The sequence below is a fragment of the Candidatus Nomurabacteria bacterium genome (genome assembly GCA_020632075.1).
In the GTDB taxonomy this organism is placed as follows: Bacteria; Patescibacteriota; Minisyncoccia; order Phycocordibacterales; family UBA918; genus OLB19.
Genome location: JACKGH010000001.1, coordinates 571,297 through 1,004,653, shown reverse-complemented (window position 1 = coordinate 1,004,653; position 433,357 = coordinate 571,297). Strand labels below are relative to the sequence as shown.

Here is a 433,357-nt window from a genome sequence, read left to right as displayed (position 1 = left end):
GACGAGAGGTCCTTGATTCCCGCGGCAATCCTACCGTCGAAGTAATCATCACCCTCGAAAGCGGCACAGTTGCTTCTGCTATGGTGCCATCTGGTGCCTCGACTGGCGCTCACGAAGCAGTCGAACTACGCGACGGTGACAAAAGTCGCTACCTGGGCAAAGGCGTACAAAAGGCTGTTGAGCACGTAAATACCGTGTTGGCAGAAACGGTGATTGGCATGGATGCCAGCGAACAAGCTGCCATCGATCAAAAAATGATCAATGCTGACGGTACAGAAAATAAAGGACGACTCGGCGCCAACGCGATCCTTGGTGTGTCACTTGCCGTCGCTCGCGCGCATGCGCTCGATACTAACATCTCGCTCTACCAGCACATCAACACCCTCCTTGGCACCAAGCAAAAAGTTGCCCTTCCAGTGCCGATGTTCAATGTCCTCAATGGTGGAGTCCATAGCGATTCTGGCTTGTCGTGCCAAGAATTCATGCTCGTCCCACACGGCATCGCTGAGTACAAGGAGCAGCTTCGCGCTGGCGCAGAGATCTTCCATACTCTTAAAGGACTCCTCGCCAAAGCCGACCTTTCGACTAGCGTCGGCGACGAAGGTGGTTTTGCGCCGCGTGTAAAAGACCACGACGAAGCGTTTTCATACCTGCTCCAAGCCATTGAAGCTGCTGGCTACAAGCCAGGCATCGAAGTCTCCATTGCACTCGACACTGCCGCGAGTGAATTCTTCAACAAGGAAACTGGTCTCTACGACCTCAGTCCTGAAGGTCAGTCGCTGAAGGCCGAAGAGCTCGTTAAGCACTATGAATCATGGCAGGAAAAGTATCACGTGATCTCGATCGAAGACGGACTCCATGAAGATGACTGGGCTGAGTGGACCAAGATGGTCGAGGTGCTGCCGAAAGCAAAGCAATTCACCATCGCGTCACATCCTGCCAAGCTTGAGTCAGACCTGATGCTCGTTGGTGACGATCTGCTCGTGACCAACCCAAAGCGCCTAAAGCGCGCGATTGAAGAAAAGGCTTGTACTGCCATTTTGATCAAGGTTAATCAGATCGGCACCTTGAGCGAAACGCTTGAATGTATCCGCATGGCACAGGAGAATGGTATCCGCGTGATCGTCTCACACCGCTCGGGTGAGACGACCGATGACTTCATCGCTGATCTCGCCGTCGGTACGGGCGCTGAATGCATCAAGACTGGCTCCCTCTCTCGTGGTGAGCGACTCGCGAAGTACAATCGTCTGCTCGCGATTGGCGAAGAGTTGTAGAAATGGAAGTATGTAAAAGAGAAAACGCGGGGCCCTTCGGGGCCCGCGTTTTCTCTTTTAGAAGTCTATCTCAGCTTCCGAGTTTGCCTCTGGAGCAATCGCATTCACCCCAAGGTAATCCCGCAAGCGCTGGGTGAGAAAAAGTGACGCGCGTTCTTCTCCCATCGTCACAAAAACCTGCTTCGGTTGGTAGTCTTGGGTGCCGGCGTATACCAAGTCGATGAGTTGGTTACGGTCTGCGTGACCAGAGTATCCACGGATAGTTGCGATCTGCGCCTTCACACGCACCTGCATACCATCAATCCAAACTTGGTTGGCGCCATCTTGGAGTAAACGCCCAATACTCCCCACCGTCTGATACCCCACCAATAGCAATGTGGTATTGGGGTCACCCAAGAACTGCTTCTCATGCTCGCGAATACGACCACCATGGCTCATCCCTGAGCCGGCGATGATGATCTTCGGCCCGCCAAAGCGTGCGATCTCTGCAGACTCTTTCACTGTCTCGGTGAATGATAACCCCTCAAACGAGAAGATATCATCGCCGGCTTCGATCTGTTCTTGTACTTCGGGTCGAAAATGATCGGCAGCATGCTTGTACACGTCAGTGACCCGGATCGCCAGTGGTGAATCTAGATAGGTCTTGATCGGGTCGATCTCACCAGACTCCACCATGTTGTTTATCTCAAAGAGTATGCCTTGGGTGCGTTCTAGCGAAAATGCAGGAATGATGAGTGTTCCCTCTTTGCGAATCGTCTCTTGAATGTAGTGTTTGAGGATCGCCGTACGTTCTTCCACTTCTTCGTGCACCCGGTCACCATACACACTCTCCATCACCATGTAATCATATTTCTCAGGCACCTCGGGTCGATCCATCAGTGGCTGCGGCACATTGCCGACATCACCCGTGAACACGACTTTTTTACCAAACCGAGTGAACTGCACCATTGCAGAACCAAGGATATGTCCAGCATTGGTGAGTGTGGCGGTGACATCATCCTTTAACACAACCTCTTCGTGATAGTCAGCAGTTTTCCAGAGCAACAACGCTGTATCGATATCAGTCTGACTATAGATCGGCTGACGCTTATCTCTCTTCGCTTCGTACTCCATGATGTGAAGGGCATCATCAAACATGATCGTTGCCAGCTCCTTGGTCGGCAAAGTTGAATAGATCGCTCCTCGAAATCCCTCTCGTACCAACTTCGGGATACGTCCAATATGATCAGCGTGCGCGTGAGTCACAAAAAGTGCATCGACGTGCGTTGGGTCATAGACAAACGCTTCTGCGTTGCGCTCATCCGCAAACTTATCACCTTGTTCTAAACCACAGTCTACCAAGACCGCGAGCTTGCCTGTATCAAGCATGAAATTAGCGCCAGTCACACTGCCGACGCCACCATAAAAACCAATTGTCGCACTCATAGTTAGTTTATTGTATAGCGACGCAAAACCGCATATGCGAGTAATCCCCCACTAAAACCGATCACGATGTCTTGGACCGTATCGACCAGATAGGTCGCTGGTTGCCACAAACCTGCAGCCAACTCAAATGCCTCCCACGACAGCGTTACCACAAGGAGTGTGGCCAAAAGAAGCGGTAACGTCGGCTTAAAATGAAGCCGGGAAAAGGTCGACAACGAAAATAGTCCGAGCGCGATCAATGTGCCACCCCAGAAGTGCATCACCACATCAAACCACCAGTAGTACCAATAGAGAGATGCGAAGACCGCTGCAGCGTGTGCCGCCGCAAAAGCAGTCGCTAAGACCAAAAACAGAATTACGATACCGTGAACCATGTAAGTATAGTAACAAGAAATCGCTCATGCAGATAGGAAAAAACACCCTGGAGGGGGTGTCTTTTCCATGCAACCACGCGTATGCTCCTGATGCAAAACACCAGGTGGGCGCCTGCTCTGGTCAGATTATTCGAAATCTCTTACGAGTTCTCGGCACCGGCCACGACTTTGGGCAGCCCGATACATATGTAATCAGAACATACGTATATGGTTGCATCTATTATGGTAGTCCCGTTGCAAAAGTTTGTCAAAGCACAACCCACGCAGTCACTAAGAAAGCGCCGGGGACACTTTTTAAAAGTGTCCCCGGCGCTTTCAACTACTTCTACTCCGCCTTCCCATCAAGGTTCACATCGTAGAGGATGCGTTCCTGCGCAGTGGTGTACTCCATGATCTCTTCCGGCTTGAACCAGATCTTGATCTCGCGCTCTGCTTCTTCTGGAGATTCTGACTGGTGTACGAGATTTCGTACGGCACGGTTTTCGTAGGTCGCGTGTGCAAATGAATCGAGGGTGTAGTCACCACGGATCGTACCAACATCTGAAGTGGTTGGTTCGGTTGTACCAACGATCTTAGTCACCACCGCAGTTGCCATGTTTCCTTCAAGTACCATTGCTACCACTGGACTTGCCTGCATGTAGTGCACAATCGTACGAATGATGTCCTTGCCGTACTCGATCGGCTCCTTTTCAACTTCACGACCCTGCGCCTTGAGGTCTTCTACAATACCCTTACCCTTCTTCTCATACCATGCATCGTCCTTGTTGTAGTGCTCAAGGAGCTGTGCTTCGGTTGCATTAAGCATCTTCATTGCGCTGATCTTGAGACCGGTCTGCTCGAAGCGCTTGATGATCTCACCGACCAAACTACGCTGCACTGCGTCGGTCTTAAGGAGGACCAGTGATCGCTCCTGCTGTGGTTTCTTTGACATAATATTTCTATTGAAATTAGTGGCCGCAGTATAGCAAAAACTGTAGAAAACGCACCTCTTTTAACGACAAACTGCCTTATGATTCCCAAACGCCGATGTCCAGCAGTCTTCAACCTGCCAGCCAGCTTCCATAAGAAGTGACGTAAATTCTACTTCGGTATAGAGACAAATTGGTTCGGTAATACCAAACATATCTTGTCCGAGGTCTGTCACTTTCCCGAATCGACTCTCTAGCGGCTCATCTCGAAGCGGGTATGAATCTCCAACCATCGAATCAAGACCGGTGACAGAGATGAATAATGACCCAGACGTCAGCGCGCGGAGTTCGCTGAGTAACTGCAGTGCCTCTTGATAAGAAAGATAGTGAATGACGCGCTGCATAATGATAGCGTCAAATGATATGCCCTTGAACAGCTGTGGCGCATGACGCATGTCAGCCGAGATAAACCGGAGTCTTGCTGCGTCGATGTTTTTTATAGATCGCTTTGCCTGATAGTCACTCGTGAAGTCGTGCACATCAAGCGCCACGACGCACGCGCCTGCTGCTACCATGCGCACTGCCTGTCCACCGGATCCACTACCAAGCTCAAACACATACGGATCGTCCTTTTCTGCCAAATACGCCAAGGATCGACGATCGAGATCGTCGGCGCGATTTTCGGCAATATCCATGCCGCGACCAGAGTAGCTTTGGTAGTTTTTCATGGTGAGTTTGGTGTTGAGTGAAAAAGCGGCGGGCCCCTTTGGGGCCCGCCGCTTTTTCTATTCCTTAGTCAAAATGAGCGGACCATCCTCAGTGATCGCTACCGTATGTTCAAAGTGTGCGCTCCAGCTACCGTCAGTCGTATATACACTGTAGCCATCACCTTCATCATCAAATACCACATCGGGCTTGCCGATATTTACAATTGGTTCGATCGCATACACATGCCCCACTTCGATAAGCGGACCAGTTCCAGCCTTGCCGTAGTTTGGGATCGTCGGATCTTCATGCACGGCATACCCAACCCCATGACCACAGAGCACCTGCACGACCGAGAAACCACGCGACTCCACATGCTTCTGGATCGCGGCACTGATATCACCAATGTGATTACCCGGCTTTGCTTCCTTGATACCGATCGCTCGCGCCTCCTCAGTGACAGCTAGTAGTTTGCGCGCCTCATCACTGATCTCCCCCACTCCGACAGTGAGTCCTGAGTCAACGATCATGTCCTTATGTGCGATCGACATGTCGATGTTCACCACATCGCCCTCTTCGAGCACGAAATCTTCAGACGGAATACCATGCTGGACACAGTTGTTCACCGACACACAAATCGCTGCTGGATACGGACGATCCGCAAATCCGGGATGATAGCCGAGGAGTACCGGCTCAACCCCGTACTCTTCAGCCAAATCCATCGCACGATCATCTAGCGACAAGGTAGTTACACCTGGTTTGATCTCGGCAGCCACACCCTTGAGGATCTTAGCAAGAATAGATCCCGCTTCCTTAAGGGTCTCGATCTCTTCTGGAGTTTTCTTGGTAATCATATGTTTTAGGTTAACTTGAGCGCAGTCAAGATCTGTGCGTGCACACCTTCAATTGTGTCAGTCCCTTCGAGATCATGCACTTCAGTGTCTGGCCGCACCCGGTAGTAGTCAAGCACCGGCAACGTCTCTTCACGATACCACCGCAGGCGCTCTTCGATCGATTCATCAGTGTCATCTGCTCGCGCCCGTTCGTACATGCGCTTCCGTACGACTTCTTCCGGCGTGTCGAGATTGATCACATGAAGCATATCACGCTCAAAAAACGCAAGCGCGTCATCAAGCACTTCTGCTTGTGGCACCGTGCGTGGAAAACCATCAATAAGCAAGTGACTCTTTGCGTCCAACTGATCGAGCATCGCCTGTCCCCAAAGTACGTGCGTTAAAAAGTCTGGCTGAAGCACTCCAGAGTCGAGCGTCGCATTGATCTTTCGTTCAGCAAAGGTCTCATGCTTTGCAGCTAGTGCACGAAACCGGCGACCGGTTTGGATATCTACCACTCGACGAGCCGGGTCTTTCTCGGTCATCACTTTATACAAAAGCTCGATCTGAGTCCCCTTTCCACTTCCCTGTGGACCAATAAAAATAACGGTTGTTGGTTGCATATATTATCGCTACTGCTGCAAATGATTAAAAATGTGTTGCTTCACTTCTTCCGGAGATAGTGTTCCATCAATGTCGATCAAGGTGCCTTGTTCACGGAAGAACTCGATCGACTTCGTGGTGTACGTGCGGTATTCATCAAGTCGCTTCTCGATCTTTTCGGCGGAATCCACCACGTCACGCGCACGACTCAAGCTTCGTTCTCGCACAACATCATCAGGCACATCTAGGTTGAATACAATATATGGTCGCTCTACCCACTCATGGATCTCATGGAAGAGCTCTGCTTCGTTTGGCTTGCGCGCCACTGCTTCAAAGATCACCCGTTCGTTCTCATACTGAGATACGAGCGCATGTGTCATCCAATACGAAGCTACCCACTCTGGCATAAGATAGCCTTCCTCGTACATATCTTTCATCTTGCGGCCAAACGGTGTTGGGTGTTGGATGACCTCGCGCAACTTGTTCCCGTTTGAGTACACGACACCACCAAATTCGTGCGCAATTTCAGAGGCCTGTGTCCCCTTACCCGACGCGATCTTTCCCATCAAGACCACACTCAGATACTTCGTATTATGTTCCATAGATGTAGGGAGAGTACCAACTTTTGCGAGTGAATGCAATTTATTTTATTGGTTATTTTACTCTAAACATGGAACGCGCTGTGGTGTAAAACCACAGCGCGTGCATCATTGGACTCATCGTCCCATTTCTGCTGCCGCTTCGGCAGGTGTCAGTCCTCGACGGTAGGCATCCTGCGACTTGGTGTCGCGGAGTGCGTCCCAGGGCCAGACGATACCTTTCTTCGCTTCACTCCACGGCGTCTTGATTCCTGACGTGGAACCAGAACCAGAGAAGGTTTTGCTGATACCAGACTTGACGCTGTTAAAACCAGCCTTAGTCTTGTCCCAGCCTTTTTCCGCAGTGGCGCAGCCACCGAGGCCGAGCAGCGAAGCTGCGAACAGAGCAACGATCAGTTTCTTGGCCAGAGCCATGATATACCTCCAAGATCATCAAAGTAGTGAGTGTACAGATGGGCCGACTGGCCACTGAAAATAGTAAACACGCATTTCTATAATCTGTCAATAGTTGTATGATCAGGTTTCGTTCATGGTATGCTTATACTCTGCATGGAAAAGAAACACATCATCACGATCTCTGGCAAGCCTGGTAGCGGTAAGTCCTCTACTGCCGACCGTGTGGCAGAACTACTTGGCTACACACGACACTCTTCCGGTGACTTCGTTCGACAGATCCTCACCAAGAAAAAAATGACTCTTGAGGAGTACAATAAGCGCGCAGTTGAGAACCATGAAATGGACCATCAGGTCGACGAGTCCCTTCGCAAACTTCGCGAAAAGGACGATATCATCGTGGACTCACGTCTTGGCTTCTACTGGATCCCTGAATCATTCAAAGTGTACCTCGACCTCGATATCGAACTCGCCACCGCGCGCATCTTCAAAGACGCCGTGACCAACGCCAGCCGCTCGGCGGTCGGTACAAGCAGCACCTCTCTCGGCACCGTATCACGACAAGTACGAGAACGAATGCTCACCGAACAAAATCGTTTTAAACGACTCTATGGTGTCGATCCGTACGACACCAATCACTTTGACTTCGTGCTCGATACTTCACGTCAAAATGTCCAGTCGGTAGCGATCGCTATCTTTGATGCCTATAAGGAATGGCTTGATGCAGAAGTGTGGGAACCGCGACGACACGAGGTACCACTCGGATATTCTTTAAAGAATCAATATTAAAATGGGCCGGCTCCATATGGGCCGGCTTTTTACTTGTCTCTTGGTTCTACAACGACTTCGATATGAACACCTCGGTGCAGTATGGGCTCAAGTAGCCTCCTGAACCGTTTGAAGTGCCTCTTGCCACCAGCGATCGTGAAACATCCCTCGCTCCGAGCAGGACCATGATGGATCAACAGATTCCTACGCACCACCACACCAGCACCAAGCAATGTCTGATCTGGCTGATCAAACAACTTGATCGCGAACGGAATGTTCGCTGATCGATGCAGCACGCCAGTGTATGGAAGGTCAATTCGATTCGGCGGACATTCACCTCCTACTCCGAAATGCTGCCGCAAACCACCAAAGACTATATCGGACACATCACGCGTGAACATGAACGAGTGTTGTGTGCCATCCGGCATACTTACGATCGCCTCATACGCGCGCACTCGCTTCCGACGACCAGACCGGCCAAGACGCTCATACAAGAGGGCGTGACCGGCTGGTTTTGCAGTGATTATAATTTTGTACACAGCGGTACTCTCCACACTGAAACTACTATTTCCGTAGATAGAAAACCACAAATAAGGTGGTTTGTCCATGACTAAAACTGGCCGGGCCCCTTCGGGGCCCGGCCAGTTTTAGTTCCACTTATTCTCCCTCTCTCTTTTCCTCACCAGCTTGTATAGCCGGCCGCTTAGCAACCAACGTGAAGAGTAGCAACAGCACTAACCCTGCAAATCCGATACCGACCCACGGCACCCACGGATTTGCTTCGGTAAAGCGACTCTCTTCCTCATCACACACATCTCCGATACCATCATGATCTTCATCTCGCTGATCTCGGTTTGGCTCATTCACGCAGTTATCTGCACTGTTCAGACGACCATCTCGGTCCCAATCATCACACACATCTCCGCGGCCATTACCATCGATATCAACCTGATCTTCATTCGACATCTGTACACAGTTATCAAATGTATCACGCACCCCATCACCATCACTGTCAGCTGGTACATACAGCTGATTAGCCCGAGGTGAGCCGCCATACACCAAGAGCACCTCCTTATCGTTGTACAAGTTACCAACCTCACTCGTTGATACTCGTACTGAGCGATCGGCATCGTAGTAAATATCATAGTCCTCCCCCGGCTGCAGCAGGAAGCGTAGTCGTTGTTCTTCTGTAACAGCTGCATTCTTCTGATCGAACGATAGTTCAGTAATGCGCAGTGGCTGACCGTAGGTAAAGGTAACGACAAATCGAGTTGCAGTTACTTCGGGAAAGGTCACGGTCGTACCAGTCATACGTGTGGTTGCAACTGCCGTCTGCAGGGTATCCTCACCAGGACGTTGGTATTGCACCTGCACCGTAAGTGGTAGAGCTACATACTGTGCCAGTCGTAATCGTAACTGTGATGACGTGATCGGGCTGTTTGCACTAAGTGTAAGTGACACCTGTCCCACCCCTTCGGCTGGCAGATCAAAGTCAGTAAAGGTATCCAACTTGCCATCATTTAGCCGGTTCACTGAAGTTACATTTGGCACACTACTGACTGACACTGGCGTGAGACCAACTGCTGTTTTCGACGACAAGTATGAACCAATATATCGCCCGGTTGCTCGCTCTTTGACTAAGAAAGTCTCATCATCCCAGACCCGCTCGCCGATCGGCACTTCGACGACAGTCGGCACTACCACATCAACAGCTGGCACCGGGATCATTTTCATAAAGGCGGTTTCGGGTGCTTCCTCCATCTCTGCAATCTGTGGTGTCCGCGCTTCTGCGGTACAAAGTCCAAGACCAAGTACGACAAACAGGAGTGATCCTGTGATGACAATATTTTTCTGAAACATAGTGATCATACTTACTCGCTCACAATTACGTCATCTGTCTGCTTCCGATTCTTATGTAAGAATGCAGTCGAGATCAGCAGCACACCGATGATCAAGAAGGTGATGATACGTCCTTCAAGATTCATATCCCACACCTCAACAAACAACAACCGCAACACCACAAAGCCGATCAGGATACTCCCCACCAATCGCTGCCAATCAATCGATCGTGCGGTACCTGCCACGAACAGTCCAATACCCACCACGGTGTAGATAATGAGCGACAGCATAGTTGCCAGATCATCAGAGGCAACAGCAGCATGCAATATCAACCAAACGAGTGCTGTGGCGTAGAGCCCAGACACGGCCAAGTGACCTTGTGCAGTGATCAAAGCAACTTCGTCTTCGGCTTCAGCACTCTTGGCATGGAGCAATAATCCGATAGTACCAAGCACAAACATCGTGAGGCCAAGCACTACAAAATCTTCATGAAAAACACCCTGTCGCCACGCTGATGAACCAAAGCTCTCAAGCGATAAGAGCACTGGCACCGTCAGCAAGAGACTCATACGAGACAGGGTCCGAGCCCGAAGACCGAGTCGTCCAGCAGCCAGAAGAAGCACGCAGATCTCGAAGAGGTACGCGAGCGTCAGGACTGGCCCATCGAGCTCAGCCGCGGTCGCTACCCCAATGAGAGCTGCTGCTGTCGCACCATAGAGGTAAAAAGCTGGTTTGTTGGCAGTGAACGAATACACAATGTACGTACCGACCGCAAAGATCATTGCCCAAGCAACATACAGAATACTCTTCCACTCAGCATCCACTGCCACCTCGATCCAGGTAAAGAGGAAGATGGCCGTACCGAGCGCGACAAGGGTGTGAGTGAGCATATGTTTCACTCCTTCGACATGTCGACGAACCAAGCTGACCATGTTGGCAGCAAAGTACATACTGACAAAGATAAATGAGAATAGCAGGACAACGTCGCGATCGGCTCGGAATCCATCGATCATAAATGCAACACTGTAGAAGTACGTGACCACGAGCGATACAAGAATAAGTCGTGTCCAACCCGTATTCCAGACCACCCACAAGCTACCAAGGGCCACGATGAGTAAGTACATGAAATGTGTCGGCGCGTCAGCAAGCACACCAGTAAAGAGTGGTGCTGCACTACCCAGTAGCAGGCCAGCGTGTGCCAACTTCTCACTCTGATACCGCACACTCACAAACGCAACAAACACGACTGCCATGAACATCACAAAGAGTGCCGACGCTGGCGTGAACATGTCATAGATCTCACGAGCTGCAAACAAAGTAAAGAGTACGATCGAAGCGCCAAGCACCGTGAAGATCCCTCCCTGGTGTCGGTATGACTCGATGCGCCACACACCCAGACCAAGAAAGAATACTCCGGCCAGCAAACCAAGTGCGATCTGCCCTGCTGGACCGATCCACTCTTCCATGATCGCGTAACTCACAAACCAGCCGAACGCAAGGAGTAGGAGAAATGCCCCCAACTTCACCATGAAGTCTTTCTTGACCCAGTCAATAAAACGGCTGATCGCAGAAGGACCACTTGGCTCATACATCGTTGGGCCATATTCACTGATCTCCTCTTCTGAAAGGCGGCGAGTAAATGCAGTTTCTGCCGTCGGCATCGGACGCGGTACTGGCACCTGCTCAGTGGGAGCATTACCACGCTGGCGCAAGAGCATTTCGAGGCGCTCGATGCGTCGGTCGAATTTGATCCAAACGACCACCAGCGCGATCAAAAGAATAAATGAAAACATGGATGTATTGCGTTAGAAATAACTCCCTAAAGTGTAGCATGTGATCCGGGCTAAAAACCGGCCGGGTCCCCGAAGGGGACCCGGCCGGTAAAACAAAAAGACCCTCGAAAGGGTCTTTTTGAAACTTTACATTTAAGTTTAGTACTCCCGCATCGATACCTGTGCGTCGAGTCGACGGATCAGGTCAAGCACCACCGATACCACAATGAGTACCGCAGTACCACCGATCGCGAGCTGTGGCTTACCGGTAGCGATCTGCATACCCACTGGGAGTACCGCGATCGCACCAAGAAAGAGCGCACCCACCAAGGTAAGTCGGGTAACGAGATTACCAAGGTATTCTGCTGTGTGTCCGCCTGGACGAATACCAGGAATGAATCCACCGCTTCGCTGCAAGTTCTTTGCCACAGAATCTGGGTCAAAGGTGACTGCAGTGTAGAAGAAGGTGAAGAGGAACACGAGCACAAAGTAGACGCCTCCGTATGCCCACTGATTAGCCATAAAGTTGTTCACCATCAGCGTTGCAGTCTCTACCCATGGCTCACCAGTCATTATCGCTGACAAGATATTGAGCACCATCTGCGGGAAGAGAATGATCGAGAGGGCGAAAATGATCGGAATCACACCAGCCTGATTGAGACGCATTGGCAGGTATGACTGACTCTTTCCATAGGTCGCTCCCCCACGACTCTGCTTCGCATAGGTGATCGGCACTGGTCGCTCTGCTTCAGTCATGACCACGACAGCGTAGATGATCGCAAGAGCGACAACACCAAAGCCAACATAGAACGGCAGCTCTGTAGCCTGATATCCGAATAAGAGTTGACTCGCTGTCGATGGCAGAGTTGCCACGATACCAGCGAAGATAATGATGGACACACCATTACCAACACCGTACTCAGTTACCAACTCACCGATCCACATGAGGAGCATTGAACCAGCTACGATCAGTATGATGTTTGTTGCCATCTGGAACTGAGTCAGGTCTGTGATCACTCCCTGACTCTGCAAAAGAGTAAGGAAACCGAAGCCTTGCAAGATCGCAAGTGGCAAAGTGAGCATACGGCTGTACTGTGTAAAGCGTGCACGCCCCGCCTCTCCTTCTTCAGTGTAGAGGCTCTTGAGCTTTGGCGACATTACCGTCAAAAGCTGCATGATGATCGATGCCGTAATAAACGGACCAACACCAAGCATCACGATCGACAGGTTAGTGAGTCCACCACCTGAAAAGATGTTCAACAGACCAAAGAATTGGTTGTTGTTAAAAAACTCTTGGAGCACTGCCTGATTGATGCCCGGGATCGGGATCGAAGCAAGTGCACGGAAGACTACCAACGCACCAAGCACAAAGAGTACACGGTTACGGATAGCTGGTTCAGTGAAGATTACTTTGAGTTTGTGAAGGAATGTTTGCATAAGCTGTATCTTATCGCTTATTTCACACTCCCGCCAGCCGCTTCAATCTTCTCTTTGGCAGAACCTGAAACCTGACAATCTTCTACAACTAGTTTCTTCTTAAGTTCACCGTTACCAAGGATCTTCACTGCTGGAGCACATCGTGCCTTGGTAGTGATCACACCAGCAGACACGAGTGTCTTTGGCGTAACAGTTGCACCAGCTTCAAAGGCTGTTTCGAGCGCAGCAAGATTTACTACCATTGGTCGCACCTTTTCTGCATTCACAGTACGAGCACGGTTCTTACCATGACCACGGAGCTTTGGCAGCTTCTTGATGATGTCACGCATTTCTGGGCGCATGCTGTTACCAGCTCGTGCCTTCTGTCCCTTGTGACCCTTTCCTGAGGTCTTGCCTCGCTTTCCACCACGACCGATGCGCTTTGCGCTCTTTCGCGGGGTGCTTGGCTGAAGTTCATGAAGTTGCATAGACTAGCCTTTCTTAAGTTGCTTGAGCGCTTCGACAGCAGCGCGAGCATTGTTAAGCTTGTTCTTTGAACGAGAGAAGATCTTTGCAGTTACATCCTTTACTCCAGCGAGTTCAAGTACAGTACGTACTGACGAACCAGCGACGAGTCCACGACCTGGTGCTGGCATGATCATCACTTCTGATGATGCATACTTCACGTGTACATCGTGTGGGATGCGTGCATCCTTGTCCATTGGTACCACGATCATATTCTTCTTTGCGTCGCGTACTGCCTTTTCGATCGCAAGCTGTGTGTCACCGGCCTTACCGATACCAACACCAACCTTACCCTTCTTGTCTCCGATCACCATTGATACTGAGAATGAGAAGCGGCGGCCACCAGCCATCACACGAGTAACTCGACGGATACTGACGATCTTCTGATCAAATTCTGGACGCACTCGCTCGGGACGACCACCGCGACGTGGACGACGTCCACCTCGGCGATCATTTCCACCGCGGCGACCACCTGGACCACGGCGACGTGGACCACGCTGATCACCTTCGGCAGCCGGTGCATCGGTAGCTCCCTTTTCAGTTGGAGCAGCTGCTGTAGTAGCAGCATCTGACTTCACGTCAGTTGTAGCTTCCTGCTGTTCTTTTTCTGACATTTTGCAATGTTTAGATTTTAGTAATATTCCGCACTATCTAGAAGCGGAGTCCTCCTTCACGAGCAGCGTCTGCGAGTGCAGCGACAATTCCAGCGTACTGGAAGCCACCGCGGTCGAAGACTACTGTTTCGATCTTTGCGTCTTTTGCCTTCTTTGCGATCTCAGTACCAACTGCCTTTGCTTTCTCTACTGCGGTGCCTTTTGCACCCTTGCGAGAATCTGCAGACGCAATGGTCTTTCCTGCTGTGTCATCAATAAGCTGTGCGTACACAAACTTATTGCTACGAAATACAGCCAAGCGAGGGCGTGCAGCTGTACCAGATACCTTGTGACGCAAACGATTGTGTCGCTTGGCACGCATCTGTGTTTTGTATTGTGACTTTTCCATATATGAGTAGCCTATACAGCCTTCTTACCTTGCTTGCGAATAATGAATTCTCCCTGGTAGCGAATACCCTTACCCTTGTATGGCTCAGGCTTCTTCACCTTACGCACGTTGGCAGCGAACTGTCCGAGTGCATCTTTGTCTGATCCAGTGAGCTTGATCTCGTTCTTCACTACCTCTGCAGAAATTCCTTCTGGAATAGTGAGTGGTACTGGGTGTGAGAATCCTACGTTGAGGACGATCTCGTTACCCTTTACCTCAGCGCGGTACCCCACACCTTCGATCTGAAGGATCTTTTCGTATCCTTCAGTAACACCAGTGATCATGTTGCGCACGTGCGCAGCATAGGTCCCCCACATTGCTGGAGCTGCTTCGGTCTTGGTTGGTTCAAGCGTGATGGTGTTTCCTTCAATCGTGAAAGTCACATCCTGCTCACGCACTGGTCGTGAAAGTGTCGCCTTTGGACCTTTCACTGTCAGTACACCATTCTCAAGCTTGATCTCAACCCCGCTTGGGATGGCCACTGGTTGTTTTCCTAGTCGTGACATACGCTTACCAAATAATGAAAAGCTGCTCACCACCCACCTTCTTCTCCTTGGCTTCCTCATTGGTGAGGATACCTGCTGGAGTTGAGAGGATCATGTGCCCCTTTCCAAACTTAACCGGATGAAGATCCGTCACCTTCGTGTAGAGACGTCGACCTGGCTTTGAGATACGCTTCACGCCGCTGATGCGTGGTGAACCATTCTCGTAGCGAAGTGTCACTTCGAGGGTTTTTTCTTGTACCTGCTTGCCCTTTTCAGTTACTGACTCAATGTAGCCAGCATCTGCAAGCTTTGTGAGAACTGCTAAACGGAGCTTTGAATACGGAGCTGAAACAGTATCCTTATTCACTGCACCGGCGTTCTTCAGGCGAATGATGAGATCGCCAATAGTATCGCCTACCATGATGATTTCCTTACGCCTGGTATATGTCCTTCGTGTGCCTGTTCACGGAAGCAAATACGACACATGCCGAAGTCACGAAGGTAGCCGTGTGGACGTCCACAAAGTGTACAGCGTCGTACGACACGTGACTTGAACTTAGGCGCTCGTTGCGCCTTGATGATCATTGACTTTTTAGCCATGTACCAAGTATTAAATTGTGAGCAGTATCGCCTAGAATCGACGACTTACTCGTGAATAAATCCGGCTTACACGCATGCGTGTTCACCTTCAACGTCGGGTCACTCATATATATGAGAACAATGACCGTTCGTCTTGCGGGCAAGAATACCAGAATATGTATAAAAAGCAATAGAAAAAGCGCGCTCGGCTAAAGCCTCGCGCGCCACACCTAACATTGACAAGGTGCCTTACATACAGTAAAAATTGCGCAGGTCGTCACCACCTTTTTGGTGACATTTAGCTCCCCCGTTCCTATACAAGGAGAAATACGTGAAAAGAATCCTACTCGCAAGCTTTTTTGCATTGATGCTTCTGTTGGTCGTAGGGATCACAACGGCACTGATCGGTGGTCTGTACGCCAAACAAAAGGGCCTTTCGGTTCAAGATACCATCAACTTGGCGCAGACGAAAACCGCCGAACTGACTCAACCTGCCCGCAACCAGTGGGAGCGCGCGACCGAAGTGGTCACTGCTCACCCTGGCACAACGATCATCCTCGGTAGCCTGGTCGTGTGTATCTCAGTGGTTAGCCTGATCGCTGTCGCAGTGTCGAGCAGCCGAATCGAAAAGGCGCTCAACGAGCGACTCTATCAGCAAGCTGAGGAGATGGACAAGAATGAACGAGACTCAGATGAGCGAATCGCAAATCTCATTGAAGAGCGTCAAAAGTTGAACGCCTCCAACGAATCGCTTCACTTCCAACTGTCGAAGGCAATCGACCGGAACAAACAGCTGGAAGACGAGATGAGGAACTGGAACGAAGAGACGAAGGCGCTTATGACCGAACGTCTCGAAGCAGCCCTCGCAGCGCTCAAGCTCCCCAAGGGAGACGCCAGCTTCAAGCCGATCCCGGTCGATCAGATCATCGAGTCGATCGTATCCCGCATTCCGCAACCGGCAGCAGCCCCGACCGAACTTCCGTTTGGCGAAGCTGCCATCGCGCAATTGTCCACCGTGCTCGAAGCACAGCTCGGTGCCATGCTGCCCCGTATGGTCAACGCGGCCCACGGCCTCGTAGACCAGGAGCAGGTCACGACGGAAGGGGGTGTTGGCGAACAGGCCTACAAGACAACCTACCGCACCACTGTTCCATCGCGCATGCTGCCGGCAGACGCCAAGAATCTGCTTCTGCAGATCGCGCACCCAGGCGACAAAGAGAACGATGGTGAAGTGCGACTTGGTGATCGTGCGTTTCGCAAGCGTCCAACGGTAACCGTGTTCTCGCTCGAGGGAGATCTGCTCTCGATCCAAGTCGACGAACACTGGTACGTCTATCAGGCAAGGATCGATGCCGAAAAGCTCGGACGAATCACTGCCGATCGCGATCGTATCCTGGCGGCCCTTCGTGGCAGCCTGTCTCTGATCACCAAGCACAAGCCGCCAATCATGGAAGTACAGCTGCAGCCCGCCGAACCGGCCAAGTCTTCGGTAGCACGGCAAGCCTGATCAGTTCACATTTCTCCAACCACCAAGGGCGCATGCATCCGCATGCGCCCTTTTTACATGTTTATAAATAAAAAATCGCCTCGGGTTACCCCAAGGCGATCGAATACATCGTTACTGTTTTTGTGCTTCCAGAAGCCGCTCCATAGTTTCGCGCAGCTTGCGTGTCTCATCGAGCTGTTCGACTTTGATCTGCATTTTTTCTGCTTCACGTTCAGCGTTGAACTGCCGCCACTCGGCAAACGCTTCAGTTGCATGACCGGCTGCTGATTTACCCAAGGCGACAACTGCCGGACCAAGGATCAAACCCACGAATCCGAACAAGCCGAGGCCAAAGATCGTCGAGAAGACGATCAGTGAAACCGGGATCTTTACCTGTGAACCCACGAACCAGCCACGGATGATCCCGTCGACGGTAGAGAAGATCGCAATGACCACCACACCGACAATGCCGGGGATGAATGCGCCCGAGTAGAACAGCATTCCCACCGCGATTGCCATTCCGGCAGTGGCGACCACCGGAATAATGGTGCCTGCGATCATGATGACTGCGATCCACACACCGAGGTTCGGAATGTCCACGAACAGCGAGATGCCAAACAGCGTCAGACTATACGCCGAAGCTTGAATAAACTGCACCAGTACTGATCCAAGGACAATGCCCTTGATCAGACCAGCCACCTCGGTGAACATATCATCGCCACGCTCGCGCAGATACAGCTTCTCGTTCATCCACTTCAGGAATGCAGGTCCATCGGTGTGTACGAAGAAAAACAACAAGAGCGAGAACGCGAGTGTCCCCACCGCACCGAGCACACTGACCGAAGCCGAAGAGATGAAACCAAAGGCGGCTCCACCCATCTTGCCACTGAACAGCGCACCGACGGTAGCAAACTCGCCGAGACGTTCTTGCACCGTTGGCACCACCTCTTCAGGCAGCATTGAAACCAGATTGCTGATCTGTGTTTGCAGGAAGGCATTGATCGACTCATGCTCGAGCAGGAAGTCACCAATAAACTCGCGAATCGTACCGATACCGCTTACGAGTGCGTAATTACCAAGGAAGAACCCTGGCAGGATTACCACACTCGTCGTCAGCAGCCAGATAATGAAGGCTGCGGCAGCAGGCGAATACGGTTTCAGCCAGCGCGATCTGGCAAGCAGGTCACGCAACCGCGTGAACGCTCCCCAGGTCAGAATACCCATCGTAGCCGCAACGACCACCGGGGTCAGATACGGCGCGAAGATCTTCAGACTGATCGATAGAAAGATTACCGCTACCACCGTCAGCGAAATTGCCGTGTTGGCTGGGTTTGAATCTGTTCGCATATTTCACACTCCTTACACAGTGATGTCTATGAACAGGTGTACTTTTTGTCTTAAATAGCGACAAACGCTGCAGAAAAATTACTATAAAAATCAATTTTGTCAATATAAAAGCCCCGACCATGTGGTCGGGGCTTCGTCGAACAGTCGACAAACGAACTTACGGCAATTGCGGCAGTGCGCCAGTGATCGGTGGCTGAAGTTGAAACATGTTCACCTGACCACTCGAGTCGATCAGCGTACCCACCAGCTGAAATACCTTGTCGTACTTCTCGTCTCGGAGAGCGCCACGATCTGGCGCATTCCTTGGCGGTTCGATATCGACGATTACCCGCAACGTGATCACGCCAGGATATTCTTGCTGAAACCAGCACCGCTGCGGCTTGCACTCCGAGTCTTGAGCAATATGCGTGAGCACACTGCTACGAAGTTCACTGAGAGCGGCCGGTGGCACCTGAGCACTGACATAGAACGTGAACGTATCACGCCAGCGCTTACGCTTGCTCAGATTGCGGAATTCACTTTTCTCCACTATGGAGTTTGGTATGACCACCTCAACTCCTTCCGCGTCCTCAAGGACTAAACCACGCAACGTGCTCCACTTAAGCTTTGCGACGACGTCGCCGATCTTCACCCACTCACCCACTTCCATCTTGCGGTCATTGGAGAGCGCGAGACTTTGCACCAACGCTTGCAAGAACGGCAAGAATACCAGTGCCGATGCCGTCGCTGTTACCCAGTCAGGCAGACCAAGATCGACCAGATCCTGGATGTTGTAGCTAAGCACACTGAGTGCCAAATACACCCCAAACGATATCACCGCATACGTGGCGAGCATGCCGACCTTTCGCAAGTGATCATTCGTTTGCGTATCCCAGATCAACTTAGCTGCCTTGAGCAGCGGACCACGGATCATACCGTTGATCCACCGCACCAAGACAATGATGCCGAGTAGATAGGTGGGGATCTCGATCACATCGATCGCATTCTTGAGGTAGTACGCAGCAGCGTACGATGTTACCAAGATGATCCCGAGCGACACCCAGCCAGCCTTCCCCTGCATCAAGCGGATCGTCTTGCCCTCGTCACCGTTTCGTTTGCGCAGGTATGCGCGCACCGGCTCAGACAAGATAAACAGGAAGAGTGTGAGCAGAAAGCAGATCAGTATCTTGGAGCCATCAGTGCCCCAAAAATCAAACGCGAACGTCTCCTTCACAACTTGCACCGCTTCCAATACTTGATTGTCCACAGTAGGTAGTGATTCTTTCAAGATTGCCTCCTTCAGCAAATACCGTAAAATCTAGGTAAGATCAAACTACATAAAGTATGTTTTGTAAAGTATCAGTATGCCAAATACTTGATTTTTGTAAATATGTTATATAGTAATCAACGGCACTTCGCCCAAATCTACTGGAGTGCTACGCTCTTGAACAAGATCATCATTGCAGCTGCAATTCTCATCCTCGCACCGCTCACCTCCCTGGCCGATTTGTCGGGAGAGCTTTCCCTTGGTGGGAAGAGCAAGTACGTCTACAACGGCTACGAGGTGCGTGACAACCCGCTCGGAGAAGCCAACGCATACGTCGAACACGACAGCGGCTTCTATCTCAACGGCTGGTTCGCTCTCAACGACGTCATCGACTTCGAGGAGATCGACGGTACCGTCGGGAAGATCATCGAGATCGACGAAGGAACCTCGCTCGACCTGTCGGTCAGCTGGTTCAACATCCCGGACATGAACAACACGACCGGCGATGCGATCGTCGCTGCAGCGCGGATCGATCATGACTTCATGGACATGTCCGGCTTCGTCGGTGTCGAGTACTGGAAGATCATCGACGACAGCGCCAGCAACGGCTTCATCTTCCACGGTGGGGTCAGCAAGGACTTTTCGCTCGATACCGTGACTCTGACACCCAGCATTCGTGCCGGGTACGACACCACGTACGAAGAGGAGGTCTGGTTCGGAGAACTCTCCCTGGCACCGAGCATCGCGCTCGGCGACACCACGCTGACATTCCTTGAGACTACGTACACGATGCGCGAGCGTGAGGATTCGCACTGGGTCGTCGGAATGAGCATCAGCACACCGATTTTCTGACCCTCGCGGTTCAAGCAACCAAAGCTCTCAGCCACACGGCTGGGAGCTTTTTAATTGAAATAATTGCGGTGTAACTCTTACATAAATCTTTGACAAAAGTGTTATTTATGTTATTATTTACACAGGATTCTTTCAAACAACCATCACCGAGGAGGTGAAGCATGGTCGACGAGACCACTCAGGACACTACTTCTGCCGTCGAAGCAACTGTCGTCGAGAAGAAGCTGTACTACGGCCTCACCAAGTGTCAGGTCATTCTGGCTGGAACTGCGGCATTCGTGGCACTTCTGATTTTCGCGTTTGGCCTGAAAGGCTTACTGGCCTTCTTTCTGCTGCTCTTGAGCAAATCGTTCTGGCCAATGTTCTACGGCTCTGTCAAAATTTTCGGCCTTGCCATTCTGGCAGTACTCGCGCCTGTGAAGACAATCAACATCTGGGAGAACCGTAGCAAAGACAACTTCGCAGACGCGATGGTCGCACTCGGCAAAGTCACCGATGAACAACGTGCTGCACTCATCGCGGCACAGCAGCCGTTCCATGACATCGTGACAGACAAGGACAAGTTCCTGTCCCGCGAAGAAGCGCGTCAGATCTTGATCGACAAGATCAAGCACACCTTCCAAAGCATCAAAGAGACTGCATCGAAGCTGATCGACAAGATCTGCTGAACACAGCTTCGCCTCACCAGCACCTTCAGTGGCCAAGAGCAACGCTCTTGGCCACTTTCTATTTTTCATACAAAAACAAAAAGCCCGCGGTGTTCCCCACCGCGGGCTGCTTCTTCACAATACTTTCTCTCTCGTTTACGTTGAGTGTTACTTCGAGACCGAGCTGTTCTCCGCTTCTCTATGTGCAGGCATGTCAGGTGACAGTTCTACAACATCTTCTTTGGTGGACGATTCGCCCTTGATCCGTGCCAGCAGATTTTCTCGCTGCTTTGACAGGAAGTTGCGAAGCCGTTCGCTCTTGCGAGCCTTCAAGACCGGCTGTTTCATGAGCACGATCGCCAGCTTCTTCAAGACGAAGAGCCTTGCGACCTGCCACAGCCAGATGACCATAGCAACAACCAGCACTGCCGGACCAGACATAGCGATCAAAGCCCCTTGCACCAGCCGAGGCTGGCGACGGAGGAACGTCACGATGCCACCCTTACTCTTCTTAAAGAGCTCCTTGACTTGATTGAACGTCCGATGCACCCAGTTACGGAAAGACTCACTTTTGCTGTAAAGCCGTTCCGCACCAATGAGGATCATCAGGTGCAAGAAGATGTTGATCGTGAAGTCGAAGATAATCAGGCCGATAAAAGCACTGATTGTTGTCGCTACCACCTTGAGCAGGTTCCAGGTCTCGCCAAATAGGTCGAGAATATGACCACTGCCGATCGCCAAGACCGCACCGCCGATACCCGAGAGCGTGCCTGAAACGAACTCCGACAGGAGATCGTAGAACTTCAGGACATGATCCCAGTGGTAGTCAGCTGCCCAGATAGTACCAGGCACAATGACACCGAGAACGATCACATACGAAAGCACGTTGGCCCACGTAGACTGATCGCCCTGTTGCTCTGGCATCAGCGTGTCGTACATTTCCTTCGTTGTATTCCATGCATCACTGCGAAGGAATGACTTGGCGTCTGCCGGCGAACCGAACAACACCTCCTCAACTGATTTCCTAGAGGCCAGCTTGTTGGCTAGCCCTATCGGGAACGGTTTGTACGCAATCGCGATCAACACGAGTTTCCAGAACTGCCCCTGGAGGGTAGCAACCCACCCGAGCAGCTTCCGACCGCCAAGCAGAAGCAAGAGCGGCAGGAACCAGAAGCCATAGACAGAGACGAGCAGTAGGGTGACCGTGCTCACGATGAGCTTGTACACCCATTTATCGATAGCCATCGACATCGGATCACCAGCGTCGATGCGAGACATCAGCCCCATGAGGAGCAGCGTGATCAGTCCGACCGGACCAAAATAGTACGTTGCCACACCAGTGAGAGTTGCCACCAATGCCACGTACGCCTTCGCAACCCAGCCGACACTCTTCGTCTCTTCGACGGCTTCAGTCAGCAGGCCTGCCTCTTCGGAGGACTTTTCTGTCTCCGACTCGACTACATTTGTGTTTTGAGTTTCCAAAACAACCCCCTATGTCAATTTGACGATGGTAAAAAAGATAGTGAATTTACAAAGAATCCTACCTTACAGAGTAACATTTATTTAGTATTTGTCAATGTTTTGTGACGTTTTCTTTTCGTGAGAGGGCGGCGGGCTTCGCCCGCCGCCCAGTTACCCCCCCAACCACAAACCCCTCCTAAGGGGTTGACATTTTTTTAAAGTATGATAGTGTTCTCCGCAGCTTTGGGTTCTCTAGTACATTTCAATCTATTGGACTCAAGCTATTTCGTGAAATAGCAAAGACTTTCTGTAAACCGCAAAACGGAGGAATATCCATGCGGAATCACCTGAAGCAACTCGCGATTGCTGCCGGCATCGCACTCTATATGGCGACCAGCTCGGCCGCTGCTGCCGTGACCGTCAAGCTTGGTGTGGGAGGTAACAACAAAACCAGTGCCTACACCAATACCTACGGTGCAGCCATCAAGAAGCGCGCTGCCGAGGTCGGCATCAATATCGAGCTGGTCTACGGCAACAGCGGCAAGAACCTGGACGGACTCTATAACGGCGAGATCGATGTCGGCCTGGCTCAGGGCGACGTACACGTGGCCAAGTCCATGGCTGATGACGAATTCGGCGAGGTTGTCGCCTCGCTCGGCGTCGTTGGATCCGAGGCGCTGCTCTGTGCCTACAACACAACTGGTCGCCTGAAGGAATGGGGCGAGGTCGAAGACACCGAAGCTCCCGACAAGGCCTACAAGATCAGTGCTGACACGGCCAGTTCAGGGACACGTTTCTCTGTCAACACGATCCGAAACAACATTCCCGCGATCACTGCCTCCACCGAGATCTACATGCCGGAGGAAAAAGGTCGTGAGTACGGCGTCGCTCGTGAACTGAGTCGCCTGCGAAGCGGCAAGCGTGACCTGGTCTGCATGGTGCTGACCCCCGATCCCCTGGCTACCGAAGGCTTCATCGCCCTGGTTAACCAGGACAAGCAACTGAGCTGGCTGACCATCGATTCGTCTGCTGTCGAAGGCATCAAGGACAAAAAGGGGAATCAGGCCTACACCAGCGCGGATGCGACCATCGGCGGCAATCGACTGATGGTGTGGATCGGTAAAGGTGACCTGGTGCGTGTGCCGCATACGCCGGTATCCGTGTACGTCAACCTGGAAAGCAAGGTTATGACCGATGAGGTGATGTCGAAGCTCACCAAAATCGTGCAGGACCCTGACCTGCTGCCCGCCGACACCCCGGCTGCACTGGCTGCCCGTGCATACCGGTCGGCAATGAAAACTGCCGAAAGCATCGTCGCCAGGTAAACATCCTGAGTCCAACGTGGGGCGTGAGCCTCACACTTCTCACGACGGCCCTTGCTCTATATGAGCTTGGGTCGTTTTTTTATTTTCAAAATATTTACAAACGTAGTTTTTTAGGTATTATTTTGCCCAGTTGTAACTACAGCATTTGCTGTACACACTGTTCCACCCACCCAGAAGGAGAACGCCATGTTGGCAAAATTTCTGAGAAATTTCGGCTTGCTCGTTATTCTCGGTGCTATCGCTACCGCTATCGGCTTGCACTTCGGCTTGGTGTCGATCGCTGGTATCCGTGAGAAGTTCAATGCCGTGACCGGCGCCATGTCGACCTACTACGCTGATCCGTTCGGTTGGCTGGCCGCCCACCCATGGGCAACCATCACCATCCTGGCAGTACCGGCAGCACTCGCAGTGCTCGTCATCGTGCGCTACTGGCTGCGTGACCTGGTCGACGATGAGCTCGACAAACTCCGGATGATCAATCTGGAGAACGAGAACATGAGCCTTAAGGCAGACCTGCAAGCAGCAAGCGATGGGCAGAAGCAACGTCAAGCAGACGCTATCGCAGTGGCGCGAGATGTACTGAAGCAATACACTGACCAGGCCGAGAGACTCAACCAGGCGCTGTATCGGGACCTGCTCTCGACCGACGATCCTGACGACTCGCTTATTTTGCAGGTTCGCGACGCGGTCTTGGAAGCATTGCTGGACACCAGCGGCAAACTGCCTGAAGGCCTGCAGGAATTCGCAAGCACGCTCGCAGAGATGGACGAAGAAGCCGACAAACCCGGCGACACTGGTGCAGTCGTTACTCCAAAAACGAAGATCCCTGTAACGTTCAGGAGTCGTCGTGGAGGAATAAGAGAAAGAATCTAGCATATCCACCCGCTGGTAGACACACGTCTGCCAGCGATTTTTTGTTTTAAACTGAAAGTTGAGACAAGAAAAAACCCGTCATTTAGACGGGCTTGGCACTTCCTTGTGCCAGGTTGTTACTCCTTACCGGTTACCGGCGATCGTCGTCATCGTCATCGCGATCCAGCAGCTGCTGGTCAACGATGTCGCCATCTTCGAGCAGCTGCTGGTCGTCGTGATCATGACCGATGCTACCCAGATCGAACGGCTCATCGTGGGTATGATGATCGTGACCTGCATGCAAGTCCTGCTCAGCATCACGACCGAAGTCCTGGATAGTGACACCGCCACTCGACGAACTGATGGTCCGTTGACCAGTCGCTGCCAGTTCGAACTTCTTGGCACGAAAGCCAGCAGTCAGCCAGAGCACGAGCACGATCTGTACATACACCGAGATATTTTCACGACTCGGCTCGAACCACCAGTCTGCAAGGATGGGCATGGATGGGGCGGCTACGAAAATCAGCATGCCGACCAAGCCACCGATCATTACGGTGGCAAAATGACCCCAATCGAGGCCATTGATCGCGATACCGACCATCCAGGCACCAAAACCAGTGAGACCGATGATGAGGATACCGACGACCGTCAACAAGAAGACGTCATACCACTCACCCTGAATGATCCCCTTACTCCAGGCGTAGATGATCAGCATGATAGCCACCGACATGGCAAACAGTGCGCCACGAATCGCTTTCATATGCTGCTCTCTGCGCACCTGATAGACTACGAACCAGATGGAGAGTCCGAGCACGACGCCCAGAATCCCCATCATGGTCATGATCTCTCCAGCATGAGCCGAGAAGATCGTCGACCAGTCGGCCGACTCATTCATCTGGTAAATGCTGATGAGAATCTCCTTGAACGCATGTGTGAGCGAGAAGCTCCACCGGTTCCAGATACCGAACGCAACCAGCGTACTGACGAAAAGCCAGAAGTACTTGTTGTTGATCCAGGGAGTTCTCACAAAGCGAGAAATCGCTCCCGGACCCTGGCGACGTGCCTGCGGCTGTGCTGCCGCTGCTTGCTGAGCTGTTGCCATGCTACCTCCTACGGTTTTTGAGCAACGTTAAAGAACCTGAAGTATTATTACATATTTTGTAAAAAAGTCAATGTTTCAGTCATCTATTCTGCTATCTTCATATCATTGATTTTACTCACTTTTGTGCTATAATATTTCCGGTTCTTTCACATCGTTCCTATAAGGAGGCTGCATGCGCAAAGCTATCGCTGCCCTCCTTGAGGGCATCGCAGCATGGGCAATCTCACTCCATGGCATTATCTGGGTCACGGTCTTCCTGACCGCAGTCGGTGTCGCCATGGCATTTTGGCACATTCTTTTCACCCCGGTATTTTTCACCTCGGTGAAAGCCTTTGCTACCAAGACCTTCCCACAGTGGATCAAGCTCACGATCAAGTCGAGCTTACCGCTCATACCACGAGCACTCGCCTCGAAGTATTTGCGAGCATTTCTGGCCTTTGTCATACTGAGCTATCTCAGTCGCGAAGAAAAGCGACAGATCTTGGCCAGCAAGGACAGAGCGATCAGAGCAGCACACAAGTACACGATCAGACGGCCGCAGCTTTGGTGGCGCCGGAAGTCACCGCGCACCCGCACGATTATCGTGTCGACACTGACCCTGGCGACACTTACCGTCTTGGCTATCAGTCCATACTTTTCAAAGACTGAAGCTGTCCTCTATGCGATATTTTTCTTCTGGCGCTCCATCGCAGGCGTTATCCTCTGGATCATTCAGCAATTTGCTCCGGCGTTTACGTCAGCAGCAATCACTGGCTTTGTCCACGATAGAGTCGCGCCCTTTTTGAGCAACCTTGTTCCAAACTGGGTCAAACACTCAAGGTGTATTCACTTCTTAGCCACCCATCATTTCGTCACAACCGAAAAGATCAAAGGTTGGCTCGACAAGAAGAGTCTTGTCGTTCGTACACACATTCGCGCCTGGCGCGATAAGCAGACCGCCGCAAAAGCAGCTAAAGCCCTCAAACAGGAAACTGTTGAAGAGACAGACTAACACCCGAGCAATGATGCTCGGGTGTCTTTTATTGATTTTTTCTATTTTTATGCTATAATATAAACATAGTTCTTCACAGTCTCTTTAGGAGGAATCATGTTGCGACTACTCGCTTCCCTCCTTGAGGGAATTATCGTCTGGCTCTTGCGGCCTCGCATCATTCTGTTGATCATCGTCTTTTTGATCATCGGTGGAGTGGCATGGATGCTCTATGACGTCCCCACCATCGGAGTGGCACTGAAGAAATTCGTGCTCAAAACACTACCTAAGTGGTGGCAGGCTGGTGTAAAGCTGGCGGTCAAATTCGCCCCGAAAGCTGCAGTAGCCATCTCAAACGCTGCCAAGAAAAAGTCGGTTAGGCTGCTCGCAGTCTACCTCGGCTTACACTTCCTCGCGAAGGAGTACAAGCTGCGGTTCCGTCATCGGAAACGACACGTCTTTGCACGAGCAAAGTACCACCTGATTGAACGTCCTGTTCTTTGGTGGAAAAGTCTCACCCTAACCGGAAAGATATTGGTGGCAGCAGGCATTGGTGCGATCATCATATCGATACCGAGCCTGCACTTCTTGGGCTTGCTGCTCATCCCCCTGGCAATTCTGAAGCAAATGCTGGTCGGCGCGTTCAGGTTCGTGGTGCCGAGGATCGGTGCCGGAGCGCTAGTCGACCGCATCGAGCGAGGCTTTGCCAATGTCCGCAATCGCTTCACCGCTCCTGAAGAGCGAGTCAAACGTAAATGGAAAAATCTGCGCGCGATGCTGCTGCGCCAGAGAAAGATTCACGCCAAAGCAGCAGAACTAAAACTGAACACCGCAAAAAATCTGGATGATCGTGTCCGACTCATGGAGATCCTTCATCAAAAAATAGATGAAGTGCTAGAGATCGAGATCATGATCACCCTCAAAGACTAACGCCCGAGCATGGACTGCTCGGGCGCTTTTTTATTGATTTTCTAGCAAAATGTGACATAATCATAATAGTTCTTCACAAACACTCTCGAGGAGAGAGACGCATGATACAGATACTACGCGAGCTCCTCCTGCGAGGAGTCACCTGGTTGTTTTTGCCGCGAACACTACTTGTATTGAGTGTCGTTGGCGCAGTCTCATTTGCAGTGCATCACTACTGGGACGTCTTTACGGCGCCAGCCTTCTTTCGTGCATTCGTGCTCGATACCCTACCTGAATGGGGTGCTGCACTCGCCCGAGTCGCACCTTCGCTCATGGCCAGAGCCTTTGCGATCCGGTGGCTACGCTGGCTGCTATTCATTCCTACGCGTTGGCTGCTCGACCCAGACGAAAAAGAAGCGATCAAGCACGGCAAGGAAGAGGCAACTGCAGCAGCGACGGCAGCATTTCGAAAGTACACTTTTGAACGCCCGGCTGCATGGTGGCGAGGCAAAACCGAACACCAGCAGATCATGTTCGTGGTCGGTGTACTCGCGACGATCCTGATCATCGCCAGCATACTCATCTTTGATGCGTTTGATGTGTACGATGCGATCGTTGCAGTGCTGGTCTTTGTGGCGGTGCCAGTCTTCCGAGCTGTGTGGCGACTCTTGTCGATGCTTGATGATATCGAACTCAAGCTGGTTTTCGGAAAGATCGCAGATTGGTTTAACAATCGAGCTCTACCCACGCTGTGGGAGCGAGTACCGATGCGTGTCAAACGCTTTCGAGCACTGCGACTCCCACAGACAGAATGGCATCTGTTCAAACGAGGTGTACACCGCCGAGCACTCGTACACCGAGAAAAGTGGCGGAGACCGATCGTTGCCTTTAAGGAGTGGTGGCGCAAGCGGCACACGACCATACCTCGCTGAAGAAGTTCCCTTTCTGCAACACAACGCAGACTAATGCCCGAGCTAAAAAGCTCGGGCATTTTATTGACTTTTTGTTAAAAAGTTGTATTATATTACAAGCAAAATTCTGTACTATCGCAACTTTTGGCTTTGCCAAGGAGACGAACATGACTCGACAAGAGCACATGAATAAGATTTTCACCACTTTGGGTGTTGCCTTAACGGTGGTATTCATTCTCGGCGTCCTGCTCATAGTGGCAGGTGTCGATAGGGATTCTCTGGCGAACCTACCGACAAACGCAGAGCTCGACGCAGCTCGTCGGGCTCGGCTCGTACAAGTGCTTGAGCAGGTACAACCTGGTATCGTGCTCGGACTCGAAAAGATCGACGGCACATCGCGCTGGATCACCATCACCCGCAACGATACAAAAGCGCAGGAGTTCCACGGCATGCAGTCTCGCAAAGATGAAGCCGGGGTTGAGGTGACCATCACCTACCAGGAACTAATCGATGATCCTGTCGAGCAGATCATCTTTTCCGAAACGCTCTACGAGCTCGGGCAAGGGATGATGATGACTATCAAACCTCACGCAAAGTGAGAGAGTTGAACATAGCCGGCGCTTGCGCGCCGGCTTTTTTATACAAAAAAACACCGCTAGGGAGTACCTAGCGGCGTTGTGCGTTGCGCACAGATGAAGACGCGAGCTTCGCCGTCTTCTGCATTGCGTCGACCGGTCTGACTGATCGACTTCTTGAGCCGCACCTGAAGCGGCACCAACGCACTGCTGACACCCATTTCCGGTATCAGGAACGTCGTCGCCTCCTTCAGATAGAAAAACCGACCGCCGCCTCCCTTTTGAACTTCGTCATCATGCGAATCGCCCGGGAATTGGTCGCCGGCGTCGATCACGTTTTTTTCGGGATTCCCCATGCTCATCTCCTTTTGTTGGTTGAGCGTTGCTGTGTATTGCTGGCATATCCAGCTTACTTCTAAAACTAATTTATACTAAATTTTTTGCATAAGTCAATAGTATTTCTGTATCTCCATAAACTTATGCCAAAGCATTGATTAATTAAGAAAACATAGTATTGTTTTGCCAGTTTGCTCTTTTGAGCACCTTACGCAACCACCAAAAGGAGAATCGTGTGTACACACTCACCAAGACCTTGGCCTGGGCTTTTCTGGCGATCGGACTCTACAGCATCGCTATGGTCGTTCTGATCGCTCTCGACACATACGCGGTCGACCCCCCGTTTCTGACGGGCAACTACTACGATATGCTCGGCGGCTGGCTGCCGCAAAGCATGGGAGTCGATCTGACCGACCAGCCGAGCGATATGCTCGTCTGGGTCGGCGTGAGTCTCCTTAGCTTTCTGATCACAGTCGTCGGAGCTCTCGCAACCGCACTTTTTCGGCGGCAAGTCGATCGATACGAGCTTGGCGAGCAAGTGATCGACCGGTACTTTTCCTTCGACGCAGCTCGTACCCTAAACGATCATCTGAAGCTGTTGAACGAGCAGCGGCCGAAGTTGCGTATGGAGAAAGACGGGGTCTACGCTGTACTGAGCGATCTGACCGATGTGCTCGAAGGATCTCGCACTTCGTTCCGGACACTCGGAAACGCTGAAGAAAATGTCGCCAAAGTCCGTGGACTGATCGCTGAAAGGTATCTCGCTTACACGGAAGAACTGGCACGTGTATGGCAGCTCGAAGTAGATGTGAGTGCTGCGGTAAAAGATGCAGAAGAACTCATCAGTCTGTCTACCCTATACCGCGATCTACGCGATAAGCTGAATGATCTGCAAGCAAAGCTCGATGAGCTGAGTGTGCTCGAGGAGAATGTGATAGAGACACTGCACCAAACAGGCGACCCGGCCACAGTTGTGGCACGCGTTGAAAAGGTGCAGCAGGATCTACAGTCCCTCGAAACAATGATCGAAACGCTTCGGCATCCGACTAATGGTGATCATATCGAAGACGTGATCACCGAGGCTCGTACTCAGCTTGAAGACAATGATCCGTCAGATCTGTCTGGATACTGGAAAGACCTCACCAAGGTTGATGATGAACTACAGCAAGCCTTCGCAGCTGTAGCAGAGATCGGCACCCTCGCACAAACGCGAATCAGGCTGACCGAACAAGCAGAATCTTAACCTTCACAACCCCGGCAATACTTGCCGGGGTTTTTGTATCATTGCGGAATGGATCAAAAAATGTTTTAAATACCTACGGACGATCAACACAACTATGGAGAATAGAATCGATGTCTGAAGACACGACCAAAGAGATCCCCAACCTGTTTGACCAGCTCGGCATGAGAGTGACAACGAGCCGTTACCTGTCGGCAGACGGTACGCCCGCTGTCGAGCGGATAACCCAAATTTCAGAGGCAAACAATCGGGAATTCGTCCCCGTTAAAAACGCGTTGCCGCCAGATCAGATCACCGAGACATCGACCGCAGGCATCACGCCAGAGATCCAGGATTGCTGCCGTGAAGCTGGCCTGATACCACTTCCGGCCATTCAGTACTGGCTCACGTGGGGCAACCAACCTCGCCTGAACCCCGGAGAAGAACAGTGGGATTATCCGACAGCCGAGGCACTGCTCGCCTACTTGCACACGACGCTGCGCTCGTACGAGAACGACCATGCTGGCACCGTGACTGACCGCCAGCAACCTGAAGACATCAACACCGTCACTTGCGACGACTACCGCGCATTCCTTGATGGCTGCGCTGAACGTGGCCGTGAGTCACTCATGCATGCCCTCGACCGGTTTGTCGGACAGCACCTTTCCTAGAGAACCTGTCAGGTTCTCACTCCCCCAGTTTGGGGGAGTTTTTGTATGTATAGAAAAGAAACGGCCGGCCCCTTCGGGGCCGGCCGTTTCTTTTCCAAAGCAATTATTTTGCTTCGTCTGCCTTCTGGAGTGGCATTCCTACATGACGTAGAAGCGCTTCTGCTTCTGGCTTGGTCTTGGCAGTGGTCACGATCGTGATCGACATACCAAAGACATCCTTAAGTTCTTCATCGTGAGTTTCAGGGAAGATCGTGTGTTCCTTGATACCCAGTGTGTAGTTACCCATTTCATCGATCGATGAGGTCTTGAGACCGCGGAAGTCACGAGTCTGTGGCAATGCGATGTGGATGAGCTTGTTGAGGAAGTCATTCATGCGTGCACCACGAAGGGTTACCTGGTAGCCGATCGTATCACCCTCGCGAAGCTTGAATGATGCGATTGACTGACGAGCTGCTCGAGGAGCGGCCTTCTGTCCAGTGATCTGTGCAAGACGGTCCTGGATAAGCGCGATCTTCTGCTTGTCGTCTACACGACCAGTTCCTACAGACACCACTACCTTTTCGATCGTTGGTGCCTGATGAACGTTTGCGTATCCGAATTCTCCCTTGAGAGAATCGAATACTGTCTTCAATTGAGTCTGTACTGTTTCCATACCCATTTTGGGAGCTGTCTGCCAGCGAATTTTAAGGTGAATTGCGTAGCAAGAGAAAATACCCTGGGGTACTTTCTCGCGGTGGCTGCGTCCTCGGTCATCGTACGAACTGTACGTTTCTCTCGTCCGCAGCCACCGCTTCGCGAAATTCACTCAGCATTCAGGCTCCAAAATTAAATGTTAATTTAAATTTTCTTTCCACTTGGTCGTGCAACACGAACCTTCTTTCGCTTCTCGCCTTCTCCTTCAAAGGTGTACCCAACACGTACGGTCTTGTCACCTTCCATGAGCGCAACGTTTGAAACGTGGATCGGCATGCTCTTTTCAACGATCTGTCCCTGTGAACGCATACGGCGGTTCTTCTGGTGACGCTTCACTTCGTGCACACCTTCAATGACTACCTGTTCGGTCTCCTTGATGGTCATCAGCACGGTTCCGGTCTTTCCTTTGTCCTTACCAGCGATTACTTTGACAGTATCTCCTTTTCGAATCTTCATAGGATTATCTTAGATTATTCGTTACACCACCTCTGGGGCAAGTGAGACGATCTTCTGATAACCTGCTTCGGCGAGCTCACGTGGGATTGGACCAAACACGCGGTTTGCCTTTGGTTCTTTCTTCTCCTTGTCGACAAGCACTACGGCGTTGTCATCGAAGCTTACATATGAACCATCCTTACGACGGAATGGCTTGCGCTGACGCACAATTACTCCGTACACGACATCCTTCTTCTTTACCTGCTTGCGTGGTTCTGCAGTCTGGACCGCAAGTACCACCATCTCGCCGAGTTCAGCATAGCGCTTCTTTGAACCGCCAAGTACCTTAAAGACTCGGCCCATCTTACCACCTGAGTTGTCGGTGATCTTCACGAGTGTCTGTGGCTGAATCATACTACTTGCTGGTTACGAGCTTAAAGCTTTTACGCTTTGAGATCGGCTTAACTTCTACAATTTCGACCTTGTCGCCTACCTTGGCGGTGTTCCCAGCGTCATGCACTAAGTACTTCTTCGTGCGACGCATGAACTTTTTGTACTTTGGGTGCTTCACGTATCGCTCTACTGCGACAGTACAGGTGTCAGTCATCTTAGATGCAACTACTGTACCGCGGAGCACACGACCGTTACTTTTTGTTTCGGTACTCATACGCTATTTAGTTTGTGGGTTACGTCGGCGAGCAGATAGCTCAGTGAGGGCGCGAGCGATCTCGAGCTTGTTGCCCTGGATCACACTAGCCTTGCGACTGAACTTATCCTTAAAACGTTCCTGACGCACGGTCTCTCGAGCAGACTGAACCAATTCGGTCAATTCTGCATCAGACTTTTTCTTGATGTCTTCCATCTTTGTCATAATCATTTTTGAATTAGACCCGATACAAGAGTGTCTTTACACTCTTGTATCTTCGCGACGCACGAACTTAGCTTGTAATGGGAGCTTCGCAGTTGCCTTACGGAAGGCTTCGCGAGCAATGTCTTCAGGTACACCCTCGATCTCGAAGAGAATTCGGCCTGGGCGTACTTCGAATACGAAGTGATCTGGATCACCCTTACCCTTACCCATCGGTACTTCAGCAGCCTTTTTGGTTACTGGACGATCTGGGAAGATACGGATCCATGACTTACCAGTCTTACCCATCGTACGAGAAATCACACGACGAGCAGCTTCGATCTGGTTTGATTTCACACGTGACGCAGTAGTAGCCTTGAGCCCGTATGAACCGTATGACACGGTGATACCACGGGTATCTGGTCGATTGAGCTTTTCTTCGTTCTTTCGACCGATCTGCCACTTGCGGTGCTTAACTTTCTTTGGGAATAACATACGCAGTGATTATCGATTACGATTCTGGCGTGCTTCCTGTGCTTCCTGACCTGCCTTACGATCTGCGAATACTTCTCCACGGTAGATCCATACCTTGATACCGATCACACCATATGGGAGATTTGCTTCAACTCGAGCGAAGTCAATGTCAGCGCGGAGTGTCTGCAGTGGAATACGTCCTTTCTTAAGCTCCTCCTTGCGCGCCATGTCAGCACCACCGAGTCGACCAGAAAGGATGATACGTACACCCTCAACGTCACGGTTAGCCATTACCTTTTCAACGGTCTGCTTCATCACACGACGGAATGTCATGCGCTTTTCAAGACCTTCAGCGATCATCTGGCCCACGATGCGAGCTGATGATTCTGGTGAACGGATCTCTTCGATATCGATCTTGAGTTCAGGCTTGTCGGTCATCTTCTGCTTGCGCAAGAACAGATCGATCTCCTTCTTCAGGTTTGAGATACCTTCACCGCTTCGTCCGATGATAAGACCAGGACGTGAAGTCTTGATAATAATACGAATATCTTTTTCGCTGCGTTCGATTTCAACCGCATCAACTGACATACCCTTGAGGCGTGTCTTGAGCATCTTGCGGAGCGCAGCATCAACGCGGAGGTATTCGCGGAACTTCTCCGGACTTGTTGTGAACCAACGACTCTTCCAGTCACGGTTTACACCAATGCGTTGAATATATGGATGTGCTACGTGTGTCATATCCTTATTTCTTTACGCCCAGCTCAACTGAGATGTGGCTGTTACGCTTGTTAATTCGTGATGCAGAACCACGAGCTCGTGGCATGAAGCGCTTGAAAGTAGGAGCCTTATTGACCTGTACAGCCTTGATAAAGAGCTCTTCTTCCTTTGCGCCATGCTGCTTGGCATTTGCAATCGCTGATGAGATCACCTTTGCAAATGGACCAGATGCTCGCTTGTCTACAAAACGGAGTGTGGTAAGTGCGTCAGTTGCTTTTTTACCGCGTACAAGATCTGCGAGAAGACGAACCTTGCGTGGAGACTGACGATAGTTTTTGAGAATTGCTTTCATATATCAGTCTTATTACGCAGCCTTAGCAGCCTTAGCAGCTGCAATTTCAGCTTCCTTCTTCTTCTGATCAAGTTCCTTCTGCATCTTACCTCCGTGGCGCCAGAACTTCTTCGTTGGTGAAAATTCACCGAACTTGTGGCCCACCATTTCTTCTGCAACCAGTACTTCAATGTGATCGCGGCCGTTGTGTACACCAAAGGTGAATCCTACCATTTCTGGAGAGATCACTGAGCCTCGAGCCCAAGTCTTGATGACACCGCCTTCTCCGGGCTTCTTCCCGGCGATCTTCTTGAGGAGACGTTCGTCTACGTACGGTCCCTTATATAATGATCGTGACATTAAGTGATGAAAGGAGCGTAGCGACTATTCAGAACTTAGTTCCGAATCGGCGGCTTTAGCCCGCCGCCGATTCCTGGAACCATAAATCCAAAAACCACCACGATCCAAATTAATGTAAAGCTGCACTACAGCAAAAAATGCTTGTGTAGCTTTGTTGTTAGTAAATACCGCTTGTAGCTAGTGCATTCGCACCGTCAGTGGCGGCTTGTGAGATTCCCGAGAATCCTGGTAACGGCCAGATTTCTCTTGTGGTCACCTACTTCGTTCGTATTTCATGCGTTTCCTGCCAGGGAAACGACTTGAGGTTGGAACGGCATGAGAATACCGGAAATACGCTGGAAAGTCAAACCATCTACACCGAATAACATTGACATGTAGTATATTATACGATATAAATTTTAAAGGCACGTAACTAAAGGGGTACGTCATGACCAATGACGAATTGATTAAACACCACCTCACCGGGAAGAATATCTGGCTTTGGGTGAACGCCCTGAGTGAACTTTTCTCGCTGGGGTTACTGGGCGGCGGTGCGGTCGCGCTACTCGCTCTATTCACTAAAAATGCTCTAGAGCCAAGCAATCTCATCGCGTGCGTCGTGATGATTAGCATCGGCCTCAGTCTACAACTCCTGGTCAAAAAGTCTAAGGGACAAATCGAAGAACATCGCAATGAGTTTGTGAGACTCAGTCGAGAGCTTGAGTCCTCAGGAAACTAACCAAAATCCGGAAACGCGTTCGCGCGCTTCCGGCTTTTTTAAATGAACAAACAAGCGCAGCGACTATTGTGAATTTATGTCAGAATTTAGCCCTTTCCTAGGCAAAATTCCTGGACCTTTTTTATAAATTAGTGCTACCCTACCCCATATGCCCCGATCCCGCGGACGAGAACACAGCACCCTTACCGAAACTGCGACATTTGTCGTGCGTGAGCTTGAGAAAATTCCTGGAATCAAAATGATCGCCCCCGGCGAGATCCGTACCAATGCGCGTGGCGCCAGCGGACGGTTTGTGACCTGTGTATACACAAACGCTGGCTTTGAACTCATTATTAGTGGACAGAGTGCGCAGAAAGTTGCCGTACATACGACAAAGCGATCAGAAGCCATCTTCGCGACACTCAAAGCCAGCAAGAAATTACGTGAGTTTACCTTTAAAGAGCGCGAACGAAAACCGGGGACTTAAGTGTTCACTTGAAATTTTCGTAACAGGAAGCTGGTGTACAGAGCTGTTATCACAAACGAACCAGCAATGTAAACCAAACTTGATACTGTAAAAAAGGCGAACACATTCATGGAACCAAGCGTGATCGGTAACACCATTAAAAAAGCAAGCTGCACACACAGAAAACCAAATGCAATGTACAGCCCAAAACCCTTCGGCAAAGCGTGGGTGTATAAGAGTTTTGTTTCTGCTGCCAGATAAAACGCAACGGTGAGTGAGAACAACCAAGCCAACAACTCAGCAAACATAGTTGCGTATCGAAGTGGTGCAGCGGTACTTACACCAGCCACATGTGTAAGCAGCCACGAAGCAAGCAGCGAAATAACAGACGTTACCAGTATGACACCAAACAGAAAAAGAAATGGAAGTAGCCGTTGCATGTATTTTTAGTGTAGCACGCAAATACTGTCAAAACAGGCCGGTCCCTTCGGGACCGGCCTGTTTTGACTACTCCTCCGTCAAGGTTTCCAAAAATGCCTTTGATCGCACCGAGATACCATAACCACTAAGCGCATTGGCTGACAATTCCGCAGCTTCCAATAAGTTGTCACTTTTTAGTGTGCGTGCCTTCTGTGAGAAATCTTCAAGCTCTGCTGCGACGATCTGATTTGACGCAGCCAATGCAATCAACGCTTCACCCGTCTCAATAAAATTACCCACAAACTCACGATGTGTACCAAACAGTTTCTGCAGTAACTTTTTCATGTGGCTGTATGGTAGCATGCATAAAAATAACCGGTGACCCTTCAAACCATACTGAAACTCTACAATTCAGCTACGATCCTTAGTAGATCACGTGCGCTTTGAGCAAACTGCAATTTATCCATTGCGTCTGAACCAAACAGATCATTAATGAAATTGAGCATACTAGGATCGTCTGCCATGAGTGCATGTAATAGTTCTTTCTGCACTTCCTTTTCATCTTTGAACCTTACTCCACCATCTCGCTCTACCACTTTTTTCAGCAACATTTGCAAGGCATCTCGCTCTAATTGATACCCGAACTCAATTGATCGCAACTGACCAACATCATCAACATATGCATAGTATGTTTCTTCCGAATAGAGAGGATCACCATATTCGTTTAGAGCATCTTCATGCTGCCACATTACTGCATTAGCATTCTTCCTATCGCGGTCAATCGTAGCATTACGCTGATTCCTAACCATCTCGATAGTAGTTGCCTCAACTAACGCCTCAGTTAACATGATTGGCAGTAAATAATTGTTGACATTGGCGTGTAACGATTCGTGTGTTGCTAGAGCATAAAAAACAATGTTTGCTGGCGTCTCTCTTATCCCAATACCTTTGAGACGAGGATTATAAATCGCCTTTTCATTTAAGACCCAATGTTCTTGTTTAATCACATGCACTGCACGTTCCGGAACAATAAATTCTGACAGGCCATATTCAGTCCTCAGTCGATTTATATCTTCATTCGTCTGCTTGAGCAGCGCCAACTCTTCTCCTGTCTTGTCTCGGTCTTTACCCTTTAGTTCCTCAAACTCCTGCTCTCCAAATCCATCATCTCCCCCCTCAGATCGCTCATCTATTTCTGTTTCAAAATTTTTACTTAGAATAACGTGTTCGATCACTGTTTCAAATTGATCGTCCAAATACTCATCAGTCATCTTAATCGACATCGTCCAGTCTTTAGCGGTGCCTCCAGTACGATGCGAAAAACGAAGTACCAAACTTTCTGTCACCTCACCATTATCTAGTTTGACTTCTGCATCATAATAAGAAACATCGTACAGATACCCGTGAGCGTCAATATATGATTGCGCCTGATCACATGCACGTTCATACCACATACGGGTCACGTCTAGACTTTCCTGACGCTCAATTTCCGCAGCCTTCTCTAGATTAGTATTATCTTGATCATACGATACTTCTCTACTCACTTCATCTGGTTCATCTCTTTCTAGCTCCGCATCTACATGTTTACCCTCCCCCGCCTGTACTTCCTGGAGATCATTCTGATCAAATTTTGCAGAAGTGTCTGGTCCACCTTCGATCCTTGGTGTCTGGCTATTATTCATTTCTTCCATAACTATACAGATATACTATCACGCATTAAAAACCGGCGGCCCGAAGGGCCGCCGGTTTTTTACCACTTAGAGCTCATCAAGTGCATCCTCGATCGCCTTGAGCGCATCGTCGACGAGATCCATTACTTCATCATAGTCCTCATCTTCCATTGCATCTTCTGCGTCATTGAGTGCATCCTTGGCGTCACCGAGGTAATCCCACGCGTCACCAACATCTTCATCATCGTCTTCCGCGTTGTACAGTTCATCTCGCGCATCCTTGTATTCTTTCCATGCATCGTCAAGCGCCTCTTCTGCATCACTCTCGTCTCCCTTTGAACCACCGATCGCATCAAGCGCTTCATCAATGAGATCCTCTGCCTCTTCAGCTTCGTCGATCGCATCTTCAAACTCTTCCTCATCGACAGCTATATCTGCTCGCTTTAACGCTCGTTTCGCATCATCGAGTAAGTCGAGTGAATCATCAACATCTTCTCCATCAGCATCTGCATCATCGATCTCTTCTTCAGCATCATCGTACATATCCCAGATGTCTTCAACATACTTTTCTGCATCTTTGTCGGAAACGAGATCGATCTCATCTTCTGCATCCTCAAGAAGCTCCTGCGCATCAAGTGCATCACTGATCGCTTGTCGATACACCTTGTCCTTAAACGCTTCCTGCGCATCATCAAGGAGATCAGCAGCTTCGTCGATCAAATCTTCTGCATCGCCAGTATCTTCATCTTTATCTTCGGCTTCTTCAAAGAGATCTACCACGTCGTCATAGAGATCTTCTACGTCGTCAAGCAGATCCTCGGCTTCAGTCGCATCAGATTCGCCACCAGCATCTTCAAAGGCACTTGTTGCGTCGTCAAGTGCACTATCAGCGTCTTCTTCGGCCGAAGAGTAGTCTTCATCAAAGTAACTTTCAAGCGAGTCAAAGAGCGTTTCGATCGCGTCGCGTACGTCTTCGTCAATGTCAGACGCTTCGTCTGGATCATCTTCTCGGAGATCATCAACTTCACCAAACGCGTCAAGGATCATCTCGACCGCATCCATGATGCGCTTCTCAGCTCCCTTCTGCGCTTCGCTTTTCGCGTAGGTTGAAGCTCCTGCCACTTGTGGAGTTGGCGTAGTCACCGTTGCTGGAACAGTTGGCTGTGGTGTAGCCGCGTCAAGCTGCGCCTGGAGGCCACTAACAATGCTCAGCAGGTGATCGACTTCACTTTCGTTTTGAGCTACCGGAGCGGCAGCACTAACCTCTTTGTACTTTGCTTGTGAGCCAGGTCCAAAGTTTCCATTTGCTCCTGCTACACCATTTGCCTGTTGCCAGGCTAGCACAGCCGCTTCGGTGAGACTTCCATACGAAGTCGTCTCGTTTCCTGGCGAGCCAACACCAGCCGCCGCGATCTTGTGATCAGTCGTATTCAAATACTTCTGAAGACAGAGCACATCCTCACCCTCATCACCAAGCGATAGTGTACGAGTGAAAGTACAGGTCGTTTGAGCATGCGACACAAACGGTACTAAGAAAGTAGCAATGACTGCCACACTGATAAAAACAAGAAGTGATCGAAAAGATACTGACGCGTTCATAAAAAACTAATTACTTTGTAGTTAGTACTATTGTATCAGATTATTCAGATACCACTCACTCCCCGCTTCAGATGATATTGACGGCAGCGTTTTGTGTATCGCACTCAATGTTTATAGTGGTTATCAACGGTGATTTGATTACGATTTAAACAACCTCTTGTTACTCTATATACCTCCCACTTACCAGATCGGTCCCACACCATGATCACCTTGTCGCATGAAATCACTTATTCGCATTCTTTTTCTGTTATTACTGTTTACCGTGTTCGGACTCGCAAAGGGACTAAATGGCGCCCTGACTGAATTTGTCGCCACACACAGCTGTACTGCAGTAGATTCAGTGCAATTCTCCCACTTACAGCCATATCATTTACCGCAAACACCACCTGAGCCTTGCTTAGTTGATCAGATAGAACACTTGGCAGCGAACGAGCACAAAACAGCCGCGGGCCCTATGGGCCCGCGGCTGTTTTGTATAGAATCTCTAACGACTACTTGTTACATCACAAGTTCTCAGAAAATATACTCCTTCGTCGTTATTTTCTGGACTCGCGATCCGTGAAAAGTGACTCAATGTCACTTTTCACCGCTCGTCGTACTCGCTTCGCTTCGTCCGACATAGCTCCGGCCGGGAAATAAGTACGCACCTGAAACAGTTCAGGTGCTAAAACTAAAAAACACCCTAGATGGGTGTTTTTTAGTTTTACTTATTTCCCCGCATCAAGCGACCTGGCTTGCGGCGAGAAACAATAAGCTTGTTTGAGTACTTCTTTGGTGAACGAGTCTTCTGACCCTTTCCGGTTGGACGACCCTGCTTGGTTCGCTGTCGGCGATGACCACGCGGTGAGCGTCCTTCACCACCTCCGTGTGGGTGGTCTACGGCGTTACGAGCCGCACCACGGTTCTTCGGACGAAGACCCATGTGACGTGCGCGTCCTGCCTTACCAATACTCACGAGACGGTATTCCTCGTTTGACACCTCACCGATTGAAGCCCATGCAGTGTTTAGCACCTTACGGATTTCAGTTGATGGCATCTTGAGGGTGGTGTGCTTGCTGTCCTGTGCAACGACTTCAATCGCGTTACCAGCAGAACGGCCAAGCTTTGCACCTGCTCCTGGGTTGATCTCCACGTTGTATACGAAGGTACCAACTGGGATAGCTGCAAGTGGCAAACGGTTACCTGTCTTGACCTTTGCCTTTTCTGAGACAATGATCTCATCACCTACCTCGAGGTTGCGAGGTGCAAGAATGTACCTGCGTTCACCGTCGGCGTAACATACGAGCGCAATGAAACCTGAACGGTTTGGATCGTACTCGATAGTCTCTACCTTAGCAGGAACATCCTTCTTGTTGTACTTGAAGTCGATCTCGCGGAAGGTTCGCTTGTTACCTGCCCCACGGTAGTGAGTAGTAATGCGACCAGCGCTGTTACGACCACCAGTACTTCGCTTACCCTTGGTGAGCGACTTGAGCGGATTGCTCTTGGTAGAAGAAAGCTTCTTCTTGTACTCGATCACCGAGCCGTCACGACGACCCGCTGATGTTGGTTTATATTTTTTCATAACTGAATGGTTAGAAAATAGTGGTGGCCTGGGCGGTGGCGAAGCCGCCGCCCCTACCTCCTTATCTTCCTAACTGGTAATTAGAGATTAGACAAGGTTGATCGTGTCACCCTTCTTGAGGTACACGTACGCCTTCTTTACTCCCTTTACATGCTTTGCGCGATTGCGGCTTCCCACCATGCGCTTGGCTGGCTTTTTGTTCACGATGTTTACCTTCATCGGCGTCACGTTGTAGAGGGCCTTCACTGCATCGCGTACATCAAACTTAGTTGCATCACGGCGAACCGTAAAAGTGTACACATTGTTGTCACCCATCATCACTGACTTCTCAGTGATGCGAGGACCAACGATCACAGTCGCGAGGTCTCGGTCAGTTGCAAGTGCTTTTGGAGCAGTTGCCTTTGGAGCCTCAACAGACGCCTCTTCCTTGGTTTCTTTTTTCTTTCCAAAGAGAGCCATACTACTTTGACTTAGTAGTTGGTGCGATACGTCCAGCGAGTACTTCGACTGCAGCTGGTGCATCTGCGACCACTACGTACTTGTAAGTGAGGAGGTCAACTGGGTTAACATCCTTTGCCTGGATGACTTCGATGTTGCCGAAGTTTCGGAAACTTTTTTCAGTTGCAAGATTGCGCTCCGCGAGCACTACCACTGCAGCGTTCTTGCGCTTTCGCGCCATTGCTTCGTTACCTGAACCAGTTGCAATTGCAGTGAATACTGCCTTTGCATCCTTGGTCTTTGGCTCATCCATCTTGAGTGAATCAACGAAGATCACTTCAGCATCAGCCAACTTCTTGGTGAGGACAGACGCAAGCGCCTTGGCCTTTACCTTCTTGTTGATCTTCACTGAATGATCCTTTTCGTTACGTGGTCCAAAAGTCACACCACCACCAGTCCAGATCGGAGATCGACGTGAACCGTGACGAGCACGACCGGTACCCTTCTGACGCCATGGCTTCTTACCACCACCGCGTACTTCAGAACGATCCTTTGTGTGTGCGTTGCCTTCGCGGGCATTTGCCTGCATACCAACAACTACTTCGTGTACGAGATCTGGATTCCAAGCAACCCCGAACACTGCTTCTGGAAGGGTCACCTTACCAGTTTCTTTTCCATCTTTAGAAAATACTTTTGCGTCCATATTCTATTTGTTACTTAGGCCCCGTAGACCTCTACTAATGTTCCCTTTCGACCTGGTACAGCACCTGACACCACGAGGGTATTTTCGGCTGCATTAACTTGAAGGACCTTAAGTCCCTTCACGGTAACAGTATCGCTACCCATGCGTCCGGCCATGCGTGTTCCCTTGAGAACGCGATTGTTACCGGTTGCTCCGATTGAACCTGGTTCACGCTCAGAATGCTTCTGACCGTGTGATCGGCGACCACCAGCAAAGCCATGACGCTTCACGACACCCTGGAATCCCTTACCCTTTGAGGTAGCAGAGACTGAGATGTCATCACCTGGTTCGAACACAGTCACATCGAGCGTTGCGCCCTTTTCGACACCGTCGATCGTCTCGCCGTACACTTCACGTGGACGAAACTCGACAGCACCAGCAACTGACGCGCCGAAGTGACCTTTTGTTGCTTTGTTGACACGGTGGTCCTTCTGCTCACCAAAGGCAAGCTGGACTGCAGCGTAGCCATCCTTTTCTTCAGTCTTCACCTGTGACACAGTCGCTGGTGTAACCTTGAGAACGGTTGCTGCACGACACACACCTTCTGCATCGAAGACTTGTGTCATACCGGTCTTAGTTCCTACAATAAATTTCATTATTTATATGTATGAGTGAATAAAGTAGCTTTAGACCCATACGACAAACCGCGCGAAATTTTTTGGCGCGAGCACAGCTCGCACTAAAAAATTTCGCGCGGTTTGTGCCCATTGGTCCGGAGCATGCTCCGTACATAGGTCTTAAAAAGCTGCGCACAGTATACTGATTTTTCACCTTTTGGCAAGCAAAACGGCCGCCCCTTCGGGGCGGCCGTTTTCATCGTCTCAATCTCCTCTAGATCTCTTGGACATTTGGCACCACTTCGATTCGCATACTCGCCTGTCGATTCACTGTCGGGTACAAAGTGTGATGACATTCGAAAGTGACCACTTGTGCATTTCGGAGCACTCGAGTTGTTAAAGTATGTACGACTGGGCCTGCCGACGCTGCGTGCACAAATCCTTGCGGAACACCATCATCCATCGTACAGGTTGTTGGGTAATTGGCTGTGATCTCTGCCTCAATCTCAAACTGCGAGCCACTTCGGATCACACTATCGATAGGCAGACTGATATCAGGACGCGGCCAACAACGACCGCCCGCCCACACAGAGTCTGGCAAACATTCAGCCAATGGATTTCGTTCCAGGAAGAATGCACTTCCAGTATCTTCCAATCTCACCGTGTGACTCGATGGATTTACTGGTATAGGCATTGTATCAGTCACCGCATTTGAAAACTCGATAGCTCCTTGCAACAATGAGGGTGCACCAAGAAAATTATTTGCAATCCAAAACACCGTACTATCACACGAAGTGTCAAAATCTGCTACTACACAGTCAGTTGCAGTGAGTATGCCAGACGGCATTAATACTTGCTCTGTTGCAGGAGTAACACCTCCTGGCCCAGTACAGGTCAAAGTATAATTAGTTGTTAGGAGTGGTGAAACATTTTGGTTATCGTCAACCGGTGGTGTAAGACCCATAAAACCTGTAGGAGTAGTTTCTGCTTTTGAACAGCTAGTAGCTCCCCAAACCGTCCAGTTGAGATTTGAAACCATACCAGGCCCAATATGATCCGGCACCGCATTCAATGTCACCACTGGTGAACGCACATCTACTACCACTGATCGTGAAACGGAACCTCCTGGACCAGTACAGGTCAGGGTATAGGTACTGTCTCCCGGCGGGATAAACCATGGACTTGAGTGCGCACCGTCTGCAGCTGCTTGTGCACCAGCCCAGCCGTTGCTAGCGTTACAGGTAGCTGCGTTTGTGACTGTCCAATTCAACTGAATGTCATCGAACGGATCAGCAGTGATGTTTGGTCCACTCACCACACCGTCTGTACCAGTGAAGACAAGTGTTGGCGCCGGGTATCCTGGGACAAACTGGCTACATAGTACTGTCATATCTGCACGACGAGCTCTAAAAGTCGCACCTCCAGGCGGAATTGCAATTAACTGGTTACCATTAGGTATTTTAGGACCTAAATTACCAGCACCGGTCATCCATAGATTAAACGAGCCGGCTACTCCCACATTCCATGTGATAGTACGGTTGCAAGCCGCTCCAATACACGGATCAGAATACCCAATACTGCAAGCACAATCACCTGGGAAGTGATTGACTGCATCGGAACTTTCACAACTCGCTGGCACAAGCGAGCCTTCAACATTATCATCGCTTGAGTACTCAATGAAGGCAAGCTCAGCTGCGTATGGATCGGTAGCATGAGTTGCAAAATATGCTGCGGTGAGAGCTGCAAACAAAAGCAGTACCGCGATAGGCGTCAGTACCACCAGTGAGAGCAGTGGCTTTGTAGATAGTGAACGAAATGGATTGATCATGTTGTAATAGATGACTCGGCTTAATAGCCAGTAGTAAAATTTGCCGGATATACTTCCTTACAAAAAGCATACCATGTGATTTTGTCAGGTTCAGCAATAACTGTGTAATACCTATTTCAATCCTTCGAGCAGTGCTAGGTTGGCCGCGATCGATCTACGCATCGCCGAAAGACCCGTTCCGTAAATACGTGGGTCATTGCCTGGATATGCACTACCCCACTCTTCCTCTGTCATGGCTGCTGCTTCACGTTCGGCGATCAGGAACGCTTCCTTTGCTTTGTCGTACTCACCCTGATTCAGAAGAATGGTACCGTACGTATTTTGTACCCAAGGGTTGTGTACGGTTGCAACTGGCTCTATGTAGTATCGTGCCCCCGCAATATCTCCTGACTGGAAAAGGATCCACGCGATATCATTGCGTGCCGCCCAAGAATTCGGATACGCTTCAATAAACTGCATGAAAGAAAGCACCGCTTCCTGTCGCAACTCTAGATATCCGTAGGTAAGGCCCAGGATGTAGTAGGTTCGTTTATTGTCAGGATACAGCTCAAGCTCCTTCTTCGCCTCCTTCACTGCCGCAATGAGCTGCCCCCTAATAAAGTAGGTGCGCGAAAGCTGATAGTGTGCAAATTCAGGTGCTGTACCAATTGGTGGATACGCAGCATAGGAAAATAGATAGTGTGCCAACTCGACATTGTAAAACTCCGGCACATCACCAAACACCACCTTTCCGAGCTTATAGTACGTAGCAGGTGCGGTGAGCACGTACGCAACAGCCACAAGAAAGCTTATAGCGATAATTTGCTTAACAATAAGAATGCGACCGCCAGTAAGAAGCATGCTGTACATGATACTACAATTCGTCTCGCTTCAAGCAAAAGATCTCGTTTGCAAACGTCGGCAACAACAATCTTTTGCCGTCCGAACTTACGGTTGCCGCGTTGGTGATCCGCTCGGTCGCTTGGAATACCGCGGTGTTGTTGCCTGACACAGGATCTAGCTCATACAATCGAGCATCATTCGAGCCAATGTAGATGTGCCCACGCCACTCAAAAGGGGAAGCGAAGATTCGACCACTGGTCAGAAACTCCCATGAGATCTCTAGAGTATTCAGATCAATACAATACAACTTTTTGTCGAGAGCCCCAACATACACACGATCGCCGTACACTAACGGGGTCGAATAGATCGCAAATTCAGTCTTGATCTTCTTAACCAACTCACCCGTCTTCACTTTCAGTATGTATATGTATGAATCATGGGAGGCAAATACTACGTACTTTTTCTTATCATAGAATGCAAAGGAGGCCTTCACTTCACCTTCAGTCTGAAATTTCCAAACCACTTTGCCCGTCTTAGCATGCAAAGCATATGTAGCATTATTATTCGAACCGCAAACTACCAGAGCACTCTTTGTGTCATACGCGGGAGAAGAATGTACATAGTCCGGTGTTGTGTACTCCCACACTTTTTCTCCCGTATCGACACGAAGCGCCACGATTCCGCCCTTCTTTTTCCAAAACCCAAACTCAAGCCCCACAAACACCAACCCTAGCTTAGGCGCAATTGCCGGCGAAGAACCAATCCAGTCGGCCTCCATAAATATCCATTTTGGCTTTCCTGTTGCAGTATCGAGGGCGTAGAAATTACCATCGTACGCACCAAAATACACTACCCCTTTATGTACGACCGGTGACGAGAAGATATTTTTCCCTTTTGCATGTAGGCCAACTTTGAATTTCCAGGTAACTGAACCATCACGCTGGTTCAATGCCCAGAAATTACCTGAGTCGCTGCCGAAGTATAATTTTGTATCATCGACTGCAGGGGCAGATTTAGGTACCACGTAAAAATAATTTGGGTTCTCGCTCTTGAAGTACCACTCCACCGTAAACGGCGTCGACACTCGCTTTTCTTCTCTGATACCTAGGTTGTGTAAACCGAGAGAATCGGAAAAATCATCCAACGTGAACAAAGACTCGACGGCAATTCCCTTTTCAAGAAAATAACTATAGAAGCTTTCATCACGAAACTGCAATATCGTAAAAATTGTATCAACTTTTTTTCCGAGTGACTCAAGCACTTCTACTTGACGCATGAAGCTCTTGCCAGAGTTGATAATGTCATCGACCAATATGATTTTGGTGTCATCAATCTCTCCTTCGATCATGTTAAGTAATCCATGCTTCTTTCGTGATTTACGAATGAAAAATGCATTCACCGGATGCTCTAACGCATGCAGACGGCAAGCAATCCCAGTCACCATTGGAATCCCAGCCACTTCAAGACAACCGAGCTGAAGTGGAAACTTGCTATTGTACCGTTCCCAAAACACATCTCCCAACAATTCCAAAACTTCCCCGCGCATGAGAATACGACGAAAATCAAACAGCCAGTTTGATTCGGTACCCTGAGCTGACACGATTCGCTGCCGTTCTTTAGTCACGAAGACCTCAGCTTCAATCAATTGTTTCAAACGGGCTGTCTTTTTGTCTAACATCTGTCCTATAATACCCGTATATGGACAGAGAACAAACAAGCAGTAGTGACTCCAACATCACCCCTTTACGAGATCAAATTTTTACCCACAAAATTGAGCAACGTTTCTTGTGTTGGTATCGATCTTTTTTCTCAATTTTTGAAATTGAAAGAAGCGGCACACTTCAATGGTCTTTTGGCGCTCTTTTGCTTACCTATGTAATCAGTTTTGCTTTCTACGCAGAATCCCACTATACCACCGTGGAGGCTTATCTGAACAACGCATATTTATGCTGGCCATATTTTCAAAATTGTGGTGAATATTTTTTTCTTTCTAACTTACCTTATGGTCACACCCAGCCCTTACTCTATGTCTTCTTTTTGGGGATAATGGGCGTCATCACGTATCTTATGTGGCGGAAAGATTGGGTCCTTGCACACATGCTTTTAAGTGTGCTTTTTATCTGGAAATTTGTACTCACCTTCTTTCTCACCGCTAGCTTTGGCGGAAACTACGATTATTTTGACCTTATCTTTTCTATCATTCTGCTGGCACTGCCGTATAAGATCTTCTTCTTAAGACTAGGCTTTGTCTTCCTGTACTTTTTAGCTGCAACCATAAAATTGGATGAGGGTTGGGTGTTGGGAACATACTTCTCGTCGCTTCAAACCGGATTACCGATTTTCCCTGACATCGCCACACCATTTATTACTAATTTTGTGATCTTCATGCAGATCATTGGCACCTGGTTTCTTCTCAGTTCAAACAAGCTACTACAACGTGGCGCGGTGGTCTACTTTTTAACATTTCACTTGTATTCAGGACTAATTGTGCACTACCGCTATTTATTATCAACCATTCCACTCTTGATGATCTTGTTCGGACCAGCCTTCAGGCCATCACCAGTCCCTCGTGACAGGCGATCGATAGTGGCATGGTTCTTTTTCCTACTACTTCTCTGTTGGCAACTCTTTCCATACACTATTGAAGGTGACCATCGCATGACGCAGGAAGGCAACCGTATTGGCCTCTTTATGTTTGAGGCAAACCACCAATGTCTCTCTCAAGCTCAAGTGCACTATAAAAACGGCAGTATTGCCGATCTCCGAAGAGAAACCGTATCATCACGAAGTCGATGCGACCTATACAAAAGCTGGTTTCGTATCAACCAACTCTGCAAGCGAAATGACCAGATTGAATCAGTTGCCTGGCAATTTGACCACTCAATTAACGGGGGACCATTTTACCGAATTGTAGACATTAACAATGCGTGCGAGATTCAGTATCAACCTTTCTCCCATAATGAGTGGATCAAATTACCAAAAGACACACCTGAGATAATCGCTTATCCTGTTAAAAACCTTTACTTCTAAACACCTTAATTATGGACGAAAAAATATACTATATCCCGGATATGCTCGCTGGTAACGACCCGGTTTCACTCCTTCCTACTCAGACCTGGCTTGCACCATACGTAGATATTCTTATTGTTCTCTGGTGGACAGTGTGGCTTACGGTCATTGTGATTCTCGCGACCTACTATATAATTATCCCTACATTGCGAGACCTTAAAAAAACTAATCAGCATTATGGACGTAAACCTTAAAAAAGTTATCCGAGTAGCAGTCTATGGCTTTATTGTAGTTGTTGGAGCACTGATCGCTTTAATTCCATTCCTTAAAAAAAAGGAATTCTCAACAGAACTATCAACTGATTTCTCACCCGAAGTACGAGACGTGTCTGCTGACGCATTCGTTGACTTATGGGGTACCAGTGATGGTGACGATGATGGTGGAGGCATCTAACTTTACAAGTACATAAACATCGATCTATGAATCAAATCATAAAATATACCCTAGCGCTTCTCGTGGTAGTTATTTTGGCCATACTCTTTCTATTTGTCTACGAATACACACAGCGTGAGACCGCACTAGAACAGGAGGTTGCTGAAGTTGGCTACATCATCGGCAGTGACGGCTTACCAAGCAACGCAAACTACTGGACATTGCCGACAGAAGAAGTCGCGAAACTCGCAGCTCAAACAACAGACCCAGAGCATAAAGCTAATCATTTACTGCGCATCGTAGACCTCGCAAAGCGTGTTGACCCATACGATCTCGAAGGACTTGTATCAGCATATCGGAATATCTACAACAACTCAGATCTCAACGACCAAGAGAGAGCTCTCGCACTCTTCAAGATCTCCCAGCAGGCAAACGGGTACAATCGTTTTGATCTACTTGATGAATTCTTACCACCGGAAGCAAGTACACTGGAACCTGGTGCAAAAAACTATCTCATGAATCAAAAGATCTATGACCTGTACCCAATGGGTATTGTCTACATGGACCTTCGACTACATGAGATTCTCCGTGGCGATGAGTTCAACCGTCACGCTATCTACATGGACACCTATGAGAAACTTGATGCTGATGTTGAGGAGTACATGAAGCATCCACATCTCGCAAACCTGACCCCAGACCTCTACATGCATGCTGGTAATTTGATCTCCCTCATCGATAATGTCAGCATCCCAGTGAGTGTCGTAGTACCTGAGAATGTACTTAGTCTCTACGATCAAGGCGAGAGTATGTGTGACGCATCAGTGTATATTTCACCACGCTGTACCACGCGAGATTTTATCAAGATTGCTCGAATCGACTACCTGCTCAAGATCGGTGAAACTGAACAAGCTGAAGAGGCAATTGACGAATTCCTTGCCAGTGACCTTCGTCCTATGATCCGCGCATACATCACCGAGTACGAAGGTCTCTCACTCGGCCGATACAAGTACTTGGAAGCTCGACCTGACCTAGTGCAGAAACTCATCACAACCATCCCTACTCTTCCGCCGCCTACTCAAGGATAAACATTATGCACGAAAGTCCGAGTACAACTCGGGCTTTTTTGATCTGACAATTGTCGTGTCGTACAAAAAAGCCGAACCTGTTCGGTCCGGCTTTGATTAGTTGATAAGATGACTAGGCAGCGAAGATCGGTGCCATATGTAGATATGCGAGTACGCCGACTGCGGCAAGACTCAAACACTGTACCATCCAGGCATTTTCGCTCTGGAAGGTCATCTTATTTGGTGCTAAATCATTCATACTTAGCTTAAAGTTAAAAGAACTGTAGAAGTTACCTAAACTCTCACCATGAGTCTACGTTGTACGTTTCTCTGGTGTTTACTTTGTTTTATCTCACCGAGTTTAGATTCTACGGTGAGAACTTAGGCAACTTCTTTCTAAAAGAACAATTTACTAATACCTGCTGTATTCCCGAGGGGGAGTGGAGCAAGCACAGGAGGCGAATCGCGTCGACGATAACGACGAGAAAGGCGAATCGCTTGCGCGATTCGCCTCCTGTTAATTACATTATGAACCCTTCATCAAATCATGCAAGGGGCACCTGTGGATAACAGTCGATCCGCCACTTCAGCCTACACCAAACAGCGGTAACGTCGTACTAGAGCTTGTCGCTTCCACGATTTACCAAGCCCCAAGAATTCACTCGGCACGGTGACAAAGAGACCAAGCATGATGACGGCATTGATGATGTGTTCGTCGATGAACGGGTTGTGTTCAGGGGGTATAAATCCCGCCGTATAGAATGATAGGTACAGGGCCATACCAGCCAATGCACCCAGCTTTACCATAATACCGAGCAGTAACGTAACACCAACAAACAACAAGCCGAGCATAAACAACCATTCCACCACGACGCTGCCAGACAGTGATTGGTAAAATTCAGCGAATGGGCCCTTGGTCGCAAACTGCAGAAAGCCATACGTCGGTGACCCGCCGTCGATCCAGCCCTTCCCTGGCTCAGTCGCGAAGCCGAGACCAAACACCTTGTCGGTAAACGCCCACAAAAAAGTCCACCCGAACAACAGTCGAAGCACTGCCCATATTTTTTCTACGTGTTTCATGTGATCTATTATACCCACGCTCGTTACGACATCACGTTACTATCACCGTACTCGATGCAGGAGTGGTGGCAGTATACGCAGAAGCAAGAGACCAGCCCCCGCCCAGTACAGAAACATCCATACTGGCAGCAATCCACCTACATGCACACTGGTTGCGACACCGGGGTATACCCAGAGACCACGCGCCGTACCCACTACCTCAATGGCGACACACAGTACTACGAAAACAGTGATGTACTGCCAGTCTGACTTTGTGTGAAACAAAGCCACAATGAGCGCCACCGCGACCAGTAGCGCAGGTAAAATGCTCTGCTGTGAGCCGGCGCAGAGTACGAATGCCCCAAGTAGCGACCCTACAGCCAAGACATACTTCCACCAAGCAGCCCACGTAAACCGAGTACCCACTAACCGAAATACAAATAGTACATAGAACCCCCACATCACCGTCTCATACAGCGGTATGTTGCCAAGCGTTTCTTGCGTAAAATAGAATATTGTTGGCACCGGCGTCAGAATCTGTGCGCCGGCCATAACCACCGAAGCAGCCGCAAAAAGCGCTCCTTCAAACCTCGTAATCGGCCGAAAGGTCACAAACCAAAACACCAGCAGCACACCAAGCGCAACCGCATCATTCGGAGCAAACCACAGTATCAGTAGCGTACCGAGTAGCTGGATAAGTGCGGCGACGTATGGGTTTTTCTTGGAAAAAGACTTAGACATCAGATTGTTGCAACGGGGCATATCGTCCCGGTGAGATTGTTTGTTGTGGATCGAGTGCCTGCTGAATGGCGGCAACAATATCCCAAAAGTGATCATCTGAATCTGCGACGGCACGCATCGAATGTACTCCAAGCCGATACACGTACGAACCATTTTTAAGGCATTCGGATGCCAGCTCTGCGTAACAATCACGCACCCGCTGCAGTCCATCAGGATCGTCTTTGCTGTACAAGAGTGGCACACTACTATCAAACAGCACGGTAGAAATGGTAGTGAGTGTGATAAGTGGCTCAATGCCGTGTTTCTTGCACACCCGATCCACAATTTCTACGTACGCCCGAGCCGCCGCTGGCTTAATTGGCAAGAGCGGGGTAAACCAAGCCAGTCCACTACCATCCTCGGCTGGATCAAGCGGTAGGTCGAACCGGGTAGGTTTATACGTATTCTTCAGGTACGCCAGCGGCATCGCCACCTGACTCGGCTGCCCTTGAAACATCTGCATACTTAATCGGGTCGAAGCGACGAGATTACGAAATTCACGCACAAGCTGCACATTCGGGAGCACCGCGAGCCCAGCCGCCGCAAGCCGCAGCATACCAGGAGTGACAAACACGAGCCGTTTGGCGTGCGGCTTCAAATGCTTCTTGACAATCTTCTTGGCCGCGCGCACCATCTCAGCACTCCCGTAGAGCGCCCCGACCCCAGACCACTCGGTCAGCTGCTTAGAGCGCAGCATAGCTGCGACCTCTTCATCAGGCACCACTACAGGACCGAGGGTCGACCCAAGCCGTTCATCGATCATCGAAAGCACCCGACGACCATTCATGAAATTAACCCCGCTCACCACCCCTTCTAGTTCAGCCAGCATATTCTGTACCGCAGCCACGGCTGACTCAAAGGTATCATCGGTCACGTTAAACAAAAACTCAATGGTCTTTTCAGGCTTTCGTTTCAATAAGAAGGTCGCTTCGGTCACTATCCCGAACGCCCCTTGGGAAAAGATACCGTCGAGGTACGGACCCAGACCCCACTTATGCAGCTTGGCGACCTGGTGCGCTCCCATATCGGCCAGCGCATTTTGGTACAGAGTACCATCTGGCAAGACAGCTTTGAGATACGTCAGAGCTCCCCAGTGATCGGCGTACGGCGTGATGCCATACCCACGCTCCAACGCATTGCCGATCAGGCTGCAATGTGGCCCAGCACCAGACACCGGTACGAGGTAAGGAGCCTGCTGTGCTTCTAGATATTCCGACAATTGCTGTTGTGTCACCCCTGGCTCTACAGTAACTACTCCAAGATCAGCATCGAAGGAAATATTCTGTAGCTTACTTAGATCAACGATCACCGTATAGTCGGTGTCGGGAAGCGAATCGGAATACCCCCAATTATTGCCCGTGCTCACTGGATACAGCGAGACTCCATGTCGACGGGCAATGACAACCAGCTCTGAAATAACCTCGCACGTGTTGGGCACCAGCACCGCTGGCACCTCACGTTCCTCTGAAACTGTTGAGCAGCGATACATGCTCATCGCTGGTGCGTCGGTGAGCACCGCCTCAGAACCCAAGAGCTGCGTCCATTCTTGTATGGCGTTTTCAATATGCATAAAGATAGTCGCGACTTGTACACAATATACCACACTAACACAAACCTCGAGCCACACCTGTACACCAACCAAAAAGCCCCGCAGGGGCTTTTTAGTGAGGCTCTAAATGATAGTCTGTGACTATTATTACGCCATCATCTTCACATCAATGTTCACGCCGCTCGGGAGTGAGAGGTTCGTGAGAGCTTCCACTACCTTCGGACCCGGATTGAGGATGTCGATCACACGCTTGTGGGTTCGCATCTCGAATTGTTCTCGCGCGTCCTTGTGCACGAACGTTGAACGGTTCACCGTGTACTTCTTGATCTCCGTAGGAAGCGGGATCGGACCAACTACAGTAGCGTCGAAACGCTGTGCAGTGTCAATGATCTGCTTCACTGATGCATCGAGGATCTTGTGCTCGTAGGCACGAACTCGAATGCGGAGTTTATTGATAGCACCGGCTTTTTCAGCTGTAGTGTCTGCCATGGTAATAAGTTACATGTTTCTACTTCACCAACGAATTGATGAAGTGCTAGCAAGTATCGCTTACGCGATGATCTTGGTTACCACACCAGCACCAACAGTCTTACCACCCTCACGGATAGCAAAGTTCTGCTGCTCTTCGAGCGCAACTGGCTGTACGAGCTTTACCTTGAAGGTTGCAGTGTCGCCTGGCATAACCATCTCAGTTCCTTCTGCGAGAGTTACGTCGCCAGTTACGTCAGTTGTACGTACGTAGAACTGTGGCTTATAACCTGAGAAGAATGGAGTGTGACGTCCACCTTCATCCTTTGAAAGGACGTATACTTCAGCTTCGAACTCAGTGTGTGGGGTTACAGAACCCTTTGCAGCGAGTACCTGACCTCGGTGTACATCTTCCTTCTTAGTACCGCGAAGAAGAATACCAGCGTTGTCACCAGCCTGTGCAGCGTCGAGCTGCTTGTTGAACATTTCAACACCAGTAACAGTTGTAGTTGCAGTGTCCTTGATACCAACGATCTCTACTTCTTCACCTACCTTTACCTTACCTCGTTCTACACGACCAGTTACTACTGTACCGCGTCCTTCAATTGAGAAGATGTCCTCAATTGGCATAAGGAATGGCTTGTCGAGTTCACGTTCTGGTGTTGGGAAGTATTCATCCATCGCGTCAACGAGTTCGATGATCTTCGCCTGGTAGTCAGCATCACCTTCGAGTGCCTTAAGCGCAGAACCCTGGATGATCGGTGCATTTTCACCATCATACCCACCTGAAGTAAGCATTTCGCGGAGCTCCTCTTCCACAAGCATGATCATTTCCTCATCGTCGACCATGTCGCACTTGTTGAGGAATACGATCATCTTTGGTACACCAACCTGCTTTGCAAGCAGTACGTGCTCACGTGTCTGTGGCATCGCACCATCTGTAGCAGCTACTACGAGTACCGCACCGTCCATCTGTGCAGCACCAGTAATCATGTTCTTGATGTAGTCAGCGTGACCTGGCGCGTCGATGTGCGCGTAGTGACGCTTTGGGGTCTCGTACTCAGAGTGAGAAAGTGAGATAGTAATACCTCGAGCCTTTTCTTCTGGGGCCTTGTCGATATCCTCAACAGCCTTTACGTTTGCTCCGTACCCATTAGCTTCATTAGCCTTAAGGGTAGTAAGAATAGCAGCAGTCAAAGTAGTCTTACCGTGGTCTACGTGACCAATGGTACCTACGTTGATGTGCGGCTTTGAACGATCAAAATCTGCCATGTTAGTAGATTAGTTAATCTTAAATAAATAATTAATTTGTACCGCACACACCACGTTAGAAAAAGCCTGCACTACTTTTGTAGCAACAGGCTCTTTCGCAACGTTTTGATCCCGTGTGCAAATGAGACGGCGCGAGAACGGCGCGTCTCGCTTGTACGCGAGCACGTGTGGAAAGAGCCAAATATTACCTTCCTTTCGTAAATCTACATACATAGACTAACGAGCGGTGCGAGAATAGTACCAAAGACGGGATATTTTGCAAGGAAAACCGGCCGGCCCCGAAGGGGCCGGCCGGTTTTCTTACCTAAGCTTTGTGTGTCACTCACTCACTTTTTACACCACGCGCTTTCTTGATCTCCTCAGCTACGTTTGGTGGTACCACCTCATAGTGATCAAATTCCATAGTCATGCTCGCGCGACCCTGGGTCATTGAGCGGAGGGTGTTGGTGTATCCGAAGAGTTCTGAGAGTGGTACCTTCGCGTGAACGATAGTCTTGCCTCCCATCTCTTCCGTACCTTCTACCTGACCACGCTTTGAAGAAATGTTTCCGTTGATGTCTCCCATGTATTCTTCTGGCGTACGCACTTCTACCTTCATGATCGGTTCAAGGATCACCGCACCAGCCTTCGCTGCTGCATCCTTGAACGCATTGATACCAGCAAGCTTGAAGGCAATTTCTGAAGAGTCTACATCGTGATATGAACCATCGAAGAGCTCGACTGAGACGTCTTCCATGCGGTAGCCCGCAACGAAACCACGACCCATTGCTTCCTTCGCACCCTTCATCACCGCTGGAATGTATTCCTGAGGAACTACACCTCCCTTGATATTGTTGATGAATTCGAAATGCTCTTCACGAGTGATGTTCTTGGCCACCTTTGCTGGTTCACCAGTTTCTGGATCGATCGCAAGTGGCTCAAGTGGCTTGATGCGAATCTTCACATGACCGTACTGACCACGACCACCAGACTGCTTGATGTACTTGTGTTCCGCCTCAGCTTCACGCTGTATGGTTTCACGATACGCTACCTGCGGAGCACCGATGTTGGCTTCAACCCCGAACTCACGCTTCATACGATCAACGATGATCTCAAGGTGGAGTTCACCCATACCGGCGATGATCGTTTCGAGAGTTTCTTCGTCGGTTGATACGGTGAAGGTTGGATCTTCGTCCGCAAGTCGCTTGAGCGCCACACCCATCTTCTCCTGGTCATTTTTGGTCTTTGGTTCTACCCGCACTGCTACCACTGGAGCTGGGAAGGTGATCTGCTCAAGGATGATCGGCTTGTCTACATCACAAAGTGTGTGTGATGTCTTCACTTCCTTAAGACCCACCATCGCTGCAATTTCTCCAGAAAATACTTCTTCGACTTCAGTGCGCTTGTCAGCCATGAGTCGTACAATACGACCAACGCGCTCCTTATTGCCAGTTGATGAGTTCACAATATATGAACCAGCCTTCACAGTACCTGAGTACACACGGAAGAACGCGAGCTGCCCCACAAACTTGTCGTCCTGGAGCTTAAAGGCAAGCGCCGCAAAGGGCTCATCATCAGATGGCTTTCGCTCGAGTTCTGTTTCCTCATCTTTTGGATCAACACCATGTACTGGTGGCAGATCAAGCGGTGATGGGAGGTAGTCTACCACCGCGTCGAGTACGAGCTGTACGCCGATGTTCTTGAGCGCTGTACCAGTCATAATTGGGAAGATTTCGTTCGCGATCACCGCCTTGCGGAGCACTCGCTTGAGGTCTTCCACTGCCGGCTCTTCCCCACCGAAGTATGCTTCCATGAGTGCATCATCGTGCTCAACCACTTTTTCAATGAGTTCTGCACGCCACTTCTGAGCTGCTTCCACCATATCTGCCGGAATCTCTTCTTCAGTCACATCCATACCCATGGTGCCACCGAAGCGGTACGCCTTCATGGTGATGAGATCTACCACACCTGACATATTGTCTTCAGCACCGATCGGAAGCTGGATACGAACTGCCTTTGGTGAAAGACGCTCGTGAATTGACTTCACTGATGCATCAAAGTCAGCACCAAGCTTATCCATCTTATTGATGAAACAGATACGTGGTACGTTCGCCTCGTCAGCATAACCCCAGTTAGTTTCGGTCTGTGGTTCTACACCGGCAGCACCGTCGAACACTACCACCGCACCGTCGAGCACACGCATTGAGCGCTTTACCTCAGCGGTAAAGTCAATGTGACCTGGTGTATCGATGATGTTAAAGGTATGCTTCAGTTCTTTAGAGGTTCGATCTGCCTCCATGGTTTTGGTCCAGTTACAAGAGATCGCAGCTGCGGTGATGGTGATACCACGCTCGCGCTCCTGCTCCATCCAGTCAGTCACGGTTGCACCATCGTGCACCTCACCGATCTTGTGAGACATACCGGTGTAGAAAAGTACGCGCTCAGACGTAGTAGTCTTCCCCGCGTCTACGTGGGCTACGATACCAAAGTTTCGTAGTTTTTCGAGTGGAAATTCTCGTGCCATACAATATATAGATAATAACTAATGTAATAATTTGCCTCCTAGTGCAGTTACCTCCCGCAATAGAAAAATAGGCCAATTGGCCAGACGCGCACACTATACTCCATCTATACTAAAACGGCAATGGTTATGAAAGAAAAATTTACGAAGTATCGTATGTAAAGTTGACTTAACAATATGCTACTATGAAAAAGTAGACCGTTAAGTTACACTGGCAATCGCATGAAACAATCACCGTTACAAAATAACGTACACTCTTTCCGCACCAAGAATGATCTCACGCAGGTCGATCTGGCCGATGTTGTTGGCGTAACCAGGCAAACTATAATCTCGATCGAAAAAGGCAACTACGAGCCATCGGTCAGGCTGGCCCTAAAGCTTGCGTACGCACTTGGAGTGTCGGTTGAAGAATTATTTTATGAACGCTAATTGATCAGTATGTCAAAACTACATTTACTACTCCCTATCATCGTCGCACTCTTGGCACTAGCGTTTCTTGACCCCTTTGACTGGCTGATGCCGGGCATGCGAACCGAATTCATCCTCGGACTACTTGCGCTCGCGACCATTGCGTATGGTGCACTTCTGTTTAAGGAGCAGGTGCGCGATGAACGCGACGTGCAGGTGCGAGCATTTGCGCACCGTGCATCATACATTGTGAGCGTCTCAGGCCTGGTCGCGATCATCGCGCACCAGATCCTCACGATGGGTATGGTCTATCCAGAGATCGTGTACGTGCTCGTGCTCGTCGTCGCCACCAAGACACTGTGCCACTGGTATGGAGATACTAATTTTTAGACAGTGTCAGGGAGAATGGTGAGTACTTAACTACACCTTTTTCTTGTACGTGGCAGTACACTATCTCGGAGTATGGCTAGATCTATGGGTCTGAATTGACTTATAGTATACTTCGTGTTATTATAAAAATAACAAGATCTTTACCTTTTGAAAAACGCACGGGGGTGCACATGGTCACGTCAAAGAAAAGTGAAGAATCACTGCGCCCTGAGATGATGATCCAGGGAGCAGTTGGGATTGTCTTCATTGCCCTGCTCATTTACCTGAACATGAGCTTATGGGAATACGTAGCGCTGGCAGTCGGTGTAGCTACACTGTTTGTAAAAGGGAAAGAGGCAGAAAGTGCCTCCGACAAATACATCAGTGCAGCGTTCACCGTTCTACTCGCCTTGCTCTACTTCGGTTGTATGATCTGGCTGTATGTCCAACATGGACTGCTTGGAGTCATCTCCGCTATCGCGCTGGCGTTTCTCTACATGAACTACCAATCGATCAAATCAGCTTCGTGAGCAAGCAACGTGACGCAAAAGCCCGGAACAGATCCGGGCTTTTTTTATTGGCGTTGCACTAGTCGATCTCCAGATCAAGAGTCGACCCAAGCTCAGCAGAAGTCAGTCCGGTACGCAGCGCTACTTCAGCGATCAATGCAGCCTTTGTGGTGTACACCGTGTCATACTCCAACTTCTTGTTACCATACTCGACTCGCACTTCTGCCGTACTGCCTTCAACTCGAACCTCGAATTTCTTTACCGCCACTCCTTCATCTTCGTCCCGATCATCACTATCGTCATCAAAGTCATCGTTGTCTTCCCATTCGTCATCGTCGTCACTCCCACGACCGCTATGATGATCATCCTCGTCTTCCCATTCGTCTTCACCCTCCCATTCATCATCATCCGAATCATCTGATCGACTGTTCCGGTCTTCGATCTCAAAATCAAGTACTGCGTCGACCGCAGCTCGGTCGACATCATATCGACTCACGATTTCATCAATCACTTCAGAGCGAGTATCTGCAGTCGTTTCAAATGTACTCTTTCGATCATTAATTTCAATCTCTACAATCGTCGTGTCAAAGAAAACGTCTGCTTCAGCTTCAAACTGTAATGAATTCGATGATCGAAACTCATCTTCACTATCGTCATCTGAGTCATCGTCGTCATCGCTGCCTCGACCACGTGAATCATCATCGCTATCGTCACCTACTCGTAGACGCACTTCCCCATCACCGTCAATTCGCAAACGGAAGCCATCATCGCGTACCTCAATACGGTCATCCTTGATCTGCACGCGCGCGCCGTCTTCGGTTTTTACGTTCACTGTACTGTCACTGCGGCCGGCAATTTTCACGTGATCAATATCTGTCTGCAGTTTAGTAAGCACCTCTACACGTGCATCAGCATCTTCGTATCCCTCGAGTGAATCTAGCACTGCGGTGATCGCCCTTGCGATCCGCTCTTCGCCACTTTCGCGTACCGTCACTGAAGCTGAAGTCGACGCACTTGAAGAGGCAGTTGTTTCGACTTCGGTTGATTCGGTTTCTTCTTCAATAATTTCGCGCAGTTCGGCCAAGCGCTCAGCAGAGAACTGCGCGCGAAGCTCCGCTTCGCGCGCCTCCCCAGCAAAGGCAAGCTGCACACGTTCGGTTGCACGCTCGATCGGGAATAAGAGATCTCCTGGTTTCGCGTCATTTGAGGCAGCGACCGTCCCCGTCGTGCCGACTATCAATACTAATGCTACAAGTACTCCCGTCATAGTTTTTGTTTGTAAATAAAGAAAGACAGAATACGGTGACAGTGTTGGCGCAACTACTTTTGCTTCAATCGCACGCAGCATCGCAGCCTTCTCATCAGCAGTGAGTGTCGGTCGTTCCTGTTCTATTCGGTTGTCTAGATTATCGTTCGACATAGTTATGCGTTAAGAATAGAAGCAAGTGCCGCGCGTGCCCGATGATGACGCACTCGTACTGCCGATTCTGTCATGTTAATAATGGTTCCTATTTCAGCAAAGGTATACCGCGACCAGTGGTGCAACACAACGATCTCGCGCGAAACCTCATCGAGCGTTTCGAGTGCCTGCGCGACCGAGCAATTTTGTTCTACCGGAGAATCAGTTCTACCATGCACTTCTTCTGTGAGCTCGGTTGTTTCATGTTTCTTGGTCTTCGCGTAGTACGAGGCTAGTTGCCGGCGTACGATCGTAAAGAGAAACGCGTAGAACGCTGCGTCGGACTGATATGTAAATCGTGACAGGGACTTGTAGAGCTCTACGAACACGTCCTGGGTAACCTCGCTCGCGTCTTCATGATTGTTCGTGCGAAACGCTACAAAAGAGAAGACACGATCGACAGTGTGTTCATAGAGCGCAGCAAACCCCTGACTGGTATCAGCCACTGCGTGATCTATCAATGCTTTTATTTCGACTGACTCCATGGTGTCATTCACCTATACAATGTGACAGGTTTTACAAAACGTTACAAGACGCCAAAGATTGACAAATGTACAAGTACTTGTATTGTAGTACCAATCTAGTTCCCTGTTCTTACATATTTTAATCTGCAACACAGGAGATCGCGATGCCGATCGACATCAACATTAAAGGCCGACCGGCACGCATCATTGTTCCCAAAGAAAGAATCGGTGATCTCACCAAAAAACACTTTCGTGGGCGCGATTGCGCTTGTGCCGGCAATTTTTGCCACCCTGATTTTACCCACCCGTACAAGGTCATCCAGCATTTTCTGCCAGAGCTTATGGAGACGATCGAAGATCTGTTCCTCCGCTATGGCGAAGGTACGTTCAGCGAGACCTTCTTTGACCTTGATGAAGTCTATGGCTGGAGCGCAACGATTCCCGTTGACCCTGAACTGCGCGCCCAGACCGAACCGTTCATGTTGAATGCGCACGCGATCGCGTGGCGCTTCAGGTACAACAGCGACGTCCTCGCGCCACTGACCAACGAAGTAACCTTGGTGTTCAGTATTCGTGAACAGAAAAACAAACTGATCATCTTGGTCCATACGATGTATCCCGGCGCTGACGTCGGCGAACTCGATGGTGACGTGACCGATCGCGAAAACGTACACTTCTTCGACTGGGATCACCCGGGCGAAATGTTGCCGGAATAAATAAGAGCGTTTGCTGTACAGCAAACGCTCTTTTAAATTCGCAACTCGATCGTGCACGAGACTCGCTCTCCCGCCTGGATAGCCTCCGCCTTTCGCACCGCAGCTTTGACGGGAAGAATGTATGAACCAGATGTCTTCTCGGGAAAGATGGAAGTTTGCCAGGTCGTCTTTCCAACAGTAGCTACGACCGGCAACGAACCAAAGCCTTTTGCATACTTGCCGTACTTCTCTTTGATATCAATACCGACCTTTTTCGGAATCGGAAAGAAGTGCCACGCGGCATCACCGGGATAGATGAATACCTTTTCTTGTAGTTTGTAGACTGCAGATTTCACGTTACTGATCTGATGCATCATCACACGCACCTTCTGTATATGAGACCACACGATCATTTGCACAGGCGTAACAGCTATTGCTGAACGTCTCCGAAACTGGGTCACACGGCGTAGTAATACACTCTACCTGCACCTGCCCACAGACGGGAGCATACAGATCGATACACGCAATTTCTTCTCCCTTCGGACGATCAGGACAATACGTAACTTCATCATTGACAGACTCAGGACACGCAGCAAATTCACAATTCGGTCCGACACGACCAACAAATGAGCCGTCAGGACACATCTTGGCGTCCATCGTACACGCCACTACTGGCGGTGACGCTGGCTCTGGTTCAAGCAGTGGCGGTTGCGTCAAGACGCCATACTCTGCATCCTTGAGCCACTCCATCATGGTCTCAACATCTCCGTTTGGATAATATGACAAAAAACGTCCGGTTACATTTTGGAATAATTGATCGAAACCGGCTTCGGAAATACTGGGCCCAGCACTATGCATTGGTTCATTCATTGGCGCAACGTAACGCACCTCATCATGCGATGCATCATAAAAGTAATTTCCGATCACCGCGTCTACCTCATTGAAATCTGCTGCGACCAATCCCGGAAACACTTGCATCAGCATCGCTGGCTCATACCCTTCGATCGGCGCTCCGATCTCGATACGAACCGCCTCTTCAACCTCAAATTTGAAGGCAGCACTTGGTGCTGTTGCAGGCTCACTAGGCGAAGGAACTGGCTGCGGCACCACTGGCTCTGGAACTGGCGGGGTTGTAACTACGCGCATAAAGACATAGCCAATAAAGATAAGAATGATGAATCCGGAGAAGAGTTCGAATTTGTTTTTCATAGTACCTCTATGATGCCTGTCGATGGCGGGCGGCGCAAGCCGTCCGCCTGTGTAACCACCAACACCCGCTACCCAACAAGCTCGATCTTCTCCTTGCGTGAAAGTTTTTTTATCGCTGCTTCACGCTGCATAGCCTCAGAGCGAGTCGGGAAGGATTCAGAGTAGACCAACGTGACCGGACGGCGGGCGCGCGTGTAACGCGCGCCCGCCGTCCGCGCGGTCTTCGTCTGCCCTTCTCCATTATGCTCAGCCACTCGTTTCTCGAGATCAGTAGCATAGCCAGTGTACAAACTACCGTCCGCGCAGCGCAATATGTAGACAAAATGCTCTTTACTCTTCATCACGATCTCGACCCCACTGCCACTTCAGTGGCTCACCAGTCTTCCAGGTAATAACCAGCAACAAAACCGTCGCAGCCACTACGAGTGTAATGAATTTGGTTGGATCAGTTTCAACTCCACCAGAGTACTCTGTGTACAACACCGCAATAAGAATAAACAATAAATACCCACAGAGTACCGCCCAACCAGCTGGTGTCGCTGGTGTCCAACCGTAGCCATAAAGCTTGCGTTTGAACCAATACCCCTCAGGATTATCCTTGATATACACCAGGTAATCATTCCACAGCTTCATATATGTAAGTATGTACCTACCCTGCGTGAGTGTAAAGCCTATAACCCACTTGCATTATTTTTTTCTTTGTGTATACTTGACACTAAGTTAGTACTTTGCTAACCTACAGACAGTTACAAAAGACTAAAGGTTGCCACAAAGGCAGCCTCACATCTTCCCGTAACTTAGTGTACTTTATACGTTAATAAGTCATCTGATGCCGGTCTCAAGCGAGACCATACTTTATCAGAATACTTAGTGTAAGTAATACACTTCTTGTGAGCTGGCGCGCTTGGGGTTTTTCACCCAAGGCGCTCCACCTCACCGGAAGGGTGAGGCTGTTCTTTGAAAATCACATACCGCATACAACACTTCCCTAACGAGGCTGTAGCCTCACTACTTCTCAAATGGAGAACGATAATGAAAGTACACCTGCTGGTCATTGACCCCCAGAACGATTTCATGGATCAACCGAACGCCGCACTGCCGGTTACCGGGGCCATGAATGACATGAAGCGGTTGGCCGCCATGGTCGACCGCGTCGGCGCGAAGCTGCAGAAGATCCACGTGACCCTCGACAGCCACCACCTGGTGGACATCGCTCACCCGGCCTTCTGGCGCGACGGAAATGGTGTGTCACCGAATCCGTTGACCATCATCTCGTCTGACGCCATCAAGGACGGCACCTGGGTACCGCGTCGCCCGGAACTGCGCGACTACGCTATCGGCTATGCCGAAGATCTGGAACGCGGCGGAAAATATCAGTTGATGGTGTGGCCGCCCCACTGCCTCATTGGCAGCTGGGGCCACAACATTCAGGCTGACCTCTCCGCCGCACTGGATCGCTGGAGCGAGGCTCGTGTTCGCAACATCGACTACGTCACCAAGGGTACCAATGTGCTCACGGAGCACTACGGCGCACTCATGGCTGAAGTGCCAATTCCGAACGATCCTTCGACACAACTCAACGGCCGCTTCCTGCAGATGCTGCAAGAAGCGGATGTTATCGCCGTCGCTGGCGAGGCATCAAGCCACTGCGTGAAAGCGACCGTCGAACAGGTTGCCGATAACATCGGCGCGGAACATATCAAAAAGTTCCACCTGCTGACGGACGCCATGTCACCGGTCGGCGCCGTGACCGCACCAGATGGTTCGATCATTGTCGACTTCCCTGCCATCGCTGACAAGTTCCTCAAGGACATGGCCAGCCGCGGCATGAAGCTGTCGAGCACGGTCGACTTTCTGGCCTGAAACTGAAGTGGGCGGCGAGCTAACGCTCGCCGCCCACACAACCACTTCCGATCAAGAGGAACCTACCATGAACGATTCAATGAATGACTTTTCCTTTGGCAGTGGCTTCCAGTTCTCTGGCGCCACCATCGATAACCTCGAAGCCTCCGAGTACACCCTGGTCACCATCGCCCTCGATGAGAGCGGCTCGATCAGTGGATTCGAATCGCAGATCGAGGACATGCTGAAGGCCGCCGTTGGCGCATGCTTCAGTTCACCATACTCGAACAACCTGCTCATTCGTGTGATCCGTTTCGGCTCACAGTACAGCCGTCAGAATGGCAACGGCGTCGACGAGATCCACGGCTTCAAGCCGCTCTCGGAGATCGACGTGAACGCCTACCCCAATCTGCGTGGCGGTGGTGCAACACCGCTCAATGACGGTGTCTACTCATCGGTTGGCGCTATGAACCAGTACGCTGAAAGCCTGGTCGATCTCGACTTTGCCGTTAACGGCATCACCTTCGTCATTAGCGACGGCGGCGAAAACGCCTCGGTCGCAACGGCGAAGATGGTCAAGGACGAACTGAAGAAATCGGTGACCGGCGAAGTGATGGAGTCACATCTGTCGATCCTCATCGGGATCGACACTGGATACAGCGGGGATAAACAAAACCTCGCCAACTTCCAGCGTGATGCAGGTATGAGCCAGTTCATCTGGGCCGGCGAAGCGACCAAGAGCAAACTCGCGAAACTGGCAGAGTTTGTTTCGCAGTCGATCTCGTCTACCTCCCAGGCACTGGGAACCGGCGGACCGAGCCAAAACATCTCGGCCACCATCTGAGGTAGCCTTCGGCTACATGTTCTTTTACCGGAGGCGCTTCGCGCCTCCTTTTATTGTACAAAGTACACGAAGGAGAAACCTATGAAACTCTCTACCGACCACAGCTTCCACATTGGGGAGCAACACTTACGCCAAGGCAAACCTTGCCAAGACTATGCCCTTTCGGGCAACCTCGGGCGTGAAACTGCCTACGCGATCGTCAGTGACGGCTGTTCCTCAGGCGGCATGACCGACATTGGTTCGCGGCTGGTAGCACTCGCTACCCTGCGTTCGCTTGAAGAAGGTGCACTGTTCAACATGTACCACGACCTGGTCAACGCACCATCGCGTGACGCGTACCTCGAGTCATACCGCACTTCACTGAAACTCGAGACTGCCGACCTCCTTGCCACCAGCATGTGGGCAGTGGTGAACGAACGAAGCGCAGCAGTGCATGTCACTGGTGATGGTGTCGTTGCTCTAGAGTACGAACACGCACTCTGTGTAACCACACTCAACTGGAACAACAATCAGCCGTACTATCCGGCCTACCGACTCGGCAAATTGGATCAGCAATTCCAAATGGCACACGCTCTTTCGCAAGAGCCCTTCACACGTACCGATGACATCATCCATGCTGACAACACAGTCACATCAAAGTCTGGCAGCTTCATCGTGGAACGAGGCATGGAAGGCATGCGTGTGTATGGCGCCTTGGAGCATCCCGAGTATGGAAAGCTTCGCACCGTCGCACTCTTCTCTGATGGTGTCGAGCAGATCGATCAAGTCGAAACCATACCGGCAATCAAGGCACTCCTGTCCTTCAAGAGTGTCAGCGGGCAATTCGCGGTCCGGCGAATGAACCGGTTCATGCAAGACGCCAAGAAACGCGGCCGCGGACCGATAGACGATATCGCGTACGCCGTCATTCACCTAGACAATGAGGAGGCAGATCATGCCAGCGATCAAACGACCGACGAAAGTAACGCTTGAAGGTCATGGTGACCTCACCTTGCGGACAGCTGACTATGTCACTGAAGGTGGCGAAGGAGCGATCTACCGCAAAGGAAACCATATCATCAAGCTCTATCATGACCCACAGAAAATGCAGCAAGACAACATGCCCGAGAAGGTTCGTCTCCTGGGATCGTCGCTGACACATCCGTCGATCGTCACGCCGAAAGGATTGGTGATCGGCAGCAAAGGAGCCATCGGATACTACATGCCCTACGTGACTGGCGAGGCGTATCCAAGGCTTTTCACCAACGACTTCCGCAACCAAAACGGCATCGACACACCCGGTGTGACCCACCTGGCTACGAAGATGCACGAGGTCGTGGGATACGCGCACGGGCAAGGAGCCCTCTTGGTCGATGCCAACGAGCTCAATTGGCTGGCGGACATCAAAGATGTCCGCCAGCCAACTCCCTACGTCATCGACGTAGACTCCTGGCAGATCGACCGCTTCAAAGCTTCCGTTATCATGCCATCCATTCGAGATTGGCACGGAAGTATCAGCGAGGCTTCAGATTGGTTCTCCTGGGGTATCGTCACGTTCCTCTTGTACACCGGGATCCACCCGTACAAAGGCAAACTTGACGGCTACAAACCGGGTGAACTGGAGCAGCGCATGAAAGACAACGCGTCGGTCTTTGTACCAGGCGTTCGTCTCAACAAGGCAGTTCGCGACTTTGGGATCATCCCAGGTCCACTCCTTGATTGGTACCAAGCGACGTTCACGCAAGGTGAACGGACGCTGCCACCCTCGCCGCAAGCGACCGGCAAAGCCAATACCAACCTCGGTCAGATCATGCGCGTCGTCACCACGCAAAGTGGTGGACTCATCTTCGAGCGATTGCTCGAGGTACATGGCGAACAGGTCGTATCGATCTGGCCGTGTGGCGTAGTCCGTACCAATGCTGGCACACTGGTCGATGTCGCTACCAAGCGCACCATCAGACAAACCAGCAGCGGACGCGTCGCGGTGGTAAGTCGTGACAACGGCTGGGTCATCGTGGAAGAGCATAATGGCAACTGGCTATGGCGCTTCGTCTCTCGGCAAGGCACCGAAAGCATGCTTTCGGTGCCACTTACGGCAACCACCGTACTCCGCAGTGGTGAACGACTCTTCGCAGTCACCGAGTCCGAACTCATCGAACTCACCCTGCAAGCGTTCAGCAAGCCAGTACTCACACTGGGAAATCGGTGGCAAATACTCGGGAAGAGTACGCGTTGGTTTAGTGAGGTTGGAATAAGCGACGTCCTTGGTGCCATGCACTTGATTGCGCCATATGGTGCTGATGCCGTCGCTATGGTGCGCACCGCTGAACTCGACGGACTCACTGTCGTGAACGCCAAGGCTGGCACACGGTTTGTTGTCGTCGTGACGGTAAACCAAAACGGTGAGTACGAAGAGCACCGCTTTGCATTCGATAAAAACTGGAAGCAATACCAGTACGATCGCGAGCTGGTGGATGGACCCGAACTCAACCTCACCATCCTCCCAAAAGGCGTGACTGCCTCAATCAAGGATGACGGTGAGCTCATCATCGCGGTGCCATTTCAGGGCGATAAGAAGGTGGTGTCTGATAAGGACATCGGTACCAACCTACGCCTCGCACATATTGGAGACAAGGTGGTCTATCGCAAAGATGGTGCCTTGTGGCAGTTGCGGATGCGGTAAGTAAGATGGATCTTGTTCTTTTGCCGGGCGCTTCGCGCCCGGCTTTGTTCTTGACTTTCATTCCTCTCGCACGTACTGTGCCAGAAGACAAAATGCCGACAGGAGGCAATCATGATCGATCTCATAGACAGATACCGTGGCGCACTGGTTGGTGTGCATGTCGGTGATTCACTTGGGGCGCCAGACGAAACATTGAACGCGAAACAGGTTGCTGACGCAATTACATGTAGAAGGGGCCTGCGGATGATCAGTTTTCGAAGCCCCTGGGACAAAAAACCTGACAGCCGACTCTACCCCGCTGGCTTCCCGACCGATGATTCCGACCAAACCGCAGATCTCGCTGCCAGCCTGATCGAATGCGGAGGCTTGGATACAGACCACCTGCGCATAGCACTGCAGCGTAGTGCGGTGCAAAAGATCAGTCGCCTGCACACTCTCGAAGCGATGGGAGTCGATTCAAAGACCACTCTCTGGAAAGCGCTGAGCGACGACCCCATGATACAGGCAATGGCTACCAGTAACGAGATCGGCACCAACGGCAGCCTGATGCGCTCCGCACCGATGGCGTTGTGGTTTGGACCCGGCATGCGCAGCAAGTTACCAAGTACCCGACACTACGATCTAGTACGCAGCATGTCAGCAGTGACACATGTGCATCCGCACAGCATCGAAACCTGTTGGGTATACACAAACGTACTTGGAATGCTATTGAACGACGATCCGTTTCCACTCGATGCGCTGGTCGGGCATGAGCCGGTCACTGTCCGTATTCGATCTAGACTCGAGGATTCGTATGACTTCCCCTACGACCCGGGGGGTTGGCCAGCTCGCGGCACGGCCGAGTTCTCACTCTATGTGGCACTCTATTCCCTCAAGCATGCCAAGAGTTTTGCCGAAGGGATCGAGATGGCGATCAGGGTCGGCGGCGACACCGACACCTACGCCGCCATCGCAGGTGGACTCCTCGGTGCCAAGTTCGGCTATGAGAGTATTCCCGAAGAATGGCGCAACACCATTCTCGGGCATGATCAGATGGTCACCTATGCAGAGCAGCTCTACGAGAGGCGGCGGAATAAGTGATCTGTTCTTTCTTCAACAACCAGGCCCGGTGCGCAAGCGCACCGGGCCTTTACAAACAACAAGACAGATATTGACTTTTTTACGAAATATGTTACCGTTTCCGGCGAATTGTTCGCAATTCGTAGTTTGTTTCTTCATTCCATCTTATAGGAGTTCGCAATGAGCGAAACCGCAGAATACGTATCACTGAAAAACAATGCCGACCTCGCCGCCTACGTGGCTGCCCGCACGAGCCCGTACCGCAAAAAAGCGGTGACACTCGGCCGGCTGGTCCGCCCCGAGGAGGTGGGCCAGGAGCTGGTCACCTACGTGCCCGACAAGGAAACCGGTGGGATTCGAAAGGAGACGTCCAACGTCATGAGTGAAGATCAAATCGTCAGCCGCAATCCCGACACGATCGGCACCGACGGAGACCACGACGTCTACAACGAGTGGCTCCAAGGCAAGGCAACCTGGCTCAAGAACTATGGTGAACTCCCGCCGAGCAGTAACGGATTCACCCCGTTCAAGAAACTGGCCCTGATCGAAGCAGCACCGGTCGACGAGACCATCCTCGAGATGCTCGGCAGCACTGACGGCAAAACTGCCCTTCTCGGTGTCAGCTGGGGGGAAGGCTTCATGGAAGTCTACCTCGGTGGTTACATCGCCACCGCCGGCTACGGTATTTCGCCGGCTGACATGAACAGTACATACGAACCTGCGTAAGCAAACGACGACAAACATCTAAAAACTCCCTATTGCTGGGAGTAGAGCGAAGCTTAGGCTTTGCCACGTGAATCGTCATGACATCGCCACCTTGCCTGAATAGGCTTGGTGGCGATTTTTCTTATGTGACCTTTTGGTTTATGCTTGGGGTATCCTAAGCTATACATTCTATGAACGAACGCCCCCCTTCTCTACCGAATGATCCTGAATCGATCTCGCTAGAGTCTGCGATCAAACGACTGCAGCAGCTACGACAACGTGAAAGTAAGGGTGCCGACCCGGCTGAACGTAGTGAATACCTACGAGAACTGATCGCGAGCGGTGCGCTTGCTGCCTGGAAGCAGGACGAAACCGTCGACACCAAGATCACTATTGATAGTATCGGCTTGAGTATTCATATAGACGCACCAGACTCACGAGGATTTCATACCCACCTCCCGATCGAAGAGCTCACCAGTGAACAAGTGGCGCGGATCGCAGAGCAAAAGCTCCTCTTTAAACCAGAAAGAGGACACTACGATCCAAGCACGATGGAGTACGATAAACCGATCTCCTCTTCACAATGTGAACTGGCGCTGCGAGTTGCCGAACATGAAGGTGACGAAGAAACCATGGCGCAAATGGAAGCATTGCTATTGCACGAATGTAGTGAGGCGATCCAGATTCACCCACTGTATGGTGACATCTATGACTACGGCACTCGAAGCCCACTCACCTACAGACGAGACAGAGAACGCACTCCGCCATCAGATTACAACTTCGTGAAAGACGTCATGCGGAGAGATGCTGATGTGATGACTCGATATGCAATCGCATCCTCACACTTGCCTCACACCTTTGTACGCCGTGAACTTTTAGCAGCAAAAGAAAGCCAACCGAAATGGCTCGGGGACTTTGTGCGCACACTTGTTAATACTGCAGAAAACCTGAATCGTAGCATGTCAGAAAGTGACAAACTTAATTCAGTCCGTCGAAAGTATGCATGGAAAAACATCAAAAATAGTCATCAAGGAGCTGCGGTAGCTAAGGATGTCTTCAATGCAAGAAATAAAGAGGATCAATACTCACGTCAAAATTATGAAGCGGCAAAGATCATAGACTCGCTACTCTCAGTCTTTTCTGTCGAAGAACTTGAAGAACTTGGATACGACATTGACCGTAGCGAACATGGCAAAGGAGCTTCATTCCTAACATTTCGTAATCATGAGATCGAACAGCTTCGCGGTGAAGATACGCCATATTTAACATACAACCGCATCTTGCTTAAACCAGATAAACAACTGCGTACAGAGCACGCTCGTGAAACGTTTACACAAGTCAAAACCGTAGCGCGAAAAGATTTTGAAGATTATGAAGCGCTCCTACTCCCCCACTTAGTATTTCGAAGTTTAGCTTTTGATGTGGCCAGTGACGCTAGACGGTTGGGCAACTACATCGACTGGGACTACAAAAGTGATCCCGACGGAGAAACAGCTGAGGAAGAGATGCTCGACCATGTGAAAGGAATACTCGCTATTGCCATCACTGAATTTCCAGAGGATGAGTATGACCAGATCGCTCTGCAAGCAAAAAAACTTACCACCCGATCACCTGAAGAACTGCAAGCATTTGCTACATTAGTGGTGAACCTGGTATTTAAATACGACAAGACTTTCGTCGGTCCGATGACTGATGTCGTGCACGAGAAACTCCCAGAGATCAAACGTACACCTATTACCTTTGGTCCTGAGTACGCTACATCGCTCGAGCAAGTGTTTGGCGATTCACCTGAATCATTCGACAGGACAACCGCTGAACTTGCAACTTCGATCAACATCATTGAGACCGGAGGCAAACAGTTGCCGTATGCTGCAGAGGGTCGCGCGCTTCGTGCACTAGGCCTGCAACAACGGCCAGGGATCGTGGTCACTGGTGGCGCAAAGAACCTATCGATCGACAATCCTGATCATGCCACGCAAGCAGAGCACATGGCAGATGAGATCCTGCAAGCAGCCATCGAAACCAAAGCCAACGTGCTGATCCCTGGCACAATGGTAGGCATCGGCGCGGTGCTAGCTAAGAAGTATCAAGCGTACATACAAGGTCTGACTGAAGATGAACGCAAAGACGCACCGCACTTCTTTGCTATTGAACCGGGCAAAAACCTGTACTATCCAGGTAATGAGGATATTGATTGGGAGTCTGGCAGTATCTTCCCTGTCACCGGTGTCGACACCATCGCAACTCCATTTCATGCAGGCTGGAGTAAGAGCGAAGACGCTGAGACCGAACAACGCCGGCACAACCACTATCGCCAAGCGATCATGAATCGCATCAGTGCTGGACACGGCATGGTAAGCGTCGTTGCCAACGGTGGCAGATGGACCCTACTTGAAAATACTGAAGCTGCGAAGGAAGGCTTCCCGATCATCTCACTCGGCGACAGTGGACGCGTAGGATCCTTACTTGACCACCTTGCCACCGACAGTGCGATCTTTGACATGAAAGCTGATGAGGAAACGGCACTTGAGTATGTACTGACATACGCGTCTGCTCTCCCTGATCATGACGAGTACGCACAAACACTGACGTTACTTCAAGAAAATAAGGCGTTCCGAGATGACTTCTATACACTGATACAAAATCTCAAGCCAGGACAGCTTCACAGCAGCACAGTCAACACTCTAAATGAATCGATCAAGTCTGCCTTGCTAGCGCAGCAAGCAACCAATGAGAGTAACAAATAAGGATTAATTCATGATCAAAAATGCCCGGTGCGCTTGCGCACCGGGCTGTTTGTTTCCTCCTGTATCAAAACACCATCACATAGCTACCTCGAGCATCGAATCAGGCTCTTGCAGCTGCTCCGCAAGCTCGTGATACCGCTGTGTTTTCACCCACGGCAGGACGCTTTCCCGGAAGTCCCAGCCAAAGCTCCGCTTGTCGACCAAAGGACCGGGCACGCTCTGCACCCGCTTGAAGATGGCGTTGTGAAAGAGGGTGAAGCAACGCTCCAGATCCTCGAGCCATACCTGATCACTCGGGAACAATGCACGCAGCGTACCAGGCGGCAGTTGCAGTTCTGACTCGAGCGTACCGTCGAGGTACTGCTCCACGAACCACTCTGCCGGCCGTCTGAACGCGACTATCGCTCGAACCATCTGGTCATGGTATCCGTTTTCTGTGACGGTACCGTAAGCAAACGGATCACCACGCTCACCAACACCCGGTGCCGTGAGTTCGTCCATGGGCGGACGATCGATGATCGACTGAGGGATCACTTCCCTGTCGAAGACCTCACGATTGAGGTAGTCTGCGAGCCGATAGACATCCTGCTTGAGACAGTTCATCCACGGTGCAAACGTACCGCGCAGATCACCGTTGAGGGTTCCATACCCGAAAGCGATCTCGGTCCAGTTGGCATTGCTGGTGAAAAATCCACCGACCTGACCGGCGATTTCAGACAGTACTTCCATGCGTTCCTTGGCCTGACTGGTCTTATGTTGACTGCTGCCTGGCACAATGCCGACCAAGCTGCACCGAGCATCGACCATCGCATCGATCGGCACTACTCGATACTCTACTCCGAGCCGGCGACACAACTCTGCCGCATCGTCTTTGGTCTCCTTGGAGTTGAAGTTTCCGTACGGCATGTTGACCGCGATGACTCTTCCCTGACCCATCAGGTACGTGAAGAACGCGACCGACAATGCCGAGTCCATGCCACCACTGACACCAATGACCACCTTCTGCTTCGCTCCATCCGGCAGCGTATCAAGGAAACCACGCGTGGCTACCTCGATCGCCTCAAAGAGCTCAGCCACATCCGGCTGCATTGAACGCTGTTTAGGAGAAAGGTCTGCACCGAAGTCGACCACAATAGTCTCCTCGACGTACCGTGTCGCAAGCGACACGATCTCACCAGCAGCATTGTAGGCAGTCGAAGCACCGTCGAAGGTGATAAAGTTCTTGCCGTTGTTCTGGACACCAACATTGTTGACGTACACAAACGGCAACCGAGTCTGCCTGCAGATGTCTGCCACTACCTGGTCACGCTTCTGATTTTTCCGCCAGCTCCAATTGGACGCAGACAGATTGATCAGAATATCGGCGCCGTTGTCTTTGAGGATCCGGGACGGCTTGACCTGGTAGTCGAGATCCCACATATCCTCGCAGAGCATGACTCCGAGCTGGTACTCTTTGCCATCTATGCGTACAGAGACCGGCTGGACCAAGTCGTCGACCACCAAGTCGAGCTCCTCGGCCAATTTACGAGCATCGAAGAAATGACGCGCGTCATCGAAGATGCGGTAGTTTGGAAGCAGCGTCTTGACCACAAACGGCAGGCCAGTAACGCTTTCGATCAGTTGACCGTTTTGCGCCACGAACGCAGCGTTGTATTTACGAAAGCGTCCGTCCTCACCCACCCGCTTAGGGTCTGGATCAAGTCCGATGCCGCCGTAGATCAGGACTGCGTTGATCGATCTGGAAGCTGCTGCGATGTACTTCGCAGCCGCCCACATTTCGTCGACAAAACCCTCGTCTTCGTACCGATCACCAGCAAGATAGTGGCTTAGCATCATCTCTGAACCAACCACGATGTTGGCGCCCTGTGCGACTGCTCGTTTGGCTTCCATCAAGAAACGACGAGCATTTTCAAACGGACTGTTGGCAATGGTTATTTGCACCATTGCGACTTTCAAATTGCGTACTTTTGCCTTCATTGGAATAGTCTCCTCTATCTCAGTTTTGATACTTATTTGTAAAGAACAATTCATCTCTTTAAACAGCCAAAGTATTTAGCTGCTTAAAAGATGGGCGGAGGGAAGAATTTCCCTCCGCCATATTGAGCCTGTTTAGCTACTCGTCATTATCTTGCGAGAAACTAAAGAACCAGGTCACTGGCCAACTCGGCGCCTCGCGACGCCATGAAGTAGAGACCCATGTAATCTGTCACGTCACGTGGATGTGCAGCGACTGATGGCAGACCGATCTCCTCTGCCACACCACGCGGCAGATCATAGGTCGCAGTACCCGGCACATCGACAATGATACGCTGCAGTGTCGGCATGTAGCCACCACCTGCCTCAAGCGTACGACCATGATTGCGAGCCGACAGCATACTCAGCACGAAGTCCATGTCACAGATGTCGGTACAGATACCTTCCACCACCACGGCAGTCAGGCCATTTGCGTTGACCCAGTCGACCACCATGTTGGCATTGGTTTCAATATTGATACCACCGACGAAACCGTTGATACAGTCTTTCGGCATGATGGTTACACCATCAGCGTCCATCAGCCACTGCAGTGCCGGTACCAGCTCATCTTCACCAGTACCTTGCTCGCAGTGCGGCGGATACGGATGTTCGGGAACCCCCGGAACGTGACTGTCCAGGAAAACCAATACCGGCCATCCTTTTGCCAGAAAAGCCTTGGCTGTATTGCAGGTGCGATCGATCATACTGTCGATGTCGTCGTCTTGCGCCACAGGAGCCAGGTTACCAGCCCCGACGGTACAAAAGCCGTTGTTCTCATCGACAATGACCAGACCTGGTTTTTCGCCAGAGATGTCAGCTACCGAAGTAGCGATCGGCACTGCCACCCGCAACTGACTCATCAAACTTTCATTCATGACTCTCTCCTTATTTTAAAGAACAATCATCTCTTTAAGCAGCCAAAGTATTTAGCTGCTTAAAAGATGGACGGAGGGAAGAATTTCCCTCCGCCTTTACAATCAACCACTCGACCGACTACCGATCAGTACACCACGTCTTCTCGGAACGTATTGGTATACCCGAACACTTCCTTGTAGTACTCGATTTCTTTCGGGTCTCCGACCGCCTTGGCCAGGTTGTTGGAGAACTTCACCGCCGGATTACCAGCTGCCTCTTGGATCTTCATCACCAGAGAAAGCGGCTTGATGAGGCCGACGTCAAACGTGAAGTTCGTACCCATGCCAAACGCCACACCAATCCGACCAGCGAAATGCTGATACAGATCAACTGCACGCTGCGGATTGAGTCCGTCGCTGAAGATGATCAACTTGTTACGTGGATCGATGCGCGCCTTTTCATACAGCGCGATTGTATCCTCACCATACTGGATCGGATCACCTGAATCGTGCCTGAAGCCACGGAAGCTTTCGAGATACTTCCTCGGTAATTCAGCCCGGAAAACATCTGATCCATACGCATCGTCCAGAATGATCAGAGCTTTGTGTCCATACAACTCTTGCCACTGCTGCAGAATGGTGTACAGCGTGTCACACATTGCATTTGGACCGATGTGTCGAGCCAGTGCGACCAGAGCCATGACCAATTCGTGTGCATTGGTACCCTGTGCTTCCACACCATACTTGTTGGCCAGGTACATGTTCGACACGCCCGTTATTACCTGCGGCACTTCATCAAGGAGACGTGCAGTAACATGCTCTTCACCCGGACCGCTGACGCGACGACGCAAACCAAACTGCATAATTCGCAGATACAGATTACGCTTGAACAGATCGATCTTTTCACTCAGACGACGATCCATCTCGTTGAACAAATCCAACTCAGAGATGTCGTGCTCCGCAGCATACCCACGAGCATACAACTCTGAAACGATCGGCAGGATTTGTGTCTCCCACGGCGTCGTCGAAAGCCAGTTACCTTCCGCTTCGATCCGAAGTGTATCTCCGTTTTTCTCGATGAGCGGCATGTCCATCCGCAGTTCCTTGAGTGCGCTGAGAAACTCAGGCTTAAAAAGACCCCAGGATTGATAGATGGCGATGATATCATCCGTGAAACGCATCGCTGCCACTGCCTCACACTGTTCGCGTATCTCATCGACGCGCACGTACTTGCTGAGTGGCACCGCGGTTGTGCGATTGGTGAAGCCGAATTTTACCTTCAGATTGGGATAGTACGTCCAGATGAAATACATCATCATGATCTTGTAGACGTCGTTTTCATCGATGCGACGAATGATCGGCGCGTCTTTCTGCCAAAGCAGACCATCTGCACGAGCTGCCATGTTACACCTCTCTTGTTGATTGGTTGATTGAATGTAAAGAACAATTCTAGAGTTCCTCGGGAACTCTCATAGGGGCCGGAAAATCGCGGAGCGATTTTCCGGCCATTTCTGAGAATTTCAGAAGTTCGATATCTGCCCCAGCTTCCGCTGTCGATCACGGTACCGGAGCAAGTACTCAAGCAAGACATGATGCTCTGGTGTCAGACGATCCTTGAGATCTGCATTCAGATCACACCATTCGTACTCACCTTCGCCCATGTCGTCTGCGAGGCACACCTCGCCAGATACATACTCAAACCCGCAAAGCGTCGTACTCTTACTGAGTTCTGTACCTCGAATGCGCGGATCATCTACCGGGATCAAGGCACCGATGATCACTGGATTGCGCACCTGCAGGTTTCCACCGGCTTCTTCTCGAAGCTCACGAAGCGCTGCGTCGATCGCATCTGCATCTCGCTTGTCGAGATAGCCACCGAAGAATCGCAGTGGCAAACCAGCATCGCGCCGAGCCAACAAGACTTTCGACATATCGTGGTTGTACACCACCGCATCGACCGTCGGATCAATGATGCCAAAGTCACCGCCGACAGAAGCAACACCAGCCAACAGACCGTGCAGAAACACACGCAAACCTTCCGGATCAGCCGGCACAGGATCTTGCAGCAACTGCTGTCGGATCGAGGTTGCAGAATAGTCACCATATGGCTCGTATTCTCGGGTCGGCAGAACGCCTGTATACGAGCCGCGAAACGAATCACGCGAGCCGCACAAGGTGATCTCAGCATCAGGGAATAGATCCAGGAGAAACGCATCGAGTCTCTCTGACCATTCCCGGTTCGATATGCCGCTATCCTGAAACGGAAACACTTCGGCTTCTGGTACATGCACCCCAAGTACCATTTTCAGATACTTGTACGGCAACCAGTTACGTTCATGGGGGCGATAGTTGCTCTGACCAGCCAAGACAATAAACCGATCAAAATCATCACCTGCTCGCCACATCAGACTCATGTGTCCAGGATGCGGCTCAGGCAACTGTAGTCGTGCGATCACGACCCCAATTCTTTCTCGCGTACTCATAATGGACTACTCCAATGTATTTTGAGCGTAAAACAAACTTGGCAAAAAGTAACATTTAATCGCTTTTTGTCAATGTATTGTCGATCAAGGTGGGTAATTAAAAAAGAACTACTTTGTGTTATTCTTACACTATCTTATACAAATGCTAATTTATTGTCAAGTGTACACTAAGTGTAGCGTTGTGCTTCATAGAAAAAGCGGGCCCGAAGGGCCCGCTGTAAGGATCACTGCACCAAGTTCATCTTCCCCTTAAGCGCCTCGACATACTGTCGATGTCCAAAGGTGGCAAACAAAAGTGGCTGAGGATGTCGACTGATGGTCAAGGATTCTCCTACTCGTGGACCTTCAGCGATCTGGAGTGAATCCGCAGCGATCGTGAGCGGCTGATCATGCTTGCTCGCTATCACTTGCAGCGTGACCGTCCCACCAGCAGCCAGCTTCTCGGTGACCACTGGTCGCATATTGAACATCGGAGGATTGAGCGCATTGATCACCACATTAGAACTCTCTGGTGTGATGATCGGCCCGCCCGCAGACGCGTTGTATGCGGTCGATCCGGTCGCAGTTGCGACCAGCACTCCGTCACCAGACAGTCGGTCAAACAACGGTTCCCCATCGATCAGTACAGCAAAGGTCGCGATCCCTCTCGTCGGATGCCACAAGGACACCTCGTTTGCAAACGGACCATACTGCTCCCCTTTCCAGAAGAACCGCAGCGACAGTCGTCGTTCGACCGAGAATTCACCACGTATGATCCGCTCCACCACCTGATCAAGTTCGCTTGATTCTGCAGAGGTAAGGAATCCTACCCCGCCGGCATTGATGCCGAGCGTCGGTACTCCCCTGCCTGAGAAACGAGAAACCGTTTTCATCATGGTGCCATCACCGCCAAGCGAAACAGCCAGATCGACTCGTTCATCCCGGAGATCATCAGCCAGAAACACTTCACAACCTGCGACCTCGAGCTTGGAACGTACTGCCTCTAACAGCGGTGCAACGTGTCCATACTGATCACCAGCAGCGGCAGTGATCGCGACGATCTTCACACTCGACATGTCGCGCACGATCGAATAGTAGTTGGAATCAAAGAGGCGTACTTCGCCGCCAATGATCTTGAGCCACTCTTTCTCGTGCACTCCTTCAAACGTGAAGCCAGCTTTTTCAAGCAAACCGCGCGTCTTGTGGTTTTCGGTGTAGTGGTACGCAAAGATGCGCACCAAACCAAGCGTCTCAAATCCAAACTGTACAAGCAGTTTAAGTGCCTGGATCGCCAAACCACGACGCCAGTAGGCCGGCGCGACCCACACACTCACTTGCGCCTTGTGTCGATCGATATTGATGAACGCCACTGAACCAGCGACTTCTCCATCAACATCAATGACATAATCAACTCTCGTAGACTGCGGCGAGACCGTGTCTGCTGTCAGCCTAACCCACGCTCTCGCGTGTTCCATGGTGTACGGAAACGGAATGTTTGAGACATCGCGCGCCACTCGTGTATCATTGATATTTCGCTGCAATGATTCAGCATCATCCTCACGATACGCGCGTAAATGAAACCCTTCTCCCGGCAAAACCGGCAAGGGTATTGCACTAGTGATATGTAACATGTTCACATCTCCTCTTTTCGAAGGACTTAGTGTTAATCTGACGCTATCATATGTATTCCTGACCTAATGTCAAGCAAATGGCCGGCCATTTTGCCACCTCGATCTATCCGATCAATTCAAGCTCCTGTAGTTTCTTCGAGGTGAATTCATAGAGCGCAGCAGGACGATTCTTCACCCCTTCCTGCACTGTACCAGTATCCTTTACCACATCGAGTGCCAAGATCTTCTTGCGGAAATTTCGCTTATCAAATTCCTTTCCTAAAATAAGCTCATACGCACCTTGCAGTTCAGACAAAGTAAAGTGCCGCGGTAACAAAAACTGCGCGATGGTCGTATACGAAAGCTTTCCCTGCAGACGCTTCAGTGCCATCTGAAGCATGTCATCGTGATCATAGGCCAACTGCTTCAGCTTCTTCACCGGCATAAACATCGCGCCCTCATGCGCATAGCTCGCAGCAGTATCTGGCCGCACCAGCCCAAGATAGGCTACCGACACCACGCGGTTACGTTTATCTCGATTGACCGCGCTGAAGGTATATAGCTGTTCAAGATACACTTGCTTGAGACCACCCTTCTCGTGCAACACTCGATCACACGCTTCTTCAGCAGTTTCCTTAGCATCTACCAAACCACCTAGGAAGCCGAGAATATTCACGTAGTGTGGCGGACGATTCACTGGCGATACGAGCGCGCACAGTTCACCATCGACGATACCAAACACCACCGCGTCGATCGCCATGGCAGCAAAACGTAATTTTTCTGGGGCTTTTTTCATACTTGTTAAGTCTACACTAACTCAAATAAAAATGACAACGATTACGACTTCTCAGTTCGCTCGAGTCGTTTGTACAAAGTGAGGAAAATACTCTTCTGAAAATCAGTAATGGCTTTGTTCTGGATGATCGTAGCCGTGAGCGTATTGAAATCAAGTAGCGAGATCTTGTCGCCATAGATGAACTGGATGACATTGTGTTCAAAGAGCTCATCGCTTTCATCGAAGTACCGAATTGAGCGCTCGAGTCGTTTCTTCTTTTGCTCCCCCACATACGCACTGGTGATGACTTTTCGCTCCAGCTGCTTGCTGTCACGGATCGGTCGGTATTCAGCTGGTACGAGAGAATCGACGTACTGCTGATCGCTGGCAGAGCTGTACCGATAGAAAATATCTCCCTTCTTAAGATGTAGAACTACATCAAGAAAGCATGCGCTAAGCCCTTCCTCGCCAGTCAAAGTTTTGATCGTGCTGACCGCCCGCTTCTTTGGCTGCTTCTGCATCAGTTCGGGCAAGATCGCTTGCGCGTCAGCCAGTGCTGCTTTGGCTCGCTCGACCACCACATGTGGCGGCGCGGCGCTGTACACCTTTCGACGGCCGTGTAGCTCATGTGTGACCAGACGCTTTTCCTCCAGGCTCACCAAGAGTTCCATAATGCGCGGCCGATGGTATTCGGTCTCTCCGACCAAGTCCACGATCTGCTGCTCGGGAGATTGTAGAAGTAGTAAATACAGCTCTATTTCCGCTTTGGTGAGCGCGAGCTGAGAAAGTGTTTGTGTGATATCTGCCATAATGTACTAATTATAGTACATATATTTCTATATAAATCAATATTTTTAAATATAAAATAAGAACATTCGTTACACATTTCCTTATATGGACTGTACTTAATAAAAGAATTTAGTATTGTGCTACTCGGATAGTTCATTGACACACGGAGCAGACACATGAGTCGAACAGTTAAAAAAGTGAAGTTGCGGTCAACAGCCAAAGACGGGATCGTCTTTGTGCACACCGATGGCATGAAGCCAATGGCAAAAAAGGCACGGCAACACTTGAAGGAGCTCGGGGTTCCGAACATCACCTTATGTGAATTGGAGCTTCGCCGATTTGAAAGCAGTGAGGTCAAGCCGAAAGTACTCGGCAACGTACGGGGCGGGCGAGTCTACTTGTTCTACGATTTTCGCCCGGGTACCCCCAACGACGACATCATGAATTTGTACCTGATCCTTGACGCACTGCATCTTGCAGACGCAAGCGATATTACATTGGTTGTCCCCTACCTGCCGTATCTGCGGCAAGATCGGAAAGATGAATCGCGCACACCCATTTCTGCGAAGCGTATTCTGAAGGGTCTCGAGAGCACTTCGTCACTCAAGCGCATTATCACGTTTGACATGCACGCAGACCAGCTACAATCGGTCTTCGATATCCCGTCTGACCATTTGCCTGGACGCATCGTGGTCGCACCATGGATCAAGCAGTGTTTCGGTGACCAGATGGATGATGTTGTGTTCGTTTCGCCAGACTCTGGTAGCGTTAAGCGCGTTGGGAAACTGGCAGAGATGTTCGGTTTCGACGAAGAAGACACGGCGTACATTGGTAAGAAGCGAGGTCGGGCGGGAGTGAAAATGCTCTCCCTCTCGGGTGCAGACGTGAATGGCAAAACCTGCATTATCAATGACGACATGATCGACACCGGCGGAACCATCATTAAGGCATCGAAGATCTTGTTTGAACGTGGTGCAAAACGAGTGATCTTAAGCGCCACGCACGCAGTATTCAGTCCATCAAAAGATGACGAGAAGGACGGTGAGGTAACCAGCGCATACGAGAAATTCGCCCGCGCTGGTGTAGAGGTGGTTGTCACCGATTCGCGCCAAACCGAAAAGCACCCCTGGCTGACTGTTTTGCCCTTGGCAAAATTTGTAGCCTATACCATCTTGCAACAAGTTGCCCGCGACGGCAGCGTTAGTAAACTCATTGAGGAGGGACTACCCCATGACTGACCAACTACTGCAACGAGCAGCTGATCTACTACGACTGGTACCGGATTATCCGAAACCAGGGATTCTCTTCTGGGACATCGCGCCGCTTCTGCGTGAACCCGACGTACGCAAGCACGTCGAATCACTCATGGCGGCCCGGTGGAGCAACGAGCGGATAGATGTGGTCGCCGGCTTTGACGCCCGCGGCTTCATCTTCGGGAAAGGAATCGCTGATCTCCTTAATCTGCCGTTTGAGCAGATCCGGAAGAAAGGCAAACTCCCGGGCAAGACGCGAGCACAAAAGTATGAGCTTGAGTATGGCAGCGCCGTGCAGGAAGTCATCGATGATGGGTTCCTTGCCGGCAAGCGCGTACTCTTGGTCGACGACCTCCTCGCTACCGGTGGCACGGCGCTCTGCGGCGCCAAGCTGGTCGAGGAGCTCGGCGGTGAAGTAGTGGGGATCTCGGTCCTCACTGAGCTCCCCGAACTTGGCGGCCACGGAATCCTCGCGGAGTACAAGGTACACTCGCTCGTGACTGCTGTCGGTACCGAGAAAGTGATCGATGCTAAGTACTGTGTCGACATGGTCGTACATGACATGCACACCGGCGAAGTGGTACTGGTCGAGCGACTTAACTACCCACAAGGGCCGGCTACGCCAGGAGGCCATATCGAGGACGAAAGCGCGATCGAGGCTGCGACTCGTGAACTCAGAGAAGAGATCGGCTGTACACCTCAGAGTGTGCTATACCACAGCACACTCGCAGACCTCGATCGCGATCCACGCGGTCCAAAGATCTCGCTCGTCATGAGCTGCCTGGTCGACGCATCGACGACGATCGACGAACCAGGCAAGACCAAAGTGTTCAAGGTTCCTTCTCTGGAGCAACTCCCACCTGACGAGGACTTCGTCCTCAAGCATGGACCTAGCATCCGGAGTGTGTGGGCAGAGAAACACCTCGTCTGAGTTTTGTTCTTCAAGCGTTTGCCGGCGAATTCCCTACGGGAATTCGCCGGTTTTTCATATCATTGACAATCATCACTACTTACAGGTACCGTACAGAGTAGATACATCCTATGCGGGAGAAACACGATGAAGGCTATGTATGCGGCAAGCTTTGACCCGATCACTTTTGGTCATCTCAACATCATTGAACGTATCACTCCACTTTATGATGAGGTGATCCTGGTCGTTGCAAACCAAAGCAAGAAGACGTACACCTTTAGCGCTGAAGAACGCGCTCAAATGGTGTCCGACTCAGTCAAACGCTTTGAAAACATCTCGGTTCTTGTGTGTACTGACCGGTATGTGGTGAAGCTGGCTGAGTCGATCGGCGCAAGCGTAGTGGTGCGAGGACTACGCAACTCAAGCGATCTGCAAGATGAACAGGCGCTCGCAGAGGCTAATCGTAGGATCGCACCACTTATCGAAACGATCTTCCTACCCTGTCGTACAGAATTCATGCACTTGAGTTCCAGTCTAGTGAAATCACACGTGAATACTGATCCTGCCTGGGTCGAGCAGGTGGCGCAACTCGTGCCGCCAGCAGTGCTCAGAAAACTAAGAGAGAAGTATTCCTAATAGCTACCGGCGAATTCCCTACGGGAATTCGCCGGTTTTTTAATTCTTTTTTGGTTTGAGTTTATTCAGATCTAAAACTTGGTCAATATGGATCTTCTCCACAAAGTCGGGTACGTGTGAGACTAGGATCATTGCACCCTTGTAGTCATGAAGTGCTTTTGCGATGACCGGAATGTGCCGGAAGTTGATGTGGTTGGTCGGCTCGTCGAGAATAAGAAGTCCTGGCTCTTCCATCTTTAGTTTTGCAAATGCGACCAATCCCTTCTGTCCTTCTGAGAGATCGCCGACTTTGCTTCGCATCACATCACCAAAGAGCAAAAAGCCAGCAGCGATACTGCGCATTTCTTCTTCGAGCTTGCGCTTCATGCTGGCCATGAGTGTTTCAAAGACAGTCTTATCAAAATCAAGGTTTGAAAAATCCTGACGGTAGTAGCCGATCTTCACGCCAGGTGCGATATGCTCGCCCGTGGCGTGGCCACCCGCCAGACTCTCAAGCAGTGTCGTCTTCCCGATGCCGTTTGGCCCAACGATCTGCAAGTGCTCGCCGCGCTTCAGGACGATGTCACACTCAGCCTGCTTTGGCTCGTGGTTTTTGATCACCGTTACTTCAGTAAGTTTCAATACTTCAAGTGGAATATCCTGGTGCGGGTCGATCGTGAATTCACGAATCGTCTTATCTTCCTTGCGCACATCGACTTTGCTCTCTTCTGCTTCTTCAACATCAGCCCGCATTTTCTTGGCGATGAGACGCATCTTGCCACCCTTGGCGGCGAAGTAGTTGATCTTGTCTTTGTCAGCCTGGATCTGCTTGGCCATCTGGGCATTCTGGCGCTTTTCTTTTTCTACCCGAGCGGCGATCTCGGCAAGCACCTTGTGATAGTTACCCTGGTACTGTTCCACCTGGCGATTCTGCACATTGAGGTACAGCACACCGTGCGTAAAGGCGTTGAGGAAGTCTGCATCGTGAGAGATCACGATCACGGTTTTGTTGTACGCCTTGAGAAACTCAGTAAGATGCTCAATTCCTGCCACGTCGAGGTTGTTGGTCGGTTCGTCGAGCAGGAGCACGTCAGGATTTTGGATCAGGGCTGACGCCAGAAGCAGTCGCGCTTGTTGGCCACCAGAAAAACTACCGACGATACGATCTTTAAAGGTATCTTTCATCTTCTCAGTCGGGGTGAGATTTACCACTTCCAAGACTGCGTCGATCTTTGGGTCGATGTCGTATACCTTTTCAAGGAAACACTTCTCAAAGAAGGCGCGTACGGTGAGCTCAAGCTCATCGCGCGGAATGATCTGACGCGAGATCGCGATCGTCGTGCGCGGCTGCAAATTGATATCACCCTCGTCGGGGCGAAGCTTACCGGTAATGAGAGAAAAGATCGTTGACTTGCCGGCGCCGTTTTGCCCCATAAGGGTAAGCTTCGCCCCGCGACGAATCACAAAGCTCGCCTCCCGCAAGATCGGCTTGGTTGCGTCGTGCTCAAACGACACGTCTTTAAAAACTATCAGTCCATCATTTCGTGACATGGGCTATACCATACACGAGAGTTCACTGTGAAACAAATACTGTTCTTCAAAAGAATTGAAATGAATCCACCGTCTGTACGCAACAACTTTGTGTATTCATTGTTACCGTACAAGCCAAAACTGAACTCAATTACATTATTATTCTAGACTGTCGTTTACTCCCCCAGCCGGAAACTCGTAATCAGAATTTTGGTGTTGATTCTGAAAATCTTCAATCATCTTAGCCATGTAAAACATCTGGTGACTTGCATTGCGACTATCTGCATACAATTTAGCAGCAGCCGGTGATTGCATTTCACGAACTTGTTCGGCTAACTTATCAAAGACATAACCTACCCCAATAGTAGTATGCATAGCAAAAGCACCGGGCACAGTCATAAAACCTTTTGCCACCCAGCTATCAACCAATGTGGACAAGAGAGCTGTAGTACCAACACCAGCTGCAATCACAGTTAGTCTATTTGAAATAAAATCTGCCAGCTTTTGCAGCACTGCACTTGCTAGAGACTCATCTGCATTTTCATGCGCTGTTTTGAACTCGGCGACAATTTCATTAAGTTCTCTTGAATAAGCATTAACGTCTTCAGGTGTAAGTGTTGACAGGTATTCATTGAATGCTGTTCGAGTATTCTTGTTGTGCTGCAAAGATTCTGCTAGAGGCACGGCTGTACCAGTTGCGATTGCTTCGTGAGTTTCTAGATTCAACTCAACGTATTGCTTTGGACGTAAGTGTTTATCAAACAAATTAGCTCTAAAAGCTCTCAGTGCTGAACGCATGCGACCCTCTCTCGCATATCCAGGCACGGGCACCGCAGTTCCCTTCGATACTGCTTCATACGTTTGCTGGGCTATCTGGCTTCTAAAGTAGTCATCGAGAGCGGCTGGTGCACCTTCCAAGTGCATCCACGATGAAATATTACCCACTTCTCCTTTTCTAACTGAATCAAGTGTTTCACGTTCCTTTTGTTCAGTCGATTCGAGTGACTTAGACTGCCCGTTTGACATGCGTTCGATTGACATAATTGTGTATTAGTTATGATTCATGCACTAGTTATCCTACCATACACACGACGAGAGATAGAAAATCGCGTAGCAAGCTAAGTAAACAGCCGGTGATTCCCGAAGGGAATCACCGGCTGTTTGCATCTCTTCACTACCCCATAAATAATTTCGCTAGCGCGGCGAGTGCCGCCACAGCGAGGAAGAAATAGATCGCGTAATTTAGATATTTCATACGTGTAGTATAGCAACATTACTGGCAACGAGTACTCCTTCCAATCGCTGTTGGAATTTCACCCGCATACCCATTTGAATCAACACACCAAAACGAACCAACGTTGAGCACAGCCGAGATCGCATATTCGGTAGACGAATCATTGCAAGCATACTGACCAGGATCAAGCGGCTTTTTAGGTAAAAGCCACTGTAGCACAGGCCCTCGACAGAGATTTTTGTTGGTATGAATATTTTCCGCTGCAGCCAAACCAAGCAGCTGAATGGTCTCATCCCGACACACACCACTGTATGACCCCTCATTTTTGTTCCAATATAATTCTGCTTGCGACCGGCTGTTGCCAAGAGACTGCTTGATCGATGCGTCTGGACCAGAGCGTCTTGCATAACTTTGAGAACTTAAGAAGACCATACTAACTAAAACCGAAAGAACACACAGCAACACAATAAATGTAGTCGAACGAGTATGCGCAAACAACTTGTCAGCACTTATCCAGGCAAGCGCGATCGCAGCGATACTACCAGCCACATACCACACATCATTCCAACATAGCCAAAACAGTCGGATGAAAAAAATTACAGCAATGCTGGCAAGCGGTAGCAGTAGAATCGCATGTAAGATCTTACGATATGGGTCTTTCATGAAAAAATTGTAACACACAGAAACTGGGCGGCTCCCTTTGGGAGCCGCCCGCGTTTCACCTCATTCTTTCGCTTACTTTTTATCCAATTCTTTCACCTTCTGCAGCGCCACTACATACATACTCTCGGCCCAGCCAAGCGGCGTGTTGTCATTCGGTCGGTCGGTGTGTGAGTAGTATAGCTCTGGCACATCACCTTCTGGAGTCACTGCATTCTTTGCACGACGCAACCAGTAGTACGCCTTTTCTTTTTCTCCTCGTTCAGCATAAATAATTGCGAGCCAAGAGAGGCCAAAGCACCACTCTGCTTCTTCACTGTAGCCATCTTGGTTGTTGTTGTAGTAGCGATCAAACTTGTACCGGATCACGCCTTTATCTCGCACCAAGTGATACTCGACGTTCTTGAGGATCTCTTGAGTTTCTTCCTCGGTCGTGACCTGAAATGGATAAATCAAAGTCAGGAGAGCTAAGTCAACAAACTTAGTTGCTGACTCTCGCGGCAAAAGGGCGCGCAGCGCTTGCTCACCTTGCTCAATCGCATGTGCTGGCACAGAAAGCCATTCGATATCACTCGCTTTCTTGAGCGCCGCTACCACCGAGCCGATCGACGAAGCGTGCACTTCCATGTTCTCCTCCCAAATACCGTTGTCGTCATCTTGCCAGTACTCGAGATTCACCAGGTAGTCGATGATCTTCTGCACCATCTCACGTTCTTCGTCGGTCTCAACCACGCTCGCTCCAAGCTGTTCGAGCGTGACGATCAGATTAAGTACTTCACCTACCGCATCATTCTGACTATTTCCCCACTCTTCCCAGTACTCTTCGAATGTCTCCGGGTGAAACCGTGCATGAATGTACTGCCACGCATAGCTCGGCTTGTTGTCGATCGCCCAGTTGATCTTGTCTTTGTGTTTTACAAATACCGTGAGGAGTGCCTTAGCTGCATGTTGCACTGTTTTGATGTCACCGGTCTCAAGAAAGCCAAGTACGATGAAATAGATATCACGCAGCCACGCTTTGTTGTAGAATGTGTCGTCTGAAGACGCGGTGAACACGCCCGGCTGGCGCTCCAAGCCCCGGATCACATCGAGGTGTTGTTTTATTTCTGCATCAAAATCAAAGGTCATAAGGAACAAAGCTCTAGTTGTAAATATTTTGAAAGACTACGCTCTCACATCTAGTCGAGTACCGAAGGAATCAAGCAAGGCGGTACTGTCCTGGATCTGCTGATATGCAGCTAACATCTGTGCAACTTTATCCAACTCCCTACAAATAAATTTATTCTTGTTCTTTTCTAGTATCTCCCCCTCATTTTTAGGAGACAACTCATCAGCAACCCCGTGTAACGATGAGATCTGCTCTTGATACGTCATTGCACCAAACCCATCGATCTCTCCGATCTTGTTGAGTGTCTCCGGGCTTAAGTTCATGTTTGCTAGAAGCTCCCATACCCCCTCAGCATTTTCCTGTAGGTCGATAACCTCTTTTTTTGGACCACCCTCCATAGTATGTGCTTAGTAAATAATACTGATTGTACCACGCTCGCTGCCCGACCACACATTTCCTACGCGGTTGTATCAGTATTGTCCTCAAAAGCCACCCCACTGATCTGCATCAATACCTGTGGATCGTCTGGGCGTGGCACAAAGATTGACGGATTCGAATCTTTGATCTCTTTTTCATGCTCCAGAAAATCTCCAAGGTCTGGATGCTGGAGCAGTGATTCTTCAAGGGTTGAACGGAATCTATTGAGCGGACTGGTCCAGCTCGGTTGCCCGTACTCAGACGGACTGATCATAAGCCAAGGTAACGGTACTTTTCGTGTGGCCAGCTCAGCGGCGACATTCTGAATGAAGTCATTCATGTTGCAAGCTGAAAAGACCAGTGCAATATTCAACTGCTCTGCTGGCGATAGTTTGCTCCGATGATATCGTCGTTCGAGCGCACTCGCCATCTCGGTGACACTGATGTTCACTTCAGGCTCTTTCACTGTTGGCGCAGGCTTTCCAGGCTTTGGCATCTGCCCGCTAGAAAAGGCGAAAAAGCCAGGATTACCATGACCACTGAGAAGAACCGATAATGCTGCTGGTATCTCCTTAGGATCCATATCATCTCCCGAAATGACCGCAAGTACCGAGGTTTTCACTGCTTCAGCCTGCTCTTTACTGATCACTCCATTCTCCTTCCCAGGCCGCTCAAACTGTAGATAGGTATGCTGACCAGCGACCAATGCTGTGGCAGCATGCATCATATTATCAGGTACGAAAAGTGGACTCTCGTCGACTGCTGTCTCTCCGTGCGCAGCAATGAGTAGATCATTAGCAAAGAGACTCTTGCCAGCCAATCCTTCTTGGGCAGCTTGCACTGCTTCCACTTCAGCTTGCACATGCTCACGTGTGACTGGCAACCCTTGTGCTTGGAGATTGCGCGCCACGATCAGGGCAGCATTTTCAACCATGGTGACATCACGGTCGATTCCCGACCGACGATAATGTGCCAGGACTTTCTTCACCTGTTCCTTGGCGACCGGTGTTAATTGACCATACATCAGCTCATCAGGCAGCTTTTGCCAGTACTCTATGCCAACCTCATCAGCCATCGGTGCCACATCCGCACGATCGATGAGCATTGCACCTGTCCACGCACCATCAGCTCGGATCGCTTCGTATTTTGGTTCTAAGTTACGCCCCAAGACCATAAGCTCAGACACCATGCGCGGTATAGATAACCGTTCTCGAATGAGTGTTGAGGGATTCTGTTCTAGCTTCCCCCAGAGATCCATGAGTGCAGGAGCACTCGCTCGCGGAAGTGCATCAGCGACGATCTGCTCCATTGCTTCTTGCTTCTCACTATCATGGAGACCATAGTACGCAAGCGCCGCATCAGCGCCTTTGGTCGTAAAGCTTGTTGAGATGATCGACCACTCATCAAATGCAAGTGGCAAGAGGGGCTCCAGCACATCCCGGCTTACAAAATACGAACCAGGGTGTTCATGAAATGCTCGAAATACAAACTGTTCCATCCAAGCTTCTCCTTTGAAGTGCTGCAAAACAGTGACTGCTGCATCAGTGAATAGCGCAGATGACTTTAATTTTGAAAACAAGTGTTCGTAGACTTCATTTGCACCAGGTTCCCTGGCCCATTCATCGACCCGATCGACCATCACTTCTGGGATCCACAAGAAGCCAGTTCGTGTGCCATCACCATTCTCTGGCTCGACCTCCAGAGCCTTGATCATCGCCAGATACAAAGAAACCTGCTCTGCAATCGGCAGGCTCTCAAACTCATCTGTCCCAAGCAATGTATGAAAGAAAGCATCCTTGGCGTACTCTCGCTTGCGGTAGAGCCCAATCAAGTGCCGCACCGACTCCTCAGTAGTAGGTATCTCAGACTGTTCCGTTTGTTGTGATCGATCGATCGTTCCCACATCGAGATTCTGCAGATCCTTTGATTCATTCGAGACCTCTTGCTCAACCTTCTCACCAGGTTGCAGATCGTAGACATCAGACGAAGCTTCCTGCGCATGATATTTCACTGCGCCAAATCCGACCAGGCTTGATAGCGCAGCCACTTTTACCATTTTCTTTACCCGACCACTTCCGGTGGGCTTGGGGGCATCTGGTAGTTTCTCCATACAAGCTGAATATACGCAGATTGTATCACGCAGGTGGCTGCGGACGACCACCAGAGAACATGCTACTATGCAGCTATGAAAAAGGTCATTGCTGGCTTGATACTACTTATCATTGTGCTCGTGGCCGTCTTTCGTGAAGGCCTCGCTGCCACGTTCACATTTTATGATTTTCTGAACGATCACCCTGAAGTAGCCGCGCGCGCCGATATCAATTGGCGAGAAATGAGCTTCACCAGTACCGCAAAAAGTGGCACTACCAACCCACCTCTGACGATCGGCAATATGACCTTGCCAGTCCCGTTCGCCGCGACCTATGAGACCGGCGGCAATTTTACGCATGCTCACAACGGCGCACTTTCCATGACCCTCTTTGCACCAGAACGACCAGACTTTTTCACTACGTATGCTGATGACTTCACCACCGCCGAAGAAAATATTGCCTGCACACTCCTCAAGAAAAGCACTGGCGTAGTAGCTTGTCGTGACGCCCGTACCTTCTATGAAGCCTTACTGAAATTCAAGAGTACTGATATTAACCTTTTTTCCAGCAAGGCTGATAAGGATATCGCACTGAAGTTACTCATCATCAAATCAAAGGACCAACTCTCAAACGGCGCATCAAAGTTTGAAACTGAGCACGGCACCGGCTTTCTCTACTACGTCGGCACCGATAGCTACTCGATCTACTTCTTCACTGACCCCGACACCCGCTATGCGATCAACCTCAAAGGTCTTTCCAAGGCCGATACCGCGTACGTGCTCAGCAACATGCTGGTTGGGAACTAAAAAAGCCTAGCGAAATGCTAGGCTTTTGTCTTTTGTTGTCGGCAACCTACTTGTCGATGCCGGACGGAATACCGATCCGAACGACGTTGACCAGCCAGTCGACGAAACGTCCGAGGTACCGCAGCACCGTCCGAACGACCGTCTCAAGGAAATCACCGAAGAAACGGATGATGTAATGGAACGGCCAAAGGAACACGTAACTGGAAGCAGTGTCGAGGTTATTGCGCAACGCAAAAGCGTCTTGCTTCAGCCCGAACTCTTCGTAACGGTAGAGACGCCAGTTCTCCTGCAGAAACTCGGGAATCGCACCCCCGACCCGGTACTGCTGACACGCAGCGATCTGCTCTTCGGAAAGATCTAGGGTCTCCTGACTCCGATGCGCGTGCGGATTGCGCCACAGCTGTCTTGCCTTAGCGCGCTGCTGCACATACTCGTACAGATGCGTGCGGAGCTCAACGAGCTCCTTACGTACATGCCAAAGCCACAGTGGGATAGCGGCGACCAGGCCGATGAGGAGATACTGAGCCATCCCCACAAGGATCGTCTTCACCACCTCCCAGAGCGATTGGTACCAAGCGAGACCCTCGGGTGTCTCGACATGGAAGAAGGTGAACACCACGATCGCTGCCATGAGCAGGAAGAAACCTCTCAGGTCTCTGTCGTTGTAGATGTATGCACCAACGCCAGTCAGCCAGATAACCGCCAGGATCCACGACCACCAAGTGAGACTGGCTGCCAGCACACCAAACAGAACGAATGGACTGGCAATCAGATCAGTAAGAAACTCCATGAATTATTCCTCCAAACATGGATAACAAAACAAAAGCTGCATATGCAGCTTTTGACCCTCGTGGATAATACGTCCAGTTCAGATTTTGTCAATCAGCGCAATCGAACCTAGCTCAACTTACTACTCCACCACTACCCAAGTATTGGTCTGTGGGTTGATCTCTAGATACACACTCTTCCCGATTGAAGGTGGCGTGGTCATTGGTTCTCCAGGAGCACGGTCTGCAAAATTGAAGACCACCACCTGCGGCTGCGCTGAATTGGGACTAGCAGTTGTCGGCTGTGGCGCGATCCGATCACCAAGATAGTAGGCGTCTGAACCAACATACCCTTCCGGTGTCTGCAGGGCAGCGGCGGCGTAATAGAAAGTACCAGTACCGCCAGATTCTTGAGTGATGATAAGTGCGACATCATCGTCGCCGTCGCCGTCGAGATCGGTCAGGAGTTCATTTCCAAAATACCGAGTGATGATCTTGATGGCTGAGTCTGGTGCGACAGCACTTTCAGCATAGCCATTTTGTAGCTGCAGCTGCTGGCCCTCGATCGTGTATGCTAAGTTCTTTGCATTGCTCACGTAGCCCACAATTTCGCTGGCTCGCTCGTCTATATCGGTACCTGGACTAATGTCAGTTTGGATCACTGGCGACACTTCAGTTTGGTCTTTGATCAATGAAAAACTGATCACAATGATAAAAACGAAGGCGCCGATCGCAATAAGAAGCTTTTTGTTCATGATCGTAGTATATACCTTTTGAAGAGACTGATGAATGTATCAAAATTTTTACACTACCTTTCCCTCTGTTTTATCCATGGCGTCTGATGAGACTCGGTCACCGGCTCAACTTCCGTGCCAACAATCACCACCTCGTCCAAAACGCTCGCATCTTTTAAGCTCTCCTCAATTATCACGCCAGTGAAGTTCATAGTTTTACTATAATAAAACAGCTGGTAAAGTGAGTATATTCCATATGAAAAAGCCACGTATCTACACCATGCCTTTCGCCGGAGTGTATCCGGCCTATGTCGCGAAGGCCGAGAAGAAAGGTCGCACCAAGGCCGAGGTCGACGAAGTCATCTGCTGGCTGACTGGCCACACCAAAGCCTCACTCGCCAAGCTCCTTGCGACCGACACAGACATCGAGACCTTTTTCAAAACCGCACCGAAGCTCAATCCCAAGCGCAAGCAGATCACCGGCGTGGTCTGCGGCGTGCGCGTCGAAGACGTCCCCGAAAAAACCATGCGCGAGATCCGCTATCTCGACAAGCTCATTGATGAGCTGGCGAAGGGTAAGGAGATGGAAAAGATTTTGCGGTCATAAAACCACCCAACCCAAAAGTCGTACAAAGGAGATAAAAACCTTATCATGAATTTCACTGCTCACATAACTTTACAACCAGCCGAGATGCGTGCATTTGTAGTTGAGAGAAACAACTTGGTTTATTCTTTCTCATCCATTTCATTTAACAGCTTCTGGTAGTTCCTTTTAGTATTTTTTAGATTGGGGTTATCGTCTGGAAAGATATTTTCCAACATTGTTATAGCAGTCTCATACATCGTTTTAGACTTTTTCAGTTCACCCATTTCCCTATAAAGACCGGCAAGATTATTGAGACTCTGTGCAATATCCGGATGATCTTTTGACAATAGTTTTCGTCTTATATCTAAGGACTCAAGGTACTTCTTTTCAGCCTCAGCAAAAAGCCCTTGGTTGTGACAAAGAAGACCTGAGTTGTTAAGCATGTTTGCATATTCCACTGGATGACTTTCAACATGATATTTCATCTCCTCTAAAGCCCTTTGCATATGCCACTCTGCTTTAGCGTAATCATGTTTTAACCGATAAAGCATGGCTAGGGTATTTTGAACACTTGCTGGCTCTAAATAATCTTTAGCGTTTAGACCTGACATTATTATGTGCTGTGTTTTTTCAAGTAGCTGAAGGGCTTTATCATATTGGTGCATTTCCTTATACACCATAGCCAGTTTGTTTTTACCCATTGCAACAAAGACACTGTTTGTGCCCGTAAGGCCTTCGAGGATCTGTATTGATTCTTGGAAAGCTGCTTCTGCTTGTGTGTACAAACCAGCTCGCAGATACATGCCGCCCGCATTATCTAAAGCTGTCGCACGAGACATCTCATCAATATTTTTGTGATAACCCGCTTCCTCTTCAAGCAGAGCCGCAGCCTTGTCGAAGGTAAGCTGTATCGCAGACAGGTTTGCAAGTTCTCTAGTAACCTGTGCAGCAAAGGAAAAATCGTGAGGAGTCGCTCCGGATTGTTTCGTGTCTTTAATCGCTTTTTCTTTAAGGCCATTTAGAGTTATTCCTGCTTGTTTTAGATCGCCTTCCTCTATTTCACGCCGTACTGTATGTAGTAACATGTGAACCTCTGACTCGTCCATGACAACTGGTGCTTGCGTCACACTGCTCGATCCCGCACTAGAACTAAATTCCTCGTGTGTCGAAATACTTTCTTTCAACTGATTTATTTCTGTGGCCATCTCCTGCAACCTACTATCGAGTTCGTGTCTTGGGATGTTGTGTCCATCTAATATTGAAAGAATTGCCTTGAGTTCCGCTTCTGTGACTGCGTGATCTGCGGCGAGTTTTGTATAGTCCTCGTGAGGTATGCCCAAGTAGACCCGAGCATCAACATTATTTCCTTTGCCACTAACTTTTGTACGAAAAGTTAGTGATCCTTGACCACCTCGATTTTTGTAGAATTTATATAACGCCCAGCCAGCCAAAACGATGGTTACTATTAATGTCCCAATGACCTTTACCACATCTAACAAAAAGCTTAGAGCAGGCTCGTGTTTTTCAAGCAAAGAGAAATAGGTTTCCACTGTGGACGTTGCTTTTAACAAGACTGTTGTAGTTGAGTCATTCACACTAAGACACCTTATAGCAATTATGGTAACACGGTCAAATACTTCATCCCGAACCAACAAAAAGGTATGAACTTAGATGGATCACGCGGAGTACAAGAAAAAAGACCCTCTCGGGTCTTTTTTCTTGTCGGTGATTTCAGAATTGGATGCTGCGCGAGGCGCGAGCAGAAAATTTTCTGAATGGGGCTTGTGCCCAGTGAAGAAAATTTTCCGTGAAGCAACGAAGCGCAGCGCCAATTGTGGAATTACCAAGCGAAGTGGGCAAACGCACGGTTGGCTTCTGCCATCTTATGCATATCCTCCTTCTTCTTGATCGCTTCTCCTTCTTCCTTAGCTGCCATCATGATCTCCTTGGCGAGCGCTTTATGCATTGGGACTCCCTTCTGCTTGCGCGCAGCACCGATGAGCCACCTAAGTGCTAATGAGAGGCGGCGCTCAGGGCGCACCTCACGTGGTACCTGGTAGTTTGCTCCACCAACACGGCGTGAGCGAACTTCCATAAGTGGACCAGCGTTGCGGAGGGCGGTGTTGAAGACCTCTACTGGGTCATCACCGGTCTCCTTGTCGTTCTTGATGATCTCGAACGCTCCGTACACGATCTTGCGGGCAGTTTCTTTCTGACCACGAAGCATCACGTAGTTGATGAGTCGTTCGACATCTACCTGACCAAACTTGATGTCCGGAGACACCACTGGTCGTTTTTTGATTGGTCGTCGCATTGTAATTTTTCTTAGTAAGTAACTAAGAATGAGATGTTATGAAAACAATCTTCATTCTTCGCATAATGGTCTCTCCTTGCGGATCACCACTCTATGATCTGTAGCGAATATAAACTATTTGTAATTGTGCAGGATTCGCCTCCTGCGATTGCTAAGCAAGATTACTCTCCCTTAGGCTTCTTAGCTCCGTAGCGTGAGCGACCCATGCGGCGTTCATCTACACCAGTCGCATCGTACTTACCACGTACGATGGTGTAGTTCACACCGATGTCCTTCACACGACCTCCGCGGACCAATACCACTGAGTGTTCCTGCAGTGAGTGCTTGATACCTGGGATGTATGCAGTAATTTCCTGACCGTTTGAAAGTCGGACACGAGCAATCTTTCGGATAGCTGAGTTCGGCTTACGTGGGGTCTTAGTGGTCACACGAGTACATACACCGCGCTTGAACGGAGAGAAGTAGGTGTTCGGCTGGTTCTTGATCTTGTTGAATCCAGATTCCAAAGCCGCACGCTTACTCTTTCGTGCTTTGTCGGTTCGCTTCTTACGGGTTAATTGTTGAATTGTTGCCATAAATTAGCCCCAGTAATGTACTACATATAGGTAAATTTGCAAGATGATGAGGACGCTTGCGTCAGATTTTGTCTAAAGCGAAACTTAGTACAGCTCGCTACCGCCAGATTTCCCTTCGGGAAAAAGAAGGTAAATCTGGCGAAGCGCCTGTATAAGCAAAATTTAGTCGTCGCTTTGCTCCTCGTGATTTTGCTTAAAAAAACCGCCCTGGGGAGAGGGGGCGGGTTCGCAAAGGGGGTTGGGAGCTTTGCACAGCTTTTCCCGGTAGACGACTGGCAATGTTCCAGGGCGTTATGGGGAGCCGATCGCCTACCTTATCCGTCGCTGGAACATTTCTTTGCTACTTCGATACTACCACAATTATAGCTTTTGCCTAGTATTAAAATGGCACCGATCCTCGCGAAAGAATCGGTGCCGCGTACCGCAATGAGGAGACCCCGTTGCCTGGAGTGTACCTGTAGACACTCATCCGGTACATGACATCCTGTCGTCTACAGGCGTCGAATACAGCTAGCGCAACAATACCACAAATTACCAACCAATCAAGAGGTTCGCGAGCTTCACGGTCATGAGATAGAGCGGCTGTCCAAGCACGAAGACAAAGACCACAATGATCAAAATAAATGACATCGCGACATTTCGCTCCATCACCATGCGGAGTCCTTCATACTTATAGGCCAATGTGCGAGGCAAAATACGCGCCAAGATCTTTGAGCCATCAAGTGGCGGGATCGGGAGCAGATTGAAAAAGGCCAAGAAAATATTGAGCAAGATGATCTTGAACGCCAAGAGCACAAAAACCTCGCCAAAGCCAAGTACGTCTGCATTGCGGATAAGGAGGGCAAAGACGATCGCAATGACGATGTTCATCGCTGGACCGGCTGCGGCCACGATCGCTTCCCCCCAGCGCTGATTGCGAAGATTGTATGGGTTGTATGGCACTGGCTTGGCTGCACCAAATATGAGCCCTGAACCGCTCAAGATCAAAAGACCTGGCAAAATGACCGACATAAGCGGGTCGAGGTGCGGGATCGGGTTGGCCGTGAGACGGCCAGCGAGACGCGCGGTCGGATCACCAAGCCAGTTAGCGGCGTAGCCGTGTGCCATCTCATGCATCACGACTGACATGATGAGGGCGAATATAAGTGCAATATCGATCATTTCCATAGTTGGTACATAGTAGCGTAGATACTAAGAACGATAAAGGCCCCTCGAGTGAGGGACCTTGGATTGTATTTCGGACTCAGCTTAGGAAGCCAGAGCACCGAGTGCCAGACCGAATCCGCTGGCGCCGCCGAAGAACAGCATAGCTACCCAAGCGATTGCGATCAGCAGTGTCAGCACCGCAGTAATGAGCGTCTTCATGAATTCCATGCCACTCAGGACCGCCGTGACCTGTCCGGGCGCGACAGTGATGTCGGTCAGGACAGACGCCGCCAGCTTTTCCTTGCCGCTGTGATCAAGCGAATAGATCGGCGATGACTGCAAGAATGACACAACCAGACCTTCGAGGAACTGCTTCGTCTCGGACTTGTACTTCACGATCAGTCGCTCAACTTCGGCGGAGTTGACCTCGACCACCTTGTCAGTGGCGAACTCAGCCGCGACCGAGCGCCACCTGCTGAGAATACCCTTCTTGGGTTCTTCAGCCAGGACTTCGTCACGCTTCTTCATGAGTTTTTTCGAGCCAGCTTGGACCAGTTCGACCATCGCCTCATGCGGCGGCAGGTCGTTGACCATCATGTCTGTCACCTCGAAGTCGCTGGCTCTGAAGTAAATATGTTTGCCGTTTTTCTCCGGCAAGCCGTCGGCGTAGAGATGGGCCGATATCGTTTGCTTCAGAACGGGACCAACACCCTGCGCATCGAGCGTCATAGTACCGTCACCGAACTTGAGGATGAGCGGACCGATCTGAGTGTCAGGGGACTTCTCGTTGAATTCCGCAAGTTTGGTATCGAGCATGGCCTGTGCCTGCGCTTCGGTGATCGTCACCGGTACCTGCACAAACGAAATCGCGATACCAATACCGATCACTGCTCCAAGCAACCAGAGCCAGAAGTATTTTTTGAAAACAGAACGCGTGTCTTTCATTTGGTTCTCCTTGTTGAACCGCTAGAAACCTGCGTGGATACTATAATTAAAATAGTTTTTGTCAATGGATCTTAGGCTGATCTACCAGATATCTGTTGCATTATCAAATAAACATGGTAGGATGTCGCCACTAAATACTTTTATTTGTATGGCAAAGCAATGCGACATCACCGGCAAGAAGACCCAGATCGGAGGCCGATACAGCAACCGCACTCGTGCGACGCAGTTTAATCCTGGCGGCAAGACCAAGCGTCAGGTAAACCTGCAAAAGAAGCGCATCTACGTCCCTGAACTCGACAAGACAGTGACAGTGAACGTTTCTGCAGCAGCACTGCGCACTATCGCTAAGAACGGTGCGTACGCGACACTGAAGAAAGCTGGACTTATCTAGCATTGGTGAAAACGGGCGGTCCCTTTAGGGACCGCCCGTTTTGTTATAGAAAAAACGCGACTGGGTGGGTCGCGTCTGAATGATCATCGCTCTTCGGTCATTAGGGACAGGCGTCCCAGCCGTAGACCACCGGGCCTTCTCGCATTACCCAAATGGTAGCGAGACTAGCGATAGCCAGGAAAATTCCTGACACGATCAGGTGTACGGTCGACAGTGCTGCCAGTGCGGAAAGGCCGGCGCTGACCCCCAGTAGTGGGTAACTACCGAACGACCATTCGCTCACTACGTACGCCCCTCCTTCGACGCGAGCTCGAAACAGGAATCCAACCGTGATCGCGGGGACGAGAAAGGTTGCGATGTGTGCAAGTACTCCTGTTGGCGTAGCACTGAAATACGCCACACTGAGAAACGGCACAGCGATTATGATCACAAAGAACAAATACGGCATGGGTATGACCCTCCAGATGAATTCAGGGACAACATACCAAAGTATGAAAAAAATTCCAGCTATTCTATTAACCACACAGTACTTCCATCCGAATGAAAGGTGATGGTTCCTCGCTCGGCAGTACTGACGATCTCTGTGCCCATTCCGCGAGCACGAGACAAGACCTCTCCCTTTGGGTGCCCATACCGATTATCTTTGCCAGCCGACACGACTGCATACTGTGGTTGTACTGCTTCTAAAAATACTTCGCTCGAAGAGGTATCTGAGCCGTGATGACCAAGCTTGAGCACTTGGCTTTTGAGGCCGGCGCCGTAGGCGCCGGCCAAATACTCCTCGATACTGCTTGGAGCATCACCAGTCAACATAAATGCCACTTCCCCATACTGCACCTGCACAATGACCGACGCAACATTACTCCGCCAGTTGGTCGCATCGCCGTGTGGCGAAAGAATGCGTACTGTGGTCGATGCGCCAAGCTGGACGACTTGACCTGCTTGCGCTGTGATGATGCGCGCGCCTTCGGCGCGCGCTGCATTTCCATACGCCACTGCTGCTGGCGCATCGTGTTCTGCAGCGGTCTCAATCAACATCCCGACCTCATATCTCTCAAGCACATCCACCAATCCAGCCACATGATCAGTGTCGGGGTGCGTCGCCACCATCACATCAATGTAATGATCGAAAAAGGACCGGTCTACTGCCAACTGGCGTAGCACCACCGCCGAAGGACCACCGTCAATGAGTAACTCATACCCATCCGGCGTAATGATATGGATCGCATCTCCTTGTCCTACATCTAAAAAACGTACGGTGAGATACTCATTCGCAGGGCCGGCCGCTATCGCGGCCGGCCACCACACCACCAACACAGCAAGAAACAGCAAACCGAGCGTAGCTATCCGAATCTGTACAAACCGTTCTGACACGACACCATGATACAATGCGTATGAAAGAGTATTAGCCGTTAATCTCCACTTGTTATGAAATACGAACCACTAAGCTTTGATATCCCTGAACTCGAAGGTATTTCAAACGACACCATCGAAAACCACATTGGCCTGTATCACGGCTATGTAAAACACGTGAATCTTATCCGCGATAAGATCGAAGCGTACAGCAACGACCCTGAGAACAACGCGTTTGCGATCTCTGAAATGCAGCGTCGCCTCGGTTTTGAATTCGGTGGCATGCGCAACCACGAATACTATTTTGCACAACTTGAAGGTGGTGCAAAGGAATTGCCAGACAGCACTCTCAAGAGCAAGCTCATGGAACAGTGGGGTTCTGTCGATATGTGGCTCACCCGCTTCAAGGAGATCGCCAAGACACGCGGAGTTGGCTGGGCAATGCTCTACCATGACCCGCACACTGATCAGCTCGTTCAGACTTGGGTCGACGAACAGCACATGGGACAACTCGCCGATCTCGATATCGTCCTTGCACTCGACATGTGGGAACACTCATACATGCGTGACTACGTCTCCGCCGATAAAGGCAAATACATCGACGCCTTCTTCAAGAATCTCAACTGGGAAGTAGTGTCAGGACGGTTGGTGTAAAACTAAAAGAAAACCGGGCGGCTCCCAAAGGGAGCCGCCCGGTTTTCTTTAGTTACAATCTAACCAATTATGAGAATATTGGTTTTGTGGTCTGGCCACAGTCTTTACTGCGCCACCTGGTACAACATCCCTACCTCTGTAGCTGAAAGCTCTCGATCGTAGACCCTCACATCATCGATCTCTCCACTAAACAATCCCGCTGAGGGCGGTCCAGCGAGCGTGACGACACTGGCAGTATTGCTCATCCCGGTGTAAGACCCTGAAGTCAGATCAGTATCATCGACTCGCTGTCCATTGATGTATAATTTTACACCGGCCGAGGTCTCCGAGCCGCTATAAGTTGCCATAACATGTGTCCACTCACCAGTATACGGTGACATGCCACTGAAATCTTGGCGTCCAATGCGTGTTAGACAGCTCGGAGCATGACACAAAAACATTGAGAGCCTTGAACTACTGATCGCAAATGCCCATTCTGAACTCGGTGAAAATTTTGTGATAATGGACTGATTCGCACCTCCATCAGGCTTGATCCACGCACTGATACTAAATGGTTTATCTGTGCCTGCACCATCGGTGAAAGAAAAGATGTCATCATCAGCGAATTCAATATAGTCATATGCCCCATCAAAGGTCAGTGCCTGTCCAAACAGGCCTCGAACTGGAGACGCACCCGGACTCATGGTAGTAGTAGCATTACCGTCATTAGCATTCGCAGTCGCATCCTTGATCTCACTGCTCGTATCCTGCCAACGAACATCCGGGCCATCAAACGTCCAGTGGCCGACGAGGCCGGTTTCGAGAGGTGAATTAGCTGATTTCACTGTGGTACTAATTTTTGTCCCCTCACCCATGCTATACAGCTGCTGAACCTCGTCGGCGGTGAGAGCGCGGTTGTAGATGCGGACATCGTCAATGTCACCGTCTAAATAAACTCCCGGGGTAGGTCCGCTCCTTGATCCGATGCGTGTTGCGTACGAGTTACTCAGAGAACCAACGGCTGTGATCGTGCCCGAACGGGAAGCAACATCAACTTCTCCATTTATGTATAAAAGGGTGTTATCGGCATCATCTTGATCCCAGACACATACAATATGCCGCCAGGTATCGACAGCTGTGGTATAAGTTCCATTGACAACATACTCATCACTGCCGCCAGCAGTACCATCCTGGTAAGCACACCGGGGCCGATACGTACTACCACTCCTCTCAAAATACATATCGTATCCAGGACTACTCCCCGCAAATGAAATCAGATCACTGATGATATTCTGGTCAGATGTAACATTTGTCGACCGCACCCAGGCAGATATTGTAAGATCATCACTATCATCAAAATCAAGTGGGTTATCAACTAAATCAATGTAGTCGCTGGCTAATTTATCCATATTCAATGCTTGTCCAACAGGACCAATTACCGGGGAGTCTACACCCACACTGCCTTGCGCATTACCGTCATTCCCATTACCACTACTATCTTTTATCTCCGTACTCGTATCTCCCCAGTCAATATCATTCCCATCAAACGTCCAGTGGCCGACGAGGCCGGTGGTGAGGGTGCCTTCTGAGGGGGTGGTGGCGACTTTTACACCTTCGCCCATTTTGTAGAGACGTTTAACCTCGTCGGCTGTGAGAGTGCGATTATAGATACGGACGTCATCAAGATCACCGGCGAGGAAATCGGTCTTGGAACTGTCGGTGCCGATATGTACATCAGTACCACTGTAGTCAACAATATTTTGTGTAATGGAGGGTGAGGCGACTTCCACTCCGTTATCGTAGAAGACAACCTCTGAATTTGCGTAGTCAAAGACGGCAGTGAGATTGTGCCATTCGGTATCGGGAATGAGATAATTACTCCGAATATGCCGCCAATTTGATGCGGCGTAGTATGAGAAGTACAGCTCACCTTTGTCGTACGTGGAGCCATCATCAACCAATAAACGGTAATTGGCAGTCGCGGTGGTACCTGATCGTTTGGAAACAATGAACTGTTTGGTGTTTGGTGTGTTGTCATCGAGCTTCACCCACGCGGAGATCGCCATTGCGTCGGTAATACCGAGTTCAGTATCGTCTGCTATCTGCACATAATCAGTTGTGCCATTGAAGTTCATGGCTTGGCCGAGAACACCAAGTGTTGTTGAATTTTGAGCGATATCACCACGAGCGTTACCGTCATTGCTGTATCCACTCACATCTTTGACCTCGGTTGAAGTGTCAGCCCAGTTGATATCATCACCGTCGAAGGTCCAGTGCGCAACAAGTCCATCCTCAAGAGATGAGACACTACTTGAAACCGTCTCAGCGATCTGCAGATTCGCGGACACAAAACTCTGGAGCGGACCAAAGAGGAGCCAGGCAAGACCAGCTAGGGCAAAGAGTATGAGCACATAGCGGAAGTATGGTAGATCGACTGACTCAGGTTCAGACATGGTGATTGTATTGTAGCAAATGTGGCCGGCGCCCCGAAGGGGCGCCGGAGTGTTAGCGAAAGAAAATGGGTAGGTCGTGAGCTGGCGCGGAGCCGGAACGAAGTTCCGGCTCCGCGCCAGCAACCACCTCCTCATCTTCGATCACCCAGTCCGGTAGACCTTCAGATCTCCCCTTTCGTTTCTGGTACCACACTAAGATAAAAAACATAACACCATACATCAGCAATACTCCCCACCACGCGAAACCCGGCACTACGATCGTCGCAAACGGAATGTTTGCAAACCACTCTGCGACCAGCAAGATGTACGCCAAGCTAAGGTACGCAATATACCCGAAGGCACTTGCCAGAGTGACCGAAACGAGCGCCACCACACCTGTCGCGAAAGTGAGCAACATCGCAAACGGAACCATTGGCAACACCAGCACATTGACCACGAGTGCAATGAGCGACACCTCACCAATGTGATACATGAGAAGCGGCAAAACTGCGATCTGCGTTGCGAGTGTCGAGAGGAAAAATTCTCGCACGCCGATACTTTTTCCTTTTTCAATCACTGTTGATTCAAAGTGCGGTAAAAGCAGCACCAACCCAAGCGTCGCCATAAAGGAAAGTTGAAAGCCGATGTCGTACAAGAGTAAGTAGGGATTTAGAAGGAGCATCACCACCCCAGCAAATAACAGTGCGCGAAGTACGTGATACCGCCGACCGAGAAACTGTGCCAAAAGTACCAAACCAGCCATGACACTCGCGCGCACCACTGTCGCCGAGAGTCCTACCACGAGGGCAAAGACTGCCACCGCAACAACCCCTGCCACCAAACGCCAACGCAGCGGCAGCAGGAACGATAAGCAGAACAATATAAATGCCACCACCAGCATGACGTTGTATCCAGAGAGCACCACAATATGAATGATGCCGGTGCGGCGAAAATCTTCTTCAATATCGTCACCAAGGGCAGACTTCACTCCAAGCAAAAGACCGGTACCAAGTCCAGAGGCTGGCTCTGGGATGACTTGCTGCAATGCAGCAATGAAGCGTGCTTTGGCAGACAGGAGTGCTGCAATGACTGGATTGCCCTGCCGAGTAGAAAGCACTTCGATAGTGGCAAAAGAGATCGTGTACTGTACGCCACGCGCCAAAAGATATCCTGGGTAGTTGAAGGTCCGACCGAGCTCGGTGGTAAATGACTCCGGAGTCGATAACTTCCCTTCGATCGATACCTGATCACCGTATGAGACTTGGGCAAGTCGATCGGTAGTGACGAGGATCTTATCTGTGTCTGTTTGCACATACAGGTGAACCGTTCGTTCACGATAGTCTGGTTCGGTCACCACCACACCAGTGAGCGATACCTCTTCTCCAACCGCCGCTTGAAGTGGTGACTCAGCAAACTGAGCAGCAACATGCTGTGTTCGCACCATGCCAAGCGCCATGGCGGTGAGGGCAAGGGTGATGAAAAGGAGTAGCGGCGAAAAAGCTTTGCTTTTTCGCCGCCCTACCAACCCCACCCCAACCGCCAACACCAGCAACCACGCGGCAACTTCAATCGACCACTTGAAAACTGTCTCAAGCCCAATACCGACCACTACCGCCAACAGACCTCCGTACACCAAACCAGCATGCATGCCGTATTCTACCAGTGACAAAATAAAAAACTGCCCATTAAGGCAGTGGATGTGGGGCGAAGTCGTACACGACTTCGCCCCTGACCTTACGCAATACTCACTTGTTTCTGCAGTTCAGCGATCTGCAACCACAGCGTCCGACGCTGATGGTTAATCGCGCGCTTTTGTTCGGCAGTCAAATGACGTGCCATGGTCTGATCTTGTACTTGCACGTTCAGCACTTCCAGTTTGGTTTGCAGAAACACGATAGACTGCGCAGGGTTTGCGGTTGATGCACTCATGTGCGGTTGATCTCCAGTACTAGAAAGAACAAAATTTGTGCCTACACTTTATCTAATTCACACCGTTCGTCAAGATAGAAAACAACCACCTAGTAACACACTAGATGGCTGTATGTTTGGCCGGCCGCGTTACTACGCGCCGGTACTGTACCGAACGAACTCGGGCGGTCGCTTGGGATTCCCCGGCACCGCTGGCGGCGCATCGGCCCGCATCTGCACGACAGTCGCCTGGCCACCATCGGACACCTCAGACTCAACCGCTTTCGACGAGGCAGATCCGTCTACCAAAAGCTGGTTGATGTGCCGCTGTGCCATCGCGGCCAGTGTCTTGAAGAAGCACTTGCGCGACTTCGCTTCCTTGATCTCCTGATCAGTGCAGCCGTCTGCTTCACGGCGTTTGAGCTCATCGCGCCATTCGCGGTGCTTGTTCTGATACCGTTCCAGGCGGGACTGCAGTCCTTCTAGGGAGTTGTCTTCTTTTGCCATGCGGCCGTCTCCTATACTCGCTGTTGGTGGGTGGAATAAGAACTGACGCAGTACTTCATGCGCCCCTAAATAAAGACGGTACCGTGCTTATGATCAGACGTCAAGTAGTGTATTTACTAGATGATCAACGGCAACGTTTCGTTTTCGTCGTACGTGCGTGATGATCAAACGCGGAAAGTGCGCCACCCGCAAGTTATGAATTTCAATAAAAAATGGTACAAGCCCAGGATTGGTGATCACCTCCTCGTTGTTCAATTGCATTTTGACTGACTGGTCAGTCAGCCGCAGTTCAACGATGATATCACTCTGATCAGGAAAGAGTTCTTGTGCAGCCTGCAGTGCCTTGATGACCGCAAAGTATTCGGCATACGTATCAGTAGCGTTACCGATAGCTTCAGAAAGCTCGTACATAACAGCGCCTGTTTCATCAGTTATATGCGCTGCAATAGCAGCAGGACCGGGATTACCTTTAGAGAGCCCACGCGTGAATATCTCTACTCGTTTCATACTGCCAACCTACCATACAGGCTATGAAAAGCCAGCCCACAAGGTCTTTGTTACGAAAAATCAGCAATGATCTCCTGTTCTTCGGCAGCTGAGAGCGCTTTCTTGAACCGCACTCCAGACTTACCTTTCACGCGATCTTCACACTCTTTCCACGTCTTGTGTGTCTCTACCACTCCATCAACCGCGCTTACATATGAATAGGCTTTTTGAGCACTTCGCTTTCGTGCTTCGCTGCGCTCGGCCGCTTTGACTTCATCATACGAGACGTCATCGATATCATGCCCATACTCCGACTTCGGTCCATTGTACAAACTCACTGCTTTGTTGGCACCAAAGTCAGATGCGATCTTGTCGGCTCGTTCATTGCCAATGATTCCCACGTGGCCTGGTACTTTGTGCCATTCTACTTGCACTTTCCGAAGCAATGACGCAAGGGTCTGCCACACTTCTTTGTGGAGCACATCGGTACCTGCCTTGGTCTGCCAACCATTTTTCATCCAGCCAAAGATCCAGCCGGTTGCACCCTCAACCACGTACTTTGAGTCGGTATAGATCGCAGCAGTCGTAACTTCTTCCGGGAGACTTTGCAATGCTTTCACTACCGCCCGGAGCTCCATCTCATTATTGGTCGTTAGCTCTTTCCGGTCGCCGATCTCGATCACCGTATCGCCAATCGATATGACCGCACCATAGCCACCTGCTCCTGGATTGCCCTTCGCTGCGCCGTCAGTGAAAATTGTTACTGTCTCCATAGTGGTACCAGACTACCATAGTTACGAAGCAACAAAAAAGGCGGCTGCACTGCAGCGCGCCTCCCCACCGAGGTGGGTCATTGATCAGGAACATTCGTTGAGGATGATGCCAATGATGCGATCGACCACTGCCGCATACTTCGCGTCAGTCTCGCTCGAACCAAAGAGTTCGATCGCTACCGTTTTTCGCTTCCACTGCCAGTCCGGCTTACCGTACTGATTGACAGTTTCGTAGATCAGAAACTCCATATGCACCAGGGGTGTACGGTTGTCCTCGGCTTTGTCGACCTCGACCAGTAACGCTCGCTGATCGGCTTCATCGGCGATCGTGACCACAGCGACCATTGGTGGTTGACTCTCATCAGCCGAGAATGCGCCGGTGACGCAGGCATGAATCTGCTCGGGTTCGCTTTTTTCATACCCAAGCCAGGTCGGCAGCCGCATTGCTTCTTCGGCTTTATGCCAGTTGTCTGCTGCCCACGCAACCGACATGGACCGAGGCAAGTGATCGATCTTCGCTTTACTGACCGCTTCGTACAAGCGAGCAAAGCGCTGCTGACGATCGACTTTCGCGACGTATTCAGCATCGACTTTCTGGAGCACTTGGTGATGCTCATACGAAAGTGTGGCACCCCACCAGAGACCAGCACCGGCCAATCCCAGCATGATAACTGACAGAGCGCTTTTGGCCGGCAGCGACAGCACTTGCTCACCGGCAGCTTTGCGTTGCAACATGCCGTGGATGAAGTTGTATATCATCACGACAATGACCAACCCGGATACCGCTCCAAAGACCAGTATCCAGAACCATTCGTTCTCATTCAACCAAGTCATAGAATCTTGGATCGTTTTTTCGATCTGCATTGACGTCCTCCAATTGTGACGATCATTTTACTGGTTGTGATAATAAATTAAATATTACTTATGTCAATAGTTCGTCCTGATGCGACACTACGTTACAATGGTTTTATGAAACAGGTAGAAACAGCGATCAAACAATACCTTGAAGAGCGTAGCTGGAATGACTTGCGCCCATCAGATATCGCCAAGTCGATCAGTATTGAAGCAGCCGAGCTGCTTGAACTCTTTCAGTGGAGCGACAAGACTATCGCGCAGGTGAAAAGTGACGAAGCACTACTTGAGGAACTAAAAAAGGAACTCGCAGACGTGCTTATTTATGCCCTTGATATGGCAGTTCTACTCGATCTTGATACAGAAAGAATCATTCTCGATAAGCTCGCTGCGGTACGAGAAAAATATCCGGCGGAAGCCATGAAGGCTAGCCGCAAACAAAACAACCCAGACGATGCTGGCGGGACACTCTATCTACAGATCAAAAAGCAGCACCGTGAAGGTCGCTAGAGTACGTCGATAACGCGTAGCCGGATCTGTCGGCGGCCCATAAAAAATGACTGTTCAGCGTGCGCAATGACTGTACAGGGCACATCGGGCTTTGGTTCTGCGGTAAATTGCTCCGGGGTTTTGAAAAAGGTGATTGCTTCGAGACGACCGCTTTCAGTCGAGAAGGTGAGCTTCGTATGTTCCTTGGTCTTTCCAAACAGTTCGACAGTGCTTGGCGTGACAGCGCGAAACGCAAAAAGAGGCTTGTGATTACCGCAGCCGAAAGGGGCAAGCTTAGCGAGGTCGTTCATCAAGAGCTGGTTGACGTCGTCGAGGCGGAGCTCGGCGTCGACGATGGTTGGTTCATCTACCGAGGCTGCAGCGCCGAGCTCCGCCATCGCTTGGTTCAGCCGCTCGCCAAAGGTAAAGATATGTTCTTCCTTCACCGAGAATCCACCCGACGCATGGTGACCACCCGCTTCGATAAACACCTCTGGCGCTGCCTGCATGAGCTTCACCACACTCACTGTGCCGCCCGAACGACATGAACCTTTGTATACACCGTTGCCATCGACTCCCCAAAGAAACGCCGGCCGGCCATACTCTTCAGCCAGCTTGTTGGCAGCGAGCCCCACGAGCGATGGTCGCCAATCGTTGTGCCCCATCACAAGTACACCTGGAATTTCTTCCATGTTTTTCAGCCGCTTATGGAGATCTTTGGTCATAAGCGCGACTTGTGATTTTCGTTCGGTATTGAGTTTCTCCAGGTGCTCCACTCGCTCACCAGCTTTTACAATATCTGTTTCAGACAACATATGAAACGCGTCTTCGGGCGTATCCATACGCGAGGCAGCATTGATTCGTGGACCGATCGTGAAACCAACATCTTCTTCCGTAAGATACAGCTGATTGAGTCGATTCTTTTTGAGTAGTTGTTGGAGGCCTGGGCGACGCGACTTCCTGAGTACCTGCAGGCCATAGTGTGCCAGTACACGATTCTCACCACGCAGTGGCACCATGTCGGCGATCGTCGCCACCCCCACCATATCGAGCCACCATTTCTCCCAGCCTGGGGTAAGGTCGTGTTCTACTTCCGCCAGCACTGCCTGCGCCAACTTAAAAGCTACCGCCGCGCCGCAGAGATCTGGAAAGGGATACTCACCAAGCTTTGGGTTCACCACCGCCACTGCTTCTGGCAGTGTCTCTTCTGGTTCGTGATGATCGGTAATGATAATGTCGAGACCAACTTTGTTCGCATGGGCGACTTCTTCGATATTAGAAGTACCACAATCGATCGTGATCGCGAGCGACACGCCGTCTGCAACGAGCTTGTCGATCGCTTCAGTGCTGAGACCAAATCCTTCGTAATGTCGGTGCGGGATGTAGTTGGTGAAGTTTTCGTACTTGAGCGCCTTAAAAAGGTCGTGCAGCACCACCGCACCCGGGATACCATCGCAGTCGTAGTCACTGAAGATCGCAATGCGCTCATTCTTTTCCATCGCAGTCTTAATGCGCGCCACTGCTTTATCGATACCGTGGAGGAGTGCCGGATCGTGGAGCTGAGAATTGTAGTCTGGCGCGAGGAATTCCGCAGCCTCTTCAGTATCGAGAATTCCTCGCGCCGCCAAAAGCTGGTTCACCAACGACGACACTCCATCGGCAATGGTTGGAATTTCTTTAGAATTATCAGGGAAAACGTAAGAAGACATGTAATTAATCATAACGGTTGAGAAGCATTTGTGCTGCACTCTCAGCGAGATAGCGACTATGCGCGGGAGGGTTTGGCTGGGGCGCGCAAGGAGCAAGCGAGTCGAGAGTGTAGTCAAATGATTCTAAGATGTCACATTTGAATTACCATGGTACCATCTTCAGCATATGAGCACTATTTTCACCAAAATTATCAATCGTGAGATCCCATCTCAGTTTGTGTACGAAGACGATGTTTGCGTCGTGGTAATGGATAAATTCCCGGCTATTTCAGGCCAAACGTTGGTCATCCCAAAGGTTGAAGTTGATTATGCCTTTGACCTCGACGATGAAACGTACGCACACATCTTTGCGGTAGCGAAGAAAATAACCAAAGCCTCTGATAAGGCATTCAGCACCTTTCGCACTTGCTTGGTAGTTGAGGGATTTGAGGTACCACACGTACACATTAAGCTCTATCCAATGACCGAAAAACAAAGCCTTGGCGCTGCTATTTCAGGCACACCAGAACCGGCTGATGATGCTGTTCTAGCTGAGCAGGCTGAGCAGATCAAAACTGCATTGTAAAGAAAACGGCCGGCGCCTTCGGGGCCGGCCAGTTTTACTCCTTACTCCAAAAACAAATCAACCACCGAGGTGCTCCCATGCTCCAAAAAAGCTAACATCGCACCACCAGCGATCGACACAAATCCAAAACACTCATTGATCTGCAATTTCTCTACCGCAGCCACAGTGTCCCCACCACCAATGACTGAATACCCTTCTGCCCCAGCAATGTGTCGCGCTGTTATCTCTGTCGCCTGTGTGTATCCAAGCTCGTACGCTCCAAGCGGTCCATTCCAGAGTATCGTTTCTGCTTTTTCGATGTACGTAGCCAACATGTCGATCGTCATTGGTCCCACATCCAAGATCTTTTCTTCTTTCGTGACCTGATCAGGTCGCTTCACTGCTCGACCCTCAGAACCATCCACCACCACGTCGATCGGCGCCAACAATTTCTTATTGGTCACAATCGGTGAATCGACGAGTGACACCTCAGATACCATAGACTGCCCTACTTCATGACCTTGTGCTTTCAAAATGTCGTTCGCCAGCGCCCCGCCAATAAATACATGCTCATAGATATCGAGAAACTTCTCAACCAGTGGCATTTTGGTATCAAACTTTGCACCACCAAGAATGAAAAGGGCTGGCGCAGCTGGATCAAGCACCTTTCGCAAGTGATCGACTTCTTCCACAAAAGTCAGTCCTGCATACGCTGGCAATTTTAAAGCAACACCGTAGGTCGATGCGTGCTCACGATGTGCCGCTGCAAACGCGTCATTTACGTAGATGTCTGCCAAAGCAGCAAGCTGCTCAACAAACGCTGCATCGTTTTCTGTCTCACCCTCATGTTGGCGGATGTTCTCTGCCAGCAAGATATCTCCCTCTGCCATCAACTCGCGCCGCTCTTTAAATTCATCACCGAGCACATCACCGCCCCAATGCACGGACTGATACCGTTGCATTTCATCAAAGACTGGCTTGAGCGTTTCCTCCGGGTCACGTCCGATGTGAGCTATCATAATTGTCTTCGCTCCATGCTCTTTGAGATACCGCATAGTTGGCAGTGCGCGCTCAAGGCGTACGTGATTCTGTACCTTACCGTCCTTCAGAGGAATATTGAGTGATGAACGAAGCAGTACATACTTCCCGCGGAGATCGCCTGCCTTTGTGATGTCTTTCATGTGTTTTAACTTACTGCTGTAATAATCGCTGCAAAATCAGCCGCCTTGAGACTCGCGCCGCCAACCAAGAAACCTTGCATGTCACCTACCTTGTGGAGCTCAGCTGCATTCTGCGGCTTTACTGAGCCACCATAGAGCAAACGTACTTTCTTTGCTGTTGGGCGGTCGTACAGTTTTGTCAAAACACTTTCAATAAAAAGCTGCATTTCTTTTACATCATCTGGAGTAGCGGTATTACCGGTGCCGATCGCCCAGATCGGCTCGTATGCGATCACTACCTTTTTAATCTGTACTGATGTAAGCACGCTCGCCAAGCTCCGGAGCTGCGACTCTACAAAGGTAAAGAAGTGACCATGTTCATCACGCTCACGTTCACCGATACACACAATCGGCGTAAGTTGATGCTTCAAAACTGCAAGGACTTTTTTGGCGACTTGTTCATCAGTTTCTCCCAGGGCGCGGCGTTCTGAGTGACCAATGATCACAAAAGCAACATCAAGATCCTTAAGTTGCGGAACTGACACCTCCCCCGTAAACGGTCCAACTGGTTCGTAGAACACATCCTGTGCTGCTAGCGCTACAGTACTCTTCTTGATCTTCTTCCCAACTTCAGCGAGATATGGAAACGACGGCGCAACCGCAACATACGGTTCCGGAATTGCCTTGCGTGATTTTGCCACAGCTTGTCCTAAAGCAGCTGCATCGGTCAGCGTTACTGGATTGAGTTTCCAGTTACCGACGATCAAGGGGGTGGTTTTTTTCATACGTGATGATTGTACCACGCAGAAAACGGCGGGGTCACTTCGTGACCCCGCCGTTTTCAATCATTTATCCTTCTTGTCGCCAATCTGTAAAATCGTACACGTCAGATATCTCTGGAGTGAGAGGAGGAGGATCGTCAACTTGATCAGTATCAAACGATGTATACCGATTATCAAATCCTGAGACCCACACTCCTCCGCTTGTCCACTTTGTACCAACTCGACCATTTGAGACCACACTACCGAAACGAGTTAAAGTGTCTCGCTTCACGTATGGATCAAGGGAGCCACTAAGATTCGAGGTGCTGTAATGATTGCGACCAAAACGACCATTTTGTGCAACATATATACCATCCACTCGCATGTTATCTGGCACAATGAGGCCGATATCTATGTCGTCCTCAGCGATAGCGATGAGGCCAGCTTGAGTACCTGGCACATATTCAACGTCACTATTGATCACAATATTTGTCTGCGCACCCAAAGAGAGATTAGCAGCAGCAAGCGCCACCTTCATGCCAATGTCACCTTCTATCCAAACCTTATCCTCAAAATACAAAAGTGGACAACTGGCATTGATCGCCACTGTACCCAACAAAGTCGTATTGCTGATCACATTTCGTTCAGACGTATGCCATCCCTCAGTGTCTGAATAAGCCCAATACGTACTTGTGTTGTTAACACGTCGTATCGTAACTGTATCATTGCTATTAAAAGTAACTCTATATCCATATCCTCCTGAAGGTCCATAGTAAATCCCTCCACTATTTTGTGCGCGGTCTTTCATGTCGCTTAAATCCAGTGTGATACCAGCAAAATCAACCGGCGAAATAGGGAAGGAAAATAACCCTGGAGTGGCATTGCCACTAGTGGTATACACCCCGTCTACAGTCTGGTCTGGACTACAGCCAAATGAACTAGTACAAGTCCAATCTGGAATCCCACTACCAACGAAAGAGTTGTGTGATCCGTCCATTCTAATACCCTGATTTGAATGTACCGGCCCAGTGATCACTCGATCACTACCATACCAGACAGCACTGTTGGTAATAAATGAATACTCGGCAACTGTTGGCTTTGCATATCGCGCACTAACCACACTCACCGCAGTTGGATCGTCGTATGTATGACCTGCCGACTCAACAGTGATTGCCGAAACACTACCACAATAAGTACTACTTGAGACAGATAAGGAGAATTCACCGACCACTCCCCCTTCTGGGTCATTATAAACATGTACATACGGTCCAGGTAATCCAGTTCCATCTGTCACATCATCTGGATAATGTGCTAAAAACCATTTGTAGTAATTCAATCCTGCCTCAGCAATCTCAGTAGCTCGCGCTTGATCATACCGAAACTTCACCACTTGATTCTGCGTGATCACATACCCAACAAAAGACGAGATCAGCACCAAAAAAACTGCCCCAAAGACCAATACTAATACTAGCAGATACCCAGGTGATTGATGTGAGGAGCGATAGTGTTCCATATGTCTATAGATTATCCTTTAGATTACGAGGTGCAATACTTGACCTGAGCATAAACTGACCTGGAGTACGATTCGGATCAATATTAATAATGAATTGCGCTTTGATGTACCGCACGTCAATTATTGGCGACGTAGAACTCAACTGGTTGCCAACATTATCATAGTAGAAGAACGTTGAGGTGCCCTGATTAATATTTTGAACATACAATGAAAGGATCTCCGTTGAATCAGGAGTCGTAAGGTCATACGTCGCCGGAGACCCGGTAGGGTCGTAGGTATACTTTCGCAACGTTGTCGTTGCCAGGATGTATTCAACATACTCAACCGTACTGTCTAGGTCTGTGTCGCTATAGTACCCGAAGTGGTGTTCGTCAATGATCGCAACAGGAAAAGTACCATCTTCTGCGTTCGTCATTTCTTTAACATCCTGAGACCACTCAGTCATACCGCGCCGTGCTTGCTCAACCTCACCTGACTGCGCCAGTGCTACTGAGTTGCTACGATACAAATTCACAATACTGTTTGTGATAACAAGCAGTAGAATTGACGCAATACTGATAACCACGATCATCTCAACAAATGTCATTCCTGCTTGCCTGTTGATTTGGAAACACATCATAGTTACTCTGTAAGTATTACCTTTGTGACTGCGTCACCAGCGACTTCAAATGGATCGACATTTTCCGTGATATACCCAACTGCATTTACATTGATCTTGTAGTCTGCAAACGCACCGACTCCACCGGTGAAAAATGTCTGGCCGCAACTATCCGTCGATTGTGTCACATCGTAACCAGTCCGTATGAGCTGCACAGAAGCTCCTGGAATTGATCGGTCTAAAGAATCCACGACATGTACCCGGAGAGTATTAGCGGCATTTCCAACTAAAACAAAATTTACTTCACCGTCTACTCCTGCTTCATGAACAAACGGATGGGTTGCGCAACCAGAGGCAATGTCAAATCCATCACCAGTAAAATCAAAAGTGTATGTATCAAACTCAAGGTCTGACACCGTACGCATACCAGCACCATTGGTAGTGGTCGTAGTACTGAGTTTGTAAATTGGAGCGAGCAGTGCATCTGTTCCAATCACCTTGAGTCCGTGCCAATTGGCTGTGGCGTTTGCGAGGGCTGTCTCAGACTGACGATAAAATACAGCGACTTCCTCCACTTCTGGTGTCACTGTTGTGTTCGCTGTACTTAATGCAATACCAACAAACACTGAGGGGTACGTCACCACGTCGAGTACAGAAATATCCGTTATTGAACCCACAAACCCCGTGCTATTACCAGGAAGATCGGCATTTGGGATCAGTGTATACGGACCTGCACCAGCACCAGTAAAGAACTGTATCTTATAACTTGTATTCACTGGCGTGTCAGCAGACACCCGCAGTGTCTGCCACTCTAAAACCGGCACAGGAGTAATTGGTCCTAAAAAGACATATCCACTCGTTTCATAGACACCCGCAGTATCAAACAACTCTAAGTCACCATTTCCGACCACACCAGAACTAGAAGCGACCGCCAGAAGATCATCAAAGGTTTCATTGAACTGCCCTTCAGTAACGTCAGAATAGGTCTTGATCGTAAGATCACTTAATTCACCGATTTGGAATGTCAGTGTTGAAACATCTGATTCAAGTACGGTAAACGGAGCAACTACTGGATTTGGATTACTTGTAGTCGCTTCATATGTTGCATCGGTTGAATATTGCTCACCGAATAAATTAGCGGTCACCTCAACCTGATATCCACTATCAGCTGGTACGTTAAACAAAGCCGCCCCAGAAGCATCTGTAAACTGTGTCACATCATACGGAAAGGTAGAGCTAGAACCATACAAGCGGACGCTTGCGCCTGGAAGCAAACCCGCATCTGCATCAATTACATTGATACGTGCTGTACCTCCTCCAGCGGTCGTCTCAACTGACCGCGGCACAATGTTACTTATAAACTGTATACTGCTAGTTGCTCCAGCGATATTCCACGTATATTCAAGCCGCACTCGTTTATAATCCAAAATAATACCGTTACTATCAGACGCAGCTGTGCCATCTGCTGGATCGTCAATGTAATCAACACGTACACGTTCAACAAACTCAATACCGTTCATTGTCGTCGTGCCGTTTTGCGGAATGATACCAGCTGGATACCCTGCAACAACACCCACTTCATCATATGGCAACGAACGAAAGTACTCCATTCGATCCTGAGCAACTGACATGGCACTCAATCTCGCTTGCGCATGATTCAAGACTCGCAGTGAATACTGATACGAGGCGAACATTGCACCGAACACGATCACTGTCAACGCCGATACAATAATAACCTCTACGAGCGAGAATCCTCCTGTGTTTACTTTTTGTCTACACAAAAGCATACCTTACTTATCCAATACCTTCTGAGATCGAGTAAATTGGCGCGATCAAAGCCAGAGCAAAGAAACCAACACCACCACCGATGACCACCATAAGCAGTGGTTCTATGATCGTTGAAAGGTCTTTCGTCTTTCGCTCTACTTCAGTCTCGTAAAAGATCGCCAATTCACCAAGCATACCCGCGATCTGACCAGTCTCCTCACCAACCAGTATCATTTCCCCTACCAATACAGGGTAAAGATCTTGTCTTTCAATAAAAGTCTCCGAAAGAGCAGTACCTTTTTCAACCCGCTTTGCAGCATCACGCAAGACAGCTTTGTAATAGACATTTTGTAACACCTCCTCAGTTATCTCAACTGACTGGATCATGTCTACACCTGACTCAAGCAAAGAGGAGAGAGTACGTGCCGTTCTGGCTGCATTAGCTTCTTTAGCCAACTTTCCAATGACTGGTAATCGAACCACCAGCCAAGACGATGCTATCTTCCCCCACTTTGTACGGAGAAAGTATATGAATCCAAAGATAATACCGATCATACTCCCAATCGCCACTACCGTATACTCTACAAGAAAATTGCTGGTCGCAATGAGAAATTCTGTGGTAGCAGGCAATTCTTTATCCATACCTTCAAACACACCAGTGATCTGTGGCATTACGTAGATCATCATCAAAATACCGATCACCACCATAACAATGATGACGATCGATGGATAGATCATGGCACCTTTGATCTTTTTCTTAAGATTGTTAGCACGTTCCATCTGGATCGCAAGTGTCTGCAGTGATTCAGCCAACTTACCACTCTCCTCACCTGCTCGTATCATAGAAACGTACAGATCACTGAACGTTTTAGGGAATTCTCTAAGTGCATCATGAAACGGATCTCCTTGGTTAATACGCTCAACCAAACGTTTCATGGTGCCCTTGAGACGCGGATTTTTGCTTTGTCGTTCTATCACCGACAACGCTCGAGGTACTGTCAAACCAGCTACGAGCATTGAACCGAGATTACGGGTCGACATGATCAGCTCGTCATCACTTACCCGATTCAAGTAAAAATTTATTTTATCAATATTTAGGAACCGACCAAATCCAGCACCATGTTTCTCTTTAATAGAAGCAACTGTATGACCCTGCGAGCGAGCAATAGCATACACTGCAAAGCGATCTTCAGCCTCGACCGTATTAGAGACCTTGGTTCCACTCGTATCTTCACCTGTGTATGTAAACTGTGTCATAGCTACTTATTCATTGATAACTCGCAACACTTCTTCAATACTTGTTAATCCCTGCGCCGCCTTGAAGATGCCGTCCTCAATCATTGTCAGCATTCCCTCCTTTTCTGCTTGTGCTTGAATAGCATCTCCTGTCTTGCCTTCCATGACCATATCTTTGAGTGTCGGAGACATTTCAAGGACTTCATGAATTCCCATTCTCCCCTTGTACCCATCTTCGGTCGCACCTTTTTCTTTGGGGTGATAGAACTGCACATCGTTCCAAGTTGCTTCGTTTTTTACTACCCCTTCTTCTTTGAGGCACTTTAGCACCTTATCGAGATCCACCTTGGTGCCCAATTCATCACGCTCTGCCTTCGTGAGTATGTATGGTAGCTTGTCATCTGCCAATCTACGAACGAGACGTTGTCCAACCGCAACCCGCAGGGTAGACACAAGCAAGAACGACTCAGCCCCCATATCAACCAACCGGTCGAGTGTACCTACTGCTGAGTTGGTGTGGAGCGTCGCAAGTACCAAGTGGCCAGTAAGCGCCGCGTTGATCGCCAAGCTCGCTGTCTCTTCGTCACGGATCTCACCGACCATGATGATGTCTGGGTCCTGACGCATGAGTGAACGAAGGCCAGCCGCAAAGGTAAACCCAATATCAGGCTTCACCTGTGACTGGTTTACTCGCGGCATTTGGTACTCGATCGGGTCTTCAATGGTAGAAATATTCACCTCTGGTGTATTCAAAATATCAAGCACTGTATAGAGCGTGGTCGACTTTCCAGAACCAGTCGGACCAGTCACGAGAATGATACCCGTAGTCGCACGCGTCGCGCGATGCACTCGATCGAGGGTGCTGCCATGGAATCCGATACCTTCGAGTGAAAAGCCACTACGATTCTCACGCAAGAGACGCATCACCACTTTTTCACCATAGAAGATCGGCAGAATAGAAACACGAAATGCGACTTTCTGACCATCCATTTCCATCTTGAAACGACCGTCTTGTGGTAGACGCTTCTGATCGAGCTTGAGATTAGAAAGCACCTTGAGTCGCGCCACGATACTATCGGCAGCGATCTTAGGCAGCTTCATTGCGTCATGCAAAATACCGTCAGTACGATACCGCACCAACACTTCAGCTTCCATTGGTTCAATATGAATATCGGACGCACCCTGAATGATCGCGTGACGCAGGAGCGTATCGACAATACGCACCACCGGCAAATCCTCAGCCATTTGCTTGAGGTCTTTCTCACTGATCTCTTCCCCATCTTCATTGACCACCTTCAGCTCAGACGCATCCTTCATGATGAGGTCGCCGAATTCATCTTTGAGCGTCTTCTGGTACTGCCGCAGCGCGGCTCGCATTGATTCAGTGTCGGTCAAACGAGGCTGAATTCGCAATCCTACTTTCTTCTTAATGAAGTCGATCGCTGGAAGGTCAGCCGTATCAAGCATCGCCACCTCAAGCGTATCTTCACTCTTTTTGTACGCAATAATATTGTGTGTACGAGCGACTGGCTCTGGAATGAGGGTAAGGGTCTCGAAATCGATCTTTTGTTCTTTAAGTGACACGAATGGAATACCAAGCACATACGCCTCGATCCGGCGCATGTCGTCTTCGGTCATGTGGCCATGTGCAATGAGCGCCTCGCTCAGCGTTCGCTCTTCCTCTTTCGCGATCTTTTCAGCAGCCGAGAGATCGGACTTGGTAATAAGCCCTGCATCGAGAATGAATCGCTTGAGTTGTTCGTCTTGGATTCGCACAGTTAAAATAAATGAAGAAAGGAACGTAGTGATTACTCTGAATTTAGTTCCGAATTTGCGCCGTTCCTAGCGCAAATTCCTGGAACACTCAGTACGAATGCATACAGACAAAAAACGAACCCTTACCTCCGGTACTTGTTACGCACATTATAGCATCGCGAAAAAATGAAACGTGTAGATGTGCACGGATTGCCACTCAATTTTGAATACACTCTGTCAACGTCCGACTCTTCACATAAAAAGCTGCGCCGAAGCGCAGCTTAAGAATACGTTGTGGATGCGACCCAACCTTAGAACAGTCTCGGGACCCGCGGGTCCCGGATACGCACTGTCCGATCGGGCTGTAACGACTGTCCAGATTGGGAGGCTGGAGCAGTACTCCGCGGCCAGCGATGCGGGCAAGAGCTGATGTACCAGCTCTGGCACTCATTGCAGTATGACCTTTCCTCGATACCGTTCATTCGCACACTGACGATTCGACACATGATCTCTCCTCCATAGGGTGATCGATTAAGAGCGGTGTACTCATAAACAATACATATATAAATACATATTGTCAATAGTACGGCCACAATGGCCATGCCTTTGCTTCACGCCGCACACGATAGCTGTTGTTGTTTCAAGCGATCATATTCACCTGCTCGTAGACCAACATGGTCTACAACAACTGCAAGCAGTTCCAATAGAGCTGCTAGCTCGCCGCAACCAAGCCCTTCCCGGCGAAACTGCCGCAGCCAGAAACGAGCGCGCAAAATATGAGCCTTTTTGACCAATCGCTCGACCTCACCGACCGCGATACCAAGCTCATCACGACTCGCGCCAGCTGCATATGCCAGTTTGAGCATAACTTCTACCTGACGCTCCGTTTGCATGATCTCTGCAAACGGGATCTTCGGCGTCATCCGATCAGGAAACTGACCGATCCGCTCGCGCAGCAACTGCAGCATGTGCAGTGCTGCTGCTTTGTCATTTAATCTTTGCTGTGCCATGGAACACCTCTCTCTTGCGTATGTAAATGTACTTACTTAGTGTAGTGTATACACTATTAGTAAATAGTCAAACACAAAAAAAGCCCGACCGCTGGATGCGATCGGGCATGTTCTTATAGCGATGTGTTACGTTACCACCGCAAGATACGCTTGTTGGTAAGCACGAACACCAACGAGGTTCTGCAGCCGATTCTGTGAAGCCGGCTCGCCATCTTCATCGACGGCACCCGGTTCCATTAGCTCGCTGAGACGTTTGCTGATCCGAGTAATTTCGGACTGAAAATAATCGGCCGGAGAACCGATACTCACTCCCTGCGAAAATTCTATCGCCAGTATGTGATTGAGCGCATCCTGAGTAGTGACCGTCTTAAGGCTTATGCCTTGAACCCGAACCACTTTCATCGGTAGTGCTTCCATGTTTCTTTCTCCTCTATTAGAGACAGGTTTGGTTGTACAAAGTTACCTTTTTAAAATAGCATAAAAATTCATATTGTCAATACATACGCTGTCTTTTGACTTTTTCAAGCAGCCAGGTATACTCTCGATATCTGATGAATGACTGCTCGGCCTTCGGCCGAGCAGCTTTCGTAGGAAGGCGGCGGTTTTGCTGGGCAGAGCCCGCAAAACCGCCGCCACACATAACAATTTAATAAACTAGTGTGGTATTGCATGGCACAAGTCATGATGCGACACGTAATAAACAATACAATGTTTGACCTTAAAGTAATTAACTCAGTCCTCGGAGAAATGGAAGAAGAGCGTGGAATTCCACGCGCACGCATGATCGACGCGATCGAGCAATCACTGGCGACTGCATACAAGAAAGAATTTGGAAAGCGTGGACAGATCATCACGTGTAAATTTGACATGGAAACAGGCGCAACTGTCTTCAACCAGATCAAGATCGTGGTTGATGAGAGCATGCTGAAGCCTGAACCAGAACTCGATGAAGATGGCAATCCGATCGAAGTAGAGGAGGAGGAACCGGTAGAAGGCGAAGAAGAGGATACACGAGTACGTTTCGACGAAGAGAAGCACATCATGATCAACACTGCAAAGATGATCAAGAAGGATGTTGAACTTGGCGAAGAACTCGTGTTCCCGCTTGAAAGTAAGGATGATTTTGGTCGTATCGCAGCTCAGACCGCGAAGCAGGTGATCATGCAAAAGATCCGTGAGGCAGAAAAAGAATCAGCCCTCGCAGAATTCGGTCAGAAAGCTGGCGATATCGTGATCGGCCACGTGCAGCGCTTTGAACGCGGTAATCTGTACGTCGATCTTGGTCGTGTCACTGCGATCATGCCGTACGAAGAGCAAATTCCCGGTGAACGATTCAAACCAGGAGAAAGACTACGTGCTATCTTGCTAGCGGTTGAAGAGACTCCACGAGGTATCTTCCTTAAGCTATCACGTTCACACCCAGACTTCTTGGTGGCCCTCTTTACTGTTGAAGCTCCAGAGCTTCAGACCGGGGCCGTGGAAGTGAAGGCAGTCGCCCGCGAAGCTGGTGCTCGCAGCAAGATCGCTGTATACGCACATGATGATCACATCGACCCAGTTGGTTCTCTTGTGGGACAACGCGGCGTTCGTGTATCGACTGTCATGAGCGAACTCGGTGGTGAAAAGATCGATATTATTGAATGGTCACCAGAGATCGACGAATTCATTGAGGATGCGCTTTCACCAGCCCAAGTGCTTGGTATCACCATCGAATCTGAACCAAATGAAGAGGAACACGAACGTGGACACGCGGTCGCTGAAGTGGCTCCAGACCAGCAATCACTTGCGATCGGCCGTGGTGGACAAAACGTTCGCCTCGCTGCCAAGCTTACTGGCTGGAAGATCGATATCGTTTCGGCTGCTACCGGAGAAGATCTCGCTGAAGCAGATGCAGACGGTGAGGTAGATCTTGAAGCACCGATCGACACCGCGGCTGGTAGTGACGATGATGCACTTGAGAACGAAGACGCTACTACCACCAAGCCAGACATTGAGGAAGTCCTCGAGGAAGTAGACGAGACCAGCGACCGCGATGATACTGGTGCTGATGAAGAAGACGAGATTGATACTCCAGAAGAAGCAGAGGAAGAGTTAGCTCCAGCGGTAGATGAAGAAATTGTAGAGGAAATTGAGAAGGCAGAAGAAGAAAAGAAGGATTAAATAATACAACATACAAAAAGTGCCGGCCCTTCGGGGCCGGCCTTTTATATATAAAAAAACAGCGGCTGTGCCGCTGTTTGTTCATTTTGAACTCCGCTTGACCCCAAACTGCAACCGAAGCTCTTTTGGTAGATCAAACTTTCTTTCCTCAAATCGCTTACGTTGTTTGCTGGTCAAGCTGACTTGATGATGCGTCAAAAACTCCATCAAAGCACGTTTAGCAAATGGACCAAGTTTTTTCTTGCCCTTTGGACCGAGTGCCTTCAGTGCCCACCGAATCACACGGGATTCATCATCATCTGCGCAGGTCTCGAGAATATCGTTGACCTGACTCACATCTGAATCCGACGAAGCTCCCTTCGTGAGTTCATAAACCTTTTTCCCAAGTTTTGTACACTTCTTACCCATCAGCTTTTCCTCGCTTTGCAGAGTTGTACGACTACCTGCAGGATGCCTGAATTTGGCTGATTTTTCAAGGTAAAAGCGGCGGGGTCACGAAGTGACCCCGCCGCTTTTACTCTACTTAAGTGAGACTACTGCTCACCAAACCGCTTAATACAATCCTCGATCACCGCTACTGCTTCCTTTGCGTCACCGTAGCCGAGCACTTTAGTCGTACCTGGCTTCTTAAGGTCTTTGTAGGTATTGAAGTGGTACTCCACCTTGCGCTTCCACTGTTCTGGGAGGTCTTCAAGCGATTGGATCGCATTGCCGCTATCGCGCTCGTCAGCTGGAACACAGATAACCTTGTGGTCCATCTCGCCATCATCTTCGAAGTTGAGAACACCAATGATTCGCGCCTCTACCACCACGCCGAGTGGAATTTCTTCTGGACACACGAGCAATGTATCGAGCTCATCACCATCTTCGTCGAGAGTACCTGGAATGAAGCCATAGTTGGTTGGCTTGGCGAAGATCTCAGGCTCTACTCGGTCAAGCTCAAAGGTGCACTTCTCACGGTTGTACTCAACTTTTAGCATCGACCCTTTTGGAATCTCTACTACCGTATTGATAAGGCCATTTTCGAGATCTCCTGGAGTATAGAGTTTGTTGTAATCTGTCATGATATTTATGGGTTTTATGCAGCGGATTATAGCATGCAAACAGTATTTTTGAAGTAAAACAAGGGTTTTTGGGCGAGGTGTGTATAGCGCCGCTCGGGCATCCGCCCGAGCGGCGCTATACTTTAAGAATACAAGTAGGGATGCCTGTTCATGGGCATATTTATGAAGGTTTGTTATATATGAAAGCAATTACACATATTATTGTGACGCACGTGGTCTTTCTCGCTCTGTTTGCAGGCGCTGCACTAGCACTTGCGCAAGAGAACACTAGTGACACGGATTACACTGGGCCAGAAGATAACCCACCGGCACTCAACTCACCTGCTGCAGAACGTCGTGCTCAGTTTGAGGCAAACATGGAGGATCGACGTGAGGAATTCCAAGAGAATATGGAAGAGCGCAAAGCTGAAATGGAAGAACGTCGCGAGGAACTTGCCAGCACTACCGAAGCTCGCAAAGAACAGCTGCAAGAAAAGCGTGAGGAAGTGCAGCAAAATATGGAGGAACGTCGGGCTCAGCTCCAAGAGCGAGTACAAGAACGAGTGACCAACCTCGCTGCCAACATGAGTAACCGGATCGACGCAGCGATCGCGCGCATCCAGAACATCATTGATCGACTCGCCTCACGCATTGAGAAGCTCGATGAACTTGGAGTCGATACGAGCGAAGCAGAAGCTGCCCTCGCTTCAGCCCAACTCTCAGTTGATGCTGCTGCTGACGCGATCGCCGGTATCGACGAAGCAGTCGCAGAGGCGGTTGGTTCAGAGGATGTCCGCGTTGCCTGGGAGACCGTCCGCGAGATCATCACTACCGTTCGAGACCACCTCAAGACCGCTCAGACGGAACTCCGCGCTACCGTGGCAGCCTTAAAGGAAGCAGCCGCGGCCGCTGAGCTCGGACAAGGCGTCAGCAATGCAGTACGTGCCAACGCTGGCTCTAGTACACCTGATTCAGAAGAAGCTGAGTAGCAACATAACAAATCAACACCATGAATGAAGAACAAAACGACATCCAAACTCCACACTACGAAGGCGAAGTCATGAAGATGCCTGAAAACACTGACGCGACTGAGGTAGGACAAGCTGCTGAAAAGAGCATGGTCACCGGACCGATCCTCGCTATGCTGGTGGCGCTACTCATTGTGATCCTCGGTGGTATGTACTACTGGCTCAGCACTATGAACCAGCCAGCTCCAGCGCCAGTTGCACCAGTAGTAGAACGCCCAACTCCAGAAGAAAACAACGAACCAGAAAGCACGACCGCAGAAGCACAAACTGAAGTTCTCACAACTGTTAGCACTTCAGACGAGATCAGCGCGATCGAAGCAGATCTCGAATCGACCGATCTAGACAGTCTTGATGCTGAACTTGATGCTATCGATGCCGAACTAGATGCGGCACTCGAAGGACAATAGAAGATGTGAGGTGTATGAAGGCCGGCCCCTTCGGGGCCGGCCTTTTACGTCCTCCACCGGTTGCAATTTCGTCAAAGTTACGTACACTGGCGGACACTATGTCACAATCACATTCTCATACCCACGAGGTCGATTTTAAAAAAGCATTTACCGTCGAAGAACTCGACGGTTCAATGGTGAAGATCACTGGCGAACTCCCATACGCTGAGCTTCTAAGTGAACGCAAAGCAGCACTCGTTGCACTCGGGAAGAACGTAGAGCTCGACGGTTTCCGCAAGGGCCATGTTCCTACCCCAGTACTCGAAAAGCACCTTGGTGAAATGACCATTCTCGGCGAGATGGCAGAACGCGCAATCTCACACGCGTACCCACACATCGTAGAAGAGCACAAACTTGAAGTGATCGGTCACCCGCAGATCGAAGTAACCAAGATCGCTCCAGAGAATCCACTCAGCTTCACTGTCACCGTGGCAGTCATTCCAAAATTTGATCTTCCTGAATATGAAAAGATCGCCAAGGATCTCAATAAGAATCGTCCGACTGACGAAGTGGCTGACGAAGAAGTTACTGAGAAGATCAAGGAGATCCAGAAGCAGAAGCGTGCCTACGAACGCATGCAGGAACTGGCGCAGAAGCAGCAAGATGAAAATGCGGAACCAGAAGCGGAAAAGAAAGACGAAGGAGATGCGCCACTGCCAGAACTCACCGACGAATACGTAAAAACCCTTGGGCAGCCTGGTCAATTTGAAACGGTTGACGATTTCAAGACAAAGCTTCGTGAGCACCTTGAGATCGAGAAGAAGCAACAGAACGCTACCAAGCACCGCGGCGACCTCACCGACGCGATCATCGACAAGACCGAGATCATTCTCCCGCAGATCCTTATTGATTCAGAGATCAATCAAATGTTTGCGCAGATGGAAGAAGACATCAAACGCGCTGACCTCAAGATGGAAGACTACCTTGCCCACATTAAGAAGACTCGTGACGACCTCAAGAAAGAATGGACCCCAGCCGCAGAAAAGCGAGCAAAACTGCAGCTCGTTCTAAATGAGATCGCTAAGAAAGAAGAGATCGTGCCTGATATTGAGAAAGTGAACGAACAGACCAAGGAGCTCATGGAACGCTTCAAGGATGCTGATGAACACCGCGTACGACTCTATGTCGCATCAGTTCTCCTCAATGAAGATGTGATGAAGAGTTTGGAGGAGAAGTAGGTCAGTAAAAACCAGCCGCCGAGTGTTTTGAGGACATTGCGGAAGGCGTATCCTAAACGCCTGAGCATAGGACTTGATCCGTGTCTGAAGAACACTCGGCGGCTGGTTTTACTTTTACTCAATTTTTCAGTACGATTGCGAAGTACTAACACATTGAAACCCGAAATTTTATGAACAACGAAAAAGAAACCAACCTTCCGGCAGCACAACTGGTACCGATGGTGATCGAGAAGACCGTCGGTGGTGAACGAGCGTTCGATATCTTCTCTCGCCTCCTCAAGGAGCGCATTATCTTTGTGACTGGCCCTATCGAAGACCACATGGCTGGATTGATCACCGCTCAGCTGCTCTTCCTTGAAAGTGAAGACCCAAAGAAAGACATCTACCTCTACGTAAACTCACCAGGAGGGAGCGTGACCGCTGGCCTCTCGATCGTCGACACCATGAACCACATCAAGCCAGACGTGGCGACCGTGTGTGTTGGTATGGCGGCATCAATGGGATCAATCATCCTCTCACAAGGCCAGAAGGGTAAGCGATTCATCCTGCCAAACGCCGAAGTGATGATCCACCAGCCATGGGGTGGCGCACAAGGACAAGCGTCAGACATTGAGATCACTGCCAAGCACATCATCAAGACAAAGAACCGTCTCAATACGATGCTTGCAAAAGCGACTGGACAGAAGCTGGCTCAGGTGGAGAAAGACACCGACCGTGACTTCTTCATGGACGCTGACGAAGCAATGAAGTACGGTATTGTCGATAAGGTGTACAAATAAATCCTTACGACACTTCAAGAAAAGCGGGCGGACCCCTAAAGGGGCCCGCCCGCTTTTCTTGACTTTCTCCCCGACAAAAACTATCTTTCACCTAGACACACAGCACACCAAAGGAGAAGCAGATGCGTCAGTCACACATGCCCTACATCGGCATCACTGATTTCACCAGTCCCGAGCAAGTACGGGATATGCTCGGATTTATGGACGATCTCACTTTTTCTGACCCTTTATTTGATCGCGTCCTGCATGTCGGTGTTATGATGAGCCGCAAGACGCTGATGGGGATTGAAACCAAGTGGGCAAAAGCCTTCCCGCCCAAGGAAAACATTGCCAGAATCTTCAGCTACCCTGAAGCCTACAATTGCCTCCACTACGCCAACTTCGACTACAGCACCGGAATCGAGGACGAGCTGGTCCGCGCACTTTCCTACGGCGGAGAGAACCTTCGCGCAATTCAGCTCGACATGACCTGGCCTGACCCCGACAATGTCCACAAGGCCATGCACCGGACTGGGAAAAATATCGAGGTGATCATGCAGATCGGAAAGAAGGCTCAAGCGATGTGCGGTGATGATCCAAAGCGGGTTGCTGAGTACCTCGATCGCTACACAGGCGTCGTTGATCGTGTCCTGCTTGATAAGAGCATGGGCATGGGACTTGGCATGGATGCAATGGCCATGTTGCCATTCTTGCGCGAGATCAGCGAGCGTATACCACAGCTGCAACTTGTCGTGGCTGGCGGACTTGGTCCAACCTCACTACACCTGCTTGATCCCGTTCTGGCAGAGTTCCCACGCATCAGCTTCGATGCTCAGGGCAAATTGCGGCCAAGCGGCGACGCACTCAACGAGCCACTTGATTGGCACTATGTACGCAGCTATCTGTATCAAGCCATCGCCAAGATCTACTACTATCAAGGGCTGGCAGCATAGCAAAAGCGCGACCGTTCCGGTCGCGCTTTTTTTGTGACACCAGCGATGATGGTCACGCCGATCGCTGTTCTTTGGCAGAGCGATACAGTACGTACGCCAACAGCACAAAGAAACCGATCGCCCCACCCGCAAGCACCAATAAAGATCCGAACTGGAGAATTGTCTGCATAGCTAGTTCACTCCTCTGTTGCCTTTGGTACGCTAGCACTTTACCCTCCAATTTACAAACCGCCATTTCTCCTGTACAGTGCAATCGTACAGACACGAGCTTTTTGAAGCATTTATTGAAATAAGAAGAAAACATGCCGCCGCCACTTGTATTTGCAGCGTTGCTGGTTGGGGCTTTGTTTCTTGGGATTATTGCCGGATACGTTGTGCGGTATCTACACGCACAGTCAAAGACGAATTCGATCGAGCTACGAATAAAAGAACGAGAGATCACTGCCGAAAAGAAAGCGTTCGTGATCGTTGAAGAAGCCGAAAAGAAAGCCGAAAAGATCGAGAACGAAGCCAAAGCTGAACGAAAGCACTTAGAGGAGAAGTTGGAACAAAAAGAAACTCGCCTTGATAAACGCGAGGAAGTTCTTGATGAGCGCCAGATCGAACTGGACTCACAAAAAGAAGATGTCCGCGGGAAGATCGAACAGGTCAAGACGATCAAGACACAACTTGATGAGCGAAAGCTGGAAATCGATCAAAAGATCGAAGAAGTAGCAGGACTCTCAAAAGACGAAGCATACGAACGATTGATCGCAAAGATCGAGAACGAACGCGAGGAAGATCTTCGTGGCCGGCTCGAAAAGATCGATCGACTCGGCGAAGAGCAATACGAAGCTAAAGCGCAGAATATCCTACTCGCTGCCATTCATCGCCTCGGCAACACCATGGCGCCAAACCTCATGACGGCGCACGTAGAGATCCCGAGCGATGACCTCAAAGGTAAAGTGATCGGAAAAGAAGGACGAAATGTGCGTGCCTTTGAGCGTGCAACTGGTGTTGATGTGCTCATCGATGAGTCACCTGGCTACATCGTGCTTTCTAGCTTTGACCCGATCCGTCGTGAGATCGCGCGAGTTGCCCTTGAAGCACTCCTCAAAGACGGACGTATCCAGCCAGCCAAGATCGAGGAAACGGTAGAAAAAGCTCGCAGTGAAGTAGCAAAGACTGTGAAAGCAATGGGGGAAAAGGCGTGCTATGAAGCAAATGTACCAAACCTCCACCCAGACCTCGTGACCATTCTTGGTCGTCTTCATTTCCGCACGAGCTATGGACAAAACGTGCTCTGGCACTCAGTTGAGATGGCGCATATCGCAGGCATCATTGCAGAAGAAGTTGGCGCCAATCCTGCGATCGCCCGAGCGGGCGCACTTCTTCACGACATTGGTAAGACCGTGAGTCACGAGGTGGCTGGTACTCACGTCGAGATCGGCATTCGCATTCTTGAGAAGTACGGCGTTGATGAGCAAGTTATCTTGGCAATGCGAGCACATCATGAAGAGTACCCATACGAAACACCTGAGAGCATCATTGTCCAAGTGGCCGACGCGATCTCTGGTGGTCGTCCAGGTGCACGCCGTGATTCACTCGAAAATTACATCAAGCGACTCTCAGATCTCGAACACATCGCAACCAGTCTCAGTGGCGTTGAAAAAGCCTTTGCGATCGCTGCTGGACGCGAGATCCGCGTACTAGTGAATCCGACCACACTGAACGATATTGAGACCAATACCCTTGCTCGCACCATCGCCACCAACATCGAAGCGCAGCTGCGCTACCCTGGTGAGATCAAGGTGCACGTCATTCGCGAGACACGAGTAGTGAGTTACGCTCGATAGAACTTTGATCAAAAATAAAACCAGGCGGCACCCTTCGGGTGCCGCCTGGTTTTATTTTACTTAGACGTCAACGTTTTTGAAATGCTCCAGAAATAGTCAAATTGATTTTTAAAAGTCTTTGTTAATTCTTTACTATCAATTACAAAGCCATAATGTTCCTGTTCAGATGACAAAAAAGCAACTTTCGTGCCATAGATACCGTACCCCGTTGTCTGATCAATTTCCTTTGGCAGTATTCGCACTCTACGCATAAAGTTTTTTTCGTTCGGACTACCCTCCATAAAAGAATACTGCTCCTGCTCTACCCGTTTTGCATCTGGCCAAAGCACGTTTAGCCAAATACCACGCTTCATACGCTCTTGGTGAAATTCATTTAGAACATCAACTGGAATAGAACGTACCATCTCACTAATCGGCCAAAGCCAGTATGTTTCTTTCTCTTTGGCACGCAAGACATCCCATAAAATCTGAGAAGCTGCATTGGACTGATCATATACGTAAAACTTAGGAGAATAATACGAATTTATTTTTGTATATGACTCCATCTCAACGACAAATTTTTCTCTTTCAGATTTCAATTCATTGATTCTCCTGTCATATAGATCAGTGATTGTCGTTGGCGATTCTGCGTAAAAAACTGTTCGACCATCTTGCAAACCTTTTTTTACCAACGCTGCCTTAAGCAGCGTCTCCAAGTGACCATACAGTGTTGCTCGGGGGACATTAACCATTCGACTGAGCTCTAAAACGCTCATTCCCCCTGACTGTGAAAGGAGTGCGACGTACGTATTTGCCTCAGCCTCTGAAAGGCCAATATTTTCAATGTTTGTCTTGATAGACGTATTCATAAATTGCATGCAGGATATGACGTCGTATGCCGACGACAGATTTACATTACAGTAAATTATCTGTATAGTCAACACAGATTCTCATCCACATATACAAGGAGAAGACCAATGAGACAATCGCTAATTAACATTGCCCTACAGATTTCCTGGTCCACCGAAAAACTCATCAGACGCAGATTCTTAAGCGATCTTTTATCTACAAAGCTATTTTGGCTAATGGCCACGATAGTGTCGGTAGTTTTGTTCTACGCATTCATGCAGTATGCGATACCCGATATTGAGGTTACTACTGCAACTTGGAAGGATCTTTTGATCTTCAAAGGAGTGCCCTTACTCCTAGTAACGATCATTGGAACTCTAATTTGTCTTAGCCTAGCAGTAGTATTCGTCACGCCGTTGCTGCTTATACGGAGGGTCATCACACTCTTCTACAAGTTGTGTTTATACGAACTACTCGTATTCGATAATCAAGGGTCGGTGGTAAAAATATTTCCCGCTGAATCTACAGTCTCACACAAGGAACTGCGGTCATTAGGCGGAGTTGCACTTGATCTAAAACCTAATAAGCAGTCGTACAGGCTCTGGTACATAAATGGCGTCTATGTTGAACGATCACATGGTGATGAACTACCAGACAGCCGTAGCATTGTAGGGAAAATGAATGTTCGTGTTGATTGTGCTTGGGGAGATACTGCTAAATCAGTGTGGTTGATTCACCACAGTCAAAGAAGTGAACGTGATATCAACGAGTTGATAAAACGGGCGGCTATTGATTCACTAGCTGAATTACTAGCAAGTATGCACTGCTCAAAAAAACACAATATGGAGACCAGCTTTCGACAGCTCTTTGAGAAAAGAGTGGGCGCTGCTGGGGTCACTGTTACAAAAGTAGAGATCACGAATTGATCAGAGTGCAGCTTAGCATGACACCAGCTGGTGTCATGCTTTTTTTATTACAACACAAAATTATCCCTTGTGTAGTCGTTGCAGGCATATAGTGTTGCTATATAATGATTTGCAAGCCAATACGGCACCGTGCTTGAGTTATCGCTCACCACAACTTTACACACTAGAAAAAATAATTTTCTGATCTATGAACAAAGCAGACATCATCAGCAAAGTGCACGAAGTACTCGACACCACTAAAGCTGACGCAGAGCGCGCAGTTGACGCTGTGTTTGACAGCATCGTAGCTGCAATGAAGGATGGCAACCAGGTTTCTGTTGCTGGCTTCGGTATCTTTGAAGCTAAGATGCGTGCTGCTCGCGAAGCACGAAACCCACGCACCGGCGAGACTGTAAAGGTACCAGCAATGCGCGTACCAAAGTTCCGAGCTGCTAAGGCACTCAAGGACTCAGTTAAGTAGTATTTCTCCACTAGTACAGAAACGGGCGGGCCCTTCGGGCCCGCCCGTTTTCTGTCATCTTTCAGATACAGAAAAGCCGGGCATGGAATGCCCGGCCACAATTTATTCAGAACCTTCAGTCATTTTCTTCCTGTATTGCAACTCGCGAAAAACTGCTTCGCCTTGATACACATCCAATCTACCAAGCATAACCTCCCTAGCAGCATCTATGATCCTATCGATCCACTGAGTTTTACTGGACGGCTCGTACTCACCATACGTTTTTTGAGCATGATCGTACCTGAGTTGCACCCACTCACGCTGAACTTCAGTTATTTCAGCCCCTTTTGATTCCATTGCACGAGCAAGCAGCTCCACCGCTCGCTTCTTCATGCTGACATACTCATCTTGAGCACCATCTTCGAGTCGCTTACGCGACTCTTCACGCCTCTGAGCAATTTCCTCTAGCAGAGCTTCACCTTGTATAGCATCCAAGCGATCAAGGAGAACTTCTTTAATCAATGCCAACCCGCCTCGTATTTGCTCTAGCCCAGGCGACACGACTCCTGCCTGCAGCCAGTCTTCTGCCAGTCTGATACGTAAAGCTAAAAGTTCGCCCATAACTTCTGCGATATCAGCGTAAGTGGCGTTCTTCGCTTTTTCAAGCAAAGATAAAATATCCTCTTTCACACCTTTCTCCTTTTACAGACCTATACTGAAGCAAAAATACTACGGCCACCATATTTGTAAATATGTTGTCAAAAGTTGACAAATATGCGAGGATTCGAACATGACTATCGCTGATACGCTCGCACAACTCGGCTGCTCACCAGCTGAGACAAAAACATTTCTTGCGCTCGCGAAGGAAGGTCAAGGCCGCGGCGTACTTGCCCTCAGCCGGATCATGAATATCCCCCGCCCGACCATCTACGTGCATCTGAAGTCTCTTATGGAAAAGGGGCTTGTACGCCGCGGTCTGGATGAAGGCGGTTCGATCTTTTACGCAGAAAACTACCACACTATTGCTGCGCTTTTTGAAGAAAAAGCTAAAGCGGTCCGCCTTTCAGGGAAGCAGTTCCAAGAACTCTGGGAACAGCGCGATATTCCTGAGCAGTATCAATCAAAGTTTTTCGTACACACTTCTCCCAAAGCTGCTGAAAACATCTTTCGTGACGTCCTGCATTCTCGTGACAAAGAGTCGCTCTGGGTGTGGCCGATTGTAGAGATGATGAAAGTCGTCTCCGACACTGCTTTCTCTCACTTCTACAATGAGCGTGTGGCCAGAAAACTGAAGGCCCGTATTATCTGGCCACAAAAGCGTACGATGAACGTACGAGAAATCGAGGATGTTTTTGGGTCACTCGATCCCAAAGAATCCCTTCGCACCATTCGCATTGCCCCAAACGATATTGATACGACTCTCGGGTACGCGGTGTATGGGAATAAAGTCGCGTTTATATCATCTAAGCGAGAAAACTACGGCTTTGTCATTGATAGTAAGGAGCTGGCTGACATGCATCGGTCGCAGTTTGAGCACCTCTGGAAAGAATCAAAACCGTTTTCAAAATCAAACGGAAAAAGGTAGCGCACTCAAAAATTATGCTATAATAATCACGTAGCGGAGGTAATACGCTATGTTCGGAGAAGCAAAGACCTTTGCTATTTCCCATCACATTTACAAAACACCCCAGCCAGGGTGTTTTGTATTTTGTACGCTTGCAGAATTGTACGGACCTGCTACCATGCAACCATGATTCACACACCAGCCATCACCATGATGATGATGGAAAGCGCTTGAGCGGGTGTGTTTGTCTGTATCTAATTACAATCAGTAACACCCCGCACAGGGGATTTTTTATTCTTTATGTTTGCAACTATTATCAATGACTGCCGCGACACTAACGCACGCGCACGCCAGACCAGCCGACTCGCCTCACTCCTTGGGGTAAATGTGTCGTTTGTTGGGGTCGAATCAGACCTTGAAGCTGGAGTCCAATTGATCGATATTCTCGATGCTACCGAAGGACGTCCAGGCGTTATCTTGGTCAATGTCGCACCACGCGGCGGCCACACGACTAAATGGGAGAATGGTACGCCGTTTGCGTACTTCCACTACCACGACACGCTTGTACTCACGACGGTAGACGGCTTTGCGCTTTCGGCCGTGAAAAGCCTCGGCCTCGCTACTGAAGTAAACCTACTCGACACCCACACCGCTGCAGACGCGATGCTCGCCGCTGGCTTTATCGATGAAGACGCTGCGTCGCGGATCCCGATCACCCAGTTCCGTAGCTTCGACTTCACCCCACGAGTCGCAGCGTTTCTCTTCACTGGCCACGAAGTACCACACACCTCATACTCCCTTAGCGAAGTACCTGACCTGCCGCCAGCCGTCTGGCACATCGACAACTTCGGCAACTGCAAAACTACCCTGACCGAGAAAGATCTGAGTGACTCTACCGAACTTACCACCCGTTTCGGCACACTGCCATACATTACCCAGCTGCGTGATGTCCCAGACTCCAAAGATGCAGTGATCACCGGTAGTTCTGGCATCAAGACCCACCGCTGGCTTGAGCTGGTGTGTCAGCGCAGTCCGTTTGCCACATCGCACCAAGTCTCGATCGGTGACGATATCTTTGAGGACAAATCCTACCAAACAACCGCGACCAGCTTGGAGAACGACTAAACAAAAGCCCCTCATCGGGGCTTTTGTTTAGGTAAGATCAGAAAATGGATTGTATGCTACTTCCCAGAGATGTCCGTCTGGATCAGCAAAGTAGCCTGAGTATCCACCCCAAAAAACCTTCTCTGGTGCTTTCACGATCTCTACCCCCTGTGCTCGCAGCTCCGCAAAGACCGCGTCGACTGCCGCCTCACTCGGCTCATTGTGCGCCAGCGTCACGCCTCGAAAGCCCTTTCCCTCGGCTGATACTGTTGCATCTTTGGCTAGCTCTTCCCTATTAAACAATCCGAGCCGCGCACCACCCATATCATAGAAGACAATTCCCTCGTCCTCAGAAACTGGTGTAAAGCCGAGTTTCTCTTCATAAAATGCCCGTGACACTGCTAGGTCAGCTACTCCGAGCGTCACAATAGAAAGTTTTTGTTTCATTGGTACAGTGTAGCAGAATTGGTTGTATTATCGGCCTGCTGTGCTAGAATCGTTGGACTTCAAGGAGTTTCTTGGGGTGCGGGTGTATCTTTGATACAATCGCTCATTCGTCCAAACTGTTTGGATGTGCATGCAAACACTGCTTGCATCAAAAGAAGTGGCGGGAGTGCTTGCGAGCAAGCTCGCGCCCACTCCCGCCACTTCTTTTGACCATCACTTCCAAACGCTTTGCAGACTCAATACGCGGGTGTAGTTTAGTGGTAAAACATCTGCCTTCCAAGCAGAGGTCGGGAGTTCGATTCTTCTCACCCGCACATATACTAGAAAGCCGGTTTTATACCGGCTTTCTAGTATTAGAATGATTGGTGATATACTTTTTTCATGAAAATATCATTTGTCCTGATCGCACTACCTATTGCATTCATCATTGGAATTACTTTTGCTTACCTCACCAACACACAGGAACCTGCCTCGCAACGGCCAGCACAAAAACAAGCTCCTGAAGAAATTACTGAAGGAGAAAGAGGGCCTCAAAGCACAAACAACGAAGTACCTTTGGAGAAAACTATGCAACTCAAGCAGGAAAATACACAATCACCCGAACCGATAGTAAAACCAGAAATACCTGCAGAGACAACAGCAAAAATTAATTCCACCACTGAGACAGTCAGGGCTACAACAGTCCAAAATTCTATTAACGAACTAGTTGCGACAGAGAGACAAATTGGGCCAGACATAACTGTTGGGTACATATGGAGATCATTTGAAGGTAGCCCGAAATTCAAGAGCTTACGGATTCCGATTTGGGATTTCAGTGCGATGGAAAATGAATACCAGGTTGATGTCTGGAATGGTAATTCTTTCGTTTTCTACAAAAACGCAAAGCCTCTGGCTGATGAAATAATTTTTCCAGAAGGTGGGGTTAGTCAGTTTAGAGTCACCGGAATTGATCCAGAATACGGAATATGTCCAGGAGAACGATCGCGTTTTACATGGATGGTTACTTTTGCCACGGATGGAACATTTAACGGGGAACGTGTTCCTATAACAATTGATGGTTCTGCAGACGGATTAAGTTGTAAAGTTGTACGATAAATAAATTAAATCATCGTTGAATAGCATACTCACAATTCACGCACCTCATTTGGCGCTTCAATCTTTCGATAATTTGCTACAATCGAAAGATGCGAATAATTGTGATCGGTCAAATGGGCAGTGGCAAAAGTACACTGACAAGAAAGATCGCTCAAAAATGTAGTGTCCCTAGGCTTGAACTAGATCGATTGTGGTTTGAGAACGGTGGCCACGACTGCTTAGTTAATGGCTGCACTGAAGAGAAAAAACAACAAATCAAAGAAAGGACACGTAAGGCGGTCTCTGATTTTCTCTCAGAAAATGAGGAGTGGGTCGTGGATGGTACTCATTCAAAAATTCAGCCATTGATAGCAGAAAAAGCTGATGCAGTAGTACTGATTCAGCGACCAATCCTGAAACGCCTGCTTAGTCATGTTGTGCGGGTGTTCAAAGGCAAAGATAGGCATCCAGAAGTAAGTTGGTGGAAAGACCTGTTACATACTAAGGTGATTTTTGATAGATGGCGGCAGAACAGACACGACACGCAAATGGATGCCGCAGCGGCATATCAGGACAAATTAGTTGTTCTAAGTAGTTTTAAAGAGATCGATCACTATTTCAATTCACTTGGATAAGATCAAGCTGGGCAACGCTGTAATTCATTAAATTCCCAACCTGCTATACTCAATCAATGCACAATCAAACTATCATCGACCAAACTGCTAAGTACGTACAAGAAACCCTCGCCGAAGCCGAGGGCGGACATGACTGGTGGCATATTTACAGGGTTTGGAAGAACGCACAGCACATTGCCAAGGAAGAGTCTGATGTAGACACGCTCGTCGTAGAACTCGGTGCCCTGCTCCACGATATCGCCGACTCAAAGTTCCATGGTGGTGACGAGGAGATCGGACCAAAGACCGCTCGCGCATTCTTGAGCAGTCTCGAACTCTCCGAGGAAGTGATCACGCACGTCGAGAACATCGTCCGACACATTTCATTTAAAGGCTCACTTGAAGGACAAAAATGGACCTCGCCGGAGCTAGAGGTCGTCCAGGACGCGGACCGACTCGATGCGATCGGTGCCATTGGTATCGCGCGCACCTTCAACTACGGTGGCCACAAAGGCCGCGCGCTGTATGACCCAACCATCAAGCCAAACTTACACATGTCCAAGGAAGAGTACAAAACGAGCACCGCTCCGACTCTCAACCACTTCTATGAAAAACTCTTGCTGCTCAAAGACCTCATGAACACCAAAACCGGCAAAGCGATCGCAGCCAAGCGACATGAGTACATGGAAGAATATCTCGCGCAATTCCTTGGTGAATGGGATGGAGAGCGGTGAAACTTGCCCTCTATTTCATTTCCGGTACACTAGGCAGAATACTGAGCCGGAGACAACGCGTACTTGGCACTATTATTCATTCACAATAGTAATACTATGAGCGAATTAAAAAGTGGCTACTACCGCGTTAGCGTGAAGGCCTTAATTCTTAACGAAACAAAGGATAAATTTCTTATCTGCGAGGAGAAGAACGGCGTCTGGGAACTCCCCGGCGGTGGACTCGACTGGGGAAAAACACCCCAAGAAGACTTGCCACGGGAAATTGGTGAGGAAATGGGCCTATCAGTTACTTCCGTTTCTGAGAACCCAAGTTACTTCATTACTGATCAAAATATTGACCAAACCCTATGGGTCGCGAATGCAGTCTACGAAACAACTGTTGAGCATTTAAACTTTACACCATCCGATGAATGCATGAGTGTAAAATTTGTCGACTACGATGACATAAAGAATATGAACGTCTTTCCAACTGTTAAAAAACTAGCCGAAATATTTGACCCGTCTAACCACTCATAACCTATGCAAATTGAATACGAAGCAACGTTTGCCAATGTCGATGTAGATGACATGCGCAGCAAGCTCAAGGCTGCCAATGCAACACTACAGCGACCAGAATTCACCCAGCGCCGGTCGGTTTTCCATCTACCAGAAGGTAATCATATCGCTGGCGGCTGGATGCGAGTGCGCGACGAAGGCGATAAGATCACTATGAGTGTAAAGGTGGTCGATGGTGAGAATATCGAAGACCAGAAAGAATCATGTCTCACGGTCGATAGCTACGAAGAAGCGGAAACCTTCCTCGGTACTATCGGCTGCCAGCGCAAAGCCTACCAAGAAACGAAGCGTGAACTTTGGCTACTTGATGAAGTCGAGGTCACTATCGACACCTGGCCGTTTCTCCCGCCATTTGTCGAAGTAGAAGGCGCATCAGAAGAGGCAGTGCGAGCAGTGTCAGAGAAACTCGGCTTTGATTGGACAGACGCCAAGTTCTGCTCGGTTGCCACGCTCTACAGTGAGAAATATGACGTACCCGAGGACGTGATCAATAACGAAACCCCACTGATCACCTTCGATATGGAAAATCCGTTTATCACGTAGTCTGCTATACTCACGACATGGAACAGATCCCCCGAATTGGTGTCGGCGTACTAATCCTAAAAGATAGCAAGGTACTCCTCGGCAAACGGAAGAACGCACACGGTCCAGGCAGCTGGTGTCCGCCCGGTGGCCACTTGGAATTCATGGAAACGATTGAGGATTGTGCCAAGCGCGAGACCTTGGAAGAAACTGGCGTAACCATTACCAACATCCGTAAACCCGCGTACACTGAAGACTTCTTCACTGAAGAAAATAAACACTATCTCACTTTTCTTCTCACTGCCGGCTGGGAATCAGGCCAACCAGAGATCCTTGAGCCAGAAAAATGTGAAGCGTGGGAATGGTTTGACTGGAACAAGCTGCCGAGCCCCCTCTTCTTGCCGTTACAGAATCATATCGAACGAGGATACGATCCGTTTGCAACATAAAAACGCCCGAGGGCGTATATGATCGAGGCGCCGCTTGGAAAGACGGCGCCTTTTCGGTTACTTCAACTGTGCTGATTGATGAGCGCAGCAGCGCGATAGCTGGTCCAGAACATCATCCCGAGACCCCAGGCCATCAAAGTTGCCTGGTACACATCGACTGGCGTTACCAGCACAAGTCTTTTCTCACTTTCGCTCCAGATGTACATGTCTACCTCCCCATAAGAACTACGTTGTAGACGTAAATATTATACAACTATATTTTTATTTGTCTATACTTTCTAATCTTATTCTACCTCTGTCTGTAAGAAACTGAACTTACTCCATTCAAGACTATCAACGAAGTCTGATTCTGTAAGCATGAAAGCTTCCTTAGTGTCTTCACTGCTACCAATGAAGTACACAAAGCGCAGCTCCTGTTCTTCGGTATTTCGCTCAGCCACGTACTTAGTCGCAATATCTAACGGTGAAACGATCGGTCGACCATTTACCAACGATGTCTCCATATGCAGCCCATTCTTTTCTGGCAAACGCTCGTAGTATGCGTCATAGACTAGCTCTGAACAGACGAGTGCGTCTCGGGTGTTGAAATCAAAGTTAAAATCGTACGGCTTGCCAGCGTTTGCAAACGCCTTCATAAGCGCCAGCATTTTGTCTTGTTTGGCAAGCTCAGGGCGCAACACTACTACAAAGTCGGCATCGGCAGACTTCACGATCGTCTGCGCGACCACACCAGGCTCGATCGCTTCGATCACGCTTGGCGACTCACCCGCCGCAGCAACCTCTGTGAATGCAGCATACGCAACTGGCGTTTCAGCTGCCATGTAGGCAGACATACTTTCATATCCCTCGTACGGAAACTCTGAAGCAAAGTACTCATCCATCTCTTCAAGCGTGCCGGTGTAGAGCGCTGAGTGCGTCCAGAAGCCAGGGATACCGACATTACTCACGTGCCAATTACGCCGTTGCAACATAATATCGCCCGGCAACATCTGCTCACTCATTGCGATCGCCTGCTCTGGCGTGATCAATCCTTCTTTTCCGCGGGTAGAAAGGATCGCCCGACCCATTGCGGTCGCCACTCCCTTCTGCACCGGGAACCACGCTTCAAACATACGTCGTTCAGCGTTGTCAGTCAGCACCTCAGGCGCATGCAGGACTGATGAAAAGGCATTGCTACGGAGATAGTCAAAACTTCCCGCCGCCTTATCTCGAAGAAGCATGTATGCCAAGTCAGCATTGCTGCGATCGGTGACAAACAGCTGCTGATACAAATACCCTCCAACCAGACGCACTCGGGTCTTTGGTTCAAAGTAACGAACCACCATTTCGTTGTAGATATTTGCTCGATCGAAGGCTGGTACGTACTGATTGAGTGCGGTCTTTTTGAAGTCACTCCCCGATACCGAGATCATAATGCGCTGGATCAATTCGTACTTCTTTGCGTAGAGACTGTTGGCGATCAAGAAGGATTCAACTCGTGTTCCCCATTCTGCATACGGAATACCGGCAAAGTACCGATGAGTTTCGGTAAGTGATTCGGAGTATGCGACCGCGTCTAGAAAAGTGGCAAAGGCCAGGTCAATGTCTTCGGTTTGATTGCTGTCTGCATCATTGCGAGCGAGTACTTCCAACAGCTCATTACCACTTGTCTCAAGGTAGTCCATGGCGGTTACGGAACGATAGAGATCGTCTTCCACCAGCGCCACGATCTGCTCATTTGTCATACCATCAAATGGCTGCTTATCGACCGGACGAAGCCAGAAGAAAATCGCAATAGCAATGAAAATAAGTACCGCAAACACAAAACGTCGGCGCTCCTTCTTTACAAAATTCTTAGTGAGCTTGTAGGCGTGATACTTGCGCCAGGTATCACGGCTGAGATATACACGGCGAATAAATGGCACAAAAGAGATGATGTATAAGCCGATGCCAAGAAAAAGATGAAATGGATAGAACAGCTGCAGGCCAACGATCCCAAGACTGGCGAAGGTCAGCGCCGCCGACAACAATGACATGCGGATAAGCTGTCGGCGGCGCTTCTGAAACTCCTGATACACCGTCGCACTTGCTTCGACCGTGCCGGCTACATACTTGTGCTTTTGTAACTTTTTCCACCACATAACTCTACTGGTCTTTGTTTACACCAGTAATCTGCAAGCGCATATCCGCACTGTAGGTCGGAGAACTTTCATCCAACTCGTCATTATTGAGCAAGCTGTGTCGCTTCACATCCACAAATGAGGCTGATGTATCGATCAGCTCCATTTCGTACAATATCTCATCAAAGTACCCAGGTAACACCGTCTTCCACGTGATCGGAAAATCAACCTCTGAGATCCGTTCCACTGGTCGAGTGAGTTCATTGGTACAGTTATGTGTGAGCGTGTTGTACATACGCGGCTGCACATACACATCGTCTATGTCTGCCGCCAGTTCATTGAACAGATCACGCGCCTGCTCTGGGGTCGCCTTGGTCGGATACAAATACACCCGCTCACCACGGTGGCCTGTACGCACACCAGCAATGTCTGCTTCCGAGCCAACCACGTAGATGATCTCAAACTGTCGCAAAATACCCAGAAGCGGCGAGAATGACTCATCAAACTCCCGGCGTGTCTCAAGCGAGACCACCACCGGCTCGCTATCAGCAAATCCAAAACTCAAGAAAATGTGCGCCAACCCTTCAAAATCATCAAAGTGCGAGATGAACACATCAACGCCAGTGATCTGATCTAGGTCAAACGTACGCGTTTCGTACCGCACCGCAGCCGCCATGACATCAGTCCATTCAAAATTGCGGTAGTTTTCAATGGTCACGAGCGAGCTAGTCGCACTGTAGATGATATGCGGCAGCTGCTCATGCCCGAGCTCCCAATCACGATCATGCGATGGTCGAAAGACGATCACCAAAATCACATACACTACCAACCACGCGGCCAAGACATAGAAAAGCCACTTCCCCATTCGCTTCCATATCATCTGTTCATTGTACTCAATATGTAGAGTAGAATTCTCGCTTCTGCACAGACAAGTCCATTGAGTATTGGTTTATTTCACGTACTATGAGCAAGATCAAAGCTACCCTTCTCTCAGTCCAAGGACAGTTTAAAAATGTATTCAGCGGTATACTTACGTTCCTGCTTGGTCTTACGATCGAACAAACGTCATATCAATACGCTTTTTTCGCAATTAGTGCTCTGTTCTTACTCAGCACCATTCCGTTTTACATCTATATTCTCCGCTCGAAATAAGAAAAAGCCCGATCTCGTAAGAGACGGGCTTTATTTGGAGGAAGGGAGGCTCAACACGTAGGGGTGAAAATTTCACACGGATACGCCGTGCACTCGACCGCGCTCTTGAAGATGTTCCACATCTTCTGATCGCAGGAGGCGTCGGACGTAAACTACGCGGGCGGTACCCAAAAATGGGTCGCTGAGCTGAGCACTCTACCTTCCAAACCGATGGGGTGCAGCTATTGACGAATTCGACAGCGCAAGCGCAGGGTCGATTCCGGAGCAAGTTAGTTCTCTAACTCGTCTTCTAAGCGCACTCCCAGAAACTGGAATGAACTAACTGTGCAATATTATACACACTTCAAAATATTTGTCAAGTTTTTTTGAGGCAAAATTATTGCCGGCAAACGTTGGGTGCGCTTGCCGGCTAGTAGATCATCTGCCCGTATCAGTTATCGCTGGGCACATTCGGGTCCTCGTCGGTGATATCACCATAGTCAACCGCGAACTGGGACGCCTGGACACAGGTGATGTGATCTTTCGGCACCCCCTGTTGCTGCTGGAACTGATGGCGGCGACTCTCGAAATCCCTTTGGTGTACCGTGGCCCCCATTTGGGCACTGTTTTCTTCCGAAGACATTTTCTTCTCCCCATTACTACATTTCAAAAATGAACACTGCCGGTCAAGTGGCTGGCATTACCGTGACTATAGCGCAAACCAGCTTTGTTTTTCAACCTGTTTCTGCACTTTTTTGCCACTCATGAGACATTAAACTACTAAAAATATTTTTGTCAATACTTTCCCCAATTCTTTCACGTTTTGGTCTGCACTGAAAACGCTAAGTGCTATACTGAAATCACCATGCACTTTCTCACCGATGTACTCGTAACCATCCTGGCTGGCTACATGACCATTACGAACGCTCTCGCTGTTGCGGTCGAGTCATGGTTTGTCACCCCAGAAGAGACCGTGATCGTATCAACTCCAGCCGAAGTGCCCACTGGGCTTGCCTCTCTTCCAAGCCGGATCGGACAGCTGATCCCTGATATCTTGCTCCAAAGCGCTGACTATCAGCAAGCTGCCCTTGGTGCGGCAGCCAGCCTTTCTGGTGCCACGACCCGCGAGCCACTTGAAGCAATCGTAAATATATTTTGTACCTTCACGACCGACACATACATTCGCACTACTACGGGAACAGGTTTTTTCATTGATCCAGACGGTGTCATTATGACCAATGCTCATGTTGCTCAATTCTTGTTGATGGAACAAACAGAAGAAACAGGTACCACTGATTGTGTGATCCGCAACGGCAATCCAGCCGCCCCACGCTACACCGCAGAACTACTCTATCTACCACCAGCCTGGGTGCAAGAAAATGCCTCTGTCGTGAATGACAACGTGCCGATGGGAACTGGCGAGCGAGATTACGCGCTACTCTACGTGAACGACACTATTGATAATAGCCCGCTGCCAGCACGCTTCCCTGCACTCGATTTCGACAGCAACCTGCTTTCTCTCGCCATGCGTGAGCAACCCGTGCTGGCAGCGGGCTACCCTGCCCACGACCTGATCGAACGTGGTGCGAGTGTCGATCTTATTCCGAAGCGCGCCACCACCACTATTTCTGAACTCTATACGTTTGGCTCTAACTACGCTGATGTGATCGCTATCCGTGGTAGCGAGGTCGGCGCAGAAGGCGCATCTGGCGGCCCAGTGCTCAATGCAGACGGCGCGGTGATCGGTATCATCGTAACTCGTGGCAACGATAAAGCTGATGGGGCTGGCAGCTTACGAGCTATCACGCTCTCACATATTGAACGCACCATTCAGCAAGAAACCGGCTTTAGTCTAGCGCAGAACCTCGGCGGCAACCTCAGCTACCGCGCAGAGATCTTTGCTGAAACCTTGTCGCCATTTCTACTGACTTTGTTGCAGCAGGCAGCAAGGTAACAAAAAAGCGCCCGAACTACACTCGACTCATTACGCTCCTTGCGCGCCCCAGCCAAACCCTCCCGTGCATAGTCGCTAATTCCCTGAGTGTAGTTCGGGCGCTTCACACAATTCCTCTACCCAACCGCCTTGGTGTAGATCGTCTGTGTTGGATACGCAAAGTCGATACCAAGTTCCGCAAAACGCTCCATCAAGTCAAAATTAAACGCCTGCTGAATATCCATGAATTCAGTGTAGTCAGACGATTCTACGTAATACACCAGCTCAAAGATCAGCGCTGAGTCGCCGAAGCTCGCAAAATGTACCCGATCCAGTCGCGCCTTCGGCTGTGCCTCGAAGATACGCTGCACAATCCCCGGTACTTCCTTCACGCGTTCCTGCGGTGTTTCATAGGTGATCCCAAACTGCGTTGAAATGCGTCGCTCTTGCATCTTCTTGAAATTCTGTACCCGAGCAGTCGTCAGCTCCGCATTTGAAACCACTAACTCTTCACCTTGTAAGGTGCGAATACGAGTACTTTTAATACCGATCTTTTCTACCGTTCCCTTGTCAGTACCGATCACAATAAAGTCGCCGATCCGGAATGGCTTATCGAAATAGAGCGAGAACGATGCAAACAGGTCACTCAGTACGCCCTGGAGCGCAAACGCCACCGCGATGCCACCGATCCCAAGTCCAGCGAGAAGGGATGTCACTTCGATTCCGAGGTTTGAGAGCACAAACAAGATGCCAAGTGCCCAAAGCACGATGCGAGCAATGAGCGTTACCATATGCGAAGCTGTGGCTGCGTTTGGATCTACCACTCCATCACCATCTTCATCTTTTTCAAGAAACGTGGAAACAAAGTACTCAAGAAACACCATGGCAGCTTCGATTGCCTGCCAAACAAGCGCAAAAATGAACACGCCCATGAAGACCTTGTCGAGCATTTCTGGCAACGTGAAGTACTGCAAAGCGGCGTAGAGCGCTACTAGCGTGTACACCCATGCCCGAATACCCTCTACTGCGCGCACGATCGTGTCGTCAAACGAACCCGTTGTCTTTTGCGCTAAATGCTTCGCTCGCACCAACACCACCTGCCTGATCACCCAAAACAGTACCGTTAGTGTTACAAAAGTCAGCCCTGACGCTACAAATAAACGAATATCAGTCTCCCCAAAGTACGGGAGGTCATACATCATTTCTGGCAAAAAGGATGTAATGGCGGTAGCCGAAAGTTGATCAAACATGCCTAAAATCTTTACATTAGTATGTTCCTACCCTACCAAACTCTGACATTTGAGCAAATATTGCACTATTCACAGCCCTTCACTTTTCAAGCCACCAGAAGAGCCGTATGATGTTCGTTCCCTCGGCAGCAAAATACTGACATGTCTTGTCGGGGTGGAAACGTTCTTTTATGGATTAATGCATTATTCCCAAATTCTGTTGGGGAGAGCCGCTCGGGTGGGACCGAAGCGGCTTTTCTCTTTGCATAAAAAAGGACGCGAGCAAAGCTCGCGTCCACTGGTCAGATGCCCCAGCACCATCCCCTATTCAACTCTCGAGAGATTGATTCACGTGCGTCGAGACACAACTGGCGGCAAAACCGCGCCCACTTCTCGATCTCAGGCACCGATGGTGTACTTCCAAACGACCGAAACTCGATCGTACCGTAGATAGTGATTCGCATCTCCGACCACCAATCACGTGGGTTTTGAGCAAACCCACGCTCAAGCGCAAGTTTGTACAGTCCACGTTCTCCTGCAACCAACGGCGGATCGAACTGTGGCGCCACGACTTCATAGAGACGCAACCGAGCGCCATTTGAGTGATCTCCGAGCTCACGAAGCTGCCTCACTCGATCACGAATATGATTGTAAATCATGATCGCGGTAGCCAGATTAGGCATACCGACATGCACATGCGTCCCCGCGACACGGCAGGCCGCACTGAGCACTTCAGTCGGCAGCGTGTCCACGATCTTCAGATACCGCGAGTTCGGATACACCGTCAGTGGCATGGTTTCTTCTGCCACCTCAGTGAAATCCCCGTATAGGCCGATCTCTGCCAGCTGCTGTTGAAGCGTTGCTTCAAGCAGTTCCAGCTGCTCACCGAGATCACTGATCGCCAGTGGATCCGTCTTATACTCGTACTGACAAGCCGACAGTTCGGGACTAAAGTGCCTTGCATATGGACTTGCCTCCATGAGCGCATGCACAGCCGCTGCCTGATCCTGGATGATCCCAGACCCGACCTGACGCAAGAAGCACTCGCGCTCTACGCCAACCATAAATGCCCGCTCTGGCTTGAAGGTGAACTTGGCCAGAAACTCTTTGTATGACACCATTTGTATTCTCCTTGAGAATGGATGTAGAAAGAACAAACCCCGCTGTGCATTTACACAGCGGGGTTTACTAAACGATACATATGACATCACCAAGCAAAACTCGCTGTGCAAACAGCTTTGTTTTGCCACCACCAGATGTTACGTGCGGATGTCATGGTTATGCGTTATGAAGCCACTGGCTCCGTTACTGGTCCTTCTACTTGCAGAGCCACAAACTTACCGAAGTTCTGCAAGATCTTATTTGAATTTGGATCATCCTTGAATACCTCTTCCGCCAACACCCCTTCCGGCAAGTAGCCCGGTGAATTCTTGATCCGTTCTGCCATGTCCTCAAACGTAAGTTCTGGATGAAACTGCGTGGTGTAGATATTATTCTTATACTTCAGGGCTGAAACCTTACACTCATCGCCACCATTCATTAAGAGCACCGCTCCTTCCGGCACACGATCCAGCGCATCCTTGTGGCCGTAGTGTGCCTGGAATGAATCTGGCAAGTCCGAGAACAAGAAATAGTCGTGCTTATTGATCATCAATTTGATCTCATGCGAGCAGCTTTTCTTCTGTGTCTCATCGTACTTCACTTGCGCACCAGCAAATGCACCAAGCAACTGATGCCCGTAGCAAATACCTAAAGTCGGCAGATCATGTTCAAAAAGAAAGGCAAACAGCGGTCGCAAACGTTCAAGAAAATCATATGAAGTGGTCCGAGCCGGGTCATCAGCAGCGCGATTGCCATCAAAATCGAATTCTCCAGAACCGCCTAAAATAAGGCCTTGATATGGGATCATCAGTGTCGCTGGATCATTCCAGTTGATTGACTCATCAAGTGCACTTATAAAGTCGATCTCAGCATACACTCCAGCTTCACGCTGAATAGACGCTTGCTCTTGGGCAACCGATGCGGGATTAACCCGAAACTGGATCGTTAGTATCTTTGCTCTCATAAGTATTGATTATAAATGTATTGTTCAGATCTCAGCCGAGAAACACGTGCAAAACTAGTTTCCAGACTAAGGACTGAAGACAGGCGAACCTGTCTTGGTAAAAACTCTAGGGGAGAAGTGGTGAATACGGGCGGGCCACTTGTGGCCCGCCCATCATTAGGCAAACGACACCCGTGCAATCGGAGCAGTCGCAGTCTGTTTTGCGTCAGCGAGCAGCTTAATGACTCCTTCCTGCGTTGGAGCTAAGGCGGCCCCTTGGTATTCACCAAGCGGAATCGGGCCAGGGTTGAAGACGATTATCCCCTTCCCTTGCGTCTTGGAATACCAGAGGCTTGGATGAAGGGCGTCAACGATAGTGTTCCCTTGGACACCCTTGACCGTTGCGACACCAAAGCGTGCTACACCGTGCTTCCGAGCCAAGATCCAGCCGTAGACCGGAGCAGTCACGCGAGCATTGCACTCGATGACCCAAACCCGACCAGTCCTGCGATCGACCATCAAGTCAAAGCCGAAGAAGCCTTTCATCCCGCGATCAAGTGCGTCTCGTGCCATCACGTCGGTGATCGCGCGAGCGGCGTGCTCGTAGGTGTAGTCTTCGATGTTACCGACATGCTTCGAGTCTTCGATCTGCTGCAGGGTGGTAAACAAGCAGTAGAGCTTGCCTGCTCCATCAATGTAATAGTTCACACTGATCTCTACTTGCCCAACATCGCGTTGGATGACAAAGTCGACATCTTGCCAAGCCAGATCCTTGAGTAGCTTCTTCAGCTGCGACAAAGCCCTAAACTTTGGCTGTTGGTCGCCGGAAGCACCGTAGGCCAGCTTGAGCCGACCAGGACGTTTTCCTAGGTATTCCCAGACAGCAGACGCGTCTAGCGCAGCCTCTTTGCGAGACTGACCGTAGACCGCTACCGATGGTGGTGTAAATCCCTGTCCTTGCCATAAGTCAGCCAAGCGGCCCTTATGCTCGTACAGCGATACTACTTCCAACCACCGAGGATCATCCCGAATGACTCGCATCTTCGGAGTGAACTGGAACGGACAAAGATCGAGTCCTGGATGTTGTGCAAACACCGCCCCGACCTCGTCGCTCCAGACAATATGATCTGCTCCAGCAACTGGCGTACCAGTTGCCGCAAAGTGTGCAATGAGATCATGGTAGATCGCACGCACCAGCGGACTAAGACGATTGTAGTCAACCGGCCGCGACAGCACGTGCGTGCGAAGCGGATAGTACTGCAGCCCGGTCACATTGCTGAGACCAGGATACATATCGAACACTGTTTCTAGACCACGAGCCGGACCAGCATCGAAAACCACATAGGCCTCATCAGCCGTACCGATGTATTCCATGAGTTTCTCCCATGAGTTGTGAATGAACAAATGCAGGCTTCCAGCGTGGCCCTGCAGCGAATGATGTTCCGGTCCGTATGGGCCGGTGAGAACATTGAAGGACTTCAATATTCTCACCGGCCAACACCCCTAAACAAAAGCGGCCCGCTCTTCGAGCGGGCCGCTAGTCTGGAGAATGATTTTATAACACAGTCCAACTAACCCCGCCGAGTGCGAGCATAAAGAAGAAAAACCATGACTGATTTTCAACTCGGAGGACTGCTGTCTGTGTTGTCATAAAAGTAAATATACGCGATTACACTTCAGTGTCAACTGTCGTCTCTTCGCTGCTGATCGCGGTACCAGTCGCTGTTTCTTCAACCACCACAGGCTCTGTACCAGTTGCGATCTCTTCTTCAATAATCACTTTTTCAGTAGAACTTGCTACCTCATCAGTGGTAGTAGCCTTGTCTTCTTCAAGCGGAGGCAGTTCGATTGAGCCAAGTTCACGCTCAAGAAGAGCAATAGTATCAGCTCCAAGAGCCAATGCTTCAGTAGCATAGCGCTTGAATGAACTATATTCCTCGGTTGAAGAAGCCATCTGCTCAGATAGCTCACCGAGTGTCGAAGATGCCACCGCAACTTTCTCAAGGACTGCTTCAGTAGTGACCAGCTCTGCCAGAGTATCAATCTCTACCTGTAAAGCAGCAACCTCAACTGTCCAAGCCTCGATCTGAGCTACTTCTTCCTCCTCAGTCAACACCACCGGTACCAATGTTTCGATATCGACTGTTTCTACTACTTCGATCTCAGTCATGTACACGATCAACTTCTGAGTACGCTGCAATGCATCTACTAAGTGTTCACGAGCGACAGTCTCGTCATTTTCACGTTCGATTGTAGCTGCTTTGATAGTACGTTCAAGGTCTTCAATCCGGCGCACAACATCAGTAAGTTGCTCCTCAGGCGCTACTTCACGCAGTGAGGAAAGGAGTTCATACACGCGAGTAGTATTGATCTCCACGCGAGCCATCAGCTTATCGTAAGCCGGTAGCGATGAAGATGCGGCCGGCGCGGTGCGTGATTCATCGAGCGCAGCTGCGATCAAGTTCACCGGCTTTGCAATAGCCTCATCTGCGCCGGCCGCGTCTTCCTCTCCCTTATACGCAGTCGACTGTGCTTCAAGTGTTGTATCAAGCGCAATGGTAGCCAAAGTAGCCTCGTCAGCATCCTCGGTTGAAAGCTCTGCGATCTCACGCTTGGCATTTTCAGAGTGAGTGCGCACTGCTTCAGCCACTTCAGCTTCTACTTCTTCGGTCAAACGACCTTCACTCGCCAAGAGACGTGCTTCTGCAATACGACGATTGAGCCGCTCGGTTTCCCACTCGACTTTCTGGTAGCCATCAAACGTCAGCGTGCTGCGTAGTTCTTCAGTCTGCACTTTAATTGCGTACAATGTGTCACCAGGCACTGCTTTCTCAGCCATCATCGGCACCACAACCAGCAAAACAACTGCAGCAAAAGCTGAAGATTTAAAAATAGCACTAAACGGTATTGAAAATGTTGCAAACGCTTCGGTCTTGAGACTTTCCGGCATTATTTGCTTTTGCTTTGAAGCCTTCATTGCTGCTGGCAATGGATGATACTCCATATAGGAAACCAACCGCTCTCGCAGCTCATCACGCTCAGCAGCCTGCAGCTTTACAGACTTTTGTGCTTCTTTATGTAGTTGTTCGCTGAATCGTTTCATTTGGTTTGGTTTCGTTTTGCCGCAGCTTTGCGACGTTCTTCGGCGTATTCATCGCCCGCTTCGATCATTTGTCGGAGCAACTTCAGTCCTCGATGGAGTCGAACCGAGATCACGTTTTCCGTTTCTTCGATCAACTCACTGATCTCCTTTGGCCCTAGCTGATCGACGAAGCGATATATGATCACTTCTTTATACTGATCAGGTAGTTCTTCAAGGAGTTCAAAGGCCTTGCGCCCGTCGATGGTAGCCGCGAGTACCTCTACCGAACTTTCTGTCAGTTCGTCAAACGTGCCCTCATCTACTCCTTCCTTCTCAAGCATCGCATCAAGAGAAGCTTCTTTCTTCCGGCGGTACTCATCAACGATCTTGTTGTTGAGCACTTTGTATAAAAACGGCCGAAATGATTCGATCTCATAACCGTCGCGAATGTACGACCAGACCTTGGTGTACGTATCGTGAACGAGATCGATCGCTTTCTCACGATTACTCACTCGCATATACGCATGGCGAAAGAGTGCGTCATGATACTCATCGAAAGCTTTCAAAAAACGTGCTTCCTGGTCTTTTACGTTGTCAGTCGGTTTCTTCCCTGCCATGTATGGACCATTATATACGTAGACGGAGCAAACAGCACTTTCTTTCAGGGATATATGTCGCACAGCAACACCGACACCAATTTCTCACACGCTCCGATGTTCACAGAGCAACTTAGGCACTGATCCCCCGCGGACGCTCGAAATCGGTGCCGGTGTTTAAGCACTGAAATAGTTAGTTATGCGGGGATTTTCCTCCGGAAAATCCCCGCTGTTGCCCCACCCTACGCAAAGTACAGCCAAAATTGACTTTTCGCCTTTTTCTAGCCCAATTCCTTAATCTTCACCAAAAGTTCCGGAAACTCCTCAATCAAAAAGTGGTTTTTGTCTTCAAACGTAATAAATTCAGCGTCTGGGAGCGCCGCCGCAAACTTTTCCGAGTGTCGATATGGCACAATCGGATCGTCTTTAGAGTGAAAGAGGTATATTTTAGGCGCTTGTTTAGACAAGTTCCCGGCCAAGCTAGTATCGAAGGCAAAATCTCCCCCATCATCACCATCACCTTCAGCCGCTTCGTTCTCAAACAAGGGTGCTAATAGAAATAGCGCCTTGATCCTAAACGGTGTTTCATTCTCAGCCAGGTACTTGGCGAAAAAGTACCCACCGAGCGACCACCCCACCAAGATCACATCATCGCGCAGATATTCAAAGTGTCGCTCGAACCAGATCTTCCACTCTTCATACTTGGCGTTGAGCTTATTTGGCATACTTGGCGCAAACACCTCATAGCCCTCAGCGGTCAATTCCTCCCAGATTGTCTTGCTCCAAAACGGCTTTGATTCTACTCCCGGCAGGTCGCGCACTGGTATATCACGCAAGAACTGCAGAAAATCATCGTAGTTTGTAAACGCGTCACCCCCGTGAATATAGAAAATTTGCTGCTTCATATCAGAACCACTCATGTTTCTTAAAGTACCACACTCCCCCAGCCACCAATACTGCCACGACGAGCAGCACCACTTCAAACGCATACGGCTGTTCTGCAAGTGGCAACGGCACGTTCATCCCAAAGAGTGACGAGACGATCGTCGGTACCGTGAGCAAGATAGTCAATACTGTGAGTGTCTTAATGCGGTTGTTCAAATTGTTGGTCAGAATTGCCTCAGAAGCTGAGCGGACATTCTGCAGGGTCTTTAGAAGTGTTCGAGCCGAATCAACTGCCTGCACATTGTCGATACGGAGGTCGTCCATTAACTCTTTATCTTCCTCACGAATCGTAAAATACTGTCCGTGCATCACTTGCTGCAAGGCCACGTTGGTCGGCAAAAGCGCGGCTACCATATCGTTGAGCCGATGCTCATAGTTTACAAATCGCACGATCTCTTTGTTACCGATCGCACGGAGTTCTGCCCGATCCTTATGCACTGCTCGACGTAGTGAAATAAGCTGCCGCTCAAACGAAAGCGTGATAACTTCCATAAGCTGAATGAATAACTTGGTCTTCTGGGTCGTATGCACTTCGATTTTACCCTTTAAAATAGCATCAAACTGCGGAACTGGCCGCAGCGTGATCGTCAGCACAAACGTCTCCCCCATCACGATAAGCAGCGGGGCCGTATCGATATCTTCAGTTGGTTCGTTATACGGATAGCGAGTAAAGAAGTACGTAACGCCGTGTGAGCGCTCGAGGCGCGGGACTTCGAAGAAGTCCCGCGCATCCTCCAAGATGGCCACATCGAGCTCTAATCGTTTCGCCAAATCTAGCAGTTCTGCTTCAGAGGGACTTTCCGCATGTATCCATACTCCATTGCGGAGTTCGCTGATTTCCTTAAATTCAGCATCCTTTAACGTGCGAAAAAAGTACGTGATCATAGACAGTATCCTAACACAAACGGCCGGCGCCTTCGGCGCCGGCCGTACGTGATCATAGACAGTATGTCGGGGAGCCGGGAATCGAACCCGGGCCACACGGTCCCAAACCGTGTACACTACCATTATGCTACACCCCGAGTGAGCAGGTAAATAAAAGTTTACTTTTATTTAAGCTGCGAACGAGGGGTGAAAACTTCTGTTTACACCCTCGCGACTCTGCACTAACACAAGACGCGAATCACTCGACTTAATCACAAACGTGATCAAAGTTCGCAAAATATATCATTCTTTCTCAAAAAATGCGAGTGTGCTACTGCGTGATATCCTCATTGATCAGCAGAGAGATTCGATGTGCTAGATCAAGATCAAGCTGAGTCACTCTATCTCCCACCCCATGCGTGGATAATGAGAAAAGCAAACGATTATACACATTGGTCATAAGTGGATGATGGTCCATTTCACGTGAAACTGCTGCTACTTTGTTCACAAGCTCAATTGCAGTGTCAAAATCCGGCAGTGTAAACTCTGCCATAAGCTTACCGTCTTCGAGGCGCCAGTCAGACAAATTGGTCAATGCTTCAGTGATCACTGATTCTGAAAGAATTAGTACTTGTTTCATACAGACAATATTCTAGCATGCAGTCAAAATACGTTTCACGTGGAACACTCGTACAGTGTTTCATGTGAAATGCCCAAGCAGCACGCACGCTGCAAAAAATTATAGCTAGTGATCACGCGTTACACATGAAACGCAACTACAAAATAATGTTTGGAATGTATTTTATAGTACCGTATTTTTCACGTGGAACAATTCGAACCGAAATAACGTCGATTTCCCAGTCGCCACCATACTCATGTTCCATGACCCAACTCTCAATCGCTCGATTTATGCGCTGAATCTTCCTAGGATGCACATTTTCTTCCGGACGCCACGTTCCACGTGAAATAGCTGCCTGTAGTGCAGACATTGTTTCATATGAAACTGTTTTTACCTCAACAAACCTTACAGTCATACCATTTTCACCAGTTTCACGTGCAACAATATCAATTTCACCCCATTTTTTAAGATAATTTGTATCCAAAATAGCAAAGCCTCTTTTTAAAAGGTAATTCTCAGCGAGTTTCTCTCCATATGCACCGATCTGATTCCTTGCTCCTCGCTTATCTCCTTGTTTCATGTGTAACTATGTCAAACTGTTTCACGTGAAACGTAGTAAACACATTTCACATACTTGTATGGCTTTAATTATAACAGTCTTTAATAAAAGACATTAGGAAGATAGACCTGTGGATTGTCCTTTATCCCCATATCCACTCATTTATCCACAGTTACCCACATGTGAAAAGCACCTGCGATGCAGGTGCTTTTCACATAGAACAATTATGGTGCGGCCAGGGAGAATCGAACTCCCGACTTAGCCTTGGCAAGGCCACGTTATACCACTTAACCATGGCCGCATCGTTATTTTATCAGTTCTTTTTCTGCAAGCTTTACCCACTCAGTGAGCTTACGCTTTAAAACTGTGCTGCCGATTATAGTATTTCCAACGCCATAATGCAATGTTTTCTTAGAGGCAGTGGAGTTAATAACCTGATTTTTATAAAACTGACTGTAGGGAAGCGTGGTGACAGTACGCCACTTCTTCATGCACACCTCTTCACTTTGACCATGATAGAGCTGTAGCCAGATGTGGACCCTACTCTTTTCTATACCTAAATATTCTCTAGCAAACCGTACGAACACAGCATGTGCTGGCATTCTCGCACTCGAGAGACGAATGGACCGCTGATCCTTCGTATCTCCGATAGATAGGTACACCGTTAGTCCAGCCATGAAAAGTGGATCCTTTTTGTAGTGCTTATACTCGACTGCAGCGGAACGCGCAGCTTCGGCGTAGCGAGCCTTGCGTTCTCCACCACGAGCTTTGTTCACTAATTGTAGTCGCTTGGCATTATCAGCACCGGCGCGTTTCCTATTTTGCTTAGTAACATGATCCGAAAAAGCCTTATTTTGCAACCATTTTGAGGCAGTAGACTTAGAGATATCGCAGTACTTTGCTATCTCTTGTAGAGTAAAACCGCGCTTACGTAATTGCAGCGCTTGATCGTATTTCTCCTGATTTCGAACCATAATGTATGTATATTATATACTATATTCATATGTTCGATTTGTACAATTCACAAATCTCCGTGGTATCATTTTCGTACTATGCAAAGCACCCCATCACTTTTCAATTTACGGGAAATTAACCCCGTCATCAGGCTGTTTATTGTTTCTGACTTCTTCATTATTGGCGGTCTCGGCTTGATCACACCTATATTTGCGTTGTTTATCACAGATTTCATTCAGGGGGCGACAATTGAAACAGTTGGTGTTGCGACAGCTGTCTACCTTGTTACTCGTAGTGTTGGACAATTACCGATCGGCATCTTGATCGATCGATGGAAAGGGCAGAAGGATGACATGATCATTCTACTCATTGCCACGTTTGGCTTTGCAATTATTGCGCTTCTCTACAGCATGATCGATACAGTACTCGAGCTTTACGCTGTCCAATTCATTTTTGGTCTTCTATCTGCAGCATCGTACCCAACCTGGTATGCAGTATTCACAAGGTCAATTGATGAGGGGAAAGAGGGTTTTGAGTGGAGCGCGTACCAGACCATTGCCGATTTCAGCGCAGCGATCACCGCAGCAGTTGGCAGCTACATTGCAGCGGTCTTTAGTTTTGATGCTGTATTTTACGTCATGGCTTCTTTCTCTGTTATTGGCGCTGCCTCACTGGTCTGGGCAAGTAAGATTCTGCTGCGACGGTGATTACTGCGATAAAACCATTGCCAAATAGTCATATCCACCGTATGATAGTGCCACTCAGCGATACAACCGCTGTGCCACACACGCACCTGTGGTGAAATGGATATCACAACTGACTTCGGATCAGTCGTTCTGGGTTCGAGTCCTGGCAGGTGCACATTGGTAAATGAAAATCAGCACCAGGGTGCTGATTTTCATTTAGAAAGTGACCTGCGTCACTTTCGTGCCAATGTGCAAGGCGTAGACATGCATTTTGCTTAGATCTTAAAGCAAAATGCCGTCGAGCCGGGGTCGCAAACACTTAGTAGATTCAACACGAAGTGTTTGAATATACTTAGTGATTTGTGACCACAATCTTGCTAAAATACAAAAGCACATGATCACCCCACAAAATATTCCAATTGAAGTGAGACAAGTCGCAAAAACCCTGGAAGACAAGGGTTTTGAAGCATATGTGGTCGGCGGCTGCACTCGCGACCTCTTACTCGGCAAAATCCCAAAGGATTGGGACCTGACCACCAACGCTACCCCTGAAGAGATTCAAGCACTATTTCCAGAACATTATGCTAATAATGATTACGGTACCGTCGGTATAAAAACAGAATCTGAACATGATTCTCTAAAGGTTATCGAAGTAACTCCGTATAGAACTGAGAGTGGCTACAGTGACGCAAGACGACCCGATGAAGTGACATTTGGAGTATCACTTGAAGAAGACTTACAGCGACGTGATTTTACCGTGAACGCCTTGGCGTACCGTATTTCTACTGATGAGCTGGTTGATAACTACGATGGTTTGGAGGATTTGGCCGCGAGACGGCTCAAGGCAGTCGGTGACGCGAATGAACGCTTCTCAGAAGACGCGCTCCGCATGATGCGTGCCGTGCGTCTCGCGGCCGAACTTGATTTCATGATCGAAGCCGAAACCATGGCAGCAATCACCCGACATAGCCAGCAATTAAGTCGTATTTCTATCGAACGTATTGCGAGCGAATTCTTACGTACTGTTAACTCTCCGACCCCGATGCAGGGGATCATCTTTATGGAGAAGCTCGGCCTACTGGAGCAGTTCTTACCGGAACTACGACTTGGTATAGGGATAGAACAGGGTGGAGCGCATGCATATGACGTATATGAACACCTTTTACGCACCATGCAGGCTGCCGCAGACAAGGACTACTCACTAGCCATGCGACTGGCAGCACTCTTTCATGACATAGCCAAGCCGCAAACCCGACGTGAAGGAGGCAAGAACAAGCAGTATACCTTCTTTGGACATGAAGTAGTTGGAGCCAGAATGACTAGTAAAATCATGGATCGTTTACGATTACCACGAGAACTTTCTGAGGAGGTAATCAACCTAGTACGCTGGCATATGTTCTTTGCTGATCCTGACGAGATCACTTTAGCTGCCGTACGCCGGACGATCACCCGAATTGGTGAAGATCACATTGAAGATCTCCTTAGTTTACGTGTTTGTGACCGCATTGGCATGGGTCGACCAAAGGAACAGCCATTCCGATTCCGAAAATACAAAGCGATGGTAGACGAAGCACTGCGTGATCCGATCTCAGTCAAAATGTTGAAGATCAATGGCGACCGCATCATGGAACTCTCGGGCGAGAAGCCAGGACGGCGACTTGGCTATATTTTGCACGCTCTTTTGGAGGAAGCCTTAGATGACGCAAGTAAAAACACAGAGGAATTCATGGAAAAACGTGCCCTTGAGTTGCTTGAAATGCCAGAAGAAACGCTTGTTGAACTGGCGGAAGCCGGGAAGCGCAGGCAGGCAGAAGAGGAGGAAGCTGCTCTAAAGGACATTGCTCGGGAGCACCACGTGGGGTAGGGTAATTATAAAGGACAAAATTGAGAAAACGGCTCTGTTGAGCCGTTTTTTTATCAGAAACACCGCCGAAGCCTTGCTACATAAGTAGCTATACCATTATGAGTGAGGTAAAAACAATCTCCTTTCCTGCTAAGAACACCTGCTTTCTCCATAAAGCGTAGAGTCCTGTGGTGCATGACACCGGGAACTTGCTGGTTACTGAGCGCCCGCTGGACTTCGTTGCTCTCAAAAGCAATCGTTAGAGCATCTGCGGAACCAAGAGTGCCGTCTTTCTGTAATGCAGATCGCCACAGCTGCTTATAGAGCTCAAAGGAGTCTACTGCCTGAGGGAGTCTTAGAATATTTGACATGTAACCCTCCAAACAAAAAGATCGATTACGCTAGAAAGTTACCACGACTTCTGGTGTCACACAATATAAACAAAAGAAAAGACCTGAAGGTATCGGGAGCCAATCGTGGTGGTGATCAGCTGCCGGTGCCTTCAGGCCTTGTAAAAAATTGAGCTTATATTTGGAGGATTATGGTAATCCTAGTTGGCGATCATTTTGATCTAACCTATTCCGAAGCTCTTACGTTGTGTGAAAGATGAACATTTGGTGATAGTCGCATTGTAGAGGTGCTTCTATCTGTTCTCTTTCGGGGTGGGATGTTATGAACGTTTTTGAGTAAAGAATCTTTCGATTCTTGGAGGTAATACTCTTGTTGTTATTTTGGAAGATCTCTTTACGGTTTACCCCCAGGGAGATGGACGGAAGATTTTCTTCAGTGCAACTCTCTGGAAGTAACTGCGCGCCCTCTCTGGGCCTGCCAATAATATACTCCCTGTAAAGGACAAGGTAAAGGACACGCTTGTGCATAAGTGGGGATAACTGTCTTTTACAATTAATCATTGACAAATTTGTGTTTCGTGTGATTGCCTTTTCGAAATACATTTACTTTTTGTGCCCTAATATGCTTATTTATCAACGTAAAAGAGCGCTATGTAATTGTAGTGAAGCATCCGCAGCAATAATTCTCATTGCGAGGACGCTGAGTCACAATTACACAGCGCTCTTAAAGTTTGCCTGGAGACTAGAGTTCAATCCCCAGCTCTACTGATACTGGACAGTGATCACTTCCCAGCACATCAGGATGGATCTTAGCATTCTTAAGGAGGGGAGTAAGTGCTTCTGAGAGCATCACGTAGTCGATACGCCAACCGACATTACGTTCACGAGCACCACCGAAGTGCGACCACCAGGTGTAAAGTTCTGGAGTGTTAGGGTGGAAGTGGCGAAGGGTGTCGACGAAACCTTTTTCGATCATCGCATCGAAGCCTGCTCGTTCTTCGAGTGTGAATCCTTTTTTGCCCTCGTTTGGTTTCGGCCTTGCGAGGTCGATCGGCTGATGTGCAACATTGAAATCACCACAGAAAATCACTGGCTTGTCTTGCTGCAACCGATCCATGTACTCAAGATACGCTGGGTCCCACTCTTGACGCATTGGAATACGAGAAAGGTCATCTTTAGCATTCGGAGTATAGACCGTACTGACATAGAACGGCTCAAATTCAGCAGTGACAACACGACCTTCTTTAGTAGTGTCGCCATAACTGTCCTCAAGCTTGTACTTGCTCAAGATATCCTCGGGAAGACCATTTACAACGTCAATTGGGGTGTATTTGGTGAAAATTGCCGTGCCTGAGTAGCCTTTTCGCTCCGCTGAACACCAATATTCTTCAAATTGTGGCCAATCGAGATCAACTTGCTCATGGTTTGCCTTAGTTTCTTGTAAACACAGGATATCTGGGTCGTGTTTTTCTAAAAATGGCTCAAATAAACCCTTTTTATTGACGGCTCGAATGCCGTTAACGTTCCATGAGTAGATTTTCATGTCCTCAGTCTACCGTATTACTGAAAAACTGCTATACATTTGCACTATTCGGGTACCAAGCTATACTTTTTACATATGATCGAAAGTGGGCCTCAGGCACCAGAACGAGTACTCGGAGCTGCAGTGCAATACAATGGAGAGATATTCAGGGGCATTACACACGCGCATGCATTCGAGCAGTTACGAGAACAGTTGCACGTAACAAACCCAGAACTAACGGAAGGTACAGATGGTGACATCAAGCTATTCATTACTCGTCTGCAGGCGGCCAATCCTGACCTAGTGCTTGATGGTTTTGCGACAAGTGTTGGACGATTTGTCTCAAGAGCCGAGGCACTACAGATCGCAGAGCAAGCTGAGCAGGTTAGAAACGACGCAACCCCAAACGGCGAACTACACTCAGAAGATCTGGCAGCCTAAACATTTGTTATTCAGTACACACTATTGACTAAAACAATAGTGTGTTTTATTATTTACAACTAGACAAGACCAAAGAGAGGGTAGGCAGATGCAAGAAAAAAACCTGACACTATTGTGTCACTGCGTGCGTCAGTTGTTCAGCAAGCTTCGAGACCTCGCCCCTTACCAAATCGTCGGCAAAAAAAGTCGTCCCTTGGTAGAGGCAGAATCAGATGCCCCTTGCGCGGCACTCGGCTACAGAATGACGAGACCGCTCGATCGGCTCACCCCGGAAGAAGCTGGCGTAGGCAGGGTGATGGAAGACATCGTCCTGAACCCCGACCACTGACTCCGCACCAAAACATGGACCCGCACATCGTAGCGGGTTCTTTTTGTTATACTGCGCTCATGACTATCACTAAATACGGGCATTGTTGCTTACTCATTGAACTGGCAGGGAAGCGCATACTAACTGATCCGGGTGCTTTTAGTAGCGGATTTACTGAGCTAACTGGTATCGATCTCATTCTGATCACTCATGAACACGGGGACCACCTGCACACACAATCACTACAAGCTGTTCTTGCATTGAATCCGCGGGCGGCGGTCGTGACCAATACCGGGGTGGGAAAGATCCTTGGTGAGCTTGGCATTTCATACACCACACTCACCGACCGCGAAACGACGACCGCCGCCGGGATTTCGATCAAGCCCTATGATGGAAAACATGAAGAGATATATGAGAACTTCGGACAAGTGGAAAACACTGGCTTTCTCCTTGAAGATGGGGAATTCTTTTACCCAGGTGATTCATATATTGTGCCTGACGAACAAGTAAATATTCTCGCCGCGCCCGTAGCTGGACCATGGCTTAAGGTGAATGAAGCAATTCGGTACGTCCTGGCAGTGAATCCAAAGCAAGTCATCCCGGTTCATGAAGCAGTACTTTCAGAAGTGGGAAAACGAGTGACATATCCGCATTTTGAGCGGGAACTAACCAAACAAAATATTACGTTTACCGTTCTTGAGCCAGAAAAAACTGTTATTATGTAATCATGAGTATCGAAAATAGTGCCTTTAAAACGCCAGGCCACGAACAACAAGAGCAAATCAATGATTTAAATAAACGCCTCCAAACGGAGATCGTGCCGGAAGTGAGTACTTGGGAAGTAACAACTGCAAAGGAATTTGTGGACAGTGCACAGGCGCTTGCAGCCAGCTACGACATACCACTGGGCGATGCCTGGCAGATCGTGCGAGCCCACGCGCAAGTCAACCTCAACTTTTTGCAAGAACATCAACTAAAGCAGGACCTGAAGGCGTTTCAGGCAGCAGGATATTTTGAGTAACAAGTAAACGGGCGCCGGCTTCGCCGGCGCCCGTTTGCGTTTACTTCACTGGGATGCTGGCAACCAGTCCGACACGGATGGCCCGATACTTTGCGTTGGGTCGAACGACGACTCCTCATCTAACATCTCGACCGAGCACCTGCTCGGTCGTTTTCTTTGTATTTAGACTATTCTGTGATTTAATTTCAGCCACATCATTCAAATGCTGGAGTGGTGAAATTGGTAGACACGTACGCTTCAGGTGCGTATGTCGCAAGACGTGGAGGTTCAAGTCCTCTCTCCAGCACTAGGCGCAAGCTCTAAAAGTGAATACTTTTAGAGCTTTTTGCGACTAGCAGCTGGGAGGGGGCTTGAAAGCCGGAGGCCGCAAAGCCGGCTTCGTAACGAAGTGGAGAAGACGAGGCCGAGGCGGGGTCGCGAGCGCGACCGGAGAGAGTGACTTGTGACCAAGTCCTCTCTCTAGCACACCAAAGCCCTGCGTCTGCAGGGCTTACTAGTTATCGTACTGGTTAGAACACTGTCTCTCCATAGTTCTTGAGTGTCACATACGTGGGGATCAAGCCTGTACTGCGCAATTTTCTTTGCACAAATTTAGAGTTAGGACCAGCCACTCGAGCTTTCTCCACCTCCTGGCCTTCTACAGTCACATACAGCACACCCTCCTTGCCACTAGAGCCACTATGATCCTTCCCAGCTTTAGACTTTGTCTTTGCTTTGATAACAACTCGGCGACCCAGCTTTGTGGGATCATTCATCTTTCACACCTCTTTATGCAAAAGTAATTCACCAACAAACATACCACCACAAGCACCAATAGCAAGTGTTCCAAATCGCCCAAACCCCTTGCACTTTTACCCCCCTATGCTTTAATGCTTCTAACGAAACCGCTCCTCTTGAAGTCTCATTGAAGAAGTTAAGGAAGTGACGTTTTGTAGTTAGAAAAATAAACTATATATAAATATGAAGGGAACAGTAGTACGCAAGCGCGATGAAGGTTACGGATTCATCAAGCCAGAAGAAGGAGATAAGGATGTATTTTTCCACGCATCAGCTGTGGTAGACATCACTTTCGATGATCTTAAGGAAGGTGACGCAGTCACTTTCGACGTTGAGGAAGGACCAAAGGGTCCTGCAGCTGCTAACGTAACAAAGGTTGGCAATGCTGCTCCAGCAGAAGCTGCAAACGACGACAACTTCGATCAGGCTGAGGCTGCGTAAGCACTCAATTACTAATACTAAAATCGGTGCAGACCTTGTGGCCTGCACCGATTTTAATTTAAAAAGCAGCCAAAAGGCTGCTTTTTGTGAAGTGATGCATAGGTTTTTTACTGTAGGGTAGTACTGACTCGGTACATTTCCTGATCACGTGGATCTATTACGTTCAGTAATGATTCCATATCGTCCAATATTGTATCGGGTTCAACCAGATGTTTCATACCGATCATATCTTGCCATATCACCAACACATTTAACTCGCGAGCTATGATGTGTGCAGCGATTTGATGTACACGATCTGAATAGTGCAATTCGCCGCGCAGTGTCAAACAGCGATTCTCTGCACGAAAATGAAATACTCTGTTATCCAGTTCATGAACGATCAGTGTCCCTACAATTCTGATACCAGTTAGCATGTGTATTCACCTCCAGACTGCCTTATTGCGGTATACACAGAAACGACAAAATCCCACAACAACTCAACGCAGCTTCTTCCACAACAACTTAAACAACTTCTGATGAAAACGCGCTATCTTAGCCGACTCAATGATAAACGAGGTCTTTGAACCATAATCAATGTATGCCGCCTTATCACCATAGAGCACGAGGGAAATGTTGTCTTCAAACAGATCAAATTCTTTTGGTATAGAGCGAACCGTTCGCTCAAGCTTTGGCTCTTTAACGGCAGCTTTTTCTTCACTAGTGATCACCAAGCGTTCGATCTTTCGCTTATCCCGTTCACGCGCGTACAGCGTGTTATCAAAATCCTGCGTCTTTTGGTTTATACGTGATGAGTAACGATAAAACTCTCCACCAACCGGCAACGTATGAATGATGTCGTTAAACGCAAAGCGGATACCTTTATCTCCTTCAAAATACTTCACCACTGGTCGCTTTGCACTATGATGTTCAAATTGCTCTGCCAAGCTGGTAAGCCCATCGATCTGATACTCTGTTTGCTCCTGATACTGCTCAAGGAGTCGTTTGGGTGATTCAGCGACATACTGATGACGATTTTTACATCGCACCTTACTCACAAGACCGCGTCGCTCGAGTGCAGGCAGGACCTGATACAAGGCTGGACGATTTATCTGTGTACGACGATGTAGGTCTGACAGTGATTGCTGACCATATTCTAAAAGGGCAGTGTAAACTGACGCTTCTTTTTTTGGCAAACCTGCCTGGTGTACAAGCTCGAACGTGTCCATTTGTAAGAAATAATTACAATTTAAATACCTTTATTTTATAGCATTAAAATGCTTTTTCTGCAGCTAGACTTACAAAAAGTATAAATTGCAATAACAAAAGATAATTACTAGCATACACTGCAAACGGTCGTTCATTACAACCAAAGGAGCCTCTTCATGACCAACGTTATGTATGACAATTGCCTTGACTGCCCCTATCACCAAGTGATCAGTGACCCTGATCCAGACGACTGGTTCTGCGACGATGACCAAGCGGTCGTGTGCACCCAAGCAGCGAACCCCAAGCGGCAACTATCTTCTCGCTACGCTGCAGATCTCTCACCGTACCGAGTCGTCATGCCAGCAATACGACCCTACAATTTGCGCAAAGAAGCAGTGACACCAAGCTGGTGTCCGCTGCAACAACCCAAACAACTTGAAGGAGGGTGATATGGCACTCTACATCCCCAACCAAAACAACCGCATCAACCATGCGATCCAATTCGCCACCATCGCACACGGAAACCAGGTCCGGAAGGGAAACGAGTTCGTGCCATACATCTTTCACCCGATCGATGTTGCAAACGAGATCGCCTTTCACTCTGGTCTGACAGGATCCGAGATGGATCAGGCACTGGTCGACGCGATCTTACATGACGTGATCGAGGACACTGCGGTGACCTACGAAAACGTGCGCGATCAATTTGGTCAGATCACAGCCGATGATGTACAGGTGACATCTAAAAACAGCCGACTGCAGAAAGGGGAGCAATTTGTAGATATGCTCCAGCGTGCGAAAGCAGCTCCGGCTCGTGTGCAGTGCGTCAAACTCGCCGATCGGCTCTCAAACCTCAAGACCTTTCCGAGCTTCTGGGATCGAGACAAGATCGCACAGTATCTCGACGAGGCGGTCGTGATCGCTGAAACGCTCGGTGGTGCTTCAGTTGAACTGAAAGCGAAGCTGTTGACCCAAGTGGCCGACATGCGGAAGGTCCTGTCGCTACGTAGTTGAGACAAACAGTCACTCACGACAACAGAGGAGGTGCGTCATGTTGCATGATCCAACCGACGTGTAGACGTCAGTAAGCGCAGCATCCACTTGTGGATGCTGCGCTTTTCCTTTGCGCATATGTCATAATAGAGACACCATGCTCTTTCTTTCGATAGTGCACCACTATTTGTTATGGCACTACTCTCGCGCCTTTTTAGAGATATTTAACGTCTGGTTGAATCTCATCTGGTTCATCATCCACTTCTTCTCCTTGCCACAACTATTCCGCACTTGGTTTTCACCGTGGAAGCGGATCATTGAGGACCGAGGTGACAAGTGGAACTTTGAGGACTTAGCTGCCTACCTCATTATCGGGCTTATTTCGCGCATCATTGGTTTCATCATGCGTACTTTTATCATCGCTGCCGGATTGATCGCTCTCGCACTTATTATAGTTGCTGGCTTTGCCACCTACTTGTTTTGGATAGTCGCACCGCTAGCTATTGTTGCGTTACTCATACTCGGTGTCTCACTGTTGTTCGCATAATCAATTTCATCTTATGAATACTCTTGGCAACAGCATCAAAGATTACCAACCAGCAATTCGACTCACCGCGATCATGAGTCGCTCACTACTCTCAGTACTTCGAAAGATCAGCTTTGTGATCGCGGTCGTCACTGGAGGAGCAGCCGTAGCAACCTATTTCTTTATGGGCGAAGCATACACCACCCAACTCCTCGGTGTCTCACTGATCAGCACCGCGATCTGGCTTGAGCAAATCCTAAGCTATGCGTACCACAACAGTTACTACTTCCGCGGACTCAACTCACTCATCGGTATCGAAGAAAAAGATGTGGAAGTGGCCACCTACGATGTAGCTGCAGCCACCCTCAAGTACCCAAACGATGTCAGTATGGCCTTTTGTGTTTCGACTTTTGGCGCTACCGCGCTACTACGGAGCGGCCTAAGCAGTGATGCAGTTGACGCATACCTCCAAGGGGCCCGCCAGAAGATCACCGCTGATATGGTCATGCTTCCAGAAGATGAGATCTTCAGTCTGATCGGACTCGGTAAATACCTCCTCATTCACGACACAGCCTTCAAAGCACTGTTCAAAAATGCTGGCATTCGCGAAGAGATATTCCTCGGCTCACTACGGTGGGTAGTAGGTAGCTACCATCAAGAAAAGCGTCGCCAACGTTGGTGGAGTAAGGACAATCTTTCTCGCACTACCGGCATCGGACGTGAGTGGGCCTATGGAACCGCCTACATCTTGCAACGGTTCTCTCGCGATATTCGCACCAGCGCTGTCTTCTCGACTCTCGGCGCAGACAGTTCGTTTGCAGATGAAAAAGTGCGTGAGATCGAATCAACTCTCGTCCGCGCGAAAGCTTCCAATGTATTGATCATCGGTGAAGCAGGTGTCGGAAAGATGGACCTGGTCATGGAGGTGAACCGTCGAATGCAGACTGGCAAGTCACTTGATGCGATCGCCGGTCGACACATGATCGTACTTGATACCAATCGTCTTTTCGCAGTACACCGCGATAAGCAAGCGCTTGAACTGACGCTCCTTGAACTCTTCACTGAAGCGACCAACGCAGGCAACACGATCATTGTGATCGAAAACCTCAGTACGTTCGTACGAGAAGCTGAAGCCATGGGCGTATTTATTCCTGAACTCCTCGATGAGTTCCTGGCTCTTCCACAATTACAACTCATCGCTACTGACACCCCGGGAGCATACCACACCTACCTCGAGACACTCGGCGCATTTACCCGCCGCTTCGCCGAAGTATTGATCGACACCCCAGACCTCACTGCAACTACTCGTGTACTTCAAGACATTGCACTCCAACACGAGATGAAATTCAACATTCTCTTTACTTACGCTGGCCTTAACGCGATCACCACTGCTGCTGACCGCTACGTAGTCGAAGGGGTGATGCCCGACAAAGCGATCGAGCTTTTGATCGACATTGCAACTAAGGCCAGTCAGCAGGGAGTCAGTGTGATCACTGAAGACTTCGTGTATCAATCGGTGAGCGATATGACCGGAGTACCCGCTGGCCCGATTAAGGACGAGGAACGTGACCTCCTACTCAACCTCGGAGATAAGCTTCACCAGCAAGTGATCGGGCAGCAGCGTGCGATCGACGCAATTGCCCGCACCATGCGGCGCGCTCGCGCTGGCATCCAATCTACTGATAAGCCAATGGGTTCATTCCTCTTCCTTGGGCCAACTGGTGTGGGTAAGACCGAAACCGCCAAAGCTCTCGCCAATATATTTTTCGGTGGCGAAGACAAAATGCAGCGTATTGATATGTCTGAATATAGCGGTGAGGACGCCCTTGAACGCCTTATCGGAGACGGGGAACAACCAGGCGTACTTCCGACCATCCTTCGCGAACACCCATACTGCGTACTACTGCTCGACGAGTTTGAGAAAGCGACCCAGCCAGTTCATGACGTGTTCCTCCAGGTACTCGACGAAGGGATCTTCACTGACGCTCGTGGCGGTAAGGTAAACGCTCGAAACACGATCATCATTGCAACTTCAAACGCCGGTAGCCAGCTCATCTTGCGTACAGTCCAGCAACGCAAAGAACTCTCGCATCTTACCCAAGAGATCATCGATCACATAGTAAAAGAGGGTACCTATCGACCAGAGCTCATCAACCGTTTTGATAACACCATTATCTTTGAGCCACTCAATATCGAAGAGCAGACTGAGGTGGCCGGCCTCATGCTTGGTGGACTGTACGAACGCGTGAAGGAGAAGGGATATGAGATCACAGTCAGTCGCGATCTGCTCGATATCTTGGTAGAGAAGGGGTACAACCCAGAATTCGGTGCCCGCCCAATGCAGCGTGTGCTGCAAGATATCGTCGAAGAGAAGATCGCCCAAAAAATTATTGCCGGTGCGGTGCAAAAAGGCGATACCATACCACTCACTCGTGCAGATTTCACTGATGCAGAACTTGATGTAAAGATGTAAGAACGTAAAAACCGGCCGGCCCCTTCGGGGCCGGCCGGTTTTTGTTCAGCATCTACTTACGCATTACTCTGCATCATCAACTGTTGCTGCTGGAGCAACTGGATGAGAAGCATCATGAGTTCACGAAGCTGTGCTTGGAGTTCGTCACGATCAGTCGTTAGGCCGTAATCTCGGTACTTATCCATCGAACGATCCTGGAAGCGTACTACCTTCTTTTCCATTTTGTCATTTACTTGCCAGTCGTCTTCTTCAACACACTTCTTAGCAACACCCCAACCAGCAGCTTGGCTGGTACGGTCACAATAATCACTGTCGTCAGAATCATCCTCGTCATCATCCATTGACTCATCTTCGTCGTCCTGACCATCTTCATCCATATCATCAGAGTCATCTTCATCATCCATCTCGTCTTCATCCTCGTCATCTTCCTCAGTCACACTGGTGACCGCATCTTCAACTTCAGCCACCGTGATACCAAGATCATCGGCAAGATCCTCATATGCAGTATCAAGATCTGTAGTCTCGTATGTATAATCCTCTTCTACCACAGAACCATCTTCCTCATACTGTACTTCGATCTCGATCCGATCAGCGAACACATCAACTTCGATCTCTAGCTCATCGTAGGCGAGAGCAGTGAACGCAGCACCAAAGGCGACTGCAATTGCTGCCAAAGTGACAGCAAATTTATTGGTAAGTGTTTGTTGCATACACAATTACGTTAATTTTAATATTGTACTTACTATATGCCGTGTAGTTTACGTTTCGTTACAAAACGCAAAAAGACCCACGAGGGCCCCCAAAACTTTAACGCGACAACTATGGTGCAGGATATCCTGCGATGCTGAACAAGGCGAACGCCAGTTCACTCCCAAGTGTACTCTCCTCTAGTGTACCTGCAACTGACTTTTCCCCAGCTGACAGAGCCTTTACTTAAGCCAGATTGGCCAATCTACTTGAGCTGACATACAATAGTAAGCATATGCAAGCAAAAAACGTTGTAATCGCCGTATTGGCACTGGCGCTCATTGGCGCAGTTGGATACTTACTAATGAATGATGGAGACACCATCACGATCGTTGAAGACAACGAGAATGTAACCCCGGTTGAAGAACGACTTCCAGTCGAACCAGATGGAGGTATTGGAGACGGTGCTGAACCACTACAAGTAGAAGAGGCAGCTCGGCCAGCAGAAGAAGTGATCGGCAGCTCAGTTGAAGGTACCGAGATCAAAGCGTACCACTTCGGAACTGGTGCAAAGGAAATTCTACTTGTTGGCGGCGTACATGGTAGCTACTCACCAAACACAAGCGCACTTACTGATGAACTCGTGGCCTACTTCAAAGGAAACGAAGCGGCGATCCCAGCTAACTTGACAGTAACTGTCATCCCAACACTAAACCCTGACGGAGTAGCTACCGGAGGGACAGCAGGTCGCTTCAATGCTCATGACGTAGACCTTAACCGTAACTTTGATTGTGAATGGAGCGCAACTGCTGTATGGCAGAGTAAAGAAGTAAGCGGTGGTAGCGCGGCCTTCTCAGAACCTGAGGCGGTGGCACTGCGAGACTATGTACTCAAGTACGACCCAGTAGCTGCAGTGGTATGGTTCAGCGCAGAAGGAAAAGTGTACCCATCTGCTTGTGCAGGCACTCCAAGCAATGCGTCTGTCACACTTGCAGCCACCTTCGCAACCGCAGCCGGCTATCCGTCTGAAGCTGAGTTTGATGCGTACGCTATCACTGGCGACATGGTGAACTGGATGGCAAAGCAGGGTATCCCAGCTATTAGCGTCCTCCTGTCAGACTACCAGAACACCGAACGCAGCAAGAACCTTGCAGGTGTCGAAGCAGTTCTTAACGCCTACGCTGAGTAATGAGTCAAAATAGTAAACTGATCATTGGCATATTGTTGGTACTGATCGGCGTAGCGATCTTCTTGGTGATACTGACCAAACCCGCTCCCGAAACACCTGCGCCAATAGTCGATGAGATCGAAGAACCGATCGCACCAGTCGCACCAACCACCACTCATCAGATCATTGGTAGTTCGGTGGAAGGCCGAAAGATCGAAAGTTTCACCTTTGGTACCGGAGAAACCAACATCCTCTTTGTTGGTGGTATCCATGGTGGCTACGAATGGAACAGCACTCTTTTGGCCTACGACATGATCGACCACCTGACGACTGATCCGTCGATGATCCCCTCGAATGTAACGGTACATATCATTCCGAACCTCAACCCAGACGGACTCTTCCTGGCTACTGGTCTGGAGGGAAGATTCACCAGTGCAGATATCACCGACTACAGTATGCACACTGCCGGGACCGGCCGCATGAACGCCAATGGAGTTGATCTCAATCGTAACTTCGATTGTAACTGGTCACCTGAGAGCACCTGGCGCAGTCAACCAGTGAGCGGGGGAGTAACTGTCTTCTCAGAACCTGAGGCGGTAGCACTGCGAGACTATGTCGCGGCCCATCCACCTGCAGCAGCGATCTTCTGGCACAGCATGGCCGACAATGTCTACGGCAGTAGTTGTGACGGCAATCTCACCCCGGAAGCTCGCACACTCGTAGATACCTACGCCAACGCCAGCGGCTATGGCGCCGTGCCGCTCTTCACTGCGTACGCCGTAACCGGCGCCGCTGAAGACTGGCTTGCTTCACTCGGCGTTCCATCGGTAACCGTTGAGCTTGGCTCACGCACCAGTCCTGAGTGGACCAAGAATCTTGCCGGCACCGCAGCAGTGCTGCAGTTGTACGGGAAGTAGAAAATAAAGATGAAACCGGCCGGCCCCTTCGGGGCCGGCCGGTTTCTATTTTCGATGCTACAATAAAACTCAATTACTCATTACAAAACTTTAGTATGCCTTTCTTTCAAAATCGCTACGTAAAAATTATCGGCTTCGGACTACTTGGAGTTGCCGGACTCTTTGTACTCCTCCTACTCTGGGGAATCATGAACCTCATGGTGGGAAGCACTGATCTTGGTGGTAACACGGTTGGCGTCTCAGCTCCACGCGCACCAATGTTTGATGGCTACATGGAAGCTGATGGTGACTATAGCTACAATAAAGTAGCTGAAATGGAATCCGTAGTTTCAAGTGCACCAGCTCCTACGTATATTCCCGAACCAATGCCTAGTTCGTATACCGACAATCTCGAAACCTACGAGACAACGAGTTATGCCGTCTCAGGTGTTACCAAGCAATTTGATGAGCTCTGTGATCTGGTCACCAGTCTAAAAGCTGACACCGAGGTCCACTTCCAGTCGATCAACACCGGCACCAACTACTGCCGCGCCAGCTTCTATGTCACTGAAGCCAAAGCCGAGTCGGTGGTTACATCACTATCTGAGTTCAAGAATGTCTCGATCACTCGTGACACTCATTCAGTCACAAGACACAAACAGCAGCTTGAGAGTCAGACCGCGATCTTGCAGCAACAACTGGTTCGTATTGAGTCTTCACTCACTGCGGCTCAAGCCCAGCTCGATCGACTCAATACGATCTTCTATTCAAGTAACGATGTGACTGATCTCTCAAATCAGGTGACCAACAGCCTTCGCTACATTGATCAGCTTACGAGTCGGAAGATCAGCCTGATCTCGCAACTTGATAACATCTACCAACAAGCAGCAGATCTCAATGCTCGCCTGGAAGTGGTCGAATTTTCTGTAAGTGTCTCAAGGAAGAATCCGATCGTCGAAGACAAGTACGAGAACCTCTGGAAGAATGCATGGGACGATCTCAAGGATAACTTCGTAACCACCTTGATCAACCTTACCACCACCTTCGGTATCTTCCTTCTTTGGGTACTCCAAGCGATCGTGTACATTGCTGTACTGATCGTCGTGCTCCGTGGTTTCTGGAAGTTCGTGAAGCTCTTGTGGAGTAAGTGGTAAACCTGCTTACTGAAAAAGCGGCGACCCTTCGGGCCGCCGCTTTTTCATTGACACCTCCAACCGACGCGAGTAGTATGCCGACAGTTCCACAAAGCGAGGTACTCGCATGATCACTGTCAAAGCCTGGTGGGCTGGCCATCGACTGAAGCAGCTGTCGATCGAGGAATCTTCGCTTGAAGAAACCATCGAAGTGCTGCAGCAAGAACTCAACAGCGGGGTCCTTACGATCACTACCTGCGGTGTCATCATGACACCAAGCACACTCTGCGTTGATGTGATCGACGTAGACAAGTTGGTGCAGCAGTTCAATCTCAATCGACGCTAACACAAAGGCGCGCATCCTATCGGATGCGCGCCCTTTCAAACTCCACTACACCACCTGCACGTACTGTCGATGCAGACTATCTCGCTTCCACATAATACTTTCCATGTAGTAGTGGATCAGCGCGATCGACATAACGACCATATATAAAATCTTCGGATCAGAGATCGAGTTGCGCACGACTGCGCCACCAAAGATCGCGAAGAGGGGAATAACGATCACGAGTGACACCGGCAAGAGTGGTAACCATTTGTACAACTTATTCTTGATCGTCTCTGCATTGCGATTCATCTCATGCGTGATGTAAAACATAAACGCCGTCACCTCATGCACAAACCGTACCACCAACACTGCCAAAAACGCATACTGCAATTGCACGAAGAGGAAGCTGGTGAGCACCATCGCTAATGTCGCCACTACATACCAAACACCCAACCTACTCTTCGTCTCTTTGATCAGACCCACTCCTGCAATAAACCCGATCGCCAAGATACTTGTCCCGACTGGCCACAGCCACGCGAGTGCCTGATCGATCCGTGACTCCACCAGTTGCATAAAGAGTAGCGCACCACCAATAACGATCGACCAACTCCACACACTATGCCAACGACCCTTCGGCACTCCAAACATATGTGCGATACCAGTCTGTTGTCTGATCACATGATAGATAGTTATCGCGAGGTATAGTCCAATTGCAAAGAGGTAGTAGTGCCACGCGAACACTCCAAATAAAAGCAGCATGACCGGCAGTCCAATGAGTAAGTGCTTTCGATAATGCCTGGCATATTCTCCATCCGCAAACCCAGCGAAGCTCGCTAAGATATGCGGCAACTCAAAAAAGAGCAGGTAGAGCGGCAAGAGTAACGAGTACAAACTAAAGTACGGCTGCCAAGCCTGATCATTCAAAAAATAATCGTAGAGTCCGACCGCGAGCACCAAGGGAATGATGATGAAGACCCCTAAGATCCACTTTCGCTGAATTGGGTAGGCAAGGTTTTTATTTTCCATGAAATTTTTTATGTACTTCTCGTAAATGTTTGTCGGTCACGTGCGTGTAGACTTGCGTGGTGTTGATACTCGCATGACCAAGGAGCGCCTGCACGCTACGGATGTCTGCACCATTCTGCAAGAGGTCGGTGGCGAAGCTGTGACGGATCACGTGCGGCGTAACCTTGCGCGTGATGCCGGCAGCGGCAGCGTACTTTTTGATCAGTCGCTGCACTGCACGCGGGGAGATACGTAAGTCACCACCATCATTTTGCTTTCGTCCGTATCGTACAAACATCGCGTCGTCCATGTCTTTGCGATGCTTCAAATATTCTTGAAGCGCTTTTCGCGCGGTGTCAGAAAGAAATACCACCCGCACTTTGTCACCCTTTCCACGAACTGAGAATTCATCACGCGAAAGATCAACATCATCGATCGAAAGGGAACAGAGTTCAGAGATACGCAAGCCAGTCGAGAAGAGCAGCTCAAGGATCGCGCTGTCACGCTTGCCTTCGAGCGTCTTCGTGTCGGGAGCTTTCATCAGTCGCTTGAGCTCCGCACCAGAGATGAGATCGAGCGACCGCTCCGGCACTTTCGCAAGCTCGATCCGCTCGGGCGAAAGCGCTTCGATGTCGCGCTTGCGGAGGTACTTGAGGAATGCTCGCAGTGCAATGAGGTAATAATTTTGCGTACGACGTTTCATGGGTTCGCGCCGCCCGCCAACTTTCGTTCCCGGCTGCCGATTGAGGTGTAAGCGAAACTCACGCACCTGTTCCTCAGTGAGATCGCTCGGTTTCTTCACCTCAGCAAAATCAAAGAAGCGATCGAGGTATCGATCATAGTTTTCAACCGTCTTCACTGACCTACCCCGCTCGATCTCGAGGTACTCCAAAAACTGGGTTTTCAGTTTCACTAGGTCTGGCATGGTTTTGATTATATCAAGTTGCAGAACGTGTTACACGGAAGAGAAGAACTCTTGACTTTTTTAACTATTACAGTACAGTTAAACAACTGATTCCTTACCCCAAACAAGGAGATCCGTGAATGAAACCATCACCCAATATGATGGATGTGAGAACTGCTCTTTTGTACATCTTTGCGTTGAGTCATGCTGTGCGCAATCACACCAGAATGAAGCCTGGCCTTCCACTCGCCACAGCTGAACTGCTCGGTAGTGTGGCCACACTGATCCTCCTCGCACTGCTGGCAATGCTTCAACTACTTCCATCTCCTCTGCTATCAACGGTAGAGTGGGTCATGGGACTACCGCTACTCGCAACAAATCTGATCAGTGCCGCGCTGCTTTTCATCAGCGGAATGAGCAGAGTCACACGTGAGCTTTGGCGAATGACATAAAGTCTCTCGACGAGGCAAATAGTTCAACCACCCGACTTTCAAAGTCGGGTTTGTTTTACACCACTGCGAAACAACTCAACCATGCGGTGGTACATTCTTCAGACACGGATCAAGTCCTATGCTCAGGCGTTTAGGATACGCCTTCCGCAATGTCTTCAGAACACACCACCGCATGGTTTCGCACAGCGTGGAACTAGTTGCACCTTGGCGCGAGCATCCGCAGGCGCTGAGCCAGTCTTTCATTCCTTTAAAATTAAACTGAATGAAAGTCAGCGCCGAGGACGGAGTGAGATTCTGCTGAGAATCTCACGGTCGAGATAAGGTGAGGCTGGTTTCATGCGAGACTCAAAACCACTTGATTTTTGCTCAAAATATGCTATTATCGTCCGAACCTTAACAGGTTATTTATTCCGGACTGACGGTGCCACCGATGATGCGAAACATCATATGCGTGGAAACACACTGTCCGTTTCGTAACAGAAAATACACTATGCTATCAAAGCGAGTAAAAGAAAATGAGGTAAAGAAGGTACAGCGCCACGACGCTGACACTGGTTCGCCAGAAGCTCAAGTGGCACTCCTTACCCGCAAGATCGAGGAACTCTCTTCACACCTGCGCAAGCACAAGAAGGACTTCCACTCTCGTCGCGGACTTCTTCAGATGGTAGCGGATCGCCGCAAGCATCTGAAGTACCTCATGAAGAAAGATGAGAAAGCATATAGCGCTCTCATCAAGAAGCTTGGCCTCAAGGGCTAACTGAACAAAAACTCGCTTCACATCTGGAGCGAGTTTTTGTTTTACGGTATAGTGTTGAAGCTATTGAGGTTCGCTTATGGCGCTACCATTTGTGAGACTCAACGGCTTCGCTCCGAGTATTGTCGTGCGCCCCTTTGACGAAGTCATTGGAAGTACTCTTGGGGTGCAGATGTTTCGCTACACAAATGGTAGCGCCATAAGCTAATGCAACACTCAGAAAGCAGCAGTTGTAACTATGTAGGGAAGCATCCGCAGCAGCAATGTCAGCTGCGAGGACCATGCTGAGTCTCATAGTTATAACTGCGGCGAAATTTTCATAATAGAAAACTTACAAAAATAATTTCCAAATTTTATGGGAGTAATCCGACACCCCGACCAACGCGTCGCGGTAATCATTGATACGCAAAATCTGTATCACAGTGCAAAAAATTTATACAAGTCTAAAGTGAACTTCGCTGAAGTCGTGAAGGCGGCCGTGCAAAATCGCAAACTCATTCGCGCCACTTCATACGTGGTAAACACCGAAGGCGGGGAAGAGAGTGCGTTCTTCGAAGCGCTCGAAAAAGTCGGGATCGAGATCAAAACGAAGGACCTCCAGATCTTCTACGGCGGCGCAAAGAAAGCTGACTGGGATATTGGTATGGCAGTCGACGCGATCAAGATGGCACCAAAGATGGACGCGATCATTTTCGCGACCGGCGACGGTGACTTCATCCCGGCAGTTGAGTACATCAAGAGTCTTGGCTGCCAGGTAGAGGCGATCACCTTTGGACGATCAGCTTCGTCTGGTCTCCGTCATGCAGTCGACGATTTCATTGATCTCGACGACGATCCAAAAAAATATCTCATCGGCTTTAGGCCAACGCGGAAGGGAAACACGCGCAAACGAACACCAAGCAAGAAAACTGGCACAAAAAATGACAGCAAGAATACTGAGCCAAAGACTGTCGGCTCTGATACTGATTACTTATAAAAAATTTCCCCTGGTATAGACCAGGGGATTTTTGAACATACGATCATCTTCTTTGAGAAGCATCAAACACACGAACACTGACTACCGTGCCGAGAGTTTTGAAACGGATGCGATTTGCTGCACCAAGCTCGGCAAATATGACCACCCGTCCTGAAGCAACGTTCGGTTCAAGCACCGCACTCATCACTGAATCAAGTTCGGATGAACTGGCTGCAACTGTGCTCAGCTTTTCACCCATACTAAGCACTCCGATCTGCTTCGCACTCTCGTCCGCTGTTTCCTTTTGCGCTTTTTCTTGCGCTTCACGAAGATCATGCACCGTGTACGATCCGATGATCACAAAACTCTCTACCCGGTCATACGCATCTGCTTGATCGTAGTAGAAACCTCGCGCGCCATCTGAACCAGAAGCTGGTATGACGAGCTCCTTCCGGATACCTGGTGGTAGCGGACTCTTCACTCCAAAACTCTTTTTTACCAATGGCCTGGTGAACCAATGCCCTTTATCGAGCAAGTATTCACGATACTCTTCAGTGGTATTAGGCGTACGGACGATGATCCCAAGACCATTGAGGTTTTGCACATCGTAGGTATCCTTGCCAGACTGTTTGGTCAACAACTCACCAAATCGCACCCCAAGACTCGCCGCGGCCGACCGTTGCCATTGCAACAACAGTGACTCCCGGAGCGATTCGATCTCGGCTGTTTGTTGCTCAACAACTGCCTCAAGACCGACCATTTCTTTCTCTTGCTTGGTAGTGCGTGCTTTAGCCGACACTTCCGCAATACATTTCTGCGGGTCAGCTTCGACCGCCCGTGCCGCTTCCTGCAGTGCTGTGAGATCGATACTGGCTGGCGGAGCAGCTCCTTGGTTCTTGTCCGGATGATACCTGCCAGCAAGCGTGCGATAGATACTCTTGGCAACCATCACGACCGCCTCAGTCGGCAGCTTATTTGCCAAAGCTGGCGAGATACCAAGCACCGTAAGCGCTGGTGTTTTTCGCTTAGTCGCCATTCAACATATCCTCCACATCATCAGAATGATAGTCAGAATCTGCCTTTTGTGTGATCCGTCGTACCATCTCTTCATTAAGTTCGTGCATACACCGGCAGATCGAACCGCCATTTTCCTCTTCGATAACATTGAGTGCATCGATAACGATCTCAACGACCGTAGACCACGTATACGTACGCGGACACGCATCAGCAAACTGACTGACCAAATCGACCAGTTCGTTTAGGTGGTCATCCTCCAGATCTTCGATGTTAGGACAGGTTCGCCGCAAGAGCAGCAGTGCCTTTTGGATCGAGAGACCGAAGCTGTAAACAAGACCGCCGTCACTGCGGTCTGGATCATTCAAGGCACCAAGCTCTTCGCGCAGTTTGTATGCCGCCACAATCGATGGAAAATCGAAACCATCGTCCATCAATTTGCTCATGTACGAGATACTCGCTTGGTGTGCAACACGCAGTTCGAGTACCGCTGCCGGTTCCAGGTCGTGATTTGCGACAATAGTCATGAAGGTACTGATTGTCATTTCGCCCAGTATTTCCTCAAGCTCTTGCCCACGAACAAACATAGGGAGATACTTATCCTGCTCGGACATATTTCTTCTCCTAGAAAATTCTCAAAAAACAACAGGTAATTACCTACTTAAAACTATCTGAACTATACCTTTGATATAGTATATGTCAATTACAACAGCTTGCTTTTTGTGTCTTCTGTTGTATTGTGCTAGCAGTACATTGTTCAACAACATAACCGTAGGAGGAGACATGCCCCTCTATATAATCAATCCTGATCGAAAACAATCTTTGTCTCGAGCAGTAACAAAACACCTAACCTCGTTTATCGAGGGGGCTGCTCCGGATGCGATGAGCAAGAAGATCGACGTTCGGGTAGACCGTGATCTGTTACGGCGATCTGGCGACAAAGTCGAGGTCAAACCCGACCCTACCGCAGGCAGCGGTGTCCGAGTTTACGTTCCTATACCTTCACTCCGAAGGGGTGAAGTAGCGACCTGCGGCGTCTACCCGCCTGAAGGTATCTCATTGATCGAGTGGCACGAGCGTCTCAGCGCACACGCTGCCGACCTGGCGACCGATCGACCAACGACTGAACCATCACCAAGTCCCGAACGAGGAGACAATGACGTGACTGAAATAACTGAAGGCCAAAAGATCGCCAGTGCACTGCAGCGACTCAACACCAACCTGGTTGCAGATAAGCCGAAGGCCGCACCGCAGGTGATCATCGCTGCGTACGAGGCCAAGGGCCAAGAACTCACCATTGCAGGTGGCCAGTTCAAACTGAAGAAATTTATCGAAGACGGACTGGTTGTATACAGTGGCAAAAAAGTTGGGCGCGTAAAGTTGCACAAACTCACCAAAAAAGGTGTGAAACTGGTTGAGCTGGAGCTGAATCACAACATCACCGTACATACTGCCGATGAACGAAAGGACGCAGTGACGGATACACCAGCATATCCCGACCTCGATGACATGACGCCAACAGAACTCCAGGCAGAACTGGCAACGGTTGTCGGGTCAATCACTGAGCTGGCGCAGGCGCTGCACACCGGCAGCAAGAATGACCGCGAGGTGGTGAATCAGTTGGATGGAGAGATTGCACAACTCGAGAAGCAACTCGGCGATCTCAGAGCAAGACGAGCCAAGGCCGAAGAGAAGATCAACGACGCTGCACGCTCTGCTCGTGAACAAATGGTTGATCAACAAGCCCGGCAAAACGCCATCATCACGCGCATAACCAGCACTAAAAAATAGACTGGTTACCACACTACAGTTAACACGACGCCAGCCTTGCTGGCGTTTTTTGTTGCAGAGACTTTAGTTTTCTAAACACTTTGCTACACTACTCACTATATGAGTGAGCTGGGAACGAGTGGATATTTGCACCGAATATGCTGGTCAAATGTCTTATCGTCTTCAGCTCGTTAATTTTTTACAATGCAAACACAATCTTTTTCTTTAGACCTTGCAGGCAAAACACTCACTGCAGAATTTTCAGACCTCACCGCACAAGCCAATGGCTCAGTCCTTCTCAAGTACGGCGAGACCGCGATCTTGGTAACTGCAGTGATGGGGGAGAAAGAAGTACCAATGAATTACTTCCCACTTTCAGTCGAGTTCGAAGAGAAATTCTATGCCGCTGGCGCAATCCTCGGAAGCCGCTTCCAGCGACGGGAAGGTAGGCCAAGTGATGAAGCAGTACTCTCGGCTCGCATCGTTGACCGAACTATTCGTCCACTCTTCAATCAACACATCCGTAAAGAAGTGCAGGTGGTCGTGACCGTGCTTGCAATTGGTGAAGATGATCCTGATGTACTTGGCGTGATCGGTGCCTCACTCGCACTCGCGGTCTCTGACATTCCATGGCGCGGACCAGTTGGTGCAGTTCGTATCGGACGCAACAAAGAAACGAGGGAAGTGATCATCAACCCAACCTACAATGAGCGGAAGGAGGGACTGCTCGATTTTGAGGTGCTCGCTTGTGGTAAAGACAACACGATCAACATGATCGAAACAGCAGCACACGAGGTCAGCGAAACTGATGTAGTGGCAATCCTTGAAGCAGCTACAAGCGTACACCAACAACTGGAACAGTGGCAAAAAGAAATTGTAGCGGCCCTCGGAAAAGACAAACAAGCTGAACCGGTACGTGAGATACCTGAAGCTCTCGTTGATCTATTCACCACAACCTTCAAGCAAAAGTTATCTGATACACTCTTTTCAAACAAAGCTGGAAAGTCTCACATCTACGAGCTAAAGGGTGAGTTCATGACAGCAGTTGACGAACGTGAGATCGATGCTGTTGTAGCAGGTGACTATTTTGAAGATAAGGTCGACGAAGAGCTGCACCGCGGCGCACTCGAAGACGGTAAGCGGGCCGACGGTCGTGGTATGGATGAAGTGCGCGAGCTATTTGCGAAAGCTGGTGGAGTTTCACCAGTGCTCCACGGCTCAGGCATTTTCTACCGAGGGGGTACACACATCTTTTCTGCGCTGACACTTGGCGGACCAGAAGCAGCTCAAGCAATCGACACCATCGAAAGCCAAGATATGAAGAAGCGTTTCATGCACCACTACAACTTTCCGCCATTTTCAGTTGGCGAAACCGGCCGAGTTGGCGGATTCAATCGTCGTATGATCGGCCATGGCGCCCTCGCTGAGAAAGCACTCGTACCAGTCCTTCCATCGCAGGAAGAATTTCCATACACTATTCGACTTGTATCGGAAACACTTTCGAGTAACGGATCTAGTTCGATGGGTTCCGTGTGTGGTTCAACTCTTGCCCTCATGGACGGGGGCGTACCGATCAAACGACCAGTGGCAGGCATTGCTTCAGGCGTCATGATCGGTGGTGATCAACATGTCCTTCTCACTGACATTCAAGGACCAGAAGATGAGTTTGGTGATATGGACTTCAAGGTGGCTGGAACCACTGAGGGAGTTACCGCGATCCAAATGGATGTGAAGGTGGATGGTGTGCCACTACATATATTAGAAGGCGCTCTTGAGAAAGCACGACAAGCCCGACTACAGATCCTTGACGTGATCACGGCTGAGATCGCTGTACCACGGGAAAACATTTCGCCACGTGCTCCAGAGATCATTGTACTGAAGATCATGCCAGAACAGATCGGACTCGTCATCGGAAGCGGTGGCAAGACCATCAACAGTATTAAGGATGATTCGGGGGTAGAAGAGATCGGCATTGAAGAGGACGGCACCGTGTACATCACTGGTAAAAACGGGACGGCTCAAGCTGCCGCCGATCGCATTCGAGCTCTGACCAGGGTCTACGAAGTGGGGGAGCGAGCCGAAGCAACCGTTACTCGCATTGCCACCTTTGGTGCCTTTGCAAAACTAGACGCATTCAACGAAGGTCTGATACACATCTCCGAAGTAGCACCGTTCCGGATCGAAACAGTCGAGGGAATACTCAATATTGGAGATGTCGTGCCAGTAGTGATCTCAAAGGTAGAAGACGGTAAGATCGGACTATCGATCAAGCAAGCTGATCCAGAATGGGGCAAAAACCACGGTCTCACACCACAAGCACGACCCGAAAAGAAACAAGAGTAGTTGAAAAACTCTCCTTTTAGGACCGAATCCGTGCGATACTAGAAACAATGAGTGACGAACCACACAAGGTCATTTCTAAATTCCGCACATTTGCGAGCGATATCGAAGCTGTCAAAGTACAGCGTGGTGAGGCTACGCCAAAGAAAGAGGAAAAAGAACCAGAGCCGCCAGTGCCGAAGAAAGACACCGGGGAACATAAAGCCGTTGCTCCGAAGCATCATCCTGTTCAAGCGCACATACAGGAACACCTCGACAAGATGGATGACGAAGTCGCTCCAACACTCAAGTCAGAACTACAAAGCAAAAAAACTGGAGACGACCATGTTGCAATGCCAATAAGCACTCCAACGAAAGCCGTTCCCCCAAAACCACCAACTAAGATCCCTTCCTTCCATGAGCTCCAGAAGCAGAATAAAACAGTTAAAACACATATCGTTGCTGACGAGGAGGATGCGATAAAATCAAAATCACACAGCAAGAAAAGTAAAAAGAACAAACATTCCGCACGGCCAAATATTGGTTTTGACGCCACAGTGATTACAGACACCAAGAGTCATCGATTCAACTTTTTCGGATCAGTTGGCGCTTCAATTTCAAACTGGTTCAAGAACTTAGCTAAAAGTCATAAGCGCAAAAAAACACCGAAATATGTCGTACCTGAAACGGAACGTCGCAAGGGTGTTATTCAGCGAGCCACCTCAAAGACCGGCACGATCTTTACCGCTGACAATGAAACACTGAAGGAACATATCCGACGTCGACGACTGCAAGAACAAGAAGATGAGGATAGCGAGACATCTTGGTCTCCATACACCGAAACCGGATACAATCTGCTTGAAGCCCCAGAAGGAGAGGTGGGAGCTCCTGATTCGACCATCAATGTACAGGTGGCGTTCAAGAAAAAACACCACCCCGCTACTCCTGAGATCACGTTCACCGAACCGACCAGACCAGTGATCCCTGAACCAACAAAAGCACCTGTAGAAGAGCCAAAACCTGACCCAAGCATCGTTGAATCACGTTGGGAAATTGATGAGGATAAAAAACCTGAACCTGAAGCTGAATCAGAAGTGATCCCTGAGCCAAAGATCATTGAACCATCTACTGACTACGAACCACTACCTGAACCGATCGAAGAACCCTCAGAAGACTTGTCACTTGAAGAATTGCCTGAGGAGGCATTCGAAACAGAAGAAGAGGAAGCCGTCTTCGAAAGACGAGCTCCAGAACAAACCGGACTACTCAACCGATTTGACACAAATACTCTCACCTTGTTACTCCTCCTTAGTGTCGTTGGACTTCTCATTATCATTTTCGTTGGTCGCATTATATACGTGCAGCTTACAAACCTTGCGAACGACACTGTTCCTGAACGAGTTACGGAATCTCTCGTTGACACTGCCACCCTGACCCCCGTCACGATCCAAGCGAGCAGTGCATTACAACTTACCGAAGTTCTCAATGATGCTGTTGCTACTGGACCAGCTGGCTTAGTCGAGCTTCCAATTGTCTCTCCAATGGGTGACGAGCTTTCCGCTGACTATCTGTTTGATGTACTTGATTTCCGTACACTACCAAACCTCAATCAATCAATCACTGCCGTTCGATTTGTGTCACTGAACCACGCAAAGCCAGCTATCGTCTTCCAGTTCGTTGACGAAGACACTGTTATGGGTGGCTTGCTACAGTGGGAAGAGACCATGACTGAAGATCTACAGCCACTCTACGGTACTCCAGCCTCTACTGACACTTCGTTTGTCGACGAGACTGTTTCTGGAATTGATGTGCGAACACTGCGAGTTGAAGGTAAAACCATTCTCATCTACGGTATAGTCGGCAGCAACACTGTAGTGATCGCTAATAGCCTCACCGACTTTACCCAGATCTTAGAACGTGGATTTGGACAGTAGGGTATACTGCTCTATATGTCACACGAAGCATTGAAGACTCGCCTAGAGACTGAACTTGATCAGGTTATTACTGAGCTCAACACCATCGCTGCCCAAAACCCAGACACTGGCGACTGGGTAGCCAGGATCGACCCGGTAGAGATTGGAAACGCTGACGAAAATGTAGTCGCCGACACCACTGAAGACTGGGACACCAATCGCGCACTCCTCACTCAACTCGAAACGCGCTATCGCAATATCACCCGAGCATTAGAAAAATTTGCTACTGACACGTATGGTATTTGTGAGATCAGCGGGGAACCGATCGAAGAAGCAAGACTCAATGCCAACCCAGCAGCGCGTACCAACATTGCCAATATTGACCGAGAATCTGAGTTGCCGATCTAACCATGGCCATTGCACAAGTGCACACCGTGCAGCCAGACGTGCTGCGAGGGACGGTTGTAACCATTGAAGCTGATATCTCCCGCGGTCTTCATTCTTTTTCTATCGTTGGCCTGGCTGGCAAAGCGATCGATGAGGCAAAGGACCGAGTAGGAAGTGCTATCAAACATTCAGACTACCCATCACCCAAGACGAAGAATCAGAAGATCGTGATCTCACTTTCGCCCGCAGACCTTAAGAAAGAGGGTCCACTGTTTGACTTGCCGATCGCCATTGCATATCTATTGGCTGCTGAGGAAATAACTGAAGACTGTGTGCGGCGGGCGTATGTGGGAGAGCTTGGACTTGACGGCACCTTGCGTCGAGTGCGCGGTGTACTCAATGCCGTTGCTGCCGCACGCGATGCTGGCTTTGCAGAGATCATCGTACCGACTGAGAACGCAACGGAAGCTGCGCTCATTGATGGGATCGTTGTGCGACCGGCACACAACCTGCGAGAAGTAATAGAACATATTGCTCCGACTGAACAATTTGATTTCAACTTACCGACCCAACCAGAGACCATGATCGAGGATGGTTGGTACGAGAGCAGTGTGAGTTTAGAAGATATTAAAGGGCAAGAGAGTGCCAAGCGAGCACTCACTATCGCGGCGGCAGGGCGACATAATGTCATGCTAGTCGGACCGCCTGGCACCGGAAAGACGATGCTCGCTCGGGCACTCCGCTCACTCCTGCCGCCGCTCTCACGCGAAGAAGCGCTCGCAGTGACCGCGATCCATTCGATCGCCACAAATGACTTCACGATCAGTACCAGGCCACCTTTTCGCTCACCACATCACACCGCGAGCCACACCAGCCTGGTCGGTGGTGGAGCACACCCAAAACCAGGTGAGATCACCTTGGCTCATCATGGCGTTCTTTTCATGGATGAATTCCCTGAGTTTGACCGCCGCTCACTTGATGCGCTACGGCAACCACTTGAAGACCGAGTGGTAAGTATCTCACGTGTGCAAGGGAGTGCAGAATTTCCAGCTGACTTCATACTTATTGCTGCACTCAATCCATACCGCGGGAGCGAAGACGGCACCACTGACCTCGCGCGCGCGATGAGTGAGACCTACAAAAACAAAGTCTCTGGCCCGATTCTCGATCGTATCGACCTCTGGGTGGAGGTGCCACACGTCCCCTACGAGACATTGACCACACTTAAGAAAAACGAGGGCGAGACAGACCGAGCAAGGGAACAGATCATGACCGCCCGGCAGTCTCAGACCGGTCGCTTTGTACAAACCAAGACCAATACCAACTCCGGCATGACTGCGAGAGATATCGAAAACTACATTACTCTTACCGAAGAGGTGACCGATCTCCTCAAGCTCTCAAGTGAGAAACTCAATCTCTCCCCGCGCAGCTACCACCGACTTATTAAAGTCGCACGTACCATTGCCGATCTAGACCAAAAGGAAGAGATCGAAGTACCGCATGTGCTTGAGGCGTTGCAGTATCGGGTGAGTTTGTAACAGAAAAAGGCGGGCGCTTCGCGCCCGCCTTTTCTTTATTATCACTAGAATGGGTTACTTGCGCCACGAACCTCGAAGTGAAGGTGGGTCCCGGTAGACTTTCCAGTCGACCCCATACCACCGATCACCTCACCTTGTGAAACCCACGCACCAACCCCTACATCATTACGCATCATGTGAGCGTAGAGTGTTTGTGCACCATTAGCATGACGGATCACCACATACTGACCATATCCACCATTCCAGCCTGAACTCTTTGAAACGATCACCTCACCAGCTGCCGCAGCACGGATCGGTGTACCGTATCCAGCTGCCAGGTCGACAGCGTTATATCCGTGAATACCCTGCGTTTTTACTGCTCCCGGTACTGGGTGAGAGAAGCCAGCAGAAGATGCGGAACCGCCGCCAGAGACACGCACTGGAGAAGCCGCTGACGCGCGTACTGGTGCAGCATGCATCGCACCGCCCGGAATAATGAGGGTATCTCCAACAGATAGCTCTTCAGCCGACGCAAGTTGGTTGTATGAAAGGATCTCATCGACATCTCCTTCGTATTTCTTCGCAATAGAACCGATCGTATCACCACTCTTCACAACGTGTCGCACACCAACGATCGGCAAGATTACCAGCGTGTCACCAGGCTGAATTGAGCTGGCTTTAGAAATATCATTGGCCCACATGATGGTATTAGTGGTCACTCCGAACATCTCCGCGATCTGTGAGAGTGAATCCCCCTCACGCACGGTGTACACACGGATCTCGCCCATGCCGTTCTTCTGTTCTGCAATCTCATCTTCTCCAACCGGACCAGTTGAAACGAGCACATTCTCATCAACCAAGATCTCAGCACCACCACGCGCCCCAAGGGGGTTGGGGTTTTGCAGGGCAGCAAGCAACGGAACATCAGAAGCCGACACCGTAGGTGCAGTCACTGCTGGAGCTGCTTCTGCAGGTTCACCGAATAATTTAGAGAAAAAGCCAGCTTGTACCGAGAGGGGTACAGCGATCACGAGGCTTAGAAACACGACTTCACTCAATACCCGAGCTGGGGTAGAGAACTTCTTTCCAAAGATGGTCTGCTTTGCGGATATACCAGCTGTATCATCCGATTCTGTTGTGTGGGATTTAATATGCGTTTACTTATGGACTCGCCGCCGTTTCGATCGCTACATCCGTGCTTGGAACATCGATACATAATTATTATGTACGCTCTGTATCGATGAAGTTGTACGAGGGATATTCTACTAAAGCCTATTAACATCGCAATTGACGAAATACACTTTTTCAGCAGACTACCACATCCGCCGTCACAGCTAGTAAATAGGCCGTACTTTTGATATTGACATTTTTTTTGAAGGTGGTAAAGTTTTTCCAATGCAAACAAATGCACACATTGTGAAGACACGTATCGCTGCCAAGCAGTGGCTTTTTGCTACCGCTGCCAAGCGACAGAACCCAGAAATGTCTGGGCTCTCATACGTGTCTCTACTTTGTAGGCAATCTGGTTTGATGACGTAACTCCACCCAAGGAATTATTTCCTCTAAGCAGCTTGCCTAGGTGCAAGCCGCGAATTTCTTTTGTAGGTACAACACCTACAAGTTCTTTCACAACCACAAATAGGGAGATCTCAATGAGACCATTGCTCACCAAGATGAAAACGAGCAGGGAGGTCTTGCTCGATTCCATCGATACGATTCGGTGGATCTGGCTCGAACTACTCAGCCCTTCTGGTCGCAGTCGATCTGTTCGGTCGGTTGGACTGTTGCTCATCTCAACCCTGGTCATGCTGGCCGGGGCCTACGCCACTAAAGAAGCAGTTGATGCGCTCGCCGCTGGCGACCGCATCGCTGCACTGTGGTGGGTACTCATCGGAGTAGGAGGGCTACACTATGTGTCCCGATTTCTGATCGCTTGGCAAGCCTACGAACGAGAGCTCGCCTGGAACGACAATCACTTCCATGTACGAAGTCGACTAAACCGGCTGTTCTTTGAACGGACCACTGCCGAACTCAACTCAGAGGACAGTGACATCGGACCAGAGCAGATCGAAGCGGCCCAAAACCGCATCGACAGTCTGCTGCACTTGCTGCTCTTCAACTTTGCCCCGTCGGTCGTCACTATCGTCATTAGTATCGTACTCATGATACTGATCGATAGTATCGCGGCGCTACTCATGTTGCTCTTACTCAGTTTCAACATCGTCTGGTTTTTGTATCACAACGAAACCATCGATATGAAAATGAAGCCGGTTGACAAAGGGTTCCGACAGGTCAGCAACCGCATGGCTGAGTACTGGACACAATTCCAGACCACCAAAACAGCGGGAGTTGAAGACCGTGTCTGCGACCACGTCGACACCGACTTGCGAGCCGTACTCGATGCAGACCGTGCCGTTTGGGCCGACTGGTTCATCTGGCTCGATGTCAGACGAAGCTTGGTGAACATCACCAGCTTTGTGCTGATATTCGTCTACGGTGTCGTGATAGCTGCGTGGAGCCCTGGCGACTTTGCTGCGATGGGTGTCTGGACCGCTATGGTCGGGGAACGATTCAGTGTGATCGGCACGATCATGCGCCACCTCACTGAATACACAACTCGTATCAAAGCGATCCGCACCGCACTCACCAAACCGCCTGGCTTCGATCGAAACAAAGGTATTATCTACCAACCAACTATCGGAGGTGCACATGCACATGAGGTTGAATAATGTCACGCTTGCTCATAATGGAGCAGTGATATTGAAGAATGTCTCGATCGACCTACCACCTGGTTGTCGATTGGGACTGGTCGGCAGTAGTGGTGCAGGGAAAAGCACCATTATTAGTCTGCTCCGTCGCGACCTCGACCCCACAGCGGGCGAGGTGTTACTCGACGGACAAGACCTACGCGGGTTCAGCCTACGTAGTGTACTACCGTACATCGGTGGCATTCCGCAGACGACACAGGTCCTGACGGGGACTGTGCGAGAGAATATCTTGCACGGCCTGTCGCGGATCGATGGCGTCACTGACGACGCGGTCTGGGACGTGCTCGACGCGGTCAGTCCAAGCTTCCGCACTTTATTTAGGGAAGACGGACTCGACACCCGCGTCGGCAAGCAGGGCTTGCGGCTCTCAGGTGGTGAACGCCAGCGACTCTGTGTCGCCCGTTCACTGATCGAGCACCCGCAGTTTCAGAAGAGACTCTATTTGATCGATGAGGCCACGTCCGCTCTCGACTCCGAAACGGAGATCATTGTGCAACGCGGCATCGACCAAGCCTTGGACAAAGGAATGTCTGCGGTGGTGGTCACTCATCGACTTTCTACTCTGCGCGGTTGTAACCGATTCGCGTACCTACGCAAAGCGAGCGACTGCGACAACAATACTCCGCAGGTAGCTGCAGTCTGTGATTCACTTGGTGAGCTCTATGAGTACTTACCCGAATTCAGACCTATGGCTGACCTGCAGGGTATCTCGTTGTAGAAAGTGGTAGTAAGGCGCGGTCCATTTCATGGACCGCGCCTTTTCTTATTCATTGGCCAAAAACCACCTCAATGCTACAGTACATACGGTACAGTTCACGATACGGAGATGGTCATGGAACAATTCCTAGTGTCATATCTTTCGCTCATAACTTCCTGGTGGTGGATCAGCGCCGCATTGATCGCGTTTACATACCTGCACACTTCCGTCCTGAGGGAAGCTGACGGAAGACTAGGTTTCTTCAAAGCACTGCAGTTGACCTTCGTCGGCTGGGTAGGGATGGTCCCGATCGTTGCCAAAGCAGTTCCATCGAAACTGCAACTCGACTTCATCACTCGCTGGATCCTGCTCGACCTCGGTCCATTCTGGCAATTCACAGCCGTCATGCTTCTGTTCTGTATCGGACTTGGTCCGATCGCAGCGATCATCGTCTTTGGTGCAAGAGCTGTCGGCGTGTACTTTGACTCCGCATTTGCTCACGACGTGAGTCACTACGGACTCAAGAAAACGATCCGACTCTGGATCACACATACAGCCCCTTAAAATCACAATCGACAGACCCTAACTCGTTTTGAAGGGTCTGTTTTTGTATCTGAAGTGCTCACGGTAGTCTGTGTTATCATGTCCCGACATGTCTGAAAATCTTCCTTATACCGAAGGTCTTAACGACCCCCAAAAAGAAGCTGTTTTACATATCGACGGTCCGTTGATGGTCCTGGCCGGAGCTGGTTCGGGCAAAACACGGGTGATCACTCACCGCATCGTCCACATCATTCACCAAGGCGTCGCACCGCACAACATCCTCGCAGTAACCTTCACCAACAAAGCTGCCAAGGAAATGCGCGAGCGCGTGGTGGACCTCACCAAGAAATATTTCCCTTCCGATCGAGCGGTCATCGATAGCTATCCGGTCGTTACCACGTTTCACTCACTCGGCGTGCGCTTGTTACGCGAATTTCATGAAAGCCTTAATTTACGTCGTCATTTCACCATCTATGATCGGAGCGACAGCCAGAAAGCCGTGAAGCAAGCGCTGGAAAAGGCTGGCTACAACCCAAAGGAGTTCGAACCACGCAAAATGCTCTCGATCATTTCCCGTGCCAAGGGAGACGCGAAGACTGTGCTGGAATTCAAAGACGCGGCAAACTCATACCCTGAGCAAGTGGCCGGGGAAGTATGGGAGAACTACGAAGAGATCCTCCGCGCCGAACACGCACTTGATTTTGATGATCTCTTAGCAAAAACACTTAAGCTGTTAAAGGAAAACAAGAACGTGCGCGAAACCCTCCAGCAGCGCTACAAATATATTCATATTGATGAGTTTCAGGACACCAACAAAGTGCAGATGCAGATCGCAGAGCTCTTGGTGGGCGAAGCAGAAAACATCTGCGTGGTAGGGGACATCGACCAAAATATCTATAGCTGGCGTGGTGCCGACATCAAGAATGTGCTGCAATTCGAGCGCCACTTCCCGCGCGTCCACACTATTCTTCTAGAAGAAAATTACCGCAGTACGCAGACCATCATCGCGGCCAGTAACGACATCATTAAGAAAAACCAAAACCGCGTCGACAAAAACGTCTTTACCAACAATCACGAAGGAGAGAAGATCACCCTCTACGCCGGCATGACCGGTAGCTGCGAAGCAGACTATGTTGCCCAGACTGCCAAAGAACTCATCGCTGACGGTGCTGATCCAGCTTCAATTGCCGTGCTGTACCGCACCAACTTCCAGTCGCGTTCACTTGAAGAAGCATTCATTAATAATGACGTGCCATATCAGCTTTTAGGCACCAAGTTCTTCGAGCGAAAAGAAGTGAAGGATGTACTGTCGTACCTCCGCCTTGCACTGAATCCTGGCAGCAACGCCGACCTCACCCGCATCATAAATGAACCAGCCCGCGGTATCGGCAAGGTAACCATGCTGAAGGTGGTAGAGGGGAAGCGGGGTGAGCTGAACGCCGGCGCAGCCGCAAAGGTAAAGATATTTGACGACATCATGATGGATATCGCCAAGTGCGCCACTGAAAAAACCTTATCTGAAACCATTAAATTCATCATGAAGCGAAGTGGAATCGAAGACCACTACCGTGAGGAGGGAACCGAAGAAGCACTCGAACGCATCGAAAACCTCCGCGAACTTGTGACCCTCGCGAGCCGCTTTGATGACCTCGCACCGGAAGACGCAGTGGAGCAATTCATCGAAAACGCTGCGCTCCAGAGTGATCAAGACGAGATGAAAGAGAAGGAAGAGCAAAATGCCGTGCGTCTCATGACCATTCATGCCTCAAAGGGACTCGAATTCCCGTACGTGTTTATCACCGGCCTCGAGCAAGGCCTCTTCCCGCACGAGCGCCTCGATGATGGACGAATCGACAATGAAGAAGAACGCCGACTGTTCTATGTCGCCCTCACGCGCGCTGAGAAAAAAGTCTATCTCACCTACGCCCACATGCGCACCATCTTCGGCAGCCAACGCGTCAATGTGCCGTCAGAATTCCTCAACGACATTTCAACCGAACACGTCGAGCAAGCTGAGCCCGAGGGAAGGGGACACAATTCAGGGTACGAGACAACGGTGTATTTGGACTAAAGCAACAGACACTCAAGCAAGTCTGTTACAATTTATCTGCATGAAACCTTTTCTCGAAAAAGCACTCATTAGAAACAGCTCAAAAACATACCTACGTACGAATGAGTTTTTAGGCATTGTCACCATCATTTCAGTTTTATCGATCGCACTTGAAACTGTCTCCTCTCTCACTGAATACCAAACACTATTTACCATCATTGAGTACGTAGCAGTGGCTATCTTCACTATTGAATTTATTGCAAGACTGTACGCAAAGGATGAAAAGAAGGAATATTTACTGAGTTTTTACGGGATCTTAGACATAGTATCTATAGTTCCTACATATTTCGGCGTAGCCAACTTAACATTCTTAAAAACCGCCAGAATCAGTCGACTTCTCAAATTCCTCAAGCTCTCTCGTGTCGCAAAACTCTCACGAATCAGTAAGTACGCAAACAAAAATAGTAAGAAGGTCCAAGAAGTGCGGGTTATTTCTATGGAAATTTACCTTATAGCACTAGCTATTGCGGTTATGATCTTTGCTAGTTTGCTGTATCTTTTTGAAGGTGAAAGAAATGTATTGTTTGCAGACATACCCTCCGCAGTACTTTGGGTAACCACCGTATTGCTTGGCAGTGGCGTGAATCATGCTGATTTTTCAACCATCACAAAACTTCTTGTGGTTGGGCTACAGTTTACCAGCTTGCTGCTTTTCGGATTACTGATCGCAATTGTCGGTAACATGGTTGAACGTCGCCTTCTTGGATCTTCGAGCGTCGACTAAGTCACCTTGCTTGATTCGTACCTAAAGAAAGGTATGCTGTTGTTTGTGACCAATAACTTTCAACATAAAAAGTCCCTCGGGCAGCATTTTTTGAATAGTGACTACGTGCCGAAGCAGATGTGTGATGCGGCAGGGGACATAGCAGGCAAGACCGTGCTTGAGATCGGTCCGGGAACGGGGATTTTGACGCGGGAGATTTTGACGCGTGGCGCGAGGGTCGTGGCCGTGGAGGCGGATCAGCGGGCGATTTCGTCGCTTGAAGAAACCTTTCCTGACGAAATCGCCCGCGGTCAGCTCACCATCCACCACCACGACGCTCGTACCCTCGACCCAAGTCAATTTGGCCTTGAAAAACATAGCTATATCGTCATTTCGAACATCCCATACTACCTCTCCGGCAGCCTCTTCCGCAGCCTGCTCGATACCAACTGTCAGCCCTCAGACCTTGTCTTTCTTGTACAAAAAGAGGTCGCAGAGCGCATCGCGCGCGACCCGAAAGAGTCACTCCTCTCACTCTCGGTGAAAGTCTTCGGTGATCCTTCATATATATGTACCGTCAAGCGCGGGCATTTTACACCACCACCAAAAGTCGATTCTGCCATCGTCGCAGTTCACAACATATCTCACGACAAAATACCTGCCGAAAGCTACACAGCATTCTTTTCAATCCTTCATCTCGGCTTTGCGCAGAAACGAAAGCAACTACTCGGTAATCTATCAGCAGAATACGACCGGGGTCTTCTTGAAACGATCTTTACTGAATTACAGATCAGTCACACGGTGCGTGGGGAAGACCTGCCGCTCGCTGTTTGGCTGTCACTTTTATCCAAACTCCATCCTCAGCTACACCCAACCTCCACCAACAACTAATCCACTGTTTATACACAGTTTTGTGTTTTCTGTGTGAAAATAATTCAAACTGACCGATTTGTACTGTTATACTAATTGGTATATGCAGGGGCAGATTAACCCAAAGATAGTTGGCGCGACCGTCATCGGTTTTGCGCTTATCTTAGGCGCCTACACACTTAGTAGCCTAATGGAACCAAAAGCAATCCCATCTCAGACTGCTGCTGCCGTTGTCGCCTCAACCGAACGTATTGCGATCGAGGTGGTTGACACCGATAACAACGGCATTGAAGACTGGAGAGATGACTTCGTGACTACCGAGCCGGTCTTTCTAGATCAATCTGCTTCTACGTCCTACATTCCGCCAGATACACTCACCGGGGAAATGAGTATCAATTTTATGGAAGGAATTGTCCTATCTCGTGAGTACGGACCGTTTGGTAGTTCACAGGAAGAAGTTATCTCACACACCATTAATGTGTTGAGCCAACAAACAGAAGCAAAGATCTACGACACTCCTGATATCAGCATCATGAAGCAATGGGATGATCAAGATATCGTTAATTATGCCAATACTATGGCAGCTACCATAATCCGCCACAACGTACCTGATTTAGAGGGCGAGTTGTATGTGTTACAAGACATCGTTGTGGGGCAACAAATTGATAGAATGGATGAACTTAAGGGCCTCTCTGGTGTGTACAAGAACTACCGAGATGACGCTTTGCTCATACCAGTACCTGAGTTTCTTGTTAAGGAACATCTTGATCTTATTAATACATTCAACGCTATCCATCAAGATATCGAGGCAATGACCATGGTTATGGAAGACCCAGCTCAGACCATGTTGCGACTTAAGCGTTACGAAGATGACGCGACCGGATTAGCATACGCAGCCCAGAACATGTACCTAGCTGTTGAGCCGTACGCCAACCTGTTTACGACCGAAGACCCAGCATCACTGTTTGTTATTTTTAGCCCTGATTATCAAATGTAATTAATTTCTTATGGACACCCTTTTTGCACTCTTGAAGAAAACGATGGTCGCAACCATATTCATGGTCTTTGCGTTTGTGGCGACCTACGTACCACATCAGTGGAACAAGGTGGAGCATACTGAAGCTGCATTTGGACTTGAAGTGACACAGCTGGTCAACGTGGCGAAAAACTCAATTTCAGCCATTAAAAATACCATCACCGCAGCAAAGACCACTGTTATTGCCTGGGCCACATCGGCACTCCAATCGAAAGAGTGGGTACTAGACGGAATTGCTTGGGCTGTCGCGAAGCAGATCGTCAGATCAATGGTTAATAGCTTGGTAAACTGGATAAACTCAGGCTTCGAGGGCAGACCAATGTTTGTTACGAATTTAAAACGACACCTACTAGAAGCAGCTGACCAAGCAATTGGCGAGTATATCGCCCAGGAGATCAGTAGTTTTGTATGTTCACCTTTCCAGCTACAAGTGCGAATGGCGATCGATCTCCAATACCAAAACACTCGCATCAACCAACCAGCTCCAACTTGTACCCTGACCGGTATTATCGACAACATCACCTCATTCACTGATGGAGCACAGGGCAGCTTCAATGCTGGTGGATGGAATGACTGGTTTGATATCACTTCTTCTCCAGAGCAATACACTCCATACGGTGCAGCGCTCGCTGCACAGACTGGTGCAGAGATACGCATTTTAAATGCTCGCGGTGAAGAAGCGACAAAGATCGGTTGGGGAGACGGATTCCTCTCTGGCGAAATCTGTCGCATGGTCAGTGGTCCAAATGGTGCAACAGAAGATTGTTTCATCTCAAAGCCAGGCAAGATCATTGAAGAAGCACTCTCCTTCAATCTTGACTCTGGTCGCGAAGCACTCATCACTGCTGATGAGATCAATGAAATCATTGCAGCACTCCTTGGGCAACTTGCCAATAAGGCATTGACTGGAGCAGCCGGACTTCTTGGTCTCTCAGGTGGTACCGGTTACACGTACGCTGGATATGCTGGCGGTTCATACCTCAACGCGATGAGTCTACCAATTTCTAATGTCCCAAGTGCAGAAAATATCCTACAACTGGCTCAATCTGCTGTTTCGTTTGAAACTACATTCCAAGGTATCCTGGTAGACTATCAAAAGAAGTTTGCCGCTATCATTGCTGACCCAACCGCACCAGCTGCTCAAAAAATTGAAGCAAATACAGAACTCATTAAAATAGCTGGCCTAATTGGCGCTACTGGAAACAATGTAATTGTTCTAAACAACATCATCGGAGATCTAGAAGCAAATCCAGGTAACGTAGCAGTAGCAAATGCGTCTGTCGCTACCTACAGTGGCCTGACTCTCCACACATCAGATGAACTAACCGAGCTTATTGCTGAGTGGGAAGAAGTAATTCGAGAAGATCTAACCACACCATGAAAAAACTACGACACTACCTACCAGCACTCCTTTTGTTGACACCTGTTGTTGTGCTGTTATTTCCAAATGTAACATTCGCAGCAGACCCTGATGCTATACATGAGGTATTATGGGGTGTTGTAGTATCTTTCTTCGGACATGTTCTGGCTGGTACTGGCGGCCTTCTCTTGAATTACGGCGTGAACGACTTTGTGATCGGATTCGGCCACTACTTTAATAGTGGGGGCGTCGGAGTCGCGGTCAACCAACTCTGGGCGAGTGTCCGAGATCTCTTCAATATCACCTTCATCTTTGGTCTGGTATATCTTGGCTTCCGCATGATCCTCAACAGCGACGATTCTAGTACTCGCCGCGCTTTGGTGTACCTTATCCTCGCAGCCCTTCTCGTGAACTTCAGTCTCTTTATCACGAAGTTTGTGGTTGATTTCAGCAATGTGCTTGCGACTCAAATTGTGACCAATGGTTTCCCATTAGGAAGCACTATCCCAGGTGCAAAAATGGGTGACTGGTGGTATGACAAATACGATATCTCTGGATCATTCATGAATGATCTTGGTATTACTACGCTATTCGGTCAAGAGTCTCTAAAAACTGCTGTCAGTAACAAGGGGGGGTTGAGCAGCGGGGGATACTATGGCTTTATATTTGGCGCCATGATCCTCTTCATCATCATGGCCTTTGTCTTTGCTGCTGGTGGTATTTTGTTGATCATACGCTTTGCTGCTCTCTGTCTCTATATGGTGCTTTCACCACTCATGTTCCTTGGGTGGGTATTTCCGCAGCTCCAGAGCGTCACTTCCAAGTACTGGCGAGGCTTCCTTGGACGTGCGTTCTTTGCGCCTCTGTATCTACTTCTCGTATATTTTGCTGGTAAAATTATCTATCAATTCTACGGCAGTAAGGTTAACGGTGAACCTAATTTCGCAGCCATCTTTGGTCGTGACGGCGCTTCAATCCAGGCCAACTTCGGTGGCACCATTCCGCCATTTGTGCTTAGCTGTGTATTCTTGATTGCTGCTATTGTGGTGGCCAACAAAATGAGTGCTGACGGTTCAGCTGCTGCTATCCGTATCGGACAAAATCTCAAGAATCGCGCACAGCGCCGACTACAACGTACTGCTCAAGCTGTGCCTGGAGCTGCTTGGCGAGGCACAAAGTGGGGAGTGGCACACTCTGGCGCTGGTGCATACGCACGTTCAAAGACCAGTCAGCTTGGTACTGGCCTTGATCGTAAGATCACTCAGTGGCAAGCATCCGACAGTAAGCTACGTCGTATGGTAGCTGGAACTGTGGTGGCAGACACCATTGGTCGTTCTACTGCAAGCAAGATGCAGAACTCTAAGTTTGGACTTAAAGACACCCAAGCTGAACACGACAAGAAGGTTAAGACTATCGAATCTCGCCGAAGCAACCGTACAGATGTTCGAGACGGTGCTAACGCTCGCAATGAAGAAGCTCGCTACGATCGCAGCACCCACGCGATCGATCCTGACACCAACAAGGTAGTCACCCGTGAATCACTACAAAATGATCCTGATAAGATGCAGAGAGTTACTGACGCTGAAAAAGCTCGTGACGAATCGATTCAGAAAATGCGCGACATTGCATCTCGAGCGTCTGTTAAAGATCTGGAAGAAATGTTCCAGACTCAACCAGAGACATTCGAACAATTGGTTAGCGAGCTTAAGCCAGGTCAGATTGAGGGTCTTATGAAGAGTGACAACCTCACTGGTGATGTGAAGGGTAAGATCGCCAAAGTTCGAGATGATGCATTCAATAACGCGATCTCATCAGGCGGCAAGATCATGACCGATCAGCTCGCTAAGCTCTCTGCAAAGCAGATTGAAAACCTCGGCGCCGCCTGGATCCGTGAGAATGCACACCTCCTTACTTCGCAACAAATGGACGGGCTTGATAAGAGTGACGGTTTCAACGATCAGCAGAAATCTATGTTCAAAGCATCACGTAAGGCAGGCTTGATCAGTACCTTTAGTAATGCAAGTCCAGAAGTGCGCAAAGGAGTCTTCCATGACACGACTCGAGGTGTTGAAACCTACGACACAAGCACCCAGCAGCCAATTCAGACCACAACTTATGCTTCACGCGCAAAGAAACCTTCAGAAATTGCAAAACTTCCACCTGACATTCTCCTTTCAAACAATGCGCTCGAATACATCAATGCTGGTGTACTAGAAGAGATCTATAAACAAAAGACGCTTGATGCTACTCAGCGTGATCAACTACGCGACGCGGTACTGAGTAATGGAAACGAAGAAGCGAAGAAATACCTCACTAGTAAGGTTGGCGCTCGCGACTGGAACACTCCTGATGAATACTTGAACCAATCAGGCAGTAACTCAAATTCAAGCAATTCCGGATCAGGGAATTCTGCACAAAACCAATCAACAACTACTCAGTCTGAATCAGACGGAAACGGCAACTCACCGATCGCACTAGATTCAAACGTAGGCAACGCCCTTAGAGATCAAAATCGTAGCTAATACCTATGAAGAACATAACCAATGAACTAAGAGATCAAGCCTACGCTGCTGCCACCGACGAACAGTCACGCTTATATACCGCCGAGGAGACCTTCGTGGCTGTAAATACAATGATAACCAAGCATGGCATCACTGGTAGTGAACAGGGAAGTTTATTCTCCACTATTGTGGGCGATGTAATCCTAGGTCTTCGCAATCAATCTGAACTACCGCAAATACTCACTGAAGAGCTCAGCATTCCTACCGAGAAAGCTGTTGCGATCACTGGTGATGTCATTGATCTCATCTCAAAAGGAGCAGCACCAACACCTACTCCAAACCAAACACTAAAAGACGCGTCCCATATCCGCACCATGCAGCAAGATATGAGTCAGCACAACATCCCCGATGAGATCATATACACCTCTACCCAAGATGCGATCTTGCAAGAGGGGAGACTAGGCAATCAATCAAACCCACAAACATTACCGACCAACCCAGCAATACAACCGTAGTGGGGATAGCCTCGCTACACACATACTCTTATCGTACACCACCATGTATAATGGTGGTGTATGCATTTTGAGGTACCACAGTTCATTGAGGTTGAAGATAAGATCTTTGGCCCATTCACCTGGAGACAGTTCTTGTATCTAGGTGGTGGTATCGGCATGGCAGTGGTTATTCTCCTTACAACGAACTTTTTTGTTTTTATCTTGATCGGCTTGCCCCTCGGCATTCTTGCTGGCGCACTTGCATTTTATCCTGTCAACAACCGGCCATTCTCTTTTTTTCTTGAAGCCATCTTTAATTACGCTAGCAAACAACGTTTGTACTTGTGGCGACAAAAGACTGAAGTGGTCCACAAAAGCGAACCAACTGCACCTCAGAACACTGGTTTCACTGCCGTAAGTGTGCCGCCGCCATCAACCCAACAAGAAAAGAAAGACATCAGCTCACTTGCGCGTAAACTAGAATTACAAGCTATGCAAAAATCCGAATAATATGCCAAGTACTCAAGCCGCTACACAAGATTTTGTTTCAATTCGCGACATTAAAGAGAATGTTGTGATCCAAAAGAATGGACAGATGTGCATGGTCATTTTGGCATCATCGGTCAACTTTGCACTCAAGTCAGCTGATGAACAAGAGGCGATCTTGTTGCAGTTCCAACAATTCTTAAACACACTTGATTTCTCACTCCAGATCTACGTCCAATCACGTCAACTTAACATCAAGCCCTATCTAGAACGCTTACATAGCCTAGAGTCTAAGCAAGATAACGACCTCATGCGGATCCAACTTCGTGAATACATTGAATTTATTCAATCATTCACCAACAATGTCGATGTGATGAGTAAGAACTTCTTTGTCGTCGTTCCGTATAGCCCAGCGAAGCTTAATATTGCAAAGGGTATCACCAATCTTTTCACTCCCGGACAAACACGGGGCGTCTTACCTACCGACGCTCTGTTTGAGGAACACCGCATCCAGCTTGAGCAGCGCACCGCTATGGTGATTGAAGGACTAGCTCGTGTTGGAGTCCGCACTATCACTCTCCAGAAAGACGATCTGGTTGAATTTTATTACCATCTTTACAACCCAGGCGACCCGACTGGATCTGCGCCATTAGTTGAAAACGCATAAACATATATGGGAATCTTTGATGCACTACAACCAAAAGCAAGTACCACTCCAGAAGGGAACACCACCCCTTCAATTGGTGATCAATTACTAACGCTGACTGATGTTATTGCTCCATCTGCGATCAAGATCACACCAAATAGTATTAATATCAGTGGGGTGAATGCGCGAGTGTACTACGCGGTTTCATACCCACGTATTCTAAACGACGGCTGGATCGAACCGATCCTTAACTTAGCCAGCGAACTTGATGTTACCTTGTTTATTCATCCGATCGACACTGCCGAAACACTCAAGAAATTCCAGAAAAAAGTAGCCGAGGTACAGAGTCAGATCAACATCAAAGCCGAGAAAGGGGAGGTGCGTGATCCACAACTTGAAGCTGCGTATCGCAACCTGGAAGACCTTCGCGACAAGCTCCAACAAGCAGAAGAAAAACTCTTTAATGTTGGATTCTACATTGCGATCTATGGTGCAGATGATTCGGAACTAAACCAGATCGAAAACGATGTGCGCGGTATCCTTGATGCTCGTATGGTGGCCATGAAACCAGCCCTCTTTCAACAAGAACCTGGTATTAAAAGCATCTTACCCCTCGCCTCAGACGAACTCTTAGTGCACAGCAAATTCAACTCAGCACCACTCTCAAGCTTTTTCCCGTTCACTTCATTTGACCTCACATCTGACACCGGGATCCTGTACGGCATCAACCGTCACAACTCATCACTTGTCCTTTTTGATCGCTACAGCCTCACCAACTACAACTCAGTAACCTTCGCCACCTCAGGAGCAGGGAAGTCATACACCCTTAAACTTGAGATCCTGCGCTCACTTATGTTTGGTACTGAGGTTATCGTCATTGACCCAGAACGAGAGTACGAATACCTGGCTGACGCCACTGGCGGCCGTTTCTTCAACATCTCACTTTCTTCCGATCACCACGTCAACCCCTTTGACCTACCCAAGCCCGCTGAGGATGAAGATCCACGTGACGTACTTCGCACCCACATCATCGAGCTGGTCGGACTTTTCCGACTCATGCTCGGTGGCTTGACACCAGAAGAGGAAACACTGATCGACCTAGCAATCCAAGAAACGTATGCACTCAAGGACATTACCGGTGATACTCAGTATGCCGACATGGAGCCACCACTCCTTTCAGACTTCGAAATGGTTCTTGCGGGCATGGATGGCAGCGCTTCACTCATCACCCGTCTACAGAAATACACTTCCGGTACCTGGGCAGGCTTTATGAACGAACCAACCAACGTTGATATCAACCAGAAGTTTGTAGTGTTTTCACTCCGCGATATGGAAGACGAGCTCAAGACCATCGCGATGTATATCATCACCAACTTCATTTGGGGTTCGATCCGTCGTCGTCTTGCGAAGCGACTGATGGTGATCGACGAGGCGTGGTGGATGCTTAAGAGCGAAGACACTGCATCATTCCTCTTCAGCCTCGCCAAGCGCGGTCGTAAGTACTATCTCGGCATCGCGACAATTACCCAGGATGTAGATGACTTCCTTCGCTCACCTTATGGCGTCCCGATGATCACCAACTCTTCGATCCAGCTACTCATGAAGCAGTCTCAGACCGCGATCGATAACATTCAGAAAACCTTCAATCTCACCCAGCATGAACGACTACACCTTCTAGAGTCAAACGTGGGGGAGGGGATCTTCTTTGTAGGACTAAAGCACGTCGCCATCAAGATCATCGCTTCATACACCGAAGATCAGATCATCACCTCAGACCCATCCCAATTACTCCAGATCAAACGCGCACGCGAAGAACTGCAGGCATCACGCATGTAGTATACTTTTAGGGTATGGCGGAGCCAGCTCGAAACATTAACCCCAACGACCGCACCAGACATGTGCGGCGTAGTGGTCGTCTAGAAGGTAATGAGTCAGTATATAGCTATGACCCTAACCGCCGTTTTCGTGGCCCCCGGACCAGAAAGGTAGAGACTACTACTCCCACAGTTACCCAAGCCGGTTCTGCACCAACCATTTCTGAACGGTTCACTCAGGAACAATATGTAGACGCAGGAATCCAAGCAAAAGGTCTTGTAGGTCCTGATGTCCAGGCTCCCAACCAACAAACCATTGATTCTACTCGCGGCGCAGCAGTGGAATACTACCCTGAACCAGAATATGAAGAAGACTTCGTTCCCGCCCAGTCGATCAAATTAAAGAAGAAGGGTCCTTCTGCTGCAAAAGTTGCTTTAGGAAGAACAAGAGCATTCGCTGTTAATACTGGCATTTACGCCTGGGCATTCCCACTCTGGTTAACATTTCAAGTACCTTTAGCTATGATGAGCCTGATTTTCTTGGGAATGGCCATTACTATAAGAACTTTTTTCTCAAAAAATGTTTCTGAGAACACTGAGGGTGGATTTTTGGTCCAAATTACAGACCTATTTTCTAAGGTAGTCAAAACACTATTTGAAGGACTTAATGTTGTAAGTAAAGCGATTTTTCACATTGACCTAACGATACTCGACCCATTGAACTTTTACTTTATCCTACAAACAGTCCTGTGGGGTTATGGCGTTATCCTGCTACTTACTATTTACTTGATTTACAAGTTTGCCTTCTTAAATCCCTTATCTGGAAATAAATCAAGTGCGAAATGGGGTTGGCTTGCACTAGCAGTCATTGGATATGCCGTACCTCTTGTTAGTTTATTCCCATGCTTTTTTGCATGGACCATTGCAGTATTTAAAGATCCAAAGTAAAAATACCCCAAAGGTTACTTTGGGATATTTTGTTGCGACTATTTCCGTCCACATCACAGCTTCATTTTCATCATACCCGGCTGTAACTTACGATTCGCATCTTTCTCAGTCCACCCATTCTCCTTCATGATGCGGTTGGGATTGTACATTCCCGTCAGACCCTGACGAAGAGTACCTGACTTTGTTATCACAAAGTCTTCACAATCCGCGGGGTCTGCTTTACAAGCAGGAGAGATACGCGGTAGCACATCTTCGTTCGCATGGGCAACTTGTGCACCACCAACCATGAGCACAGTCCCTGCAAGGACCATTGCCATTTTACTAGCCATGACGGCCTCCATATAAAAAGGGAACTGTGTCCCGTGAACAATGTGATATTGACAGAATTACAATTATCACGCCTATAATTCTTAATATCATAGTATTTAACACCTTGCAAGACATGATTAGCAACTATATACACAGATATGAACAAGTTTATCCTCAGATATATCCACAATTCCTCTAAATGTACATTTCCCCGATATCAACTAACGTGATCATTTTTACCAACCCCTATCTGGTATGATTACTGATATGAGGACATTTAGTATACTTTTTCTCTTCTTACTGTTCGGTGTTGTCGCACCGACACATGCACAATTTAATACCAACGAATTCGGTGCGCCTGCATCAGGAATTGATCTCCAACCGACCCACCCCCGACCTGGGGAGGAGGTGACAGCCACTTTAAATGACTACCAAAGTAGCCTGAATACTTCCATTACTTGGCTATTTGACGGAAAGGTAATTGAAGAGGCAGCTAATAAGCGACAGACATCATTTATCGCTGGAGAAAATGGTTCTCAGCAGATCATTCAAGTGGTATTGACTGATGGAATTGGTGGAAAACGCACCATAAACAGTGTTATAACACCAATGTACCTTGATATTATCCTCGAGCCACAAACACACGTGCCAGATTTTTACCTTGGTCGAGCTCTACCAAGCTATGGCAGTATTGTAAACGCAACTGCACTTGTGAGTGAGGCCACATCACAGAACAACAACTATATTTACACCTGGCAGTTTGGTAACCAGGTCTTGGAAGGAGGTCCGATTCGCGGCCGTAATCAAGTTTCATTTACTATTCCAAGAGACCCTAAAACAATACTTTCAGTTCAGGTTAGTCGACCAGACGGTACAGTTGTTGCCAATCGATCGATTTTTGTTGTTCAGCAAGAACCTGAATTGTACTTTTATGAGGTGAGTAGTTTGTTTGGCGTAAAGACAACCGCATCAATCAATTCATACGCCTTGATTGGCCCAAGTGCGGTACTGCGTGCTGAGCCGTACTTCTTAGATTCTCGTGTATACAACAACCCTGGCATCAGTGAGTGGGAAGTTGATGGTAGAGCAACCAGTGGGCTGTCAGGAAATCCGTATGAAGCCACTATTCAACGAACACGTCCGACAGGCCAAGCTAGCCTAAACTTCCATGTTCGCAGCCTGGAACAAGTCTTACAAGGAGTAGAAGATGGCATCACCATTAACTTTTAGCTAACCTATGAAACGACCAATTCTCATTATCATCGGTGCCATCCTTGTATTCATTTTATTGGCAGTATGGGTGTACATACTCTTTTTCGGCAAGCCTTCAGGTGGGGATGATACATTCAACAATCTTAACTTTGGCGACACCACTGACACCACTGTAGTAACACCGCAACCAACCACTGAAACGCCTGTAGTTGATGTGACCGGACCCGAACGTCTACGTCAACTCACTACTGAACCGACCGCAGGATTCCAAATAGTGCAACAAGACGCCAGTTCGACTCCTATGGTGTATTACATTGAAGCGGGTACCGGGCACATCTTTACCATTTCTCTTGCTGATGGGGAAGAAGAGCGTATCTCAGGCACCACAATCCCAGGCGCACGCACTGCAGCAATGACCCCTAACGGAAAGCATGTGATCGTACAGTCAGGTACAACTGGGGAAGTGATTATTGGCTCTTTCAGCACCAGTAGTAATGGTCTACAAAATGTTGGGCTGGAGGGAATGGTAACTAGCTTTGCTGCTACTATTAACAACACTTTCTTGTATGCAACTAAGGTGTCATCTGGAGTACAGACATACGAATATGACCCAATATCACACACCTCAGCACAGCTGTTTACAATTCCATTCAGAGAGGCTGCTATCAAGTGGGGTGAAACAGCCGACTCAGTCCATTATGTGTACCCTAAAGCCAGCTCACAACTTGAGGGATTAGTGTATGAAGTAAGAAATGGAAAAGTGACACGCTTACCAATTGATGGATATGGTTTGACTGCTTACGGTAATGGCTCAGCTGTCATTGTAAGTAAACTATTCGGTGGGAAAACTTACCAATCATATTTATACACCCCACAAACTGGCTTAAAAAATCTTCCTATTACTACGCTGACTGAGAAGTGTACCTCATATCACACACACTCATCTTTTGTATGTGCTGCAGGTACCACACAACTTGACGCAACCTTACCTGACAATTGGTACAAAGGGGTAACAACTTTTGCTGACGATCTCTGGAAGATCACACCTTCTCTCAACTCTGCCGAACGCATTTCCAGTATACGTTCTGAGAGTGGTAGGGAACTAGATATTACAACACTTGTTGTTTCCATGTCTGACGACATCTTATTGTTCCTAAATAAAAAAGACCAAACACTTTGGCTGTTCGAGTTACCTGAAAATGTCTCGTTTGAGACTACATTACCTGAGTCATTACCAACTAATTAGTGTGTTATGAAATTTGCCATCACCTTACTATTTGTTGCGCTACCGAGCATTCTGCTTGCGGCTGCACCAACCTATGAACCATTAGTTGGTATACCAGGAGTTCCCGCAAATTCTGATCTCAACACCTACATAAATGCATTGTATGCATTATCAATCATAGTTGCTGCATTACTAGCGGTGATAAAGATCATTATTGCTGGAGTAAAGTGGATGATGACAGATATTGTTACTTCAAAGAGCGAAGCTAAGAAGGATATTCAAGGCGCACTACTTGGGCTTTTGATCGTACTAGGGGCAGTGATCATTCTTACGGTTATCAATCCAGATATTGTAAAAGTTAATCTGAATATGGACAGATTGACCACAAAGACCACCTTAACCAAAGATACTAAAGTTGCTCTAGACGCCTCAAAAGTACAGACCGTAAATATACCAGGTGCCGCCGGTGCCACTATGGAGGTTATGCCTGAATCAGCTGGAGTCGATCAAAAGATTGCTTTACAGGAGTCATGTCCAAGCACAGCCGGAACTACTGGTGGCGTTGGACAAGCACAACAATCTTTCCTGATCAATAACGAAAGTCGTTGTTTTACGTTTGATTCCGCTCAATACACATCAGTGTATCAAGTTCCAAGATGTCAAACTGAGGCGTGTGATGTAGTATTCACTAGAGCAGAAGATTCATGTAAAGCTAATGGTGTCTTACAACTAGATCCAACCTACCCAAACGTTGCTTGGTGTTTGCTGAAAAAGTAAAGATAACTACCGATGCTTGCGGATGAAGTACTCTTGTCCGATCGTGACTAAGTTACTTACCACAAAGTATAGTGCGATCGTCGCGGAGAGGGAGTAGGCGACAAAGAAAATCAGTACTGGCATCACGTATTTCATCTGCGTTTGCATATTGCGCATAAAATCCTCCTTCATATCCGGCTCCGCTCCCTCCTCTTTAGGAGGGAGTTTTGGCATGGTGAGATTCACATGAATGAACTGGGTCACACCAGCCCCTAATGCTAACAAGAGACTACGCTGTGTAATATCAAAATGACCCAAGAAGTTCATTGTCACTTCTAGTGGTGCAGCGACAAATGAATACAAAATATCTAGATTGATGTCAGGCAACGCCACGCCGCCACCGCTGTACACCGAAAAGTAGAGTGAGATGATGATCGGAATTTGGATGAACATCAAAAAGATACTCGCAAGTGGGTTCATTCCAGCATCCTGGTACACCTTCATCATTTCTTGCGCCTGGAGCTGCCGATCATCTTTGTACTTTTCTTTAATTTCCTTGATCTTAGGATTGATCTCTTGCATCACCTTCTGTGTCTTCACTGCCTTGATAGAGATCGGTAGCAAAACAGTCTTTACAAGCAAAATAGTCGCAATGATCGCCAACCCAACATCACCACCTGGTATTACATCAATAAAAAAGACCAGTGCATTATAGACTGGGTCAAAGAAAAATGTGTGCCAAATCCAACTAAACATAATATGCCTATTCTACGCACTTTTTATCACTTGGGCAATTATTGATCGAAACTCTTCGGCTGCTTGTTTTCGTGACAAGGTTGCAAACGCAGGCTTAACGATCACCAACAACACACCTTTATAGTTACTTGAAGATAGTTCATTATGGAGCACCGCAAATACTCTCCGTTTGATCAGGTTTCGCTTTACCGCACTTTTCACCACCTTCTTACTCACCACTACCGCCACCTTACGTTTTGGGAAGGGAAGTGTGATGATCGAACAAAGTGGGAAATGATGTCGTTTCCCAGTGGCAAAGAAATCAGTAAATTCTCTTTTGGTAACACGTTCACTTTTTTTGAACATACTTACAACACTACAGTACTAGCTTCTGACCAGCAACGAATCTATATACTTTTACCCTTATCCATTTAAAAAAGCTCATTACTGAGCTTTTTTAACGGTAAGTTGCGCGCGACCCTTCCGGCGACGAGCCTGGATGATCTTTCGGCCAGAGGCTGTTGCAGATCGGACGAGGAAGCCGTGGGTGGTTGCTCGCTTACGCTTACTTGGTTGATACGTTCGTTTTGCCATACCTGATAGATTTAGTACCAGGGAACTATACAGGAATATCAAAAAAGTTCAATAGGGAGGGGACGTCTTTCGACTTGTGCACAGTTTATACACAGTTGCATTTTTTTAAGAAAATTTTGGGTAGAAAAATCAATTGATTTTTCTAAAAAGTTTACAGTTTTCCACAGGCGAGTATAATTCTGATTACGAAAAGATTTTGATGCACCATGAATCCTATCTCACACTCAGCAACAACCAATAGTATCGTTCACACCGAACAAGTTGATGTAAAACAGTTGTGGGATGATGCACTTGTTAAGATCGAACTCTCTATTACTACCGCAAATTTCAAGACTTGGTTCCGTGATACTCATATTGTGTCACTGGAAGACGGCACTGCCACTATTGGTGTACCAAGTGTGTTTGTAAAAGATTGGCTGCAAGACAAGTTCCAGACCATGATCCTGAAGACCTTGCGAGACCTCACGCCGCATGTTCGCAGTGTTGAGTATACTGTCGCGCAACGTAACGAGCGTAAGCAAGAGTCAACCAAGAATCAGACAGTTAATGCCGCTCTCCCACTTGAAGACTACTACATCAATAAGAGCGATAACTTAAATCCTAAGTACTCTTTTGACACATTTGTGGTCGGACCTTACAACGCACTCGCACACGCTGCTGCTAAAACAGTGAGTGAGAAGCCAGGTATCACCTACAATCCACTCTTCATATACGGTAAGACTGGTCACGGTAAGACACACCTTATCCAGGCGGTAGGAAACTACATTAAAAAGACCGGGAAAAAGGTGTTCTATGTTACCTCTGAACGATTTGCAGTTGATTACTTCAACGCGCTCCAGAGTGGTAGCGCCAACAACTTCAAGGATCGGTACCGTCAGTACGACGTACTGATCATGGATGACGTGCAATTTCTAGCCTCAAAGGAGAAAACTCAGGAAGAACTCTTCCACCTTTTCAATGCACTACATGACAACAATAAGCAGATCGTCTTTTCGAGCGATCAGCATCCAGCTCTTCTAAACGGCATGGAAGAACGACTCCAGTCTCGCTTTGCCCAAGGTATGATCGTTGACCTTCCAGCACCTGATCTCGAGTCACGAGCAGCGATCTTGCGCGCAAAAGCAGCCCAGAACAGCATCACACTCAATGATGATGTAGTTGACCACCTCGCACAGAGCATTGAAGGGAATGTGCGTGAACTTGAAGGTGCTCTCAATACCATCATGTGTCAGTCACAATTACTCGGACGTGCGCTTTCCATAGATGAAGTGCGCACCATCATTAAAAACAGCTCTCGACCTCGAAAAACTCTCGCTATTACTGATGTGGTGGAGAAGGTAGCACGCTACTACGATATCGATCAGGCGAGTATCTATGAAAAAACACGTCGAAAAGAGGTAGTAAAGCCGCGTCAGATCATTATGTACATCCTTCGTGAAGACTTCCAGGTCTCGTATCCAGCGATCGGTAAGAAACTAGGAGGCCGAGACCACACCACCGTCATTCACTCCTGTGAGAAGATCAAGGAGGAACTGAAGAGCAACACGGAGCTTGAAGAAGAGATCACACAAGTACGATTACTCCTTAAATAACACCTAAAACTGCCGGATCAATCCGGCAGTTTTAGGTGTTCTACACAACAACTGTGAGTAACTTGGGAATTGGTGTACATAAGAACCATATAAACCTGTAGATAGCGACTATGAGTAAGCTGGATAAGTAGAGAACAACACGCACTTTTACCCACAATTATCGTGAATTATTAATCCTTAAAACACCTATCCACATCACTATCCTCAACAACCCCAAACTCGCCCACATAGTTACCAAAAACAATCACCACGAATGAGCCTTAGAGCACACCATAGATTAGACTTTTGCACACTTCCACACCCCTAATAATAAAGAGTAGAATGAGTTAAAATAAAAATATGGAGATAACTATTCCACACAAACAACTCACGGAAGCACTTGAGCTAGTAGGACGAATAAGTACAAAACATGTCACACTACCAGTACTCCAGTGTGTTCGCATGGAAGCAAAGGATGGAGTCATCACCTTGCAGGCAACCAATTTAGAGATCAGTATTGAGATTCCACTCGATGGAGAAGTTGTTGAAGAGGGGGTGGTGGCTGTGCCGAGTCAGATCTTTCTGCAGAGTATCCAGTTCATTTCACAAAAGGATATTACGCTCCGTACTGAAGAGCAGGTGCTGCAGCTTGAGACAGCAACCACAAACACCTCGATTAAGACATTCGCTGTAGATGAGTTTCCGACGCAGCATCAGCTGCAAGGAGAGGAGCTTAAGGTACAGGGTGCAACTTTTGCATATGGTATCAAGAGCGTAGCGTTTGCGGCCTCTCAGACATCAATTAAACCAGAACTTGGCAGTGTGTTTATTCAGCAGAAGAAAGAGCATTCACTAACTTTTGTGGCAACCGACTCGTTCCGCTTGATGGAGAAGACAGTATCTCAAAAAGGGCTTGTATTTGAACAATCGATCATGGTGCCGCAAAAGAACGCGCTTGAGTTGGCACGGGTGTGTGAAGTAGTGCATGAGGATCCAGTATTTATTACAAATGAAAACCAGTGTGCGCTTCGGTTCCCGAGTGGGGTGTATATTTCTTCACGACTCGTAACAGGTAGTTTCCCAGATTATGTACAGATTATTCCAAAGGAGTTTGTGACACATGTGACTGTTCTGAAGGATGATCTACAGCGATCGTTTAAGAAGACAAATATCTTCCTTAATAAATTCCGTCAGGTATCACTGATGATCACTGATGCAAACCTGACTATTTCGTCACAAAATAACGAGGTAGGTCACACAACTGACACGGTGCGTGCGCAGGTAGAAGGGGAGGAGTTGTCGCTTAATTTCAACCAGCAGTACATTATGGATCCACTACATCATATTAACGATGATTCGGTTAAAATGAGTTTTGCCGGTCTTGGTCGAGCAATGATCATGACTGGAGTGACTGATCAAAGTCTCCGATATTTAGTGATGCCAATGAATAAGTAAGTGTGTAAATAAAAGGCCGGCGGAAGCGAAGCTTCCGCCGGCCTTTTACGTACCATAAGACGAGTATATACTACTACCATGGAAAACTACTCCACTCCAAAAGCAATGAAGCAGATGAGTGATCTGTTTGAGAAGTATAAGAATCACTTCAAGCCACCACAGGCTTCGGTAGAGAAGGTGGTGGTTGAGGCTATAGAGGCCATAGCGGGCTTTGAGGTGTCCATAGAGCAAGTGACGTACACTGTTTCGACTAAGACAGTCTCGTTGGCGATTCCGAGTATTCTAAAGACGGAATTGCGGATGCGGCAAAAAGATATCTTGGAGTACTTGCAACGCTCGCTAGGGAAAAATAACGCTCCCGTAGCAATCCTCTAATTACGCCTGCGGCGAGTAGTATCTTCGGATGCTGGTTCTTCATCTTCAGTCGCATCAACGTTTTGTGCTTCAAGAAGCAGGCCAAATGTCTCCTCGTTCCATTTTTGGACCCCGTACTCCCAGTTGTCATATTGTGGATCATTGTTTGGATTAGCAGGGTATCCGCCTTGTGGGTTGTCTTTATCAACAAAGTGCAAGATAGAATGAATATTTCCGTACACAGTTGCGATGTCAATTTTTGGCCCTTCATCGTCAGTGGCGTTTTGGGTTTGCATTGCTTCAAGGAGCAGGGCGGTATCGATGTATTCGCCGCGTAGGATCGGTTTTACACCTGCAGTATTGATCTGTGGCTGAGGAAATGTTTCTTCAGGTAGTTTTTCTAGCGCAATATCCATAAAAGCACGCCACATTGGGGTGGTGATGAGTCCTGAAAGACCACCGCCCATAGCTGCATTATCGTTGTTTCCACACCAGGCACCAACCGCAATATTAGGTGCATAGCCCATGATCCACGCGTCACGGAGATTGTTGGTGCTTCCTGATTTTGCAGCCACATCGCGGTTAGGGAAGTTGATCATTGAGTTTGAGCCCCAGAGTGGAGTACGCGCCACGTTGTCGGAGAGCACATCACTCATCATATAGGCAACATTTTCGTCTAATACACGATTAGTGACCACTTCAGGTTCTTCCAGGACCGTTCCTCGACTATCTTCGATTCGGAGAATTGTACGCGGTTCTGCTCGAAGGCCACCGTTGGCAAATACGCCGTAGGCGTAGGTCATATCCATAAGTCGCACTTCACCACCACCAAGCACGAGTGTGAGGCCATACCGGTCTGGATCATTGAGCGTGGTGAGTCCCATGTCAGCCGCAAATTTAAGTGTGTCCTGTAATCCGGCCAGGTAAAGGGTCTTAACGGCAGGAATGTTTAGCGATTGAGCGAGAGCATTTCGCATGCTGATCGGGCCGACAAACTTGTGGTTGTAGTTTTGTGGTGCGTAACATGGCGATTCTGAGCTGGTGTCCCATGGCTCGCAAAGTGGTGAGAATTGTGTTGCAACATCAAATAAGATGGTTGAAGGTAAGTAGCCTTTGCGGAAAGCGTTGGCGTATACGAATGGTTTGATTGATGAACCTGGTTGACGGGGTGCTAGTGTGACATTGAAGTTTCCTTCAATGTCTTCGCTGAAGTAATCTCGTGATCCGACCATTACCAATAGGTCCCCGGTTTTTGGATCGGTTGCTACCAAACCGGCGTTGCTAGCATTAAAACGCTCAGTATTTGAGGCAGCTTTTTGTGCCACGATCCGTTCCGCTTCTTTTTGTAGTTCCCAATCAAGAGTGGTAATAACTCGGAAACCCTGTTCAGCCATCGCTTCTTCACCATACTTCTCAGCAAGTTGTTCGACGATGTACATAACAAAGTGTGGGGCGCGGATGCCGGTCACGGCTTGTGGTTGGAATTCAACCACTTCCGTCTTAGCTTCGTCATATTCTTCAATAGTGATGAATCCATTGAGTCGCATGCGATCAAGTACAAGTAAATGCCGAGCATCAAGCGCATCGCGGTTATTTCCGTACGGTGAATAGAAAGTAGGAGCTTGTGGAATCGCTGCGAGATAAGACGCTTCAGCTAACGTAAGTTCACTTGCACCTTTTCCAAAGAATGCTCGTGAAGCTTCCTCAATACCGTAAATGGTTCCTCCATATGGTGATTCATTTAGGTAGATCTCCAAAATATCCTCCTTTTCCATTACTTGTTCAAGTTTGATCGAGAGGATCGCTTCCTTAACCTTTCGACTTAGTTTTTTATCACGATCAAGTACGGAGTTTTTGATGACTTGTTGGGTGATGGTCGAACCACCTTGTCCGCCAAGGAGATCACCAGCAGTGAAGTTGGATACAGCTGCGCGAATGATCGCTCGGAAATCGATTCCGATGTGGTTGTAGAACTGGTCGTCTTCAATAGCAACGGTAGCATTCTTGATGTGACGTGACATCTCCTCAAAAGGGATGATGGTGCGACGGACATCTTGATGAAGGTCATAGAGGAGGACTTCACCAGTACGGTCGTATATCTTGGTTGATTGGAGTACGCGGCGTTCTTCAAAGGCAGAAAGGTCTGGGATCTCTAAAGTGGAGATCCACACTAAAACACCAGCAGCAACGATGATAAGTGCTGCGAAACCAAAAATAAAAAGATCAATGATCATTTCTTTCCAGTTCTTTCCAAACCAAGAGCGGATTCGTTTCATATAATTAGCTATATAGCCATGTTAGCATGAGTTGTCTAGACAATTTAGTACGATTGTGTGATAGCATTGTTTCACTATGAGCCTTTCACAAGAACTTGAAGCCCGCGGGTTTATTCACCAGATCGCCGGCCCTTCACTCGCTACCATTATCGATGGTGAGCAGCGTACCATATACCATGGTATTGACCCAAGTGCAGATTCAGCGCATGCTGGGAACTTTGTAATTTGGATGTTGCTTCGCTATCTAGCTCAAGGTGGGCATAAGATCGTTTTCTTGGTGGGGGGTGGAACTGGCATGATCGGCGACCCGAAGCCAGATGCTGAACGTGAGCTGAAAGACGCTGCTGCGGTGGCAGAAAATGTGGCTAAGCTTAAGGTACAAGCTGAGAAGTTTTTTACTGGTTTTGAGATCGAATTTGTAAACAATCTAGAATGGCTTGGTGAACTCAAATTGATCGATTTTTTGCGAGATATTGGAAAGCATTACACGGTCAATGAGCTCATCAAGAAAGACGCGATCGCTACACGACTATCAAGTGATACAGGACTTTCATACACCGAGTTTGCCTACCCGATCTTGCAAGGCTACGACTACCTACAGCTGTTTGAGACCAAGGGGTGTACCGTTCAGATCGGTGGTTCTGATCAGTGGGGAAATATTGTCTCAGGAGTAGAGTTGGTGCGACGCAAGAAGCAGACTGAAGTGTATGCAGTTACTGTGCCACTTATTATTGATAAAGCGACTGGAAAGAAGTTTGGGAAGAGTGAGGGTAATGCAGTGTGGCTTGATCCTGAAAAAACTTCACCATATCAGTTTTACCAATTTTGGCTCAATGTGAGTGATGATAGTGTGGTGGAGCATTTGAAGCGGTTTACATTTTTGTCTTTGGATGAGATCGAGAAGATTGCAGAAGAGCAGCAAGCTGATCCAGGAGCACGTGCTGCACAAAAGGCATTAGCGCTTGCGGTGACGACGCTCGTGCATGGGGAAGAGGCGGCACGGGCGGCTGAGAGTGTCTCAGGTATTTTGTTTGGTGGTGTGTCATTAGCTGAACTTTCAGCGGTGGAACGAGAAATGTTGCTTGCAAATGCGCCGAGTACAGAGATTGAGTCTGGTAGTAACGTTGTTGATGTGTTAGTGGCCACACAGCTGGCAGCAAGTAAGCGTGAAGCACGTACGTTTGTAGAAGATGGCGCGGTTTCGGTAAATGGTGAAAAAGTGACTTCGGTCGAGGTTGAGATATCTGCAGCCGACACTATTGAAGGTGTGTTGCTTTTAAAACGTGGTAAGAAGCAGTTGAGTGTGGTACTGGTACGGTAAAGAAGTTCATAAAAAGCCGGCCCCAAAGGGGCCGGCTTTTTATGAAGTAGTATCAAAGTAGTGAGCCTCCGACGCTGTGCGCTAGGTATTGCGCACGCTTTCGGAGAACCAAAATTATAGTCGCTACGCTCGTGAATTTTGGCTACATCTCATCAACATCATCGAAGGTGTCGTAGTCAACATCTTCTGCGTCATCTTCAAGTTCTTCCTCATTATCTTCTTCCTCTTCCTCCTCTTCTTCATCATCAGATTCATCAATATGACCAAATCCCTCAGTGTCATCTTCTGAGTCGTCATCGTCACCACCTACTTCATCAAGTAGGTCATCGTCGAGAGACGCATCCTCATCCTCTTCTTCAGGTGTTTCCATTTCCTCTTCCTCGTCGTCTGTTCGAAAGTAAATCATAACAATGCGATTACGTATTTTTTGTATCAAAGTAGCACGCCGATGACAATTGTTTTGGGGTGCATTTTTGTGAGTTATAAACTCTTGTTATCGCTCACCGCAAGTAAGAAATGATCTTTCTTGGAAACTTGCTGCCGGGTAGTTTACTTGGTTCGCCCGTGATGCGCAAGACAGGTTATGCCAACAGCAATTGCATCGTACTCGTCGTCAAGAGCACTCACAGGTGCGTCTGTAATGAGTCGACGAACCATATCGATCACAGCGGCCTTGTCGCTCTTTCCATAGCCGGTAGTAGCAACCTTTATCTCTTGCGGGCTAAATTCATACACGGTGCAATTGTGTGTCTGAGCGAGATAAATGAGAATGCCTCGTGCCTGTGCCACTCCCATAGCAGTCTTTTGGTTTTTGTTGAAGAAGAGTGTTTCAATCCCAAGTGCGGTGGGGGAATGGGCTAAGAGGAGCGCCTCAAAACGATCTCCGATCGTTTTGAGGCGCTCGGTGAGTGACAACTTCTTATCAGTCTCAATACACTCTGAGTGAATCAGCTTTTCTGATCCATTTTCTAGTTCCATGATGGCCACACCAAGACGATCATAACCAGGGTCGACTGATATCACTTTCATACAACAAGAGTATAACTAAGTGACAAAAAAGAAACCACCCGCAAACAATCTAGCGAAACATCTGCAGCGACAATGCCTGGAGCGAAGCCGTTGAGTCTGATTGTTTGTGGGTGGTTTACCTAATTACTCTTCTGGAGAATCCGCAGCAGTATACACATTGGTTACATCATCATTGTCTTCCAGGGCTTCAATGAATTCAGCGAGCTTTTCACCAGTGGTATCATCGAGTTCCATAGGGGTATTAGGAACGTAGCCCTCAGTAGTTTTGGTAAACGCCCAAGCAGCCGAACCAGGGGTGCCAAGCTCAAGACCGGCTTTGGAGAAGGTGTGACGGATCTCAGGTGCTGTGCGATTGTTGTTGTCGGTTACTGCCTGGATCAGCATCGCAACACCGCCAGGTCCATATCCTTCAAATAGCACTTCCTCCAGAGCAGCGCCCCCTGCGCCACTTCCTTTTGCAAGTGCTTTCTCAATATTATCCTTCGGCATGGAGTCTTTCTTGGCTCGGTCTACTGCGGCGAGTACATTGGCTGAATTTACATCACCACCTGCTTTCTTAACTTCCATAGTAATGAGCGCTGAGTGTTTTGAAAAGATCTTACTCTTCACTGCATCAGTTGCTGCTTTTTTATGTTTGATCTTTGACCATTTGTTGTGTCCAGACATACTATCTTTGATTTACGATACTGAGTGTACTAGAAAACTATCCATAAAAAAAGTTGGCGCCAAAGCGCCAACAAGTTAGTTGATCGAGAGCCAGCCTGATTCATATCGTTCTGGTTTGTAGGTACAGACCGAATACATTGAGCGATATGATCCTTGATGGTTGTCTTTATAATGAAGTAGGTGGCAGTTGTACATAATATGCTCTGATTTTTCAGAATTATACATCAGCCGGTACTCCTGTGGGCTCATGTGCTCCAGTATGTACCTGAATGCCCACATTACTTCACCGTGACACACTACTCTCACTGTGCGATATTCGCTTGAGAACAAGGATAGGTTGTTCAGAAACCTTCGCACTCGTTCCATGACTTGCCACATCGTTTCACCGCCAGGTGGATGCCAACTAAGCGGATCTTTGTCTCGTAGCAACAAGTTGCTGCCTGGATACAGATGTTTTTCGTTATGGGGAAGAGTGTCTAGTACACCCCATGACCTTTCTCGAACCAAGGAGGTTCCACAGAAGTTGATCCCAGGTGCTGCAATATGAGCCGTCTCGATTGCACGTGTCATATCCGAGTGGACGTTGAGATCAAAATCAGTCAACTGATTACGCTTCATCCAGTCGCGAGCATGTTCTGCTTGTTTTCTACCAGTTGGAGTAAGGCGCCAAAACATTGAAGATTGACTGCGAAACTCAGGGGTGTAGTGACTGTGGTCTCCGTCACGTGAAGCACGGGAGGCAATGTTGCCTTCAGATTGACCGTGGCGCAGTAGCACAAGTTCGGTAGGTAGTTTCATGATCGTATATCTCCCTCTAGTAAGGTGCATCTGCAATAAATATATATAGATTTGTACTATATTTGTTTGAATTTAATTTTATTTAGCATATAAATAGCTTTATTTTAAATATACTATTGTATTTTTAAATAAAAAAAGTGTACTATTTAAGTACATATGAAGTATAAGACACTGCAAACACTAGGTTTAGAACCTGATGAGGTAACGGTCTACACCACATTGTGTAAGTACGGCAGACTCACGTTGGCTGGTGTAGCTAAGCATTCTGCCCTACATCGTCCACGGTTGTACAAACTGTTGCCGGTAGTGGTTAAAAAAGGAGTCGTGGTAGAGCAGGTAATTGGCAAACGAATGTACTACATGCCAATTGAGCCGCGCCTTCTCCACGATCGTCTTCAGGAGTACATCGGGGCATTTTCTGAAGATGTTGATGAGTTGCAGGGAGTATATGAAGGTCAGCAACAAAAGCCTGATGTGACCTTCTTGCTTGGTAAGCAGGCCTATAATGCGTTGTTTGATGATATCGCAGACATTCTCCCTAAAGGGGAAGTGATCTATCGATATAGTGCGCGAAATTTAAACGAGAAGCACTTTCACACATCTAAGAAGTATCGTGACAGGCGAAGTAAGGGTCATTTTGACCGACAGGTTATCACAAGTGAATCTCGCGCCGCGCAAAAAACCAAGCGACTAGACCGATTGGTCAAAGTGATTCCGGAGTCAGTAGATTTGTTTGATGATAACGTATCGCAGATGATCTACTCCGATCGCACAGTGATGATTGATCATGACAATGAAAGTGTATTCATTGTGCGGTCTAAAAAAATCGCCAACTTCCAAAGGAAATTGTTCAAGTTGTTGTGGAAACAGCTACCAGAGCCAAAACGTTGGCGGCAGTCTGAGGATTAATCGTTGGTAATTTGAATGTGACCATATGCCTCTCCGCTAGCTACGCGGCCGCGCGGGGTGCGTTCAAGGAGGCCGTGCCGAATAAGATATGGCTCGATCACATCTTCTATAGTTGAAGGTTCTTCGCCGGTTGCGGCGGCGATGGTGTTAAGCCCGACCGGGCCACCGTTAAATTTGTGAATAATTACCTCAAGGACGGCTCGGTCGGGCTTTCCGAGTCCGAGCGAATCGATCTCTAGGAGATCAAAGGTTTTTCCAACGATCTCATCAGTTAGCTCGCCGCCTTCAAGTTGCGCGAGGTCTCGACAGCGCTTTAAGAGATAGTTGGCGGTGCGTGGCGTAGCGCGACAACGCTTTGCGATCTTGTCTACGATCTCTTTTGTGGGAGACATGCCGAGTAGTTCGGCTGAGCGGGTAAGAATGGTGGCTATCTCACTGTCGCTGTAAAACTCTAGGCGGAACGTGCCGCCAGAGAAGCGTGAACGAAGTGGGGAAGAAAGAAGTGAGATGCGGGTGGTAGCGGCAACCATGGTAAATGGGGGCAGCTCAAGCTGTACGGTGCGTGCGGATGGGCCCTTGCCAATGATGATATCGAGCACACCCGACTCCATAGCAGGGTAGAGCACTTCTTCGATACTCTTTGAAAGGCGATGGATCTCATCAATAAAAAGCACATCGCCTGGCGAGAGATTGGTAAGGATGGCGGCCAGGTCGCCTACTCGCTCGATCGCTGGGCCAGAAGTGATCTTCATATTGGTGCCGAGGGTCTTGGAGACCAAGTTGGCGAGAGTGGTCTTGCCGAGCCCTGGTGGGCCATAGAGGAGAATATGCTCTGCAGCATGTCCGCGCTCCTTGGCGGCAGTCAGTAAAATACGCAGGTTTTCTTTGGTTTTTTCTTGACCAACGTATTCATCCCACGTCTGCGGACGAAGGGTGCGGTCTAGATTAGTGGCGTCGTCGCGAGTGATGTTATTTGCCATAGGTCTCTAGATTATAACAAAAACACCCTGAGTAGGTGATATACGTTGACATTCAAACGTGTTGTGTTACTCTTGCTGCCCGTTCATTACAAAAGAGGAGAACTTCACATGATCACTAAAGATCCGATCGATCATATCCATCATGTACAACCATGGAAACAGCTTCACCTTATGCCGACCTTGTACTACGAGTTGCTGGCTATGCCTGGTGTGGAAAAGGGAATGTGGGTGGAGGAAATGGTTGAACCCATCCGAGAACCAAAAGATGTAATTTTGTACAAATGTACGATCGCTCAACTTGGTTTTGCGGAAGGTGTCGAGTACGCGGTCGCTTGTAGAGAAGTTATCAAAGCGGGATTTGCGCTATGTCCTGAGTCGCTCGGTCCCATCTTAAGGGTTGATTATAAGGATCAGCCAAAAGGTGAAGAAATGGTGATCGCAATGCGCGGGGCATCTTGTTTGACAATGAATAGAGTGTCTGAAGACCCATATTGGCTGTACTATGTGTTGCAAAACAAAGATGGTCAATTATGGATCGGAGGAAACTTTAATCAAGTGAACCATAACTCACTCGGCCCTGAAACAGTGATTGTTTTTACAATATAACAAGTAAAACAAAGGCTATTTACCCCAGACTATGAAAACATAGAAAGGGGTATCTTTTTGGGTTGACAAATATTTAAAGTATGCTAATATAGTGAGCAATTGAGAAGTTCTCTAGTACACAGCTCATTTGAGCGTGTCACTTTTTTTGTTTTACCACAATTCCAGACGATAACTCTCTAAGCAACTTGGATGCGTTGCGAGGGGTTTCTTGGCGCTCACCCTAGAGTGAGAGTGCTGCGAACTTTCTTAGCGCGGCATTCACTTTCAATGCGGAAGCTTTGCTTAGAGAGTTATATTCTGGAACGAACGTTGGCAAACTGACAGTATCATAATTTCTGAAATTGCAGTATTGACCAGTGAGTGTTTCACTCCTCAAGTTTTAAGAAAAAGGGCGACCCGAAGGGTCGCCCTTTTTCTTAAACTATGTGTTTCAAAAAATCATCATCACTGATCTCACTTGAAGGTAGTGGTGTAACCTCTGAAGTAGTTTTTATTGCGCTTGCAATATCGTACGGAAGTTCGATCATACGCTCAAGTTCTTTAAGTGAGGTGAGTCCGTTGATCACTTTTTCAATCCCATCTTCGACCATTGTCGGAATCCCTTGCGGTCGAGCTGCATCCAAAATAACGTGCTCACGCGGGTCGCGGATCACCGCTTCCTCGACTGCTTCATCCATAACGATACCTTCAAAAATACCCATACGACCCTTAAATCCAGTGTTGCCACATGCCGCACAACCGCTTGGTCGATAAAGGGTGAGTGGAGTAGGTATTGCTATTGGGTGAGGATGGGTAGCCATCACGTGTTCGATCAGCTGTCTCTCAGCTGGAGTTGCTTCGTATGCCACCTTACATTCAGTACATAACTTACGTATCAGTCGTTGTCCCATGATTATGTTGATCGAACTGCCCATGATGCGTGGATCAACCCCCAAATCGATGAGACGAGGGAAACCAGCCACTGCACTGTTGGTGTGTAAAGTGGAGAATACGAGGTGGCCAGTCTGAGCAGCATGGATCGCAGTCTCAGCTACTTCGTGATCGCGGATCTCGCCGACCATGATCACATCTGGGTCTTGGCGGAGGATGGCGCGGAGTCCGGATGCAAAGGTGTAGTCATCTCCCGTCTGTGTGTGCACGATACCATCAAGTTTGTACTCAACTGGATTTTCGATCGTGATGATCTTAATGCCTTCATTATGGACTTCTTGGAGATAGGCGTAGAGTGCAGTGGTTTTACCAGATCCGGTTGGACCAGTCGTTATGATGAGACCGTTCGGTCTCTTTAGTTGCTGCCGCATTACCGCCTCAATATATGGATTGAGATCGATGCGGTCCATAGTGAAGCTGGCTGCAGTTGGATCAAGGAGACGCATTACCATGGATTCACCAAATGCACCTGGGATCACTGAGGCGCGGATCTCGATCTCTCGCTCACTAAAGGTGAACGTAAAACGACCGTCTTGTGCTTCATTACGGGCATTGAGGATCATGCCAGCCAACAACTTTAGTCGAGACATCAGTCGTTGATAAATGTATGAATCGAGGTCAGTGACATCGTGGAGTACACCATCAAAACGATATCGTAAGCGAATGCCATTTTCTTCTGGCTCTATGTGAATGTCAGAGGCGCCAAGTGCGAGCGCGCCGGCAAAGATCATTTCCATGGTCTCGGTAATACGTCGGGTGTTGTTGATGGTGCTAACTTCTTTCTGAATAGCTTTAACATCTTCAACCTTTGTGATCTTTCCGATCAGTCTTTCAATATCTTCGGGGTTGATCTCAAAAATACCTCGCTTTGAAGCTTCGGAATCGACCAAGTCTTTGTATCGTTCCCAGGCGTGTTCAAGACTTGCGGTTGAACACATATATACCGCAAGTGAATACCGTCGTGATTGTAGTTCTTGTAGTAACTCCTGTGTTTTTGGGTGGGTGGGTGTTTTAGTGGCGACTGAAAGTACACCTTGCTTGAGTTCAAAACCAGTTAAGTTTGCAGCGCGAGCCTTTTCTTCGGGAATGATCACGAGTGCTTCCGGGTTGATGGTATACCCGTGTAAGTTAATGTACTCAAATCCAAGTCGGGGTGCCGTCGCTTGTACCAACCGCTCCTCTTCTTGGGCGTGCAGATCGGCGATCCGGGTATTTGTGAGGCTGTCGTCAAACTGGTTCATAGATGTTGTAATGATAGCACGATGGGTACAGAGTTTGCGTTGATGAGAAGCGCTGCTATAGTCTTAAGGTATGGGAAAAACGTACCAAGTGTCAGTACCGTCTGATTTTAATTTAGTGGCAAACGATCTGTTGAGTGGAATGACTGGAGAGGTCTTGGTTATTGCGCTGTCAGGTGATCTGGGGGCAGGGAAGACTACCTTTACACAGGAATTGGCCAAGAATCTGGGGGTGACCGAGCCGATCACAAGTCCGACGTTTACTATCATGAAGCAGTACGAACTTTCACATGATAGATTCGATACGTTGGTGCATATTGATGCCTATCGGTTCGAAGATGAAAGCGAAGCGGAGCCGCTTCGACTAAAAGAAGTATTTACCCAGCCGCGCACGATTGTGTGTGTAGAATGGCCAGAGCAGATCGCTTCATATATTCCAGAGAGTGCAGTACGGGTGGATATTTCAATTACAGAGGGTGAGGTGCGAGTGGTGACTGTAGCGTAGGTGTATGGGGCGCGAATTAATGATTCTTCACACGCTCCGATGTTTACCGAGCAGCTTAAGCATTTAGTCCCCGCGGGCGCTCAAAACCAGTGCCTGGGTCGTTAAGTGGTGAAAATGCAGAAAACTCGTATACTGTCAGATATGGCCAAAAAAGACACTCCTACTCTAGTGCTCCTTGATGCACATGCGATCTTGCACCGTGCGTACCACGCGTTGCCGGATTTTTCGTCTCCGACAGGCGAACCAACCGGTGCACTCTATGGCGTGACCACAATGCTCTTGCGGATCATCGAAGAATTTAAACCCCAGTACATTGCAGCGTGTTATGACTTGCCCGAAGCAACTTATCGTCACGAAGCATTTGATGGCTATAAGGCAGGACGTAAAAAAACCGACGATGCGCTGGTGCAGCAGATTGATCGCTCACGCGATATTTTTAAAGTGTTTGGGATTCCGATTTTTGAGAAGGCAGGTTTTGAGGCCGACGATATGCTCGGCACCATCGCGCATCTCACGGCGAGCGACAAAGACCTGCGGGTGATCATTGCGTCTGGCGATATGGATACGATGCAGTGCGTCGATAAAAAACGCGTGCAGGTCTTTACCCTCAAGAAGGGAATCAAAGACACCGTGCTCTACGATGAAGCGGCGGTGAAGGAGCGGTTTGGCTTCGGGCCGAAGTTGGTCCCAGACTACAAAGGTCTCCGTGGTGATACGTCCGACAACATCCCGGGTATCGCAGGGATTGGTGAGAAGACTGCTACGACGCTTATCGCTGCGTTTGGTTCGCTGGAGAAGATCTACAAAAAACTCGAATCGAAAGGGGGTGAAGAAGCGTTTTTGGAAGCAGGTATCAAGCCGCGTATTATTAATCTCCTCAAGGAAGGAAAAGAAGACGCGGAGTTTTCAAAGATGTTGGCGACTATTCGTGTCGATGCGCTTGAGAAATTTGAAGTAAGTGAAACCGAGTGGAAGGAAAACGCTGATACTGATGAGATCATCAAGCTCTTTAGTGAGCTCGGGTTCCGGGCGGTGACGGATCGGATCAAAAAACTGTTTGATATGGAGCTGGTCGATACGGCGGCGATCGCTGCTGCGGTCAGTGATGTAGAGCTTGAAGAGGCGAGGATCCTTTTGTGGCTCCTTGAGAGTGAACGCACCAACGCGTCCTTCGATGATATTCTCGACTACGGCAAGTCATTCCTCCAAGCGACTGACTGGGGTGAGACGGTGAAGTTGCTTAGAAAGAAGGTAAAAGAGGAGGAGCTCGAGAAGATCTTTGCTGATATTGAAAAACCACTCATTCCAGTCTTGGCGAAGATGAAGCAGATCGGTATTTTGCTTGATACCAAGTATCTCGAAAAAATTTCGAAAGAGTTTCATAAAGAATTGGCTGCTTTGGAGAAGAAAATCTATAAGCATGCGGGGACAGAATTTAATATCAATTCTCCAAAGCAGCTTGGGGAAGTGCTCTTTGATACACTCGGCCTGAAACCAAAAAATGCCAAGAAGACTGCTGGTGGACAGCGCAGTACGAAGGAGTCTGAGCTTGAGAAGCTGCGTGATGAACATCCGATCATTGCTGAGATCTTGCGCTATCGTGAACTCCAGAAGCTGGTATCGACCTATGTCGATGCACTGCCGACGACCGTTGGGGAAGATGGACGGGTGCATTCGACCTTGCTGCAGACCGGCGCCGCGACCGGCCGCATGGCGAGTAAGGATCCAAACTTGCAGAATATTCCGATCCGCACCGAGGAGGGGCGGCTCGTTCGCGGCGCCTTTATCGCAGCACCTGGCTACACCCTCGCGGCGATCGACTACTCGCAGATCGAGCTGCGTATCGCGGCCATCCTCTCCGAAGATTCACAGATGATCGACATCTTCAAGCGCGGTGAAGACGTGCATGCGGGAGTAGCGTCTCGCGTGTTTGGAGTGAAGCAAGATGAAGTGACGGCCGACATGCGCCGCAAGGCCAAGGTGATCAACTTTGGGATTCTCTACGGGATGGGTGTGAATGCACTCCAGCAGAATCTCGGTGAAGGCACGCCGCGCGAAGAAGCGCAAGAGTTCCTCAATGCGTATTTCAATACCTTTACTCGACTCGCAGAGTACCTTGAAGACACTAAGACCTTCGCGCGGCAACACGGCTATACAGAGACTTTGATCGGGCGACGGCGGCAGTTCCCGGGGATCACTTCAAGCGTACCGTTTATCCGTGCCCAGGCCGAGCGCATGGCGATCAATGCGCCGATCCAGGGAACTGCCGCCGACTGCATGCGCCTCGCGATGCTGCGTGTCCACGAATACATTGAGGGCCTCAAAAACTCTGACGACGTCCGTATGCTGCTCCAGGTCCACGACGAACTCGTGTTTGAAATTAAAACTGAAGTACTCGAAGAATCAGCCCATAAAATCATTGAAATTATGGAAGGCGTCCTCACTAAAAAAGAAAGTCATGGTGTGCCACTGATTGCTGAAGCGAAGGTGGGGGAGAGCTGGAATAGTATGAGTGCGTTAAAATAATTTTTGCATGCAATATTTCAACGTATCAGAAAAAGAAGTCGAACAAAAGATGTTTAACATTTTTGTGGGGATCAGTTTAGGAAATAAGCTGCTTACTCCAGAGCTGGCTCGACATTATGTTGAGTGGGCGCATAAATATACAAATAAGAACGCAGTCATTTTGATCGCCGATAAAATTGATGCAGTTAACTGGCAGGTGTTTCGAGGATTGTCTGAAGCTGAGGCGCTAGAAAAAGCGGCGCAGAAAGGCTACGGTGTGGCGGGTATGTTTGATAAGGCGCGACGTACGTTGGCGCGAGAAACGGGTGATATGGGCTACATTTCTAATGTGCACGTAATCTTCTGGGAAGATATCTATAATTGGGGGTATGACATGCTTCGGGGTATTCTCGAGAAAGAGTATTGGGAAAATTCTGAATTTCAAAACGCAGTCTTACATTTTGTCGATAAATATATTGAGTTAAGAGACGTTGACGTCTCAGATGAAGATAAGCATAAATTGGCTGGTTACATCATTGACGAGCTGCCGACGCTCCTTGGAGGAATTTATTGGGATAATACTCTCTACAATCTGATTTTGTATCCAACGTACGTTGATTCTGGAATGAGCCAATTTGTACTCGATATCAGAGGTGGTAAATACTTTGATGCGTCAAAGTTGCAGTTACGACAGATTTCTGTTTTGGTGGAAGATTATCTTAAAAAACCAGACGACCTTTCAGTATTGAATCAGTAGTTTTATGTTCACACTCTTCTACGGAACAGATCGAAATGGCGTGCGCGATGCTGCCACTTCCTATATCGAAAAAAACAAGCCAGCCGACGCAACGCTCACCACACTCGATGCTGCCGAGTATCAGTCAGGGCAGCTCGCAGATGCGCTTGGTGCGGCGTCGCTCTTTGGAGGTGCGGAGTGGTTTGTGATCGATACTCCGTCCAATAATACTGAGTGTGATGAAGAGGTAAAATCGGCATTAGCTGAAATGGCTGAGTCACCAAACACCTTTGTGGTGCTTGAGGGCGCGCTCTTGGCAGCTCCTAAAAAAGCGTATACCAAGTATGCGGCAGACATGGAGGAATGTGCAGCTGAAAAATCAGACCGCTTCAATTCCTTCGCGCTCGCGGAAGCGCTCGCCGGGAAAGATAAGCGTAAGCTCTGGGTTCTTTTGCAAGAGGCGAAGTTTGAAGGGCTGCGTGAAGAGGAGATCGTCGGTATGCTTTGGTGGCAGCTGAAGGCACTGCGCCTTGCGCAAAATACTACAAGTGCCGCTGAAGCCGGTATGAAAGATTTTCCATACAACAAAGCTAAGCGTGCACTGAGTAAATTTGCGCCAGGGGAGGTTGAGAAACTCTCACAATCACTCTTGGAGCTATATCACGATGGACATGCGGGGGTGCGGGAGATGGATGTGGCTTTGGAGGCTTGGTCGCTTCGACTCTAGTGCTATCATATACATATGAATACGTTGCTTCGGGAGGCGTTTTTGCGACCGCAGTCGCGCACATATGCAGCGGTGAATAATTTCTTTGCGTTCCTGACGATCATTTCGATCGTGAGTTTGGTATTGGAGACAGTGCCAAGCTTTGTGAAGTATGACCAATTTTTTCTAGTGGTTGAGTGGGTGGCAGTGATCTTATTTTCTGGCGAGTACATTGGTCGACTGGTGGTTGCAAAACCAAAGTGGAAGTACGTAGTGAGTTTCTTTGGAATCATTGACCTGGTTTCTATACTGCCGACATTTCTTGGGCTTGGTAACTTCACGTTCCTTAAGTCTGCGCGAGCGTTTCGGATCATTCGGCTGCTACGAATGCTGCGTCTCGCAAAAGTCACTCGCTCTGGTTTGGTGACCGACGAAGGCGCAGGGGTGTTGTCTTTGAATATTTTGATCTACTTCGCAACTTTGGTGACGGCACTCTTGATCACCGGTACGGCGATGTATCTGGCTGAGCCCAATCTCTCCGCGTTTGCGAGTATTCCAGCAGGGATGTGGTGGTCACTGAAGGTTTTTATGGCGGGTATTCCCGTGGCGGAGCCGCAGACTGATATTGGCTGGGTGTTTTTTGTGATCACGCGGTTTGTGGGATTACTCCTCTTTGGTTTGTTGGTGGGTGTGGTAGGGAATGTGTTTCGGAGTGTGATGTTGGGGAGGAGGTAGAATAAGTTTATGACAAAAAGAATCGTTATATATGTTGGGTCGTTGGTGGGTTTATTGTGGGATTATTTCTTTATGGTTTGATGGCGGAAGTAATAGAAGAGAGAGACTGGAATTTGGGGGTGCACGGCGTCCTAACACTACCTTTACTTGCTGCTGTAGTATTTAGTCTACTGACTCCACTTTGGGTAAAAAAATACAGGCATTACGATAAAGTGTGGATTCCGTGGTTGTTCAGAGTGATTACGGTGTCAATCGCAGTTTTCTGTTTTTTGTTCTTCTTTCCGCAGAGAAGGTGAGCGATTCGATGATTTTGGTAAATTTTGTCTTGTGAATTGATAAGTATATTCTAGGCTGCGTCCCGCAGCTGCATTTGTCGTCACAAGTCACTAACTATAATTATTCACTACGCTCTAATTCTAGTAAGTGCTTGCGACCCCGGCTCGACTGTTTTCTAAAAGGCTCGTCCTGACGGTCACCAACGTATTTTGCTCCAAGTATTTTAATGTATTTGTCCTCACGAATTACAAAAGAACGACGGGCTCGGTCCTTACAGGACCAGTACCCCAATTGGATATTTTATTTCGCTCCACTCATAAAATATCTCAATCGGGCTTCGAGCCCTGACGCACAGTCCCCCGGACTGTGCTGTGGGCGGACAAATAAAAACTCCCCTTAAGGGGAGTTTTTATTTGTCCGCCCACCAGGGCTCGAACCTGGGACCCTCAGCTTAAAAGGCTGCTGCTCTACCGACTGAGCTATGGGCGGGGTTTGCAAATTGCAAAGTGGGGAAACTATAACATGATTAAGGTTGAAATCAACCGAGGCGCAGTGCCCGTCGCGCAGCAATTTGAAGACCTTACGGAAGCAATCTTCTAAATTGCTGAGCAGAGAACTTGATTCGTGTCTGAAGAGTACTGCACGACTGGCGCATAGCCATATTTTTGGTAGTCTAATCAGGTGAAATATCTCATCCTCGAAAACATTCGAAGCGCGTACAATGTAGGAGCAATTTTCCGGACGGCGGACGCGGCCGGCGTGTCCAAAATATTTTTGATCGGGTACACGCCGGCCCCGATCGATCGTTTTGGTCGCGTCCAGTCAGAAATTGAAAAGACCTCGCTTGGTGCGAGTCAAACTATTTCTTGGGAACATCACAAGTCAGCCCTCCCGGTGGTCGCAGATCTGCAGGAAGAAGGTGTGTCAGTGGTGGCGATTGAGCAAACAAGTGAGTCAGTGTCTCTCCCGACGTTCTCGGTGCCTAAACATGTTGCGTACGTGATGGGGAATGAAGTAGAGGGTGTCTCCAAAGAAGTTTTGGATATGGTTGATCAGGTGGTCGATATCCCGATGTTGGGTATGAAAGAGTCACTTAATGTGTCGGTCGCGACGGGAATAGTTTTGTATCATGGATTGGTTACATAATCGTTGGTTGCAGTGGGTCACTTCAGGGGTCTTAATGGGGATCGGTTTCCTATCACCGTTTTTATGGATCGTGACCATTCTTGGTGCAGCGTATTTTTTGCATTTAGCAATCTCTGAAATGGGTCGTAAGTCTCTCTATATCGGTTCGTGGTTGGCGTGGACTATTAAGGTGAGTATTGTAGTGTTTTGGTTTTGGTCGACGTATCCGATCAGTTGGCTGCCACTTGAGGCGGCCAAGTCTCAGATACTGGCGATTGGTATCACGTGGGTAGCAGCTGCGATCACTATTGGTCTCTGTGGTCCTGTGGTTGTGTCTGGGGTGCGGCTTTTTAGAAAGCTCTTTGCGGATCATAAGGCTAGTGCAATGTTTTTACTTACACCGCTAATTTGGGTGTTGGCTGAAATCTTTGGTTCATTTGCATATTCAGTACTCGCTATCGGTCCTGGCGGATACTTAAATATTTCATTTAGTTTTGGATATCTTGGCTATGTATTGGCTGAACACCCATTACTGCTACTCCTTGCGAAGTGGGGAGGGGTATACATCCTTAGTGCAGCAGGAGTGTTGTTTGCGCTAGTGCTGCTTCATCTTTCAAAAACAAAACAAATGGCTGGGTACGGTATTGCAATGTTGGTGGTGGTGTATCTGACCAGTTTTGTGTCGGTAGCTTCGCCAGTAATTCAGGCTACATATGAGACACGAATTTCAATCATTGAAACCAAGACTGATACTGCAACCTTGCGTGACCAAGCTGGTTTGCACCGCGTGCGAGAAAATCTGGGGGAGGCGATGGTGGTAGCACTTGAGTTGGATCCGGCGTATGTAGTGCTTCCAGAAGGGTCTGGCTTCTTTAATCAGAAAGAATCACTTGGCTCGGAGAAGTTTCAGTTTCAACTTCGGTATAACAACCCACAGACGATCGTGATAGACACCGAAGTGATTACTTTGCCGGTGGGTAGGGTGTTGCAGGCGTACTTGTATGATTCAACCACTGACCAGATCGAGAAGGTGCACAAAGGCTACTTGGTGCCACAAGGAGAATATCTTGCGTCGTTGTTTGTGTTGCTTGCCAAATGGTTTGGGTATAGTGCGGTCATTGATGCGGTGAAAGGGGATATGGGATTGGTGCCGGGAAATCTTATTTCACAAGCTGAATTGCCGAGTGAGTTTCCGAGCGTGCTGTTTTGTTTTGAGAGTGTGAATCCACTCAGTGTGCGACGTCTCACGACAGAGCGGCCAGATCAGCCGTTTGTGGCGCATCCAATCTCTCATGCGTGGTTTAATGAGCCAGAAAGTCTGTGGTACCAGCTTGATCAGATGCTCCGCGTGCAGGCGGTATGGAACGATACATATATTGTGAGCGCAGGGAATTTTGTGAGTAGCAAAGTCTATACGCCGGCTGGCACAATCAAAACACCCACCGTAGTGACAGCGGGTGATGGGTGGTTGGTGCGTGAGACAACAATTGCTATTGAGTAGCTTTTGGAAGTTCAGCAAGGAGTTCTTGAACTACCTCTGCATCACTCCATGGGGTCTTGGTGTCATTTGGTCCCATAATGTACGGATCAGTACCCTTGCCAGAAATAAGTGTATAGCCGTCTTGTGGAGTGAGTTCTAGTGCGCGTGCAATGGCCTCGCGACGATCCATAATCACTTCGACATGTGCATCATCCTGCATGCCTTTTTGCATTTCAGTAATGATCTTTTCCGGATCTTCGTCGTATGGGTCCTCGTTAGTGAGGATAACTTGATTACAGTATTTTTCTGCGATCGCACCCATTTCTGGCCGCTTCCAGGTGTCACGGCCACCACCAGTGTTGCCAAGGACACAAACTTTATATTTATCGGGGAATGCTTCGTAGAATTGAGTGAGCGAATCTGGCGTGTGGGCGTAGTCGACAACAGCTGTGACCTGCTTGGCGGCATCCTTCGGACTCGCGAAATGTTCTACTCGACCACGTAGTGGCGGTAGGGTACGAAAGGCTTTTTGGATCGTATCGAGCGAAACACCAAACGCACGTGCGAGGGTGATTGCAGCAAGACTGTTATAGACATTAAATAGTCCAACAAGTGGCACTCGCACAGTAGTGTCCCCAAAGACCATGCTCACACTATCTTTATGAAGAGTGTAGAGCGAGAGGTCCTTAAGAGAGTAGGGGAGATTGTGTTCAATATCGAAGTTCAAAAAATCTGCCCCGTGTTCATTGTCTATATTAGCAACGATGTATCGCGGTCGCTTCGGTGAATCTGCTACGGCCGCTGCGATCGAGAGTTTCGCGTTTTTGTAATTCTCAAATGAGCCGTGTGATTCAATGTGTTCCGGGGCGAGATTGGTAAAAATAAGCGCATCGATGTCGACGAACTTGTGTCGGTACTGCTTGGCACCTTCTGAGGTCATCTCAACCACGGCGTGGGTGCAGCCAGCATCAACCGCCTCGCGCAGGAATTTTTGCACAAAGAAACGACCTGGCATGGTCATCTTGTATAAGTTTCGTTCGGTGGTATCGCCAATCGAAAACTGGATCGTTGAAAGGGAGGCAACTTTCTTGCCATCAGTGCGGAGGATGTGGGTAAGGATTTCAGTGACTGATGATTTACCCTTGGTGCCGGTTACCCCGATAACCACGATCTCACGAGAAGGGTGGTGGTAGCGTGTTGCACCTATATATGAGAGTAGGTAGTGATAATACGGCTGTAAAAAAGTAAAAATTCGCTTCGGGATGATTCGTTTCAGAAGCTGTCGTGCGGTATCCATATGTTCTTAAGTATATGCTGGTTTTGCGTTCGGTGCACGTTGGTGTCGAAGATAGGCAAATGTGTATAAGTAAGCCGTCGGAATTTGGTTTATCTCGTATGCTTAGGGTACGAGTCGCGGGGAACCATATGTACTATAAAACAGCCAATAAACCACTCAGTGTATTTTTTGCATTACTCATTAATTTATCAATAGCCCTAATGCCAGTGGTCGGTCTTGCTGAGCAGGGGGTTGCGCCTTCGAGAAGCTGTCCGATCGAGTCAGCCGTAACCGCGCTTTTCCTTAACTCTCCTGAAGCGTATGAGGTCACGAGTGCTTTTAGCGAAGAAGTGACGATCCAGAATCTTTCATCGTATGCAGTTGGTGGAATTCGGGTCGGTGTATTTCTCTTTGCTGAGGGGGCAGACAGTCCATCGTACTGGAGCGTGTTACCTGATAGGTATCAATTGATGGCAGGGGAGAGAAAGTCCATTCCTGTGACTGTCGACACCTCCACACTTGAGGGTGGGGCGTATGAGCTTCGGCTAGTGGCTGTGCAAGGAGATGAAACTGACTTACTCGGTGCAGTGTTGTTGCCGTCAGATGTTTCAGGTGTGCGTCTTACTAAGACTGGAGAACAACGATCATCAGCAGCTCTTTCGTTCACCTCAACTGATGCGACGGAGGGTGTGATCGCTGGTGATATTGTAGTTACGAATGATTCTGATACGCCGCTGACCGATAGCTCTGTGCTGACCGTTGTTACGATGGGTCGGGTGCCACTTGGTGCTGCGGTGAAAGATGAGTCTGTAGACTCTGTGAAACTCGTCCCTGGTTCCGCTCGAACAGTTGAGGTTTCTCAGCACTATGTACTCACCAAGGAATCAGCATTGTTTGCAGGTGTTCTGACTCCAGGTGTCTTCCAACCGATCCTTACTCATGTTGTTGCAGGACCTGAGACTGATGAAGTGATCTCATGGCCGTATTTGTCGCAAGTTGGTCTGACTGAATATCCAATGACCGAAAAGGGGGAGATCGTGATGTGTGTACGGTATACCGGAGCCGAGGATCGAGTTGATCATTTCACCGGGGCTATTGGTGTGAAGGTGTCTGCGATCGGTGAAGGCGGCATCTTCAATGCAGAGGTGCTCAGTAGTGAAGTGTCTGCGAAGAACTTCTTCCAAGTTCATCCTCAAAAGGAGTACAAGAACTTCACATTGACTGTTGATCTGTTACATCAACAGTTCAACTCAGCGGCTTCGCTGCAGGATTTGCCAACAGAATCACTCGTAGAATTGCTTTCAGTAGTGGATTCATACGAATACACTTTCAATTGTGCTGGGTTTGATGTGTGTATCGGCCAGGGTACCGAAGTGGTTGCAGGTACAGTAGCGCAGGAAGCAGAGATCAAAGTACAGCCGATAATTTTGTACGGCAGTGTCGTGGTGGTTATCCTACTGTTTGTGTATGTGATCTTACGCACAATCCCTCCCCGAGAAAAGACAGAGGAAGAAGAGGAGGAAGAGGAAAGTGCAGATGAAAATGATCAGGAAGAGGGCGAGGTAAACGGATCAGATAAGCGTGAATAATATTGTGCCTATGAAATCAAAACTATTTTCATTCCAAGTAACCAAACTGTTGACTGCAGTTTTTGGGGTAGTGACACTCTTTCTTTGGGTAGTGTCTGCACAGGTTGCTCATGCGCTAACACCGGTACTCATTCTCACTGTTAATGGCGGTAATACGGCTGAGATCGTAAACGGAACACCGATCACACTTGAGTGGTATATCGATGATGCGCAAGGTTGCTATATCAATAATGGTGTGGGCGATATTGATACGTCTGTATTGCCTGTCAGTGGTTCTATTACTGTGGTACCTCCGGCAGACACCGATACGAGTTATGTGTTGACTTGTACGCAAGGCACCGACTCAGTTGAGGTGCTGATCGAACCTGAAATCACCATGGAGCTTCCTGAGGGTACCGACCGAACGATCTGGGGGATAACGGGGACTCTCTCAAGTGTGATAGTGCAGTGGGATACACAGTATGCAACACGTTGCTCTTACGTGTGGTATGAGACGGAGTCTAACCCGGGTGTTCCGGTTGTGGCCAATGTAAGTAGCGGGTATACAGGACCTTTAGGAACTACTGGTATTGTTGTTTTTGATGGCACACCATTTGACCGCATAACTGAAACGACCACGTTCTACATCACCTGCTACAACGACGCGAACGGCACAGAGAGCACTCAGTCGATCACCTTGAACATTACCTACGGTACGCCCCCGGCTGACCCGACAATTGATATCTGGTCTCCAGATTATCCGACTGTATATCAGGACTATTTGTACGGATATGCGTACGTAGATATCGGTTTTGAGGCAGAAAGCGTGTATCGATGTAATTATGCTGCGTATGATGAAGATGGTGTCAAAATAAAAACCCCAACTGGTTGGGGTGTGCCAAGCTGGTACAAGAGTGGATATATGGAAGATATTGAGATCATTGCAACAACAACGTTTGAGATCTCTTGTTTTCGTGAAGAAATTGTATTCAATGGAGTTACGTACCCATATGTATCAACCACTACCTCAATTACCATTGGAGTGGCATTGCCGCCTGGGGTTAATTCTGTGACTGAGTGGGACCGAGCCTCTTTGCCTCCGGTGACTGTGGATATTTCTGCACCAGCTCAGGTTGAACGTGACCCAATTACAGGGGAGGCGTGGGTAGAAGTGCAGGTGGACAGAGACAATGCCAGTTACTGTTGGTTAAGGGCGTTTTATGGAAGCACATTAGCAGAAATGGGTCATGCTACATACTATGTTTTACCAGGTTGGGAGCATCTAGATCCGCCCATCTCAGGTGAAGGAAATGATACGTTTGGCTTCTTCCTCTCCTCAGATACTGTGTTAGATGTCGAATGTATGCGTGAATATGACTTTCTATATGGAACCGCTGAGGAACGGGATAATGGAATGGATAGTGAAAGTGTAGTTATTGAAGTCCTTGATTCAGCTGTAGTGGCTGATCAACCGCAGACGTATATGTACGCGAATGCAGTTTCGTATGATGTCGATGAGTTACAAGCGGTGCAGGTTGGTGGTGGAGGTTTCTATGACGACGGTACTTACCTTGCGGTTACAAGTATGGGTGAGATCTTGTTTCCATTCTCGCACCCATTTGATGGATCAGATCGATACAACATCCACTTTACGTACTGTGATGAGAACGACGGAGCCTCGACTTTTGAGTTCAGTACCGAAAAGAGTGGGTTGATAGGTACATTGGTAGCTGATAGTCCTGATAGTCCAAGTGCTGAGTGTAACTCAGGCACACTAAAGACCGCACTCGTTGCCAGTGATGTGCCACTTGATGATGGTGAAATAGTTACGATCGCTTGTGAAAGAGAAGGGAGTGAGTTCTGTCGTTTCTCAAACATTTACTTTGGTGCGGGCGATGGAGCAAGTGTAGATGTTCCATTCAACAAAGCGATTGGTTTCGTGACGGTACCGCTAATGTGGATCAGTGAAGAGACAACATACTGTGCCGAGATACCTGCGGTACGTGAAGATGGTTCTTCGTACTCCTGGTACAGTGGTTCAAGTGCTATGGGTCTACTAGACGCGGATGTGTCAACTAGCACCGCTTTTGGAATGATGTGTGGAAGAACTGCAGATTCGGTTTCAGATGAAAGTACTGTACTGGTCAAGTTGCCACCACCAGATGCACTTGTGGCAGAGACGGTAGTATCAGTTGGTGAATGTATCGATCCTGAGACTGACCTGGTCGTCGATGCTCCTGATGGATTCATTGCTGATCCAGATACTGGATATTGTATCGAGGCGGTTGATCTGGTGTCTGCGAGTCCAGCGGTCAGTTTGGCAGCTGCTACTGAAGACCCGGTCAATGGAGTCTACAACGATGTTGATATCCTTATGGTGATCGAAAATGCAATGCACCAAATTGGAGGTATTTGGTTTGGTGGTGAATTGCCTACAGATAGCCACGTCTCATATAAAGCTATCTTGACTTTGATGCCAAGTTTAGGGTTGTCAGATATTGAGACAGAAGTTGACTACTTCAACGGTTCACTTACTGCGCCCGTAACCCCTGGTGCTCCAGTACAATCACCAACATTGGCTCAGACTGTTGATGAAGTGCCATTTGGTTCACATACGGTCTGTAGTCAAGTGAATTTGGATGGTGATACGTTCCCAGAATCAAACCCGGATACTGCCAACAACACAAGCTGTACAACGGTGAACATTCCGGTACCGCACCCAATGATGGATATTTCAGTTGATAAGTTATTGATCCGTCGTTCACAATCTGTCACGATCGATTGGGACGTGGACGCAACCTACTCACTAAATTGTACGGTCAGTGGTGCTGGCGGCCTTAACGAGAGCTTTAATACATTGGATGTCGGACCTAGTTATACGGATTCGTTTACCACAGGAATACTCACTAGCACCAGTGTGTTCGAACTTCGTTGTATAGAGCCACTCACAAACACGTCATTTGTGGAACAGGTGCGTGTAGAAATGGTACCTGAAGTAACAGAAGTCTAGGGAAGCGGTCGATCGTTTTCGACTACGACCAAATGCAGTATGATTTTCAAAGTATCACTGAGAAAGTTTGCTAGTGTTACCATAGTGCTTATTTCTTTGGGAGTAGTATCTATTGGTCAGGTCGTCAGCGCTCAGGTAACTGAAATTCCTACAAAAGAATGTCCAATTGTCGGAGGATTGCAGGTGTATATTGATACAGCACAAGATCCGATTGAGGTATCTGACAGTTTTGTTGGTGTCGTTGAGGTCGAAAATACTGATCCGAAGTACCATTTTGGTGGTGTAAGGGTTGGGCTTGGATTGTATACTAGTCAGTACGCAGCAGCACCAGTGTACTGGACCGTACTGTCAGACACCTATGAGCTTGAACCTGGAACGGTGAGGCAAATATCGGTGCAGTCAGACCTAGCAATGGTTCCTGCTGGTACATACTTTGTAAAGGCGCTCATTGCACAAGGTGATGAAACGGCTTTGTTCAGTCAGTTCACAGCAGATACGCAATCAATGGCCACGCTTGTGAAACGAACTCCACGAGAACAGGATGTCAGTTTTGAACTGTTTGTGAACGGTCTTAAGAGTATCGGACAAAGCATTATTCTTAGATCTGAAGATGCGTTATCGCTATCAATGCGTAGCGCAAATAATGACCTTGCAAATGAAGTTGTGCAAACGGTTCTTGCGAGTGTGGTGCAGGGTATAGTTCCAAAAGGGGCAGCGGTCTTGACTGAGCTTCGTGAACCAGCTGTGTTGGCCGCGCAATCAAAGCAGCAGTTAGAGCTTGACGCTGCCTTGCAGGGAGACGGGGTGTATACCGTCTATGCGGGGATGGTGGCAGCTGATCACTTTACGCCCGTTACTGTTGCTGTGCTGAGGGTGGGGGCAGTTGAGGAAAGTGTGCTCTTGCCGTACATCTCAGCGGTTGGCTTAAGTGAGTACCCGTTGACCAAAACAAGCGAAGTCGTGGCTTGTGTTGATCAGACGGTGCTGGGTGCGACCAAAAAACAGTTTGCCAAACCGGTCCAAGTAGCATTCGTCTTGTCTCGTGCTGAGAAAGAATTGTCACGGGAGATGATTGCTAGCAAGGATCTATGGGACAAGAAGTATTACTCCTTCTCTCCAGAATGGGAGCTGGCAGACTTTACTCTCACAACAGAACTATATAGTGGTCCTCTTCTTGGTGAGGCCATTGATGATCAAGAGCTGCAGAAGGTGGCGGTCGTCGAGCAATCATTTGGCTGCGAAAAAGAGCGAACATGCAGTTCGTTTTTTGGGCCGGTAACACTGCTTCACACAGTAGCGCCGAGTGTGCCAGGTAAGTCACCTTGGTTCTATGCAGCGATCGTGATCGCCACATCGCTGTTTGCGTACCTATTCATCCGTCGACTCGAGCCTACTTCCTATGATCCTGATACTCGGGTGAGAGAGAATGAGCTACAGTAAGTATCACTGGATCTGTTTAAGTGCTTTTGTAACCAGAGAATTCACCGTTGCGTCGGTATTACTCAATTCGAGAACGGTCTCTCGGGCAGTGGTCGTGTCGTATCCTAGTGCGATCAGCGCATCGATCGCGTCAGTTTGTACGGCAGTGAGGTCATCTTGTGTCGTAATGATCGTGGTCGGTAATTGTGCCAGTTTTGAATGAAGATATTGTGTGATGTTTTCGGCGGTCTTTTTACCAATGCCAGAGAGTTTGTGTAAGTACACGCCGTCATTTTTTTGTGCTGCTTCCGCCAGTAGGGAGGGAGTTGCTTGGCAGAGGATCTGTAGGGCAGATTTCGGTCCGATCTTAGGTATACCGAGCAGTAACTCAAACATTTCAAGTTCGGTTTTGTGAGGGAAGCCGTAGAGGTCAAGTGCGGTTTCGCGCACTGCGAGGTACGTATGGAGCGTTATGGTGCTATTTTCAGTGAAATGATTCTGTAGTGTTGGAGTGCCTACCAAGTAACCAACACCATGCACGTTCACCACGAGCCAATTTTCGCCAATATCATCAATTTCTCCAGTCAGACTTCGTATCATATGTGTATGTATTGTACCCGAGAAGTCTGCGGTCCCAAACCCTTGCCTTTTTGGTCTTCCTACGGTAGAGTAGGCGCACTCAATTAAATTAGATATGCCAATTACTAAAGGAGCAGCAAAGGCCCATCGAGCTTCAGAGCGCAAAAAGGTGTTCAATGTACGCCGTAAGAGTGCGATGAAGGATGCTGAAAAGGCCATCGCAAAGGCGGTAGCAGCCGGTGATGAGAAGAAAGCAAAAGAACTTCTCCCGACTGCTTACAAGGCGATTGACAAAGCAGCCAAGCGTGGTGTCATCAAGGACAACACCGCAGCGCGCAAGAAGTCACGCATCACCGCTCGCGTGAAGAACACAAAGAAATAAAAAAAACCGCCCACGGGCGGTTTTTGTTATTTTGTAGTTTGTTTATCGATTGCGTCCCTGGCCACCACCCCAGCCGCGATTACCGCTGCCGGTTCCTTGACCTTGGCCACCACCGTTTTGCATGTTGCCGCCGTGGTCATGATCTCCATTACCGGTTTCTTGGTCGCTCGCGAGAATTGCTTGGTAGTCTTCAGCGCTAATGTACTGCGCTTCATAGCTTTCACCGCGCATGGTGAGCTGGCGGGTAAATGAGCGCAGGTGATTGCGTGAGCCGCGAGTGAGGTTTTCGTACACGAGTTTGATGTCTTCATTGTCTGTCTCAGCAGTCAGGTCCATCAGGTCTTTGATATCAAGATCTTCGATCGTTGCGCCTACCTTAAGAGCAGCAACTTCTGATTCACTTCCTTGCGCAACGAGATCGTTGTAGAGCTGTTGCATGGTTTCGTTCTGGAAGACGCCGATCGTGTCGTTAGTCACTGGGTCAGTGATGTCGTACTTCTCAAGCAGTTCGCGAACTGCTTCGGTGTGGGTCTGTTCGCTTTGTGCGATGTTGGAAAAGATGTTCAGCCCCCACTGTTCGTAGAGTGTCTGGTATACGTCTCGAGCAAGTTTCTCTTCTTCACGCATGAGGAGTAGTCCGTCAAGTTCTTCTTGTGAGAGTGTCTGAACTGGTAATTCTTCAATTCCTGGGCGCATTGAGACGAAGTCTTGGGCTGGTGGATTTTCACTCATAAAGCGCTCACGAGCTTGGTTGGTAACTTGGGTGATGTCAGTCGATTCATCTTGGATAGCGTTTCCGGCCACAAATCCTCCCAAGAGGGCAATAATGGCAGCGATAATTGCTGTTGTGTTCATAGTTCAAATTTCAATTGGTTTCGTAAAAGGTGCTCTCTGCTCAGTACTACGTTAGTCACTGGCGAGAACTTTCAAAGCTTCGGCGATCTGTTCATCTCGTTTTGCACTTGGAAGTGCCTGGCACTTGTGAATGTGCTGTAGCACGAACTGTTCACTCGTGTGCTTGAGGGCAGAGCGGGCAGCTTTGATCTGTGACATAAACGCCTTGCAATCAGTCACTTCACCACGTTCCAGAGCGACGCGCAGTGCGCGTACTTGTCCTTCGGCCCGGCTCAAGCGATTGAGTAATTGTTTGGTATCTGTGTCCATAGAATAATTGTATCAGGGTAGAGAAGTGATTTGACAGTAATATACCCCATGGGGTATATTACCACACATGAAATTTAGTACAAGTGTGAGAATGAAAGAACTGGCGGCCACTGCTGCAGGTATTTTAATTGTCTTTGTAGGATATGGAGTGGTGCGTGGTGAGGAGGTGGTGTCTCCGGTAGAGGAACGAGCTCTACAAGAAGCGGTATATCTGACTACGGGTGTGTTACCGCTTTGTGTGTCTGGAGTGGTGGAGGCTGCGGACAGTACGATCGTGTATGCAGAGACGGCCGGAGTGGTGCGTGACCTCCGAGTGTATGAGGGTGCAGCGGTATCTGTCGGTCAGGTATTGGCAGTGCAGTCGACGCCAGTAGCTGATGCACGGTTGGCATTGGCTGCCGCCGAGCGGGAGTTGGGGCAGTTGAACCAGTCTTTGAATACTGAGCTTCGGGCAGTGCAGGCGACACAAGCTGGGTACCAGGCCCGCTCGGCGGCCGAGATCGCAGCTTTGCGCACTGTCGGAAATGACTCTCGAGTGACAGAGGTATCGACCACATTTTCAAATACAATAGAGCAAGGTGTACTTGAGTTGACTGCTGCGATTGATTATGTGAACAATAATCGACATCTGTTTTCGGCAAAGGGATTACGACTCTACGATGCGGTGGTGACTGATCTCTACGGATCGGTGCCAAGTTATTTTCGTGGCGGGATTGCGACCGTAGGAGCAAGCGGGGTTGATCTACAGTCTCTTGTTGCTGAACTAGATGGATCAAATCCTGCAGAATTAGAACTGACAGCCTCTCTCCTTGGTGAACAGCTGGCGGCTGTAACTAATTTGTATGCAACAGCAGAGTCCGATGTATTTGATCGGCAGGCAGTCTATGTGACCGATGAGGTACGGGCAGCATATCTCTCAAAACGAAGTGGTGCACTTAGTGCAGCGCAGTCACTTTCAAGTGCACAGGCAGTATTCTCGCAAGTAGTGGATGGAGTACTTGAGGATGCGGTAGGGCAGGATACTGCCGTGGCAGTCTCCGCTCTCGATGAAGAACTGGCGGCAACTCAAGCTTCATACGCAGCTGCGATCGCTACTCAGAGCGACGCCGTGGCAGCGGCCGGTGAGGCTGTTGTGGCGGCCGAGCTATCGCTCGGCCGCCCAACAGCACCCTTTTCTGGTGTGGTTTCAGAAGTGCTTGTGGATGAGGGTCAGTATGTTACTGCCGGTACGCCACTCCTAACGCTCGTTGGAAACGGCGCTCGTGAATTAGAAGTATCAGTCCCATCATACTTGTTACCGTATGTGGCGGTAGGACAATCATTTGTTGTAGACGATACATTGGTTGGGCATGTTGATCGATTTAGTGCAGTAGCAAATGGTGGCAGCGGAGTAGTAGTGATCGCGCTTGATCAGACTGCGGTGCTCCAGGTCGGTAGCAGTCTTTCAGGAGATATTGCTATTGCAGCCGATGATGCGGTGCGGACAGTGCCTCGATCATACATGCATTTTGATACTGATGGTGCGTTTGTGCAGTATGAAACTGGCGCTACAGCTCGAGCTGAGATTGTCTACGATGCCGGCGATGTGTTGTATGTAGAGCTCGATAGAGTCAGTGAGACGCCGCTTGTACCAGCAGTAAGTATTTCGCTTTAGTTATGGCAAATGATGTAAACATCGCTGGACGCATCAGTCATTTCTTTGCAGTCAATCGACCGTTGTCGATGCTGCTTTTGTTGGTATCCCTCGTGTTTGGTCTGGTGTCATTTTTCCTTACCCCCAAACAATACAACCCAGAGATCACTCGTCCTGCCTTTGCGGTCACGGTGGAGTACGCGGGAGCAACTACAGACGCGGCTCTGGAGCGAGTCGTGTACGAACTTGTTGAGAAGATCGACACGGTACCAGGAGTTGATGATATCTATACCCAAGTCCAAGACGGGGCAACTATTCAGACCACGGTCATCTTTGAAGTGGGCTACGACAAAACCAAAGCCAAACTTGATCTGTTGTCGCAGCTTGAACAACATAGCTACCTAGCGCGCGGCAACATCAAGCTGCCGCATATCATTGAGATCAATCCGGAAACCATTCCGATCCTACAGATCGTCTTTGGATCAGATGAGCTTTCGATGCCAGAGTTGCGCACGCGAGTGGTTACACTTTCGCATGAGCTTGGGGTGGTCGATGGGGTGAGCGAGCTTTCAGTCTATGGCGGCTATCAAAATGGTCTAGTAGTAGAAATCGATCCGACCCAGTTAGCAGCAGAAGGTGTTTCACTTGCACAAGTAACGAGCGCACTTACTGCAAGTCAGAAACGAGTAGTGACTGGTGGTGTTCGCACAGAGCCGTACCAGATCGACGTGGTGTTTGATGGTTTGGCAATCTCACCCGCTGAAGTAGGTGAGCTTTTTGTGGCGCCTGGTGTGCAGATGCGAGATGTTGCACGAGTGTACGAAGGAGTGTCTGGTAAGCGTTCATATGTATTTCATTCCAGCGATACGGGTAGCGGGGAAGTAGTATTGCTTTCGGTGGCAAAAGTAGAAGGTTCGAGTGCACCTGTCGTGAGCAAGGCCCTTTTGGCTGCGCTGGCTGAGAAAGTTGAGCAGCCATCCTACCAGTCACTCTCGTATGTAGTGGTTGGCAATGATGGTGCGACTGCCGAAGCGGAGATATTTGGGTTGACCCAAAACCTACTCACCTCGATCGCGATCGTGGCAGTGGTACTGCTTCTGTTTCTATCGACTCGCGCGGCGCTGGTCGTACTAGTAGCGATCCCGGTCACACTCTTGGTGGTGTTTGGGCTTGGGTTGTTGTTTGATCAGACGATCAACCGCATCACGCTGTTCGCACTCATCCTTTCGCTAGGACTGTTGGTCGACTCAGCGATCGTGGCAACTGAGAATATATATTCGCACCTCAAACGTTGGCACTACGAACCAAGTGAGAAAACCAAGGAGCGTGTGATCGCAACAGCGATCGACGAGATCGGTGTTGGACTGCTGCTCTCGACAGTCACATCAGTGATCGTATTCCTCCCGATGAATTTCATTACTGGCATGATGGGGCCATACATGGGACCGATCGCATTCTTTGTGCCAGCGGCGCTCGTGGTCTCTTTCTTAGTGGCGATTGTAGTGACACCATTTATTGCGAGTCATATCTTGCATGTTGACGACAAGCAGAATCGGCTTACTAAAGTCTTCTCGCGCATCATGGATAGGGTGACAGCTGCGTATACGAGCTTGCTCCGAAAGATCTTGTATCGCGAAGGTGTGCAGCGCACGATCTTGCGCGGCGCATTGCTAGTGTTTTTAGTGTCGCTCATTTTGCCGGCAACTGGTCTGGTGCACTTCCAAATGTTGCCGCGAGCTGACCGTGATCAGTTTTATACGTACATAGATCTGCCGGTTGGTACTGACATTGAAGCGACCAAAGATGTCGCGGCAGCGGTGACCGATGTATTACTTGCAGATGTGAATGTAGTAAGTGTGCAACGGTTTGTGGCAACGCCGCCGATTGTTGATTTCAACGGTATGTTCAAGGGGGCAGAACTGCGAAGTGGCGCCCACCAGGCGACGCTTAGGGTAAATCTCACACCGGCTGGGGAGAGACGTGAAAGCTCGACTGATATCGCTACTGCAGCACGGGTTGCCATTGTTGAAGCCGTGCCGGAAGTCGCTACTGCGGTCCGCTTTATGGAAGAACCACCAGGACCGCCGGTGCGCGCGACCTTTGTGGCGAAGTTGTCAGCAGACGACGCTGCGCTCCAGCGACAAGCAGCAACAGACCTCAAAGAATTTATTGGTGAGGTAACAGGTGTCGTTGATACCTATCAGAGTGATGACGCATCAATTGGCCGAGTACGGTACGACTTTGACTATGCGGCAGCAAATGAACTTGGTATTTCTCCGGCACAAGTAGCGGCGGTACTCGGGATGCTTGGTGGTCATTACGAGGTGGGGGAACTGCTTGGTGTAGATGCTTCGGAGTACACACCGATCACGCTGACACTGCCAAGCAGTGTGCATGCCACACCAAACTTTATTGATATGGTACAGGTGGCAACTGCGAGTGGTGAGCTAGTGCCACTTCGCTCAGTGCTGGCACTCTCACACGAAGTGCGGCCGAGTGCGGTGTATCTTGAAGATGGACAGACACTTTCATACGTGACCGCAGAAGTAGAAGATCGGTCGATCGTGTATGTGACTATCGAAACCGTGCGACGCATTATCGCTGGAGAACTCGCAGGGTATGAGGTGACCGACTGGGATCTCTGGGGAATGAAACTTATCACTCCAGACGATCAGGTCATCTCGCTCACGTGGGGCGGTGAGTGGGAAATGACGCTCGAGAACTTCCGTGACTTAGGTATCGCGATGGGGGTAGCACTTTTAATGGTGTATGCGCTTCTCGTGGCACAGTACAACAAATTTAGTACACCGGCGTATATTCTGGTGACGGTGCCACTCGGGCTTGTAGGTATACTCTGGGGCTTCTTCGTGCTCGATAGTGGATTCAACATCTATCTTACGGCGACCGCGCTCATTGGCTTTATTGCACTGATTGGTATTGTGGTGAACAACGCCATTATTTACTTGGAGTATGTCGAGCAAGCCAAGGCCGCAGGCGCGAGTTATCGCGAGGCACTCATACAAGCCGGGGAGGCGCGCCTGCGGCCGATCTTCCTCACCTCACTCACGACCGTACTCGGCTCGCTCACCATTGCGAGCGATCCCGTATGGTCGGGTCTCGCGTGGGCGATCGTGTTTGGACTATCGCTCTCGACGGTGCTGACGCTGGTGATCTATCCGACACTCCTTGTGCGGTTTGTTTCAGATGATTAACAACTTTAAACAGTGACCAGGGGATGTTTTTCACACGCTCCGATGTCCATAGGTCAGCTTGAGCACTCAGTCCCCGCGGACGCTCAAAACATCCCCTGGTCACTCCCAAAATATTTATATGACTCACTTACACACCAAAGGAATTAACGAGAAGGTAAAACTTTGCAATCTGCCAACCCTCCGTCAGGCATTTGTGGTTGCGTCGAGCATTATTGTTCTTGGCTACGTGCTCGAATATTTTGTGCACCCAGCATTTCACTGGCTCCCACTTCTTGTGGCTGGTGGACTCATGTTTTCTGGTACGGTCGGTTTTTGTCCGATGGTGTACTTCTTGCAGAAGCTGCCGTGGAACAAAAAAAGTGAATAAGAAAAGCCCGGCCGAAGGCCGGGCTTTTCTCTTTCTATTCACTACGAAGCGCATCTACTGGCTGTAGCTTTGAAGCACTTCGTGCTGGGTAGAGACCGAAGATCACTCCGACCGCGAGTGCTACTCCCGCAGCCAGAGCGATCACTTGCGTGTTCACAAGTACCGAGATCATATCGCTGTCAGCAAAGATCTGATTTGCGACCTTACCAGCTCCGAGGCTAAGTAGGATGCCAAAAAGACCACCAAAGCTCGTGAGGACAACAGACTCGACCAATATCTGGAGCATGATGTCACGATCACGTGCACCGACTGCCTTACGGAGTCCGATCTCTTTAGTTCGTTCTGTGACCGTAGTGAGCATCATGTTCATGGTGCCAATGCCACCAACAAAGAGCGCGATCCCGCCGACTATTCCGAGGAATAGGGTGATCATGGCGGTGGTCTCTTCGGCACTTTCAATAAAAGCTTGTGAGGTTTCGACACTGAAGATGTCTTCGCTATCGGCAGCAAGTTGCCTCGAGGCATTGAGTCCCTTGAGGAGTCCTTGGCCAGCGATGTCAAAGTACGATGAATCTTGTAACAGAATTGCCACCGAAGAGAAAGTGCGTTTGTTGGTGAGATTTCCAACGGTTCGCTCGTAGGGGAGAAGGATAACGCCGTCGCCGCGCGTGAAGAGCATTGAACTTGATTCGATCACGCCGATCACGGTGAATTTTTGTCCATTTACCGTAATATCACTACCAAGTACAGTGCGACCTGTATCTTCTAGGACAGAATCAGCAAATCCGTCTGACACCACGACAACAGCTTCGGTAAAGTTTGGATCGGTCCAATCATACACCGTGCCTTCGACTAGGTCATATTGCTGCAAACTATCGTAATCACCAAGGACCGACTGAATGGTAGGGGAGAAATCCGATCCGCCAAAGACTACCTCTGCACCGCTGACAGAAAGTGACGCAAGGCTGTTTTGTACGTACGGCTGCTCGGTGATCCAGGCGTAGTCGTTGGAACTGATCTCTCCTGATACGGTCACATCACCACTCGCGAAGGAACTAAAACGATCCATCACATTGGCAGACAGTCCAGCACCAAGGGCGAGCATGGCGGTTACGGAAAAGATACCAACCACGATACCGATCACGGTAAGTAGTGAGCGCAGCAGGTTGCTCCGCAAAGCCTGGATAGATTCAGTTATGAGAAATCGTGTTTTCATACTTTGTTACCATTAGTTTCAGTGACGCGACCGTCCATGATATTGATCACTCGATGTACCACTTCAGTCAAAGACTGATCATGGGTCACGATCACGATCGTAGTGCCGTAGTGTTCGTTGAGGTAGGTGAGTGCATCAATGATATTCTCTCCAGTCTTTGAGTCGAGGTTTCCGGTTGGTTCGTCAGCCAGGAGCAGCTTCGGGCGAGCCACTAGTGCACGAGCGATCGCAACGCGCTGTCGTTGGCCACCCGAGAGCTGGTTTGGTTTCTTGTGCCAATGTGTTTCTTCAAGATCAGCTCGCTTGAGGGCATGTTCAACATACTCCTTGAAATCGCCAGTAAAGGAACGTTGGTAAATGAGGGGTAGCATGACGTTTTGGTATACCGTCTTTCCAGGTAAGAGGTGAAACGACTGAAAGATAAAACTGATATCAGTCGAACGGAGCTCTGCCAACTCATCTGAACTCATCTCCTCAACATTGCGGCCGGTGAAGTGATACGTACCGTTCGTAGCAATATCAAGACCGCCAATGATATTCATGAGCGTGGATTTTCCCGAGCCAGAGGGTCCAAGGATGGCGACCATATCACCGTCGAAGATGTCGAGATCGATGTGATGCAAGATCGGCACCTCCTGTCCACCTTGGAGATAGAAACTCTTTGAGATGTCGCGCAGCGATACGAGTGGTTGTTTGCTGTTCATACGCGAAGATTATTCTTCTGGTGGTCGCTGTCCGCCGCCGCTGCCTGGTCCGATCCGTGTTTCAGATACGACCGATTCGCTGCTACTTTGATCGAGAGAGGTTGAGACCAGAAGGTTACCTTCACTAACGCCACTTACCACTTCCACATAATACTGACCGATAATGCCGAGCTCGACCTCAGTGGTGTAGGTTGGGAGTGTGGTTCCGTCAGTGCGCACAATACCCATACGCGCTACCTGTTGCTGCTGTTGTTCCGTGAGTTCGTCGACGATCGTTACCTTTGGAGTGCCTTGTTCGTAGGTGATAGCTGAGGTCGGGATGCGAAGGGTGTCGGTCTTTTCCTCCTCAACGATCTCGATATCAGCGAGCATGCCCTCACGAAGAATGATCTCTGCTGTTGGACGATCGTACTCGAGGAGTGCTTGCACTTCATACTGCGCGACTCCGCTTGATTCTGGTAGGGAACTGATCTGGGTGATGTGTGCGTCGAATGTTGGTTGCTCTGAAAATGAAGTGACTGTTACTTTTACTTTTTGGCCGACATGTACCTTAGAGACATCGGTCGCGCTAAGTGAGAAGGTGGTGAGGAACTCATCAGAGATCAGGGTGCCAAGACTAATACTGTCTTCGCTGCCACCAGTTGGGGTAGCGCCGACAACGACGTTTTCCATACCTTCAACGGTGCCTGAGAACGGTGCGACGATATCTCGCTCTTGCACCACGTCATAGTTTTGTGAAAGACGCTGTCGTGCTTCGGCAAGTGATGTTTCAGCCTTTTCAACTGCTAGATCTCGGTAGCTACTGGAGTCAGTTTCTTCAAGATCGCTCAGCTCCTGCTTTGCGTTGGCAATGTTCACTTCTGCGTCACTGATTGTCTTTTTGAGAGTGGCCACTTGGCTATCGTATGCCTCTAGAGTTTCGCTGTAGGTCGCGATCGATGTGTTCGGGATCCTCACGATCCATTTGTCACCACTTTTCGTGCTATTTGGGAACGTAATGAAAAGACCGCGAGTGCCGAGTGCAACCGCTTTCCCGAAGATCACTTGCTCGGTCGTACTTTCAAGACCCGATACACGATAGGAGTATCCGGAGTCTGCCCCTGAAGCGTAGACTTCTATTATGTAGGTGCCTTGCTTGTCGTGTACGTATCTGCCACTCAGTGCTGGTTCAGTTCGGTCTGCCAAGACTGTCTCTTTATCTGGGTGTGCATCTACCTCTAAGTCTTCGTTGAGAAAATCGCGATAGGCATCATCAATATCTTGGGTGGCGTCTGTGATGGTTTTTTGGTAGCCGACGATCTGATTTTGGAGCGATCGTATCTGTGTGTTTGGGTCAGTGGCGTTGGCTCGCTCAGTTTCGAGCTCGAGCGCGGCTTCGGCGACCGCTACTTGTGCAGACTGTGTATCGACATAGGCGTCACTCTTATCAAATGAGATCAACACATCGCCAGCTTCGACATGACTACCGTTCTGAACGTTGACCACATCGATCCGACTGAGTTGCTTGTAGACATCAATGTCGAGTTTTTGAGCGGCGATAATGTCGCCCGTGGTCTCTATGCCAGAGGTCACTTCACCTCGATCGACCGCTTGGACCACATAGAAGGAACTGGTGCTCGTTGTGTCTGATGAGGAGTTGGTAAAATAATATACTCCAATACTAAAGAGTAAAATGGCAACAAGGTGCCATTTGTGATTACGAATGAATGTAACAGATTTCATGGAAAGGCGGGGTATGGTTATGGTAAAAGCTTCGTCCGAGTGTCGAAATAGTACACCCGCCACCATTTAATACAAGATTTATTGGGTTTTCTGTCACTTGGTCAGTTGACAGAGGTGGGGCGAAGAGTAGACTTCTTGCGGACTTGTTGTTTTGAAACTGTTTTTGCAGTAAGGAAAAAGACGTGAAAGAGCAAAGGGTTGATTCTGTCGCAGGTGCGATGAAGTACGTTGCAGGTCATCTTGCACGAATCGAATCTGACCTGAAGATACTGTATCTGCCGGGTAACACTGGATTGATACCACTGGTTGAATCTTGGATCTTCAATAATGCGCATCAGTTGCGCGGAGTGCATGTGTTTCAGACACTTGCGCTTGGGCCGGCTCATGGTTGGTCAGACGCGGTCGCGCAAGGAGTGATCCCAGTGACGCCGTTTATCGGACCGGGTGTTCGGGAATTGGTGAATGAAGGACTGGCGAAGAATATTCGCTGCAATCTTTCTCAAGTGCCACGACTCGTGCGTGAACACTGGAAGCCGCAGGTTGCGATCGCACATGTGTCGCCACCAGATCAATACGGTCGTGTCACACTCGGACTCAATGCTGGGTTGGACTACACTGCTGTTCGTTCGGCGGACTTCAAAGTAGCGGTAGTGAACGAGCAAATGCCGCGGTGGCATATAGGGATGTACTATGACCCACCGACCAACCGTCACTTTGAGACTGGGTGCGCCATGTCATTGTCGGAGTTCGACATAGTGGTGCATATCAATGAGCCATTGCATGAGCACAAGATGTCTCCAAAGGCAGATCAGCAAGAGCAGGCAGCTGCTGTTGCTGAACACATTTTCACCATGTTGGCAGAATACGCTGACGAGAGTGGAGATTTGCCTCATACGTTGCAATTAGGTATCGGGTCTATCCCGAATGCAGTGGCGGGGACGTTGGCGGCTGCCAACGTATCAGTGTCTAGTATCTGGTCTGAGATGTTCTCAAACGGTGTGCTTGATCTGTATCGAAATGGTCTGATAAAACGTCTCGGAGGAACGTTTCTGCGCGACCATATCGTGGTCGGGTTTGTGCTTGGCGATAAAGATCTCTACTGGGAGATGCATCAGAATCCTGATTTTGCGGTATTGCCTCAGGAGTACGTAAACGATCCTGCTCTTATTAAACACAATCCGTACATGGTGAGTATAAACTCAACCATTTCGGCGAGTGTTACGGGTGAGATCGCTGCGGCGACCATGCATCGGCGGTATCACTCCGATGTTGGTGGGCAGAATGACTTTGCGCTTGGTGCGTCTTGGTCTGAAGGGGGAGTGGCTATCATTGCCTTCCTCAGCACTGCTACTCTCAAGAATGGTTCGCTGGTGAGCAAGATCGTCGCAACGCATCCAGAAGGGACGCACAACACCATCAGTGCAGATTTGCCGGTGGTTGTGGTGACGGAGTATGGGGTAGCAGACCTGCGTATGGTGGATGATCGCGATCGGGTGTTGCGTATGCTTACCATTGCACATCCTGACTGGCGTCAGTATCTGGGTAAAATGTCCCGGGCACTGCCGGCCATTCAGGGGGTCGACACTATTTCGCCGCGGTTGGTTTCGTTGCGAAATGGTGATCGGGTCATTCTGCGGCCAGCGACACATGAAGACGTCAGTATGATCAAGTCGTACATTCCGCAGCTTAGTGCGCAAGATCGAGAGACAAGGTACCTGAGTACTGGCATCACCATAGAGTCCCTCACTGACCCTGAGCGCCTCAAGCGGTTGTATGACACTACGCTCGATTTTATCGACCACGCTGCGTTTGTGGTTGAAAAGGAAGATGAAGTGCTTGGGGTGGCACATGCCTACCGTACCAGTGATGGTTTGTATGAGCTTTCGTTTTCTCGTCGTAGTGATCTGGCTGGACAGGGGATCGGGTCGCATCTCATGTGCGTCTTGTATGATTGGGCACGTAAGTGTGGTGTGCAGACGTTTCGCGCGGATGTGCTCTCAGTAGCTAATCCACGTATGATCAGTCTGTTTCGGTTGTGGAAGTTTTCGGTTGATCGTAATCCAGACGATCCGACACTCTCGGACGTCCACGGTTCTCTCAAAGAGATCACACCGCCGGCCGGCTGCTCACGCGCTGCATGATGTTTCAAGGAATGACACAACCCGGGCGTAAAGCCCGGGTTTTTTGTTAGTCATGTTGATCCTGATCACAATTTTGCAAATTGCTCAATGAGTTTACTCATCTTTTTGCCTCGAGTGGTGAGTCCGTAGTAGTGTGCACGAGAGTCTTTGGGACAGGCGATCTTCTCAATGATCTGCTCCTCTTCAAGTTCGCGGAGTCGGCTGGCAAGCGTTGCGGTGTTTATTTCAAGGGTATCTTGTAAGTCAGAAAAGCCGCGGGGCTTGTTGGCAAGCCCGTGTAAGATCACGAGCATATGGCGCTTGCTGAGGAGGTTGAGGATCTTGGTGGCAGGGCAGACGGGGGTCTTTTTCATGGTGCTGGTAGTATAGCATACCTGCGGATAAGTAGCTTTACATTATAAAGCTACTTGCTACACTAAAGTAACTTTACATTTTAAAGTTTTTATAGATAACGGTTTGAACGTATGATGAAAAAAGTTTGTGACGTAGTACATAATTGCGTCTCCGAAGACGCTGCCAAGCTTATGCTGCGAGTGGTACTTGGTGTCTTGATCCTCCTTCACGGCATCTACAAGGTGCAGAATCCTGGAGCGGTCGAATGGATCGGTGGCTTATTCAATGGCGCACATCTACCAGCTTTCTTGGCATACTTGATATACATTGGAGAGATCGTAGCGCCGATCATGTTGATCATCGGGTATCGCACCAAGCTCGCCGCAGCACTTATTGCTATCACGCTGGTGGTGGCGATCTTGCTCGCGCATATTGGTGACATAGTTGCGCTTGGTTCAACTGGTGGATGGGCGATCGAATTGCAGCTCATGTACCTCTTTGGTGCGATAGCGATCATGGGACTCGGCACAGGGAAGTATCGAATGATCAGTAAGCGTGCGTAAGCACACGCGTCTATCATTAAAAAACAGCCCAAGTGGGCTGTTTTTTGTAGCTATGCTTTACAAAAATCCACAGCAGGTATCTAATGTGAACAGGTATCTAAGCAAGGGGTGAGTACCATGCAGCATGAACTGTTTTGGGAGTCGGTCCAGCGCGGCAATGTCGGCATGCTGGCTCTTCATGACCAAAGTGCACTGGCTGAATTCTGTCGAGAATGTGTTGGCGGTGCAATGGAATCGTTGCCGGTCCTGGTACTGTATCAAGCACTCTCATTTACTGAGGTGGCTCGGCTAGCAGCGGAGTATCCAGACACCTTTTCACACTTCCGTCGTGCCCTCATTGAGGAAACTATTGCAAACGCCGCTGATCCAGCGCGTGCCAAGCAACTGCAGTGGCGGATCGACCAAGAACGAGCGCGGCATCGGTCGGCGCTTGGTGCATGCATAGCGATCAGTCGCATGATGCACGCAAAGGCTCCGGAGTTGAAGGTGCAGTCCGATCGCTTGGTCGCCGCCTTCTGCGGCCAGCACTGCGATGAGCCATCAAAAGCAACGGTGCTTCCGTTCAAGAAATGAGACATGATCTAGCAAGACCCCGGAGGGGGGTCTTTTTGTGTCACTTGATCAAGCGTCCGCTACAGATTGACAGAAATACATTCACTTGTACTATTTAAGTATGCGACATATTGCATACACAACCGAATCACAGGCGCGGATCGCAGAAATGCATTTCTGCGATTTCGCCAAGAACAACCCAGTCTCTGGGCTTCTTCCTGTGTTCGGTATTTGTGTAGGCAATATGTTATGACTTTGTAAAACAACATCCTCTTTGTGAGATCAAAACAGCTTGCCTCCCGGCAAGCTGTGTTTGTTCTTTCATGCAACCAAAGAGGTAATTCTCATGACTAAAGAAGTAAGCAATTCGCGCGTCTACTGGCGGAAAGGGAAGCGGACGCTCCTCTGTCCGCTTGAGCTATCCGACCTGCCGGTCATCTATCGCGGGATCAACGATCCTGATTCGTACCAGTACTTGGCACATACGCTACCAAAAGGGCCTGTCTTCGAAGAAGAGTGGATCAAGAAAGTGCAGGCGCCAAGTGAGAAGGAAGTAGTGGTGGCTGTCTGCACACTCGAAGGTGAGCTGATCGGTACGATGGGGCTCCATCTGATCGACTATCTCAATCGTACAGCGATCACTGGCTCGGTGATCTTTGAAGAGAAGCATCGCGGCCAGGGCTACGGCACCGACGCCAAGATGGTCCTCCTCGATTACGCCTTCAACTTTCTTGGCTTGGAGGTGGTCGAGTCGCGCGTCATTGGCTTCAATGATCGCTCGGCGGCGTACAGTCGCAAGTGTGGCTACAAGGAAGAAGCGCGCTTGCGGAGCCGCTTCTATCGCTTCGGTCAGCGGCACGACGAGATCGTTCTGTCGGTTGTCCGCGATGAGTGGCTGCCGCTCTGGGAAGAGTATAAGAAGGATCTTTGAGTAGGAGGAACCCCGGCTGATGCCGGGGTTTTTGAGAAGTTGCTGGTTTAAACAAGGGGTGTATAGTTCAAGAATGATTGAAGAAGTTACCAGGCGCAATGCACTCGATGTTAATGTCTCAGAAATAGCTTTGGACACTAGGTTTGGAAGTTTGGTTTTTGATAACGCTGACAAAAAGCTCTCAAGAGTGCAAAGTTGGTTGAAGGAAGCTCAGGCGCTCGCGACAGCAGATACTCTTATTCAAGAAGACTTGAATTACTTAAAAATCACCCTCAAGAGATTAGCTGAGCATTTACAGTGGTTGGTTCAATTCAGGCTTGAGGATGTAAGTAATGCTAGACAGGAAAGTGATTTATTTAATCAACGTGTCGATGATTTCTATAATGATGCTCACAAGGAGATTGCGATGAGAATCCTTCCTTATTTAAGAGAAGAAATCAGAAGAACAAACCCTGATGAGAAAAAGTTGGATGAGGAAATTCAAAAGGTGGTCGAGATTAGAAAAGAGTTGGAAAGCGGATTGTCGTTGATTAAAGAAGAGACAAGTAAGATAAGGTCTGGGAATAAAGAGGTTGGTGAGGAGATGGGAAAGCGAGCAGCTGTGAGTATGGCAAGCCATTTTCAGGCTGAGGCTGCTAAGTACAGCATTCAATCAAATCGCTGGCTGGTCACTGTTGTGGTCGGCTATATTCTAGTCATTGGAGGTTTAATTTGGACAGGGTATGAGGCGTATACTTCAGTAAATGAATTTATTCAACAACAGGAAACTATTGTCTCCAATCAAGCTCGAATAGGTTTTTCTCTCAGTGCGACCAGTGCTGACGCTGTTGCTGATAATTTAAGTAATATTGACGAGGTTCATGCAGTTAGTTCAACAGTAATGTGGACGGCTCTAATTTCTAAGTTGGTAATTATAGCTGCATTATGGTTTGGGCTTTCTTTCATAATCAAAAACTACAATGTCAGTTCGCACTTATCTTCAATAAATAGACATCGTGCCGCAATAGCGAGAACGCTTGATGATTTTATTGCCTATGAACAACAGCAAGAGGGATCAAATACCGCCAAGGTCTTACAGAACGCAACAGACGCTATGTTTAAAAATATTTCTATTGGTTATGTTTCAAAGATCGAAAAAGATAACAGTAATCCTGTCCTTCAGATATTTAATGATTTGATGGGCATTAGGAACCAGTAGTAACATTAAGGTTTGATAAAAGTATAAGTAAATTTTCAGCGAAAATTTCTTGCGACCCTCTAATAACTTACTCCTCATTTTGGTGTTTGGGTATTCAAAAACCGCCCTCCATGGCGGTTCCATGAGGAGCGGTATGCTTCAGGCAGCAGTAGCTTTCTGCTGCGCAGCCAGATGCCTGACGAGCAAATAGAAGAACATCCAGACGTCGTATTCCGAGTACAGCTCGATCGTAAACTCCTGCTGGTTCTTGTTGTAGGGACCGAAGATCCATTCGGAAGGGAATCCTTCGCAACACGCGCCGTTCACTCGTTCGTCATACTTCCTCACATCGTTCCGGCCTTCGAATCCCTACGTAACCTGCCGCAGGGCAGGTTACTCTCTCTCCGCCAACAAAATATGCGCCCTTGCGGGCGCTATTATGTCTTGGCGGAGAGAGAGGGATTCGAACCCTCGAGGAGCTTTCACCCCTGGCGGTTTTCAAGACCGCTGCCTTCAACCACTCAGCCATCTCTCCAATTTATGTAATTGTGGCCACGATAGTACCAAAAGATGCGTGAATTGTACACCTGGTTCACCGGAAGCCTATGGTACAATTTTTGGAATGGAACCAACAGCACGAAGTGTCACCTGGGAAGCTCCGGAGCACCATCACGTCGAGAAAGGGAATGACTGGTATTTTGCCGTTATGATCATTGTGGCTGCACTCGTGATCGTGGCGGTCTTGTTTGAAGATCCTCTCTTCGCACTCGTGATCGGCCTGGCCGGTGGTGCGCTCGCGGTATCGGCAGCCAAGCGTCCATCGATCATTCCGTATGCGGTCACTGTACGCGGGGTGAAGATCGATGATCGTCTCTACCCATTTTCAACCCTTGAAAGTTACGCGATCAATGAAGAGGATATCAAAGGGCCACAGCTCCTCCTCAAGTCTGAGCGCAAGCTCATGCCACTTATTGTGTTGCCGATCCCGACCAACCACATCGACGATATCGAAAGTATTCTCAAAGAGAAACTGCCCGAGGAGGACCTTGAAGAACCGCTCTTCATTAAAGTACTGGAATTATTTGGATTTTAGGGTATAGTGTTGGCCACGTGGGTGACAATCACTTGCTCTACTGTCACACGTAAAAAGCATGGTGCTCGCTCTACTGAAAATAAATTTCTCCGAAATTTATTTCGAGAGCTGCACTCGCGACCTAAATAAGAGTGAACTTTTATTTAGTCACTCGTTTGCTCTCGTAGTTTAATGGATAAAATGCTGGTTTGCGGTACCAGCGCTCCAGGTTCGATTCCTGGCGAGAGCACACTAAGAAAAGTCGGCGGCTGCCGGCTTTTCTTTTTGTGCTCGGATCTGACGCGGAGTCTTGCCGCCTCCAATGATTATCGTGACGTTTGCTCGAGCTTCAGTTTACGCATCATGTTTCTAGAAACAATGGTAATGAGCGTAATGACAAGGATGCCAGTGATTATACTAGTTGTGAGCTTATATGTTGGTAAGACCTCGTTGATGGTTTGACCTAGATAGAGCCCGAGAATTGAAAAAACAATTAGGTATATAAAGGTTCCTGTACAGTCATATATTGCAAAGCGAAGGGGGCTAATTTTTTGGCGAGAGAGATACAGGATAATCATTAGTCGCGTACCTATGAAAAATTGTAAGAATAGTAGCGCCAAAAAGTAACGGCCACGAATAAGAGAGGTTAGAACATTACTGGTTGGTCCGAAGACGTTTTCTCTAATCGATTTTGGTATGAGATTTTGTGGGTGGTAACGGCCAATGACAAACCAAAATAAATCTGCAAGGAGAGATCCGATTGTTGACGCGACGATCACTTCAGATAAGTCGAGAACTCCTTGCTGGGTTAGGATAAGCGAGGTAATGATGACAGTTTCCCCTAAAAGAAAAACGCCCATCAAAACCGCAAGTAAACCGTGATTTTGAATTGCGGTAAAAAACAAGTTGGTTGCAGATTCAAAGGAGGTGAGGTACGAATATAGTTCACTCATACAAGTTTATGGTTGGTCTTTTACTAAGAATTTAGCGAGGTAAAGTTTTAGTTTTTGGATAGGGTTTTTGTTTCCAAACCAAAGTCTTTTTGTAACATATCTTTCACGCATGAGATCAAACTGATGGTAGTATGGCACAGCTTTCACATGACCTTTTTTCAGAAGGATTTTGACAGCGTGTATTGTGACGACTCCGGCGCAGAGATTAATTGAACCGATTGATGATGGTCCGCGTTTTTCTGAGAGATTGATCCCCTTCATGTAGGAGCGCTGAAGAAGTTTTGGTACTAATCCAACCAAGAAAGAGAGAAGTTGCTTTTCATACGACATAGAATCTTTGATATTGAAGTAGGTATCATAGTTTGGTCCATCTGGCTTGAAGATCAAAAAGGCAGTCCCAAACCCAATTGGGCCGGCAGAAATGACGGGGATGTTTTGACGGTGACAACTATTGATAAATAGTCGTCGTATGTCGACAGTGAATGCATCAATTGCATCTATTCCTAGATCAACTCCTGTCAGAAAGGCGTTAATGTTGTCATGAGAGATGCCTTCTGGGAAAATCTCAATCTTGCAGTTAGGATTAATTTTCAATGCTTCTTCCCGCATCACATCTACCTTTGGACGACCAACAGTTTCTAATTGGGCGCCGTACTGACGGTTGAAGTTTTTGAGTTCATAGTGATCAAGGTCAGCAATTTTGAAACGTTCAAAACCTTGCCGTACAAGTGAGATGAAATGTGCGCCGCCAACACCACCCATGCCAGGAATTGCGATAGTGTAGGACTTAATCTTCTCCTGCTCTTCTAATGAAACTAGTCCAATGTTCCTCGAGAAGGCTTCGCTATAGTCAAAGTTGGTTGTCATACGGGTGTTGCTTTTAGGTCATGTAGTTACCGAATTGTAGCACGTATGATTTTAGGCAAAGGACTACCAGAGCTGAATTTTTATGTAAAGGTAATGGTTGGTAACTGAACTTTTGGGTGTAAGTGCACAGTATGTATCGACTGTTGGTGTCACAGGCGTTCAAATTGCAGCTATGTTTAACTTAGTGTCAGATAGAGTTCGTGTGATGTATACTGGAGCGATAGTCTGACCAATATGCGGTGGCTTTTTATGAAAAAATTCTGGTTGTTTGTGTTTGCGCTCAGTATAATTCTTGCTGGTGCGGGGCTGGGATACATGCAACATATGCTGCCTTCAGATAGGGTTGTAGAGAGTACGACAGTCTCTCTCGGTACGATAGTTCAGACGGTTATTGCGTCAGGTAAGATTGATGTTGATCAACTTACTCGTCTAGGTTTTGCGGTGCCAGGCACAATTCAACAGGTATATTTTTCTGTTGGAGATCAGGTGGCCGCGGGTGATGTAATTGCATCACTGACTAGCGACGCGCTGGTTGCTGAGTACGATGCAGTGCTAGAACGAGTGCGAGCAGCTAAAGAACAGCGTGCGGAATTGCTGCGTGGAGCTCCCATGGAGGAGCGGGCGGTAGCTGAGAAGAGTACTGAAGTTGCTGTAGCGGCATTAGCAAGTATTTCGCTTGAGTATGAGCAAGCAATTCGCAATGCACGACAGCAACTTCTTTCAAATGATTTGCGAGCGTATCCGGTGGATGTGACCAATGACGATACTCCACCTTCGATTAGTGGTAGCTACTTGTGTGAGGAAGAAGGATTGTACTTACTGTCGTTGTTTGGCTCCCGAGCAGATGCGAACGTGTCGTATGTGCTCTCTGGGTTGGGTTCGGGTAAGTACCCTGGTAACAAAACAACGCCTGAACCACTGGGAGATTGTGGTCTATATATTCAGTTTGATGCTGCCGAGGCGTATAGAAGCACTGATTGGCAAGTTCCTGTTCCAAATAAGCGTAGTCCGTCGTATGTCATGTTACAAAGCGCGTATGATTTGCTTGTGGCACAGCGGGATGCTGCACTACAGTCGGCTCAAGAAGAACTCGCGTTAGCAGAAGAGAATGAACGACTGGTCAATGCTGGACCGGTAACTGAAGTGTTGGCGCAAGCAACTGCTTGGGTTGCTGAAGCTGAGTCATCGTTAGCACAACAAGCAGCACGAATAGCTGATTATACAATCCGAGCACCATTTGCTGGAGTAGTGTCAGAAGTTGCGATGCGTGTGGGAGAGCCTGCTGGATTGGGTCAAACTGTAACAATTGTGCAAGAAGGAGAGTATGAGTTGTTGGTGCAGGTGCCAGAAATTGATATTACTAAAGTTATGGTCGGTGATCGTGCATCGGTAATATTTGACGCCGAACCAACAGTGGAGTATCTAGCAACTGTCTCTTTTGTCTCCCCGGTGTCCACGGATGTAACTGGTGTATCGTATTACGAAACGACGGTCATGTTAGACACTGAACCAGTGTGGTTGCGTGAAGGATTAAACGCAGATGTTCGCATTGAAGTTGAGCGTATCGAAGATGTGCTGGTGTTACCAGATCGATATGTTGTAAAGACAGGCACTACCAGCCTGGTTTGGGTCGATGATGGGGTGTCTGTGCAACAACAAGTAGTCTCGCTTGGTGTTAAAGGAAGTGATGGTTTGGTTGAAATTGAGGGAGTGCCAGTTGGTGCTCGTATAGTACTTCCATAGCATATGCGTAACTTGCGCGTTGGTTTATTCTTAGGGTTGCGGCAAATACAAAGCGCAAATGGTTGGGCTACTGGTTTAATTGTGACGATTATCATGTTCACTTTTTTAAACCTGGTTACACTGAGTGGTATTCTTATCGGGATTGTTGACGCGGCAACCGAACAGGTACGTGTCAATGTGCTTGGTGATATAAACATAAGCCCGCTTGAGGGCGAGACGAGAATTAGTGAAACCCAACATTTTCTTGAACGACTCGATACGTATCACGAGATAGCATCGTATTCGGCTCGATATAGCGACATTGTCACTATTGAAGCAAATTATGAAGAGCGACGAAGTTTAAATTCTGATCCTGACATCATTGCGCTCAATGTAACAGGTATTAATCCGCTCGATGAGAAGCAGACAACTAGCCTCGACCAACTGATAGGCGAAGGGGCATTTTTAGATCCCGAAGAGAGTGGGTACATTGTGCTTGGGAAATACAATGTTGATCGCTATGCTGATGAATACGGAAATGTATTTGATTCTCTGCAAGGAGTGTATCCAGGAGATAAGGTTATGGTGACCGCTGGCGATCAAAGTCGTGAGTTCATTGTAAAAGGAATTTTAGATTCAAAGTCAGACTTTATTTCAATTGCTGCGTATATTACAGAGCGAGATTTCCGCCGAATGTTTAATCGGATCGACTACAATGCAAATCAGATTGTGGTGCGGCTGAGTTCGGGGTATTCAAGTGGCGTGATACGTGATCGACTTCGTGATAGTGAGCTTGCGGAGTATGGGGAGATCAACTCCTTCACTGAAGATATCCCAAAATTTGTGGTTGACGTGCGTGATACGTTCCAATCGCTATCGCTTATCGTTGGTAGTATTGGTGTCACAGTAGCATCAATTACAATTTTTATTGTTATTTTCATCAATGCACTTTCTCGGAGGAGGCAAATAGGTATTCTGAAAGCCATTGGTATCACTCCACAAGCAATCGAGTTTGCGTACGTAACACAAGCATTGGTGTACGTGCTGGTTGGTGTTACGCTTGCAATTGTGGTTACGCAGTTTTTACTGATCCCATATTTCATTGAGCATCCACTTGATTTCCCATATGCGAATGCGTCGTTGAGTATTACGATGGGAGGAATGTTGGTTCAGGCAGTGACATTTGCGCTGGTAGCAGTTATCGCTGGTTTTGTTCCGGCGTGGCTTGTGGCAAAAGGGAATACACTTAATGCAATTTTAGGTAGAAAGTAGTATGGCAATGATTGAAGCTAGAAAGTTATGGAGGGTGTACAACGATGGTCAAGTACAAAATGAAGTACTGAAAGGTATCGATTTATCAGTGGCGCCTGGTGAGTTTGTGGCAATAATGGGACGTTCAGGAGCAGGGAAGTCAACACTTTTGTATCAGCTGTCAGCTCTCGATACTCCATCAGCAGGTAAGGTAGTGCTTGATGGTCAAGATTTGCAAGCTCTATCAGCGACAGCACTCAATGAGTTTCGTTTGAAAACCATGGGATATGTGTTTCAAGATTATGCGCTTATCCCTGATCTTAGTGCATTAGAAAATATTCTGACACCACTACTTATGCGTGGTCAGGATTGGGATACGGCAGCAGAGTCTGCGCGTGAAGCGTTGCGACATGTTGGTTTAGCAGGAAAAGAAGACAACCGTCCAGCTGAATTGTCGGGAGGAGAGCAACAGCGTGTTTCAATTGCGCGAGCGATTGCAGGAAATCCAAAGATTTTGTTTGCAGACGAGCCAACGGCAAATCTCGATAGTCGGTCTGGGCAACAGGTGATAGAGCAGTTACGAGCGCTGCATCATGCTGGGCAGACTATTGTGATGGTAACGCATGAAGCAGAGTACACAAAATACTGCGATCGAGTAGTGACCTTAGAGGATGGGATGGTGATCAAAATAACTGCTCCGTTTCAGAACGGTTCAGTTGCACAACTCTAGTTGAGTAGTGTAGGGTCAGTTATTTCCTTGTTAACGGGATAGGTCAGTATTTTCCCAATAAATGGATTCGTCTCTTTTTGTTTCTGTAGCGATGCGAGATGTAAGAAAAACCCTTGTGATACAGCCCCGTTAGCTCGAGCATAGTTGGTCTGCGGTCCGATAGTTGTGCAACCAATCGCACGGTAGAATCCCTCATGTTTTTTGTTGACTGTAAAACATAGATCCGAGATAGTACTGTCAGCAAGGCCTATTTGCACGATATGTGCAAATAGGCCGAGGGTTACCAGCGATGTATTTCTTGCTGGAAGGTCAGATTGCTGGTTTTGGTCGGTGGCAAATTGACAGATTTCTGCTAAGTGTCGGCCGTCGGTTCGTAACCCATCAACTTGTTCTTTGTACGTGCAGTCCATAGGTAGTCCTCTATCAGAGTCTTTTACTATTGAAATTGTACCCCGCACAGTATTATCTTCGATTGCGACAATGGTTGCTGCTCCTGGTCTATTCAGGAAAGAGCTAATACCAGATGGTTTTTGCTCTGAGATGTATCCCTCTTGCATGTAAGCGGTGTGTACAAGGGTTGCTGCATTTTTAAAGTCAGTCGCCGATTGAGCGACTCGATAAGTGATCATACGCAGCTAAACTGGTATTTGCTATGTGCAATATACTGAGCGATATCACCTACAGTGTTGATGTGAGCAATATCCTCGTACGCTGTTTGAAGTTGGTAATGTTGCTCGAAAGCAATAAGGAGTTCAAACAGTTGTATTGAATCAACGGTTAGGTCTGTTATAAGACTTGATGGTTTGATGTGTTCGATAGTATGGCCGAGCTTAGTTGCTATTAATTGTTTTACTTCGCATACAACCTCCTCGTATGAATTCATAATACAACTGTTGAAATAATGTAACCTTCGTATGCTTCATAGTATAACGAAGCCTGAATAAGCTTACCAGTGTTACTTTCGTAAGCCGATGGACAACCTCCGTTGTCAAAAGTGATCATAATTCGCTGAGGATGGGTTCGCAGTCCGGTTCCTATAGCTTTTAGATATGCTTCTTTTAAAGTCCAGTAGATGGTTGCCATCTGAGGTTGCTTCTTTACGTCAATGCCCTGATACAACCTGTACTCTGCAGGAGTCAAAAAATGAGAGATGGTTTCTGTGTTGAATGCTCTAATTTGTTCAATATCAATCCCGATTCCAGCATGGTTATTTTCTGGTGTAACGAGAGCCACTCCACAAGATGATGTGTGAGAAATCGAGAGGAGTATTGATGTGCGTGATACGATTTCGTCATGGAGAATGTAGGAGGGAGAACCGGTTTCTGTGTTGTATACCTCAATATCGGTCAGTTGTAATGTCTGATTGTGTGTTGCAAAGAAATCCTGGATCGCTTTTTTAGCTGCGAGACGGCCAAGTAGCCATGGGAGCTGTTGGGTGACGGGTTTTTGTAAATAGCACTTTTGTTCACGTTCTCTGAGAAAGAGGAGTTTGTTATCAGTAGGTAAATCTGCTTCAGTCTGAACAACAAGTTGAGATGGACGAGAGTAAGACATACGCCTATCTTTTTGATTGGGTGTCTTTGTAAAATGAGCGAATCACTTCTCGTTTCTCTTCGAGATTTTGTTGATCGGGAAGGCGAGTAAGTGTCATAGTTGGCTTTGGATATCCAGGTAGAATTGACCAGTTGTTAAAGTTTTCTACTCGAACGAGTACGAGCGGAATATCTTCCATGAGTAGCATATCAATACCTCGATGAAACTCTTCCACGTTGTTGCTGTCTCTGATACATCGACCCTCCGGGAACAGCATAACCGTTTGCTTGCTTTGTAGTAAGTCGCGCATTCTAATAAGTGCTCGTGCACGATCTAAATTGGTGTCTCCAACGTTAAAGCATTGCAGTGACCATAGATACCAGCGGATCAATGGCATGGTCATAAAATGAGAGGTGACTGGAAAATGTACGGGCAGATTACGGAACACATTACGCCATCCAAGATGGTACGTTATGAGGAACGGGTCGCTCCAGCTTTGATGGTTTGAAATAATAAGGGAACCTCGAGGAACAACTAGTTTTAAGGGTCGTACCACACAAATCCGCATTAAAAAAGTTGTAACTAAGAAGCTGTATACTGCAGTTGGAAGTTGCATAGCAAACGCCAGGAGTAATCGAGGTAGTTTTTTCATGGAGTTTTCGTTCTCCCTATTCTGCCAGTGAGTTACTAACTGGTCTAGGTATATAGGATGAAGACGTCGTACTTTAAAAGATGTCAAACTGCAAGTGTACCTGCGTGTAAAGGTACATTGTCGTTGTCAATCCGTATGCCATAATGTCAACATGTATGATCTAGGTGCCAGTATTGGGTTTGCATTGCTAGGTGTGGTGATTGTGTTCGTATTTGTAGAATTGTCATTAATTAGCGTTCGGGGATATCGTGCAGTGCAGGAAGGGAAGCGTGCGCGGCCGGCAGAAAAGGTGCAGTCGAATCCACGAGCAAAAGTACTTATTGTTGGTGACAGCACGGCTTATGGCACTGGCGCTACCACGCCCGCCTTTTCACTTGCTGGTAGATTGATTGCTGATCATCCTGAGTTTACAGTTATCAACGCTGCGCAGAACGCAATGGGTCTAAAGGAGCTTATTACTAAGCTTGATGAAATGGCAGATGAATCATTTGATCTGGTGATCGTGCAGATTGGAGGAATTGATACTTTGAAGTTGACCCGTTGCCAAACGATTGCAGCTCGCTTGGAACAGATTCTTAGACGTATTGCACAAAAGTTCAACACACCCGTAACAGTGCTGGTGTCAGTAAACAATGTTGGTGCGGCACAGTTTTTCCGTTTGCCAGTGCGATATTTGTATTCATGGCATAGTCGTAAAGTATCTCGTGCTTGTGGTGCGGTGTGTGCGGCCACTGGGGTTGTGCATGTTCCTCTCTTTCATGAGCGAAGTAGTGATCCGCTGCGACAGGGCGGGGTACATTTTGCACCTGATGGCATTCATCCTAATGACCGAGGGTATGAGATTTGGTATGCAGAGGTAAGGCAGCAGATTGCGCCGTACGTTCAAGCTTTGTACAGTTAATGGTGTTTACATGATTGATTTCTTTAGTTCGCTCAGCTCACTCGATTGGTTTGTGTATGTTGGTGACACTATTATTGTAATGGTGGTATTGCAAGCTTTACGAATGATCATTAAATTATCACGCAATAAGTTCTTGGGACTTACCACTAAGCCGTTTGCTTGTGCTGGTTCAGGTGGGAAGCGGGTGTTAATTTTGGGAGATAGTACAGCAGTTGGTACAGGAGCGAGTCGACCGGAGGATACTATTGCAGGACGACTAGCAACAGATTATCCGGACGCAGAGATTATAAATGTTGCTCAAAACGGTGGTTTGGTGCGAGATCTTCCAAAACAGATCGAGGTGATGCTTGGGCAGCAGTTTGATTTGATTATTGTGAGTGTTGGCGGTAATGATGTGTGGCATCTGACAAGTATTCGTAAGATCCAACAAGTACTGCAAACGGTGCTGCCACAGCTTAATGAATTATGTAAACACAGGGTGTTGTTTTTGCTCTATAACAACATTGGTTCAGCTCCTCTCTTTCCTGGCATAATGCGTGGTTTTTTAAAGCGTCGGTGTATTCGAGTCCAGGAGGCGATTGCAGAAACTGCTTTGGCCTATGATGTGCCGACCATAGAGTTGTTTAACGAGGATGAACGAAATCCGTTTATCAAAAACCCTAACCAACTATTTGCGTTTGACGGTGTCCACCCAAGCTCTGATGGGTATCGGTTGTGGTACCACCGCATGTGGCGCATCATGCATGAAAATGGATATAGGTTTGATTGACTACCTAATACATTGGTCATGCTGGTCAATGTATTAGGTAATCATGCTATGCTAAAGCCCATGAAACGAATGGGAATTGATTTTGGATCAAAGAAGATCGGCATTGCACTCACTGATGATGGGGGAACGATGGCTTTTCCGCACGAGGTGGTACCAAACGACGCGAATTTTCTAAAGTATGTTGAAGCGTTAGTGGCAGAGCGGGGAGTAGGTGAGATCGTCATCGGACACTCGCTCAACAACGATGGCGAGCCAAACGCGATCCACGAAGCGGTCGAAACCTTCATCACTGATGTCACGTTACATATTGGTATACCGGTGCACTTAGAGCCAGAGCAGTATTCGAGCCAGGCGGCAGCACGGGTTCAGGGAAAAAATGCGATGGTTGATGCGTCTGCTGCTGCACTCATTCTCGATAGTTTTATCACTAAACAATAGCGATCTATGGAAACCATTCAATACGATGATTTTGCAAAGTTGGAAATTCGGATCGGTACGATCAAGACGGTAGATGTTGTAGAAGGAGCTGATCGACTACTTAGGCTGACGGTCGATGTGGGTGAAGAGTCACCACGACAGATCGTATCCGGCATTCGAGAGTTTTTTGAAGATATCGAAACATTGATAGGGAAGCAGTGCCCGTTTTTGGTGAATCTCGCAACTCGAGAGATCCGTGGTCTTGAGAGTCAGGGCATGATCCTAGCTGGTGGTACGGGAGAGACATTCACGTTGCTTCACCCAAGTCACGAAGTGCCGGCTGGTACTAAGATCAACTAAGACATGTCGCTCGAGCAACGGCTACAAGAAAAGGTGGAAGCGGTGCTGCAGTCAGAAGCAGTGAGTACCGGAGGTCGCTTTATGCGTTCGCGTTCGGGGACGGTCATGATCGCGGTCATATCGTTTGTTGAATCAGCACTTCCGCTCCCGATCCTCACCGATCCATTTTTGGTGGCTGCGATCTTGGCTGATCGAGCTAAGGCTGTTCGTTTGGTAATAGTAACCACGATCGCATCGCTTATCGGTGGTCTGTGTGCTTACTTCGCTGCCGCTTTTTTCTTCGAAACGATTATGCAGTGGGTGACGCCAGGCATGCTTGAGCAGTTCAATGAAATGGTGAGTGGTAATGACTCGAGCACCTTTGTTTTGACGGTGATCGGTGCGGTTACGCCAGTGCCGTACACGATCGTTGCTTGGGTGGTAGCAGTTTTGAAGGGAAGTATCGGAGTCTTCATTGCCGCGTCGTTGCTTGGACGTGGCGCGCGCTACGCGATCGTTGGGTACTCTACGTACAAGTTCGGCGCTTTGGCTGTTTCGTACGCCAAGCGCTATGTGGGAATCGTTTCGATCATAGTGGCACTGCTGGCGGTATTGTTTGTTTTATACAAGATGTGAGTTTCGCGCCTTAAAACCAGGCGACGAACAGCGTATACTAGAGCTACATATGTTTTCAGCTCTTTCTCGAGTTTTACCTGCGCCAACGTATCTCACTATGCCTTGTGTGGGTGTCGATGTGTCTGATACTTCTCTAAAGTATGTCGCGTTTGAGCCAGCAGCGCGGCAGGGGAAAGACCGTGAGTTAAGGTTGTGGGGAGACATCCCAATCCCGAGTGGCATCGTGCAGCGTGGACAAGTGCACGAGCCAGCGCAGCTAGTCTCAGTCTTGAAAGAGTTCAAAGCGCAAACCGGCGCAGAATTCATTCGTGTCTCACTACCAGAGGAACGAGCGTATCTGTTTGAAACGGAGATCAAGCGCAATGTGCCACTGAAGGAAGTACGCGGGCTGCTCGAGTTTCGCCTTGAGGAAAATGTACCGATCGCATCCAAAGATGTCTTGTTCGATTACACGCTGTTGCCTGGCGAGGATGATGATCGGGTCTTGCGGGTATCAGTCGCTGCGTATGCGCGGGAGACGATCCAGAAGTACTATGACGCCTGTATTGAAGCTGGACTGCGACCAGTGTCGTTTGAGGTGGAGGCACAAGCAATGGCTAGGTCGGTGATCCCAGCTGATGCAGTCGGTGCGACTATGCTCGTTGACTTTGGAAAGACACGTACTGGGATCGGTATCGTGTATCGTGACGCGCTCTTGTACACTTCAACCATCGATCTGGGAGGAGACCAATTGTCACAAGCAATGCGCAAGGTGCTTGGGGCTGATACTGCTGAAGCAGAACTCACTCGTTTGAAGAACACGGTTGGATTGGTGCGTGGAGTTGATTCCTCAGAAGTACATGATGCACTCATTAGTACTGTATCGGTGATAAAGGACGAGCTTGCGACGCGCATGGAATATTGGCACTTACGCAATGGAAATAGTCAGGATCGTCGTATCACCTCGATCGTTATGTGTGGTGGTAGCGCCAATCTTAAAGGATTCCCAACCTATCTCACTGAATCGCTCGAAGTACCGTGCGTGCGGGGCAATGTCTGGGAGAACTGCTTCTCGCTTGATGAGACTGTTCCACCGATCGATCGGAGACACTCACTTGGGTATGCAACGGCGATCGGGCTTGCTCTTAAGGATTCAGCATAATTATGATCAATCTCATTCCACCACGTGCAAAGAAAGGACTGTTGGTCGAGTACTGGGTACGAGTGATTTCGGTGTGGATGACCACTTGGGCATTCACTCTTTTGCTTGGAGCTGCGATCGTGTTGCCGGCATATGTACTCATTAGCTCTCAGGTATCGGTGTATGAAGAGTCGGCCGCTGAAGCATCAAGGAAGGTAGAAAATTATGAGTCTGTCTCGGTCGCACTCGTGCAGGCAAGTCAGCAGGCGCGTGTGATCATAGACGAAGCTAAGTACGAACCAATGTCTGATCTCCTGGCTCTCTTTGAAGAGATGCAGGGGAACGACATCAATCTCACCACCATTATTCTTGAGCGTTCGGCAACGGCAGAAGGCTTTGAGCCAGTGACACTCACCGGAATTGCAGCAGATCGTCACTCGCTCGCATCATTCCGCGATCGACTGTTGGCAGTGCCAGAGGTAGACGATGTGGAGTTGCCGATCAGCAATTTGGCGGAAGATAGAGATATTCGGTTCACGATCACGGTAACCTTTAAAGAAGTATAAGTATGAGCCCGTCAACCATTCGTAACATCATCATAGCAAGTATCCTTATGGTCGTTGCAGCCGGTGGATTTGGGGTGATGTCATATCAGACCATGGCGCAAGGAAAACATCTTGAGTCTCAGATCGAAGTGCTTGCTGCAGAGCAGGCACAAGAGGATCTCTTTTTGCGGTTACGGAAGATCGCTGATTCGTCTACAGAAGACCGTGCTGCACTCCAGTCTTTCTTTCTCGATCAAGATAAATTACAAAGTGATAGTATCGACTTTTTGAACTATGTAGATGAGATCGCAGCCGGTGCTGGCGTTGTGATCGGTAAAGTTGAGATCGATACGCTGAAGGCACGAGCTGGTGCTTCGGAGGAGTGGGTGCAGGTCGTATTCCCGCTTTCGGGTACTCGAATGCAGGTGCAGCAATTTATCCGACTGCTCGAGTTGTTGCCATACGTTTCTCGTGTCACTGATGTAACACTCGAAATACGTTCTAGTGAGCAATGGAATGCAAATGTTACTATGCAAGTTAAAGTAATGGCGTATGAAGAGTAAGCGAGAATTTACAGAGATCGCAAAACGGTTGCTTGGTAAGCGTACTGGTTTACGCAGTCCACAACTTATCCATCCGCAGCGAGAGTGGATCGTTGGTCTGTTGGTGGCCATAGTGGTATTTGGTCTTGCCGCAGCTTGGAGCGCACATATGTATTTGGCACATAAGAGCAAGACGGTCCAAGTCTCTATTGATCCAGCGGATGAGGTGGTGGTGTATCGAGAGGCAATGGTGCAGTCAGCGCTTGAGTATTTCGCTGAACGAGAACAGGCCTTTAATACATTATATGCAGAAATGGCACAGGAGGTGCTTGTGCCCGAACCTGAACCAATCCTTGAAACAGCTTCAACGACTGAGGTAGAAGTACCTACCGAACTGGGTGCAGGATCTATCGAGGAGGAAGTAGTTCCAGCAACCGATACAGAAGCAGAAGCGGCTGGGTCGGGAAATCTGCCAGAAACGGTTGTTGTCGAGTAGAGTAGGATTCACAGCCCGGCAGTCTTTTTCTAAATTCTAGACACGAATTCGTTTTGTGTTATCGTTCCTATTAGTTTGAAGCAAACTGAGGGGGTGTCGATGTACATCAAAAGTGGTTCGTCCCGGCTGGTGTTTTGTCTTCCTGCTGTGGGATTGGTTATTAAATTACCGCTTATCCATCCTTGGAGGTTCGTGAAGGTTCTTAAAAGCGATGTTTGGTGCATTATTCATGGGCGAGGATTCGGCTTTCTAAAAGCACGGTTTTGGCTCGATGAAGAACATGACACTATTGGAAACATTAGGTACACATTACTCAACGGTCTGTACCAGAATTGGCAAGAATTTATGCTCTGGCGAAAGACCCGTTCGGTGTTCTTGGAACCAACTTTCTTTTCGCTGCTTGGGGTGTGTAACATTCAGAAGTATGGGAAAGAACTCGATGTGTCTGCGGTAGCGCTTTGGTCGCAGATGCTCGATTATACAGAGCAAGCAGCTTGGTCGAACGGACATCATTTTTCTAATCCGGCTAACTTTAGCTACAGAGACAATCAAATCAGAATGGTTGACTACGGCGGCAAAGGTGTAAGGGCGGTTGTTGAAAAATACGACACTATCATCTCTAAAAACTTTGACCCAACTAAAAAGCCTGAATGGGAAAAGTGACACCCCCACCGCGCGGTAGAGAGAATATCTCTCATTGTGCACGGGGTGTTTTTTTGTTTCAGTACGCCCTTGGCGTTGCGGAAAATTACCCTCCAAGCCCCACAAGCGTTTCTTAGAGAATATATAGCAATAAAATAGACCCCTTTCGGTAGGGGTCTTTTTCATGAATATTACAAATCTGACACCAAAAAGATAGTTCACTTTGGTTGCATAAAAGCGAACTAAAGTGTATAATAGTGCACATTCAAAATTAAAAGCGAACTATCTATGGAAACAAATATTATCGGTGAAGATGTAGATCAAAAAGAAGGATTCAAAGCTTTTGTGCCTGACGATTTTCCTCCTGCAGAACTGATGAATATTTCAGGAGATGTTTTGCAAAAAATAGCACAAGCTGGACATCTCGTCGGCAAACTCGATGGTACCACACACCAACTTCCAGATGTAGACTTCTTTTTGAAGATGTTCATTTTTAAAGATGCAACAGCTTCAGCTCAGATTGAGGGAACAAAGGCAACTATGGTTGATGCCCTTGAAATGGAAGCTGGCCTTGTAAGTGTTGAAGATACCGATGCTGATGACATTCTTCATTACATAGAAGCACTAAACTTTGGTATTGAGAGACTGTGCGATTTACCAATGTCAAAGCGCTTCATTAAAGAGCTGCACTCAAAGCTAATGACTAATGCCCGTGCTACTCATTTTGCAGATCCTGGGGAATGGCGACGTTCACAAAATTGGATTGGAGGAACTGCACCAAGCAATGCTTTATATGTTCCACCGCCAGTTGAAGAGATGGAGAGGTCGCTTAATGACTTTGAAAACTACCTACACAATGAAACGATAACGCTTCCTCTGATTCATACTGCTTACATGCACTCACAGTTTGAAACCATCCATCCATTTTTAGATGGTAATGGAAGGACGGGTCGTCTTCTTATAACTCTACAACTGTACCGATTTGGTTTGCTCGAGAAACCAGTACTTTTCCTGTCTTCTTACTTTAAGCAAAACCAAAAAGAGTACTATCGAGCTTTGCATGAATATCATCATGGTGACCCAGAAGTATGGCTAGAGTTCTTTATAGATGGTGTAATTAAGACTGCTCAAGATGCTATTGTGGCTTGTCGTTCCATCAATGAACTCTATATAGGAGATACACAAAAGATTCAACAACTTGGTAAGCGTGAGTCGGAAAGTAGTATGAAAGTCCTGCTGAAACTATTTGGTCATCCAATCGTAACTAGTACAACCATTATGAACTGGACTAGCTTTAGTCGTAATGGTGCTCAGAATGTTATAGATCGCTTGGTGGAAATGGAAATTTTGGAACCGAGAGACGAGAGTGAAAAGTATGGAAAATCCTATTCATACAGGAAGTACTTCGAGGTATTTACTAATCATCAGTAAACTAAACCTAATTAATATGAGAAAAAATCGAGAAACAATAGCACTGATACTGGCATTAATTTTAGGATCATTTCTATTGAGTTTTACTACTGGAGTTGGGTTGCTGACAGCTTCTGTATATTTAGCTCCAGCTGTTTTGGTGATTTATGTGGGTAAATATTTTTGGAACAATCAACAAATACTAAAGAACCCTGTTCTAGGATTTCCAACAAGAGAGTTGTGGTATGTGTTTTTTGGCTCACAGATTCTAAAAACGGTCATTGTATATGTCTTGGCAGATTTTCTATATTCACTGCTTAGTATAAGTTTAGTTGAATGGATGGTAATAACATTGGAAGTAGTATCGTTTGGAGCTGTGATTATCTTACTTTCTAAACTTACAATAAAGGTAATTCCTCGCTAAGAGTTGAATGAAAACAATAAAACCACTCAACTGAGTGGTTTTATTGTTTTGCTAGACTTACCGAGATTAGTGGGGAGTCAGTCTCACTATTGGGTGCCCCCGCGAGGAATCGAACCTCGATCAACGGCTTAGAAGTCCGCAGTTTTATCCATTAAACTACAGGGGCGGTGTGTTACAAGCTTGGTACAGGTATTGTACCAAGTGCGTATTTTACACAGAAGACACAATAACAGAAATTTCCGATTTGGAAAAACGGCCTTCCCAAAGGGAAGGCCGTTTACTTGGGCTACTGCCGCGCTAGTTCGCAGATCATTGCAAACCCTGCAAGTAGTGTCAGCTGTTGCTCTGCTTGATCAAGGTTGTGACACTCGAGATCGACCGACTTGGTCGTATCGTCGTGCTCTGTGTCTGGATAGACACTCAGGTCGCAGGCGTTACCGGAGCAGTTGAGCAAAAAGTGCCCATTTTTCTTGATGCTGCCGTACACTTCACTGGCCCAGCGTCGCCGCTTCGGTTCGCACACCCAGTACCACGCTTCTTGCATTGCTGCGGTTACAGTTGGATGCATGTTTTGGTAGGGAATTCTACCGTCTTCACGAATCGTTGGTGCAGCGAAGTCTCGTAGCCAGTCGATCACACTTTCGTGCACACTGCCGCTGACCGCATGGCCGTAGCCGCATGCATCGTGCGCGATCCGGGTACGCAGCTCAGCTTGTTGCTTGCCTTGGTTTGGGTGTTGGGTCGTAAACGGCACGTTGAGCGCAGCGAGTAGGGTATGAATGGTTGCGGCGCAGTGATGCAAACGAACGCCGCTGCCGAGCCAGATGTGTAGATGCATGTACAGTCCTGCCGAAGAGAAGGTGCCGCAGTTACCGTACCCAAACGTAGTGCTTTTGAACAGATCTGGTTCGGGAAGGGCGAATAGGGACTGCTCGCCTAAGCAGTACTCATCGATCTCGTTTGCATCTCGTTGCCTGAGCATGGAGAGGCGATCGAGCAGTTCAGACCAGTGGCGATCATCTACGGTGAAAACGATCGCTGGTCCATGTTTTGGTTTGCGCCTAGCTCGTCGGTACGATAGTTCGTACTGTTTGCTGGTATTGAACATAACTCCTCCGAGGGTAGTGCTTCTCTCTGTACTATGCCGCAGTTCACTTTTGAAGGCAAATAGGCAGCAGCACAAAAGATTGACATTTAATAGTGTATAATATACACTATCTATATTATCACGTAAGTATATTCTGTATGGAAACAAACAACACCTGGATCACACGGTTGCTCGGTAACCGCACTACACACAAAGAACATTTGTATGTCGTGGTTACCATGGCGCTCGTCACGATTTTGTATGAACTGATCGCTGCCAAATTAATTCCTGATTTCGTCTTCAGTACCTATGAATTCATTGGTACGTGGGCGGGCCTCGTCTGCGTATGGCTCACTCGTACCCAAAACGTACTCTGCTGGCCGTGGGGCATACTCAGTTCGGTGATGTTTGGGTTCCTTTTCGCTGAGATCGGTTTACCTGGCCAACAGTGGCTTAACTGGGGGTACTTCCTAGTGATTCAGGTTTGGGCGTGGCCATACTGGGTATTTGGTGGTCGTGATCACTCTGAACTCAAGGTCTCCAGGTTGACTCGTCGGGGCTGGGTGATGGTAGTAGCGGTTCTTGTGGTCGGTACATATCTGGTGTATCAGGTGATCGATACCTTTGCACCAGGTTCGCTCTATCCGGTACTTGATGCGTTGGTGGTGGTGGCAAGCGTGACCGCGCAGTTCTTGCTCGGTCGGAAGAAGATCGAGAGTTGGTGGTTATGGCTTGGTCCGGTCAACCTTATCTCGATCATACTGTTCTACACGGCTGGTGCGTATGTAGTGATGGCACTGTATGTCGCATTCTTTATTCATGCTGTTTTTGCGCTTCGTAGTTGGTATGGTGAAGTGGGGGAATCAGCAATAATCATTCCTGCATATGTTCAAGAAAGGATTAGTGATCGGTAAGTTCTATCCGCCGCACCGCGGGCATAAGTATCTTATCGATACTGCGCAGGCGGCCTCCGAAGAGGTGACGGTGATCGTTTGTTACAAGCAAACGGAATCTATTCCTGGATATCTACGAGCTGCATGGATACAGCAGATCCACCCGCAAGCACGAGTGATGCTCATTGAAGACAATAAGTTGTCAGATGATGATTCAAAGGGCTGGGCGGCCTTCACTAAGGAGATTCTTGGCTACACACCAGACGCGGTCTTTACCTCAGAAGACTATGGTGACGCGTACGCTTCCTTTATGGGTTCGGTGCATGTGTTGGTTGATAGGATGCGTACGACTGTGCCGGTTAGCGGTACGCTTGTGCGCAGTAATGCGCAATCGTATCTCGATTTTCTTGAGCCGGTAGTGCGAGCGTACTTCGTGAAACGAGTGTGTGTACTCGGAGCAGAGTCCACTGGCACCACCACGCTCGCAAAGGCATTGGCTGAACATTATCAAACTGCTTGGGTGCCTGAGTACGGTCGGTACTTTTCGGAAGGGAAGCTGCCGCTTGGTGACAAGCTGCGTTGGCGGACAGAAGAATTTGTATCGATCGCTAAAGCACAACAACAGTTCGAAAATAGTCTCGCTGAGACAGCGAATAAAGTACTGATCGCGGACACAGATGCCTTTGCAACCAGCGTTTGGCACGAGCGATACCTAGGTACCAGCGCACCGGCGGTAGAAGCGGTCGCGAACACTTCGCAGCCTGACTTGTACATTGTGACGGGTGACGAGATCCCGTTTGAACAAGATGGTACGCGCGACGGAGAACATATTCGTCATGGTATGCATACACGATTCATCGAAAAACTCACTGAGACCAAGCGACCGTTCTTACTGGTGCAAGGCACGCTCGATGAAAGAATGCAGACAGCTACCAAAGCGATCGATATGCTTTTGGTGTGATATCGAGGTTTTCACAAAGAAAAAGCCCGAACTACGTCGGGCGGTTGTGTGACATGAGATCGTCCAGTGTATACATGCCGACAAAGCTAAGGCACATCTGAATGGCGGTCAGGTGGCGGTTCGCCTTACCGAACTTCTCTGGTCTAGATGCAAACTCCTTCGCGCCGATGCAGAGGTATGCGGCGTGTGCGAGCAGTTCCACGTGTGTGCAGTCTCCAAACGTGCGACTAGTGTCAATTCTGGTCGGGACCACTCCCAGCTGAGAGAGTTCAGTTTCGTAGCGTGAGACGACAGCGAATATTTTTTCAGGTGTCATCGGTACAGACCTCCAGGAACAGTTTCAGATAAAGTACTGCAAAGTTTGAATGTAGTCTACTGATTTTTCTGGCGTACGGTGGGGGGAGTGTGTTAGAAGGGTTTTTGCACAAAGAATTTGCAAATGTAAATTCCAAGTGTATGGTGTAAACACGACTGTTCCCGAAGGAGTTCTTTTGATGACTAGAAAAATACGGATCACCAAAGTTCCACCTGGTTTTGCTCCTGAATCCATACGGGAGCAGTGGGTTGGCATCGAAATTCCAACGATCAGCGATGAAGAAGCGACAGCACATCAGGATGATGAGGAGTGGACCTCGCAAGACCACAACGGAGCCCATCTAGTTACTGGGCATGACGCATGCCAAGCTCTGCTTGAAGCCGGCAAGCTCGAGGCGGCGAGTTTTTGGAGAAATCCTTGGCCTCCTCAGTACTTACGCTTTGATCAAAGCTGTTACGAGGTGATTGAAGAAGAGTAGTCAATCAGTTCTAAAGTTGTCACTTTTGCATACGTATCAAAAAAACGAGCCCGGTAAAACGGGCTCATTTTCGTAGTACACCAGTTTCATGTAACAGAAATGGAAGACGCACACGAAAGGTACTATTCTTGTCGGGCGTAGAGACACTTAGTTTATTGACAAAACTATATTTATGGTGTATAAACTAATGCGAACAAAGGTACATTGAGGAGATAGATATGCACATTACAGTAGTTGCGATCGTGCGGTCGACGGGCCATTGGCGGAAGATCGCCGGAAGCGAACAGCTGGAGTCGATACCTGGCACCATGCAGATGTATGCTGAGTTTGCCAGATCTTTCTTCAAAGGCCGTCAGGTGGAATTCCACCCCACATTCTGGCTCGCCACAGATGGCGATATGGCAAAAAAGACAGCACAGATCATCGCTGGCGACAACGGCGAGGTGATCGCCGCCGAAAAGGAAGCAGTGCTGCAGAGCATTGTCTCGGCGATCGCCGCAGGTCATCGTCACATCTTGATTGTTGGCAAGGATGCTACGGTCTATGAAAACATCGGGGAAGAGACTGCCTCCAAGTTTTCCCGCTTCAAGCCTGGTCACTGTGAAGGAGTGAAGTTCGAAGTGGAGGTGAATGATCCGGAAGGTGAGCTTCGCGTCGTCGATAGCGCCTATCTGCTGACCAACGCACATCCGTAAGATTGCCATCGTGCAGTCGCAGCGCGTCCTCCTCGGGCGCGCTTTTTTAATGCACGATGAGGGACGACGTTAGATTTTCTAAAAGAAAATGACCCAAGTTTCCTTGGGTCCAGTTAAGCACCGTCTGTGTATTCAAGGCACTACAGCATACTTTTCTGCAGCAGATGCGGCTATTTTACAAGCTTCGTCCGCCTCTCTTATGGTGGCGTGTTTCGCTTCCACCAATCGCGCTAAGATGTATTGTGTCCAGAACTCGGGTGTCTGTTCATTATCGACAGGCTCTTTCCCGAGTAGTTGGTAGGGGGTGTGCGTTCTGTTGTCTCCACCCCAGAGATGTGCAACTTGTACTTCGCCGTCTACCACCACCACTGGAATTCCGTCTTGATCAACCTCATCAGGTAAGGTTGAGATTTGTATCCAGACTCGCTTCGGTAAAGAAAACGTTTCCGTACCTTTATCAAAAGGAAAGGATACGTGTGCCAGTAGTGGTAGGTCAACATCCGACAATCCTTTAAGGATGGGCCAGATCCAAAAATCTTTAGCCGGCACCTCATTTGTTACATATCTTCCTCGGTCTTCATCGATCCTCTCAACAACTTCGAAGACGACGTTTTTGTCAGCCATACTTTCGTCAAAAAGTACTTCTGGCTGTTGAGGACGGTGCCAAAATGGCAGTGAGTGATGTCCAGGATAAAGAGCTACTTTCATTTTATATCTCCTCAGTTTGTTTGATGTAGAACTCTCGGCAAAGAAGCCAAGGCTGTTTGCACAATATAGCAAAACTTCAATTTGTAAATAGTTGTTTTAAAGTTGCCGCTTTGTATATGTATCAAAAAACGAGCCCGGTAAAAGCTCATTTTCGTAGTGCGCGATGAGAGACTTGAACTCCCGACCTTCTCGGTGTAAACGAGCTGCTCTACCAACTGAGCTAATCGCGCATATTTGAATGTAGGCACTATCGTACCCAATTTTTAGAAAAAAACAAGCCGGTCGTTAGTAGACCGGCTGATGTGGGTTGAGCTGCTTCGCTACCGTGGGCGATAGCGAGCAGTGTTTTGGTGTGCTGCCTCTTCAAGCTGTGCACGTCGAGCAGCTCCCGGGGAATGATGCTGTCTCATGTCGATGACGATCGTTGGCCCTTGGGGTGCGCGATAGCTGGGTGCTTTTGCAGGTGCCGCATTCTTACCGTGTTTCATTCCTTTCCTCCTCTCGTTGTCTTTGGTAAGGACAGATTTATACCTCGTATCATGTATGAATGCAATGTATACTACTGCGCATGATTGAAATGCGAGCAGTGATCACAGGTGCCGTGCAAGGAGTTGCGTATCGAATGTACGCGCAAGAGTCTGCGACTGAGCTGGAGTTGGTCGGGTTTGTGCGAAATGAATCCGATGGATCAGTGACAGTGGTGGCACAAGGACAGGCAGACGTACTGAAGGCATTTGTTGAGTACTTGCACGAAGGCTCGCTTATGTCGCAGGTGGAAAGTGTGGCAGTCGAATGGGGAAGTGTCTCCAAAACCTACGACGAGTTTTCTGTGTTACATTAAGCGCTATGTCACAAACGACCATTACATGTATTGGCTTTATCATGGACGGCAATCGTCGCTGGGCCAAGGAGCAGGGGCTGCCGACCTTTGAGGGGCATAAGCGCGGTGGAGAAGTAATGTCTGACTCGATCCGCTGGGTTCGCGACGCGGGGATTGCTCACGCGGTGTATTATGCCTTCTCGACTGAGAACTGGAAGCGGAGCGAGGAGGAGGTGGAGTACCTCATGGATCTCTTTCGAGAATGGCTACGACAGGTGGGTGAACAAGCAAATGCTGAGAACGAAGCTCCGGTAAAGGTACGGATCGTTGGTCGCCGAAAAGATTTTGCGGAAGACATACAGCAGCAAATGGATCGCTTGGAAGCACAAAACGCTGAACGGTCTGACGCCAAGACAACTATCTGGATCGCGCTTTCGTATGGGGGGCGAGCAGAGATCGTTGAAGCAGTGAATGCTGCAATCGCTGCTGGGGAAACGGTGACAGAAGAGAGTTTTGAAAAATTGCTTTGGACTGCCGATATGCCAGATCCAGACGTGATCGTGCGCCCAGGCGGTGAGCACCGTCTATCAAATTTTATGACCTGGCGGTCGGTCTATAGTGAGCTGATGTTTCTCGACAAACATTGGCCGGCTTTGACGAAAGATGACTTTGACGACATACTGGGCGAATATGAATCTCGTGAACGACGGAAAGGAAAATAATCTAGAGCCAACAGTCATCTATGAAGATGACGCAGTGCTAGTGATCAGCAAGCCGTATGGCTGGCTGACTCACGAAGACGGCAAGACCGAAGCACCGACGGTGGTCGAGTGGTTTCTTCGCTGGCAGCCTTCGGCTGCCAGCGTCGGTGAACCGGGCTACTCACCACAAGGTACCGAGCTCAATCGCTCAGGTGTGGTGCATCGCCTCGATCGCGAGACATCAGGCATCCTCATTCTCGCCAAGACCCAAGAAGCGCACCAGTATTTGAAAAAGCTTTTTAAAGATCGTGCAGTATACAAGGAGTATCGTGCGCTCGTGTACGGACGGATGAATGATCGGTGGGGTACGATCAATCGTCCGATCGGGCGCAGCGCCAAAGACTCGCGCCGGCGGAGCGCCGAGCGTGGTGCGAAGGGAGTGCGGCGCGAAGCGATCACTGACTTCGAGCGGATCGGCATGGGGGAATATCAAGACGAGCCATTTTCATATGTGAAGCTCATTCCAAAGACCGGCCGGACACACCAGCTTCGGGTACACCTACGGGCGATCGATCGACCGATCGTGATGGATGGGCTCTACGCGTCGCATAAGATCGACGGTTCAAATAATCTGGAGCTTGAGCGACTTGCACTCCATGCGCATGTGCTCGAGCTAACACTACCAAGTGGGGAAGAACAGCGCTTTATCGCGCCGGTGCCGCCTGAGATCGAACAAGCAGTTGATCGGATTCAAGAATAAAAAACCAGCGCTCGGCGCTGGTTTTGTGTCAGGTGCACTCGACTCGTTCTTGCTCTCGTGCGATATCGAGATAGCTTGCGCTTTCGGATAGTTCGAGTTCATGAGCAATAGTCTCTCGATTGGTGCCAAGATCAAACCATTCAAGCATCATCGCTCGATGCATAATCCATGCTTCGGGGTGATGCTCTCGGACGGTGTCACGGATCACGTCTGTCTGGGCGTCAGACAGCCTGAGTCCAGTTTCATCGTCGGTCATTTTGATCAGGAAAAACAGAATGAGCAGGTCTGATAAGTGTTCGCTTTTGAATACTTCCAGGTAGCCTTCGAACGTCATTTTGTTTGGCATATGATTTCTCCTATGCGATTCGAGCCAATCGTCACTATAGTCTGGGGCAGGTGATTGTCAAGAAAAAAGCGCGCCGGGTAGGCGCGCGATGCGTTCTGGTGCTTACGCAGCCAGCGACAGTTCATAGTTTGAATATTCCCTCTTACCGGTCACTTCAGTGTACTCACCAAGGTATGGCGGTACCGAGACGGTCTCATCCATACTAGCGACTTCGATCTCAAGCATGACCAAGCCTTCACGGCGGCCATGGAAGACATCAAGTTCGCAGTATCGCCCATTATATGAGAAGCAGTTTCTCGTTTTGATGATCGGCTGCCGACCATAGTCACGACGGACCATCAGGTCGTCGTACTCCTGGCGACTGATGTGCCGCTCGGTCTCGATGAAGGTGCCTGGCGCTACTTCTTCCTTGATGGTGTGGAAGTACAGGTAGTTGTCATCCTGACCACGCGCGCGAACCCGCTCGTTTGATCCATTGCCGACCAGGTAGTGCTGGATGATAGTGATCGGTGTGGCGCTCTCAGGCAGAATAATCGACTGTGGATCGTGGATGAGAAATTTGCGCTCGATCTCCAGCGGTTCGGGTACGCCAAGTGTGCGAGCGAGTGCCTGCAGCGCCCGGTTGATCTTCTGATCAAATGTTTGACCAGGTACATTTTCAATGAGATGCAGGTGTGGCGTGCCGGTCCAAGCCATCTCAGTCCGCCAGTCGGTGGCACAGGCTTCTTCGGCACTTTCGCTGCGCTTCGCGTTGTTCTCGGTGGTGTAGTGTTCAGCAGCGCCGTTGGCTGCGGTACGCAAGAAGATGACACCGGAAAACTGATCACGCACGTCCTTTATCGTGAAGCCAAATTCGTCCATGAGCTGTTTTGCTCCATCAGTCGACATGTATGCCAGGCTATCGGCGAAGGCTCGGTCGAAGATGAGTACGGGGTTTTTGTACAGCAGTGCTGCTTCGAGTCGCAGCTGCATGGCGTGTTGTGTTTCGCGCCAGATGAATTCCTGGAATCGCGGGTGGTCCCGTTCGATACCAGACTCCATCAGGAGTGTGGCTGCTTCTGGCGAGAGCAGTGGGTAAAACCCGTGCTCAAGACACCAGGCGACGATTTTGGCGAGGGCGGTGGTTTTGCCGCCGCAAGGTCCGCCAGTAATGACGATCTTCGGAATATTTCTATGCATTTGTAGAGAACTCCAAGTGGAACAATTTCACCATGACCGTACCATAGTTGCGCATAAACGCAATATCGTAAGACCTGGCCGAAAGTGTTGCGAACCAAGGATGTTTATGGTAGATTGTGGCACGTTTTAAACGGCTCATTCGTTTAATTTATTAAAGAAACATATTATGAAAGCAGCAATGGCAGGAGTGACAGTGTCACCCGTAAATATGGAAGAACGTAAGTCACTTGGCATCAAGGCTGGTGATACTGTGCGCGTTCACCAAAAGATCGTGGATGAAAAGGGGAAGACCCGTATCCAGGTTTTTGAGGGCCTCGTATTGGCTCGAAAGCACGGTGATGAAGCAGGTGCTACCTTTACGGTTCGTAAGGCATCAAGTGGTGTTGGGATCGAAAAGATCTTCCCGCTCTACTCACCACTTATCGACAAGCTCGAGATCGTGAAGCGTGCGAAGGTGCGCCGCGCGAAGCTCTATTACATCCGCGAGAAGGTAAATCGTGAGATCAAGCGTCAGATGCGTCGAATGAGCCTTGTTTCTATGTCTACTGAGTCTGAAGCAGAAGCTGCAGCACGTGCTGAAGCAGAAGCAAAGCAGGCAGAAGAAGAGGCTGCTAGGGCAGCGGAAGCAGAAGCTGCCAAGAAGGCTGAGGAGGAAGCAAAAGCTGCTGAAGCAGCTGCAGCGGAAACTCCAGCAGAAGACGCCGCTCCAGCTGAGGAGACTTCAGAAGAAGCTCCAGCTGAAGAAGCAACTGAAGTGAAGAAGGACTAAGTCTTTCAAGAAAGAGAGCGGGGCCCTTTGGGCCCCGCTCTTTTTATTTATTGGTTACTAATTTACGATCGTCTTAGTTGGGGTGCGGTATGCATTCTTAGGAAGCGCGATCCAGCTTTGATCTGGCGCTGCAGCAGTGTCATTGTAGTTGACGCTGATGAGCTGGAGTCGAGCATTGGTGTTCGCGACACCTGGAATATACGTTACCGTTAGGGTGAGTGATTCTGTACTGCCTTCTGGAATGTAGAAGTAACTTCCTTCCTCGTCAGTACTCGAGGTCACAACTGGAGTACCTGAGGCAGATAGTGCGTTGCCGATCGCGTCTTGCAGCTGATAGGTGACACCACTTGCACCGATTGGAATGTACACATCCTGTCCAAAGGCGGTCACGTTCACGGTGATACTAAAGGTGACATAATCGTTAGTTGAGCCATCTTGAGTGGTTACTACCGCTGTGGCGTAGTCACTCTCAACATCAGATCCCTTAGTGTAGAGCAAATGCATTTCGCCTGTAGCTGCACTTTGGAGCTGGTTTGTGTCTAGATCATCGGCCCCTTCCGCGTCGATATCGTCAGCATTCACATGTCCAACAATAGTTGTGCCTTCGTACATTGCATCAAGGGCACGGAATTCGATCTCGACAGAAGCAGTGACGCGGTCACCAGCATCGATAGTCAGATCGCCACGATCGAAGTTGAAGGTGATAAGACCAGTGGCGCCATCGGTAATGGTTTCGTCAGTGTAGGTTTCACCATCCACGATAAGTCGTGCGTTGCGAACAAAGTCGCTGAGGGTTCCGTTGTTGACGGTAAACTCGATTGGAAGTTCGTAGATATCGATATCATTCTCGCTGTCATCAGTATCGAGATCAAAGGCGAATACTTCCATGTACCCAGAGTTTCGGTCATCTTCAAGTCGCAGGACTGAAGCGTCTGGGTCTTCATCAGAGCGTCGTACGATCAACTCATCTGAAGCACCTGCTTCATCGATGTTGAGGGTTACTGCGTCAGCAGTGTCGCCAATGTAGAGTGCAGCTTTATCTGCATCAAGGGCACGAATGCCATCATCTGGAATGAAGGTGGTCCAGATCTCACCATTGTCGGTGCCGCGTACACTATTTTGTACACTAGCGCGGACGGTAAGTTCTATCTCGCGACCCTCACGCATCTTCCAGTCAATTCCTGGAATGCGAAGAGTGTAATCTCCATCGTTTGGAGAGTCTTCGTTCCAGTTGTCCTCATCAGAAGCATCGACACTCGCTATGCGGGTGTTGCCGCTCCAGACAGATACGGTATCGAAGGTATCCCATGGATCCATCTCGTCATTTGCTGGGTCTGGGGTGAAGCCCACTTCCAGACGATTGAGTCTTGCGTCACCATCTTCGACTCGGAATGATACTTCCATGATCTCAGCGTTTTTGTCACCCTCTTCAAGGTCAGTGTCATTACCATCGTTTACCGTGAAGCGTTCCAGTGACGCTTCGCCGCTAAGTGGTGGTTCTGGCTCAGGCTGTGGGGTTGGTGTTGGAGTCGGTTGTGGGGTTGATACTGGTGTACATAGTGCTGTCACACGAGCGCGGGTTTGTTGTCCGTAATTGTATCCCAAGGCCGGACTGATCCCTTGGTTGATCTGAAACAGTCGCAGGGCGCTTTGTGTTTGTGTACCGTAGTAGCCTGTGGCTCCAGCAGGGATCGTGTAGCCACGGCTAATCAGGAAGTTTTGCAGCGCAGTAACGTCTGCACCGCGACTACCGATCGCGAGATCAGATTGTGGCACACTACACAAAAGACCCCCATTTTGCATGGCACGAAGCTGTGCTTGGAGTTTGGTTATTTGTACTAATAATGATTGAATTTGAGCTTGCAGTTCTGCATAGGTCGCAGCTTCAGCTCGGGGGACAGGGATGGTGATGAACACGAGCGAAAGCGCGATGACACCACCAACCATGCCCTTTCTAAGGGTTGTTATATTCATGGTGGTTCTGTATTAGTTACAGGTAATTAAACGTAGGTATTACCTTTCCTACACTTATTATGACGCAGCAAAAATGAAAGCCTTACATTTTTTATGATTAGGGCACAGTCGGGGCGCGGGCGAAGCCCGCGCCCCGACTGTGCTACACTGCACTCACTCTATGAAAACGGACGAAAAATTTGCGTCACTTATTGAGACGATAGAAGCTGCCGGTCAGTCAGCTCGCACGTATTTCAATGATGCTGCCGACTTTGATGAAAAGTCTGATGGCTCGGTGGTGACAAAGATCGACACGGATACCGAGGTGCTCTTGCGTGATTTTGTGGCAGAGTATTTTCCATATGATGCGATCGTGGGGGAGGAAGGTGATGATGTGTCTGGTACGTCTGGCTATGTATGGTACATCGACCCGATCGACGGGACCGAAAACTTTGTGCGGAAGATTCCACTTTTTAGTATTACAGCTACGAGACTTGGCGCTGGCCCAGAAGGGTCGTTTGCGATCGTACATAATCCAATTTCTGGTCAGACCTTTGCGTCGATCATGGAAGATGGTGTCTATGAAAATCAGCGACTGACGACGTTTCGCGAAGGGAAGGTGGGTGGTCGGCTTGCCATCAACGTACTGTCTTCAAAAGCTGAGCCATGGATCTTGCCAGCGAAGTACAACCTCATTCAAGCGCTTGGTATCAAGTATGGAAAAAGTAGTTCGTTCAGCGCCGGACTCTTGGAGTTTGCGTATGTCGCGGCCGGCCGACTCGACGGGGTGATCAGTCTTCTTAGTAGTCCATGGGATACTGCTGCGGGTCTCTATCTCGCCAAGGCAGCTGGGGCACCGATCAGCCTGTATATAGATGGACGGTGGCAGCGGTACGATGGAGCGATCAGAGACTTATACCAAGACCTTACAGCTCGTCATTTGATCCTCGTCTCCACTCCAGCGGTGCACGATGAGCTTTGTGCGTTTGTGGGTGATCCGCGGGCTTGGGCGACCAAGTAGCTTGAAATATCAAGCAACATCAGGCATAATGGCCCGACCTCAATGATGTATACATCTTCTGTCCAGGTGGCGAAATTGGTAGACGCGCTACCTTGAGGGGGTAGTGGGAGTTTTCCCGTGCTGGTTCAACTCCAGTCCTGGACACTGCAAAACAAAGACGCCGGAACGACCGTTCCGGCGTCTTTGTTTTTGCGGACAGGATTGGGGTTGAACCGAGGCGACGCGAAGCCCGACGAAACAAAGTGAGTCGGAGTCGCCGAGTGGGGGTCGAGCGAATGAGATTTTTATGAGCTTGTGAAATAAAAATCCATGAGAGTGACCAACTCCAGTCCTGGACACAAAATGCAAAAGCGGGGCCGACGAAGTCGGCCCCGCTTTTGCTATACTGCATGCACATGAAAACCAAACAAGATGTGTCATATGGGATCATCCCGATTCGACCAAAGGAGAACAGTTGGGAGGTCTTTCTGATCCACCAGTTTAGTCGTATCGGCAATAACTCGTATTGGATACTGCCAAAGGGTCATCCGGAAGAAGGCGAGACGCCTCGCCAAACCGCAGAGCGAGAGCTCAAAGAGGAGACAGGATTGGAGGCGGAACGATTCTTAACGGAACCGACATTCACTGTCGCATATTCATTTGTGCACGACGGTGAAAAGATAGAGAAACGAGTGATATTCTTTATCGGCGTCATCGGCACCACTGTTACGCCAGTGCTTGATATGCAGGAGGTCAAAGAAGCAGGGTGGTATCCACTGGCGTCAGTGATCGATCGGTTGGACTATCGGGACACCAAAGAGATGTTTGTTGAGGCTAAGCGTTTCATAGAATCGCTCTAGTGATCAAACATTGCATATTTTTATTTTTCATGTTGTAATCATAAAAAGTGATCTTACGTTCGTTCGATCTTTTCTTCATCTGATAGCCACGGAGGACGCGTCATGCGTTACATTCTCAGTTTGATTTTGCTGTTAGTTGCATCGGGTGCTCAGGCACTTGATACGCCAAACAGTCGATTCTCGTGCCCGCAACTCGAAAATCTGCAGCACACGCTCGATCGGGTCACCAACGTGATGCAGATCTACAACCTCAACACAGGCAGTGACATCGTCAAAGACGAATACGGTTGTTTCATCATGGATCCGGGTCGGACCTTCATCTACGACGCGGCTGAAGCTGCACGTCGTGGTGTCTGGGGTTACCACGACGTTGGTTTCTGGGGGTTTCTCAAGACCAAGCATTTTTGGGTCGAAGTTTGGCGCGTTGCACACCCTGATGAGCAGATCCGGGTCCGGGGACGACTGACCAAAATGGGCGACCAGGTCCACTGGACAGCAGGGAAGTTGTATCCGGTCGAAGAAGCTGAGCCACATCGCATCTGCCGTGAGCGCGTCACGCGCAAAGATGACGTGCGTGTTTACGGCCACCAGCTGAGCTTCGGCAATGTCGAAGATGCTTGGCAGGCAAAGTTTTGCGCACAAGCACCGATGGTGCGACCTGAACGGACACCTGATCATCATCATGCTGGCGAAATGCGTGGTCGAGAACATCCGGGAGATTGGGATCGTCGGTAGAAAAACAACGCGGCCAAGGAACTTGTTCCTTGGCCGCTTTTTATTTGTTGTTAGACGTACGCCTCAAGTTTTACTTTAGCGACGATATCGTCGAGACTGCTGTGTGCTTTGATCAAGTAGTCGGTGATCGAACCTTCGTGTGCATCGGCGATATTTTGCACATCATCCATTGAGGTGAGCATGATGACTTTGACGGTTTTGCCCCAAGGGTCTTGTCGGAGTTGTTCGAGCATACTATGTCCGTCCATGATTGGCATCACAATATCGAGCAAGATCAGGTCTGGATGTTCTGCAAGCGCAGTAGAAAGTCCAGCTTGGCCGTTTTCGGCAGTAACAACCGCAAAGCCAGCGTCTGCAATCGCTTCAGCCATTGCTTCTCGGATGTCGGGTTCGTCTTCTACGAGCAGTATTTTCTTTTCCATAGTAGCCTGATAATAGCATGATTATGCTCAATTGCGACAAATTGCATAGCGATTACTGATCTGAAGCTGGTACTATATAGCTATCATGCCGTCGGATAGTCAAATACATCAGTTTCGTTGGATCGAGCGTATACTCTTGTTTCTAGCCCTTGGATTCACTGGCGTTTTTGTATGGTTGTTCGTGACGAACAGTCTTGCGTGGTATGCCGTCTTCGGCGGGATCGGCATACTTGTTTTACTCCTCATGATGCTCCTCTTTGTGCAGCATAAGATCGACGTTATGGTCGAGATCTCGATTTCGCAAGCGGGATATCTTCAAGATGACGTCTTTAGTTCTCTGTATGAGAACAGTCCGGTAGCGTATCTTTCGATCCTTAATGATGGAACGATCATTGATAGTAATCCGGCGGCAGTGAAACTGCTTGGCGGACAGGTCAGTACCATGGAAGGTTCAAATATCTTCAGTCTTATGCAGGGCACTGATGAGATCGATCCGGGGATCGTTCAAGGAAAGGTGGCTGCGGGACTGACCATGAAAGGAGTCGAAGTAGTGATACAGCCATTTGTTGGTACTCCACTTTGGGTGGAACTCTCGGTGTACAACCACCGGGTTGAAGGGCAGCGACTGATGGAGCTGGTTGATGTGACCGAACAGAAGCGGATCGATACCGCCAAGTCAGAATTCGTTGCTCTTGCGACGCACCAGTTGCGTACGCCGATCGCAGCGATCCGGTGGAATGTTGAGTTGTTGAGTAAAAATCTAACAGCACGGACCGAAAAGCAGGGAAGGTATCTGGATAAGATCGAACGGAATGTCTTCCGTATGATCAGTCTGATCAATGATTTTTTGAGTGTATCAAAATTGGAAATGGGCACGTTTGCAGCGCAGTCAGAAGATACAAATCTCACAGAATTCTTCACGAGCATCGAAGATGAATTTGCGGAAAAGATCACCAGCAAACAACTGACTGTTAATCGACAGGATGATCCGCCGAACTTGGTCATTAAGACTGACAGTCGATTGTTCCATATCATTGTGAGTAACTTGGTTTCGAATGCAGTGAAGTACCTGGTGCCAAACGGTACGTTAGTATTCTCATACCAACTCATTGGGGAGCAGCTCCAGATCGTTGTAGCGGACAATGGTATCGGTATTCCAGAATCTGAACTTGATAATCTGTTTACAAAATTCTTTCGAGCCAGCAACGCCCGGTCACATCAGACTGAGGGTACGGGACTTGGTCTGTATGTGGTGAAGCAGTCAGTTGAGCTGCTTGGAGGTACGATCACTGTTGATTCAAAAGAGAACGAAGGGGCTCGGTTTGTGATCATCTTGCCGGTGCAGGTGGTGTCATACGGCGAAATCCGCTAAGATGGTGAGGTGAAAAAACGAACATTTCTAATTGCAGTCGCATTGCTCGGTTGTGTATTCGTGCCAACTGCTACCCATGCACAGACCACAGATGCTGCGTACCGAGCCTTACTCTTGCAGCTTATTGAGCAGCTGCAGCAGCAGATCGCTGTTTTGCAGGCGGAGTTAGCTTCGCGTCAACAAGTTGAAGTTGAAGCGCCCCAGCAGTTGTCGGGCCTTTCTGCCACTGTCGACGTGGTGGCGGCTTACGAATTGCCTGATCAAAGTGTTGTGACATCTATTCCAAATGCGGCTCATCGTGCGTACTTCACACAGATGTTTGCGTTGTTTCCGAGTGCGTACGACTCATTCATTAAACGAGCGATTGTGTTTGGGGGTGACGAAGCAACTTTTGATGCGTTTGTAGAGACGATCCCGCCACGTCATGAGTACTGGTCATATGCGGTGCATGAGGATATGCTCGATGATCCAACTTCGGAGGCCAATGCAGAACTTATTATTCATGAGCTGGCACATCTCGTGGCATACGAAGAGATTCCTGGTGTCGCTAAGCCCGCCTCGGCTCACTGTGTCGATTACTTTGAGATTCATGGCTGTCCAAAGGCTAATGCATACTTAGCAGTCTTCGCTAAAACATTTTGGTCAAGTGCAGATCTAGACAGGGCAGAGCGCTATGCTCACTCCGATGATCCGTTCGGATCGGGGTATGATTACTACCAGATTCACAAGAGTACATTTGTGTCTGACTATGCCGCGCAAAATCCAGAAGAGGATTTTGCTGAATCGTTCTTGTTTTACATCTTGAATAAACCTGTCTCAGGTGCCATCGCTTCAAAGAAGGTTGATTTCTTTGATCAGTATGCATACTTGCGATCGATCAAAAATGAGATCGAGGTCAGTCTATAGTTTGTTTGAGCTTTAGGACTCGGTCATAGCTTTCGTCGATGCGAGTTTGGGGAAGGGTGCCGGCGCCGACAGCATCGAGAAGGACTTGAGTTACCGATGACACTGACTGAGGCTCTGCAGCTAAGAGCACTATGTCGGCGCCGGCCTTGATCGCCTGCACGGCTGCTGCTTCGACGGTCCAAGTGTTGTCGATCGCATCCATACTTAGATCATCAGTGATCACGACCCCCTGGTAGCCAAGTTCGTCGCGCAGGTAGGTGCTAAGGAAAAATGGTGAGAGTGTCGCAGGGTATCCGTCTATTTTTGGGAAGAGGACGTGCGCGGTCATGAGCGCTTGCGGTGTGTGTGCGGCAAAGAGTTCAGTAAAGATAACAGTGTGTTCGGGTAGTTCTTCCAGGGTAATGTCTGCGGTGGGTAACGTAGTATGTGAGTCATCGCTTGTATCTGGGTGGCCAGGAAAGTGTTTTGGAGCTGCAGCAACACCATTTTCTTTCATGCCTTCGATCATTGCCGCTGCTAATTCTGCGCTAAGGGAACTGTTCGGGAAGACCCGAGAGTACATAAATGACTCAGGGTGAGTTGCGCTATCGAGTACGGGTGCAAAGTTTAGATTGATACCAAGATCAGATAATTCTGCTCCACGCAGTGTTCCAACCTCGTATGCAGTGGCGGTATCCTTGATCTCCCTCTGGCTTGTTTGTATGAAGCCATCTTTGTACCTAGTGACTGGGCCGCCTTCTTGATCGACTCCAATCAACAGTGTGCTCGAAGATACTGCTTGCCAGGTTGCGACCCACTCCCGAGTAGTACTTGCTACTTCCGGTGCGCTCATGATGATCACACTGCCAAGGTGGTAGTTGGCGATCAGGTCCGTTGTGCTTGCGAGTGGTTGATCAGCCCAATGACCGATCATTATGAGTTGGCCAATTTTTTCTTCCAGGCTCACCGCAGGCAGAATCAGCCCAGTTGTACTTGCTGCTACTGCGGGAGTGCTGCTCGGTGCAAGAGCTGGTTCAGGTATTGGTGTGTTTTGTGGATGCAAGTGAAAAAAGAGCATCAGCGATGCGCCAATAACGATCAGGGTTAAAAAGGCAATGACAATTTCAGTTCGTATCATGCAGTAAGGATAACAGACTATTTTGAAATAGACGCTGTCAAATGTTTTATTTGATATTGACATAGTGCGTTTTATGAAGTATTTTCACACTCGAATTTGAACCTTTGAACTTTGATAGTGAGGAATCAAAATATGAAGAAGATCTTTATCCCAGAACAGTTCTGGGTGGGGTCGGCATTTGAAGGATTGCCGGTACCACTTACGATCGTGTACATCAATGGATTCTCGATCAAGGGATATCCGCTTGACCTCGATAGTGAAACTCTGAATGGACTGCTCGAATGTAGTCCAGAAGTGGTGGCTCGGTTATTGGTGCGTGAACGTGTCGATAATAGATTGATCTCGACAGATCGCGAGGCGTATTTCTTTGACCAGGGCGATGCACCACATGTCGAGACAGCTATCGATCACGGATCAGAATTCAAGCGAATGACGTACGAACCGATCTTGGAAGCGATGCAAGATACGCTACTGAAATTGGCATTTGTTTCGGGTAAGCACGTGCACCTACATCTGTGTTCGCATGGTTCAGTGCAGTATCCGTACAATGATTCTGACACCGTGCATATCGTTTTGGGCGCAGTGCCACCTGGTGAAAATCAGGAATTCGTTGCAACCCACGTTGATGATGTGCGCCTACAACCGTCAGGACACGAAGTGGCTGTACCGGGAGTTGCTCACGGATATGGATTGGTTGTGCACGACCGCTTTAATCAGCGGATCGGTCAGGTGGTCGGTACAACGTTGTATCTATTCGTGCCGGTCGATGATGACTCTCTGCATCTGCTTGCAGCTAATGGCACCGATTTGTTTGCCGTAGCGCTTGGATATGCCTGGCGAGTTTTTACCGCACGAGACAAGGTCGAGTTGCTGACTAAACGCCTTGAGACCGCAGAAGAGTACGGACAGTACCTCGTGAGCATGATCCAAAGGTTGCACGATAATGTGGACGCCAAGGTCAAGCGGGTCGATGAGCGGATCGCCAATTATCGACGCATTATTGCTGAACTGTTGCTCGAACGTCGGTTGATGCTGGCGCAGAAAAGCAAAGGCATTTTTGAGGTTGTTGATCAGTCAGCATTGGAGGGTTGGGAAGTGCTCCGCACACACCCTTTGATCGACTACCTTGAGCACCCCGATAGTACGTATTTGCATGTGCATACCAAAGACGTGGTCGTGCAGGATGCTGCAGGGGTAGAGCGATATCTCGGTCGGTTCATCATTCGGATCAGTCGGTATCAGAAGGTGCACGTTTGGTCCAAGTGTTTGCCGCATCCGACGCTCGTTCCGCATCCGCACATCGGTGCCTCCGGTTCGGTCTGCTTCGGCAACGTCACAAATGAAGTTGATGAGTTGCTGACCTCTGGGCAAGACGAAGATCTCATTTGCCTTATCCTTGATTGGCTGCAGAATGGCTATGATGAATCATTGGCTGACGCGAAGATCGAAGAATGGCCTGTGTTCGGAGATGATTCGAAGCAGGTTCATGATCTTGAGGGGGTCTTTGTAGGATACGAAGGCGATGTGCAACTTGGATTGCTGGAAATAAAGGAGTGACAATGGCAGAAAACTTCGCTCATCAAATGAACCTGTTCGATCCACGCCTGGCACGGCCGGTGGTTGTGATCGGGGCTGGTGCGATAGGTAGTTGGGTCACTTTGGCCCTCGCGAAAATGGGTGTCAGCGACATCACGGTCATCGACGGTGACACGGTCGCGTCACACAATGGATCGATGTCACTCTACACCGGTGCCGACACTGCCCGCCTAAAGGTGGAAGTGTTGCGAGAGCGAGTCAGGGAGTTGGCAGGCGTCGAGATCAAAGTGGTGCCTGAGATGTACTCAGGTGGTCCACTGCCGAAAGGGGTCACCGTCATTGCTTCGGTGGATACGATCCCTGCACGCAAGTTGATCTGGAAGCAACTGCTGCAGCAGAGGTTCTCACACGATCTGCTCGTTGACACGCGTACCTCGGCTGCGTATGCTGAGGTCTACGCGGTGAATCCTAAAAATGGAAGAGACCGTGAGGAGTACGAGCGTTCATTACCGCCCGAAGATAAGGCGGCACCGCAGACTTGCGGATTCCATGGTGTGATCTTTGCGTCACTGCACGTTGCAGCGTGTGTTGCATCGACGGTAGCGCGGTATTGGCAAACTGGCCAAAAAGTCACGTGTCGGCCGCTGAAGTCTGACACGTTCGAGGTGGTTAAACTGTAACCAGAGAGGTGAAGTGTAGTGAAAGTGATCGTGAAAGTTCATCCCCGTGCCGGGGAGAGTAGTGAGAAAGTCGTGTCGGTCGAAGACTCCGGCGCATCGGTAGCAGCGGTGCTGCAAGCGGCTGGTCGTGACCCGAACAACATGAAGGTCACCATGAACGGTAAGGAGGTGTCGCTGGATGCACACGTTCCGCCCGACGCGGTTCTTACCCTGACGGAACGTCCGCAGGGTTCCTGATTCCTCAAGTTCCTAAACAGAAGTAAACCGGAGCAAACGCTCCGGTTTTTTTGTGTCTGTATGTTATCTGATCTCACTCAGATCAACGATCGATAGTTCACCACTGGCGGCATCGAGCCAGCGTACGAAATGAGGCGTGAGTTTGAACATGACAAAATCTTCGGCTCCTTCGACGTAGTACTTCGCTGGATTCTTCTCTTTGAAAAACGAGTGTACCTTTTCTTGGTCTTCTGGCGAAAGTTGTGTAACGTCACCGCGAATGTCGACGACCTTCAGTGGGTCAACCACTTCTTCGATCACCGAAAGTGATACGACTGGATTATCGATAATGTGCTGATATTTTGAAAATGCTTTGCGAGTACCGAAGAAGACATTGAGCTCATCGTCGATCACATAGAGCATGAGGGACGTGGTCGGAAGACCCTTTTCATCAAGAATTGAGAAGACTGCCTTACGGTGTTGGTTGAGGAAGTCGATGATCGTTTGGCGAAGTTGTGCTTGATTCATGGATAATGAATGATTAGATGAATAAATATGTAAAGTATAACAGCAAACATCTGACGGTTTGTGTAGTTGCGGAACGCCCATTGGTCAGTATGCTGTGGGCAGTACGAATGTTCTATTACAGGAGGTCCTATGGGACACAAACAACAGAAGCAGTATATCCTCGACACCAACGTGCTCATGCATGACCCAGATGCACTACTCAAGTTTGGTCGCCACATTGTGGCGATTCCGCTCAAGGTGTCGGAAGAGCTTGATAATCACAAGAGTGGCGTGCTCGAAAAGAATCGTAATACGCGGCAAGCCATTCGAAATCTTGATGGACTGATGCAAAACTACAACGGTGCTGCCAATCATGAAGGTCTAGTGGCTCAGATCCAACTTGATGGTCTGTGTGAGTTGACCGAGAAGTATGGCGCAACTGGACAATTGTACCTACAGACGGAAGAGGCAAGAAAGATCGAGTTACCGTTTGTCTTTGATGATGACAAATATGACAACTCGATCTTGCGCTACGCATTGGCTGAGAAAGATCGGCGAGGAAATGGGCGTGGTGGCGGTCCTCGACCTGTCATCTTGGTCACCAAGGATATAAGTTTGCGTAACAAAGCGCGTATGTTAGGTATCGAGGTACAGGACTATCGAAATGAAGCAGTATCGCTTGAGGATATCGACGTCCTTGCGACCACTGGTATGCAACACTTGCCAGAAGGTTTTTGGTCAGAAGTACAGTTTGCGGAGTCGCAACAGGATAGCCGTTATGGATCTGTCACTACGTTTGAGCATGAACTGGTAGGAAGCTGGTATCCCAATCAGGGACTGGTCATTGGAGAGGAGTTCGAATCAGGGAAACTCTATCGTGTGCTGGAAACGAGTGGTACGAGAGCGACAGTGTTGCAGATCCCGGATTGGCAACGTCAGCGTCGCGAAGCCTTCGGTATTCACCCAAGAAACATGCATCAGGCATACGCCATGCACTTGTGTCTTGATCCGCATTTGCCAGTGGTGTTTCTCAACGGGATTGCCGGTTCGGGCAAGACCCTCATTGCTCTAGTCTGCGGTCTTGAACAGATCTTTAATGAGCGGATCTACACTCGGATGATCGCGACCCGTGCCACTGTGCCGTCTGGAGAGGATATTGGCTTCTTGCCTGGTACTGAAGCAGAGAAGATGCAACCATGGATGGGTGCGGTAACCGATAACTTAGAAGTTATCACGCATGAATGGGAGGATGATAAGTGTGCGGATGGACTCCATGCAACCGGTATGAAAGGTGCTAGTATGGAGATGTTGCGTAGCCGCATTGATCTGAAGTCGACCTCGTTCATGCGTGGTCGGACCCTGTTCAAGCGGTATATCATTCTTGATGAGGGCCAGAATCTAACCCCAAAAGACATGCGGACTCTGATCTCGCGGGTCGGCTTTGGGTCTAAGATAGTCGTCCTCGGGAATGTGAAGCAGATCGATGCGAAGTACCTGACCGAAACAGACAATGGGCTGTCCGTGTGGGCGAATCGTTTCATGCCGAGTCCGCTTGGTGCGCACGTTATCTTGCAGGGTAGTGAGCGGTCAGCAGTGGCAGACTTCGTGGAACGTTTCTGAGTGTTCCTTACGAAAGGCCGTGGTATACCACGGCTTTTTTTAGTTTGTTTGTTTTGCTGCTTTGTACGCCGCCAGGGCGCGGTGATAGCTTTCTTTTTGATCTACTAGGGGAGCAGGGTAGTCGGGCGCGAGCGTGCTGAAGTCTTGGGTTTTACCATCGGTGAGTTTGGTGGTGGGGACGTCCTGTAGTTCGGGAATCCATTTGTATATGTACGCAGCATTAGCATCGTACTTGGTTGCTTGGGTGTATGGATTGAAGATACGCAGCGGTCTCGGATCGGCACCCGTTGAGGCACTCCACTGCCAACCGCCGTTATTTTGTGCCGGGTCGTAGTCGACGAGCGTTTGCGCAAAGTACTTCTCACCCCAGTGCCAATCGATAAGGAGATTTTTCGTGAGGTACGATGCGACGATCATACGGGAGCGGTTGTGCATCCAACCGGTGGTATTGAGTTCGCGCATGGCGGCATCGACCATGGGCACGCCGGTTTGGCCGGCACACCATTTTTCAAACTGTGCTTTGTCATTGATCCACTTGAGGTTGTTGGCCCAGGGCAGAAATGATCTTTTGAAGACGATCGGGAAATGGTAGGCGATGTAGTAGTAGAAGTCGCGCCAGTAGAGCTCGGAGATAAACTGGCTGTGGGCCCCTGCGTGTTCGATTGCGTGGTGGAACGTTTCGCGGATCGAAAGAGTGCCAAACTTATGATGTACCGATAGCTTGGAGGTTCCGTCTTCAGCGAGGAGGTTGCGCCGGTCTTTGTACTGCGGGAGATAGCCGCCGCGTAGCAGCTCAAGTGCTTCAGCGCGCCCGCCCTTGATGAGGAGTTGATCGTTTGGTTCTTTGGGTGCGAAGTCATTGAGGTTACGCGTGTGTGTCTCTAAAGCCGCGGAAAAATAATTATCAAAATTATTTTTCCGCGGCTTGGCTACCTCATACGTCATGGCTTTTTTCATAAACGGTGTGAATACCGAATACAATTTTCCTTCATTGGTGCGGATCTCCTCAAGTGGTGAAAGGGCGATGTCGTCATGTCGCTCAAACACCACGTCGTGTGTTTCGCAGATATCGGCGATTTGCTTGTCGCGGGTGCGCGCAAACGGTGTGTAGTCTTTATTCACAAAGACCGCCCGTACGCCGTCGCTCGTGATCAGGCTTTCGACCACTTCAGCCGGATCACCATGAAAGACATACAGCTTCAATCCGCGCGCTTGGAGGGCTGCTTCAAGCTCGAGCAGAGAGCGGTGCAGAAACTGAAACGCATTGGCACTGAAGTATTCGTTTTGCGTGGTGTCGATCTGGCGTGGGTCGAAGATGAACGCCGGAATAACCTCCTTACTTTGTTCGAGCAGGGCCAGCAGTCCGAGATTGTCCTCAAGGCGCAGGTCGCGACGGAAGATGAAGAGTGATCGGGCGTATGGTTTGGTCATGAATTGCAGTATAGCAGCTGCAAGGTTTTGCTCAATTCTGCGTACTAGAAAGCATGAAAAAAGACACAATTTTGATCGGCATCATCGCACTGTTGGTGGGTGGTATTTTTGGCTACTGTGTGGGTCAAGCTGCCGATTGGCATGATGGTGACCGGTATGGGCATGAGAAGTATGGTCGATCCGACGATCGCCGTGACCTTGAAGCAGATGATTGGGAGTACGGTGGCATGGGTATGATGGGTGCTTGGAATGATGAGGTTGATCATTCTATGCATATGGGCATGATGGACATGACGGTGAGTTCAGAAAAAGAGTTTCTCGCTGGTATGATCCCACATCATCAGGAAGCGGTGGATACGGCGAAGGAAGTGCTCGCACGGGGCGCCACCACACCAGAGATCAAAGCGTTGGTAGAAAATATTATCGTGGCGCAGGAGCGAGAGATCGCTGAGATGAAGGAGTGGTACCAAAACTGGTACGGTGAAGCGTATCAGGATAATGGTTCGTATCACGAGATGATGCGTGAGCTCGAAGGCTTGAGTGGGGAAGCGATCGATCGTGCGTTCCTCAGCGATATGATCATGCACCATATGGGAGCGATCATGATGGCACGCAGTGTCGAGCCGCACATCGAACATGACGAGATCAAGAACCTGGCTGCGAATATCATTAAGACTCAGTCAGAGGAGATCAATGAGATGCGTATTATGTTGCGGAATCTATAAAGAGAAAGCCGCTTATCAAGCGGCTTTTTCTTTTTCTTGCACTATTCTGCATCAAGGAGAATATTAAGATCCTTAATGGTCACGTCACCGTCTAGATTGAAATCATACTGCGGATCATCACTAGTGATGTGGAGCATGAAAATGCTGATGTCAGCTAAGGATTGTTTGCCGTCACCGTTGAGGTCGGTAGAAGGAGCTGATTCTGCTACTCGGTATGTTGATTCCTCACTTTTTTCTGTGATGAGGTTAGGCATCGTTTCTGCAACGGTGAAGAGGGCGTCTCGTGACTGGGCTAGCTCTATATCGGTGCCGAGTCCGTCATGACGCAAGACGCGTGGTGTGTGGATGGATATGATCCCATCTCCTTCGCGCAACGTTTCAAACTCGATGGTGATGAGTGTGTCTGAGCCAGAGAAACCGCCGGCTCTTGTGGTGCCGCCAGCAAACTTCAGCGTACCGTCACCGTTGCTGTACCAAGGTAGCTCTGCCCAAAGATCTGCGATGGAGGTGTTATAGTCAATGCCTTTGATGTACAGAATTTCAGGATCAAAATGAACTTCTCCAGCAAAGACGTTGGTTGGTTCTGAAGATTCCACAACAATATTGACAGTAAAAGTGTCCCCCTTAAGTAGGATTTTTTCTCTTGGCTCGATGCGCATTTCAGCTGTTGGGGTTGTTTCGATGGGGAGGATATTTATACTCAATATAGTGAGTAACCCCACTAGTGCTGAGGCGGTAAGGAGGGCTGGTGGAATAGAGCCTTGCTTAAAGTAGAGTGACGAGAATCGTTGTCTCATGATGCTTATTATGTCATGTTTCCTGACTCGGTTTAGTAACTAGAATTCTAGTTGACCACTACTGATCGAATAAATTCAGGTTCATCTTCTTCAGTGACTGGGTTGTAGTGGTCTTCGTACGCACTGTATTCACCGTAGCGATTGATCCGCCAAGTATAACGAGCTTCACCATTCTCATCGAAAGTGGCCATCTGATCGTTGTCGCTAACCATTCCTGGACCTTCGAGGGTCACAAGTTTGGTCTCTCCCGGGGTGCCGCCGCGAATGAGTAAGTACACCTCACTGTATTCGCCAGGCACTACGTGTACGAAGCTGATATCAGTACCAATGTTGGTGAGTGATTCGATGAATGATAGTTCACCTTGGTCGCTTTGTTCTGCAGGTGCCGGAGATGTGTTATCGGTCACGGCTGGCGCCTCGGAGGTCTGCTTGTTGGTGGTCATGAAAATAATGATAATGAGTACCACTAACACAAACAGAATGATGCCAATTTTCTTGCTGTTCATATGATTGCACTATACCGTACTGAATGACGCTGGCAATGTGTGTGATTTAAAACGGGGCGCTCCCAAAGGGAGCGCCCCGTTTTAAATCATAATCTTACTTAAGTTTCACTGCGGTGCCATACGCAAGCATTTCAGCTGCGCCGGCCATGACCATGGAAGTTGAGAATTGCATGGCGATGATCGCATCGGCACCCATCTCGATTGCGTGATTGACCATGCGATTGTATGCCTCGTCACGTGCAGCGGTGGTCATTTCGGTATAAGTCTTCACTTCGCCGCCGACGATACTCTTAAGGCCGGCGCCAATATCACGGCCGATGTTTCGTGCGCGAACAGTGTTACCCTTTGCGACCCCTAATACTTCGCTGATCTCGCGCCCGGGTACGTCGATGGAAGTGGTGACAATGATATTGCTCATGGTTGCTGATTGTTATGTGTATCTTTGGTAATTTTCTCGATCTCGTCTTCTTTTTTGTTCAGCAGGATCGCTACGCCAACGCCAGTTATGACCAACCCATAGAGGGTGGCAAAGATCCCCGCGGAATACATATATATGAGCCATAGTCCGAATGCCATGACCGCGACTCCTGTAATGATCCGAAACATGAGTTCATTATATACCTGGTTAAGGAAGAAGGAAGGTTTAGTCTGACAAATTTATGTATTCAACTTTGGTAACACTGCGTATACTACTATCATGACCGGCATATTTTCCTTCATCATCTTTATCAGTATCGTGTGGGCGGTGATGTTCCTGATGCACGTGATCGCGTGGGTGCCGCTGTCGAGGGTGTTTGGACTGACGCTACCATACTGGCCGGTGTGGTTGGGGCTGTTGGCGTCGTCGTACCTGCTTGCGAGTGCAGCGGTGCGGACCATCGGCGGGCTCTGGGCCGACTACTTATACTTCGCCGCGGCGACGTGGCTCGGGGTGGTGTTCTTGCTGTTTTCGACGATGCTGGTGTATCAGCTCCAGTACATGGTGACCGGCTTTGAGTCGCGGGGAGTGGTGATCGGTTTGGTGGTGTTGGTCGCAGGTGCGTCGGTCCATGCGCTTTTTGCCGGACACGCGCTCACGACCAAGGAATACACCGTGGCAGTGGAGCATCTCGAGCAGCCGGTACGCATCGTGCATCTCGCCGATATCCATGTGGGGACGGTGCACCAGAGTGAGTACTTGCGCCGCGTGGTTGAAGCGACCAATGCCGCGAAGTCAGACTTGGTGCTGATCACGGGAGATCTCTTTGACGGCTCGGCGCCGATCGATACGAGTATCCTCGAGCCACTAAACGACCTTGAGGCGCCAAGCTATTTTTCTAATGGTAATCACGAAGAGTACGAAGGGCTGAAGCTAGTGGCCGACACAGTCGCACCGCTTGACCTCACTTTGCTCGCAAATGAGAAGATCGACTGGCAAGGCATCCAGCTCATCGGAGTGAATGACCGTCAGAGCCTCCGCGGTACATCGCTCGCCGAGGTACTCGACTCGCTCGAGCTTGCGCTAGGCATGCCGACTATTCTCATGTATCACTCACCAGCAGACTGGGCAGTAGCGAGGCAGAAGGGTGTCGGGCTGATGCTCTCTGGGCACACGCACAATGGCCAGATCTGGCCGTTTACCTTGCTTGTGAAGCTCGCATTTCCATATATCAATGGCCTCAACACCGAGGAAGGAAAGTCGCTCCATGTCACACCCGGCACCGGGACCTGGGGTCCGCCAATGCGGCTTGGCTCAAGGAATCAGGTAACGGTGCTGAACTTGGTGCCGGCGGAATAGTGATGAAATATTTTTGCGAGTGAAGAGTAGTAACAAGTGAGCAGGGGTGAGGCAGACCTGCCCGCAGCACCAAGCAAGCATTATATGCAATCGTTGCTACTTTAGGTACACGATACCAATCACAATATCTAGCTTGCATCATACGTATTGCTGCGGTACGCCTCTTTCATCAGTGGTCCTGAGTATGCTCAGCTGTCAGCTGATCGAAATTACTTGAACGTTAGAAAATCACCGCGTAAGCGGTGGTTTTTGGTTATGTCTCCTCGATCCCTTCAGTAAAGGCTTGGTTGGAAGAGTATTGACGTATAACATTTTCGTGTTATTCTTGCATCAGTTTTTTGTGACTCACCATAAAGCCAAAAGGAGGCTGTATGAGTTTGTTTGAAGGTCTGCTGAGTATTGAATTTGTGCGGGAGCTGCTGTTGAGTGTCGCCAAGTCCGTACCTTCGGCGCTGATGGTCTTGGTACCAATTCTCTTGTTGTATTTCCGAGACAGGAAAAAATTCAAGAATGGTGACATGACGGACGTCGTCTTGATGGTCTCGAACTACTTCGAACCAACCGACGACGGGCGAGTGCTCATGAAACCTCGGACTGTCGTGGCATCACGACCGATCGCTCAGGTGTTTCCGAACCCGATCCTTGCGAAAGCTGTTGCAGCTGCCGCGAAGTGCTCAAGCACCGACAACGCAGATGATACGTTCATCGATCTTGCGCTTGATGTACAGCAACGAACACTCGGCAAAAAAGTGGTCGACAACTGTTCGACCCTGACGGCTGAAGGTCACTTGCGCCGAATGCATCAGTTGCCGGTTATTCACAAGGAATCATACGCGTGTATCACGCTGGCACGAGAAGGAGACTTCAAGACAATCCGGATCGATCTGATCGCAAAAGACGATCTGCGGAAGTTCCTCGATCCGGCATATCGCCGCCGGCTGCGTGCACGGGAGAATGAGCAGTCACATGACGATATGGCAGCGGTCTTCGAGATCTGTGCTCGCGAGGTATTTGATCCGGATGATCCGAGCGTCACGCGACAGAGCAATCGTGCCTTCCGGGTTTCGATGCAGTTCGTACCCTAGATGTTCAACAAGTAAAATGCCCCACAGCTTTTCAGCTGTGGGCTTTTTTAGAAGACGATCATTTTAAGTAAAAAACAGAAGCGACCATACCAAGCATCGACCAGTCAACATTGGTACTATCAAGTAGTTCGCCGTAGGTCATGACGATCGCACGGGTGTATTCAGTGTCTGCTGCAACTCCGCGTACCACATGGGCGTTCTTGGCAACTTCCTCCATCTCAGCTGGTGACAACTCAGCACTGAATAGATGTGCTCGGTGGGCCAGGGCGGTTGCGGCTATCTGCCGTGTTTGGTGGGTGACGAAACGGTCGGGAGGTAGGTGTAGTCCTACTTCCTCATGACATTCTTCGATAGCGATCTCAAGTGGATCTTGTTCTGCTTTCCACGAAGAGCCACCTGGCAGTTCGAGCACATAACCTGCACCATTAGAAACCGGGCTGCGAAATTCTTTCACGACCACTATGCGACTGTCGCGAATCGGAGTGCGTCGTTCGTATAATAGTATGGTCGATATATCGGGGCGGGCGATCACCACTTCGCAGGTCTTGTGACGGTCTTCAGTACTGATGTAGATATCGACGGTGAGGATCCAGAAAAAGAGCACTGGTATTTCGTTGTTCGTGCGGAAGACCCACTCAACCTTTGCGTCATCGAGCCGATTCCCGACGTCGATCAGATTCATGTACCAACTCTCGAATGATGGCGTGCGCCAAATGTGTAGTGGTACAGATCGTTCACCAGTTTGGCGAGTGGTGTTACTCGTGTCGCCGAGCTTTTTGATCGCCGCAGCACAAGTGGCTTGCAGGGTGTCGTGGGTCGGGATGTGTAGTTTATCGGCGTAGTAGCGTTGATACCGAACCTTCGGTGCGTTGGGAGGGGTGCCAAGTACCAGCTTCATTGGGTCCTTCGCTTTCCAGAACCCCCACTCATCGTTGGTGGTGAAGGCAGGCATCTCAGCTAGATCACGCGGTATCCAGAAGAGGATGACATCAGAAAAGTGTAGGCACATTTCTTCCCATTCGATCTGGTCGATGTAATCATGCTGCCAGGTTCCGTTCTCATCTTCGGGGACAAACACCACGCCATCGTAGCCAAGGTGCTCAAGATACTGCAATGCATCTGGGCGCCATGAAGGCACGGTAGTCTCTGCTCGTGGTGTTGGTCCAGCCAAGAAGATGGCTGATGACCACGACTCCGGTGGGGTTTGATTTGCGTAAACGACTTTCATTGCTGTGTTTCAAAACAATAGTACATTAGTGTCTTTTTGTAAAAACAAGAGCGCCAAATGGCGCTCTGAAGATCGAGTCAGGCAACTTCGATCTGATATCCTCCCGTTTTCTTTGAGAGGTCGAAGTTTGAGGAGATGACAGTGGGGTAGTTGGAGGAGGCTCGGATTATTATGAAATAAAAAAAGCCACCCTTTCACAGAAACGAAAAGGGTGGCTATTAGTCACGCAGGGCTGATCTACTGTCTCGAAGACCAAAATCCCTGTGCTGGATTGAATGGGGACACGAAGCATTCCACCAGTTCCGTATCGGGGTACTGAGAGTGTACCGCTTCGCCGATACGGGCTGCGAGCTGATTGCGGACTTCTTCGGTACGCTCGGGTTTGTCGTAGAGGCCAGTGACCTCCACAATGATCTCGGTGCCAAGCCCGTATTTCATCATGTCAGTGGGGAAGAGGCAGGTGATGTCTTTCTCATCACTCACGCCAATCTCGGGTACACTCGCGACTGCACGCACGATACCCTGATGGAGCTCGTTGAGCTTTGCTTCTTCCGATTCAGGAAGACACCATACTTTGATCACGGGCATCTTATTGCCTCCTTCAGGGTTTAGGTGGTTGCGTATCCCATATCGACCAGATCGACCTCTACAGCGATCTTGAGTGTGTGTTCGATTCTACGCCTGCGCAGGAACTTAACAACACCTTCTTTGATCGCCTCAGCCATCTCGTCGATACGAGCCAAGCGCTCTTCAAAACGATGGGCACGCACAGTGATTTGCAACCCGTTTGTGTTACGGGCGTACTTTGAGTACGGTTGAGCGTCAAAGAGTATCTCTTGCTCACTCACGCCGCCGTCGTGCAGCTCACGGCCGGGAATGTTCATTTGTTCTGCTACAATCCTCGGCAGGTTCTCTGCAAGTGTATCGAGTAATATTTTCATACCGACCTCTTTACGGTCATGGTATTGCAGGAGTACGGTTGGCATTTTGCTCACCCCCAGATTTCGTTGAACTTGTTTGGTCAAATGCGACCGAAAGCTGGTTGAACAATATAAGAAAATTTCTATTTGTAAATACTTGGTTCCACTACTGACAGTAGGCACAAATAAAAAGCATTGAAAATAAAAGAGATTTTATGATGGGCGACGTCGTAGAGGACGTTCGAACTGTGTTTGAGACCAAGAACGATACGACTATCTTTATTCCTGAATTCACAAGGTTTGATTTATCTCACCCATAAGATTATTATCTGGTGGTGAGAACATTCTATGTAGATGAATCTGGTGATCTGGGTCCCCAAAGTAAAAACAGATACTTTGTTATTTCAGCCGTTGAGGTGACTGGAAAAAATAGGATAAAAAATTTCCTAAAGGAATATCTGAAAAATAATTCTTTAGAAGAAATAAAGGCATCAAAGTTGTCTTTCCCAGAGAGGCAAGTGTTCCTAAACACGCTCACTAAAACAAACGACCATAAAGTTCACTATCTGGTGTTAGACAAGGAACAGATATGGAAAAGAGGTCTTTTTGAAGACAAAAACACATTATTTAACTACATGTGTGGTTTTTTGTTTGAGGAGATTTTCAATGGTAATACCGAAGATATTTGCATATTTTTTGATGACAGAACAGTTAAGGTTACAACACAGCATAATTTACAAAACTACCTTAGACTTAGAATAGAGAAAGAGCAGTATCCGTTCAAATTGCAACATCTTAGCTATAATGATTCGAAACAAATTAGGCTTATACAGTTGGCAGATTTTTATGCAAATACAATTTTCCAAAGATACAAATACGGGAAAACAAATTTGTATAAAAGTATAAACATTGCTACGTCAGTGAAGTTCCCTAGAAAGAATTTTGGACAGTAGAACGAAGAAAAGCCCCGTAGGGCTTTCTTCATGACACCTCATGTTTCGATGCCGGAACAACGACACTTACTCGCATTGAGCTCCACACAAGATTTACGTCATTAATTACACTATACCAGCTTTTCTTAAAATAGGAATACCTAAGCAGGGAGTAGACTATGTTTAACCTAGTTCGATCCTCTCAGTAGGGTATCCAGAAAAGCTCTGTAAAATAATCTTCAAAATGCTGGGCGGCTACCGGGAATCGAACCCGAACTTTCGGTACCACAAACCGATGCACTAACCGTTATACTATAGCCGCCAGGTGCCGAGGCCGGCGGCGGAGAGCGGAGGCTCCCACTCGCCGCCGGCCGTGGTGGCAGTATTTATACCTATTTTTTCGGCAAAAGTCGAGGGCTCGTTATAGTACCTCGGGTATACTACTCAGTATGGATCAGCCATCATTGCTAGTAACCCTCTTTTTCACCTTCGTGCTTGGCGCCGGAGTTGGTTTTTATGTGGCAAAACTCATTTTCTAAATGGTGCATACTACTTTTCCTGTGGCTGCCGTTTGGTGCTGATGCACAGGAAGTGCATCAAGATTTCAAAGAACAGGTGCGAGCAGATGTGCTTGAGATCGTCAGTGAGCATGAACGTGAGATCACGGGTACGGATGCATTTGCAACCGTCCAGGAAGTACGTGCAGTACTGCGTGAAGGTGAACGAGCTGGGGAAGTGGTGCGTTTTGAGCATGAGTTTGTGCCGCTTGAAGCCGGGGATCATATCTTTGTGAATCGTACCGTGACCATTTCCGGTGATGAGTATATTACCTACGCAGACTTTGAACGGCGGCCAGTCTTGGCAATTTTGGCTGGTTTGTTTGTGATTTTGCTGCTTGTCTTGGCGCGGTGGCAGGGAGTGCGAGCGCTGCTATCGCTCGCAGCGAGCATCTTTGCGATCTTCTTCCTGCTTATGCCAGCGCTTTTGGCAGGGTACGATCCTGTGCTCGCGAGCGTGGTCATTGCCGGCGGCATTCTCGCGCTGGTGCTTTTCGGGACACATGGCTTTACACCACGCTCGATCATTGCGTTTGTGGGTACATTTAGTGCGGTGGTGGTCACGTGTCTCATTGCGTGGCTCTCTACCACGACCATGCGCTTGTCTGGTTTTGGTTCAGATGCATCGGTGTACTTAAACTTCGCCACTAATGGTTCACTTGATCTCGCCGGATTGCTTCTTGGGAGCATCATCATCGGTATCTTGGGTGTCCTTGATGATGTGTCGATCACGCAGGCGTCAGTGGTTGAACAGTTGAAACACGCTAATCCAGCATTTCAGTTCAGTGATCTATATCAGCGGGCGATCACCGTTGGTCGTGATCATATTGGATCGCTCGTAAATACGCTCGCGCTGGCGTATGTTGGGGTGTCACTGCCACTCATACTATTGTATGTGCGCGCTGAGAGTTCACTTCTGCTTTCGGTCAATCAAGAAGTGGTGGCGGCTGAGATCGTGCGCATTTTGGTAGGTAGTATTGGTTTGATGCTTGCAGTGCCTGCTACTACCGCAGTAGCTGCCTGGTACTTCAGCAAGCATAAAGTTGACGAAGAGCCCGAAACATCGCCCTGCGCACACGGACATGGTCACAGTCACTAAAAACTGAGCTATACTTTTATATATTTAGTAACGTAAGGTAAATACGTATGAAGGGATTTATTAATGAATTCAAGGCTTTTGCCATGAAGGGCAATGTGGTCGATCTAGCTGTTGCAGTCGTTATTGGTGCTGCATTTGGCAAGATCGTGTCTGCACTTGTCGACAGTATCATTATGCCGCTTGTTGGAGTGCTCCTTGGAGGCAAGGACTTCTCTGGCATGTCAGTTATGGTGGGGGATGCGACCGTTGCGTACGGAGCATTCATTCAGTCTGTAGTTGATTTTATCATCATCGCACTTGCGATCTTTGTTGTGGTGAAGGCTATTAATAAGGCACAGGGTGCTATGGAAGAAGAAAAGGCACCAGAACCAGAGAAGCCAGCGGAACCGTCTGAAGAGGTGAAGCTACTTCGTGAGATCCGCGATAGTTTGAAGCGATAAATGCTCTTCGTTGAGAAACTGGTGGCCCTTCGGGCCCGCCGGTTTTACATTTCCCTTGTAAAAAATGGTATCTACAAACGTATTGTCAAGAAAACTCATGAATGTGAAACAAAATAAATCGCCTGTATATATTGGCAAAAGTGTATTCATAATTTCTATTTTTGCTGTGCACTAGTTATCCACAGATTCTAGCGCGCAACCGCGAAAATACCCTTATTTATCGGTGTGTCAGTCTCTGATGAAAAACGTATAGGGTGGTAAGATGGGGTAACCACACGAAGTATCGTGTGTCGGAGGTAAGACACACCGACTCCTCTTAAGCCAAGAAGAGTTCATGAGCCATAAAAATACATGGCGGTGTGTTTGTCGCGACCTTGATTGCGCGTGGACCTAATTGATCAGTTGGTACATACCGACTGGTGTTGTCTTCCACCAATTATGCCTGTCCGCAATCATCCGAAAAAGTGATTACTCGTAACCAACACGAAATTAGTTAAGATTTGCTATGGAGATCCAAAATATCCGAAAGCGTGACGGCTCGATCCAACCTTTTGATATCGTAAAAATTGAAAATGCGATAGCTAAGGCCCTGGCAGAGACCGGGGAAGGGAATCGAGACGCTGCTAAAGATGTCGCGGAGTTGGCCCATCAAAAAGTAGTCGCGATGTGTGTGCAGGCTGGTACTGCCGCACCCGATGACCCACTCGCCAAGAAGTGTATCGATGGTAATCCTGCTGTGGAAGAGATCCAGGATCTGGTTGAACAGGCCCTGATGGAAAAGGATTACTATGATACTGCTAAGGCATACATCATTTACCGTAACGAGCGCAAAAAAATGCGCGAACGGGATATTTTTGCCAAGCGGCAAAACCTCAAGCCGTATGAATATCCTGAGCTGTACGAATACGTAGATGCCATTCGGCACTCTTACTGGCTTCACACTGAATTCAATTTCACCTCCGATATCCAAGATTTTCATGTGAATGTCACTCCGGCAGAACAAAATGCCATCCGCAATTCTATGCTTGCGATTGCGCAGATCGAGGTTGCTGTGAAGACCTTCTGGGGCGATATCTACAAGAAGCTGCCAAAGCCAGAGATCGGTGCAGTTGGTGCTACCTTCGCAGAGTCTGAGGTTCGTCACACCGATGCCTACTCACACCTCTTGGAGATCCTTGGTCTCAACGATGAGTTCAAGAAGATCAAAGACATTCCAGTCATTCAGAATCGAATGGATTACTTGGAAAAGGTGATCGAGCTCTCAAAGAATAGTGAAAACCGGGAATATGCTCATGCGATCCTGCTCTTTGCACTGTTTGTTGAGCATGTATCGCTTTTCTCACAGTTCCTCATCATGATGAGCTTCAACAAGCACAAGAACTTGTTCAAGGGTATCAGTAACGCAGTGGAAGCAACCTCAAAGGAAGAGCAAATTCATGGTCTCTTTGGAATTGATGTGATCAATATCATCAAGAAGGAGCATCCAGAATGGTTTGATGAAAAGTGCACCAAGACCCTGATCAAGGCATGTGAAGACGCATATGAAGCAGAGGAAGCGATTATTGACTGGATCTTCGAACAAGGCGAACTCGACTTTATGCCTGCTGCAAATGTAAAGGAGTTTGTGAAGAATCGTCTCAATAATTCATTGGTTGCGATTGGTTTGCCACGCATCTTCGAGGTAAGCGAGGCGCTGCTCGATGAGACTGACTGGTTCGACAACGAAGTGATCGCAACCAAGCATGTCGACTTCTTCCACAAGCGTTCGATCAATTACAACAAACGATCAGCGAGTGTCACTAGTGATGACCTCTTCTAGGTCTTGTATACTGTCGCAACTTTAGTAACGAATAAATTTTCTGTACATCTATGGAACCCTGGTACTGGCTGAACGAAAATAGTCGCGCGTTTTTAGCCCGAGGATATTTAGCCGAAGGCCAAACGGCAGAGGATCGCATCAAGGTGATCGCTGACAAAGCTGAAGAGATTCTTGGACGCAAAGGTTTTGCGGACAAATTCTACGAATATATGTCGAAGGGATGGATCTCACTCGCATCGCCAGTGTGGTCTAACTTCGGTATTGATAAAGGTCTGCCGATCAGTTGTTTCGGTTCATACGTCGACGACAATATGGGTAGCATCCTCTTTACCAATGCTGAGGTGGGCATGATGAGTAAGTTTGGTGGCGGTTGTTCTGGGTACTTCGGTGCAGTGCGCGAGCGTGGTGCTGGTATCTCTGGTGGCAATGGCCACTCGTCTGGTTCAGTACACTTCATGCAGCTCTTCGAGACACTCGTGGACGTGGTGAGTCAAGGTTCAGTACGCCGTGGGCACTTCTCGCCGTACTTGCCAGCTGAACATCCAGATATTATGGAGTTCCTTGATATTGGTACCGAAGGTAATCCGATCCAGAAACTCACCCACGGGGTCACGGTAGGGGACAAGTGGATGGAAGAAATGATCGACGGCGATGAGGACAAGCGCAAGATCTGGGCTCGTATCATTCAGCGTCGTGGTGAAATGGGGTATCCATACATCATGTATACCGACAACGCCAACAAGGTGCGGCCGGAAGTATATAAAGATAAAGACCTCAAGATCTACGCCTCAAACATGTGTAGCGAGATCATGCTCCCAAGCAAGGAAGATTGGTCATTCGTGTGCTGTCTCTCGTCAGTCAACTTGCTGCACTACCACGATTGGAAAGATACTGATCTGATTGAGACCATGATCGCGTTCCTTGATGCAGTAATGGAAGACTTTATTTTGAAGCTTGAGGCGATGCGTGATAGTGAGGATCCGGAGAAGCGACGAGCGTTTGAATTCATGTCACGCGCGCACGCCTTTGCAAAAGCAAACCGCGCGCTTGGACTCGGGGTACTTGGGTACCACTCACTCCTCCAGGCAAAGAACTTGCCGTTTGAGAGTGATGAGGCAGCTGAACTCAACAAAGAAGTCTTCAAGCTTATGTTTGAAAAAGCAGAAGCAGCTACTAAGGAACTTGCAAAAGAGCTTGGTGAGCCAGAGATCCTCAAGGGATACGGACGTCGCAATACGACTCTCTTGGCGATCGCACCGACGACTTCTTCTGCATTTATTCTCGGACAGGTATCACAGGGAATCGAACCGATCTGGTCTAACTGCTACGTGAAGGACGTAGCGAAGATGAAGGTAACGATCAAAAATCCAAACCTCCAGAAGTTGCTCGCAGAAAAGGAGCAGGACGTGAAGCACGTCTGGGATAGTATCCGCGACAATGACGGATCAGTGCAGCATCTTGATTTCTTGAGCGAGGAAGAGAAGGCGGTGTACCGTACGTTCCCTGAAATCCACCAGGGTAAGATCATTGATCAGGCAGGGGATCGACAGCAGTACATCGACCAAGGGCAGTCACTCAACGTGATGGTGCCACCAGACATTCCAGCCAAGGATATCAATCAACTCTACATCAAGGCGTGGAAGCAAGGTGTAAAGAGTTTGTACTACCAACACTCAATGAACGCGGCACAGCAGATGGCGCGCAAGAAGTTGGCAGAGAAAGATCGAGAGAATTTGGAGAAGTAAGTATGATGTAAACACGGCGGCCCGAAGGGCCGCCGTGTTTTGCGTTGGATTCGTATGTTCTAGCAATTCGCCCTAGGGAAGGGGCGAATTGAGAACTAAATTCGTAATAGTCGCTTGCGCTCATTTACTCATTTAATACAATGTATCTAATGAAGAAAAAACTCCAAGAAGTGATCATGGGGGCGCAGTCGATGGTGTTGGCGACTACTGGTCCGCACGGGATCAATGTGGTGCCCGTCTCGGTGTGGCAGCTGATCGGAAATGAATTGTTTCTGTATGATTTTTTTATGCACAAGACCAAAGAAAATGTGCAGACCGACGAAGCGGTAGCAGTCGCCTGTTGGCGAGATTTTGTTGGCGTGCAACTGAAGGGGATTGCAACGTATGAAACACATGGGCCAGCCTATGAAGCAGCGATCATTCAAATGAAAGAGCGCTTTCCTGATCGAACCTTGCACGGGTTGATCCGAGTGACTTTGACTGAGGTGTACGATGTGGCGCCAGGAGCCAATACTGAAAATATCTTGGGGTAGCATGCAGTTGTGCACAGCTTTTTCCTTGTTGGATGCAAAATAAGGTACAATGTGAGCACGTAAGAGCTACGCTCTTGCGAACATGTTTCTATAACGAGCTTCACGCTCGCATAGCGGCGCCCACCAGGGACTACGTATCGCGACTACGCAGTCCCCGCTGGGCGCCGTTTGTATTTCTGCTTTTGATATGATTATGTAGGTAACCTATGCGTGTCCAATTTTTCATCGCACTCCTGATCGTCTTCTTTGGTGTGGGGGTGTACTGGTATCAGTCAGCAGCGGCAGTGTGCCCGGTGCCGCTTTCCTATCGACTGGGGACACTCGATCCATCGTTTGAGTTGTCTGAAGAAGCTGCTTTGACGCAGATAGCTGCTGCCGAAGCTGTGTGGGAAGAAGCGGTAGGGCGAGACTTGTTCCAGTATGATCCTAGTGCGGCCTTTCCGGTAAACTTTGTATTTGATGAGCGACAGGCGGCAGCTGATTCAGAAGCGGCACAACGAGCAGCGCTCGATGCACAACGGGAGAAGAATGATGAGGTCTTGGCGACCGTCGCACAGCTACAGTCTGAATATGAGTCGCTAAAGAAAAATTACGAGAATCGAGCGGCTGAGTATGAGTCGCGCCTGGCTCGTTACAATGCTGAAGTAACGAAGTATAACGATCGTGGGGGAGCGCCGCCAGAGGTATTCGAGACGCTTGAGGAGGAACGTGTTGCATTAAGTAAATCTGCTGATCAGTTGTCTACCACTGCAACCGAACTAAACTCACTTGCAAATCGTATCAATGAGCTTAGTGAACGAGGGAATCAGCTTGTCTCTTCGTACAATCAGGGCGTTGCTCGGTACAATCAGCAATTCGGATTTGAGCGAGAATTCACGCAAGGAGACTATCAGCTTGATGAAATAAACATCTACAAGTTCTCATCAGAAGCTGAGCTGGTGACGGTGTTGGCACATGAATTTGGCCATGCACTTGGTATCGATCATGTTGAAGGAGAGTCATCCCTCATGTACTATTTACTTGAAGAAAATAGCTCGACACCGACCTTGTCGGCAGATGATCTGGCAGCATACTATACAGTATGTGGGTATGAAGAATCGTTTGGCCAATCAGTGCGGCGAGTGATCAGGGAGAAGTTAGCAGCATTTTAAATTTTATCTGTATGAACGATGGTTTTTTTAACGCAATGCATACTCGTGTATTAGGTATGCTTGTGTTGCTTATGGCAGTGCTTGCATTGTTTTCGTATGCAATACTGAACTTTGCAAAAGTTGATTTCTTGAATCCAGCCCCGGCTACTATTCAGGTGATGGGTGAGGGTGAGGTTGAAGCGAAGCCAGATCTTGGCCAGTTTACTTTTTCAGTCACTGCTCAAGGAGAGACAGCTGCTGAAGCACAAGAAATTTCTGGTACAAAAATCAATGATATTTTGGCTTACCTGCGGGAGCAAGAAATTGAGGATAAGGATGTTAAGGTACAAAACTACAATTTGTACCCTCGCTGGCGCTATGAAGAACGTTTGTGTCCAGTTGGATCATATTGTCCTCCAGGTGAGCGCGTAGAAGATGGGTATGAGGCGACTCAGTCAGTAACAGTTAGAGTTCGTCAGACCGATAAGGCTGGTGCGCTCATCGCTGGTGTTGGTGAACGTGGAGCTACTAACATTAGTGATTTACGATTCACAATCGATGAGCCAGAAGCGATCCAAGCAGAAGCACGAGCACTTGCTATTGCTGATGCGCAAGCAAAGGCAGAAGTATTAGCGGCTCAGCTTGGGGTAGAGATCGTACGATTGTCTGGCTACTCTGAGAATGGTGGATATGCGCCGATGTTCTACCAGTCACGCGCAATGGCTATGGATGATATGGCGGAAGAGGCTGGTTTTGGTGGGGCTGAGATGCCGGTTGGGGAAGAGACTACGACTGCTCAGGTGACCTTGGTGTACCAGGTTCGGTAAATTGGGGTGAAAAGTAAAGGGCCGGCAGCTTCGCTGCCGGCCCTTTACTTTTTCTCCATTCGGAGTATGATAATGCGTAATAGAGCCCCGGGAGGGGTTTTAAATTTGGCAAAATTAATCATCTTTACATGTCTTCACTTATTCAATATTTTCGCAATACCGCAGCTGAACTCAAGCAGGTATCGTGGCCAACTCAGCACCAGGCAATGATGTACACCATTTTGGTGATCATCATCTCTGTTGCAGTGTCACTCTTTACTGGCGCATTCGATTTCATCTTCTCAGAATTGGTGAAGATGGTTGTTAACTAGTTTTCATATGGCTAAACAACAGAACACTGGTGAGCGTCACTGGTACGCCATTCACACATACTCTGGGTACGAGAATGCGGTAGCGCGTAACCTCAAGCAGCGTATTGATTCGCTCAACATGAACGACAAGATCTTCGCCGTGGTGGTGCCAACCGAAAAGAAGATCCGTGTGAAGGGAGGGAAGCGAGTGACCGAAGAAGAGCGCATCTACCCTGGATACGTACTCGTAGACATGATCGTAGACGATGAATCGTGGTTCGTGGTTCGAAACACTCCTCGCGTAACCGGATTCGTTGGTAGTGGTACCCAGCCAGTGCCACTCTCAGAAGCTGAGTACAACTCACTCATGCGCCAGATGGAAAGTGATACGGTGAAACATAAGGTAGATCTTTCAATTGGTGACCTCGTACTGATCGCTGATGGTCCATTTAAAGATCTGGAAGGGAAGGTCGGTGAGGTTGATGAAGCAAGTGGAAAGGTGAAGGTGCTCGTGAGCATGTTTGGTCGCGAGACGCCAGTTGAATTAGACTTTTTGCAGGTTAAGCGAGTGTAACTAACACTTCAGAGAAAAGCCCGTTTTGCTTGCAAAACGGGCTTTTCTCTTGTATTCTACGCGGGCTTCTAAATGAGTGTGGTTATGGAACATGCTCGTTACCAAAAGTTTTAACGTAAAAACAAAATGGCAAAACAGCTAATCAAGCAGGTAAAAGTGCAGGCGATTGGTGGAAAGGCTACGCCAGCTCCACCACTTGGTCCGGTACTTGGTCAGGCGGGTATCAACATCGGTGAATTCGTAAACCAGTTCAATGAGCAAACTCGTGAGCGTATGGGCGAAGTGGTCCCTTGTGTGATCAATGTCTATGACGATCGAAGTTTTGATTTCGTGGTAAAGGTATCACCAATGTCACGCCTTATCCTTAAGAAGATCGGCAAGCAGAGCGGTTCTGGAAAGAACACTGTCTCTCAGGCTGGTACGATCACCAAAGCGCAAGTGCGTGAGGTGGCAGAGGAAAAGATGCCAGACCTCAACGCTGCTTCTATCGAAGCTGCAATGAAGACGGTAGAGGGTACTTGTTACTCAATGGGAGTAAAGGTGGTTGATTAATCATCTCTTCTCAAAAGCAAAAGGCCGGCGCTTCGCGCCGGCCTTTTGCTTTTCCCAAAACCCGCTATACTTGCCGGATGCAAATTATTGGTATCAAGACGCGAGTGCTCCAGCCACCCAAGGACGATCTGTTTTCGGTGCTTGATGAGAGCCTGACTGATGTCCAAGAAGGGGATGTTGTCTGTGTCTCTTCAAAAGTGGTTGCGATCAATGAAGGGCGTTGTGTGGCAAAGGAAGTGTTTGATAAGGAGGCACACATTGCCGCCGAAGCGCAGGTGATGATCCCTCGTCCGTACTGGCACGCGCCGCTCACGATCACCAATAATGTCTTTGTCTCAAGTGCAGGAGTGGATCAGAGCAATAGTGATGGCTACTATACGCTGCTACCTCAGGATCCCTTTGTGAGCGCAGAGGCGGTATATACGTATCTCAAGAAACGTTTCAATCTTAAGAACATTGGTGTGATCATTACCGACTCACGTTCTGAACCATGCCGCTTTGGCGCCGTTGGTGCTGCGATCGGCTTCTGGGGGGTCAGTCCGCTCCATGATCATATTGGTCGTGAAGACCTCTTCGGACGTAAGATACGAGTGGAGCGTTCGAATATCGTCGATGGTATTGCGGCTGCAGCAGTCGTGGTGATGGGAGAAGTCGATGAGTGCACGCCAGTGGCAATTGTGCGAGCAGTGCCGGATCTTAGATTCGCAGAAGGGAATCAGCGCGACCAGTTATTTTGCCCATTTGCGGAAGACACCTTTCGCGTGCTCTACGAAGACTTTCTGACGTAGTCTACCCACTGGTACGCAACTCCTTCAAACTCTTGTGCCGGGTGTTCGGTATCGATCTCAAATTCGTCCTCAAAAGCAGGGAAGAAGGCATCGCCTTCTTTTTCGTCTAAGTACCAAGTGATATGCAGTCGCGATGTTAGTGGCAGGGCTTGTTCATATAGCTGGGCGCCGCCACCGATATGGATCTCGGTTGGGTTCTCGGACTGAGCGACCTCAATTGCTTCCTCGAGCGAGTGGGCTACTTTGGCTCCTTCGTAATGATAGTCAGTGTCACGAGTGATCACAATGTTTGTTCTTCCAGGTAGTGGTTTCCCGAGAATTTCAAGAATAGACTCAAAGGTCTTGCGACCCATGATGATGGGGTGGCCCATGGTAAGTGTCTTGAAGCGTTTGAGGTCAGCGGGCACATGCCAGAGGAGCTGATTTTGATAGCCAATAGCACGATCTTTTTTGCTCATGCCGGAGACGATCACGATGGGTGCGGTTTGCATAGGGTGATTATGACACAGCTGCGGACGCTTGTCTTTTAGCGCGCTCTTTTTCGCCTGGTATAATGAACCCGCTAATTTCTATCTTTGCCCTATGTCACACTTTGAAATCGAGGTTAAGTCACTTCTTGGCGAAAAAGAGCGCGCCGACGCACTGAAGCAAAAGATGCAGGAGCTTGACCCGGCTTGTGCATGTGTATCGACCAACAAGCAGCTCAATCATTATTTTGAGGGCGGTGATATCAAGCAGTTGTTTGAAAAAGTACAGCATCTATTCACTGGTGAACAGCTTGAGAAGTTTGAGACGATCGCAGAGAGAGGTAGTGACTGTTCGGTACGTACCCGTCAGCGTGATAATGAGGTGTTGCTTGTGGTGAAGGCTTCGATCGATGGTGGGACAAGCTCAAACAGCATACAGCGCATGGAGTTTGAAGAACCAGTTTCGATCACCCTCGATGAGCTCGATGCTTTGGTGCAAGAGGCTGGCTATGTCTACCAAGCCAAGTGGTCGCGCGAACGAGAAGAGTACGCATACAAAGGAGCGAATGTGTGCATCGACCGTAATGCTGGCTACGGGTACCTGGCAGAGTTTGAAAAGATCGTGCCGGACGCGGGCGAGGCGGATGCGGTACGAAGTGAACTTGATAGTTTGATGGCAGAGCTCGAAGTTGAAGAGCTAAGTCAAAACCGCCTCGCCCGCATGTTCGACTTCTACAACCAAAACTGGCCCGACTACTACGGCACTGATAAGACCTTCATTGTTGAATGAGCAAACGAGCCGTAAGGCGACTATTGCGAATTTATGCAGGCGCTTAGCCAGATTTAGGACTTTTGTCCCAGTCCTAAATCTGGCTGTAGCGAGCTGCAAAGCAACTGAAAATTATTACTAAATCACTTTTATATGTTTCTTTCTGACGTCGATATCGTAAAAGCCGTTGAAGCAGAAGAGATCACACTCGAGCCGTTTGATAAGGCACGCTTGCAGCCAGCGAGTTATGACATTTTGCTCGGGAATAAGTTTGTGGTGAACGATGAACATGCCACGCACATGGTCGACCCAGCACGAAAGATCTACGCCAAGACACGTGAGATCGAAGTGGAAGATGGTGGTGAGTTTGTACTGCATCCTGGTGTGTCAGTGCTTGGTATCTCTAAAGAATACTTTGGTTCCAATCATTACCTCGTACAGGTGGGAGGGAAGTCTTCGCTCGCGCGCGTAGGACTTATGATCCACAACACGGCTGGTCTCATCAATCCCGGACATTTCCTTCACATCACCTTTGAACTCTGCAACCTCAACAACGTACCGATCATTTTGCGTCCGGGAATGGAGATCGCGCAGCTGACGTTTTCAAAACTTTCTAGCAAGCCAAATGGAAACTACGCCAACGAAGCACGAGGCAAGGATAATTGGGGGAGCAACTTTAGTGGCCGAGATTTAATGGATGATAAAAAATAGCACTATGGAGAAAAAACACCCAGAGTACCAATACTTAGATCTGATGCAGGAACTCATCGACACTGGTAGTCGACAGGAAGATGCAGATACTGGTGATGTAACCTACAGCCTGTTTGGCAAGCAGATGCGGTATGATCTCAGTCAAGGACTACCGCTCCTCACTACCAAGAAGGTGTACTGGCGTGGAGTACTGCATGAGTTGTATTGGTTCCTGTCTGGACAGACCAACATTAAGTACTTGGTAGATAACAAAGTGCATATTTGGGACGATTATCCGCTTCGTATCTATAATGACAAGCGCGAAAAGAAGGGTTGGCCTGAACTTACCAAAGAAGAGTTCATCGAGAAGATCGAAACCGATGACGACTTTGCGGAGCAACACGGAAACTTGCCGCGTATCTACGGTGAGATGTGGCGTAACTGGCCACGCAAGGATGGTGGTGGGGTTGATCAGCTACAGTGGGTGGTAGACGAGATCAAAGCTGATCCGAGTTGCCACAACGCGATTGTGAATAGTTGGAACCCTGAATACTTGTATGGTATGGCGAAGCCTGGTGAGGCGTGTCGTTTTCCGATCTGTCACAACATGTACCAAGTGAATATCAATCACGGGAAACTCTGCTTGCAGCTGTACCAGCGTTCAGCAGATATCTTCCTTGGGGTACCGTTCAATATCGCAAGCTACGCGCTACTCACCGAGATCTTGGCGAAGATCACGGGCTACGAAGCCGGGGAGTTTGTGCATACCTTTGGTGATGTGCATATCTATGAAAATCACATTGAGCAAGCAAAGGAACAGATCTCTCGTGAGCCACTGCCATTCCCAACGGTCACGATTGATGATTCAGTTACGTCGCTGGATACGTTTGCTCCAGAGCATGTAACGCTCAATAACTACGAATCACATCCGCCGATCAAGGCAGAGATGGCAGTTGTCGGTGGTTTCAATAAAAAAATTCACGAAAAGACTGAAGAGGCAGCAGAGTAGTTCTGGCAGTGTGGTACTATTGAGCAAAAGTTCAATAGTTTTATGTCAGGTAAATTGATCGTGATCGAAGGGGCTGACGGTGCTGGAAAGGCAACGCAGACCAAAATGCTCGTGGAGCGACTCCGGAACGAGGGGATGCAGATCGAGACGTTGGAGTTTCCTCGCTATGATGACTCCTTCTTCGGTGGGTACATTCGTGAGTGGCTCGACGAGACACACGGTAATTTTGTCGATCTCGATCCGCGTTTGTCCGCGATCCTCTTTGCTGGCGATCGTTTTGAAGCACGTGAGCTATTGATGTCTTGGTTAGAAGAAGGGAAGCATGTCATTCTTGATCGCTACGTGACCGCTAACATGCTGCATCAAGGGGCGAAAATATCTGATGTTGATAAGCGTGGCGCATTTCTGCTGTGGCTGCAGCGACTTGAGTACGATGTGTTCAAGATCCCGCGTCCCGATATGGTCGCATATCTCAACATGCCAGCAGAAATGCGCCACGCGCTGCTCACGACCGACGAACGGAAGCCACAGCTTGGGCACACGGAGACCGATGCGGTGTATCAGGCAGCCATCCAGAACTGTGCAGAAAATATTGCTGACTTAGAGAAGTGGCGCATCGTCAATTGTATGATGGATGATAAATTGCGGAGCAAAGATAATATCAATACCGAATTGTACGGACTGGTTCGACCGTTACTCGATTAATCATTAGCCTATGGAAATTCTCATCAAGCGTCTCACTGAACAAGCAAAGTTGCCAGCGTATGCGCGCAGTGCTAGTCCAGGAATTGATCTGTTTTCACAGTTTGAAGTGCCGGTAGAACCGGGAGCAAAGGTAGCGGTCTCGACTGGGGTAGCGGTGGCAATTCCGGTGGGGTACATTGGTTGGATCAAGGATCCAAAGAGTATGGCGATCGGTCACACGGTCACGGTCACGGCTGCGTTGGTAGATTCGAGTTATCGAGATGAGATCGTGCTTGAGGTGACCAATCATAGTCCCGAGACTAAGGTGTTTGCGCCTGGTGATGTGGTCGCACGATTGCTGATACAGAAAGTAGAACGAGCCAACATCATTGAAGCTGAAGACCTGAGTCATGCATAAGGAGGGGTAGAAAAATGGGCGGGCCCCTTCGGGGCCCGCCCATTTTTCTATGCTATACTGCTCACACTAACAAACTCGACCATGATCTAATCCTATTCGTTCACTTTCTGTAGAGCAGTTACTCAGCTAATTTTTAAATAGTTATGAACGAATATCAACACATAAAAGCGCAGGATACAGAAGTCTACGAAGCACTCATCGGAGAAGAAGAGCGGGAGCGAACGGGGATCGAATTGATCCCGAGTGAGAACTACGTCAGTCTTGCGGTACGTGAGGCAGAGGGTTCAGTGCTTACCAATAAGTACGCCGAAGGTTATCCCGGCAAACGCTACTATGGCGGCCAGCAGTACACTGATGTGGTAGAAACCTTGGCGATCGAGCGCGCCAAGCAGCTTTTTAATTGTGAATATGTAAACGTGCAGCCGCTTGGCGGTGCAGCTGCGAATGTCGCGATGTATTTCGCCTTGATGGAGCCGGGTGATACGGTACTTGGCATGGACCTCTCACACGGTGGGCACCTCACCCACGGTCACCCGACCACGAGCATCAATAAAGTCTTCAACTTTGTCCGTTACAAAATGAAAGATGTTGATACGGGAGAGATCGACTATGACCACTTGCGAGCGATGGCACTTGAGCATAAGCCAAAGATCATCCTCGCTGGCTTCTCAGCGTACAGTCGTGAACTCGACTATGCAAAGTTTGTGGAAATCGCGAAGGAAGTCGGTGCCTATACCGTAGCTGATGTGGCCCACATTGCGGGTCTTATTGCAGCTGGGGTACTGAAGAATCCGTTTGACTACGGTTTTGATGTAATGACTACCACGACCCACAAGACGCTCCGTGGTCCACGTGGCGGTATGATCATGGTGCGTGAGAGTGCTGAGCTTGCAAAGCGTATCAATAAGACGGTTTTCCCAGGAATTCAAGGGGGGCCACACATGCACATCATTGCTGCCAAGGCGGTGGCGTTTGGCGAAGCACTCAAGCCAAGCTTCAAGGAGTACGCGGTGCAGGTCTTAAAGAATGCCAAGGCGATGGAGGAAGTATTCAAAGCACACGATATCAGACTGCTTGCCGGCGGAACAGATAATCATCTCTTGTTGGCAGATGTCTATGGATCGCTTAGTATCACTGGACAGGAAGCAGAATCAGTACTCGATGAAGTAGGTATTACACTGAATAAAAATATGATCGCGGACGAAACACGCTCTGCGCTCGATCCATCAGGTATTCGTTTTGGTACCCCAGCAATGACCACTCGTGGTATGCAAGAAGGGGAGGCGAGGCAATTGGCAGAGCTCATGATCCGCACGCTTAAGGCAAAGGACGATACGGCAGAAAAAGAGCAGATCAAAGCCGAGGTGCAAAAGCTCTGTGAAGCATTTCCAGTACCGGCGGCATTCTAGCTTGCTAATTTTCCAAGACCGTTTATACTAGCTGCCACTGGAACCACAAGTCGTCCAGTATGAACGAGGTCCACAACACCTCGATCCCCAAGCCCCGTTGCCGCTACCGCGGTGACGGGGCAATTTAATTACCCTTGCAGTCCGAGGGGAATGTAGTATGGTTCTACTCAGATTGATTTCTTGACGTGGAGATAAGAGCGTGACACAACAAAACTTCAGTGACATTGCAACAGAACTTTGGGAAAACGGTTGGGCGATGTTCCCGATCGAACAGGCTCGGGTCGAGCAGGTCAAGGCCTCGTTTCCAGATTTCGTCGCTCGTCGAGTGAGGCTGGATGATGTCGATCAGTGGCACGTGCAGCTATCGGGTGAGAGCGAGGCCGATGTCGGACTCGTGGTCCGTAATGGAGGCAACCACGACCGGAAGTGGTTTTTCCATAGTAACCCAGCCTTGAATGCTGCTATCAAGTTGGACAAGATCAAACCTCAGCCAGACGACTACAGGTTCCTGGTATTGCATGACAGCTTGCGTTCCTATGCTGCTGGTCTTGGTGCACAGATCATGGACGCGCTCGATGAACTGTATGGTCTTGGCGCAGCTGCGTCATATCGGGCTTGTCTGCAACAGACGATGCCGTACAGCACCGCGACCCTGCGGAGTCTGTACTACCCAAGCGGGGTAGAGCAAACAGGGGCAAAAGTGCATGTCGATCGCAGTCTGCTCACTATCCATTTTGGTGATGAAGGGGGACAGCTTCTGGCGTGTAAAGGTCCAGGTGATACCGTGCACCAGGCGGTTTCACCGCCACCTGGCTTTGCGCTTGTGTTCTTTGGCGTGAAGATCCTGTGGGTCAGTCGCGGTGAGAAGCAGCCGCTGTGGCATCTCTCTACCACTCAGTCTGGCCAAGACCGTTTGGCGCACGTACATTTCGGCCACGTCGATATCTTGGATTATCTGGTGCCTGATGCGAAGAATGCGTACTGCGATTTCTTCGCACGGTTCCAAGAAATTGTACAAGAGCCAGAGTACGAATGGCGACCGTCGTTGGTCGCATGAAGTATTCGTTACACAAACGCAGCGCTCGGACTCTGTCCGAGTGCTTTTTGTTTGGTATGATGCTGCTATGACCGTTGGTTCTACATTTAAATTACTGCACCGACACTGGCTTACGGTGGCGTTCGTGCTCGGGTTTATTACCGATACGATCTTGCTCAATCAGATCGACAATCTTGTTGATAATCTCATCCTGTTGTTTTACGCGTTATTGTCCACCACTGCTTTGCTACTGCTGTATGTGGGGGTGGCAGAGCGTGGTCCAGGGTTCCTCACGCGCTTCTTCAAACGTTTTGCGCCAGTCGGGATGCAGTACGCATTTGGTGGGTTGCTCTCTGGAATGCTCATTTTCTACGGCCGGAGTGGAGATTGGGTGGCGAGTGCGCCGTTTTTGCTCATCATCCTCGCGGTGATCTTTGGTAACGAATTCGTGAGTAAACGGTCTGATCGACTCGTGTATCATATTGCGCTTTACTTCATCGGAGTCTTTTCATACATCGTATTGGTTGTGCCCGTCATTACTGGGAAGATGGGTGACGGCATTTTCATTCTGAGTGGACTCATTGCACTCATGATCGTGACCTTTGTGGTGCAAGTGCTATTTCGGATCGTGCCAAACTTCATGGCGGTCAATACGCAGCGGGTGATCTTCACTGTGGCCTCGATCTACATCGGATTCAATGCGCTGTATTTCACAAGTTTGATCCCACCGATCCCGCTTTCACTCACCCAACTTGAGATGGTGCAATCAGTCGAGACCTACACTGCGCCAACTGGAAATAAGATCTATCGGATCGAGACTGAAGAACAGCCGTGGTATCGCAGGTTGCCGCTGACGAGACCGATCCTGCATCCGACTGGTAGTTCGATCGCGTGTTATGCGCGTGTGTATGCGCCGACAAAACTTGAGACTGATATCTATCACCGTTGGGAATATAAAGATGTTAATGGTGATTGGCAGGAACATTTTCGATATGGGTATACGATCGCAGGTACTAATGAAGGTGGCTATAGAGGCTACACTCGTAACACCAGTTTTTTCTCTGGTCTGTGGCGCTGTAGCGTGGAGACCAAGCGCGGCCAGGTGCTCGGCCGAGAGGTGGTACGGATCGATACAACGGGAGAACCAAAGGATATCAAGGTGACGGTTGAGTAGTTTTTGGTATCATAGGAGAACTGTTTAAAACTTTTGTAATATATATTGTATGTTTGGATTTGGAAAAAAGGGACCTGAATTGCCATCAAAGGATGAGTTGGCTCGACGTGCAGCTGAAACAGGCGCGAACCCTGACGCGTTTCAAATAGACGATCCTGCTGCTGGTGTAGAGCAAGGGCGGGTGTTCACAAATAAAGATATTGTTTTACAAGCAGAACGAAAGTCAGGGCCGGCAGACGGCGATTTGGACATGGAATCGGTTGATGAGTGGGCGGGCGATCCTGGTATCGAACCGACTGACTATAGTAACGAGGATATTGTGCAGGGCCGGCATACTCTAGAGCCAGATAGCGCTCCAGCTGCTGGCATGGAAGGAATCGACGCGCCAGATTTGGTACGGTCAATGGAAGCTAAGGCTGCACAAGATGAGGAAAGTGCTCCACAGCAAGAAGCTGCGTAATGATACTCATTAAGTGCACAAACAAAGGCCGGGCGCGAAGCGCCCGGCCTTTGTTTTGTACACTGCGCACACTTGCGAACCCTCCAGTGTCGTTCGATACTTCAGGTAGGGTAGTACAACGTAGACCCACTCAAACAAACGAGGACAGAGAGATGACTAACGAGAGTGTCACTGACGAAGAGACTGATCCTAATCAGATTCTTATCAAGGAGACCTTTTTGGACACTTTACCCACGACCGGTAAAGGTCCCCAACAGATGCAACAACAAGTCCCCTGGTTGCGTCAAACACAACAGCCGCAACCCCAGCAACAACCTCAGGCTGGTTCGGTGCCATGCGACCGTAACTATGCTGGTGACTTGGACTTCGAGTGATTGTTTGTGCCAACAGAAAATAGAGCGCTTCGGCGCTCTTTTTGGTCTTTGCAAAATACGAATAGGTGATAGGATAAAAAAGCAGCCTGATACGTTGCGTGTCTCGGTGGCGCGGCTGCCAAAGGCAGCCGCACCACCGAGACTATGTCTGATACACATAACTTACAATTCTATGAATACTAAAATGCACGGTCGTGAAAACGACTCAGTTGAAGTCGTCGACGTTCCCAAATCTGAAGTAGCCGAGCGCGAAGAAGCGATCTTGGCGTTTTGGCAGGAACACGACATTTTTAATAAATCACTAGAGAAGCCAGCGGGCGACGCGCCAAAAGGCGACTACGTTTTTTATGATGGGCCGCCGTTTGCGACCGGCTTGCCACACTACGGCCACATTCTCGCTGGCACCATGAAAGACGCGATCCCGCGTTTTTGGACGATGCAGGGCTACCATGTACGGCGGCAGTGGGGCTGGGACTGCCACGGCTTGCCGGTCGAGAACTTGATCGAGAAGAAGCTTGGTCTGGCGACCAAGCGTGATATCGAGGAGTACGGCATAAAGAATTTCAACGAAGCAGCGCGCGAGTCGGTGATGGAATATGCCGATGATTGGCATAAGGTCATTCCACGCATGGGTCGCTTTGTCGATATGGAAAACGACTACAAGACCATGGATAGCACCTACACTGAGAGCGTGTGGTGGGTGTTCAAGTCGCTTCATGAGAAGGGTCTGGTCTTCGAAGGCTTCAAGAGTATGCACCTGTGTCCGCGTTGCGGGACGACGTTGTCGAACTTTGAGGTAAATCAGGGCTACAAAGACATCAAGGATATTTCAGTGTTTGTGGAGTTCCCGCTGGTGGATGAGCCAGATACATCACTCCTCGCGTGGACGACCACTCCGTGGACATTGCCGGGGAATATGGCGTTGGCGGTGAATGAGGAGTTTGAGTACGTGAAGGTTGTGGAAATGGGGAAGGGGTTAAAACAGTATGAGCAAGGTGTAGACCCTTTCCCTGTTAGTAAAGGAGAGGAGAAGTTTTTGATTCTTGCAAAAGACATATTAGAGAAAGGAGAACTACACACTTTTGAAAATGGTGATGTTTGGTATGGTTTCGGTGGTAAAAAATGGAAAGTCGAAGAAGTAATCAAAGGTTCGAAACTTCTCGACAAAAAAGTCGAACCACCATTCTCGTGGCTGGCTGAACAACTCACCGAAGACGCGCCAAACGCGTGGACCGTGCTCCACGCAGACTTCGTTGAAGTCGGTGAAGAGGGAACTGGTATCGTACACATCGCGCCAGCCTACGGTGAAGACGATATGAAGCTCGGGCAGGAGCACGGCTTGCCGCTTATTCATCATGTCGACGAAGGCGGACACTTTAAAGATTTCGTCACTGACTTCGCCGGGCAGCTCGTAAAGCCAAAGGATTCGCCGGAGCAGGAGATCAACCATATGGATGCCGACATCGAAGTGATACGGGCGCTGGCCGCCAAGGGACGACTCTTCGCCAAAGAAAAGATCACCCACAGCTACCCGCACTGTTGGCGCTGTGATACGCCGCTTCTCAACTATGCGACCACGTCGTGGTTTGTTGATGTGCCGAGCATCAAAGACAAGCTCGTGGCAGCCAATGAAAAAGTTGGCTGGGTACCGGCGCATGTGGGCACCAACCGCTTCGGCAAGTGGCTTGAAGGTGCGCGCGACTGGGCAGTGAGTCGCCAGCGCTATTGGGGTGCACCATTGCCGATCTGGAAGAATCCGGAGACCAGTGAGGTGAAGGTGTTTGGTTCGCTCAAGGAGATGCAGGAGTTCGCACCAACGAGCGGCAATGCCTACTTCACGATGCGCCATGGCTTGGCTGAAAGCAACGTGAAGCACATCATCAGCTGCAACAAAGAAAATGTCGATGGTCTGACCGAAGAAGGGAAGGAGCAGGTTGCTGCCGCTATGGCAAATTTGCCGAAAGAGATCGATATCATCATTCACTCTGGTTTTCAGCGTACGAAAGAGACAGCAGAGATCGTTGCTGCTGCATTCCCAGAAGCTGAAGTGCTTGAGGATGATCGAATTCGTGAACTTGATCTTAGTGATGATTACGAAGGTGGCAAGTGGAAAGATTACAACGCGCAGTTCACCTCATGGGAAAATCGCTTCACCAAGAAGCTTGAAGGCTCAGAAAATCGCCGAGATGTGCAGGTACGCATGGGTGCATTCATCGAATCACTCGAAGAGACGTATGCTGGCAAGAAGATCTTGATCGTGAGTCATGCTGGTCCGCTGTTTGGTTTGGAGTGTTTTGTGAAGGGGCTTAGTCTCAAGGAGTCTGAAGCCTACTTTGCGGATGAGGCGGCGTATCATGCTAATGCCGAAGTGCGTGAGCTAGTATACGCGCCGCTACCGCACAATGATCACTACGAGCTCGATTTCCATCGACCGTACATCGATGATTACGTACTCGCGGAGAATGGTGTGAAGCTGGAGCGAATTCCTGACGTCTTTGACTGTTGGTTTGAGAGTGGCTCAATGCCGTACGCGCAGTTTCATTATCCGTTCTCGTGTGCAGATTCTTTTGAGAAAGAGAATTTTCCAGCGCAGTTTATCGCTGAAGGACTCGACCAAACGCGGGGCTGGTTCTACTCGATGCTTGTTTTGGGTGTGGCGTTGTTTGATAAGTCACCGTACGAGCAGGTGATCGTAAATGGTCTTGTGCTCGCAGAAGACGGCAAGAAGATGTCAAAGTCGCTTCAGAACTATCCAGATCCGATGGATTTGGCGAACCGAGTGGGGATCGATGCGATGCGCTTCTACTTGCTCTCGTCACCAGTGATCCGCGCGGAAGACCTCAACTTCTCTGAGAAGGAGGTGCTTGAGCTACAACGAAAGAATATTGGTCGTTTGCATAACGTGCTCGCAATGTATGAGATGTTCGCGGATGGGACGAAGGCGGGCGACGATTCAAGTCATGTACTTGATCGCTGGATCGTCGCCCGCCTTAATCAGCTGATCGCTGAATCAACCGCTGGCTACAAGAGCTACGAGCTTGATAAGGCGACTCGGCCGATCACGGATTTTATTGATGATCTTTCAGTGTGGTACTTGCGACGCAGTCGTGACAGGCTAAAGGGCGAAGATACTGAAGACAAAACCCGAGCGCTCGCGACACTCCGCTACACGCTCCGTACGCTCGCGCTCGTGATGGCACCAGCCATGCCATTCTACGCCGAGTATCTCTGGCAGGCAGTGAAAGAAGATAACGATGCGGAAAGTGTGCATCTTGGTAAGTGGCCAGAAGGGAGAGAGGTGGATGAAGAATTATTAAGTCAGATGGTTACCGTACGAACGATCGTGAGTTCGGCGCTTGAGGCGCGAACAAAGTCTGGAGTTAAAGTTCGTCAACCAATGCAAGCGCTTTATCTGCCGGAAACCGAAATCCCGAAGCAACCAGAAATGATTAGTATTATTGCTGATGAGGTAAACGTAAAACAGGTGCTGCCGATGCGAATTTAGACAAAAAGAGTCTGGCTGGGTTCGACTTGATACAGCCCTTACCCCGAACTCCTCGCCGAAGGTGCGGTGCGCGAACTGATGCGAGCGGTGCAGGGACGGCGCAAGACCGAAGGTCTTGCGCCAGAAGGATGTGATCGAGCTTACCATCCAGACAGACGAAGCTGGCCAAGCCGCAATCGACGCAAACAAAGAGCTACTCACCAAAACCGTCGGCTCGTCTGCAGTTGTGTATGCAGAGGCGGAAGGAGAAGAGGTGAAGGCTGGAGACTATGTGTTTAGTTTCCAGATTCAAAAAGAATAGAGTCGTAATTGGTCGGCACTCGACTCACACGCTCCTTGCGCGCCCCAGCCAAACCCTCCCGCGCATAGTCCCTACTCGCTGAGTGCCGACACAATCCCAACTCTATCCTTGTGGGTCTAGACTGAGCACTGCCAGTAGCGAAACATCCGCAGCGACGATACTTGGAGCGAGGACGTTGAGCCTCTGGCAGTGTTTCGGTCTAGGAGACTCAGATTGTGTTATATTTTATGGCCTACGAAACCTACACCACTGAAGCACTCGTGTGCGGGACGAAAGACCGCAATACGGCTGATCGTAGTTATTTGCTATTCACTCGTGACGCGGGGATGCTGTACGCTGACGCGCGTAGTGTTCGGGAAGAACGCTCGCGGCAGCGGTACGCGCTCCAGGACTTTTCGCTCTTGCGCGTGTCACTCGTGAAGGGGAAGGCGGGCTGGAAGATCGGCAGTATCGAACCGGGGCGGAATTTCTACCACTCTGCGACTGATAAGTCCGCGCGCGGGAGCGTGGTTAGTGTGGTGCGGCTACTGCGTCGCTTTTTGCACGGAGAAGGAACCGATCCAGAGCTCTATGCACTAGTGATCAGTGCCCTTGAAGTCCTTGCTGGACCGCTTGAACAGCGAGCATTCGTGCAAATGGTTGTCCAGGTGCGCATCTTGGCAGCGCTTGGGTATGTTGATGAAAAAAGCATCCCAGAATCTATTCGTACCACATCGATCAGTGAACTATCTGCTCAGCACGACGATGTAACGCACCGTGCAATTGAGCGGTTATATACCCAGGCCGTTTCAGTGAGTCATCTCTAGGGCGGTGGTATACTAGACACTATGAAGAAACCTTTGCACACTGAGGAACAGATCGAGAACATGCGACAGCGTCTGTATCAGCGTGATGTAGCTGCGGAGCAAGTTTCGCGACATCAATTGACTGATGAAAAAGTCGAAGTCTCGCAGAGCTGGGACGTTACTCGCCCAGAGCGACCGCACACAACCGATCTTCGTGAGGGGGTTGATAAGACCACTGCTCCAGCTGCTCCGGTAGATATGGAAGAGCCAGTGCTGCCTAAGCCACGACGTCGCTATCGTGCATTTGTGCTGGGGATGAGCTTTTTGATCTTCATCATTGTGGCTGGCCTTTCCAGTCTTTGGGTGCTGCTTGGCGGGAATCAGATCTCAAACGACAATATCCAATTGACAATAGATGGACAGCCACTTTTGGGTGGTGGAGAGGTGCTACCGCTTGAGATCGCAGTTACCAACCTAAACTCTGTAGCAATTGAGTCTGCAACCCTTATTTTGAAATATCCAGTTGGTACTCGCTCCGTTGGAGACTCCCCACGTAATCTCTTTGAAGAACGTATCGCGATCAATGATGTTTACCCAGGGGAAGTACAGAATATTCCGGTGAAAGTAGCGATCTTTGGTGAGGAGAATGATGAGAAAGTGATCGAGGCAACAGTTGAATATCGCATCAACGGTTCAAACGGTATGTTTTACAAGGATGCTGATCCATTTACGCTCCGCATCAGCTCTTCGCCTTTGGTATTGCGAGTTGACAGTGTTGAGAAGGTTGCCTCTGGCCAGTTGGTCGATGTGACGCTGACTGCCGTTTCGAACGCGTCGACGCCACTTGAGAATATTTTGGTCACTGCACAGTATCCAAATGGGTTTGTCTACGAATCTGCTGATCCAGCTCCGATCTACGGCGAGAATGTCTGGCGGATCGATCGACTCGATTCTGAAGAAGAATTCACCATCAAACTTGAGGGAGTGGTGACTGGTTTGACCGAAGAGACCTTGCTGATCAATTTTGATGCTGGTCCAGCCAACCCTGATAATCAGTACTTAGTTGGTGCGAATCTGGCTGAAGTTTCGACCGAATTCCAGATCGAGCGCCCGTTTATCGATGTTGGGGTGGCAATCAACGGACGTAAGGATCGGGAAGTGATCATTGCTGAAGGATATGTATCGACGGTAGATGTTAGTATTAAAAACACTCTAGACGAAACGGTGTACGACCTGACGGTTGAGGTGGTGCCAAGTGGAAATGCACTTGATCAGAATTCGATCGAGAGTACGTTAGGTTTCTATGATTCCAATACCGGGACGGTCCGCTGGGAAGTGTCAAACAACGACTCGTTTGAGGAGGTTTTGCCAGGTGATACACGCCAACTGCATTTCACTGTTGCACCTGGAGAACAACGTTCAACCGCGTCGTTTGATCTTAGGGTCAATGTCTATGCACGACGAGTGGCTGAGACAAGCGCTCAGGAAACACTGATCGGTACTTCGCGGGCTGAAGCAAAATACTCCTCGAGCGTTACGCTTGGCTCGCAAGTTGGTCGAAATGTTGGTCGGTTTGGTGACAGCGGTCCGATCCCTCCAACGGTTGGGGAGACCACGACATACACTGTTGCGTTAGTTGCTGAAGGCGGTGCAAATGACCTAGCAAACGCGATCGTGAAGACAAGTCTGCCAGTGTACGTGAACTGGTTGGATCAATATGATGCGCCGGGTATCGTGACGTACAACAACGTGTCGAAGGAATTGCAATGGAACATTGGAGATATCAAAGCAGGTGAGCGGAAAGAACTACTGTTCCAGGTGAGTATTCGACCAAGTATCTCACAAGTTGGTCAGAAGCCAATTTTGATAAACGAGCAGAGTATCAAAGCCAATGATCGCTTTACGGGCGCCCTCTTGCAAGATAGTGTGAGAGCTGTTACAACAGAACTCTCATCAGAGATGGGTTACCAAGATGACAACGGTGAGGTTGTTCAGTAAGCAAAGTGTCTTGTATGGAAAAATCTGCAGAAACAATGGAGAAAGTCGTTTCGCTGTGTAAGCGGCGTGGTTTTGTGTTTCAGGGAAGTGAGATCTATGGAGGCCTTAAAGGCACTTGGGATCTTGGTCCACTTGGTGTTGCACTCAACAATAATCTCAAGCGTGAGTGGTGGAAAATGTTTGTGCATGATCGCGAAGATATGTACGGACTCGATGCGGCAATTTTAATGAATGCCAAAGTCTGGGAGGCATCAGGTCATACCGGAGCTGGTTTTTGCGATCCGCTCGTAGAAGATATTGAAACAGGTGAGCGTTTCCGAGCTGATCACTTGCTTGAAGACAGTGGGCTTGATGCGGAAGGGAAGACTCTCGAAGAGATCGATGCACTTATTACTGAAAATGGAGTAAAGAGTCCGAAGGGAAACGCGCTCTCAAAAGCACGTAATTTCAATATGATGTTTGAGTCTCGCGTTGGTGCAACTGCGGGTGATGAGGGTAAAGTATATCTCCGTCCCGAGACTGCGCAGGGTATCTTCGTGAATTTCAAAAATGTCGTCGACTCAATGGCGCCAAAGATGCCGTTTGGCATCGCGCAGATCGGTAAGGCATTTCGCAATGAGATTGCGCCGCGTGAATTCCTTTTCCGAGTGCGGGAGTTTGAGCAGATGGAGATTGAGTATTTTGTAAAAGAAGAGGAGTGGCAAGAGTTGTTTGAGAAGCTCCGTCTCGATATTCAAGCCTGGCATCGTCATATCGGTCTAGCTGACGAAAACATTCGCGAGTACGATGTGCCAGAAAATGATCTAGCGCACTATTCAAAGCGTACCATCGACTTTGAATACAATTACCCAGGCAAAGGTTTTGATGAACTCGCTGGGTTTGCATATCGCACCGATCATGACCTCAAGAACCATATGGAAGCAAGTGGGGTGTCGATGGAGTATATTGAGCCAGACGGATCTCGTTTTATTCCGCATGTACTCGAGCCGTCGTTTGGTGTAGGGCGTGCGCTGACTGCGGTGCTCTGTGAAGCATACACTGAAGACGAAATGGGAGGTGAAGTGCGCACTTTTTTGAAGTTGTCGGCACACTTGGCACCATACCGCGTCGCGGTCTCACCACTCCTTAAGAACAAGCCGCAGCTGGTAGAAAAGGCGCGTGAGGTATTTACGATGCTGAAGAAGGAATTTGGTAACGTGGCTTGGGACGACAATGGAAATGTCGGGAAGCGCTATCGTCGACAGGATGAGATCGGTACACCGCATTGTATTGTGATCGACTTTGAGTCGCTTGGTGAAGAAGATCCAGCACTTAAAGATACCGTGACGGTGCGTGATCGTGATACGGGCGAGCAGGAGCGAGTCGCGATTGCTGATCTGGTAGAAAAACTGAAGTAGAAGACAAAAGGCCGGCCCCGAAGGGGCCGGCCTTTCTGTTCCATTTCACTCCGATTGTGCTAGAGTATTTTGACTATGTCAGACAAAACACCAAAGTACATCACCACGACACTTCCATATGTGAACTCAAGTCCGCATATTGGGTTTGCGACTGAGCTGGTGCGCGCCGATGCGTACGCCCGGTACTTTAAGTTGATGGGGCATCCGGTGTTTTTAAATACAGGTACCGACGAGCACGGCCAAAAGATCTACGACAAAGCGCAGGAAGCTGGGAAGGATACGCAGTCGTTTGTCGATGAGTTGGCGGAAGAATTCAAGAAGCTTTTGCCTGAGCTTGGTATTTTGCCTGAAGCAAACTTCGTGCGCACGACTGACGAGCATCATAAGCATGCAGCACAAGAGATGTGGCGTCGTTGCAAGGAGAAGGGTGATATCTACAAGGCGACCCATGCAGTGAAGTACTGCAAGGGGTGTGAGCTTGAGAAGACTGATTCCGAGCTTGACCATGGCAAGTGTCCGCTCCATCCAAATGATGAGATCGAAGTGCGTGAGGAAGAGAACTATTTCTTCCGCTTCTCGAAGTATCAGCAGGCACTCCTTGACCTCTATGAACAGGCAGACTTTGTGGTGCCAGATTTTCGCTTGGCGGAGATTAAGAAGTTTGTGGAAGGCGGCCTGCAAGACTTCAGTGTGTCGCGCCTCAAGACCAAGATGGCCTGGGGTGTACCAGTGCCAGACGATGAAGAGCATGTAATGTACGTGTGGTTCGATGCCCTCACCAACTATATCTCAGTGACTGGCTGGCCAGAAAAAGCCGACTTCGGTGGTTGGTGGCCAGGGGTGCAATTTGCGGGGAAGGACAATCTTCGTCAGCAGAGCGCTATCTGGCAGGCGATGCTCCTCTCAGCAGAACTCCCAACCTCAACTCAGATCTTCATTGGTGGCTTCATCAATAGTGGTGGTCAGAAGATGAGTAAATCGCTTGGCAATGTGATCAGTCCGTACGAGCTGACGGCTCGGTATGGTACTGAGGCGACCCGCTACTTGCTCCTCCGCCACGTTCATCCATTTGAAGACACCGACATCACCTGGGACCGACTCGATGAGTGGTACACCGCGAACCTCGTGAACGGCCTGGGTAATCTCACAGCGCGGATTATGAAAATGGCAGAGACGCACCTCGATGCACCGGTTGAGGTGCCAAACGTGAGTTTCTTGGACGATCAAGGAGTGGGGTTGTCAGAATTGAAAAATTTTGATTTTCAAAAAACCTTGGATTACATCTGGTCAGGAAATGATCAGATTGAGTGGTACATGAGTCTGAGTATTAAAACGGTTGACGAAAAGATCCAAGTCACTGAGCCGTATAAGAGAATTAAATCAGAACTTGGTGAGGAAATTGAGAGCGCAAAAGAAATCATTAAATTCTTGGTAATTCAACTTTGGTATAAAGCAGTAGAACTGGAGCCGTACATGCCGGAAACCTCAAGAGTTATTAGAGAAGCAGTGCTTACAAACAAGAAACCGGAGAATCTCTTTGCACGACTTGAATCATAACTATGTCTTTCAAATACATTGATACACATGCACACCTTAATCTCTCTGCTTTTGCTGAGGATGCTTTGGAAATGGCGAAGAAATGTGCTGAGGAGGATGTGGCAGTGATCAATGTCGGAACAAAGGCGAGTACGAGCAAGCGAGCGGTGGAGTTGGCAAGCGAGGCCAATAATTGCTACGCAATTATTGGCCTCCATCCGATCCAGACCGTGCCGGGTATGCACGATGAAGATGAGATCGGTGAGGGTGGTGAACCGTTCAAGAGTAAGGGGGAGGAATTCGATAGTGATCTGTATCGTGAGCTTGCCAAGAGTACCAAAGTGGTCGGCGTTGGTGAGTGTGGTTTTGACTATTGGCATACGCCAGAGGGGAGTTACGAAACGCAAGAGCGAGCGTTTATCGCGCAGATCGAGCTTGCCAATGAGCTTGGCTTACCGCTGATGATCCATACTCGTGGGCCGCAGCCAGGGAAGGAAAGTCCGACCGGACGTAGTGTGTACGCAGATGTGCACGATGTTTTGAAACAATACGCGAAGGTGCCGTTTAACGTGCATTTTTATGCGGGGACGTATGAGGAGGCGGCGCGTTTTTTCGACCTCGGCGGGACGATTTCGTTTACTGGGGTGATCACGTTTCCGAAGACCGACAGCTACGCCGAGGTCATCAAAAACGCGCCGCTAGAACTCATCCACGGTGAAACCGACTGTCCGTATGTCGCCCTGTGCCACACCGCGGCAAGCGCGCCGAGCCGTGGATGGTGAAAGAGGTGTATAAAAAATCGCTGAGATACGAGGAGAAGATGCAGAAAAGTCCGGGCGCAGCTAATGGAGAACGCACGAAGACAATACAAGTTAGAAAACAAAAGGCCGGCCCCGAAGGCCGGCCTTGTGTTTCTACAGCTCAGCCAAAGTCGCATCTGCAAACGTAAAATATTTCTTTGCAATGTCAGGCTGTTTCAAATAGGTGTAGTAGTAACCCTTGATGAACGCATTGTAGGCTTCCTGGAAGGCAGTTACTTCAGCTGGTGCTAGCTCATGATGGTCTTGGTAGGCTTCATACATGGCGTCAGCTAGCTCATTGTTACCGAGGACGCGCACACAAGTGGCGATGCGAGCGATGTTGTTGTTGCGGTCGATCACGCGCCAGTCGCGCTTGGCGAGGTGGATATCAATAAATTGCGGACGTTCTTCGTGGAAGACTACGTTTCCGGCGTGGTTATCAATCGCAACCGATGCCATGTCGGGGTCCATATTGGTGAAGTAGTCGTGAGTATGGAAAAAGTTGAGGAGCGTATCAACTCGATGGTCAGTTAGCTCCGGCGCGATCTGATCACTGAAGTTTTTGCCAAACATACGCAAGTCACCATCAAGCCGAGCGTGCCAGAGGTCGCGTAGGCCGCGGGCGAGCAGGTCTTCAAACGTGTGGAGGTATTCTTCGGTTAGAGCATCGAGGGCTTCAGTCTGTGCTTTAGCGAGAGCAGCGACATCTTCACGAGTAGTAGTGCCTTCATTGAGACGACGGAAGAGAGTGTCGTCGTCACGGACTCGTTTCATTTCAATAAACCATTCGTCCGCCAGTTCGGCCGCGATGATCTCGTAGGCGCCGGCTTCTGTCTGTTGGACACCGCGCAGTCCAAGGTGAATATCTTTCGAAGCACCTTGGTTCCAGGCGAAGTCTTCGGCGTAGTACTGGCGACGGACTTCAAGGTCGCGTAGGTCAGTGAAGAAGCCTTTGCGGTTATCTTTGTACACCTTGCGCACTACGGTGGGGTAGATGAATACGTCAGACATAACGGTCTCTACAAATCGTTCTGGTTTTTCTGGAATGCCGTCGACTAAGCCTTCGTGTAGCGCAATGGAAATGTTCATGTGTGCTATAGAATACCAAAAAAGAAAGAGGCCCGTCCAGCATGCTGGACGGGCCATGGTTTTTGCTGCTACGCAGCTTGTTTGGAGTGAATGAGCCTCACCAGGTCATCGGCGATCGATTGATTTGCGGCCATGATGGCGCCGTCTTCCAGAATGAAATCGACCTTGCCATAGCGTTCACCCAGTTTGAAGTGGATCAGTGGTTGACCATAGCAGTCTACTGCCACTCCTCCGGCTTGCTGTACAAGGAGGGAAGTTGCGATCGACTCGGTCGCACCACTACCGGCAAAAACAGTGGCTTGCCACAGGCAAGAGGCTACGAGTGCGCTCGGGATCAAGATGCAGCCAAATTCCTGTTGGAAGTACTGTTCACGTCGGCGCATGACTTCGCGCTGGACTTCATCGAGATGGAAGGGGACACCAGGCCAGGTTGAGATCGTTACGCGACGTGGCGAGCGATCAGTGGTTTGACATTGTTGTCTTGTCATCTGACCACGATCTAGTCGTGCCACCACGGTCTGCTCGTCTTGACTGGCTGTCCATACCATGTTGTGGAGCGGGTCTGCGACCACGGTGATTTCGGGTAGCCACAGATTGTGTGCAATGCGACATAGACGAGTCAGAGCAATACCGACATTGCCGTTGCCGCCGGCGAAGGCGTCACTGCCGTCAAGCGGATCGGCACAGAGGATATAATCCTCGCCGTGGTAGTCGTTGCCTTCTTCGCCGATAAAACCGACATCTTGGTACCGGCGACTCCATTCCAGCAGTCGGTCATTGATCTGTTTGTCGACTGTACTTACGGTCGTGCCGTCTTCTTTCGTGTCGACCAGAATGAGGGAGCGAAAATGGTCTTTCGGTACACTCATCACTCCGACGACCACGTCGATCATATCGTTCCGTGTAGGTAGTTGCATTGCTGCGCTCCTGGTTGAAATGAAAGTTACAAAGCTGATTTGGATAGTACAAGTAATTTCATTTTGCGTCAATACAGAAACAAAAACTCGTCCAGCTTTCACTGGACGAGGAATGTTGTTTTCAGAATTGGCCCGCAATCGTCTGTTGGATGGCAGTGCTCACCTGATGGTTTGCAGCGATGATCATGCCATTGCGCACGAGCAAGCTTGCAGAGTTACCATCAAGACATAGTTCGAACCCGTCTATCGGTTGACCATCCAGATCAGTGATGACTGCTGAAGTGTCTCGCAAGATGAGTCCTGAAGCGGCAGGAATACACGCATTGTCGCCTGTATACACGTTGCCGTGCACTGTTCCTAGTCGGATAAGTCCACCGACCAACCCTGGTGTGTTGTCTGACATTGTGACCAGGTCGCCGTTTGATCGCAGTGACTGTTCAAGTCCGTGTAGATCAAAGAGGGAGAAGGGGTCTTCCGACAGCTGCACGCGGTAGGGTGCTTGCACCTGATGCGGGGCAAATGAAGAAGGGTGATACCCTTTATGCCAAATGTTGGTGCGTGGTAGCGTTGCTGTACTTGTTGCCCAGGTCCATTGGTGCAGCGCATCGTGTATCACAGCTACTTGTGGTAACCACTTATCACCTGCGCGCTCCATGATACAGGCGATGGTAGTCGCTTCAGCGAAGCCGTACACATACTTATCAGCACTCTCTAGTGGTTCGGTGCAAAGGACGTAGTCTTGCCCTGAGTATGAACTACTTTGACTGCTTATGTACCCCAGGTCTTGATTGGTTGCCCAGTCTTGTAATGCAGCATCGATCATGCAGCGTAGCTGGTGGGGCGAGTGGTTATGGTTGCGGAAGTTGTCTCGGATCAGGTCTGTTGTCTGAGCGACGATGTTGACAACGTCAAAGAGCTTCGGCACGGTTGTAATCGACATCTATTTTGCCTCGTTGTGTCGTTGTTTTTCCAGATAGGAAATTACAATAATTTATCTAACTTGTCCAGTCTCTAGTCAAAGAAATTGAGGAGATAATCGTTTATCTCGCGCTGGTCCATGGTGTAGAACGTCTTGCTACTGCTACGGTGGAGATCGCGAGCAAGTTCAGTGCCTACGAAACGCCAGTGCCATGGTTCAAAGATGTAAAAGTCGTTATCTTCAGGGTAGGAGAGGATGAAACCGTATTTGTATGCATTATCAAGCAACCACTGGTATGCTTCGGTATCCTTGAAGCTGGTATAGGCTCCACCGACAGAATCAACAGTAAGATCTACGGTGGTGCCGAGCTGGTGTTCTGAATAGCCTTGGTCAGCCGAGAACGCGTTTGCGCCAGTGCCGTATACTTGTGTGTACTGTCCTTTCAGATCAGTTTGTTCGTCAAATGAGCGATAGGCAGACACTACTTTTAGATCGACATCGTCTTTTGCGGCCGCCTTCAATAGATCCTCTAAGTGGTCGTATGCATCAGCATGGAAGTACTGGTCCTTCTTGCCAGACAGAATGTACTTATCTGGGATTTGCTCTAGTTTGGCCGGAATGTAGTTTTCATTCAGAAAATACACCTTTGAATATTTTGCCAGGAGTTCTTCATCGGTTTTAGCAAGTTTGTCGAGATCACCAAGAGTACCGGCGAGATCACGGATCTGGTCTTCAAATTCTTCATTGCGGTTTCGTTCATCGCGGTAGTCATCGGCGAGTTCCTCCAGCTCTTCCTTGAAGTCTTCTAGTTCGCCATGTAGTTCAGCGATCGTACTGCTTGCTGCCGCTAGCTCAGAATCTTTCTGGTTGTTTTTTTGCAGGAGAGCATTACGTTCTTGGAGGAGATTTTCAATTTGTACCGCTCGGTCCTTGCTTTGCATGCCAAAGTACGTTGCGGTGATGATACCGATCACAGCAATTGCTCCAGTGAGGTACAGTACTGCGTCGTGCGAAAGTTTCATGTTGGAGTATTTTAGCATAATTTAACAAGGCCGGCTCCGCCCCCTTGTTTGCCACCTAAGCCTGTGGTACAGTGCTGCCGTTATCAGTTAAGGCATATATATAAATGTCTAAGACAGAAATGCCAGCAGCCGAGGCGAACTCATACGAGTTAGCCTTCCACGTACTTCCAACGGTTGCTGAAGGGGAAGTAGCTACTGTTTTTCAATCATTGAAAGACGCAATTACAAAGCATGGTGGCACCATCACAGTTGAAGAAGCTCCAGCGCGGATCGATCTGGCGTACGAGCTGGTTAAGTACCTTGAGGGACGAAATCGAAAGTTCACCAGTGCGTACTTTGGATGGGTCCGATTTGAAGCTCCAGCAACAGCGATCGAAGAGATCTCTGAAGTGCTTGAGCACACTAAGGAACTTCTTCGACACTTGCTCGTAAAGCTCACGCACGTTGAGGAAGAAAATCCATTTTTCTACCACGAAGCGATGGCAACAGCGAACAAGAAGGTTGAGACCATTGATGTTGATGCTGCTGAGGCAGATAAGACAGAAGAAGCTGCCGAAGATGAGTCTGACGAAGCTTCAGAGGAAGAAACTACTGAAGAAGGAGAAGAATCAGAGGAAAAGGCTAGCTAGTTAGACCTTTGGGGAAGTGCACGCTATAATAGCTTCACTTAATACCCATAACTGATTCGAAATTATGTATCTTAACAAAGCAATGGTCTACGGGAATCTCACTCGAGATCCAGAACTGAAAGCTCTTCCAAGCGGTATGAATGTCTGTTCATTCTCGCTTGCTACCAACCGTGTCTACACTGACCGTGATGGAAAGAAGCAAGAGCAGGCTGACTATCACAATATTGTGGTGTTTGGAAAGCAGGCTGAAAACTGCGCAAAGTACCTCTCAAAGGGTAATGGCGCATATGTTGAAGGTCGCATGCAGACTCGCAGTTGGGACAAGGATGGTCAGAAGCAGTACCGCACTGAGGTGATCGCCGACCGAGTACAGTTTGGTCCGAAGGGGGGTGGGGCAGGTGCTCCATCTGCTGGCAGCCAGAGTTCTGGCGCAGCAGATGATAAGGCGCCAGCGGTACCGGATTACCCTGAAGAAGAGATCAATCCAGAGGACATCCCATTTTAGACAGTAAATTACCGGCTGGCTTCGTTATCGCTTCGTAAAATAACACTTGCTGGACTTCGTGTGTCCCACTCGTGTCATTTTCTCGCGATGCCTCGCCAGCCAGCAATTTCCAGGTCTAAAATCAAATTTGCTTTGTGACAAACTCACAAATAAAACATGGAAACTACAGAAACTAAAAACCAACCAGCACACCACGTTGACTACAAAGACGTGTTGCGTCTCAAGAGCAATGTGAACCCGCACGCTCGTATGTTCAATCGCCGTCGTACTGGTATGACCGCGAAGGGACAGCGCAATTTCGCTCGTGCGATCAAGCGTGCTCGCTTCATGGCTCTTATGCCATATATTCAGCGATAGGCTCGAATAAAATGTAAAAGGCCGGCCCCGAAGGGGCCGGCCTTTTACATCATGCAACTACGCCTTATCAACGCGCGCCGAGTATTCTCCCGTTTCAGTATTGATACTGATCACGTCGCCTTCGTTGATGAACATCGGTACCATGATCGTTGCGCCTGTCTCGAGAGTGACTTCTTTTTGGGCGCCACTTGAGGTGTTGCCTTTAACAGCTGGCATCGCTTCTTTTACCTTCAGCTCTACCTTGATCGGGAACTTGAGGCTGATGACTTCGTCATTGAAGAGGAGTGCATCGATATCTGAACGTTCCTTCAGAAATCGTCCTTGATCTCCGATCAGGTCTTCGCTTAGCATAAAGCGCTCAGCTGGCTTGCCTGCAGTGTGGAACCAGTATTCGTCTGGCTTTTTGTAGATGAAGGTTACCGAGCGGGTTTCGAGGTCAGCCTCGTTCACAGTTTCATTTTGGTGGAAGGTTACCTCAACCACGCGGCCAGACTTAAGATTCTTCAGCTTGGTGATGTTCACTGGCTTGCGCTGTTGCTTGCGGAATACGTGCGTCGCGATCACCAAATACGGCTCATCGTCGTGGAGGATAACTTTCTTCAGGGTGATCTCGTTGTAGGATAGGACTGCCATTGAATGAGTAAAGGAGCGCAAAGCGCGACTATTACGAATTTATGCAGGCGCTTCGCCAGATTGAGGAATTTGACCCAGTCCTCAATCTGGCGGCAGCGAGCTGCAGTGATTGTTGCTCTATGCTCCGGTTATGATTAACGCCATATTTATATCAAATCTAATTAAAAAGGGAAGATGTCAGATATGGCGGAGGTGGTAGTATGCAGACATGTTAGGATTTAGCTCAACGGAAGACGCGCGGGAATGGGAGGATGAGTTGGTGCTTGCCAAGTCACAATCTTCACCGTGGCTGTTTGAGATCATCGTTGATCGCTACCAAGAGCCTTTTACCCGCAAAGTGCGCGGGGTAGTGCGCGATCCACGTGATGCAGAAGAGGTAGTACAGGACGCCTTTACCAAGATCTACATCAATGCCGACAAATACGAGCCACAGTCTGGGGCCAAGTTCTCATCTTGGGCGTACCGAATTCTCCTTAATACCGCCTTTACCCGCTACCAGAAACTGGTGAAAGAACGCGAACGTTTCCAGGCGATCGACCCCGAGTATGAGCAGATGTACGGCGAGTGGGCGGAGCATAGCGGCTTTGAAGAGAAGCGTGATGGGATCGAACGTATTTTAGAGCGCTTACCAGGACACTTTGCACTTGTACTGCGGTTGCATTACCTCGAGCGGTGGTCGCATCAGGATATAGCCGAGCACACCGGTGAAAATACTGGTACGATCAAGGCGCGGATCCATCGCGCAAAAGCAGCGTTTAAGAAAGAGGGAATCGACAAGGAAATAGAGGTGTTGTTAGATTAACAGGCGTCATCTCCAAAGGGTCACTTTTTTGCTATGATGTCTACATAGTTATGAGTCAAAAGGCACTTAAAGTACTCCTTGTAGCAACAGTTGCTGCTTTGTTTTTGTATTTGGCTACACAGGCAACTACCATCACCTCTAAAGGATCCTTTATCTTTGTTGGTATTTTAGTGATTTTGCTTGGTTTGTACGATCATTTTAGTAACGATGGTAATAAACAACAGATTTTTAAAGGTTCTGCACTCATCTTTTTGTCTGGAGCCCTCCTGTTTGCGGTCGTATTAGCAGGTGCTGTTCCGTTGATACTTGTACCGTTGATCACATTCTATGTTGGAGTCAAAAAAATTGTCCTCGCGTACATGTAGTGTAACTATTTTGAGTCGAAGCTAGTATAAGTAGATATGAAGTCAAACATGCAAAAAGCCATCATGCGTCGCGTGTACTATGCCTATGCAATCAGCATTGGTACACATGTGATGTTTTGGCAGGGGATCTTCCTGGGGGCAGCGGCGCTGCTTCTCGCGAAGTGGCTTCACGTCGCGAGCATTATTCATAATTTTCTCGCTGTACCAGTGGGGCATACACCGCAATATGTCGCGAACGCGGTGTGGTCTGCCGGTACCCACGGCGAGATGCTGACGGTCTGTACCCTGATGTTGGCGGGGGCAGTGACCGTTTCAGTGGGATATCACCTAGCTCAAGCGTTTGTGTCTCGCTTTGGGGTGATGCCAAGGATAGTGTAGTCATACATAACTAAACAAACTAACAAAAGGCCGGGCGCGAAGCGCCCGGCCTTTTGTTGTGCCTTCATCCAAAGTGTGGTTTTCTGTATGAAGTTGTTCCGATTACCTAAAGGAGGATGAGTGTTATGTCAGAGCAAGACAATTTTGACCTTGATCCCGATTGGACCAAGCGTGCTGCAGAAAGATTGGCTGCACTAGATCGGTGCCCGCGGTGTAAAAAACCGTATCCAGAAGGTCTGTCGTTTAAACTGATGGGTAAGTTGTGCCCAGCTTGCCAGCATCAGGAGCGCGAGGACGAGATCCGAGCGTTTGCTGAACGCTGTGAACGCATGGAGCCGGCAGCACTTCGCGAGCTAGCTGAGAAGGTGTATCGGTTGCAGGAAGCAGTCGCTGAACTTCAGCGGGGTGGACCGTTCATCTGTTGATTCGAGAATCGATACAATCAAAAAGGCCGCGCTCCGCGCGGCCTTTTTTATTATGTCTACTTCGCAGCTTCCTCTTTGAGTGCCTTGCGAATGTTCTTGAGTAACTCTGCTTTCAGTTTCTTATCTTCCTTGAGAGTGGTGCGGGCAGCGTCGTAGCCACGGCCGAGCTTCACGACGGCTGATTCATCGCCGCCTGGTGGGGTATATGAGTATGAAGCGCCGGCCTTCGAGACCATCTTGTATTTTTCACCGAGCGCGAGGAGTTCACCCTCGCTTGAGATTCCTTCTCCGTAAAGAAGGTCGAACTCAGTGGTCCGGAATGGGGCAGCGACTTTGTTCTTCACCACCTTTACGCGGTGTCGGCCACCAACTACTTCGTCGCCCTTCTTGATCTGAGCGATACGACGGATATCGAGTCGGACTGAGGTGTAGAATTTGAGAGCCTTTCCACCCGGAGTGGTTTCTGGGTTACCAAACATCACACCGACCTGCATACGGATCTGGTTGATAAAGATCACCACGGTCTTGCTTTTAGCGACGATACCAGTGAGCTTACGAAGCGCCTGACTCATGAGGCGAGCCTGCTTACCGACATGGTGTGCACCCATTTCACCCTCGATCTCATCACGCGGGGTGAGGGCTGCCACTGAGTCAATGACGATCACATCCAGCTTACCAGCGCGTACGAGACTTTCGACGATTTCGAGCGCCTGTTCACCGTTGTCTGGCTGAGAGATGAGGAGCTCATCGAGTTTGACACCAAGAGCAGCAGCGTATTCTGGGTCCATGGCATGTTCAGCATCAATAAAGGCACAGATACCGCCCATCTTCTGCGCTTCAGCGACGGCGTGCAAGGAAAGGGTGGTCTTACCAGACGATTCAGGACCGTAGATCTCAATGATACGACCCCGTGGGTAGCCACCAATGCCGAGGGCATCATCAAGGCCGATAGAGCCAGACGGCACAGCTTCAACATCAACATGCTTGGTTTCAGCCAATGTCATAATTGCCTCATCGCCAAACTTGGTCTTGATGCTACGAATCGTCTCGAGGATCTCGGAAGTCCCTTTCTTTTCCTCTTTTTCAGTCGGTTCAGCCTTTTTAGGTGCTGCTGTTGCTTTTTTCTTTGCTGCCATAGTGATCTATTACTTGGTGATTAAATGCTGCTTACAAAATTCATTGGTGCGTACACAAATGCTTGCGTTACGGTGGTCTCGCGTCCGTACCGATCTTCTGCTCGTAATGTTGCTACAGTATACCCGTTTTCCAGTACCAGTGCCTCCTTGAAATTTCCCTGAGCGTCGGTATAGATCGGGCGATCATTGAGCCAGAGACGTGAAATATTGTAGGCGGCCCCGGTGAGTTCGATCTGTCGCTGATTTTGCCTGATTTCAGGAACGTCATGCAAGGTGATCTGCGGTCCCATGATCAGGTACCTGGCCTGGAAGAGGATATAGAAGACCATGAGCACCAGGCCGATCGCGATGATGCTGATTTTGATAATGCTCCGGAAAGTGACTGGTTCGTGCTCGTACATAGGGGTAACTAGTATCGGTGTGTGTCTTCTGGATCGTCATCTGACCCGTATCCTTCATCTTCCTCGCCAGATTCATTGCCAGAAGAAAGGATCTCGCGTGGTTTTGAGCCATCCGCTGGGCCGATGACGCCGTTGTCTTCAAGGAGATCCATCAAACGAGCTGCGCGAGAGTACCCAACGCGCAGCTTACGCTGCAGGTATGAGGTAGACGCCTTACCGGCCTCGATCACCGCAATGCGGGCGTCTTCGTAGAGGTCATCGTCAGCATCGTCTCCACCGCCGACCATGGCGTTGAAGACCGCGTCGTTACTGCCAGCTTGTTCATCAAAGTTGATGGTATCAAGCTCGTGCGCGTCTTGTTTCTTGAGATAATCCACCACTTTCTTGATCTCTTCCTCAGAAACATAGGCCGACTGGAGTCGGACTGGCTTTGGACTATCTGAAGAGAGGTAGAGCATGTCACCTTGCCCGAGGAGTTTTTCAGCCCCGACAGTGTCGATAATGGTGCGTGAGTCTACCTGTGAAGCCACCATGAGTGCTACACGAGTTGGCACGTTGGCCTTAATGGTACCGGTAATAACGTTTACCGACGGTCGCTGGGTTGCGAGGAGGAGGTGGATTCCAACCGCTCGTGACATCTGCGCCAAACGAACAATACAAGCTTCAAGTTCGCGTGGGTAGGCTTGCATGAGGTCGTTGAGCTCGTCGAGAATGATCACAATATATGGAAGTGCTTCGGGGAGGTTTAGTCGCTCTTCTTCTGGTGAGCCACTTGCTTCCCATTCCTTCTTGGCTGGCTGGTAGACATTCTGGTGGTAGGAGGTGAGGTTCTGGACCTGTTCTGCTTCCAAGATGTCATACCGGCGTTCCATCTCCTTTACGGCCCAGGAAAGCGCCTGGATTGCCTTTTTGGCCTGGGTGATCACTGGAGTGAGGAGGTGCGGGATCTTGTTGTAGAGGGTGAGCTCGACCCGCTTTGGGTCGACCAGGATAAAGCGCAGCTGGTCGGGTGAGTTGCGGTAGAGGAGTGAGATAATGATGTTGTGGATCGATACCGACTTACCAGCACCGGTCGTACCAGCAATGAGTCCGTGGGGCATGCGGGCGATGTTGGCAAAGTGCACATGCCCGGTCACATCCTTACCGAGTGCCACCATGAGTGGATGTGGGGAATCAGTGTACTCAGGGGTAGCGAGCATGGATTGGAGACCGACCGTGGCGCGGGTCTCATTTGGCACCTCAATACCAACCAGTGACTTACCTGGGATCGGCGCCTCGATACGGATCGAGCTGGCCTTGAGAGCTAGTTGGAGTTCCTGCTGGAGACCAGCGATCTTGGCAATACGGACCCCTTGCGCTGGCTTCAGCGCATAGCGCGTGATAGTTGGTCCGCTCTCGACGGCATCCATCTCAACACTGATACCGAACTCTCTGAGGGTGCGCTTGATCGTGTTGGCATTTGCTTTCACATCACCGATCTGTGCTTTGCTTTTTTCTTTACTAAGAAGTGAGAGGGAAGGTGGAACGTACTTGCCGCTGAAGTTCTTAATCACGATCTCACTGCCGTCCCTACCCTTGGTGAGACCAGAGACCTTCTTTGAGACTGCTGCTGCCAGTCCGCCTCGCTCCGTCTCTTCATCTTCTGATTCCTCATCTTCGTCATCGAGTGGTTCGTCGTCTTCTTCAGGGAGATCGAGTGCATCAATATCGCTATCGTCCTCAAGGACTTCCTTTGTGCGACGAGTGAATGGATTCTTGAGTCCGGTGTTGAAGAGGAGAAAAATAGAAATGAGGATCAGTCCAAAGATCAAGATACCAGCGACTGCGGTACCAAGGAGTGTTGAGAGGGGCCAGGCCACTGCAAGTCCCGCATAGCCACCGAAGCTCTCATGGTAGAGCTCGAGTGCTCCAAGGAGAGAAAGGAAGAGGAGGATGGTGCCAGTGATCTTTGCGCCACTCAGGTGTTGGTCCTCTTCTCGCGGATTGAGGAGTACATATATATAGAGGAGACACACCAGCGGTGCGAGCCAGGCACCTCCACCAAAGAGCGCACCCAGCGCAGCGCTCGTCATTGTTCCAGCTGGTCCGGCGTAATCAAGAAGCGAGAACAGAAAGAAAACGGCCAAGACTCCCATTACCACTGCCCAGATAGCTTGCTTGGCTTGTGGGGTAAGGTCATCAAAAAGAGGCTTGCGGTCAGCTTTTGCATTTCGTTTCTTACGGGCCATAGGGTGTTCTAGCGTTACTAAATATTGAATGAATAAGTGTCCCAATAATAGCATGATAGACACTCAAAATAAGGGCCAAGCTAAGCCATAAAAAACCTAAAAGACCACTTGCCAAGAGCCAAAATGTCCTTATAGTGTATGGTACGTACGACAAAGAGACAGTCTTTAATACCGTCTAAAGAACACACCTCATGCAAAGCGAAAAAGACAACTTAATACAGATTAAAAGACTCTCAAGCGACACCAATTACTTTAATAATGTCTTTAAAAAGACTGAGAAGATTGTGTCGGTTATTTTCTATATTTTGTCTGAGACAAAAGACACATCAAAGATAGAACCACACGTCTCTTGTATTAAAGACAGGGCACTTAAAACACATGAACTTTCTTTAGAGACACTTTCACTCCAGTCTTTTGAAGTCCATGATGGTCTTCTAAAATTCCAGTATGGACTAGTGGCACTTGAGAGTACCTTGCGGATCGCCCAGATGGCACAGGTGATCCCGAAGGACATCTTTATGCTCTTGTCTGATCAGCTTGATGGAGTGATGCGGTACATCAATAATCACTATCTGCAGCAAGGGGCAGTAACAGTAGATGAACTGACTGAAACAGTAGTGCCAATTACTGAATCGAAGTCTGCACCACGTCCAAAGAATCCTGCTGCCAGCAGTGGCAGCCGACAGCGTCGGGTGACCATCCCGGCTGGAGACATCAGTACTGACGCGTACCTCGTGTACAGTCAGTTGACCGATCGAGCTGAGCGTATAAAGACAGTCCTTGAAGCCAAGCCACAAGCGACCGTGAGGGACATCGCAGAAGTGATCACTGACGTAAGTGAAAAGACAATCCAACGTGAACTTAATAGTCTCATAGAAAAAGGACAAGTGGTACGAGAAGGTGAGAGGCGATGGTCAAGATATTCTGTCTCAAAGTAGTGACCTTTAATTTAGTATAGAAATTAAAAATACTTTTCTAAAGTACATGTCTCTATAAACTGGACATGACTTTATAAACGACATAAAAGCTAACCTAAAAGTATTGACTTTTATTTCTAGGAGCTTAGAGTAGGTGACATCTGATACGAGACACAAAGGACAGTGTTGCGGTCATGCGGGTAGTACTCATGTACGAGACCTGCTTCCTCTTCTACACTGGTGCGTAGCCTACCTGGTTTGCAATTTGCAAAATATGTTATGTAGTTTGCATCTCAGGTAAGAAGCCAACACTCCTATCGTCATCTACATCAGACCAACAGAGACGGAGCATTTTCTCCATGTAGATCACTTGTTTCTTCACATTATTTTGCATACGACGCGTGCGCCATAGCACCACGTATCCACAACCTGTGAACTACTAGCTGATCGAAAAAATGCTACTATCTTTGTATGCGCAAGTGCGCTTTTTTTCTAAGTCGAATTCTGTGTTCCGTGTAGACCACGCCAACACCGCGACTAAGAGACAAAGCCGCTGGGGGCGTTATGATCATTGACAACACCCATGAATAAAAGTCGCGCAAGAAAACATTTTTTTGCATGACCGAGTGAATGGGAATTGTATGGAAACCATACAATTGAATATCTAAAACTCTCAAAGCCCACGACTTGCTCGTGGCAAAACCTCTGCCTGACCTTATCCCGACACTGACCGCCGCACAGACACACAGACTGAATTCGCAGCTAAACTCCCGTCTTACGAGATCGGAGTTTGGTGATATTAGGTAAGCGATCTGATAAACCGCTTACTAATATGAATTAATTCATATTATTAGAGCTTATCAAAGTAATGTCCGCGAAAGTGGACGCGCGTAGTAATTACGCACAACTTACAGATAATTATAGTTATGACTATCACAAACAATATTGTTGCAAAGCTCGCTGTAGCTTTTGTAGCAGTTGCTATGGTCTTTTCTGCATTTGCTGCTTCAGCAAAGGCGCAGACTACTGAAGACCTTCAGCAGATGATCAATGACCTGCTTGCGCAGGTAGCAGCTCTCCAGTCACAGGCTGGCCAGGGTGCTACTTCAGCTGCAGGTGTATGTCCTTACACATGGACTCGTGACCTCTCATCAGGTTCAACTGGTGGTGACGTTATGAAGCTCCAGCAGTTCCTCAACGCTGACCCTGACACTCGCGTGGCAGTAGAAGGCGCAGGTTCTGCAGGTATGGAAACTGAGTACTACGGTCCAGCAACAGCTGCTGCTGTATCAAAGTTCCAGGTTAAGTACCGTTCAGAAATTCTTTCACCAGCAAACTTGGTGAACCCAACTGGTTACTTCGGTCCTTCATCACGTACTAAGGCTAACGGCCTCTGTGTTTCAGCTCCAGTAATGGATGATTCATCAGACGACATGATGGATGACGAAGACGACATGATGGATGATTCAGATGACGCTGACTTCGAGCTTTCAGGTGAGGCTTCACTCGACAAGTTCGAGACTGACTCAGCTTCAGATGACCAGATCGAGGAAGGTGCAGAAGATGCAGAAATCGCTACAGTAACTGTTGAGTTCGCTGATGGTGATGCTGAAATCTCACGTCTCGACCTTGCTCTTGAAAGTTCTGACGTAACCGAATCTGACCCATGGGATACTTTCGAAACTATCTCACTCTGGGTTGATGGCGACAAGATCGCTGAGAAGTCAGCTGACTCACGTCGAAATGACTACCTCGATGAAGACTTCGGTACACTTCGTTTCTCAGGTCTTGACCTTGTAGCGATGGAAGATGAAGAAGTTGAGATCGTAGTTGCTGCTACTGTACAGAATTCTGTAGATGGTACAGCTGACGGTAACGACTGGACTGTTGAATTCGACGCTATTCGTTACTTCGACGCTGATGGTGTAGCTTCAACCGACACCACTACTGGTGATCTCGGTGACCCTACTGGTGAATCATTCACTATTGAAGAGTCTGGTTACGAAGATGAACTTAAGGCTAAGACCTCATCAAACGACCCAGACGCTACTACCCTTCAGGTAAATGATGACTCTAAGTCAGACTGGTACACAGTATTCGTATTCGATCTTGATACAGATAACTCAGTAAATGATATTGAGCTTAACTCAATCAAGGTTAACGTTGCTACTACCGGTGCAACTTACTCAACACTCGTTGACGATGCAGAGCTCGTGATCGATGGTACTACTATCGACGACGTAACTGTTGTTGCAACTGGTAACGTTGCAGTACTCACCTTCGATGTGAATGGTGATGTAGTGATCGACGCTGGTGACCGAGTAGAAGCAGAACTTATGCTTCGATTCAAGTCACTTGATCCTTCAGACGAAGGTTCAACTGTTAAGGGTTCAATCTCATCACTTACAACATCTATCGTAGATGCTGAAGGTGCTGATGACCTTGGTAACAGCCAGCTTTCAGGTTCAGCTACTGGTGAGCAGCACACCTTGCGTACAGCAGGTGCTGACGTTGAAGCAGTATCAGTTGACGCTGACGTAACAGTCGGTGACAACAACACTGATGACTACGGTACTTACGTGATCAAGTTCGAGGTTACTGCCTTTGAACAGGATGTATTCGTACCGATCGCAGTTGCTTCATCTGTGTCATACACCCTTCAGGACGGTTCAGGTTCAACATCTGTAGCTGGTTCACGAAGCGTGACTTTGACCTCAACAGCTGACGAAGGAGGTGCAGGTGATGCATTCTTCGAGGTAAACGAGGGCTCAACTGAGACCTTCACCCTCACCGTTACTTACACCCCAGGTGTAGCTAACACAGCATCACGTATGGTGCTTAACTCAATCACCTTCGATGAGACTGGTACAGCTACAAACACTGACGACCAGTCACAGGTGACTGTACCTGCTTCAGAGTTCCGAACTGACGTTGTAACTATCGTTAACTAGTTAACGAAGTTATAGCCAAAGACGAACGTCTAAGCTAAAACAAAAGCCCCTGGGGAGGGGCTTTTGTTATTTGAGCCAGGAGATTATTTTTCTAGGTTCTATTAAAAAAGCCCGCCGATTTATCGGCGGGCTTTTTTGTATGTAGGGATGCTATACTATCAGTATCTATGCCAGTTCGTGATCAAGTGCCAAAGGAGCGCGTGCCAATGTCGCAACGGATCCTGAACAAGACCTTCTATCGGTTTTTGTTTAGCTTCATTGCGGTCATTGCCGGCGTGCTGATGTTTATTTTGGTGCTTGGCGCGAGTAATGGTGCGATACAATAGTAGTGCGTATGTTGCGAGTTACCGATCAGTACTTTTGGAATTTTATCTTTACGATTTTCTATGTACTCATTTTAGTCATGGGTGCGATCATTCTGGAGACCGAGTCGCGTATTCCGCTCACCGAACTTTCGTTCACAGACTACGCACTCATTACGTTGGCTGCGTGGCGAATCACGCGACTGTTTGTGTACGACGCAGTCACTAAGTTCGTACGAGAGCAGTTCTGGGATGTGAAGAAAGCGGGGAAGGGGTACCGACTAGAGAAACCAAAAGTTGGCCCACGCCGTACTTTGGCAGACCTCTTTGATTGTCCATGGTGCTTCGGAGTCTGGGCCGCCACGATCGTGACGTTCTGTTATCTCATCAGTGGCTACTTTGTCTTTCCGGTGGTCATTCTGGCGGTGGCGGGGGTAGCGACATTTTTGCAGCTACTTTCTAATCTGATCGGAAATCGTGCCGAGCAACTCAAGATTGAAAACGAATCCTAAGGTATCCCCTAGGATTTTTTCATAAAATACGATACAGTGCCGGAGGGATCTAGTGCATATAGTTCGTTTTTGATATTGATTGTGGGGAGATGGTCATTATGAATGTGTGGCAGATGAAAGACCGCTTCGATGCGGTCATGGAAGCGGTGTTACTGCCGGTTTTGCCGCAGTCTGTGACGCCAAACCTGATAACCGGAGTGCGGTTTGTAGCCAGTGCTTTAGTGGTAGCAACTGTTTTTTTCGGTTGGTGGGTAACCTCGTTGCTGCTCGTGTTTGTGGCAGGGTTCACTGATTGGATGGACGGCTGGCTCGCTCGAGCTCGTGGTCCAATGACTGAGTGGGGTAAACGCTGGGACGAGCGGGCTGACAAGCTCCTCGTGCTCGGTGTGGTCGCTGCGCTCTTGGCACGGTGGTACTGGTATACTGAGTCAGTCGGCTGGCTGTGGTATGTACTGGTGGCCGCGTGGTCACTGACCGTACTGCGTGACATCGTCATGGTGTGGCTGCGGAAACTGCGCCTCTCTAAGAGTGTGGTACTGCCGGTGGCGAAGCTCAAGACAGCTCTGCAGCTGGTGGCTTTGGTCCCGCTTCTCTCTGGGGAGTGGTGGTGGCCGCTGCAGCTCATTGGAGTGGCTATCTTTGGCTACGCGACTGCACTCAGTCTCTATAGTGCCTGGGTGTACGCCGCTCCCGCCCGATCACAGATCAGTATGCGTTGGTCGTAACCGACTTGATGCAGGCCCGCCGAAGGCGGGCCTTTTTTGTGGTTTACATATTATTAATTTCTGCTATATTGTCTCCCAACAGGCTCATGACAGTCGGTCTCGAAAGAGATAATGCGCAAGCGCCGGCCGAGGTCCAACTATTGTGCTAATGCATAGTGTGGAAGGTCGAGCCCGTCAAGGGTATTTTTTATACCCTCGGGCCTGGGAATTTATCCATTGATTTACAAGATCACATGGCAATTACAAAAGCAAAAAAGCAGGACATTCTCGCGAAGCTTGATGGAGTCAAATCGGACTCAGATTCAATCGTCTTCGTGAAGTTCAACGGCATGACCGTAGCAGACACCACTGCAATGCGAGCACAGCTTCGCGAGCAGGGAGTTGGTTACTTCGTAGCCAAGAAGACACTCATGAAGCGAGCCTTTGACGGCGCGTTTGAGGGAGAAATGCCTACACTCGAAGGAGAGATCGCGGTCGCGTACAGCGCTGACGCAATCACTCCAGCACAGCAGATCAAGGAATTTGCTGGTAAGTACAAGGATAACCTCAGCATCGCTGGCGGCGTGTTCCAGGGAGTATACAAAGATGCAGTTGAAATGACTGAGATCGCGTCTATTCCACCACTACCAGTACTCCGTGGTATGTTCGTAAACGTTATCAATTCACCAATCCAGAGCATGGCTATTGTTCTCAATGCTGTTGCTGAAAAGAAGGGTGCATAATCTAAATAAGAAACATGTCTGACGAAAAAGAGACAACAGTAGTAGAAGAGACTACTGAAGAAACTGCAGCTCCTGAAGCAGCAGTAGAAGAGACCAAAGAAAAAGCTGAGGAGGTAGAAGTGCCAGCGCAGTTCAAGGAGATCGTAGAAGCGGTTGAGAAAATGACCGTACTTGAGCTTCATGAACTCGTAAAGGTATTTGAGAAGAAGTTTGGTGTATCAGCAGCTGCAGTAGCAGTCGCTGGTCCTGCAGCTGGCGGTGACGCTGGTGAAGAGCAGTCAGAATTCACTGTAGAACTTACCGAAGCTGGTGCTCAGAAGATCGCGGTTATCAAGGTCGTTAAGGAAGTTTGTGGACTTGGTCTCAAGGAAGCAAAGGAAATGGTAGACGGCGCTCCAGCTGAAGTTAAGACTGGTGTGAAGAAGGAAGAAGCTGAGGAGATCAAGGCAAAGCTTGAAGAAGCTGGAGCTAAGGTCACCCTTAAGTAAAGAGCCATAATAGATTCTACAAAAAATACGGCTTTACGCCGTATTTTTTGTGTTGTGTGATTAGGGAACCTAAGTGAATCCACAGATGTCACGTAAATTTCAGATCTGGAACAAGGGTTGGTTTGATATCATGTATCTGAGGTCTACCTAAAAAATGTTTCCTAGAAGAATCCGAATCCTTTTGTTTTTATTGCTTCTAACCAGTTTTACAGCAGGTGGTTTTTCTATTCTGAAAAATTTTGAAACACAACCAGTATTGTATGAGTCTTTCACGGATTTGCCCCAAGAGCACCTTCTTCCAGTTACACCGATACCGTCGGTGACAGCGTCAATACAATCACCACAAGTGGTTATAGAAAGTAGGGGTGTCACTGAGGCCGAATTAAACAAGCGCCTAGTCGGCCTTTTGTATCATATTCGGTGGTTGTTAACGAGTCAGGGGCTTGAGGCGCCAATTGCAATGGCGGGTGATACTGACAGTACAGCTCAGATTGCTGCATTGGAACGCCGTTTTGATCGATATGTTGGTAGTGATAACGACAATCGTTCAGACCCAACTGAAGAATTGACCGATGGTGGTTCTTTTCTTAACTCGACGCTAACTGACGCAATTCTAACTGATCCTGCTTTATCAAATGCTAATTTCAGTGGCGTCACTAGTTTTAGCGGCAGTGTTGGGATTGGCACTTCAAGTCCCGCTGAACTTCTGTCTGTCGCTGGTCCAATCTACCTTGATGACGTGTCGCCTGCGAATACTGCCAGCCGCCTCTACAACTCTGGTGGACTTTTGTACTTCGACGGCGCTCCAGTCGCTTCGGGTGGGGGAGGATCAGGTACCGTACTGCCGTCTGCTACCGCAGGTCTTTTAGCGTACTATCCTAGCGCCACATCGACAGTGGATGATGCGACCGGGCTCTACTGGAACAACGCGAGTACGCGGTTGGGGATTGGGACGAGTAGTCCGTATGCAACATTGAGTGTGGTTGGAAAAACTGTAGCTGATAGTTTTGTGGCTACCCTAGGTACAGCGACTTCAACCTTAGCAGGAGACTTCAATGTGGGCAGCGATGTGTTTGCTGTTCTCACCGATGAAAATTACGTTCAAGTTGGTAACACAACAACCGGGGCTCGTATGACACTTATTTCCACTGATACAGGGAATAATTCATATGGTAACAACATGTTTCGACTATACAATCCAAACAGTGATGTCGAAATGGGATTTTCCATCTTGAACGGTATGACTGGTAGTAGAGAATGGGTGATTGGTAATAATCAAAGCTCAAACCTCGTAATCGGATCATACACTATTGGTGGTATAGCAGATTCAGAATCGCATTTTGTATTGCAGGGAGGAGGTACTGATAAAATTGGCGTTTTCAATAGTGGTAATCAAGGCAACACTACTTTTGAAATTACCAACCAGACATCTGGGTCTTCTGCTACATTTGATCCGTTTGCCGTATCAAGCGCTCCGGCTCAAGAAGGTGACTACTTCATTGTGAAGAATGGTGGTAAGGTGGGTATCGGTACCACTTCGCCATACGCCAAGCTCTCTGTCGTGGGTAATATTGTGTCCACTGCCACTACAACCGCTAATCGTGTTGTGACCTCAGACAACACTGCCTACTGGCTCGGTAATACTCCGGTACTCTCCGGTGTCACTGCCCGCAATTCATTTTTCTTCGCGGGAGCGCGAGCGTCTAGTTCTTTCGGGACAGCAGACTACAACTACGCTATTGGTAGTAATGCGCTTGGCAACCTCACCACGGGAGATTTCAATGTTGCAATGGGCTCGGGCGCTCTTAAGGGAGGAGGGGGAGGGCTGAGCGGCTCATACAATATCGCCTTGGGATCCTCGTCCCTATTTAACAACACTTCTGGTACATATAACACCGCGTTCGGTTCTGGTGCGTTGGGTAGTAATAGTAGTGGCTCATACAACAACGCTTTTGGGCCCAGTACACTAGTTTTTAATAGTAGTGGCTCATACAACAACGCTATTGGATCAAGTGCAGGTTTTTGGAACACGACCGGCTCATACAACAACGCTATTGGATCAAGTGCAGGTTTTAACACTACCGTTGGCTCATACAACAACACTCTCGGTTATTATGCGCTCAATCTCAACACGACCGGCTCATACAACAACGCTATTGGGTATAGGGCACTTTGGTCCAACAACGGCACCGGCACCATCGCCATCGGGTACCAAGTGGCTGACAACGCTGCTTCTGTTGATCGCAGTATCTTCATCGGCTACGACATCGATGCTTTTAGTACCACCCAAGACGACGTCCTCAACATCGGCAACCTCATCTTTGGTACGGGAGTAGATGGAACTGGTACTACTTACTCAACAGGAAATATTGGTATCGGCACATCAACTCCAGGAGCAAAGCTGCAAGTAAAGGGAAGCGCAATCTTGGGCGTGGCGGGTGTTGCGGTTGGTTCAAGTACACTTACTTTGCGTGGTGACAGTGCGACTGCAAATGCAGAAATTTTTGCTATCAACGCGCAGCGTAGTAATTACGACCCGACAGGTACGGCAGCCTCGATAGTGTTTGCTCGAGCCACAGGTGGCAAGGATGGCAAAATTTTGTTTAAAACACATAACGGCACTAGTCTGCAAGAGCGCTTAACGATTGCTTCAACGGGCTATGTCGGTATTGGTACCACCTCTCCATACGCGAAGCTCAGTGTGGCAGGGGATATTGTTTCAACAGGTACTATCACGGCTCCGGAACTTACTGTCACCTCGACCTCCACCGCACCACGGTTTGTGGCAACCGATGATCGTGGTTATTGGCTCAACAGTGTAGATGTGCTTTCTGGCTCAACCACACTCGACACTTATTTCTTTGGTGGAGCAACCGCATCAAGTTCGGTGGGGAATGCAATCTATAATTACGCCATTGGTAGTAATGCGCTTGCTAATCTCACCACAGGAGACTACAACTTTGCGGTGGGGTCAGGTGCGCTAAAGGGAGGAGCGGCGGGGATGATAGGTAGCAGCAACACTGCCCTTGGTAGTGGTGCACTCCAGGCTAATACCACTGGCTCCTATAACAATGCTTTGGGTTGGTTTTCGCTTTCAGCAAACACGACCGGTTCATTTAACAACGCTTTTGGATATTGGTCGCTATTTATTAACACTACGGGTTCAGATAATAATGCCTTCGGCAACTTAGCTATGGCGCTAAACACAGTTGGTTCTAATAACAACGCCTTTGGTAATAGTGCTTTGTTCCAGAATTTAACCGGCTCATACAATAATGCCATCGGTTACCATGCGCTTTTTAACAACAACGGCACCGGCACCATCGCCATCGGCTACAACGCAGCAGTAAACGCCACAGGTGTTGATCGCAGCATCTTCATCGGTTACGACATTGATGCTTTTAGTACAACTCAGGATGATGTCCTCAATATTGGAAACTTAATCTTTGGTACGGGAGTAGACGGTACTGGTACGTCATACAGTTCTGGGAATGTTGGTATTGGGACGAGTAGTCCGTATGCGAAGCTTTCAGTAGCTGGTGACATTGTTGCAACCGGTACTATCACTGCCACACAGCTAGCCATTACTTCTACCTCCACTGCAGCACGGTTTGTGGCAACCAATGATCATGCGTATTGGTTGGGCAATACTTCAGTCTTGTCAGGTTCAACCACTCAGGGTAGTTATTTTCTAGCGGGTGCTACAGCATCAAGTTCCTTCGGGGATGCTGATTACAACTATGCCATTGGTAGTAATGCGCTTGCTAATCTCACCACAGGAGACTACAACTTTGCGGTGGGGTCAGGTGCGCTAAAGGGAGGAGCGGCGGGGATGATAGGTAGCAGCAACACTGCCCTTGGTAGTGGTGCACTCCAGGCTAATACCACTGGCTCCTATAACAATGCTTTGGGTTGGTTTTCGCTTTCAGCAAACACGACCGGTTCATTTAACAACGCTTTTGGATATTGGTCGCTATTTATTAACACTACGGGTTCAGATAATAATGCCTTCGGCAACTTAGCTATGGCGCTAAACACAGTTGGTTCTAATAACAACGCCTTTGGTAATAGTGCTTTGTTCCAGAATTTAACCGGCTCATACAATAATGCCATCGGTTACCATGCGCTTTTTAACAACAACGGCACCGGCACCATCGCCATCGGCTACAACGCAGCAGTAAACGCCACAGGTGTTGATCGCAGCATCTTCATCGGTTACGACATTGATGCTTTTAGTACAACTCAGGATGATGTCCTCAATATTGGAAACTTAATCTTTGGTACGGGAGTAGACGGTACTGGTACGTCATACAGTTCTGGGAATGTTGGTATTGGGACGAGTAGTCCGTATGCGAAGCTGTCGGTGGCGGGAAGTATTGCTGCTACTGGCACGGTTACTGCCGCACAGCTCACCGCAATTGCAACATCAACAGCAGCGCAGTTTGTTGCTACTTCTGATCGTGCATATTGGCTCAATGGTACCTCGGTGCTATCGGGCTCAACTACTCGAAACAGTTATTTCTTGGCTGGAGCCACGGCATCAAGTTCAATGGCAAACGCTAGTTATAACTACGCTATTGGTCAGTATGCATTAGATAATCTCACAACCGGAAGCTTCAATGTTGGAATCGGAAGTCGCGCGTTGCGGTACACCACTACAGGTTGGGGTAATAGCGCCACAGCGTATCTCTCTTTGCACTACAACACCACCGGCTCATACAACTCCGCGTATGGCTACTGGTCAATGTTTCATAATACGGTTGGCTCATACAACACCGCACTTGGCTACAGTGCATTGCTTGATAACACCACCGGATCGGATAACGTAGCTATCGGTCGTTCCGCTCTAAGTGCCAACAACGGCACCGGCACCATCGCCATTGGTTACCAAACCGCCAACAACGCCGTCTCCGTCGACCGCAGCATCTTCATCGGTTATGACATTGATGCCTTTAGCACGACGCAAGACGACGTCCTCAACATCGGAAACCTCATCTTCGGTACGGGAGTAGACGGCACCGGCACGACGTATTCAAGTGGTGGTATCGGAGTCGGCACTTCAAGTCCGCACGCTCGATTGTCTGTTGCGGCAATGGTTGGTCAGACTAATCCTGTCTTTTTGGTTGCGTCCTCATCAAACAATCCGTACATGATCGTGACCGCAGACGGTAAGGTTGGTATTGGCTCTACCACACCAGGCTACCAGCTCGCGGTGGCGGGCAGTATCTACGCTTCAGCCTTTATTGACGATGGTATTACCATCGCAGCCCCTGACTATGTTTTTGATGATCCGGCCTACCAACACCTTACCCTCGATGAGATTCGCTCCTTCGTGGATGAAAACGATCACCTGCCATGGCTCACGCCTCGTGGCTCTGGAGCAATGTCGCTTACGACTCGTATCAATGAGGTGCTTGAAGGTCTAGAGAACCTCTTCCTCAGAGTCTTTGAGCTTGCTGATTGGAATAAAGAACAAGATGATCGCACGGCTGCACTCGAAGCACGAGTGGCAGAGCTGGAGGCGCAGCTAGGAGGTACCAATACGAATAAAACTGAATCTACAAGTGAGAAGAGTGGTGGTGCCTCATCTCCTTCATCATCCAATAACAATGAAGTTGTGACAGAAAATAATGGTGAAGCAAACGACGAGACTGCAACTTCCTCGGAGACTGGCGCAGAAGACAATGCTGATCAGCCTGAAGACACCACTGCTTCTTCAAGTGAAGAGATCATGGTTGAGGAAGAAGAAAGCGAGGTGTTACCTGATCCAGGATTGTCTGAAGAAGAGCCTGTCTCAACAGAGGAGGTCACGGAGGAGGTGGTAGAAGAAGTCGTTGAGGAGGTTGCTCAGGCAGAATCTGAGGATGTTCCTTCGTCAGCTGACAATACTGAACCGACACCAGAAGAAACTCCAGAAAGTTAAACTACAAACTATTTAACTTTGCTCTTGTCTGTGGTCCGAAGTTTCCAAAACCAGTGGTCTGTGGCGTACCTTCGCAGACAATATTGTAGTGACACTGGAACTTCTGAATGGCGAGGGTAGTAAGTGGGCCGTAGTAAAGAGTTTCGAGTCCTGGAGAGCCGGGACCTGAATCAGCAATGGTAAAACCAAGACGATTGAGTTTCATTTGAAGTGCAAGCACATCGTATCCTTCATCGCCGACATCTAGTGGTCGTGTGAATTGTTGTGTGTCCATCTTACTCTGTACCACCAAAAGCTGTGCAGTAAGCGCTTTAATAAGGTTCTGAAGCTCGCTGATCTTGTTGAGGAGTGACTGGCGGTATGTAGCTTCGTCGGTGATGAGGAGGGAAGAGGAAGCTGTACTGGTAGAAACGAGTTCAGTCGTGCTTTCATTTTTGGTTGTGCGTGAACTGCTGCCACCACCTCCACCAGAAGAGCCAGAAGAGACTGTTGTACGAGTGACGGTAAATGTGTGGGTCGACCAGCCACCTGAGTAGGTGAAGTTGAGGTTCCCACTACCGTTTGTAGTGCATTCGTTTGAATCGCAGGTTGAGCCCGAGATGTAAGCAGATGCTGCATTATCAACTTCTATTTCATACGCAGTGCTTGCCGCCAAGCCTGAGATTGTGAAAGTAGTGGAAGTAGCGTAGCTTGAGCTTGCGGTCCATTCCTTGGTGGCATCAGTAGCGTCCGTTTCCCATGTGTTGATAGTGAGGTTCATGTACTCGGCATGGTCACCAGAGCCAAAGCCGCCAATTGGTGAGACTTGAAGATTGGCGGTCGAACTGCTTGAGGTAGCAGAGGTGTATCGATATTTTCCGTCTGCGTAAATGCGCACGGGACCAGATGTGTTCAGGGTGTCGACTCCGATTGTGTATGGAGGCTGGTATTCCAGAGCCCCGATGTCGGGAGAGCCGTAGATTGGATTGCCGATAGTGTCTGAAGTTAGTGACACATCAGTACCTGCGTCGATACTTGGTGAGAGTGTGTCGAGTGAGAAGTCTCTTGCTGCTGGGTCAGTCAATAGCGGGGAAGTAGAGGCTTGGTTATTGGTGCCTTGGTATGTGTTTTGCCATCCAGTATCAACGCTGCCATTTGCCCAGTTATTATGTGAAGCAACAAATCCAGTGACCGAGCCGATCGCACTCGTGTCTATGTTTTGCGTATTGCCGAAAAAGATGTTGTTGTGGATGAGTGAATCATCAACGGCTCCACTAAGCCTCAACCCCGTGCCATTGTTGTAGACGGTGTTGTTATACATCCTCGCGTACGCTGTACCGGCCATAGAAACGCCGTAGGTTTTATTGTTGCTCACGGTGGAGTAGCGAAGGATTGGCCCGAGATTTGATGCAGTGCCTGCACCAAAGAGAGCGGCTCCATAGAGACCACTTCCATATGATTCAAGACGCTCGCCGATGCATCCAGTCCCAAGGCTGACGTTCAAGATGGTTGCATATCGCACAATGATATCTTTGAAAGTATTTCGTGCAGTACATGTAAGGAGCTGCGGCTCGGTGCCGGCTTCAATATGGAGTAAATTAATGTCCTCACTTGGCTGGAGTCGGTAATATAGAACACCGCTAACATAGGCCCATTCTCCTTCGCCAAGGACGGTTTGGTCATTACCGTCATTTACACGCTGTGAGAGGGTGTCGGTTGAAACGCCCGCTGCAATCGTGTTGGTAAATGCCATTGTGCGCTGGTATGTATCAGGATTGCCGCCGCCGTATACTGCCCAGTCTCCAACTATATCTTGTGACACATTGGTCGAGCCCCAGATCTCTGGCTTGTGCGCAGCATCAACCCCGCGGAAGGTGATATTGCCGTCTTGTGTGTTACCCGCTGCAGGAGTGAGTGTCTCTCGGTATGGAGCGTCGTCGTTCTTTACAACAATGACTGTGTTGCCTGGTTGGGCGGTAGTGGCTGCCTTGGCGAGGGTTGCCCAGGGAGAAGAGATGGTACCGTCATTACTATCGTTGCCGAGGACGTTGTCGACATACCAGGTTTGTGAAGCGGCGTAGCCTGATACCACATCGATAGTTCGGCTGGCGGCAGAAGTGGTAGCACCATTGCCGTTTTCAGCAACGACGTACCAGGTATGCGAGCCATCAGTCAGTGCGCTGCCTAGGGTAGTACTGGTACCAGTGATGTTGTCGGTGTGCAGTGAGCCGTCTATATATAGTTGGTACTTCGCAATTCCTACATAGCTCTCTGCTTCCGTCCAAGAGAAGGTGGGGAGTTCGTCGGTCACTGATCCGTCACTCGGTGAAGAGAGAGAAAAAGAATTTGAAAATGAAATTTCTTCTTGGCTGATCGGTCCCAGAATGGCGTAGGTATCAATGCGGGAGAAATTTGCGGTATTATCGTTGGCGTCATCAGCGGTGAGCCAAACGAAGTACGCATCGGTTACTGGCGTAAAGTACGGGCGGATGGTGCTGGTTGCGGTAGTATTGGTCCACTCCATCACTTTGGTGGCACCGAGTGTGCCGGTGATATCGCTGTATGAAAGCTCGTCAGCTTGGAAACCAGGGTCGCTGGCGAATTGAAATAGCACTTCTTTTATGCGGCGCGTCTGCTTGTATGGGTAGAGGGTAAAAGTAATCTGTCCAAGAGATGAAGTAGAAACAAGTGCAGCAGGTGGTTGTAGCAGAAGTTCACCATCAGTAAGGGCGGTAGATGAGGCGTAGGAAACGACACCAAAGCCATAATTTGCACCGTCATATCCTGCATCCCAATTTGTGGCGGTCTGTCGAACAGCTGCCTTCACATCGTACCAATTCCAACTTGGATGGTTGTATCTGATTGCTGTCATCATACCGGCGTTGCGGGCAGTGCGTTCAGAGAGGGTAGTGCCGGCGATGAATACATCAGAACCATCGAGTATCCACTCCACTCCTGATTTGCTGGTGTCGCCAGAGCGCCCTGGTGCGGTCATAAAAGTCGGAGGTGGTAATGGTGAAGCCGTTGCTTGGTACGCATAATTGTGGGTCAAATCAACTCCGTCGAATTCATTATAGATATTTACGTTGTCACCATAGTAGCCTGAGTATGAAGACGTGTACATTTGATAGGGGGCGGCTGAGGTGGTGGTGGCACCAGTTTCGTCATAGTACTCAGCGTCTGTATCTTGGGTGACAGAGGCATCGCCGATAAAGCCACCACCGGTGTTCATGTTGGTGCTATGAACTATGATATCGGTACCGACATGCCCCGCCCCAAGCAGTTGATCGATCGCAGCCGTAATGCTGGTAAAAGCGTGTCGAGAATTGGAGAGGACCTTTACTTGTGCTAGTGCGTTTGTTGTATATGATCCAAACACCAGAATGGCTGAAAGAGTGGCTATCAATAAACACCAGTGTTTTTTAATGTTCATTTTCATGTCAGGTTTTTAAGCAGTTTAACATGACATTAAGACTTAAGTAGGTTCGCTTCTAGTTGACAATTACACAACAGTTTTGTAATCTAGCAACCAGTTCGTACATCAGGGCAGCAGTTGCTGTCAGTTCAACGAGCCGGTCGCGGCTCATTTCATCAGGAGAAAGACAATGAAGCTGCGTAAGCTCATTATTTCTGTAGGAGCGATCGGTTTGATCGCAATGGCCGCAGGCTGCAAGGAGAAGACGCTCAAGCCGGGCGATTGGGCTTGCCGCGTTACGAGTGGCACTGCCAAGGTCAATAGCTGGTACTACACCGGCGGTGATCATGCTCAGGTGTCTGAGGGTATGAAGTTCGATGGCGGTTCCTACATGGTGACACGCACGGCACCGGGCCAGGTCAAGTTCACGACTGGCCATGGCAACAGCTGGGAGTGTAACCTGCTCAAATGATGCGCGAGTATCGCGCAAAAGGTCGGTCTAGGCCGACCTTTTTTGTGCCTGGATGTTACGATTGGTTACGACATTTTCTCTCCACACTGTCTACAAAGAAGCTGTGCTATAATCGCCACACCAACTTCCAGTATGGCAGCACGAGATCCACTTTCAATCCTGTTTGGCAGCACAGCTCGCGTAAAACTCCTCCGCTTTTTCTTATTTAATCCCTCGAAAGAATTTACCTTTGACGACATCAGTCGTCGTGCCAAGCTCGTACGTCGCACAGCACGAACTGAAATGAACTCGCTGGAGAAAGCTGGAGTGATCAAGCAGAAGAGCGTGTACATCGATGTAGAAGGGAAGAGTAAAAAGATGAAGGCAATTGGGTATATGCTCAACAAAGATTTTCCAGAGCTGCAGGCGTTGCAGACCTTCCTCTTTGAGACGGCGCCGATCGATGGCAAGAACCTCCTCAAGCATTTGCGTCAGGCAGGCGTACTTGATTTTGTTGGTGTGAGCGGTGTCTTCGTGCGCGATTTTGAACAGCGCCTTGATGTACTTATCGCGATGAAGAAATTTTCACAAGCAAAAGTAGAGAAAGCGATCCGTTCACTTGAGGCAGAGGTGGGAATCGAGATCCGATTTGCGGCGATGTCTTCAGAGGATCTTATGTATCGTGTTGGTATGTACGACAAGCTCACCCGCGATTTCTTTGATTACTCACATCAGGTACTGGTCGACAAGATCGGTGTGAAAGACGAAGTGATGTCGCAACGGATGTAGTGTATTCTTTGCGATTTTTGCGCATTGACGGCCGGAAAATCTTCGATTTTCCGGCCGTTGTAGCTTGTGGAAAACACTGTTGATAGAGCAGAGGATAAATCCATCAAAATATCCAGAGTAGATGCTTGACTTTATTTTTAATTCGTATAAGATAGCGGTCACGTATTTATGAAGTTTGGAGAAAACGCCACGTCGTAGCAAGCAAGTCACTCGTGATTTTCTTGCCGCGACTACCGCGGCTTTTTTCTTCCAAAATTCAAGGGGGTACGCGATCGTTGACAATCGCATATTCAAGAAGACAGATTGATAAGATCTGTCTTCGAAAAGTCCTACCGTGGAATCGACGCCCGGTAGGCAAGTTCTGCATGAAAGTCGCAAGCCTTTCATGCAGAGCAGGTAACCGTCTATCGGGTTAAGACAACAGAGCAACCGCTCGGGTCTTTTCGTCCCCGATAGACAAAAACATCGTCCGCGTGAGAACGCGGACATCACTCAAAATCTATACAGCGGTGTATAGCGTTCCCTATGGGAACGAAGGGTGTATGGTGGATGCCTAGGTTTCAAGAAGCGATGAAGGACGTGATATGGCTGCGATAAGTTTCGGGGAGGTGCCAAATAACCTTTGATCCGGAAATGTCCGAATGGGGAAACCCCGCTGTCATCGGCAGTGACCCTTGTATGAGGGGGCGTACGCAGGGAAGTGAAACATCTCAGTACCTGTAGGAATAGAAAGCAATATACGGAAATTTCTTTCTGAACAGATGCTCTGCATCTAGTTCAGGGAGCAATTCCTGAACGATGGTGCATTGCTCCATTATGTTCAGGAAGAAGTTTCTTGCGATTCCCGGAGTAGCGGCGAGCGAAAGGGGAACAGCCCAAACCATACATATTTATATGTATGGGGTTGTAGGGCAGAGTTTGCATTTAGTTGCGAAGAGTTACCAAGTTGGTATATAGGAAAACGTTTTGGAAAGAACGACCCCAGAAGGTAATAGTCCTGTATTCGAAATGTACCAGCCTCTTTTGACTCTGTTCCTGAGTAGCCCGAGACATGAATAGCTCGGGTGAAGCTACCAGCACTAACTGGTAAGGCTAAATATTCTTGGAGACCGATAGTGAACTAGTACCGTGAGGGAAAGGTGAAAAGAACCCCGGAGAGGGGAGTGAAATAGATCTGAAACCATACATCTACAAGGAGTCGAAGCCCTGCGGGGCGACGGCGTGCCTATTGAAGAATGAGCCGGCGAGTGTACCTTTATCCCTTGTCTAAGTGGCAATCCCACGGAGGCACAGTGAAAGCGAGCGTGAATAGCGCGAATATGGGGTAGGGGTACGACCCGAAGCGGGATGAGCTTGCCATGAGCAGGGTGAAGCGACTGTAATAGGTCGTGGAGGCCCGAACCGGTTGGCCGTACAAAACCATCGGATGACTTGTGGTAAGGAGTGAAAAGCTTATCGAATTCCGTAATAGCTGGTTCTCTCCGAAACAGCTTTTGGGTTGGCGTCGCATGTTTCTGCTGGAGGTAGAGCACTGGAAAGAAAAGACAGGGAGAAATCTCGCTTTTCTTATCAAACTCCGAATGCCAGTTAGTTAAGTGCGGCAGTTAGACTATGGGGGCGAAGCTCCATTGGTCAAAAGGGGAACAGCCCAGATCGCCAGTTAAGGTCCCTAAATTCATACTCAGTGCATCTTGAGGAGGTGAGGATTCCTCAACAGCCAGGAGGTTGGCTTAGAAGCAGCCATCCTTTAAAGAAAGCGTAACAGCTCACTGGTCGAGAGTCCTTGCGCCGAAAATGATCGGGGCTCAAGTATGATACCGAAACTGCGGATTTGCACTGTCTTCGGACAGTGTAAGTGGTAGGAGAGCGTCCATCTCTGCGATGAATCCAAGGCGGGAGCCGCGGTGGAGCGAGGTGGAGTGAGAATGCCGGCACAAGTAACCGCAAGGCAGGTGAGAACCCTGCCCGCCGAAATACCAAGGTTTCCTTTGCGATGGTGATCAGCGAAGGGTTAGTCGGTCCTAAGGGAATCCCGAACGGGGGACCCGATGGAGAGCAGGTTAATATTCCTGCACACTGCTATGTTCCTATGGAGGGACGGAGCGTTGTACTCAAAGCATCTTATTGGATTGGTGCTGGAACTACGAGGATGGATCTTAGGCAAATCCGGGATCTATAGTCCGAGTAGGGTCTGAATGTGCGGCTACGGCCAAGCAAATGAGAGGAGCACGCTTCCGAGAAAAACTTCGTTTGGGTTAAGCATAGTGGTTCCGTACCGCAAACCGACACAGGTGGTAGAGTCGAGAAGACTAAGGCGAACGAGTGAGAGGTCCTCAAGGAACTCGGCAAAAAAGCGGCCGTAACTTCGGGATAAGGCCTGCCCAATCCCTTCGGGGGGAGGGCCGCAGCGAAAGATTTCCTGGCGACTGTTTAACAAAAACACAGCTCTCTGCTAACACGAAAGTGGATGTATAGAGGGTGACGCCTGACCTATGCCGGAAGGTTAAGTACGGATGGTGTAATGACTTTTAGTTGTTATGCTGGGCTGTATAAGCCCCGGTAAATGTCAGCGATAACTATAATCGTTCTAAGGTACAGTGTGTGATTTATTCGTGCACTGTACGGACTGGAACGATTATATGAAACCTCGGTTTCATTGTTAAATAGCCCAAGCCATAGCTACCTTGCAGATAGGAATATCTGTATAGTCCATATCTAGCCACACAGAGACCAAATGCTAGACACCCCATCTCGATCTGATCGAAAGGGTGAAGATAGAGTCCTTCAGTGATTACGCGTAGGTTAGTTCTACGTAAGGAAAAGAAGAGCGTATTTCCTTGTCGGGTAAGTTCCGACGTGCACGAATGGCGTAACGACTGGGAAACTGTCTCGAGGACCTGCTCGGTGAAAATACAATCCCGGTAAAGATGCCGGGTACCTGCAGTTAGACGAAAAGACCCCAGGAGCTTTACTGTAGCTTCATATTGGGGCTGTTGAGTTCATGCGTAGTATAGTGGGGAGACTTTGAAGCTATCCTTTTGGGGATAGTGGAGTCGTCAGTGAAATACCCATCTTGATTTTGGCAGTCTCTAACCGGTGCGGCAAAACCGCATCGAGACAGTGTGTGGCAGGCAGTTTTAGTGGGGCGCTACCCTCCCAAATCGTAACGGAGGGGTCTCAAGGTTGGTTAGTCGCGAATGGAAACCGTGACGATAGTGTAATGGCATAAACCAGCTTGACTGTGAGGAGTAGATTCCGAACAGATACGAAAGTAGAGCATAGTGAACCGATGGTTGGCTTTAGATGCCGCCGGAGATTACCCGATAAAAGTTACCCTGGGGATAACAGGCTAGTTGTGCCCAAGCGTCCATAGCGACGGCACAGTTCGGCACCTCGATGTCGGCTCATCTTATCCTGGGGCTGGAGCAGGTCCCAAGGGTTTGGCTGTTCGCCAATTAAAAAGATACGCGAGCTGGGTTTAGACCGTCGTGAGACAGGTTGGTCTCCTATCTACTGCAGGCGTCGAATTTTGAGGAGAGTTGTCCCTAGTACGAGAGGACCGGGATGAACGAACCTCTGGTCTATCGGCTGTCACGCCAGTGGCACTGCCGAGTAGCTATGTTCGGAACGGATAACCGCTGAAAGCATCTAAGCGGGAAGCCGACTCCAAGATTAGAATTCATTAAGTCCCCCGAGAGATGATCGGGTTGATAGGCACTAGGTGGAAGTACAGTAATGTATGTAGCCGAGGTGTACTAATTGGACGTGGTTTCCCATAGGGAACGCTGTACATCATGTATAGATTTGAGTGAAGGAAGTTACCAAAATTGAATATGCGTATACGATCGTGTGAAATGGTTTTCTCGGGGTATAGCTCAGAGAATCGCTGGTGCTTTGTTGTGAGGCGCCGCTCGACAAAGCAATGCTGGTGATTCGCCGGTAGAGCACTGGCTCATGGAGCCAGGGGTCGGGGGTTCGATTCCTCTTACCCCGTCCACTTCTCTGGCTCTCATTTGTTCTTTGGTCAGGGAGCCATTTCACACGACCGTAGCAACGATCTGAATTGAATCTTTTAAGTTGGTGCTTTGGGGGAAGGGGTACACCCGTTCTCATTCCGAACACGGAAGTAAAGTCTTCTACCACCGATGGTACTGCGCAAGCGGAAGAGTAGGTAGGCGCCAACTTAAAGCATTTAATTCCTACGAGAAAACCACCGCAAGGTGGTTTTCTTATTATTTGTGGTGTACAAAACTGTTCACAAGTCTGGTCTGTTATTGTCTAGTGCTTGGTATCATAGTGCATATATTGTAAGCAGTTAAAACCCACCCATATGTTATTTTTTAGTAGAATCCGAACCGGTCTTTTGATGATGTTGCTCCTGGTCATGCCGACGTTTGTGTCAGCGCAGTCTGCAGGCGAGCCGGCAGGGGACATGACCGTTATCGCCACCACTGAAGTCTATGATGCTCAAATAATGGCTCAAAATGGGTCTGAAATGACTATTTTCTTCAATCTATACAATGCGGAAGGGGTGCAGCCGGGTATCGTGTATGGAGTTAAACTGTATCAAGTGATCGATGATGAGCGGTATCTGATCGATACTCAGTCATATGCGGATCGACTCGTTGGGCTCGGAGCTGATGAGACGTTGCCAGTTTCGATTGACTACACTGCGCCAGGTTTTCTCTCTGGTGAGTACGAAGTTTGGGTGGTGGCTGAGAACACAAGTGGTTTGTTGCTGGCTACCAATATGGCTGGTGTTGTCACGCTCGAAGGCACAAGTAGTGCTGTTGTGGTCCAAGACTGTGGGATGTACATGGGCGACAGCGATACGCTTGAACCACTCACTGACGCTCGTCTTTCCGGTGAGGAGTCTGTAGCGATCAGATGTACGGTAGTAAACTCAGGTGCTACGACGACAGTGTATACCGACTTCGAAACACATAAGGGTACGCTGCTTGGTCCGGTTGTGGAGGGTGTTGATGCGGCGGTACTCGGTTCAGCAACTCTTGGTTCAAATGAGATAGGATATGTTTCTGTTCCTTTGCCAACAACTGCAGAGTCAGGTTCGTATGAATCAGTTCTTGTGTTGGTTGATGAGGCTGGTGATCCGGTGGTTGCAGATATTCCATTTCGATTTACCATTGGTGATGAACTCGGTCGAGTACAGAATGTCACACTCGATGCTGGTAGCTATGCTGCAGGTGATACTGCTGCGGTGACCGTGACCTGGTTTGCGCGACCAACAGTCGAGGAGAGTCAGTCTGTTGCAGTGAGTATTTATGATACAGCCGGAACACAGTGTGGAACGGGAGAGGCTGTTGACCTCGGAGCAGAGGCGTTCATAACTACAGTCTCAGTCCCGATCACTGGAGCCTGTGCAAATCCACAGATAGGAGTTCAGGTTCGGTCTGGTGAGAAAACACTCGCGGCCGATTCGTTTGGTCATGTGCCGCCAGTATTTACGGATGTGAGTGGCATGATGGAAACTCAAGCGACTAAGGCTACTCCAAAAATGTCCGGGCAAGCTATCTTACTGCTCATTGTAGTGTTGTTTGCTGTTTTGACGATTGCAGCATTGATCATTGCATCAATTCGAAAAAGTAAGCGAAGTGATCACAACGATCCTGATGACCAGGGTGGTACTGTTGGCTCGTCTGAACTAATGAGCATCGCTTTTGCGATTATCGTAGCTGGAGGTGTTCTCCTTGGTGTGGGAGTAGAGCGTACCAATGCAGCAACCTTAACTTTATCAAATGGTCTGACGTTTACTGTCAGTTTCAATAAAGGAACGTACAATGTGGGAGAGGCTCTTACAGTGACAACTCAAGCAAACCCTTTTAGTGAAAGCATTCCATACGCACCTGACTGTGGTGATCGTATTGCGCCATATGTGCAGGCACAACGAGCCGAGACGGTCACGTACGATACTATCTGGGGACCGGCAGGCGGAGGGTACTTGGGAGCTGTACCGGTTCCGAATTCACTGGTGGTAAGAAGTATCGCTGGATACAGTACTCCTGGCGTGAAGTCAAAGATCTTGAGAGGTACTGTTGGATATCAGTACAACTGTGAGGATCCATTGCCGCCACCAGTTTACTTCAGTGGACAAATCACGACTAACTTTAACGTAATAGCGCCACCTTCAGCTACTATCACCGGTACTGGTTGTACTATTCAGGCTGATCAAGGCACTTGTAATGGTACGTTCTCTTGGAATATTCAAAATGCAAGTTTTGCAAATGTGTTGAACTCAACTACCAATGGGTCATATGGCGGTCCGCTCATGAACCCAATGACCAATGTGCTGCGACCGATCGGACATGGTACTAACGTGGTTGTAGCACGTGACAACTCGACAGTGCTTGCATCGGTGGCGGTAACGGGTAGTTGTGTAGCTGGTACTGTATGGAATGCTGTCAATGGTGAGTGTGAGGATGTTTCAGTGCCACCTCCGCCGCCAGTAGCGTTGCCAGCTTGTACACTCAATACTTCAGACGCGACGATTACGACCGGACAGTCAACCACATTATTGTGGGACGTTACAGGTGGAAGTGCGGTCTCGGCTACTATCAATGGCGTTGCGGTTCCGCTCCAGCACAATGCGTATTCAGTGACCCCTCCATCAACAACAAACTATGTATTGCGAGTGGTGTATTCCTCAGGAATTGTCCAGTGTAGTAGGACGATCACGGTAAGTGCACCAGTGCCAGCTGCATGGGGTAACATCAATGGCGCTGGTTGTTTTATTGGTGAAGGTGAGAGTGCGTGTAACAGTCTCTTTACTTGGACAACTAATGCTTTGTGGCCGTTTGTAGCGGTTCGAAACGCTGATACTGGGATCACGACAATCTGTGATCAAATGAATACAAACTTGAGTAAAAATTGTGCTTTGCCACATGGTGATAATACAGTGAGTGTCCGTGGGGGGACCACTGGTCCATGGTTGCTAGGCAACACTCTAGACTATGTTGTGGTTGAAGCTGAGTGTGAACCATATCTTGTTTACGATGGTGCAAATTGCATTGATCCTGCAGCTGGCCCGGGTCCGGTGGCGCCACCACCGACGTTAGGACTTACCGCGGATGGTTCGAATGGTCCGATCACTGTTACCGAGGGTGATAGCGTGTACTTGGAGTGGTCATCAACTGACGTAGATAGTTGTATTGGAAGCTGGGGAGTTCCAGTGTCTCCAAGTGGAGATGATACTGAGGTGGTTTTGGTTGACACAACATTCACGCTAGATTGTGTTGGTGATGATGGGTCAAGTATCACTGAATCAGTTGTGGTGAATGTGAATACAAAGCCTAATCTTGTGCCTAGCGTAAGTGCCCTTACACCGTCTGCTACCTTCAATCCCGTCACAGGAACGTATGACAATCTCTCTATCAGCTACAGTATCGTAAATGAGGGCGAATCTGATGCAGGTCACTTCGTGTTGAAGTTCGAGTTAGACTTTGGTGACGATGGGGTTATTGATGATATATTGGTGCGTCCATTCGGTGGATTTGCGGGATTGTCAGGTGGGGGTGGAGACACAGGTTCATTCAATGAGATCATGGCAACCGATGTTCCATTTGGAACGCACAGTGTCAAGATCACCGTTGATTCAGATTATGAAGTGGATGAAGGTGTTGCAGGCGAATCAGATAATATAGTGTATCGAAATACAGTTGTGCCAGTCCCAAATCCGGGGATCGAATTGAACATAAATCCAAAAACAGTTAAAGCTGGTTTGCCTGCAAAGCTTGATTGGAATACACACGCAGTGTTCCCGATGGACTGTGAGGTTGCTGGTCCGGGCATTACCACCTATTCGTTTGATCCGAGCAACCCGATCAACCCAACTGGTGAGCTTCCGACCGGTCCGGTCATTGCAAAATCAGAATTCATATTAACTTGCACCGAGCCAACTACTGGCGCAGTTTACCAGGACACAGCGATCGTTGAGACAACCGGAATCATCCAAGAAACTTAATCGAAAGATTATTTGCTCACAAAAACGCACCCAAACAGGTGCGTTTTTGTGAGCAAGCAACTGTCTACACGTGTTTACAAATCAGAGCACTACACACTAGTTTCCTTGCTATCATGATGATATTACAGTTAGTAACTATAAGATATGAATACGATCGGTAAAAATTGGATGGGAGTGTTCCTGTTTGTCTTGGTTTTTTTGCCAAGTCAGTCCTTTGCGCAACAGGGAAGTGCGCCACCTGATTTTGTCACTGAGATCGAGACGGTCGAAGATTACGAACGTCTCTCAGAGGCTGAACAGACCGTAGCCGATGAATACATTGCGTCAGGTGGTCCTGGTTTGTTTGCTGGTCCAATCGTAGGCTTGCCAGATGGTGCAGTATCCTGTTTTGATCACTACACGTTTGGTTCGGTGCAGGTGGACCTCTCTCCACAAGTGGGCAGTACCGTAAATGGGGCTCCGCTGACGTTTCATGGCACGATCCAAAATGAGAATCCATATCCGATCATAGATGGCGCGGTCTACATGAAAGTGTTCCGGATACCAAGATCTGGAGAGCGACCGCTCAATGGGTATGATGTGGTAGAGCAGCGGTTTGTGCTAGAAGATATCGATCTTCCAGCTGAAGCAACGGTACCAGCATCATTCACCTGGAATGTGCCGGTTGGTTTGGCGACGGGAGAGTACCGAGCAGTATTTTACTTCTCAAGTGCTAAGCGATTCAATTTACTTGGTCTGCCATTTACCGATGACGTTGGCGGGAATTCAGTAACATTCGCGGTGGCTGGTGAGATCGGGGGGTACGTTGGATTTAAAAAGGACGAGGTGGTGGTAGCGAATGAACCGTATCAGTTTACTGCTGCACCGAAGCAAGTTGATCAATCATCACCGATCGTGGTAAAGGCGATGCTTGAGAATAGTACGGGTCAGGAAGTGACTATTCCAGTGACGTGGACCACCTATGCGTGGGATCAACAGCGGTCAGAGAATATCGTTCATCAAGAAACACAAATGGTGACCATTCCGACTGACAGCACGCAACAACTTGCTCATACGGTCACAGATAATAGCAGTGCAGTGTATTTGGTGGTCGCCGAAGCAAAATATATTGATACTAAAAGTGTCATAAATGTTCGATTTGTGCGTGAAAACGTAGCTGTACCACGGATCAATTTTCCAAGTGTCACTGAATTTCCATTACTACCCGGAGAAGAAACCGTTTTGTTCTCGTGTGTACACGGAGCGGGTACGGTAGCGACAATTGAAGATGTAACACTTACCCTGACATTGATCGGTGCGAACAACATGCCATTTTATCAGTATGAGTATGAGGGAGATGTCACCGGTAGTATGATGGCTGTTGCGGATATATTTACTCCAAAGCAGGCGTATGACACGTTCACACTTTCTGCAACTTTAAAGCAAGGAGGGGAGGTGATAGAGGAGGTAACAGTCCGCTATGACTGTAAAACACTCGGGAATTGCATGGCCCCATCTGCCACGACTCTGTCTGAAGATGGCGGTATCAGTATTGCAAGCATCTTTGTAGTACTGTTGGTTTTAGTGGCGGTAGGCATTGTACTTTTCCTTATACTGCAGCGAAGGAAGTTCAATCACATTGAAGCTGATGAAGACGATGAACGGCACACCTCAGGTACCGGTAGTATGCCGCACTTTCTGTGGTTCGTTGCATTCTTCTTTGCCGCCAGCTATCTGTGGACTGGTACGGCAGTGCTTGCGGCTGGAAAAAGCGATGTGGTGAGCAGTATGTACAATGGTGTGCTGTTCTATAGACAGACAACTCAGTTTGGGAGCACTCTGAACTGGGTGCCAGGTTTAGAGGACCCAAACGTCAATGTGACTTACGAGGCGTCAGTATACGATCATGATACGGGTGTATTGGTGGTTGATAATAGTACTGTTCCGGTCGGTACTCGTTTACGATTTGAACCGGCTCGTGGAGAGATAGCCTGGCATGGAACGGGATACGCGATGGATACACCGTATGGTGTATGGCAAACTGATGCGGCGTGGCCTGATGGGGGAGAGAAGGCAGTGGTGAACCTGGCTCAAACGCAGATCGGCGATTGTAGTCCGGTGTACTTTCTCGGTAGCGCAAGTTTAGTATCTGGCATGTATGGCATATACGTGCCGCTGTCGGTTCATCCCGAAGAAATGAGTCTTGATCTCAGTGGTTCCACTGCTGGACTATCGCCAGAAGGCGGGAATGTGTATCGCATCACGTCACCCGGAACAGTCACTGCAGAATTTCACTTTGATGCAACCTATGGGCAGTTTTTCTATGAGTATGAATGGATCGATGGTATCTGTCGTACCTCTTGGGACAATACTCCGATGAGTGAACAACCAGCTGGTGTCAGCTTGACTGGATATACCGGAACCATTTCTGGTTTACTTCTTGGTGACAGTGGTCATAGTTGGACGCCGTACCAGCATCCAATTCCTGCCACAACCATCGTGTATACCGTACGAACTGCTGGCGTTGAAGCAAACGCGGCGCCAAGTGTGCCAGTGGTTACTCCAGATAGTGGTAATAGTAATTTAAGTGGTGATCAGCAGCGCTTTACGATCGTTGCGTCTGACCCGGGTGATCTGATTCGATATGGCATTGATTGGAACATGGACGCTGTGGTCGATGAGTGGCTGCCAGGTGTTGGATATATTCCTAGTGATACGCATTTGCCAACTAGTCATGCGTGGCTGACCGGTGGCGTGAAGACCTTTCAAGTTTTAGCACAGGATGATGGTGCGTTGACTTCAGGTTGGCGGTCTGTTTCGGTGACTTTATGTGCGGCTGACGAAGAGTGGGATGGAGCGAGATGTATTCCTGCCACTACAGCGCAATGTCTCGGGATAACCCCACTGCATGCAGTCTTGTATGTTAGTGATCAGCTGGATCTTGTGGTTGATACTCAAAAAGTGTATTCAGCTGTAAATACAACAGCGAAATGTGAATTTAGTTGTCAGGACGCATACACATGGAATGCAGTTGCTGGTACTTGTGATGCTCCTCTAAATGAGCCACCGATGGCGTTCATCCTGCAACCGGCAGGTGCAGTGACGGTTTCAGATGGGGCGAGTGTGCATTTTGAGGGTATGGGCTATGATGCGGTAAACGGAATAGCGCAGCACGAATGGCGTGTCGGTAATGGAATCGCCTCGTGTGAAACTGGAACTTTGTGGCATAGTGACGGACCAGGCAGCGATTCAAGTTTTGATACGGCTGCACTGACTCCGGGTGTATACACTGTGTACTACAAAGTAAAGGATACGGCCGGTGCTTGGTCGACTAATTGTCCATCGCGAACGATCACGGTCAATCCAGATGAAAACTCAAGTCTGGTGTCGGTTTGTGATATCTACACAAACCTGCCGATCGCAGTAGGTCCGGGTAGTATCGCGGCAAGAAATTTGATGAATGGACAAGTCGAAAATCTAACGGTTCATTTTGGTGACAATCATGATTGTTCGGACCCTGATATCACACTTGACCCTGCAACATCAATGACTGATTCCAATAGTCCTGATGCAATTGATGTACTACAAAATGCTGCCAGTGCATTTTGGGAGGTTACCGGAGATAATGGTGCTCCAGGAACCGAGACTGAACGTATTACGGTGCAGTATGAAGGATCTCAGACATATCTCGATTACACAGTGTATGTAACCCCAACTGTATCGTTGACTGTTAATGGTTCAACTGTGCCGATCGATGTGCCATATCATGGGAATGTCACGTTAGATTGGACAACTACTGGATCGGTAACTGAATGTACCGCCAGTGGTGACTGGGCAGGAAGTAAGGCTGTACCACTTGGTAGTGAGATGATCAGCAACATTACCGCAGATCAGACCTATACGATCGTCTGTACTGGACCAGGCGGCACCTCAGCACCAGCAACTGTACAAATTCGTGCGATGACGCCACCAAACTTGCTTCCTATCGTCGGTAGTGTGACACCATCAGCTGCGTTTGATGTTACTACTGGTACCTATCACGCGCTTACTCTTGCTTATGTGGTTCGTAATGATGGTGAAGGTTCAGCTGGTCCGTTCATCAACCAACTTGATGTAGATTTTGGGAATGATGGAACCATTGATGCAACAGTGAATCCGAGTTTTGCTGGTCTTGCTACTGGTGATACTCCAGCTCAAAATGAGTTACTTGCCATTGATGTGCCGTTTGGACCGTATCGAGTCATTGTGCATGTCGATAGCACTGATAAGATCGAAGAGGGAGATGAGACGGATAATATTGTAACGATCACGAACGAGCTCGCTGCACCACTATTACCGATGACCCTGACCATCGAAGACTTTGTGAAAAGTGGTGATCAAGCAACGATCCACTGGGACACAAAAGTATCATACCCAATATCCTGTTCGCTGTACGGACCTCAGATCGCGACACATAATTTTGATCCGAGTGTGTCCGGTCCAACCGGGTCACTTGTGACTGGTCCGATCACTGCAAAGAGTACGTATACACTCGATTGTGTCGAATCGACGACTGGAGCGAAGGGAAGCACTCAGGTTACAGTTGAGACGCCAGGTCGAGTTGAGGAGACCTAAAGACAAGAAAACACGAGTCCTACAGGTCTCGTGTTTTCTTTGTGAGTACAGCTGCTGATGGGGCGGGTTACCTGATACAATAGAGACATCATGAGTCGTAGAACTATGCGCCCGTGGGCAATTGGCCGCCGTATTCAGTACGGTACTGGTTTTGGTTTGTTTTGGGTACTCGTTTTTGCGTTGGTGTACTTTACGGTGTATTACGAACCAACAAGCTGCTTTGACGGAAAACAGAGTGGCGATGAACGAGGAATCGACTGTGGTGGTTCTTGTGTGCGTATTTGTACAGCAGACGTGCTTCCGCCACGGTTGGTCTGGGCAAAGAGTTTCGAGATCGTCGAGGGTCAGTACAACGTTGTTGCCTATGTTGATAATCAAAACCAGGTAGCAGCAACACCAGAGTTGCCTTATACCTTTGAGTTATACAATGGTAATACGTTGGTTGCGACTCGGTCAGGTAGTACTATTTTGCCACCAAACAGTGTCTACCCGATCTTTGAAGGAAGGATACAGACTGATGGGGCAGCGCCGGTGACCGAAACAAGATTGGTCTTGCAACAAGCGGATATGTGGATCCCTGCGTCAGTGGGTCGTGATCAATTCCGGTCCCAAGAGATTGAACTCATCCGAGCAGATACGAGACCACGACTTGATGTCGAGATCGAAAACACAGCACTAACAGATGCAAACGCAGTTGAGGTGGTGGCGACTATCTTCAATGAAGGAGGAGAACCAGTTGCTGCATCTCAAACACTTGCGGAACTCATCCCAGCCAGGTCGACGCAGGATCTAGTGTTTACCTGGCCTAATCCGATCGCGAAGACGGTGCGTAGTTGTGTCATCCCAACTGATGTTGCGCTCGGCATCGACCTGTCAGGTAGTATGAATAACGACGGGGGCGATCCGCCACAGCCGATCTCGGCAGCACTTGCGGCCGCAGAACAGTTTGTTTCCTCGCTGCAGGAGAACGACCAGGTGGCGGTGGTAACCTTTGCGACAGAAGCGCAGATAGTTTCTGGACTTTCTCGCACACAACAGAATGTAGCTGAGTTGGTACGAGGCCTAAAAATTGATGCGGCTGAAGAAACTGGCTTTACCAACACACCAGCCGCGTTCTCGTTAGTAGATGCTGTCCTTAACTCAGCACAGCATAATGAAAACGCTCGTCGTGTCTTGGTGCTACTGACAGACGGTCTGCCAACCGCAGAAGGAGATGAAGAGATCGTGACAGCGGCAATTACTGCCGCAAAGCAACTTGATGAGACTGGTATCGAGATCTACGCTATCGGGCTTGGTGAAGGGGTTGATCGTTCCTTTATTCAAGCGATCGCGACGGCTCCTGAGAATGCTTATTTTGCTCCGACCGGGGCTGATCTCGCGCGTATCTATGAAGAGATCACCTCGGCGCTCTGTGAGCTCGGACCAACTAAGATCGATGTAATTGCAAAGACGAAGGCCAACTTCGCGCCACTTCGGTAACTTTCGCAAGACAACGATCATGCTAAGTATCGTACAATAGCAGCTATGGGACAGTTGCGGGTATTCTTTTCTGGTTTTGACCTCACACTTTTTTTGAGCGTCCTTGGCTTGACCTGTATGGGGTTGGTCACCATGTACTCTCACGTCGGCGATAACGCTTTTTTTGATCGACAGCTTCTCTGGATCGGCCTGGCGGTACTCGTAATGTTTCTGGCTATGATTCCGGACTATCGTTTTCTGCGCACCGGTAACATCGCTTTTTTCTTATATGTCGCAACGGTGGCAATGCTGCTCTTGGTGTTAGTGATTGGTGAGATCACCCTCGGAGCCCAAAGTCGATTCGACTTTGGATTCTTCTCGCTCCAACCTTCAGATCCGGCTAAGCTAATTTTGATAATTGTGCTGGCAAAGTACTTTGCGAAACGGCACGAATTGATCGGTGACTTTCGTCATATTATTGTCTCGGGAATATACGCAATTGGGGTTTTTGGACTCGTGTTCATTCAGCCAGACTTCGGCTCAGCAATCATCCTATTTTTTGTGTGGCTAGGCATGGTTTTGGTGTCTGGTATCAAACTACGACATTTGCTAACTGTGTTTACGTTGGGATCGGTAGTGCTCGGACTCATGTGGCAATTTGTGTTTTTTGACTATCAAAAAGAGCGCATTATGACCTTCCTTGATCCGCTGTCTGATATTCAGGGTGCTGGATACAACGCGTATCAATCGACCGTCGCGATTGGTTCCGGAGAGCTATTTGGAAAAGGAATCGGGTACGGAACACAGTCGAAGTTGTTGTTTTTGCCAGAGTATGAGACAGACTTCATCTTTGCTGCATTTGCTGAAGAGTGGGGTCTATTGGGGGTGATACTTTTATTTATTCTGTTTGCGTTGGTGGTGTGGCGATTGTTACGTAGCGCTGTGCGTGGTGCGGCGAACTTCGAGCGCCTGTTTGCGGCTGGAGTATGTATCTTGTTTGTGGCACACTTTTTTGTGCATATTGGTATGAATATTGGACTGTTGCCAGTGACAGGTACCACGATCCCGTTCTTAAGTTATGGTGGATCGCATCTCATGACGGAGTTTTTGGCAGTGGGGATGGTGATGGGTATGCGGCGTTACGCAACAGCGAAGTATCAGCCGCGGGAGTTGTTGACCGAGTAGGTTGCAAAGGTTTCTCTGCACATACGCTCAAGTGAAAAGGTCTTTTGTATGGTTTCTTGGAGCGCAGTGCCCATACGGTTTCGCATACTTTCATCTCTGACCAGCATACCAAGCGCAGTTCCGAGTAGCTGTGGCGTCGGTTCAACCAGTAGACCGGTGTGGCCGGTGTCAATGATGTCTTGGTTGCCAGGAAGGTTGCTTGCGACAATTGGCAGTCCTGCCAGTCCAGCTTCAAGTAGGACATACGGAAGTCCTTCTTTTACAGAGGGCAAGAGAAACACATCAAAGGCCAATAGATATTTTGGTGCATTGTCTACGTAGCCAATGAGGTGTACTCGGTCTTCCAGTTCATGGGTAAGGATCAGTGTCTCTAGTCGTTCTCTTTCTTCACCGTCATGAATGATGAGTAGCTGTGTGTGTGGGGGTAGGGATGTCATTGCTTCGATCGCTGCAGACCAATTTTTGTTTGGATGGAGTTCACCAATGCCGCCGATCCAAGTTGCTTCAGAGGGAACGTGCGGCGCGAGCTTCGCTCGCGCCGCCTTCCGCTCCAAAAACTCGATCGATCCAATTCCGTTCTTGATGAGTGAAACGCGGTCAGTCATGCCAGGCATAGCACGTGCTCGTTTGTAGGTTTCGGTTGAGATCATAATGCTGTGGTGGGCGAGACGCAGTGTGATCCATGTGCCTGCGTATATCAAAATCCGCTGCCAGCGTGGTCGCCAAGTTTCATCGACGGTGAGCCCGTGTGAGGTGAAAATGATCCGTTTCGTGAACGCGAGACGTCCAGCGAGCGCACCGATACCGCCAGCTTTTGAACTAGTGACATGCAGCACATCTGGTTTGACTTTGCGTAGCAGTCGCCAGACTTCAAAGAAAGCGAGGAGGTCTCGACCAAGTGACATGTTTCGCATAAAGTGTTTGATCGGGTGGGTTTTGATCTGAGCCTCGGTGAGCTTATCGACCAGCTTGCCAGTGGCGGCACCGGCTTCGCCGGTGCCGCCACACGCCACTTGCACCGTATGACCAGCTTCTTTTGCTGCTACCGCCAGCTCCAAGACATATTTTTGTGCACCACCATAGTTACTTTTGGTGATGAGGTAGAGGATATTCAGTTTTTTCTGATTTTCCATAAAGAGATATAACCAAGCATACGGTTTTGGGGTTGTAGAGTCCAGTGTTTGAAAAGTATTGCTATTCCAGCAAACTTAGGTAGGATTTAACACATTTATGGGAGAACGAGCCCGAGAATTGTCAATCCTTATTTTGGGAGACATTATTGCGTTCAATGTCGCACTGTGGCTGACCTTGCTAGTGCGCTATTTTGAGCTGCCCACCCTCGAACGGCTCGAAATGCACGTGCCACCGTTTTTGATCTTTTCCGGTGTTTGGCTGTTTGTGTTCTTCATCCTTGGCTTGTATGACAAACACACCAACTTGCTTAAGAAACTGCTCGTCAGTCGAATTTTGTACGCGCAGATCATCAATGTGGTAGTGGCAGGTGTCCTCTTCTTCATTATTCCGTTCGGCATCACACCGAAGACAAACCTGGTGTTGTATCTGATCATTTCGACGATCTTGGTAAGTGCGTGGCGACTTCGCTTAGTGCCGAGTTTGTCACCAAAGCAACGACATAAAGCGATCTTGATCGCAGATGGTCCAGAAGCGGTGGAGTTAGTGGACGAGATCAATCATAACGATCGGTATAATTATTACTTCATTCGGATCGTTGACGAACAGACACTCATCAATACACCGGATTTTGAAAGTAAGATCTTGGCTCTCATGGAAAAGGAGCGGGTGGAACTGATCGTTGCTGATTCGACCGGGAAACACATCAGATCATTCCTGCCAGTCTTGTTTGATCTGTCGTTCTTGCGTTTTGAGTTCACGTTTCTAGACTTCAATCGTCTGTATGAGGACACCTTCGATCGGGTGCCGGTCAACACGCTGCGGTACGATTGGTTTATCTCAAATATCTCGCAGTCAAAGAAGGCGATCTACGATGTGGTGAAACGGTCGATCGATGTTGTGGGGGCGTTGATGCTATTGCTTCCGTCGGCGCTATTATTTCCTCTTGTTGCTTTGGCGATCAAGCTCGAAGATCGCGGCGCACTGTTCTACACCACAGTGCGAGTTGGTCAGTACAACCGCCCAGTCACTATTTACAAGTTTAGGACCAAGAATGGTGCTGATGTTGGTTCGCAGGCGCTCAGTAGTCAACTTGTCGATACAAAAGTCGGTTCCATCTTGCGAGTGACTCGGATCGATGAGTTGCCGCAACTCTTGAACGTGTTGCGAGGTGATCTTTCATTTATCGGGCCTCGACCGGAGATGCCTGCACTTGCTTCTGAGTACGCAACGAGGATTCCGTATTACAACGCGCGTCACTTTTTGAAGCCTGGTCTTTCTGGTTGGGCACAGATCAACAACTTTGATGTGCCTCGAGGTGGACTTGATGTTGAACGTACGGTCACAAAGTTGTCCTATGACCTTTTCTATCTTGAGCGGCGCTCGCTCCTACTTGATGTCCAGATCGCAATGAAGACCATTGCAACTATCTTAATGAGAACTGGAACTTAAATGAGATTCGTGCAGTTATAGAAACTACATAAAAATAAGTAGTAACTATGGCAAAAACATTTTTGATCACCGGCGGCGCTGGTTTTATTGGAACCAACTTATCTGAGTACTTGGTCGCTGAGGGTCATACAGTGAAAGTGGTTGATGATCTCAGTGCGGGGACTGACCCGGCACGTTTGCCGGATGCGGTTGATTTTCATAAGACAGACATTCGTAATACAGCAGAGCTGACCAAGTTATGCAGTGGTGTTGACGTGATCGTCCATTTGGCAGCACTGCCACGAGTGCAGTTTTCGATCGAGCATCCAAAGGAAACACATGATGTGAATGTGAATGGAACACTTTCGGTGCTTGAAGCGGCACGTGCGGCTGGGGTAGGGAGAATTGTCTACGCGGCGTCGAGTTCGGCCTACGGTGATCAGGAAACTTTGCCGCTATCACTAGATCTACCGCCACAACCAAAAAGCCCGTATGCGCTCCAGAAGCATGTGGGTGAGCAGCTGATGCGTCTGTGGAGTGAGATCTATGGTCTTAAGACGGTGTCACTCCGCTTCTTCAATGTGTACGGTCCGCACTTCGATCCGGAAGGGGCGTATGCGCTGGTGATCGGCAAGTTTCTCAAGCAGCGCCAAGAAGGGAAGCCGATGACCATTACTGGTGATGGTGAACAGACGCGAGATTTTACGCACATTAGTGATGTGATCGACGCGGTCATGAAGTCTGCAACACTCGATACAGTAGGGAATGGCGAGGTCTTTAATGTGGGAGCCGGAAAGCAAACGAGTATCAACGAACTCGCCAAGATGATCGGTGGAGAGATCGAGTACGTGGCTGCTCGACTAGAGCCAAAGCGGACCATGGCAGATATTACTGAGACAAAGAAGTGTTTGGGTTGGGAGCCAAAAGTGAAGATCGAGGATGGGGTAGCAGCACTCAAAAAAGACGCTGGACTCTAGCCCAAAATAGTACAAAGTCTGCTATACTGCCGCCATTATGATCGTGGAGGGTAGAGCAATTGCAGAGAGGATCTTAGTTGATGTAGCGGCAGTGGTCGCGGCGCGCCCTTCGGGCGCGCCGCGACTCACTGCCATTACCTGCGCTCCCAACTTCGAGACGCAGCGCTACTTAGCGATGAAAAAAGAAAAAGCCGCACAAGTTGGTATTGCACTTAATGTGGTCGAGCTACCTGCAACGGTCACTACAGACGATGTGATCGCATGTGTCTCTCGAGTTGCGCCTGAAGCCGATGGGGTAGTGGTGCAGTTACCGCTTCCTGTTCAAGTTGATATGCAGGCGGTATTGGCTACCGTGCCAGTCGAGAAAGATCCAGATGGGTTTGTCTTTGGTCATGATCCAGCAGCGTGTTTGTCGCCAGTGGTCGGTGCCATCGACGAGATCAGCAAGCAGCACCAAGTCGAGTGGGTCGGGAAGCAAGTGGTGGTGCTTGGTGAAGGTAGGCTTGTCGGAGCACCAGCTGCAGCGTATGCGCGGCAAGCAGGTGCTGAAGTAACAGTGCTCAATAAAGATACCTTCGATCCTCACGTATTACAGCAAGCAGACATTATTGTGAGTGGTGTTGGTAAGCCGCAGTTTATTACTCCTGACATGATCAAAGCAGGAGTGATCATTTTTGATGCGGGCACTTCTGAAGATGGTGGTGAATTGGTGGGCGATGTTCATCGTGATGTCTATCCACAAGCAGCATTGGTCACGCCAGTGCCGGGTGGTATTGGTCCGATCACTATTGCGTACTTGCTTCACAATCTCGTTTCTCTTTCTGGAGAAAAAGTTAAAAAAGCAGAAAACACATAGTTTTTTTGTGTAGAGTGCAGAGCGAGGCCAGTGTGTGGTATAACAGGAACCATAGTTTTTCTTATATATGTCTAAATCCACGAAAGAGCAACCCTCGGAGCAGTCAGTCGCATTTTTGCGGTGGTTCCGAGTGTTGGTGCTGATCGGCTTATTGGGCTGGTTGGCATTGACAGTTAAAAGTAATGCGGTCCTGCCTGACTCTGAGCATCCATTTAAACTTGGTCTTGATCTCGCTGGCGGGTCGCACTTGGTATACGAAGCAGACACTTCGAATATTGCGCCAGCAGAAATACCTGAACTCATGAATGTATTGCGTGATGTCATTGAACGCCGTGTGAACGTCTTTGGTGTATCAGAGCCGATCGTGCAAGTAGAACGCAGTAGCTTCGTGACTGATCAGCCGGTAGAGCGGTTGGTGGTAGAGCTTCCTGGTGTGACCGACGTGAGTCAAGCGGTAGCAGAGATCGGTCGGACACCACTTCTTGAATTCAAGTTGTACAGTGAAGAGTTGGCAGCACAGTATGACACCTTGCAGAGCCTCAGCTCTCTCGCCGAATCAGCCAGTGGCACTGGTGCAGCGATCAGTGCAGTTGAGATCAATGGAGAAATGGTAGACCCAGCAACGGCGGCAGAAGAATTACCGCTTCCATTTACAGATACGGGTCTAACTGGTCGGTACTTGGAAACCGCTACTTTGCAGTTTGCAGGCTCAAACTCGGGACAGCTTTCTAATGAACCGTTAGTGGCGGTTCGCTTTACCGCAGAGGGATCTGACCTGTTCGCTGAAATTACTCGAAATAATGTCGGACACCAGCTCGGTATTTTCCTTGATGGTGAACTGCTTTCTGCTCCGGTTATCAATGAGCCGATCACTGGTGGAACAGCGATCATTTCAGGTGGCTTTACTCCAGAGGAAGCGCGTGAGCTTGCAAAAAACTTAAGCTTCGGTGCTCTTCCAGTACCGATCGAGCTTCAGAGCACACAAACCATCGGTGCGACACTTGGTGCTGAAGTACTTGATCGTGGTGTCGAAGCGGGTGTCATTGGTCTTGGGCTGGTACTGCTTTTTATGGTGTTGTGGTATCGCTTGCCAGGCTTAGTAGCTGGTGTAGCATTGTTCTCATACATTATCATTATGCTTGCCCTCTTCCAGTTGGTACCAGTTACACTCACTGCTGCTGGTCTCGCTGGTTTCGTCCTCTCGCTCGGTATGGCAGTCGACGCTAACGTGCTCGTCTTTGAGCGCATGAAGGAGGAGTATAAGAATGGTGCTGGTAGTCGGGAGTCTGCAACTGTTGGGTTCTCTCGAGCGTGGAGCGCGATCCGTGATGGTAATATCACCAGTCTTCTCTCAGCGATCATCTTGTTCTGGTTTGGTACGTCCCTCGTGAAAGGATTCGCCCTCGTCTTTGGTATGGGTGTACTTGTTTCTATGTTCTCGGCACTGGTGATCACTCGAACGCTACTTGTTGCATTGCCTGATGTGAAAAAGAAGGATGGCAAACCACTATCATTTTTATTCGGTAATGGTCTCGTAAAGTAACGCGTATGTTTGTAATTACCTATCGAAAATTGTTGTTGACCATTGCTGCGGTCGTAATGGTTGGAAGCGCAATCATTATCAGCGCTCTTGGACTCAACTTAGGTCTCGACTTTACAGGAGGTTCACTGACTGAGGTGTCATATGAAGCAGCTCCGTCAAAAGAAACAGTTGAGGAGACAGTTGGTGGCTTTGGTTTTGCAGAGTATTCAGTTCGCGCGTCGGTTGATGAATCTGGTAAAGATACCTACTTCATTCGTACGCAAGATCTGACCGATGAGCAGCGTGGTGAGTTGGTTGAAGCTGTTACACAGATCGGTGAAGGAGGAGAAGTGACTCGATTTACCTCTATTGGTCCAGTGATCGGGGAGGAGCTTAGAGGAAAGGCCGGTTGGGCCATCTTTGGAGTAGTTTCAATTATTGTCTTGTACGTTGCGTTTGCGTTTGCTGGTATCGGTACTCCGGTCAGTTCATGGATGTATGGCGCGATCACGATCTTTGTGCTCATCCACGATGTGCTCGTGCCAACTGCGCTTATGAGTATTTTGGGCTACACCTTTGGAGTGGAAGTAGACGTGCTCTTTGTGATGGCTCTCTTGGCGGTACTGGGATACTCGGTCAACGACACTATTGTGGTGTTTGACCGCGTGCGTGAAAACTTGACCAAGAACCGGACTGAACACCGCAAGAAGCATACTGAGCCAGGTGGTTTAGTGCGTGAAGAAGTCACCTACACACTCACCAAGCCATACGATGAGATCGTCGGTTCAGCAGTTTCTGAAACTATGGCTCGTTCTATAAACACATCTGTAACAACCTTGGTAGTGCTCCTTGGTCTGTACTTCTTTGGCGGTTCAGTGACACAGACCTTTGCGCTGGTATTGCTGGCCGGTGTACTCGCAGGTACCTACTCTTCGATCTGTATTGCCAGCCCACTCGTGGTGACGTACGCAATGTACAAGGCTGCTAAAAAAACGAAATAGTTATGTTCATCGGTCTCACAGGTTCATTTGGTGCAGGAAAAGGATGTGTGGCTGATTATTTGGTGAAGCAGAAAGGCTTCAGTCATTTTTCAGCACGTACGCTTATTACCGAAGAAGTGGAGAAGCGAGGCTTGCCGGTCAATCGAGATACATTGACACAGACCGCAAATGATCTTCGGAAACAAGGTGGTCCAACATTTATCTTTGAACAGTTGGTAGCACGAGCGAAAGAATGTGGCGGCGATGCGGTAATAGAAAGTATACGAGCCGTCGCAGAAGCAAAGTACATCAAAGAGCAGGGAGGATTTGTGCTTGGTGTTGATGCTGATCCGCAGATCCGGTACGAACGTATCGTGAAGCGGGGAAGTGAGACTGACCACGTGTCATTTGAAGAGTGGCACGCTCAAGAATTACGTGAGATGAATCCAGACGATCCAACCAAGCAGGATATTTTTGGTGCACTTAAAGAATCGGACTACGTGATTATGAACACCGATTCAATTGAGGCGTTAGAAGCTGAAGTTGAGCAGTTTTTAAGTACACATCATGGTTAATACAGTTGGCATCATTGGACACGGAAACTTTGGAAAGTTCTTGCTTGAGCTGGGACAGCGCTTTTTTCCAGAGGTTGAGTTTCGAGTGCATTCCCGACGGCACGAGCCAGACGGCAAGAACTTCTTTGACCTCAAGACCGCAGCGCAGTCAGATGTGGTCATCTTGTGCGATGGTATCAGTGAGTACGAAGAGCGGATGTTGGCAGTGCTCGAACATGCACTACCCGAGACGGTGCTGATCGATGTGGCAACGGTAAAGAAACACACCAGCGAGCTTTGTCACAAGCACTGCGATGGGCGTCGATTTATTTCGACACATCCGATGTTCGGCCCGGTTAGTTACAAAAAACATAAAGGCGATGTGAGTGGTTTCCGTATTGTGGTTACTGACTATGCGCTCAAGAACGACATGTATCAGATGCTGAAGCAGAAGTTTGCTGATTTTGGTTTCAATATTATTGAGATGACCGCCGATGAACATGATAAGCGTCTGGCGGAGACTTTGTTTTTGACACATTACATTGGTCAGTCGATCGTGCGAGCTGGCTTTAATCGAACCGAGATCGATACGCTCTCATTCCAATTTTTGATGGATGCGGTTGAGAGCGTGAAAGACGATATGAAGCTGTTTGAAGATGTGTATCGCTTCAATCCGTACTGTAAGAATGTTGCAGAGCGGCTTCATGATGCGCAGGAGTCAGTGTACAAAGAGTTGCAATAGCGTGTGTCGTTCTCTGTTATACTAAGCGTACTATGAAAGATTCAATAAGAAGGGTGGCGGCCGCACTGGGTGTGATCGGACTCTTGGCGTTTAGTGTTGTTACTATTCAGAGTATCGTGACACAGTGTGGCGCCGGGCAGATGTCTTGTTTATCCGCGGCAGTGTTGTTTGGTGTGCCACAAGCTCAGCCGGTCCTGATGGATTTTGAAATGAATCATGCAGCTCCAACAACGATTCACACCGATACAGTACCAACCATGATCGGTTTTACATTGTCACTCATTCAGGCGACCAGTGTGTACCTGATCTTATTGAGTGTTGTCATGCTCGTGGTTTTGGAGTTGTTTGAACTACGATACTTGCGTCATCTGCTGAAAGTGAAGCGTGCGTAGATAACAAAAGCGCCGGTCCCGAAGGGACCGGCGCTTTTGTTATCTACGCGATCTTTGTTCCAATAAATTCTTTTCCGTGGAGATAATCAGTCAGTGCGTCTGGCTTGTTGCCATTGATGATGGCAACCTCGATCTCTTTTTCGTCAGCGGCCTTAGCGGCGATCGGATCAAACGGGGCAGACAGTCCTGGATCCCACTCACTTGGGATCAGGGCACGGAACTCGCCCCAGCTGATATTTTCGATCCGTTTTGCGTCTGGGTTAGTGCGAGGGTCGTCGGTGTAGACGTAGTCGATATTTGAAAGGTTAATCACTTTCTTAGCACCGACGAGTTCAGCGATCTGGACTGCACGAAGGTCGGTCGAGCTGCCTGGTCGGTAGCCAGACGCGATCACCACTTTTTCATCCTTTGGTACATCGAGGATCTCGTCTGGATTGGTGAGCATCACGCGGTGGGCAGAATCACGGAAGATGGTGCGGAGTAGGTGGCCATTAAGGCGAGTGGCGTGGATACCCATCCAATCGAGGTCGTCGGTGGCGAGTTCAGCTACGGCGGCGGCCGCATCCTGATAATTTCGAGCGGTGCGGCCGCCGCCGGCAATAATAATAAATCGCCTTCCTTCGGCGATCTCTGCTTCTACAAATTTTTTAAACGTACTGAGGAATTCAGTATCGATTTGGTCGGGCACAATGAGCGATCCGCCCACTGACATAACGATCGTTTCGTGTGTATCCATATTGTTGTGCATTGTACGCTAAACACTCCCGCCTGCAAAATGGTATGCTACGAATAAGTTTATCCAGGTTAATCAGTTTATTTCTATGTCTCCAGAATTACTCGCAGCAGTGAAAGAACGACTATCATTAGGTCACGATGTTGAGTCGATCAAGGCTGAGATGCGTACCGCGGGCCACGATGAGTCTGTTATTGAGGTTGCGATCACCGCAGCACAGCACAGTGGCAGTGATACGCCGGTCAGTACAGACGCCGTTTTGTTACCGAGTTTCGGCAGTCTGTTTATGGGTAGCTTGTCGTACGCTTGGAAGAAGTGGTCACTTGTGGGATGGACATTATTGCTGTTTGTGGTTTTTGTTGCGCTCCTAGGTTTGTCGGCAATGCTTATGACGGCGCAACCGATCGTGGCTGGAGCGCTGATGTTCATTGTTGCGGTTGGTGGTTCATTCTTGTTCTTGGTTTTCAGTTTGGCTGTGCAGCGGGTGGTTGCAACAGATTCTGATGCGGCTGAAGTACGTCTCAAGGATGGCTGGGATTGGGCCAAGGGACATTTCTTTTGGTCTGGGCTATGGGTCATGTTACTGATGATGCTGATCGTCCAAGGAGCGAGTAGTATCATCATTCCGTATATTGTGATCGGTCCATTCATTTCTTTCATGGTGTACGCATACATCATGGAAGGTTTCACTGGTCTGTCCTCAGTATTTCGGGCCCGTGAACTAGGTAAGGGTAACTGGTGGCCGCTCTTGTGGCGTAAGGGCCTATTCGTGTCTATTATTGCGTTGCCGATGGTAGTTATGGTTATTGGGGCTGTTGTTGCAATGATCTTCTTCCTGGGCATTCCCGGAGAGGCAGACTATCCAGACCTGCTTGGAAATATTGGATTAATCGCAGCAGGGGGACTCCTCTTTATTGTGTATGCCGTATTTACAAGCATCTGGTCTTTCCGTTTCAACGTGCTTTTGTTCCGTCATTTAGTAGCAGCACGACCAGTGACAGAGGCTAGTGGAATTGGTACTGATAAGTGGAAGTATGTTGTGCTTGTGATCATTGGTGTGCTTGGATCATTTATGCCATCAGGTGGTGAAGAAGATATGGCTGAGTTTGAACAATTGTGGCAACCAGAATCTGGATTTGAACAACAAGAACAGATCGACTTCAAGGATCGCGCACAGGAGCTGCGTTTTGGTGAGGAGTAAGGGAAATCATTCTGTTCCAGAAGCCAAGCGAGGTCAAGCCGCAACGTCAACAGTTGAGGCTTGACTTTTTTCTAATGTATGCTAGCTTTGGCATGTCTTCACGACGTGGTCATGTGTTGGTCTCTTCCAGAACAAAATTCTGGAAACCACCAACCTTGTCCCACGCTGTGGGGCAAGAACCGTTGGCGCATTGCCAACACATACATCACGTCAATCCAGAAGGGGATGAGACATGAAAACCAAGTTCTTCGCACTGACCGCTGCCTCGGCAGCACTGGCACTCGGCCTCGTGACCAATGCATCGGCCTGCGACCCGGAAATCTGCGTTCAGCCCATCGAGACCCTCCAGGTGGTCCTCAATGGAGTCGGTGGCATCGCCGGTGAAGGTGTCGTGAACACCGAAGGCGACGAATCGGTCGCTCACGTCATCAAGGAGGGTAACCTCTCGCTGAACCAGCAGATCGACCTCAGTCTGCAGGGTTGCGCAAATGGATGCGAAAGCGTCATGGCAAGCTTCCAGGGTCTCGCCAGTGAGCATGTGTTTTCTTTCGGTGAGGCCGTCAGCAACACGCCCGGCCAGGCAGCGGGAGTCGCCAACCGTTCGGTCGCCGAAACTTTGATCGGTGTCACCTACGGCGTAAGCCGGGGTAGTACCGGCCAGTAACTCGGTCGCATCGCTGTCGCGGTGACTCAAGCTTGCTTGGGTCACCGCATCCTAACCTTTGACACTCTTCGAGTGATCAATACATCCATGTCCCTACCAGCCCGGTAGGGCATTTTTTAAATGAGTAAATACTCGAAGAGTATATTACGAATTTAGTTCCGAATCGGCGGCTTTTGCCTGCCGCCGATTCCTGGAACAGGTCAAGGGCTTACAGCATTGATTTTGTGTCGCTAGATCTGACTGCAGGACAAGCTTCAATAATCACTTGATTTTTTATTAAAAGTATGCTATAAAACCCTCCACGGATTATATCTTGACACACGGATCATTCGTGGTGTCATGATAAGGGAACCGCGTTCGTCACAACTGAAGAGGAAACAACAATGCATAGCATACGCTTGCGGGCGCTCGGTTGGATTGCGATGGTAGCCATCGGCTGCCTGTGTTTTTCAACCTCGTCTGTGGCAGAGCCCGCAGGCGACGCCCAAATCAAAACAGAGTTTCCGTCGACTCCGCTTGCCCCTCGGGGAAAGTGGAAATCGATGCGATACTCGTCATTCCACGCAACACCTGGATCGTTGTTCGACCAATGTCTTCGGACGGTCGATCACTATCGGTCTGATCTTGCGGCTGGTTTCCCAGGTAAGACCCAGGAAGAGAAAGAGTTCCTCAAGGGACTCAAACCTCTGATGGTAGAGCAAACTTGCTTTACCTCCCGGGACAAGTATGAGCATCCGGAGAAGTATTCGGCTGCCGAGCAGTGCTACTGGGAAACGGTACCAGACGAGATCGTCTTTCTCTACATGAATGGCCTCATCAATGGTCATCATGGCGTGACCGAGCTGGTTGAAAAACTGCTTGGCCGCGAAGACAAGGCGCTCATCTGTCCGCTTGGTGAGGGTTTGTTCAGCTACTGGTTCCGGGATGACCCGGGCAAGAGCTGCAACAACGCAGGGTTTACCTACGATCCACCCAAACCACCGCCTCCAGCCCCGACCCCTCCGGTCGAGCCTGAGTGTCGGATCGTAGCGACAGGTCAACCGATCAATGGTGATCACAGTCTGCATCTACCGAGCCAAGTGCTTGGATGCTGCTGTACTGACGATCAGTATATTCCGAGTTTCGATTTTCGAATCGAAGATACCGTGAACATGCCGCAGCAATTCCGCGTGATCTGCGACTAACAACAGGAGATGTAGAATGAAGACGAAAATCTTCTCGCGGTCGCTGCTTGCGGCCTTGGTAGTCGGAGCTACGGGGTGCTCTTCATTGGGTCCCAAAGCTCCGATCGAGCGTGTCTCGGATGACACGTACGTCAACCAGTGGGATGATAATCAACGCACTGAGTACGATACTCAGATGCCGATTCTGTCGGACCGCTGGCTCAAGAAACAGCAGACTGACTACCGTGCCGGATTCCCGGTGCACTTTGGTGAAGGGAAGACAGCCGGTACGATTCTTCGTAACCGACTGCTCGACCAGGCTGCAGTGTATCAAGGACACATCACCAGCGAAATGGGGATGGAGGTCGGAGCACTCATCATCTACCAGACCGAAGGGCCTGATGGAACGATGAAGCTGAACAACGGTAAGCCCGTTGTTCTGCTGACGCAGCCGTTCTCGCAAGAGGCCAATGGTCGCTTCGTAGCGAAGCTCGGCGTTCAGCTCTTGTCCGCTCTTGGACATGGTGCTTGGGCCGCCGAGATTCGTGCCGACAGCTGTAAAGACGGCAACTGTGCCGGAAATACCACTCTCATCAACGCGGGTGGTAACAGCTCGGCAGGAGCGATCTCTGGTTCGGAGTCCAGTGCTGGTGCGGGGGTTGATCTCAACTTTAACGCATCAGGGGGCGACTGCTGCGGTGGGGCATTCTCACCGCGTCGGTAAGGAATTGCCGGCGGCCTCACGGCCGCCGGCTCCGCAAACTCAACGTAAAAATGGGGAGATAAACTCATGAAACTTTCTTTTGCAGGAGCCTTCATGGCTGGTCTCCTCATGGTGACCAGTCTGGCTGCGTCGGCTGCAGAGCCGGTGTACTCATGCGAAGGGGTCTGGGGCGACCCGGCCACCTTCGAATCTGACTGGACAAACACCCAGCGGGTGCTGGGGATCAAGTCCGGTGACACGATGGTTTCGCGGACCAAGGTGGGTGAGTTGCTGCGTGGATACGCAAAGACGCACTGTGCTGCACCCTTCGCTCGCTTGAGCGAAGCGAAGCAGCAGCCGTACGGCTTCGTCCATCACGTGATGAGCGAAAGCAACATGTCGCTGAAAGGTGAAGTGACGCCGGATATGCCGGTCGGTCACCTGAAGGATATGGTGGAGTACGGTGTCTACCTGGGACTCGTTCCCAAGACCGAACTGACGACGCAAATGGAAACGCGTCGGCAGGCCGCACTGGCAGCTGGGAAGCTCCAGACGGTACGGCAGTTCATCACGGTCATGGGGGCCAATAGCAAGAACAACCGCGTCAGCGATGCTGACAAGGCAGAATTCTTGCGGCAGATCAACGAGATCAAAGGACTGCAGGCAGCTGATGTCGAGCTCGACGCGAGGCTGGCCAAGGCCGAGAAGATGGTAGCGGCTGGAGTCGTGGCACCGAAAATGCTCGATGACGCTGTTGCTGCACTCGAAGGCCAGATCGGCAAGCTGCGTGACACGGTACGTCTCCATGGGCTCGAAATTGGTGGCCTGAAGGAACGCACCGCAAAGCTTGAGGCAAGCTATCAGGTGATGGCGGAGCAGATCGGCGTGGCCAACGGGGCCATTGCTGAGAATGCTGGCAACATCTCCAATCTTGGAGAGACGGTTAAGAAAATGGGTGCTACGGTGTCTACTTTCGATGGTCGTATCAAAAAGCTGGAGAAGCCGTTCTTGCACGACCTGGTGCTGGCTTGGGGTGGTGAAGATCTCGCTAAGAGCTACACCTTCAACCCTGAGAAGTATCAGGTGTGGACGGCGGCCGTCGTCGCAGCGGTACTCGTACTGCTGGCAGTCCTGATCTCGTGGCTCTTGGGTCGCAAGACCCGGAAGGATGTCGGCAATCTTGCGAAACAGGTAGCACGCCATCGTGTGTACTTGTTCGGAGACAAGCGAAGCAATGATCCTGCTCTGCGCACGTCGCTTCGTATGCGGCAGTCAGCTGTCGAGCGGCAAGCATCGGAAGCTGTACATATGGCTGAAGATGCGCTCGACGTGGCAGCTCACAATCCTGCGGATGAGATGCCGAAATGGAACTCGTCCAATCTGACCATCGACATGCTCGCCAACCTGACGGAAGGCAAGGAGTACGCGGTGGAATGGAAAGGTACGTACAAAAAACGTCCGTTTGTTATCAAGATCTGGAGGGAGCAACATACTCCGAAGGGTCAGGTGCAAACAGATGTGGTGCGTAACGAAGTGAGTGGTCAGGAGACAGGTGAGGCTTTTGCGCTCAAGCGCTTGAAGCTTCGTCTCGAGAACGCTGTCATGAACGGCCGGGTCCCTTTGGGTGACCCTGTTGCACAGGCAGTGTAAGGAAGAAAAAGTCACCGGCCGCAACTGCGGCCGGTGACAAGGAGAAAGAGCTCCTAAACATTCTCTTACCGAATGCTGATGCAGTGTATACAGTACGTAACCAAGTACGACCTAACCCGTCTGAACCGTTGCTGAAAGATGTGCTGCAACAACATGTGAAATCAAACGTGACCTGTACGTGACCTGTACGACCTAACCCGTCCGAACTTTCACCGAACTGTCACCAAAGATTCTACATACAAATTGTTTCCTAATTCAGAACAAACAGTTCTTCGATTCGGTCGAGCACCACATTGTGTGTGCTCTCGAGTCAGCCTGAGCCTCCTGGCCGCGTCACGCGCCGGAGGCTCTATTTTTTATGGAAATGGACTCAGTGATACGGGTTTCTTAGTTGGTGATTTTGCATTGTTGATACTTTACAAAAATATACCCAAAAAGTACTTGCAAAGTTTTTGAATGAAGAAATGAGCGCAGCGATTATTCTGAATTTATGTAGGCGCTTAGCCAGAATCGACCCCGACCAAGGGGAGATTATGGCTGCAGCGAGCTGCAGGGATGGGTTCTGAATTTCTTTCCTCAGGAAACGCTTGCATTTTTTTTAGCGATCTGTATAATGGCGCCACTGTTCATCGGAGGTAATACAAGAGTGCCTTGAGGCACTTTTCTCACGGGTAAGTTCCGAGGAGAACTTCCGAAAGGGATCAGTGTGTACGTTGACATTTTCATACAACATATCTATAGCCCAACTATAGATATGAGAAGTATATTGTTGTGATCAACTTTGTTGATCAGAATGGTATGCATCACACAGCAATAACACATATTCTTTCCACAAAGATATGTGAGCACAAGACAAAAGTGTTTATAGATACTTTTGTCTTATCCTTAGGTAAATCGTTTTGCTTTTGAGCGCGCTCTTCGGTGAGTGGCTGCTCGCAAAACGCAGATACACATTTGTGTACCTGTCTTAAATTAGAGTTTGATCCTAGCTCAGGATGAATGCTGGCGGCGTGGATGAGGCATGCAAGTCGAGTGGGTTTAGACCCACGGCAGACGAGGTAGGAACACGTAGGTACGTACCCAAAAGTCAGGGATATTCCGGCGAAAGTCGGCGCAATACTTGATGGTCCCTTCGGGGTAAAGATTTATCGCTTTTGGAACGGCCTGCGGGCTATCAGCTTGTTGGTAAGGTAACGGCTTACCAAGGCTACGACGGCTAGGGGAGGTGAGAGCCTGACCCCCACCGATGGAACTGAGACACGGTCCATACTCCTACGGGAGGCCGCAGTCGAGAATCTTCCGCAATGGACGAAAGTCTGACGGAGCGACGCCGCGTGGTGGATGAAGTGCTTAGGCACGTAAACACCTTTTATGAGTGAAGAAGTTTATTGACATTAGCTCATGAATAAGGGGCTCCCAACTCTGTGCCAGCAGGAGCGGTAATACAGAGGCCCCAAGCATTATCCGGATTCACTGGGCGTAAAGGGTGCGTAGGCGGTGATGTTAGTCAGGTGTTAAATCTTTGGGCTCAACCCAAAGCTCGCATCTGAAACGGCATCACTAGAGGAAGTCAGAGGTAAGCAGAACTCTCGGTGTAGGGGTGAAATCCGTTGATATCGAGGGGAATACCAAATGCGAAGGCAGCTTACTGGGACTTTCCTGACGCTGAGGCACGAAAGCATGGGTAGCGAATCGGATTAGATACCCGAGTAGTCCATGCCCTAAACGCTGTCTGTTGGTTTTGGGGGGAATCGACCCCCTCCGAGACGAAGTTAACACGTTAAACAGACCGCCTGGGTAGTACGAGCGCAAGCTTAAAACTCAAAGGAATAGACGGGGGCTCGCACAAGCGGTGGATCATGAGGCTTAATTCGTCGATAAGCGAAAAACCTTACCAAGGCTAGAAATCATACTGCATACTCTGGGAAACTAGAGTAGCCTTCGAGGGTGTATGACAGGTGATGCATGGCCGTCGTCAGTTCGTGGCTTGAGCTGTTCCCTTAAGTGGGGAAACGAACGCAACCCTCGTTGCCTGTTACAAGTGTCAGGCGAGACTGCTCCCTCACGGGAGAGGAAGGTGAGGATGACGCCAGGTCAGCATGTCCCTTGATGCCTTGGGCTGCACTCGTGATACAATGGGAAGTACAAAGGGACGCAATACCGTAAGGTGGAGCAAATCCTGATAAAACTTTCCTCAGTTCGGATTGTGGGCTGCAACTCGCCCACATGAAGCTGGAATCGCTAGTAATCGTGAATCAGCACGTCACGGTGAATACGTTCCCGAGCCTTGTACTCACCGCCCGTCAAGTCAGGGGAGTCGGGAGTGCCCGAAGTTCGTCTTTACGGCGACCTACGGTAAACTCGATAACAAGGACTAAGTCGTAACAAGGCACGGCTAGCGGAAGCTGGTCGTGGATTAATTCCAATTGGACACGTTGTCGTGGTGGGGTGACCCATTCACAATGACAGCTAATTGGTCGGTATTATGTGCCTCAATTGAGCACATAATGAGACATAATACTCATTCTCCAAACTGGTATTAGACTTTAGGGAAAGACCTAACCAAAGGATAAGACAAAAGTGAACATAAACTCCTTTTGTTACATTGTATGAAAATGAACGTAGCAATAAAATAGCGCGGCGCCCTTGGGCGCCGCGCTATTTTATTCGTGTACTACGGTCCCATTAATTTAACATAGTCTTGATCTGGGAGTGCGCCTGGAGCAGAGTTGCCAAAGATCGCTTTTGCAATGAAGTTAACTGCTCCCCATAAGATCAGGATCATGACAAATGCAAGGATGCCATACAGAGCCAGGGAACGAGCCTTCTCACGACCTTCCTGGTTGGCGCTTTCGATAATGAAGTATCGAACCGCATTAAACGCAAAGAGGATGAAGGCTAGTGCTAGAAAGAAAGGAATGAAATACTTTTGGAATGAGTCATCAATGTTTATAAATGCATCTTGTATTGATTGCGCATGAGTAACAACTGGAATTAACAGAAGTATCGAAAGTGTGTAGGGGGCAAGTTTTTTCATACAGTCATTATACCGTAGCAAAAAGTAGGGAAAGTCTTAGGGTGTGTATTGACTTTTGAATTTTATGTATTAAAATATTAAACACAGAATTTGAAGTACCTTTAAGGAGGATAGGAGATGAAGCTGACGTACACCTTGCGTCAAATTGCACTTGCTCTCATGTTTGCCGCGGGGTTTGTGAGCCTCTGTACCGTGCTTATCATGAGCGTGTCCAAGTCGCAGGCCTCACCAACATCGACTGTGGTAGTCTACGTCGACCACACCCTCGGCAGCGACAACTGCGTTGATGCGAAGATCAACGGCAGGTGGGCAGGTTGCGAAGATCTCCCGGCAGTACGAGACGACACGATCTTCGTTCGCCCCGGCACTACGTCTTTCGAGCTGCGCGCGCAGTAAGAAGATAGATCCAACTACTTAGCGTTCCCGCGCTAAGTAGTTTTTTGTAGTAGGACTTTCATATCTGACAAAAATCTGCTATAGTTCTGGCCACTTCCGCGCTTAGCTCAGTTGGCTAGAGCATTCGACTGATACTCGAAAGGCCCTAGGTTCGAATCCTAGAGCGCGGACAAAGAATTTCACTTGAACCATAAAAACCGCCACTGGCGGTTTTTATGATTCAAAGTCCTCGATCTGTTCTGCTGGAGTGTTAATTTTGTCCATCAGAATCGAAGTCTGTACTTGCAGGTCTCTTGTCACGGTCTGTAGTTCGACAGTGATGTTGTACACAAAGATCGCAAAACCGATCGTTACTAACCATGCAACATACGGGAAGATCTTGTATGACTCAAGCGCTTTGTCATTTCCATTAGTTTTCATGTAAGTAAGTATAAGGCAGTATTCAGGTAGGTTGAACAGTATGGTGTGTACAGTATGCATGCAACTAGCTTTTTCTGCATAATTTATCTAGTATGTAGCGATGAATTATGCTGAGTATTTTAATGGCAAGCGAGTGACGGTGATGCGCATCGGCTTGTTGGGTCGTGGTGTTGGAGATGCTGCGTTCTTGGCTGAAATGGGTGCCGATGTGCACGTGGTGGATGATGCACCAGCCGAGGTGATGCAACCGTCAGTCGACGCACTGAAAGACTATCCAAACATACGCTTTACGTTTGGGTCGTACCAGGAGGAACATTTTACGCAGGCTGACTATGTGTTGGTGGGAGCTGGTGCGCCACTGAATATGCCGGAGTTAGAAGCCGCGCGTGCCGCTGGGGTCGAACTTAAACAGAGTGCGGCGTGGTTTGCGGAGCTGTCGCAGGTCCCGGTGATCGGAGTGACCGGCACGCGCGGCAAGAGCACGGTGACCCACATGATCCACCACGTACTATCTGAAGTTACTGGTGAGAAGATCTTGCTTGGCGGTAATGTCCGCGGTTTGTCTAACCTGCAGCTTCTCAAGGCAGTACAGGAAGATTCACTTTGCGTGATGGAGCTCGACTCGTGGCAACTGCAAGGCTTCGGCTGGGCGAAGATCAGTCCGCAGATCGCAGTTTTTACTAACTTCATGGAGGATCATCTTAACTACTACATGGCAGGAGGTCGGAGTAAGGAAGAAGCGATGAGGCTCTACTTTGCAGATAAGGCGAACATCTTTAAGTATCAAGAGGAGACTGGTGTATTGGTCACGACTCCAGAGGTCTTTGAATGGGCAAAGCAGCTTGGTAGTGTGTCGGTGGGGCAGGAGATTGTCTTGGCAGATGTTTCGAGTATTCCTGAGGATTCACTACTCTCAATGCCGGGTGAGCATAATCGACTCAATGCAGCACTCGCGTATGAGGCGCTGAAAGCCGTGAGCCTGGGTGACGAAGAGATCTTCGCCGGTCTGGCGAGCTTTCCGGGAGTAGAGGGTCGGTTGCAGTATCTTGGTGAGCGAGATGGTGTAAAGATCTATAACGACAACAATGCTACGACACCGCAGGCGACCATCCGCGGCCTGCAGGCAGTTGGCAATGAAGATGATAAAAATGTGATCTTGATCGCGGGTGGTGCGTACAAAAATCTTGACCCATCTCCGCTTCTTGAGATGATCCCACAGTACTGCAAGAAAGTAGTGTTATTACCTGGCACAGGAACAGACTGTATTAAAGAAGAGATCGAAGCTGAGGTGGTCGGGAGTGTTGAGTCGGCAGTTAAGGCCGGGCTCGCCTGCGGCGAGCCCGGCGACGTCCTCCTATTCTCGCCAGGCTTTGCGTCATTTGGACTATTTAAAAATGAATATGAGCGCAACGATGCATTTATCGAAGCAGTAGACAAACTATAGATATAGTTGTATTTTGTAGGCTCATTCACACAAGACTACGGAGGTGAATATGGGTGTTCTTTGTTGTCCAGATCGAACTGATCTGACAAACAAGAAGTTGTTATTTTTGGCTGGACCCAATCGCTTTGCGCCGTCGTGGCGCTTTGCAGAAGCGGTACCGTACTTGGTTTCGCGCGTGCCAGACGACGTACTGATCTGCTCTCCAGAGCGACGAGATGATCGTGATGCTGGTCCATACTCAGATACTAAAAAGCTCGAGCAAATGGACTGGGAACGAGATCATCTCTTGGCTGCGGCTCGAGCTGGTGTTTGGCTGTTTTGGTTACCGCTTCGCGAGAGTGAGACGTACGGCCATAATTATGGACAGCGCACCGGTCATGAGTTGGCACTTTCGGCCACGCTTCGCGCTACAGCTGGACTCAAGATGGTAATTGGGGCCGAAGACGGCTACCCAGGCTTGGCGAGCACTCTGCATACGTACGAGTGGTTTGCCGACAGTGCTCCGCCACTGCACAGTTCGTTGATCGAAACGTGCAACGCAGCGTTAGCACTATTGTAAATACAATTTAAGAGGTTGTGTGACATGCACAAAACACAGTCACTACATGCTCAGTACTCAGAGCGCATCACACATAGTGTGGTGCGCTTTTCATATTGTGCTGGTGTGTTAGGATGCGTCTTGGATACAGCTGCTAGCGGAGGAGCAAGCAATGAACGAGCAAGGTTTGGTTTCGCTGCGCGAACACGGCATTCGGGGTATTAACTACTACTGGGATCGTCGTGAGCAGTTTGGTCTAACCGAAGCTGAGTTGGCTGAGGTGGGTATTACCGGCAACGAGGTGCTCGTGCATATGCATCTGATCGATGCACTCAAAGCTGTCGATGCGGTCTTTCGTCAGAAAGGGTACGAGCTGTACGTCAAAGAAGGCTATCGTCCGGTCGAGCTCTATGAGCTTGTCTACCAGAAGCGCGTTGAGTCGGGTAAGGCTGATGAGGCAAATCGACTCTTCAATATGACCGACATGCCGCACGCAACGGGTCTCAGTGTCGACGTGACATTGTGGGATATCCGGCGACAGCGTGAGGTCTACTTGCGCGATGGCAACGATGGAGTTGATGCGCTGTTTGTCGACTTCTACAAGCGCAAGCCGGGCGAGGTGGCTGAGTGGTATCAGGTCATGCAGGAATGGGTTATCGAGGTTATGCAAAAGCACGGCTTCCGGCTCGGAACGAAGCGGGAGTACTTCCACTTTGACTACCGTCCAGGGACTCAATACAACTACCCGATTTCCGTTGAGTACAAGGCATAAAAAGCGCTATGCAACAACCGTTGCATAGCGCTTTCTTGGTTTTAGTGAAGAACGGTGATGATGGTATTTCGTTTCTTGGTTCGGTCTCGCCGGTAACTTGCAAGGGAGCTCGTCTTCGAGGTGAAGGGACCGATCATTTGGATCTGTCTTCGGGGTACCCCATACATTGCCAACTGTTCGGTGATTACCCAAGGTAGATCGATCGTACCGAGGTCGTGGTCCTCAAAGGCTCTATCTCCAAACTGCTCAAACGGTTTAGTCAGTGCTCGTGCTTCTGGGTGGTTATGCCGAAAATCTTCAGCGGCAATTGAACCAACAATGATCACATTGACCTCATTCGGGTCCATTGGATTCAAGAACCTCCAGCAATCGGTGATGATGTTGCTGATCGGTCCGCTAGGCTCGTTACTTGGACTCATTGCTGGTCTTCCGGCATGCGTAGCAATGAGCTGGTGTAGTATGGCGTCATAGATCACTACCACCGGACAATCTGCAGTGAAATGGATCGCAGACTGTTCAGGATCTGTCAGGTGTACTGCGTCTACATACGCATCAAACAGATTTGGATACTGTGCGTGTGTGGTTGGGTGCCAGATCTTACGGAAACCTGTATCGCTGGCAGTGCTAGCTGATTTGATCAGGAAGGCCTCTTCCATGTCTGCGCCAAGCTCAACTGCGAGCCTGCGAGCGGGGCTGCCGTCATCTGGCCCATACATGGCAACGGTAAACAGCCTATCCGTACCGTCGTACTCTGTATGAACAATATTTTGCATCGCGAAATCCTCTTTGAAAAGACTCTCTAAGGTGTGATATTATGCTACGCTCAGAATATGTCAACACCGAACATCAATAAGATACAGCGCATTCATTTCATCGGTATTGGAGGAATTGGCATGTCAGCGCTCGCGCGACACTTCCTGTTTGAAAAGAAGACTGTTAGTGGCTCTGACCGCTCACTTTCACCAATTACAAAAGCACTCGCAGCAGAAGGGGTGCAAATTTTTGGTGAGCAGGTTGCCAGTAACATCACTGATGATATTGAGCTTATTGTGTACACCGAAGCAATGTCCAAGACGCATGAGGAGATGAAAGCAGCTCGCGAACTTGATGTGCCGATGATGAACTACTTTGAAGCACTCGGGCTCGCGATGAATCCGTACTATCTCATCGCGGTAGCGGGTACACACGGGAAAACTACTACGAGCGCTATGATCACAGATGTGTTCGAGACAGCGGAGAAAGATCCAACGGCAGTGATCGGCTCGTTACGCGCGACCACTAAGAGTAACTACCGTGCTGGGAAGAGTAAGTACGCGATCGTCGAGGCATGTGAGTATAAGCGCGACTTTTTGAGCTTGAAGCCGGAAGTGTTGGTAATCACCAACCTAGAGCATGAGCATGTCGACTACTACCCAGACCTAGCAGCAGTGCAGCGTGCATTTCGGAAGCTGGCGAAGCAGGTGAGTGATACTGGAGTGATCATCGCAAATATCACTGATCCAAATGTCGCACCGATCCTTAAAGGACTCGATGTTGAAGTGGTGAACTATATGGACTTTGTCGACCTTGAACTGCCGCTCAAACAGCCAGGTATACATAATTGTCTTAACGCTGCCGCGGCGCTTGCGGTGGCAACGCATGAAAAACTCGATCTCGATGCCGCCAAGAATGCCTTACTACATTTTGCGGGTACGTGGCGCCGGTTTGAATTTAAAGGGGATTGTAATGGTGCACCGGTCTACGATGACTACGGCCATCATCCAACCGAGATTAAGGCGACGATCGCGGGTGCGCGCGAGCTCTATCCTGACAAGCGGATCGTGGTCGCATTTCAGCCGCACACGTTTACGCGCACTGCTGCACTCTTTGATGATTTTGCGAAGGCGTTTTCTGGAGCTGATTCGGTAGTATTCTTGCCGATCTACGCAGCGCGTGAAAATAACGAAACGGGCGTCTCGAGTCGTGAGCTCGCGGTGAAGGCACTTGAGTATGTGCCAGAGTCTCGCTTTGCTGAATCCTTTGAAGCTGCCGAGCAGCTCTTACGACAACAGCTGACCGATCACGAAGTGTTGGTGGTAATGGGGGCAGGGGATGTGACTGAGCTTGCTTCGGCGTTGACTCGGTAACTTTTCTGCCGCGGTGTCTGTTATACTGCAGTAACACAATTTCATAGAAAGTATCCAGAGTACGGAAGAGGGATTTGACCCGCTGACTCCGTCCGCAACCACTCACACGAGAACGGTGCGAACTTCAACCTACAGTGTAGGGCAGATGCAAAAGACTCCTGGATACGCTCATGTGAGCGTGTTTTTTATTTCAGACCATCTTGGAATAGTGAACTTCTTTGTCACCTACGTCGTCTGAAGCCTCATCGTATGTATATACGACTCGTCTTCAGACTCCTTGGTTCCGCGAATTTCACTTATTCCAAAATGTCTGACCAAGTACTAAGTAAGTGTAATTATGTTTAAGACAGCCGAATGTGTGTCACCGAAACACCCAGATAAATTATGTGACCGGATCTCAGATGCGATCCTCGATGCGTACCTTACCGAAGATCCAAAAAGTCGCGTAGCGGTAGAGACAGTTGGTTCGCACGGGAAGATCCTGGTGACCGGAGAAGTGACTTCAAACGCCACTGAGGTGAATGTCACCAAGATCGTAAAAGAGATCGCGGGCGAGGGGCATACGATCGATATTCATATCGTGGCGCAGAGCCCAGAGATCGCGCAAGGGGTCGATACTGGCGGCGCCGGTGATCAGGGAATTATGACTGGCTACGCGACTCGCGAGACAGATACGTACATGCCAAAGGAATATGAACTCGCTCGTAATCTATGCCAGAAGGTTTACGAAAAATATCCGTACGATGGTAAGACGCAGGTGACGATCGATGAAGAGGGTAACGTTACGTCCGTAGTAACGAGTTTTCAGAACGCACCAAAGAGCGATCTTGAACAACTTGTTAAGGAAGTGATACCTGGTGTAAAGGAGTATCACGTAAATCCAGCGGGGGATTGGAATCAGGGTGGTTTTGACGCTGACGCAGGACTCACTGGGCGCAAGATCATTGTCGACAACTATGGACCTGAGGTGGCGGTCGGCGGCGGAGCGTTCTCCGGTAAAGATCCTTCTAAAGTAGATCGCTCAGCCGCCTACATGGCCCGCCGGATCGCGGTCGATTATCTTGAGAAGTACCCGGACGCCAAGGCTGTGCTGGTGAAGCTGGCCTACGCGATCGGACATCCCGAAGCACTCATGGCCGTAGCGATCGTCGATGGGGTGCCTGAGCAAGTGGAAGGGTATGATCTGACTCCTTCGGGTATCCGTTCATTCCTGCAACTAGATGCACCGATCTATGCCGATACAGCGGCATGGGGTCACTTTGGAAGAGGATTTTCTTGGAAGTAGTACACAAAAAAGCGCTGCCGATAGGCAGCGCTTTTGTTTATTTTGAGAGAACTTTCGCGGCATCTTCGCATTCGCCAGTCATGAGCTCAACGCGGAAGCGATAGAAGAGCAAAGACCAAAAGATAGTCGATACAAGCATGCTGTACAAGATGCTTGCCTCACTAAACAAGACATTGGCGAACGCAAGTGCGCCAAAGCCACCGATCACTGAGAAGACCATCAGGTCGGCCCAGAAGTGTGACTCTGCCACTTCTTCCTGCATCGACATGCCGAGTTTTTTCGCCATGTATGCCAGCAAGTGAAACAGCTGTGGTGTCAGGAAGGTCACCGCAAAGACGGTCAGGCCGGAAATCCCGATAGCGACATACGTCTCAGTCAGACTCCATCCCTCGGTCGCTTTGGTGGCGACAAAAGTGAGCCCAAAGAGTGCAGAGTCGATACTGACGCCGGTACCAAGGACGAGCATGCCAGCAGTCTCACGAGAGACCCCAAGCAGATCTTTTAGCTTTTCGATCGGAGCAAAGATCGGTGTTTTGTCGATCTTCTCGCTGAATTCCTCGTAGAGGAAGATATACACCAGTGAGCCCCCGATGAGGCTCACTGCTATAGTGGGCCAGTGACCGAGTTGCTCTATCGACCAGCCAAGCGTGAAGGTCAGATTGGGGAAGAGAGTGTGCAGGAATGCGACCCAGAGCGCCCAGTCAAGCAGTGACTTCTTTTCCCGCAGCTTCATCAAGGTGACAAAGAACACATCGATCGAGAGGGAAATGCCGATCCCGACGCAGAAGAGAATGAAGGACAATGTAGCCACAGGCTACCTCCACAATAAAATAGGTACTGCTGACACAGTAAAATGTACAAACATGAATGTCTATTGACAATTAGATATTTACATGTATAATAAAAACATAAAGTTTCGATCTTCTTTTATTGCCAACATGGAGGAATCCATCATGGTAAAGACTATTTCGTTCGCAATCATGCATTTCTCGATCGCGTTTACGGTCGCGTATCAGCTGACCGGAGATGTGGTCGTCGGTGCGGCGATTGCGCTGGTAGAGCCGGTGGTGAACACCGTTGCATATTACTTCCACGAGGAAGTATGGCAGCGGATTTGCCGCTGGAAGTTCAACCGCAGTCTGATGACGATCTGATGTCATTGACTGGATCCATTAAGGGCCTGCTTTACAGCAGCCCTTTTTCTATTTTTATGCTAGGGTAGTGGCATTATGGAACCAGGAACACTCTATCTTGTAGCGACGCCGATCGGGAATCTTGAAGACATTACGTACCGAGCGGTGCGAATTTTGCGTGAGGCAGACTATGTGCTCTGTGAAGACACACGGGTGACCGGGCGGCTTTTGGAGCGGTATGAGATCGAGGCGAAGCTACGGCGGTATGATGCACATGCCAGCGAGCAAGTGCACTCACAAATACTAGAGGACTTGCTCGCTGGCAAACATATTGCGCTCGTGAGCGATGCGGGCACACCGGGCGTGAGCGATCCGGGGGTGTTGTTGGTGCAGGGCGCGCGCGAAGCGCGCGCCCGAGTCGAAGTCATCCCTGGTTCATCTGCAGTGACCGCTGCAGTATCGCTCGCTGGTATCGCTGGTAATCAGTTCACTTTCCTTGGGTTTGTGCCACAGAAGAAAGGTCGGCAGACGTTCTTCGAACGTCTGCCGACCATCGAAGCACAGCCGGTTGTGTTCTTTGAATCAACGCATCGTATTATGAAAACGCTCGAAGCGCTCTCGGCCGCCGTGCCGACTGCGCAGGTATACCTCGCACGTGAACTCACCAAGCTCCATGAGACCATGCACATCGGCACGGCGGCTGAACTCCACTCCGAACTCGAAGCAGATCCAGTCACTCAAAAAGGTGAATTCGTCGTCCTGGTCAATTGCCAGACGTAGCAACAGTCGTGAATCTGTGTCGGAATGTGCTTCTCATTTGGGAAAACACTGATGATGCTGTTACAATGTCCGCACTGAATTGTTTGAACGATGAAAGAAACGCTGGTATTTATTTCTGGAATTCTGCTGACGATCATTCCTTTTTTAGGTATTCCACACATGTGGCGTCAGTATACGGTATTGGGGATCGGTATTTTTCTTATTATTGTGGGCTACGTACTCCGTCGGGCCGTGTTCCTCCGCCGCTTGGAGAAGGGTAATGGGGAACGAGGCACTGACTCATTTGTCGAAACAACTGACTCCCTTTTTGATAAAGGTACGCTAGAATAGGTGAATGCATCATAAGTTTGGCACACCTCTGATCTTACTTGCGGTTCTATTTGCTGCACTGAGTTTTATTCCACTCAGTTTTCTTGATGTTGAAACATTGGGTGCTGTTGGTGTGGTTGGTCAACCGAGTGAATCATTCGAGTCTGAAACTGTGCTGGAAGAAGAGGTTGTGGTACCAGAACCGATCGATACTCGACCAGTGGTTAAACACGTGTCATTGCCAGAGCAGGTTAAAGCCATCTACATGACCTCATGTGTCATCGGTACTCCTTCTTTTAGAACTAAATTGGTCGAGTTGGCGAGAGCGACTGAGGTCAACTCGATCGTGATCGACATTAAAGATTTTTCTGGCACGATCTCATTTCCGCCCGAACAACCAGAGTGGCAGTCAGCTTGGCAAGGGTCACGTTGTGGTGCGCGAGATGCACGTGAGTTCATCGAGATGCTTCACGATAATGGTATATACGTGATCGGCCGTATTACGGTCTTTCAGGATCCGTTCTACACCGCAGCACACCCGGAGCTTGCGGTGAAGCGAGCGGACCGCGAGACAGTTTGGAAGGACTACAAAGGTCTGTCGTTTATCGATGTGGGAGCTAAAGCATACTGGGATCATCTTGTTGTGCTTGCCGTCGACTCATACAACATTGGATACGATGAACTTAATTTTGATTATGTGCGGTATCCATCAGACGGACCGATGCTTGATATTTCATTTCCACAGGCTGAAGCATCACCCTATGGAAAAGACAAGCAGGCCAACCTTGAGGCGTTCTTTAAGTACCTCAATGAGCAGCTTGATAACGAAGAATTATTCGCAACCTACCGACACGAAAACACTGGTCGCGCATCGAGCACGCCGTGGACTTCAGCTGATCTCTTCGGTATGACGACTACCAATTACGACGACCTTTCGATCGGACAGGTGCAAGATCGAGCCGCGCCGTACTTTGATTTCATTGCGCCGATGGTATATCCGTCGCACTACCCAGATGGTGCCTTTGGCTACGCTGATCCAAATGACTACCCGTATCAGATCGTGCATTACGCGATGAAGACCGGTGTTGAGCGGATGGTGTCGAGCACGACACCAATGCAAGGGTTCTTGCACGAGCCGATCATGAGTACGAATGCCAGTGGTACGGTGACCTTTACTGGTCTCTATCAGAAGCCGGTCTATACAGCTGACAAGTTCCGTACCTGGATTCAAGATTTTGATTATGGTGGGGATTATGATGCTGCCGATGTGCGCGCGCAGATCAAAGCAAGTTACGATGCTGGGGTAGGTAGTTGGATGATCTGGGCTCCATCCAATATCTACACGCGTGCTGCACTCATGGAAGCAAGCAGTACAGCCACGTTTGGCTTGTAGAAATTGAAATTGTGTTGTATAAAACAGATCTACTCGACACCAAGATAGGAGGGTAGGCATGAGTACTTTTTCTCCGGGACCGGTCTGTGGGATCTATCCCGATCAAGACCTGAGAACCGTTTCAGATGAACAGCTTCGCCGTCTACAGGCTCTGCTTGGTCGTGAAGGTTCTTTGAATCGTGTCACATACCAGATCGCGCGTCGTATCGAACGAGTGCTTGGTGCGCGGGAAGCTGCTGGTGTGGTCATTGGCAAAGAGGGTGTCTTGCAGCATTCCCCAGCCTGATCAACTGGAAAAATAACAGGTCCCACGAAGGGGCCTTTTTCTGTGAGCTACTGGCATTATCGACATGATGAGTACGCTATCATAGTGGTATGTCAGAAAAATCTGGACCGACCGTACAACTATTTTCATATGAAGACGATAAACCGCGAGAAGGTCGCGGTATGTTGATTCCGCGCAAAGGAGAGAAACCGCCGCAAATGTCTTTCTTGCCAGCAAGCGCACAGTCTGAACCTAGTCGATTATTGCCAAAAGTTGTGACCACTATCGTAGCAGCGATCGCATTTATGGTGCTTGGTACGACTGGCTATGGGTTGGTTGCGCAATCAAATCTTGCCGCCGCACCAACGGTTACGATCGTAGATCCGTATACCAAGAGCGTGACCGATCTTGAGTATGGTCCACAGGTAGCACTTGCCTCAAACAGTTTCTTTATTGATACGCGTGATGCGTTCATTGAGGAAGAGATGACCTTTATAGAGGTGGACATGACGCAAGAACAAGTACGGTATTTCCGCAAAGGAATCTTGCTGCAGAGTGCTGAGATATTTAAAGTGGGTGACGGTGACTCATGGTGGAATACACCTTCTGGTCTCTACAAGGTAGAGAAGAAAGAGGAATCCGTCTTCAGTAATATTGGCCAAGTGAATCTGCCGTGGCAGCTGACCTTCCAAGGCAACTTTATGATCCATGGTTGGCCAAGCTATCCTGATGGGGTTTTGGTCGATGATGATACGACAGTAGGGGGAATTCGGTTGAGTGACCAGTCTGCTGAGATGCTCTACAAGAATGCACAGATCGGCACGCCCGTCTTGGTGCATGCGGTGGAAGCTGAAGAGGTTGATGATTTTGTATACGCACCACAGATGCCGGAAGTTGATATCCCACATTACTTTGTCGCCGACCTTGATAACAACACGATCCTGGCAGCGTCAGATCTCGACGCTGAAGCTCCGATCGCTTCACTTACTAAGCTCATGACTGCAGTCGTCGCGGCAGAGAATATCGATCTCGATAGTCGTGTGCGTGTGACGTCACCAACTTTCGTTACCTCACTGATCCCACGACTGGCTGAACGAAGTACTGTTTCTATGTACAGCTTGATGCAGCTACTGTTGGTCGAGTCTTCAAATGAAGCAGCAGAGACCATTGCTGGTGAGCTTGGTCGCGACAAGTTCATTGAAGCTATGAATGCAAAGGCACGCCAGCTCGGCATGATGCATACGCGTTTTGCTGATCCATCGGGACTCAGTGCTGAAAACATTTCTTCGGTTGGCGACCTCTATCGACTCACTCAGTATATTGCAAAAGAGCGCAACTTTATCTTTGAGATCACGGCTAAGAAGAAGTTGCCTAGTGCGTATGTTGGTGGTGAGTTTGCTGGCCTGGTGAACTTCAATGAGGTCAAGGATATGGACAGCTTTATTGGTGGGAAGGTAGGTGAGACCTTAGCAGCCGGACAGACATCTATCTCGCTCCACAAGATCAAGTTCCAAGGTGAAGAACGCACGCTGGTTGTGATCATACTCGGGTCTGATGGACGGACTGAAGACATCGAAGCCCTCTTGGCACAGGTGCGATATCGCTTTGATCGCTAGTGGTATACTAATTGGGAAATGACAACCTTTGATCCAGAAAAGATCACGTTTTTTGCGCGCACTGATGCGCGTGGTCAAGACGTGTCTTTTGGTATTAAAGCCAGAGACCGTCAACGTCACATGTATGTGGTAGGGAAGACTGGTATGGGAAAGTCAACACTGCTTGAGAATATGGCAGCGCAGGATATTCTCAATGGCGAAGGCATGGCGTTTATCGATCCGCACGGATCTGCGGCGGAGACTTTGCTCGGATATGTACCAGAACATCGAGTGAAAGACGTTGTCTACTTTGCGCCGTTTGACCTAGACTATCCGGTTTCATTCAATGTCATGGAAGATGTTGGTCCAGACAAGCGTCACTTGGTGGTGTCTGGTCTCATGTCGACCTTCAAGAAGATCTGGGTCGACGCCTGGTCAGCGCGTATGGAGTACATTTTGACCAACGCCCTCTTGGTGTTGATCGAGTATCCAGACACCACGCTTTTATCGGTGAACCGTCTGTTCACCGATAAGGCGTATCGAGAGAAGGTGGTTGATTATTGTAAGGACCCGGCAGTTAAGTCGTTTTGGGTAGACGAGTTTGCCAACTATACTGATCGCTTTGCTGCCGAAGCGTTGCCAGCGATTCAGAACAAGATCGGGCAGTTTACCGGCAACCCACTCATCCGTAACATCATTGGTCAGCCACATTCAAGTTTTGATATTCGGAAGATGATGGATGAGAAGAAGATTCTCATTATGAACCTCTCAAAAGGGCTCATTGGTGAGACAAATGCAAACCTGCTTGGTTCGATGCTCACTACTCGAATCTACCTTGCGGCTATGAGTCGAGCAGATCTTCCGGTTGAACAGATGAAGCAGATGCCAAACTTCTACTTCTACGTGGACGAGTTTCAGAGTTTTGCGAACTCCACTTTTGCGAACATTCTCTCTGAGGCGCGTAAGTATCACCTGAACCTCATTATCGCGCATCAGTACATCGCGCAGATGGAAGAGGAGGTGCGCGATGCGGTGTTTGGTAACGTCGGTACCACGATCGCGTTTCGCGTTGGTCCGTTTGATGCGGAGGTACTCGAGACAGTCTTTGCACCACGCTTTGAAGCGAACGATCTGGTAAATCTTGGCTTTGCCCAGATCTATCTTACCCTCATGATCGATGGTATCGGTTCGCAGCCATTTTCCGCGAAGACGTTACCTCCAGTACAACTACCGCCGGTGTCATGTCGAGACATGGTGATCGATGCAAGTCGAAAACATTTCGCGAGTAGAAGGGAAGAGATAGAAAAACAGGTTGTTGAGTCGAGTACTCCAGATCGAGTAGAAGCGCCGAAGAAAAACTCGGCGGGTAATAACAAACGGCCAGACAATGGCAACGGACAGTTCCGTGGTAGTGGGAACAATAATAATGCGCGAGGGAACTATAGTGGGCCTGAGCGTCGGCAATCAAACAATCGCCCGCCTGTTCCAGAAAAGACACCCGACGACCTGCGGAAGATCTTGGCAGGAATGACTAGCGGAGGGAACTCGGGAGGTGAAAAGCAGAGTAATTCTGTGTCGGTAAGTACAGAGTCGATCTCAGAACAGCCAGCGAAAGAAGTATCTGTAGAGATTGAGAAGGCAAGGCCAGCTCCAGAGTCAGCAGGGCAGCAGTTTGAAAAGAAAACTTTAGATCGTCCAGTATCAGAAAGACCGCTTGCCTCTCAGCACACGGAACGTGATCAAAATAATGATGTTCGCCGTTCTCGTACTGATGGACAGAAGCGTGAAGATCGACAGTCAGAGCAGAAGGGTAAAGGGGATCGATCTCGTAACAAGAACAAAAAGAAGCGAGACGGTAAACCAGAGGAACGAAGTAGGAATGATCGACCAAGACTAGAGAAAAAAGAGTCGTCTGACACAAATGATCTTAAGAGTGCTTTGGCTGACGTGTTGCAGAAGGTTAAAGAAGCCTCTCCGCAAAAAACAGAACCCACCCCTCAGATAGAGACAGTTTCAAAACAAACGCCACAGCCTTCTGTGAACAATGAGGGTGTTCCAGCTAACTCACCTGCACAACAGGTACTTGCACCTGTAGTCACTCCGACGCCACAAAGTGTAGTTATGCCAGCTCCGTCTACTGATGAGGTGCGACGAGTTGTGCTCGCGCATCGTAATCGTGTACCACAACCAGCTTCTGCAGCAGTTGAGCCGCAGCATATTGCGGCGCCACAGTCTGTCGACGTTGCTCCGGCATCTCAAGAAATGCAAGTGCCAGCTCCTCGTCCAGTTTCCGCATTTACACCGGTGTCGCAAGAGCCTCCCGCAGAAGACGTAAAAGGACAGTTGACTGCTGATATAGCTGAGATCAAGCGCATGCTTCGTCAAGCCGATCGAGACAGTTCACCATTTAGCTAGTGTATGCAGAAGTGGTGGTTGCTTAGTGTGTTTTTATTGTTGCCAGTATCGGCAAGTGCTGGTGTGTCTATTAGCGAGGTGGCGTGGATGGGGTCGACTGCTTCGGCTAATCATGAGTGGATCGAATTGTATAACGATGGTGCAGCAGTTGAGGTGACTGGCTGGCGACTATCCGATGGAATGAATTTAGATATTGAATTAGTAGGCAGTATTCCAAGTGGTTCGTATGCTGTGCTTGAGCGCACGAGCGATGATTCCGCTGCTGGCGCTGCCTTTATGATCTATACCGGCGCTCTCGTGAATACCGGTGCGACACTGCGTCTGGAGCGAGCTGATGAGTCGTTGGTTGACCAGGTGATCGGTGGAGCTGACTGGGAGTTGATCGGGGGAGATAATGTAACCAAGGAGACGGCGCAATATACTACGAAGGGGTGGGTCACGGCCGCGGCGACTCCGGGACGGGAGGCAGTACCACCTGAGGAGCGTGTCGCCGCGGCCGTGACTCCGGCTACTTCAGGTAGTGCAAAACTACAAGATCCAGTCGAGCGCGAACCAACTATTCTCATCCTTCCTGGTGTGACACTCGAGCTAGAAGTGTATGCGCCAAAAATTGGCTATGTGAATCAACCAGTTTCGTTTGTTATCGAGGCTGACGGTGTTGGTGATCATTTGATCGATTCGCTTTCGTATGAGTGGAATTTTGGTGATGGGACAGTAAGTGGTGAGAAAGAGCCAACACATACCTATGCGTTTCCCGGGACTTATGTAGTAACTTCCTACGCGGGATATAAACGACAAGAACAAGTCACTCGACATGAAATAACAATTTTGCCAGTCGCACTTTCGCTGACTGCAGATGCGGCGGGAAACATACAGATCAACAATGACTCACCGTATGAAGTCGATCTTTCAGGGTTTGCTGTGCGAGGGAAGGATATTTTTGTGTTTCCACCACGCTCGATCATTTTGCCGCAGCAGACTATCACGCTTGTTGGGAATAAGATCGGTACAACCAATAGCATGGTGGCAGTCTACGACACAAAGGGAGTATTGCTGGCATCAAAGATGCCAGGCGGGCAGCGTCAGTCAATTGTGCTTGCTTCAGCACCAGCACCGCAGGTAAGTTCGATTGCGGTATCTCAACCCCAGGAAGTGGTATATGTGGCTCCGGAAGTAGTTGTACCACAGTCATCGTTTGGTTTTGTAAAGGATGAAGTGGCAATCGAAGCTAAACCAGAAGAGGTAATGGTGACCCCTGCCGAAACACAGCTTGCTGCTGTATCAGCCGCGGCGACAGGTAGTGGAGATCGCTGGACGTATGCACTGATTGGTGTTCTTGTGGTCGCGGTGCTCGGCATCCTCCTGTCGCCGCGGCGTAACGAAATCGCGTAGAATTTGGTACTATTAGACACTATGGAAAAACAGCAGCTAGCGGTCGTCACGGGAGGAGCAGGATTTGTTGGTTCGCATCTGTGTGAGCGATTGATCAAGGAAGGGTACGCGGTTATTTCGCTTGATAACTATTTTACCGGCACTCCCGACAATCATGTCGAAGGGGTTGCGTATCGGACTGGTCACACGAAGGATATTGCACAACATATTTCTGAAACACCAGACATTGTCTTTCATCTTGGGGAGTATGCTCGTACAGAGAAAAGCTTTGAAGATGTGGAGCTGGTGTGGGATCTCAACAAGACCGGCACGTTTGCCGTGATGGAATTTTGTCGCCGCCGTGATTGTAAGGTGGTGTACGCTGGTTCATCAACCAAGTTTGCTGATGCGGGTGATGGGCGAGATCAGAGTCCGTACGCCTGGACCAAGGCGACCAATACCGAACTGGTGAAAAACTATGCTGACTGGTTTGGAGTCGAGTACGCGATTACGTATTTTTATAATGTCTATGGTCCACGGGAGATGTCTGGATCGTACGGTACACTCATCCGGATTTTCACTGAACTGTACCGTAATGGTCAGCCACTTACGGTGACCGCGCCTGGCACGCAGACACGAAACTACACCCATGTGTACGATATTGTCGATGGGCTCATTCTCACTGCAAAGCATGGCAAGGGTGACGGCTATGGTATCGGTGCTGATCAGCAATACTCAGTGCTTGATGTGGCGAATATGTTTGGCGGGGAAGTGGTAATGATGCCAGAGCGAAAAGGAAACCGGATGACTGCAGGAGTCGATAATGTACAGGTTAAAGCGCTCGGCTGGAAGCAAAATCACACCCTTACTGACTGGATCAAACAGGTGAAGGCCGAGATCGGTCAGGTGCAAAAAGCAGAGCAACGAGTGTTAGTCTTTTCGACCACGTTCTTCCCGCATGCCGGCGCTGCCGAGCATGCACTGTGCGACTTGATCCGCTCAATGCCGAACGTGCAGTTTGATGTGGTGACGACAAAGTTCAGTAAAGACACTATGGGGGATGAGTGCGAAATTCCAAATGTCACGCTCCATCGAGTGGGGTATGGCTATAAACTCGACAAATACCTGTTGCCATTTTTGGGTGCCAAGGTAGGACGTCGACTACGCAAGGAACATTCGTATTTGTTCCAGTGGGCGCTCTTTGCGAGCTATGGAGCTTTAGCAGCAATTCTCGGAGGAAGGAAGCATAAGGTCCCACTTTTGATCACACTGGCTGATCAAAAGATCGCGAACATTTCGTGGTACACCCGGTTTATTCTGAAACGCGTTCTCGGTACTGCTGACCAGGTCTATGCCATGGATACGTACGAAGCGCAGGCAGCTATCTCGCTCAGCAAGCGTACCGCGCTCATTAAGTCGATCGGTTCGGGTGATGCGTTTGCGAACCAAGTCCGCTTTGCGTATGCCAATTTCTTAAATCAACGTTTGCAAAAGAAAGGGAATAATTCGTAGCCTATGAAAAAAGGGACGCTTACCATCAGCATAGATTTTGAGTACGCACTTGGGTATGCCGATGAGATGCTGAGTGTGGAGCGGAGGCAATTGGTGCGAGAAGAAGCGGCAGTGTCACGAGAGATCTTGAAGCTGTTTGAAAAATACGACATCTCGGCAACGTGGGCGATCGTGGGGCATTTGCTCGAGACCGATTGTTCGCCGGCGGATGATGGGCGAGTGCATGCCGAATTTCCGGCACAGATTTTCACCGATAGTAGTCTTGATTGGTTTGCCCATCATCCGCCGGCGGGCGACACGGCAGATCCGCTGTGGTTCGATAGCGCTGGTGTGATCAAAGCTGTGCAACAGTCAGTGGTGCCGCAAGAGATCGGTAGTCATTCGTATGCGCATATTTTGTATGGTGCACCCACCATCAAGCCTGAAGCGATCGCAGCTGATATAGCAGGCATAGCACGGATTCATAAACGCTATGGTCTACCGCTCGCTTCGTTTATCTTTCCGCGCAACATGGAAGGCTATCATAAAGAGTTGCGCGAGATCGGTGTCCAGTGCTACCGAGGATTGAGTACTTTCTGGTACATGAAGCTGCCTGGCCCGCTCGGTCGACTGGCGCGCCTGTTTGACTACATGTTGCCTGGTGTGCGGACCGTCACGCCAAGCAGACACGAGTCGGGACTGATCAATATTCCTGACAGTTTACTCCTCCTTGGCCGCAATGGTTTCCGCAAGCTCGTGACACCGTCTATGATGAAACGAAAGATCAGACGCGGTATCAAAGCTGCAGCCGATCGGCAAGAGATCTTCCATCTGTGGTTTCATCCTTCAAACTTCTCGTATGATACAGCGACGCAACTTAACATACTCGAAGATGCGTTACAGTATGCAGCTTCTTTGCGAGAGGAAGGTGTCTTGCGAGTGACGACCATGGGAATGATCGCCGATGAGTGTAAAACTGTAGTATAGTAGTACCACTATGAGTAATGAATCAGCGAACGAAAAGACATTAAAATATCGAAAGAAGGCGGTGCAGTCACATGATATGAACTCACCGGTCTTTTATGATCGATACACTGTATTAGATGAAAATCCATATGCGAGCGCCTTTGCCTATGGTCGAAAGAAATTGTTTGAGAAGATGGATGCAATTTTTGATGAGCATTTACATGGCACCGGCGAGGTGCTTGAGGTGGCGTGTGGTACCGGGTACTATCTAAATCATCTCTCTGAAAAGGGCTACACAATGACTGGTCTTGAGCCAGCCAAGGGAATGAGGGAACGAGCGCAAGCGAAGAATCCAAATGTAAAAGTAATTGAAGGGATCGCGACCGAGCTACCATTTCCGGACAATTCGTTTGATGCGGTAGTTTCGATCGAACTGTTTCGCTATCTTGAGGCAGCTGATATCAAGAAGGCATACGAAGAGATTCTCCGTGTACTGAAGCCAGGGGGGATCATGGTGGTGACACTCGTGAATCGGTACGCACTCGATGCGTTTCAGTTTTCATATCAATCTAAACTTCTAATGGAGAAGGTGTTCGGTAAAGAGATCATTAACTACTGTGACTCAGTGACACCAGCAGGTATGCGAGCGTACTTCAAGAAAAACTTTGACCAAGACGCAGAGACGGCATCAGCCATGTTCGCGCCACTACGTATCCTCTACAAGATCTCACCAGGGGTAGGGGAATGGTTTGCGCATCGACTCGAGCGCTTTGATGAGCGACTCAATAAGAAAGCATGGCACCAGCAATTTGCTGGTCACCTGATTCTGACAGTGAAGAAAAAGTAACGTGCCGTATGAAAAAGAAGATCCTGATTTTTTCGCTGGTGTACTACCCAGTTAAGGTGGGTGGGGCTGAAACTGCGATCAAAGAGATCACGGATCGTCTTTCGACAGATGAGTATGAGTTTCATTTGTTGTGTAATCGATATGACTCAACATTTCCGAAGCGCGAGCAGATCGGTAATGTGACCGTGCATCGGATAGGACTTACGACGCACAAACCGACAGTCGCGGATTTGCGAAAGTTGCCACTACACCTCAACAAGATCTTTTATCAGTGGACTGCGTATTGGCAGGCGAAGAAGCTACACAAGGAAGAAAAGTTCGACGCTATCTGGGCGCTGATGGCGCATGCTACTGGCGTGCCAGCAGGGAAGTTTAAGAAGGTATTCCCGGATGCGCAGTATGTGCTGACTTTGCAAGAAGGAGACCCGCCGGAACACATTGAGAAAAAAATGAAACCATTTGGGCAGGCATTTACCGATGCCTTCGTACTGGCTGATGCGGTGCAAGTGATCTCGACGTTTCTTGGTAACTGGGCAAAGCAGAAGGGGTTTGCGGGGGAGCCGGTGTTGGTGCCAAATGCAGTTAACACGGCGCACTTCACGCAGCAGTACAGTAGTGATGAGTTGCGTGAAGTGCGCCGGGAGCTAGCTGTCCAAGACGACGATGTCTTGCTGGTGACTACCTCGCGTCTAGTGCATAAAAATGCTCTTGATGACGTTATCAAGGCAATTGCCCTGCTGCCCGAGCAGGTGAAGTTTGTGGTGTTTGGTACAGGGCCAGATGAGCAAAAATTACAGAGATTAGCGACTGAACTAGGAGTGTCAGACCGAGTCTTGCTTCGCGGTCACATCGATCACTCCGTGATGCCGAAATACCTCAAAGCGTGCAATATCTTCATTCGACCATCGCGTTCGGAAGGGATGGGTAATTCGTTTGTGGAGGCGATGGCGGCAGAGTTGCCGGTCATTGCGACGCAAGAGGGAGGTATCGCCGATTTCTTATTTGATGAAATACGTAATCCTGATCAGGGTACAACCGGCTGGGCGGTAGATGTAGACAGTCCAGAACAGATCAAAACTGCAGTTGAAGACATTGTAAATCGACCGGAGAAAGTGGCAGAAGTAGTAGCTCGAGCCAAGGATATGGCGATCACTCAGTACGACTGGGACATAGTGGCAGCAGATATAGATACCAAAGTATTTAAGCCACTCTTTGCGAAGAAGTAAAGAAACAAATTGCTGCATAACCTTGTTATATTTTGGTAATGAAAAAGCACAGTGTGGTGGTTATTGGCGGCGGGACGGGGACACACACGGTACTTCGTGGGCTCAAGTTGTATCAAAAACAGATCGACGTCGCAGCGATCGTGACCATGGCAGACTCTGGCGGCTCGACAGGTCGATTGCGTGACGAGTTTGGCTACTTGCCGGTGGGCGACGTGCGTATGGCGCTCGCAGCGCTCGCGAGTGATGTCGACGAGCACGAGGAATTGGTGCGAGAACTTTTCTTGTATCGGTTTGAAAAAGGTAATGGGCTGTCGGGACACAACTTCGGCAACCTGCTCCTTGTCGCGCTTACTGATATTCTTGGCTCAGAAGCGGCAGCGATTCGGGCCGCGTCGAAGTTGCTCAATGTCCAGGGTAGCGTGATCCCGGTGACGACAGAGAAAGTGAACTTAGTTGCAACGTACGATGATGGTGTTGAGTTGGTTGGTGAACATGGTATTGATGAACCGACCAAAGACAGGGCTGAGCATTCAATAGTGTCGCTGTCGGTGACACCGCGCGCGGTGGTGAGTGAAGCTGCGGAGGCAGCAATTCTTAATGCTGATTTAGTCGTACTTGGTCCAGGTGACCTCTATACCAGTGTGCTGGCCAATTGCGTGGTTGATGGGGTTGCGGAAGCAATCCAGAACACAACCGCGCAGGTGGTATATGTTTCAAACCTTATGACCAAGCATGGGCAAACCACCGGCATGGGAGTATCCGAGCATGTCGCAGAGATCAGTCGCTACGTAGGTCGCATGCCTGACGCGGTGATCGTAAATACTGCACCGTTACCCGAAGAGCTCCTTGGTCGGTACGCAGACGATGGGGAATATCCGGTAGCATTTAATTGCGAATCAAACGACTGTCGAGTTGTACCGGCTGATCTGCTTGGCGAGGAAGTAGTGCAAAAGAGCGGTGGGGATACATTGAAACGAAGCTTGATTCGTCATGATTCACGGAAGTTGGCACGTAAGTTAATTGGGTTGTTATGAAATACATTTTAGATTTTGATGACACATTGTACGACGCCAAGTCTTTTAAGGAGCTCGTAGCTCGAGATGGTGCTGGCTCACTTTTATTTACACCCGAGATCTGGCAGCACTATGACGTGCGTACGTACTTGCATATAGATACGCTTGATTGGCTGCGACAGAAATCAAAAGACGACCTGTTTATTCTTACCGCTGCGATGACTAGTGACGGCAAGACTGTTATGGAGTATCAAAAAGAAAAGCTGCGCTGCAGTAAATTGGGTGACATGGTTTCGGATATCATTTTTTCTGAGGGTGATAAGGGAGTCGATGCGGCGTCCATTGCCAAGCAATTTCCGCCAGACGAAACCATCGTTTTTGTCGACGATAAGATTGAACAGTGTCTTTCGGTACAGTCTGCAGTGCCGCAAGCGATCGTATGTCTCATGGTTCGTGATCCAGAACAGATCGGCAATGTTGACTCAGTTCGCGGGATTCACGTCGTTCACACACTGGCTGACGTCGATGGTATTATAGAGAAACTATGAAAGTAACGATTGCGACGGGCTTGTATCCGCCGGAGATTGGTGGTCCGGCGACGTATGCCACCATGCTTGAGCAAGAGCTACCAGCTCATGATATCGAAGTAACGGTAGTTCCGTTTGGTTGGGTGCGGAAGTATCCGAAGGTGTTGCGACACATGGTCTACCTCTGGAAGTTGTGGTGCGCGAGTCATCAGTCTGATCTGATCTACGCGCTTGATCCGGTTAGTGTGGGACTGCCGGCGCTCTGGGTTTCGAAGCTTCGCCGGTTGCCATTTTTGGTAAGACTGGGTGGTGATTATGCGTGGGAGCAGGGACGGGTTCGATTTGGAGTAACCAAGATCCTTGACGATCATCTCGATGATGCTAGTGACTGGCCACGGCCAGTGAGACTCCTGGCAAAAGTGCAGACGCACGTGGTTTCTCACGCGCGCCGAGTCATCGTGCCGAGTAAGTATCTGAAACGTATGGTTGTAAAGTGGGGTATCCCCGAAGAGAAAATCCAGGTGATCTATAGCGCTCTCTATCCACTGACAGTCACTACACCTCGTCAGCAGCTTCGAGAAGAGCTTGAGTATCCATACCCCACAATCGTATCGGCAGGGCGACTCGTGCCATGGAAAGGTTTCAGTGCGCTTATTGATGTCGTTGCTGCGTTGAAAGAACAGTTCCCGCAAGTGACGCTGATTATTGTGGGTGACGGCCCAGAGAAGGAGGTCTTGGAAGCAAAGGTGGCTGAGCGTAAGCTAAGCCGTAACGTGTGGTTCACCGGTAGTGTCAGCAAAGACACGCTTGGCGCTATGATCAAGGCAGCGGATGTGTTTGTGCTAAATACCGCGTACGAAGGATTGTCACATCAGTTGATTGAAGTGATGGACATTGGAACGCCGATTGTGACTACTGTTGCGGGTGGTAATCCAGAACTAATTACCGATGGAGTGAATGGGTACTTGGTGCCATTTAATGATACTGATGCATTGACCGAATCGATCGCACGGGTGTTGCATCATCCTGAATCGCGCGAGCGTTTGGTGCAGTCTGCTCGCGGTCGCTCAAAGGAGTTTGCAAAAGAACGGATCGTTGCAGATATTGTGGTGATGTTAAAAGAAATGGCCTCATGAAACAGGTCTTGATGATCGGCTACGCGAAGCGGGCGCTCGAGGCGGGAAGTCGGGAGCGATTGCGAATGCGGGAGTACGCTGATGCGTTAGGTGGATTGCATATGATTGTGTTTACGCTTAAGCGTGACGGCTTGCCTGCAGAAGTCAAAGATGGGAATTTGCATGTGTATGGCACGAACGCTAAGACGCGGATTGGTGCGCTCTGGAAAGCGTTTCGCCTTGGCCGGGCGATCCTAAAGGATCGCCCGGCCAAGGCCTGGATCGTCTCAACGCAAGATCCAGGTGCAACGGCGCTGGTTGGTCGCGCGGTTGCCAAAGGCAACCGCGCGACCAACCACATCCAGATCCACGGCGATGTATTTAGTCTATACAATTCTCGCTCGCTATTCGCACGTGTTCGTGTCTGGTATGCCGAGAGAGTGGTTCGTACCACCGCACATATCAGGGTCGTCTCAGAACGCATCAAGCGTTCTCTGGTCAGTCGTGGTGTCGCAGCGTCTTTTGTTACGGTGTTGCCGATCCAGGCAGACCTCTCTTCATTTTTGACTGTTGGAAACGTACGTCAGTACACACGCGCGCAACCACTGAAGTTCGTATATGTGGGAAGATTATCGCCCGAAAAGAATGTCCAACTGTTGATCGACGCATTTGAAAAAGTAAGAAAGCAACATGACTGTACATTAACGATTGTCGGCGCAGGTCCTATGCGGTCTGCGTTGCAATCTAAGGTTATGCAACTAGCACTTACAGATTCGGTCACTTTTATGGATTGGACTAATGATATTGCCAGCGTACTTGCGGCGCACGACGTACTTTGTCTTTCTTCTGATCACGAAGGATGGGGGATGGTATTGGTAGAGGCTGCTGCTGCTGGTATGCCGGTAGTGACCACTGATGTAGGTTGTGCTGGTGAGTTTGTGGTTCCTGGAGTAACTGGTCAGGTTGTCCCTGTGGGGGATGTAGTGGCTTTTGCGGGAGCAATGAGTACATACTGTGATACCCCTGACCTGATTAGGGCGCATGGCCAAGCAGCTCATGCAGCAGCTGTTCAATTTGCACTGGGTGAGGAAGAATACTTGAAGCGCTTCGTGGACGTATATACTTCAGTTTAAAGCGCACAGCCTGCTATACTAGCGGTAATGGCACGTCGTGATCTTTCTAACTTTGACGCTTCGGATCGAGCAGCTTCTGAGCTGCAGTATATTATTCGCAGTGAGGATAAAAGTAAAAAATCTACTGTTCCAACGGTCACTTCTGAGCAAGCAATGCGTGGTAAACGCATCTTTCACACTGCTTCAAATCGTGACGTTACTCGCGTGCTCTTTGTCTCGCGTAATACTGAACTCCTCAACCCAACCAAGCAAACACTGGATGGATACATCGACATTTCTGACCTGTTTGATGAGGTGCACATCTTGATCTTACGACACGGAATTCCGCCCAAAAATCCAGTACTTCGCGTTGCAGATAATGTGTGGATGTATACAGCATCTTCAGATTACTGGTGGCTTACTCCTAAAGCCGGGAAAGAATTGGCCGAAGACCAGTTGGTGTTTGCGGCTGGTTTTCGTCCAGACTTGATCGTTGCGCGTGATCCTTTTGAGTCTGCGATCGTAGCGCACATGCTTGGAAAGAAATACAATCGCCCAACGCAGCTGCATATTCTTGATGACTACAGTACGTCAGAATTCATCAAAAAAAGTCCACATAACTTCTCCCGATTGTTTTTGCCGGTTTTCACCATACCGAAGTTTTTGAGTGTTCGAACACTGACCGCTTCGATCCTTACTATGGTACAGAAAAAATTCACCATACCTGATGTTGCATTGTTGCCGCGATATCAAAACTATGAAAGTTTGATCAGTAGTACCGCTTACATTGATCTGAAAGAGAAGTATAGACCGTTCATTTTTGTGCTTCTTTATGTAGGTAAGCTGGGGCACGAAAGTACGTTTTATCGAGCACTTGATGCAGCTCGGTTTGTACTCAAGAATCCGCGCGTGGGTATGGTAGTCATTGGTGAAGGTCCGGCACAAGGAGAGTTTGAGAAGCGAGCAAAGTTGCTTGGTATTGAACGTCAAGTGGTTTTTGAGAAGAGAGGAGCAGATATTGATACGTATCTTAAATCAGCAAACATGCTGATCGTGACTGATGTCGATCCAGAAAGTGAGGAGATCGTGCTTCGTGGTGCGGCAGCTGGGATTCCGATGGTCATGTCTCAGACTGACGCGCGCGATGATATCTTCGAACAGGGCGCTTCTGCGTTTATTTGTGAACCAACAAACATTCAAGATTTTACCGACCGTATCAATGACCTGCTCAATGACATTCCGCTTCGTGAGACATTTGTGAAAAATGGTCAGGAGCTTATCAGAGAGAAGTTTCATCATGACCCGTCTGAATATCTCGATGCATATCGTACCAGTATCGAAGAAGCTATGTTTGTTGAAGCGACACTCGCTGAAGAAGAGGAGGAAAGCTAGGTTCGCCAGGGTATGAGCGAGATGGTATGATGGTCCACGATATGTCTACTGATACACTGAAAGCACAACTGAAGCCGAATTCCACTATCGAACGCGATGGTATTTTTGTTACTAAGGAAATTGCTGATAAGACGGTCTGGGACAAGTTGGCGGTTGAGAATCCAACTCACGCAGTGATCTCAGCGCAAGATGAAGCTGCTGCTGCTGAGAAATCAAAGCCGCAGATCGACGATATCAAGCGGCACCTCAAGGCAGAGGATGTGTTGCTTGATTGTGGCACCGGCTACGGTCGGGTGGCTAAGTACTTGCTACCCGATATGCCACTTGGTGGGTATGTTGGTGTCGACAGTGCGTACCAGATGCTCGCGCTCTTTCGTGATCGCTATAGGCTCAGTGATGAAGAACAAAAAACTCCGCTGCTGCTTTTGAATGCAGACATCCATACGCTGCCGCTCCAGAACCAGTCGGTGGATGTGGTGGTGGTGAGTGCAGTCTTTCTGCATAACCACAAGAGTATTATCGAAAAGGCTATGGCTGAGATCAAGCGAGTAGTGAAGCCGGGTGGTACCGTTTTGATCTACTCTTCATTTCCGCGCGTTGCAACTTTAATGGGTCTACAAGGCATGATCTATCAAGCGATTCTCAATCTGCTTGGCCGTCCGTACAAGAACGGTCCGGTCCGATACTACTGGCGGCGTGAGATCATGCACTTGTTTGATGGTTTTACAGAAGTTGAGCTGAAGCCGTATGGCTACAGCGTGATTCCTAAGTCGCTTATTTTCTTGCCACGTTTTCTCGACAATTTCTGGCGTTCAGTGATCGCAAACCCGATCAACAAAGTACTTGAGCTGATCACACCAAAGTTCTTGAAGTATTACTGTGCAGTTCACTTTGATGTGGTAGCCAAGCGGTAGTGTGACTTTGGGCCACGTTACTTCGTTTCAAATGCTATGAGAGTACTGATTGTGACACAAGTGGTAGACACAGAGCATCCGATTCTTGGTTTTTTTCATCGGTGGCTGGAGGAGTTTGCAAAACACTGTGAGCAGGTGACGGTTATTTGCTTACAAGAGGGAGCGCATGCTTTGCCAGATAACGTCAAAGTATATTCGCTTGGAAAAGAAGTGGGGAAGAGTCGACTCACGTACTTGATTCGCTTTTACAAATTGATCATCAGTCTGCGTCATGAGCACGACAGTGTCTTTGTGCACATGAATCAGATCTATGTCCTCCTCGGTGCACCGCTGTGGCGGCTGTGGAGAAAGCGTGTTGGACTGTGGTACATGCATGGGACGGTAACCTGGTCATTGCGGCTGGCAGAGAAGCTAGTAGATGTCATCTTCACAGGCTCACCTGAGAGTTTTCGGCTGCCAAGCAAGAAGGTGGTGGTGACCGGACATGGGATCGATACGGGCCGGTTTGCTCCGCAAACCGGCCCCAAAGATCTCGACCTCATCACGGTCGGACGGATCACTGAATCAAAGAACCTGATTGCGTTGATCGATATTTTGCGTGAAGTTCGCCAAGAGCATGAGGTGACACTGAGTATTGTGGGAGGTGCGCTCACCGAAGGTGAGCGCGCCTACGAAGCCAAGCTACGCTCACACATCGAACAGTATGATCTCGAGCATGCGGTGCAGTTCTTAGGGCGAATCCCACAGGCAGGCCTGCCAGAAACACTCGCCAGAGCCAAAGTATTTGTGACCGCGGCCCAAAACGGCAGCTTGGATAAGGCAGTCCTTGAAGCTATGGCCTGCGGCTTGCCGGTGGTTTCTATGGCGCCGGGGACAGAGTCGCTGCCGCTAGGTCTTGCTCAAGTAAAGGATGTCTCAGGTATGGTACAAATGATTAAAAAGGTTATATCTGAAAAGACGCCTTTCCATCAAAATGACTATGTCAACTTTGTTTCTAGTAAGCATAGTTTGTCAACTTTAATCCCTAAAATTCTACATGAGTAACTTTTCGTATAAAAAACATTTGGATTTTTTGAGAGGAGTGTCAAACTACTTTAACAGTACTACTGATCCTCATTCAAGGAATTTTTGTGACAAACATGGTATCGAACATATTGGCAAGACGGCATACTCGATTGCAATTGATTTGTTTTTGCATGAGGAGGGTAATGATGAGGAGTATTTAAACCGGGCTCGTCAACGAGCTATGCGGGTAGTATCTCGCCAGTTTGAAGTCGAGGGTAGGTACGTATATCTACCGGATGGAAATGAGAAGTGGAATATGTCGCAGAGAGTTATTGATGCTGGAGCTGCTACAGATATGTTGGCCACATTTTTATTGTCGGCGGGTTCAAAACTTGCCAAAGAAGAACGGGAGAGCATTTCATCAGTAGTGTATAAAAATGCTGACACTTATCTTACAGAAGCTTCAGTAGAAAAAGCTCCTACGAATCAGCGTTTGTGGGGAGCGACGGGTCTTGCTTCAGCATATACTCTCTTTAAAAAGCCAGAGTGGGCAGAAGCGTTACGGTCGTCAGTTTCTCGAAGTCTTTCTGAAATGAGAGGAGATGGAAGTTTCCCATACGTGACAGCATATGAGGGATACGGCATGGATTCTTCAGCCAAAGATATCACCCCCTATTACCATTCGCGTCATGTGGTTTTTTTGTGGCACGTTTTGGATTCGTTGGGAGGTGATCAGGCAAAAGAGATTCATGACTTACTCCTGGCCACGGATTTCTTAATTGGTTTGTATCAAGCTGACGGCCTTAAAAATATTGCTCTTGAGACTAAGCATTGGTACTTCCTTTCGCCTTACGAAGTAGCAAGTAACTCCTATGATGCTTATGCGTTCTTACGTGCTTACAGACAAACCGGCGAAGACAAATACGCTCATTATGCCTTGCTTGCACTGAATCATCTGTATCGACATCAACAGGAAGACGGTTCTCTCATAGATCATTACGGTAGTGAGGTGAATTTTCAGTGTAAATATTTTTGGAACTCGCACTGTGCCTGGTTAACAAGAATTGCTGACGATGTTAAAAATCTTGAAAAGAAAAGCTTTACTCCAACCGTATCACACAATTGTACTCTCGCTCCATCAGGGATTGTAAATGTTAACAATGGCGCGGTTGCGTTTATTTTACGAGGAGCTAAGACTCCTCGACGAGTCATTATGGGTCCAATGATTGGTGGAGGTTCTTTGGTGTATTTTGGTACAAAGGAGATGAAGTTTACTAACCTCTTGCAAATGAAAATTTTGCCGTCTCGTGTTCCCGGTAACTTCCATCTTACCGAGACGGTTTTAAATCCTGGGTACTGGTGGAGGATTAGGGGTAAGGACTTAAAGGCGTTGCTTATATACGCCAGGATTGAATTACGCGCTTTCAGTATTTCTGGTTTTTTGCAGAGGATGCGCATCGTTTGGCAAGAGACATTCTCCTTAAAAAATCACGCGTCTTCGATGTACGTCACAGATGTCAAGATTGAACACAGGGGTGCTACCATTAACGTGTCAGATGCTGGTTTGGCCAGAAGAGACGGAAAAAAAATATCAGGCTATTCACTTGAGCGAATTATAAATTACTCTGAGACAGCCATAGTTATACAAGAGAAAATCATTGTAACAGCCGCGCAAAAAGGTTCACTGGTATACGTACTGCCCGACGTATCTTCTGATCTAGAGCTCAGCGGTACCTTGGAGACTTCAGTATCTAAGAGGATGATCTCAATCTCTTCCGGTCAAGGAGTTGCGTGTATAAAGTACTGCATGAAAGCCTGATTTTAGGTTATAAATGATCTATGTTGAAGATTTATCTTTACAAAAGAGAGGAAGGAACACCGGATTCCTATTTGTTAAATTTGTTCACTTCAGTGGAGGAAGAGGCTGGTTTACTGTTTCAAAAAGTACCCACGGCCCCATTTAAGCGTATGGTGCAGTTTGTTACGACACAACAAGGAGCTGACTACATGATGATTCCGCACTCGTATTTTTCTATAAAAGACCCATCTGGCACATACCTAAAAGAAGCTGGTCTCTTTGCACAACAGCATAGGCTGAAAACCATTATTTTTGCCTACGGTGACACTCATGATGATATCCTTTTTGATAATGCAACAATTCTCAGAACTGCGAAATATCGGAGTAGACTAGTAAAGGACGAATTTATAATTGCGCCATTCGTAGAGGATTTAGGAGAGCGTTATGGGGTAGAGCCTATTTCAAAGGCTGCGCTGCCGACCGTGGGGTTTGCTGGTATGACCCATTTACCAACTACAACAGCAGAGATGAAGTACAGACTGAGGTTATTACGCTCCTTTTTAAATGAACTTTTCGGTAAGAGAGAACAATATGAACGGCAAGGATTGTATTTTAGGAGAAAAATTTTGTCCGTGTTGTCGAAAACTAACGCGATTAATCTGCGTGTACAGAAACGAAAATCATATTCAGCGTCTAAGAGTACTATACAGGGAGATCCAAAAGTGTTGCGTCAGCAATTTATTGATTCTATTAAGAACTCCCACTTACCTCTTGTTGTGAGGGGAGATGGAAACTTCTCGCTCAGATTCTTTGAGGTGTTGTCTCTAGGAAGAGTGCCGTTGTTTGTAGATACTGATACCCCGTTACCATTTGAGGACGAGATTAATTATGATGCATTTATACTTCGGGTTGATTACAATGACATAGAAAAAATACCTGAAATTGTCAATGATTTCTGGGAGAGGACATCGGAGGAAAAGTTTGTAGAAATGCAGCAGAAGGCGCGCCAAGCCTTCGAGCATTATCTCCGCGCCGACGCCTTTTACAAAACCCTTTTTAGCCATCTCGCCAGTGGTAAGAAGAACTAATCACTATGAAAATCGCCTATCTCGCCAACGTTCGCTTCCCAAGCGAACGAGCGCATGCCGCTCAGATCGCACACAATTGTGAAGCGTTTGTTCAGGCTGGTAGCGAGGTTGATCTGTATGTGACTGAGAACGCCAATGCAAGTGAGTTAAAGGTTGCAGAACAGTTTGGATTCACTCCACATTTTTCAGTGACCACCTTACCACCACAGTGGTTGTATCCTCGCTACAAAATATCGTTTTACGTGCGGGAGTTTATTTTTGCTTTCGCTTTTTTCTTTAGGAAGAGGCCTGGGCAGTACGATATCATTTACGCTCGAAGTGAATGGATATTGTGGCTGCTTTCATTTTTTGTTAAATCATCACAGCTCGTGTGGGAGTCACATGAAGCGAAGTTTAATCTGGCCGCACGACGATTGTTGCAAAAAGGGGTGAAGGTCGTAGTTATTTCGCAAGGAATCAAGAAGTACTATGAGACACATGCAGTGCCAGCCGAACAGCTGTTGGTAGCTGAGGATGGTATTGACGATGGTTTCTATGCACAAGTGCTTGATAGATCAGTAGCTAGGGAAAAGCTTGGTCTTGATCGAGATGATTTCATTGCTATGTACATTGGTGGATTTGATGTTTGGAAGGGTATTCACACTTTCTTTGAGGCTGCCCAGCATGCGCCAGATGTTAGGTTTGTCGCTATCGGTGGTAGTGAATCCGAGATTGTTGTGTTGCATGCTCAGTATCCGACAGTGCAGTTCTTGGGGTCAAAGCCGTATCGAGAGTTACGAAATTATCAACAAGCAGCCGATGTCTTGGTGGTACCAAATACCGCGAAGGAATTGCTCTCAAGCCACTACACTTCACCCTTAAAACTCTTTGCTCACATGGCTTCTGGTGTTCCAATGGTTGTTACTGATATTCCGAGCTTGATCTCTGTGGTCCAGTCGCCGCAGGTGACTGTCTGTGCACCCGACAATCCGATCGACATGGGAAATGCTATCATGGAAGTACGTGCTCACTATGAAGAGAAAAAGTCTGCTGCGGAAGACCTCAAATCTTCCGCAAGAAAGTATACTTGGAAAGAGCGGGCTAGTTTGATTAAGAGTTTTCTCCTGCGCGAAGTTTCATGAAGTCATTGAATCATTACTTAAAATTATTTTTTATACATACTCCTGTTCTGTCCTTCAATCTATCCGACAGAAAATTTTTCAAAGGGGTTGTACTGACGTTCCGCTTCTGGTTGTTCTTCATAGATAAAAAAATGTTACACAGTTCACAAGCTTGGTCTTTAGAGTGTGTCTATAATGGTAAGCATTTTTCTCTTGAATTAAAATCGGCTTCGGATGTTTCGGTATTATCTGAGGTCTTTGTACTAAAAGAGTATGAATGGCAACTAGATTTTAATCCAAAATCGATCCTTGATCTGGGGGCCCATTGGGGCGACTCTACAATCTACTATGCGGCAATGTATCCTCAGGCAACTATTCTAGCGATTGAGCCTAACGAAACTATCTACAACAGACTTGGAGCACAAGCCACACAGTTTTCAAATGTAAGAACATTGCAGGTTGCGCTAGGTACTGATGAAGGTTTTACGGACCTTTATGTATCAAGAAACACCCTTGGCAGCTCTCTTGTGCGGAGAGAAGAAAGGAGTGAAGTGATACGTGTTAAGACGCTCTCTTTATTTGATTTATGTAATTTAATGAAAATTAAAAAGTTTGATCTCGTTAAATTTGATATTGAAGGAGCAGAAGAAATTATCTTTAAAGATGTAAAAAATAAGGAGTGTGCCAAAGCTTTTATCGGAGAAGTTCATTTAGATTTAATGAACTTGACTTTGGATGATGTTAAAGAATACTTTGCTGACTTTGAGTTAAGTGTAAGTAAGATCAGTGAGATGAGATATATTGTGAGGGCGGTAAAAAAGTAAGGGGCACAAAAGAACAGTTTTCAGGTCTCTGGCTACCATAATTTAGTGTAGTGGTTCAGGTTCAGTGTGTTTAATCTTACTTGCGTTTCCATTTTTTACAACTACAGTATCGCCATTCGAATATTTTTCAGGACAATAAATTATCTCTTTTACGAGAGAAGAGATAATTTCTGGAGACTGCTGTGTTTCTGAGTCTTTTGCGACGCGTTCTCGCATTTGTGTGTTTGTGGCACCGGGACAAACAGTGAGCGCCCTTTTCTTTGTGTGTCCAAATAGTTTTGCTACGATTTGTGTAAAAGTGTTTAGGGCGGCTTTTGACGAGGCGTAAATCGGAAACTCTGGATTCCCCCACAGTGCAGCAGTTGATGAGATTGTAATAATTCCACCCTCCTCACCAAGATTTCCAAGTTGACTTTTGATGATGTATGTTGGTGCTACTGCATTGATCATGAATGTTTTAACTTCCGTTTGAGGAGATTTATCTTCAAACTCGTGTTCATTAATAAAACCCGCGGCAAATATTATCCAATCAATTTTTTCTACTTGCTTGGACAAACTTTCTGTGAATAGCTGTAGCTCTGTTTTGTCAGACAAATCTGCTGGAAGCAAATGGACTTGGTTTCCGTGTCCAGCAAGTTTTGCCTTCAGTAATTCTAATTTTTCGTTGGATTTTCCATGTAATAGGAGGGTCGTGTTTGTTATTGAAAGAGATTTTGTGATAGCTTCTCCTATTCCTCCTGTGGCCCCTAAAAGTAGTACAGTCTTTGTTGCTTTCATAAAGTGTGATCGTTTTTCCCTCGAATGGTGATATTTTCAATAAACGTTATAATACTGTAACTACAAATCAGATAAGTTGTTACAGGTATATCCATATTGTATGTCTAAAGTTGCGCTAATAACAGGTATTACTGGTCAAGATGGTTCTTACCTTGCTGAATTATTGCTGGATAAAGGATATGAAGTTCATGGCGTCGTTCGACGTTCTAGTAATTACTATATTGGTTCCGATGATGGGATGTGTGAACAGGGCTATTTAACTGATCATGATAATTTACACCTACACTATGGTGATTTGTCTGACTCGAGTGGTTTGGAAAGAGTTATCAAAACAACTCGTCCAGATGAAATATACAACTTAGGTGCAATGAGTGATGTTAGGGTTAGTTTTGATATTCCTGAATACACAGGAGATGTAACTGGTTTGGGTACGGTTCGCATACTTGAGGCTGTTCGTAACAATGATTTGAAAAATACAAGAATCTATCAAGCGTCAACGTCTGAGCTTTTTGGGAAGGTTGTTGAGACTCCGCAAACTGAGATGACTCCATTTTATCCCAGAAGTCCCTATGCGGTGGCCAAGCTGTATTCTCACTGGATGTGCAAAAACTACAAAGAGTCATATGGAATGTTCATTTCTAGTGGCATACTCTTCAATCATGAATCTCCACGTAGGGGTCCAAATTTTGTGACGAGAAAAATTTCCAGAGGGGTAGCGAATATTTTGGCTGGTAAACAGGAAAAAATATTTCTAGGAAATATTGATGCAAAGAGAGACTGGGGCTATGCTCCAGAATATGTTGAAGCAATGTGGCATATGTTGCAACAAGATGAGCCTGATGACTATGTACTTGCCACCAATGAGACTCACTCGGTTCGTGAGTTTCTTGAGGAAGCATTCTCCCATGTTGGATTAAATTGGGAGGATCATGTGGAAATCAAGAAACAACTTTTCCGGCCTGCTGAGGTAGATGTCTTGATCGGAAATCCTGCTAAGGCAAAAGAGAAGCTTGGCTGGGAGCCTAAAACTACTTTTAAGGAGTTGGTCAGTATTTTGGTAGATGCTGATATTGCTAGTGTAAGTAAAGAACAATGAGTAAGATGAACCTAGAGTTTTTTGGTAAGGTAGCAAAAAGCTGTCATATGTGTAGATCAGATAAACTTTCCTTGGTCTTGGATTTGGGCATGCAACCACATTCTGATGATTTTTTGTCTCAGGATCGTTTGTCTCACGTAGAGCACTTTTCCCCTCTGCGCCTTGTTTCGTGTCAAGACTGTGGTCTACTTCAGATTGATTACTTTGTGAATCCTGAGATACTCTATCAAACCAATTATGTGTACGAGTCTTCCATTACCACCAGTGGAGTTGCTCATTACAAAAAGATGGCTGCAGATATAGCAGAGAAATTTCATTTTAACAAAGGTGATTTGGCAGTGGATATTGGAAGTAATGTGGGGGTGTTGCTTTCTGGATTCAAAGAACAAGGCTTTTCAGTGTTGGGAGTTGATCCTGCTGAGAGGGTTGCAAAAAAAGCAATCGATAGTGGAATTGAGACCATTGTTGACTTTTTCTCTGATGAGATTGCAAAAGATATTGTAGAAAAGAAAGGTAAAGCAAAAGTGGTTACTGGCACCAATGTTTTTGCACATCTTCACGATATTGATTCTGCAACAAAAGGCATTATAACTCTCTTGGATAAAGACGGTGTTTTGGTCATTGAAGCTCCATATGCTGTTGATATGATTGAACATGTAGAGTATGACACGATTTATCACCAACACATTGGTTACTTATCTGTAAAACCAATGGCTCAATATTTTAAACGTTTTGGCTTAGAGCTCTTTGATGTTGAGCATCAAACTATTCACGGCGGAACGTTGCGATACTTTGTAGGACATGAAGGAGTTCATTACACCTCCGCTCGAGTGACTGAGGCAATAGAAGGAGAAGAAAGATTTGGTGTTTATGATCTCCGGAGGTTAGAAAAATTTGCGAAAGATGTCTATAAGCAAAGGAAGGAGCTGCGAGCTCTTCTGGACTCAATAAAGGAAGAGGGGAAGACAGTGGCCGGAATTTCGGCTCCAGCAAAAGGGAATACTTTGCTTAATTATTGCGGTATCGACACGTATTACTTTGACTTTATCACGGAGAAAAGTAGTTTTAAACAGAGTCTTTTTACTCCAGGCACTCGTATTCCCATACATGGAGATGAGAAATTGTTAGAAACGCAGCCGGATTATGCAGTTATCCTTGCTTGGAATTTTGCGGACGAAATAATGAAAAACCTTTCAGAATATTCCAAAAGGGGTGGCAAATTTATTATTCCGATTCCGTATCCGGTTATTAAATAATTTAGAAAATTATGGAAAGTAAGTTGATTAAGATTAGAAAAGTTGATCCTGCATTTTGTGACGAAAGAGGCTGTATAACTGATGTGATTGATAAACCAGTTGGTCATATTGGTCACATCACCTTTACAAAGGGTGCTTTAAGGGCAAAACATTATCACAAAGAGTCAACTCAATATGATTTTATCCTCACGGGTAAAATACGACTAATCGTGTGTCTTCCTGATGGGTCGGAAAGAGAGGATCATGTGTTAAATGCTGGTATGGCAACTGAAGTACCTCCAGGAATTGTGCATACGTATGTTGCAGAAGAAGAAAGTTCGATGATAGATATTACTACACTCAGTAGAGAAGATAATGGATACGAGGAGGATACTATAAGAGTCGACCTGGATCTTTCTTAGTCAAGAGAAAGATATTGATCATGAAAATATGTTTCGTAACTGATAATGTAAATCCAAAGGCGGGTTTAGGGAGAATGGTCCACAACATTACCGGTCTCCTAAAAGAAAGGGGTCATGAGATTGGTTTTGTTTTGGCAGAAGGTAAAGCTGGTAAAAAAAGTCTAGCAGTCGGTTTTCGTTTTTCTTGGCGGCGAATATTAAGCACATTCGTAGATATATTAAGAATGCGAAGTTTCTTAAAGGAATATGATGCAGTTGTGAGTTTTGATGTCCAGCCAGCCGGCATGTTAGTTTACTTAGCCACACTTGGTCGACGTGATGTCTGTGTTATTCATGCGTTGGGTACGTATGGTCTATTTACTCCCGATAATTGGATTAAAAATAAATTAATTAGTTTTGCTTATAAAAAGGCAAGTCGTGTTTTCTTGATAAATGATTTTGTTAGAAAAAAAATTGAAGAGTCAAATCCTGAATTCTTATTTAGTCAAAACGTAAGCCTCGTTCCTGTTGGTGTTAACACTAAACGGTTTATTAAGAAAACAAACCAGCAAGCAGGTGCGACAAGTAAAGAATACGTGATAAGTGTTGGAGCGTTGAAACCTCGTAAGGGACAATTAGAATCTTTGAAAGCCTTCTCTTCGATCGCTAGTTCATATCCGAATTTAAATTATGTGTTTGTTGGTTCAACCTCTGATGCACCAAGTTACTACAACCGGATTGTTCAATATGTTAAAGAGTGCGATTTAACAAATCGAGTGTCTTTTGTAGAAAACGTGAACGACGACCAGTTGGTATCGTTGTATAGTCAAGCGAAATTTTTTGTTCTGACTCCATCAAGTTCAAAAACTTCGATTGAGGGTTTTGGCATGGTTTATCTCGAATCAGCACTGTGTGGCCTAACTGCTATAGGTACAAAAGACACGGGAGCAGAGGTTGCAATAATTGACAACAAGACAGGGTTGCTAGTTGATCAAGATGTGACAAAAATCGCAGAAGCCATGATAGTCCTGATAGAGGATGATGCGTTAAGAGAGAGATATGCGAAAAGTGCTTACGAAAGAGCTCTTACTTTTGATTGGAGTTCCGTGGTAGATTTATATGAATCTGAATTAACAAAATTAACTTCCTGATTTATGGTTGAGATCATAAAAAAAATTCTTCGCCCCTTCTATGTGCCAGTAATGAACTGGCACCATAGAGTATTTAAAGCTCCTAAGAGGTATCATCACTTGTTTGATGAAATTGCACGGAGTAAAGCTCAGACTATACTTGAGATCGGTACTTGGAACGGTAATCGAGCACTTGAGATGATAAAGACGGCAAAGGAAAATTCGCCTGGTAGTATTAAATACATAGGTTTTGACCTCTTTGAAGATTTAACGGAGGAGTTGTATGTTCAGGAGCTGTCGAAAAAGCCGCCTACAAAAAACGAGGTTCAAGAGAAGTTGCTAAAGAGCGGGGCAGAAATACTTCTGATCAAGGGTGATACAAACAAAACCTTGACAGAGTTTGCCGATGGAACAGAAAAGGTAGATTTCGTATTTATTGATGGCGGACACCACGTGGCTACTATAAGCAACGACTGGGCTGCGGTAGAAAAACTTATGCATGACAAAACCGTAGTTATTTTTGATGACTATTGGAGAAACAGGCCAGCAGAGTCTGCTAAGCCGGTGGTCGATGCAATTGATCAAACCAAATATATAGTCGAGGTTCTTCCAGAAATAGATAGTTTTAACAACCCAGATTTTGGTCGATTAGAAATCAGTTTTGCAAAAGTGACAAAAAGAAATCCTTAGTAAGGTATGAAGAAAATTGTTATCTCTGGTGGATTTGATCCAATCCATCCTGGTCATATTGCAATGATAGAATCTGCTTCAGAATACGGCGAGGTACATATCGTTTTAAATAGTGATGATTGGCTAGTTAGGAAAAAGGGGTTCTTTTTTCAGCCCTGGATAGACAGAAAAAAGATATTGGAGGCATATACACCATACATTCATACTGTTGATGATAGTGATGGGACAGTATGCGAGTCTCTCAAAAGGATTAAGCCTGATTATTTCGGTAATGGAGGAGATAGGAAAAGCAGTAATACGCCCGAGTTAGTTGTTTGTACAGAATTAGGCATACAGCCAATTTTTGAGCTTGGGGGAGGCAAATACAATTCGAGTTCTGAGATAAATGCGCGCAAGAAAGTATCTACCAGGTGGGGTTGGTATGATGTACTGATAGATATGCCACAATTGAAGGTAAAGATGTTGCATATCGCTGCTGGAAAAAAACTGTCTCTCCAAAGGCACGAGCGAAGGAGTGAATTCTTTTTTATGCCAAACGGTGAGGTTCGTATGAATTTGCCTGGTGTTTGGCACGCCCCACAAGCACCAGATGATAAAGAACTTGTTATTTTGGAGGTGCAAGTTGGCGTGTCAGAAGAAGAAGACATTGAGAGAGTTTCTGAGGAGTCTCCTGAATACCATCAAGAGGTAAGTAAGAAAATTGAGCTCAACAAGTAGTTTGTCGTGTTGTGTGGAAGAAAAGTGCGTACGAAATCACACAGACAAAGATTCTGTGTACTACACGTGCTGTGACTAAACCAATCATTCCATAAAAAGGTAAGAGTAGTAGCAGTGATGAAATTTGAAATATAGCACTCGTCACTTGAAATTTGTAGAGTAGTCGGTTTTTGAGTTGTGCCTTTAGAGCGTTGATGGGAATGCTGCCTATTCCCGTCATTATCCCTAAAACATATATTTGGGACAGGAGAACTGATTCGGAATAGCTGGGGTACAATACAGCAAAGATCAGTGGTGCTGCTAAGTAGTATGCCAATGCACAGACTGCCAAAAAAGAAAAATAGATCAATGATTTATGCAGAATAGTACTCCTTATAGAATTTAACTTTCGATTTGAGAAACGCGGAAGTATTAAGGAGTCAATAGTTTTCGTGATCCCTTTGTATTGGTCAGGTAGGGCAGTGGCAAAGGCGTAGATGGCTAATTCTTTTGCGCCGAGAAATTGAAAGACGAGAATTTTATCAAGTTGTCCAGCGAAACCGAGTAGTATGTTTTGGTAGCTGGTGTGCTTGGCGTAGCTAATGAACCTTTCACTTGTTTCTTTATCAATGATATCCTCTTTCTTTGGTTTGTTTAGGTGATAGACGACGGTATTTGCGAGTAAGTTACTTAACAGGAATGATAAAAAGATGATCAGCACACTGTCAGTGAAGAGTGTGGCGGAGACAATACTAACCGTAGTGACAAGTGTTTTGAATGCGTGCCAGTGGGTGCTGACGTTGA

440 protein-coding genes, 14 tRNA genes, 3 rRNA genes and 1 riboswitch (1 of these 458 cut by a window edge) are annotated in these 433,357 nt (G+C 48.8%); of the genes, 267 read left to right on the top strand and 190 right to left on the bottom strand.

The window, feature by feature from the left end; all coding sequences use genetic code 11:
- A partial coding sequence (gene eno / locus H6786_04990) for a phosphopyruvate hydratase (protein ID MCB9816725.1) occupies window positions 1–1,274 on the top strand: 1,274 nt, incomplete at its 5' end.
- Window positions 1,275–1,331: 57 nt separating this feature from the next.
- Here the strand turns inward: eno and H6786_04985 are convergent.
- The 8 genes from H6786_04985 to H6786_04950 form a co-directional block, all read right to left on the bottom strand.
- Window positions 1,332–2,699 (bottom strand): MBL fold metallo-hydrolase, encoded by a 1,368-nt coding sequence (locus tag H6786_04985; protein ID MCB9816724.1) that lies wholly within the window; start codon window positions 2,697–2,699, stop codon window positions 1,332–1,334.
- 2 nt (window positions 2,700–2,701) lie between these two features.
- Complete coding sequence (locus tag H6786_04980) at window positions 2,702–3,073, bottom strand: hypothetical protein (protein ID MCB9816723.1); 372 nt, start codon at window positions 3,071–3,073, stop codon at window positions 2,702–2,704.
- A gap of 325 nt (window positions 3,074–3,398) precedes the next feature.
- Window positions 3,399–4,004 (bottom strand): nucleoside-diphosphate kinase, encoded by a 606-nt coding sequence (locus H6786_04975; protein ID MCB9816722.1) that lies wholly within the window; start codon window positions 4,002–4,004, stop codon window positions 3,399–3,401.
- Window positions 4,005–4,064: 60 nt separating this feature from the next.
- Complete coding sequence (locus H6786_04970) at window positions 4,065–4,709, bottom strand: class I SAM-dependent methyltransferase (GenBank protein MCB9816721.1); 645 nt, start codon at window positions 4,707–4,709, stop codon at window positions 4,065–4,067.
- A gap of 57 nt (window positions 4,710–4,766) precedes the next feature.
- Window positions 4,767–5,540 (bottom strand): type I methionyl aminopeptidase, encoded by a 774-nt coding sequence (gene map / locus H6786_04965; protein MCB9816720.1) that lies wholly within the window; start codon window positions 5,538–5,540, stop codon window positions 4,767–4,769.
- Window positions 5,541–5,545: 5 nt separating this feature from the next.
- A complete protein-coding gene (locus tag H6786_04960) occupies window positions 5,546–6,142 on the bottom strand; it encodes a nucleoside monophosphate kinase (GenBank protein ID MCB9816719.1) in 597 nt (198 codons plus the stop codon).
- A 9-nt stretch (window positions 6,143–6,151) separates the two neighbouring features.
- Complete coding sequence (locus H6786_04955; GenBank protein ID MCB9816718.1) at window positions 6,152–6,724, bottom strand: nucleoside monophosphate kinase; 573 nt, start codon at window positions 6,722–6,724, stop codon at window positions 6,152–6,154.
- Window positions 6,725–6,838: 114 nt separating this feature from the next.
- Window positions 6,839–7,135, bottom strand: a complete 297-nt coding sequence (locus tag H6786_04950; protein MCB9816717.1) for a hypothetical protein — start codon at window positions 7,133–7,135, stop codon at window positions 6,839–6,841.
- A gap of 135 nt (window positions 7,136–7,270) precedes the next feature.
- On the opposite strand from H6786_04950, the gene H6786_04945 reads away from it, so the two are divergent.
- Complete coding sequence (locus tag H6786_04945; GenBank protein ID MCB9816716.1) at window positions 7,271–7,903, top strand: cytidylate kinase family protein; 633 nt, start codon at window positions 7,271–7,273, stop codon at window positions 7,901–7,903.
- Between the two features lie 29 nt (window positions 7,904–7,932).
- Here H6786_04945 and H6786_04940 read toward each other — a convergent pair whose 3' ends face one another.
- The 10 genes from H6786_04940 to H6786_04895 all read right to left on the bottom strand — a co-directional run bounded on the left by H6786_04940 (window position 7,933) and on the right by H6786_04895 (window position 15,560).
- Entirely contained in the window at window positions 7,933–8,421 is a 489-nt protein-coding gene (locus H6786_04940; GenBank protein ID MCB9816715.1) for a hypothetical protein, read from the bottom strand.
- A 118-nt stretch (window positions 8,422–8,539) separates the two neighbouring features.
- Window positions 8,540–9,193 (bottom strand): thrombospondin type 3 repeat-containing protein, encoded by a 654-nt coding sequence (locus tag H6786_04935; GenBank protein ID MCB9816714.1) that lies wholly within the window; start codon window positions 9,191–9,193, stop codon window positions 8,540–8,542.
- A 560-nt stretch (window positions 9,194–9,753) separates the two neighbouring features.
- A complete protein-coding gene (locus tag H6786_04930) occupies window positions 9,754–11,514 on the bottom strand; it encodes a DUF2339 domain-containing protein (GenBank protein ID MCB9816713.1) in 1,761 nt (586 codons plus the stop codon).
- A gap of 138 nt (window positions 11,515–11,652) precedes the next feature.
- The gene (secY, locus tag H6786_04925; GenBank protein ID MCB9816712.1) at window positions 11,653–12,930 is read right to left on the bottom strand and encodes a preprotein translocase subunit SecY; all 1,278 of its coding nucleotides are present in this window, start codon (window positions 12,928–12,930) and stop codon (window positions 11,653–11,655) included.
- Between the two features lie 17 nt (window positions 12,931–12,947).
- On the bottom strand, window positions 12,948–13,397 hold the full coding sequence (gene rplO, locus H6786_04920) for a 50S ribosomal protein L15 (protein ID MCB9816711.1): 450 nt from the start codon (window positions 13,395–13,397) through the stop codon (window positions 12,948–12,950).
- Between the two features lie 3 nt (window positions 13,398–13,400).
- Entirely contained in the window at window positions 13,401–14,048 is a 648-nt protein-coding gene (gene rpsE / locus H6786_04915) for a 30S ribosomal protein S5 (GenBank protein ID MCB9816710.1), read from the bottom strand.
- A gap of 37 nt (window positions 14,049–14,085) precedes the next feature.
- On the bottom strand, window positions 14,086–14,436 hold the full coding sequence (locus H6786_04910) for a 50S ribosomal protein L18 (GenBank protein ID MCB9816709.1): 351 nt from the start codon (window positions 14,434–14,436) through the stop codon (window positions 14,086–14,088).
- Between the two features lie 11 nt (window positions 14,437–14,447).
- Window positions 14,448–14,981, bottom strand: a complete 534-nt coding sequence (gene rplF, locus H6786_04905; protein ID MCB9816708.1) for a 50S ribosomal protein L6 — start codon at window positions 14,979–14,981, stop codon at window positions 14,448–14,450.
- A 4-nt stretch (window positions 14,982–14,985) separates the two neighbouring features.
- Entirely contained in the window at window positions 14,986–15,384 is a 399-nt protein-coding gene (rpsH, locus tag H6786_04900) for a 30S ribosomal protein S8 (GenBank protein MCB9816707.1), read from the bottom strand.
- The gene (locus tag H6786_04895) at window positions 15,375–15,560 is read right to left on the bottom strand and encodes a type Z 30S ribosomal protein S14 (GenBank protein MCB9816706.1); all 186 of its coding nucleotides are present in this window, start codon (window positions 15,558–15,560) and stop codon (window positions 15,375–15,377) included. The genes rpsH and H6786_04895 overlap by 10 nt, the downstream gene beginning before the upstream one ends.
- A 310-nt stretch (window positions 15,561–15,870) precedes the next feature.
- Between H6786_04895 and H6786_04890 the strand changes: the two genes are divergently transcribed.
- Window positions 15,871–17,046: a hypothetical protein gene (locus tag H6786_04890; protein ID MCB9816705.1), complete on the top strand. Its 1,176-nt coding sequence runs from the start codon at window positions 15,871–15,873 to the stop codon at window positions 17,044–17,046.
- A gap of 111 nt (window positions 17,047–17,157) precedes the next feature.
- Here H6786_04890 and H6786_04885 read toward each other — a convergent pair whose 3' ends face one another.
- A complete protein-coding gene (locus tag H6786_04885; GenBank protein MCB9816704.1) occupies window positions 17,158–18,372 on the bottom strand; it encodes an AI-2E family transporter in 1,215 nt (404 codons plus the stop codon).
- A 157-nt stretch (window positions 18,373–18,529) separates the two neighbouring features.
- Complete coding sequence (locus H6786_04880) at window positions 18,530–19,639, bottom strand: mechanosensitive ion channel (protein ID MCB9816703.1); 1,110 nt, start codon at window positions 19,637–19,639, stop codon at window positions 18,530–18,532.
- A 156-nt stretch (window positions 19,640–19,795) separates the two neighbouring features.
- On the opposite strand from H6786_04880, the gene H6786_04875 reads away from it, so the two are divergent.
- Together H6786_04875 and H6786_04870 are read left to right on the top strand one after the other, a co-directional pair.
- Window positions 19,796–20,470 carry a hypothetical protein gene (locus H6786_04875; protein ID MCB9816702.1) on the top strand — a complete coding sequence of 225 codons (675 nt, stop codon included), beginning with the start codon at window positions 19,796–19,798 and terminating at the stop codon, window positions 20,468–20,470.
- A gap of 161 nt (window positions 20,471–20,631) precedes the next feature.
- Window positions 20,632–21,138, top strand: a complete 507-nt coding sequence (locus H6786_04870) for a hypothetical protein (protein MCB9816701.1) — start codon at window positions 20,632–20,634, stop codon at window positions 21,136–21,138.
- A 147-nt stretch (window positions 21,139–21,285) separates the two neighbouring features.
- Here the strand turns inward: H6786_04870 and H6786_04865 are convergent, their stop codons facing one another.
- The gene (locus H6786_04865) at window positions 21,286–22,599 is read right to left on the bottom strand and encodes a hypothetical protein (GenBank protein MCB9816700.1); all 1,314 of its coding nucleotides are present in this window, start codon (window positions 22,597–22,599) and stop codon (window positions 21,286–21,288) included.
- A 314-nt stretch (window positions 22,600–22,913) separates the two neighbouring features.
- On the opposite strand from H6786_04865, the gene H6786_04860 reads away from it, so the two are divergent.
- Together H6786_04860 and H6786_04855 are read left to right on the top strand one after the other, a co-directional pair.
- Complete coding sequence (locus H6786_04860) at window positions 22,914–23,903, top strand: hypothetical protein (GenBank protein ID MCB9816699.1); 990 nt, start codon at window positions 22,914–22,916, stop codon at window positions 23,901–23,903.
- Window positions 23,904–24,089: 186 nt separating this feature from the next.
- The gene (locus tag H6786_04855) at window positions 24,090–24,776 is read left to right on the top strand and encodes a hypothetical protein (protein MCB9816698.1); all 687 of its coding nucleotides are present in this window, start codon (window positions 24,090–24,092) and stop codon (window positions 24,774–24,776) included.
- Window positions 24,777–24,906: 130 nt separating this feature from the next.
- On the opposite strand, the gene H6786_04850 is transcribed toward H6786_04855, so the two are convergent.
- Window positions 24,907–25,857, bottom strand: a complete 951-nt coding sequence (locus tag H6786_04850; GenBank protein ID MCB9816697.1) for a hypothetical protein — start codon at window positions 25,855–25,857, stop codon at window positions 24,907–24,909.
- Window positions 25,858–26,029: 172 nt separating this feature from the next.
- Here H6786_04850 and H6786_04845 point away from each other — a divergent pair, with 172 nt between their 5' ends.
- From H6786_04845 to H6786_04830, 4 genes are all read left to right on the top strand, one after another.
- Window positions 26,030–26,848 (top strand): hypothetical protein, encoded by an 819-nt coding sequence (locus tag H6786_04845; protein ID MCB9816696.1) that lies wholly within the window; start codon window positions 26,030–26,032, stop codon window positions 26,846–26,848.
- A 96-nt stretch (window positions 26,849–26,944) separates the two neighbouring features.
- A complete protein-coding gene (locus H6786_04840) occupies window positions 26,945–27,757 on the top strand; it encodes a hypothetical protein (protein MCB9816695.1) in 813 nt (270 codons plus the stop codon).
- A 101-nt stretch (window positions 27,758–27,858) separates the two neighbouring features.
- Window positions 27,859–28,668, top strand: a complete 810-nt coding sequence (locus tag H6786_04835) for a hypothetical protein (protein ID MCB9816694.1) — start codon at window positions 27,859–27,861, stop codon at window positions 28,666–28,668.
- A 164-nt stretch (window positions 28,669–28,832) separates the two neighbouring features.
- Entirely contained in the window at window positions 28,833–29,246 is a 414-nt protein-coding gene (locus tag H6786_04830) for a hypothetical protein (protein MCB9816693.1), read from the top strand.
- Window positions 29,247–29,302: 56 nt separating this feature from the next.
- Here the strand turns inward: H6786_04830 and H6786_04825 are convergent, their stop codons facing one another.
- Window positions 29,303–29,578 (bottom strand): hypothetical protein, encoded by a 276-nt coding sequence (locus tag H6786_04825; GenBank protein MCB9816692.1) that lies wholly within the window; start codon window positions 29,576–29,578, stop codon window positions 29,303–29,305.
- Window positions 29,579–29,757: 179 nt separating this feature from the next.
- On the opposite strand from H6786_04825, the gene H6786_04820 reads away from it, so the two are divergent.
- Complete coding sequence (locus H6786_04820; protein MCB9816691.1) at window positions 29,758–30,801, top strand: hypothetical protein; 1,044 nt, start codon at window positions 29,758–29,760, stop codon at window positions 30,799–30,801.
- A gap of 41 nt (window positions 30,802–30,842) precedes the next feature.
- Window positions 30,843–31,448 (top strand): hypothetical protein, encoded by a 606-nt coding sequence (locus H6786_04815; GenBank protein ID MCB9816690.1) that lies wholly within the window; start codon window positions 30,843–30,845, stop codon window positions 31,446–31,448.
- Window positions 31,449–31,551: 103 nt separating this feature from the next.
- Here H6786_04815 and rplE read toward each other — a convergent pair whose 3' ends face one another.
- The 9 genes from rplE to rpsS form a co-directional block, all read right to left on the bottom strand.
- Window positions 31,552–32,100, bottom strand: a complete 549-nt coding sequence (gene rplE, locus H6786_04810; protein ID MCB9816689.1) for a 50S ribosomal protein L5 — start codon at window positions 32,098–32,100, stop codon at window positions 31,552–31,554.
- A gap of 185 nt (window positions 32,101–32,285) precedes the next feature.
- Window positions 32,286–32,597 (bottom strand): 50S ribosomal protein L24, encoded by a 312-nt coding sequence (gene rplX / locus H6786_04805; protein ID MCB9816688.1) that lies wholly within the window; start codon window positions 32,595–32,597, stop codon window positions 32,286–32,288.
- Window positions 32,598–32,618: 21 nt separating this feature from the next.
- Window positions 32,619–32,990, bottom strand: a complete 372-nt coding sequence (gene rplN, locus H6786_04800; protein MCB9816687.1) for a 50S ribosomal protein L14 — start codon at window positions 32,988–32,990, stop codon at window positions 32,619–32,621.
- A gap of 1 nt (window position 32,991) precedes the next feature.
- Entirely contained in the window at window positions 32,992–33,243 is a 252-nt protein-coding gene (rpsQ, locus tag H6786_04795) for a 30S ribosomal protein S17 (GenBank protein ID MCB9816686.1), read from the bottom strand.
- 3 nt (window positions 33,244–33,246) lie between these two features.
- Complete coding sequence (locus H6786_04790) at window positions 33,247–33,447, bottom strand: 50S ribosomal protein L29 (protein ID MCB9816685.1); 201 nt, start codon at window positions 33,445–33,447, stop codon at window positions 33,247–33,249.
- Window positions 33,448–33,483: 36 nt separating this feature from the next.
- Window positions 33,484–33,918, bottom strand: coding sequence for a 50S ribosomal protein L16 (rplP, locus tag H6786_04785; GenBank protein ID MCB9816684.1), 435 nt, complete (start codon window positions 33,916–33,918; stop codon window positions 33,484–33,486).
- A gap of 9 nt (window positions 33,919–33,927) precedes the next feature.
- Window positions 33,928–34,635, bottom strand: coding sequence for a 30S ribosomal protein S3 (rpsC, locus tag H6786_04780; protein MCB9816683.1), 708 nt, complete (start codon window positions 34,633–34,635; stop codon window positions 33,928–33,930).
- Between the two features lie 4 nt (window positions 34,636–34,639).
- Window positions 34,640–34,966, bottom strand: coding sequence for a 50S ribosomal protein L22 (gene rplV / locus H6786_04775; protein ID MCB9816682.1), 327 nt, complete (start codon window positions 34,964–34,966; stop codon window positions 34,640–34,642).
- Between the two features lie 12 nt (window positions 34,967–34,978).
- On the bottom strand, window positions 34,979–35,305 hold the full coding sequence (gene rpsS, locus H6786_04770; protein MCB9816681.1) for a 30S ribosomal protein S19: 327 nt from the start codon (window positions 35,303–35,305) through the stop codon (window positions 34,979–34,981).
- Between the two features lie 427 nt (window positions 35,306–35,732).
- Between rpsS and H6786_04765 the strand changes: the two genes are divergently transcribed.
- Both H6786_04765 and H6786_04760 read left to right on the top strand, forming a co-directional pair.
- Entirely contained in the window at window positions 35,733–36,023 is a 291-nt protein-coding gene (locus H6786_04765) for a hypothetical protein (protein ID MCB9816680.1), read from the top strand.
- A 148-nt stretch (window positions 36,024–36,171) separates the two neighbouring features.
- Window positions 36,172–36,489, top strand: coding sequence for a hypothetical protein (locus H6786_04760; protein MCB9816679.1), 318 nt, complete (start codon window positions 36,172–36,174; stop codon window positions 36,487–36,489).
- Here H6786_04760 and H6786_04755 read toward each other — a convergent pair.
- The 11 genes from H6786_04755 to H6786_04705 form a co-directional block, all read right to left on the bottom strand.
- A complete protein-coding gene (locus H6786_04755) occupies window positions 36,486–36,908 on the bottom strand; it encodes a hypothetical protein (GenBank protein MCB9816678.1) in 423 nt (140 codons plus the stop codon). The two genes, H6786_04760 and H6786_04755, sit on opposite strands and share 4 nt — an antisense overlap.
- 67 nt (window positions 36,909–36,975) lie before the next feature.
- Window positions 36,976–37,233 (bottom strand): hypothetical protein, encoded by a 258-nt coding sequence (locus H6786_04750; protein ID MCB9816677.1) that lies wholly within the window; start codon window positions 37,231–37,233, stop codon window positions 36,976–36,978.
- Between the two features lie 59 nt (window positions 37,234–37,292).
- Entirely contained in the window at window positions 37,293–38,579 is a 1,287-nt protein-coding gene (locus H6786_04745) for a hypothetical protein (protein MCB9816676.1), read from the bottom strand.
- A 66-nt stretch (window positions 38,580–38,645) separates the two neighbouring features.
- Window positions 38,646–40,157 carry a peptidoglycan-binding protein gene (locus H6786_04740; GenBank protein ID MCB9816675.1) on the bottom strand — a complete coding sequence of 504 codons (1,512 nt, stop codon included), beginning with the start codon at window positions 40,155–40,157 and terminating at the stop codon, window positions 38,646–38,648.
- 703 nt (window positions 40,158–40,860) lie between these two features.
- Complete coding sequence (gene rplB / locus H6786_04735; GenBank protein ID MCB9816674.1) at window positions 40,861–41,721, bottom strand: 50S ribosomal protein L2; 861 nt, start codon at window positions 41,719–41,721, stop codon at window positions 40,861–40,863.
- Window positions 41,722–41,808: 87 nt separating this feature from the next.
- Window positions 41,809–42,180, bottom strand: coding sequence for a 50S ribosomal protein L23 (locus tag H6786_04730; GenBank protein ID MCB9816673.1), 372 nt, complete (start codon window positions 42,178–42,180; stop codon window positions 41,809–41,811).
- A 1-nt stretch (window position 42,181) separates the two neighbouring features.
- The gene (gene rplD, locus H6786_04725; GenBank protein ID MCB9816672.1) at window positions 42,182–42,862 is read right to left on the bottom strand and encodes a 50S ribosomal protein L4; all 681 of its coding nucleotides are present in this window, start codon (window positions 42,860–42,862) and stop codon (window positions 42,182–42,184) included.
- Window positions 42,863–42,876: 14 nt separating this feature from the next.
- The gene (gene rplC / locus H6786_04720; protein ID MCB9816671.1) at window positions 42,877–43,497 is read right to left on the bottom strand and encodes a 50S ribosomal protein L3; all 621 of its coding nucleotides are present in this window, start codon (window positions 43,495–43,497) and stop codon (window positions 42,877–42,879) included.
- Between the two features lie 235 nt (window positions 43,498–43,732).
- Window positions 43,733–45,286, bottom strand: a complete 1,554-nt coding sequence (locus H6786_04715) for a hypothetical protein (GenBank protein ID MCB9816670.1) — start codon at window positions 45,284–45,286, stop codon at window positions 43,733–43,735.
- Window positions 45,287–45,397: 111 nt separating this feature from the next.
- Window positions 45,398–46,135: a hypothetical protein gene (locus tag H6786_04710; protein ID MCB9816669.1), complete on the bottom strand. Its 738-nt coding sequence runs from the start codon at window positions 46,133–46,135 to the stop codon at window positions 45,398–45,400.
- 4 nt (window positions 46,136–46,139) lie between these two features.
- Window positions 46,140–47,762: a PQQ-binding-like beta-propeller repeat protein gene (locus H6786_04705; protein ID MCB9816668.1), complete on the bottom strand. Its 1,623-nt coding sequence runs from the start codon at window positions 47,760–47,762 to the stop codon at window positions 46,140–46,142.
- A 44-nt stretch (window positions 47,763–47,806) separates the two neighbouring features.
- Here H6786_04705 and H6786_04700 point away from each other — a divergent pair, with 44 nt between their 5' ends.
- Genes H6786_04700 through H6786_04685 form a run of 4 tightly spaced genes read left to right on the top strand, consistent with a single transcriptional unit; the run spans window position 47,807 to window position 50,634 of the window.
- Complete coding sequence (locus H6786_04700; GenBank protein ID MCB9816667.1) at window positions 47,807–49,138, top strand: hypothetical protein; 1,332 nt, start codon at window positions 47,807–47,809, stop codon at window positions 49,136–49,138.
- A gap of 11 nt (window positions 49,139–49,149) precedes the next feature.
- On the top strand, window positions 49,150–49,371 hold the full coding sequence (locus tag H6786_04695; protein ID MCB9816666.1) for a hypothetical protein: 222 nt from the start codon (window positions 49,150–49,152) through the stop codon (window positions 49,369–49,371).
- A complete protein-coding gene (locus H6786_04690) occupies window positions 49,355–49,570 on the top strand; it encodes a hypothetical protein (GenBank protein MCB9816665.1) in 216 nt (71 codons plus the stop codon). Before H6786_04695 ends, H6786_04690 begins: the two co-directional genes overlap by 17 nt.
- A 26-nt stretch (window positions 49,571–49,596) precedes the next feature.
- Entirely contained in the window at window positions 49,597–50,634 is a 1,038-nt protein-coding gene (locus H6786_04685) for a hypothetical protein (GenBank protein MCB9816664.1), read from the top strand.
- A 570-nt stretch (window positions 50,635–51,204) separates the two neighbouring features.
- Here the strand turns inward: H6786_04685 and H6786_04680 are convergent.
- From H6786_04680 to fusA, 6 genes are all read right to left on the bottom strand, one after another.
- Window positions 51,205–51,693 carry a DoxX family membrane protein gene (locus H6786_04680; protein MCB9816663.1) on the bottom strand — a complete coding sequence of 163 codons (489 nt, stop codon included), beginning with the start codon at window positions 51,691–51,693 and terminating at the stop codon, window positions 51,205–51,207.
- 42 nt (window positions 51,694–51,735) lie between these two features.
- Window positions 51,736–52,413: a hypothetical protein gene (locus H6786_04675; protein ID MCB9816662.1), complete on the bottom strand. Its 678-nt coding sequence runs from the start codon at window positions 52,411–52,413 to the stop codon at window positions 51,736–51,738.
- The gene (locus H6786_04670) at window positions 52,406–54,022 is read right to left on the bottom strand and encodes an FAD-binding oxidoreductase (protein ID MCB9816661.1); all 1,617 of its coding nucleotides are present in this window, start codon (window positions 54,020–54,022) and stop codon (window positions 52,406–52,408) included. The genes H6786_04675 and H6786_04670 overlap by 8 nt, the downstream gene beginning before the upstream one ends.
- A gap of 126 nt (window positions 54,023–54,148) precedes the next feature.
- Window positions 54,149–54,490: a 30S ribosomal protein S10 gene (gene rpsJ / locus H6786_04665; GenBank protein MCB9816660.1), complete on the bottom strand. Its 342-nt coding sequence runs from the start codon at window positions 54,488–54,490 to the stop codon at window positions 54,149–54,151.
- A gap of 60 nt (window positions 54,491–54,550) precedes the next feature.
- Window positions 54,551–55,741 carry an elongation factor Tu gene (gene tuf, locus H6786_04660; GenBank protein ID MCB9816659.1) on the bottom strand — a complete coding sequence of 397 codons (1,191 nt, stop codon included), beginning with the start codon at window positions 55,739–55,741 and terminating at the stop codon, window positions 54,551–54,553.
- A gap of 322 nt (window positions 55,742–56,063) precedes the next feature.
- A complete protein-coding gene (gene fusA / locus H6786_04655) occupies window positions 56,064–58,244 on the bottom strand; it encodes an elongation factor G (GenBank protein ID MCB9816658.1) in 2,181 nt (726 codons plus the stop codon).
- A gap of 219 nt (window positions 58,245–58,463) precedes the next feature.
- On the opposite strand from fusA, the gene H6786_04650 reads away from it, so the two are divergent.
- The 3 genes from H6786_04650 to H6786_04640 all read left to right on the top strand — a co-directional run bounded on the left by H6786_04650 (window position 58,464) and on the right by H6786_04640 (window position 59,548).
- Complete coding sequence (locus H6786_04650) at window positions 58,464–58,670, top strand: helix-turn-helix transcriptional regulator (GenBank protein MCB9816657.1); 207 nt, start codon at window positions 58,464–58,466, stop codon at window positions 58,668–58,670.
- Between the two features lie 9 nt (window positions 58,671–58,679).
- Complete coding sequence (locus H6786_04645; GenBank protein ID MCB9816656.1) at window positions 58,680–59,039, top strand: hypothetical protein; 360 nt, start codon at window positions 58,680–58,682, stop codon at window positions 59,037–59,039.
- Between the two features lie 170 nt (window positions 59,040–59,209).
- Window positions 59,210–59,548: a hypothetical protein gene (locus H6786_04640; protein MCB9816655.1), complete on the top strand. Its 339-nt coding sequence runs from the start codon at window positions 59,210–59,212 to the stop codon at window positions 59,546–59,548.
- Between the two features lie 58 nt (window positions 59,549–59,606).
- Here H6786_04640 and H6786_04635 read toward each other — a convergent pair whose 3' ends face one another.
- Both H6786_04635 and H6786_04630 read right to left on the bottom strand, forming a co-directional pair.
- Window positions 59,607–60,947, bottom strand: a complete 1,341-nt coding sequence (locus tag H6786_04635; protein ID MCB9816654.1) for a hypothetical protein — start codon at window positions 60,945–60,947, stop codon at window positions 59,607–59,609.
- Between the two features lie 2 nt (window positions 60,948–60,949).
- A complete protein-coding gene (locus H6786_04630) occupies window positions 60,950–61,471 on the bottom strand; it encodes a sigma-70 family RNA polymerase sigma factor (protein MCB9816653.1) in 522 nt (173 codons plus the stop codon).
- 320 nt (window positions 61,472–61,791) lie between these two features.
- Between H6786_04630 and H6786_04625 the strand changes: the two genes are divergently transcribed.
- A complete protein-coding gene (locus H6786_04625; GenBank protein MCB9816652.1) occupies window positions 61,792–62,166 on the top strand; it encodes a hypothetical protein in 375 nt (124 codons plus the stop codon).
- A gap of 32 nt (window positions 62,167–62,198) precedes the next feature.
- Here the strand turns inward: H6786_04625 and H6786_04620 are convergent, their stop codons facing one another.
- The 4 genes from H6786_04620 to H6786_04605 form a co-directional block, all read right to left on the bottom strand.
- On the bottom strand, window positions 62,199–62,519 hold the full coding sequence (locus tag H6786_04620) for a DUF1905 domain-containing protein (GenBank protein MCB9816651.1): 321 nt from the start codon (window positions 62,517–62,519) through the stop codon (window positions 62,199–62,201).
- The gene (locus H6786_04615; GenBank protein MCB9816650.1) at window positions 62,503–63,354 is read right to left on the bottom strand and encodes a hypothetical protein; all 852 of its coding nucleotides are present in this window, start codon (window positions 63,352–63,354) and stop codon (window positions 62,503–62,505) included. The genes H6786_04620 and H6786_04615 overlap by 17 nt, the downstream gene beginning before the upstream one ends.
- A 68-nt stretch (window positions 63,355–63,422) precedes the next feature.
- The gene (locus tag H6786_04610) at window positions 63,423–63,695 is read right to left on the bottom strand and encodes a GIY-YIG nuclease family protein (GenBank protein ID MCB9816649.1); all 273 of its coding nucleotides are present in this window, start codon (window positions 63,693–63,695) and stop codon (window positions 63,423–63,425) included.
- Window positions 63,685–63,987, bottom strand: coding sequence for a hypothetical protein (locus H6786_04605; GenBank protein MCB9816648.1), 303 nt, complete (start codon window positions 63,985–63,987; stop codon window positions 63,685–63,687). The genes H6786_04610 and H6786_04605 overlap by 11 nt, the downstream gene beginning before the upstream one ends.
- Window positions 63,988–64,386: 399 nt before the next feature.
- Here H6786_04605 and H6786_04600 point away from each other — a divergent pair, with 399 nt between their 5' ends.
- From H6786_04600 to H6786_04570, 7 genes are all read left to right on the top strand, one after another.
- The gene (locus tag H6786_04600; protein MCB9816647.1) at window positions 64,387–65,217 is read left to right on the top strand and encodes a hypothetical protein; all 831 of its coding nucleotides are present in this window, start codon (window positions 64,387–64,389) and stop codon (window positions 65,215–65,217) included.
- A gap of 67 nt (window positions 65,218–65,284) precedes the next feature.
- Window positions 65,285–66,040 (top strand): hypothetical protein, encoded by a 756-nt coding sequence (locus H6786_04595; protein ID MCB9816646.1) that lies wholly within the window; start codon window positions 65,285–65,287, stop codon window positions 66,038–66,040.
- An 81-nt stretch (window positions 66,041–66,121) separates the two neighbouring features.
- On the top strand, window positions 66,122–67,012 hold the full coding sequence (locus H6786_04590) for a protein phosphatase 2C domain-containing protein (GenBank protein MCB9816645.1): 891 nt from the start codon (window positions 66,122–66,124) through the stop codon (window positions 67,010–67,012).
- Complete coding sequence (locus tag H6786_04585; GenBank protein MCB9816644.1) at window positions 66,975–68,702, top strand: serine/threonine protein kinase; 1,728 nt, start codon at window positions 66,975–66,977, stop codon at window positions 68,700–68,702. The genes H6786_04590 and H6786_04585 overlap by 38 nt, the downstream gene beginning before the upstream one ends.
- A 111-nt stretch (window positions 68,703–68,813) precedes the next feature.
- Complete coding sequence (locus tag H6786_04580) at window positions 68,814–69,782, top strand: ADP-ribosylglycohydrolase family protein (protein MCB9816643.1); 969 nt, start codon at window positions 68,814–68,816, stop codon at window positions 69,780–69,782.
- A gap of 357 nt (window positions 69,783–70,139) precedes the next feature.
- Complete coding sequence (locus H6786_04575) at window positions 70,140–70,487, top strand: hypothetical protein (GenBank protein ID MCB9816642.1); 348 nt, start codon at window positions 70,140–70,142, stop codon at window positions 70,485–70,487.
- A 170-nt stretch (window positions 70,488–70,657) separates the two neighbouring features.
- Complete coding sequence (locus H6786_04570) at window positions 70,658–73,213, top strand: hypothetical protein (GenBank protein MCB9816641.1); 2,556 nt, start codon at window positions 70,658–70,660, stop codon at window positions 73,211–73,213.
- A gap of 75 nt (window positions 73,214–73,288) precedes the next feature.
- Here H6786_04570 and nadE read toward each other — a convergent pair whose 3' ends face one another.
- The 7 genes from nadE to H6786_04535 form a co-directional block, all read right to left on the bottom strand.
- Window positions 73,289–75,196, bottom strand: coding sequence for an NAD(+) synthase (nadE, locus tag H6786_04565; GenBank protein MCB9816640.1), 1,908 nt, complete (start codon window positions 75,194–75,196; stop codon window positions 73,289–73,291).
- 155 nt (window positions 75,197–75,351) lie between these two features.
- Entirely contained in the window at window positions 75,352–76,101 is a 750-nt protein-coding gene (locus tag H6786_04560) for an isochorismatase family protein (GenBank protein MCB9816639.1), read from the bottom strand.
- Window positions 76,102–76,226: 125 nt separating this feature from the next.
- Window positions 76,227–77,483, bottom strand: coding sequence for a nicotinate phosphoribosyltransferase (gene pncB, locus H6786_04555; GenBank protein ID MCB9816638.1), 1,257 nt, complete (start codon window positions 77,481–77,483; stop codon window positions 76,227–76,229).
- A 117-nt stretch (window positions 77,484–77,600) separates the two neighbouring features.
- On the bottom strand, window positions 77,601–78,563 hold the full coding sequence (locus H6786_04550) for an NUDIX domain-containing protein (GenBank protein ID MCB9816637.1): 963 nt from the start codon (window positions 78,561–78,563) through the stop codon (window positions 77,601–77,603).
- 224 nt (window positions 78,564–78,787) lie between these two features.
- The gene (locus H6786_04545) at window positions 78,788–80,173 is read right to left on the bottom strand and encodes a GNAT family N-acetyltransferase (protein ID MCB9816636.1); all 1,386 of its coding nucleotides are present in this window, start codon (window positions 80,171–80,173) and stop codon (window positions 78,788–78,790) included.
- A 103-nt stretch (window positions 80,174–80,276) separates the two neighbouring features.
- Window positions 80,277–80,948: an NUDIX domain-containing protein gene (locus H6786_04540; GenBank protein ID MCB9816635.1), complete on the bottom strand. Its 672-nt coding sequence runs from the start codon at window positions 80,946–80,948 to the stop codon at window positions 80,277–80,279.
- A gap of 41 nt (window positions 80,949–80,989) precedes the next feature.
- Window positions 80,990–81,736 (bottom strand): hypothetical protein, encoded by a 747-nt coding sequence (locus H6786_04535; GenBank protein MCB9816634.1) that lies wholly within the window; start codon window positions 81,734–81,736, stop codon window positions 80,990–80,992.
- Window positions 81,737–81,892: 156 nt separating this feature from the next.
- Here H6786_04535 and H6786_04530 point away from each other — a divergent pair, with 156 nt between their 5' ends.
- From H6786_04530 to coaD, 3 genes are all read left to right on the top strand, one after another.
- Window positions 81,893–82,954: a ribose-phosphate pyrophosphokinase gene (locus tag H6786_04530; GenBank protein ID MCB9816633.1), complete on the top strand. Its 1,062-nt coding sequence runs from the start codon at window positions 81,893–81,895 to the stop codon at window positions 82,952–82,954.
- Complete coding sequence (locus tag H6786_04525; protein ID MCB9816632.1) at window positions 82,947–83,900, top strand: adenine phosphoribosyltransferase; 954 nt, start codon at window positions 82,947–82,949, stop codon at window positions 83,898–83,900. The genes H6786_04530 and H6786_04525 overlap by 8 nt, the downstream gene beginning before the upstream one ends.
- Before the next feature lie 126 nt (window positions 83,901–84,026).
- Window positions 84,027–84,515 (top strand): pantetheine-phosphate adenylyltransferase, encoded by a 489-nt coding sequence (gene coaD / locus H6786_04520; protein ID MCB9816631.1) that lies wholly within the window; start codon window positions 84,027–84,029, stop codon window positions 84,513–84,515.
- A 39-nt stretch (window positions 84,516–84,554) separates the two neighbouring features.
- On the opposite strand, the gene H6786_04515 is transcribed toward coaD, so the two are convergent.
- From H6786_04515 to H6786_04490, 6 genes are all read right to left on the bottom strand, one after another.
- Window positions 84,555–86,045: an ABC-F family ATP-binding cassette domain-containing protein gene (locus H6786_04515; protein ID MCB9816630.1), complete on the bottom strand. Its 1,491-nt coding sequence runs from the start codon at window positions 86,043–86,045 to the stop codon at window positions 84,555–84,557.
- Window positions 86,046–86,183: 138 nt separating this feature from the next.
- A complete protein-coding gene (locus tag H6786_04510) occupies window positions 86,184–87,065 on the bottom strand; it encodes a hypothetical protein (GenBank protein MCB9816629.1) in 882 nt (293 codons plus the stop codon).
- A 232-nt stretch (window positions 87,066–87,297) separates the two neighbouring features.
- The gene (locus H6786_04505) at window positions 87,298–87,921 is read right to left on the bottom strand and encodes a hypothetical protein (GenBank protein MCB9816628.1); all 624 of its coding nucleotides are present in this window, start codon (window positions 87,919–87,921) and stop codon (window positions 87,298–87,300) included.
- Window positions 87,922–87,993: 72 nt separating this feature from the next.
- Window positions 87,994–89,046, bottom strand: a complete 1,053-nt coding sequence (locus H6786_04500; GenBank protein MCB9816627.1) for a glycoside hydrolase family 15 — start codon at window positions 89,044–89,046, stop codon at window positions 87,994–87,996.
- Window positions 89,047–89,082: 36 nt separating this feature from the next.
- Window positions 89,083–89,424: a hypothetical protein gene (locus H6786_04495; protein ID MCB9816626.1), complete on the bottom strand. Its 342-nt coding sequence runs from the start codon at window positions 89,422–89,424 to the stop codon at window positions 89,083–89,085.
- A gap of 59 nt (window positions 89,425–89,483) precedes the next feature.
- The gene (locus tag H6786_04490) at window positions 89,484–91,553 is read right to left on the bottom strand and encodes a hypothetical protein (protein MCB9816625.1); all 2,070 of its coding nucleotides are present in this window, start codon (window positions 91,551–91,553) and stop codon (window positions 89,484–89,486) included.
- A gap of 75 nt (window positions 91,554–91,628) precedes the next feature.
- On the opposite strand from H6786_04490, the gene H6786_04485 reads away from it, so the two are divergent.
- On the top strand, window positions 91,629–92,339 hold the full coding sequence (locus tag H6786_04485) for a hypothetical protein (GenBank protein MCB9816624.1): 711 nt from the start codon (window positions 91,629–91,631) through the stop codon (window positions 92,337–92,339).
- A 46-nt stretch (window positions 92,340–92,385) separates the two neighbouring features.
- Here H6786_04485 and H6786_04480 read toward each other — a convergent pair whose 3' ends face one another.
- From H6786_04480 to H6786_04470, 3 genes are all read right to left on the bottom strand, one after another.
- Window positions 92,386–93,129 (bottom strand): hypothetical protein, encoded by a 744-nt coding sequence (locus H6786_04480; GenBank protein ID MCB9816623.1) that lies wholly within the window; start codon window positions 93,127–93,129, stop codon window positions 92,386–92,388.
- Window positions 93,130–93,249: 120 nt separating this feature from the next.
- Window positions 93,250–93,861 carry a hypothetical protein gene (locus H6786_04475; protein ID MCB9816622.1) on the bottom strand — a complete coding sequence of 204 codons (612 nt, stop codon included), beginning with the start codon at window positions 93,859–93,861 and terminating at the stop codon, window positions 93,250–93,252.
- A 53-nt stretch (window positions 93,862–93,914) separates the two neighbouring features.
- Complete coding sequence (locus H6786_04470; GenBank protein MCB9816621.1) at window positions 93,915–94,052, bottom strand: hypothetical protein; 138 nt, start codon at window positions 94,050–94,052, stop codon at window positions 93,915–93,917.
- Window positions 94,053–94,096: 44 nt separating this feature from the next.
- Between H6786_04470 and H6786_04465 the strand changes: the two genes are divergently transcribed.
- Window positions 94,097–94,447 (top strand): DUF2200 domain-containing protein, encoded by a 351-nt coding sequence (locus H6786_04465; protein MCB9816620.1) that lies wholly within the window; start codon window positions 94,097–94,099, stop codon window positions 94,445–94,447.
- Window positions 94,448–94,566: 119 nt separating this feature from the next.
- On the opposite strand, the gene H6786_04460 is transcribed toward H6786_04465, so the two are convergent.
- The 5 genes from H6786_04460 to H6786_04440 all read right to left on the bottom strand — a co-directional run bounded on the left by H6786_04460 (window position 94,567) and on the right by H6786_04440 (window position 99,406).
- Window positions 94,567–96,021, bottom strand: a complete 1,455-nt coding sequence (locus H6786_04460) for a tetratricopeptide repeat protein (GenBank protein MCB9816619.1) — start codon at window positions 96,019–96,021, stop codon at window positions 94,567–94,569.
- 245 nt (window positions 96,022–96,266) lie between these two features.
- Complete coding sequence (gene rpsG / locus H6786_04455; GenBank protein ID MCB9816618.1) at window positions 96,267–96,740, bottom strand: 30S ribosomal protein S7; 474 nt, start codon at window positions 96,738–96,740, stop codon at window positions 96,267–96,269.
- A 161-nt stretch (window positions 96,741–96,901) separates the two neighbouring features.
- Window positions 96,902–97,315: a 30S ribosomal protein S12 gene (rpsL, locus tag H6786_04450; GenBank protein ID MCB9816617.1), complete on the bottom strand. Its 414-nt coding sequence runs from the start codon at window positions 97,313–97,315 to the stop codon at window positions 96,902–96,904.
- Window positions 97,316–97,846: 531 nt separating this feature from the next.
- On the bottom strand, window positions 97,847–98,482 hold the full coding sequence (locus H6786_04445; GenBank protein ID MCB9816616.1) for a site-2 protease family protein: 636 nt from the start codon (window positions 98,480–98,482) through the stop codon (window positions 97,847–97,849).
- A gap of 81 nt (window positions 98,483–98,563) precedes the next feature.
- On the bottom strand, window positions 98,564–99,406 hold the full coding sequence (locus H6786_04440; GenBank protein MCB9816615.1) for a DUF1439 domain-containing protein: 843 nt from the start codon (window positions 99,404–99,406) through the stop codon (window positions 98,564–98,566).
- 148 nt (window positions 99,407–99,554) lie between these two features.
- Between H6786_04440 and rpmB the strand changes: the two genes are divergently transcribed.
- Entirely contained in the window at window positions 99,555–99,797 is a 243-nt protein-coding gene (gene rpmB, locus H6786_04435; GenBank protein ID MCB9816614.1) for a 50S ribosomal protein L28, read from the top strand.
- 100 nt (window positions 99,798–99,897) lie between these two features.
- On the opposite strand, the gene H6786_04430 is transcribed toward rpmB, so the two are convergent.
- Together H6786_04430 and H6786_04425 are read right to left on the bottom strand one after the other, a co-directional pair.
- Complete coding sequence (locus tag H6786_04430; GenBank protein ID MCB9816613.1) at window positions 99,898–100,245, bottom strand: hypothetical protein; 348 nt, start codon at window positions 100,243–100,245, stop codon at window positions 99,898–99,900.
- A 59-nt stretch (window positions 100,246–100,304) separates the two neighbouring features.
- Window positions 100,305–101,171, bottom strand: a complete 867-nt coding sequence (locus tag H6786_04425) for an MBL fold metallo-hydrolase (protein ID MCB9816612.1) — start codon at window positions 101,169–101,171, stop codon at window positions 100,305–100,307.
- Window positions 101,172–101,225: 54 nt separating this feature from the next.
- Between H6786_04425 and H6786_04420 the strand changes: the two genes are divergently transcribed.
- A complete protein-coding gene (locus H6786_04420; GenBank protein ID MCB9816611.1) occupies window positions 101,226–101,804 on the top strand; it encodes a superoxide dismutase in 579 nt (192 codons plus the stop codon).
- 104 nt (window positions 101,805–101,908) lie between these two features.
- Here H6786_04420 and H6786_04415 read toward each other — a convergent pair whose 3' ends face one another.
- The 7 genes from H6786_04415 to H6786_04385 form a co-directional block, all read right to left on the bottom strand.
- Complete coding sequence (locus H6786_04415) at window positions 101,909–104,236, bottom strand: LamG domain-containing protein (GenBank protein ID MCB9816610.1); 2,328 nt, start codon at window positions 104,234–104,236, stop codon at window positions 101,909–101,911.
- Window positions 104,237–104,288: 52 nt separating this feature from the next.
- Window positions 104,289–105,884 carry a ComEC family competence protein gene (locus H6786_04410; GenBank protein MCB9816609.1) on the bottom strand — a complete coding sequence of 532 codons (1,596 nt, stop codon included), beginning with the start codon at window positions 105,882–105,884 and terminating at the stop codon, window positions 104,289–104,291.
- A gap of 65 nt (window positions 105,885–105,949) precedes the next feature.
- Complete coding sequence (locus H6786_04405; GenBank protein MCB9816608.1) at window positions 105,950–106,144, bottom strand: hypothetical protein; 195 nt, start codon at window positions 106,142–106,144, stop codon at window positions 105,950–105,952.
- A gap of 132 nt (window positions 106,145–106,276) precedes the next feature.
- A complete protein-coding gene (locus tag H6786_04400) occupies window positions 106,277–106,630 on the bottom strand; it encodes a hypothetical protein (GenBank protein MCB9816607.1) in 354 nt (117 codons plus the stop codon).
- 93 nt (window positions 106,631–106,723) lie between these two features.
- On the bottom strand, window positions 106,724–107,137 hold the full coding sequence (locus H6786_04395) for a reverse transcriptase-like protein (protein ID MCB9816606.1): 414 nt from the start codon (window positions 107,135–107,137) through the stop codon (window positions 106,724–106,726).
- A gap of 50 nt (window positions 107,138–107,187) precedes the next feature.
- A complete protein-coding gene (locus tag H6786_04390) occupies window positions 107,188–107,889 on the bottom strand; it encodes a ribonuclease HI (protein MCB9816605.1) in 702 nt (233 codons plus the stop codon).
- Window positions 107,890–107,973: 84 nt separating this feature from the next.
- A complete protein-coding gene (locus H6786_04385) occupies window positions 107,974–108,753 on the bottom strand; it encodes a hypothetical protein (protein MCB9816604.1) in 780 nt (259 codons plus the stop codon).
- Between the two features lie 105 nt (window positions 108,754–108,858).
- On the opposite strand from H6786_04385, the gene H6786_04380 reads away from it, so the two are divergent.
- The gene (locus H6786_04380; protein MCB9816603.1) at window positions 108,859–109,251 is read left to right on the top strand and encodes a nucleotide pyrophosphohydrolase; all 393 of its coding nucleotides are present in this window, start codon (window positions 108,859–108,861) and stop codon (window positions 109,249–109,251) included.
- On the opposite strand, the gene recJ is transcribed toward H6786_04380, so the two are convergent.
- The gene (gene recJ / locus H6786_04375) at window positions 109,248–110,939 is read right to left on the bottom strand and encodes a single-stranded-DNA-specific exonuclease RecJ (protein ID MCB9816602.1); all 1,692 of its coding nucleotides are present in this window, start codon (window positions 110,937–110,939) and stop codon (window positions 109,248–109,250) included. The two genes, H6786_04380 and recJ, sit on opposite strands and share 4 nt — an antisense overlap.
- A gap of 166 nt (window positions 110,940–111,105) precedes the next feature.
- On the opposite strand from recJ, the gene H6786_04370 reads away from it, so the two are divergent.
- Window positions 111,106–111,504, top strand: a complete 399-nt coding sequence (locus H6786_04370) for an HIT family protein (protein MCB9816601.1) — start codon at window positions 111,106–111,108, stop codon at window positions 111,502–111,504.
- A gap of 41 nt (window positions 111,505–111,545) precedes the next feature.
- On the opposite strand, the gene pgk is transcribed toward H6786_04370, so the two are convergent.
- The 9 genes from pgk to H6786_04325 form a co-directional block, all read right to left on the bottom strand.
- Window positions 111,546–112,664: a phosphoglycerate kinase gene (gene pgk, locus H6786_04365; GenBank protein ID MCB9816600.1), complete on the bottom strand. Its 1,119-nt coding sequence runs from the start codon at window positions 112,662–112,664 to the stop codon at window positions 111,546–111,548.
- Between the two features lie 5 nt (window positions 112,665–112,669).
- Window positions 112,670–113,428 carry a triose-phosphate isomerase gene (locus tag H6786_04360; GenBank protein MCB9816599.1) on the bottom strand — a complete coding sequence of 253 codons (759 nt, stop codon included), beginning with the start codon at window positions 113,426–113,428 and terminating at the stop codon, window positions 112,670–112,672.
- Between the two features lie 64 nt (window positions 113,429–113,492).
- Window positions 113,493–114,917, bottom strand: coding sequence for a hypothetical protein (locus tag H6786_04355; GenBank protein MCB9816598.1), 1,425 nt, complete (start codon window positions 114,915–114,917; stop codon window positions 113,493–113,495).
- A 4-nt stretch (window positions 114,918–114,921) separates the two neighbouring features.
- Complete coding sequence (locus H6786_04350) at window positions 114,922–115,536, bottom strand: type II secretion system protein (protein MCB9816597.1); 615 nt, start codon at window positions 115,534–115,536, stop codon at window positions 114,922–114,924.
- Window positions 115,537–115,538: 2 nt separating this feature from the next.
- Window positions 115,539–117,302 (bottom strand): hypothetical protein, encoded by a 1,764-nt coding sequence (locus tag H6786_04345; GenBank protein ID MCB9816596.1) that lies wholly within the window; start codon window positions 117,300–117,302, stop codon window positions 115,539–115,541.
- Between the two features lie 7 nt (window positions 117,303–117,309).
- The gene (locus H6786_04340) at window positions 117,310–118,539 is read right to left on the bottom strand and encodes a type II secretion system F family protein (GenBank protein MCB9816595.1); all 1,230 of its coding nucleotides are present in this window, start codon (window positions 118,537–118,539) and stop codon (window positions 117,310–117,312) included.
- Window positions 118,540–118,545: 6 nt separating this feature from the next.
- Window positions 118,546–120,294 carry a type II/IV secretion system protein gene (locus H6786_04335; GenBank protein MCB9816594.1) on the bottom strand — a complete coding sequence of 583 codons (1,749 nt, stop codon included), beginning with the start codon at window positions 120,292–120,294 and terminating at the stop codon, window positions 118,546–118,548.
- Window positions 120,295–120,884: 590 nt separating this feature from the next.
- Entirely contained in the window at window positions 120,885–121,283 is a 399-nt protein-coding gene (locus H6786_04330) for a hypothetical protein (protein ID MCB9816593.1), read from the bottom strand.
- Between the two features lie 126 nt (window positions 121,284–121,409).
- A complete protein-coding gene (locus H6786_04325) occupies window positions 121,410–121,700 on the bottom strand; it encodes a hypothetical protein (protein MCB9816592.1) in 291 nt (96 codons plus the stop codon).
- Window positions 121,701–121,952: 252 nt separating this feature from the next.
- On the opposite strand from H6786_04325, the gene nusA reads away from it, so the two are divergent.
- Window positions 121,953–123,443 carry a transcription termination/antitermination protein NusA gene (nusA, locus tag H6786_04320; protein MCB9816591.1) on the top strand — a complete coding sequence of 497 codons (1,491 nt, stop codon included), beginning with the start codon at window positions 121,953–121,955 and terminating at the stop codon, window positions 123,441–123,443.
- A gap of 81 nt (window positions 123,444–123,524) precedes the next feature.
- On the opposite strand, the gene H6786_04315 is transcribed toward nusA, so the two are convergent.
- Together H6786_04315 and H6786_04310 are read right to left on the bottom strand one after the other, a co-directional pair.
- On the bottom strand, window positions 123,525–123,851 hold the full coding sequence (locus H6786_04315; GenBank protein MCB9816590.1) for a hypothetical protein: 327 nt from the start codon (window positions 123,849–123,851) through the stop codon (window positions 123,525–123,527).
- A 125-nt stretch (window positions 123,852–123,976) separates the two neighbouring features.
- A complete protein-coding gene (locus H6786_04310) occupies window positions 123,977–124,507 on the bottom strand; it encodes an inorganic diphosphatase (GenBank protein MCB9816589.1) in 531 nt (176 codons plus the stop codon).
- A 179-nt stretch (window positions 124,508–124,686) separates the two neighbouring features.
- Here H6786_04310 and H6786_04305 point away from each other — a divergent pair, with 179 nt between their 5' ends.
- The 6 genes from H6786_04305 (at window position 124,687) to rny (ending at window position 130,684) form a co-directional block, all read left to right on the top strand.
- Window positions 124,687–125,475 (top strand): hypothetical protein, encoded by a 789-nt coding sequence (locus H6786_04305; GenBank protein ID MCB9816588.1) that lies wholly within the window; start codon window positions 124,687–124,689, stop codon window positions 125,473–125,475.
- A 20-nt stretch (window positions 125,476–125,495) separates the two neighbouring features.
- Complete coding sequence (locus H6786_04300) at window positions 125,496–125,921, top strand: hypothetical protein (protein MCB9816587.1); 426 nt, start codon at window positions 125,496–125,498, stop codon at window positions 125,919–125,921.
- A 98-nt stretch (window positions 125,922–126,019) separates the two neighbouring features.
- Complete coding sequence (locus H6786_04295; protein MCB9816586.1) at window positions 126,020–127,138, top strand: hypothetical protein; 1,119 nt, start codon at window positions 126,020–126,022, stop codon at window positions 127,136–127,138.
- A 209-nt stretch (window positions 127,139–127,347) separates the two neighbouring features.
- The gene (gene clpP / locus H6786_04290; GenBank protein MCB9816585.1) at window positions 127,348–127,917 is read left to right on the top strand and encodes an ATP-dependent Clp endopeptidase proteolytic subunit ClpP; all 570 of its coding nucleotides are present in this window, start codon (window positions 127,348–127,350) and stop codon (window positions 127,915–127,917) included.
- 122 nt (window positions 127,918–128,039) lie between these two features.
- Entirely contained in the window at window positions 128,040–128,849 is an 810-nt protein-coding gene (locus tag H6786_04285; protein ID MCB9816584.1) for a hypothetical protein, read from the top strand.
- 302 nt (window positions 128,850–129,151) lie between these two features.
- Window positions 129,152–130,684 carry a ribonuclease Y gene (gene rny / locus H6786_04280; protein MCB9816583.1) on the top strand — a complete coding sequence of 511 codons (1,533 nt, stop codon included), beginning with the start codon at window positions 129,152–129,154 and terminating at the stop codon, window positions 130,682–130,684.
- Window positions 130,685–130,740: 56 nt separating this feature from the next.
- Here the strand turns inward: rny and H6786_04275 are convergent, their stop codons facing one another.
- Complete coding sequence (locus H6786_04275) at window positions 130,741–131,532, bottom strand: hypothetical protein (GenBank protein MCB9816582.1); 792 nt, start codon at window positions 131,530–131,532, stop codon at window positions 130,741–130,743.
- 216 nt (window positions 131,533–131,748) lie between these two features.
- On the opposite strand from H6786_04275, the gene H6786_04270 reads away from it, so the two are divergent.
- Window positions 131,749–132,438, top strand: a complete 690-nt coding sequence (locus tag H6786_04270) for a hypothetical protein (GenBank protein ID MCB9816581.1) — start codon at window positions 131,749–131,751, stop codon at window positions 132,436–132,438.
- A 187-nt stretch (window positions 132,439–132,625) separates the two neighbouring features.
- Window positions 132,626–132,898 carry an HU family DNA-binding protein gene (locus H6786_04265; protein MCB9816580.1) on the top strand — a complete coding sequence of 91 codons (273 nt, stop codon included), beginning with the start codon at window positions 132,626–132,628 and terminating at the stop codon, window positions 132,896–132,898.
- A gap of 102 nt (window positions 132,899–133,000) precedes the next feature.
- Here H6786_04265 and H6786_04260 read toward each other — a convergent pair whose 3' ends face one another.
- Window positions 133,001–133,567, bottom strand: a complete 567-nt coding sequence (locus H6786_04260; GenBank protein ID MCB9816579.1) for a hypothetical protein — start codon at window positions 133,565–133,567, stop codon at window positions 133,001–133,003.
- Window positions 133,568–133,667: 100 nt separating this feature from the next.
- Between H6786_04260 and H6786_04255 the strand changes: the two genes are divergently transcribed.
- Window positions 133,668–134,462 carry an ArsR family transcriptional regulator gene (locus H6786_04255; GenBank protein MCB9816578.1) on the top strand — a complete coding sequence of 265 codons (795 nt, stop codon included), beginning with the start codon at window positions 133,668–133,670 and terminating at the stop codon, window positions 134,460–134,462.
- A 279-nt stretch (window positions 134,463–134,741) separates the two neighbouring features.
- The gene (locus H6786_04250) at window positions 134,742–135,566 is read left to right on the top strand and encodes a hypothetical protein (GenBank protein MCB9816577.1); all 825 of its coding nucleotides are present in this window, start codon (window positions 134,742–134,744) and stop codon (window positions 135,564–135,566) included.
- A 27-nt stretch (window positions 135,567–135,593) separates the two neighbouring features.
- Here H6786_04250 and H6786_04245 read toward each other — a convergent pair whose 3' ends face one another.
- Complete coding sequence (locus H6786_04245; GenBank protein MCB9816576.1) at window positions 135,594–135,992, bottom strand: VOC family protein; 399 nt, start codon at window positions 135,990–135,992, stop codon at window positions 135,594–135,596.
- 243 nt (window positions 135,993–136,235) lie between these two features.
- On the opposite strand from H6786_04245, the gene H6786_04240 reads away from it, so the two are divergent.
- The 7 genes from H6786_04240 to H6786_04210 all read left to right on the top strand — a co-directional run bounded on the left by H6786_04240 (window position 136,236) and on the right by H6786_04210 (window position 139,940).
- Window positions 136,236–136,306: transfer RNA gene (locus tag H6786_04240), tRNA-Gly, on the top strand.
- A 67-nt stretch (window positions 136,307–136,373) separates the two neighbouring features.
- On the top strand, window positions 136,374–137,087 hold the full coding sequence (locus tag H6786_04235) for a hypothetical protein (protein MCB9816575.1): 714 nt from the start codon (window positions 136,374–136,376) through the stop codon (window positions 137,085–137,087).
- A gap of 89 nt (window positions 137,088–137,176) precedes the next feature.
- A complete protein-coding gene (locus H6786_04230; GenBank protein MCB9816574.1) occupies window positions 137,177–137,701 on the top strand; it encodes an AAA family ATPase in 525 nt (174 codons plus the stop codon).
- Window positions 137,702–137,757: 56 nt separating this feature from the next.
- Window positions 137,758–138,414 (top strand): HD domain-containing protein, encoded by a 657-nt coding sequence (locus H6786_04225; GenBank protein MCB9816573.1) that lies wholly within the window; start codon window positions 137,758–137,760, stop codon window positions 138,412–138,414.
- A 96-nt stretch (window positions 138,415–138,510) separates the two neighbouring features.
- Window positions 138,511–138,930 (top strand): NUDIX hydrolase, encoded by a 420-nt coding sequence (locus tag H6786_04220; GenBank protein ID MCB9816572.1) that lies wholly within the window; start codon window positions 138,511–138,513, stop codon window positions 138,928–138,930.
- Between the two features lie 3 nt (window positions 138,931–138,933).
- Entirely contained in the window at window positions 138,934–139,512 is a 579-nt protein-coding gene (locus H6786_04215) for a CYTH domain-containing protein (GenBank protein MCB9816571.1), read from the top strand.
- A gap of 17 nt (window positions 139,513–139,529) precedes the next feature.
- Window positions 139,530–139,940, top strand: a complete 411-nt coding sequence (locus H6786_04210; protein ID MCB9816570.1) for an NUDIX domain-containing protein — start codon at window positions 139,530–139,532, stop codon at window positions 139,938–139,940.
- A 62-nt stretch (window positions 139,941–140,002) separates the two neighbouring features.
- Here H6786_04210 and H6786_04205 read toward each other — a convergent pair whose 3' ends face one another.
- From H6786_04205 to H6786_04195, 3 genes are all read right to left on the bottom strand, one after another.
- Window positions 140,003–140,146, bottom strand: a complete 144-nt coding sequence (locus H6786_04205) for a hypothetical protein (GenBank protein MCB9816569.1) — start codon at window positions 140,144–140,146, stop codon at window positions 140,003–140,005.
- A 78-nt stretch (window positions 140,147–140,224) separates the two neighbouring features.
- Entirely contained in the window at window positions 140,225–142,060 is a 1,836-nt protein-coding gene (locus H6786_04200; protein MCB9816568.1) for a hypothetical protein, read from the bottom strand.
- A 4-nt stretch (window positions 142,061–142,064) separates the two neighbouring features.
- On the bottom strand, window positions 142,065–142,919 hold the full coding sequence (locus H6786_04195) for a DUF4105 domain-containing protein (protein ID MCB9816567.1): 855 nt from the start codon (window positions 142,917–142,919) through the stop codon (window positions 142,065–142,067).
- Window positions 142,920–143,002: 83 nt separating this feature from the next.
- Between H6786_04195 and H6786_04190 the strand changes: the two genes are divergently transcribed.
- Window positions 143,003–143,191 carry a hypothetical protein gene (locus tag H6786_04190; protein MCB9816566.1) on the top strand — a complete coding sequence of 63 codons (189 nt, stop codon included), beginning with the start codon at window positions 143,003–143,005 and terminating at the stop codon, window positions 143,189–143,191.
- Window positions 143,192–144,035: 844 nt separating this feature from the next.
- Window positions 144,036–145,124 carry a trypsin-like peptidase domain-containing protein gene (locus H6786_04185; GenBank protein ID MCB9816565.1) on the top strand — a complete coding sequence of 363 codons (1,089 nt, stop codon included), beginning with the start codon at window positions 144,036–144,038 and terminating at the stop codon, window positions 145,122–145,124.
- A gap of 116 nt (window positions 145,125–145,240) precedes the next feature.
- Here the strand turns inward: H6786_04185 and H6786_04180 are convergent, their stop codons facing one another.
- The 13 genes from H6786_04180 to H6786_04120 all read right to left on the bottom strand — a co-directional run bounded on the left by H6786_04180 (window position 145,241) and on the right by H6786_04120 (window position 156,015).
- The gene (locus H6786_04180) at window positions 145,241–146,353 is read right to left on the bottom strand and encodes a mechanosensitive ion channel family protein (GenBank protein MCB9816564.1); all 1,113 of its coding nucleotides are present in this window, start codon (window positions 146,351–146,353) and stop codon (window positions 145,241–145,243) included.
- Window positions 146,354–146,634: 281 nt separating this feature from the next.
- Window positions 146,635–147,453, bottom strand: coding sequence for a hypothetical protein (locus tag H6786_04175; GenBank protein MCB9816563.1), 819 nt, complete (start codon window positions 147,451–147,453; stop codon window positions 146,635–146,637).
- Window positions 147,454–147,617: 164 nt separating this feature from the next.
- Window positions 147,618–148,397 (bottom strand): gamma-glutamyl-gamma-aminobutyrate hydrolase family protein, encoded by a 780-nt coding sequence (locus H6786_04170; GenBank protein MCB9816562.1) that lies wholly within the window; start codon window positions 148,395–148,397, stop codon window positions 147,618–147,620.
- Between the two features lie 156 nt (window positions 148,398–148,553).
- Window positions 148,554–149,750, bottom strand: a complete 1,197-nt coding sequence (locus H6786_04165; GenBank protein ID MCB9816561.1) for an ATP-grasp domain-containing protein — start codon at window positions 149,748–149,750, stop codon at window positions 148,554–148,556.
- 295 nt (window positions 149,751–150,045) lie between these two features.
- The gene (locus H6786_04160) at window positions 150,046–151,479 is read right to left on the bottom strand and encodes a hypothetical protein (GenBank protein MCB9816560.1); all 1,434 of its coding nucleotides are present in this window, start codon (window positions 151,477–151,479) and stop codon (window positions 150,046–150,048) included.
- Window positions 151,476–152,075 (bottom strand): RNA polymerase sigma factor, encoded by a 600-nt coding sequence (locus tag H6786_04155; protein ID MCB9816559.1) that lies wholly within the window; start codon window positions 152,073–152,075, stop codon window positions 151,476–151,478. The genes H6786_04160 and H6786_04155 overlap by 4 nt, the downstream gene beginning before the upstream one ends.
- A gap of 260 nt (window positions 152,076–152,335) precedes the next feature.
- On the bottom strand, window positions 152,336–152,974 hold the full coding sequence (locus H6786_04150; GenBank protein MCB9816558.1) for an alpha/beta hydrolase: 639 nt from the start codon (window positions 152,972–152,974) through the stop codon (window positions 152,336–152,338).
- Window positions 152,961–153,884, bottom strand: a complete 924-nt coding sequence (locus tag H6786_04145; GenBank protein ID MCB9816557.1) for a magnesium transporter CorA family protein — start codon at window positions 153,882–153,884, stop codon at window positions 152,961–152,963. The genes H6786_04150 and H6786_04145 overlap by 14 nt, the downstream gene beginning before the upstream one ends.
- A 66-nt stretch (window positions 153,885–153,950) precedes the next feature.
- A tRNA-Pro gene (locus tag H6786_04140) sits at window positions 153,951–154,021 on the bottom strand.
- A 173-nt stretch (window positions 154,022–154,194) separates the two neighbouring features.
- A complete protein-coding gene (locus H6786_04135; protein ID MCB9816556.1) occupies window positions 154,195–154,503 on the bottom strand; it encodes a 4a-hydroxytetrahydrobiopterin dehydratase in 309 nt (102 codons plus the stop codon).
- 136 nt (window positions 154,504–154,639) lie between these two features.
- Window positions 154,640–155,062 (bottom strand): YraN family protein, encoded by a 423-nt coding sequence (locus H6786_04130; protein MCB9816555.1) that lies wholly within the window; start codon window positions 155,060–155,062, stop codon window positions 154,640–154,642.
- 206 nt (window positions 155,063–155,268) lie between these two features.
- Window positions 155,269–155,342: transfer RNA gene (locus H6786_04125), tRNA-Gly, on the bottom strand.
- Between the two features lie 4 nt (window positions 155,343–155,346).
- Window positions 155,347–156,015 carry a helix-turn-helix domain-containing protein gene (locus H6786_04120; GenBank protein MCB9816554.1) on the bottom strand — a complete coding sequence of 223 codons (669 nt, stop codon included), beginning with the start codon at window positions 156,013–156,015 and terminating at the stop codon, window positions 155,347–155,349.
- A gap of 78 nt (window positions 156,016–156,093) precedes the next feature.
- Between H6786_04120 and H6786_04115 the strand changes: the two genes are divergently transcribed.
- The 3 genes from H6786_04115 to H6786_04105 all read left to right on the top strand — a co-directional run bounded on the left by H6786_04115 (window position 156,094) and on the right by H6786_04105 (window position 158,545).
- Entirely contained in the window at window positions 156,094–156,702 is a 609-nt protein-coding gene (locus tag H6786_04115) for an MFS transporter (protein ID MCB9816553.1), read from the top strand.
- A gap of 82 nt (window positions 156,703–156,784) precedes the next feature.
- Window positions 156,785–156,856, top strand: a tRNA-Arg gene (locus H6786_04110).
- Window positions 156,857–157,075: 219 nt separating this feature from the next.
- Window positions 157,076–158,545 carry an HD domain-containing protein gene (locus tag H6786_04105; GenBank protein MCB9816552.1) on the top strand — a complete coding sequence of 490 codons (1,470 nt, stop codon included), beginning with the start codon at window positions 157,076–157,078 and terminating at the stop codon, window positions 158,543–158,545.
- A 1,071-nt stretch (window positions 158,546–159,616) separates the two neighbouring features.
- Here the strand turns inward: H6786_04105 and xth are convergent.
- Entirely contained in the window at window positions 159,617–160,417 is an 801-nt protein-coding gene (gene xth, locus H6786_04100; GenBank protein MCB9816551.1) for an exodeoxyribonuclease III, read from the bottom strand.
- A 75-nt stretch (window positions 160,418–160,492) separates the two neighbouring features.
- Here xth and H6786_04095 point away from each other — a divergent pair, with 75 nt between their 5' ends.
- The 5 genes from H6786_04095 (at window position 160,493) to H6786_04075 (ending at window position 162,451) form a co-directional block, all read left to right on the top strand.
- Complete coding sequence (locus H6786_04095) at window positions 160,493–160,837, top strand: hypothetical protein (GenBank protein ID MCB9816550.1); 345 nt, start codon at window positions 160,493–160,495, stop codon at window positions 160,835–160,837.
- Between the two features lie 88 nt (window positions 160,838–160,925).
- Window positions 160,926–161,165 (top strand): hypothetical protein, encoded by a 240-nt coding sequence (locus H6786_04090; GenBank protein ID MCB9816549.1) that lies wholly within the window; start codon window positions 160,926–160,928, stop codon window positions 161,163–161,165.
- A 59-nt stretch (window positions 161,166–161,224) separates the two neighbouring features.
- A complete protein-coding gene (locus tag H6786_04085) occupies window positions 161,225–161,869 on the top strand; it encodes an MBL fold metallo-hydrolase (protein MCB9816548.1) in 645 nt (214 codons plus the stop codon).
- A 2-nt stretch (window positions 161,870–161,871) separates the two neighbouring features.
- A complete protein-coding gene (locus tag H6786_04080; protein MCB9816547.1) occupies window positions 161,872–162,165 on the top strand; it encodes a hypothetical protein in 294 nt (97 codons plus the stop codon).
- Window positions 162,166–162,369: 204 nt separating this feature from the next.
- A tRNA-Leu gene (locus H6786_04075) sits at window positions 162,370–162,451 on the top strand.
- A 223-nt stretch (window positions 162,452–162,674) separates the two neighbouring features.
- Here the strand turns inward: H6786_04075 and H6786_04070 are convergent.
- Window positions 162,675–162,920, bottom strand: a complete 246-nt coding sequence (locus H6786_04070) for a hypothetical protein (protein ID MCB9816546.1) — start codon at window positions 162,918–162,920, stop codon at window positions 162,675–162,677.
- 205 nt (window positions 162,921–163,125) lie between these two features.
- Between H6786_04070 and H6786_04065 the strand changes: the two genes are divergently transcribed.
- Window positions 163,126–163,383 carry a cold shock domain-containing protein gene (locus H6786_04065; GenBank protein MCB9816545.1) on the top strand — a complete coding sequence of 86 codons (258 nt, stop codon included), beginning with the start codon at window positions 163,126–163,128 and terminating at the stop codon, window positions 163,381–163,383.
- Window positions 163,384–163,859: 476 nt separating this feature from the next.
- On the opposite strand, the gene H6786_04060 is transcribed toward H6786_04065, so the two are convergent.
- Window positions 163,860–164,588, bottom strand: coding sequence for a hypothetical protein (locus H6786_04060; protein MCB9816544.1), 729 nt, complete (start codon window positions 164,586–164,588; stop codon window positions 163,860–163,862).
- Window positions 164,589–164,744: 156 nt separating this feature from the next.
- On the opposite strand from H6786_04060, the gene H6786_04055 reads away from it, so the two are divergent.
- The 4 genes from H6786_04055 to H6786_04040 all read left to right on the top strand — a co-directional run bounded on the left by H6786_04055 (window position 164,745) and on the right by H6786_04040 (window position 168,557).
- Window positions 164,745–165,017 carry a hypothetical protein gene (locus tag H6786_04055; GenBank protein MCB9816543.1) on the top strand — a complete coding sequence of 91 codons (273 nt, stop codon included), beginning with the start codon at window positions 164,745–164,747 and terminating at the stop codon, window positions 165,015–165,017.
- Between the two features lies 1 nt (window position 165,018).
- Window positions 165,019–165,579, top strand: coding sequence for a bifunctional (p)ppGpp synthetase/guanosine-3',5'-bis(diphosphate) 3'-pyrophosphohydrolase (locus tag H6786_04050; GenBank protein MCB9816542.1), 561 nt, complete (start codon window positions 165,019–165,021; stop codon window positions 165,577–165,579).
- Window positions 165,580–165,715: 136 nt separating this feature from the next.
- Window positions 165,716–166,105 carry a hypothetical protein gene (locus tag H6786_04045; GenBank protein ID MCB9816541.1) on the top strand — a complete coding sequence of 130 codons (390 nt, stop codon included), beginning with the start codon at window positions 165,716–165,718 and terminating at the stop codon, window positions 166,103–166,105.
- Window positions 166,106–166,118: 13 nt separating this feature from the next.
- Complete coding sequence (locus tag H6786_04040) at window positions 166,119–168,557, top strand: ATP-dependent Clp protease ATP-binding subunit (protein ID MCB9816540.1); 2,439 nt, start codon at window positions 166,119–166,121, stop codon at window positions 168,555–168,557.
- A gap of 56 nt (window positions 168,558–168,613) precedes the next feature.
- On the opposite strand, the gene H6786_04035 is transcribed toward H6786_04040, so the two are convergent.
- Window positions 168,614–169,267, bottom strand: a complete 654-nt coding sequence (locus tag H6786_04035) for a hypothetical protein (protein ID MCB9816539.1) — start codon at window positions 169,265–169,267, stop codon at window positions 168,614–168,616.
- 272 nt (window positions 169,268–169,539) lie between these two features.
- Between H6786_04035 and H6786_04030 the strand changes: the two genes are divergently transcribed.
- The 4 genes from H6786_04030 to H6786_04015 all read left to right on the top strand — a co-directional run bounded on the left by H6786_04030 (window position 169,540) and on the right by H6786_04015 (window position 172,787).
- The gene (locus H6786_04030; GenBank protein MCB9816538.1) at window positions 169,540–170,433 is read left to right on the top strand and encodes a DUF2817 domain-containing protein; all 894 of its coding nucleotides are present in this window, start codon (window positions 169,540–169,542) and stop codon (window positions 170,431–170,433) included.
- A complete protein-coding gene (locus tag H6786_04025; GenBank protein ID MCB9816537.1) occupies window positions 170,433–171,329 on the top strand; it encodes a hypothetical protein in 897 nt (298 codons plus the stop codon). The genes H6786_04030 and H6786_04025 overlap by 1 nt, the downstream gene beginning before the upstream one ends.
- Window positions 171,330–171,424: 95 nt before the next feature.
- On the top strand, window positions 171,425–172,462 hold the full coding sequence (locus tag H6786_04020) for a hypothetical protein (GenBank protein MCB9816536.1): 1,038 nt from the start codon (window positions 171,425–171,427) through the stop codon (window positions 172,460–172,462).
- 106 nt (window positions 172,463–172,568) lie between these two features.
- Window positions 172,569–172,787 carry a hypothetical protein gene (locus tag H6786_04015; GenBank protein ID MCB9816535.1) on the top strand — a complete coding sequence of 73 codons (219 nt, stop codon included), beginning with the start codon at window positions 172,569–172,571 and terminating at the stop codon, window positions 172,785–172,787.
- A gap of 45 nt (window positions 172,788–172,832) precedes the next feature.
- Here the strand turns inward: H6786_04015 and H6786_04010 are convergent, their stop codons facing one another.
- Both H6786_04010 and H6786_04005 read right to left on the bottom strand, forming a co-directional pair.
- The gene (locus H6786_04010) at window positions 172,833–173,792 is read right to left on the bottom strand and encodes a hypothetical protein (protein ID MCB9816534.1); all 960 of its coding nucleotides are present in this window, start codon (window positions 173,790–173,792) and stop codon (window positions 172,833–172,835) included.
- Window positions 173,782–174,696 (bottom strand): tyrosine-type recombinase/integrase, encoded by a 915-nt coding sequence (locus H6786_04005; GenBank protein ID MCB9816533.1) that lies wholly within the window; start codon window positions 174,694–174,696, stop codon window positions 173,782–173,784. Before H6786_04005 ends, H6786_04010 begins: the two co-directional genes overlap by 11 nt.
- A 119-nt stretch (window positions 174,697–174,815) precedes the next feature.
- Here H6786_04005 and H6786_04000 point away from each other — a divergent pair, with 119 nt between their 5' ends.
- The 3 genes from H6786_04000 (at window position 174,816) to H6786_03990 (ending at window position 176,857) form a co-directional block, all read left to right on the top strand.
- Window positions 174,816–175,127, top strand: a complete 312-nt coding sequence (locus tag H6786_04000) for a hypothetical protein (protein ID MCB9816532.1) — start codon at window positions 174,816–174,818, stop codon at window positions 175,125–175,127.
- A 490-nt stretch (window positions 175,128–175,617) separates the two neighbouring features.
- Entirely contained in the window at window positions 175,618–175,884 is a 267-nt protein-coding gene (rpsO, locus tag H6786_03995) for a 30S ribosomal protein S15 (GenBank protein ID MCB9816531.1), read from the top strand.
- Between the two features lie 352 nt (window positions 175,885–176,236).
- A complete protein-coding gene (locus H6786_03990) occupies window positions 176,237–176,857 on the top strand; it encodes an NYN domain-containing protein (protein MCB9816530.1) in 621 nt (206 codons plus the stop codon).
- A 43-nt stretch (window positions 176,858–176,900) separates the two neighbouring features.
- Here H6786_03990 and H6786_03985 read toward each other — a convergent pair whose 3' ends face one another.
- Together H6786_03985 and H6786_03980 are read right to left on the bottom strand one after the other, a co-directional pair.
- Window positions 176,901–177,872: a J domain-containing protein gene (locus H6786_03985; protein ID MCB9816529.1), complete on the bottom strand. Its 972-nt coding sequence runs from the start codon at window positions 177,870–177,872 to the stop codon at window positions 176,901–176,903.
- The gene (locus tag H6786_03980) at window positions 177,862–178,437 is read right to left on the bottom strand and encodes a hypothetical protein (GenBank protein ID MCB9816528.1); all 576 of its coding nucleotides are present in this window, start codon (window positions 178,435–178,437) and stop codon (window positions 177,862–177,864) included. Before H6786_03980 ends, H6786_03985 begins: the two co-directional genes overlap by 11 nt.
- A gap of 196 nt (window positions 178,438–178,633) precedes the next feature.
- Between H6786_03980 and H6786_03975 the strand changes: the two genes are divergently transcribed.
- The 5 genes from H6786_03975 to H6786_03955 all read left to right on the top strand — a co-directional run bounded on the left by H6786_03975 (window position 178,634) and on the right by H6786_03955 (window position 185,777).
- Window positions 178,634–179,641, top strand: coding sequence for a hypothetical protein (locus H6786_03975; protein ID MCB9816527.1), 1,008 nt, complete (start codon window positions 178,634–178,636; stop codon window positions 179,639–179,641).
- A 183-nt stretch (window positions 179,642–179,824) separates the two neighbouring features.
- A complete protein-coding gene (locus H6786_03970) occupies window positions 179,825–181,963 on the top strand; it encodes a polyribonucleotide nucleotidyltransferase (protein MCB9816526.1) in 2,139 nt (712 codons plus the stop codon).
- 47 nt (window positions 181,964–182,010) lie between these two features.
- Entirely contained in the window at window positions 182,011–183,873 is a 1,863-nt protein-coding gene (locus tag H6786_03965; protein ID MCB9816525.1) for a hypothetical protein, read from the top strand.
- 15 nt (window positions 183,874–183,888) lie between these two features.
- A complete protein-coding gene (locus tag H6786_03960) occupies window positions 183,889–184,260 on the top strand; it encodes a TraR/DksA C4-type zinc finger protein (protein ID MCB9816524.1) in 372 nt (123 codons plus the stop codon).
- A gap of 2 nt (window positions 184,261–184,262) precedes the next feature.
- Window positions 184,263–185,777, top strand: coding sequence for a YifB family Mg chelatase-like AAA ATPase (locus tag H6786_03955; GenBank protein MCB9816523.1), 1,515 nt, complete (start codon window positions 184,263–184,265; stop codon window positions 185,775–185,777).
- A gap of 44 nt (window positions 185,778–185,821) precedes the next feature.
- Here the strand turns inward: H6786_03955 and H6786_03950 are convergent, their stop codons facing one another.
- Window positions 185,822–186,802, bottom strand: coding sequence for a M23 family metallopeptidase (locus H6786_03950; GenBank protein MCB9816522.1), 981 nt, complete (start codon window positions 186,800–186,802; stop codon window positions 185,822–185,824).
- A gap of 349 nt (window positions 186,803–187,151) precedes the next feature.
- Between H6786_03950 and H6786_03945 the strand changes: the two genes are divergently transcribed.
- From H6786_03945 to H6786_03875, 15 genes are all read left to right on the top strand, one after another.
- Complete coding sequence (locus H6786_03945; GenBank protein MCB9816521.1) at window positions 187,152–187,295, top strand: hypothetical protein; 144 nt, start codon at window positions 187,152–187,154, stop codon at window positions 187,293–187,295.
- A gap of 113 nt (window positions 187,296–187,408) precedes the next feature.
- Window positions 187,409–188,485 carry a hypothetical protein gene (locus tag H6786_03940; protein MCB9816520.1) on the top strand — a complete coding sequence of 359 codons (1,077 nt, stop codon included), beginning with the start codon at window positions 187,409–187,411 and terminating at the stop codon, window positions 188,483–188,485.
- Complete coding sequence (locus tag H6786_03935) at window positions 188,472–189,242, top strand: ATP-binding cassette domain-containing protein (GenBank protein ID MCB9816519.1); 771 nt, start codon at window positions 188,472–188,474, stop codon at window positions 189,240–189,242. The genes H6786_03940 and H6786_03935 overlap by 14 nt, the downstream gene beginning before the upstream one ends.
- 114 nt (window positions 189,243–189,356) lie before the next feature.
- Entirely contained in the window at window positions 189,357–189,785 is a 429-nt protein-coding gene (locus H6786_03930) for a hypothetical protein (protein ID MCB9816518.1), read from the top strand.
- Window positions 189,786–189,873: 88 nt separating this feature from the next.
- Window positions 189,874–191,835, top strand: a complete 1,962-nt coding sequence (locus H6786_03925; GenBank protein ID MCB9816517.1) for a UvrD-helicase domain-containing protein — start codon at window positions 189,874–189,876, stop codon at window positions 191,833–191,835.
- Between the two features lie 40 nt (window positions 191,836–191,875).
- Entirely contained in the window at window positions 191,876–192,598 is a 723-nt protein-coding gene (locus H6786_03920) for an ion transporter (protein ID MCB9816516.1), read from the top strand.
- Window positions 192,599–192,643: 45 nt separating this feature from the next.
- The gene (gene rsmA, locus H6786_03915; protein ID MCB9816515.1) at window positions 192,644–193,468 is read left to right on the top strand and encodes a ribosomal RNA small subunit methyltransferase A; all 825 of its coding nucleotides are present in this window, start codon (window positions 192,644–192,646) and stop codon (window positions 193,466–193,468) included.
- 82 nt (window positions 193,469–193,550) lie between these two features.
- Entirely contained in the window at window positions 193,551–194,444 is an 894-nt protein-coding gene (locus tag H6786_03910) for a hypothetical protein (protein ID MCB9816514.1), read from the top strand.
- Window positions 194,445–194,454: 10 nt separating this feature from the next.
- Window positions 194,455–195,864, top strand: coding sequence for a hypothetical protein (locus tag H6786_03905; GenBank protein MCB9816513.1), 1,410 nt, complete (start codon window positions 194,455–194,457; stop codon window positions 195,862–195,864).
- Window positions 195,861–198,365 carry a hypothetical protein gene (locus H6786_03900; protein ID MCB9816512.1) on the top strand — a complete coding sequence of 835 codons (2,505 nt, stop codon included), beginning with the start codon at window positions 195,861–195,863 and terminating at the stop codon, window positions 198,363–198,365. The genes H6786_03905 and H6786_03900 overlap by 4 nt, the downstream gene beginning before the upstream one ends.
- Window positions 198,366–198,370: 5 nt before the next feature.
- A complete protein-coding gene (locus tag H6786_03895; GenBank protein MCB9816511.1) occupies window positions 198,371–198,859 on the top strand; it encodes a hypothetical protein in 489 nt (162 codons plus the stop codon).
- Window positions 198,860–198,919: 60 nt separating this feature from the next.
- Window positions 198,920–199,348: a PrgI family protein gene (locus H6786_03890; GenBank protein MCB9816510.1), complete on the top strand. Its 429-nt coding sequence runs from the start codon at window positions 198,920–198,922 to the stop codon at window positions 199,346–199,348.
- 1 nt (window position 199,349) lies between these two features.
- Window positions 199,350–199,991: a hypothetical protein gene (locus tag H6786_03885; GenBank protein MCB9816509.1), complete on the top strand. Its 642-nt coding sequence runs from the start codon at window positions 199,350–199,352 to the stop codon at window positions 199,989–199,991.
- Between the two features lie 6 nt (window positions 199,992–199,997).
- The gene (locus H6786_03880; GenBank protein MCB9816508.1) at window positions 199,998–201,806 is read left to right on the top strand and encodes a DUF87 domain-containing protein; all 1,809 of its coding nucleotides are present in this window, start codon (window positions 199,998–200,000) and stop codon (window positions 201,804–201,806) included.
- 14 nt (window positions 201,807–201,820) lie between these two features.
- Complete coding sequence (locus H6786_03875) at window positions 201,821–202,732, top strand: hypothetical protein (protein MCB9816507.1); 912 nt, start codon at window positions 201,821–201,823, stop codon at window positions 202,730–202,732.
- A 53-nt stretch (window positions 202,733–202,785) separates the two neighbouring features.
- Here H6786_03875 and H6786_03870 read toward each other — a convergent pair whose 3' ends face one another.
- Entirely contained in the window at window positions 202,786–203,061 is a 276-nt protein-coding gene (locus H6786_03870; protein MCB9816506.1) for a hypothetical protein, read from the bottom strand.
- Between the two features lie 247 nt (window positions 203,062–203,308).
- On the opposite strand from H6786_03870, the gene H6786_03865 reads away from it, so the two are divergent.
- Genes H6786_03865 through H6786_03855 form a run of 3 tightly spaced genes read left to right on the top strand, consistent with a single transcriptional unit; the run spans window position 203,309 to window position 206,255 of the window.
- Entirely contained in the window at window positions 203,309–204,271 is a 963-nt protein-coding gene (locus tag H6786_03865) for a hypothetical protein (protein MCB9816505.1), read from the top strand.
- 7 nt (window positions 204,272–204,278) lie between these two features.
- Window positions 204,279–205,499 (top strand): hypothetical protein, encoded by a 1,221-nt coding sequence (locus tag H6786_03860; GenBank protein ID MCB9816504.1) that lies wholly within the window; start codon window positions 204,279–204,281, stop codon window positions 205,497–205,499.
- A 6-nt stretch (window positions 205,500–205,505) separates the two neighbouring features.
- Complete coding sequence (locus tag H6786_03855; protein ID MCB9816503.1) at window positions 205,506–206,255, top strand: hypothetical protein; 750 nt, start codon at window positions 205,506–205,508, stop codon at window positions 206,253–206,255.
- Window positions 206,256–206,261: 6 nt separating this feature from the next.
- On the opposite strand, the gene H6786_03850 is transcribed toward H6786_03855, so the two are convergent.
- From H6786_03850 to rpmH, 3 genes are all read right to left on the bottom strand, one after another.
- On the bottom strand, window positions 206,262–206,990 hold the full coding sequence (locus H6786_03850) for a membrane protein insertase YidC (GenBank protein MCB9816502.1): 729 nt from the start codon (window positions 206,988–206,990) through the stop codon (window positions 206,262–206,264).
- Between the two features lie 12 nt (window positions 206,991–207,002).
- The gene (rnpA, locus tag H6786_03845) at window positions 207,003–207,335 is read right to left on the bottom strand and encodes a ribonuclease P protein component (GenBank protein ID MCB9816501.1); all 333 of its coding nucleotides are present in this window, start codon (window positions 207,333–207,335) and stop codon (window positions 207,003–207,005) included.
- A gap of 78 nt (window positions 207,336–207,413) precedes the next feature.
- Window positions 207,414–207,563 (bottom strand): 50S ribosomal protein L34, encoded by a 150-nt coding sequence (rpmH, locus tag H6786_03840; protein MCB9816500.1) that lies wholly within the window; start codon window positions 207,561–207,563, stop codon window positions 207,414–207,416.
- Between the two features lie 206 nt (window positions 207,564–207,769).
- Between rpmH and dnaA the strand changes: the two genes are divergently transcribed.
- The 3 genes from dnaA (at window position 207,770) to H6786_03825 (ending at window position 210,964) form a co-directional block, all read left to right on the top strand.
- Entirely contained in the window at window positions 207,770–209,155 is a 1,386-nt protein-coding gene (gene dnaA, locus H6786_03835) for a chromosomal replication initiator protein DnaA (GenBank protein ID MCB9816499.1), read from the top strand.
- Between the two features lie 339 nt (window positions 209,156–209,494).
- Window positions 209,495–210,589 (top strand): DNA polymerase III subunit beta, encoded by a 1,095-nt coding sequence (gene dnaN, locus H6786_03830; GenBank protein MCB9816498.1) that lies wholly within the window; start codon window positions 209,495–209,497, stop codon window positions 210,587–210,589.
- 78 nt (window positions 210,590–210,667) lie between these two features.
- Window positions 210,668–210,964 carry a hypothetical protein gene (locus H6786_03825; GenBank protein MCB9816497.1) on the top strand — a complete coding sequence of 99 codons (297 nt, stop codon included), beginning with the start codon at window positions 210,668–210,670 and terminating at the stop codon, window positions 210,962–210,964.
- On the opposite strand, the gene H6786_03820 is transcribed toward H6786_03825, so the two are convergent.
- Window positions 210,961–213,219 carry a penicillin-binding protein gene (locus tag H6786_03820; GenBank protein ID MCB9816496.1) on the bottom strand — a complete coding sequence of 753 codons (2,259 nt, stop codon included), beginning with the start codon at window positions 213,217–213,219 and terminating at the stop codon, window positions 210,961–210,963. The genes H6786_03825 and H6786_03820 overlap by 4 nt on opposite strands.
- Before the next feature lie 76 nt (window positions 213,220–213,295).
- On the opposite strand from H6786_03820, the gene H6786_03815 reads away from it, so the two are divergent.
- The gene (locus tag H6786_03815; GenBank protein MCB9816495.1) at window positions 213,296–214,540 is read left to right on the top strand and encodes a tyrosine--tRNA ligase; all 1,245 of its coding nucleotides are present in this window, start codon (window positions 213,296–213,298) and stop codon (window positions 214,538–214,540) included.
- A 142-nt stretch (window positions 214,541–214,682) separates the two neighbouring features.
- On the opposite strand, the gene H6786_03810 is transcribed toward H6786_03815, so the two are convergent.
- From H6786_03810 to H6786_03795, 4 genes are all read right to left on the bottom strand, one after another.
- On the bottom strand, window positions 214,683–214,946 hold the full coding sequence (locus H6786_03810; GenBank protein MCB9816494.1) for a hypothetical protein: 264 nt from the start codon (window positions 214,944–214,946) through the stop codon (window positions 214,683–214,685).
- A gap of 143 nt (window positions 214,947–215,089) precedes the next feature.
- Window positions 215,090–215,569, bottom strand: coding sequence for a crossover junction endodeoxyribonuclease RuvC (locus tag H6786_03805; GenBank protein ID MCB9816493.1), 480 nt, complete (start codon window positions 215,567–215,569; stop codon window positions 215,090–215,092).
- Between the two features lie 123 nt (window positions 215,570–215,692).
- Window positions 215,693–216,235, bottom strand: coding sequence for a YebC/PmpR family DNA-binding transcriptional regulator (locus H6786_03800; protein ID MCB9816492.1), 543 nt, complete (start codon window positions 216,233–216,235; stop codon window positions 215,693–215,695).
- A 75-nt stretch (window positions 216,236–216,310) separates the two neighbouring features.
- Window positions 216,311–217,033 (bottom strand): histidine phosphatase family protein, encoded by a 723-nt coding sequence (locus tag H6786_03795; GenBank protein MCB9816491.1) that lies wholly within the window; start codon window positions 217,031–217,033, stop codon window positions 216,311–216,313.
- Window positions 217,034–217,189: 156 nt separating this feature from the next.
- On the opposite strand from H6786_03795, the gene H6786_03790 reads away from it, so the two are divergent.
- Window positions 217,190–217,942, top strand: coding sequence for a hypothetical protein (locus tag H6786_03790; GenBank protein ID MCB9816490.1), 753 nt, complete (start codon window positions 217,190–217,192; stop codon window positions 217,940–217,942).
- Here H6786_03790 and ruvB read toward each other — a convergent pair.
- A complete protein-coding gene (gene ruvB, locus H6786_03785; GenBank protein MCB9816489.1) occupies window positions 217,939–218,922 on the bottom strand; it encodes a Holliday junction branch migration DNA helicase RuvB in 984 nt (327 codons plus the stop codon). The genes H6786_03790 and ruvB overlap by 4 nt on opposite strands.
- Before the next feature lie 108 nt (window positions 218,923–219,030).
- On the opposite strand from ruvB, the gene H6786_03780 reads away from it, so the two are divergent.
- Entirely contained in the window at window positions 219,031–219,528 is a 498-nt protein-coding gene (locus H6786_03780) for a hypothetical protein (protein MCB9816488.1), read from the top strand.
- A gap of 416 nt (window positions 219,529–219,944) precedes the next feature.
- On the opposite strand, the gene H6786_03775 is transcribed toward H6786_03780, so the two are convergent.
- Window positions 219,945–221,699, bottom strand: coding sequence for a type II/IV secretion system protein (locus H6786_03775; protein MCB9816487.1), 1,755 nt, complete (start codon window positions 221,697–221,699; stop codon window positions 219,945–219,947).
- 70 nt (window positions 221,700–221,769) lie between these two features.
- Here H6786_03775 and tsaE point away from each other — a divergent pair, with 70 nt between their 5' ends.
- From tsaE to H6786_03750, 5 genes are all read left to right on the top strand, one after another.
- On the top strand, window positions 221,770–222,201 hold the full coding sequence (tsaE, locus tag H6786_03770) for a tRNA (adenosine(37)-N6)-threonylcarbamoyltransferase complex ATPase subunit type 1 TsaE (protein ID MCB9816486.1): 432 nt from the start codon (window positions 221,770–221,772) through the stop codon (window positions 222,199–222,201).
- Between the two features lie 141 nt (window positions 222,202–222,342).
- Window positions 222,343–224,727, top strand: coding sequence for a hypothetical protein (locus H6786_03765; GenBank protein ID MCB9816485.1), 2,385 nt, complete (start codon window positions 222,343–222,345; stop codon window positions 224,725–224,727).
- A 7-nt stretch (window positions 224,728–224,734) separates the two neighbouring features.
- Complete coding sequence (locus tag H6786_03760) at window positions 224,735–225,463, top strand: tRNA-dependent cyclodipeptide synthase (protein ID MCB9816484.1); 729 nt, start codon at window positions 224,735–224,737, stop codon at window positions 225,461–225,463.
- A gap of 4 nt (window positions 225,464–225,467) precedes the next feature.
- Complete coding sequence (locus H6786_03755; protein ID MCB9816483.1) at window positions 225,468–226,169, top strand: hypothetical protein; 702 nt, start codon at window positions 225,468–225,470, stop codon at window positions 226,167–226,169.
- Window positions 226,170–226,184: 15 nt separating this feature from the next.
- Window positions 226,185–226,883: an ion transporter gene (locus H6786_03750; GenBank protein MCB9816482.1), complete on the top strand. Its 699-nt coding sequence runs from the start codon at window positions 226,185–226,187 to the stop codon at window positions 226,881–226,883.
- Between the two features lie 692 nt (window positions 226,884–227,575).
- Here H6786_03750 and H6786_03745 read toward each other — a convergent pair.
- A tRNA-Lys gene (locus H6786_03745) sits at window positions 227,576–227,648 on the bottom strand.
- A gap of 192 nt (window positions 227,649–227,840) precedes the next feature.
- Between H6786_03745 and H6786_03740 the strand changes: the two genes are divergently transcribed.
- Both H6786_03740 and H6786_03735 read left to right on the top strand, forming a co-directional pair.
- Window positions 227,841–228,305 carry a TrmH family RNA methyltransferase gene (locus tag H6786_03740; protein MCB9816481.1) on the top strand — a complete coding sequence of 155 codons (465 nt, stop codon included), beginning with the start codon at window positions 227,841–227,843 and terminating at the stop codon, window positions 228,303–228,305.
- On the top strand, window positions 228,289–229,785 hold the full coding sequence (locus tag H6786_03735) for a hypothetical protein (protein ID MCB9816480.1): 1,497 nt from the start codon (window positions 228,289–228,291) through the stop codon (window positions 229,783–229,785). Before H6786_03740 ends, H6786_03735 begins: the two co-directional genes overlap by 17 nt.
- Here the strand turns inward: H6786_03735 and murE are convergent.
- On the bottom strand, window positions 229,775–231,061 hold the full coding sequence (murE, locus tag H6786_03730) for a UDP-N-acetylmuramyl-tripeptide synthetase (protein MCB9816479.1): 1,287 nt from the start codon (window positions 231,059–231,061) through the stop codon (window positions 229,775–229,777). The two genes, H6786_03735 and murE, sit on opposite strands and share 11 nt — an antisense overlap.
- Before the next feature lie 200 nt (window positions 231,062–231,261).
- Between murE and H6786_03725 the strand changes: the two genes are divergently transcribed.
- Genes H6786_03725 through H6786_03715 form a run of 3 tightly spaced genes read left to right on the top strand, consistent with a single transcriptional unit; the run spans window position 231,262 to window position 237,058 of the window.
- On the top strand, window positions 231,262–232,629 hold the full coding sequence (locus H6786_03725; GenBank protein ID MCB9816478.1) for a hypothetical protein: 1,368 nt from the start codon (window positions 231,262–231,264) through the stop codon (window positions 232,627–232,629).
- Between the two features lie 10 nt (window positions 232,630–232,639).
- On the top strand, window positions 232,640–235,618 hold the full coding sequence (locus tag H6786_03720) for a hypothetical protein (GenBank protein MCB9816477.1): 2,979 nt from the start codon (window positions 232,640–232,642) through the stop codon (window positions 235,616–235,618).
- Between the two features lie 39 nt (window positions 235,619–235,657).
- Window positions 235,658–237,058, top strand: a complete 1,401-nt coding sequence (locus H6786_03715) for a hypothetical protein (protein MCB9816476.1) — start codon at window positions 235,658–235,660, stop codon at window positions 237,056–237,058.
- 3 nt (window positions 237,059–237,061) lie between these two features.
- Here the strand turns inward: H6786_03715 and ruvA are convergent, their stop codons facing one another.
- Entirely contained in the window at window positions 237,062–237,637 is a 576-nt protein-coding gene (gene ruvA, locus H6786_03710) for a Holliday junction branch migration protein RuvA (GenBank protein MCB9816475.1), read from the bottom strand.
- 94 nt (window positions 237,638–237,731) lie between these two features.
- Between ruvA and rpsT the strand changes: the two genes are divergently transcribed.
- Window positions 237,732–237,998 carry a 30S ribosomal protein S20 gene (gene rpsT, locus H6786_03705; GenBank protein MCB9816474.1) on the top strand — a complete coding sequence of 89 codons (267 nt, stop codon included), beginning with the start codon at window positions 237,732–237,734 and terminating at the stop codon, window positions 237,996–237,998.
- A 42-nt stretch (window positions 237,999–238,040) separates the two neighbouring features.
- Here the strand turns inward: rpsT and H6786_03700 are convergent, their stop codons facing one another.
- Window positions 238,041–238,730: a DUF2202 domain-containing protein gene (locus H6786_03700; GenBank protein MCB9816473.1), complete on the bottom strand. Its 690-nt coding sequence runs from the start codon at window positions 238,728–238,730 to the stop codon at window positions 238,041–238,043.
- Window positions 238,731–238,904: 174 nt separating this feature from the next.
- The gene (locus tag H6786_03695) at window positions 238,905–239,162 is read right to left on the bottom strand and encodes a metal-sensitive transcriptional regulator (protein ID MCB9816472.1); all 258 of its coding nucleotides are present in this window, start codon (window positions 239,160–239,162) and stop codon (window positions 238,905–238,907) included.
- 67 nt (window positions 239,163–239,229) lie between these two features.
- Here H6786_03695 and H6786_03690 point away from each other — a divergent pair, with 67 nt between their 5' ends.
- The 3 genes from H6786_03690 to H6786_03680 all read left to right on the top strand — a co-directional run bounded on the left by H6786_03690 (window position 239,230) and on the right by H6786_03680 (window position 244,374).
- The gene (locus H6786_03690) at window positions 239,230–240,816 is read left to right on the top strand and encodes an HlyD family efflux transporter periplasmic adaptor subunit (GenBank protein ID MCB9816471.1); all 1,587 of its coding nucleotides are present in this window, start codon (window positions 239,230–239,232) and stop codon (window positions 240,814–240,816) included.
- Between the two features lie 2 nt (window positions 240,817–240,818).
- Window positions 240,819–244,007: an efflux RND transporter permease subunit gene (locus tag H6786_03685; protein MCB9816470.1), complete on the top strand. Its 3,189-nt coding sequence runs from the start codon at window positions 240,819–240,821 to the stop codon at window positions 244,005–244,007.
- Window positions 244,008–244,125: 118 nt separating this feature from the next.
- The gene (locus H6786_03680; protein MCB9816469.1) at window positions 244,126–244,374 is read left to right on the top strand and encodes a DUF2892 domain-containing protein; all 249 of its coding nucleotides are present in this window, start codon (window positions 244,126–244,128) and stop codon (window positions 244,372–244,374) included.
- 34 nt (window positions 244,375–244,408) lie between these two features.
- On the opposite strand, the gene H6786_03675 is transcribed toward H6786_03680, so the two are convergent.
- Genes H6786_03675 through H6786_03665 form a run of 3 tightly spaced genes read right to left on the bottom strand, consistent with a single transcriptional unit; the run spans window position 244,409 to window position 248,016 of the window.
- Window positions 244,409–245,590 (bottom strand): ABC transporter permease, encoded by a 1,182-nt coding sequence (locus H6786_03675; GenBank protein MCB9816468.1) that lies wholly within the window; start codon window positions 245,588–245,590, stop codon window positions 244,409–244,411.
- The gene (locus H6786_03670) at window positions 245,587–246,294 is read right to left on the bottom strand and encodes an ABC transporter ATP-binding protein (protein MCB9816467.1); all 708 of its coding nucleotides are present in this window, start codon (window positions 246,292–246,294) and stop codon (window positions 245,587–245,589) included. The genes H6786_03675 and H6786_03670 overlap by 4 nt, the downstream gene beginning before the upstream one ends.
- 9 nt (window positions 246,295–246,303) lie before the next feature.
- Window positions 246,304–248,016: an HlyD family efflux transporter periplasmic adaptor subunit gene (locus H6786_03665; GenBank protein ID MCB9816466.1), complete on the bottom strand. Its 1,713-nt coding sequence runs from the start codon at window positions 248,014–248,016 to the stop codon at window positions 246,304–246,306.
- 182 nt (window positions 248,017–248,198) lie between these two features.
- On the opposite strand from H6786_03665, the gene H6786_03660 reads away from it, so the two are divergent.
- Window positions 248,199–250,157: a GNAT family N-acetyltransferase gene (locus H6786_03660; GenBank protein ID MCB9816465.1), complete on the top strand. Its 1,959-nt coding sequence runs from the start codon at window positions 248,199–248,201 to the stop codon at window positions 250,155–250,157.
- 65 nt (window positions 250,158–250,222) lie between these two features.
- On the opposite strand, the gene H6786_03655 is transcribed toward H6786_03660, so the two are convergent.
- On the bottom strand, window positions 250,223–250,510 hold the full coding sequence (locus H6786_03655; GenBank protein MCB9816464.1) for a helix-turn-helix transcriptional regulator: 288 nt from the start codon (window positions 250,508–250,510) through the stop codon (window positions 250,223–250,225).
- 114 nt (window positions 250,511–250,624) lie between these two features.
- Here H6786_03655 and H6786_03650 point away from each other — a divergent pair, with 114 nt between their 5' ends.
- From H6786_03650 to H6786_03635, 4 genes are all read left to right on the top strand, one after another.
- Window positions 250,625–251,053 (top strand): DoxX family protein, encoded by a 429-nt coding sequence (locus H6786_03650; GenBank protein MCB9816463.1) that lies wholly within the window; start codon window positions 250,625–250,627, stop codon window positions 251,051–251,053.
- Window positions 251,054–251,170: 117 nt separating this feature from the next.
- Window positions 251,171–251,626, top strand: coding sequence for a DUF3135 domain-containing protein (locus tag H6786_03645; GenBank protein MCB9816462.1), 456 nt, complete (start codon window positions 251,171–251,173; stop codon window positions 251,624–251,626).
- Window positions 251,627–251,951: 325 nt separating this feature from the next.
- Window positions 251,952–252,536: a GNAT family N-acetyltransferase gene (locus H6786_03640; GenBank protein ID MCB9816461.1), complete on the top strand. Its 585-nt coding sequence runs from the start codon at window positions 251,952–251,954 to the stop codon at window positions 252,534–252,536.
- Window positions 252,537–252,609: 73 nt separating this feature from the next.
- Window positions 252,610–253,734 carry a hypothetical protein gene (locus H6786_03635; protein ID MCB9816460.1) on the top strand — a complete coding sequence of 375 codons (1,125 nt, stop codon included), beginning with the start codon at window positions 252,610–252,612 and terminating at the stop codon, window positions 253,732–253,734.
- Window positions 253,735–254,158: 424 nt separating this feature from the next.
- Here the strand turns inward: H6786_03635 and H6786_03630 are convergent.
- Window positions 254,159–254,248, bottom strand: a tRNA-Ser gene (locus H6786_03630).
- A gap of 87 nt (window positions 254,249–254,335) precedes the next feature.
- Between H6786_03630 and H6786_03625 the strand changes: the two genes are divergently transcribed.
- A complete protein-coding gene (locus H6786_03625; protein ID MCB9816459.1) occupies window positions 254,336–254,806 on the top strand; it encodes a hypothetical protein in 471 nt (156 codons plus the stop codon).
- Window positions 254,807–254,963: 157 nt separating this feature from the next.
- Window positions 254,964–255,035: transfer RNA gene (locus tag H6786_03620), tRNA-Arg, on the top strand.
- 76 nt (window positions 255,036–255,111) lie between these two features.
- Here H6786_03620 and H6786_03615 read toward each other — a convergent pair.
- On the bottom strand, window positions 255,112–255,738 hold the full coding sequence (locus H6786_03615; GenBank protein MCB9816458.1) for a hypothetical protein: 627 nt from the start codon (window positions 255,736–255,738) through the stop codon (window positions 255,112–255,114).
- A 6-nt stretch (window positions 255,739–255,744) separates the two neighbouring features.
- Complete coding sequence (locus H6786_03610) at window positions 255,745–256,605, bottom strand: ThiF family adenylyltransferase (GenBank protein MCB9816457.1); 861 nt, start codon at window positions 256,603–256,605, stop codon at window positions 255,745–255,747.
- 324 nt (window positions 256,606–256,929) lie between these two features.
- Here H6786_03610 and H6786_03605 point away from each other — a divergent pair, with 324 nt between their 5' ends.
- The 3 genes from H6786_03605 (at window position 256,930) to H6786_03595 (ending at window position 260,308) form a co-directional block, all read left to right on the top strand.
- Complete coding sequence (locus tag H6786_03605) at window positions 256,930–258,348, top strand: efflux RND transporter periplasmic adaptor subunit (protein MCB9816456.1); 1,419 nt, start codon at window positions 256,930–256,932, stop codon at window positions 258,346–258,348.
- A 93-nt stretch (window positions 258,349–258,441) separates the two neighbouring features.
- Window positions 258,442–259,599, top strand: a complete 1,158-nt coding sequence (locus H6786_03600; GenBank protein ID MCB9816455.1) for an FtsX-like permease family protein — start codon at window positions 258,442–258,444, stop codon at window positions 259,597–259,599.
- Window positions 259,600–259,606: 7 nt separating this feature from the next.
- Window positions 259,607–260,308, top strand: coding sequence for an ABC transporter ATP-binding protein (locus tag H6786_03595; protein ID MCB9816454.1), 702 nt, complete (start codon window positions 259,607–259,609; stop codon window positions 260,306–260,308).
- On the opposite strand, the gene H6786_03590 is transcribed toward H6786_03595, so the two are convergent.
- Genes H6786_03590 through H6786_03575 form a run of 4 tightly spaced genes read right to left on the bottom strand, consistent with a single transcriptional unit; the run spans window position 260,305 to window position 262,493 of the window.
- Window positions 260,305–260,937 carry a hypothetical protein gene (locus H6786_03590; protein ID MCB9816453.1) on the bottom strand — a complete coding sequence of 211 codons (633 nt, stop codon included), beginning with the start codon at window positions 260,935–260,937 and terminating at the stop codon, window positions 260,305–260,307. The genes H6786_03595 and H6786_03590 overlap by 4 nt on opposite strands.
- Window positions 260,934–261,191, bottom strand: coding sequence for an acyl carrier protein (locus H6786_03585; protein ID MCB9816452.1), 258 nt, complete (start codon window positions 261,189–261,191; stop codon window positions 260,934–260,936). The genes H6786_03590 and H6786_03585 overlap by 4 nt, the downstream gene beginning before the upstream one ends.
- Window positions 261,188–261,862 carry a 4'-phosphopantetheinyl transferase superfamily protein gene (locus tag H6786_03580; protein MCB9816451.1) on the bottom strand — a complete coding sequence of 225 codons (675 nt, stop codon included), beginning with the start codon at window positions 261,860–261,862 and terminating at the stop codon, window positions 261,188–261,190. Before H6786_03580 ends, H6786_03585 begins: the two co-directional genes overlap by 4 nt.
- Before the next feature lie 4 nt (window positions 261,863–261,866).
- Window positions 261,867–262,493 (bottom strand): 1-acyl-sn-glycerol-3-phosphate acyltransferase, encoded by a 627-nt coding sequence (locus H6786_03575; GenBank protein ID MCB9816450.1) that lies wholly within the window; start codon window positions 262,491–262,493, stop codon window positions 261,867–261,869.
- A gap of 151 nt (window positions 262,494–262,644) precedes the next feature.
- Here H6786_03575 and H6786_03570 point away from each other — a divergent pair, with 151 nt between their 5' ends.
- The 12 genes from H6786_03570 (at window position 262,645) to H6786_03515 (ending at window position 270,734) form a co-directional block, all read left to right on the top strand.
- Entirely contained in the window at window positions 262,645–263,394 is a 750-nt protein-coding gene (locus H6786_03570; GenBank protein MCB9816449.1) for an SGNH/GDSL hydrolase family protein, read from the top strand.
- Between the two features lie 10 nt (window positions 263,395–263,404).
- Window positions 263,405–264,163 carry an SGNH/GDSL hydrolase family protein gene (locus tag H6786_03565; GenBank protein MCB9816448.1) on the top strand — a complete coding sequence of 253 codons (759 nt, stop codon included), beginning with the start codon at window positions 263,405–263,407 and terminating at the stop codon, window positions 264,161–264,163.
- 60 nt (window positions 264,164–264,223) lie between these two features.
- Window positions 264,224–264,601: a Holliday junction resolvase RuvX gene (ruvX, locus tag H6786_03560; protein ID MCB9816447.1), complete on the top strand. Its 378-nt coding sequence runs from the start codon at window positions 264,224–264,226 to the stop codon at window positions 264,599–264,601.
- Window positions 264,602–264,607: 6 nt separating this feature from the next.
- Window positions 264,608–264,940 carry a tRNA-binding protein gene (locus tag H6786_03555; protein MCB9816446.1) on the top strand — a complete coding sequence of 111 codons (333 nt, stop codon included), beginning with the start codon at window positions 264,608–264,610 and terminating at the stop codon, window positions 264,938–264,940.
- A 3-nt stretch (window positions 264,941–264,943) separates the two neighbouring features.
- Entirely contained in the window at window positions 264,944–265,555 is a 612-nt protein-coding gene (locus H6786_03550; protein ID MCB9816445.1) for a DedA family protein, read from the top strand.
- A gap of 49 nt (window positions 265,556–265,604) precedes the next feature.
- Window positions 265,605–266,696 carry a pilus assembly protein PilM gene (gene pilM / locus H6786_03545; protein MCB9816444.1) on the top strand — a complete coding sequence of 364 codons (1,092 nt, stop codon included), beginning with the start codon at window positions 265,605–265,607 and terminating at the stop codon, window positions 266,694–266,696.
- A 2-nt stretch (window positions 266,697–266,698) separates the two neighbouring features.
- Complete coding sequence (locus tag H6786_03540) at window positions 266,699–267,241, top strand: hypothetical protein (protein MCB9816443.1); 543 nt, start codon at window positions 266,699–266,701, stop codon at window positions 267,239–267,241.
- A 2-nt stretch (window positions 267,242–267,243) separates the two neighbouring features.
- Complete coding sequence (locus H6786_03535; GenBank protein MCB9816442.1) at window positions 267,244–267,783, top strand: hypothetical protein; 540 nt, start codon at window positions 267,244–267,246, stop codon at window positions 267,781–267,783.
- A complete protein-coding gene (locus tag H6786_03530; protein MCB9816441.1) occupies window positions 267,773–268,258 on the top strand; it encodes a hypothetical protein in 486 nt (161 codons plus the stop codon). The genes H6786_03535 and H6786_03530 overlap by 11 nt, the downstream gene beginning before the upstream one ends.
- A gap of 75 nt (window positions 268,259–268,333) precedes the next feature.
- Entirely contained in the window at window positions 268,334–268,921 is a 588-nt protein-coding gene (locus tag H6786_03525; protein MCB9816440.1) for a hypothetical protein, read from the top strand.
- Window positions 268,922–269,188: 267 nt separating this feature from the next.
- Window positions 269,189–270,331 (top strand): Fic family protein, encoded by a 1,143-nt coding sequence (locus H6786_03520; GenBank protein MCB9816439.1) that lies wholly within the window; start codon window positions 269,189–269,191, stop codon window positions 270,329–270,331.
- A complete protein-coding gene (locus tag H6786_03515; protein ID MCB9816438.1) occupies window positions 270,276–270,734 on the top strand; it encodes a hypothetical protein in 459 nt (152 codons plus the stop codon). The genes H6786_03520 and H6786_03515 overlap by 56 nt, the downstream gene beginning before the upstream one ends.
- A 94-nt stretch (window positions 270,735–270,828) precedes the next feature.
- Here the strand turns inward: H6786_03515 and H6786_03510 are convergent.
- A tRNA-Arg gene (locus tag H6786_03510) sits at window positions 270,829–270,900 on the bottom strand.
- A 120-nt stretch (window positions 270,901–271,020) separates the two neighbouring features.
- Window positions 271,021–271,842, bottom strand: coding sequence for a hypothetical protein (locus H6786_03505; protein MCB9816437.1), 822 nt, complete (start codon window positions 271,840–271,842; stop codon window positions 271,021–271,023).
- A gap of 137 nt (window positions 271,843–271,979) precedes the next feature.
- On the opposite strand from H6786_03505, the gene H6786_03500 reads away from it, so the two are divergent.
- The 4 genes from H6786_03500 (at window position 271,980) to H6786_03485 (ending at window position 275,164) form a co-directional block, all read left to right on the top strand.
- A complete protein-coding gene (locus H6786_03500; protein MCB9816436.1) occupies window positions 271,980–272,735 on the top strand; it encodes a nicotinamide mononucleotide transporter in 756 nt (251 codons plus the stop codon).
- Window positions 272,707–273,675 (top strand): AAA family ATPase, encoded by a 969-nt coding sequence (locus H6786_03495; GenBank protein ID MCB9816435.1) that lies wholly within the window; start codon window positions 272,707–272,709, stop codon window positions 273,673–273,675. Before H6786_03500 ends, H6786_03495 begins: the two co-directional genes overlap by 29 nt.
- A gap of 494 nt (window positions 273,676–274,169) precedes the next feature.
- Window positions 274,170–274,469, top strand: coding sequence for a hypothetical protein (locus tag H6786_03490; protein ID MCB9816434.1), 300 nt, complete (start codon window positions 274,170–274,172; stop codon window positions 274,467–274,469).
- A gap of 218 nt (window positions 274,470–274,687) precedes the next feature.
- On the top strand, window positions 274,688–275,164 hold the full coding sequence (locus H6786_03485; GenBank protein ID MCB9816433.1) for a hypothetical protein: 477 nt from the start codon (window positions 274,688–274,690) through the stop codon (window positions 275,162–275,164).
- 132 nt (window positions 275,165–275,296) lie between these two features.
- Here the strand turns inward: H6786_03485 and H6786_03480 are convergent, their stop codons facing one another.
- The 3 genes from H6786_03480 to H6786_03470 form a co-directional block, all read right to left on the bottom strand.
- Entirely contained in the window at window positions 275,297–275,872 is a 576-nt protein-coding gene (locus tag H6786_03480) for a hypothetical protein (GenBank protein MCB9816432.1), read from the bottom strand.
- 157 nt (window positions 275,873–276,029) lie between these two features.
- A tRNA-Val gene (locus H6786_03475) sits at window positions 276,030–276,102 on the bottom strand.
- A 90-nt stretch (window positions 276,103–276,192) separates the two neighbouring features.
- The gene (locus H6786_03470) at window positions 276,193–276,360 is read right to left on the bottom strand and encodes a hypothetical protein (GenBank protein ID MCB9816431.1); all 168 of its coding nucleotides are present in this window, start codon (window positions 276,358–276,360) and stop codon (window positions 276,193–276,195) included.
- An 80-nt stretch (window positions 276,361–276,440) separates the two neighbouring features.
- Here H6786_03470 and H6786_03465 point away from each other — a divergent pair, with 80 nt between their 5' ends.
- Genes H6786_03465 through H6786_03455 form a run of 3 tightly spaced genes read left to right on the top strand, consistent with a single transcriptional unit; the run spans window position 276,441 to window position 278,153 of the window.
- Window positions 276,441–276,713: an acylphosphatase gene (locus H6786_03465; protein ID MCB9816430.1), complete on the top strand. Its 273-nt coding sequence runs from the start codon at window positions 276,441–276,443 to the stop codon at window positions 276,711–276,713.
- 5 nt (window positions 276,714–276,718) lie between these two features.
- Window positions 276,719–277,414, top strand: coding sequence for a di-trans,poly-cis-decaprenylcistransferase (gene uppS, locus H6786_03460; protein MCB9816429.1), 696 nt, complete (start codon window positions 276,719–276,721; stop codon window positions 277,412–277,414).
- On the top strand, window positions 277,383–278,153 hold the full coding sequence (locus H6786_03455) for an RluA family pseudouridine synthase (protein ID MCB9816428.1): 771 nt from the start codon (window positions 277,383–277,385) through the stop codon (window positions 278,151–278,153). The genes uppS and H6786_03455 overlap by 32 nt, the downstream gene beginning before the upstream one ends.
- A 28-nt stretch (window positions 278,154–278,181) precedes the next feature.
- Here the strand turns inward: H6786_03455 and H6786_03450 are convergent, their stop codons facing one another.
- Both H6786_03450 and H6786_03445 read right to left on the bottom strand, forming a co-directional pair.
- The gene (locus tag H6786_03450; GenBank protein ID MCB9816427.1) at window positions 278,182–278,499 is read right to left on the bottom strand and encodes a hypothetical protein; all 318 of its coding nucleotides are present in this window, start codon (window positions 278,497–278,499) and stop codon (window positions 278,182–278,184) included.
- Between the two features lie 102 nt (window positions 278,500–278,601).
- Complete coding sequence (locus tag H6786_03445) at window positions 278,602–279,678, bottom strand: AAA family ATPase (GenBank protein MCB9816426.1); 1,077 nt, start codon at window positions 279,676–279,678, stop codon at window positions 278,602–278,604.
- Between the two features lie 178 nt (window positions 279,679–279,856).
- Between H6786_03445 and rplS the strand changes: the two genes are divergently transcribed.
- Entirely contained in the window at window positions 279,857–280,447 is a 591-nt protein-coding gene (rplS, locus tag H6786_03440) for a 50S ribosomal protein L19 (protein ID MCB9816425.1), read from the top strand.
- Between the two features lie 57 nt (window positions 280,448–280,504).
- On the opposite strand, the gene H6786_03435 is transcribed toward rplS, so the two are convergent.
- Window positions 280,505–282,421: a peptidoglycan-binding protein gene (locus H6786_03435; protein MCB9816424.1), complete on the bottom strand. Its 1,917-nt coding sequence runs from the start codon at window positions 282,419–282,421 to the stop codon at window positions 280,505–280,507.
- Between the two features lie 160 nt (window positions 282,422–282,581).
- Between H6786_03435 and H6786_03430 the strand changes: the two genes are divergently transcribed.
- The 4 genes from H6786_03430 (at window position 282,582) to H6786_03415 (ending at window position 284,995) form a co-directional block, all read left to right on the top strand.
- Window positions 282,582–283,421, top strand: coding sequence for an inositol monophosphatase (locus H6786_03430; GenBank protein MCB9816423.1), 840 nt, complete (start codon window positions 282,582–282,584; stop codon window positions 283,419–283,421).
- Window positions 283,422–283,481: 60 nt separating this feature from the next.
- Window positions 283,482–283,565: transfer RNA gene (locus H6786_03425), tRNA-Leu, on the top strand.
- A gap of 251 nt (window positions 283,566–283,816) precedes the next feature.
- Window positions 283,817–284,260 carry an NUDIX domain-containing protein gene (locus H6786_03420; protein MCB9816422.1) on the top strand — a complete coding sequence of 148 codons (444 nt, stop codon included), beginning with the start codon at window positions 283,817–283,819 and terminating at the stop codon, window positions 284,258–284,260.
- 102 nt (window positions 284,261–284,362) lie between these two features.
- On the top strand, window positions 284,363–284,995 hold the full coding sequence (locus H6786_03415) for a hypothetical protein (GenBank protein MCB9816421.1): 633 nt from the start codon (window positions 284,363–284,365) through the stop codon (window positions 284,993–284,995).
- 50 nt (window positions 284,996–285,045) lie between these two features.
- Here the strand turns inward: H6786_03415 and H6786_03410 are convergent, their stop codons facing one another.
- Entirely contained in the window at window positions 285,046–285,417 is a 372-nt protein-coding gene (locus tag H6786_03410; GenBank protein MCB9816420.1) for a response regulator transcription factor, read from the bottom strand.
- Between the two features lie 85 nt (window positions 285,418–285,502).
- Between H6786_03410 and H6786_03405 the strand changes: the two genes are divergently transcribed.
- Window positions 285,503–286,789 (top strand): PAS domain S-box protein, encoded by a 1,287-nt coding sequence (locus H6786_03405; protein ID MCB9816419.1) that lies wholly within the window; start codon window positions 285,503–285,505, stop codon window positions 286,787–286,789.
- Between the two features lie 9 nt (window positions 286,790–286,798).
- A complete protein-coding gene (locus H6786_03400) occupies window positions 286,799–287,695 on the top strand; it encodes a hypothetical protein (GenBank protein MCB9816418.1) in 897 nt (298 codons plus the stop codon).
- Here H6786_03400 and H6786_03395 read toward each other — a convergent pair.
- Complete coding sequence (locus tag H6786_03395; protein ID MCB9816417.1) at window positions 287,685–288,812, bottom strand: beta-N-acetylhexosaminidase; 1,128 nt, start codon at window positions 288,810–288,812, stop codon at window positions 287,685–287,687. The two genes, H6786_03400 and H6786_03395, sit on opposite strands and share 11 nt — an antisense overlap.
- Window positions 288,813–288,944: 132 nt before the next feature.
- Between H6786_03395 and H6786_03390 the strand changes: the two genes are divergently transcribed.
- The 3 genes from H6786_03390 to H6786_03380 are packed head-to-tail and all read left to right on the top strand — an operon-like array spanning window position 288,945 to window position 291,265.
- A complete protein-coding gene (locus tag H6786_03390; GenBank protein ID MCB9816416.1) occupies window positions 288,945–290,369 on the top strand; it encodes a hypothetical protein in 1,425 nt (474 codons plus the stop codon).
- Between the two features lie 2 nt (window positions 290,370–290,371).
- The gene (locus H6786_03385) at window positions 290,372–291,028 is read left to right on the top strand and encodes a ThiF family adenylyltransferase (protein ID MCB9816415.1); all 657 of its coding nucleotides are present in this window, start codon (window positions 290,372–290,374) and stop codon (window positions 291,026–291,028) included.
- Window positions 291,029–291,046: 18 nt separating this feature from the next.
- Window positions 291,047–291,265: a hypothetical protein gene (locus tag H6786_03380; protein MCB9816414.1), complete on the top strand. Its 219-nt coding sequence runs from the start codon at window positions 291,047–291,049 to the stop codon at window positions 291,263–291,265.
- 63 nt (window positions 291,266–291,328) lie between these two features.
- Here the strand turns inward: H6786_03380 and H6786_03375 are convergent, their stop codons facing one another.
- Window positions 291,329–291,772, bottom strand: coding sequence for a pyridoxamine 5'-phosphate oxidase family protein (locus H6786_03375; GenBank protein MCB9816413.1), 444 nt, complete (start codon window positions 291,770–291,772; stop codon window positions 291,329–291,331).
- Between the two features lie 129 nt (window positions 291,773–291,901).
- Here H6786_03375 and H6786_03370 point away from each other — a divergent pair, with 129 nt between their 5' ends.
- Window positions 291,902–293,371 (top strand): PhoH family protein, encoded by a 1,470-nt coding sequence (locus H6786_03370; protein MCB9816412.1) that lies wholly within the window; start codon window positions 291,902–291,904, stop codon window positions 293,369–293,371.
- A 39-nt stretch (window positions 293,372–293,410) separates the two neighbouring features.
- Here H6786_03370 and H6786_03365 read toward each other — a convergent pair whose 3' ends face one another.
- On the bottom strand, window positions 293,411–294,802 hold the full coding sequence (locus H6786_03365; GenBank protein MCB9816411.1) for a deoxyribodipyrimidine photo-lyase: 1,392 nt from the start codon (window positions 294,800–294,802) through the stop codon (window positions 293,411–293,413).
- 53 nt (window positions 294,803–294,855) lie between these two features.
- Between H6786_03365 and H6786_03360 the strand changes: the two genes are divergently transcribed.
- On the top strand, window positions 294,856–295,527 hold the full coding sequence (locus H6786_03360) for a DUF305 domain-containing protein (protein MCB9816410.1): 672 nt from the start codon (window positions 294,856–294,858) through the stop codon (window positions 295,525–295,527).
- 41 nt (window positions 295,528–295,568) lie between these two features.
- On the opposite strand, the gene H6786_03355 is transcribed toward H6786_03360, so the two are convergent.
- The 4 genes from H6786_03355 to H6786_03340 form a co-directional block, all read right to left on the bottom strand.
- Entirely contained in the window at window positions 295,569–296,324 is a 756-nt protein-coding gene (locus H6786_03355) for a hypothetical protein (protein MCB9816409.1), read from the bottom strand.
- Between the two features lie 47 nt (window positions 296,325–296,371).
- Entirely contained in the window at window positions 296,372–296,830 is a 459-nt protein-coding gene (locus H6786_03350; protein MCB9816408.1) for a hypothetical protein, read from the bottom strand.
- Window positions 296,831–296,924: 94 nt separating this feature from the next.
- Entirely contained in the window at window positions 296,925–297,248 is a 324-nt protein-coding gene (locus H6786_03345) for a YbjQ family protein (GenBank protein MCB9816407.1), read from the bottom strand.
- A complete protein-coding gene (locus H6786_03340) occupies window positions 297,245–297,436 on the bottom strand; it encodes a hypothetical protein (protein MCB9816406.1) in 192 nt (63 codons plus the stop codon). The genes H6786_03345 and H6786_03340 overlap by 4 nt, the downstream gene beginning before the upstream one ends.
- A gap of 91 nt (window positions 297,437–297,527) precedes the next feature.
- On the opposite strand from H6786_03340, the gene H6786_03335 reads away from it, so the two are divergent.
- Both H6786_03335 and H6786_03330 read left to right on the top strand, forming a co-directional pair.
- Complete coding sequence (locus H6786_03335; GenBank protein ID MCB9816405.1) at window positions 297,528–298,607, top strand: metallophosphoesterase; 1,080 nt, start codon at window positions 297,528–297,530, stop codon at window positions 298,605–298,607.
- Window positions 298,608–298,978: 371 nt separating this feature from the next.
- The gene (locus H6786_03330; protein MCB9816404.1) at window positions 298,979–299,692 is read left to right on the top strand and encodes a hypothetical protein; all 714 of its coding nucleotides are present in this window, start codon (window positions 298,979–298,981) and stop codon (window positions 299,690–299,692) included.
- Between the two features lie 58 nt (window positions 299,693–299,750).
- Here H6786_03330 and H6786_03325 read toward each other — a convergent pair whose 3' ends face one another.
- The 3 genes from H6786_03325 to H6786_03315 all read right to left on the bottom strand — a co-directional run bounded on the left by H6786_03325 (window position 299,751) and on the right by H6786_03315 (window position 301,861).
- Window positions 299,751–300,920, bottom strand: coding sequence for a hypothetical protein (locus H6786_03325; GenBank protein ID MCB9816403.1), 1,170 nt, complete (start codon window positions 300,918–300,920; stop codon window positions 299,751–299,753).
- Window positions 300,921–301,157: 237 nt separating this feature from the next.
- A complete protein-coding gene (locus tag H6786_03320) occupies window positions 301,158–301,508 on the bottom strand; it encodes a hypothetical protein (protein MCB9816402.1) in 351 nt (116 codons plus the stop codon).
- Window positions 301,509–301,528: 20 nt separating this feature from the next.
- Window positions 301,529–301,861 (bottom strand): hypothetical protein, encoded by a 333-nt coding sequence (locus H6786_03315; protein MCB9816401.1) that lies wholly within the window; start codon window positions 301,859–301,861, stop codon window positions 301,529–301,531.
- A gap of 314 nt (window positions 301,862–302,175) precedes the next feature.
- Here H6786_03315 and H6786_03310 point away from each other — a divergent pair, with 314 nt between their 5' ends.
- A complete protein-coding gene (locus H6786_03310; GenBank protein ID MCB9816400.1) occupies window positions 302,176–302,793 on the top strand; it encodes a DUF3800 domain-containing protein in 618 nt (205 codons plus the stop codon).
- A gap of 229 nt (window positions 302,794–303,022) precedes the next feature.
- Here H6786_03310 and H6786_03305 read toward each other — a convergent pair.
- Window positions 303,023–303,094: transfer RNA gene (locus H6786_03305), tRNA-His, on the bottom strand.
- Window positions 303,095–303,288: 194 nt separating this feature from the next.
- On the opposite strand from H6786_03305, the gene H6786_03300 reads away from it, so the two are divergent.
- The 11 genes from H6786_03300 to H6786_03250 all read left to right on the top strand — a co-directional run bounded on the left by H6786_03300 (window position 303,289) and on the right by H6786_03250 (window position 313,126).
- On the top strand, window positions 303,289–304,428 hold the full coding sequence (locus H6786_03300) for a YibE/F family protein (protein ID MCB9816399.1): 1,140 nt from the start codon (window positions 303,289–303,291) through the stop codon (window positions 304,426–304,428).
- Window positions 304,429–304,475: 47 nt separating this feature from the next.
- Entirely contained in the window at window positions 304,476–304,868 is a 393-nt protein-coding gene (gene mscL, locus H6786_03295; protein ID MCB9816398.1) for a large-conductance mechanosensitive channel protein MscL, read from the top strand.
- 505 nt (window positions 304,869–305,373) lie between these two features.
- Window positions 305,374–306,687 carry a ribonucleotide-diphosphate reductase subunit beta gene (locus H6786_03290; protein MCB9816397.1) on the top strand — a complete coding sequence of 438 codons (1,314 nt, stop codon included), beginning with the start codon at window positions 305,374–305,376 and terminating at the stop codon, window positions 306,685–306,687.
- Window positions 306,688–306,737: 50 nt separating this feature from the next.
- Window positions 306,738–308,432 carry a ribonucleoside-diphosphate reductase subunit alpha gene (locus H6786_03285; GenBank protein ID MCB9816396.1) on the top strand — a complete coding sequence of 565 codons (1,695 nt, stop codon included), beginning with the start codon at window positions 306,738–306,740 and terminating at the stop codon, window positions 308,430–308,432.
- Between the two features lie 149 nt (window positions 308,433–308,581).
- Complete coding sequence (locus H6786_03280; GenBank protein ID MCB9816395.1) at window positions 308,582–308,965, top strand: pyridoxamine 5'-phosphate oxidase family protein; 384 nt, start codon at window positions 308,582–308,584, stop codon at window positions 308,963–308,965.
- A 206-nt stretch (window positions 308,966–309,171) separates the two neighbouring features.
- Window positions 309,172–310,116 (top strand): matrixin family metalloprotease, encoded by a 945-nt coding sequence (locus H6786_03275; GenBank protein ID MCB9816394.1) that lies wholly within the window; start codon window positions 309,172–309,174, stop codon window positions 310,114–310,116.
- 11 nt (window positions 310,117–310,127) lie between these two features.
- Entirely contained in the window at window positions 310,128–310,922 is a 795-nt protein-coding gene (locus H6786_03270) for an SIMPL domain-containing protein (GenBank protein MCB9816393.1), read from the top strand.
- A 128-nt stretch (window positions 310,923–311,050) separates the two neighbouring features.
- The gene (gene secE, locus H6786_03265; GenBank protein ID MCB9816392.1) at window positions 311,051–311,233 is read left to right on the top strand and encodes a preprotein translocase subunit SecE; all 183 of its coding nucleotides are present in this window, start codon (window positions 311,051–311,053) and stop codon (window positions 311,231–311,233) included.
- A gap of 7 nt (window positions 311,234–311,240) precedes the next feature.
- Window positions 311,241–311,786: a transcription termination/antitermination factor NusG gene (gene nusG, locus H6786_03260; GenBank protein ID MCB9816391.1), complete on the top strand. Its 546-nt coding sequence runs from the start codon at window positions 311,241–311,243 to the stop codon at window positions 311,784–311,786.
- Between the two features lie 126 nt (window positions 311,787–311,912).
- Window positions 311,913–312,338 carry a 50S ribosomal protein L11 gene (gene rplK, locus H6786_03255; GenBank protein MCB9816390.1) on the top strand — a complete coding sequence of 142 codons (426 nt, stop codon included), beginning with the start codon at window positions 311,913–311,915 and terminating at the stop codon, window positions 312,336–312,338.
- Between the two features lie 77 nt (window positions 312,339–312,415).
- Window positions 312,416–313,126, top strand: a complete 711-nt coding sequence (locus H6786_03250; protein MCB9816389.1) for a coenzyme F420-0:L-glutamate ligase — start codon at window positions 312,416–312,418, stop codon at window positions 313,124–313,126.
- On the opposite strand, the gene H6786_03245 is transcribed toward H6786_03250, so the two are convergent.
- Window positions 313,105–313,617, bottom strand: coding sequence for a dihydrofolate reductase (locus H6786_03245; GenBank protein MCB9816388.1), 513 nt, complete (start codon window positions 313,615–313,617; stop codon window positions 313,105–313,107). The two genes, H6786_03250 and H6786_03245, sit on opposite strands and share 22 nt — an antisense overlap.
- 91 nt (window positions 313,618–313,708) lie before the next feature.
- On the opposite strand from H6786_03245, the gene H6786_03240 reads away from it, so the two are divergent.
- The 16 genes from H6786_03240 to H6786_03165 all read left to right on the top strand — a co-directional run bounded on the left by H6786_03240 (window position 313,709) and on the right by H6786_03165 (window position 331,920).
- Window positions 313,709–314,383, top strand: coding sequence for a CYTH domain-containing protein (locus tag H6786_03240; GenBank protein ID MCB9816387.1), 675 nt, complete (start codon window positions 313,709–313,711; stop codon window positions 314,381–314,383).
- Between the two features lie 132 nt (window positions 314,384–314,515).
- Complete coding sequence (gene dcd / locus H6786_03235) at window positions 314,516–315,073, top strand: dCTP deaminase (protein MCB9816386.1); 558 nt, start codon at window positions 314,516–314,518, stop codon at window positions 315,071–315,073.
- Between the two features lie 4 nt (window positions 315,074–315,077).
- Window positions 315,078–316,061, top strand: a complete 984-nt coding sequence (locus H6786_03230) for a thymidylate synthase (protein MCB9816385.1) — start codon at window positions 315,078–315,080, stop codon at window positions 316,059–316,061.
- 42 nt (window positions 316,062–316,103) lie between these two features.
- Window positions 316,104–316,766 (top strand): thymidylate kinase, encoded by a 663-nt coding sequence (locus tag H6786_03225; GenBank protein MCB9816384.1) that lies wholly within the window; start codon window positions 316,104–316,106, stop codon window positions 316,764–316,766.
- 10 nt (window positions 316,767–316,776) lie between these two features.
- Complete coding sequence (locus H6786_03220) at window positions 316,777–317,163, top strand: dUTP diphosphatase (GenBank protein ID MCB9816383.1); 387 nt, start codon at window positions 316,777–316,779, stop codon at window positions 317,161–317,163.
- A gap of 143 nt (window positions 317,164–317,306) precedes the next feature.
- A complete protein-coding gene (locus H6786_03215) occupies window positions 317,307–318,572 on the top strand; it encodes a serine hydroxymethyltransferase (GenBank protein MCB9816382.1) in 1,266 nt (421 codons plus the stop codon).
- Between the two features lie 199 nt (window positions 318,573–318,771).
- A complete protein-coding gene (locus H6786_03210; GenBank protein MCB9816381.1) occupies window positions 318,772–319,629 on the top strand; it encodes a hypothetical protein in 858 nt (285 codons plus the stop codon).
- A gap of 67 nt (window positions 319,630–319,696) precedes the next feature.
- On the top strand, window positions 319,697–320,782 hold the full coding sequence (locus tag H6786_03205) for a DUF2914 domain-containing protein (protein MCB9816380.1): 1,086 nt from the start codon (window positions 319,697–319,699) through the stop codon (window positions 320,780–320,782).
- A gap of 49 nt (window positions 320,783–320,831) precedes the next feature.
- Window positions 320,832–321,242, top strand: coding sequence for a hypothetical protein (locus H6786_03200; GenBank protein MCB9816379.1), 411 nt, complete (start codon window positions 320,832–320,834; stop codon window positions 321,240–321,242).
- Window positions 321,243–321,788: 546 nt separating this feature from the next.
- Window positions 321,789–325,121: a class I tRNA ligase family protein gene (locus tag H6786_03195; protein ID MCB9816378.1), complete on the top strand. Its 3,333-nt coding sequence runs from the start codon at window positions 321,789–321,791 to the stop codon at window positions 325,119–325,121.
- A gap of 115 nt (window positions 325,122–325,236) precedes the next feature.
- Complete coding sequence (locus tag H6786_03190) at window positions 325,237–325,422, top strand: hypothetical protein (protein MCB9816377.1); 186 nt, start codon at window positions 325,237–325,239, stop codon at window positions 325,420–325,422.
- Between the two features lie 227 nt (window positions 325,423–325,649).
- Window positions 325,650–326,228: a DNA repair protein RecO gene (recO, locus tag H6786_03185; protein MCB9816376.1), complete on the top strand. Its 579-nt coding sequence runs from the start codon at window positions 325,650–325,652 to the stop codon at window positions 326,226–326,228.
- Between the two features lie 21 nt (window positions 326,229–326,249).
- The gene (locus H6786_03180) at window positions 326,250–328,205 is read left to right on the top strand and encodes a hypothetical protein (protein MCB9816375.1); all 1,956 of its coding nucleotides are present in this window, start codon (window positions 326,250–326,252) and stop codon (window positions 328,203–328,205) included.
- Between the two features lie 14 nt (window positions 328,206–328,219).
- A complete protein-coding gene (locus H6786_03175) occupies window positions 328,220–329,602 on the top strand; it encodes a glycine--tRNA ligase (GenBank protein ID MCB9816374.1) in 1,383 nt (460 codons plus the stop codon).
- Between the two features lie 75 nt (window positions 329,603–329,677).
- The gene (locus H6786_03170) at window positions 329,678–331,159 is read left to right on the top strand and encodes a methionine--tRNA ligase (GenBank protein MCB9816373.1); all 1,482 of its coding nucleotides are present in this window, start codon (window positions 329,678–329,680) and stop codon (window positions 331,157–331,159) included.
- A gap of 2 nt (window positions 331,160–331,161) precedes the next feature.
- Window positions 331,162–331,920, top strand: a complete 759-nt coding sequence (locus H6786_03165) for a TatD family hydrolase (GenBank protein MCB9816372.1) — start codon at window positions 331,162–331,164, stop codon at window positions 331,918–331,920.
- Window positions 331,921–332,052: 132 nt separating this feature from the next.
- On the opposite strand, the gene H6786_03160 is transcribed toward H6786_03165, so the two are convergent.
- From H6786_03160 to H6786_03145, 4 genes are all read right to left on the bottom strand, one after another.
- The gene (locus H6786_03160; protein ID MCB9816371.1) at window positions 332,053–333,027 is read right to left on the bottom strand and encodes a hypothetical protein; all 975 of its coding nucleotides are present in this window, start codon (window positions 333,025–333,027) and stop codon (window positions 332,053–332,055) included.
- Window positions 333,028–333,095: 68 nt separating this feature from the next.
- The gene (locus H6786_03155; GenBank protein MCB9816370.1) at window positions 333,096–333,944 is read right to left on the bottom strand and encodes a hypothetical protein; all 849 of its coding nucleotides are present in this window, start codon (window positions 333,942–333,944) and stop codon (window positions 333,096–333,098) included.
- 121 nt (window positions 333,945–334,065) lie between these two features.
- On the bottom strand, window positions 334,066–334,884 hold the full coding sequence (locus tag H6786_03150; GenBank protein ID MCB9816369.1) for a hypothetical protein: 819 nt from the start codon (window positions 334,882–334,884) through the stop codon (window positions 334,066–334,068).
- A gap of 71 nt (window positions 334,885–334,955) precedes the next feature.
- Window positions 334,956–335,885, bottom strand: coding sequence for a D-alanyl-D-alanine carboxypeptidase family protein (locus H6786_03145; GenBank protein ID MCB9816368.1), 930 nt, complete (start codon window positions 335,883–335,885; stop codon window positions 334,956–334,958).
- A gap of 104 nt (window positions 335,886–335,989) precedes the next feature.
- Here H6786_03145 and H6786_03140 point away from each other — a divergent pair, with 104 nt between their 5' ends.
- The 3 genes from H6786_03140 to rpsR all read left to right on the top strand — a co-directional run bounded on the left by H6786_03140 (window position 335,990) and on the right by rpsR (window position 337,376).
- Entirely contained in the window at window positions 335,990–336,514 is a 525-nt protein-coding gene (locus H6786_03140; GenBank protein ID MCB9816367.1) for a 30S ribosomal protein S6, read from the top strand.
- 64 nt (window positions 336,515–336,578) lie between these two features.
- Window positions 336,579–337,019 (top strand): single-stranded DNA-binding protein, encoded by a 441-nt coding sequence (locus H6786_03135; GenBank protein MCB9816366.1) that lies wholly within the window; start codon window positions 336,579–336,581, stop codon window positions 337,017–337,019.
- Window positions 337,020–337,175: 156 nt separating this feature from the next.
- Window positions 337,176–337,376, top strand: coding sequence for a 30S ribosomal protein S18 (rpsR, locus tag H6786_03130; GenBank protein MCB9816365.1), 201 nt, complete (start codon window positions 337,176–337,178; stop codon window positions 337,374–337,376).
- A gap of 57 nt (window positions 337,377–337,433) precedes the next feature.
- Here the strand turns inward: rpsR and H6786_03125 are convergent, their stop codons facing one another.
- On the bottom strand, window positions 337,434–338,009 hold the full coding sequence (locus tag H6786_03125) for an elongation factor P (GenBank protein ID MCB9816364.1): 576 nt from the start codon (window positions 338,007–338,009) through the stop codon (window positions 337,434–337,436).
- A 208-nt stretch (window positions 338,010–338,217) separates the two neighbouring features.
- Here H6786_03125 and H6786_03120 point away from each other — a divergent pair, with 208 nt between their 5' ends.
- From H6786_03120 to H6786_03105, 4 genes are all read left to right on the top strand, one after another.
- Window positions 338,218–338,811 (top strand): RNA polymerase sigma factor, encoded by a 594-nt coding sequence (locus tag H6786_03120; GenBank protein MCB9816363.1) that lies wholly within the window; start codon window positions 338,218–338,220, stop codon window positions 338,809–338,811.
- 50 nt (window positions 338,812–338,861) lie between these two features.
- A complete protein-coding gene (locus H6786_03115) occupies window positions 338,862–339,176 on the top strand; it encodes a hypothetical protein (GenBank protein ID MCB9816362.1) in 315 nt (104 codons plus the stop codon).
- A 48-nt stretch (window positions 339,177–339,224) separates the two neighbouring features.
- On the top strand, window positions 339,225–339,554 hold the full coding sequence (locus H6786_03110; protein ID MCB9816361.1) for a hypothetical protein: 330 nt from the start codon (window positions 339,225–339,227) through the stop codon (window positions 339,552–339,554).
- Window positions 339,555–339,679: 125 nt separating this feature from the next.
- Window positions 339,680–339,979, top strand: a complete 300-nt coding sequence (locus H6786_03105) for a hypothetical protein (GenBank protein ID MCB9816360.1) — start codon at window positions 339,680–339,682, stop codon at window positions 339,977–339,979.
- A 56-nt stretch (window positions 339,980–340,035) separates the two neighbouring features.
- Here H6786_03105 and recA read toward each other — a convergent pair whose 3' ends face one another.
- The 3 genes from recA to H6786_03090 are packed head-to-tail and all read right to left on the bottom strand — an operon-like array spanning window position 340,036 to window position 343,744.
- Complete coding sequence (gene recA, locus H6786_03100) at window positions 340,036–341,115, bottom strand: recombinase RecA (GenBank protein ID MCB9816359.1); 1,080 nt, start codon at window positions 341,113–341,115, stop codon at window positions 340,036–340,038.
- 20 nt (window positions 341,116–341,135) lie between these two features.
- On the bottom strand, window positions 341,136–341,516 hold the full coding sequence (locus H6786_03095; GenBank protein ID MCB9816358.1) for a hypothetical protein: 381 nt from the start codon (window positions 341,514–341,516) through the stop codon (window positions 341,136–341,138).
- Between the two features lie 8 nt (window positions 341,517–341,524).
- Window positions 341,525–343,744: a DNA translocase FtsK 4TM domain-containing protein gene (locus tag H6786_03090; GenBank protein ID MCB9816357.1), complete on the bottom strand. Its 2,220-nt coding sequence runs from the start codon at window positions 343,742–343,744 to the stop codon at window positions 341,525–341,527.
- A 191-nt stretch (window positions 343,745–343,935) separates the two neighbouring features.
- On the opposite strand from H6786_03090, the gene H6786_03085 reads away from it, so the two are divergent.
- From H6786_03085 to H6786_03050, 8 genes are all read left to right on the top strand, one after another.
- The gene (locus H6786_03085) at window positions 343,936–344,682 is read left to right on the top strand and encodes a hypothetical protein (GenBank protein MCB9816356.1); all 747 of its coding nucleotides are present in this window, start codon (window positions 343,936–343,938) and stop codon (window positions 344,680–344,682) included.
- A 905-nt stretch (window positions 344,683–345,587) separates the two neighbouring features.
- Window positions 345,588–347,612, top strand: a complete 2,025-nt coding sequence (locus tag H6786_03080) for a hypothetical protein (GenBank protein ID MCB9816355.1) — start codon at window positions 345,588–345,590, stop codon at window positions 347,610–347,612.
- Window positions 347,613–347,779: 167 nt separating this feature from the next.
- Window positions 347,780–347,938 carry a hypothetical protein gene (locus H6786_03075; protein ID MCB9816354.1) on the top strand — a complete coding sequence of 53 codons (159 nt, stop codon included), beginning with the start codon at window positions 347,780–347,782 and terminating at the stop codon, window positions 347,936–347,938.
- A gap of 8 nt (window positions 347,939–347,946) precedes the next feature.
- Window positions 347,947–348,426, top strand: a complete 480-nt coding sequence (locus H6786_03070; GenBank protein ID MCB9816353.1) for a DUF1360 domain-containing protein — start codon at window positions 347,947–347,949, stop codon at window positions 348,424–348,426.
- Window positions 348,427–348,524: 98 nt separating this feature from the next.
- Entirely contained in the window at window positions 348,525–349,151 is a 627-nt protein-coding gene (locus H6786_03065) for a CDP-alcohol phosphatidyltransferase family protein (protein MCB9816352.1), read from the top strand.
- Window positions 349,152–349,384: 233 nt separating this feature from the next.
- Entirely contained in the window at window positions 349,385–349,873 is a 489-nt protein-coding gene (locus tag H6786_03060) for a 50S ribosomal protein L10 (GenBank protein ID MCB9816351.1), read from the top strand.
- Between the two features lie 14 nt (window positions 349,874–349,887).
- Window positions 349,888–350,361 carry a 50S ribosomal protein L7/L12 gene (gene rplL, locus H6786_03055; GenBank protein ID MCB9816350.1) on the top strand — a complete coding sequence of 158 codons (474 nt, stop codon included), beginning with the start codon at window positions 349,888–349,890 and terminating at the stop codon, window positions 350,359–350,361.
- A 460-nt stretch (window positions 350,362–350,821) separates the two neighbouring features.
- Window positions 350,822–356,284, top strand: a complete 5,463-nt coding sequence (locus H6786_03050) for a hypothetical protein (GenBank protein MCB9816349.1) — start codon at window positions 350,822–350,824, stop codon at window positions 356,282–356,284.
- Between the two features lies 1 nt (window position 356,285).
- Here the strand turns inward: H6786_03050 and H6786_03045 are convergent, their stop codons facing one another.
- Window positions 356,286–359,702 carry a peptidoglycan-binding protein gene (locus H6786_03045; GenBank protein ID MCB9816348.1) on the bottom strand — a complete coding sequence of 1,139 codons (3,417 nt, stop codon included), beginning with the start codon at window positions 359,700–359,702 and terminating at the stop codon, window positions 356,286–356,288.
- A gap of 166 nt (window positions 359,703–359,868) precedes the next feature.
- Between H6786_03045 and H6786_03040 the strand changes: the two genes are divergently transcribed.
- The 9 genes from H6786_03040 (at window position 359,869) to rodA (ending at window position 376,132) form a co-directional block, all read left to right on the top strand.
- Window positions 359,869–360,150, top strand: coding sequence for a hypothetical protein (locus H6786_03040; protein ID MCB9816347.1), 282 nt, complete (start codon window positions 359,869–359,871; stop codon window positions 360,148–360,150).
- 132 nt (window positions 360,151–360,282) lie between these two features.
- Window positions 360,283–360,918, top strand: a complete 636-nt coding sequence (locus H6786_03035; GenBank protein ID MCB9816346.1) for a hypothetical protein — start codon at window positions 360,283–360,285, stop codon at window positions 360,916–360,918.
- A gap of 530 nt (window positions 360,919–361,448) precedes the next feature.
- Window positions 361,449–364,688, top strand: a 23S ribosomal RNA gene (locus H6786_03030).
- A 94-nt stretch (window positions 364,689–364,782) separates the two neighbouring features.
- Window positions 364,783–364,915 (top strand) — tRNA-His (locus tag H6786_03025).
- A 79-nt stretch (window positions 364,916–364,994) separates the two neighbouring features.
- A 5S ribosomal RNA gene (gene rrf / locus H6786_03020) occupies window positions 364,995–365,102 on the top strand.
- Between the two features lie 146 nt (window positions 365,103–365,248).
- Window positions 365,249–368,896 carry a hypothetical protein gene (locus H6786_03015; GenBank protein MCB9816345.1) on the top strand — a complete coding sequence of 1,216 codons (3,648 nt, stop codon included), beginning with the start codon at window positions 365,249–365,251 and terminating at the stop codon, window positions 368,894–368,896.
- A gap of 144 nt (window positions 368,897–369,040) precedes the next feature.
- Window positions 369,041–373,489: a hypothetical protein gene (locus H6786_03010; protein MCB9816344.1), complete on the top strand. Its 4,449-nt coding sequence runs from the start codon at window positions 369,041–369,043 to the stop codon at window positions 373,487–373,489.
- Between the two features lie 90 nt (window positions 373,490–373,579).
- Window positions 373,580–374,968, top strand: coding sequence for a VWA domain-containing protein (locus H6786_03005; GenBank protein MCB9816343.1), 1,389 nt, complete (start codon window positions 373,580–373,582; stop codon window positions 374,966–374,968).
- A 45-nt stretch (window positions 374,969–375,013) separates the two neighbouring features.
- On the top strand, window positions 375,014–376,132 hold the full coding sequence (rodA, locus tag H6786_03000) for a rod shape-determining protein RodA (protein ID MCB9816342.1): 1,119 nt from the start codon (window positions 375,014–375,016) through the stop codon (window positions 376,130–376,132).
- On the opposite strand, the gene H6786_02995 is transcribed toward rodA, so the two are convergent.
- Window positions 376,105–377,265, bottom strand: coding sequence for a glycosyltransferase (locus H6786_02995; protein MCB9816341.1), 1,161 nt, complete (start codon window positions 377,263–377,265; stop codon window positions 376,105–376,107). The two genes, rodA and H6786_02995, sit on opposite strands and share 28 nt — an antisense overlap.
- A 97-nt stretch (window positions 377,266–377,362) precedes the next feature.
- Here H6786_02995 and H6786_02990 point away from each other — a divergent pair, with 97 nt between their 5' ends.
- The 8 genes from H6786_02990 to H6786_02955 all read left to right on the top strand — a co-directional run bounded on the left by H6786_02990 (window position 377,363) and on the right by H6786_02955 (window position 384,717).
- Complete coding sequence (locus H6786_02990; GenBank protein MCB9816340.1) at window positions 377,363–378,715, top strand: sugar transferase; 1,353 nt, start codon at window positions 377,363–377,365, stop codon at window positions 378,713–378,715.
- Window positions 378,716–378,762: 47 nt separating this feature from the next.
- Window positions 378,763–379,671, top strand: coding sequence for an NAD-dependent epimerase/dehydratase family protein (locus H6786_02985; protein MCB9816339.1), 909 nt, complete (start codon window positions 378,763–378,765; stop codon window positions 379,669–379,671).
- Between the two features lie 37 nt (window positions 379,672–379,708).
- Complete coding sequence (locus tag H6786_02980) at window positions 379,709–380,527, top strand: bifunctional 5,10-methylenetetrahydrofolate dehydrogenase/5,10-methenyltetrahydrofolate cyclohydrolase (protein ID MCB9816338.1); 819 nt, start codon at window positions 379,709–379,711, stop codon at window positions 380,525–380,527.
- Window positions 380,528–380,594: 67 nt separating this feature from the next.
- Window positions 380,595–382,070 (top strand): protein translocase subunit SecD, encoded by a 1,476-nt coding sequence (secD, locus tag H6786_02975; protein ID MCB9816337.1) that lies wholly within the window; start codon window positions 380,595–380,597, stop codon window positions 382,068–382,070.
- A gap of 5 nt (window positions 382,071–382,075) precedes the next feature.
- Complete coding sequence (locus H6786_02970; protein MCB9816336.1) at window positions 382,076–383,050, top strand: protein translocase subunit SecF; 975 nt, start codon at window positions 382,076–382,078, stop codon at window positions 383,048–383,050.
- A 2-nt stretch (window positions 383,051–383,052) separates the two neighbouring features.
- Entirely contained in the window at window positions 383,053–383,604 is a 552-nt protein-coding gene (locus tag H6786_02965) for an AAA family ATPase (GenBank protein ID MCB9816335.1), read from the top strand.
- Window positions 383,597–384,325: a prephenate dehydrogenase/arogenate dehydrogenase family protein gene (locus H6786_02960; GenBank protein MCB9816334.1), complete on the top strand. Its 729-nt coding sequence runs from the start codon at window positions 383,597–383,599 to the stop codon at window positions 384,323–384,325. Before H6786_02965 ends, H6786_02960 begins: the two co-directional genes overlap by 8 nt.
- 32 nt (window positions 384,326–384,357) lie before the next feature.
- On the top strand, window positions 384,358–384,717 hold the full coding sequence (locus tag H6786_02955) for a hypothetical protein (protein MCB9816333.1): 360 nt from the start codon (window positions 384,358–384,360) through the stop codon (window positions 384,715–384,717).
- A gap of 43 nt (window positions 384,718–384,760) precedes the next feature.
- Here the strand turns inward: H6786_02955 and H6786_02950 are convergent, their stop codons facing one another.
- Entirely contained in the window at window positions 384,761–385,453 is a 693-nt protein-coding gene (locus H6786_02950) for a UMP kinase (protein ID MCB9816332.1), read from the bottom strand.
- 85 nt (window positions 385,454–385,538) lie between these two features.
- Here H6786_02950 and H6786_02945 point away from each other — a divergent pair, with 85 nt between their 5' ends.
- The 6 genes from H6786_02945 (at window position 385,539) to H6786_02920 (ending at window position 393,239) form a co-directional block, all read left to right on the top strand.
- Complete coding sequence (locus tag H6786_02945; protein ID MCB9816331.1) at window positions 385,539–386,651, top strand: hypothetical protein; 1,113 nt, start codon at window positions 385,539–385,541, stop codon at window positions 386,649–386,651.
- Between the two features lie 232 nt (window positions 386,652–386,883).
- Window positions 386,884–387,315 carry a hypothetical protein gene (locus tag H6786_02940; GenBank protein ID MCB9816330.1) on the top strand — a complete coding sequence of 144 codons (432 nt, stop codon included), beginning with the start codon at window positions 386,884–386,886 and terminating at the stop codon, window positions 387,313–387,315.
- 542 nt (window positions 387,316–387,857) lie between these two features.
- Window positions 387,858–388,499 (top strand): hypothetical protein, encoded by a 642-nt coding sequence (locus tag H6786_02935; protein ID MCB9816329.1) that lies wholly within the window; start codon window positions 387,858–387,860, stop codon window positions 388,497–388,499.
- 85 nt (window positions 388,500–388,584) lie between these two features.
- The gene (locus H6786_02930; protein ID MCB9816328.1) at window positions 388,585–389,202 is read left to right on the top strand and encodes a hypothetical protein; all 618 of its coding nucleotides are present in this window, start codon (window positions 388,585–388,587) and stop codon (window positions 389,200–389,202) included.
- 66 nt (window positions 389,203–389,268) lie between these two features.
- Window positions 389,269–390,831, top strand: a complete 1,563-nt coding sequence (locus tag H6786_02925; GenBank protein MCB9816327.1) for a hypothetical protein — start codon at window positions 389,269–389,271, stop codon at window positions 390,829–390,831.
- A 969-nt stretch (window positions 390,832–391,800) separates the two neighbouring features.
- Window positions 391,801–393,239 (top strand): 16S ribosomal RNA (locus H6786_02920).
- Window positions 393,240–393,505: 266 nt separating this feature from the next.
- On the opposite strand, the gene H6786_02915 is transcribed toward H6786_02920, so the two are convergent.
- Window positions 393,506–393,868 carry a hypothetical protein gene (locus H6786_02915; GenBank protein MCB9816326.1) on the bottom strand — a complete coding sequence of 121 codons (363 nt, stop codon included), beginning with the start codon at window positions 393,866–393,868 and terminating at the stop codon, window positions 393,506–393,508.
- A gap of 117 nt (window positions 393,869–393,985) precedes the next feature.
- Between H6786_02915 and H6786_02910 the strand changes: the two genes are divergently transcribed.
- Window positions 393,986–394,264, top strand: coding sequence for a hypothetical protein (locus H6786_02910; protein MCB9816325.1), 279 nt, complete (start codon window positions 393,986–393,988; stop codon window positions 394,262–394,264).
- A gap of 96 nt (window positions 394,265–394,360) precedes the next feature.
- Window positions 394,361–394,434, top strand: a tRNA-Ile gene (locus H6786_02905).
- Window positions 394,435–394,477: 43 nt separating this feature from the next.
- On the opposite strand, the gene H6786_02900 is transcribed toward H6786_02905, so the two are convergent.
- A complete protein-coding gene (locus H6786_02900) occupies window positions 394,478–394,684 on the bottom strand; it encodes a hypothetical protein (protein MCB9816324.1) in 207 nt (68 codons plus the stop codon).
- A gap of 100 nt (window positions 394,685–394,784) precedes the next feature.
- On the opposite strand from H6786_02900, the gene murD reads away from it, so the two are divergent.
- The 3 genes from murD to H6786_02885 all read left to right on the top strand — a co-directional run bounded on the left by murD (window position 394,785) and on the right by H6786_02885 (window position 397,438).
- The gene (murD, locus tag H6786_02895) at window positions 394,785–396,128 is read left to right on the top strand and encodes a UDP-N-acetylmuramoyl-L-alanine--D-glutamate ligase (GenBank protein ID MCB9816323.1); all 1,344 of its coding nucleotides are present in this window, start codon (window positions 394,785–394,787) and stop codon (window positions 396,126–396,128) included.
- 49 nt (window positions 396,129–396,177) lie between these two features.
- A complete protein-coding gene (locus H6786_02890) occupies window positions 396,178–396,687 on the top strand; it encodes a hypothetical protein (protein MCB9816322.1) in 510 nt (169 codons plus the stop codon).
- Between the two features lie 151 nt (window positions 396,688–396,838).
- On the top strand, window positions 396,839–397,438 hold the full coding sequence (locus H6786_02885; GenBank protein ID MCB9816321.1) for a hypothetical protein: 600 nt from the start codon (window positions 396,839–396,841) through the stop codon (window positions 397,436–397,438).
- A 41-nt stretch (window positions 397,439–397,479) separates the two neighbouring features.
- Here H6786_02885 and H6786_02880 read toward each other — a convergent pair whose 3' ends face one another.
- Complete coding sequence (locus tag H6786_02880; protein MCB9816320.1) at window positions 397,480–398,211, bottom strand: laccase domain-containing protein; 732 nt, start codon at window positions 398,209–398,211, stop codon at window positions 397,480–397,482.
- 57 nt (window positions 398,212–398,268) lie between these two features.
- Here H6786_02880 and H6786_02875 point away from each other — a divergent pair, with 57 nt between their 5' ends.
- Both H6786_02875 and H6786_02870 read left to right on the top strand, forming a co-directional pair.
- Entirely contained in the window at window positions 398,269–399,564 is a 1,296-nt protein-coding gene (locus H6786_02875) for a UDP-N-acetylmuramate--L-alanine ligase (GenBank protein MCB9816319.1), read from the top strand.
- Window positions 399,565–399,611: 47 nt separating this feature from the next.
- Window positions 399,612–399,716, top strand: a riboswitch (SAM riboswitch).
- 185 nt (window positions 399,717–399,901) lie between these two features.
- Window positions 399,902–400,849: a methionine adenosyltransferase domain-containing protein gene (locus H6786_02870; GenBank protein MCB9816318.1), complete on the top strand. Its 948-nt coding sequence runs from the start codon at window positions 399,902–399,904 to the stop codon at window positions 400,847–400,849.
- A 37-nt stretch (window positions 400,850–400,886) separates the two neighbouring features.
- Here H6786_02870 and H6786_02865 read toward each other — a convergent pair whose 3' ends face one another.
- Complete coding sequence (locus tag H6786_02865; GenBank protein ID MCB9816317.1) at window positions 400,887–401,660, bottom strand: manganese efflux pump; 774 nt, start codon at window positions 401,658–401,660, stop codon at window positions 400,887–400,889.
- Between the two features lie 142 nt (window positions 401,661–401,802).
- Here H6786_02865 and H6786_02860 point away from each other — a divergent pair, with 142 nt between their 5' ends.
- From H6786_02860 to H6786_02750, 23 genes are all read left to right on the top strand, one after another.
- Window positions 401,803–402,003, top strand: a complete 201-nt coding sequence (locus H6786_02860) for a DUF2061 domain-containing protein (GenBank protein ID MCB9816316.1) — start codon at window positions 401,803–401,805, stop codon at window positions 402,001–402,003.
- Window positions 402,004–402,078: 75 nt separating this feature from the next.
- Window positions 402,079–402,762 carry a 16S rRNA (cytidine(1402)-2'-O)-methyltransferase gene (gene rsmI / locus H6786_02855; GenBank protein MCB9816315.1) on the top strand — a complete coding sequence of 228 codons (684 nt, stop codon included), beginning with the start codon at window positions 402,079–402,081 and terminating at the stop codon, window positions 402,760–402,762.
- 90 nt (window positions 402,763–402,852) lie between these two features.
- Window positions 402,853–403,092, top strand: coding sequence for a hypothetical protein (locus H6786_02850; GenBank protein ID MCB9816314.1), 240 nt, complete (start codon window positions 402,853–402,855; stop codon window positions 403,090–403,092).
- 4 nt (window positions 403,093–403,096) lie between these two features.
- Window positions 403,097–404,464, top strand: a complete 1,368-nt coding sequence (locus H6786_02845; GenBank protein ID MCB9816313.1) for a hypothetical protein — start codon at window positions 403,097–403,099, stop codon at window positions 404,462–404,464.
- A 58-nt stretch (window positions 404,465–404,522) separates the two neighbouring features.
- A complete protein-coding gene (locus H6786_02840) occupies window positions 404,523–404,750 on the top strand; it encodes a hypothetical protein (protein ID MCB9816312.1) in 228 nt (75 codons plus the stop codon).
- An 89-nt stretch (window positions 404,751–404,839) separates the two neighbouring features.
- Complete coding sequence (locus H6786_02835) at window positions 404,840–406,345, top strand: L,D-transpeptidase family protein (GenBank protein MCB9816311.1); 1,506 nt, start codon at window positions 404,840–404,842, stop codon at window positions 406,343–406,345.
- 18 nt (window positions 406,346–406,363) lie between these two features.
- Window positions 406,364–408,739 carry a type IV secretion system DNA-binding domain-containing protein gene (locus tag H6786_02830; GenBank protein ID MCB9816310.1) on the top strand — a complete coding sequence of 792 codons (2,376 nt, stop codon included), beginning with the start codon at window positions 406,364–406,366 and terminating at the stop codon, window positions 408,737–408,739.
- A gap of 276 nt (window positions 408,740–409,015) precedes the next feature.
- A complete protein-coding gene (locus tag H6786_02825) occupies window positions 409,016–410,131 on the top strand; it encodes a PKD domain-containing protein (GenBank protein MCB9816309.1) in 1,116 nt (371 codons plus the stop codon).
- 21 nt (window positions 410,132–410,152) lie between these two features.
- A complete protein-coding gene (locus H6786_02820) occupies window positions 410,153–411,622 on the top strand; it encodes an NAD-dependent epimerase/dehydratase family protein (protein ID MCB9816308.1) in 1,470 nt (489 codons plus the stop codon).
- A gap of 3 nt (window positions 411,623–411,625) precedes the next feature.
- Window positions 411,626–412,588, top strand: a complete 963-nt coding sequence (locus H6786_02815) for a hypothetical protein (GenBank protein ID MCB9816307.1) — start codon at window positions 411,626–411,628, stop codon at window positions 412,586–412,588.
- Window positions 412,589–412,598: 10 nt separating this feature from the next.
- Window positions 412,599–413,414, top strand: coding sequence for a class I SAM-dependent methyltransferase (locus tag H6786_02810; GenBank protein ID MCB9816306.1), 816 nt, complete (start codon window positions 412,599–412,601; stop codon window positions 413,412–413,414).
- Between the two features lie 8 nt (window positions 413,415–413,422).
- Window positions 413,423–414,640: a glycosyltransferase family 4 protein gene (locus H6786_02805; protein ID MCB9816305.1), complete on the top strand. Its 1,218-nt coding sequence runs from the start codon at window positions 413,423–413,425 to the stop codon at window positions 414,638–414,640.
- Window positions 414,641–414,678: 38 nt separating this feature from the next.
- A complete protein-coding gene (locus tag H6786_02800; GenBank protein ID MCB9816304.1) occupies window positions 414,679–415,674 on the top strand; it encodes a YvcK family protein in 996 nt (331 codons plus the stop codon).
- On the top strand, window positions 415,671–416,201 hold the full coding sequence (locus tag H6786_02795) for a hypothetical protein (protein ID MCB9816303.1): 531 nt from the start codon (window positions 415,671–415,673) through the stop codon (window positions 416,199–416,201). The genes H6786_02800 and H6786_02795 overlap by 4 nt, the downstream gene beginning before the upstream one ends.
- Entirely contained in the window at window positions 416,198–417,316 is a 1,119-nt protein-coding gene (locus tag H6786_02790; protein ID MCB9816302.1) for a glycosyltransferase family 4 protein, read from the top strand. Before H6786_02795 ends, H6786_02790 begins: the two co-directional genes overlap by 4 nt.
- Window positions 417,313–418,428 carry a glycosyltransferase family 4 protein gene (locus H6786_02785; GenBank protein ID MCB9816301.1) on the top strand — a complete coding sequence of 372 codons (1,116 nt, stop codon included), beginning with the start codon at window positions 417,313–417,315 and terminating at the stop codon, window positions 418,426–418,428. Before H6786_02790 ends, H6786_02785 begins: the two co-directional genes overlap by 4 nt.
- Before the next feature lie 27 nt (window positions 418,429–418,455).
- A complete protein-coding gene (locus H6786_02780; GenBank protein MCB9816300.1) occupies window positions 418,456–419,799 on the top strand; it encodes a glycosyltransferase in 1,344 nt (447 codons plus the stop codon).
- A gap of 26 nt (window positions 419,800–419,825) precedes the next feature.
- Window positions 419,826–420,713 carry a class I SAM-dependent methyltransferase gene (locus H6786_02775; GenBank protein MCB9816299.1) on the top strand — a complete coding sequence of 296 codons (888 nt, stop codon included), beginning with the start codon at window positions 419,826–419,828 and terminating at the stop codon, window positions 420,711–420,713.
- Window positions 420,714–420,749: 36 nt separating this feature from the next.
- Window positions 420,750–421,757, top strand: a complete 1,008-nt coding sequence (locus H6786_02770) for a glycosyltransferase family 4 protein (protein ID MCB9816298.1) — start codon at window positions 420,750–420,752, stop codon at window positions 421,755–421,757.
- Window positions 421,750–423,537 (top strand): hypothetical protein, encoded by a 1,788-nt coding sequence (locus H6786_02765; GenBank protein MCB9816297.1) that lies wholly within the window; start codon window positions 421,750–421,752, stop codon window positions 423,535–423,537. Before H6786_02770 ends, H6786_02765 begins: the two co-directional genes overlap by 8 nt.
- A 20-nt stretch (window positions 423,538–423,557) precedes the next feature.
- Window positions 423,558–424,604 carry an exostosin family protein gene (locus H6786_02760; GenBank protein MCB9816296.1) on the top strand — a complete coding sequence of 349 codons (1,047 nt, stop codon included), beginning with the start codon at window positions 423,558–423,560 and terminating at the stop codon, window positions 424,602–424,604.
- 5 nt (window positions 424,605–424,609) lie between these two features.
- The gene (locus tag H6786_02755) at window positions 424,610–425,725 is read left to right on the top strand and encodes a glycosyltransferase (GenBank protein ID MCB9816295.1); all 1,116 of its coding nucleotides are present in this window, start codon (window positions 424,610–424,612) and stop codon (window positions 425,723–425,725) included.
- Window positions 425,722–426,528 (top strand): FkbM family methyltransferase, encoded by an 807-nt coding sequence (locus H6786_02750; GenBank protein MCB9816294.1) that lies wholly within the window; start codon window positions 425,722–425,724, stop codon window positions 426,526–426,528. The genes H6786_02755 and H6786_02750 overlap by 4 nt, the downstream gene beginning before the upstream one ends.
- A gap of 42 nt (window positions 426,529–426,570) precedes the next feature.
- Here H6786_02750 and H6786_02745 read toward each other — a convergent pair whose 3' ends face one another.
- A complete protein-coding gene (locus H6786_02745; protein ID MCB9816293.1) occupies window positions 426,571–427,305 on the bottom strand; it encodes an SDR family NAD(P)-dependent oxidoreductase in 735 nt (244 codons plus the stop codon).
- A 100-nt stretch (window positions 427,306–427,405) separates the two neighbouring features.
- On the opposite strand from H6786_02745, the gene gmd reads away from it, so the two are divergent.
- From gmd to H6786_02715, 6 genes are read left to right on the top strand one after another with little or no spacing between them, the layout of a single operon-like run.
- A complete protein-coding gene (gmd, locus tag H6786_02740) occupies window positions 427,406–428,401 on the top strand; it encodes a GDP-mannose 4,6-dehydratase (protein MCB9816292.1) in 996 nt (331 codons plus the stop codon).
- 5 nt (window positions 428,402–428,406) lie between these two features.
- The gene (locus tag H6786_02735; protein ID MCB9816291.1) at window positions 428,407–429,657 is read left to right on the top strand and encodes a class I SAM-dependent methyltransferase; all 1,251 of its coding nucleotides are present in this window, start codon (window positions 428,407–428,409) and stop codon (window positions 429,655–429,657) included.
- An 11-nt stretch (window positions 429,658–429,668) separates the two neighbouring features.
- Window positions 429,669–430,058: a cupin domain-containing protein gene (locus H6786_02730; protein ID MCB9816290.1), complete on the top strand. Its 390-nt coding sequence runs from the start codon at window positions 429,669–429,671 to the stop codon at window positions 430,056–430,058.
- 20 nt (window positions 430,059–430,078) lie between these two features.
- Complete coding sequence (locus H6786_02725) at window positions 430,079–431,188, top strand: glycosyltransferase family 4 protein (GenBank protein MCB9816289.1); 1,110 nt, start codon at window positions 430,079–430,081, stop codon at window positions 431,186–431,188.
- A gap of 3 nt (window positions 431,189–431,191) precedes the next feature.
- Window positions 431,192–431,857, top strand: a complete 666-nt coding sequence (locus tag H6786_02720; protein MCB9816288.1) for a class I SAM-dependent methyltransferase — start codon at window positions 431,192–431,194, stop codon at window positions 431,855–431,857.
- 6 nt (window positions 431,858–431,863) lie between these two features.
- Complete coding sequence (locus tag H6786_02715) at window positions 431,864–432,574, top strand: adenylyltransferase/cytidyltransferase family protein (GenBank protein ID MCB9816287.1); 711 nt, start codon at window positions 431,864–431,866, stop codon at window positions 432,572–432,574.
- On the opposite strand, the gene H6786_02710 is transcribed toward H6786_02715, so the two are convergent.
- Window positions 432,564–433,357 carry the 3' portion of an oligosaccharide flippase family protein gene (locus H6786_02710; protein MCB9816286.1) on the bottom strand. 460 nt of this gene lie beyond the right edge of the window, so only the last 794 of its 1,254 coding nucleotides appear in the window; its start codon lies off the right edge, out of view; it ends in the stop codon at window positions 432,564–432,566. The two genes, H6786_02715 and H6786_02710, sit on opposite strands and share 11 nt — an antisense overlap.

Excerpts from the sequence above, each read along its gene's own strand:
- H6786_04405 (MCB9816608.1), bottom strand. The coding sequence starts at position 106,144 with ATGAGTGCATCAACCGCAAACCCTGCGCAGTCTATCGTGTTTCTGCAA.
- H6786_03565 (MCB9816448.1), top strand. The coding sequence starts at position 263,405 with ATGATTGATTTCTTTAGTTCGCTCAGCTCACTCGATTGGTTTGTGTAT.
- H6786_03575 (MCB9816450.1), bottom strand. The coding sequence starts at position 262,493 with ATGAAAAAACTACCTCGATTACTCCTGGCGTTTGCTATGCAACTTCCA.
- H6786_04560 (MCB9816639.1), bottom strand. The coding sequence starts at position 76,101 with ATGAATGAAAGTTTGATGAGTCAGTTGCGGGTGGCAGTGCCGATCGCT.
- H6786_03520 (MCB9816439.1), top strand. The coding sequence starts at position 269,189 with ATGGAAACAAATATTATCGGTGAAGATGTAGATCAAAAAGAAGGATTC.
- H6786_04005 (MCB9816533.1), bottom strand. The coding sequence starts at position 174,696 with ATGCCAGACCTAGTGAAACTGAAAACCCAGTTTTTGGAGTACCTCGAG.
- rpsQ (MCB9816686.1), bottom strand. The coding sequence starts at position 33,243 with ATGAGTACCGAAACAAAAAGTAACGGTCGTGTGCTCCGCGGTACAGTA.
- H6786_03650 (MCB9816463.1), top strand. The coding sequence starts at position 250,625 with ATGAAAAAAGTTTGTGACGTAGTACATAATTGCGTCTCCGAAGACGCT.
- H6786_02825 (MCB9816309.1), top strand. The coding sequence starts at position 409,016 with ATGATCTATACCGGCGCTCTCGTGAATACCGGTGCGACACTGCGTCTG.
- H6786_03860 (MCB9816504.1), top strand. The coding sequence starts at position 204,279 with ATGAAACGACCAATTCTCATTATCATCGGTGCCATCCTTGTATTCATT.
- H6786_04600 (MCB9816647.1), top strand. The coding sequence starts at position 64,387 with ATGAAAGTACACCTGCTGGTCATTGACCCCCAGAACGATTTCATGGAT.
- H6786_02985 (MCB9816339.1), top strand. The coding sequence starts at position 378,763 with ATGGCAAAAACATTTTTGATCACCGGCGGCGCTGGTTTTATTGGAACC.
- H6786_04975 (MCB9816722.1), bottom strand. The coding sequence starts at position 4,004 with ATGTCAAAGAAACCACAGCAGGAGCGATCACTGGTCCTCCTTAAGACC.
- map (MCB9816720.1), bottom strand. The coding sequence starts at position 5,540 with ATGATTACCAAGAAAACTCCAGAAGAGATCGAGACCCTTAAGGAAGCG.
- H6786_04355 (MCB9816598.1), bottom strand. The coding sequence starts at position 114,917 with ATGGAACACTATCGCTCCTCACATCAATCACCTGGGTATCTGCTAGTA.
- H6786_04850 (MCB9816697.1), bottom strand. The coding sequence starts at position 25,857 with ATGGCAACAGCTCAGCAAGCAGCGGCAGCACAGCCGCAGGCACGTCGC.
- H6786_03200 (MCB9816379.1), top strand. The coding sequence starts at position 320,832 with ATGTTTGGATTTGGAAAAAAGGGACCTGAATTGCCATCAAAGGATGAG.
- H6786_03445 (MCB9816426.1), bottom strand. The coding sequence starts at position 279,678 with ATGCATAGAAATATTCCGAAGATCGTCATTACTGGCGGACCTTGCGGC.
- rplF (MCB9816708.1), bottom strand. The coding sequence starts at position 14,981 with ATGTCACGACTAGGAAAACAACCAGTGGCCATCCCAAGCGGGGTTGAG.
- H6786_03865 (MCB9816505.1), top strand. The coding sequence starts at position 203,309 with ATGAGGACATTTAGTATACTTTTTCTCTTCTTACTGTTCGGTGTTGTC.
- H6786_04855 (MCB9816698.1), top strand. The coding sequence starts at position 24,090 with ATGTTGGCAAAATTTCTGAGAAATTTCGGCTTGCTCGTTATTCTCGGT.
- H6786_03205 (MCB9816380.1), top strand. The coding sequence starts at position 319,697 with ATGACCGTTGGTTCTACATTTAAATTACTGCACCGACACTGGCTTACG.
- H6786_04015 (MCB9816535.1), top strand. The coding sequence starts at position 172,569 with ATGATCACTGTCAAAGCCTGGTGGGCTGGCCATCGACTGAAGCAGCTG.
- H6786_03420 (MCB9816422.1), top strand. The coding sequence starts at position 283,817 with ATGAAAACCAAACAAGATGTGTCATATGGGATCATCCCGATTCGACCA.
- rplV (MCB9816682.1), bottom strand. The coding sequence starts at position 34,966 with ATGAAAGCAATTCTCAAAAACTATCGTCAGTCTCCACGCAAGGTTCGT.
- H6786_03870 (MCB9816506.1), bottom strand. The coding sequence starts at position 203,061 with ATGGCTAGTAAAATGGCAATGGTCCTTGCAGGGACTGTGCTCATGGTT.
- H6786_03945 (MCB9816521.1), top strand. The coding sequence starts at position 187,152 with ATGCAAACAAATGCACACATTGTGAAGACACGTATCGCTGCCAAGCAG.
- H6786_04370 (MCB9816601.1), top strand. The coding sequence starts at position 111,106 with ATGAGCACTATTTTCACCAAAATTATCAATCGTGAGATCCCATCTCAG.
- H6786_03975 (MCB9816527.1), top strand. The coding sequence starts at position 178,634 with ATGCCCCTCTATATAATCAATCCTGATCGAAAACAATCTTTGTCTCGA.
- H6786_03790 (MCB9816490.1), top strand. The coding sequence starts at position 217,190 with ATGAAGTATAAGACACTGCAAACACTAGGTTTAGAACCTGATGAGGTA.
- rodA (MCB9816342.1), top strand. The coding sequence starts at position 375,014 with ATGGGACAGTTGCGGGTATTCTTTTCTGGTTTTGACCTCACACTTTTT.
- H6786_04690 (MCB9816665.1), top strand. The coding sequence starts at position 49,355 with ATGGACGTAAACCTTAAAAAAGTTATCCGAGTAGCAGTCTATGGCTTT.
- H6786_02810 (MCB9816306.1), top strand. The coding sequence starts at position 412,599 with ATGAGTAATGAATCAGCGAACGAAAAGACATTAAAATATCGAAAGAAG.
- H6786_02915 (MCB9816326.1), bottom strand. The coding sequence starts at position 393,868 with ATGAAAAAACTTGCCCCCTACACACTTTCGATACTTCTGTTAATTCCA.
- H6786_03180 (MCB9816375.1), top strand. The coding sequence starts at position 326,250 with ATGAAGAAACCTTTGCACACTGAGGAACAGATCGAGAACATGCGACAG.
- H6786_04305 (MCB9816588.1), top strand. The coding sequence starts at position 124,687 with ATGAAAGCAATTACACATATTATTGTGACGCACGTGGTCTTTCTCGCT.
- H6786_04505 (MCB9816628.1), bottom strand. The coding sequence starts at position 87,921 with ATGAAAGACCCATATCGTAAGATCTTACATGCGATTCTACTGCTACCG.
- H6786_04230 (MCB9816574.1), top strand. The coding sequence starts at position 137,177 with ATGCGAATAATTGTGATCGGTCAAATGGGCAGTGGCAAAAGTACACTG.
- H6786_04030 (MCB9816538.1), top strand. The coding sequence starts at position 169,540 with ATGCAAGCAAAAAACGTTGTAATCGCCGTATTGGCACTGGCGCTCATT.
- H6786_03885 (MCB9816509.1), top strand. The coding sequence starts at position 199,350 with ATGCCAAGTACTCAAGCCGCTACACAAGATTTTGTTTCAATTCGCGAC.
- H6786_04480 (MCB9816623.1), bottom strand. The coding sequence starts at position 93,129 with ATGGAGTTTCTTACTGATCTGATTGCCAGTCCATTCGTTCTGTTTGGT.
- rplK (MCB9816390.1), top strand. The coding sequence starts at position 311,913 with ATGGCAAAACAGCTAATCAAGCAGGTAAAAGTGCAGGCGATTGGTGGA.
- H6786_03875 (MCB9816507.1), top strand. The coding sequence starts at position 201,821 with ATGGCGGAGCCAGCTCGAAACATTAACCCCAACGACCGCACCAGACAT.
- dnaA (MCB9816499.1), top strand. The coding sequence starts at position 207,770 with ATGAATCCTATCTCACACTCAGCAACAACCAATAGTATCGTTCACACC.
- murE (MCB9816479.1), bottom strand. The coding sequence starts at position 231,061 with ATGGATACCGCACGACAGCTTCTGAAACGAATCATCCCGAAGCGAATT.
- H6786_03050 (MCB9816349.1), top strand. The coding sequence starts at position 350,822 with ATGGCGGGTGATACTGACAGTACAGCTCAGATTGCTGCATTGGAACGC.
- H6786_04195 (MCB9816567.1), bottom strand. The coding sequence starts at position 142,919 with ATGATATGGAAGCGAATGGGGAAGTGGCTTTTCTATGTCTTGGCCGCG.
- H6786_04150 (MCB9816558.1), bottom strand. The coding sequence starts at position 152,974 with ATGAGTGGTTCTGATATGAAGCAGCAAATTTTCTATATTCACGGGGGT.
- H6786_03570 (MCB9816449.1), top strand. The coding sequence starts at position 262,645 with ATGTATGATCTAGGTGCCAGTATTGGGTTTGCATTGCTAGGTGTGGTG.
- H6786_02755 (MCB9816295.1), top strand. The coding sequence starts at position 424,610 with ATGAAAATCGCCTATCTCGCCAACGTTCGCTTCCCAAGCGAACGAGCG.
- H6786_02765 (MCB9816297.1), top strand. The coding sequence starts at position 421,750 with ATGAGTAACTTTTCGTATAAAAAACATTTGGATTTTTTGAGAGGAGTG.
- H6786_04060 (MCB9816544.1), bottom strand. The coding sequence starts at position 164,588 with ATGGACACGTTCGAGCTTGTACACCAGGCAGGTTTGCCAAAAAAAGAA.
- H6786_04685 (MCB9816664.1), top strand. The coding sequence starts at position 49,597 with ATGAATCAAATCATAAAATATACCCTAGCGCTTCTCGTGGTAGTTATT.
- H6786_03140 (MCB9816367.1), top strand. The coding sequence starts at position 335,990 with ATGTCTAAGACAGAAATGCCAGCAGCCGAGGCGAACTCATACGAGTTA.
- H6786_03360 (MCB9816410.1), top strand. The coding sequence starts at position 294,856 with ATGAAAAAAGACACAATTTTGATCGGCATCATCGCACTGTTGGTGGGT.
- H6786_04345 (MCB9816596.1), bottom strand. The coding sequence starts at position 117,302 with ATGCTTTTGTGTAGACAAAAAGTAAACACAGGAGGATTCTCGCTCGTA.
- H6786_04585 (MCB9816644.1), top strand. The coding sequence starts at position 66,975 with ATGCCAGCGATCAAACGACCGACGAAAGTAACGCTTGAAGGTCATGGT.
- H6786_04475 (MCB9816622.1), bottom strand. The coding sequence starts at position 93,861 with ATGAACAAAAAGCTTCTTATTGCGATCGGCGCCTTCGTTTTTATCATT.
- H6786_02885 (MCB9816321.1), top strand. The coding sequence starts at position 396,839 with ATGAACGAGCAAGGTTTGGTTTCGCTGCGCGAACACGGCATTCGGGGT.
- H6786_04860 (MCB9816699.1), top strand. The coding sequence starts at position 22,914 with ATGCGGAATCACCTGAAGCAACTCGCGATTGCTGCCGGCATCGCACTC.
- H6786_02970 (MCB9816336.1), top strand. The coding sequence starts at position 382,076 with ATGTTTGTAATTACCTATCGAAAATTGTTGTTGACCATTGCTGCGGTC.
- H6786_03900 (MCB9816512.1), top strand. The coding sequence starts at position 195,861 with ATGAAAAAACTACGACACTACCTACCAGCACTCCTTTTGTTGACACCT.
- H6786_04265 (MCB9816580.1), top strand. The coding sequence starts at position 132,626 with ATGAACAAAGCAGACATCATCAGCAAAGTGCACGAAGTACTCGACACC.
- H6786_04695 (MCB9816666.1), top strand. The coding sequence starts at position 49,150 with ATGGACGAAAAAATATACTATATCCCGGATATGCTCGCTGGTAACGAC.
- H6786_04325 (MCB9816592.1), bottom strand. The coding sequence starts at position 121,700 with ATGGAAGCACTACCGATGAAAGTGGTTCGGGTTCAAGGCATAAGCCTT.
- H6786_04530 (MCB9816633.1), top strand. The coding sequence starts at position 81,893 with ATGAGTCGAACAGTTAAAAAAGTGAAGTTGCGGTCAACAGCCAAAGAC.
- H6786_04070 (MCB9816546.1), bottom strand. The coding sequence starts at position 162,920 with ATGAATGATCCCACAAAGCTGGGTCGCCGAGTTGTTATCAAAGCAAAG.
- H6786_04670 (MCB9816661.1), bottom strand. The coding sequence starts at position 54,022 with ATGCATATTGAAAACGCCATACAAGAATGGACGCAGCTCTTGGGTTCT.
- H6786_03240 (MCB9816387.1), top strand. The coding sequence starts at position 313,709 with ATGTCACACTTTGAAATCGAGGTTAAGTCACTTCTTGGCGAAAAAGAG.
- recJ (MCB9816602.1), bottom strand. The coding sequence starts at position 110,939 with ATGTCTTCTTACGTTTTCCCTGATAATTCTAAAGAAATTCCAACCATT.
- uppS (MCB9816429.1), top strand. The coding sequence starts at position 276,719 with ATGTCACAAACGACCATTACATGTATTGGCTTTATCATGGACGGCAAT.
- H6786_03695 (MCB9816472.1), bottom strand. The coding sequence starts at position 239,162 with ATGGACACAGATACCAAACAATTACTCAATCGCTTGAGCCGGGCCGAA.
- H6786_04210 (MCB9816570.1), top strand. The coding sequence starts at position 139,530 with ATGGAACAGATCCCCCGAATTGGTGTCGGCGTACTAATCCTAAAAGAT.
- H6786_03935 (MCB9816519.1), top strand. The coding sequence starts at position 188,472 with ATGAGGTTGAATAATGTCACGCTTGCTCATAATGGAGCAGTGATATTG.
- H6786_03070 (MCB9816353.1), top strand. The coding sequence starts at position 347,947 with ATGTTGCGAGTTACCGATCAGTACTTTTGGAATTTTATCTTTACGATT.
- rplD (MCB9816672.1), bottom strand. The coding sequence starts at position 42,862 with ATGGACGCAAAAGTATTTTCTAAAGATGGAAAAGAAACTGGTAAGGTG.
- H6786_04535 (MCB9816634.1), bottom strand. The coding sequence starts at position 81,736 with ATGGCAGATATCACACAAACACTTTCTCAGCTCGCGCTCACCAAAGCG.
- H6786_02800 (MCB9816304.1), top strand. The coding sequence starts at position 414,679 with ATGAAAAAGCACAGTGTGGTGGTTATTGGCGGCGGGACGGGGACACAC.
- H6786_03480 (MCB9816432.1), bottom strand. The coding sequence starts at position 275,872 with ATGAAAGTAGCTCTTTATCCTGGACATCACTCACTGCCATTTTGGCAC.
- H6786_04615 (MCB9816650.1), bottom strand. The coding sequence starts at position 63,354 with ATGAAAAACAAATTCGAACTCTTCTCCGGATTCATCATTCTTATCTTT.
- H6786_03685 (MCB9816470.1), top strand. The coding sequence starts at position 240,819 with ATGGCAAATGATGTAAACATCGCTGGACGCATCAGTCATTTCTTTGCA.
- H6786_04645 (MCB9816656.1), top strand. The coding sequence starts at position 58,680 with ATGTCAAAACTACATTTACTACTCCCTATCATCGTCGCACTCTTGGCA.
- rpsL (MCB9816617.1), bottom strand. The coding sequence starts at position 97,315 with ATGGCAACAATTCAACAATTAACCCGTAAGAAGCGAACCGACAAAGCA.
- H6786_04055 (MCB9816543.1), top strand. The coding sequence starts at position 164,745 with ATGACCAACGTTATGTATGACAATTGCCTTGACTGCCCCTATCACCAA.
- H6786_04960 (MCB9816719.1), bottom strand. The coding sequence starts at position 6,142 with ATGCAACCAACAACCGTTATTTTTATTGGTCCACAGGGAAGTGGAAAG.
- H6786_03910 (MCB9816514.1), top strand. The coding sequence starts at position 193,551 with ATGCAGGGGCAGATTAACCCAAAGATAGTTGGCGCGACCGTCATCGGT.
- H6786_03010 (MCB9816344.1), top strand. The coding sequence starts at position 369,041 with ATGAATACGATCGGTAAAAATTGGATGGGAGTGTTCCTGTTTGTCTTG.
- H6786_03615 (MCB9816458.1), bottom strand. The coding sequence starts at position 255,738 with ATGAGTGAACTATATTCGTACCTCACCTCCTTTGAATCTGCAACCAAC.
- H6786_03325 (MCB9816403.1), bottom strand. The coding sequence starts at position 300,920 with ATGAAAGTCGTTTACGCAAATCAAACCCCACCGGAGTCGTGGTCATCA.
- H6786_03780 (MCB9816488.1), top strand. The coding sequence starts at position 219,031 with ATGATCACTAAAGATCCGATCGATCATATCCATCATGTACAACCATGG.
- H6786_04845 (MCB9816696.1), top strand. The coding sequence starts at position 26,030 with ATGCGCAAAGCTATCGCTGCCCTCCTTGAGGGCATCGCAGCATGGGCA.
- rplL (MCB9816350.1), top strand. The coding sequence starts at position 349,888 with ATGTCTGACGAAAAAGAGACAACAGTAGTAGAAGAGACTACTGAAGAA.
- H6786_03085 (MCB9816356.1), top strand. The coding sequence starts at position 343,936 with ATGCAAAGCGAAAAAGACAACTTAATACAGATTAAAAGACTCTCAAGC.
- H6786_03215 (MCB9816382.1), top strand. The coding sequence starts at position 317,307 with ATGAACGAATATCAACACATAAAAGCGCAGGATACAGAAGTCTACGAA.
- H6786_03550 (MCB9816445.1), top strand. The coding sequence starts at position 264,944 with ATGTCGCTCGAGCAACGGCTACAAGAAAAGGTGGAAGCGGTGCTGCAG.
- rpmH (MCB9816500.1), bottom strand. The coding sequence starts at position 207,563 with ATGGCAAAACGAACGTATCAACCAAGTAAGCGTAAGCGAGCAACCACC.
- H6786_02780 (MCB9816300.1), top strand. The coding sequence starts at position 418,456 with ATGGCACGTCGTGATCTTTCTAACTTTGACGCTTCGGATCGAGCAGCT.
- H6786_03430 (MCB9816423.1), top strand. The coding sequence starts at position 282,582 with ATGAAAACGGACGAAAAATTTGCGTCACTTATTGAGACGATAGAAGCT.
- rplE (MCB9816689.1), bottom strand. The coding sequence starts at position 32,100 with ATGGAAACAGTACAGACTCAATTGAAGACAGTATTCGATTCTCTCAAG.
- H6786_04235 (MCB9816575.1), top strand. The coding sequence starts at position 136,374 with ATGAAAATATCATTTGTCCTGATCGCACTACCTATTGCATTCATCATT.
- H6786_04985 (MCB9816724.1), bottom strand. The coding sequence starts at position 2,699 with ATGAGTGCGACAATTGGTTTTTATGGTGGCGTCGGCAGTGTGACTGGC.
- H6786_04715 (MCB9816670.1), bottom strand. The coding sequence starts at position 45,286 with ATGATCAATCCATTTCGTTCACTATCTACAAAGCCACTGCTCTCACTG.
- H6786_03410 (MCB9816420.1), bottom strand. The coding sequence starts at position 285,417 with ATGGAAAAGAAAATACTGCTCGTAGAAGACGAACCCGACATCCGAGAA.
- H6786_03045 (MCB9816348.1), bottom strand. The coding sequence starts at position 359,702 with ATGAAAATGAACATTAAAAAACACTGGTGTTTATTGATAGCCACTCTT.
- H6786_04270 (MCB9816581.1), top strand. The coding sequence starts at position 131,749 with ATGGCCACGATAGTGTCGGTAGTTTTGTTCTACGCATTCATGCAGTAT.
- H6786_04185 (MCB9816565.1), top strand. The coding sequence starts at position 144,036 with ATGCACTTTCTCACCGATGTACTCGTAACCATCCTGGCTGGCTACATG.
- H6786_04835 (MCB9816694.1), top strand. The coding sequence starts at position 27,859 with ATGATACAGATACTACGCGAGCTCCTCCTGCGAGGAGTCACCTGGTTG.
- H6786_04740 (MCB9816675.1), bottom strand. The coding sequence starts at position 40,157 with ATGAACGCGTCAGTATCTTTTCGATCACTTCTTGTTTTTATCAGTGTG.
- H6786_03300 (MCB9816399.1), top strand. The coding sequence starts at position 303,289 with ATGTGGCAAAACTCATTTTCTAAATGGTGCATACTACTTTTCCTGTGG.
- H6786_04570 (MCB9816641.1), top strand. The coding sequence starts at position 70,658 with ATGAACGAACGCCCCCCTTCTCTACCGAATGATCCTGAATCGATCTCG.
- H6786_02730 (MCB9816290.1), top strand. The coding sequence starts at position 429,669 with ATGGAAAGTAAGTTGATTAAGATTAGAAAAGTTGATCCTGCATTTTGT.
- H6786_03590 (MCB9816453.1), bottom strand. The coding sequence starts at position 260,937 with ATGATCACTTATCGAGTCGCTCAATCGGCGACTGACTTTAAAAATGCA.
- H6786_02935 (MCB9816329.1), top strand. The coding sequence starts at position 387,858 with ATGCGATACTCGTCATTCCACGCAACACCTGGATCGTTGTTCGACCAA.
- H6786_02815 (MCB9816307.1), top strand. The coding sequence starts at position 411,626 with ATGAAAAAAGGGACGCTTACCATCAGCATAGATTTTGAGTACGCACTT.
- H6786_04760 (MCB9816679.1), top strand. The coding sequence starts at position 36,172 with ATGCCCCGATCCCGCGGACGAGAACACAGCACCCTTACCGAAACTGCG.
- H6786_03895 (MCB9816511.1), top strand. The coding sequence starts at position 198,371 with ATGAAGAACATAACCAATGAACTAAGAGATCAAGCCTACGCTGCTGCC.
- H6786_04135 (MCB9816556.1), bottom strand. The coding sequence starts at position 154,503 with ATGAAACAAGTACTAATTCTTTCAGAATCAGTGATCACTGAAGCATTG.
- H6786_03450 (MCB9816427.1), bottom strand. The coding sequence starts at position 278,499 with ATGCCAAACAAAATGACGTTCGAAGGCTACCTGGAAGTATTCAAAAGC.
- H6786_03880 (MCB9816508.1), top strand. The coding sequence starts at position 199,998 with ATGGGAATCTTTGATGCACTACAACCAAAAGCAAGTACCACTCCAGAA.
- H6786_03125 (MCB9816364.1), bottom strand. The coding sequence starts at position 338,009 with ATGGCAGTCCTATCCTACAACGAGATCACCCTGAAGAAAGTTATCCTC.
- H6786_03605 (MCB9816456.1), top strand. The coding sequence starts at position 256,930 with ATGCTGCCTTCAGATAGGGTTGTAGAGAGTACGACAGTCTCTCTCGGT.
- fusA (MCB9816658.1), bottom strand. The coding sequence starts at position 58,244 with ATGGCACGAGAATTTCCACTCGAAAAACTACGAAACTTTGGTATCGTA.
- H6786_03230 (MCB9816385.1), top strand. The coding sequence starts at position 315,078 with ATGGAGAAAAAACACCCAGAGTACCAATACTTAGATCTGATGCAGGAA.
- H6786_04050 (MCB9816542.1), top strand. The coding sequence starts at position 165,019 with ATGGCACTCTACATCCCCAACCAAAACAACCGCATCAACCATGCGATC.
- H6786_04445 (MCB9816616.1), bottom strand. The coding sequence starts at position 98,482 with ATGGAAATGATCGATATTGCACTTATATTCGCCCTCATCATGTCAGTC.
- secD (MCB9816337.1), top strand. The coding sequence starts at position 380,595 with ATGTCTAAATCCACGAAAGAGCAACCCTCGGAGCAGTCAGTCGCATTT.
- ruvA (MCB9816475.1), bottom strand. The coding sequence starts at position 237,637 with ATGATACGAAGTCTGACTGGAGAAATTGATGATATTGGCGAAAATTGG.
- H6786_04400 (MCB9816607.1), bottom strand. The coding sequence starts at position 106,630 with ATGGCAAAAGAAGACAACTCCCTAGAAGGACTGCAGTCCCGCCTGGAA.
- H6786_03540 (MCB9816443.1), top strand. The coding sequence starts at position 266,699 with ATGATCAATCTCATTCCACCACGTGCAAAGAAAGGACTGTTGGTCGAG.
- H6786_02845 (MCB9816313.1), top strand. The coding sequence starts at position 403,097 with ATGCATCATAAGTTTGGCACACCTCTGATCTTACTTGCGGTTCTATTT.
- H6786_03285 (MCB9816396.1), top strand. The coding sequence starts at position 306,738 with ATGGAACCCTGGTACTGGCTGAACGAAAATAGTCGCGCGTTTTTAGCC.
- H6786_03220 (MCB9816383.1), top strand. The coding sequence starts at position 316,777 with ATGGAAATTCTCATCAAGCGTCTCACTGAACAAGCAAAGTTGCCAGCG.
- H6786_03640 (MCB9816461.1), top strand. The coding sequence starts at position 251,952 with ATGACTAAAGAAGTAAGCAATTCGCGCGTCTACTGGCGGAAAGGGAAG.
- H6786_04590 (MCB9816645.1), top strand. The coding sequence starts at position 66,122 with ATGAAACTCTCTACCGACCACAGCTTCCACATTGGGGAGCAACACTTA.
- H6786_04595 (MCB9816646.1), top strand. The coding sequence starts at position 65,285 with ATGAACGATTCAATGAATGACTTTTCCTTTGGCAGTGGCTTCCAGTTC.
- H6786_02875 (MCB9816319.1), top strand. The coding sequence starts at position 398,269 with ATGTCAACACCGAACATCAATAAGATACAGCGCATTCATTTCATCGGT.
- H6786_04220 (MCB9816572.1), top strand. The coding sequence starts at position 138,511 with ATGAGCGAATTAAAAAGTGGCTACTACCGCGTTAGCGTGAAGGCCTTA.
- H6786_03690 (MCB9816471.1), top strand. The coding sequence starts at position 239,230 with ATGAAATTTAGTACAAGTGTGAGAATGAAAGAACTGGCGGCCACTGCT.
- H6786_03415 (MCB9816421.1), top strand. The coding sequence starts at position 284,363 with ATGCGTTACATTCTCAGTTTGATTTTGCTGTTAGTTGCATCGGGTGCT.
- rny (MCB9816583.1), top strand. The coding sequence starts at position 129,152 with ATGCCGCCGCCACTTGTATTTGCAGCGTTGCTGGTTGGGGCTTTGTTT.
- H6786_04040 (MCB9816540.1), top strand. The coding sequence starts at position 166,119 with ATGAATACTCTTGGCAACAGCATCAAAGATTACCAACCAGCAATTCGA.
- H6786_04275 (MCB9816582.1), bottom strand. The coding sequence starts at position 131,532 with ATGAATACGTCTATCAAGACAAACATTGAAAATATTGGCCTTTCAGAG.
- H6786_03490 (MCB9816434.1), top strand. The coding sequence starts at position 274,170 with ATGACTAGAAAAATACGGATCACCAAAGTTCCACCTGGTTTTGCTCCT.
- H6786_04025 (MCB9816537.1), top strand. The coding sequence starts at position 170,433 with ATGAGTCAAAATAGTAAACTGATCATTGGCATATTGTTGGTACTGATC.
- H6786_03090 (MCB9816357.1), bottom strand. The coding sequence starts at position 343,744 with ATGGCCCGTAAGAAACGAAATGCAAAAGCTGACCGCAAGCCTCTTTTT.
- H6786_04885 (MCB9816704.1), bottom strand. The coding sequence starts at position 18,372 with ATGCGAACAGATTCAAACCCAGCCAACACGGCAATTTCGCTGACGGTG.
- H6786_03955 (MCB9816523.1), top strand. The coding sequence starts at position 184,263 with ATGGCCATTGCACAAGTGCACACCGTGCAGCCAGACGTGCTGCGAGGG.
- H6786_04170 (MCB9816562.1), bottom strand. The coding sequence starts at position 148,397 with ATGAGAGCAAAGATACTAACGATCCAGTTTCGGGTTAATCCCGCATCG.
- H6786_03035 (MCB9816346.1), top strand. The coding sequence starts at position 360,283 with ATGGCAGCACGAGATCCACTTTCAATCCTGTTTGGCAGCACAGCTCGC.
- H6786_02725 (MCB9816289.1), top strand. The coding sequence starts at position 430,079 with ATGAAAATATGTTTCGTAACTGATAATGTAAATCCAAAGGCGGGTTTA.
- H6786_04515 (MCB9816630.1), bottom strand. The coding sequence starts at position 86,045 with ATGTCACGAAATGATGGACTGATAGTTTTTAAAGACGTGTCGTTTGAG.
- H6786_04625 (MCB9816652.1), top strand. The coding sequence starts at position 61,792 with ATGGAGACGATCGAAGATCTGTTCCTCCGCTATGGCGAAGGTACGTTC.
- H6786_03145 (MCB9816368.1), bottom strand. The coding sequence starts at position 335,885 with ATGAAACTTTCGCACGACGCAGTACTGTACCTCACTGGAGCAATTGCT.
- H6786_04545 (MCB9816636.1), bottom strand. The coding sequence starts at position 80,173 with ATGTTACATATCACTAGTGCAATACCCTTGCCGGTTTTGCCGGGAGAA.
- H6786_02715 (MCB9816287.1), top strand. The coding sequence starts at position 431,864 with ATGAAGAAAATTGTTATCTCTGGTGGATTTGATCCAATCCATCCTGGT.
- H6786_02750 (MCB9816294.1), top strand. The coding sequence starts at position 425,722 with ATGAAGTCATTGAATCATTACTTAAAATTATTTTTTATACATACTCCT.
- H6786_03735 (MCB9816480.1), top strand. The coding sequence starts at position 228,289 with ATGGATTGGTTACATAATCGTTGGTTGCAGTGGGTCACTTCAGGGGTC.
- H6786_04550 (MCB9816637.1), bottom strand. The coding sequence starts at position 78,563 with ATGAGTACGCGAGAAAGAATTGGGGTCGTGATCGCACGACTACAGTTG.
- H6786_03940 (MCB9816520.1), top strand. The coding sequence starts at position 187,409 with ATGAGACCATTGCTCACCAAGATGAAAACGAGCAGGGAGGTCTTGCTC.
- H6786_04315 (MCB9816590.1), bottom strand. The coding sequence starts at position 123,851 with ATGGGTAAGAAGTGTACAAAACTTGGGAAAAAGGTTTATGAACTCACG.
- H6786_03765 (MCB9816485.1), top strand. The coding sequence starts at position 222,343 with ATGGCCAAAAAAGACACTCCTACTCTAGTGCTCCTTGATGCACATGCG.
- H6786_04010 (MCB9816534.1), bottom strand. The coding sequence starts at position 173,792 with ATGGAAAATAAAAACCTTGCCTACCCAATTCAGCGAAAGTGGATCTTA.
- H6786_02860 (MCB9816316.1), top strand. The coding sequence starts at position 401,803 with ATGGTAAAGACTATTTCGTTCGCAATCATGCATTTCTCGATCGCGTTT.
- H6786_04115 (MCB9816553.1), top strand. The coding sequence starts at position 156,094 with ATGCAAAGCACCCCATCACTTTTCAATTTACGGGAAATTAACCCCGTC.
- H6786_04680 (MCB9816663.1), bottom strand. The coding sequence starts at position 51,693 with ATGAAACACGTAGAAAAAATATGGGCAGTGCTTCGACTGTTGTTCGGG.
- H6786_03775 (MCB9816487.1), bottom strand. The coding sequence starts at position 221,699 with ATGAACCAGTTTGACGACAGCCTCACAAATACCCGGATCGCCGATCTG.
- H6786_02805 (MCB9816305.1), top strand. The coding sequence starts at position 413,423 with ATGAAAAAGAAGATCCTGATTTTTTCGCTGGTGTACTACCCAGTTAAG.
- H6786_04360 (MCB9816599.1), bottom strand. The coding sequence starts at position 113,428 with ATGAAAAAAACCACCCCCTTGATCGTCGGTAACTGGAAACTCAATCCA.
- H6786_03750 (MCB9816482.1), top strand. The coding sequence starts at position 226,185 with ATGAATACGTTGCTTCGGGAGGCGTTTTTGCGACCGCAGTCGCGCACA.
- H6786_04440 (MCB9816615.1), bottom strand. The coding sequence starts at position 99,406 with ATGAAAGACACGCGTTCTGTTTTCAAAAAATACTTCTGGCTCTGGTTG.
- H6786_03655 (MCB9816464.1), bottom strand. The coding sequence starts at position 250,510 with ATGAAAAAGACCCCCGTCTGCCCTGCCACCAAGATCCTCAACCTCCTC.
- H6786_03465 (MCB9816430.1), top strand. The coding sequence starts at position 276,441 with ATGATTGAAATGCGAGCAGTGATCACAGGTGCCGTGCAAGGAGTTGCG.
- H6786_04870 (MCB9816701.1), top strand. The coding sequence starts at position 20,632 with ATGGTCGACGAGACCACTCAGGACACTACTTCTGCCGTCGAAGCAACT.
- H6786_03635 (MCB9816460.1), top strand. The coding sequence starts at position 252,610 with ATGATTGAAGAAGTTACCAGGCGCAATGCACTCGATGTTAATGTCTCA.
- rpsS (MCB9816681.1), bottom strand. The coding sequence starts at position 35,305 with ATGTCACGATCATTATATAAGGGACCGTACGTAGACGAACGTCTCCTC.
- H6786_04935 (MCB9816714.1), bottom strand. The coding sequence starts at position 9,193 with ATGACTGGTACGACCGTGACCTTTCCCGAAGTAACTGCAACTCGATTT.
- rpsG (MCB9816618.1), bottom strand. The coding sequence starts at position 96,740 with ATGCGACGACCAATCAAAAAACGACCAGTGGTGTCTCCGGACATCAAG.
- H6786_03905 (MCB9816513.1), top strand. The coding sequence starts at position 194,455 with ATGGACACCCTTTTTGCACTCTTGAAGAAAACGATGGTCGCAACCATA.
- H6786_03280 (MCB9816395.1), top strand. The coding sequence starts at position 308,582 with ATGAAGAAAAAACTCCAAGAAGTGATCATGGGGGCGCAGTCGATGGTG.
- H6786_03960 (MCB9816524.1), top strand. The coding sequence starts at position 183,889 with ATGTCACACGAAGCATTGAAGACTCGCCTAGAGACTGAACTTGATCAG.
- H6786_03535 (MCB9816442.1), top strand. The coding sequence starts at position 267,244 with ATGAGCCCGTCAACCATTCGTAACATCATCATAGCAAGTATCCTTATG.
- H6786_03725 (MCB9816478.1), top strand. The coding sequence starts at position 231,262 with ATGCCAGTGGTCGGTCTTGCTGAGCAGGGGGTTGCGCCTTCGAGAAGC.
- H6786_03500 (MCB9816436.1), top strand. The coding sequence starts at position 271,980 with ATGGAAACAAACAACACCTGGATCACACGGTTGCTCGGTAACCGCACT.
- H6786_03320 (MCB9816402.1), bottom strand. The coding sequence starts at position 301,508 with ATGCCCGTGATCAAAGTATGGTGTCTTCCTGAATCGGAAGAAGCAAAG.
- ruvX (MCB9816447.1), top strand. The coding sequence starts at position 264,224 with ATGAAACGAATGGGAATTGATTTTGGATCAAAGAAGATCGGCATTGCA.
- rsmI (MCB9816315.1), top strand. The coding sequence starts at position 402,079 with ATGGAACCAGGAACACTCTATCTTGTAGCGACGCCGATCGGGAATCTT.
- H6786_03340 (MCB9816406.1), bottom strand. The coding sequence starts at position 297,436 with ATGTTTCGGATCATTACAGGAGTCGCGGTCATGGCATTCGGACTATGG.
- H6786_04750 (MCB9816677.1), bottom strand. The coding sequence starts at position 37,233 with ATGAAAAAGTTACTGCAGAAACTGTTTGGTACACATCGTGAGTTTGTG.
- H6786_03065 (MCB9816352.1), top strand. The coding sequence starts at position 348,525 with ATGAATGTGTGGCAGATGAAAGACCGCTTCGATGCGGTCATGGAAGCG.
- H6786_03375 (MCB9816413.1), bottom strand. The coding sequence starts at position 291,772 with ATGAATCAAGCACAACTTCGCCAAACGATCATCGACTTCCTCAACCAA.
- H6786_03155 (MCB9816370.1), bottom strand. The coding sequence starts at position 333,944 with ATGCAACTACCTACACGGAACGATATGATCGACGTGGTCGTCGGAGTG.
- H6786_04620 (MCB9816651.1), bottom strand. The coding sequence starts at position 62,519 with ATGCATCAGATCAGTAACGTGAAATCTGCAGTCTACAAACTACAAGAA.
- H6786_03250 (MCB9816389.1), top strand. The coding sequence starts at position 312,416 with ATGCAAATTATTGGTATCAAGACGCGAGTGCTCCAGCCACCCAAGGAC.
- H6786_03075 (MCB9816354.1), top strand. The coding sequence starts at position 347,780 with ATGCCAGTTCGTGATCAAGTGCCAAAGGAGCGCGTGCCAATGTCGCAA.
- H6786_04640 (MCB9816655.1), top strand. The coding sequence starts at position 59,210 with ATGGTCACGTCAAAGAAAAGTGAAGAATCACTGCGCCCTGAGATGATG.
- H6786_04000 (MCB9816532.1), top strand. The coding sequence starts at position 174,816 with ATGAAACCATCACCCAATATGATGGATGTGAGAACTGCTCTTTTGTAC.
- H6786_04130 (MCB9816555.1), bottom strand. The coding sequence starts at position 155,062 with ATGAAACAAGGAGATAAGCGAGGAGCAAGGAATCAGATCGGTGCATAT.
- H6786_04255 (MCB9816578.1), top strand. The coding sequence starts at position 133,668 with ATGACTATCGCTGATACGCTCGCACAACTCGGCTGCTCACCAGCTGAG.
- H6786_03505 (MCB9816437.1), bottom strand. The coding sequence starts at position 271,842 with ATGTTCAATACCAGCAAACAGTACGAACTATCGTACCGACGAGCTAGG.
- H6786_03555 (MCB9816446.1), top strand. The coding sequence starts at position 264,608 with ATGGAAACCATTCAATACGATGATTTTGCAAAGTTGGAAATTCGGATC.
- H6786_02995 (MCB9816341.1), bottom strand. The coding sequence starts at position 377,265 with ATGGAAAATCAGAAAAAACTGAATATCCTCTACCTCATCACCAAAAGT.
- H6786_03365 (MCB9816411.1), bottom strand. The coding sequence starts at position 294,802 with ATGACCAAACCATACGCCCGATCACTCTTCATCTTCCGTCGCGACCTG.
- rpsR (MCB9816365.1), top strand. The coding sequence starts at position 337,176 with ATGGAAACTACAGAAACTAAAAACCAACCAGCACACCACGTTGACTAC.
- H6786_04485 (MCB9816624.1), top strand. The coding sequence starts at position 91,629 with ATGAAAAAGGTCATTGCTGGCTTGATACTACTTATCATTGTGCTCGTG.
- H6786_04605 (MCB9816648.1), bottom strand. The coding sequence starts at position 63,987 with ATGAAGCTGTGGAATGATTACCTGGTGTATATCAAGGATAATCCTGAG.
- H6786_02850 (MCB9816314.1), top strand. The coding sequence starts at position 402,853 with ATGAAAGAAACGCTGGTATTTATTTCTGGAATTCTGCTGACGATCATT.
- rplX (MCB9816688.1), bottom strand. The coding sequence starts at position 32,597 with ATGAAGATTCGAAAAGGAGATACTGTCAAAGTAATCGCTGGTAAGGAC.
- H6786_04745 (MCB9816676.1), bottom strand. The coding sequence starts at position 38,579 with ATGGAAGAAATGAATAATAGCCAGACACCAAGGATCGAAGGTGGACCA.
- H6786_04105 (MCB9816552.1), top strand. The coding sequence starts at position 157,076 with ATGATCACCCCACAAAATATTCCAATTGAAGTGAGACAAGTCGCAAAA.
- nusA (MCB9816591.1), top strand. The coding sequence starts at position 121,953 with ATGGCACAAGTCATGATGCGACACGTAATAAACAATACAATGTTTGAC.
- H6786_04180 (MCB9816564.1), bottom strand. The coding sequence starts at position 146,353 with ATGTTTGATCAACTTTCGGCTACCGCCATTACATCCTTTTTGCCAGAA.
- H6786_03095 (MCB9816358.1), bottom strand. The coding sequence starts at position 341,516 with ATGTACGAGCACGAACCAGTCACTTTCCGGAGCATTATCAAAATCAGC.
- pncB (MCB9816638.1), bottom strand. The coding sequence starts at position 77,483 with ATGGCAGCTCGTGCAGATGGTCTGCTTTGGCAGAAAGACGCGCCGATC.
- H6786_03795 (MCB9816491.1), bottom strand. The coding sequence starts at position 217,033 with ATGAAACTACCTACCGAACTTGTGCTACTGCGCCACGGTCAATCTGAA.
- H6786_04510 (MCB9816629.1), bottom strand. The coding sequence starts at position 87,065 with ATGTCAATCGAACGCATGTCAAACGGGCAGTCTAAGTCACTCGAATCG.
- H6786_04310 (MCB9816589.1), bottom strand. The coding sequence starts at position 124,507 with ATGACAGATTACAACAAACTCTATACTCCAGGAGATCTCGAAAATGGC.
- pgk (MCB9816600.1), bottom strand. The coding sequence starts at position 112,664 with ATGAAAGACATCACAAAGGCAGGCGATCTCCGCGGGAAGTATGTACTG.
- H6786_03755 (MCB9816483.1), top strand. The coding sequence starts at position 225,468 with ATGTTCACACTCTTCTACGGAACAGATCGAAATGGCGTGCGCGATGCT.
- H6786_04500 (MCB9816627.1), bottom strand. The coding sequence starts at position 89,046 with ATGACCTTTGATTTTGATGCAGAAATAAAACAACACCTCGATGTGATC.
- H6786_03850 (MCB9816502.1), bottom strand. The coding sequence starts at position 206,990 with ATGTTTAGTTGGATTTGGCACACATTTTTCTTTGACCCAGTCTATAAT.
- H6786_03805 (MCB9816493.1), bottom strand. The coding sequence starts at position 215,569 with ATGAAAGTGATATCAGTCGACCCTGGTTATGATCGTCTTGGTGTGGCC.
- rpsT (MCB9816474.1), top strand. The coding sequence starts at position 237,732 with ATGCCAATTACTAAAGGAGCAGCAAAGGCCCATCGAGCTTCAGAGCGC.
- H6786_04980 (MCB9816723.1), bottom strand. The coding sequence starts at position 3,073 with ATGGTTCACGGTATCGTAATTCTGTTTTTGGTCTTAGCGACTGCTTTT.
- H6786_04765 (MCB9816680.1), top strand. The coding sequence starts at position 35,733 with ATGACCAATGACGAATTGATTAAACACCACCTCACCGGGAAGAATATC.
- H6786_03115 (MCB9816362.1), top strand. The coding sequence starts at position 338,862 with ATGAGTCAAAAGGCACTTAAAGTACTCCTTGTAGCAACAGTTGCTGCT.
- H6786_02925 (MCB9816327.1), top strand. The coding sequence starts at position 389,269 with ATGAAACTTTCTTTTGCAGGAGCCTTCATGGCTGGTCTCCTCATGGTG.
- H6786_04635 (MCB9816654.1), bottom strand. The coding sequence starts at position 60,947 with ATGTCGAACGATAATCTAGACAACCGAATAGAACAGGAACGACCGACA.
- secE (MCB9816392.1), top strand. The coding sequence starts at position 311,051 with ATGTCTTCACTTATTCAATATTTTCGCAATACCGCAGCTGAACTCAAG.
- rplP (MCB9816684.1), bottom strand. The coding sequence starts at position 33,918 with ATGTTATTCCCAAAGAAAGTTAAGCACCGCAAGTGGCAGATCGGTCGA.
- H6786_04065 (MCB9816545.1), top strand. The coding sequence starts at position 163,126 with ATGAAGGGAACAGTAGTACGCAAGCGCGATGAAGGTTACGGATTCATC.
- H6786_04225 (MCB9816573.1), top strand. The coding sequence starts at position 137,758 with ATGCACAATCAAACTATCATCGACCAAACTGCTAAGTACGTACAAGAA.
- H6786_03495 (MCB9816435.1), top strand. The coding sequence starts at position 272,707 with ATGTTCAAGAAAGGATTAGTGATCGGTAAGTTCTATCCGCCGCACCGC.
- recO (MCB9816376.1), top strand. The coding sequence starts at position 325,650 with ATGGCCTACGAAACCTACACCACTGAAGCACTCGTGTGCGGGACGAAA.
- H6786_04790 (MCB9816685.1), bottom strand. The coding sequence starts at position 33,447 with ATGACAAAGATGGAAGACATCAAGAAAAAGTCTGATGCAGAATTGACC.
- gmd (MCB9816292.1), top strand. The coding sequence starts at position 427,406 with ATGTCTAAAGTTGCGCTAATAACAGGTATTACTGGTCAAGATGGTTCT.
- H6786_04045 (MCB9816541.1), top strand. The coding sequence starts at position 165,716 with ATGCTCTTTCTTTCGATAGTGCACCACTATTTGTTATGGCACTACTCT.
- H6786_02720 (MCB9816288.1), top strand. The coding sequence starts at position 431,192 with ATGGTTGAGATCATAAAAAAAATTCTTCGCCCCTTCTATGTGCCAGTA.
- H6786_03930 (MCB9816518.1), top strand. The coding sequence starts at position 189,357 with ATGGAACAATTCCTAGTGTCATATCTTTCGCTCATAACTTCCTGGTGG.
- H6786_02735 (MCB9816291.1), top strand. The coding sequence starts at position 428,407 with ATGAACCTAGAGTTTTTTGGTAAGGTAGCAAAAAGCTGTCATATGTGT.
- H6786_04415 (MCB9816610.1), bottom strand. The coding sequence starts at position 104,236 with ATGTCTGAACCTGAGTCAGTCGATCTACCATACTTCCGCTATGTGCTC.
- H6786_02790 (MCB9816302.1), top strand. The coding sequence starts at position 416,198 with ATGAAAGTAACGATTGCGACGGGCTTGTATCCGCCGGAGATTGGTGGT.
- H6786_03970 (MCB9816526.1), top strand. The coding sequence starts at position 179,825 with ATGCAAACACAATCTTTTTCTTTAGACCTTGCAGGCAAAACACTCACT.
- H6786_03330 (MCB9816404.1), top strand. The coding sequence starts at position 298,979 with ATGAGTTTGTTTGAAGGTCTGCTGAGTATTGAATTTGTGCGGGAGCTG.
- H6786_02940 (MCB9816330.1), top strand. The coding sequence starts at position 386,884 with ATGAAAACCAAGTTCTTCGCACTGACCGCTGCCTCGGCAGCACTGGCA.
- H6786_04380 (MCB9816603.1), top strand. The coding sequence starts at position 108,859 with ATGAAACAGGTAGAAACAGCGATCAAACAATACCTTGAAGAGCGTAGC.
- H6786_02950 (MCB9816332.1), bottom strand. The coding sequence starts at position 385,453 with ATGGATACACACGAAACGATCGTTATGTCAGTGGGCGGATCGCTCATT.
- H6786_03270 (MCB9816393.1), top strand. The coding sequence starts at position 310,128 with ATGAACGATGGTTTTTTTAACGCAATGCATACTCGTGTATTAGGTATG.
- H6786_02980 (MCB9816338.1), top strand. The coding sequence starts at position 379,709 with ATGATCGTGGAGGGTAGAGCAATTGCAGAGAGGATCTTAGTTGATGTA.
- H6786_03965 (MCB9816525.1), top strand. The coding sequence starts at position 182,011 with ATGAGTGACGAACCACACAAGGTCATTTCTAAATTCCGCACATTTGCG.
- H6786_03600 (MCB9816455.1), top strand. The coding sequence starts at position 258,442 with ATGTTCACTTTTTTAAACCTGGTTACACTGAGTGGTATTCTTATCGGG.
- secY (MCB9816712.1), bottom strand. The coding sequence starts at position 12,930 with ATGCAAACATTCCTTCACAAACTCAAAGTAATCTTCACTGAACCAGCT.
- ruvB (MCB9816489.1), bottom strand. The coding sequence starts at position 218,922 with ATGGCAAATAACATCACTCGCGACGACGCCACTAATCTAGACCGCACC.
- H6786_04145 (MCB9816557.1), bottom strand. The coding sequence starts at position 153,884 with ATGATCACGTACTTTTTTCGCACGTTAAAGGATGCTGAATTTAAGGAA.
- H6786_04430 (MCB9816613.1), bottom strand. The coding sequence starts at position 100,245 with ATGCCGTATTTGTTCTTTGTGATCATAATCGCTGTGCCGTTTCTCAGT.
- H6786_03040 (MCB9816347.1), top strand. The coding sequence starts at position 359,869 with ATGAAGCTGCGTAAGCTCATTATTTCTGTAGGAGCGATCGGTTTGATC.
- H6786_03435 (MCB9816424.1), bottom strand. The coding sequence starts at position 282,421 with ATGAATATAACAACCCTTAGAAAGGGCATGGTTGGTGGTGTCATCGCG.
- H6786_04215 (MCB9816571.1), top strand. The coding sequence starts at position 138,934 with ATGCAAATTGAATACGAAGCAACGTTTGCCAATGTCGATGTAGATGAC.
- tuf (MCB9816659.1), bottom strand. The coding sequence starts at position 55,741 with ATGGCAGATTTTGATCGTTCAAAGCCGCACATCAACGTAGGTACCATT.
- H6786_02960 (MCB9816334.1), top strand. The coding sequence starts at position 383,597 with ATGGTTAATACAGTTGGCATCATTGGACACGGAAACTTTGGAAAGTTC.
- H6786_04945 (MCB9816716.1), top strand. The coding sequence starts at position 7,271 with ATGGAAAAGAAACACATCATCACGATCTCTGGCAAGCCTGGTAGCGGT.
- mscL (MCB9816398.1), top strand. The coding sequence starts at position 304,476 with ATGAAGGGATTTATTAATGAATTCAAGGCTTTTGCCATGAAGGGCAAT.
- rplN (MCB9816687.1), bottom strand. The coding sequence starts at position 32,990 with ATGATTCAGCCACAGACACTCGTGAAGATCACCGACAACTCAGGTGGT.
- H6786_04470 (MCB9816621.1), bottom strand. The coding sequence starts at position 94,052 with ATGAACTTCACTGGCGTGATAATTGAGGAGAGCTTAAAAGATGCGAGC.
- H6786_03060 (MCB9816351.1), top strand. The coding sequence starts at position 349,385 with ATGGCAATTACAAAAGCAAAAAAGCAGGACATTCTCGCGAAGCTTGAT.
- H6786_03105 (MCB9816360.1), top strand. The coding sequence starts at position 339,680 with ATGTCAGAGCAAGACAATTTTGACCTTGATCCCGATTGGACCAAGCGT.
- H6786_03470 (MCB9816431.1), bottom strand. The coding sequence starts at position 276,360 with ATGAAACACGGTAAGAATGCGGCACCTGCAAAAGCACCCAGCTATCGC.
- H6786_04970 (MCB9816721.1), bottom strand. The coding sequence starts at position 4,709 with ATGAAAAACTACCAAAGCTACTCTGGTCGCGGCATGGATATTGCCGAA.
- H6786_04020 (MCB9816536.1), top strand. The coding sequence starts at position 171,425 with ATGCCTTTCTTTCAAAATCGCTACGTAAAAATTATCGGCTTCGGACTA.
- coaD (MCB9816631.1), top strand. The coding sequence starts at position 84,027 with ATGAAGGCTATGTATGCGGCAAGCTTTGACCCGATCACTTTTGGTCAT.
- H6786_04675 (MCB9816662.1), bottom strand. The coding sequence starts at position 52,413 with ATGTCTAAGTCTTTTTCCAAGAAAAACCCATACGTCGCCGCACTTATC.
- H6786_03760 (MCB9816484.1), top strand. The coding sequence starts at position 224,735 with ATGCAATATTTCAACGTATCAGAAAAAGAAGTCGAACAAAAGATGTTT.
- H6786_04330 (MCB9816593.1), bottom strand. The coding sequence starts at position 121,283 with ATGGCACAGCAAAGATTAAATGACAAAGCAGCAGCACTGCACATGCTG.
- H6786_03810 (MCB9816494.1), bottom strand. The coding sequence starts at position 214,946 with ATGATTTACTTTCGAACAGACGACGAGGAAGAGGAAATGGAAACACCT.
- H6786_02890 (MCB9816322.1), top strand. The coding sequence starts at position 396,178 with ATGGGTGTTCTTTGTTGTCCAGATCGAACTGATCTGACAAACAAGAAG.
- H6786_03015 (MCB9816345.1), top strand. The coding sequence starts at position 365,249 with ATGTTATTTTTTAGTAGAATCCGAACCGGTCTTTTGATGATGTTGCTC.
- murD (MCB9816323.1), top strand. The coding sequence starts at position 394,785 with ATGAATTATGCTGAGTATTTTAATGGCAAGCGAGTGACGGTGATGCGC.
- H6786_04200 (MCB9816568.1), bottom strand. The coding sequence starts at position 142,060 with ATGTGGTGGAAAAAGTTACAAAAGCACAAGTATGTAGCCGGCACGGTC.
- xth (MCB9816551.1), bottom strand. The coding sequence starts at position 160,417 with ATGAAAATCTACTCATGGAACGTTAACGGCATTCGAGCCGTCAATAAA.
- rpmB (MCB9816614.1), top strand. The coding sequence starts at position 99,555 with ATGGCAAAGCAATGCGACATCACCGGCAAGAAGACCCAGATCGGAGGC.
- H6786_03345 (MCB9816407.1), bottom strand. The coding sequence starts at position 297,248 with ATGAGCAATATCATTGTCACCACTTCCATCGACGTACCCGGGCGCGAG.
- H6786_03585 (MCB9816452.1), bottom strand. The coding sequence starts at position 261,191 with ATGAATTCATACGAGGAGGTTGTATGCGAAGTAAAACAATTAATAGCA.
- H6786_03815 (MCB9816495.1), top strand. The coding sequence starts at position 213,296 with ATGAGCCTTTCACAAGAACTTGAAGCCCGCGGGTTTATTCACCAGATC.
- H6786_04955 (MCB9816718.1), bottom strand. The coding sequence starts at position 6,724 with ATGGAACATAATACGAAGTATCTGAGTGTGGTCTTGATGGGAAAGATC.
- H6786_04950 (MCB9816717.1), bottom strand. The coding sequence starts at position 7,135 with ATGGCTCTGGCCAAGAAACTGATCGTTGCTCTGTTCGCAGCTTCGCTG.
- H6786_03385 (MCB9816415.1), top strand. The coding sequence starts at position 290,372 with ATGGCAGAAAACTTCGCTCATCAAATGAACCTGTTCGATCCACGCCTG.
- H6786_02830 (MCB9816310.1), top strand. The coding sequence starts at position 406,364 with ATGACAACCTTTGATCCAGAAAAGATCACGTTTTTTGCGCGCACTGAT.
- H6786_02900 (MCB9816324.1), bottom strand. The coding sequence starts at position 394,684 with ATGAAAACTAATGGAAATGACAAAGCGCTTGAGTCATACAAGATCTTC.
- H6786_02775 (MCB9816299.1), top strand. The coding sequence starts at position 419,826 with ATGATGGTCCACGATATGTCTACTGATACACTGAAAGCACAACTGAAG.
- rplC (MCB9816671.1), bottom strand. The coding sequence starts at position 43,497 with ATGAAATTTATTGTAGGAACTAAGACCGGTATGACACAAGTCTTCGAT.
- H6786_04340 (MCB9816595.1), bottom strand. The coding sequence starts at position 118,539 with ATGACACAGTTTACATACACAGGTGAAGATACGAGTGGAACCAAGGTC.
- H6786_03855 (MCB9816503.1), top strand. The coding sequence starts at position 205,506 with ATGAAATTTGCCATCACCTTACTATTTGTTGCGCTACCGAGCATTCTG.
- H6786_02835 (MCB9816311.1), top strand. The coding sequence starts at position 404,840 with ATGTCAGAAAAATCTGGACCGACCGTACAACTATTTTCATATGAAGAC.
- H6786_04385 (MCB9816604.1), bottom strand. The coding sequence starts at position 108,753 with ATGCAGATCGAAAAAACGATCCAAGATTCTATGACTTGGTTGAATGAG.
- H6786_04155 (MCB9816559.1), bottom strand. The coding sequence starts at position 152,075 with ATGGCAGGGAAGAAACCGACTGACAACGTAAAAGACCAGGAAGCACGT.
- H6786_04910 (MCB9816709.1), bottom strand. The coding sequence starts at position 14,436 with ATGGAAAAGTCACAATACAAAACACAGATGCGTGCCAAGCGACACAAT.
- H6786_04825 (MCB9816692.1), bottom strand. The coding sequence starts at position 29,578 with ATGGGGAATCCCGAAAAAAACGTGATCGACGCCGGCGACCAATTCCCG.
- rplO (MCB9816711.1), bottom strand. The coding sequence starts at position 13,397 with ATGCAACTTCATGAACTTCAGCCAAGCACCCCGCGAAAGAGCGCAAAG.
- H6786_03890 (MCB9816510.1), top strand. The coding sequence starts at position 198,920 with ATGCATTTTGAGGTACCACAGTTCATTGAGGTTGAAGATAAGATCTTT.
- H6786_03170 (MCB9816373.1), top strand. The coding sequence starts at position 329,678 with ATGTCAGACAAAACACCAAAGTACATCACCACGACACTTCCATATGTG.
- H6786_04490 (MCB9816625.1), bottom strand. The coding sequence starts at position 91,553 with ATGGAGAAACTACCAGATGCCCCCAAGCCCACCGGAAGTGGTCGGGTA.
- H6786_04245 (MCB9816576.1), bottom strand. The coding sequence starts at position 135,992 with ATGAAACAAAAACTTTCTATTGTGACGCTCGGAGTAGCTGACCTAGCA.
- recA (MCB9816359.1), bottom strand. The coding sequence starts at position 341,115 with ATGGCAGCAAAGAAAAAAGCAACAGCAGCACCTAAAAAGGCTGAACCG.
- H6786_03135 (MCB9816366.1), top strand. The coding sequence starts at position 336,579 with ATGTATCTTAACAAAGCAATGGTCTACGGGAATCTCACTCGAGATCCA.
- H6786_02880 (MCB9816320.1), bottom strand. The coding sequence starts at position 398,211 with ATGCAAAATATTGTTCATACAGAGTACGACGGTACGGATAGGCTGTTT.
- H6786_03595 (MCB9816454.1), top strand. The coding sequence starts at position 259,607 with ATGATTGAAGCTAGAAAGTTATGGAGGGTGTACAACGATGGTCAAGTA.
- H6786_02745 (MCB9816293.1), bottom strand. The coding sequence starts at position 427,305 with ATGAAAGCAACAAAGACTGTACTACTTTTAGGGGCCACAGGAGGAATA.
- H6786_03455 (MCB9816428.1), top strand. The coding sequence starts at position 277,383 with ATGAATCTCGTGAACGACGGAAAGGAAAATAATCTAGAGCCAACAGTC.
- H6786_04120 (MCB9816554.1), bottom strand. The coding sequence starts at position 156,015 with ATGGTTCGAAATCAGGAGAAATACGATCAAGCGCTGCAATTACGTAAG.
- H6786_03625 (MCB9816459.1), top strand. The coding sequence starts at position 254,336 with ATGGAACCAACAGCACGAAGTGTCACCTGGGAAGCTCCGGAGCACCAT.
- H6786_03515 (MCB9816438.1), top strand. The coding sequence starts at position 270,276 with ATGGAAAATCCTATTCATACAGGAAGTACTTCGAGGTATTTACTAATC.
- H6786_04730 (MCB9816673.1), bottom strand. The coding sequence starts at position 42,180 with ATGGCTCTCTTTGGAAAGAAAAAAGAAACCAAGGAAGAGGCGTCTGTT.
- rplB (MCB9816674.1), bottom strand. The coding sequence starts at position 41,721 with ATGAAAAAATATAAACCAACATCAGCGGGTCGTCGTGACGGCTCGGTG.
- nusG (MCB9816391.1), top strand. The coding sequence starts at position 311,241 with ATGGCTAAACAACAGAACACTGGTGAGCGTCACTGGTACGCCATTCAC.
- H6786_04610 (MCB9816649.1), bottom strand. The coding sequence starts at position 63,695 with ATGAAGAGTAAAGAGCATTTTGTCTACATATTGCGCTGCGCGGACGGT.
- H6786_03985 (MCB9816529.1), bottom strand. The coding sequence starts at position 177,872 with ATGGCGACTAAGCGAAAAACACCAGCGCTTACGGTGCTTGGTATCTCG.
- H6786_03665 (MCB9816466.1), bottom strand. The coding sequence starts at position 248,016 with ATGAAATCTGTTACATTCATTCGTAATCACAAATGGCACCTTGTTGCC.
- H6786_04755 (MCB9816678.1), bottom strand. The coding sequence starts at position 36,908 with ATGCAACGGCTACTTCCATTTCTTTTTCTGTTTGGTGTCATACTGGTA.
- H6786_03610 (MCB9816457.1), bottom strand. The coding sequence starts at position 256,605 with ATGACAACCAACTTTGACTATAGCGAAGCCTTCTCGAGGAACATTGGA.
- H6786_03720 (MCB9816477.1), top strand. The coding sequence starts at position 232,640 with ATGAAATCAAAACTATTTTCATTCCAAGTAACCAAACTGTTGACTGCA.
- H6786_03925 (MCB9816517.1), top strand. The coding sequence starts at position 189,874 with ATGTCTGAAAATCTTCCTTATACCGAAGGTCTTAACGACCCCCAAAAA.
- H6786_04575 (MCB9816642.1), top strand. The coding sequence starts at position 70,140 with ATGAGTGAAGATCAAATCGTCAGCCGCAATCCCGACACGATCGGCACC.
- H6786_04580 (MCB9816643.1), top strand. The coding sequence starts at position 68,814 with ATGATCGATCTCATAGACAGATACCGTGGCGCACTGGTTGGTGTGCAT.
- H6786_03990 (MCB9816530.1), top strand. The coding sequence starts at position 176,237 with ATGGGAGTAATCCGACACCCCGACCAACGCGTCGCGGTAATCATTGAT.
- H6786_03350 (MCB9816408.1), bottom strand. The coding sequence starts at position 296,830 with ATGAACAGCAAGAAAATTGGCATCATTCTGTTTGTGTTAGTGGTACTC.
- H6786_03580 (MCB9816451.1), bottom strand. The coding sequence starts at position 261,862 with ATGTCTTACTCTCGTCCATCTCAACTTGTTGTTCAGACTGAAGCAGAT.
- H6786_03670 (MCB9816467.1), bottom strand. The coding sequence starts at position 246,294 with ATGAACAGCAAACAACCACTCGTATCGCTGCGCGACATCTCAAAGAGT.
- H6786_04175 (MCB9816563.1), bottom strand. The coding sequence starts at position 147,453 with ATGGTGTCATACAAAGAGTTTCTGGCCAAGTTCACCTTCAAGCCAGAG.
- H6786_02870 (MCB9816318.1), top strand. The coding sequence starts at position 399,902 with ATGTTTAAGACAGCCGAATGTGTGTCACCGAAACACCCAGATAAATTA.
- H6786_03315 (MCB9816401.1), bottom strand. The coding sequence starts at position 301,861 with ATGAAAATATTACTCGATACACTTGCAGAGAACCTGCCGAGGATTGTA.
- H6786_03395 (MCB9816417.1), bottom strand. The coding sequence starts at position 288,812 with ATGATACGAACTGAAATTGTCATTGCCTTTTTAACCCTGATCGTTATT.
- H6786_02965 (MCB9816335.1), top strand. The coding sequence starts at position 383,053 with ATGTTCATCGGTCTCACAGGTTCATTTGGTGCAGGAAAAGGATGTGTG.
- H6786_04525 (MCB9816632.1), top strand. The coding sequence starts at position 82,947 with ATGACTGACCAACTACTGCAACGAGCAGCTGATCTACTACGACTGGTA.
- H6786_03245 (MCB9816388.1), bottom strand. The coding sequence starts at position 313,617 with ATGCAAACCGCACCCATCGTGATCGTCTCCGGCATGAGCAAAAAAGAT.
- H6786_03290 (MCB9816397.1), top strand. The coding sequence starts at position 305,374 with ATGGAGATCCAAAATATCCGAAAGCGTGACGGCTCGATCCAACCTTTT.
- dcd (MCB9816386.1), top strand. The coding sequence starts at position 314,516 with ATGTTTCTTTCTGACGTCGATATCGTAAAAGCCGTTGAAGCAGAAGAG.
- H6786_03335 (MCB9816405.1), top strand. The coding sequence starts at position 297,528 with ATGACCGGCATATTTTCCTTCATCATCTTTATCAGTATCGTGTGGGCG.
- H6786_04295 (MCB9816586.1), top strand. The coding sequence starts at position 126,020 with ATGTCACAATCACATTCTCATACCCACGAGGTCGATTTTAAAAAAGCA.
- H6786_03165 (MCB9816372.1), top strand. The coding sequence starts at position 331,162 with ATGTCTTTCAAATACATTGATACACATGCACACCTTAATCTCTCTGCT.
- H6786_03370 (MCB9816412.1), top strand. The coding sequence starts at position 291,902 with ATGGGACACAAACAACAGAAGCAGTATATCCTCGACACCAACGTGCTC.
- H6786_03195 (MCB9816378.1), top strand. The coding sequence starts at position 321,789 with ATGAATACTAAAATGCACGGTCGTGAAAACGACTCAGTTGAAGTCGTC.
- H6786_04540 (MCB9816635.1), bottom strand. The coding sequence starts at position 80,948 with ATGAAAAAAGCCCCAGAAAAATTACGTTTTGCTGCCATGGCGATCGAC.
- H6786_03175 (MCB9816374.1), top strand. The coding sequence starts at position 328,220 with ATGGAAAAATCTGCAGAAACAATGGAGAAAGTCGTTTCGCTGTGTAAG.
- H6786_03275 (MCB9816394.1), top strand. The coding sequence starts at position 309,172 with ATGCGTGTCCAATTTTTCATCGCACTCCTGATCGTCTTCTTTGGTGTG.
- H6786_04390 (MCB9816605.1), bottom strand. The coding sequence starts at position 107,889 with ATGGAGACAGTAACAATTTTCACTGACGGCGCAGCGAAGGGCAATCCA.
- H6786_02955 (MCB9816333.1), top strand. The coding sequence starts at position 384,358 with ATGAAAGATTCAATAAGAAGGGTGGCGGCCGCACTGGGTGTGATCGGA.
- H6786_04710 (MCB9816669.1), bottom strand. The coding sequence starts at position 46,135 with ATGTACAGCATGCTTCTTACTGGCGGTCGCATTCTTATTGTTAAGCAA.
- H6786_02990 (MCB9816340.1), top strand. The coding sequence starts at position 377,363 with ATGGGAGAACGAGCCCGAGAATTGTCAATCCTTATTTTGGGAGACATT.
- H6786_04095 (MCB9816550.1), top strand. The coding sequence starts at position 160,493 with ATGATCGAAAGTGGGCCTCAGGCACCAGAACGAGTACTCGGAGCTGCA.
- H6786_04285 (MCB9816584.1), top strand. The coding sequence starts at position 128,040 with ATGCGTCAGTCACACATGCCCTACATCGGCATCACTGATTTCACCAGT.
- H6786_02820 (MCB9816308.1), top strand. The coding sequence starts at position 410,153 with ATGGAAAAACAGCAGCTAGCGGTCGTCACGGGAGGAGCAGGATTTGTT.
- H6786_04080 (MCB9816547.1), top strand. The coding sequence starts at position 161,872 with ATGAGTATCGAAAATAGTGCCTTTAAAACGCCAGGCCACGAACAACAA.
- tsaE (MCB9816486.1), top strand. The coding sequence starts at position 221,770 with ATGGGAAAAACGTACCAAGTGTCAGTACCGTCTGATTTTAATTTAGTG.
- H6786_03225 (MCB9816384.1), top strand. The coding sequence starts at position 316,104 with ATGTCAGGTAAATTGATCGTGATCGAAGGGGCTGACGGTGCTGGAAAG.
- H6786_04630 (MCB9816653.1), bottom strand. The coding sequence starts at position 61,471 with ATGGAGTCAGTCGAAATAAAAGCATTGATAGATCACGCAGTGGCTGAT.
- H6786_03825 (MCB9816497.1), top strand. The coding sequence starts at position 210,668 with ATGGAAAACTACTCCACTCCAAAAGCAATGAAGCAGATGAGTGATCTG.
- H6786_02910 (MCB9816325.1), top strand. The coding sequence starts at position 393,986 with ATGAAGCTGACGTACACCTTGCGTCAAATTGCACTTGCTCTCATGTTT.
- H6786_04350 (MCB9816597.1), bottom strand. The coding sequence starts at position 115,536 with ATGATGTGTTTCCAAATCAACAGGCAAGCAGGAATGACATTTGTTGAG.
- H6786_03485 (MCB9816433.1), top strand. The coding sequence starts at position 274,688 with ATGCACATTACAGTAGTTGCGATCGTGCGGTCGACGGGCCATTGGCGG.
- H6786_03120 (MCB9816363.1), top strand. The coding sequence starts at position 338,218 with ATGTTAGGATTTAGCTCAACGGAAGACGCGCGGGAATGGGAGGATGAG.
- H6786_03920 (MCB9816516.1), top strand. The coding sequence starts at position 191,876 with ATGAAACCTTTTCTCGAAAAAGCACTCATTAGAAACAGCTCAAAAACA.
- rnpA (MCB9816501.1), bottom strand. The coding sequence starts at position 207,335 with ATGTTCAAAAAAAGTGAACGTGTTACCAAAAGAGAATTTACTGATTTC.
- H6786_04465 (MCB9816620.1), top strand. The coding sequence starts at position 94,097 with ATGAAAAAGCCACGTATCTACACCATGCCTTTCGCCGGAGTGTATCCG.
- H6786_03715 (MCB9816476.1), top strand. The coding sequence starts at position 235,658 with ATGATTTTCAAAGTATCACTGAGAAAGTTTGCTAGTGTTACCATAGTG.
- H6786_03800 (MCB9816492.1), bottom strand. The coding sequence starts at position 216,235 with ATGTCTGGACACAACAAATGGTCAAAGATCAAACATAAAAAAGCAGCA.
- H6786_02945 (MCB9816331.1), top strand. The coding sequence starts at position 385,539 with ATGTCTCCAGAATTACTCGCAGCAGTGAAAGAACGACTATCATTAGGT.
- H6786_03645 (MCB9816462.1), top strand. The coding sequence starts at position 251,171 with ATGCAGCATGAACTGTTTTGGGAGTCGGTCCAGCGCGGCAATGTCGGC.
- H6786_04495 (MCB9816626.1), bottom strand. The coding sequence starts at position 89,424 with ATGGAGGGTGGTCCAAAAAAAGAGGTTATCGACCTACAGGAAAATGCT.
- rpsO (MCB9816531.1), top strand. The coding sequence starts at position 175,618 with ATGCTATCAAAGCGAGTAAAAGAAAATGAGGTAAAGAAGGTACAGCGC.
- rplS (MCB9816425.1), top strand. The coding sequence starts at position 279,857 with ATGGCAGGAGTGACAGTGTCACCCGTAAATATGGAAGAACGTAAGTCA.
- H6786_03160 (MCB9816371.1), bottom strand. The coding sequence starts at position 333,027 with ATGAACATTTCCATTGCGCTACACGAAGGCTTAGTCGACGGCATTCCA.
- H6786_03355 (MCB9816409.1), bottom strand. The coding sequence starts at position 296,324 with ATGAGACAACGATTCTCGTCACTCTACTTTAAGCAAGGCTCTATTCCA.
- H6786_04160 (MCB9816560.1), bottom strand. The coding sequence starts at position 151,479 with ATGAAACGATTCAGCGAACAACTACATAAAGAAGCACAAAAGTCTGTA.
- H6786_04840 (MCB9816695.1), top strand. The coding sequence starts at position 26,945 with ATGTTGCGACTACTCGCTTCCCTCCTTGAGGGAATTATCGTCTGGCTC.
- H6786_04930 (MCB9816713.1), bottom strand. The coding sequence starts at position 11,514 with ATGTTTTCATTTATTCTTTTGATCGCGCTGGTGGTCGTTTGGATCAAA.
- H6786_04190 (MCB9816566.1), top strand. The coding sequence starts at position 143,003 with ATGAGCAAGATCAAAGCTACCCTTCTCTCAGTCCAAGGACAGTTTAAA.
- H6786_02840 (MCB9816312.1), top strand. The coding sequence starts at position 404,523 with ATGAGTACTTTTTCTCCGGGACCGGTCTGTGGGATCTATCCCGATCAA.
- H6786_02795 (MCB9816303.1), top strand. The coding sequence starts at position 415,671 with ATGAAATACATTTTAGATTTTGATGACACATTGTACGACGCCAAGTCT.
- H6786_02770 (MCB9816298.1), top strand. The coding sequence starts at position 420,750 with ATGAGAGTACTGATTGTGACACAAGTGGTAGACACAGAGCATCCGATT.
- H6786_04830 (MCB9816693.1), top strand. The coding sequence starts at position 28,833 with ATGAATAAGATTTTCACCACTTTGGGTGTTGCCTTAACGGTGGTATTC.
- H6786_04085 (MCB9816548.1), top strand. The coding sequence starts at position 161,225 with ATGACTATCACTAAATACGGGCATTGTTGCTTACTCATTGAACTGGCA.
- H6786_04165 (MCB9816561.1), bottom strand. The coding sequence starts at position 149,750 with ATGGAATACATCGGTACGGCTGATGAGGCCTATGTGGTTTTCGATGCT.
- H6786_04300 (MCB9816587.1), top strand. The coding sequence starts at position 125,496 with ATGAATGAAGAACAAAACGACATCCAAACTCCACACTACGAAGGCGAA.
- H6786_04650 (MCB9816657.1), top strand. The coding sequence starts at position 58,464 with ATGAAACAATCACCGTTACAAAATAACGTACACTCTTTCCGCACCAAG.
- H6786_03080 (MCB9816355.1), top strand. The coding sequence starts at position 345,588 with ATGACTATCACAAACAATATTGTTGCAAAGCTCGCTGTAGCTTTTGTA.
- H6786_03405 (MCB9816419.1), top strand. The coding sequence starts at position 285,503 with ATGCCGTCGGATAGTCAAATACATCAGTTTCGTTGGATCGAGCGTATA.
- rpsC (MCB9816683.1), bottom strand. The coding sequence starts at position 34,635 with ATGACACACGTAGCACATCCATATATTCAACGCATTGGTGTAAACCGT.
- H6786_03675 (MCB9816468.1), bottom strand. The coding sequence starts at position 245,590 with ATGAAAACACGATTTCTCATAACTGAATCTATCCAGGCTTTGCGGAGC.
- H6786_03005 (MCB9816343.1), top strand. The coding sequence starts at position 373,580 with ATGAGTCGTAGAACTATGCGCCCGTGGGCAATTGGCCGCCGTATTCAG.
- H6786_04090 (MCB9816549.1), top strand. The coding sequence starts at position 160,926 with ATGCAAGAAAAAAACCTGACACTATTGTGTCACTGCGTGCGTCAGTTG.
- pilM (MCB9816444.1), top strand. The coding sequence starts at position 265,605 with ATGTTTTCAGCTCTTTCTCGAGTTTTACCTGCGCCAACGTATCTCACT.
- H6786_03700 (MCB9816473.1), bottom strand. The coding sequence starts at position 238,730 with ATGAGTGAAAATCCACCAGCCCAAGACTTCGTCTCAATGCGCCCAGGA.
- H6786_04205 (MCB9816569.1), bottom strand. The coding sequence starts at position 140,146 with ATGTACATCTGGAGCGAAAGTGAGAAAAGACTTGTGCTGGTAACGCCA.
- dnaN (MCB9816498.1), top strand. The coding sequence starts at position 209,495 with ATGGAGATAACTATTCCACACAAACAACTCACGGAAGCACTTGAGCTA.
- H6786_04250 (MCB9816577.1), top strand. The coding sequence starts at position 134,742 with ATGTTTGCAACTATTATCAATGACTGCCGCGACACTAACGCACGCGCA.
- H6786_03820 (MCB9816496.1), bottom strand. The coding sequence starts at position 213,219 with ATGAAACGAATCCGCTCTTGGTTTGGAAAGAACTGGAAAGAAATGATC.
- rpsE (MCB9816710.1), bottom strand. The coding sequence starts at position 14,048 with ATGTCAGAAAAAGAACAGCAGGAAGCTACAACTGACGTGAAGTCAGAT.
- H6786_03110 (MCB9816361.1), top strand. The coding sequence starts at position 339,225 with ATGCAAAAAGCCATCATGCGTCGCGTGTACTATGCCTATGCAATCAGC.
- H6786_03150 (MCB9816369.1), bottom strand. The coding sequence starts at position 334,884 with ATGTCGATTACAACCGTGCCGAAGCTCTTTGACGTTGTCAACATCGTC.
- H6786_03680 (MCB9816469.1), top strand. The coding sequence starts at position 244,126 with ATGACTCACTTACACACCAAAGGAATTAACGAGAAGGTAAAACTTTGC.
- H6786_03530 (MCB9816441.1), top strand. The coding sequence starts at position 267,773 with ATGAAGAGTAAGCGAGAATTTACAGAGATCGCAAAACGGTTGCTTGGT.
- H6786_04895 (MCB9816706.1), bottom strand. The coding sequence starts at position 15,560 with ATGGCTAAAAAGTCAATGATCATCAAGGCGCAACGAGCGCCTAAGTTC.
- H6786_04420 (MCB9816611.1), top strand. The coding sequence starts at position 101,226 with ATGAAATACGAACCACTAAGCTTTGATATCCCTGAACTCGAAGGTATT.
- H6786_04700 (MCB9816667.1), top strand. The coding sequence starts at position 47,807 with ATGGACAGAGAACAAACAAGCAGTAGTGACTCCAACATCACCCCTTTA.
- H6786_03980 (MCB9816528.1), bottom strand. The coding sequence starts at position 178,437 with ATGTTTGTTCGTGGGCAAGAGCTTGAGGAAATACTGGGCGAAATGACA.
- H6786_02785 (MCB9816301.1), top strand. The coding sequence starts at position 417,313 with ATGAAACAGGTCTTGATGATCGGCTACGCGAAGCGGGCGCTCGAGGCG.
- H6786_04395 (MCB9816606.1), bottom strand. The coding sequence starts at position 107,137 with ATGAAACGAGTAGAGATATTCACGCGTGGGCTCTCTAAAGGTAATCCC.
- rpsJ (MCB9816660.1), bottom strand. The coding sequence starts at position 54,490 with ATGGCAGACACTACAGCTGAAAAAGCCGGTGCTATCAATAAACTCCGC.
- H6786_04035 (MCB9816539.1), bottom strand. The coding sequence starts at position 169,267 with ATGCAACAAACACTTACCAATAAATTTGCTGTCACTTTGGCAGCAATT.
- H6786_02760 (MCB9816296.1), top strand. The coding sequence starts at position 423,558 with ATGTTGAAGATTTATCTTTACAAAAGAGAGGAAGGAACACCGGATTCC.
- H6786_03390 (MCB9816416.1), top strand. The coding sequence starts at position 288,945 with ATGAAGAAGATCTTTATCCCAGAACAGTTCTGGGTGGGGTCGGCATTT.